Here is a 399,220-nt window from a genome sequence, read left to right as displayed (position 1 = left end):
TACGAGGGCTTCCGCCCGGCACGCCGAGAGCACGCACCATACGCCGCGGGGCCCGCCCTCCGGGCGGACGACGGGACTTTGCGGACACGACCTAGTGGCCCGCCGCCCGCAGCTCGCCCACCACGCGCGTCGCCACCGGCACCGGTACCCCGTGCCGCTCCGCCGCGCGCAGCAACGCCCCGCCGATCGCGTCCAGTTCGAGGGGGCGGCCCGCCTCGGCGTCCCGCTGCATCGACGACTTGGTGGTGGGCGGGAAGGAGTCATGGCGGGCCAGGATCCCGGCCGGGTCGACGGGGGCTCCGCAGGCCCGGCTGACGGCCGCCGTCTCCTCGACCAGGGACGTCAACTCCTCGCGGTGGCGCGTGCGTACGTCGCCGATGGGGAGGGCGTGGCGGGTGGTCAGCAGGGCGAAGGGCGCCAGCAGGCTCATCTTCGCCCAGAGAGCCGCTGTTTCCTCGGGGAGGACGCGGGTGGTGGGGCCCGCGTCGTCGAGGGCACGCGCGAGGGTGTCGAGGCGGTCACGGGGGACGGTGTCGCCGGCGAGGTCGATCTCGGCGAAGGGGGTGCCGTGATCGATCTCCCCCGGTGCGACGCGGGTGGACTCGGCCCGGATGACGGCGGGGGCGACCCGGTCGGGGCGGTAGCGGGCGCGCAGCGTCCGCGGGTGTTCGACGCCGTTCAGGAAGGGCACGAGCAGGGCGTCGCCGAGCGCGGCGGGCGGGACGCGGGTCAGGGCCTCGTCCAGGGCGGTGGCCTTCACCGCGATCAGGCAGGCGTCGACCGGTTCACGCAGCTCGGTGTCCGCCTCGACCTGGACCGTGAAGTCGCCGAAGGGGCCGCTGCGGACGTGGATTCCGCTCTTCCGCAGGGTCGCGGCGGTCTCGTCGCCGGCCAGGCAGATGACGCGGTGGCCTGACCTGGACAGGAGTGCGGCGAGCAGGCCGCCGATACCGCCCGGGCCCAGTACCGCCACGGTGAGTTCGTTCTTCGCCGTCATGCGAGTCCTCTCGTCGGTCGGCCCCGGATCGGTGGCCGCCTCGACGTGATCATGGCAGACATACCCCGTCCGGGGGGAGACTGTGAGGCATGTGCCGCAGCATCAAGACGCTTCGCCCGCCCGCCCTGCCCGAGGAGGCCACGCAGGAGGAGATCCGCGCCGCCGCCCTTCAGTACGTCCGCAAGGTCTCCGGCTTCCGCGCCCCGGCCGCCCACAACCGCGAGGTCTTCGACCGCGCCGTCGACGCGGTCGCACAGGCCACGGCCGACCTGCTGGCCGGACTGGAGGTACGGGGGCAGAGCGCCGCCCGTCAGGCGGGCTGAGGGCCCGGCGAGGCGGCTAGCTCCTCCACTGCCTGAAGGGCGTGGGAGGTGCCCCCACCCCCCGCACCGGCCGAAACCCCAAGTACGTCCGGTACGAGGGCTTTCATCCGGCATTCCCCCAGCCTTCGGCCGGGGCACCCCCGGAGCACGCACCGGACGCCGCGGGCACCGCACAGGGCTTTCGAAACTCCCCTCAGGCCGGTCTCCGCCGTACCAGATACGTGGCCACCGCTCCCGCCGCGAACAGCGCCCCCACCGACACCGCCGCCGCCAGCCATGTCGCGCCCAGCCACTGGGCGCCCAGATAGCCGAGGGCCACGCTGTAGACCGCCCAGGCGAGGCCCGCCAGCGCGGACCAGGGGAGGAAGTCGCGGGCGCTGCGGTGGGCGGCGCCCGCGCCGAACGAGACGAGCGAGCGGCCGGCGGGGGCGAAGCGGGCCAGGACGACCAGGGCGCCACCGCCTCGGGCCAGAGCCGCGCCGAGACGTTCCTGCGCCGCCTGCAGGCGGCGGGAGCGGGCGAGGGCGCGGTCCAGTCGGGCGCCGCCGCGCCTGGCGAGGCGATAGGCGACCAGATCGCCCAGCACGGAGGCCGTCGCGGCACACAGCGTCAGGGCCAGGATGTCCGGGACGTCGTCGGGGACCCGTCCGGTCGCCGCGCCCGATCCCGCGGCCGCCGCCGTCGCCGCCGTGATCACCAGGACGCCGCTGGGCAGGACCGGTACGAAGACGTCCAGCAGGACGGACAGAGCCACGACCATGTAGATCCATGGGGCCGCCGTAAGTGAACCGACATCCGCAAAACCCTCCAGCACCGCAACTCCCCCGTCGACCCCCGTGGCCAGACCGTGCCGCGATGTCGCGGGGAGCGGCAGGAGCGGCCTATGACAGCCATACAGCGTACGCCGGGGATGTGACAGAAGATTCGTGGGGGGCTCGTGTGTTCGGCACGGGATGTTCACCTTCCCGCCGAAACGCGAGGGCGCCCGTATCCGCTCGAACCACGCGGAGACGGGCGCCGGGCCACGAAAGGGGTGCCGTCGTGCACGGGCCGGAGGCGTCAGACGGCCACCGGCGCCTGGTCGGCCGCCGTGCGGTCCTGAGCCCCGGAGCGCTTGGCGAACAGGCGGTCCAGGCCGAAGGCGCCGGAGCCGGTGAAGATCAGCAGGAACATGGCCCAGCAGTACATCGCCGCGCCTTCGCCGTTGTTCTCGATGGGCCACAGCGCCTCGGGCTGGTGGACCTTGAAGTACGCGTAGGCCATGGCGCCGGAGGAGATGAACGCCGCTGCGCGGGTGCCGAGGCCGAGCAGGACCAGGCTGCCGCCGACGAGTTCGATCACGGCGGCGTACCAGCCGGGCCAGCTGCCCGCCTGCGCGGTCTGGCCCCCGAAGGTGCCGAAGAGCGAGTTGGCGCCGTGGCAGGCGAAGAGCAGGCCGACGACGATGCGGAACAGGCCGATGGCATAAGGCTGGGCGCTGTTGAGGCGTCCGGTCATGTGGGGGACTCCCTCGGTCTGATGACGGGCCGTTGCCCATGAGGAACGGCGCGGGGACGGATACTGCTCGGTAGCGCCCACGTTAGGTTTCCCTAATCAACACTTGCAAGTTCAACATTCGGCCAGGAGTTTGCCTCGATTTCCCCTGCGACCCCAGGGGACACCGCACGTAGCGCCGCTCGCGCCACCGCGTCCGCGTCCGAAAGAGTGACCGAATCCACACCTGGCCGCGCCCCGGCGGCGGTCACCCAGTGCACACCCTCCGTGGGCACGCCGAAGGCCAACCGCCGTGTGTGCGGGTTTCCCTGACGGTCAATCAGATGGTACGGCCGCTGTGTTACGTCGAGCCCACCCGTTTCGTAACCGTCCACGGTGTGCGGGCGGCACTGCCCCGTCTTCAGCAGCCGGGCCAGCAGCTCGTCGGCGCTGCGGCGCAGGTCGGTCTCCGGCAGGCGCGCCTCGACCAGTGCCGTCACCCGGACCGCCGAACCGGGCACCTCGGGGGAGTGCGCCACCCACGCCCCCGCGTCCTCCTGCACCTCCAGGCGGGGCCCGAGCACCTCCACCACGCCCGCCTCGATCAGTGCCACCAGCTCCTCCACCCGCCGCCTGGGCGGGCCGATGGACAGGAAGGCGTTGAGCGGGGTGTACCAACGGTCCAGATGCTCCCGGCGTGAGGCACCGGTCAGCCCACCGTGGTCGACGATCAGGCGCAGTTCGTTGCGCAGGTCGCGCAGGACGTCGAGGGCCGCCTTCAGCGGGCCGTGCACATTGCCCCGGGCGGCCTGTGCGGCGTCCTCGCGCAGATGGGCCAGCAGCCAGTCCCGCCACTGCCCCGGATCGGCGAAGACGCGTCCCGTATACGGTCGGGAGATCCGGTCCCAGCTCCAGCGCGCCCGCTCCGGCACCCCGAACTCCGTCAGCAGCGAGGCTTCCCGGGGGTCGCCGTGAGGGACGGTGAGGAAGCCCTCCAGGAAGCCGGGACGGCGGACCTGCGGTATCAGCGCCGTGTAGTACACCGTCTCCACCTCCTTCGCGACGAGCGGCCATATCTCCGCGAGGAAGTCGGGCGCCTCACCCGAGTCCGCGCGCTTGCGGAAGCCGGCGATCACCTCGGGCGTCAGGACGCGGGGGAGGTGGCGGCCGTAGGGCCCCTTCGCGTTGTCGCCGCGCGCCTGGTACGGGACGCCGCGCCGCGAACCGGCGTACAGACGGGGCTCGTCGCCGCGGGGCAGGTAGCGCAGCCCGCCGGGGCCCCTGGTGAAACGGCCGTCGCGGCCGGTCGTCAACAGGGCCAGGTGGTCGAAGAAGTTGAGGCCGAGTCCGCGCAACAGCACCGGCTCGCCCGGGGAGACGGAGGAAAGGTCGACGTCGGCCGGGTTGGCGGGGGCGACATGGCGCAGACCGTGGCGGTCGGCGTACTCGGCGAGACGGCGCTGGGTCGCGTCGGCCACCGTCGGCAGATGGCCCTGCGCCAGTACGACGGCGGACAGACCCGTCAGCACCCGGCCGTCGTCGAGGGTGAGGATCTGGCTGCCGTCGGGGGCGTCGGCGAGCCGTACCGCACGGGCCGCGTACGTCGTGACGCGTACGGAGGGCGGCGCCTCGCGCACCGCCTTCGCGAACACCCACTCCAGATAGCGGCCGTACTGGGCGCGGGTCGGGTACTCGTCCGGGCCGAGCGCGCCGGCCGCCCAGTCGTAGAGACTCGGGCCGGGCCGGATCGGGCCCGAGCAGTCCACACTGTCGTCGGTGAACAACGTGACCTGCGAGGACACCGTGTTCATCAGCAGTTCGGGCGACTGCGAGGTCCGCCACACCCGGCCGGGACCCGGTGGGGCGGGATCGATCACATGGACCGTCAGCCGAGTTGCGGGCGGGAGGAGTTCGGGTACGGAGGCACACAGGCGCTCAAGGACACTGGTGCCGCGGGGACCCGCGCCGACCAGGGCGACGGAGGCCGTGGGGGGCTCCGGGGTCGGGGCGGAGGTCGGTGCAGACAAGACGAGGACTCCCGGGCGTGGGGGGCGCGGCGGAGCGAGCCGTCGGGGCGTGAGCGGACGGTCCGGCTCATCATGCCGTCGGGAGAGGGGCCGACCGAGCCTCCGGGGCGGTGAGTGTGGGATGCGTCACGAGCATCACGTGCCACAGAGGCCATAACAGGCCACAAGCGGTCGGAACGCCCTGATTACGGGGCGAGTTCGGACTCCATGACCGTCCGCAGCCGCGCCCCCGCCCCCCGTACGCCCCGCGCCCGTTCCAGCGTGAGCCGTGCCGAACGCCCGCGCAGCGTCAGCGTCATGAGCTGGTTGCCGAACCACGGTCCGCCCGTCCTGCGCCAGTCGATCGGCGGCCGCGGACAGCCCCCGTGCGCGGCGAACCGCCGGCCGAGCGCCCGCGCCACCGCGCTCCAGCCGAAGCGGAAGCCGAACCGGATCGCCTGCGGGACGGCGTTGTGCACGGGTGAGCAGGTCAGCTGGAACACCCCGGCGTCGGGCCCGGCGCCGGCCGGCCACGTCGGCGCGGCCACGTACGCGTGATGCACGTCCCCCGACAGCACGCACACCGTCGCCGGTGCCCCGTCCCCGGACCCGGCCTCGGCGATCAGCTCCGCCAGCGCGTCGAAGGACGCCGGGAACGCCGCCCAGTGCTCCAGATCGGCCCGCCGCCGCAGCTTCTCCCCGAACCGCGCCCAGCGCTCCCCGCGCTCGCCCCGGCACAGGGCCGCGCTCCATGTCTCGACGTCGTGCACGAGGTGGGGCAGCAGCCAGGGCAGGGAGGTGCCGATGAGGAGGTGGTCGCAGGAGCCGGGGGCGTCCAGCGCCTGCTCGCGCAGCCACCGTGCCTCACCGGGGTCGAGCATGGAGCGCGCGTCCTCGTCGAGCACCCGGGCGGCCCGCGTGTCCACCATCAGCAGCCGTACCCGGCCGAAGTCGCGCCGGTAGCTCCAGCGGACCGAGGCCGGGTCGGCGTCCGCCCGGCAGGCGAAGGCGCGCAACAGGTCGGTGCCGTCGGGCACTTCGCGTACGGCGGCGTAGAGCGGGTCGGCGGCCAGCTCGGCCGGCGACAGGTTCCCCAGGTGCTGGTGCACCCAGTACGACATCAGGCCGCTCAGCAGCCGCTCCCGCCACCACGGGGTGGCCCGCATGTCGGCGAGCCAGGCCGCGGAGGTGTTCCAGTCGTCGATGACGTCGTGGTCGTCGAAGATCATGCAGCTCGGCACGGTGGACAGCAGCCACCGCACCTCGGGGTCGAGCCACGACTCGTAGTAGAGGCGGGTGTACTCCTCGTAGTCCGCGACCTCGTCGCCCGGCGGGTCGCTCAGGTCGCGCCGCCCGGCCAGCCAGCGCTTGGTCGCCTCGGAGGTCTCGTCGGCGTACACCTGGTCGCCCAGCAGGACGAGCACGTCCGGCCGTTCCCCGTCGGGATCGCCCGCCATGCGGGCCGCCAGCGTGTCCAGCGCGTCGGGGCCGACCGGGTCCTGCTCGCCCTCCGGGGGCGCCGCCCACCGGCAGGAGCCGAAGGCGAGGCGGACGGGATCGTGCTGGGCGGAGGTGCGGATGACCGACGGCGGGAAGGGCGAATCGGGCAGCGGCCATACGCGCGTGCCGTCGAGGTGGACCTCGTACGGCGTCGTCGTCCCGGGGGCGAGACCGGTCACCGGCACCAGGGCGTAGTGGTGCCCGGCGATCTGGAACGTGCGGGCCCGGCCGCCGGACCCGTCCGCACCGCGCACCTCGGCCGTGCACGGACGGCTCGTCTCGACCCACACGGTCGCGGACGAGCCGTCGGCATACCTCAGCAGTGGACCAAGCCGCAGTCCGGCCACGTGACCGCCCTCCTTCGTCGCCCCGTACGGTACGGAACGACGGAGGTGAGCGGCGAGGTTTCGCAGGTCACGGTTTGCCGAACTCCGCCGGTCACCGGTGGCTGCGGGCCGGGGGCGGGATCAGCAGCTCGCGAGGTGGTTCGTCAGCGCGGACTTCTCCGCCGAGTCGACCGAGAGGCCGTAGTAGTACTTCACCTGGACCCAGGCGCGGACGTAGGTGCAGCGGTAGGCCGTGCGCGAGGGCATCCACTGGGCCGGGTCCTGGTCGCCCTTGGCCTGGTTGACGTTGTCGGTGACGGCGATCAGCTGGGGCCGGGTCAGGTCGTTGGCGAAGGACTGGCGCCGCGAGGTGGTCCAGCCGTCGGCCCCGGAGTCCCAGGCCTCGGCCAGCGGGACGAGGTGGTCGATGTCGACGTCGGAGGCGGCGGTCCAGGTGGCGCCGTCGTACGGGGAGTACCAGCTTCCGCTGGTGGCGGCACAGGAGGAGTCGGTCACGACGCCCGAGCCGTCGCGCTTGAGGACCGTCTCGCGGGTGTTGCAGGCGCCGGACTGAGTGATCCAGTGCGGGAAGAGGTCCCGGTCGTAACCCGTGCGGTCCTCGGCGGCCACGGTGAGCTGGGCGAGGTAGCCGCGGGCGGTGGAGGCGCTGACCGGCGTGGGGAGGGCGGCGGCGGCGGTCGGGCCGTTGAAGAGCCCGACGGAGGCGATGACGCCGGTCAGCGCCGCGAGTATGCTGACGCGTCGACGCGCGTAGAACATGGTCATGCGAACTCCCTTGAGGGGTGGGGGTGTTGGCGTGCGGGCGTGGGAATGCTCGCGACGCCGCGTGGCGGGGAGATGTGCGTGTGGTGAGAAGTTAGTGACGCGTGCATGACATAACAAGATTTACGGCGAAACGATTTTGTATGCTGGGGGAAGCAGAAGGGGAGTAGCTCTTCGCCGGACCGTCGACATACTGCTCAGCTCGTCTGAGCCGGCGCCCGGAGGCGGACCTCGGTCACGGGGTCGGCCAGCGAGACCTTCGGCCAGCAGTGCACGCCCGTACCGCAGGGTGCGGGCGCCGAGTGTGCTGCCGTGCCGAGGTGTCGCGATGGCAGTGACCAAGCTCTCGGCGGGGCGGCCCGACCGATTGAGGAACCTTGATCAGCTTCACCGTCACAGCGGTCGTCTTCGGCGTCGTCTTCCTCGCCGAACTGCCCGACAAGACCGCGCTCGCCGGGCTCGTCCTCGGCACCCGCTACCGCGCCTCCTATGTCTTCGCCGGTGTCGCCGCCGCGTTCGCGGTGCATGTCGCGCTGGCCGTGGCGGCCGGCAGCGTGCTGACGCTGCTGCCGCAGCAGATCGTGCACGCGCTGACAGGTGTGCTCTTCCTCGGCGGCGCGGCCGTGCTGCTCATGAAGAAGGACGAGGACGAGGAGGAGATCCGCAAGCCCGAGGACCAGTCCTTCTGGAAGGTCTCCGGGGCCGGGTTCATGCTCATCCTGGTGGCCGAGTTCGGGGACCTGACGCAGATCATGACGGCCAACCTCGCGGCCCGTTACGACGACCCGCTGTCGGTCGGTGTCGGCGCGGTGCTCGCGCTGTGGGCGGTGGCGGGGCTCGGAATCGTCGGGGGCAAGGCGCTGATGCGCCGGGTGCCGCTGCGGCTGATCACGAAGGTGGCGGCGCTGCTGATGCTGGGCCTCGGACTGTGGAGCCTGTGGGAGGCCGTGAGCGGCTGAGCGGCCCAGCGGCCGAGCTGAACGTTCGGTGAACGGCCCGTGGGGGTGGTGGCGGTATGCCGCCGGGTTTTGTACCGTGGGGGAACAAAGTGGCTCCCGCCCGTTTTCCCTGACCGGCGGGCGGGACCACCTTGTCCCGCTTCCGGGGGGCCACCCTCATACCCCCGTACCCCTCGCCCTGGAGCTGCCGATGTCGGCCACCGCCGCGCCCACCGTGCTCACCGCCCGCGCCCTCCTGCTCGACATGGACGGCACCCTGGTCAACTCGGACGCCGTCGTGGAACGGATCTGGCGCCGCTGGGCCGAGCGGCACGGGCTGGACGGGGACGCGGTGATGAAGGTCGTGCACGGGCGGCAGGGGCACGCCTCGATGGCGCTGCTGCTGCCCGACCGGCCGATGGAGCAGAACCACGCGGACAACGCCCGCCTGCTCGCCGAGGAGACGGCGGACGTGGCGGGCGTGGTGCCCGTGCCCGGTGCGCCGGAGTTCCTGCGGTCGCTGCGAGGACTGCCGCATGCGCTGGTGACCTCGGCGGACGTCCCGCTGTCCACCGCTCGCATGGCCGCGGCCGGGCTGGAGCTGCCCGATGTGCGGGTGACCGCGGAGTCGGTGGGCGCGAGCAAGCCCGACCCCGAGGGGTTCCTGAAGGGGGCCGCCGAGCTGGGGGTCACGCCGGGGGAGTGCGTGGTGTTCGAGGACTCCGCGGCGGGCATCCAGGCCGGGCGGGCGGCCGGGATGCGGGTCGTGGGGGTCGGTGAGCGGGCCGGGGCGCACGGTCCGGACGTGCTGGTGCCGGACCTTCGGCAGGTGCGGGTGCAGGACGCCGGGGGCGGGTGGCTGCGGGTGTGCGTCGGCTAGGGTCTGTCGTTTGGATCATGCCGGCGTCGCGGGGCCTGGCACGCGCATCTGCCGCGTTGTCGTCGGTTGCCGACTCCCCCACTCTCGACTTCGCTCGACCGGGGGGACCCCCATCGCGTCGGCGCCCTCCTCCGCCTTGCAGCTGCACGCACCAGACCCCGCTCGGGTGGGCTGAGAGGCGTGGTTTCTCTCAGCCGACCTGATCCAAACGACAGACCCTAGGTCGGCTCCGGGTGGACGTCGGCCAGGGCTGTTGCGACTCTGCTCCACCCGGAGGGCGGGCCCGGCGCGTCATGGTGGGCAGGCCCCGGGCCGGCTCCTCAGGGCTCCCGTGTCTCCGCCTCCAGCCTCTCCCGCGTCACCGCGTCGTACACGCCGTACTCCTCCGGCTGCACGCCCCGGGCCCACTGATACCGCGCCACCGCCTCCTCGACGCTCTCGTTGTACGAGCCCTTGGCCTCCCTCGCGTAGAGACCGAGCTGTGTCAGGCGGAGTTCGAGTTCCAGGACCTCGGGGCCGCGGTCACCGCGGCGCAGGGTCGGCGGTGCGGTCTCCCGCGCCGGGGAGGACTGCTCCTGCGCCTCCGCGGCCCCGGACGGCGAGGGGGTGCTCGTGGCCTTCTCCGTCGCCGAGGTGGACGGCGACGGGGACGCGCTCGACCCGGACGGCGACGGCGAGGCGGAGGCGCTCCTCGTGGCGGACGGGGTCACCGGTGCCGGCGCCTGCCGCGGTGACGTCCCGGCCGGCGCCGGTGTCGGGGCCTCCTGGCTGGTCGGCGGGGCCGGCACGCTCGCCCGTACGTCCTTCGGCAGCGCCCTGTCCCGCGACGGCGTCTCGTACGCGAACAGGCCGCTGGCCAGTCCCGCCGCCGCCAGTACGGCCGCAAGCCCACCGCCGACCCCGAGCAGGACCGTACGGCCGCGTCGGCTCCCGGGCTCGCGCCCGCCGCCCTCGGCGCCGTACACCGCCGTCTCCGGCTCGAACAGGCTCAGGTCCCGCGCGTCAGGTGTGGTCCCCGTGGAGGACAGCGGGGTCGGCGGCGCGGCGGACGGATCGGCGGGTCGCCGCCCGGACGCCGGGCCGGCCGGTGGTACCGCCCGCAGAGGCATCGTTTCGCCGGGGTCGGCCTCCGGGGCGGCGCCCCGCTCCTGCTCGGTGCCGCCGTCCAGTTCCACGTATGGGCGAATGCGCAGCGGATCGAAGTCCTCCGCGGCGGCGGCCTCCGCCGTACGGGCGTCTCGCAGGGCCTCGGACACGCGTCGGCCGCAGCCGCACGACGGGGTGTTGTCGGCCGCTCTCGGCGCCCCGCACTCCGGGCACACACGGCCGTCCGGGCGCTCCGGGCCGTCCGGACCCCCGGCGTCCCCTGTTCCCCTCGGCTCGCTCACGTGTTCGTCCCTCCCCTCGCGAGCTCCCCAGATTATGCAGACGTTCCTCACGTCGTCTTCCCAACCCCCGGAACAAGTGATTCCAAAGGGACTCGACAGGCCATAACCGGCCATAGCGATCACGATGGGGGTGTGTGGGAGGTGTAACGACAGCCTCGGGAGGTCTTCATGGGCGGGGATGCGCACGGTATGACGGGAAATGTGCGTGACGCGCAGCCCCCGCGTCGGGGAGTCGAACCGCACGAGAACGTGCCCGGCAACGTCCTCGTCTCCATCGGCGCGCTGCTTCTCGGCATGCTGCTCGCCGCCCTCGACCAGACCATCGTCTCGACCGCGCTGCCGACCATCGTCAGTGACCTCGGCGGGCTGGAGCATCTGTCCTGGGTCGTGACCGCGTATCTGCTGGCGTCCACCGCGGCGACCCCGCTGTGGGGCAAACTCGGCGACCAGTACGGCCGCAAGCGGCTCTTCCAGATCGCGATCGTCATCTTCCTGGTCGGCTCCGCGCTGTGCGGCGTGGCCCAGGACATGGCTCAGCTCATCGCCTTCCGGGCCGTGCAGGGCCTCGGCGGCGGCGGGCTCATGGTGCTGTCCATGGCGATCGTCGGCGACATCGTCCCGCCGCGTGAACGGGGCCGGTACCAAGGGCTGTTCGGCGCGGTGTTCGGGGCGAGCAGTGTGCTCGGGCCGCTGCTCGGCGGGGTCTTCACGGAGCATCTGAGCTGGCGGTGGGTGTTCTACGTCAACCTTCCCGTCGGGATCGTCGCGCTCGCCGTCATCGCCGCCGTCCTGCGGATTCCGCGCAGGTCGACGGCGCATGTCATCGACTACCTCGGTACGTTCCTCATCGCGTCCGTCGCCACCTGCCTGGTGCTGGTGGCCTCCCTCGGCGGGACGACGTGGGACTGGTGGTCGGTGCAGATCGTCGGGCTGGTCCTGCTCGGGGCCGTGCTCACGGTCGGGTTCGTCGCCGTGGAGCGCACGGCCGCCGAACCCGTGCTGCCGCTGAAGCTCTTCCGGGTGCGGACGTTCACGCTGTCCGCGGTCATCAGCTTCATCGTCGGGTTCGCCATGTTCGGCGCGATGACCTATCTGCCGACGTTCCTCCAGGTCGTGCAGGGTGTCAGTCCGACCATGTCCGGTGTGCACATGCTGCCCATGGTCGTCGGCATGCTGCTGTCGTCCACCGCGTCCGGGCAGATCGTCAGCCGCACCGGGCGCTGGAAGGTGTTCCCGCTGGCCGGGACCGCCGTCACCACGATCGGGCTGCTGCTGCTCCATCAGCTGGACAGGGACAGCTCCACCGCTGAGATGAGCGTGTTCTTCTTCGTCTTCGGGCTGGGGCTCGGCCTCGTCATGCAGGTGCTGGTGCTGATCGTGCAGAACGCCGTGTCGTACGAGGATCTCGGCGTCGCCACCTCCGGGGCGACCTTCTTCCGGTCGATCGGGGCCTCGTTCGGCGTCGCCATTTTCGGCACGGTCTTCGCGGGGCGGCTCGACGACGAGCTGGTCGAGGCGTTCCAAGGGGTTCCGCTTCCGCCCGGAGTCTCCCTGGACGGGCTCGAAGCCGACCCGCGGGGCATCGCGGAGCTGCCGGGAGCGTTGCGGTCGGGGGCCCTGGAGGCGTACGCGTCCGCCATCACCGACGTCTTCCTGTACGCCGCGCCGGTCGCGCTGCTCGGGTTCGTGCTGGCCTGGTTCCTGCGGGAGGACCCGCTGCGGGGGTCGGTGCGGGCGCCCGACCTGTCCGAGACGCTCGCCAGCAATCCGGTGGAGCGGTCGTCGTACGACGAGGTGTGCCGGGCGTTGTCGGTTCTCGGGACGCGCGAGGGGCGGCGGGAGGTGTACCGGGAGATCACCGAGAAGGCCGGGTACGACCTGTTGCCGGCGGCCGGGTGGCTGCTGCTGCGGATCAAGAAGTACGGCTGGGTGGAGCCGGCGTTGCTCGCCGAGCGCAGTGTCGTGCCGCTGCCGGTCGTCCTGGAGGCGGCTCGGCAGGTCGAGGAGCGGGGGCTGGCCGTGCGTGAGGGGCTCGATCTCGTGCTGACCGGGCGGGGGCGGGAGGTTGCCGGGCGGTTGGCTCGGGCGCGGGAGGAGTCGTTGGCCGCGTTGCTGGGGGACTGGTGGGGGCCGGATCGGCCCACTGATCTGATTCAGCTGGTGAGGGAGCTGAACGAGGAGCTGTGCGGGTCGGATCGGGAGCAGCCGCGTGGTGGGGCGGGAGCGGGGGCGGGGGGTGTGCGTTGATGCCTGCGGCGCCTGTGCGGGGGCGTGGGGGTGGGCGTGGTGTCTGCGGGTGGTGGGGGTGTGCGATGGCTGCGGCGCCTGTGCCTTGATGCCTGCGGTGCCTGTGCGGGTTCGGTGGGGGTGCGCGTCGCGCCTGCGGGTGGTGGGTGGGGGGGGGCCGTGCCGGGGGGTGTCCGTCCTCGGACCGGCGGTTGGGGGCGTGTGAGAAGTGCTGTTTCTTGACGCCGGTCACTGCGGGCGGGCACCCCCCGGCACGGCCCCTTACCGCCGTCGGCGGCCGCGGGGCCGGTGGGGGTACGCGTTGCGGCGGCGCCTGGGCCCTCGGCAGTGGGGGGCTGGTGTCAGTGCAGGGGCTTGCTGAACCAGTGGTCGGCGTAGAGGTCGTTGTTGTGCGGGGGTGTTTCCTCGTAGCCGAGGCGGGTGTACAGGGTGCGGGCTTCCACCAGGTCGTGGCGGGTGTCCAGGACCATGCGGGTGGCGCCGAGCGCACGGGCCGTGTCCTCGGCGGCGTGTACGAGGTGGGGGCCGCCGCCCTTGCCGCGCATCGCCTCGTGGACGAACACCCGCTTCAGTTCGGCGGTTTCCGGGTCCAGCAGGTGGACGCCGGCCGTGCCGGCCGGCTCGCCGGAGTATCTGGCCACCAGCAACTCGCCCTTGGGCGGACGGAGTTCGTCCCAGGACGGGGCGGCTATCTCGCGCTCCAGTTCGGCCGGGTCGGTGCGGTGGCCCTCGTGCAGGAGGTAGTAGCGGTCGCTGACCTCCGTGTAGTACGCCCGCCAGAGTGCGGTGGCGGCGGGGGAGTCGGGGAGTTCCGCGGTGATGGTCCAGGTCATGGGCGACATTCTCGGAGCGCGGGCCACCGGGTGTGCAAGCGGATATCGGTGGCCTCGTCGGTGGGCTGTTTGGGAGGCGCCTTCGCGGCAACCCGGCCCATATGTCCACAGGTGTGATCGTTTTGATCGTGATCGCGGCGGTCGTCGTCGTTCTCGGCGTGGCCGCCCTGGCCCTGCGCGCTCGCGGCGCGCAGGGCAACGGAGGTCTGAAGCGGCGCTTCGGGCCCGAATACGAGCGGGCCGTGGCCCGGCACGACGGCGACACCAAGGCCGCCGAGCGGGAACTCGCCCAGCTGGTGGAGCGGCACGGCAGGCTGCGGGAGCGTCCGCTGGAGCCGGCCGAGCTGGAGCGCTTCGAGGCCCGCTGGACGGCGGCCCAGGAGCACTTCGTCGACTCGCCGAGGGAAGCCGTCGGTGAGGCGGACCGGCTGCTCGCGGAGCTGGCGCAGGCGCGGGGTTTCCCGGACGGCGCGCAGTACGAGGAGCAGCTCGCCGCGCTGTCCGTGCACCACGCCCACCATGTGCAGGGCTACCGGCGGGTGCACCGTGTCGCCCACACCCGCGTCGGCGACGGACGTGACGGCGCGGGGCAGAGCACGGAGGAGATGCGCGAGGCCATGATCGAGGCCCGGGCCCTGTTCGAGGACCTGACGGGCCCGGTGGACCGCGGGGCGTCCCACCATTCCCGCCGGGACACCGGCGAGCGGACGCACGCTAGCAGCAACGGCCACCGCGGCCATCTGCCGTGGACGTTCACCCGTCACGCCAAGGGGAGTTGAGTGACATGGCGGATGCGATGACCGGCAAGGGCGCGGAGCGTGATCCGATAGCGCCCACCACCACGGGCGCGGAGCGGGACGAGGGCACGCGGGTGCGTGGCACGACGCGGGGCGGTGTCACCGCGAAGGCCGGGCGCGAGGCCACCCCGCTCTTCCCGCACGAGGAGTCCGACAAGTTCGAGCTGCGGCTGCACCATGCGGTCTCCGGATTCGTCGACGGCCCCCGGGCCGCCGTCGAGGAGGCCGACCGCGTCCTGGAGGAGCTGACCGCCCGATTCACCGAGGCGGTGACACAGCGCCGCCGGACCCTGCGCGGGGCCTGGCAGTCCGCGGACCGGGCCGAGGGCGGGCCCGAGTCGTCCACCGACACCGAGCAGCTGCGTCTCGCCCTGCGCGACTACCGTGAACTGGCGGAACGGCTGCTACACGTCTGAGCCGTCCGCCCGCGGACCTTTCGCCGCCGTCCGGCGCTCCCGCCACTCGCGTACGACCTCGTCGACGTCGTACGGCTTGCGGCCCAGGGGAGGGCCGGGCGGCGGCTTCAGCAGCATGTCGCGGATCTTGACGTTCACATCCGAGATGATCTTCCGGACCATCCGCTCCGACGGGGCCGCGTAGGCCGCCGTCAGCGCGTCCTCCGCCTCCTTGCGCAGGGCCAGGGCCGGGGGCAGGACCGACAGGCCCTCGCGGGCCATCTTGCGCTTGACCCACCACAGTTCGTCGTACGGGGCTTCCAGGTCGGTCGGCAGGGGCCGCCCGGCGCCGGGCAGCCGGTCGAAGTCGCCGCGCTCCTGCGCGTCGTGGATCTGCTTGTCCACCCAGGACTCGAACGGAACGCCGGGGGGCTTTCGCTCGGTCATGAGTTCATTGTGCCGGACGCGGTGGTGCCGGGCGATTTATCATGCGGCGTCGGCGGCCAAGACGACCGTCGTACAAGGACGTTTCAGAAGGAGCGCACGTGCTCGAACTCACCATGGCCGCCGTGTCCGCGGCGGACGAGGGTGCCACGGCCGGCATGCTCATGGCCGACGCGCCCAGCGAGCCGGGTGCTCTGCTGCGGGTGGGCCGCGACAAGTCGGTGTGCCGGCTGGTGACGCCGGACGACTGGCTGTTCGTCTCCCGCGTCCACCTGGAGTTCCTGTGCGGTCCGGACGGCGGCTGGCAGGTGTCCTGGCTGCGCGGCTCGCAGCCCGACCCGTCCTCCGAGGTGCGGCTGACGGTGGGGCAGTACACCCAGCCGATCGCGTACGGCGGGACGGTGCCGCTGCCGAGGGGCGGCAGCGGCGAGATCGTCATCCAGGACCGCACCGCACCCCGCAGCGTCAACGTCGGCTTCTACCACGAGGCCTGATCGCCCCGGGTCACAGCACGCGGGCCAGCGCGAAGCCGTCGTAGCCCTTGCCGCCCACCGTCTGGATCGCCGTGCCGCTCAACCTCGGGTGGCTGCCGATCAGTTCGATGGCGGCTCGGGTGCCCCGGATGTCCGGCGCGTCGCTGTCGGCGTCGACGACCCGGCCACCGCGTACCACGTTGTCCACGATGATCAGGCTGCCGGTGCTCGTGAGCCTGACGGCCCAGTCGACGTAGTGCGGGTTGTTGGCCTTGTCGGCGTCGATGAAGACCAGGTCGAAGGGGGCGGGGTTCTCGTCGGCCAGTTTGGGCAGCAGGTCCAGGGCCGCGCCCACCCGCACCTCGACGACCTTGTCCAGGCCCGCCCGCGCGATGTTGCGGGCGGCGACCTCGGCGTGTTTCGGGCTGTACTCCAGCGAGATCAGCCGGCCGTCGGCGGGCAGGGCGCGGGCCAGCCAGATGGTGCTGTAGCCGCCGAGGGTGCCGATCTCCAGGATGGTCCGGGCGCCCTGGATCTCGGCGAGAAGCTGCAGGAGCTTGCCCTGGGGGCGGCTGACGGCGATCGACGGGAGCCCGGCCGCCTCGCTGTCCCGCAGGGTGGCCTGGAGTACGTCGTCGTCCGGTGAGAGGTGGGCGGAGAAGTACTCGTCGACGTCGTCCCAGAGCTGCGACTCGCTCATCGCCTTACCTTTCGTATGGCTAGTTAGAATTCCTAACTAGATGCGCTAACGAATATAGTCGCGTGCCCCGTTCCCTGTCAGGGGATTCCGGTACCCCGGCGAGGATTCCAGGATGGTCGATTCAGCCGATCGGCGCAGAGCGCTGCGCCGACGCCGTGCCCGCCCGTCAGGGTCGTCCGGCCGAGGAGGAGTGGACGACAGGTGAAGCGGAGGTTGCCTGCGTCCCTCCCGATGGTGGCGGGAGCCGCATAGGCTTCGTGAAGATTCCTTACTCGTGGGACCGGGACGAACGGGGCGGGAGGCCGACAAGGCGTGGCGAAGGCGGATCACGGTGGACGACCGGCGGAGGCACTGGGAGCGACGGCCGTCGGCACGGTCCAGGCGCGTCTGCGCGCGACACGGCTCGCTCTGTGGCTGGTCGTCGCGCTTCTCGCGGCCCGGCAGGTGGCGGTCGTCCTCGCCACACCGCGCGGCGAGCGCCTGACCGACCTGGAGACGTGGGTCGGCCCCGACGGCGTCCTGCACGTGAAGGGTTCGCTCTACGATTCCACCCGGTTCACCGGCACACCGTTCGGCGGACTCGTCCTCAAACCCCTCACCCGCGCCGCCGAGCAGGCCCTCGGCCTGGGCTGGACCTTCGGGACCCTGCTGCTCGTCGTCGCCCTCGGCCTGGCCGCCGCCCGCGCCCTGCCCCAGCCGGTGAGCAGACGGGCCTCCCTGCTCGCCGCGCCCGTCGCCGTCAGCCTGCTCATGCTGTCGCTGCCGGTGCGCAACACCCTCTACCTCGGCCAGACCAGCATCATCCCGGTCCTGCTCGTCCTGCTCGGCTGCTTCGCCGTCCGCGGCGAACGCGCCAGCGGCGTGCTCATCGGCCTCGCGGCCGCGCTCCAGCCGACCCTGCTGCTGTTCACCCCGCTGCTGTGGTTCACCGGCCGCCGCCGGGCCGCGCTGTCCACGGGGGCCACGTTCGCCGCGAGCACCGCGGTCGCGGCGGTGGCGATGCCGCACGACTCGTACACCTACTGGGTGCATCACCTGGCCGGCGTCGGCCTCGGCGGACGCGCCGACGACCTCGGCAACCAGTCGCTGCACGGCGCCCTGCTGCGGCTGGGGCTCACCGGCCCCCTGGAGATCGCCCTCTTCCTGGCCCTGGGCGCCGCCGTCGCCGTCCTCGCGGTGCGCCGCGCCGTGCGCTACGCCCACGACGGCCAGCTCCTGCTCGCCGTGGCGATCACCGGCTGTGCCGCCATAGTGGTCTCCCCGACCGCCTGGCAGCACCAGCTGCTGTGGGTGCTGCTCGCGGTCGTCGGCCAGGTCGGCAGGCGGGCCTGCGACCGGTACGTATGGCCGGTCGCCGTCGTGCTGGTGATGACGCTGCCCGCGAGGACGATGGTGCCGGACAAGGTGCTCCTGCACCCCCTGCGCGCCGACCTGATCCTCCTGGCCGCGCTCGCCACGGCCGCCGTCGTCCCGTTCCTGTCGCGCACCTCCCCGTACTGGCAGACGCCGATCCCCACGCGGTACGCGGACAAGGTCCCCTCCCGCTTCCGGCACATCCCGTTGGTGCCGTTCCTGCGCCGGGTGGTCAGCCGCCCGAACCTGTTCTTCGAGCTGCTGCTGATCCGGGTCACCTACTACGCCTACGCCCAGATCCGCCTCGCCGCGGCCGGCGGCTCCCACTCGGCCGGGCGGGCCACCGCCGAGGAGCACGGCGAGGAGATCCACTCGATCGAGCGCGCCCTGCGCATCGACATCGAGTACTGGGCCAACCACGCCATCGTGAAGGCCGACTGGCTGCGTGACTTCTTCGACTTCTACTACGAGTCGTTCCACTTCGGCGTACCGCTCGCCGTGCTCGGCGTCCTGTACTGGCGACGCCCCGTCGACTACCGCTGGGCCCGCACCGCCATCGGTTTCGCCACCGTCTTCGCCCTGGTCGGGTTCTGGCTCTACCCGCTCGCCCCGCCCCGCCTGATGCCCGGCCTCGGCTTCATCGACACGGTCCACGGCCCGCAGGACTTCTCCCGGCCGGACTACGGCACCCTCACCGAGCTCACCAACCAGTACGCGGCGATGCCGTCCCTGCACTTCGGCTGGTCCCTGTGGTGCGGCCTGGTGATCCTGATCCTCGCCCCCCGGTGGTGGATGAAGGCCCTGGGCCTGCTGCACCCGCTCCTCACGGTCACCGCGATCGTCGTCACCGCCAACCACTGGGTGCTGGACGCGGTCGGCGGCGCGCTGGTCGTCGGCGCCGGCTTCGCGGTGACGTACCTGTTCCAGGGTCCGCGCGCCGGGGCGGGGACGGCGCGGGCGGCACAGGTCAGCAGCGACCGCCCGGCCCCGGTGAGAGACCGTACTCCGAGCTGATCCGGTACGCGCCGGGGGCGGTGACGGTGAGCCGGGTGAACTCGCCCTGCCGGGCGAGACAGCCGCCGCCGTCGGCGCGCAGCCAGGGCGAGTAGGCCACCCGCACGGTCACGCTGCCGGCCCGGGGCATCCGTACGACGACGTCGGCGCTGGACGTCGACACGACACGGGCGGGTTCGGTCACGAGCGGGACCGCGTCGCGCACCCGGTACACCCGCCAGTGCTCGTCCTGCCACACCGGCTCCAGCCAGTCGGGCCGGTCCTCACGTATGAGCCGCGCCTCGACCTTGGCGTACCCGTCGGGCCTGCCCAGGGGCAGCACGACGAAGCCGACGGCCCAGCGGTCCAGCCACGCCCGGTAGGTGGTGGCCGAGAACGAGCCGTCGTAGAACAACCGGGCGCGCTCCATGTCGAGTTGGCGGTTCCAGCCGCGGGCCATGTTGATGTGCGGAGCGAGTCCGCTGGCCTCGCGGTGGTTGCGGGCCGGAACCACCTCGACGCGGGTGCGGTCGGCTCCCAGGCGGTCGAGGGCGCGGACCACTGACTCGGTCTCGGCGGCCCAGCCGGGCACGACGGTGGAGACGTAGAGGTCGTCGGCGGTCTTCTTGCCGACCCAGCCGATGGAGAACACGAGGGCGAAGACGAGCAGCTTGCGGCGCCACCCCGCCAGATCGGGGCGGACCAGCAGCACGGCGAGCAGGGCGGCGGGCCCGAACAGTTCGGCGAAACGCTCGACGTTCGTGCCGATGGGAGACGCGATCAGATACGTCAGGACGGTCCCGGCGGCGTAGACGACGCCGCTCCAGCGGGCGACGCGCCAGGTGCGGGGAGCGAAGGCGGTGACGGCGAGACCGAGGAAGAAGGGCGGCCAGATGCGGTCCATGAACATCAACTGCTCGCCCTTGAAGGGGAAGAGCAGCGTGGTCACCCCCACGGTGACCGCGGGCGGCACGAGCAGGGCGAGGGCGCGGGCGAGGTCGCGGGTGAGGAGGTGGGCGGCGCCCACGACCACCACGAACAGTCCCGCCACGGGGCTGGCCATGGTCGCCAGGGCGGCGTAGGCGGCGGCGAGGACGATCCGCCGCTCACGGGTGAGCAGCAGGCAGGCGGCGAGTCCGAAGGCGACGCCGAGCGCGAACGTGGTGCGGCCGGAGGCCACGTTGCACCACAGGGCGAAGGACGCGAGCAGGGCCGGTCCGAGGGGCCTGCGCAGGTTCTCGACGCGGGTGAGGAGCACGGCCGCGAGCCAGGTGGCGGCGACGCCGGACACGACGGTGACGGTGCGGACACCGAGGACGGCCATCAAGTACGGGGATATGAGGCTGTAGTTGGCGGTGTGCGTGCCGCCGTACCAGAAGAGGTTGTACGCCGAGTCCCCGTGCCGCTCGGCGAACCCGGCCCAGGCCTCCTGCGCGGCCAGGTCGCCGCCGCCCGTGCCGAGGAACAGGGCCCAGAGCGCGTAGAGCGGGAGAGCGGGGAGCGTGGCCAGCAGCGGGATCCGATGCCGGGTCCACAGGGTGCGCGGGGGCCACTTTCGGGCAGGAGGCGCCGGCTGTGGGACGTCCGGGCTCGTGCGGGTGCTGGTGAGTTCGGCTGGGGCCACGTGATCGAAGACGTGGAATGCGGCCGGGACGTTGACTCGGGGCACGAAGAGGGCCGGCCACCGGCGGCTCCTGGACCCCGGCGGGGCCGGTCCTCACGACCGGTCCCGCCGGGTGTACCGTCCTGGTCGCCCAGCGTCGGTCACAGCCGCTGGATGATCGTCCCGGTGGCCAGCCCGCCCCCCGCGCACATCGTGATCAGCGCGAACTCCTTGTCCGTCCGCTCCAGTTCGTGAAGCGCCGTGGTGATCAGCCGGGCCCCGGTGGCGCCCACCGGGTGGCCGAGCGCGATCGCGCCGCCGTTGACGTTGACCTTCTCCAGGTCCTGCTCGAAGACCTGGGCCCAGCTCAGCACGACGGAGGCGAACGCCTCGTTGATCTCGACGATGTCGATGTCCTTCAGGGACATCCCCGCCTTGCCCAGCACGGCCTTCGTCGCGTCGATCGGGCCGTCGAGATGGAAGTGCGGGTCGGCGCCCACCAGCGCCTGGGCCACGATCCGGGCCCGGGGGCGCAGTTTCAGGGCGCGCGCCATCCGTTTCGACGCCCACATGATCGTCGCCGCGCCGTCGCTGATCTGCGAGGAGTTGCCCGCCGTGTGGACGGCCGCCGGCATGACGGGCTTGAGCCCGGCCAGCGCCTCCATGGACGTGTCGCGCAGGCCCTCGTCCCTGTCGACGAGCCGCCACATGCCCTGCCCGGCGCGCTGCTCGTCCTCGGTCGTCGGGACCTGGACGGCGAACGTCTCCCGCTTGAAGCGCTCCTCCGCCCAGGCGACGGCGGCCCGTTCCTGGGAGAGCAGCCCCAGCGAGTCGACGTCCTCCCGCGTCAGGCCCCGGTGGCGGGCGATGCGCTCCGCCGCCTCGAACTGGTTGGGCAGGTCGACGTTCCACTCGTCGGGGAAGGGCTTGCCGGGCCCGTGCTTGGACCCCGATCCCAGCGGCACCCGGGACATCGCCTCGACACCGCAGCTGATGCCCACGTCGATGACGCCCGCCGCGATCATGTTGGCCGTCATGTGCGACGCCTGCTGCGAGGATCCGCACTGGCAGTCGACCGTCGTCGCCGCCGTCTCGTACGGCAGCCCCATGGTCAGCCAGGCCGTGCGTGCGGGGTTCATGGACTGCTCGCCGGCGTGGGTCACCGTGCCGCCGACGATCTGCTCGACGCAGTCGGCGGGGATGCCCGTACGGCCCAGGAGTTCGCGGTAGGTCTCGCCCAGGAGATAGGCGGGGTGCAGGTTGGCGAGCGCGCCGCCGCGCTTGCCGATCGGGGTGCGCACAGCTTCGACGATCACGGGTTCGGCAGCCATGGGTGCGGATCCTCTCCGAGGGCTCTGCGGAACTAGTACGCGTTCTAGTTCTGTGTTGCAGTGTGCTGACGGAGGTTCAGCCACGGCAAGGGGCGTGCGGGCAATTGGGGCGCCCATGGCTCTTGCCAGTTGTAGAACCCGTTACTACCGTCACGACGACCTCCTTTGCTGATGGACCGTCAGGAGCTGCCCATGCCCTGTCCAGCGCTTCCCGACGGGTTCGACTTCACCGACCCCGATGTGCTGCACCACCGCGTTCCTCTGCCGGAGTTCGCCGAGCTGCGCCGCGCCGAACCGGTCTGCTGGATCCCGCAGGCGGGCAACGTGGCCGGGTTCCAGGACGAGGGTTACTGGGCCGTGACCCGGCACGCGGACGTCAAGTACGTCTCGACGCACCCGGAGTTGTTCTCGTCCACCCTCAACACCGCGATCATCCGCTTCAACGAGCACATCGAGCGCGATGCCATCGACGCCCAGCGGCTGATCCTGCTGAACATGGACCCGCCCGAGCACACTCGGGTCCGCCAGATCGTCCAGCGCGTCTTCACCCCGCGTGCCATCCGCGCCCTGGAAGACCGCCTGCGGACACGCGCGCTGACGATCGCCGCGAACGCCCGTGACCGCAGCGGCCCCTTCGACTTCGTCACCGAGGTCGCCTGCGAACTGCCCCTCCAGGCCATCGCCGAGCTCATCGGCATCCCGCAGGACGACCGGGCCAAGATCTTCGACTGGTCCAACAAGATGATCGCGTACGACGACCCGGAGTACGCCATCACCGAGGAGGTCGGCCAGGAGTCGGCCACCGAGCTGATCGCGTACGCGATGAACATGGCCGCCGACCGCAAGGAGTGCCCCGCGAAGGACATCGTCACCACACTGGTGGCGGCGGAGGACGAGGGAAGCCTCCGCTCGGACGAGTTCGGGTTCTTCGTGCTGATGCTGGCCGTGGCGGGCAACGAGACCACCCGCAACGCCATCACCCACGGCATGCACGCCTTCCTCACCCACCCCGAGCAGTGGGAGCTGTACAAGAGGGAGCGGCCCGCGACGGCGGCGGAGGAGATCGTCCGCTGGGCGACCCCGGTGGTCTCCTTCCAGCGCACGGCGACCCAGGACACGGAACTGGGCGGCCGGCAGATCAGGAAGGGCGACCGGGTGGGCCTCTTCTACGCCTCGGCCAACCACGACGGCGAGGTCTTCGAGAACCCGGACGGCTTCGACATCATGCGCGACCCCAACCCCCATCTGGGCTTCGGCGGAGGCGGTCCCCACTACTGCCTCGGCAAGTCCCTGGCGGTCCTGGAGATCGACCTGATCTTCAACGCGGTGGCCGACGCGATGCCGGACCTGAAACCCGCCGGCGACCCCCGCCGACTGCGCTCGGCGTGGATCAACGGTGTGAAGGAACTGCGGGTCAGCACCGGCTGACGTGGCCCGACGGGCACATGCGAAGGCGGCGGCCCCGGGGATCGAGGGGCCGCCGCCTTCAGTTCCGGTCGGCAGGGTCGGCTCAGTACCAGCCGTTCGACTGCCAGAAGCTCCAGGCGCCGCACGGGCTGCCGTAGCGGTCCTTCATGTAGTCCAGACCCCACTTGATCTGGGTGGCCGGGTTGGTCTTCCAGTCGGAGCCGGCGGAGGCCATCTTGTTGCCGGGCAGGGCCTGGACGAGGCCGTAGGCGCCGGAGGAGGAGTTGGTGGCGTTCACGTTCCAGTCGCTCTCGTGGTCGACGATCTTCGAGAAGCACTGGTACTGGGCCGAGTCCGAGATCATCTTCTGCGCGATCTTCTGCGCCGAGCCGGTCCCGGTCGTCGCGGCCTGCGCGGGAGCGGCGGCGAACAGCGTGCCGGCGGTGGCGGCGGCCAGGGCGGCACCGGCGATGGCCTTCTTCGGGGCGGAGACGCGGCGGAAGGTGGAGACGACGGACACGGGGAGCCTTTCTTCGGGGACGGGGCGCCGCGGGCATGCCGCAGCCACGCGAGGCGAGGCGGGGGACATGCGTCGGCGCCGCGGCCCTGAGGGCACGTCGGCGCCGTGCGACGTCGTCCAGACAAGCAGGCCGGGAAGGTGTCCGCAATGAGCCCTTTTGCTAGTTGTGGCCGTACGTCGAACCAAGGTCCTTTGTGTGATGCGGCTCTCAATGCGCAGGTGGACGGGCGTTTCGCCGCGTACATGGCATCCGATTTGTCCGACTAAAGAGGGTCGTAGGTGACCTGGGTCATGTGGGGTGGTTCACCGTGCCCGTGACGATCCGCACCCGGCCCTTCACCGAGCGGGAGCGTCGAATGTGACCGGGCTCTCGAAGGCCGCCCGACGCGTGGCCCGGCGCAGCGCCTTCAGGATCGCCGGACCGAGGACGAGGGTGAGGAGCACCGTCACGATCGCCCTGCCCAGGTCCCAGCCGAGCGAGGTGGCCAGGCAGTAAGCGACGAAACGGGCGAGGTTGGCCAGCGGGCCGGCCTGCGGGTCCGGGGAGATGCGCGAACCGTCCGCGGCGAGGAACGGCCAGCCCTGCATGTTCATCACCGTGCCGTAGGCGAAGGCGGCGAGAAAGCCGTAACCGGCCAGCAGGAGCAGCTCGGCGCGGCCGCGGAGGCGGTCCGGGCCCGGCAGCAGCCCCGCGCCCATCGTGAACCAGCCCATCGACAGCATCTGGAACGGCATCCACGGCCCCACCCCGCCCGTGAGCAGGGCGGACGCGAACATCGTCACCGCGCCGAGGACGAAGCCGAAACCGGGGCCGAGGACCCTGCCGCTGAGCAGCATCAGGAAGAACATCGGCTCGACACCGGCCGTGCCCGCGCCGAGGGGACGCAGGGCGGCACCGGTCGCCGCCAGCACGCCCAGCATCGACACGGCCTTCGGGCCCAGTCCGGACTCGGAGACGGTCGCCGCGACGACGGCGACCAGCAGGAGCAGCAGGCCCGTGAACAGCCAGGGGGCGTCCCTGGCGTGGGCGGCGACCTGCGAGGTGGGCGGGGCGAGGAAGGGCCAGCCGAGCGCGGCGACCCCGACCGAGCTGACCAGGACGAGCGCGGCGACGGACCGGGGGCCGAGGCGGATCGGACGGGCCTGCCGCTGGATGCCGCTCATGCCAGGGCCTCCCGCACCTGCGTGACCGTGAGCCATCGCTGCGGGGCCAGGATCTTGGTGACCTGCGGGGCGAACGACGGGGAGGAGACGACGACCTCGGCCGTCGGGCCGTCGGCGATCACCTCGCCCTCGGCGAGCAGGACCACCCGGTGGGCCAGCTCGGCGGCCAGCTCCACGTCATGGGTGGCCAGGACGATGGCGTGCCCTCGGGCGGCGAGGTCGCGCAGCAGCGCGACGAGGCGGGCCTTCGCCGCGTAGTCGAGGCCGCGGGTCGGTTCGTCGAGGAGCAGCAGGGGAGGGCGGGCCGTCAGGACGACGGCCAGGGCGAGGGTGAGCCGCTGGCCCTCGGAGAGGTCGCGAGGGTGGGTGTCGTCGGGGATGCCCGGAAGGAGTTCACGGACGAGGGCCCGGCAGGTGCCGGGCTCGGCTCCCGCGTCGGCGTCGGCGGTCGTGCACTCGGCGGCGACCGTGTCGGCGTACAGCAGGTCACGGGGTTCCTGCGGGACGAGGCCGACGCGGCGCACGAGGTCGCTCGGCGGTGTGCGGTGCGGGGCGGATCCGCCGACGTCCACCTGGCCGGCGGAGGGTTGCACGAGGCCGACCAGGGTGTTGAGCAGGGTGGACTTCCCGGCGCCGTTGCGGCCCATCAAAGCGACGGTCTCACCGGGGGTGACGGTCAGGTCCACCTGGTGCAGGGCCCGGACCTGGCCGCGCGTGACGCAGAGGGCCCGCACCTCGGCTGTGCACGGGGCGGAGGGGACGGGGGTGCGGCTGCGCCTGAACCAGCGGCGGGGAGCGGATGCGCCCGAGCGGTGGGGGACTTCGCAGTGGGGGCGGGCGTGGCGCGCGGGTGGTTGATCGCGCGCTTCCCCCTGCCCCTGGAGGGCGCCGTCGGCGCGCTCACCGAGTCGTTCCCGCAGGGCCGCCGCCCGTCGCCGGGCGTCCCGGACCGTCAGGGGCAGGGGCGACCAGCCCGCCAGCCGGCCGAGGTCCACGACCGGCGGGGACACCGGGGACACGGCCATCACCTCCGCCGGTGTGCCGAGGACCGGGGGTGCGCCGGGGGAGGGGAGGAGGACGACCCGGTCGGCGTACTGCACGACCCGCTCCAGGCGGTGCTCGGCCATCAGGACGGTCGTGCCGAGGTCGTGGACCAGCCGCTGCAGGACGGCGAGGACCTCCTCCGCGGCGGCCGGGTCCAGGGCCGAGGTCGGCTCGTCGAGGACCAGGACATCGGGGTGCGGGGTGAGGACCGAGCCGATCGCGACACGTTGCTGCTGGCCACCGGAGAGGGTGGCGATGGAGCGGGCGCGCAGGTCGGCCAGGCCCAGCAGGTCCAGGGTCTCCTCGACACGGCGGCGCATGACGTCCGCGGCGAGGCCCAGCGACTCCATGCCGTAGGCCAGTTCGTCCTCGACGGTGTCGGTCACGAAGTGGGAGAGCGGGTCCTGCCCCACCGTGCCCACCAGGTCGGCCAGTTCGCGCGGCTTGTGGGTGCGGGTGTCCCGTCCCGCCACCGTGACCCGGCCGCGCAGGGTGCCGCCGGTGAAGTGCGGGACGAGGCCGCTCACCGCATTGAGGACGGTGGACTTGCCGACCCCCGACGGACCGACGAGCAGCACCAGTTCACCTTCCGGAACCTCGAAGTCCAGGCCCTGCACGATGGGTTCGGCGGCACCGTCGTAGGTCACGGAGACGTTCTCGAAGCGGATCACGACGGCTCCTTGCGGACGGGGCTGGGACCGGGGCTGCGGGGTGCGGGGCTGACGAAGGCGGGCAGCAGGCCGAGGAGGACGGCCGCCGCGGGCCACAACGGGAGGGCGGGGGCGACGAGGGGCACCACACCGGGGTTCAGGGCGGCCGGGTCGCGGGCGGCGGCGAGGGTGAGCAGGGCGGCGACGGCCACACCGGACCCGGCGACCAGCCGGGCGCGGACGTCCCAGCGGTCCGGGCGGTAACGGGTGCGCAGGGTACGGCGACCGCCGAGACGAAGCCCCGCGAGGGCGGCGGCGAGCCCGGCCAGCAGCACCGGCAGGCCGTACGTCCCGCCCTCGGCGGTCAGCAGCCCGTACGTTCCGGCGCAGACGCCCAGCAGGCCGCCGAGGGTCAGCGCGGTCGTCGTACGGCGAACGCGGGGCGGGACGTCGGCCGCGCGGCCGTAGCCGCGGGCGTCCATCGCGGCGGCGAGGGCGACCGACCGCTCCAGCGCGCCCTCCAGGACCGGCAGTCCGACGTGCAGAAGGCCGCGCACACCCCGGTCGGGGCGTCCGCGCAGACGCCGGGCGGCACGCAGGCGCTGGACGTCCGCGATGAGGTTCGGGGCGTAGGTGAGCGCCACGACCACCGCGACACCCATCTCGTAGAGGGCGCCGGGGAGGGACTTCAGGAGGCGGGCCGGGTCGGCGAGCGCGTTCGCCGCGCCCACGCAGATGAGCAGGGCGGCCAGCCGCAGCCCGCTGTAGAGGGCGAACAGGAGGGTCTCGGCGGTGACCTTCCCGCCCAGGCGGATCCCCTGGGCCCAGCCGGGCAGGGGAAGTTCGGGCAGGTCGACGATCACATGGGTGCCGGGGACGGGGGAGCCGAGGGCCACGGCGAAGAAGAGACGGATGAGGAGGACGGCGAGGGCGAGCTTGACGAAGCCGCCGTAGGAGCGGGCCCAGGGGGCGTCGGGGCGGCAGGTCGCCACGACATAGGCGGACGTCGCTATCAGGAGGGTGAGCAGGAGCGGGTTGGTGGTGCGGGTGGCCGCGGTCCCGAGAGCCAGAGCCCACAGCCACCAGGCACCGGGGTGCAGCCGTGCCCCGGCCGTCACGGTCGCCGCCGTCGTGCCTGCCAGATCGCTGCCGCTCCCAGGACGGCCACCACGGCGATCCCCGCCACCAGGCCCACCGACGGGCCGCCGTCCGAGCCGGCCTCCCCCTCGGCGGCCGGCTCTCGCGCGGGCGCCGGCCGGTCGGCCGTCCCCGAGACCTGCTCGCCGCAGCCCTTGCGCGGGTAGCCCGCGATCGCGCACAGCAGGGCGTTCGTGTCGTAGCGCAGCGGCTCGGCCACCTCGGCCAGGGCCTCGGCCGTGGTCGCGTCCGGCGCCACCCGTGCGCAGACCGTGCGGCGGGCCGGGGGTGTCTCGCCCGACGGGGCGTCCCGCGGGGTCCCGAAGTCGAGGACCAGGGCGACCCGCTTCATGCCTTCGCGCGCCGGTGTCCGCGCGCAGATCACCTCGAACACGGCGGCGCCCCGAGGCCGCGCCGCGTCCGCGGAGTTCTCGCTCACCGCGAACCGGAGGCCCTGGACGTCACCGTCGGACGGGCGGGCGGCGGCGGGGCCCTGGGTGGCGTAGGTCCAGGTGTCGCCGTCCAGGTCCCAGAAGGACCAGTAGCGGTAACCGGCCGCCTGGGCGGGCTGGGTCACGCCCGCCAGGACGGCGAGCGTGGCCAGCAGGAGGGTCAGAGCGCGGCGGACCACGGTCACTTGCCCTTGTTGCGGCCGCTGATCAGGAAGCCGACGCCGATGCCCGCGACCAGGCCGACGCCGATGATCCACCACAGGCTGACGCCGTCCTTGTCGTCCTCCTCCCGCTGCGCGGCCTTCGCCGGCGCCGACGCGTCCGGCGCGGACCGCGGCGCCGGGCCCGTCGCGTTGAGCTGCCGGACGAGGTCCGCGCCGCCGAAGTCCCGCGGGTCGGTGCCGGTCGCGTGGGCGGCGAAGATCAGCTGGGCGTAGGCGGCGGGGCCGCTCTGCCCGGCCCACTTCGCGGAGTTCCGCTGCAGCCAGCGCAGGGGCTCGCGGGCCGCGTCGGCGCCCGATCGCGCGGCGAGCGCGACGACCGCGTCGGCCGTGTTGCCGTAGTCGGGCTGGTCCTTCGCACCGGGCATCGCGGACTTCAGGTACCCGGTCCCGCTCAGGGCGCGGCCGAGGTAGGCGGTGCCGTTGAGGGCCGCGTCGGCGGGGGCCGGGCTCTTACCGCCGAGGCACTTCGGGGCGTCCTCGGCCGCCTTGCCGGGCGTCGTCACGAGGCCCTTGCCGAGCAGGCCCAGCACACCCGCGGCGGTCGCGTCGGCGTTGGCCGCCAGCGCCCCCTTCTTGTCGGGCTGGAACGCGAACGCCCCGGCGTCCTCGCCGCCGCACGGCAAGGACAGCGCCAGCAGGGCGTCGTACGGGGACCTGCCGTCCTTGCGCACCTCGCCGGGCTTCTCGCCGACGGCCGCGAGCGCGCCGATCACCACGGAGGTCGAGTTGGCGTCGCTCGCGCCACCCGGCACGTACCCCCAGCCGCCGTCCTTGTTCTGCACGGACTTCAGCCAGGCCACCGCCTTGCCGGTCGCGGTGCCGTGCCCGCCGAGCGCGGCGAGGGCCTGGACGGCGGCGGCCGTGTTGTTGGTGTCGACGGGGGTCTTGGCCCCGCAGTCCTTCGAGACGTCGGCACGGTAGGGGGCGAACGACCCGTCGGCGCACTGCTGTCCGGTCAGCCAGTCCACGGCCTCGTCGGCCGGCTTCACGCCCACCGTGTCCTGGGCGAGCAGCGCGAGCGACTGCCGCCACACCCCGTCGTACGTCGGGTCGGACGTGCCGTACAGGCCGGCCGGGAGCGCCACGGACGGCGACGCGGACGGGTCGGCGGCGAAGGCGGGCGTGACCGTGCCGATCACGGTGACGGCGGCCAGGACCGCGGCGGTGCGGCGGACGTGCATGATCGGCGAATGCCCTTCCCTCAAGGGGCCGGGCAGCACAGGGAGACCCCGGGCGGCTCGGCTCCGTGTACCTCGACGGTGCCGTGCTCCAGCCGGCTGCCGGTGCACGTGAGCCGGTCACGAATCCGTACGGGGCGATCCGGCTCACCGGCCGGTTCGCGATGGGGGCACCTCCCAGGCCCTCAGGGCACTGGGGGAGGGTCAGCGCCGGATTTGCACCGGCTTCCCCCCGTACGGGTGTGATGACGACGCGGCTACTCTACCGGCCCGTAGGGAAACCGCTGAGGGCAGGCCGGGGGCGCGGATAGGTTCGGGCGCATGGGGATCACGGGGAGGGCCGGACGGCTGCTGGGTTCGGGGCGCGCGTCCGACGTGTACGAGATCGACGAGGCGTGGGTGCTGCGCCGGGACCGGGAGGGCCATGCCGACGGACGCGCCGAGGCCGCGCTGATGGAGCGCCTGCGCGCGCACGGCTACCCGGTGCCCCGGGTGCGGATCGCCGACTGTTCGCGGTCCGACCTGGTCATGGAGCGGCTGTACGGGCCGACGATGCTGGCGGCCTTCGGGGCGGGGCACCTGGACGCGCGCGCGGCCGGGGGGATCCTCGCCCGCCTCCTGCGGCAGCTGCACGCCGTCCCCGGACGGGTGGTCCACCTGGACCTCCACCCGGAGAACGTGATGCTCACCCCCGACGGCCCCTACGTCATCGACTGGTCCGAGGCCGAAGCGGGCGACCCCGGCCTGGACTGGGGCATGTCCGCCCTGATCCTCGCGCAGGCGGCCGCCGCCGACGAGCGGTTGGCCGAGCCTGCCCGCGAGATGCTCGGCGCCCTCCTCGCCGACCCCCGCGACCTCACCGGGGAGGGGGTGGCGCAGGCACGGCGCCGACGTGCCGCCAACCCGACGATGAGCGCGCGGGAGGTCGAGGTGCTCGATGAGGCGGAGGCGGCGGTGCGGTCGTTCATGCCGTGAGCGGGCCCGGGGGCGGGCCGCCGAAGGGCAGGTGGAGGGTGCGGAGGGGAGCAGCCAGGTGGGGTCCGGGGGCCAGACGGTGGGCCAAGTCGACGACGAGGCGTTCGCGGGCCCGCTCGGCGAGCAGCGGTTCCAGGGGTTCCCTGGCATCCGTGGTGCTGCTTGTGCTGCTTCACAACGCCACGTACGTCACCGGATCACTCCCCGCCACCGCCTCCGCCCTCCCCAGCTTCACCAGCCGCCGCAGGTGCGCCTCCGCCTCCGCGATCGCGATGTTCCGTGAGCCGTACGGGATCTGCTCCCAGGGCCGGTTCCACTCCATGCGCTCGGCGAGCTGCCAGGGGGTGAGGGGTTCGCAGAGGAGGGCGCGGAGGTCGGTGAGCCGGGTCTCGTGGTGGGTCAGCAACTCCCGTACCCGGGCGGGCGCGTCGGTGAACGCGTGCTGGTGGGCCGGCAGGACCTCGGCGGGGGCGAGCCGGCCGACGCGTTCGAGGGAGTCGAGGTAGTCGCCGAGGGGGTCCGTGACGGTGGTGTCGTCCGGGTCCTCGTACAGGCCGATGTGCGGGGTGATGCCGGGCAGGAGGTGGTCGCCGGAGAACAGGCGGCCGTGCCCCGGGAGCCGGTCCGGATGGTCTTCCTCCAGGTGCAGGCAGACGTGGCCGGGGGTGTGGCCCGGGGTCCAGATCGCGCGCAGGCGGCGGCCGGGGAGGTCGAGGAGCTCGCCGGGGACGATCTCGCGGTCGGGTGCGGCCGGGGCGAAGGAGGGCAGGGTGCCCGAACGGCGGGCGGTACGCAGCGGTGACACGTGGGCCTCCGGGGCGCCGGCCGCGGTGAGCTTGTCCGCCATGTAGGAGAACCAGCGCTCGGGGCGGGTCGCGCGGGTGCGCCGGACGATCGCCGCGTCCGCCGCGTGCATGGCGATCCAGGCACCGGAGGCCTCGCGGACCGTGCCGGACAGGCCGTGGTGGTCGGGGTGGTGATGGGTGATGACGACACCGTGGATCTCGGCGGGCGCCGTGCCGCAGGCCGCGAGTCCTTCCGCGAGCGTGTCCCAGGAGGCCGGGTCGTCCCAGCCGGTGTCGACGAGCACCGGGCCGCGGTCGGTGTCGACGACGTACACCAGGGTGTGCCCGAGCGGGTTGTCAGGGATGGGTACCTGGACGGACCGGACCCCGCCCCCGTGGTCGTACACCCGCGCCATGGGTTTCCCCCGTCCTGGCTTTACTCCACCTGCCACGGTCCCCTGCGGGCCGCCGCCCGCACGGCCATTGCTCACTATAACTAGAACTGGTATCAGTTCCTGAAACAACGTCAGAAACCTTCGGGACTCACGTAACCCGCTCCAGGCTCCGCAGGAGGCGTCGGCCATGACCGAGCTCGTGGAACACGGACAGCTGTTCATCGGCGGGGAGTTGACCGACCCCCTGGGCAAGGACGTCATCGAGGTGATCTCGCCGCACACCGAAGAGGTCATCGGGCGCGTGCCGCACGCCTCGCCGGCCGACGTCGACCGGGCCGTGGCGGTGGCGCGCAGGGCGTTCGACGAGGGGCCCTGGCCGCGGATGAGCCTCGACGAGCGGATCGCGGTCGTCACCCGCATCAAGGACGCGATAGCCGTACGGCACGAGGAGATCGCCCGTGTGATCTCCTCGGAGAACGGCTCCCCGTACTCCTGGAGCGTCCTCGCCCAGGCGCTCGGCGCGATGATGGTGTGGGACGCGGCGATCACGGTCGCCCGTGACTTCCCGTACGAGCAGCGGCGGGACGGCGTGCTGGGCGGGATCCTCGTACGGCGCGAGCCGGTCGGGGTGGTGGCCGCCGTGGCGCCCTGGAACGTCCCGCAGTTCGTCGCCGCGGCCAAGCTCGCGCCCGCGCTGCTCACCGGCTGCACGGTGGTGCTCAAGCCGTCGCCGGAGTCGCCGCTCGACGCCTACCTCCTGGCCGAGATCACCAGGGAGGCGGGGCTGCCGGAGGGCGTGCTGTCCATCCTCCCGGCGGACCGCGAGGTGAGCGAGTACCTGGTCGGGCACCCCGGGATCGACAAGGTCTCCTTCACCGGCTCGGTCGCGGCCGGCAAGCGGGTCATGGAGGTCGCCGCCCGCAACCTCACCCGCGTGACCCTGGAGCTGGGCGGCAAGTCGGCGGCCGTGGTCCTGCCGGACGCGGACGTCGAGGCGACCGTCGCCGGTGTCGTCCCGGCGGCCTGGATGAACAACGGCCAGGCCTGTGTGGCCCAGACCCGGATCCTGCTCCCGCGCTCCCGCTACGACGAGTTCGCCGAGGCCTTCGCTGCGGCGGCCGGCGCGCTGGTGGTCGGCGACCCGCTGGACCCGGCGACCCAGGTGGGGCCGCTGGTGGCGGAACGGCAGCAGCGCAGGAACCTCGACTACATCCGCATCGGCCAGGAGGAGGGGGCCAAGATCCTGACCGGTGGCGGGCGTCCGCCGGGGCTGGACCGGGGCTGGTACGTGGAGCCGACGCTCTTCGGGGACGTCGACAACTCCATGCGGATCGCACGCGAGGAGATCTTCGGCCCGGTGATCTGCCTGCTGCCCTACGGTGACGAGGCCGAGGCCGTGAAGATCGCGAACGACTCCGAGTACGGCCTCAGCGGCAGCGTCTGGACCGCCGACACCGCACACGGCATCGAGATCGCCCGCCGCGTCCGTACCGGCACGTACTCGGTGAACACCTTCAGTCTGGACATGCTGGGTCCGTTCGGCGGTTACAAGAACTCCGGACTCGGGCGGGAGTTCGGCCCCGAGGGGTACGGCGAGTACCTGGAGCACAAGATGATCCACCTCCCGGCGGGCTGGGAGGGGTAGCCGATGGGCGACCGCTGGCACGTCGAGGTCGACCGGTCGGTGTGCATCGGCTCGGCCCAGTGCGTCCACCACGCCCCCGACGGCTTCCGCCTCGACACCGGCCGTCAGTCCCACCCGGCCGACCCGGAGACCGACGCGAACGAGGGGATCCTGGCGGCGGCGGAGAGCTGCCCGGTGGAGGCGATCGTGATCACGCTGCTGGGGAGCGGAGAGCCGGTGTTCCCGCCGGAGGAATAGGGTAAAAAATCCTATTCAGGGGTTTTATTCCCGGACGGAAGTTCTATTCTGGGAGCAGGCCTACGGGACGAGTGAGGGAGTCCGAACCGGAGTAGCCGACTTCGGCGAGAAGCAGACGGCTTCCGCTGGGGCCGACATCGACGGTCCGGGCTGAGAGGCCGGAAGGCAGTAGTCGGGCCGGAAGGCGACCCCCAATACCTGATCCGGGCAATACCGGCGAAGGGAACCCGTCTCGTAGGTCCTACTCGTGCCCGCAGGTCCTACGCGGGGCCCCCAGGCTCTACGACGCGTGCCCCTCCGGGCTCGTCAGGTCGATCAGGCGGCAGACCGTCTCGATGTCGATCTTCACCTGGGCGATCGAGGCGCGGCCCGAGAGCCAGGTGATCAGGGCCGAGTGCCAGGTGTGCTCGATGACGCGGACCGCGGAGAGCTGCTCGGGTGTCGGGTCCTCCAGCCCCATCGCGTCCAGGATGATCACCGTCGTCTGCCGGGACACCTGGTCCACCTCGGGCGAGACGCTGCGGTCGGCGAAGGTCAGGGCCCGCACCATCGCGTCGGCCAGGTGCGGCTCGCGCTGCAGCGCCCGGAACGCGCGCATCAGCGTCTCCGCCACCCGCTCCGCCGCCGTCTCCCCCTGGGGCGGTTTCTTGCGCAGCGTGCCGTGCATGTGCTCCAGCTGGTCCTGCATCGTGGCGACCAGCAGATGCACCTTGGACGGGAAGTAGCGGTACAGCGTGCCGAGCGCCACCTGCGAGGACTCCGCGACCTCCCGCATCTGTACGGCGTCGAAGCCGCCCCGGCTGGCGAGCTGCGCGCTGGCGTGCAGGATGCGCCGACGGCGGGCCTGCTGCCGCTCGGTGAGGGGCGCAGAGGCGGGGGGTGCGCTACTTGCTTCCGCAGGCATGGATCCCGTTCCGTGACAGTCGGTGAGGGTGAGTGACCGGACAGAGCATGCCAGGGCGTCGGCCGTGGTGTGAATCACCTGATCCACCGCTCACAGCGGCGCTACCTGCCGGTAGATTCAGAGCCTCTCGAACGATCAAGTCTGAAACTTGTTCTACATTAGCGTCCCCGCGTAATCTCGCGGGACCAGAGCAGGGAGAAGGGGGCCTGGAGTGACCGCTGAGGCCAGGGAGGCCGGGCCCGCGGAGGACCCTGCCGCCGACGGCGAGCGACCGCTCGACATCGCGCTTCTCACCTATAAAGGGAACCCGTTCTGCGGCGGCCAGGGCGTCTACGTCAGACACCTCTCCCGCGAGCTGGCCCGCCTCGGCCACCGCGTCGAGGTCATCGGCTCCCAGCCCTACCCCGTCCTCGACGACGACGAGGACCACGCGGGCCGCCTGACCCTCACCGAGCTCCCCAGCCTCGACCTCTACCGCCAGCCCGACCCCTTCCGCACCCCGGGGCGCGACGAGTACCGCGACTGGATCGACGCGCTGGAAGTCGCGACCATGTGGACCGGCGGCTTCCCGGAGCCGCTGACCTTCTCGCTGCGCGCCCGCCGCCATCTGCGCGCCCGGCGCGGCGAGTTCGACGTCGTGCACGACAACCAGACCCTGGGCTACGGACTGCTGGGAGACGTGGGCGCGCCCCTCGTCACCACCATCCACCACCCCATCACCGTCGACCGCCAGTTGGAGCTGGACGCGGCGCCCACCTGGCAGCGGCGGATGTCGGTACGCCGGTGGTACGCCTTCACCCGTATGCAGAAGCGCGTGGCCCGCCGCCTGCCGTCGGTGCTGACCGTCTCGGGCACGTCCCGCACCGAGATCGTCGAGCATCTCGGCGTACGCGAGGACCGCGTCCACGTCGTGCACATCGGCGCGGACACCGACCTGTTCTCACCGGATCCCGCGGTACGGCAGGTCCCCGGCCGGATCGTCACCACCTCCAGCGCCGACGTCCCGCTCAAGGGCCTGGTCTTCCTCGTCGAGGCGCTGGCCAAGGTCCGTGCCGAGCACCCCGACGCCCACCTCGTCGTCGTCGGCAAGCGCCCCGAGGAGGGCCCGGTCGCGCAGGCGATGGAGCGGTACGGCCTCGAAGGCGCCGTCGACTTCGTCAAGGGCATCTCGGACGCGGAGCTCGTCGACCTCGTCCGCTCCGCGCAGGTGGCCTGCGTGCCGTCGCTCTACGAGGGCTTCTCCCTGCCGGCCGCCGAGGCCATGGCCACGGGCACGCCGCTGGTCGCCACGACCGGCGGCGCGATCCCCGAGGTCGCCGGACGCGACGGTCAGACATGTCTGGCGGTGCCACCGGGCGACCCCGGGGCGCTGGCCGCCGCGCTGAGCCTGCTGCTCGGCGACGAGGAGCTGCGCCTTCGGCTGGGCGCGGCCGGACGGGAGCGCGTCCTGCGGCACTTCACCTGGGCGCGGGCCGCGCAGGGCACGGTGGCCCGGTACCGCGAGGCGATGGCGGACTCGGCGGGCCGGAGTCCGGGCGGCTCGGCGGCGAGGGGCACGGGCCGCGGCGCAGCCACCGCCGACACCGGGCCGGGCACGAGGACCGGTGCCGCGAGCGTCGGGGTGACCGCGAAGGCCGAGGAGTCCGCGCTGGTGGGCGAGTCCGTGGGGGCCGGCGAATCCGCGAGGGTCGGCGAGGCCGCTCCATGACCGCCGTACCCGCGAACACCGGCCCCGGCCGGTCCGGTTGCTCACCCCTCTCCGGTTCCGCCGCCCGCCCCTGCTCCCCGTCCTCCTCCCACCCCCACCCTTCCGACCGCGAAAGCAGGCCCACGTGCTGACCGTCGACTTCTCCCGGTTCCCGCTCGCCCCGGGCGACCGTGTCCTGGATCTCGGCTGTGGTGCCGGCCGGCACGCGTTCGAGTGCTACCGCCGCGGTGCCCAGGTCGTCGCGCTGGACCAGAACGGCGAGGAGATCCGTGAGGTCGCGAAGTGGTTCGCGGCGATGAAGGAGGCGGGGGAGGCGCCGGAGGGGGCCACGGCCACCGCCATGGAGGGCGACGCCCTCGCGCTGCCCTTCCCGGACGAGTCCTTCGACGTCGTCATCATCTCCGAGGTCATGGAGCACATCCCGGACGACAAGGGCGTCCTCGCCGAGATGGTCCGGGTGCTGAGGCCCGGCGGCCGTATCGCCGTCACCGTCCCGCGCTACGGTCCGGAGAAGGTCTGCTGGGCGCTGTCCGACGAGTACCACGAGGTCGAGGGCGGCCACATCCGCATCTACAAGGCGGACGAGCTGCTCGCGAAGATGCGCGAGGCCGGCCTCAAGCCCTACGGCACCCACCACGCCCACGCCCTGCACTCCCCGTACTGGTGGCTGAAGTGCGCGTTCGGCGTCGACAACGACAAGGCGCTGCCGGTGCGGGCGTACCACAAGCTGCTGGTCTGGGACATCATGAAGAAGCCGCTGGCCACCCGGGTCGCCGAACAGGCGCTGAACCCGCTGATCGGCAAGAGCTTCGTGGCGTACGCGACCAAGCCGCACCTGCCGCGGCTGTCCGAGACCTCCGAGGCGGCCGCCAAGTGACGACCCCCCGGACAGAACACCTCGTGCTGCCCGGGGTCCTCACCGCCGAGCAGGCCGCCGCGACCGTCGCGGGGATCCTTGCCGTACAGCGGGAGGACGGGGCGATCCCCTGGTTCCGCGGACACCACCTCGACCCGTGGGACCACGTCGAGGCGGCGATGGCCCTGGACACGGCCGGTGAGCACACCGCGGCCGAACGCGCCTACGCGTGGCTGGCGAGGCACCAGAACGACGACGGCTCCTGGTACGCCGCCTACCAGGACGGTGCCTTCGACGACGTCACCGACACCGGGCGCGAGACCAACTTCGTCGCCTACATAGCCGTAGGCGTCTGGCACCACTACCTCTCCACCGGCGACGACACGTTCCTGGACCGCATGTGGCCGTCCGTGCACGCGGCGATCGAGTGCGTGCTCCGGCTCCAGCAGCCCGGCGGCCAGATCGGCTGGCGGCGCGACGAGGACGGCACGGCGACCGCGGACGCGCTGCTGACCGGTTCGTCCTCCATCCACCACGCGTTGCGCTGCGCGCTCGCGATCGCCGAGCAGCGTGAGGAGCCGCAGCCGGACTGGGAGTTGGCGGCCGGGGCGCTGCGGCACGCGATCCGCCGTCACCCGGAGCGGTTCCTGGACAAGGACCGCTACTCGATGGACTGGTACTACCCGGTGCTGGGGGGCGCGTTGACGGGCGCGGAGGCCAAGTCCCGCATCGAGGAGGGCTGGGACCGTTTCGTCGTCCCCGGCCTCGGTGTGCGCTGTGTCGTCCCCAACCCGTGGGTCACGGGCGGGGAGTCGGCCGAACTCGCCCTCGCGCTCTGGGCGATGGGCGAGTCCGACCGGGCACTGGACGTGCTGAAGTCCATCCAGCACCTGCGCGACCCGGAGAGCGGCCTGTACTGGACGGGCTACGTCTTCGACGACGACGCCGTCTGGCCGCGCGAGCTGACGACATGGACGGCCGGGTCGCTGCTGCTGGCGGTCGCCGCACTCGGCGGCCACGAGGCGACCTGCGCGGTGTTCGGCGGCGAGCAGCTGCCGGCGGGACTGGACCCGGACTGCTGCGTCTGAGCGGTCAGGGCCGAAGGACCCTCAGTGCCGGTGCACCCGATTGGCGATGGCGTGGCCGACGAACAGGTAGACCACGGCGGCCAGTCCGTACCCGGCGACCACACGGGCCCACGCCTCGTCGAACGTGAACAGGTCGTAGGACCACCCCGCCAGCCAGCGCGCCGCGTCGTGGATGAACTGCACGAAGTCGTTCGCGCGGTTGGCGTCCAGCAGGTACATGAGGATCCACATGCCCAGGATGAGGGCCATGATGTCGGCGACGATCGCGATGACCGTGCCGGCCTGGTTCGCACCGTTGCGATATCGAGGGGACATGCCCTTCGGGTAGCCCTTGAACCCTGGATGAAACCCGGCTTGTCGCGGCGGCGGTTCAGGAGTTGAGCTCGGCGAGCACCCGCAGGGTGTGCGCGTCCGGAGCGAGGGCGAGCAGATCCGTCACCGGCCCCTTGCGCCACGACTCCAGCCGCTCGGCGATCCGTTCGCGCGGGCCGACCAGGGAGATCTCGTCGGCGAAGGCGTCGGGGACGGCGCGCACGGCCTCCTCCCGGCGGCCGTCCAGGAACAGCCGCTGGATGCGGCGGGCCTCCTCCTCGTACCCCATGCGCGCCATGAGGTCCGCGTGGAAGTTGCGGGCCGCATGGCCCATGCCGCCGATGTAGAAGCCGAGCATGACCTTGACCGGGAGCAGTCCCTCGGCGACGTCGTCGCAGACCCGCACCTGGGCCAGGGGCGCGACGACGAAGCCCTCAGGCAGGCCGGTCACCGCGTCCCCGTACGCGTCCGGCCTGCTCGGCGACCAGTACAGCGGCAGCCAGCCGTCGGCGATCCGGGTCGTCTGGGCGACGTTCTTCGGTCCTTCGGCGCCGAGGAGGATCGGCAGATCGGGGCGGAGGGGATGGGTGATGGGCTTGAGTGCCTTGCCGAGTCCGGTGCCGTCCGGCCCGGCGTACGGGTGGGAGTGGAAACGCCCGTCGAGCGCCACCGGCGCCTCGCGCCGCAGCACCTGCCGTACGACGTCGACGTACTCGCGTGTGGCGGTCAACGGTGAGGCGGGGAACGGCCGTCCGTACCAGCCCTCCACCACCTGCGGCCCCGACAGCCCCAGGCCGAGCATCACGCGCCCCCCGGAGAGGTGGTCGAGGGTCAGGGCGTGCATGGCGGTGGTGGTCGGGGAGCGGGCCGCCATCTGGGCAACCCCCGTACCGAGCCTGATCCTCGACGTCCGCGCGGCGATCCAGGTAAGCGGGGTGAAGGCGTCGGAACCCCATGACTCCGCCGTCCACACCGAGTGGTAGCCGAGCCGCTCGGCCTCCTGCGCGAGCGGGACATGGTCCGCGCAGGGGCCGCGGCCCCAGTAGCCGAGAGCGAGCCCGAGCCGCATGCACGCCTCCTGACGGTACGTCAGATCCTGGTGGCCCTGCGACTGTACGACAACGGCCCCCCGCCGGGAAGGGCGAGGGGCCGTCGGGTACGACGTGCGGGGCTCAGCCGCGCTGGATGCCCGAGGTGTCCTGGAGCACGCCACGGCGGCCGTCCTGCGTCTGCGCGACCAGGGCGGCGCCACGCTGCTCGACGGCCAGGTACCAGGTGCCCGGCGCGAGTTCGGCGATCGGCGTCTGCGAACCGTCCTCCGGGAACAGCGGACGCGGCACGGGCACGGCGAACCAGAACGGCGAGAAGTCCGCGGCCGGTGCGGGCGCCTGCGCCTGCTGCCCGCCGAACGGCTGCCCCGGCTGCGGCTGTCCACCGTACGGCTGCGGCTGCCCCGGCTGCTGGGCACCCGGGTAGCCGTAACCACCGGGCGGCTGGGCGCCGTAGGGCTGGGGCGCGGCGGGGCTGGGGGCCGGCAGGAGAGGGGCCTGGAGGGCGGGGACGAGGGGGGTGGCGATGGCGCCGGCGGCGAGGAGGAGGGCGGCGATGAAGCCGAGGATCAGCCCGGCGGCGGCGCTGCCCCCCGCGGGGACGTCCACCAGCGTCCAGAACAGACCCCATGCGGAGAGAACCGCGAATGCGGCGCCGACCGTCCCGAGGTCCAGGCCGATGACCTTGCGCGGCTGCGGGAGGCAGTGGTTGACGACGATGAGGGCACCGCCGATGACCCCGCCCAAGTACATGCCGAAGCCGATGCCGAGGTTTTCCCAGGCGTTGGAGTCCAGTTCGAACCCTTCGGCGGAGTAGGTGTCGAGGAACGACGCGATGAACAGCAATACCGCTGCTCCGATCACCACGCCGTCGCCTCTAGTGAGGGAGCGGATATTCACTTCAGGAGGTCCTTCGTCAGTCGTCTCGTCATCGGCATCGCTGGAGGCGCCGCTGTCACCATGTCGCCGTCAGGCCCCGGTGTGAAGCGCAGGGGTGGCCCCTCATCGTAGGGACGACCTTATCGTCCGACCGACGAGGGTGTCCGCCGGGATCAGCCGCCGATCACTACCCGCGCAGGAAACTCACGATTCCCTCAGAGATCCCCCGCGCCGCCTTCTGCCGCCAAGCGCCGTCGGTGAGCTGTGCAGCGTCCTTGCTGTCGCGCATGTTGCCGCATTCGATGAACACCTTGGGCACCGTTGACAGATTGAGACCGCCCAGATCCTTGCGCGTGACCAGGCCGGTGCCGTCGCCGACGTAGTCGGAGGGGGCGCTGCCCGTGACGCGGACGAAGGAGCCGGCGATGCGCTCGCCGAGGTCGCGGGAGGGGCCGACGATCGGGCCGGTGTGCGCGGCGCCCTCGTCCACCTTGCCCGGGAGGATGACGTGGAATCCCCGTTGGCCGTTGCCCGCGCCGTCCGCGTGGAGGGAGACGACGGCGTCGGCGTGCGCCTCGTTGCCGATGCGGGCCCGCTCGTCCACGCACGGGCCCCACGGGCGGTCGCCGTCCTGGGTGAACTTCACGGTGGCGCCCTGCCGCTGGAGCAGGGCGCGCAACCGGTGGGCGACGTCCAGGGTGAACTCGGCCTCCGTGTAACCGTCGTTGGTGGAGGTGCCCGTGGTGTCGCACTCCTTCCAGTTGGTGCCGATGTCTACCTGGCGGTTGATGTCGGCCGTGTGCCGGAAGTTGCCGGGGTTGTGGCCGGGGTCGACCACGACCACCTTGCCCTTGAGAGGGCCGGAGGTGCCGGGCGCCGAGGTCGAGTCGGCGGTGGGCGTGGGGCCCGGCGGTTTGTCGTCGGTCGTGGAGGCGTCGGTCGGCACCGAGCCCGACGGCCCCTGGGAGGACCGTACGGCCGCGCTGCCGGAGCCGCCTCCGTCGCCGGAACCGCCCACCGCCTCGTACATCACCCATCCGAGCAGGGCCCCCGGCACGAGGGCGGCGGCCGCGACGGTCAGGGCGCGGCGGCGACGGCGGCGGGGCTGGGAAGGATCGAAGTCCGGACCTACGTACGACACGCCTGACACCTTACGGGCCGACCACCGCACGCGGCGGTACGCCACGGTCGGGGGCGGCGGCCGGAGTCCGCCCGTGGTTCAGAACCCGGTGCCCGTCCGCCGCAGCACACGCAGCGAGTCCGTCACCGACACCTCCGTGAACGCCCCGGACTCCAGTGCCCGCAGGTAGACGCGGTACGGCGCCTGCCCGGTGAACTCGTCCACGGGGTCCGGGAACACGTCGTGGATGACGAGCAGTCCGTCCTCGGCGACATGCGGGGCCCAGCCCTCGTAGTCGGCGTTCGCATGCTCGTCGGTGTGGCCGCCGTCGATGAAGACCAGGCCGAGCGGGGAGTTCCAGATCTTCGCGACCTGCGGGGAGCGGCCGACCAGAGCCACGACGTGCTCCTCCAGGCCCGCCCTGTGCAGCGTGCGGCGGAATGTCGGCAGCGTGTCCATCAGGCCGATCTCGGGGTCGACGGTCTCCGGGTCGTGGTACTCCCAGCCCGGCTGCTGTTCCTCGCTGCCGCGGTGGTGGTCGACGGTGAGGGCCGTCACCCCGGTCTCGCGGGCGGCGTCGGCGAGCAGGATCGCGGAGCGACCGCAGTACGTGCCGACCTCCAGCAGGGGCAGGCCGAGCCGTCCGGCCTCGACGGCCGCCGCGTACAGCGCGAGCCCCTCGCCCGCGGGCATGAACCCCTTCGCCGCCTCGAACGCGGCCAGGATCTCGGGCTTGGGGGCCGGGGCCATGCGGGTCCCTTTCGGTCGTACGAGCGTGTGGGCGCCCATCGTGCACCACACCCCCCGGCACGGTGAACGACGGGGGGTGCGAGCGCAGGGGTGTCAGGCGCCGACCGGCTCCCCGGGCAGCGACAGGTCCACCTCGACCGGGCCGCCCTCACCCGTGTGCGTCGCCGACGAGGCGAGCGGGGCGTGGCCGTCGGCGCGGGCGGCCAGGACGTAGGCGCCGTGGGCGGGGACGGCGAGGGCGTAGCTGCCGTCCTCGGCGGACAGGGCCGCGCCGGCCCGCCGGCCCCGGCGGTCGATCAGCGTGACCCTGGCACGCGCGACCGGGATGCCGGTGGCGTCCAGGACCCGGCCGCGGAACCCGTGCAGTGCCTCCTCGACGCGCTGCGGGCCGGCGTCCTCCTCGCCGGCGGCGTGCGGCCGAGGCGGGGCGGCGGGGCGGTGCTTGGGCAGGAGCAGGGCCATCAGCAGGCCGATCGCGACCGCGGCCGTCGCGATGAGGAACGAGAGGCGGAAGCCGTGCATCGTCGGGATCTCGGCGCCGCCGACGTCGTTCGCCGTGTTCGCCAGCACCATGCCGATCACGGCGCTCGACACCGAGGTGCCGATGGAGCGCATCAGGGTGTTGAGGCCGTTCGCCGCCCCGGTCTCCGACGCCGGGACCGCGCCGACGATCAGGGCCGGGAGCGAGGAGTAGGCGAGGCCGATGCCGGTGCCCAGGACGACCGCGATCAGCAGGCTCTGCCAGGGGGCGCTCATCAGGCCGAGGCCGGCGCCGTAGCCGATCGCGATGATCAGCATGCCGATGATCAGGGTCGTCTTGGGGCCGTACTTCGCGGAGAGGCGGGCGTACACGGGTGCCGTGAACATCATCGTCAGGCCCAGCGGGGCCACGAGCAGGCCCGCGACCACCATCGACTGGCCGAGCCCGTAGCCGGTGGACTTCGGGAGCTGGAGCAGCTGGGGGAGGACGAGGGAGACGACGTAGAACGAGACACCGACCATGATCGAGGCCAGGTTGGTGAAGAGGACCGCCGGGCGGGCCGTGGTGCGCAGGTCGACGAGGGGGGCCGCGATGCGCAGTTCGTAGACGCCCCACAGCAGCAGGACGGCGGCCGACGCGCCGAACAGACCGAGCGTGGTGCCGGAGGTCCAGCCCCAGTCGCTGCCCTTGGTGATCGGCAGCAGGAACAGGACGAGGCCGGCGGAGAGGCCGAGCGCGCCCATCAGGTCGAAGGAGCCTTCCGCGCGGACCTCGGACTCCGGTACGACGAGGAGGGTGAGGGCGATGGAGAGGACGCCGAGGCCGGCGGCGCCGTAGAAGAGGGCGTGCCAGTCGGCGTGCTGGGCGACCAGGGCCGCGGCGGGCAGTGCGAGTCCGCCGCCGACGCCGATCGAGGAGCTCATCAGGGCCATCGCCGAGCCGAGCTTCTCGCGGGGCAGCCTGTCGCGCATCAGCCCGATGCCGAGGGGTATCGCGCCCATCGCGAAGCCCTGCAGGGTGCGGCCGGCGATCATGGGGAGCAGGTCGCTGGTGACGGCGCTGACCACGGCGCCGAGCACCATCACGGCCAGGCTGACCGTCAGCATGCGCCGCTTTCCGTACAGGTCCCCCAGCCGGCCCATGATCGGCGTGGCCACGGCACCGGAGAGCAGCGTCGAGGTCAGGACCCAGGTGGCGTTGCCGGGCGTGGTGCTCAGCAGCTGCGGCAGGTCCTTGATGACCGGGACGAGCAGGGTCTGCATCACCGCGACGACGATGCCCGCGAAGGCGAGGACCGGGACGAGGGGGCCGGTCGCTCTGCCGGTGGGCTGGTCGTTCGTCGTTCGTTTCATGTCGGGGGCCAACCCGGTGTACCTGGGCAACTATTCCGATGCTTTGGACCCCTAAAGGTTTCTTGACGCTTTCTTGGTGAAGCCGAGGATGGCGAGGAGGCTGATACGGGGGGTGTAGGTCCCTGGCAGGGGGCGGCCTGGGCACAAATCCCGATGCCGGAAGCGTCGGTGGTTGAGAGCATGACATCCATGCTCCGAGCCGCTGACGCCACCCGCACCTCCCGCCGTACCGCGCCTCCCACCTGGCTGGTGGTGGCGCTCGCCTGCGCCGGGCAGTTCCTGGTCGTGCTCGACGTGTCCGTGGTGAACGTGGCGCTGCCGTCGATGCGTGCCGACCTCGGGCTCAGCGCGCAGGGACTGCAGTGGGTGGTCAACGCCTACGCCATCGCCTTCGCGGGGTTCATGCTGCTCGGCGGGCGGGCCGGGGACCTCTACGGCCGCAAGCGGATGTTCCTGGTCGGGCTCTCCCTGTTCACCCTGGCCTCGCTGGCCGGCGGGCTGGCCCGGCAGGAGTGGCACCTGCTCGCCGCCCGGGCAGTACAGGGACTGGGCGCCGCGGTGCTGGCGCCCTCGACGCTGACGATCCTGACCGCGGCGGTGCCGGAGGGCGCGGCGCGGGCACGGGCCATCGCGACCTGGACCGCGGTCGGTGCCGGGGGCGGCGCCGCGGGCGGGCTCGTCGGCGGGGTGCTGGTGGACGTGCTGTCGTGGCGCTGGGTACTGCTGATCAACGTGCCGGTGGGCGCGGTGGTCCTGGCCGGTGCGGTGCTCTGGCTCGCGGAGAGCCGGGCCGAGGACGGGAACCGGCTGGACCTGCCGGGCGCGGTCCTGGTGACGGCCGGGCTGGCGACGCTCGCGTACGGCATCTCGCAGACCGAGGCCGAGGGCTGGACGGCGACGGCCACCGTCGTACCGCTGCTGGCGGGGCTCGCCCTGATCGGCGCCTTCCTCGCCGTTCAGGCGCGTACGGCGGCTCCGCTGATGCCGCTCGGGCTGCTGCGGCTGCGGTCGGTGTCGTCGGCGAACGTGGCGATGTTCCTGTCCGGGTCGGCGATGTTCTGCATGTGGTTCTTCATGACGCTGTACGCGCAGAACGTGCTCGGCTACACCCCGCTGGAGGCCGGTCTGGCCCTGGTGCCCAGCTCACTGGCCGTGATCGTCGGCTCCAAGCTCGCACCCCGGTTGATGCGGGCGACCGGCGTACGCAACGTGGCCGTGCTGGGCACGGTCGTGGCGGCCGTCGGCTTCGGCTGGCAGTCCACGCTGGATGCGACGGGCGCGTACCTGACGTCGATCATGGTGCCGGGCGTGCTGATGATGCTGGGCGCGGGCTTGGCGGCCACCCCGCTCGCCGCCCTGGCCACGTCCGGTGCCCGGCCGGGCGAGGCGGGGCTGGTCTCGGGACTGGTCAACACCTCGCGCACGATGGGCGGTTCGCTGGGTCTCGCGGTCATGTCGACCATCGCGGCCGCGCGTTCGCAGGGGAGCACGTCGCCGGGGGCACTGACGGAGGGGTACGCCCTGGTCTTCCGTACGTCGGCGGCGGTGCTCGTGGCGGGGGCGGTGCTGATGCTGCTGTGGCTGCCGAGGAGGACTTCGACGAACTGAGGCGACGCAGGCAACGGTCCGAGGGGCTCATGGACTCCTTTGAATATCTAGGAGGTGCCCATGGGGGATCGCAAGGCGGCTCGGGACTCGGAGTTCCAGAGCTTTGTCATCGGCCGCTGGCCGCGGCTGATGCGGACGGCATTTCTCCTCACGGGGGAGCAGCACGCCGCGGAGGACCTGGTCCAGACGACGCTCGAACAGGTCTACGTGGCCTGGCGCAGAGTCGGCTCGGCCGATGACCCGGAGGCCTATGTGCGGCGCGTGATGATCAACGCGCACGCCCGCAGGCACCGCAGGCGGCTCAGGGAGTTCCTCGCGCCCAAGGACGACTGCGGCCTGGTGCGCGAGGTGGCGGAGGCCGGTGACCGCATCGCTCAGGCCGAGGACCGCAGCACCCTGCTGACGGCTCTCGCGCAACTGCCCGTGCGGCAGCGGGAGGCGGTGGTCCTGCGGTACTGGGAGGACCTGACCGAGACGCAGACGGCGGAGGCGATGGGGTGTTCCGTCGGCGCGGTGAAGAGCAACGCGTCCAAGGGGATCGCGAAACTCCGCGCCATACCGGGACTGGCCGAGATGGTGACGCAGGGAGGACGGACGCGATGAGCGGGCACCGGGAGACGAACCACGGCATGAGCAAGCACGACACGACCCACACGGACATCGCCTTCCTGCTCGCCGAAGCCGCGGACGAGGTCGAGGTCGGCATAGCCCCTTATGACGCGGTGCTCCGCGGCGGCCGCCGGCGCAGAGCCCGCCGCTGGGCGGTCGCGACGGCGACGGCCCTGGCGCTGGTGGGCTCGGCGACCACACTGGCCGTGGCGGGCATGCCGGGCGGCGACGGCGACCGCAGCCGGGGCTCCTCGGTGGCGACCAGCCCGCCCACGAGCCCGCCCGCCACCCCGGCGCCGGACGTGCGCACGCCCCAGCGGACCCTGCTCGCCACCGGAACCGAGCGCGGCAAGGACTGGAGGGTCGACATCGACGTCTGGGAGGCACCCCGCGACGAACGGGAGGCCCAGGCCGAGCTGGCGGCGATGGCCGAGTTCGGGGACACCCCGTCGGACGTGCGCCAGGCCTCCGACCTGATCGGCCGAAGCTCGTACTCGGTGAAGTGGAGCTACGGCACCGTGGTGAGCAGCCCGACGCTGATCGAGGAGGCGTTCACCGCGCAGGACGCGATGTCGGGCAAGGACATCCAGACCGCAGCGGTCGCCCTGGAGCCCGGTTCCGAGGGGCCGAAGCGCCTGGTCATCGGCAAGGTCGCCGTGACCGCCCAGCAGGTCACCTGCACCTGGAAGGACGGTACGACCACCGAGGTCCCCGTGGTCTCCCGGGCCCACGACGTCAACAGCGACGACTTCGTGATCCGCCCGGTGGACGGTTCCCCGGTGAACTGGTTCGTGTGCCTCGCGCCGGAGGGCACGGTGTACGAGTCGGTGCGGGTGACGCAGTAGCGGTGGCGCGCCGAGGGCGGGGGGCAGGGCGTCGGGACGGCGCGTCTGCGGGGAGCCGCGTTCCGGGCGATCACGGGACCGGTCCACCGCCGCGGACGCCGGCCCGACGTGTCGGACCTGATGAAGCGTCAGAAGCCTTCACAAGTGTGCTGCACTCGGCTATACAAAGGGCGCCGGACTGGAACGCGTTCTAGAACGGCCCGCGACGACCTCGGTGCGGCCGACGGTGCGGACGGCCGTACCGGGGTCTTTCGGTCCCCCAAGAGCCTTCAGGAGCCCCATGCCCATCGACGCCGCCAAGGCCGTTGCAGCGCAGCCCCGGACGGGCGAGATCACCTGGAACGCCAAGGACGTGCAGCTCTACCACCTCGGAATCGGCGCGGGCACCCCGGCGACCGACCCCGACGAACTGCGCTACACCCTTGAGTCCCGCCTGCACGTCCTGCCCAGCTTCGCCACCGTCGCCGGCTCCGGATCGCCCGGGGTGATCAGCGGCCTGTCCATGCCCGGTGTCGAGGTGGACCTCGCCAAGGTCCTGCACGGCGGCCAGTCGCTGACCCTCCACCGTCCCATCCCGGTACGGGGCACGGCGACCGCCACTTCGCGCATCGCCGCCGTCCACGACAAGGGCAAGGCCGCCGTCCTCGTCATGCGCACCGAAGTCGCCGACAGCGACGGGCCGTTGTGGACGAACGACGCCCAGATCTTCGTCCGGGGAGAAGGAGGGTGGGGCGGCGACCGCGGCCCGTCCGCCCGTCTCGAACCCCCTGTCGGTGAGCCCGACCGGGTCGTCGAGCGGTCGACCCGCGAGGACCAGGCCCTGCTCTACCGTCTCTCCGGCGACCTGAACCCGCTGCACGCGGACCCCGAGTTCGCCAAGGTCGCCGGGTTCGAACGGCCCATCCTGCACGGACTGTGCACCTACGGCATCACGCTCAAGGCGGTCGTGGACACGCTGCTCGGCGGTGATGTGACCCGGGTGCGGTCCTACGCCACCCGGTTCGCCGGGGTCGTGTATCCCGGGGAGACCCTGCGCATCCGCGCGTGGTCGTCGCAGGGCGCCGTGCGGGTCGCGGTGAGCGCGGTCGAGCGGGACGACGCGCCCGTCCTCGCCGACACCGTCGTCGAACACACCTGAGTCCACACCGCCGTACGAGGGGAGCCGCACCATGCGAGCAGCCGTACTGCACGAGATCGGCCAGGACAAGCTCGACGTCCTCGACGACGTCGAGGCGGTGGGCTTCGGGCCCGGCAGGGTGAGGGTCCGGGTGCGGGCGACCGGGCTGTGCCACTCGGATCTGTCCGCCATGGCGGGAGTGCTGCCCCAGCCGGCACCCTTCGTGCCCGGTCACGAGGGCGCGGGCGAGATCCTGGAAGTCGGGGAGGGCGTACGCCATCTGAAGCCCGGCGACCGGGTCGTCGTCTGCTGGCTCCCCGCCTGCGGCGCCTGCCCCGCCTGCAGGCGCGGCCAGTCCCAGCTGTGCCTGGCCGGGTTCATGAACGCCGGAACCCCCAACTTCAAGCGCCCGGCAGGTGACCTCTTCGGCTTCGCCGGCACCGGCACCTTCGCGGAGGAGGTCGTGGTCGACGCGGGCTGCGCGGTGCCCGTCCCCGACGACGTCCCCTTCGACATCGCCGCCCTCATCGGCTGCGGCGTGACCACCGGGCTCGGTGCCGCGCTCAACACCGCCGAGGTGGAGGCCGGTTCGTCCGTCGCCGTCATCGGCTGCGGTGGCGTCGGTGTCTCCGCGATCCAGGGGGCCCGGCTCAAGGGCGCCGCCGAGATCGTCGCCGTCGACCCGGTCCCCGCACGCCGCGAGTCCGCGCTGAGGTTCGGCGCCACCAAGGCGGTGTCGCCGGACGAACTGCCCGCCGCCAAGCAGGAGATCACCGCCGGCGAGGGCTTCGACTACGTCTTCGAGGTCGTCGGCAGGTCCGCCACCGCCCGCACGGCCTACGAGAACACCCGGCGCGGCGGCACCCTCGTCATCGTCGGCGCCGGAGCGATGGACGACTTCCTCCAGCTCAACATGTTCGAGCTGTTCTTCGACGAGAAGCGGATCCTGCCGTCCATGTACGGAGGCGGTGACGTCCTGCGCTCCTACGAGCGGACGATCGCGCTCTGGCGCGCGGGCCGCATCGACCTCGCGGCACTGATCACCCACCGTGTGCCGCTGGCCGGCATCAACGAGGCGATCGACCAGATGCGCACGGGCACGGCGCTGCGCACCTGCATCGAGATCTGACGGCGAGGGGGGCGTATGTCACTGCCACTTGAGGGCCTGTCCGCGGTCGTCACGGGCGCCGGCCGGGGGCTCGGCCGGGCGGAGGCGCTGGAACTCGCCCGGCTCGGCGCGGCCGTCGTCGTCAACGACTACGGGCAGCCCGGCAGGGACGGCTCGGGCGCGGCCTCCACCGGGCCCGCGCAGGAGGTCGCGGCCGAGATCCGCGAGGCGGGCGGCAAGGCGCTCGCCCACACCGGGGACGTCGCCGACTTCCGGCAGGCCCGGGAGCTGGTGGAGTCGGCGATCAGCGAGTTCGGCAAGCTCGACATCCTGATCAACAACGCCGGCATCCTGCGGGACCGCATGGTCTTCTCGATGTCGGAGGGGGAGTGGGACACGGTGATCCGGGTCCACCTCAAGGGCCACTTCAACACCACCCGCTTCGCCGCCGCGCACTGGCGCGAGCGGTCCAAGGCGGCGCAGGGTCCGGTGTACGGGCGGATCGTGAACACCTCGTCGGAGGCGTTCCTCGCCGGCTCCGCCGGACAGCCCAACTACGCCGCGGCGAAGGGCGGCATCGTCGGGCTCACCACCTCCACGGCTCTCGCGCTCGCCAAGTACGGCGTGACCGCCAACGCCATCTGCCCGCGCGCCCGCACCCGGATGACCGAGGACGTCTTCGCGGGCTTCGAGCAGCCGGCCGACGGCCTCGACCCGCTCGCCCCCGAGCATGTCGCGCCGCTCGTCGGCTATCTGGCCTCACCGGCCGCGGGGCGGATCAACGGTCAGCTGCTCGTCGTCCACGGCGGCATGGTGGCGGTCGTCGAACGGCCGCGGGTGCGGGCCAAGTTCGACAGCAAGCAGGAGACCTTCACCTACGACGAGCTCGACGCGCTCCTCACCCCGCACTACGCCGAGCGGCCGCGGGGGGAGACGTTCGCGGCGGCGGAGGTGCTCGCGCTGAAGCGGGACTGACACGGGAACGGCCCCGTCCCCCGTGAGGGACAGGGCCGTACACCGTTCTCGCTGCCCGGCGTTCAGGCCGCGGTCTCGATCTCCTCGACCGGCTTGCGGTGACGGCCACGAGGGGCCGTCTCGCTGTCCTGGGCCGAGACCGGACCCCGGTGCCTGCCGTGACCGGCGGCCTCCTGGACGTCCGACGACGGCTGGGTCGTGCTCGCGTTGCTCATCGGTAAAGCTCACCCCGTCAAAACATGATCTTTCAAACAGCCGGGCGAGTTTAACCGGCCCACCACGGGGCGAATCCAGGCGGCCACGCCAACCGCCACTACTTCGTTACAAGACCGCCCAAGGGGGCTTGCTGCAGCGGCACGGGACGGGGCGTGACAGGATGCGGAGGGTCCGTTTCCGTCGGCCGGGACGACGCCGACAGCGGCCCCGGTTCCAGCCCTTCCCTCGGCGCTCCCCCCGGCCCTTCCGGTCGTTGCCCCTGCGTCTCCGCCGGTCTTTCCCGCTGCCCTTCCGCCGGCCTTTCCTCCTGTCCTTCCTCCGGCCGTTCCGCCGGCAGTTCCGCCGGCCATGTCTCCGGTCTCCATCCGGTCGAGGCCGCTTCGGCCGCCACCACCGCCTCCCCGGCGGCCTCCACGACCCGAGCCACCCCGCACCGCACCTGCGCCGTCGAGTAAGGCAGTCGGAGCACTCCGTCGGACGTCCACAACCCGGAACCCGCCAACCACCCCTCGGGCGCCGCGAGATGACATACCCGCCGCTCGGCCGGCCGCCACACCCCGACCCAGCTGCCGACCGGCCCGTCGATGCGCAGGGCCACCCCGCAGTGCTCCGGGGTCAGCACCTGCCCGGGCTGGATCGCGAACGGCGTCACCGCGCACTCGGGCATCCGCAGGCACTCCGGGAAGCGCACCGGCAACGCACTGCCCAGCACGCCCCAGCCCAGCCGCGGCCGTCCCGGCGAGGGCGCGTCCGACCCGATCAGCAGCAGTCCGCTGTCCGGGTCGGCGAGCAGCAGCCGGTCGTCGCTGTCGGCGGCGATCTGCAGCAGCGGCGACACCTCGCCGGCCCGCTCCAGATCGACCACGACGGCCTTGGTGCGGCCCTCGAACTCCCGGTCCAGGGCCAGTATCCGCCCGCTCCGGTCCAGCCACACCCCACCCGAGCAGCGCCCCGGGACCTCCGCGGCGCGCTCCGGCCCGAAGGTGCCCCCCGCCACCAGCCACACCGTGCTGGAGTGCCGGCCCACCGCGAGGGCGTACGCCTTGTCGCCGCCCGGGGCCGGGGGCAGCATCCGCATCCGGGCCCCCTCCTCGGGGCACTGGACCGCGCCGAGCGGCAGTTCACCGGTGCCGGGCCCGGTCGGGTAGAGCAGTGAGAAGACATGGCGTCCGTCGGTGCGGCGCCGGATCAGGACCCGGCCGTCGCCCATCGGGTGCACCTCGGTGCCGGGCTCCTCCGGCTGGTTGGCGGGCAGCGGCACGGCGTAGGGCTCGGGGCCGTCCAGGGTCCAGCGCTCCGGGAACCAGCAGTCGCCGTCCAGCGCGAGGCGGGCGGCGTAGGAGCCGTCCGCAGTGATCGTGCATCCCGCCCGAGGCGCATCGCCGTCCTCACGCTCCGCCGCGGACTCGATAGCACAGGCCGTCATGGTCCGGTCACCTCCAGTGACGAAGCTAGTTTTCGTACGCACAGACGTGGGATCGCCTGGCCTCCCCTTCACACAAAGGGGTGGCCCAGGAACGATTCGCCTGAGGAAAGGGGGCGATTGTGCTGGGCGGGCCGCGGACGGCGGCCGGCCGACCGCAGCGTGACTCTGGCGAAGATCACCGCAAGCGATCAGCACGGCCGGCCACCGCGGCCGGTCACAGAGGGCGACGACGGCCCTCGGCCAGGCCCGGCGAGAGCGGCGCCGGTTCAGGCGCAAAGAGGGGACAGGTAGCCTGTTCCTCGTGCCCCGTCTGTCAGAAGTCATCGCCGCGCTGGAGAACCTGTGGCCCGCCGAGCGGGCCGAGTCCTGGGACGCGGTCGGCACCGTCGTGGGCGACCCCGACCAGGAGGTCTCCCGGGTCCTGTTCGCCGTCGACCCGGTCCGCGAGATCGTGGACGAGGCGGTGAAGCTGGGCGCCGACCTGCTGGTCACCCACCACCCGCTCTACCTGCGCGGTACGACGACGGTGGCGGCCTCCACCTTCAAGGGCCGGGTCGTCCACACGCTGATCAAGAACGACATCGCGCTGCACGTGGCACACACCAACGCGGACACCGCCGACCCCGGCGTCAGCGACGCGCTGGCCGGCGCACTGGACCTGCGGGTCGTACGACCGCTGGTGCCCGACCCGTCCGACCCGGAGGGCCGCAGGGGCCTGGGCCGCGTCTGCGAGCTCGACCACCCCGTGACCGTCCGCGAACTCGCCGCCCGCGCCGCCGAGCGGCTGCCCGCCACCGCACAGGGCATCCGCGTGGCCGGCGACCCGGAGGCGACGGTCCGCACCGTCGCCGTCAGCGGCGGCTCCGGCGACAGCCTCTTCGACCAGGTGCGGGCGGCGGGCGTCGACGCCTTCCTCACCGCGGACCTGTGCCACCACCCCGCCTCCGAGGCCGTGGCCCAAAGCCCGCTCGCCCTGCTCGACGCGGCGCACTGGGCCACCGAGTGGCCCTGGTGCGAGCTGGCCGCCGCCCAGCTCGACGAGATCTCCGACCGGCACGGATGGGACCTGCGCGTCCACGTCTCGAAGACGGTCACCGACCCCTGGACCGCCCACGCGGCGTCCTCAACCACGGATACATCTGGAGCCCCCAACTGAACGCCGCGCCCGCCGACCAGATCCGACTCCTCGACCTCCAGGCCCTCGACGTCCGCCTCCAGCAGCTCGCGCACAGGCGCAGGTCGCTGCCCGAGCACGCCGAGATCGAGGGGCTGACCAAGGACCACACCCAGCTGCGCGACCTGCTCGTGGCCGCGCAGACCGAGGAGAGCGACTGCGCCCGCGAGCAGACCAAGGCCGAGCAGGACGTGGACCAGGTGCGCCAGCGCGCCGCCCGCGACCAGAAGCGCCTGGACTCCGGCGCCGTCACCTCCCCGAAGGACCTGGAGAGCCTCCAGCACGAGATCGTCTCCCTCGCCAAGCGCCAGAGCGACCTGGAGGACGTCGTCCTGGAGGTCATGGAGCGCCGCGAGTCCGCCCAGGAGCGGGTCGCCGAGCTGACCGAGCGGGTCGGCGCCGTGCAGGGGAAGGTCGACGACGCGACCGCCCGCCGGGACGCCGCGTTCGAGGAGATCGACGGCGAGGTGGCGACGGTGACGAAGGAGCGCGAGGTCATCGCCGGCGCCATCCCGGCCGACCTGCTGGGGCTCTACGACAAGCTGCGCGGCCAGCAGGGCGGCATCGGCGCGGCCAAGCTGTACCAGCGCACCTGCCAGGGCTGCCGCCAGGAGCTCGCCATCACCGAGCTGAACGAGATCCGCAAGGCGGCGCCGGACACGGTGGTGCGGTGCGAGAACTGCCGCCGGATCCTGGTCCGTACGGCCGAGTCGGGCCTGTAGGAGCCGGGTCGGTGCGGGAGTTCATCGTCGAGGCCGACGGCGGGTCACGGGGCAACCCGGGGCCCGCGGGCTACGGTGCCGTGGTGATCGACGCGGCCACCGGTCAGACGCTGGCCGAGACGGCCGAGTACATCGGTGTCGCCACCAACAACGTGGCCGAGTACCGGGGCCTGCTCGCGGGCCTGCGCGCCGCGCATGCCCTCGACCCCGCGGCCCGGATCCACGTCCGGATGGACTCCAAGCTGGTCATCGAGCAGATGTCGGGCCGCTGGAAGATCAAGCACCCCGACATGAAGCCGCTGGCCTTCGAGGCGGCACGGGTCTTCCCGGCCTCTCAGGTGACGTACGAGTGGATCCCGAGGGAGCAGAACAAGCACGCGGACCGGCTGGCCAACGAGGCCATGGACGCCGGAAAACGCGGGGAGCAGTGGTCGGCGGCCGCTTCCACGGCGGAGTCGGCGGCGGCTGACGCCAGGGCCGCCAGGGCCGCCGCCGGACCCGAACCGTCCGGGCCGCCCGCGGACGCCGCCGCGGGCGCGGCGCGGGCTCGCGCGGCCCTGGCGGAGGGCCGGGCCTCGGCCGCTCCCTCCGGTCCCTCCGCTCCTTCCGTCGAACCCGCGTCGACCGAGACCGCGACCGCGACCGAGACCGAGACCGCGACCGAGACCGAGGACGGTGCCAGGGCCGAGGCCGATGCCCGGGCCGCCCGCACCGTCGCCACTCCCTCCGCCGGCTGGGCCCCCGCCGACATGGGCGCCCCGGCCACCTTCGTCCTGCTGCGGCACGGCGAAACGCCCCTCACCCCTCAGAAGCGGTTCTCCGGCAGTGGCGGCACCGACCCCTCCCTCTCCGCCATCGGCCGGGAACAGGCCGAGAAGGTCGGCGCCGCCCTCGCCAGGCGCGGCACCGTCCAGGCCATCGTGTCGTCGCCGCTCGCCCGCACCCGGGAGACCGCCGGCATCGTCGCCGCCCGCCTCGGCCTGGAGGTGACCGTGGACGACGGCCTGCGCGAGACCGACTTCGGCGCCTGGGAGGGGCTCACCTTCGGCGAGGTGCGCGAGCGCCACCCGGACGACCTGACCGCCTGGCTCGCCGACCCCGAGGCGCGCCCCACCGGCGGCGGCGAGAGCTTCGCGGAGACCGCCACCCGCATCGCCGCCACCCGGGACAAGCTGACCGCCGCGTACGCCGGCCGCACGGTCCTCCTCGTCACGCACGTCACGCCGATCAAGACGCTCGTACGCCTCGCCCTGGGCGCCCCGCCCGAGTCCCTGTTCCGCATGGAACTCTCGGCGGCCTCCCTGTCGGCGGTGGCGTACTACGCGGACGGCAACGCGAGCGTACGGCTCCTCAACGACACGTCACACCTGCGCGCCTGAGCCTTCGAGACAGGCCGCCTCCCGCGCCAGCGCCTCCACCCGCCCCCAGTCCCGCGCCGCCACCGCGTCCGCCGGGGCCATCCAACTCCCGCCCACGCAGCCGACGTTGGGCAGCGCGAGATAGTCGGGCGCCGACGCAGGCCCGATCCCGCCCGTCGGACAGAACCGGGCCTGCGGCAACGGCCCGTACAACGACCTGAGATACGCCGTGCCCCCCGCCGGTTCGGCCGGGAAGAACTTCATCTCCCGCACCCCGCGCTCCAGCAGTGCCACGACCTCGGACGTGGTCGACACCCCCGGCAGGTACGGCACCCCGGACCCCCGCATGGCGTCCAGCAGTACGTCCGTCCAGCCAGGGCTGACCAGGAAACGCGCCCCCGCCGAGACCGCCCGCCCCACCTGTTCCGGAGTGATCACCGTGCCGGCCCCGACCACCGCGTCCGGCACCGCGTCCGCGACGGCCCGGATCGCCTCCAGCGCGTGGGGCGTCCGCAGGGTCACCTCGATCGCGGTCAGCCCACCCGCCACCAGCGCCCTGGCGAGCGGTACGGCGTCGCAGGGGGCGTCGACCACCACCACGGGCACGACAGGCGCGAGATCCAGGACGGAGGTCACTGAGGTCATGGCCCTCATCCTGCCGAGGGCGAGCACCCTGCGCACAGGGCGTTGCATGGGATGCAACGCCCTGTCGTGACCGGTACCCCGCCGTCAGTGGATCTCCGTCACCAGCACATCCAGCGTCCACGCCTTCCCGGCCTTCGCGGGCGCCTCCACCTCGACCTCGTACCCGAGGTCCCGCAGCGCCTCGACCAGCTCGGCAGGACCCGCCGGCGCGGCCCCGGCCGTCAGCAGACTCCGTACCATCCGCCCCTTGGTCGCCTTGTTGAAGTGGCTGACGACCTTGCGCGTCGGCGCGTGCAGCACCCGTACCGTCGCCGTCCGCCCGGCCACCTCGCCCTTGGGCTTCCACGCCGCGGCGTAGGCCGACGACCGCAGATCGAGCACGAGCCCGTCCCCGGCGGCCTCGGGCAGCACGTCCGCCATCGGCGTCCGCCAGTACGCGCCGAGCGCCCCGAGCCCGGGCAGCTTCACGCCCATCGAGCAGCGGTAGGAGGGGATCCTGTCGTTGACCCCGATGGCCCCCCACAACCCGGAGAACACCAGCAGCGAACGCCCCGCCCGGCGCTTCGCCGCCGTGTCCAGGGACGCCAGGTCGAGCGCGTCGTACAGCACCCCGGTGTAGATCTCCCCGGCGGGCCGCGCCCCCGCGCTCCGCAGCCCGGCGTTCTTGGCGACCTCGCCGCGCAGCCCCTCGCTCAGCCCGAGCACCTCCCGCGCCTTCTCCTCGTCGCCGCCGCACAGCTCGACCAGCTCGCCCAGCACGGCCTCACGGGCCCCGGTGAGCCCGGGCAGCGACAGCGACTCCAGCTTCAGGCAGGCACCCCGGCCCGACGAGGCCTTGCCTTCGGAAGGGGGCAGCAGGACAAGCACGGGTACTCCTTCGATCGAACTCCGCCACAGGGTACGGCGTGCCACCGGGCGACCCCCGCCCTACGGGTGCTGGTATGCCCCGCCGCGCGGCGGCATGCCGGCCGTGGCCTCCCGGATCTCTGCCACCACGCGGTCCGCGTCGTCGGCATGGAAGCGCACGAGGTGAACGTCACGCCGGCGACCGAGGAAGGTGAAGCAGGGGACGGGCTCGGCGAGTTCGAGCGTGACGGACGTCTGCGAGCCCACGGCGACGTCGAACTCCCCGTCGGCCCGCTCATGGGTGGTACGCAGCTCACGCCGCACGCCGGCGATCTTCTCCAGCGGTATACGAAGGTCGAGGTGGACGCCACGCCGGACGCGCAGGAAGCCGGAGCCGAGCACATGCGGCCGTACGACGGAGGCGGCGTGCAGTCCGACGAGGAGCACGACGGTGTACACGTCGAGCGCGAACCACATCCGGCGCACGGCCGGGAAGTCCCGCAGCAGCACCGACATGGTCAGCGACTCGACCACGCACACGAAGCCGAAGCCGAACATCATCGGCCCCTGCCCGCGCGCATGGCCGAAGGCGAGCCCGCCCTCCGGGACGTGCCGGCGCCGGACCGCCCACAGCCCCAGGCAGACCAGGAGCCGCAGTTCATGCCGCACGAGCGCACGCATGACCCTCATGGCCGCCCCTCGCCCGGGGCTTCCGTCAGGGTCCGCAGCGCCCGGCGGATCGCCTCCGCCTGCGCCGGGGCGAAGTCGGCGTAGAAGGCACGCAGGAAGCTGTTGTCCTTGTCGATGTCCGCCTCCGTGAGCAGTTCCCGAGGGATCAGCCCGGCGAGCAGCCGGGCCGCCTCGTCCACGCGAGGGTCGTCGGGCTCGGCGTCGGCGAGGGCGTCGAGCAGCGCGTACGCCTCGTGCGCCCGCGCCACCGCATCCGGGCTCCCGAGGGCGCCGCTCCACAGGGACATCAACTCCTCCCGGACCTCCGGCGACGCCGTCTGGTCGAGCAGCGCGAGGATCTCCCGGTCCTTGGCGGCCATGGGGGAGTCCGACGGCGGCGACGTCCGCGCGAACAGCTCACCCAGCTCCGCCGACACGGGCCCCTCGACGGACAGGGCGCCCTCCGTCTCCAGCAGCGCCCGCAGCCGGGCCCGCCGCTCCCGAAGCGCCGCCTCCTGCCGGGCGAGGTCCTCGTCCAGCTCGGTGAGCACCTCGACGAGATCCTTCCCGGCGTCCTCGGCCAGCACGTCCCGCACTTCCGCGAGCCCCAGCCCCAGCTCGGTCAGCCGCCGGATCCGGGCGAGGACGACGGCGTGCCGCAGGGTGTAGTCCCGGTAGCCGTTCGGGCGCCGCTCGGGCTCGGGCAGCAGCCCCTGATGGTGGTAGTGCCGCACGGTCCGCGTGGTGACGCCGACGGCGGCGGCGAGTTCTCCGATCCGCATGGGATCAGTACAGACGCTGACGTTGCGGCAGGGTCAAGGCGGCGGCTCGGCGCCTGACGGTCGTCGTGGTCGTGTGCCACGATCGAGGGAACGGTTCCTGATCTCTCGGGCAGGTGATCTTCGGATGTCCCAGGCTGGCGAGCGACCGAAGGAGGGGCGTGACATGACTGCCATGGCCCATGAGCCGCTCACGCAGGAAGAGGTCCTGCTGGAGGGCTTTCTCGCCCTGGACACCCCGGAGGGTTTCCGGGCCGAGCTGATCGAGGGGGAGATCGTTGTGACGCCGCCGCCGGACGGGGATCACGAGGACTACATCGGGCTGATCGTGAACCAGGTGATCAGGCGGTCACGGACCGACATGCAGTTCTCCGGGAACAAGGGGCTGAAGCTGCAGAGCGGAGGTGCCTGCCCGAAGGACCATGTGATCCCGGACGGTACATTCGCCCCCATGGAGCTGCGGCTCTACCGAGGTGCCGAATCCTGGATGCCCTGCGAGGGCGTCGCCATGGTCCTGGAGGTGACCTCCACCAAGCCCCAGGCCGACCGCGAGGCCAAACGTCGCTGCTACGCCCGTGGTGCCGTCCCCCTCTACCTCCTCGTCGATCGCGAGGCCTCCCAGATCACGCTGTTCAGAGATCCGGAGCGGGACGACTACCGCGAGCACTGCACCCGCCCGCTCGGCAAACCCCTCGCGCTTCCGGAGCCGTTCGCCTTCGAGCTGGACACGACGGACTTCCTCTGAACCACCAGGCGGCCGAGCCTCCGGTCGACCTCCCCGACGGTCCTGGCGACGGCCGCCCCCCGCAGGCCGGTAACATGGTCGACACGGCAGACGAGCCGGGCGGGCGGCCGCGTGGAGTCCCTCAGGGGGCTCCCCGAGGAACGTCCGGGCTCCACAGGGCAGGGTGGTGGCTAACGGCCACCCGGGGTGACCCGCGGGACAGTGCCACAGAAAGCAAACCGCCCGGCGCTCAGGCGCCGGGTAAGGGTGAAACGGTGGTGTAAGAGACCACCAGTGCCCAGGGTGACCTGGGCAGCTAGGTAAACCCCACCCGGAGCAAGGTCAAGAGGAGCGCCGTGAAAAGCGCTCTGCGCGGACGTTCGAGGGCTGCCCGCCCGAGTCCGCGGGTAGACCGCACGAGGCCGGCGGCAACGCCGGCCCTAGATGGATGGCCGTCGCCCAGGGCTCCGCGAGGAACCCTGGGAACAGAACCCGGCGTACAGCCCGACTCGTCTGCCGCTACCCCCCGACCAGGCCGGTGGCGGCGTCAGAGTGCGTCCAGCGCGCTCACCTTCCAGCCCTCGTCCGTGTGCGTCATCGTCATCCGCACCCGGTTCAGGTCCACGCGCGCGCCCGAGACCTGGGTGCTCTCGGTGACCTGGTTGACGAAGAGCAGGACCACGACCTCGTCGGGGGAGGCCGAGACGACGGAGGCGGCCGGGGTGCCGCCCGAGGCCGGGGCGGCGACCGTTGCCTTCACCGTGCCGCGGTACTTCCGGGCCGTCGGGGCGACCACGGTCTTCGTGGTCTTGGCGTACTCGTCGCGGAAGTCGCCGGTCAGGTGGGTGCGGGCGCGGGTGAAGTCCCGGTTCAGGGCGCGATGGTCGTAGGACAGGACGACCGGGGCCGCCGTGCGGGCCGCCGCGACCGCTTCCGTGCGGGCCGTTTCCGTACGTCGGGCGTCCAGGTGCTGCCGGCCCAGTACGGCGACCGCGGCCGCTCCCGCCACGAGCAGAACGCCGAGCAGTGCGGTGAGCAGCCTTCGGCGGCGGGGTGGGGTCCCGTTCCCCCGCTTCGGCGCGTCGTCCTCCTCGAAGGCTTCCGGTGACGGCTCCGGTGGGTCCTGCCAGCCGTTCTTCGGGGCTTCGATCAGGACCGTGCGGCCCGCCTGGGGGCGCTCGGCGGGGGTGTCCGAGTCGGCGTCGCGGTGGCCTCGTTCCGCGCGTTTGGCCGCCGCGCGGGCCGCGGCCGTCATCGCGCGGCGGGTGGGGGTGCCGGGGGCGCGGCTGGTGGTCGTCTTCGGCATGGCGGTACTCCTTGGTTCTGCTTGTCAGCCGACGAACTCGACGTCCGACGTCAGCCATCGGCCGTCCCGGTGCACCAGGTCCAACTGGAGGCGGTAGGTGCGCGCCTCGCCCTGAGGCACCGCGGTGTTCGTCACCTTGCTGTCGGCCACCACCAGGACCCGGGCCGAGGCGGCGTCGGAGCGGACGATGCCCGCCTCCAGGACCTGGCCCTGCGACACCGACTTGTTCTGGGCCACCAGCTGCGTCAACTGCTTCGTCCGGGCCGCGAACTGCTTCTTGAAGTCGCCGGTCGCGCCCGCCAGGACCCTCGCGCTGTCGCGGGCGTAGTGGCGGTGGTCGAGGGAGGTGAAGTTCAGGGCCGACTGGCGGGCCGCGGACAGGATGTCCTGGCGGCGTCGGTCCGTCTCGCGCTGGGCGAGAAGACCGAGGGTCAGCCAGATCGTCAGTGCTGTGGTGAGGACCGTCGCCGCGATCAGCCCCACCGTCACCGCCCTGGAGTTCAGTGCGCTCCTCATGCCATCGGGCCGACTAGCAGCCATTGCCACGACTCCTTTCCGAACACGGCCCGCTGGCCGCCCGTCGAGCCGATCTCGACGTTCCTTCCGTCCGGAGCGACGGTGGTGCCGGTCTCCGGGTCGTATGGGGTGACGTATGCGGTCTGGTTCGCGCCGCCGTACGGGCGCGACGCACCCGGGGCGTTCTGCGCGCCCCGCACCGATGACTCGCTGCCGCGCGGCAGCGTGCAGCGGGCCCGCGTGTTCGCCTCGCGGGTGCCGGTGTCCGCGGGGTCCCGGCGCGCCGTGCCGTACCCCTGCGTGCAGGCCGGGGGGTCGTCGGCGTTCAGCACCAGGCCGAAGTGGGTCGTGCCGTCGCCCGGGAGCACCGTGTAGCTGCCCGCCACCATCACCGGGAAGGTGACCAGTGCCTGTTCCACGCCGGGCAGGCGGGCCAGCGTCACCTGGCCGCCGCTGATCAGGTTCGCCAGCAGGACCGACAGCTCGGGGCCCGCCGATTTCAGCAGCGAGTTCACCTCCTGTGCCGCCGGCCGGGCGTTGCCGACCAGCTTGCGCAGGTCCCCGTCGCTCGCCTTCAACCGGGCGGTGAGCGCGGCCAGGTCGGCCGCGAAGGACTTGATCGACGAACCCTGGTCCGCCTGTGTCTTCAGGACCTTGCGGGAGTCCTCGATCAGCGCGATCGTCTCCGGGAGCGCCTCGGACGCCGACTCGACCAGGTCGTTGCCCGAGTCGACCAGGCGGCTCAGGTTCGGGCCGGTTCCGGCGAAGGCCTCGCCCAGTTCGTCGACGGTCACCCGGAGGTCCTTCTTGCCCACCGAGTTCACCAGGCGGTCGAGGCTGAGGACCAGGTCCGTCGTAGGCAGCGGGACGCGGGTGTTGCGGCGCTCGATGCTGCTGCCGTCGAGGAGGTACGGGCCATCGGACGTGCGGGGCTGCAGGTCGACGTACTGCTCGCCGACCGCCGAGCGGTTCGCGACGACGGCAAGGGTGTCCGCGGGGATGTCGGGCGCCCCGTCCCGGATGTCGAGGGTGATAGAGACCCCGTCCCCGCCCCGCAGACGCAGCGCGCCGACCCTGCCCACCGGCACCCCGCGGTACGTCACCTCCGCGCCGGGGAAGACGCCCCCGGAGTCGGGGAAGTCCGCGCGGACCGTGTAGCCGCGGTCCAGGACCTCGTCGACCAGCCCGGTGTACTCGGCGCCCACGTAGGACACGCCGACCGCGGTGAGGGTGGCGAAGGCCAGCAGTTGGACTCTGACCGTACGGGTGATCACGGCTGGACCCCCTTCAGCATCAGCTCGGCGAGTTCGAGGTCGATCCCGTCAGGCCGGTCGCCGCTGCCAGGCGCGTAACCGGCCGTGCACACCGGCGGGCACAGCAGCTCACCGCCGTCCCCGGAGGGGACGGAAGGGGACGGGCGCACGTTCGGGCCGTTCGGCAGTGCCGTGGGCGCCGGTACGCCCGGCAGCTCCGGGAGGTCGGGTGCGTCCGGCAGTTCGGGGGTCTCGGGCAGTTCGGGTTCCGGACTCTTCCCGTCCGTGCCCCGGTCGCCCGGCTTCTTCGTCACGTTGCCGTAGATCCCGGCCAGATCGAGGTCGGCGGTGATGTGCAGGTTGACGTAGTCGCCCTTGATCGCGTCCACCGCGTTGCGTGGGAACGGGTAGGTCGTCAGCAGCTCCAGGGAGTTGGGCAGGTCGTCGCCCGCCTTGTTGAGCTGCTGCAGGATCGGGCGGAGCTGCTTGAGGTTGGCGACGGTGTCGTCGTGCGAGGCATTGACCACCTCGGTGCCCGTCCGGCCGAGCTTGGACAGGGCCGTCAGCATCCTCGTCAGGTCGCGCCGCTGGTCGGCCAGGACCTTGAGGGCCGGGGGCATCTCCTCCACCGCCTCGGCGATGGTCTCCTTCTCCTTGCCGAGACGTTCGGCGAGCCGGTCCACGGCCTTCAGTGCCCGGACGATGTCCTTCTTCTGTGCGTCCAGACCGCCCAGGAACGTGTCGAGCTCCTTCAGCAGGGACCGGACGCGGTTTTCCCGTCCCTCCAGCGCCTTGTTCAGCTCCACCGTGATCGTCTTCAGCTGTGCGACCCCGCCGCCGTTGAGCAGGGCGGACAGGGCCGACAGCACCTCCTCGATCTCCGGGTTGCGACCGCTGCGGGAGAGGGGGATCACGTCGCCTTCGGTCAGGCGGCCCACCGGGGGCGTGCCCGTCGGCCTCGACAGCGCCACGTACTTCTCGCCGAGCATGCTGGTCTGCCGCAGTTCGGCGATCGCGTTCGCCGGCAGCTTCACCGAGTCGGCGACCCGGAGGCGCACGCGCGCGTGCCAGCCGTCCAGTTCCACTGTCTCGACTGCGCCGACCGTGACGTTGTCGACCTTCACCGCCGACTGCGGCACCAGGTCCAAGACGTCTCGGAACTCTACGGTGACGTGGTACGCGTCGCCGTCCGCCGCGGCGCCGCCCGGCAGCCGCACGTCGTACCAGCCGTTGACCTCGCAGCCGGTCAGCAGCAGCGCACCGACCGCCGTCCAAGCCGCCGCCCCGCCCTTGCCCAGCCCTCTCATGCCCTCGCCCCCAGGATGCCGCCGAGCGTGCGGTCGACCGTGCCCGTGACCGCCGTGCCGCCCCGCGGCACCTCCGGCAGGGAGCCGAACAGCTTCCTCAGTTCGGCGCAGTCGGGGTTCGTGCCGCCCTCGTCACCCGTCGTCCTGAGCAGGGAGCACAGCAGCGACGCCGGATCCTGCGCCTGATCGGCGTTGTTACGGGTGTCGAGGGTGCCGGCCGACGGGTTGTAGGCGTTGTTGAGGTTCGACATGCCGGCCGGGGCCACCTCCAACAGCTCCTCCAGCGCCGCCCGCTGGGTGACGAGCACCTTGGTCACCTTGCTCAGACCCTCCACGTTCGAGGTCAGCGCCTTCTTGTTCCGCTTCACGAAGGCCGACACGTCACCGAGCGCCGTGCCCAGGTTCTTCAGCGCCGCCGCCAGCTCCTCGCGCTCGCCGGCCAGTTGCTCGGCGACCTTCGCGAGGCTGCTGTTGAACGACCGCACACTCTTGTCGTCGGCCGCCAGCGCCGCCGTGAAGACCTGGAGGTTGCGGACCGTGCCGAACAGGTCCGTGCGGCCGTCGGAGAGGGTGGTGACCGCCTTCGAGAGGTCCTCGACCGTCCGGTGGAGGTTCTTGCCCTGGCCGTCCAGGTTGTCCGCGCTCACCCCGAGCAGCCGGGACAGGGCGCCGTCCTTGTTGGCGCCGTCCGGGCCGAGGGCCTCGGCCGTGCTGTGGAGGCTGTCGAAGACGCGGTCCAGTTCGACGGGGACGGCTGTGCGCGACTCGGGGATCTCGTCCCCGGTCCGCAGCACCGGACCGCTGCCCCGGTACACCGGCAGCAGCTGAACGTAACGGTCGCTGACCACCGAGGAGTTGATGATCGCCGCCTGTGCGTCCGCCGGGACTTCGCGGCCGGCGTCGTACTCCAGCTCGACCCGCACCCGGCCGCCCTCCGGCGTGATCGAGACGACCTCGCCGATCCGGACGCCCAGGACGCGGACGTCGGAGCCGGGGTAGATGCCGACGGTGCGCGGGAAGTAGGCGGTGACGCGGACCGGTTCGGGGCGCGGCCACAGGACGTAGGTGAGCGCGGCGACGAGGGTGAGCGCCATCAGCAGGGCCGCGCGCTTCTTCCAGCGGTTGCTCACTGCGCCCCTCCCGTCCCGGTCCCCGTCCGCGGCACCACCGGGGCGGCGACCAGGTTCTGGACGTAGGAGTCGAACCATCGGCCGTTGCCCAGGGTGTTGGTGAAGACGCGCACGTAGGGCGCGAGGAGCTTGATGCTCCGGTCGAGGCCGGCTTGGTTGCGTTCGAGCATCTCCACCACACGGTTCAGGCCCTTGAGCGCGGGCCCGATCTCCTTGTCGTTGTCCTGGACCAGGCCGGAGAGCTGGACGCCGAGCGCGGCGGAGCTCTTCAGCAGGGTGTGGATCGCCTCGCGGCGTCTGCTGATCTCCCTGAGCAGCTTGTCGCCGTCCTTGACCAGGGTGGTGAAGTCCGACGAGCGGTCGGCCAGGACACCCGTGACACCGTTCGCGTGGTCGAGCAGCTCACGCAGCGCCTTGTCGCGGGTGGCCACCGTCCGGGAGATCTGCGACAGGCCCTTGATCGACGCCCGTACCTCTTGCGGTGAGTCCTCGAAGGTGGCGGAGATGGTGTCCAGGGCCTGCGCCACACGGTCGGTGTCGACCTCCTCCGTCGTGGTGGTGAGGTCGCTGAAGGCCTGCACGACGTCGTACGCGGGCACCGTGCGCTTCAGCGGTATCTCGCTGCCAGGCGCCAACCGGCCGCTCCCCTCGGGGTGCAGGGCCAGGTATTTCGCGCCCAGGATCGTCTTGACGCGGATCGACGCCCCGGTCCTCGTGCCGAAGGCCGGATCGCCCTTGATCTTGAAGGTGACCTTGACGTGGTCGCCGTCCAGGTCGACCTCCTGCACCTTGCCGACCTTGACCCCGGCGATCCGCACCTCGTCGCCCGGCTTGAGCCCGCCCGCCTCCGCGAAGGCAGCGCTGTAGGTGTCGCCGTCGCCGATGACCGGCAGCCGGTCGGCGTTGAACGCGGCCACCGTCAGCAGCGCGAGGACGGTGAGGCCGACGGCGCCGACGACGGCGGGGTCGCTCCCCCGCCGCCCGAAGGGCGCGGGACGTGTTCCGGCACGGAAGGGGGACAGGCGCGGGAGCCGTATGCGAGGCGGCTCGACGCGGACCTTGAACAGCGGCTCGGGACGGTTCCTGCGGCTCATGCCCCGCACCTCGCCCTCGCCACGTGCAGGTCGGGCGTCAGCACCTGCTTCGTCCTCGGCAGCACGATCCGGCCGTCGAAGTCACACAGGTAGAAGTTGAACCACGAGCCGTAGGACGCCGTGCCCGTCAGCTCGTTCAGCTTGTTCGGCAGCCGCTTCAGCACGCCCTCCACGGTCTTCTCGTTGTCGTTCAGGGTTCCGGTGAGCTCGGTCAGCCCGGCGATGTCGTCCTTCAGCGGCGGCCGCGCGTCCTTCAGCAGGCCCGAGGTGGCCGCCGTCAGATCGCCGATGCTCACCAGGGACTGCCCGATGGGCCTCCGGTCGGCGGAGAGACCGGAGACGACCCGGCGCAGCTGCTTGAGCAGGCCGGAGAAGCGGGCGCCGCGCTTGTCCAGCGTCCTGAGCACCGTGTTGAGGTTGTCGATCACCGAGCCGATCAGCTTGTCGCGGCCGGCCAGCGTCGAGGTGAGCGACGCCGTGTGCACGAGCAGGCTGTGCACGGTGCCGCCCTCGCCCTGGAGGGTGCGGACGATCTCCGTGGCGAGCTGGTTGACGTCCTTCGGGCTGAGCGCGGCGAAGAGCGGTTTGAAGCCGTTCAGCAGGGCGTTGAGATCCAGCGCCGGTTGCGTGCGCGACAGCGGGATCGTCGCGCCGGGGCGCAGCCGGGTGTGGTCGCCCGTTCCCTCGGTGAGCGCGACGTAGCGCTGACCGACCAGGTTGCGGTACCGGATGACGGCGCCCGTGCCGGTGAGCAGCGGCCGGTCCCGGCTGACCGTGAAGGTGACCTCGGCCAGTGTCCGGTCCTTGATCCGGATGCCCTCGACCTCGCCGACCCTTACCCCGGCCACCCGGATGTCGTCGCCCTCCTCCAGGCCGGTGACGTCGCTGAAGACCGCCCGGTAGGTGTCCTTCGGGCTGAAGGAGATGTTCACGATGGTGGCCGCGAGCAGGGCCGTCGCCAGGATCGTCACCAGCGCGAAGAGACTGAACTTGATCAGCGGGGCGGCGGTCTGCCGGGCGCCCTTGGACTTCGTACGGCTCATGCCACACTCACCGCCGTTCCGCGCGCCAGCGGCCCGAACAGCAGCGTCGTGACCGGCGGCACCTCATCGGCGGGCACCCCGAGCACCGGGGCCACGAGCGAGCCGACCGCCCGTTGCTCGGTCCGGGTCGCGGAGACGCCGAGCGGGCCGCCCGGGGACGAACCCGGCTTCCTGGAACCGTCGTCGAGGTGGGCGCCCGGGGACGGCACCCGAGGGTGCGGCAGGCCGTGGCAGTTCGGCCCCGACCGGTCGGCGTACCGCGGCTCCTCGCCCGGCTCGTACGCCCCCTGCGGCCGTACGACCTCCAGCGTGATGTGCATCTTGCCGCCCCGGAACGCCTCCTCGGACACCTTCTCCTGCCGGACCAGGCCGGCCAGCAGACAGGGGTACTCGGGGGAGTAGCGGGCGAACAGCTCCAGTGTCGGGCGGGAGACCCGGCCGAGGGTGATGAACCGGCCGCCGTTCGCGTCGAGGAAGTCCTCCGCGGTGCCCGCCACGGTCGCCGTGGCGCTGAGCGCCGCCGCGAGCTGGTCCTCCTTCTCGACGATCGTGCGACTGGTGGTGACCGTGTTGCGCAGGATCTCCAAGAGGTCGGGCGCCGCGTCGCCGTAGATCTCGGCGACCTCGGCGAAACGGGCGATGTCCTCGGTGAGGGACGGCAGATGGGGGTTGAGGCGGCGCAGGTAGGACTCCAGGCGTGTGAGGTTGTCCCCGATGCGGTCGCCGCGGCCTTCGAGGGCGGTGGCGACGGCGGAGAGGGTGGCGTTGAGCTTGCCGGGCTGGACCGTCCGCAGCAGGGGCAGCAGGTCGTTCAGCAGCTGCTGCACCTCGATGCCGACGCGGGTGCGGTCCTGGGTGATGACGTCGCCGGCGCGGATCGGGCGAGCCGACGCGGCCCCGGCGGGCGGGACCAGGTCGACGTACTTCTCGCCGAACAGCGTCTTCGGCAGCAGCCGGGCGTGCACGTCCGAGGGGATGCTCGCGACGTGCTCCGGCTTGAGCGCGATGTCCAGCCGCGCCTTCGTCCCGTCGGCGTGCACCTCGCGCACCTCACCGACCAGCAGCCCGCGCAGTTTCACGTCGGCCCGCGGATCGAGCTGGTTGCCGAGGCTGTCGGCCTCCAGCGTGATCCGTACGACCGGCGTGAACGCCTGCTGGTAGACGGCGACCGACAACCCCAGCAGCAGCGCGAGCACGGCGATGAACACGACGCCGTACAACCGCAGTCTCAGCGCTCTCATCCGGCGGCTCACCCCGCTATCCGCACGGTCGTGTTGGCGCCCCAGATCGCCAACGACAGGAAGAAGTCCAGGACGTTGATCGCCACGATCGAGGTGCGCACCGCACGGCCCACCGCCACGCCGACGCCCGCCGGGCCGCCGCTCGCGTAGTAGCCGTGGAAGCAGTGGACCAGGATGATCAGGACGGCGAAGACGAGCACCTTGCCGAAGGACCACAGCACGTCGACCGGGGGCAGGTACTGCTGGAAGTAGTGGTCGTAGGTGCCGGCCGACTGGCCGTAGTACCCGGTGGTGATCGTGCGGGCGGCGAAATACGAGGACAGCAGACCGACCACGTACAGCGGGATCACCGCGACGAATCCGGCGATCATCCGCGTCGTCACCAGGAACGGCAGCGAGGGCACGCCCATGACTTCGAGCGCGTCGGTCTCCTCGCTGATGCGCATCGCGCCCAGCTGGGCCGTGAAGCCGGCGCCGACGGTCGCCGACAGCGCGAGGCCGGCCACCAGCGGGGCGATCTCCCGGGTGTTGAAGTACGCCGACAGGAACGCCACGAAGTTGGAGGTGCCGAGCTGGTTGAGGGCGGCGTAGCCCTGGAGGCCGACCTCGGTGCCGGTGAAGAAGGACAGGAAGGCGATCACGCCGACCGTGCCGCCCACGACGGCGAGCGCACCGCGGCCGAAGCTCACCTCGGCCAGCAGCCGCAGGATCTCCTTCTTGTAGCGGCGCAGGGTGCGGCCGGTCCACGCCAGCGAGCGGCCGTAGAAGGAGAGTTGGGCGCCGAGCTCTTCGAGCGAGCGCACAGGGCGTTGCAGCGGTCTCATCGGCTAACCCCTCTGCGGGACGACCTGGAAGTACACCGCGGTCATCACGAAGTTGGTCACGAACAGCAACATGAAGGTGATCACCACCGACTGGTTCACCGCGTCGCCCACACCCTTCGGGCCGCCCTTCGCGGTGAGCCCCTTGTACGAGGCGACGATCCCGGAGATCGCTCCGAACACGAGTGCCTTCACCTCGGCCGCCCACAGGTCGGAGAGCTGGGCGAGGGTGGTGAAGGAGGCGAGGTAGGCGCCGGGAGTGCCGTTCTGCAGGACGACGTTGAAGAAGTAGCCGCCCGCCACGCCGACCACCGACACCAGCCCGTTGAGCAGGACCGCCACCAGCATCGACGCCAGCACGCGCGGCACGACCAGCCGGTGGACGGGGTCGATGCCCAGTACCTGCATCGCGTCGATCTCGTCGCGGATCTTCCGCGCCCCGAGGTCGGCGCAGATCGCCGTACCGCCGGCGCCCGCGATCAGCAGCGCGGTGACGATCGGCGAGGCCTCGCGCAGCACGGCGAGCACGGAGGCGGCGCCGGAGAAGGACTGGGCGCCGAGCTGCCGGGTCAGGCTGCCGATCTGGAGGGCGATGACCGCGCCGAACGGGATGGAGACGAGCGCCGTCGGCAGGATGGTGACACTGGCGACGAACCACGCCTGCTGGATGAACTCCCGCGCCTGGAAGGGCCGTCGGGGGATGGTCCGGACGACGTCCAGCGCCATCGCGAACAGGCTTCCCGAGTGCCGCAGCGCTCCGATCGGTGACAGGCTCATGCGCCGGCCCCCGCCTTCTCGTGCAGCGCGTCCTCGCGCCGGGCGATCGCCTCCCAGCGCGGTGGCCGCGCGATGTTCGGCCCCGGCAGCAGGCGGGGAGTCAGAGCCTGACTGCCGGGAGACTGTGCGCCCTTGCCGTCGCTGTCGCCGAGGGCGGCGAGCTCCTGCTCGACCTGGGCGGCGTCCTTCTCCTCCGCCATGCCGATCGGTCCTTGCATCCGGCCGTTCAGGAACTGCCGCACGACGGGCTCGTCGCTGGTCAGCAGCTCCTCACGCGGGCCGAACATCACCAGCTCGCGGCGGAACAGCAGCCCGATGTTGTCCGGGACCTGGCGGGCCGAGGCGATGTCGTGCGTGACGATCAGGAAGGTCGCGTCGATCTGGGCGTTGAGGTCGACGATGAGCTGGTTGAGGTAGGCCACGCGGACCGGGTCGAGGCCCGAGTCGGGCTCGTCGAAGAGGATGATCTCGGGGTCGAGGACGAGGGCGCGGGCCAGCCCGGCCCGCTTGCGCATGCCGCCGGAGATCTCGCCGGGCAGCTTCCCCTCGGCGCCGATCAGCCCGACCATGTCCATCTTCTCCAGCACGATGCGCCGGATCTCGCTCTCGGACTTACGGGTGTGCTCGCGCAGCGGGAAGGCGACGTTGTCGTACAGGTTCATCGAGCCGAACAGCGCGCCGTCCTGGAACAGCACACCGAACAGCTTCCGCACCTCGTACAGGTCGCGCTCGCGCAGCTGGGTGATGTCCCGGCCCTGGATCGTGATCGACCCGCGCTCCGGCTTCAGCAGTCCGACGAGCGTCTTGAGGAACACCGACTTGCCCGTGCCCGAGGGGCCGAGCATGACCGAGACCTCCCCGGCCGGCAGCGTCAGTGAGACGTCCTGCCAGATGACCTGGTGTCCGAAGGACTTGGTCAGCCCTTCCACACAGATCTCGACACCCATCCGGTTCACCCTTCGGCCCGTGGAGCAGCTCCGACATCTGCTCTACGGGGAGGTGACGGGCGTCCGTCGTTTCCATGACGGATTTTTTTCGGAAGGGGGTGAGGGGTGGGGGATGGGGGCTGGATCACGGTCGTACGCGGCTGTGGCGGCCCCGTGCTCGTGGCTGCGACAGCCCGCGTCCGTGGCTGCGTCGGCCCCGCGTCCGTGGCTGCGTCGGCCCGCGTCCGTGGCTACGGCACCGTGCTCGTCGTCGGGCTCGGGAGCGAGGGGGAGGGTACGGCGGCGGAGTCGTCCGGGACGACCGCCGTGGAGGTCGGATCGACGGAGGGCTCCACCGGCAGCTCGGGGACCTCGGGCGGTTCCGGCACGTCCTGCAGCTCCGGCACGTCCGGCACCTCCGGGGTCAGCGGCACGTCCGGTGCGGACGGCACCGGCAGCGCGGACACCGGGATCGCGGGGAACTGAGGGACCTCCGGCACGTCCGGCACCTCCGGCAGCGACGGTACGGACAGCGGGAGGAGCGACTCGCGCGCCGGGGAGCCGGTGGCGCCCCGTCCGGACGCGGCAGTGGGCGTGTTCCCCCGAGGCGTACGACCCGCACCCGTGCCGTCGGGCCGCAGCGCCTGCGTGCCGTCCGGCGTGGCGACGGCGGGCCGAGGCGCCGTACCGCCGCCCTCCCCGCTCCCGTCGAGGGCGTACGGCAGCACGAACCCGGCCACCGCGAGGGTCGCCGCCGTCGAAGCCACCGCCACGGCGTGCACCTTGCCGCCGCCGCGCGGCCGCCCCCACCCGATGAGGAACAGCGCGCACCCGAGCGTCGCCGCCAGCGACTGACGCAGCGTCCGCCGGGCGCGGGCCAGCAACGACTCGACGGTCCGGTAACTGAGCCCCATCCGCACGGCGACCTGCGCCACGTCCAGGTCCTGCGACTTCAGCCGCAGCGCCTCGGCCTGCCGCGCCGGCAGCTCACCACTGCGCACCGCCAGCCACTTCGCCTCGGCCCGGTCGCACACCGACTCCTCGACGGGGACCGGAGCGGGGGCGACCAGGGTCGGGCTCGTCCGTACCTGCGCCTCGCGGCTGACCTGGCGGTAGCGGTCGACGCACAGCCGCATCGTGACCGTCGTCAGCCAGGCCGCGAGCCGCTCGTCGTCCAGATCGGGGCGCTCGGCGGCCCGCAGCATCGCCTCATGCACCGCGTCCTCGGCGTCCTCCGCACTCATCGACCTGCGCCGAGCCACCTTGAGCAGCTGCTCACGGTGGCTCCACATGCGCCGCCACCGTTCGTCGGCGGCGTCCATCGCCGCAGGTGTCCCCGCGGGCATGTCCGCAGGCATGTCCGTCGCCATGAGGGCCCCTTCGCGCTCCTGTGCCTGAACCCCGGCCGGGCGGGTCGTCGGCCCGCCGATCGCCGCCCTGCCGGACCGCCCGCACGGCTCCCTGAACATCGAGGGCGCCGCCCGGTCGGCGGTGGGCGACATTACCGCCGGGTATCGGCGGTTGTGGAGGGGGTGGCGGTCATCGAGTCCGCGCTGTTACTGGCCGGTCGCGGGTGAGCGCACCCGCGACCCGTTCGGCGTCAGCCTGACGGCGGCTTGCGCACCCCGCTCAACGCCTCGTCCGCCCGCTGGTCGACGATGTGCGTGACCAGGTGCTGGGCCGCGCCGAACACGACCGCCCAGCCGAGGATCTGCGCGGAGCTGTCGAGGTTGCTCAGACCCGGGATGAAGGCCGCCTTGATCAGCAGGATGCCGGCCAGGGCGGACAGCGCGCCCACCGGGAACTTCAGCACCGCCGCCGCCAGCGGCAGGCGGAACTGGTACTGCGTGGCGTGGTTCGCATGGATCCGGTGCACCGCCGTGACCACGGTCAGAGCCGCCCCGATGAGTCCCGCGAACTCCACGGTCAGGACGTCCAGGGCGTCGGTGTAGGGGGCGGTGTCGATGTCCATGGTGGTGGCGGAGGAGGGCGGGTCCGCGGGGGGCGTGCTGTCGGCGGGCACCTCGTGTTCGCCGGTGGGGCAGACCACGCGGTTGCCGGGCGGCAGGGGGGTGAAGCACAGGTCCAGGGACTCCTTGTCGGCGTAGCCCCACAGCGCCAGTCCGGCCAGCCCCAGCGTCGCGGCCCCCGTGACGATCCAGAGCAGGTCCGCCAGGAGCCGCACCCGCCGGTACCTGCTGCCCAGGATCGCGTAGGCGAACAGCAGGGCCCGGACGAGGGTGCCCCGTTCCTCGTCGGTGACGGGCCCGTCGCCGCTCTCCGCCCTCTCGCTGATCTCCTCGACCGCCCGTCGATGCGGGGAGTCCTCCGCCAACTGCTGGCGCACCGTGGCCAGGACCTCGGGCATCCTCGCCCGGACCTCGTCGTCGGTGGCCACGGAGAGCAGGTCGGCCTCGGCCGCGCGGATGTTCGACCAGATCCGCTCCAGCGTCCCGGACCGGGGCCGGAACCTCGACGCGGTCAGGCAGGCCGTCTGGGCCTCGTCGAGGTGCCGTCTCGCTCCGTCGATCACCGCCCGGCGCCGTTCGCCGCCGTCGGCCACGACCCGGAGCTCCTCCGCGGCGAGCTGGGTGCTCAGGCGGGCGATCACGGTCAGCGGCAGCTCGCGCCAGGACGCGAGGCTGTGCCGACGCCGCGTGGTCATCCGGGCCTCCGGGGCTCTCTCGATCATCACCAGTACGACACGACCGCGGCCCCCACGGCCAAGCGACCTGCTCCGCACGGGTGAGGCCCCCGGCGCACGCACCGGCCCCGCCCTGTCTCCTCCGCCGCGCCGCATCACCACTACGGGCTATCCCTGGAGGCCGAGCCGCCGGGCTTCCTCTACTCAGGAAGGAGGAACCGGTCCGTTGGAGGCAAGCCGTGGACGACACCCGCAAGCTCCCTCTCGTGTATGTCCGTGGCTTCGCAGGCGGCACCCGCGGCATCGACAAAGCCGTCGGCGACCCGTTCTACGGCTTCAACGAGGGATCCACGCATGTCCGCGTCGGCGCCCACAACCAGCCGCTCTTCCACCAGTTCGAGAGTCCGCTGCTGCGTCTGCTCCGCGAGGAGGGCTACGAACTCCTCGTGCAGGGCAGCCAGGAGACCTACCTCGCCGAGCACGACAAGATCCCCGCGCACACCGTATGGATCCACCGGTTCTACGACCGCTCGGCCAGCACCTGGGGCGGCCGCCCCCAGGAGTACCAACTGGAAGCCGCCGCCGCCGACCTGCTCGACCTCATCGACCGGCTTCTGGAGAAGACCGGCGCCCCCGCGGTCCTCCTCGTCGCCCACTCCATGGGCGGCCTCATCTGCCGCTGCCTGCTCCAGAAGGTCCTGCCCGACCGGGGGCGTGCCGCCGCCGACTGCGTCGCGAAGCTCTTCACGTACGGCACCCCGCACGGCGGCATCGCCTTCGACGCGGGGGGTGGGTGGTTCGAGCGGATCCGGGACACCCTGGGCATCCAGGGCGCCGACATCTTCGGGCCCCGGCGGATGTACGAGTACCTCACCCCGCAGGCCGAACGGGACCCGGGCGGCCCACCCGAGGGCTGGGACGCACGCCGGATGCCGGACGGTCCCGGGACGCTGCCCCGCGAGCGGGTCTTCTGCCTCGTCGGCACCGACCCGACGGACTACGACGTCGCGTTCGGGCTGTCCGCGGCGGCCGTCGGGCCGCGCAGCGACGGGCTCGTGCAGATCGAGCGGGCGTATGTGCCGGGTGCGCACCGGGCCTTCGTGCATCGCAGCCACAGCGGGCGCTACGGGATGGTCAACTCCGAGGAGGGGTACCAGAACCTGCGGCGGTTCCTCTTCGGTGACACCCGGATCGAGGCGTCCCTGGTCGACTACCGGCTGCCCGGCGGCGACGACGTGGTGTGGCAGGCCGAGGTGCGGCTCTCGGTGCGCGGGCTGCCGGTGGTGATGCACGAGCGGCTCGCCGCCCACTGGTGCCCGATCCAGCTGGAGCCGCCCGCGGACGGGGCCGAGGCGTCGGTGTCGCTGGCGACCACCTTCCTCAACAGCGGTCTGCGGGCGAGCACGGACGAGCCGATGCGGTTCGTCCTCGACCTGCGGCTCATCTCCCTGCGCGAGCGGCGCGGCATCCTCAGCCTCGGTGACCACCTGGAGCAGTCCGCCGACTTCTCCGACACCCTCGTCATCGACGTGGGCACCCCGCAAGCCGGTCCCGGTATCTGGGCCACCTGGAACTCGGACATCGAAGGTGCCATCCGCGACCACCGGGTCGCCGGAGAGCCCCGTGTCGACGAGGACCCCACCCCGGAGCGCTGGGTCGCCCACCTCAGCCTGCCCACCACCGCCGCGCCCCTCGTCGGCCGCGAGGCGAGGATCCGGCTCGTCGCCACGCCCTGGACCTGAGGCCGCCCTGGCCTGACGCCCGTTCGGGTCCGTTCGGGTCCGACACCCGCCCTGGTCCGACGCCCGTCACCGATCCGGGCCCAGTGAGCGCCTCCTGACGTGGGCCAGGTGGCGGGTGAAGACCTCGCGGGTGTCGGGGGTCAGTGTGCGCAGGGCCACCAGGGCCGTGATCACGACGTCGCACAGTTCGCCCTGTACGTCCTCCCAGGTGTGGCTGACGCCCTTGCGCGGGTTCTGCCCGGTCGCCCCGATGACGGCCTCGGCGACCTCGCCGACCTCCTCCGACAGCTTCAGCATGCGCAGGAGCAGGCCCTCCCGGCCGCCGACGGGTCGGTCGCGGTCGAGCCAGGTCCACAGGGCGTCGATGGAGTCCCAGAGGTCGGCCGCAGCTACGGCGGGGGACTCGGCGGCGGTGTCGGAAGGAGTGGCGGCCTGATCAGTCATGCGCGCAGCGTGGCACGGGGGCGGGGGCGGGGGCGGCGGACACTCGCGCCGCCACTCCATGGGCGGAGCCTGGCACGGGGGCGGGGGCGGCGGACACTCGCGCCGCCACTCCATGGGCGGAGCCTGGCACGGAGGCGGGGTGACAGACACCCGCGCCGCCGCTCCATGGGCGGAGCCTGGCACGGAGGCGGGGTGACAGACACCCGCGCCGCCACTCCATGCGCGGCGCCCGGCACGGAGGCGGGGTGACAGACACCCGCGCCGCCACTCCATGCGCGGCGCCCGGCACGGAGGCTGCATGCCGGGCACCCGCACCGCTACTCCCCGAACAGCGCCTCCTGTTCGTCGAACAGTTCCGCCTGCTCCTGCTTCTCCGCCCGGTCCAGCCGCTTGATCCGTGCCCCCACCACCAGTGCCGTCACCGCGGCCGTCGCCGCCAGGGCAGCGGGCACCATCCAGCCGCGGTCGACGACATGACCCAGCGCGTGGTCGAGGGAGATGCGGCCCGGACCGGCGATCGCGAGGCCGGTCGCGGCGAGGCCCAGGGTGGCCGCGTACTCGTAGCCGCCCTCCTGGTTGAAGAAACCGTTGGGGGCGTGCACGGCGGCCGCCCCCGCCATCGCGCCGGCGGCCGCCGCCCCCGCCGCGGGCGTCGCGAGGCCCAGCGCCAGCAGCGTGCCGCCGCCGGTCTCGGCGAGGCCCGCCGCCGTCGCGCTCGCCTTGCCCGGCCGGTAACCGACCGACTCCATGAACTGGCCGGTCCCCTCGATGCCGTGACCGCCGAACCAGCCGAACAGCTTCTGCGTGCCGTGCGCGGCCAGCACCCCGCCGGCTCCCAGCCGGAGCAGCAGCAGGCCCAGATCACGTCGGTCGTATGCACTCACGGTGACTCCCTGAACGGTCGGCGGGAACGGACAGCAGGCACAACACCCCTCCCACGCATCCACGGTCGCACCGACGCCACCCGACCGGCCTGCCCTCACGGCCGTTCGGGTGGCGGGGCGCGGGGGCCGATGTGAGGCTGACCGGTATGACGATTCAGACGTCCAGACTCAGCGACCCGTCCGTCCGCGCCTTCGTCACCGCGGTCAACGCCCATGACCGCGAGGGCTTCCTGAAGGTCCTCACACCGGACGCGACCATGGCGGACGACGGCACCGACCGCGACCTCACCGACTGGATCGACCGGGAGATCTTCACCTCCAACGGTCACCTGGAGGTCGACAACGAGTCGAACCACGGCCGTGACCTCATCGCCTCCTACCGCAACGACACCTGGGGCGAGATGCGCACCCGGTGGCACTTCGAGGTCGAGGAGGACGGAAGGATCTCCCGCTTCGAGACCGGTCAGGCGTAGCGGCCCGCGGGAATCCGCGGAAAGCCCTTGCCCTCGTGTGCGCTCCAACTCCTAACGTGTCCCGGCATGGAGACCACGGAGATCACGCAGACCCCCAGGGCCACCAGGACGCTGGGACGCTCCGGTATCGAGGTCAGTGCCCTCGGCTTCGGCTGCTGGGCCGTCGGCGGGGAGTGGCAGGCCGCCGACGGGCAGCCGCTCGGCTGGGGCAAGGTCGACGACGAGGAGTCCGTACGGGCGATCCGGCGCGCCCTCGACCTGGGTGTCACCTTCTTCGACACCGCCGACACCTACGGCGCCGGGCACAGCGAACGCGTCCTCGGCCGTGCCCTCGGCAAGCGCCGCGCCGATGTCGTGGTCGCCACCAAGTGGGGCAACGTCTTCGACGAGCAGACCCGCACCCTCACCGGCGCCGACGACTCCCCGCAGTACGCCCGGCGGGCGCTGACCGCGTCGCTGAGGCGCCTGGACACCGACCACATCGATCTCTACCAGCTGCACCTGTCGGACGCCGACCCGCAACGCGCCGCCGAACTGCGTGACGTCTGCGAGGAGTTCGTCCGGGAGGGTCTGATCCGGGCCTACGCGTGGAGCACCGACGACCCCGCCCGCGCCGCCGTCTTCGCACGCGGGGAGCACTGTGCGGCCGTCCAGCACAGGGCCAACGTGCTCCAGGACGCGCCGGAGATGTTCGCGTTGTGCGCGCAGCTGGGGCTGGCCGGCGTCAACCGCAGCCCGCTGGCGATGGGCCTGCTGACCGGGAAGCGCGGAGCCGGGCAGGCCCTGGAGGCGGGCGACATCCGCAGCCGGCCGCCGCAGTGGCTGGAGGGTTTCGAGGGCGGGTCCGGCGCCGACCCCCGGTGGGTGGCCCGGGTCGAGGCGCTGAAGGACGTGCTCACCAGCGACGGCCGTACGCTCGCGCAGGGCTCCCTCGCCTGGCTGTGGGCCCGCAGCCCGCACGCCGTCCCCATCCCGGGGTTCCGCACCGTGGCCCAGGCCGAGCAGAACGCGGCCGCGCTGGCGAAGGGCCCGCTCACCGCCGACCAGATGGCCGAGGCCGAGCGGATCCTTTGCCGTTGAGCGGCGCCGGACGGTGTGCGGCAGCCGTTCCAAGCGCCGGTGCGTACCTCGCGGTCCCACGCGAGGTCCACCCCCACCCGGTCCCTGGAACGGCTGCCGCCGCCCCCCTTGGAGTGGCTTGCGGAAGCTCTGTGCTTCATATGTGAAGCTCTGGTGTGCAAGGTCTTGAGCATAAGTCGCTCACCGGCGCCGATGCAGCGGAATGTGAAAATCCGGTTGTGCAAGTTGTGGAGACGGTGTGGGCTGCCGTGGCCGCAGTCGCGTCCCGCAGTGACCTCAGTCGCGTCCCGCAGTGACCTCAGTCGCGTCCCGCGGTGACCTCTGTCGCGTCCCGCGTTGGCCTCAGCCGCGTCCCACGTACGGCATCGCCGTCGCCAGGACGGTCGCGAACTGCACATTGGCCTCCAGCGGCAGCTCCGCCATGTGCCGCACGGTCCGGGCCACGTCGGCCACGTCCATCACGGGCTCCGGCACCACCGACCCGTCGGCCTGGAGGGCGCCCGTCCGCATCCGCTCGGTCATGTCGGTCGCCGCGTTGCCGATGTCGATCTGGCCCACGGCGATGTCATGGGCCCGCCCGTCCAGCGACAGCGACTTGGTCAGCCCGGTCAGTGCGTGCTTGGTCGCCGTGTAGGCCACCGAGTGCGGGCGGGGCGTGTGTGCCGAGATCGAGCCGTTGTTGATGATGCGGCCGCCTCGCGGGTCCTGCTCCTTCATCTGGCGGTAGGCCGCCTGCGCGCACAGGAACGCCCCGTTGAGGTTGGTGTCCACCACGTGCCGCCAGGCGTCGTACGGCAGGTCCTCCACCGGCACTCCGCCGGGCCCGAACGTCCCCGCGTTGTTGAACAGCAGGTCCACCCGTGCGAACCGCTCCACGGTGGCGGCGAACAGCGCGTGCACGTCCTCCTGCCGTGACACGTCCGTCCGCACCGCCAGAGCGGCGCTGCCGGGCACCAGCCCCGCCGTCTCCTCCAACGGCTCCGTGCGGCGCCCCGCCAGCGCCACCGACCAGCCGGTGCGCAGCAGCTCCACGGCCACCGCGCGTCCGATGCCGGAGCCCGCGCCGGTCACCACGGCGATCCTCGTGTCCGTCTGGCTGTCAGTCATGGGCCCGAAGCGTACGGGAGCGTCCGCCATCCGGAACTCATTCGTCCGCCATCCGGGTGTTGTGTACGCGCCAAGCGAGTGTCGTCCCCGGCCGCTCTCCTGCCTCGTGCATCCATCAGGCAGGGGAGGACCGGATGACCATCACGACAGACCAACCCCGGCACGCAGCCGAACTGCGGGCCGCCGCGCCGCACATCGCCCGCCGCCACTTCCTGACCCTCACCGGCGCCGCCGCCGCGCTCGCCTTCGCCGTCGGCCTGCCCGGCGCGGGCGTGGCGAGCGCCGCGGAGCTCGACGCCCGCCGGATCGACGACGACCCCTTCACCCTCGGCGTCGCCTCCGGTGACCCGCTGCCCGGCTCCGTCGTCCTGTGGACCCGCCTCGCCCCCGTCCCGTACCAGCCCGACGGCGGGCTGCCCGCCGAACGGGTCGCCGTCGACTGGGAACTGGCGCACGACGAGGGGTTCACCCGGATCGCCAGACGCGGCACCGCCACCGCGCACCCCGAGTTCCACCACACCGTCCACGTCGAGATCGACCAGCTCGACGCGGACCGCGTCTACTACTACCGCTTCCGCACCGGCACCTGGATCAGCGGGACCGGCCGCACCCGCACCGCCCCGCCCGCCACCGGCGAGACCGGCTCCCTCACCTTCGCCGCCGTCTCCTGCCAGGCCTACGCCGACGGCTACTACACGCCGTACCGGCATCTCGCCGAGGACGACGTGGACCTCGTGTTCCACCTCGGTGACTACCTGTACGAGTACCCGGTCAACTCCGCAGGCGGCTACCGCAACTACACCGACCGCACGCTCCCCGCGCTCTTCAACCGCGAGACGACGACCCTGGAGGACTACCGCCTGCGCTACGCCCTCTTCAAGACCGACCCCGACCTGAGGGCCGCGCACGCCGCGCACCCCTTCGTCGTCACCTGGGACGACCACGAGACCGAGAACAACTACGCCGACGACACCCCCGAGAACAGCGTCCCGCCGGAGGAGTTCCTGCTGCGCCGCGCCGCCGCCTACCGCGCCTACTGGGAGAACCAGCCGCTGCGCGGCCCCCAGCGGCCCACCGGCCCCGACATGCGGCTCTACCGGCGCCTGCACTGGGGCCGGCTCGCCCAGTTCGACGTGCTCGACACCCGGCAGTACCGCTCCAACCAGGCCTACGGCGACGGCTCGCAGATCCCCGGCCCCGAGGTCGACGACCCGGAGCGCACGATGACCGGCGCGACCCAGGAACGGTGGCTGCTCGACGGGTGGCGGGAGTCGACGGCACGGTGGAACGTCGTACCGCAGCAGGTCACCTTCTCCCAGCGCAAGTTCGACCTGACGTCGCCGTCCCGGGTGTCGATGGACGCCTGGGACGGCTACCGCGCCTCCCGGCGCCGGGTCCTGGACGGCGCGAAGGCCGCCGGGATCGAGAACCTGATGGTGCTCACCGGGGACGTCCACGTCGGGTACGGCTTCGACATCAAGGACGACTTCGACGACCCGGCCTCCGCCACGCTCGGCACCGAGATCGTGGCCACCTCGATCGCCAGCGGCCGGGACGGCATCGAAAAGCCCGCCAACTGGGACACGTACATGCGGGCCAACCCGCACCTGAGGTTCTACGACGGGCGGCGCGGCTACGTGACCGTCGCGCTGGGCGAACAGCAGGCGCGGGCCGACTTCAAGACGGTGCCGTACGTGACCAGGCCCGGGGCACCGGTCACCACGGCCGCCTCCTTCGTGACCGAGGCGGGGGCGCCGGGCCTCACGCAGGCGTGAGCGCGGGCGCCTCGTCGGTGACGTCGCCGTCGGGGAGTTCGCCCGGGTAGCGGACGCCGACCCGGTCCCGGACCGCGTCGAGCGTCCGCATCACGGCGAGCGTGCCCTCCAGCGGGACCAGCGGCGACTCGGTCTCGCCGGCCCGCAGGGCCCGCATCACCTCGGCGGCCTCGTGCCGCAGGCTGCCCCGGGGCCCGTCCACCGGGTCGGCCGTGAACTCCTCGGGGTCACGGCCGTCGCGGTGCAGCACGAAGCGGTCCGGGAAGAAGAAGCCGTTCGGTACGTCGATCCGGCCCAGGGAGCCGGTGACGGACGCCGAGGTCGCCGTACCGCCGACGATGGAGCAGTGCACGGAGGCGAGGGCGCCGCTGTCCCAGGAGAGCAGGGCACCCGTCTGGAGGTCCACACCCTCCGGGGACAGCGTCGCGCGCGCCACGACGTCCGACGGCTCGCCCAGCAGCAACTGGGCGAAGGAGACCGGGTACACCCCGAGGTCCAGCAGCGCGCCCCCGCCCTGCGCCGGGTCCCGCAGGCGGTGCGACGGCGGGAAGGGGCCGGCCAGCCCGAAGTCGGCCTGCACATGCCGCACTTCGCCGATGACACCGTCGTCCACCAGCGCCTTGAGCCGCCGCACGAGCGGGTTGCAGTACATCCACATCGCTTCCATCAGGAAGCTGCCGCGCGCCCTCGCCAGCGCGACCAGTTCCCCGGCCTCGCGCGCGTTGACCGTGAACGCCTTCTCGCACAGCACGTTGCGCCCGGCCTCCAGACACAACCCCGCGGCCTGGCGATGGGCCGAGTGCGGGGTGGCGACGTAGACGACATCGATGTCGCCGTCCTCGGCGAGGGCGTTCCAGTCGCCGTACGCCCGCGGGATCCCGAACCGTTCGGCGAACGCGTCGGCCGAGGCCTGGGTCCGTGAGGCCACCGCCACCACCTCGGCGTCCGGCAGATCCACCAGGTCGGCCGTGAACGCGGCGGCGATCCCGCCGGTCGCCAGGACCCCCCACCGCACGCTCTGCTCCGCCATCGCGGCCCGCCCCTCGCTCATGTGATCCCCGACACTCAGTACGAGCTGAGAGCATAGAGGGCGGATCACTCGGAGAGGGAGGGGCGCATGGCCGACCGTGGGGGGCCGACACCGCACGTGCCGCGGACGGCGACACCGGCAGTACCCGACCCGCCCACCCGTTCACCGCGCGCCACCGGCCTCCTGGTCACCCTCGTCCTCGGCGGGCTGACCGCGACGCCCCCGCTGGCGATGGACATGTACCTCCCCGCGCTCCCGGAGGTCACCGGGTCCCTGCACGCCCCCGCCGCGACCGTCCAGCTCACCCTCACCGCCTGCCTGGCAGGCATGGCGCTCGGGCAGCTGCTGGTCGGCCCGATGAGCGACCGGTGGGGCCGCCGTCGCCCCCTGCTGTGCGGCCTCGCGGTCTACGTCCTCGCCACCGTGCTCTGCGCCCTCGCGCCCACCGTGGAGACACTGGTCGCCTTCCGGCTGGCGCAGGGGCTCGCCGGCGCGTCGGCGATCGTCATCGCACGGGCCGTCGTACGCGATCTGTACGACGGCGTGGCCATGGCCCGCTTCTTCTCCACGCTCATGCTGGTCTCGGGGACCGCGCCGATCGTGGCGCCGCTCATCGGCGGCCAGATCCTGCGCGTGACGGACTGGCGGGGCGTGTTCGTCGTGCTCACGGTGGTCGGCGTCCTGCTCGCCGGGCTCGTGTGGTGGAAGCTGCCCGAGACGCTGCCCGCTGCCGACCGGCACCGCGGCGGGGTCGGCGAGGCCCTGCGCGCCATGCGCGGCCTGCTCGCCGACCGCGCGTTCACCGGGTACACGCTGGCGGGCGGGTTCGCCTTCGCCGCGCTGTTCGCGTACATAGCGGCCTCGCCCTTCGTGATCCAGGAGATCCACGGAGCCTCCCCGCAGACCTTCAGCCTGCTGTTCGGGCTCAACTCGGTCGGGCTGGTGGTCGTCGGCCAGATCAACGGCAAGGTGCTGGTGGGGCGGGTCAGCCTGGACCGGGTGCTGGGCGTCGGCCTGTCGATCGTCATCCTGGCCGCCACGGCACTGCTGCTGATGTCCCTGGGCGTCTTCGGCGAGGTGGGGCTCGCGCCGGTGGCCGCCGCGCTCTTCGTGCTGATGTCCGCGATGGGCGTCACCCTCCCCAACACCCAGGCACTGGCCCTGACGCGCACCGGGCACGCCGCCGGCTCCGCGTCCGCGCTCCTCGGTACGTCCTCCTTCCTGATCGGCGCGATCGCCTCGCCCCTCGTGGGGGTCGCCGGCGAGGACACCGCCATCCCCATGGCCGTCGTCCAACTGGCCGCGGCACTGGTGGCGCTGGCCTGCTTCATGGGAATGTGCCGTCCCTGGAACAGACGTCCGGGTGCGGAGGGAGCGGAGAGCTGAGCGCGCCGAGACTGCGCGAGGACACGCCGGAACGGGCGGGACTCGACCCCGAGGAGATCCGACATCTCGTCCGCGAGGTCCACGACCTCACCACCGGGCCCCGCCCCTGGGCGGCCGGCGTGGTGCTGGTCGCCGGACGCGGCCCGTACCTCGCCGTCGCCGAGGCGGCGGGCTGGGCGGTGCGGTACGACGCCTACGACGAGGCCGCGGACGCCGGCGTCGAACTGCCCCCCGAGGCGCAGGTACCGATGACCACGGACACCCCCTTCGACCTGGCCTCGCTCACCAAGCTCTTCACCGCGGTCGCCGCGGTCCAGCAGATCGAGCGCGGCACGCTCGGCATCGACGCGCGGGTCGGCGCGTACCTGCCGGACTTCCGCGCCGCCGCACGGCACGACGTCACCGTACGGCAGTTGCTCACCCACACCTCCGGGATGCGGCCCGAACTCCCGCTGTACGACTGCGCCGACGACGCCGAGCGCCTGGAGAAGCTGCGAGCAGAGGCGCCCGTCGGGGTGCCCGGCACCTACTGCTACTCCGACCTGAACCTCCTGCTGCTGCAGCACGTGCTGGAACGCATCACGAGCCGCACCCTCGACGTCCTGGTCCACGACGGCATCACCCGCCCCCTGGGCATGACGGCGACCCACTTCGGCCCCTGCCCCGGTGCCGCGGCCACGGAGGACCAGCGCCGCCCGTGGGCCAAGGCGGACCGGGGGATGCTGCGGGGCGTCGTCCACGACGAGAACGCCTGGGCGCTGGGCGGGGTGGCGGGCCACGCGGGCCTGTTCTCCACCGCCCACGACCTCGCGGTCTTCTGCCGCGCCCTGCTGTCCGGCGGCGCGTACGGCCCGGCCCGCATCCTGGGCCCGGACTTCGTGGAACTGCTGCTGACCCCGCCGGGTCTGGGGTTCGCGGTGGACCAGCCCCGGTTCATGGGGGAGCTGGCGGGGCGGGGGGCGGCGGGCCACACCGGGTTCACGGGGACGTCGCTGGTGGTGGACCCGGCGACGGACACCTTCCTGGTGCTGCTCGCGAACACGGTGCATCCGCGGCGCCGGCCCCCCGACAGCGGGCCGAGGGCGCGGGCCGCGACGCGGCTGGCGCGGGCGGTCAGAGGCACCCAGCTGTAGTGATCACGAGCGTCGGACCATCGCTCGCGATCACTGCACCCGGCCGTCGGCCGCTCGCCCCCCAGCCCTCCGGGGCCGCCGCCCCGCAGCGGAGCGCACTCGTAGAATCGCCGGGTGAACGCCCCCGTATCCCCGGTGGACGCCCTGCGTGGCAGTCTCGCCGCTCTCCTCGACGGCCTCCCGCCCCGCCAGGCCGCGCAGGCCGTCGACCGGTTGATCGCCAAGTACCGGGGCGCCACCCCCACCGACGCCCCGATCCTGCGCGACCGGGCCGACGTGGCCGCCTACGCCGCGTACCGGATGCCCGCGACCTTCGCGGCGGTACGGGCGGCACTGGAGGCGTTCGCCCAGGCCGTACCGCAGTGGTCACCGGCCGGCCACACCGACGTGGGCGGCGGGACCGGCGCCGCGACGTGGGCCGTCACCGCGACCTGGCCCGGCGAGCGCGGCGTCACCGTGCTGGACTGGGCCGAGCCCGCCCTCGCGATCGGCCGGGAGATCGCCGCCGCCAACCCGGCGCTCGCCGACGCCCGCTGGCAGCGCGCCCGGATCGGCTCGGCGCTCACGCTGGACCACGTCGATCTCGTCACCGTCTCGTACGTGCTCAACGAACTCACCGCCGCCGACCGCACCGCCCTCCTCGACGCCGTCGCGGACGCCGCGCAGTCCGTCGTGATCGTCGAGCCCGGCACTCCGGACGGCTACGCCCGTGTCATCGAGGCCCGCGACCGTCTCGTCGCCGCCGGGTTCCGGGTCGCCGCCCCCTGCCCGCACAGTGCCGCCTGCCCCATCGTCCCCGGCACGGACTGGTGCCACTTCGCGGCCCGGGTCAGCCGTTCCTCCCTGCACCGCCAGATCAAGGGCGGCTCCCTCGCCTACGAGGACGAGAAGTTCAGCTACGTCGCCGCGACCCGCCTGCCGGTCGCTGCGGCCCCGTCCCGTGTGGTCCGCAAGCCCCAGATCCGCAAGGGCCAGGTGCTCCTCGACCTGTGCGAGACCGAGCCCGGCCTGCGCCGCACCACGGTCACCAAGCGTCACGGCGACCTCTACAAGGCGGCCCGGGACGCGGACTGGGGCGACGCCTGGCCGCCGGCGGAGGACCAGGCGCCCCAGGTGCGCTGACCGGACGGGCTGGTGACGACAGACCCTAGGTGTGCTGTTCGGGGGCCGCGTTCTTGTTGCGTCGTTTCTCCTGGAGTGTGCGCAGCAGCTCCTTCTTCTGCGCCTGCGGGTCGGTGCCGCCGCCGATCGGGGCGCCTCGACGGCCGCCGCGCAGCTCCTTGCGGCCGAGGTTTCGGCGGGTGCCGCCGACTCCGAGCATGTTTCCGGCTCCGCTTCGGGCCATGGGGGGGTCCTTTCATAAAGCATCGCAAGAACGAGACGTTTCGTCTCGCTAGTGGTTCGTCCAGGATCCTGCGAGACGCTCCGTCTTGTCAACCTGGTAAATTCGACACATGGCAGCCCAGAAATCCGCCCAGTCCGCACCCGACGCCACCCGCCGCAGCGAGCGCTCCCGCCGCGCCATCTACGACGCGGCCCTCGCCCTCGTGGGTGAGGTCGGCTACCCCAGGACCACCATCGAGGGCATCGCCGCCCGCGCCGGTGTCGGCAAGCAGACGATCTACCGCTGGTGGTCGTCGAAGGCGGACGTGCTGCTGGAGGCCTTCCTCGACCTGAGTGAACAGGCGTCCCGGGACGCGGGCCCGGAGTACGAGTTCGCCATCCCGGACACCGGCGACATCGCCGCCGACCTCAAGGCCGTCCTGCGCCTCACCGTCGACCAGCTCAAGGACCCCCGTTTCGAGATCCCGTCCCGCGCCCTCGCCGCCGAGGGTGTGGTCGACGAGGAACTCGGCCGGGTCTTCGTGGCCAAGCTCCTCGAACCCTCGCTCCAGCTGTACGTCGACCGGGTGCGCGCCGCCCAGGCGGCCGGCCAGATCCGCCCGGACGTCGACCCGCGCATCGCCCTGGAACTGTGGGTCTCCCCCCTCGCCCAGCGCTGGCTGCAGCACACCGGCCCGATCTCGTACGAGTACACCGACACCCTCGTCGACTACGCCCTGTACGGTCTCGCACCGCGCACACGGTAGGACCGTGAATCCCACCGAAGCGGCCGGTCACCCCTGATTCGGGTGCTGTGTGCCCCTCGTCCCACCTGGCCCGGTTGTCCGCTACGGCCCCCCGAAGCGCACGATGATGGGACCATAGGGCATGCTGTTCCGCACGACAGCGAGGCGAGGGGATAGATGAGCGCGGAGTTGGGCGGCCGGACCGGCCTGCAGGGCAAACTCTCCCAGTGGCTGCGCGGACGCCGCCCGAAGGAGGTCACCGGCGACGGTGGCCGGGAGGACCTGCTGCTGGCAGCCGCCGCGGCCGGGCTGCCCCTCGCGCCCGCCGCGCACCCGGCCGGTTACCGGTGCTCCTGCGACCGCGTCGGCTGTCCCACACCCGCCCGGCACCCGGTGTCCTTCGCCTGGCAGACCCAGTCGACCACCGACCGCGCCCAGATCGAGCGCTGGGCCCGCCACCAGCCCGAGGCAAACTTCATCACCGCCACCGGCATGGTGCACGACGTCCTCGACGTGCCGATCGAGGCCGGCCGCGAGGCGCTGGAGCGGCTGCTCGACGCCGGCATCGAGGTGGGGCCGGTCGCCGAGAGCGACGACGGCCGGATGCTCTTCTTCACCCTCACCCGCGGCACCCCCGAGGACGAGGACGAGTGGTGGCCCTGCGAGCTGGACTGCCACCCCGAGACCATGGACGAACACCCGGGACTGCGCTGGCACTGCCGCGGGTCCTACGTCCTCGTACCGCCCGCGCAGCTGCCCGGTGAGAACCGGACCGTGCACTGGGTACGCGGGCCGGAGCACGAACTGCCCGACCCGCTGAGCCTGCTGGAAGTCCTCACCGACGCCTGCGCACGCTATGTCGGCGAGGAGCCCGACCACGCCTCCACGGCCTGGCCCCTGCGCCGCCACTGAGCCGCCGCACCGGGCGGCGCTACTCGCCCTTCGCCGCCGTCAGCCCCTGGATCCGGCCGAGGACCTCGACCTTCCCCGAACCCTTCGGGTCCAGGGCCACCTCGTTGGAGACGAACTCCAGCGTCAGCGACTGCTTTATCTCGCCCTCCGTCAGCGCCTCCACCGCCTTGCCCGGGGAGGGGACGGAGGTGCCCGCGTAGGCCGTCCGCTTCTCGAAGTAGCGCGTGGTGAAGAACACCAGCGCGCCACCGTCCGCGGTGCGCAGGGCCAGCGGGGCGTAGTCGCCGCTGGTCAGCGGCTCGTCGATGAACTGGCTGACCAGGCCCGGCCGTTTGGCGTCCTTCGCCCGCTCGGCACGCCAGTAGCTGGTGTGCCGGCCGGCCGCGAAGAGGTTCCCGCCGTCCTTGAGGTAGGCCGCGTAGTCCTTGCTCAGTTCACCGGGCGGCACGGCCAGTCCGGCCGAGTTCGCGGGGACGGCCTCGGCCCAGCCGTCCTTGTCCGTCTTGAACTTCGGTACGTCACGGGGGGCCATCAGCGTCAGGTACGCCGCCTCCCACGTCTCGTCCAGCCCCTCACGGGTGAACACGAAGACCCAACGCGCGCCGGCGCCCTTGTTGGCGGCCGTGTCGGCCACGAACCAGCGCGGCCAGCCCGCCTTCTTCGGGATCGTGAACTTGGCGTCCGACAGCTTCAACGGGGTGTGGGCCGCGTTGCCCCCGGGGTTGAGGGCCTTGCCGGCCTTCAGCCGCGCCCCGTCGATGTCGCTCAGCGCGCCGGTGACATGGTCGGCGTACAGGGAGTTGTCGTACGCCTTGTCCGCCTTGTTGTACGCGGTGGTGAACTGCTGGAGTGCTTTGGCGGCCTCCGCGCGGGTGGCCGAGGGGAGGATCTCCTTCTCCCCGTGCACCACCACGCATCCGCTCGCCGTCAACGACAAAGCGGTCACGGAGGCCGCTATCAGTGCGCTCCGGTCAAGCCTGCGGAGCCGTCGAGGGCCGCGATCCCTGCTCATCAGGTTCCTTCACCTTCCCCTTCCCGGAGGCGAACCCTACCGGTGCGAGGAAGAACGCGAGCGTCGGGACCAGGTACAGCAGCCACACCGTGACCTGGAGGACGGTCGGGTCCGGCTGGAAGTTGAAGACACCCTTCAGCAGGGTGCCGTACCAGCTGGACGGATCGACGGTGTCGCTGATGTCGAAGGCCCGGTCGCTCAACCCGGGCAGCCAGCGCGCCTCCTGGAGGTCGTGGAAGCCGTACGCCAGCACGCCCGCCGCCACGACGACCAGCATGCCGCCGGTCCAGGTGAAGAACCTGGCGAGGTTGATGCGCAGGGCGCCGCGGTAGAACAGCCAGCCCAGGACGATCGCCGTGGCGATGCCGAGGGCGGCACCGATCAGCGGGCGCGGGCTGCCGTCACCGGCCGCGTGCACCGACGCCCACACGAACAGGGCCGTCTCCAGGCCCTCCCGGCCCACGGCCACAACTCCGCGGGCGCGGCGACCGTCCGCACGGTCAGATCCGCGGCGAGCCCCCGGCCGTCGTGGCCGCGGCGGACGTCCGCTCGGCGCGGGCCGTCGCCGTCGCTCGGGTGCGCAAGGGGCGCACGGTCCGTCCGTTCCTTCGGGCACTGTCGTGTCGGGTACTCACGGCCGTTCGGCCGAAGATCAGGTGCTTGCCTTTCTTGGCTGTCGGTTCGCCGGAGAGGGCGCACGAAGGCGTGAGACTGTCTCCATGGACAGGGGGAGCAGGGAACTTCTCGGGCCGGGGCGGCTGGTGCTGAAGGTGCGCAGCCGCCCCGGCCCTTCGGCGTTGCGCTTCGAGACGGCGGAAGGGGGCCGGCTCCTGCTGAGGCAGGGGGAGCGACCGGTGCTGTTCGGACGTGCCGAGGGCGACGGCTGCTGCCGCGACCTCGCACTGCACCGTCCCGACGGCTACCGCTCGCCCCTCCCGCCCGTACGTGCCGTGACGACCCGGGGCCGGACCGACTGGACGCACCGGTACGCGCGTCGGCTGGAGGAGGCGGCGAACGGCCCGCTGCACGACGGCCGCTGGCGGCTCACCGGACGTTCCGCCTTCGCGCCGGGCGTCTGGACGCAGGACCTCGTCCGTGACTGGCCGGGCGGCAGCCTGGAGCTGTACTGCGGGGGCGGCTGGCACGGCGTGCTGCCTCTGCGCCGCCTCTCCCCGCCGGACGCCCCGCGGGTGAAGGCCTACCGCAAGCAGGTGCGGGAGGGCTTGGCGGCGCCCGTCCTGCTGTGGTGGGTGTCTTTCCTCGGCGGCTGGCTGATCCTGGACGGACACGACCGGGCCGTCGCGGCCCTGGCGGAGGGTGTCGAGCCGGTGTGTGTGGAACTGGCGCGGGCGCCCGACGAGCGGCACTGGCGCCAGGAGGCCGCCGAACTGACCGACGCATACGAGCGGCACCTGGAGCGACTGGCGGACTCCGTGCCCCGCGACGGCCCCGTGCCCCGACGGCGGGCCCTGGAGCGCGGGTACGCGGACGCGATCGCCGAGCTGCCGTACGACGAGGCCGCCACCCCCTCCTGGCCCCTTTCGGGTGGTGCCCCCACCTGGGACGACCTCGCGGCCCGCGCGATGTTTCAATGCACCCGTGACTGACTACGACGTCCTGCGCGTCTTCTGCGGACCCGAGGGCGGATACGGCAATGAACTCGGCGTCGTCCGCGACGGGTCGGTACTGCCCGAGCGCGGTGACCGGCAGGCGCTGGCCGGGAAACTCGGGTTCAGCGAGACCGTGTTCGTCGACGACCCCGAGCGCGGAGTCATCGACATCTACACGCCGACCCTGCGCCTGCCCTTCGCCGGGCACCCCTGTGTCGGTGCGGCCTGGCTGCTCGACGTGCCCGAACTGGTCACCGCGGCGGGCGTCGTGGGCACCCGGCTGGACGGGGAGTTCAGCTGGATTGAGGCGCGCCCGGAGTGGGCTCCGCCGCGCACGTTGCGGCAGTACGCGACGGCCGCCGAGGTGGACCGTCTCGACGTCCCGCCGCCCGGGGAGTGGATCTACGCCTGGGCCTGGCAGGACGAGGCGGCGGGCCGCGTCCGGGCCCGTGCCTTCCCCGGCCGCGGCGACGGCATCGACGAGGACGAGGCGACCGGCGCGGCGGCGCTGCTGCTCACCGACCGCCTGGGACGGGCCCTCAACATCAACCAGGGAGCGGGGTCCCAGATCCTCACGGCACCGCAGCCCGGCGGCTGGGTGGAGGTCGGAGGGCGGGTCTTCCTGGAGCGCTGAGCGGTGGGCGCTGGGCGCTGGGCGTCGGGCGGGGTGCCTGGGCCGGGCGCGCCGAGCCTCACGCGCTCAGTGGGAACTCCTCGCCCAACGCCCGGAACACGGCCGTGTTGAGGGCGAACGCCCTCTTGCACTCCGCCACGACCCGCTGCTTCTCCAGGTCGTCCGCGCGCACCGCGTCCAGCAGTTCGCGGTAACCCCGCTTGAAAGCGGCCGGGTTGGGGATCCCCTCGAAGACGTAGAACCGGACCCCGTCGCCCTTCTTGGCGAAGCCCCAGGTCCGCTCCGCCTTGTCCCGGATGATCTGGCCGCCGGAGAGATCGCCGAGGTAGCGCGTGTAGTGGTGCGCGATGTAGCCGGCCGGCCACTCACGGGCGCACTGCGCGACCCGGTCCGCGTAGGCCCGCGTCGCCGGCAGCGCCGACAGTCCCGCCCGCCAGCGCGGGCCCCGCAGATGCGCCAGGTCCCGCTCCAGCGACGCCAGCCGGAACAGCTCCGGCTGGATGAAGGGACCGGCCACCGGGTCGGACGCCAGCCGCTCGGTGCCGGTCTCCAGCGCCTCGTACACGAACCACAGCTGCTCGGTGTAGCGCGCGTAGGCGTCCACGCCCAGCCTGCCGCCGAGCAGGTCGCTCATGAACGTCGAGGTCTCCGCCTCCATGTGCTGCTCTTGGGAAGCGGTGCGGATGACTGTCGAGAAGGAGTCCATGGGGCCCAGTTTCCGAGGTTAGCCTTACCTAAGTCAATGGGTTTGCCGACGCTGTGTCGGTAAAAGCGTACCGAGAAAACCCGCCCTCCGCAGAGGACGGGTTCGGGTACCGCCGGATCAGGGGAGCGTCAGGATCTCCGCGCCCGTCTCCGTCACCACCAGGGTGTGCTCGAACTGGGCCGTGCGCCTGCGGTCCTTCGTGACCACCGTCCAGCCGTCGTCCCACATGTCGTACTCGTGCGTCCCGAGGGTCAGCATCGGCTCGATCGTGAAGGTCATGCCGGGCTGGATGACGGTCGTCGCGTGCGGGCTGTCGTAGTGCGGGATGATCAGGCCCGAGTGGAACGACGAGTTGATGCCGTGCCCGGTGAAGTCCCGCACCACCCCGTAGCCGAAGCGCTTGGCGTACGACTCGATGACCCGGCCGATGATGTTGATCTGCCGGCCCGGCTTGACCGCCTTGATCGCGCGGTTCAGGGACTCCCGGGTCCGCTCCACCAGCAGGCGCGACTCCTCGTCGACGTCACCCACCAGGTACGTGGCGTTGTTGTCGCCGTGCACCCCGCCGATGTACGCCGTCACGTCGAGGTTGACGATGTCGCCGTCGCGCAGCACCGTGGAGTCCGGGATGCCGTGGCAGATCACCTCGTTGACGCTCGTGCACAGGGACTTAGGGAAACCGCGGTACCCGAGCGTCGACGGGTAGGCGCCGTGGTCGCACATGTACTCGTGCGCCACCTTGTCCAGTTCGTCCGTCGTCACGCCGGGAGCGATCAGCTTCGCCGCCTCGGCCATCGCCCGCGCGGCGATACGGCCGGCGACGCGCATCGCCTCGACGGTCTCCGGGGTCTGCACCTCCGGACCCGTGTACGGCGTCGGCGCGGGCCGGCCGACGTACTCGGGGCGGCGGATGTTGCCGGGTACGGAACGGGTGGGGGACAGCTCCCCCGGTACGAGCAGTGACTGGCCAGACATGCCAGCGAGTCTAACCAGCGGGCGTGGGGGAACATGTCCCTGGCGAGAGGAGCCGCTCATGGCCTTGTTCAAGAAGCGCACGGTCGGCAAGCCGGGCGAGTGGTACTACTGCCTGGTCCACAAGAAGGTCGAGGAGGGGCCCGAGTGCCCGGCCAAGGACCGCTTCGGGCCGTACGCCACCCGCGAGGAGGCCCAGCACGCGATGGACCTCGCCCGGGAGCGCAACCTCGAATGGGAGAACGACCCCAAGTGGCACGACGCCCCGGCGGGCCGTGCGGACGACGACTGATCAGCCCCCGGCCCGTGCGGACACCGGCGTCGCTGCGGCCGCCGCCCGCTGCTCCCGCAGCCGCACCGCGTGCTCGTTCGTGCGCGCGTCGTACGACATCAGCTTCGGCAGGCACAGCGCGAGCACTCCCACCGCGCCCACGCACAGCGCCCCGCCCGACCAGACAGCCGTACGCACGCCCTGCCAGGCGGCGACGCCGCCCACGTAGGTCTGGCCGAGCTGCGGGCCCGCCGAGTACGACAGCAGCTCGATCCCGGCGAGCCGGCCGCGCAGCTCGTCCGGGATCGTCTGGTTCCACATCACCCCGCGGAAGATGCCGCTGACCATGTCGGCGGCCCCGCCGAGAAGCAGGAACAGCAGCACCAGCCACACGTTCCGGGCGACGCCGGCGGCCGCGATCGCCGCGCCCCACAGCGCGGCCGACACGACGACCAGCCGCCCGTGCCGGTGCACCCGCGAGGTCCAGCCGCTGGTCAGGCTCACCAGCATCGCGCCCGCCGGGACGGCCGCGTACATCAGGCCCAGCGCCCACGGGGCGTCCAACTCGTCCGCGAGGAACGGCAGTACGGCGAGCGGCATCGCGAAGAGCATCGCCGCGATGTCGATGACGTACGTGCCGAGCAGCTCCTTGCGACTCCAGGCGTAGCGGGCGCCCTCGGCGACGGCCTTCAGCGACGGCTTCGCGGCCTCGTGGGCGGCGGGGGAGGGGGCGATGCCGAGCGTGAGCACGACGGAGGCGACGAAGGTCAGCAGATCGGCGCCGTACGCCCAGCCGAGCCCCGCGTACGCCACGACCACACCGGCCAGGGCCGGCCCGGCGACCCCGCCGACCTGCCAGCGCAGCGCGTTGAGGGAGCCCGCGGCGGGCAGGTGCTCGTGCGCCACGATCCGGGGCCACAGGGCGTCGAGGGCGGGCCGCTGGACCGAGACCAGGGCGCAGGACAGGGCGGCGACGACGTACAGCGGCCAGACGGCGGGGCTCGGCAGCAGCGCGTTCACCAGCAGCGCCGCACTCAGCAGCGCCTGCCCGGCCTCCGTCCACAGGATCAGCTTCCGCTTGTCGAGCGCGTCGGCGAGCGCGCCCCCGTACAGCCCGAACGCGATCAACGGCACCAGCTCCACCGCCCCGATCGCACCGACCGCCGCCGCGGACCCGGTGAGCTCCTTGATCTGCACGGGCAGCGCGACGAAGGTCAGAAAGCTGCCGAAGGAGGAGATCAACCCCGCCAGCCACAGCTTCCGGAAGTCGGCGCAGGCCCGCCACGGGGCGAGGTCGGGCAGGACGGCACGCAGACGGGAGGGCGTCGGGGAGGGGCCGTCGCGGGGTTCGGCCGGAACGGGGGAGTCGTCGGTCACGACGGGCCATGCTGCGGCGGGCCGGTACGCGGGGCAAGCGATTAACGGGCGGTGCCGGACCGGTCGGTCACCAGCGCGCGGGTGGCGGCGCCGTCAGGGACTCCGCAAGCCTCGCCAGACGGTCCCGCAGTCGGCGCCGTCCCCTCGGGGAGGGCAGCGCGTTCTCACCGGCCGCCGCGCTCACCAGGTGCTGCACGGTGTCCAGGTCCAGCTCCGAGCCCTCCGGCACGACCAGCGCCTCGTGCGCCATGCTCGTCAACTCGCCGTCGCCGTCGCCGGAGCCGAGCGCCAGCACCGTCACCCCGGCCCGCCGCACGTCGTGCACCCGTTCCAGGAGCGGAGCCCCCGCCGTGCCCGGCGACACCACCAGCAGCGTCTCCCCGCGCCGCGCCGCCGCCAGCCGTCCGAGCCCGACCGCGAGATGGGCCGGGTCCGAGGCGCGCGCGTCATGCCGTACCAGGGTCGGCACCAGCTCCGGCGTCCCCGACCACGCGGCCTCGTCGACCAGATGGGCCGCCAGATGCCACGGCTCGTACTCCGGCGTGCCGACCAGCAGCAGCCCGCCCCCGTGCGACACCGCCGACGTCCGCAGGGCCCCGGCGAACCGCCGTGTGGCCCCCAGCCACTCGGTCCCGGCGAGCACCTCACGCAGCAACGCGACACGTACGGCGTCCATGCGACCGCATCCTGCCGCAACCGGACACTCGTGACCCGGAGTTCACCGCGAATTCGCCCGGCCTGGGGAAGCGGAGGGCCCGGCGGCGATGAGGAGGAGTCCGTCCATGACCGAGACCAGCGTTCCCTTCCGCGCGGGCCAGGAGGGGTACGCCTCCTTCCGCATCCCCGCCGTCGTCGTCAGCCGGGCGGGCACCGTGCTCGCCTTCTGCGAGGGTCGCGTCGAATCCGCCCGCGACCACGGGCACATCGACATCGTGCTGAAACGGTCGACGGACGGCGGCGTCACGTGGGGACCGCTCCAGGTGGCCGCGGACAACAACTGGCACCTCGCCGGCAACCCCGCCCCCGTCGTCCTCGACACCGGCCGCATCCTGCTCGTCTACATCCGCAACCACGCCGACGCCACCGAGGACGCCATCCGGCGCGGCGAGGTGAGCGACGCGGACGGCCGGCGGGTCTGGGTGCGGTACAGCGACGACGACGGCCGCACCTGGTCGAGTTCCCGGGAGATCACCGCGCAGGTGAAGAAGCCGCGATGGCGGTGGTACGCCACCACGCCCGGTCACGCGATCCAGCTGAGCACCGGCCGGGTCGTCGTCCCCGCCAACCACACCGTCCCGCCCGCCGGCACCGACACCGGCACGGAGCCCCGGTACAACGGCGGGCACTGCCTGCTCAGCGACGACCGCGGCGCCACCTGGCGCATCGGCTACGTCGACGACAACACCGACGGCTACATCAACGCCAACGAGACCACCGCCGCCGAACTGCTCGACGGCCGCGTCTACTTCAACACCCGCAACGACTCCCCGTCCCCCGGCAACCGCGCCGACGCCCACTCGCAGGACGGCGGCCGCACCCTCGTCAAACCCTTCCGTCCGCAGGCCGGACTGCCCGCCCCGATCTGCGAGGCGAGCGTCCTGCAACTGCGCGACCCCGACGTCCTGCTCTTCTCCGGCCCCGCCGACCCGGCCGCCCGCGCCCTGATGACCATCCGCGCCTCCACCGACGGCGGCACCACCTGGCGGCCCGCGCACACGGTGGACGGGCTGCCCGCCGCCTACTCGGACCTCGCGCGGATCGACGCCGAGACCGTCGGACTCCTCTACGAGACCGGCGACTTCGGGCCGTACGAGACCATCACCTTCCGCAGGGTGCCCGTGACGCGGCTCACCTGAGCCCCTGGGGTGGACGGGGCGGACGTAAAGTCGGCCCATGACCTCTACCGACAGTGCACAGCAGTCCACCGGGGCGCCCGCGAAGGCGCCCGCGAAGGACCCCTGGGACCTCCCCGACGTCTCCGGGCTCGTCGTCGGCGTGCTCGGCGGGACCGGGCCCCAGGGCAAGGGCCTGGCCTACCGGCTCGCCAAGGCCGGCCAGAAGGTGATCATCGGTTCGCGTGCCGCCGACCGCGCCCGGACCGCGGCCGAGGAGCTCGGGCACGGCATCGAGGGCGCCGACAACGCCGAGTGCGCGCGGCGCAGCGACATCGTGATCGTCGCCGTGCCGTGGGAGGGGCACGGCAAGACGCTGGAGTCACTGCGCGAGGAACTGGCCGGCAAGCTGGTCGTCGACTGCGTCAACCCGCTCGGCTTCGACAAGAAGGGCGCCTACGCGCTCAAGCCGGAGGAGGGCAGCGCCGCCGAGCAGGCCGCCGTCCTGCTGCCCGAGTCGCGGGTGACGGCCGCCTTCCACCACCTGTCGGCGGTGCTGCTCCAGGACCCGGAGATCGACGAGATCGACACCGATGTGATGGTCCTCGGCGAGGTGCGGGCGGACGTCGAGATCGTCCAGGCGCTGGCCGGCCGCATCCCCGGGATGCGCGGCATCTTCGCGGGGCGGTTGCGCAATGCCCACCAGGTGGAGTCGCTGGTCGCGAACCTGATCTCGGTGAACCGCCGCTACAAGGCACACGCCGGGCTCCGCGTCACGGACGTATGAGGGGATGGGGGACACTGGTCGGTGTAGCAGTGTCCCCCGAAGGAGCCGACCGACATGCCCCGCCTTGGTGTCTATGCCCTGATCGTCTGTGTGCTGGCCGTGGCCGCTGCCGCGGTCTCCTTCGTACAGGGCAGCTGGCTCGGGATCGTGTGGGTGCTCCTGGGGGGTCTGTCCTCGAACATGGCCTGGTACTACGCCAAGCGCGCCAAGGACGACCGGCGGGGCTCGGCCACCGGCTGATCTCCGTCACGAGGAGCCGGCACGAGAGGGCGCCGCGAGAGGCCGTCACGAGAGGGCCGAGCAGTACTCGGCGGTGTCCTGCCAGAAGCGGTAGAGGTCCTCGCCGCAGTAGCGGTCCAGGCCGTGCACGCCCAGGCTGTCCAGCACCGAGTTGATCAGCTGGAAGAACTCCTGGTTCACCGCCGGGAGCATGAGCAGCGCGAACACCAGCAGCAGGCCGAACGGCGCGAACGGCTCCACCTGGCGCTTGATCCCGTACGACAGCCACGGCTCGATCACGCCGTAGCCGTCCAGGCCCGGGACCGGCAGGAAGTTCAGGATCGCGGCCGTGACCTGGAGCAGCGCCAGGAAGGCCAGTGCGAAGCGGAAGTCCGCCGGGACGCCGTCCAGCGCGTCCAGCCAGAACGGGGCCGTGCACACGACGGCGAAGAGCACGTTCGTCAGCGGTCCCGCCGCCGAGATCAGGCTGTGCCGCCAGCGGCCCCGGATCCGGTCGCGCTCGATGAAGACGGCACCGCCGGGGAAGCCGATCCCGCCCATGATCACGAAGATGACGGGCAGCACGATGCTGAGCAGCGCGTGCGTGTACTTCAGCGGGTTGAGCGTGAGATAGCCCTTCGCCCCGACCGAGATGTCACCGCTGTGCAGGGCGGTACGCGCGTGCGCGTACTCGTGCAGGCACAGGGACACGATCCAGGCGGCCGTCACGAACAGGAACACGGCGAGACCGGCCTGCTCGGCGAACCCGGTCCAGGTGGCCCAGCCCGTCACCGCCGTGACGGCCAGGAGCCCCGCGAAGACGGGGCTGATCCGCCGCTCGCTGCGGCGGCTGAGGGCGGTGGTCATGAGGAGGGCTCCTGTGGGACGGGACTCGGCCTGCCCGACCGTACCGGGCGCACGGGGAAAACGTCTCGCGGTGGGACGGTGGTTCCGGAGAAGGTGGGGGCATGGGGCTTTGGCATGTGTACTACGCCGACTGGCAGATGGAGTGCTGCGGTACGCCGTTCTCGCTGGGTGACGAGGTGAGCTGGCCGCTGCTGCTGAGTGACGCCGACGACGTGCTGGGCGGCGGCTGGCACGACCAGCTCACCGAGATCGCCGGCCCGGTACGGGACCTGCCGGGCGACCTCGGAGCCGTGCGGGTCGTGGCCGACGGGTCCGGCCTGACCGTCGCCCTGCACGGCCATCCGGTCGACGTCCTCGCCGAGGAGGAGCTCGGCGACGTACGCCCGGGGGACCAGTACCGTTCGACCGGCCTGCTCACCGTCGAGACCCACGGCGACCCGGAGCTGCCCGAGACGCGGGGCTGGGTCCGGGCGATCCAGATCCTCGGCCGGCAATTCGCCGAGACCCCACCGGGCTCGGGCACCCGCGAACCCGTCCCGGCGCAACGGTCGCTGCGGTCGGCCCGCGCGTGCCCCAAGTGGTTCCCGGACGCCGCGGCCGGCGTGATCGTCGCCCTGGACGTGCCGGACACGGACTCCCGGCTGTCGTCCGCGCTGCGCGAGGCCCGGGGCATCCCCGCGGACCGGTCCGGCTCCGAGACGACGGGCCTGCCGCCCGCGGACCTGGCCGCCCTGCTGGAGACACTCAGCACCACCGCAATGCCGTGACCATGCCAGAATCCACCAGAGACAATGGACCCCGTGCGCTATCGCATTCTCGGCACCACCCAGGCACTTCGCCCGGACGGCAGTCCCGTCCCGGTCGGCGGGGCCCGTCTGCGTGCCCTCCTGACCGTGCTGGCGCTGCGGGCAGGCCGGACCGTACCGGCGAGCGTCCTGGTGGCCGAGGTGTGGGAGGAGGAGCCGCCGGCCGACGCCGTGGGCGCGCTGCAGGCGCTCGTCGGGCGGCTGCGACGGGCGCTCGGCGCGGACGCGGTGACCTCGGCGCAGGGCGGGTACCGGCTCGCCGCCGCGCCCGACGACATCGACCTGCACCGCTTCGAGCGCCTCGTCGGCGAGGGCACGCGCGCGCTGGCCGACGGTGACCCCGCCAAGGCGGCCGTCGTCCTCGACGACGCCCTCGCGCTGTGGCGCGGCCCCGCCCTGGCCGACCTCCCGGACCGCACCGCCGAGGCGGCCCGGAGCGAGACGCGGCGCCTCGAAGCGCTGCGCGCCCGGCACACCGCCGCCCTCGCCCTCGGCCACGCCGAGCAGTCCCTGCCCGAGCTGACCGCCCTGTGCGACACCCACCCCCTGGACGAACCCCTGCAGTCCCTGCGGCTGCGGGCCCTGCGCGACGCGGGGCGCACGGCTCAGGCCCTGGCCGCCTACGAGGACGTACGACGCCTGCTGGCCGACCGGCTCGGCTCGGACCCGGGGCCGGAACTGCGCGCCCTGCACGGTGAGTTGCTCCGGTCCACGGGTGAAGCGCCCGGGCAGGGGCCGGGCCCGAGCACCGGCCCGTGGCCCGAAGGCGCACCCAGGGCGTCGGACGCGGCCGAGGACAGCCACGGCGCCCCGCCACGCGCCGACGCCGACAGGGGCACGCACCGCCCTGCCCACGGGACCGGCGGCACACACCCGCATCGCTCGCCGGCCGGGCCCGGCACCCCGAGCCACCCCACCGCACCCCCTCCGGCCCCCCTCCGGCCCCCCGGTAACCTCCGCGCCCGCCTCACCTCCTTCGTCGGCCGGGAGACGGACCTCGAAGCCATCCGCGGTGATCTCACCTCCGCGCGCCTGGTGACCCTCCTCGGCCCCGGCGGAGCCGGGAAGACACGGTTGTCGCAGGAGGTCGCCGAGAGCGTGCGGGACGCCGCCCCGGACGGGGTGTGGCTGGCCGAGCTCGCCCCCGTGGACGACCCTGGGGCCGTACCGGAGGCCGTACTCACCGCCGTCGGCGCCCGGGAGACCGTGTTGTACGGCGCCGGGGCCGAGGCCATGCGGGCCGGATCCGAACGGCACGACGCCGTCGAACGGCTGGCCGAGCACTGCGGCAGGCGCCGCATGCTGCTCATCCTCGACAACTGCGAGCACGTCGTGGCGGCCGCCGCCCACCTGGTGGCGGAGCTGCTGGAACGCTGCCCGACGCTGACGGTGCTCGCCACCAGCCGCGAACCGCTCGGCGTACCGGGAGAGTTGCTGCGGCCGGTCGAGCCGCTGCCGGAGCCGGTCGCGCTGCGGCTGCTCGCCGACCGGGGCGCGGCGGCCAGGCCCGGGTTCCGGATCGGGGACGACCCGGAGGCGTGCGCGGAGATCTGCCGGCGGCTCGACGGACTGCCGCTCGCCATCGAACTCGCCGCCGCCCGTCTGCGCATGCTGACACCGCGCCAGATCGCCGACCGGCTCGACGACCGCTTCCAGCTCCTGACCTCGGGCAGCCGTACCGTCCTGCCCCGGCAGCAGACCCTGCGGGCGGTCGTCGACTGGTCCTGGGACCTGCTGGACGAGGACGAGCGGGACGTGCTGCGGCGGCTGTCGGTCTTCTCGGGCGGATGCGAGCTCGCCGCCGCCGAGGCGGTGTGCGGGCCCGGGGCGCTCGAAGCGCTCGGATCGCTCGTCGACAAGTCCTTGGTCGTGGCCACGCCTTCGGCGGACGCGGGGGGCGGCGGCGGTATGCGTTACCGGCTGCTGGAGACCGTCGCCGAATACGCGGGCGAGCGCCTCGACGAGGCCGGTGAGCGGACCGAGGCCGAGCGCGCCCACCTCACGTACTATCGCGAACTCGCCCGCACCACCGACCCGTTGCTGCGCAGCCGTGACCAACTGGCCGCCATCGAGAGGCTGGAGCGCGAGAGCGAGAACATCCGCGCCGCCCTGCAGCACGCCGTCGCCGCACGCGACGAGCAGGAGGCGCTGTGCCTGGTGCTGTCGATGGCCTGGTACTGGCAGATGCGCGATCTGCGGACCCTCGCCCGTGGCTGGTCCCGTGAGGTCCAGTCCCTCGGCCCGAACCCCTTCGCCGGCCCGGCCCGCACCGCGGCCCCCGTGTGGGAGCGCTGCACGGCCACCCCGCCGCCCTGGACCGGGGAGGTGCTCGACGAGGCCAGACGTGGTGTGCACCTCGTGCACCTCGCCTGCATGGACACCGAGCTGGAAGCCTGGCAGACCCCCCAGGCGCAGCAGAAGCTGCGCGTCATCGCGCAGACCTACGAGCCCGGACTCCCGCAGACGTGCCGCTCGCCCGGTTACCTGTGGTTCTTCGCCGTGCTGCTCACCGGTGACATCGAGCGGGTGCGCACGATCATCGACGCCGCCGTGGACACATGCCGCAACGTGCCCGGTTACGAGTGGGACCTCGCGGCCAATCTGCACATGCGGGCCAACATGCTCGCCAACCGCACCGACTGGCCCGGTGACGCCACCCGTGACGCCGACGAGTCACTGGAGATCTACGGCCGCCTCGGCGACCTGTGGGGCATCGCCGAGGGGCTCGCCGCGCGTGCCGAGGCGCACGAGCGCAGGGGCCGCTACCGGGCGGCCGCGGCCGACTACCGGGCCGCGATCGAGCACGCCGAACGCCTGGGCGCCCGTGCCCAGATGGGCATCCTCAGCGCCCGGCTCGGCAGCACCCTGATCGAGGCGGGCGAAGCCGAGGAGGGCGAGCGCCTGCTCCGCGAGATCATCGACCAGGAGGGCGGCTCGTCCGACCAGGCGATGCCGTTCGCCCGGCTCATCCTGGCCGGGTGGCTCGGTATGACCGACCGCGTCCCCGAGGCGCACGAGCAGCTGCGGCTGCTGCGTGAGAAGTTCAAGATCGCCTACTTCGTCATCTTCGACGCCTTCATCCTCGGCGCCGAGGCCTGGCTCCAGGCGGTCGAAGGCCACCATGTGCAGGCACTGGACACGGTCAGGCGGGCACTGGAACGCGCCGAGGACCCGCTCTCGGACGCCATCGCTCCGCAGATGCGCTCCGCGTACCTGACCACCGCCGCGTACGCCCTCGCCCGCGTCGACGGCGGCGGCCGCGCGCGGGACGCCGCCCGCTGCCTCGGTGCGGCCGCCGCGCTGCTGCCGCCCCGGCACGTCGCCTCCGGCCAGGAGCGCGAGGTACGGCGAAGGGCGGTGGAGCGCACCCGAGCGGTGCTCGGTGCGGCTGCCTACGAGGCCGCGTACGCGGAGGGCGGCGGCCTTTCCGCGCAGGAGGCCGCCGCCCTGATCTGACGTCGGCGAACGTCAGCTCTTCGTACGGAACTTGTGGATCGCGATCGGCGCCATGACCGCGGTGAGCCCCACCGACCAGGCGACGGTCACCCACAGGTCGTGCGCGACCGGGCCGCCCACCATCAGCCCGCGCGCGGCGTCCGCGAGCGAGGACAGCGGGTTGACGTCGGTGAAGGACTGCAGCCAGCCCGGCATCGACTGGGTCGGCGCGAAGATCGACGAGCCGAACTGCAGGGGCATCAGGACCAGGAAGCCCAGTCCCTGCACGGACTGCGCGCTCTTCAGCACCACACCGAGGGTGAGGAAGACCCACATCAGTGCCGAGCCGAACAGCGCGGCCAGCGCCACGGCCGCGAGCAGCCCGCCCCAGTCGGTGATGTCGAAGCCGACCAGCACGCCGACGACCAGCATGATCGTGGTCGCGACCAGCATCCGCAGCAGCTCCACCCCGATCTTGGCGAAGAGCACCGAGCCCCGCCCGATCGGCAGGGACCGGAAGCGGTCCATGACACCGGTGTTGAAGTCCTCGTTGAACCCGGTCCCGACCGACATGGCCATGCTCATGCCCATCATGGCCATCATCCCGGGCACGACGTACTGCACGTACCGGTCCTGGCCGCCGCCGAGCGCCTGCCCGATCGAGCCGCCGAAGACGTACACGAACAGCAGCGTGAACACGATCGGCATCAGGATCGCGTCGAACATCGACTCCGGGTTCTGCCGGACCCACAGCAGGTTGCGGCGGACGAGCGCGCCGGTGTGCCGCAGATGCGACCGCAGGGGGATGCGGGCGTCATGGGTGTCGACGGTTGTCACGGCGCTCATACGGCGACCTCCTCGCGGGCGTCGGCGGGCACGGCGTCCTGCGGGGAACTGGCGCGGTGGCCGGTGAGCGACAGGAACACCTCGTCCAGGCTGGGCAGTTCGGTGGTGATGGAGGCGAGTGTGACGCCGCGCGCGGTGATGGCGCCGACGATGGCGGTGAGCTGCTCGTCGCTGAGGACCGGGACGAGCAGGGTGCCGGTCTCGACGTCCACCGTGGTGGTGGCGAGCCCCGTGATGCCGAGCTCGTCCAGGTGCTGGGCGAGGGGCCGCAGGTGGAGGGCGTCGGCCGGCCGGACGCGCAGGGTGCGGCCGCCGACCTTGGCCTTGAGCTCCTCGATGCCGCCGCCCGCGATGACCTTGCCCCGGTCGACGACGGTCAGCTCGGAGGCGAGCTGCTCGGCCTCCTCCATGTACTGGGTGGTCAGCAGCACGGTGACACCGCCTCCGACCATGGCCTTGACCTCGTCCCACACCTCGTTGCGGGTGCGCGGGTCGAGCCCGGTGGTCGGCTCGTCGAGGAAGAGCACGGTGGGGCGTCCGATCATGGAGGCCGCGAGGTCCAGCCGCCGCCGCATACCGCCGGAGTACGTCCCCGCCGGCCGCTTGGCCGCCTCGGTCAGCGAGAACCGCTCCAGCAGCTCGTCGGCACGCGCGCGTGCCTCCTTGCGGGGCAGGTCGAGCAGCCGCCCGATGAGGTACAGGTTCTCCCACCCGGGGAGCTTCTCGTCCACCGAGGCGTACTGGCCCGTCAGGCCGATCACCCGGCGCAGGTGCCGGGGCTGGCGCACCACGTCGTACCCGGCGACGGTCGCCTGACCGGCGTCCGGGGCCAGCAGGGTGGACAGGATCCGTACGAGGGTGGTCTTCCCGGCCCCGTTCGGTCCGAGCACGCCCATCACGGTGCCCTCGCGCACATCCAGGTCCACACCGTCCAGGGCCTTGGTCTCGCCGTAGTGCTTGACCAACCCCCGTACGGAGACGGCGGTGCCCACGCCGTCGGGGTTCATGTCGATTCGCGTCATGCCCACGACGGTGTCAGAGGGCACCGACAAACGACCGACAGATCACCGACACGGCCTACGGACCGCCGACAGCGCACACGCCGAGGGGGCGCCCGGTGAACACCGGACGCCCCCTCGCGCACGAGCGGGGCTCAGTGCCGCACGGTCTCGGCCTGCTGCGGACGGTGCCCCGCGACCACACGCTCCCGCCCGGCCGGCGGAGCGGACCGGCGCCGGTCCACCGCGTGAGCGGCGCCGGCGACACCCAGCCCGAGCACGGCCAGGGCGGCCCCGGCCAGGGCGGGGGACGTCACACCGAAGCCGGCGGCGAGGGCGAGGCCGCCGATCCAGGCACCGCCCGCGTTCGCGAGGTTGAAGGCGGCCTGGTTGGCGGAGGAGGCGAGGGACGGGGCGCCGGCCGCCTTCTCCATGACCATCAGCTGCAGCGGGGAGCCGGTGGCGAACGCGGCCGTGCCCAGCAGGGTCACCGCCAGGGCGGCGCCCCAGGCCGTGGTCATCAGCAGCGGGAAGAGGGCCAGCACGACGGCCAGCGCGACCAGACCGCCGAACAGCGTCCCGCGCATCGCGTGGTCCGCCAGGCGGCCGCCCAGCAGGTTGCCCACGGTCGCGCCGACGCCGAACAGCGCCAGCAGCAGGGTCACGTCGGCGCCCGCGTACCCGGCGGAGTCGGTCAACATGGGGGTGATGTAGCTGTACGCGGCGAAGAGCGCGCCGAAGCCGGCGACCGTGGTGCCGAGCGCCAGCCAGACCGGCAGGGAGCGCAGGGCGGCCAGTTCGCCGCGCAGTCCGGCGGCCGGCGCGGCGTGCGCCTCGGCGCGCGGGATCAGCAGCGCCAGCGACGCCATCGCGGCCAGGCCGATCGCGCTCACGCCGAGGAACGTCGCCCGCCAGCCGAGGTGCTGGCCCAGCAGGGTGGCGACCGGCACGCCCGCGACGTTGGCGACGGTCAGGCCCAGGAACATCAGCGACACGGAGCGGGCCTTACGCTCCGGCGCGACCATGCTCGTCGCCACCACCGCGCCGACGCCGAAGAAGGCGCCGTGCGGCAGGCCGCTGAGGAAGCGGGCGGCCAAGAGCCAGTGGTGGTCGGGGGCGAACGCGGAGAGCGCGTTACCGGCGAGGAACAGGCCCATCAGGCCGATCAGGACGGTACGCCGGGGCAGGTGGGCGGTGACCGCGGCCAGCAGCGGGGCGCCGATCACGACGCCGAGCGCGTACGCCGAGACCAGGTGCCCGGCGGTGGGGATCGAGACACCCAGGTCGTTCGCGACCTCGGGCAGGAGGCCCATCATCACGAACTCGGTCGTACCTATGCCGAAGGCGCCGACGGCCAGGGCGAGCAGGGCCAGGGGCATGCGAGAAGCCTGTGCCTTTCAGGGGGTCGAGAGCGGTGTTCCGCGCGGAGAAGTGCTTGGTCGGACTTCTTATGTTCAAGTACGGAACAAAGTCTCTCAGGCGCGGTATTCCGCCAGTCGTCCAAAAGGGTGCGTACAGCCGTCCGGATGCCCCTGACCAGGGCCTTTCAGGAAGCGGATGTGTCGACCCTCACACGGGCGGCCACCGGCAGATGGTCGCTCCCCGTCTCCGGCAGCGTCCACGAGCTCACCGGCTCGATGCCCTTCACCATGATCTGGTCGATCCGTGCCATGGGGAACGACGCCGGCCAGCTGAACCCCATCCCGCTGCCCGAGGCGCCCTGCGTGGAGCGCATCTGGGCGGTGACGGCGTTGAGCGCGCGGTCGTTCATCGTGCCGTTGAGGTCGCCGAGCAGGACGACCTTCCCGATCGGCTCATGGGCGATGGCCTCGCCCAGCGCATTGGCGCTCTTGTCGCGCTGCCGGGCGGTGAACCCGGCCTCCATCTTCACGCGCACCGACGGCAGATGGGCGACGTAGACCGCGACCTGCCCGGCCGGAGTGCGCACCGTGGCCCGCATGGCACGGATCCAGCCCAGCTCGATGTTGACCGGCTGGACACCGGTCAGCGGGTACTTGCTCCACAGCCCCACGGTGCCCTGCACCGAGTGGTACCGGTACGTCGAGGCCAGCGCCTTCTCGTACGTCGGCACCGCCGAGGCGGTCAGCTCCTCCAGGGCCACGACGTCCGCGCCGGACGCCGCCACGTCCCGGGCGGTGCCGGACGGGTCGGCGTTGTCGGCGTTGACGTTGTGGGTGGCCACCGTGAGGTCGCCGCCACCGCCGGTCTTGTCGGTGAGCTGCCCGCCGAAGAGGTTCAGCCACACGATCGCCGGGACCAGCACGGCGATGACAGCCGTCGCCGACCTGCGCAGGAGAGCCACCAGGAGCAGCACCGGGACGAACAGGCCGAGCCAGGGCAGGAACGTCTCTGTCAGGCTGCCGAGGTTGCCGATCCGGTTCGGGATCTGCGCGTGCAGCAGCATCACCAGCGCGAGGACCACCGCGAGGACCGCCACCACGACGCCGCGCCGCCAGATCCGCGGGTCACCGCGCCAGCCGGCGGCGAAACCGTTCAGGCGGTCCTTCAGGCGCCGCAGGCCGGGTGCTTGGCGCTCGGGCCCCGAGCCGCCGTTGTCCGTCCCCGTCACGTACGCCTGCTGCGCCATACCGTCGCCTCACTACCTGCCGTGCACACCGTCGTCCCCCCGCGCCCACAGAAACACTAGGGGATGATCGGCCTCGTTCCTGCCGTACCCATGACGGCCGTACGGGGGCGAGGACGTACAAGTCGCCTTCGGGAGTTCCGATTGCGGCGGGGGAAAGCGCGCTCTGTGACGAAACGCGCACATTCGATCTACGGAGTGGGTGAACTGACGGGCCGTAGGCCTTCGAGCACGGCGTCGACCATCTGCTCCGACAGCCCTTCGGGCAGGTCGGCGTCCGGGCGCATGACGGCACGCACCAGCATCGGCCCGAAGATCATGTCGTTCATCACGTCCACATCGATGTCCGTGCGCAGTTCGCCGTTCTCCTGCCCGCGACGCAGGATCGCGTGCTGGTTGCGGCGCCGCGGCTCCACGACGGCGGCGTGGTAGGCGTCCCAGATCCTCGGGCTGCTCTTCATCTGGGCGATGACGTTGTGCAGCAGCACCGAGGAGCGGGTCATCAGGCCGCGCCTGCGCAACTGCTCCATCAGCACCACGAGATCGTCGCGCATCGAGGTGCCGGGCAGTTCGGGCTCCGGGGGTTCGGCGGCCCGCACGACGTCGACGAAGAGCTCCTCCTTGCCGCTCCAGCGGCGGTAGATGGTGGCCTTGCCGACACCCGCGGTACGGGCGATGCGCTCGATGGACAGCTCCGCGAGCGGCACGCCTTCCTCCAGCAGCTTCAGGACGCCCTCCGTGATGGCCCGCTCCACGGCCTCGCTGCGGGGGCGGCCCCGGGCGGGGCCGTCGTGCCGGGGGTGGCTGTCGGCGAGGCTCACTGGGTGTCGGTCCTTTCCGTGGGCTGTGCCGATTCTCTCTCGCGTACGACGCCGGTGCGCGCGAGGCGCGTCCGCCGTCCCGGGTCCGGGCGCCCTACTCCGCCGCCGCCAACTCCCGCTCCGGCTCGCCCTCCTGAGGTGCCGTCGGCCTGCCCGGCAGGAACAGCGCCACGACCACCGCGCCGAGCACCGCGACGCCCGTTCCCCACAGCGCCGTGACGTGCATGGCGTGCAGGAAGGCGTCGTGGGCCGGGCCGACGAGGGCCTCGCCGCGCGCGCCGAGCCGGTCCGCGGCACCGAGCGTGGCCTCGACGGACTCGCCCGCCGTGTGCCTGAGGTCCTCCGGCAGCACCGTGAGCCGGTCCTCGACGCCGCCCCGGTACGCCGTCGACAGGACCGAGCCCAGCACGGCGATGCCGAGTGCGCCGCCGACCTGGCGGAAGGTGTTGCTGAGCGCGGAGGCGGAGCCCGCCTTCTCGCGGGGCAGGGCCTGCATGATGACGACGCTCAGCGGCGTCATGATGTGCGCCATGGCGGCGCCCATGAGGAAGAACACGACCTCCAGCAGCCAGATCGGGGTGTCCGCCTCGAACGCGGCGAAGGCGGCCAGGGTGGCGGCGATGAGCAGCATGGCGCCGGTGGTCGTGGCCCGGTTGCCGAAGCGGTCGACGACGAGCCGGGCACGCGGGGCGAAGATCATCTGGGCGGCGGCGAGCGGCAGCATCAGCAGACCGGTCTCCAGGGGCGAGTAGCCGCGCACGCTCTGCGTGTAGAAGACCGAGAAGAAGGTCACGCCCATGAGGGCGAAGAACACCAGCGCGATGACGCCCACCGCGGCCGAGAACACCTTGTTCTTGAAGTACGTGACGTCGATGGACGGATGGTCGCTGCGCTTCTCGAAGACGACGAAGCCGACGAGGACCGCGAGTCCGGCGGCGATGGTCGCGAGCACCGTCGCGTCCGTGAAGTCGGCGAGCTGGCCGCCCTTGATGATGCCGTACACCAGCAGCACCAGGCCGACGACGGAGAGCACGACGCCGACGGGGTCGAGGCGGCCGGGGTTCGGATCACGGGAGTCAGGGGCCAGCCACAGCATCAGCACGATCGCGAGCAGCACGATCGGCACGTTGATCAGGAAGACCGAGCCCCACCAGAAGTGGTCGAGGAGGGCACCGCCGGTGATGGGCCCGATGGCGATGGCGAGCCCGACGCCGCCGGCCCAGATGCCGATGGCCTTGGGCTGCTCCTCCCGCTCGAAGACGTTCATGAGGACGGCGAGGGTGGCCGGCATGACGAACGCGGCGCCGAGTCCCATCACCGCGCGGAAGGCGATGAGCTCACCGGGCGAGCCGGAGAAGGCGGCGAGGGCGGAGCCGGCGCCGAACACCGCGAGCCCCGCGAGCAGCACCTTCTTGCGGCCGAGCCGGTCGCCGAGGAGACCGGCGCTGAACAGCAGTCCGGCGAAGACGAGGGTGTAGGAGTTGATCGCCCACTCGATCTCGCCCTGGGTGGTGCCCAGGCCGGTCGGGGCGGGGGTCGAGATGGTCTTGACGGCGACGTTCAGGATCGAGTTGTCGAGGACGACGATCAGCAGGCTGAGCATCAGCACGCCGAGGATCGCCCAGCGGCGCCGGTGCACCGCCTCCGGTATGCGTGGGCCGGTGTCGGGGGCGGGAGGAGTCATGCCGTCGAGGGTAGGGGATTTACGATACGAGGACGTCTCGTATCGTAAAGTTTTGCCGAGACCTTACGCGCGGGGTGAACTCACATCAGGGGGCCTGGCCCTGGCTGGCACGAGGTGCCACCATGGAGGGGAGTCCGGGGACGCCGTCAGGGCGCCTCGAGATGACATGAAGGAGCCGTTGCAATGACGCAGCTTTCGGCTGCCCAGACGCCTCAGGCGAAGCCCTCCGACGGCAGCAAGGCGCTGTACGGGGGGAAGGGCACCCGCCGCATCACCGTCCGCGACATCGCCCTCGCCAAGGAGCGGGGCGAGAAGTGGCCCATGCTCACCGCCTACGACGCGATGACCGCGTCCGTCTTCGACGAGGCCGGCATCCCGGTGATGCTCGTCGGCGACTCGGCGGGCAACTGCCACCTCGGCTACGACACGACCGTCCCCGTCACGCTCGACGAGATGACCATGCTCTCGGCGGCCGTCGTACGCGGCACCTCCCGCGCCCTGATCGTCGGCGACCTGCCGTTCGGCTCGTACCAGGAGGGCCCGGTGCAGGCGCTGCGCTCGGCGACCCGGCTGGTGAAGGAAGCCGGCGTGGGAGCAGTGAAGCTGGAGGGTGGCGAGCGGTCCCACGAGCAGATCCGGCTCCTGGTCGAGTCCGGCATCCCGGTCATGGCCCACATCGGCCTGACCCCGCAGTCCGTCAACGCCATGGGCTACCGCGTCCAGGGCCGCGGCGAGGAGGCCGCGGCCCAGCTGCTGCGGGACGCCAAGGCGGTCCAGGACGCGGGCGCCTTCGCGGTGGTCCTGGAACTGGTGCCCGCCGAGCTGGCGGCCGAGGTGACCCGGGTGCTGCACATCCCGACGGTCGGGATCGGCGCGGGACCGGAGACGGACGCCCAGGTCCTGGTCTGGACGGACATGCTGGGACTGACCGGCGGCCGGGTCCCCAAGTTCGTCAAGCAGTACGCCGACCTGCGTGAGGTCATGGGCAACGCGGCGAAGGCGTTCGCGCAGGACGTGGTCGGTGGAACGTTCCCGCAGGAGGAGCACTCCGTCCACTGAGCCCGGCGAGCCGGCCCCCCGAACCACTGCGGCACCACAGCGCCCCGCCGATCTTCCCCCGTCGGCGGGGCGCCCCTTTCAGCAGTCCGGCCTTCCAGCAGTCCGGCCGACCCGGCCGGCCGTTTCCGGTGGCTACGAACGCGGCTTCGCGCCCCGCTCCTCCAGCATGTCCTTCATCAGCTCGATCTCCGAACGCTGGCCGTTCACCATGTCCTGCGCGAGTCTCTTCTCCACGTCGACGGCGCACTTGTCGACGCAGCCCTCGGCCATGTGGATGCCGCCCTTGTGATGGTCCGTCATCAACTGCAGGAAGAAGACCTCCGCCTGCCTGCCGTCGAGGCCCTGCAGCTTCTTCATCTCCGCGTCGGTCGCCATGCCGGGCATCAGCGAGCCGGGCCCGGCGGAGGGCATGTCCCCCATGCCCATCCAGGTCATCGGCGCGTCGGACGACACCTTGGGCAGCGCCCACAGATCCAGCCAGCCCAGCAGCATGCCGCGCTGGTTGGCCTGCGTCTGCGCGATGTCGTACGCCAGGCGCCGCACCTCCTCGTCGTCGGTGCGGTCGCGCACCACGTACGACATCTCCACGGCCTGCTGATGGTGCACCGCCATGTCGCGCGCGAACCCGGCGTCCGCCGAGTCGGCGCCCGGCGCCGCGCTCGAACCACCGTCCCCGGCGACGGCGTAGGTGATCGCGCCGGCCGCGACCAGCACGGCCGCCGCGGCCCCGGCGATCCACCCGAGGTGCTGCCTCACTCCGACAGACCACCCGTGCACGGCGCGCCCTTCTCGGGCGTCTGCGCGCCCTGGACGTACGTCTCGAAGAACTTGCCCACGTTCGGGTCGTCCGCGCTCTTCACCGTGCGCTGGTGCCCCCACGCGCTGAGCATGATCGGGTCCTTCTGCTTCTCGTCCGGGCTCATCAGCGTGTACGGCGTCCGTTCGACCCTGGCCGCCAGCGCCGCGACATCCGCCTTCGACGCCTTGCTGGTGTACGTCACCCACACCGCGCCGTGCTCCATCGAGTGCACGGCGTTCTCGTTCCTGAGCTCCTCGGTGTAGACGTCGCCGTCGCAGTTCATCCAGGCCCGGTGGTGGTCGCCGCCGACCGGGGGCTCCATCGGGTACGTCACGTCCGTCTCGACGTGGGTGCTCGTGAGCGTGCCCTTCCAGGTCTTCACGCCGTCCTCGCCGGTGACGAACTTCCCGGAGGTCTTCTTCTCGTCCTTGCCGGACTGCGACGCGGACTGCGCCTTGTCGCCGTCGTCGGACTGCGACCGGACGAGGACGACACCGCCGACGACGAGACCGGCGACGACCACCGCACTGGCCGCGACGGTCAGGATGCGGGCGCGGCGCGCACGGGCCTGCTCGGCACGCCGCATCTCCTCTATCCGTGCCTTGCGATCCGCGCTGTTCTTGTTCTTGGCCGAGCCCATGAGTGGTGTCCTTCGGGGGGAAAGGGACGGTCGGGTCCGCTGATCGTAATGGGGAAGGGGTGACCGGTCGTAGGGAGCAGACGCACCATGGATATTTGGAACCCGTGATGCGCATTATCTACGCTGCCGTCATGCGGCTTCTGCGCTCCACGGACCTGGCACTGCGCCTCCTCATGCGGCTCGCGGTGCTGGGGGACGCCACGCCGACGACCCGTGAGGTCGCGGCGGACATGGAGGTGCCGTACACACACGCCGCCAAGGTCGTCGCCGAGTTGCAGCACATGGGCCTGGTGGACGCCCGGCGGGGCCGGGGCGGCGGGCTGACCCTCAGTGCCGCGGGCCGCGGGGCGTCGGTCGGCGCGGTCGTGCGGGCCTTCGAAGGGGACGGCGACGTCGTCGACTGCGAGGGGGAGAACCCCTGTCCGCTGCACTCCGGGTGCCGGCTGCGCGGCGCGCTGCGGCGGGCCCAGGAGGCCTTCTACGCCTCACTGGACCCGCTGACGGTGGCCGACGTGACCGCGGACCCCACCGGGCCGCTGCTGCTCCGGATCGGCCGGATGCCCTGACCGGGGCGGCTCAGCCCTCCTGCGCCAGCCAGAGGTCCGGCCCGAACACCTCGTAGTGGATGTCGGCCGCCGCCACCCCCTTGCCGATCAGCTGTGCCCGCACCGCCCGCATGAAGGGCAGCGGCCCGCACAGGTACGCGCGCGTGCCCGGCGGCACGGCGATGCCGGCGAGGTCCACCAGGCCGGTGCGGTGGGACTCCTCGGCGGCGTCGGTCTCGTACCAGAAGTGGACCGAGGCGTCCGAGAGCTTCTCGGCGTAGGCCTCGTGGTCGGCGCGCAGGGCATGCTCGGCGGGGGAGCGGTCGCCGTGCACGACGAGCACCGGGCCCTGGTGCCCGGCGTCCGCGAGCTGTCCCAGCATGGCGACGATCGGGGTCACGCCGATGCCGGCGGAGGCCAGGAGCAGCGGGGCGTCGGCGCCGAGGTCACCGAGCACGAGATCGCCGTACGGCGCCGACAGGCGCAGCCGGTCGCCGGCCGCCACGCGCGCGTGGAGGTGGTTCGAGACCTCGCCGTCGGGCGCCGAGCCGCCCCGCACCCGCTTCACGCTGATCTGGCGGACGGCGGAGCCCGGCGCGGCGGAGAGGCTGTACTGGCGTATCTGCCGGGCGCCGTCCGCCAGCTCGACCTGGACGGAGACGTACTGGCCGGCGCGGAAGCCGGGCGCCGGGCGGCCGTCGGCCGGACGCAGCCGGAAGGTGGCGACGTCGGCGGTCTCCTCGACGCGGGCGACGACCTCCCAGTCCCGCCATCCGCCCCCCTCGCGCTCCTCGTACAGCCGCTTCTCGATCGCGATAAGCGCGTTCGCCATCAGCCAGTAGACCTCGTCCCACGCGGCCGCCACCTCGGGGGTGACGGCCTCGCCGAGCACGTCGGCGATGGCGGTGAACAGGTGCTCGTGCACGAGCGCGTACTGCTCGGCCGTGACGCCCAGCGAGGCGTGCTTGTGGGCGATGCGGCCGAGCATGGCGTCGGGCCGCTCGTCGGGGTGGTCCAGGAGGTACGTCGCGAACGCGGCGATCGAGCCCGCGAGGGCCTGCCGCTGGGTGCCGGCGGCCTGGTTGCCCCGGTTGAAGAGATCGCGCAGCAGCTCGGGGCGGGTGGCGAACAGCCCCGCGTAGAAGCGCTCGGTGATCTCGGCGAGGGACCCGGCGACGGCGGGGAGGGTGGCGCGGACGACGGCGGTGGACTGCTCGGACAGCATCAGGGCTCCTCGGGCTGGGAAGGGCGGCGCGGTGGCGGTCGCCCGTCCCCATTAAAACTTGCATCCTAGATGCAAATTAAAGCGGGGTGGGTCCTGTGGGGCCGGGCATTACGGATGTCGGCCCGAGCAGGCAAGATGGGCGGCAGAGCAGTTTCACGTGCACCATGGCGGGACACCTGCCGTACGCCGGGCGTTCAGCCCGGGGTCGCTTCGACGATCAAGGTGCGCAACGCGCCTGAAATGGTGTTGTGGTGGGATGCTCAGGTGCCCGACCGCCTCCCGCAGTACCGGATACAGGCGGCCTGACCAGCAAGGATGGGGAAGCGGAAGATGGACAAGCAGCAGGAGTTCGTGCTCCGGACCTTGGAGGAGCGCGACATCCGGTTCGTACGCCTGTGGTTCACGGACGTGCTGGGCTTCCTCAAGTCCGTGGCCGTGGCCCCCGCCGAGCTGGAGCAGGCCTTCGACGAGGGCATCGGCTTCGACGGCTCGGCGATCGAGGGCTTCGCCCGCGTCTACGAGTCCGACATGATCGCCAAGCCGGACCCGTCGACCTTCCAGGTCCTGCCCTGGCGCGCCGAGGCCCCCGGCACGGCCCGGATGTTCTGCGACATCCTCATGCCGGACGGCTCCCCGTCCTTCGCGGACCCGCGCTACGTCCTCAAGCGCGCCCTGGCCCGCACCTCCGACCTGGGCTTCACCTTCTACACCCACCCGGAGATCGAGTTCTTCCTCCTGAAGGACCGCCCGCTGGACGGCTCGCGCCCCACCCCGGCCGACAACTCCGGCTACTTCGACCACACCCCGCAGAACATCGGCATGGACTTCCGCCGCCAGGCGATCACCATGCTGGAGTCGATGGGCATCTCGGTCGAGTTCTCCCACCACGAGGGCGCCCCGGGCCAGCAGGAGATCGACCTGCGGTACGCCGACGCGCTGTCCACGGCGGACAACATCATGACGTTCCGGCTGGTCATGAAGCAGGTGGCGCTGGAGCAGGGGGTCCAGGCGACATTCATGCCGAAGCCCTTCTCCGAGCACCCGGGCTCGGGCATGCACACGCACCTCTCCCTCTTCGAGGGCGACCGCAACGCCTTCTACGAGTCGGGCGCCGAGTACCAGCTCTCCAAGGTCGGCCGTTCCTTCATCGCGGGTCTGCTGCGGCACGCGGCGGAGATCTCCGCGGTCACCAACCAGTGGGTGAACTCCTACAAGCGCATCTGGGGCGGCTCCGAGCGCACCGCGGGCGCCGGCGGCGAAGCCCCGTCGTACATCTGCTGGGGCCACAACAACCGCTCGGCCCTGGTCCGGGTCCCGATGTACAAGCCCGGCAAGACGGGCTCGGCGCGGATCGAGGTCCGCTCGCTGGACTCCGGCGCGAACCCCTACCTGGCGTACGCCCTCCTGCTCGCCGCCGGCCTCAAGGGCATCGAGGAGGGCTACGAGCTGCCTCCGGGCGCCGAGGACGACGTCTGGGCGCTGTCCAACGCCGAGCGCCGCGCGTTGGGCATCGAGCCGCTGCCCCAGAACCTCGGCGAGGCCCTGACCCTCATGGAGGGCAGCGACCTCGTCGCCGAGACCCTGGGGGAGCACGTGTTCGACTTCTTCCTCCGCAACAAGCGGCAGGAGTGGGAGGAGTACCGCTCCGAGGTGACGGCGTTCGAGCTGCGCAAGAACCTGCCGGTGCTCTAGTCCGGAGTGCGGCCCCCACACCTCACGGGGTGGGGGCCGGGCGACCATGTCGAGGAAATGCCCGTTTCTTCTTGACCGGCGCCGCGTCGGTGACAACTCCTCGGTCTCGGCGGCGCGGGTGTCGCCGACGCCAAGATCAAGACAGGAGTCGGGGAACCGGAACCCCGCCGGGCACGCCCCGCCGGGACAGAACTGACCAGCACAGTGCCGCGGTGTCGGAGCACCGCGGCTCATTCGTGCCCGCGGAACGGACCGGCTACTGCTGCCGCGCCGCCTGCTCCGACAGCAGCTGGTGCAGCGGTTCCGTCGCCCGGCGCCGGTACTCCTGGACCGACCACCCGTTGCCGTCGGGGTCCTTGAAGTACATGAAGGTGGCGCCGTCGTCGGGGGCGTACTGGACCGGCTCCGAGACGTCCAGGCCGCGTTCCACCAGCTCCGCGTGCGCCGCCTTGATGTCGGCCACGCACAGCTGAAGGCCCTGGTAGGAGCCGGGCTCGGGGACGGTCGCCCCCTGGGTCATGTCCCAGATGCTGTCGCCGAGGGCGATCGAGCAGCCGGAGCCCGGAGGCGTCAGCTGGACGATCCGCATGCCCGGCATGACCTCCTGGTCGATGTCGACGTGGAAGCCGACCTTGTCCCGGTAGAAGTCGCGGGCCCGGTCGATGTCGCTCACGGGCAGTGGGATCACTTCGAGCGTGAACTCCATTACTGGTCCTCCATGGTGAATCGCCAACGGGTCTGGCTGAACGGTTCACCCTTACCGAAGCCGAAAACGGTGTGCGGCGCCACCGAGAAGACGGCCGCCCGTCCCGCACCGTGCTGGAAATACCCCTCCTGTACCTCGAAGTGCCAGAAGCTGCCGTACTTCGTCTCCCACCCCGCGGCCAGTTCCCGCAGCCGGTCGTCGTCGGTGACGCGCAGCGCCTCGCCCTCGACCACGAGGTCGTAGCCCTGCCGCCAGGTGTTCGTGCCGGTCGTCAGCACGACGCTCGGGTTTTGTGCCAGGTTCCGCGCCTTGCGCTCCTCGGGACCCGTGCAGAAGTGCAGCACGCCCCGGGACCAGACCGCCGGCAGCGGGGTCACATGGGGCCGCCCGTCCGGCCGTACCGTCGAGATCCAGAACAGCTCGGCCTCGGCCAGCATCTTCTCGGCCTCGGCCCAGTCGGTCGCCGTGGCCCTCTCGTCGCTGTAGCGCGCATCCAGCCGGGTCTGCGGTTGCTTCTCGGTCATCGGACGCCCTCCAGACATGTCGTCGCACAGTGCAGACCGCACGGGCCCGCACAACTCATCGGCGCCACTCCCAGGCAATCCGGTTAGGCTCGACCGCGTACGACCTTGATCGGGTGCGTACGACCCTGATCGGACGGGAGGCCGACCATGACGGCGCCGGGGCGCAGGAGCAGTACCTTCACGCGGCTGCTGCGGCACGGATTCACCGACCCGTCGGCGGCCGACCGGCTTCTGGAGAGCCCCGAACTCGCGCCGATCAAGAACGACCCGGTCCTGCTGGAGGCCCTGGGCGCCACCGCCGACCCGGACCTCGCCCTGCACGGCCTCGTCCGCTTGCTCGAAGCACAGCCCGCACCAGCCGCCGAGCGGGAACTGCTGGACACCGTCATAGCGGCCAAACCCCTGCGCGACCGGCTGCTCGGTGTGCTCGGCGCCTCGGCGGCCCTCGCCGACCACCTCTCCCGGCACGCCGGCGACTGGCAGGCGCTGGTCATGTACGAGCCGCGCGACCTGCACCCCGAGGTGGCGGAGTTCGAGCACGGGCTGGCCGAGGCCACCGACCCCGTGTCGCTGCGCGTCGCCTACCGGCGCTGCCTGCTGTCCATCGCGGCCCGTGACGTCTGCGGCACCACCGACGTGGCCCAGACCGCCGCCGAGCTCGCCGACCTCGCCACCGCCACCCTGCGCGCGGCGCTCGCCATCGCCCGCGCCGCCGCGCCGGACGACGCCGCGCTGTGCCGGCTCGCGGTGATCGCGATGGGCAAGTGCGGTGGCCACGAGCTGAACTACGTCTCCGACGTCGACGTCATCTTCGTCGGCGAGGCCGTCGACGGCGCCGACGAGGGCAAGGCGCTCAGGTCGGCCACCAAGCTGGCCTCGCACATGATGCGGATCTGCTCCGAGACGACCGTCGAGGGCTCGATCTGGCCGGTCGACGCCAACCTGCGCCCCGAGGGCCGCAACGGCCCCCTCGTGCGCACCCTCAGCAGCCACCTCGCCTACTACCAGCGCTGGGCCAAGACCTGGGAGTTCCAGGCGCTGCTCAAGGCCCGCCCGGTGGCCGGCGACATCGAGCTGGGCGAGGAGTACATCGCCGCGCTCCAGCCGCTGGTCTGGAAGGCCGCCGAGCGGGAGAACTTCGTCTCCGACGTGCAGAAGATGCGCCGCCGGGTGGTGGAGAACATCCCCGTCGCCGAACTGGACCGACAGCTGAAACTGGGGCCCGGCGGGCTCCGGGACGTCGAGTTCGCCGTGCAGCTGCTCCAGCTGGTGCACGGCCGCCACGACGCCTCCCTGCGCAGCGGCACCACCCTGGACGCCCTCCAGGCCCTCGCCGCCGGCGGCTACGTCGGCCGTGCCGACGCCGCCCAGCTCGACGACGCCTACCGCTTCCTGCGCTCCATGGAGCACCGCATCCAGCTCTACCGGCTTCGGCGCACCCACCTGGTCCCCGAGGACGAGGCCGACCTGCGGCGCATCGGCCGCTCCCTCGGGCTGAGGGCCGACCCGGTGGCCGAGCTGAACCGCGAATGGAAGCGGCACGCCGGCGTCGTACGGCGCCTGCACGAGAAGCTCTTCTACCGCCCACTGCTCGACGCGGTCGCCCAACTCGCCCCGGGGGAAGCCAGGTTGAGCGCCGGAGCGGCCCGTGAGCGGCTGGTCGCGCTCGGGTACGCCGATCCGGCCTCCGCGCTGCGCCACCTGGAGGCACTGGCCTCCGGCGTCACCCGCAAAGCGGCGATCCAACGCACCCTGCTTCCGGTTCTGTTGGGCTGGTTCGCGGACTCCGCCGACCCGGACGCCGGTCTGCTGAACTTCCGCAAGGTCTCCGACGCGCTGGGCAAGACCCCCTGGTATCTGCGGCTGTTGCGCGACGAGGGCGCCGCCGCCGAGAACCTCGCCCGCGTCCTGTCGGCCGGCCGGCTCGCCCCCGACCTGCTGATGCGGGCACCGGAGGCGGTGGCGCTGCTCGGCGACGGCGACGGCGGCACCGGCCTGGAGCCCCGCTCCCGCGGCCACCTGGAACAGGAGATCCTCGCCGCGGTGCGCCGCGCGGACGGCTCCGCACAGGCGGTCACGGCGGCCCGCGGCGTGCGGCGCCGCGAACTGTTCCGTACGGCCGCCGCGGACGTCGTCGACTCCTACGGCACCGAGACGAAGCCCGCCGAGGCCGACCAGGGTGCTCTGGTGGACCGGGTGGGCGCGGCGGTGTCCGACCTGACGGCGGCGACGCTGGCGGGCACGCTGCGGGCCGTGGTCCGCGACGGCTGGGGGGACACCTTGCCCACCCGGTTCGCGATCATCGGCATGGGGCGCTTCGGCGGACATGAGCTGGGCTACGGCAGCGACGCGGACGTCGTCTTCGTGCACGAGCCACGCGACGGCGTGGACGAACACGAGGCCGCCGCGGCCGCCAACCGCGTGGTCTCCGAGATGCGCCGACTGCTGCAGATCCCGAGCTCCGACCCGCCTCTTCTGATCGACGCCGACCTGCGGCCGGAGGGCAAGTCGGGGCCGATGGTGCGCACGCTCAAGTCGTACGCGGCGTACTACCGGCGCTGGTCCCTGGGCTGGGAGTCGCAGGCGCTGCTGCGGGCCGAGCCGGTCGCCGGGGACGAGGATCTGGGGCGCCGGTTCATCGAGCTGATCGATCCGCTGCGCTACCCCGCCGACGGTCTCGGAGAGGACGCCGTACGCGAGATCCGGCGGCTGAAGGCGCGTATGGAGTCCGAGCGGCTGCCGCGCGGGTCCGACCCGAAGCTGCACACCAAACTCGGTCCCGGCGGTCTGTCCGACGTGGAGTGGACGGTTCAGCTCCTTCAGCTCCAGCACGGATACACCGAGCCGGGCCTGCGGACGACCCGTACCCGCAAGGCGCTCGCCGCCGCGTGCGCGGCCGGGCTGATCCCTGAGGAGGAGACGGCGATCCTGGACGAGGCGTGGGTGCTGGCGACGCGGGTGCGCAACGCGGTGATGCTGGTGCGGGGGCGGGCCGGCGACACGTTCCCGTCGGACAGCCGTGAGCTTGCCGCCGTGGGGCGCTACCTGGGCTACGAGCCCGGGCACGTGGGGGACATGCTCGATGCGTACCGGCGTACCACGCGGCGGGCCCGGGGTGTGGTGGAGGAGCTGTTCTACGGGGGGTGAGGGTGACTCGCCGCGGGTGGGGGGTGCGTCTTGCGTCTTCGGTGCCGGCGGCAGCCCGTTGTTCGACGGGGGTGCGTATAGCGCCTACCGTCTGGGGGCGGGGCGGGACCGTGCCGGGGGGTGTCTGTCCTCGGTCGGGCGGCTGTCGGGCGGGAAGTGCTGTTCCTCGGCGCCCGCCGCTGCGGGCGGACACCCCCCGGCACGGCCCCTTCCCGCCGTCGGCGGGTGCGGCACCAGGCGGGGCAGGGCGTGCGGCAGCCTTCCGTACCACAGGCGTGCCACTGTGTAGCCGAACGCCAGGCAGACCAGGCCGCCGACCGCGTCCAGCCAGAAGTGGTTGGCCGTCGCCACGATGACCACCAGGGTGGCCGCGGGGTAGAGCAGGCCCAGGACACGAGCCCAGGGCAGCCTCGCCAGGGCGAAGATCGTCAGGCCGGACCACACGGACCAGCCGATGTGCATCGACGGCATCGCGGCGTACTGGTTCGACATGTTCTTCAGGTCGCCGGACGCCATGGAGCCCCATGTGTCGTGGATCAGCACCGTGTCCACGAAGCCGCCGCCGGTCATCAACCGCGGGGGAGCGAGCGGGTACAGGTAGTAACCGACGAGGGCCACACCCGTGGTGGCGAAGAGGACCAGGCGGGTCGCCGCGTAGCGGCCGGGGTGCCCGCGGTAGAGCCAGACCAGGACGGCCAGGGTGACGATGAAGTGCAGGGTCGCGTAGTAGTAGTTCATGCCGACGATGAGCCAAGTCACCGAGTTCACGGCATGGTTGACCGACTGCTCGACGGCGATGCCCAGATGGCGTTCCAGGGTCCAGAGCCAGTCGGCGTTGCGCAGTGCCTCTGCCTTCTGCTCCGGCACCGCGTTGCGGATCAGTGAGTACGTCCAGTAACTCACCGCGATCAGCAGGATCTCGAAATAGAGGCGGGGGCGTCGCGGGGTGCGCATCCGACACAGCAGGCCCCGCCCCGTCTCGTCCGCGACACGGGGCGGAACGGCCGCTTCCCGGCCTTCCAGTGTCGTCACGGTCGTGTCACCCATGGGCACAGAGTCTGCCAGAAAAGACTTCCCCGACCGATCATCCTCCGGTTGGGTTCAGGATGCACGTTCTACGGACGGTGGACGGCTTCGTCCTCCTCAGGAAGGACTCAGGAAGGACTCAGGAAGGACTCAGCCGTGGTTCCGGTTCCCAGGGGCCGATGCCGTCGAACCGCGCACCACCAGCTCCGGCATGAACACGAACTCACTGTGCGGCGCGGGCGTCCCGCCGATCTCCTCCAGCAGCGTGCGCACCGCCGCCTGTCCCATCGCCGGAACCGGCTTGCGGACCGTCGTCAGGGGCGGGTCGGTGAAGGCGATCAGCGGGGAGTCGTCGAAGCCGACGACCGAGATGTCCTTCGGGACCTCCAGGCCGTGCTGCCGGGCCGCTCGTATCGCGCCCAGCGCCATCATGTCGCTGGCGCAGACCACCGCCGTGCAGCTGCGGTCGATGAGCGCCGTGGCGGCGGCCTGACCGCCCTCCAGCGTGTACAGCGAGTGCTGGATCAGCTCGGTCTCTATGACGTCCGTCGGCAGCTTCAGCTGGTCCTGCATGGTGCGGACGAAGCCCTCGATCTTGCGCTGCACCGGGACGAAGCGCTTGGGGCCGAGGGCCAGGCCGATCCGGGTGTGGCCGAGGGACACCAGGTGGGTGACCGCCAGGTTCATCGCCGCGCGGTCGTCGGGGGAGATGAAGGGGGCCTGGACATGCGGGGAGAAGCCGTCGACCAGGACGAAGGGGACACCCTGGGCGCGCAGGCGCTCGTAGCGCTGTGTGTCGGCGGTGGTGTCCGCGTGCAGGCCGGAGACGTAGATGATGCCCGCCACCCCACGGTCGACGAGCATCTCCGTCAGCTCGTCCTCCGTCGAGCCGCCCGGCGTCTGGGTGGCCAGCACGGGTGTGTATCCCTGGCGGGTCAGCGCCTGGCCGATCACCTGGGCCAGCGCGGGGAATATCGGGTTCTCCAGCTCGGGCGTGATCAGGCCCACCAGGCCCTCGCTGCGCTGCCGCAGCCGCACCGGGCGCTCGTAGCCGAGCACGTCGAGTGCGGCCAGCACGGACTGGCGAGTGGTGGCGGCGACGCCCGGCTTCCCGTTGAGGACGCGGCTGACGGTCGCTTCGCTCACCCCCGCCTGCGCAGCGATGTCGGCAAGCCGTGTGGTCACGGCACCGGACTGTACCGGCCGTATCTCGCCTTGCACACCAATGGGACGCCGTGGGCGACCTGTTGACCGGCTCGTCCCGGGCTGCTGCGTCATCGCGCTCCCTCGTGAAAGTGATAGCAAGAGCTTGCAGAGTCTTGCACAACTGCCCGGTGAACCGCTCCACCGTTGAAAAGAAGCGTCTCACGATGGTCGCCGCGAGGTCACGCACGAGTAACTTCGGAGATCTCTTGCACTTTTTTTCTGCAAGGTCTTTCGTCGATCTTTCAACGCTGTTACGTTCACGTCGCCCGGCGGCCGCAACGGCGCAGTCGGCAGACAGCAGAGGCAGGCAGACGGGGCCGCCCCTGCACCACACGGGCTTTCACCCTCAAGGAGAACTCATGCGGCGTGGCATAGCGGCCACCGCGCTGGTGGCGTCCCTCGCTCTCGCGGCGACGGCCTGCGGCGGCGGGAACGACAGCGGCAGCGACTCGAGCGGGCCGGTCACCATCACCTGGTGGGACACCTCCAACGCCACCAACGAGGCGCCGACGTACCAGGCCCTGGTCAAGGAGTTCGAGGCCGCCAACAAGGACATCAAGGTCAAGTACGTCAACGTCCCGTTCGACCAGGCGCAGAACAAGTTCGACACGGCCGCCGGCTCCAAGGGCGCCCCGGACATCCTGCGCTCCGAGGTCGGGTGGACGCCCGCCTTCGCCAAGAAGGGCTACTTCCTGCCGCTGGACGGCACCGAGGCCCTCGCCGACCAGGCCAAGTTCCAGCCGAACCTGATCGAGCAGGCCAAGTACGAGGACAAGGTGTACGGCGTTCCGTTCACCACGGACACCCTGGCCTTCGTCTACAACAAGGAGCTGTTCAAGAAGGCGGGCGTCGAGGCCCCCAAGACCTGGGACGACCTGAAGAAGGCCGCCGCCAAGATCAAGGCCAAGACCGGCGTCGACGGCTACTGGGGCTCCACCCAGGCGTACTACGCCCAGACGTTCCTCTACGGCGAGGGCACCGACACCGTCGACGCCGAGGGCAAGAAGATCACCGTCGCCGGCGCCGAGGCCAAGAAGGGCTACGGCACCTGGCTGAGCCTGTTCGAGGGCAAGGGCCTGCACAAGGCCGACACCACCGCCGACGCCTACGCCCACATCCAGGAGGCGTTCGTCAACGGCAAGGTCGCCTCGATCATGCAGGGCCCGTGGGAGATCACCAACTTCTACAAGGGCTCCGCGTTCAAGGACAAGAACAACCTCGGCATCGCCACCGTCCCGGCCGGCTCCTCCGGCAAGGCGGGCGCCCCCACCGGCGGTCACAACCTCTCCGTGTACGCCGGCTCCGACGAGGCCCACCAGAAGGCCGCGCTGAAGTTCGTGAACTTCATGACCTCGGCGAAGGCCCAGGAGACCATCGCCCTGAAGAACAACACGCTGCCCACCCGCGACGACGCCTACACCGCCGAGGTCAAGGCCGACCCGGGCATCGCCGGCTACCAGACCGTGCTGGCCGCCGCCCAGCCGCGCCCGGCCCTGCCCGAGTACAGCTCGCTGTGGGGCCCGGTGGACACCGAGCTGCTGAAGATCGCCGGTGGCAAGGTGTCCCTGGACAAGGGTCTGAGCACCGCCGAGACCGAGATCGCCAAGCTGGTCCCGGACTTCGCCAAGTGATCCCGAGTGGCCGCCGGAACTCCCTGCCCGTGGGGGGAGAGTTCCGGCGGCCACCGGCCTGTCCGCCGTACACCCCTTGATCTGCCGAACTTCGAGAAGGTTGTCGAACCATGACAGTCGCCATCGACCGCGCGACCGGCAAGCGCCGCGGTGACCGCGCGCCGCGGCCCGGGATGGGCCAGCGTCTGAAGCACGGCTACCAGAAGCACTGGTACGCCTACGCGATGATCGCCCCGGTGGTGATCGTCCTCGGGGTGCTCGTGCTCTACCCCCTGGTGTACGGCTTCTACCTCACCCTCACCGACGCCACCAGCCTCAACAGCGCCCGCACGATCGGCGTCAACGAGATCGAGGCCACCTACAAGTTCATCGGCTTCGACAACTACGCCGACATCCTGTGGGGCGAGACGGCGTACGACCGCTTCTGGTCGCACTTCATCTGGACCGTCGTGTGGACCGCGGCCTGCGTCACCCTGCACTACACGATCGGCCTCGGCCTCGCCCTGCTGCTCAACCAGCAGCTGCGCGGGCGCACCCTGTACCGGCTGATCCTGATCCTGCCGTGGGCCGTGCCGACCTTCGTCACCGTCTTCGGCTGGCGGTTCATGCTCGCCGACGGCGGCGTGATCAACTCGTTCCTGGAGACGCTCCACCTGCCGACGCCGCTGTGGCTGGAGGACACCTTCTGGCAGCGGTTCGCCGCGATCATGGTCAACACCTGGTGCGGTGTGCCGTTCATGATGCTCTCGCTGCTCGGCGGGCTGCAGTCCATCGACTCCTCGCTGTACGAGGCCGCCGAGATGGACGGCGCCACCAAGTGGCAGCAGTTCCGGTACGTCACCCTGCCGGGCCTGCGGTCCGTCAGCTCCACCGTCGTCCTGCTCGGCATCATCTGGACCTTCAACCAGTTCGCGATCATCTTCCTGCTGTTCGGCAAGACCGCCCCGGAGGCTGACATCCTCGTCACCTGGGCCTACCGCCTCGGCTTCGGACAGCAGCCGCGTGACTTCGCGCAGTCGGCCGCCTACGGCATGCTGCTGCTGGCCATCCTGATCGTCTTCACCTCCTTCTACCGCCGCTGGCTGAACCGCAACGACCAGCAGCTCGCGATCTGAGGCAGGAGTCCCCATGAGTACGACCACTGTTGAGACCCCGGTGAACAAGCAGGACTCCGTGACCACCGCCGGCCCGCGCAAGGCCCGCCGCCGCGGCGAGAACAGCCTCGGCACATCCCTCGTCTCCCACGGCATCCTGATCGTGGCGAGCCTGATCGCGCTGTTCCCGGTCGCCTGGCTGGTCTTCCTGTCCCTCGGCCCGGACAAGGACGACTACCTCCACCCCGGCGCCATCTGGGGGAAGATGACGCTGGACAACTACACGTTCGTGCTGCAGGAGACCAAGTTCTTCGACTGGTTGACGAGCACCCTGATCGTCACGCTGGGCACGACGGTCATCGGCGTCATCATCTCCGCCACGACCGGGTACGCCGTCTCACGGATGCGCTTTCCGGGCTACAAGAAGTTCATGTGGGTCCTGCTCGTGACCCAGATGTTCCCGGTCGCCGTCCTGATGGTGCCGATGTACCAGATCCTGTCCGAGCTGCAGCTCGTCGACAGCTACCTTGGTCTCGTCCTCGTCTACTGCACGACGACCGTGCCGTACTGCGCCTGGCTGATGAAGGGCTACTTCGACACGATCCCGTTCGAGATCGACGAGGCGGGACGCGTCGACGGGCTGACCCCCTTCGGCACGTTCGCGCGACTGATCCTGCCGCTCGCCAAGCCGGGCCTGGCGGTCGCCGCCTTCTACAGCTTCCTCACCGCCTTCGGTGAGGTCGCGTTCGCGTCGACGTTCATGCTGTCCGACACGAAGTACACCTTCGCCGTCGGGCTGCAGACCTTCGTCAGCGAACACGACGCGCAGCGCAACCTCATGGCCGCGACCGCGGTGCTGATCGCCATACCGGTCTCCGCGTTCTTCTACTTCGTGCAGAAGAACCTCGTGACCGGCCTCACGGCGGGCGGCACCAAGGGCTGAGCCAGGGCTCACCTCGACTCCCGCGCGCCTGGCCGCGCGGGTGGCGGCCGCGGTGTCCATCCGACCCCGCTGTCACCGCGGCCGCCTCGTCATCCCCGTTCGCCGGAGACGCACCCATGACTTCGACCCCACTCCCGTTACGCACCAAGGACGCCATGAGCCAGCACCCCACCGCCCCGGCCCGAACCTCCGCCGTCGCCACCGTCGCCAAGCGCCGTGACTGGTGGCGGGACGCGGTGATCTACCAGGTCTATCCGCGCAGCTTCGCCGACAGCAACGGCGACGGCATGGGCGACCTGGAAGGCGTACGCTCCCGCCTGACGTACCTGCGCGACCTCGGCGTGGACGCCGTGTGGCTCAGCCCCTTCTACGCCTCCCCCCAGGCCGACGCCGGCTACGACGTCGCCGACTACCGGGCCGTCGACCCCATGTTCGGCAACCTGCTGGACGCGGACGCGCTGATCCGCGACGCCCACGAGCTGGGCCTCAGGATCATCGTCGACCTCGTCCCCAACCACTCCTCCGACCAGCACGAGTGGTTCAAGCGGGCGCTCGCCGACGGTCCCGGCTCCCCGCTGCGGGACCGCTACCACTTCCGCCCCGGCAAGGGGGCCAACGGTGAACTCCCGCCCAACGACTGGGAGTCCATCTTCGGCGGCCCGGCCTGGACCCGGGTCACCGAGCCGGACGGCACCCCCGGTGAGTGGTACCTGCACCTCTTCGCCCCCGAGCAGCCCGACTTCAACTGGGAGCACCCCGCGGTCGGCGACGAGTTCCGCTCCATCCTGCGTTTCTGGCTGGACATGGGCGTCGACGGATTCCGCATCGACGTCGCCCACGGCCTGGTGAAGGCGGACGGGCTGCCCGACCTTGGATCCCATGATCAGCTCAAGCTGCTGGGCAACGATGTCATGCCGTTCTTCGACCAGGACGGCGTGCACGCCATCTACCGGCAGTGGCGCACGATCCTCGACGAGTACGCCGGCGAGCGTATTTTCGTCGCGGAGGCATGGACCCCGACCGTGGAGCGGACGGCGAACTACGTCCGCCCCGACGAACTGCACCAGGCCTTCAACTTCCAGTACCTGTCGACGGAATGGGAGGCGGAGGAGCTCCGCAAGGTCGTCGACCGCACCCTGGAGGCGATGCGCCCGGTAGGCGCCCCCGCCACCTGGGTCCTGTCCAACCACGACGTCACCCGCCACGCGACGCGCTTCGCCAACCCGCCCGGCCTCGGCACCCAGATCCGCACGGCCGGGGACCGGGAACTGGGCCTGCGCCGCGCCCGTGCGGCGACCCTGCTGATGCTGGCGCTGCCCGGTTCGGCCTACGTCTACCAGGGCGAGGAACTGGGCCTGCCGGACGTCGTCGACCTCCCCGACGAGGTCCGCCAGGACCCGGCGTACTTCCGCGGGGAGGGCCAGGACGGCTTCCGCGACGGCTGCCGCGTCCCGATCCCCTGGACGCGCACGGGATCGTCGTACGGCTTCGGCACGGGCGGCAGCTGGCTGCCGCAGCCGGCTGGCTGGGGTGAGCTGAGCGTGGAGGCCCAGACCGGTGCCGCGGGCTCCACCCTGGAGCTGTACCGCGCCGCCCTCGCCGCCCGCCGGGACCACCCCGACCTGGGCGCCGGCGACTCGGTGGAGTGGCTTCGCGCGCCCGAGGGCGTCCTGGCCTTCCGGCGGGGTGAGTTCGTCTGCGTCGCCAACACGAGCGGTGAGTCCGTGACGCTCCCGGCGTACGGCCGTGTCCTGCTCGCCAGCGGTGAGATCGCCGAGGCGGACGGCGAGACGAAGGTCCCGTCGGACACCACGGTGTGGTGGACGACCGCCTGACCCGACCGACAACAGCGGCCCGGCCACCTGTCCATGGTGGCCGGGCCGTCGTGTCGTGGCGTCACCGCCCGACGGCCGTGGGCGAGTTGGGAGGGAACCGTCACGGTTGCGGATGAAAGTACTTGCTCTTATTTTCAACTCTCTTGCTGTAAACCTTTCGTGGCGGTACGGTCTCGCCGGCGCCCGGCAACGACGCCTGGCCGTCATCGCAAGGAGTTACGCCTGTGATATCGAGATGGTCCGTCACCGCGACCGCGACCGTGCTCGCCGCCACGGCGGCCGTTGTCGCCCCCGCCACCACCGCCTCCGCCTCCCCGCCCGGCACCAAGGACGTCACCGCCGTCCTGTTCGAGTGGAACTTCGCCTCCGTGGCGAAGGAGTGCACCGCCACCCTCGGCCCCGCCGGCTACGGCTACGTCCAGGTCTCCCCGCCCGCCGAGCACATCCAGGGCACGCAGTGGTGGACCTCGTACCAGCCGGTCAGCTACAAGATCGCCGGACGCCTCGGCGACCGTACGGCCTTCAAGAACATGGTCGACACCTGCCATGCGGCCGGTGTGAAGGTCGTCGTCGACACGGTCGTCAACCACATGGCTGCGGGCAACGGCACCGGCACCGGTGGCTCGTCGTACACGAAGTACAACTACCCCGGTCTGTACTCGTCGTTCGACTTCGACGACTGCACGAGCCAGATCAGCAACTACCAGGACCGCTGGAACGTCCAGCGCTGCGAGCTGGTGGGCCTCGCCGACCTCGACACCGGTGAGGACTACGTCCGCAAAGCCGTCGCCGGGTACATGAACGACCTCCTCTCGCTCGGCGTCGACGGCTTCCGCGTCGACGCGGCCAAGCACATGGCCGCCGCCGACCTCGCGAACATCAAGTCCCGGCTGAGCAACCCGGGCGTGTACTGGAAGCAGGAGGTCATCTACGGCAGCGGCGAGGCCGTCCAGCCCACGGAGTACACGGGCAACGGCGACGTCCAGGAGTTCCGCTACGCCTATGACCTCAAGCGCGTCTTCAACAACGAGAACCTCGCCTATCTGAAGAACTACGGCGAGGGCTGGGGCTACCTGAACAGCGGTGTCTCGGGCGTCTTCGTCGACAACCACGACACCGAGCGCAACGGCTCCACGCTCAGCTACAAGGACAACGCCACCTACACGCTGGCCAACGTCTTCATGCTGGCCTGGCCCTACGGCGCCCCGGACATCAACTCCGGCTACGAGTTCACCGACCACGACGCGGGCCCGCCGAACGGCGGCCGGGTCGACGCCTGTTGGCAGAACGGCTGGAAGTGCCAGCACAACTGGCCGGAGATCAAGTCGATGGTCGCCTTCCGCAACACCACCCGCGGCCAGGCCGTCACCGACTGGTGGGACAACGGCGGCGACGCGATCGCCTTCGGGCGGGGCGGCAAGGGCTTCGTGGCCATCAACCACGAGTCGGGCAGCCTGAGCCGGACCTACCAGACGTCCCTCCCGGCGGGCACGTACTGCAACGTGCAGAACAACACGACGGTGACCGTGAACTCCAGCGGCCAGTTCACCGCGACCCTGGGCGCCAACACCGCCCTGGCGATCCACGCGGGCAAGCCGAGCTGCTGAACACGAGCGCGCGGATGCGGCGCCCCTCGGTACTCCGAGGGGCGCCGCACGTCGTCGGGGGACGTCCGGGCCGACGCCCGGGCGACGGTCGGACGAACTCCCGTCTTGTTGAAAGTTTTTACCGATCGTTTCAGGACTCTTGCTGTAAGGCTTTCGGCGGCGATACGGTCGCGCGGGGTCGGACCCAAGAGAGCCGTATCGCAAGGAGTCCACGTCAGTGATACCGAGTTGGCCGCCGCCGCCGCGGCGCCGTACCGCACACGCCGGACGGGTCGCTGCGGTCACCGTGACCGCGCTGGCCGCAGCGCTCGTCCAGCCCCTCGCCGCCGGGGCGGCGACCCCGCCGGCGCCTCCCTCCGACGCGAGGCTCGCCGCCGAGCCCGCCCGGCACGAAGCCACCCGCGAGCAGTTCTACTTCGTCCTGCCGGACCGTTTCGCCAACGGCGACCGCGGCAACGACAAGGGCGGCCTGACCGGTTCCCGCCTCACCACCGGCCACGACCCCACCGACAAGGGCTTCTACCAGGGCGGCGACCTCAAGGGCCTGACCAAGAGGCTCGACTACATCAAGGGCCTCGGCACCACCGCCATCTGGATGGCCCCCATCTTCAAGAACCAGCCCGTGCAGGGCACGGGGAGCAACGCCTCCGCGGGCTACCACGGCTACTGGATCACCGACTTCACCCAGGTCGACCCGCACTTCGGCACGAACAAGGACCTTCAGACCCTCATCTCCAAGGCGCACGCCAAGGGCATGAAGGTCTTCTTCGACGTCATCACCAACCACACGGCTGACGTCGTCGACTACGAGGAGAAGTCCTACGACTACCTCTCCAAGGGCGCCTTCCCGTACCTGACGAAGGACGGGAAGCCCTTCGACGACGCCGACTACGCGGACGGCGCCGAGCGCTTCCCCGCGGTCGACTCGGACTCCTTCCCGCGCACGCCCACCGTGGCCAAGAGGAACAAGGTCCCGTCGTGGCTCAACGACCCGACCATGTACCACAACCGCGGCGATTCCACCTTCGCCGGTGAGAGCTCCACGCACGGCGACTTCTCCGGCCTCGACGACCTGTGGACCGAGCGTCCCGAGGTCGTCAGCGGTATGGCGAAGATCTACCAGCGGTGGGTACGGGACTTCGACATCGACGGCTTCCGCATCGACACCGTGAAGCACGTCAACATGGAGTTCTGGACCCGGTGGGCCACGGCCCTCGACTCCTACGCCGCCAAGCAGGGCCGCGACGACTTCTTCATGTTCGGCGAGGTGTACTCCGCCGACACGGACATCACCTCCCCGTACGTCACCGAGGGCCGCCTCGACGCCACGCTCGACTTCCCCTTCCAGGAGGCGGCACGGCAGTACGCCTCCCAGGGCGGCAGCGCGCGGAAGCTCGCGCACGTCTTCGGCGCCGACTACAAGTACACGACCGACAAGGCCAACGCCTACGAGCAGGTCACCTTCCTCGGCAACCACGACATGGGCCGCATCGGGCACTTCCTGAAACAGGACAACCCGAAGGCCACCGACGCCGAGCTGCTGAAGAAGGACCGGCTCGCCAACGAGCTGATGTTCCTCAGCCGCGGCAACCCCGTCGTCTACTACGGCGACGAGCAGGGCTTCACCGGCGCCGGCGGCGACAAGGACGCCCGCCAGACCCTGTTCGCCTCCAGGACCGCCGACTACCTCGACGACGACCAGCTCGGCACCGACCGCACCCACGCGAGCGACGCCTACGACACCGAGGCCCCCCTCTACCGGCGGATCAGTGCCCTGTCCAAGCTGCGCAAGGCCCACCCGGCCCTCGCCGACGGCGTCCAGACCGAGCGCCACGCGGCCGACGGCGCCGGCGTCTACGCCTTCTCGCGCACCGACGCCAGGACGGGCACCGAGTACGTCGTCGCCTTCAACAACGCCGACGACACCAAGTCGGCGACCTTCGCGACCGGTTCGGCCGGTATGACGTTCAAGGGCGTCTACGGCACCGAGGGCTCGGTCAGGAGCGACGGCGACAAGAAGGTCACCGTCAGCGTCCCGGCCGGCTCGGCGATCGTCTGGAAGGCGGCCGGCAAGCTCGCCGCACCCGCCACGAAGCCGGCGCTCACCCTGGAGGCCCCGGCCGCCGGCGCCACCGGGACCGTGGAACTCTCCGCCGACGTCGACGGCGGCGGGCTCAACCGCGTCGTGTTCGCCGCCCAGGTCGGAAGCGGCAAGTGGCGGACCCTCGGCTCCGCGGACCACGCCCCGTACAAGGTCACGCAGACCATCGGCAAGGACGTACCGCCCGGCACCGCCCTGCGCTACAAAGCGGTCGTGATCGACTCGGCGGGCCGCACGGCGAGCACGACGGCGGCCTCCACCACCGGCACCCCGCCCGCGCCCGAGACCCCGTCGGCGGCCTCCCGCGACCACGCGGTCGTCCACTACAAGCGCACCGACGGCGACTACGCGAACTGGGGTCTGTACGCCTGGGGCGACCTCGCCGACGGCGAGTCCACCGAATGGCCGGACAGCCACCCCTTCGTCGGCCGCGACGCCTACGGCGCCTTCGCCTACGTCAAGCTGAAGCCCGGTGCCTCGAACATCGGCTTCCTCGTCATCGACAAGGACGGCAACAAGGACGTCTCCACGGACCGCACGATCGACCTCACCAAGACCGGTGAGATCTGGATCGAGCAGGGCAAGGAGACCGTACGCACCGACAGGCCCGCGGCCGACTACCCGGCACCGGACAAGACGAAGGCGACCCTGCACTACCACCGCGCCGACGGGAACTACGACGGCTGGGGCCTGCACGTCTGGACGGGCGCCGCGAACCCCACCGACTGGTCGAACCCCCTGAAGCCCGTCAAGACTGACTCCTATGGTGCGGTCTTCGAGGTACCGCTCACCGACGGTGCCACCAGCCTCAGCTACATCATCCACAAGGGCGACGAGAAGGACCTGCCCTCCGACCAGTCGCTCGACCTCACGGCGAACGGCCATGAGGTGTGGCTGGTGAGCGGCCAGGAGAAGTACCTGCTCCCGCAGCCCGCGGGCTCGGCGGCGGCGCTCGACCTGACCACCTCCAAGGCCGTCTGGATCGACCGGAACACCGTCGCCTGGAACGGCTCCGAGGCCGCCGCCTCCACCCAGCTGCTGTACAGCCGGGACGGCGGCATCTCGGCCGAGGACGGCGCCCTGACCGGTGACGCCAAGTGGCTGCGCCTGAGCAAGACGTCCCTCACCGACGCACAGAAGGCGAAGTTCCCGCACCTGAAGAACCACGCCGCCTGGACCGTCGACCCGCGTGACCGCGACCGGGTCCGCGAGGCCCTGCGCGGCCAGGTCGTCGCCTCCCAGCGGGCCGCCAACGGCGCCGTCCTGGCCGCGACCGGCGTGCAGATCGCGGGCGTGCTCGACGATCTCTACTCCTCCGCCGCCACCGAGGCCGACCTCGGGCCGACCTTCGCCAAGGGCCGTCCGAGCCTGGCCGTCTGGGCGCCCACCGCGCACTCCGTCGAGCTGGAGATCGGTGCGTCCACCGTCGCCATGAAGCGGGACGACAGCACCGGCGTCTGGTCCGTCACCGGCCCCAGGTCCTGGAAGAACAAGCCGTACCGGTACGTCGTGAAGGTCTGGGCGCCCAGCGTCCGCAAGGTCGTCACCAACAAGGTCACCGACCCCTACTCGCTCGCCCTGACCGCCGACTCCGAGCGCAGCCTGGTCGTCGATCTGCGCGACCGGTCCCTGGCGCCGGCCGGCTGGTCCACGTACACCAAGCCGAAGGCCGTGCCGCTGAAGGACGCCCAGATCCAGGAGCTGCACGTCCGGGACTTCTCGGTCGCGGACAAGACGGTGCCCGCGAAGGACAAGGGCACCTACCTCGCCTTCACGGACAAGCTCAGCGACGGCTCCCGGCACCTGAGGAAGCTGGCCGAGGCGGGTACGTCGTACGTCCACCTCCTGCCCGCCTTCGACATCGCCACCATCCCCGAGAAGAGGTCCGAGCAGGCCACCGCCGACTGCGACCTCGCCTCCTTCCCGGCCGACTCCGACAAGCAGCAGGAGTGCGTGGCGAAGATCGCCGCGAAGGACGCCTACAACTGGGGCTACGACCCGTACCACTACACGGTCCCCGAGGGCTCCTACGCCTCCGACCCGGACGGCACCGCGCGCAACGTCGAGTTCCGCAAGATGGTCAAGGCCCTCAACGAGGACGGCCTGCGCGTCGTCATGGACGTCGTCTACAACCACACGGCGGCCAGTGGGCAGGCGGGCACCTCCGTCCTCGACCGGATCGTCCCCGGCTACTACCAGCGGCTCCTCGCCGACGGCTCGGTCGCCAACAGCACCTGCTGCGCCAACACCGCCACCGAGAACGCGATGATGGGCAGGCTGGTCGTCGACTCGATCGTCACGTGGGCCAAGGAGTACAAGGTCGACGGCTTCCGCTTCGATCTCATGGGCCACCACCCGAAGGCCAACATCCTGGCCGTCCGCAAGGCCCTGGACGCGCTGACCCTCGCCGAGGACGGCGTCGACGGCAAGAAGATCATCCTGTACGGGGAGGGCTGGAACTTCGGCGAGGTCGCCGACGACGCCCGCTTCGTCCAGGCCACCCAGAAGAACATGGCCGGCACCGGCGTCGCGACCTTCTCCGACCGCGCCCGCGACGCCGTGCGCGGCGGCGGCCCCTTCGACGAGGACCCGGGCATCCAGGGCTTCGCGTCCGGCCTCTACACCGAGCCCAACTCGTCGAAGAACAACGGCACCACCGAGGAGCAGAAGGCCCGGCTACTGCACTACCAGGACCTGATCAAGGTCGGGCTGTCCGGCAACCTCGCCGGCTACCGCTTCACCGACACCAGCGGCAAGGAGGTCAAGGGCTCGGAGGTCGACTACAACGGCGCACCCGCCGGCTACGCGGACGCCCCCGGCGACGCCCTCGCCTACGCCGACGCGCACGACAACGAGTCGCTGTTCGACGCCCTCGCCTTCAAGCTGCCCGCCACGGTCGGCGCGGACGACCGCGCCCGGATGCAGGTCCTCGCCATGGCCACGGCCACCCTCTCGCAGGGCCCGGCCCTCTCCCAGGCCGGCACCGACCTGCTGCGCTCCAAGTCCCTGGACCGCAACTCCTACGACAGCGGCGACTGGTTCAACGCCATCCACTGGGACTGCGCCGACGGCAACGGCTTCGGGCGGGGCCTGCCGATGGCGGCCGACAACGCCTCCAAGTGGCCGTACGCCAAGCCGCTGCTGACCACCGTGAAGGCCGGCTGCGAGCAGATCGAGGGCGCCTCGGCGGCCTACCGGGACCTGCTGAGGATCCGTTCGACGGAGAGCGCGTTCTCGCTCGGCACCACCGAGCGGGTCCAGTCGGAGCTGTCCTTCCCGCTGTCCGGCAAGGACGAGACGCCGGGGGTGATCACCATGCGGCTCGGAGATCTCGTCGTCGTCTTCAACGCGACACCCGAGCGGCAGGAGCAGCGGATCGGGTCGCTGGCCGGCGACGGCTACCGGCTGCATCCGGTGCAGGCCGAGGGGGCGGACTCTACCGTCAAGTCCTCGTCCTATGAGAGGAAAACCGGCACGTTCGCCGTTCCGGGGCGTACTGTCGCCGTCTTCGCACGAGCGCTCTGACACCGCGCTAGCTTGAATGGGGCGGACCCGGAGCGCCGGGCCCGCCCCATTCGTGTGCGTACTCAGGGGCTGGCGACGATGAACGGTTACGGCAAGCAGCCGGGCACCACCGTGATGGTCGTCGACGACGTCTCGGCCAACCGCTACGCCATGGGTGCCGTGCTGCGCCGAGCGGGCCACGAGGTCGTCCCCGTCGCCACCGCGGGCCAGGCACTGAGCGAACTCGACGTGCGGTTGCGCGCGGGCGCCCTGCCCGATGTGGCCCTCGTCGACGTGGGGCTGCCGGACATGAGCGGCTTCGAACTCTGCCGCCGGGTCAAGTCCCGGCCGTCCATGGCCGCGCTTCCCGTCGTCCACTTCTCCGCCAGTGCCGTGGAGACCGGCGACCGCTGCCGCGGGCTGGACGCGGGCGCCGACGCCTTCCTGACGGTGCCGGCCGAGCCCAGCGAGATCGAGGCCGTCGTACGGGCCGCCGTCCGGGGGGCGCGCCGGCACACCGCCGCGGCGACGCTCGCCCAGCGGCTGACGCTGCTGTCCGAGGCGATCGTCACCGTGCAGACCGCGCGCTGTCTGGGGGAGCTGGCCGACGCCGCCGCCGCGGGCGCGGCCCGGCTCACCGGCACCCCGGCCGTCGTCTTCGTCATCGGCCCGGACGGCGAACCGCACTGGGGCAGCTCCCGGCGTCTGCCCGTCGGGCACGGCGCCGCCCGCCCGACGGACACCCCCTCCGCGCTTCCCGACGCGGCACTCGGCGACACCGGCAGGCACGGCACCGCCCCGCACGTGGCGGCGGCACGGCTGATCACGCGGATCACCAAGGGCTGGGGCGGGCGCCGAGGCACGCAGAGCACGATCGTCCCCGCCTCGCTGTGGCCCGCCGGGTTCTTCCGCCCCGGCGTCCAGGAGGACGCGCGCCTGGTGCTGGTGCTCCCCGAGACCGGCCCGGCCCCGGTCTGCGTGGCCACCCCGGTGCGCCCGGCCGACGACGACCTCCTCGCCCGGCTCGCCCAGGCCACCGCGCTCGCCGCCGAACCGCTGCTGATGTACCAGGCCGAACGGCACATCGCGCTCACCCTCCAGCACAGTTTCCTGCCCCAGCCGTACCGGCTGCCCGCGCTGCCCGGCGTGGACGTCGTCGTCCGGTACGTGCCCGCCTCCCGGCAGGCCGAGATCGGAGGCGACTTCTACGCCGCCCTGCGCACCCCGAAGGGGGTGCTCACCGCGGTCGGGGACGTCGTCGGGCACTCGCTGGACGCGGCCACCGTCATGGTCGAGATCAGGCACGCCCTGCGCGCCTACTGCGTCGAGGAGAGCGACCCGGGCACGCTCGCCGCACGACTGGACCGCATGCTCCAGCACTACCACCCCGACGTCACCGCCACGGTCTGCCTGACCCTGGTCGACCCCGGTACCGGGCGCACCAGCATCGCCAACGCGGGCCACATCCCGCCGCTGATCGTGCGGGACGAGGGCGAGGCCGAGTACGTCCGCGCGGCCGGCCCGCTGCTCGGGCTCGGCCTCGACCGGCCCGAGCCGACCGAGCTGGTCCTCACCGGAAAGGAGCGGCTCCTCATGGTCACCGACGGGCTCATCGAGACCCGCGGCGTCGACCTCGCCGCCTCCATGGAGCAGTTGCGCACGGCCGCCGCCGATGCCCCGCCCGGAGTGGAGGAGCTGTGCGACACCCTGCTGGGCTGCTTCGGGCACCACCAGGAGGACGACATCGCGATGCTGGCGCTGCGGCTAGGGTGAGCCCTGACGTCGTAGAACAGGAGTGCCCATGCCGCAGATCACCGTCGACTACTCCGCACCGCTCGCCGAGGGATTCGACCGGCGCGGTTTCGCACTCGCCCTGCACGACGCGGTGGTCGAGATCGCGGCCGCGAAGTACGAGGCCTGCAAGACGCAGTTCAGGCCCGGCGAGGAGACGGCCGTCGGGCGGGACACGGACGGGCACGCCGTCGTCCACGTCACCCTGGGCCTGCTGGCGGGACGCACGGACGAGACCAAGGAGCGCCTCACCGAGGCGGTCCTGGAGCTGGTGCGCACCCATGTGAAGCCCGCCGACGGCACCGCGCTGCACGCGTCCGCCGAGGTGCGGGACCTGGATCCGTCGTACCGGAAGTTCGACGCCTGAGCCTCAGGAGGCCAGCGAGACGATCCGGCTGACCAGATCGCTGAACGGGCCGTCGGCCGGCTCGTCCTTCAGCATGCGGCGCAGCAACGCGCCCATCTCCTCGTCGTAGGCGGCGCTGACGGCGGCCAGCGCGGCGAAGTCGTGCACGAGCTGCTTCTCCAGCTCGGCGCGCGGGATCCGCCGGCCGTCCAGCCAGATCAGTGCCGTCGACTCGGCGAGGGAGATCCAGGAGCGGACGACCAGTTCCAGCCGCGCGGGCGGGTCGTCCACCCGCAGATGCGAAAGGATCTGGACATACGCGGCCTGCCGGACGGAGTCGATGAGCGCGTTCGTCGCGGTGGAGCCGACCGCCGGACCGCCGCGCATCAACGCCGAGAAACCGGGGCCGTGCTCGTCGACGAAGTCGAAGAACCGGCGCATCACCCGCAGCAGGCGCGCCCCGAGCGGGCCGTCCTGCGGTTCCACGAACCGGCCCGCCAGATCCTCCGACGCACGCTTCAACGCGGCCTCGTACAGGCTGAGTTTGCCGGGGAAGTAGTGGTAGACCAGCGGCCGCGAGATGCCCGCGGCCGACGCTATCTCGTCGATGGAGACAGCGTCGGGAGAGCGCTGGCTGAACAGTTCGAGGGCGACGCCGATCAACTGCTGCCGCCGCTCCTCGACTCCCATTCTTCGCCGTACCCCGGTAGTCATACGAACACCTTACCGATCGATTCCGGCCCCGAACGGAGCGGACCGATCGCCTATGTTCACATGTCCAGTACGAGTCGGTCACCTCGCGCCCGTGACACACAGATGAGCATGGAATCGCCCCGCTCCACGTCCGTCAGCAGTTCGTCCCGGTGATCCACCTCGCCCTCCAGCACCCGCTGTTGGCAGGTCCCGCAGAAGCCCTGCTCGCAGGAGTACGCGGTGTCCGGCAGCTCGGCCCGCACGGCGGCCAGCACGGTCGAGTCCTCGGGGACGGTCAACGTCTTCCCGCTGCGCCGCAGTTCGACCTCGAAGGCGCCGCCTGTCGAGGCACGCGGCGTGAACCGCTCCAGGTGCACCCGCGGCACCCGCTCCGCCACCGCCCCCATCAGCCCCTCGGGACCGCAGCAGTAGACGGCGGCGTCCTCGGGGACGTCCGCGAGGAACGCGTCCAGATCGGGCAGCCCCTCCACGACGAGCACCCGGTCCGCACCGAGCTCCTCGATCTCCTCCAGGAACGGCATCGACGCGCGGTCGCGCCCGCAGTACAGCAGCCGCCACGCGGCCGTCTGCGGCAGCGCCCGCAGCATCGGCAGGACGGGCGTGATCCCGATGCCGCCCACGACGAACACGTACGATGCGGCCTCGACCAGCGGGAAACGGTTCCGCGGCCCCCGCACCTCCAGCTCCGTCCCCTCCCGTACCTGCTCGTGCACCTCGCGCGAGCCGCCCCGGCCGTCCGGGACCAGCCGGGCGGCCACGGTGTACGACGAGGTGTCCGCGGGATCGCCGCACAGCGAGTACTGCCGTACCAGCCCCGACGGCAGGACGAGGTCGAGATGGGCGCCCGGCTCCCAGCGCGGCAGGTCGCGCCCCTCCAGCCGCAGTCGTACGACTCCTTCGGCGACCGGCTCGCGCGAGGCCACCAGCAGCCGCAGCGCCCGCGAGCGCGGCCGCCCGGAGACGGGCTCCTCCAGGGCGGGCATCGGCCACAGCGGCGAGGACCGTATCCGGCGCCGCAGCGCCCGCCGCGCGAGCAGGGCGGCACCGGCGACGACCACGACGGTCCGAGGCTTCGGCATCAGGCGGCACCCTTCTCGTACTTCTGCGCCGCGAGCGCGGCGGGGGAGGAGGCCAGATAGGCGAGGGCCTGCTCGGTCGAACCCTCCTGGGAGGGGTGGTAGGCGCGGCTGAGGTAGCGCGGGACGGACCTGAGCATGTCGCCGGTCGCGGGCAGGGTGCCGCGCCGGCCGCGTACATAGAAGTCCGTGAAGCCGGCCCTGCCGTCGATGAGCGTCGGGTCGTTCTCCATGAAGAAGCGCGCCCCGCGCTGCCACAGGAACACCAGCGCGGTGAACGCCGTAGCCCAGGTCCGCACCCGGCGCCGGTAGCTCCCGTCGACGTGCGTGAACAGGTCGAAGGCGACCGACCGGTGCTCGACCTCCTCCGCGCCGTGCCAGCGCAGCAGATCCAGCATGGTCGGGTCGGCCCCCCGGCGGTCCAGTTCCTCGGCGTTCAGCACCCAGTCACCGAGGAAGGCGGTGTAGTGCTCGATGGCCGCGATGAGCGCCACCCGCTCCATCAGCCACCAGCGGCGCGCCCGGCCGGGCGGCAGGGTGCGGTCGCCCAGCAGCTTCTCGAAGAGCCAGTCCACCTGCGCGGTGTACGGCGTCGGATCGAGCCCCTGGTCCCGCAGGTGCGGCAGCACCTCGTCATGGGCCTGCGAGTGCATCGCCTCCTGCCCGATGAACCCGAGGACGTCCTCGCGCAGCCGCTCGTCCCGGATGTACGGCAGCACCTGCTTGTAGACGTGGACGAACCACCGCTCACCGGCGGGCAGGAGCAGATGCAGCACATTGATCGTGTGGGTCGTGAACGGGTCCCCGGGCACCCAGTGCAACGGAGTGCCGTCCCAGGAGAAGGACACCTTGCGGGCCTTGAGGGGCACCCGCTCCTGCTTGTTAGACATGGCGTCAATGTACTGATGGGTAGGGATCGGGTGAACCCCTCTGCGGCACCTTGTTTACGCGATTGTCAGCAAGGAGGCCTTCGTCGTACTCCCGCCCGCCTCATCCGAGCCCGTGGATCGACCGCCCGCTCTCCAGCGTGCCCTTGAGCTCGGCCTGGGCCCCCTGCTCGGCCCGCACCGTCAGGAGACTGCCCCGCGAAGTGCCCCGCACGCCGCCCGTGGTCCGGATCGACGCCGTGTCCCCGGCACCCGCCGCCAGCAGGAACCAGTCGCCCGTCCGCGCCTTCCACAGCACCCCGGCCAGCACATGCGGATCCCGCGCCCCGCAGGCCGAGACGTTCTGCGCCTTCGCCACCACCGCGGCGCCGGCCGAGCCCGGTGCCCGGAACTGGGCCAGCACCCGCTCGCCGCCGCCCCGCCAGGTCTCGGCACGGGTGCACACCCAGTCCGCCGAACCGGTCCCGTCGGGCAGCGGCTGCCGGGCGTAGGTCCAGGCGTTGACCGTGCGCACGCCCGCGGAGCGCAGGTTGCCCAGCCAGCAGGAGTACGGCGCCCAGGCGCGCAGGGCCGCGGGCCCCGCCGCCTCGCCGGTCTTGCCGGGACGGCCGCTCGTGAGGCGGGCCGGGACCAGTTCGGCGAGGTCGGTCAGCAGCCGGGTGCCGGTGCTGTCGGTCACCTGCAGGACGTTCCAGGACGTGCAGGTGCCGGACTGCCGGGTGGCGGGGCTCGCCATCGGCGAGGTGACGCCGTCGGACACGGTCAGGTCCATCGCACCGGTACGCGGCTTCAACAGGTCCCGCTCGGCCGCCCTCTTCACCCAGGGCGCCATCAGATAGCGGACATTGCCGTCGGCCCGGCTCAGGACCACCGCGCTCGCCTCGGCCCTGGTCGCGCCGTCGACCCGGGAGAAGTCCAGGGCGGCGCCGGACGTGCCGTCCTTCGGCTCGGCGTAGCGGGCGATGCGCAGCCCGTCGTAGAGGATCACCACGCGGGCGTTGTCGATGCTCCCCGCGTACAGCAGCTGCGGTGCCCCGGGCGGGCCGCCCGACGGGGTGCCGGGGGTGGCCGAGACCGCGACCGTCTCGCCGGGGCGGGCCCACACGGCGAGGGCGCGGCGCAGCAGGGCCGAGTCGTCGGTGAGGTCACCGCGCGCCGGCCACACCGAGAAGTCGGTGCGGGCGGAGGACTGCCAGGCCAGCGCCGGGATCTTCGTCAACTGGGCCGGGTCGAGGGCCGCCTCGGCCGCCGGGTTCTGCGCGTACGAGGGTGCGGCCGGGCCGTCCGGGCTCCAGCCCTCGCCGGGCAGGCCCAGCAGCGCCCCGCACACCAGCAGGGCCGCCCCGGCGGCGAGCGTGGCCTTCAGGTGCTGCCTGCGGCGCATCAGGTCGGTGGGCCGGGCCTGGAGCGAGCAGGGGTCGAACTCGGGGGAGTCGAGCAGCGCGTACTGCGCCTCGACGGTGTCGGCCTCCTCCAGGGCGGCGTCCCAGTCCTCGACGCCCGCCGCCGCCAGGACCTCGCACACGTCGTCGTCCGTGAGCTTCTCCAGGCCGCGCAGGACGTAGGCCGCCCGCGCCGGGCCGGACAGCGCCGACAGTCGCTGGTCCAGGGCGAGTTCGTCGGCGCCGCCCGACCTGGGGAAGAGGCGCAGGCCCCACACGTGGGGCAGCAGCGGCGGCAGTTGGGAGCGCTTGGGCCAGGCGAGGCGCTTCAGCGGCCGGCCCGCCTCCAGTGCCGTACGCAGGACGCGCAGGCGCAGGAAGGCGTATCCGACGTCGCTCTCGCGGCCGGTCGACTGGGCCGGGATCGCGGGTGTCGCGCTCGTCCGGCCACGGGGCAGCGCACGCTGGGTCAGGGAGTGCGCGGTCACCACGCGCCGGTTGCGGCCGAGGCTGGGCGGCAGCACCAGGTAGGCGAGCCGGACCAGGCGCGGGTAGTGCTCGACGAGCGCGGCCTCCGCCCGCTCGACGTCGACGACCGGGTCGGCCGGGGCGGGGGCGGGGCGCGGGGCGACATCCTGTGACTGCACGTTCAGCAGAACGAGCGAATCGACGGTTGGTCACCGTCACTCCTGGCGCCCGAGGGCGTTCCCGTGCCCGGTTCAGTCCTCGGTCTCCACCAGCTCACGCGCGTAGTTCGCCATGGAGCGCTGATAGCGCGGCAGATGGGGTGCGAGGGCGCCCAAGGCCAGGGACAGGCCCTCGCGGTCACGGCCGAGGCTGGACAGGCACAGGGCGAGTGTGGCCCGGACCGCGTCGTCGAGTTCGTCGGAGGGGGCGGTCAGTTCGGGGGTCAGGAGCTTGACGCCCTCCTCGGCCCGCCCGATGTTCCTGAGCGAGCTGGACATCTGGATCTTCGCCCGGCGGCCCTTGTAGCCGCTCAGTCCCCGCGCGAGCGCCTCCCGGTACAGCGGTACCGCCTTGTCGGAGTGCCCGGTGGAGTCCCACGCGCAGGCCTGCTCGAAGGGGCCCAGCGGGCTGTCGTCCGGCAGTTCGGCGACGAGGGCGTCGATCACCGCCCGGAACCCGGCCTGCGCGGCGGAGTCGGCCTGGTCGTCGAACGCGGCCCACGCGGCGATGACACGGTCTTCCCAGTCCTGGTTCACCTGATCACCCTCGCACAGGCGTCCCAGGGAGCGCAGGGGTATTTTGAGCGCTCCGGCCGCCGCAGCCGTATCGAACACGAGGGCCCCGCGCCGGGGCCCGGTACGGCATGTCGCCGGAAGGGACCGGAGGAACAGCAGATGAGGTTGACCCGACCGAGGCTCGCGCTGGCCGGCGCGGCGGCGATCTGGACACTGGCGGGCTGCGGATCCGGCGGTAAGGGCGAGGCGGCCGTTCCCGAGACGGCGACCGGCAGCCTCGAACACCTGGCCGCCGAGGTGAAGTGCAAGCCGAACATGCAGACCGACGCCGACGAGATCCGGCAGGCCCTGTGCAAGAACCCCGACGGAAAGTTCGTCCTCGCCACCTTCGCCACCGACCGCGGTCAGCGTGAGTGGCTGAACGGCGCGAAGGACTACGGCGGCTACTACCTGGTGGGCCGCAAGTGGGTCGCCGTCGGCCAGGAGAAGACCGTCAACGCGCTGCAGACCACCCTCGGCGGCACCATGGAGGAAGGCTCCGAGCACATGAACCCCGGCGGCAGCCACAACAAGGGCGGCCACCACGGCTGACCACGCGGCTTCGTTCCCGGGGCATTCGTTCCCGGGGCGTTCGTTCCCGGACGGAGAAAGCCGGCGGTGGGAAATCCCACCGCCGGCTTTTCAGTGGTTCAGGACTACTGGCAGTCCTGGCCGCTGTTGATGCACTGAACCATCTCGTTCATCAGGTCCTCGTCGAAGAAGTTGATGAAGTCGTTGTGGTCGGTGATCGGCTTGTGCAGCTGCTCCGGGAAGGAGTCCACCGCGAACGCGTTCTGCACCTGCCCGTTGTCGATCTGCGGCGCCTGGACGTCGTAGACCAGTCGGACCTGGAGCTGGGGGATGGCCTGGAAGCCGTTCGAGCAGGTGCCGTCCGCCTCCACGAAGTCCACGTGGGTGCGGTGGTTGGCGCTGTCGATGTTCTGGCCGTCCCAGCAGCTCTGGAAGTTGGACGTGCGCACCACGGAGCTGCCCTCGGGGCAGATCGGGTACTTGTCCGTCACCTGCCGGTCCTCGAAGCCGGTGCAGCTCCAGGACGTGTTGGCGTTGTTCAGGCCGTTGGTGAAGGACTTGGCGTCACCGGTGATGATGCGCAGGGCCCTGGGCATCGCGACGACATCGCTGGTGCGGTTGCCGACGAACTTCAGCTGCGCCTCGCTGGCCTCGACGATCTTGCCGACGTTGCCGTCCTGGCCGCCACCGGGCTGGCCCTGGTCGATGTCCTGCGTACCGTCCTGGATCCGCAGCACCGGCCAGAAGTACGACGACTTGTCACCCTGGTTCTGGCAGGTGGTGTTGCCGTTCGCCAGGTCCTCGTCGCTCGCGAAAGCGTTGTTGGCCTGGTTGCCGACGTAGTCGTGCTGGTGCTGGGCACCGTTGCTGACACCGGGGGCCACGATCACGTTGTCCGAGTTGCGGTTCTCGTTCTCGTTGACGCCGCAGTTCGTGGTGAAGCTGCCAGTCGAACCGCCGTCCCCGTTCGCCGCCAGACCGTTCGGCAGGTTGCGGGAGTTGGGCTGGACGTTCTCGATGTTGATGAAGTCGTCCGCCGACGGGCCGTTGCCGGCCTGGCCGCCGTTGCCCTGGTCCTGACCGTTGTCCTGGCCGCCGTCACCCTGGTTCTGATCCTGGTCCTGACCGTCGTTGTTCTGGTCCTGACCGTCGTTGTTCTGGCCGTCGTCCTGGCCGCCGTCGTTGGTCTGCGGCTGCTCGGCCGGGACTCCCTGGCACTGCGCGAACTGGTCGAGCCCCCGGGGAGCCTTGCCGCCGACCCGGTTGATCTGGATGCGGATCCGGTCGAGCGTGGCCACTCGCTTGGACTTCAGCGGGCCGAGGATGGCGTTGCTGACGAAGTTGGCGTCACCGGCCTGGGCCTGACGGGTATCCGCCAGGCGCGTGTAGGCGTCGGTGATCTGCCTGTCGAGCAGCGCCAGCTCCTTGGCGACACCCTTGCGCGCGCTCCTCGGCACCCTCGTCAGCTTCTGGCCGACGTCCGGGCAGTTGATCGTCGCGATCTGGGCGTTCGTGGACTTCGTCCGGTTCCACCCGGAGTTGTCCTCGTGCGCCGAAGCATAGAAGTTGGCCCAGACAAGCCCGCCCCCACCGAGCGCTAGGGCCGCCGATGCGGCAATGGCCTTGGTGGCCAGCGGCGTACGGCGTTTTCTCGTGTTGCGTCCCATGGAACTCCTCTGACTTCCTTTTTCGGGGCATCGAGGCGCCCGACAGGAGTGAAGCGGCTCCTTCTCATACGGAGTGCGTCCCAGGGGTGTTCAGCCGTCTCGGAAATTGTTGAGGGATTCGTGAGTGCACTGTGTGCTCAACAGGCGCACGAACACCGGGAGTTGTCGAATCCCGACGACGGGTGAATGAACGGGCCCGTTTTCATCGGCCGTGGTCGAGATACGCGAGAACCGCCAGCACGCGACGGTTGTCGTCGTCCGACACCTCCAGGCCCAGTTTGGCGAAGATGTTGGCGGTGTGCTTGGCGATCGCCCGTTCCGTGACGACCAGCCGGTCCGCGATCGCCGTGTTCGTCCGCCCCTGCGCCATCAGCTCCAGCACCTCCGTCTCACGCGGCGTGAGCCGCGCCAGCGGCTGGTCGTCGGCCGCGCGCCGGGTCAGCAGCTGCTGGATCACCTGCGGGTCCATCGCCGTGCCGCCCGCCGCGACCCGCCGTACCGCGTCCACGAACTGGTCCGCGTCGAACACCCGGTCCTTCAGCAGGTATCCGACCCCGCCGCTGCCGTCGGCGAGCAACTCCCGGGCGTACAGCTGTTCCACGTGCTGCGAGAGCACCAGCACCGGCAGTCCGGGCTTGGTGCGGCGGGCCTGAAGCGCACACTGCAGCCCCTCGTCGGTGTGCGTCGGCGGCAGGCGTACGTCGACGACGGCCACGTCCGGCTCCAGCTCGGCCAGCGCCCGGGACAGCTCGGGCCCGGTCTCGACGGCCGCGGCGATCTCGAAGTCGTAGGCCTGCAGGAGCCGGACGAGGCCGTCCCGCAGCAGGAACAGGTCTTCGGCTAGGACAACGCGCAAGGAATCTCCATGGTGACCATGGTGGGACCGCCCGCGGGGCTGCTGACGGCCAGGACGCCGTCGAATGTACCGAGCCGCCGTTCGACCCCGGCCAGTCCCGAACCGGCCTCGATCACCGCGCCGCCCTTGCCGTTGTCGGTGACGGTGACGCGCAGCATGCCGTTCGTGTGGTGCAGGTCGACCCAGATCCGGTCGGCACCCGCGTGCTTGACGGCGTTGGTGAGCACCTCGCTGACCGCGAAGTACGCCGCCGACTCCACGGGCGCCTCCGCACGCCCGGGCAGCTCCACGGTCACCTCGGTCGCAACCGGCAAGCGCAGCGCCAACGCCCGCACCGCGTCCCCGAGTCCGCGCTCGGCGAGCACGGGCGGGTGGATGCCGCGCACCAGGTCGCGCAGCTCGGCGAGGGCGTCGACGGAGGACCGGCGGGCCTGCGCCACGAGCTGCTTGGCCTTCGCCGGATCCTTGTCGAGCAGCATCTCGATGGTCCCGAGGTCCATGCCCATCGCCACCAGCCGTGCCTGCGCCCCGTCGTGCAGGTCGCGTTCGATCCGCCGCAGTTCGGCGGCGGAGGTGTCGACGGCGTCCCGCCGGGTCTCGGTCAACACCCGTACGCGCTCAGCGAGTTCGCGCTGGTCGGAGCCGAGGACCGCCCGGGTGAGGCGGAAGTGGGCCTGCAGCAGGCGCGGGGTGGAGAAGTGGGCGAACAGGAGCAGTACGGCGGCCAGGGCGCCGGCGCCGAGCGCGGACGCCTGCCCGGTCACCGGCACGAAGCCGTACCAGTAGGTGCCGCCGGCGGAGTCCGCGAAGAACCGCCACAGCCCTGCCGCGATCGCGAACCCCTCCAGCGGATAGAAGAGCAGCACGGCCGGCAGCAGCGCGGTCAGGAACCCCGCCGTCATGTCCACCGGCAGCCACCGCAGGTCCCGCCAGGTCGCCGGGTCGCCCAGCATCCCGAAAGTGCGCGTCCACGGATTGGCGACCCATGGCGAGGGCAGCGGCCGGTACGCCCGCGGGATCGTCACCCCGCCCCACTCGGCCGCGAGCACACGCCGCCAGTCCGCGAACGTCCGCACGCCGGTCAGTACGTACGGCGTCGTGACGAGGCCGACGCCGACCGGGATCAGCGCGATCGACACCACGGACAGGACGAGGCAGAGGACGGCCCCCGGCAGCGCCACCAGTGCCAGCGCCAGCCCCCGTACCGCGGCGACCCCCATGCCCCGTGCTCTCGAACCGCGGCCGTTGTCCGTGTCGTTGGTCATGGCCTCAGTCTCGTCGAGGCCGCTGCGGTGGTCACGGGGCCAGGGGCCCGTGTCAGGGGGTGGTGCTGGATACACCCCGTCCGACGGCCGCGAGCACCTTCGCCTCCACCTCGGGATCCAGGCCCTTGGCAGCCCGGACCGGGCGCTCGGGTGCCGTACCGATGTCCTGGAGCCAACGCCAGGTGTCGGCGACGGTCTCCTCGACGGGCCGGCAGCGCAGCCCGGTCGCGACCGCCCGGGACACGTCGGCGGCGTGCAGGGCGTCGTGCATGTCGCTGCCCGGCGGCACCCACACCGGCAGCTGGGTCCACGGCTCGATACCCGCGTCCAGGATCACCTCGGGCGCGGTCCAGCGCAGATCGGCGGTCCCGCCGACGGTGGCCGCGCAGGCGTCGAGCAACTCGCCCATGGTGGCGTGCCCTTGCGGGCTGATCAGGTTGTACGGACCGCTCAGCCCCTGTTCCACCGCCCCCAGCACCCACTCCGCGAGGTCGCGGATGTCGAGGTACTGCAGGGGCAGGTCGCGAGGCCCCGGCGCCAGCACCGGTCCGCCACGGGCGATCCGGGTCAGCCACCAGGGCAGCCGGCCGACGTTCTCGTACGGCCCGAGCAGCAGCCCCGCCCGCACGAGAACGGAGCTGTCCGCCCCGAACTCCTCGACGGCGGCCAGCTCGCCGCCGCGCTTGTCGCGCTGGTAGTCGGTGTGCTCCGCACCGGCCTCGGCGCCTTCCACCAGCGGCGCGTCCTCGCCGTACCCCGCGGGCGGTGCCCACGCGTACACCGAGCAGCTCGACACGTACACATAGCGCCCGGCGCGGCCCCGCAGCAGCCGCGCCGGGTCCCGCACCGCGCGGGGCGCCGCCGACCAGGTGTCGACGACGGCGTCCCACTCGCCGGTGTCCTCGGCGAGAGCGGTGAGCCCGTCGGACGCTGTGCGGTCCCCGCGCAGCGACCGCACCCCGGCCGGCGGCTCGTGCCGCCCCCGGTTGAAGACGGTCACGTCCCAGCCGCGCCCGAGGGCCGCCTCCACGACGGCCCGCCCCGCGAACTCCGTCCCACCCAGCACCAGAAGTCTCATGCCGTCGACTCTGCACGGTGCGGCCGCGGGGCGGAAGCGGACTCTGCCGTCAGCAGAAGGCTCCCGGGGCAGCGGCCGGGGTGGGGGATCAGCGCCCGGCCGGCGGGGTGTACTTGTACCCCACCCGCCGCACGGTCCGGATCACGTCCCGGTGCTCGGCGCCCAGCTTGCGGCGCAGCCGGGCGATGTGGACGTCGACGGTACGGCCGTCGCCCACGTGCCCGTATCCCCACACCGTGCTGACCAGCTGGTCCCGTGTGTGCACGCGATCGGGGTGGGCCACCAGATGGGCGAGCAGCTCGAACTCCAGGTAGGTGAGGTCGAGTTCCCTCCCGTCGACCGCCGCGGTGCGCCGTACGGTGTCGACGGCGACGAGCGGGTCGCCTTCGGGGCCACGGGTCCGGTCCGGGACCGGGACCGGGACCGGCGGCTGCCGGTCGGCCGGGACGAGCACCAGGTAGCCGATCATCGGCGGCTGCCCCGGCAGCGTGGGCAGGGAGTGCTGGGGCGCGGGCAGCCAGGTGGCACCGGGCGGCAGCAGGTCGGCGACGTCGATCGCCTCGTCCCGGTCGACGGCACGCAGATGCAGCCGTGAGCCGTTCGGGGCGGGGGAGTCGAGGGTGGCGGAGGACAGGGGACGAGTGGTCGCCATGAGAAGTCAGCTCTTTCGCGCGAGAAGTCCGTCGGACGCGGACGTGGACGTGAGAGGACGTACGTCGTTTCGCGCTGGCCGAAGGCCGGAGAGTACGGCGTCAGAGGGCCGGCGCGTTCATCGCGCGGCAACACACCCGGTCGAAGTCGTGGTGCTGACGGGAAGGCCAGAAAGGCTCCAGGTCGGGGCGACCCGGCGCGGGGTGCTTCTGGAAACCGACCATGCCCCCATTGAAGCAGACGCCCGCCCGGGAGGGGACCCTTGGTCCGGCCGCACCGGTCCACGCACGGCGAAGGGGGCGCCCACCTCGGCGGTGGGCGCCCCCTTCGACGAGCTCCGGGAGGATCAGACCTGGCCGGCCTTCTCCAGCGCCGAGCAGCAGGTGTCGACGAGCAGGCGGGTCACCACGTACGGGTCGACGTTGGCGTTCGGGCGGCGGTCCTCGATGTAGCCCTTGCCGTCCTTCTCGACCTGCCACGGGATACGGACCGAGGCGCCGCGGTTGGAGACGCCGTAGGAGTACTCGTTCCACGGGGCGGTCTCGTGCAGACCGGTCAGGCGGTCGTCGATGCCGGCGCCGTAGTTCTTGACGTGGTCGAGCGGCTTGGAGCCCTCACCGAGCGACTCGCACGCGGTGATGATCGCGTCGTAGCCCTCGCGCATGGCCTTCGTGGAGAAGTTGGTGTGCGCACCGGCGCCGTTCCAGTCGCCCTTGACCGGCTTCGGGTCGAGGGTGGCGGCGACGCCGAAGTCCTCGGCGGTGCGGTAGAGCAGCCAGCGGGCCACCCACAGCTGGTCGGAGACCTCCAGCGGGGACAGCGGGCCGACCTGGAACTCCCACTGGCCGGGCATGACCTCGGCGTTGATGCCGGACAGGCCCAGACCCGCCTTCAGGCAGTTGTCCAGGTGAGCCTCGACGACGTCACGGCCGAAGATCTCGTCGGCGCCGACACCGCAGTAGTAGCCGCCCTGCGGGGCCGGGAAGCCGCCCTTGGGGAAGCCGAGCGGGTAGCCGTCCTGGAAGAAGGTGTACTCCTGCTCGATACCGAAGATCGGCTCCTGAGCGGCGAACTTCTCGGCGACCTCGACGAGCGCCGCACGGGTGTTCGTGGCGTGCGGGGTGAGGTCGATGTTCAGGACCTCGCACAGGACGAGGATGTCGTCACCGCCGCGGATCGGGTCCGGGCAGGTGAAGACCGGCTTGAGCACGCAGTCCGAGGCGTGGCCCTCGGCCTGGTTGGTGGAGGACCCGTCGAAGCCCCAGATCGGCAGCGCGTCGAGACCGGCGGGGGCACCCGCGATGATCTTCGTCTTGGAACGCAGCTTGGCCGTCGGCTCGGTGCCGTCGATCCAGATGTACTCAGCCTTGAAGGTCACGGGCCACATCCTTCGGGGGTGGGTCTGGGCGCAGTTGCGGGTGCTGCGGCGCTGCGGCACTGAGGCGCCGCCGTTGATGTCCGCGAGCCTGTCAACAGGCGATTTCCCGGTCATTGCTCGAATGTGAACCCCGTGTTACCTGGGGGTGGTGTGGCGCGTTTCACGTACCTCGATGTCACACGCGCGAGTCCTGCCGCTCGTGGCCGCGAGCGGCAGGACCCATGACACGTACGCCGTGATTACTCCGACATCACCCCACCTTCTCGATCACCGCGCGACGGATCAGGAACTTGCCGGGTTCGCGGACCTGCTCGAAGGCCGCGTTGTTGAGAAGCACGCAGCTACCGGAGACCGAGGTCACCTCGACCGTCGTGGACTTGTTGTTGTCCAGGTTGGTGACCTTCAGCTTCGTGCCGGCCGGGAACTGGTTGCTGGACGCCGCCGGGGCACCGCCCTCGCCGGAGAGCGTGACCGTCGAGCCGTTGCAGACCTGCTGGCCCGAGGCCGCGCCCGCGCCGCCGTTCCCCGCGTTCCCGTTCTCCGCAGGGGCGCTCTGCGACGGGGCGGCGCCACCCGCCTGCTGACCGCCACCCTGCTCACCGCCCGCCTGCTGACCGCCGTCCTGCTGGCCGCCCGCCTGCTGGCCGCCGCCCTGCGCCGGCTGCGAAGCCTGGGAGCCCTGAGCCGACTCCCCAACCGCGCACCCGGACGCTTCCTGCTGGACCTGGATCTGCTTGATGACGGCTTCACGGTTGGCGATCCTGGCCGCGGACTGCGCGTCCGGATTGGCCCGTTGCCCCTCGATGAACCGCTGGTTGTTGCCGAGGGCGGTGGCGAGCCCCTGACAGACGCTGGACTCCGCGGCGGACTTGGTCGTCGGCGTCTGCGAGGCGTTCGAGGTGCTCGCCATGACGAAGGCGCCACCTCCCGCCACCGTCGCCGCACTCACCAGCAGCGCGAGCTTCTTCTTCGTACCGAGAGTTCTCCTACGCGACATGCGCGCCTCCTGGGAGGTAGGGGAGCGTACGCCGTTATGTACGAGATACCGAACGAGGTTACTCAGCGGTTGTGGAGGTTGTTGGAGTAACCTGCGTCACACCGAGGGAAGTTGGTGGGGTGGGGGCTTCAGCCCTCGCGGGACAGGGCGTCCCGTACCGCCTCGTCGGTGCGCGCGACCACGGCCGTGCCGTCCTGCGCGGTGATGATCGGCCGCTGGATCAGCTTGGGGTGCTCGGCCAGGGCCTTGATCCACCGGCCCCGGGAGTCGGCGTCCCGTGCCCACTCCTTGACTCCGAGCTCCTTGGCGGCCGTCTCCTGGGTCCGGGTGATGTCCCAGGGTTCGAGCCCGAGCCGGTCGAGTACGTCGCGGATCTCGTCCTCGGTGGGTACGTCCTCCAGGTAGCGGCGGACGGTGTAGTCGGCCCCCTCGGCGTCGAGCAGGCTGATGGCGCTGCGGCACTTGGAACAGGCCGGGTTGATCCAGATCTCCATGTGTCTCACGGTATCCCGGGGTGGTCGGAGGGCTCCGCCGACGGGGCCATGTTCGATTTCTCCGAGGTCCCAGCAGTACCTTCGGGACCTGCTGTGACGCAGCGACAACTTTATTGCTGACCAGGCGATTTCACCGTCTCCACGACCCTCGGATTGTCAGTGGCGGGCAGTAGACTGTACGTAGTGTTCGAAGGACGTCGCCGGGAAGCCGGCCGGCGCTCCGACGCGACAGGAGGATGCCTGTGCCCGCTGCCGCACTGAAGCCGAAGCCGACCCGCAAGCCCTTGCCCACCCAGTCCACCGCGAAGCACCCGGTCCTGCTCGACCTGCCGTACGCGCCCGTGCAGAAGCGGCCGCTGCCGGCGGGGCGTCCGCGCGACTGGTACGTCACCCACAACCGCCGCCTCAAGGCCATGCGCCTGGCGATCGCCCTGCTCGACTCGGGCGTCTACATGCCGAACCAGGCTCGTGACGAGACGATCCGGAGCGCCGCGGAGACGATCGGCGTGCATCCGCCGTCGGAGACGACCTGCCACATGGTGCGGGCCCTGATGCGGTACTCGCGGTAGCCGTGGCGCCGGGTGCCGTCCGTCCCGGGGCACCCGGCGTCGCCGTCGACCGGCCCGCTACCGCGCCAGCTCCCGCTCCAGCGGCGTACGGAACCGCGGGGTCACCCGGGCCGGACCCACCCACCCCCGCAGCCGCTCGGCCTCCGCCGCGATCGCCGCCTCCGCCGCGCGCCGCTCCACGCCGCCCAGGTCCTCGAGCAACCGCCAGACGACCTCGCCGTCCTTGCGCTGGGCCCACCCGCCCACCACTCGTCCGTCCCACCACACCGTCGGTCCCACGTTGCCGCTCCGGTCGAACAGCGACGGCCACAGGTCCGGCGCCAGATACCAATCCCGACGCTGCCACCCCATCGCCGTGGGGTCGAGGGCGGGCAGCAGCGCCGCCCACGGCTCGGCGGGCTCCGGGGCCGGTTCGGCATCGCCGGCGACGACGAACCCCGTGCCCTCGTCCAGGGACACGGCCTGTGCCCCGATCGCCGTCAGTGCACGGCGCACCTCCGTCACCCGCCACCCCGTCCACCACTTGAGGTCGGCCTCCGTCGCCGGTCCGCACACCGCGAGCCAGCGCCGCAGCAGTTCCGCCTGGGCCCCGGCCACGTCCAGCTCCGGATGCTCGGGCGCCGGTGCCCACCGGAACTGCGAGGACGTCCAGGAGCCCAGGGGCCGTCCCCGCACCACCTTCCCCTCGACGCCCAGCACCCGCAGCAGCCGCGTCGAGACGGTGTGCACGCCCTCGTAGCTCTTGCCCGCCCCGTACCGGAACTGCTCGCGCAACCGGGGCTCGTCCTCGGCGAGTTCGGCCGCCGTCGCCTGTCCGCGCCGCGCCAGCGCCGCCAGCGCCGACTCCTCGACCTCCGCCAGCCAGGCCGCGTCCGGCGCCCCCGCCGCCGCCATGTGCTTGACCAGCGTGGCCCGCTCCCGGGCGGCGACCGCGAGGCCGGTCGAGGCGTGCACGACGGCCGTCAGCGCGGCGGGGAAGACGAACACGGTGTGCCGCATGCCGTGCATACGGACCAGCGTCCGGTCCTCGTACAGCGCGCGCTCGGTGTCCGCGACGGTCTTCGCGGGCGTTGCCAGTCGTGCGCCCACGGCCAGGTACACGGTCGCCGGGTCGGTGCCGTGCAGGGCGACCAGGGACTCGGCGACCTCCGCCGGCCGGGCCGCTCGCGCCGCGCCGGCCAACCGATGCCGCAGACCCAGCCGGGCCCGTCGCTCCGCCACACCGATGTACCGCAGCACGTCACCCATCCCGGCCTCCACCCGTCCTGCCCGCGCACGGTCTTCCCGCCCCTGCACGCATCCTCCCGGACAGCACTGACAACGGCCTGCTGCCGGGGGTCACCGGTCCCGCAACCGGATGGCCGTGCCGGGCAGGTCGTCCCGCCCCGCCGGGTGTCGGGGAGGTCCTTCCGCCCCGCGCCGCCCACGCCACCCCGGCACCCGTGCCGCCCACGCCACCCCGGCACCCGCGCCGCCCACGCCACCCCGGCACCCGTGCCGCCCACGTCACCGCGCCACCCGCGCCCTGCACGCTGCCCCGGCACCCGCCCCGCCGCGTGTCGGGGAGGTCCTCCCGCCCGCGCCGCCCACGCCACCCCGGCACCCGTGCCGCCCACGTCACCGCGCCACCCGCGCCGCCCACGTCACCGCGGCACCCGCGCGGTGCACGCCACCCGATTGCCGTACCCGGCGTGCGCACGCCACCCGTACGGTCGTCCACTGCGATCAGGGGGGGGCGACCCGCCCCGAACGGGTGCGGCAGCGGGAAACGCGACGGGCGGCCAGGGCAGGCACGGTATACGACGGCCGCCGCACGGGCCGCCCGCTCATGACCGCACCCGGCGCCCTACGCGGCCCGGATCGAGCCGATCACGCGGCCCAGGGCGCGGCCGTCGCGGCCGGGGCCGTCGACACCGCGCCCGGGACCCGACCACCTTCAGCCCCACCCTTGCGTCCGTGGCGTCAGCCGTACAGCTCCAGCAGCCCGGCCACGTACGCCGTCAGCCGCTCGCCCAGCACCTCGGGCGTCAGCTCCGTGCGCCCCAGGTCGCGCCACGGCCCTGCCAGCTTCGCCGCGTCCGGTGCGTAGGCCAGGGCGTCCAGCAGCCGCCAGTACAGGTGGTCGTCGGCGTCGGCGAGCGGGCGTCCGCCGTGTGCCTCGTACCGCTGCCGGAAACCGAGCCCGTGCTCCGGGCCGTGCAGCAGGGCGAGCGCCGTGGAGCAGTGGGCGACGTCGAGGTCGGCCGGACCCCAGGACGTCTCCACCCAGTCGACGACACCGCTGATCCGCAGCCGCTCGCCCGCGCCGCTGAACAGCACGTTGCCCGGGTGGAAGTCCCGGTGCAGGAAGCAGCCCCGGTACGCGGGGGCCTCTCGGCGGATCACGTCCACGGCCCGTTCCCACAGCTCCCCGTCCGGTGCCTGCACCCGTTCCGGGGACGTCCACGCCTGGTACGTGCGCGGACGATCGTCCGGTACGACCCGGTGGATCGCGGCGAGTTGGGCCGCCAGCAGCTCCAGGCGGCGGTCCAGGTCCTCCTCGTCGACCCGTACCCGGCCGGGCAGCAGGGACATCAGCAGCGAGGGGTGGTCACAGTGCTCGGCGGTGGCGTCGACCGCGATCAACCGGGGCGCGGGGACCTCCTCCTGCCCGGCGAGCAGGGTGAGGACCGACGCCTCCCGGGTCAGCAGCCCCGGCGCGTGCCGGCGGAAGAAGGGCTTCACGAAGGTGCGCAGTGCGAGCCGGGTGCCGTCGTCGAGGGTGAGCCGCCGCATCTGCGAGCTCCACCCCCCTTTCAGGAAGGCCGTGTCGGTGACGGTCCGGCCCTCCGGCAGCTGCTTGGCCAGCCAGGCGCGGGTGGCCGTCCAGCCCCCGTCACCGAGGCCGGTCAGTACGGCCGTCACGAACTCCCGCCTGTCGTCCGCGTGTTCCTCGAACCACAGCCCCAGCATGTGCTCCGCGTCCGGTACGTCGAACCGGGTGAACTGGGCGTGCGTGGCCAGAGCCTCCTGCACGGCCTCCGTCACGGCCGGCGGGATGATCGCGTCCGTCCCCGGCACCGCGAGCACCGCCCGGCCCTCGTACCCTCGCAGCACGTCCAGCGCGGGCGCCGTACGCCAGCCCTCCGGCCTGCGGATGATCTCGCTGAACCGCCCTTCGCCCTCCCCGAAGGGCACCTCCCACGCCTCCTCGGCGTACACCGCGGGCGCGCACAGCCCCACCGCCACCACGCGCGCCCCGTAGTGCGCGACGATGTCCGCGACCGTCTGTCCGCTCATGCTGAACCCGACCACGACCAGCGGGCCGTCCGCCGGCACGCGCGCGTCGATGACGGCCACCGCCTGCTCCATGCGCCTGCGCAGGCTCAACTCCCGCAGTTCCCCCGTGCTTTCGCCGTGCCCGGAGAAGTCGAAGGCGAGCCCGCGGCAGCCGCGCGAGACGAACTCGCCGAGCAGCGGGAGCAGCCGGTCCTTGGTGCCGTTGCCGGCGCCGTGCAGCAGCACGACGGTGGCCGCCCGGGGGTCGCCGGCGTCACCGCCGTACACCCCGCTGAGCAGTTCACCGTCGGTGGCGTGTGTGAAGGAGGAGAACTCGGTCATGGGCCCCATTCATTCACGGCACGCGGGCCACGCGAAAAGGAGATGCACGCCCGGTGACCGGATCCCTACGCTGGACACGCGTAACGGAGCAGCTCACGCCGCTTCGCGCAGGGCAGGCGCCGCCCTGCGGACCCGGGGCTACTCTCTACGCACCGACGGACGGTCGTCCTTCCCCCAGCGCCCCGTCGGAGTACCGGTCACCGCTCAGATCCAGATCCGACCCACGCTCACGGAGGCCCGTGATGGGCACCATCGTCATGGCCGGGACCGTCGTCCTGGTGATCCTAGGATTCGGAAACCACCTCTACTGGCTGGCCGCGGTCGGTGTGCTGTTCCTGTACCTGCGCTACGGCCGGGACTCCGCCGCGCCGAGCGGCGGAGCCGGGGGAGGGGCCTCCTCGGGAGGCGCCGTGCCCGCCGACTACCGCGCCTACCGCGACCGCCGTGACACGCAGGCCAAGTGGGAGCGCCGCTACCGTCGCGAGCGTCCCCTGGAGTCCCGTCGTCAGGAGCGCGAGAGGAGCAGGTGAGACCAGCTCCGCCCGTAGCCCGCGGTGCCCCCGGTCACAGGCCGGGGGCACCCCACAGCGGGAACCAGCGGCCCAGGTCCTGCTCGATCCGCAGGTCGTCGGTGAGCGCCGCCTTCACCCGCAGCTCCAGCGGGTTGTCACGGCGCTCCTCGGCACCGGCCAGTGGCGCGAACGGATAGAAGGTGCCGCGCTTGTAGAGGTAGACGAGGGCGAGCCGGCTGCCCGCGTCGTCCTCGAACCCGGCCAGCGAGCACAGCAGTTGCGGGCCGAAGCCGTTGACCTCCATCGCGCTGTTCACCGCGTGCAGGTCGTTGACGAGCTCCGGCAACCGGTCGGGGGCGCGCCGGGAGACCAGCCATGAGTAGCCGTAGCCGTCCCGGGTCAGCTCCACCGGCCTGCCCTCGCGCTCCGCGTCCGCGTCGAGCAGCGCCTGCACCTCGCGGTGTGTCTGCTCGAAGGCCGCGCCCTCGACCGCCGCGAAGCACACCGCCCCGCTCCCGGTCGGCCGGAACCCGGCCGCCGCCTCCAGTGTCACCGCCGCCGACGGCAGCCCGAAGAGCTGGTCGAGATCGGGCGTGACCGGTTTCGTACGACCGAGCAGGATGTCCAGCAGTCCCATGCTCACGCCCCTCCCGGAGCCGCCGCCTCACCCAGCTCGACGGAGATCCGTCCCAGCTGGTCGAGCCGCTGCTCCAGGCTCGGGTGGGTCGACAGGACCCGCGCGAGGTTCGGCTCCCGGCCGAGTGCCGGGGTGAAGTAGAAGGCGTTGAAGGCCTGCGCGGTCCGCAGGTCCCGGCTCGGGATCCGGGCGATGTCGCCGGAGACCTTGGTGAGCGCGGAGGCCAGCACCGAGGGCCGTCCGGTGAGCAGCGCCGCGGCCCGGTCGGCGGCCAGCTCGCGGTACCGGGACAGGGCTCTGATCAGCAGGAAGCTCAGCGCGTACACGGCCGCCGACACGCCCATCACGGCGGCGAGGACGACCGCGGTGTTCTGGTCCCGGCGCCCGTCGCCGAACAGCTGCGAGTAGAAGGCGAACCGCACGACCAGGCCCGCGATCACGCCGAGGAACGAGGCCACCGTGATCACGGCGACGTCCTTGTGCGCCACGTGCGACAGCTCGTGCGCGAGCACACCCTCCAGCTCGTCCGGCTCCAGCCGCCGCAGCAGCCCCGTGGTCACGCAGACCACGGCGTGATCGGCGTTCCGGCCGGTGGCGAACGCGTTCGGCATCTCCATGTCCGAGACGGCGACGACGGGCTTCGGCATGTCGGCGAGGGCGCACAGCCGGTCGACCACCCCGTGCAGTTCGGGATACTCCTCCCGCTCCACGACCCGCCCGCGCATCGCGAACAGCGCGACCCGGTCCGAGAACCAGTACTGCGCCCCCAGCAGCGCGGCCGCGACCACCACGACCAGCACCCAGGACTTCAGCAGCACGATCAGCGCGGCGACGAAGCCCACGTACAGCAACCCGAGCAGAAACAGCGTGACCCCCATACGGGTGGTCAGCCGGCGATCACTTCGCAAGCGGCTGTGCATCTGGCCTCACCCCGCACACTCAGGCACTCGTCCCACTGCCCAGTGTGCACCCGGTGACCCCCATGAACGGGTCGTGACCAGCTCTGGGGGCGGCAAAGGTCCGCGCCCGAACGACACCCCTCAGTGGGCCCCGCGGAAGTTGATGTAGCCCAGCAGCAGGATCACCCCGGCGACACAGCCGAGCACCACGACCGTGGAGATCCAGCCCGACCGGCGGTGCCGTCGTGCCACGTGGTCGGGATCGGCCCGGAACGGTACGGGGTCGGGCGGGTTGTGCTTCCAGCGCGCGGCGAGCATGCGGGCCCGGGCCGAGGGCTCCTTGTGCTCGGCCTGGTCCGCCCATCTGAGGTCGAACTCGGGCTGCTGGTCGTCGCGTTCGTGCTCGGGCATGTGCCGTCCACCCCCGTGTGGTCTCATCGGCAGAATAGAACACGCGCCCGCGTTCGCGCTGCCGAGGCAGGTCACCGGGCGTCAGCGCTGGAACCGTGAGTGCGCCACAGGGGCGTCGGCGGTCTCCAGCTGGTGCTCCTCACGATCCTGGCCATCCTGGCCCCGAACGTCCCCGAGACGGTGCTCGGCCCGATCGCGGCACGCGAGGGCCATGTCCTGCGCCGGCTCCGCCGCCCCGCGCACCGACCGCGACCCCATGGAACGCCCCGTCCCGGTCAGGAGTGCGCCGCACACGACCGAGCCCCTGCCGCTCACGAGGAACGGCAGGGGCTCACGAACTCCGCCGAGGACGGAGATCCCGGTTCTAGACGTCGAAGTACAGCTCGAACTCGTGCGGGTGCGGACGCAGCTGCAGCGGCGCGATCTCGTTCGTGCGCTTGTAGTCGATCCACGTCTCGATCAGGTCCGGCGTGAAGACGTCGCCCTGGAGGAGGAACTCGTGGTCGGCCTCCAGCGAGTCGAGGACGGCCGGGAGCGAGGTCGGGACCTGCGGGACGCCCGCGTGCTCCTCGGGAGCCAGCTCGTACAGGTCCTTGTCGATCGGCTCGGCCGGCTCGATCTTGTTCTTGATGCCGTCCAGACCCGCAAGCAGCAGGGCCGAGAAGGCCAGGTACGGGTTGCCGGAGGAGTCGGGCGCGCGGAACTCGACGCGCTTGGCCTTCGGGTTGGAGCCCGTGATCGGGATACGCATGGCCGCGGAACGGTTGCGCTGCGAGTAGACCAGGTTCACCGGCGCCTCGAAGCCCGGCACCAGACGGTGGTACGAGTTCACCGTCGGGTTGGTGAAGGCCAGCAGCGACGGGGCGTGCTTGAGGATGCCGCCGATGTAGTAGCGGGCGGTGTCCGACAGGCCCGCGTAACCGGCCTCGTCGTAGAAGAGCGGGGAGCCGCCCTGCCACAGCGACTGGTGCACGTGCATGCCCGAGCCGTTGTCACCGAAGATCGGCTTCGGCATGAAGGTCGCGGTCTTGCCGTTGCGCCAGGCGACGTTCTTCACGATGTACTTGAAGAGCTGCAGGTCGTCGGCGGCGGCGAGCAGGGTGTTGAACTTGTAGTTGATCTCGGCCTGACCGGCGGTGCCCACCTCGTGGTGCTGGCGCTCGACCTTCAGACCGGCGCGGTCCAGCTCCAGGGAGATCTCGGCGCGCAGGTCGGCGAAGTGGTCGACCGGCGGGGTCGGGAAGTAACCGCCCTTGTAGCGGACCTTGTAACCACGGTTGTCCTCCAGGGCACCGGTGTTCCAGGCGCCCGCCTCGGAGTCGATGTGGTAGAAGGACTCGTTCTCCGACGTCTTGAAGCGCACGCTGTCGAAGACGTAGAACTCGGCCTCGGGACCGAAGTACGCGGTGTCCGCGATACCGGTGGAGGCGAGGTAGGCCTCGGCCTTCTTCGCCACGTTGCGCGGGTCACGGCTGTACTGCTCGCCGGTGATCGGGTCGTGGATGAAGAAGTTGATGTTGAGGGTCTTGTCACGGCGGAACGGGTCGACCCGGGCGGTCGACAGGTCCGCGCGCAGCGCCATGTCGGACTCGTGGATGGCCTGGAAACCACGGATCGACGATCCGTCGAAGGCGAGCTCCTCGTCCGCGTCGAACGCCTCGACGGGCACCGTGAAGTGCTGCATGACGCCCGGCAGGTCGCAGAAGCGGACGTCGACGAACTTGACGTCCTCGTCCGCGATGAACTTCTTGGCCTCGTCGGCGTTCTGGAACATCCAGCTCCTCCTACTCCCGACCGTCCGCGCCGGGGTGGTAGTTCGTTCGTGCGGCCAGTGCGGTGGCACACGCTGACCTCGACCCTAGGGACGGGTGATTTCTCGGGCGTGACCCGTTTGTTTCGCACACGTTAACCGGACATCCCGTACCTCACCCCACGTGTCCACATCGCAAAACGGGCACAGTACGGTGGGCACGTGGACAAGAGGCAAGCAATCGGATCCTGGCTCTCCGGCCCCCGCGCGGCCGCCGAGGACGCCGGTGTCGACTTCGGATACAGGGGGCAGCAGCTCGGCCTTCCGCAGGAGGGGCCGGGCTCCATCGCCCGCCCGGGCCGGCGGCTCGGCGCCCTCGCCGTCGACTGGGGCCTCTGCGTCTTGATCGCATACGGTCTGATCACCGACGGCTACGGCCAGGCGACCAGCAACTGGGCCCTGCTCCTCTTCTTCCTGGTGAGCGTGCTGACCGTCGGCACGGTCGGCTTCACTCCGGGTAAGCGCCTCTTCGGTCTGCGCGTGGTCACCCTGGAGACCGGCACCGTCAACCCGCTGCGCGCCCTGCTGCGCACGGCCCTGCTGTGCGTCGCCGTCCCGGCCCTGATCTGGGACCGCGACGGCCGGGGCCTGCACGACCGGCTGGCGGGCACCGTGGAAGTGCGCATCTAGCGCCTCCTCGTACCCCTCGTACGACGAAGGGGGCGCCCGGAGTGATCCGGGCGCCCCCTTTCTCGTACGAGGAGGGTCAGCGGGCCTTGGGCCCGCCCTTCGGCAGCTTCATGCCCTTGGGCATCGGGCCCTTCGGCAGTGGCATGTTGCTCATCAGGTCGCCCATGGCCCGCAGCCGGTCGTTGGTGGCGGTCACCTGGGGGCCGGTCAGCACGCGCGGCAGCTTCAGCATCGTCGTGCGCAGCTTCTTCAGCTCGACCTGGCCCTCGCCGACGCCGACGATCAGATCGTGCACCGGTACGTCGGCGACGATACGGTTCATCTTCCTCTTCTCGGCGGCCAGCAGGCTCTTCACCCGGTTCGGGTTGCCCTCGGCGACCAGCACGATGCCGGCCTTGCCGACGGCCCGGTGGACCACGTCCTGGCTGCGGTTCATCGCCACCGCGGGTGTCGTCGTCCAGCCTCGGCCGATGTTGTCCAGCACGGCCGCTGCGGCGCCCGGCTGGCCCTCCATCTGCCCGAAGGCGGCCCGCTCGGCCCGGCGCCCGAACACGATCGCCGTCGCGAGGAAGGCGAGCAGGAGGCCCAGGATGCCGAGATAGATGGGGTGACCGATCAAGAAACCGATCGCGAGGAAGACACCGAAGGTGACGATTCCGACTGCCGCGAGCACAAGACCGATCTTCTTGTCGGCCCTGCGGGTCATCTTGTAGGTCAGGGCGATCTGCTTCAGTCGCCCGGGGTTAGCAGCGTCCGCTGCAGTTTCCTTCCTCGCCATGCCACGAAGTCTACGTGGCCCCACGAGCGCCGACGACGGCAGTGCCGCACGACCCCCGTCGGCATGCGGCTCCGCCGCGCGCGGGCCGGGGTCAGGGGCGGACGGTGGTGACCTGGTCCAGGACGCGCTGTGCCTCGACCCGGTCCTTGGCGCGACGGCGGTCCTCCAGCACGGACGTCCAGGCGTTGCGGCGGGCGGTGCGGTGGCCGCTGCTCATGAGCAGCGACTCGACGGCACGGAGTGCAGTCGTGAACGACGGGATGGCGGTGGCGCGAACGGGCGCGGCCTGCATGGTGGAGGTCCCCCCTCGGGAATGGGCCTTTGGCGAATGGTGCACGGGGCGTACAACCAGGGTCACTGAATGGTGTTACCAGGACGTGACCGACCGGTCAAACACCCATGAAGCCTTGATGTGTGGCCCGAAACGCCGGACGCGGCCCGGATGGTCCCCCTATCTGCGGGGACGTCCAGGGCCGCGTCGAGGTGCGGCTACCGAGGGGTAGTTGCTTGTGCGCAGATTCACACGCAGTGTGTGGCACTCCGTGTCATCACACGGCCTGCGACGCGATGTACGCGCCACGCTTCTCCACGGCCATCTGGTACAGCCGGCCGGCCCGGTAGGAGGAGCGCACCAGCGGGCCGGACATCACACCGGAGAAGCCGATCTGCTCGGCCTCCTCCTTCAGCTCGACGAACTCCTGCGGCTTGACCCAGCGCTCCACCGGGTGGTGCCGCACGGAGGGCCGCAGGTACTGCGTGATGGTGACCAGCTCGCAGCCGGCCTCGTGCAGCTGCCGCAGCGCCTCGCTGATCTCCTCGCGGGTCTCGCCCATGCCGAGGATCAGGTTCGACTTGGTGACCAGGCCGAAGTCACGGGCCTCGGTGATGACCTTCAGCGAGCGCTCGTAGCGGAAGCCCGGCCGGATGCGCTTGAAGATCCGGGGCACCGTCTCGACGTTGTGCGCGAAGACCTCGGGGCGGGAGTCGAAGACCTCCTGGAGCAGTTCGGGCACGGCGTTGAAGTCCGGGGCGAGCAGCTCGACCTTGGTGCGGCCGGCCTCGCGGCCGGCGGTCTGCCGGTGGATCTGGCGGACCGTCTCGGCGTACAGCCAGGCGCCGCCGTCGGGGAGGTCGTCGCGGGCGACGCCGGTGATGGTGGCGTAGTTCAGGTCCATGGTGACCACCGACTCACCGACGCGGCGCGGCTCGTCGCGGTCGAGCGCCTCGGGCTTGCCGGTGTCGATCTGGCAGAAGTCGCAGCGCCGGGTGCACTGGTCGCCGCCGATGAGGAAGGTCGCCTCGCGGTCCTCCCAGCACTCGTAGATGTTCGGGCAGCCGGCTTCCTGGCAGACCGTGTGCAGGCCCTCGCTCTTCACGAGGTTCTGCATCTTGGTGTACTCGGGACCCATTTTCGCCCGGGTCTTGATCCACTCGGGCTTGCGCTCGATGGGGGTCTGGCTGTTGCGGACCTCCAGGCGCAGCATCTTGCGTCCGTCGGGTGAGACTGCGGACACGACCGGCTCCCTAGCGATTGATTCTTCGGCGCCCTCAAGGGTACGCCCGTGGATTTGAATGCCTGTGTGGGTGTCAGCCCCTCCACGGGCTCCTTTATGCCGCCGGCTGCTTCTCGATCTCCCGCGGCTTGAGGTCCGCGTTCTCCAGTACGTCCCGCAGGTGCCGCTCGACGACGGGCAGCACCTCGTCGATGGTGACGTCGCGGCCGAGCTCGCTCGCCAGGGAAGCCACTCCCGCGTCGCGGATGCCGCACGGGATGATCCTGTCGAACCACTTGTTGTCCGGGTTCACGTTCAGCGCGAAGCCGTGCATCGTCACGCCCTTGGCGACCCGGATCCCGATCGCCGCGATCTTGCGGTCCTCGCGCCGCTGGCCGGCGTTGGACGGGGCGTACTCCGGGCCGTTCAGGCGCGGGTCGAACTCCTCGTCGGTCAGGCGGGGGTCGAAATCGAGGGACAGCCCGCCGAGCGCCGGGCGCCGCTCCACCGGGTCGCCGAGCACCCATACGCCGCTGCGGCCCTCGATCCGGGTGGTCTCCAGGCCGAACTCCGCACAGGTGCGGATCAGGGCCTCCTCCAGGCGCCGTACGTGGGCGACGACGTCGACGGGGCGGGGCAGCTTCTGGATCGGGTAGCCGACCAGCTGGCCCGGCCCGTGCCAGGTGATCTTGCCGCCGCGGTCCACGTCGACGACCGGTGTGCCGTCCAGGGGCCGTTCGCTGTCCGCCGTGCGGCGCCCCGCCGTGTAGACCGGGGGGTGTTCGAGCAGCAGGACCGTGTCGGGGATCTCGTCCGCGAACCGCGCCGCGTGCACCCGGCGCTGCTCGTCCCACGCCTCCTGGTACTCGACGGCGTCCGCGCCGAACCCCATGCGCACGAACCGCAACTCACCCACGGCAAGCCTCCCTGGAAGCCTCAGAAGGTCGTAAGGCACAAAGCGTGCCCACGCCACTGTACGACCGCCGCGTTCGGGTGACGCCTCCCGGCCTGCGTCAGCCCGGTAGGGCAATCCTCACACGATCGGATGAATAGGCGGCGTAATGTGCGATCGGCTGTTTACTCTCCGCTACATTCGCGCCGTTCGAGATGCCAAAAGGGCTGCTCACAGGCAATCCGGGCACCACGGCGGCCGCACCGGCCCCGCGCGGCCCGAAAGGCAGGAGACCGCACCGCAGATGACGGAACGACCCGCGCAGCGCACTCCCAACCGCCAGCTCGCCGCGCTCATCGCAGAAGCGGGATTCTCCAACGCGGGTCTCGCCCGCCGGGTGGACCAGCTCGGCCTCGAACACGGGCTTGATCTGAGATACGACAAGACATCGGTCACCCGCTGGCTGCGCGGGCAGCAGCCGCGCGGCACCACCCCGGCCCTCATCGCCGAGGTCTTCACCCGTCGGCTCGGACGCCGGCTCACCGCCCAGGACCTCGGTCTCGACGCCTGCGCGCCGGTGTACGCGGGACTGGAGTTCGCCGCGACCCCAGAGGAGGCCGTCGACATCGTCAGCGGCCTGTGGCGCAAGGACTCCGGCAGCCACGCCGAACTGCGCAAGATCGCCTTCACCCCGGCCGGACTCGTCGTGCCGAGCCGGGACTGGCTGATCGGCCGCGCCGACGAGAAGGTCGCCCGCGGTGAGCCGGTCGCCCGCATCCCGACCCAGGGGCGGCCCGCCTCCGCCAAGTTCCCGGCCGTGCTCGAACACGGGGGAGCGACCGCCCGGCAGCGCGGCCAGGCCGAGCGCGGGCCCGGACAGAAGGTCACCGGCGGCGACATCGCCGCGCTGCGCTCGGTCGCCGAGCTGTTCCGCTCCCTCGACGACATGTACGGCGGCGGCCACGCCCGCCAGGCCCTCGTGCGGTACCTGGAGCACGAGTGCGAGCCGATGCTGCGCGGCACCTACGGCGAGCAGACCGGCCGCAGGCTGTTCGCGGCCGCCGCGGACCTGACCAGGCTCGCGGGCTGGACGTCGTACGACATCGCCGCGCACGGACTCGCGCAGCGGTACTTCGTGCAGGCGCTGCGCCTCGCCCAGGCGGCGGGCGACCGGCCCTACGGCTCCTACGTCCTTGTGACGATGAGCCGCCAGGCCGTCTACCTCGGGCACGGCCGCGAGGCCGTCCAGCTGGCGCGGGTGGCCCAGCAGGGGGTGGGCACCAGCGCGCCGCCGGTCGTGCAGGCCCTGCTGCACGCGTGTGAGGCGCGCGGGCACGGCGTACTGGGCGAGGTGCGCGCCTGCACGGCCTCCCTCGTGCGGGCCGAGCGGGCCCTCGAAGCCGCCCGGCCCGGCGACGACGTCCCGTACTGGGCCCGCTTCTTCGACGAGGCACAGCTCGCCGACGAGTTCGGCCACTGCCACCGCGATCTGCATCAGTTCCGCGCGGCGGCCCAGCACGCCGAGCGCTCCCTGCAACTGCGCGCCCCCGCGTACGCCCGGAGCCGCCTGTTCTGCCGGGTCGTGCTCGCCTCCGCCCGCCTCGGCCTCGGCGAGCTGGACCAGGCCTGCGTGCTGGGTGCGGAGGCCGCGGGTCAGGCCTCGGAGATGCGGTCCGTGCGGGCGATCGAGTACGTCAAGGACTTCGAGCGGAGGCTGGAGCCGTACCGGGACGCGGCACCGGTGCGGGGGTACCGCGACAAGGTCGCGGCGCTGGGGTAGGTCAGGGCGTGCCGGCTCCGCCGCCGTGGTGTCGGCCACGGCGGCGGTGTCCGGGCGCGCTCGACCGCCCGGCCCGGTCGCTCAGGCCGCCGCCCTCAAGGGCTCCGCGCGGTGCAGCGACCCCGCGGCGCCCAGGTCGGTCAGGATGGCCGCCGCGGCGCGGTGGGCCGAGTGCAGGGCCCCCTGCACCGTGCTGGTGTCCCGGTGGTCGCCGCACACGTACAGCCCCGCCAGCAGCCGCACCGGGCGCCGCAGGTCGTGCGGCGGACGCATCGCGGGCACGGCCTCCGGGGTGTGGTGCACGGCCAGCGTCTCCCAGCGCGCGGTGGAGGTGCCGTAGAGACGGGACAGATGCATCCGTACGGCCATGTCGATGCCGGGTGGCGGTGTGCCCAGTACGGTCGACGACACCAGTGTCCGGCCCGCCGGCGCTCGGCTCGGGTCGACCTGGCTGATCACGGCCGTGTGCGCGACCGGGCCGCCGCGGTCGGCGTCGAGCAGCAGCGAGGCGCCGGTCCCCGGCGGTTCGTCGGTGGTGTGGTGGAGGACCGTGACCGGGTGGAAGTCCGGTACGCGCAGGCCCGGCAGCAGCTCGGCCGCCGTGCGCGCGTCCGTCGCCAGCAGCACGGCCCGGCAGCGTATCTCGCCGTGCTCCGCGGTGGTCACCGACGTCGTGGCGACCGATGTGACCCGCACCCCGGTGCGCAGAACGCCCGGCGGCAAGGCCCGGGCCAGCTGCTCCGGCAGTGCCTCGGCACCGCCCTCGGGTACGCACAGCCGCCCGCTCGCGAAGGCACGCAGCGCGAGGTCGGCGCAGCGGCTGGACGTCGTCAGCTCCGGGTCGCACAGCAGGGCGGCGAGCAGCGGCCGCAGGAAGCCGTCGACCGCGCGCGCGGGGACGCCCCGGGCGGCGAGGGCCTGCGCGGCCGGCAACTCGGGGCGGGCCAGCAGCCGTTCGACGGGGGAGGAGGCGAGGCGGGCGAGGGTGGCGCCGAGCCGGGCCTGGTCGACGGCGGTACCCAGCGGGGCGCTCGCACGCACCCGTGGCAGGGACGTCGACCCCTGAGCGCTCCGCAGGGACGACGACCTGGGGGCGCTCGCCAAAGCGCGTACCGCATGGAGTGCGCCCCTTGCGCGCCTGGCGCTCATCGGACGGGCGAACGCGCCCGCGCGATGCCGGCGTCCGTCGCTGTACAGCAGTACGCCCGGCGCGAAGAGGCGCAGCGCGAGTGCGTCGAGCCCCGCGGTCAGGCGTAGTTCCGGGTACGAGGTCGACAGGAGCTGGCCGATCCGGTCGAGCCGGAACCCGTCGATCTTCTCGGTCGACATTCGGCCGCCCGGACAAGGGGCGGCCTCCAGGACCGCGGTCGTTACTCCTGCGCTGGTCAGTCGGTGTGCCGCGGAGAGTCCGGCGACCCCGGCTCCCACGATGACGACGTCCGCCTGGTACGCGGGCTCAAGCACGTGCCCCTCCTCGAGGTTGCGCGGCCGGTGGAGACGTGATGCCCCCAACAGGCTCTGGGGATACCCGAGTTCGGGACGAGGTTAGGGCCGTGATCGGTCAGGAACAGTCGCGCATCGACAGAGCACGGTCGCACGACGGTCGCATGCGAGCACTCACCGTGCCGCCCGGATCGCCTCCTCGATCTCCGGGAAGGCGAAGGTGAACCCGGACCGCAACAGCCGTGCCGGCAGGACGCGTACGCTGCCCAGCACGTCACCGGCCAGCTCGCCGAGCACGGTCCGCAGCACGGGTGCCGGGACGGAGAACAGCGTCGGCCGACGCAGCACGCGCCCCATCGCCTCGGTGATCTCACGGTTCGTCAGCGGACGGGGAGCGGTCACGTTGAACGGGCCCGACAGGTCGTCCCGGTCGATCAGGTGCCGGATGGCGGCCACCTCGTCGTGCAGCGAGACGAACGACCAGTACTGCCGCCCGTCCCCCATCCGCCCGCCCAGCCCGGCCTGGAACAAGGGGAACAGCCGCCCCCAGGCCCCGCCGTGGCGGGCCACCACCAGCCCCGTGCGCGGGAACACCGTCCGCACGCCCGCCTCCCGCGCGGGGGCCGCCGCGCCCTCCCACTCCACGACCAGCTCGGGCAGGAAGCCCTGGCCGGGCGGGGCGCTCTCGTCGACGGCCCGCTCGCCGGTCTCGCCGTAGTAGCCGATCGCGCTGCCGTTCACGAAGACCCGCGGCGGCTCGTCCAGCGAGGCGATCGCCTCCGCGAGCGCCGCCGTGCCCAGCACCCGGCCGCTGCGCAGCTTCGCCTTGTACGCGTCCGTCCAGCGCCGCGAGCCCACGTTCGCCCCGGCCAGGTTGACCACCGCGTCACAACCGGCCAGCCCCGCCACGTCCACGTGCTTGTTCTCCGGGTCCCAGCGCACCTCGTGACTCCCCCTGGGCTCCCGGCGCACCAGCCGCACCACCTCGTGCCCGTCGGCGGCCAGAGACCGGACCAGTGCGCCGCCGATCAGACCGGAGGCTCCGGCCACCGCGATCCTTGAAAGTTGCATGACCTCATCCTGTCTCTGCCGGCACGAAATCCCCGGTCGTGTACCCGCCATCCGGCCATAGGGTGACGCTCATGCCTGTACCGCACCAGCCGCCGCGCATACGCACCGCCCTGTCGGACGACGATGAGGAGCTGGCCCTCCTGGACCGTCTCACCTGGTCGCCGCTGCACGCGGTCACGCCCGAGCCGCAACCGCCGTACCGGCCGTTCTTCGACGAGCGTCACGTCCCCGACGACTACCTGGTCGCCGAGCTCGACCGGCGCGTCGTCGGGTACATCCGTCTCGCCTTCCCCACCCCGCTCGCGTCCAACGCCCATGTGCGGCAGATACAGGGCCTGGCCGTCGCCGACGGGGCCCGGGGCCGGGGCGTGGCACGCGCCCTGATCCGCGCCGCCGTCGAGGAGGCCCGCCGCCGGGGTGCCCGCCGTCTCACCCTGCGTGTCCTCGCGCACAACACGCCGGCCCGCAAGCTGTACGAGTCCGAGGGGTTCGTGGTGGAGGGGGTGCTGCCCGAGGAGTTCTTCCTGGGCGGGTCGTACGTGGACGACGTGCTGATGGGAAGCCGCCTGTGACGAGGCCGTCGCCTCGGCTCACGACGTGATGAGCTCTCCGGTGTCCACCGGTGCCGTCGCCTTCGCCGCGCGTTCGGCGTCGGCGGCGACCTCGGCAGCCGTCAGTACGTAGCCGGTCTCGGCGTCGGAGGTCGAGCGGGCGAACACGACCCCGAACACCTTGCCGTCCGTGGTCAGCAGGGGGCCGCCGGAGTTGCCGGGGCGGACCGTGGAGCGGATCGAGTAGATCTCGCGGGTGGCGGCCTCGTCGTTGTAGATGTTCTGGCCCGTGGCGCGCACCCGGTTCGCGACCGTCGCCGCCTGGAGGTTGAGGTCGCCGTCCTCCGGATAGCCCGCCACGACGGCGGAGTCGCCCCGGGCGGCGGCGTCGTCGAAGCGCAGCACGGGAGCGCGCAGGTCGGGGACGTACAGCACGGCCACGTCCCGCTGCGGGTCGAAGAGCACCACCCGTGACTCGTACGACCGCCCGACGCCGCCGACCCGCACACCGGGCTCGTCGATGCCGGCCACCACGTGGGCGTTGGTCATCACGTGCTCCGGGGCGTAGACGAAGCCGCTGCCCTCGCGGCCCTGGGTGCCCGAGACGCCCTCGATCTTGACCGTGCTGAGCTTGGCGGCGTTCGTCGCGGCGGCGGTGACGCTGTCGCCGGTGGGCTTGGCGACCTCTGCGGTCGACTCGTTCTCGAACGGGTTGAAGACCTGCGGGAAGCCCGCCTCGGTGAGTGCGGAGGTGGCCCGCGAGAACCAGGCCGGCGTCGTGTCCGGCATCGTGTCCTGCACCGTGCCGAGCAGGCGGGAGTCCCGGATCGCCGAGCTGAGCAGCGGCGAGGAGGAGGACGCCGCGAGGACGCTCGCCGCGACCCAGGACACGATCAGCACGGCCACGGAGTTGGCCACGGCCCCGCCGACGCCGTCGGCCACCCTGAGCGGTCCCCCGTCCAGCTCCCGGCGCAGCCGCAGCGCCAGCCGGCCCGCCAGCTCGTGCACCAGCACCGCCGGGACCAGCACCGTGAGCACCGCCGTCACGGTCGCCCGGGTGGTGCCCGGGGTGACCAGGTCCATCATCCACGGCAGGATCCATACGCCGATCACCGCGCCGCCGACGAAACCGGCCAGGGACACGCAGCCGGCCACCAGTCCACGGCGGTAGCCGGAGGCCGCGTAGGCCAGGATCACCAGCAACAGCAGGATGTCGAGCAGGTCCACGGAGCCGCCTTTCTCTCGGACCCCTTAGTACGCGCGGAAAGCGCTTGTTGATCAGCACGTACGGGCGGGCCGCAGGGAACTGCCACGGAGCGTGCACCTGGAGAAACGTCCCGGACCGCGAGGTTGGTTCCACGGAGTGTCACGCCACACATCGCGGGCGGACGGGATCCGTCGGACAGTAGGACCATGCGTGTCTTCCGACGGGCCACCCGAAGGGTCTTCCGACGAACACGGGGGAGACGAAGACCACGTGCCGTACGAATACCGTGGGCTGCGCCGGCCCGGGGGGCGGCGGAGCCCGCCGAGGGAAGTGCCGAGGCCGGGCACGCGTGGGATGCGGGGCCGGCCGAGGCGAGCACGGGCGCGCCCGCCGGCACCGAGGCCCAGCAGGGCCCGGGCGGCGCTCCGGGGCGGCCTGAGGGGGCCGCGCGGGGGGCGCCGGACGAGCGGGCCGTGCGGGCTGACCGGGTGATGCCGGAGGCGTCGGCCGGGTCCGCCGACCGCGTGGGGTCGGATGGGCCCGAGGTGTCGGCCGGTCGTGGCGTGGGGCGGGATGAACCTGCGGTGTCGGTCGATGGCGTGAGGTCGGACGGGCCCGTGGCCTCGGTCGGTCACGGATCGCGTGAACCCGCTGCCTCCGCCGATCACGGGGTGTCCGACGGGCCTGCCGTGCCGACCGTCCACCTGCCGGGGGCCTCGGCGGTGTGTGCCGGCCGTGCGGCTTCGGCTGAGCCCTCGGTGTCTGCCGATGGAGCGGTGTCGGACGGGGCTGTGCCGGGTGGTCACGTGGTGCCGGGGGCGTCGGCGGTGGGTGCCGGCCGTGCGGCTTCGGCTGAGCCTTCGCCGCCGGCCGATGGCCTGGTGCCGGATGAGCCTTCAGTCCCCGCCGATCACGAGGTGTCGGCGGAACCCGCCCTGCCGGTCGGCCGCGCGGTGTCGGGTGAGGCCGCCGCATCGGCTGATCGTCTCGTGCCCGGCGAGTCCGCCGCGCCCGGTGAGGGCGGCGTTCCCGTCGAACCCCTGGTACGGGACGAGTCGGGCGTGGAGCCGGTCGGGCAGGACGGGGCGGCCGTGCGGTCGTCCGCGGGGGAGGCGGCCGTGCCGCCAGGCCGGTCGGGGCGGCTCGCCGGGCGGCGGGTTCCCGGTGCCGTGCTCGTGCTCCTCGGCTGTGCGCCCGGTCTCGCCGCCGGTCTCGCGCTGGTGCTGTGCGCGGAGGGGATCGGCGAAACCGTCGGGGCCGCTGTCCGGGCCGACCCGGTGCGGCCCGCCGTCGGGCACCAGGCGCCCCGGCCCCGCATCCTGCCGAGGTCGGCCTGGATGGACGACGACACCCGGCGTGCCCAGCCGCCCCCGCGCTACGACGACCGGGTCGTCGCCGTCTTCGTGCACCACACCGACTCGCCCAACGGCTACGACTGCGCCGACGTGCCCCGCATCATCCGCTACCTGTACGCGGGCCAGACCGGCTCCCGGGACTGGGACGACATCGGCTACAACTTCCTCGTCGACCGCTGCGGCACCATCTACGAGGGCCGCGCGGGCGGCGTCGACCGTCCCGTCACCGGAGCCCACACCCAGGGCTTCAACCACCGCACCGCCGGCATCGCCGCCCTGGGCACCTTCACGGCAGGCGTCCCCGTGCCGAAGGCGATGACCGACGCGATCGCCGCGCTGGCCGCGTGGAAGCTGGGGCTCTCCGACACCGATCCCCGCACACAGGTCCGCCTGACCTCCAGCAACAGCCACAGCCGCTACGCCGCCGGCACCAGCGTGGCGTTCCCCGCCCTCGCCGGCCACAACGAGGGCTACATGACCAGCTGTCCCGGCGCCGCCCTCACCGCCCGGCTGCCCGAGATCAGACAGCTCGCGGCACGCCTTCAGGGCAGGAACCCCTGAGCCTCCTCCGCGCAGTCCCGCCTGCCCCGCCCGCCCGGAGCACGCAGCGAACGCCGCGGGGACCGCCCTCCCGGCGGACGACGGGACCACGGACCCGGCCCGGACCGGCCGCCCGGCCCGGAGCGCGCACGCGCGTGAGGCGTCACCGGCGCCCCAGGTACACGCCCAGCGCCCGCTGGAGCACCCTGCCCTGGCCGCCCACCGGCAGCTCCCACTCCCCGAGGTGCTCCACCACCCGGCCGCCCGTCCCCGTCTTGAAGCGCAGCCGCCCGAGCAGTCGGCCCTCGAAGAGGCAGGGCGTGACGGAGCGCAGGTCGTACGTCTCGGCTCCCGCCGCCCGCGCGTCACCCAGCATGCGCCACAACAGCGCGCTGCTCGGGCGCAGTTGCCGCCCCCGGCGACCGGACGCGGCGTACGAGTGCCAGACCCGGGAGCCGACGTTGATCATGAGGGCCGCGGAGAGCACCTCGCCGTCGTACTCGGCGAGATACAGGCGCAGCCGGTCGTCGTCCTCGGCGTTCAGCGCCTGCCACATCCGCCGGAAGTAGTCCAGCGGGCGGGCCTTGAACCCGTCGTGGGCGGCGGTCGCGGTGTACAGGCGGTGGAAGTCCGGCAGGTCCTCGGCCGAGCCCCAGGTGACCCGGACCCCGGCCTCCTCCGCCGTGCGCAGGGACTGCTCCCAGTGCGGGGCGAGGGCGCGGCGCAACTCGTCCGCCGACCGCCCGGCCAACGGGATCTCACAGCCGTAGCGGGGCTGCCCGAGACCGAAACCGCTCCCGTCGTCCTCCTCGCACCGCCGCCATCCGAGCCGCCGCAGCCGCTCGGCGACGTCCAGCGCGTACCCGTCGATACCGGCCGGGGGCAGATCGCGCAGATGCCGTACGCCGGGGTCGGCGATGCCCGCCGCCACGGTGGCCGCGTCCCAGTGGCGCACCACGAGGGGCGGGCCGATCCGTACAGTGAACGCCCCGATCTTCTTCAGGTGGGCGACCAGCGGGTCCAGCCAGCGCTCCAGACGCGGGTCGCGCCAGTCGATCGTGGGCCCCTCGGGGAGATAGGCCAGATAGCGCCGGGTCCCCGGCAGCGGCCGGTACAGGACCAGGGCCGTCGCGACCAGTTCCCGCCCCTCGAACCAGCCCACGCTCTCCGGCAGCCAGTCCGGCTTCACATCGCCCCACTCGGGGATCTGGAGATGGCTGGTGTCGGGGTGCCGCCGCAGCCGGGCGAGGTGTTCCGCGCGCGGTATCTCCCGCACGAACAGGCTGGTCATGGGCAGGGTGCTCCTGGTAGGGGCGGCCAGGCTAAGCCGAGGATCACCGGGCCGGTCAAGAGCTCACGGGCGAACGGCTACCGACGCGGGCCCGAACAGCGCGCGCACCCGGCGGCCCGCACGGGTTCCTCGCAGCCACCGGACGGTGGTCCGCGCGGTGGCCGCCGTCGGCCTCGGACCGGCCGCCGTCACGGCGTCCGTGCCGTGCCGGGCCGACAAGGCGCCGATGCACCGGGCGGTGAGGGCGATCAGGGATCAGGGGCAGGCGTGCGTCCCGTCGCCGGAGCCGAGCCGCAGCCGGGCCCCCGCGGCCCGAGCGGGTGCCCCGGCGGGCTCAGCCCTTGAACCGCTCCCACAGCCGCGGCAGCCGCTGCGCCAGCGCCTGTTCGTTTTCGAGGTCCACCGGCGTGCCCGCCGGTTCCGGGGGCGCCGGCGCGATACCCAGTTCGGGGGCGATGGTGCCGGTGAGCTGCTCGTAGGCCTCGTCCGCGGCGTACCCGAGCTCCTCGCCGTCGCCGTCGAACTCCTCGTCGAAGTCGTCCAGCAGTTCGGCGAGCGCGTCGGGCTCGTGCACCGCACCCTCGTACACCTCACGGCCCTGGCCGATCAGCCAGCACCGGAAGAAGTCGAACGCGTCGTCGCTGGCCCCGTCCAGCAGGATCCAGGCGGCGCCCCACAGGTCCCAGACGTACGCGCGGTTGTAGCGGGCCTCGAAGTGACGGGCGAAGTCCAGGATCATGTCCGGGTCCAGCCTGAGGAGACGGTCCACGAGCAGGTCGGCCTGCTCCTCGGGGTCGCCGTCGGCGGCCTCGCGGGTCTCGTCGATCAGCTCCCAGAACTCCGTCTCGTCCATCACGGGTCAAGCATCGGCCCTGGGCGGGCGGGGCGCACGTGGAGTGCGGCGGATTGTTGCGGGCGCACGGCCCGGGGTGACGGGGTGCCATGCGGCCGACACCGTGGGGCTCAGGTGCCGTACAGCGCCGCCAGCCGTATCGCGTCGCTCGCGAAGCGGGCCCGCAGCGCCTGGGGCGCCAGCACCTCGACCTCCGGTCCGAGCGCCGAGAGCTGGGTGTGGGCGACCTCCTGCGACTCCACCGGGAGGGTCACCGTCACCCAGCCGTCCCCGTCCGGGGCGCCGGCCGCCTCCAGTGCCTCCCGGGCGGAGAGCGGATCGACGGTGTACGGCAGCCTGAGCACCCCGTCCGGGGAGACCCGCACCACGACCTCGGCCCGCAGCAGGGACCGCGCGAACTGTTCGGCCCGCTCGTCCCAGAAGCCCGGCAGGTCGAACTCCTCGTCCCGCTGGAACCGCTCGTCCCCCGGCTCCACGGCGGTGAACCGGTCGATGCGGTACACCCGGTACGACCCGTGCTCCGCCACACGGGCGCACAGGTACCAGACCCCCGCCTTCAGCACCAGCCCGTACGGCTCCAGCTCGCGCCCCACCTCCCGCCGGCGCTCCCCCTCACCTCGCCGGTAGCGGGCGACGATCCGCCGGTCGTCCCACACCGCGTCCGCGACGGCCGGCAGCAGCTCGGGCGTCTTCGGTTCCCTGAACCAGCTGGGGGCGTCCAGATGGAACCGCTGAGCCGCCGTGCGGGAGGCGTCGCGCAGGGAGGGCAGCAGGGCGGCGGACACCTTCAGCCGGGCGGCGGAGGCCGCGTCCTCCAGCCCCATCTCCCGCAGCGCCCCCGGGACGCCGCTGAGGAACAACGCCTCGGCCTCACTGCGGGCCAGCCCGGTCAGCCGGGTCCGGTAACCGCCGATGAGCCGGTACCCCCCGGCCCGCCCCCGGTCCGCGTACACCGGAACTCCGGCCTCCGACAAAGCCTGGGCGTCCCGGGTGACGGTCCGCTCCGACACCTCCAGCTCCCGTGCCAGTTCGGCGGCGGTCATGGAGGGCCGGGACTGGAGCAGCAGCACCATCTTGATGAGCCGGGCAGCACGCATACGGCCATCATGCCGGGTGCCACCGACAGCGAAGGGGCACGGCGGAAGCCGTACCCCTTCATCAGCCGTCAGCCCCTGCGGGCCGCGTTCACCGGGCCTTACAGCCCGTACTTCTCACGCGCTTCCTTCACCGCGGCCGCCTTGACCTCGCCGCGCTTGGCCAGCTGGGCCAGGGCCGCGACGACGATCGACTCGGCGTCGACGCCGAAGTGACGGCGGGCCGCCGCACGGGTGTCGGAGAGGCCGAAGCCGTCCGCGCCCAGCGAGGACCAGTCCTGCTCGACCCACTGCGCGATCTGGTCCGGTACCTGGCGCATGTAGTCGGACACCGCCAGCACCGGGCCCTCGGCACCCTGCAGCGCCTGCCGGACGTACGGCACCCGCTCCTCGCCGCGCAGCAGGGCCGCGTCGGCCTCCAGGGCGTCCCGGCGCAGCTCCGTCCAGGACGTCGCCGACCACACGTCGGCGGCCACGCCCCACTCCTCGGCGAGCAGCTTCTGCGCCTGCAGCGTCCAGTGGATCGCCGTGCCGGAGCCGAGCAGCTGGATGCGCGGGGCGTTCGCGGCCGGGGACAGGCCCGCCGACTCCGCCGTGTTGAAGCGGTACAGGCCCTTGACGATGCCCTGGTCGATGCCGTCCACCGCGGGCTTCGCGGGCTGCGGCAGCGGCTCGTTGTAGACGGTGAGGTAGTAGAAGACGTTCGGGTCCTCACCCGGCGCCGCCTCGCCGTACATCCGGCGCAGGCCGTCCTTGACGATCGCCGCGACCTCGTAGGCGAAGGCCGGGTCGTACGTCAGCGCGGCCGGGTTCGTCGCCGCGATGACGGGGGAGTGGCCGTCGGCGTGCTGGAGGCCCTCGCCGGTCAGCGTGGTCCGGCCCGCCGTCGCGCCGATGAGGAAGCCGCGGCCGAGCTGGTCCCCGAGCTGCCACATCTGGTCGGCCGTGCGCTGCCAGCCGAACATCGAGTAGAAGATGTAGAACGGGATCATCGCCTCGCCGTGCGTCGCGTACGACGTCGAAGCGGCGATGAAGTCGGCCATCGAACCGGCCTCGGTGATCCCCTCGTTGAGGATCTGGCCGTTCTTGGCCTCCTTGTAGTACATGAGCTGGTCGCGGTCGACCGGCTCGTACGTCTGGCCCTTCGGGGAGTAGATCCCGAGGGACGGGAAGAGCGACTCCATGCCGAAGGTACGCGCCTCGTCCGGGACGATCGGCACCCAGCGCTTGCCGGTCTCCTTGTCGCGGACCAGGTCCTTCACCAGGCGGACGAAGGCCATGGTGGTGGCCACGTTCTGGGAGCCGGAGCCCTTGTCGAAGGAGGCGAACGCCTTCTCGGCGGGGGCGGGCAGCGGCGCCACCGGGTGCACGCGGCGGGCCGGGGCCGGACCGCCGAGGGCGGCGCGGCGCTCCTGGAGGTAGCGGACCTCGGGGGAGTCGGCGCCGGGGTGGCCGTAGGGGACGACCCCGTCGACGAAGTCGCTGTCCTTGATCGGCAGGTCGAGCAGGTCGCGCATCGCCTTGAACTCGTCCACCGTCAGCTTCTTCATCTGGTGGTTGGCGTTCTTCGACGCGAAGCCCTCGCCGAGCGTGAAGCCCTTGACCGTCTGGGCCAGGATGACCGTCGGCGCGCCCTTGAACTCGACGGCGGCCTTGTAGGCGGCGTAGACCTTGCGGGCCTCGTGTCCACCGCGGGAGAGGTGGAAGCACTCCAGGATCTTGTCGTCGCTCAGCAGCTTCGCCATCTCGACGAGCGCCGGGTCCTTGCCGAAGAAGTCCTCGCGGATGTAGGCGGCGTCGCGGGTCTGGTACGTCTGCACCTGCGCGTCGGGTACCTCGCGCAGGCGGCGTACCAGCGCGCCCGTGGTGTCGAGCTGGAACAGCTCGTCCCAGGCCGTGCCCCACAGCGTCTTGACGACGTTCCAGCCGGCGCCGCGGAACTGGGCCTCCAGCTCCTGCACGATCTTGAAGTTGGCGCGGACCGGGCCGTCGAGGCGCTGCAGGTTGCAGTTGATGACGAAGGTCAGGTTGTCCAGGCCCTCGCGGGACGCGAGTGCCAGGGCCGCCGTCGACTCGGGCTCGTCCATCTCGCCGTCGCCGAGGAAGGCCCAGACGTGCGAGTTCGAGACGTCCTTGATGCCCCGCGCCGTCAGGTAGCGGTTGAAGCGGGCCTGGTAGATCGCCGACAGCGGGCCGAGGCCCATGGACACGGTCGGGAACTCCCACAGCCACGGCAGGCGGCGCGGGTGCGGGTACGACGGCAGGCCGTTGCCGCCGGACTCCTGGCGGAAGTTGTCCAGGTGCTGCTCGTTCAGACGGCCGTCGAGGAAGGCACGGGCGTAGATACCGGGGGAGGCGTGGCCCTGGATGTAGAGCTGGTCGCCCGAGCCGTCGGCCTCCTTGCCCTTGAAGAAGTGGTTGAAGCCGGTCTCGTACAGCCACGCGGCGGAGGCGAAGGTGGCGATGTGGCCGCCGACGCCGTGCTTGGAGCCGCGGGTCACCATCGCGGCCGCGTTCCAGCGGTTCCACGCGGTGATGCGGCGCTCCATCTCCTCGTCACCGGGCACGGCCGGCTCGGCGGAGGTGGGGATGGTGTTGACGTAGTCCGTCTCAAGGAGCTTGGGCAGCGCGATGCCGGTGCCCTCGGCGCGCTCCAGCGTGCGGCGCATCAGGTACGCGGCACGGTGCGGCCCGGCCGCCTTGGCGACCGCGTCCAGCGAGGCCTGCCATTCGGCGGTCTCCTCCGGGTCGCGGTCGGGGAGCTGGTCGAGCGCGCTCGGCTGGATGGCGTTGGGGTCGGTCATGTCGCCGCCTTCCTCAGTCGAAGGGGGTTCCCTCATCGGTAAGGGTTCGGGGGTGCCCTTGGTCTTTGGCAGGACAGGGCTGGCAGACCTCGGTGGAGGTCCGTCGGCGACTTTAACCCCCTGATCGATGATCGATCAAAGGGTTGAGGGCGAAAACCTCTTGATCACGAGAAAGTAGGCACGGGGTGCCTTTCGGGCAGGCACGGGGTGCCGCGCTTTCGAGAGGTTTTCGCAGGTGGGGCTACGTTTGAGCGGGGGCGCGCTCAGGACTCGTGCCGCGGCGCGCAGCCCAGGACATGGGCCTTCACGATTTCGGCGATCCGGGGATCCCGGCGCTGGAAAGCGGCCACCAGCTCCTCGTGCTCCTCCGCGTACGACTGCTGCACCGTCCCGAGCCACCGGATGGACAGCGCCGTGAACACCTCGATGCCGAGCCCCTCCCAGGTGTGCAGCAGCACCGAGTTGCCCGCCGCCCGCACCATCTCGCGGTGGAAGGCGACCGTGTGCCGCACCTGGCCCGTGCCGTCGGAGTTGCGGTCGGCCTCGTACAGGGCGGTGACATGCGGTTCCAGGGCGGAGCAGTCCTCGGCGAGACGGTCGGCCGCGAGCTCCGCGGCGATGGCCTCCAGACCGGCCCGGACCGGGTAGCTCTCCTCCAGATCGGCCGCGGTCAGACTCCGCACCCGCACGCCCTTGTTGGGCGCCGACTCGATCAGCCGCAGCGACTCCAGCTCCCGCAGCGCCTCCCGCACCGGTGTCTGGCTGACCTCCAGCTCGGTCGCGATACGCCGCTCCACGATCCGCTCGCCCGGCTGCCAGCGCCCGCTGATGATCCCCTCCAGGATGTGCTCGCGGATCTGTTCGCGCAGCGAGTGGATGACGGGCGCGGTCATGAGGGCTCCTTAGAGAGGGGCCACAGGCCCCCGGGGCGTTTTGACGTTTAGACAATACGGCCGCAACGCCGCGCGGGAAGGGCGCGCGGGGGCGCTTTGGTGCAGGTGAGACGAGACTTACACGCACACACGGCAGTGCCCCCGCCCGGAAGCTTCCGGACAGGGGCACCGCACAGCCGTACCCGCGAAGGGGGTTACAGACCGAGCTCGACCTCGAACTCGCCCGCTTCCAGGATGGCCTTGACGGCCGTCAGGTAGCGGGCCGCGTCGGCGCCGTCCACCAGGCGGTGGTCGTAGGACAGGGTCAGGTACGTCATGTCGCGGACGCCGATGACCGTGCCCTCCGCCGTCTCGATGACGGCCGGGCGCTTGACGGTGGCACCGATGCCGAGGATCGCGACCTGGCCCGGCGGCACGATGATCGTGTCGAACAGCGCGCCGCGCGAACCGGTGTTGGAGATGGTGAAGGTCGCGCCGGACAGCTCGTCCGGGGTGATCTTGTTGGCGCGGACCTTGCCGGCCAGCTCCGCCGTCGCCTTGGCGATACCGGCGATGTTGAGGTCACCGGCGTGCTTGATGACCGGGGTCATCAGGCCCTTCTCGGAGTCCACCGCGATACCGACGTTCTCGGTGTCGAAGTAGGTGATCGTGCCCTCGGCCTCGTTGATCTTGGCGTTGATGACCGGGTGGGCCTTCAGCGCCTGGGCCGCCGCCTTCACGAAGAACGGCATCGGGGAGAGCTTGACGCCCTCGCGCGCGGCGAAGGAGTCCTTGGCCTGGGCGCGCAGGCGCATCAGGCGGGTGACGTCGACCTCGACGACCGAGGACAGCTGCGCCTGCTCGTGCAGCGCCTTGACCATGTTGTCGCCGATGACCTTGCGGATGCGCGGCATCTTGACGGTCTGGCCGCGCAGGGGGGAGACCTCCAGCGCCGGGGCCTTCTTCGCGGCGGCCGGAGCGGCAGCGGCGGCGGGGGCCGGAGCAGCCGCGGCGGCCTTCGCGGCCTCGGCGGCGGCGACGACGTCCTGCTTGCGGATACGACCGCCGACGCCGGTGCCCTTGACGGTGGCCAGGTCGACGCCGTTCTCGGCGGCGAGCTTGCGCACCAGCGGGGTGACGTAGGCGCCCTCGTCGGTGGCCTTGGCGGCGGCCGGAGCGGCCGGAGCCGGGGTGACCGGGGCCGGAGCGGCCGGAGCGGGAGCCGGGGCGGCGGGCTGGGCCGGAGCCGGGGCGGCAGCGGCGGGCGCGGCCGGAGCGGCGGGGGCCGGGGCCGCGGGCTGGGCCGGAGCCGCGGGCGCGGCAGGGGCGGCCGGAGCCGGAGCCGGAGCGGCGGGGGCCGGGGCCTCCTGGGCCGGGGCGGCCGCCGGAGCGGCACCCGCGACGCCGATGACGGCCAGCTTGGCGCCGACCTCGGCCGTCTCGTCCTCGCCGACCACGATCTCCAGCAGCGTGCCGGAGGCGGGCGCCGGGATCTCGGTGTCGACCTTGTCCGTCGACACCTCCAGCAGCGGCTCGTCGGCCTCGACGCTGTCACCGACCGACTTCAGCCAGCGGGTGACGGTGCCCTCGGTGACGGACTCGCCGAGCGCGGGCAGGACCACGTCCGTGCCCTCGGCGGAACCGCCGCCCGAGGCGGCCTCGGCGGTGGGAGCGGGGGCCGGGGCGGCCTGCTCGGTGGACGGAGCGGCAGCGGCCGGCTCGGGAGCCGGTTCGGCGACCTGCTCGGCCTGCGGGGCCGGGGCGGCAGCGGGCGCGCCCGTGCCGTCGTCGATCACGGCCAGCTCGGCGCCGACCTCAACGGTCTCGTCCTCGGCGACCTTGATGGACGCCAGGACACCGGCGGCGGGGGAGGGGATCTCGGTGTCGACCTTGTCGGTCGAGACCTCGAGCAGCGGCTCGTCGGCCTCGACACGCTCGCCCTCGGCCTTCAGCCAGCGGGTGACAGTGCCCTCGGTGACGCTCTCGCCGAGCGCCGGAAGGGTTACGGAAACCGCCATGGTTTCGGTTGCTCCTTACGGAAAGTGCGGAAGTCTGTGTCGTCGCGTTCGTCGACCGAGGGATCAGTCGTGCGCGTGGAGCGGCTTGCCGGCCAGGGCCAGGTGGGCCTCGCCGAGCGCCTCGTTCTGCGTCGGGTGGGCGTGGATCAGCTGGGCGACCTCGGCGGGCAGCGCCTCCCAGTTGTAGATCAGCTGGGCCTCGCCGACCTGCTCGCCCATGCGGTCGCCGACCATGTGGACGCCGACCACCGCGCCGTCCTTCACCTGGACGAGCTTGATCTCGCCCGCGGTGTTCAGGATCTTGCTCTTGCCGTTGCCCGCCAGGTTGTACTTCAGAGCGACGACCTTGTCCGCGCCGTAGATCTCCTTGGCCTTGGCCTCGGTGATGCCGACGGAGGCGACCTCCGGGTGGCAGTACGTGACCCGCGGGACACCGTCGTAGTCGATCGGGACGGTCTTCAGACCGGCCAGCCGCTCCGCGACCAGGATGCCCTCGGCGAAGCCGACGTGCGCGAGCTGGAGGGTCGGGACCAGGTCACCGACCGCGGAGACGGTCGGCACGTTCGTGCGCATGTACTCGTCGACGAGGACGTAGCCGCGGTCCATCGCGACGCCCTGCTCCTCGTAGCCCAGACCGGCGGAGACGGGGCCGCGGCCGACCGCCACCAGCAGCACCTCGGCCTCGAACTCCTTGCCGTCGGCGAGGGTGACCTTGACGCCGTCCTGGGTGTACTCGGCCTTCTGGAAGAAGGTGCCCAGGTTGAACTTGATGCCGCGCTTGCGGAAGGCGCGCTCCAGGAGCTTCGAGCTGTTCTCGTCCTCGACCGGGACGAGGTGCTTGAGCCCCTCGATCACGGTGACGTCGGCCCCGAAGGACTTCCACGCGGAGGCGAACTCGACGCCGATGACACCGCCGCCGAGGATGATCGCGGACTTCGGCACGCGGTCCAGGACGAGGGCGTGGTCCGAGGAGATGATGCGGTCGCCGTCGATCTCCAGGCCCGGCAGCGACTTCGGCACGGAGCCGGTCGCCAGCAGGACGTGGCGGCCCTGGACCCGCTGCCCGTTGACGTCGACGGAGGTCGGCGAGGACAGGCGGCCCTCACCCTCGATGTACGTCACCTTGCGGGAGGCGACGAGGCCCTGCAGGCCCTTGTACAGGCCGGCGATCACGCCGTCCTTGTACTTGTGGACCCCGGCGATGTCGATGCCCTCGAAGGTGGCCTTCACACCGAACTGCGCGCTCTCGCGGGCCTGGTCGGCGATCTCGCCCGCGTGCAGCAGGGCCTTGGTGGGGATGCAACCCCGGTGCAGGCAGGTGCCGCCGACCTTGTCCTTCTCGATCAGGGCGACGTCCAGGCCCAGCTGCGCCCCGCGCAGGGCCGCGGCGTAACCACCGCTACCACCGCCGAGGATCACTAGGTCGAAAACGGTGCTGGCGTCGTTCGCCACGTCACGTCCTCCATGCATGTGCGCCGTGCGCCGGTCGTCGATGACCGACAGGCGGCTGGTGTCCGGCCGCTCTATCTTTCGGCCCTGGGGTGGGGCCCTGTCCTGCCGAGCCCCATCTTCGCACTTGTCCACACCGAACGAGACGCCGGGCCGGGGTGTGAGACGCCCCACGTTCAGTTGAGCGGACAGCCGTGAGGGGGCCCCGCCCTACCCGCGCGCGGAGCCCCCTCACCCGGAAACGGCGTCAGCCCAGGTCGCCGGAAGCGGTCAGCTCCGCGAGCCGGACCAGCGTCCGCACGGCGGACCCGGTTCCACCCTTGGGCGTGTATCCGAAGGGACCGCCTTCGTTGAACGCCGGCCCCGCGATGTCGAGGTGCGCCCAGGTGATGCCCTCGCCCACGAACTCGCGCAGGAAGAGACCGGCGACCAGGCCGCCGCCCATGCGCTCACCCATGTTGGCGATGTCGGCGGTGGGCGAGTCCATCCCCTTGCGCAGGTGCTCCGGCAGCGGCATCGGCCAGGACGCCTCCCCGACCTCCTCGGCGGCCTCCACGATCGCGGAGCGGAACGCGTCGTCGTTGGCCATCACACCGAAGGTGCGGTTGCCCAGCGCCAGCACCATCGCCCCGGTCAGCGTCGCGACGTCGACGATCGCGTCCGGCTTCTCCTGGGAAGCCGCCCACAGCGCGTCGGCGAGCACCAGCCGGCCCTCGGCGTCGGTGTTGAGCACCTCCACGGTCTTGCCGCTGTACATGCGCAGCACGTCACCCGGGCGCACCGCGGAGCCCGACGGCATGTTCTCGGCGAGCGCCAGCCAGCCGGTGACGTTCACCTGGAGGCCGAGGCGCGCGGCGGCGACCACGGCGGCGAACACGGCGGCGGCGCCGCTCATGTCGCACTTCATCGTCTCGTTGTGCCCGGCCGGCTTCAGCGAGATGCCGCCCGAGTCGTAGGTGATGCCCTTGCCGACGAAGGCGAGGTGCTTGTCCGCCTTGGAATGCGTGTACGTCAGCTTGACCAGCCGCGGAGCGGACGTCGAACCGCCGCCCACGCCGAGGATGCCGCCGTAACCGCCCTTGGTCAGGGCCTTCTCGTCGAGCACCTGCACCTTGATGCCGTGCTCCTTGGCCGCCTGCTGGGCCTCGGCGGCGAACGACGCCGGGTTGAGGTCGTTCGGCGGCATGTTGATCAGGTCGCGGGCGCGGTTGAGCTCCTCGGAGACGGCGGTCGCGCGCTGGATCGCCGCCTTGTGCTCCTTGTCGCGGGGCTTGGCGCCGAGCACGGCGACCTCGGCGAGCGGCGCCTTGCCGTTCTTGGCCTTGGCGTTGGTGCCGGTGCCCTTCGACTCCTTGTAGACGTCGAAGGAGTACGCCCCGAGCAGGGCGCCCTCCGCGATCGCGCCGGTGTCCGCGGCGTCGGTGATCGGCAGGGCGAAGGCGGCCTTCCTGGAGCCTGCGAGGGCACGGGCGGCGACGCCGGCGGCCTTGCGCAGCGCCTCACCGTCGTAGGCGCCGTCCTCGGCGTCGTCGGGCGCGGCGCCCAGGCCCACCGCCACCACGAGCGGGGCCTTGAAGCCGGCGGGGGCGGGGAGCTTCGTCACCTCGCCCTCGGCACCGGAGGCGCCGAGGGTCTCCAGGACGCCGGCGAGCTTGCCGTCGTACGCCTTGTCCACGGCCTCGGCGCCCGGCGCGACGACCGGTCCCTTGGCGCCCTTGGCGACACCGATCACGATCGCGTCGGCCCGCAGGCCGGGCGCCGCGGCGGTGCTGAGAGTGAGAGCAGTCACGGTGGTGAAATCTCGCTTCCGATGTGAAGTTGCAATGGCCGAATGGTGTGGGTCGACCGGGCCCGACGGCCGACCCTAGTTCCGACCTACGGGTGCGGTCTCAGCGGGGCCTTCCCCGGTACGGCGAACACTCGGGATGAGCCTACGCTCGCGTGCGCACTCGCTCATTCCTGCGGGCGTTCACCTGTCGGTGGCGTACTGGTCATCTCTTGACTCCCGGCCCGGTGAGCTGAGTCACACTCATCTGGTTCCGGCAAGTGATCAGCTTGCCGCTTTGCATGATTTCCACGGATCCCTCGCCGATGCGCCCCGTGGGCCGCGAGGGATCTTCTGGGGGGAAGGGACACTCAATGCACCCAACGGCGCACAGCGCGCACAGATGGACACATCGCAGGAACGCCGTCGCCGCCCTGACGGCCGCCGGCCTGCTCACCCTGGGGCTCTCGGCACCGCGCGCCGCGGCCGCCGCGGAACCACGCATCGACCTCAAGGTGCTGGTCGTGGACAACGGCGACAGCCCCGTCCGGGCCATCACCGCCCAGCTGAAGAGCACCGGCATCCCGTACACCACGGTCGACCTGAACGACGCGAACCGCCCGACCATCACGGCCGCGTTCCTCAGCGACACGGTGAACGGCACGCCCCGGGCCAAGTACCAGGGCGTCGTCCTGCCGAACGAGGCCCCCTTCGGGGCGGGCTCCGCGGAGCAGACCGCGCTGGAGAACTACGAGCGGACCTACGCCGTCCCGCAGGTCGACGCCTACACCTGGGCCCATCCGGGAGTCGGCCTCGACCACACCAGCGAGGGCGGCTGGGCCGGCTCCCTCGACGGGCGCGAGGCGTCCGTCACCGCGGCCGGGAAGGCGGGGTACTTCGGCTATCTCGAGGGCGCCCTCACCTTCGAGGACAACGACCCTGCCGTACTGGAGAGCTACGGCTACGTCGCCCGCCCCCGTACCGGTTTCACCAGTTATGTCGACGTGCCCGTGCCCGGCGGCTCCGGGCGCGGCAGCCTGGTCGGCGAACACCACCGCGACGGGCGCCGCGAACTGGTGGTGACCTTCGCCTACAACCAGCACCAGCAGCAGTTCCGGGTACTCGCCCGGGGCATCGTCGAATGGCTGACCCGGGGCGTGCACCTGGGGCAGACGCGCAACTACTTCGCGGTGCACGTCGACGACGTGTTCGCGCCCGACAGCCGATGGGACACCGAACGCAACTGCACCCCCGGCGACTTCGACTGCGCGGGCGGCGACGGCGAGGGGACCGCGCCGATCCGCATGACGGCCGAGGACGCGGCGTACGCCGCGCAGTGGCAGCGCGAGCGCGGCTTCACCCTCGACATGGTCTACAACGCCGGCTCCGGCGAGGAGTGGAAGAGCGAGAACGGCGGCACCGACGCCCTCACCGACCGGCTGCTCGCCGACAAGGCGCAGTACCGCTGGATCAACCACACCTACACGCACCCGTTCCTCGGCTGTGTGCAGGACACCACGACCGTCCCGTGGAGCTGCGCGAAGAACGCCGACGGCTCGACCCGGTACATGAGCCGCGCGGACATCGCCGCGCAGATCCGCGACAACCACAACTGGGCCGTCGGCAAGGGGCTCCCGGTCGACCGCACGGAACTCGTGACCGGCGAGCACTCGGGTCTGAAGACCTTGCCGCAGCAGCCCGCCGACAACCCGAACCTGGCCGGAGCCCTCGCCGACACCGGTGTGAAGTGGATCGCCTCGGACAACTCCCGCGAGCCCGCCCAGCGCCCGGTCGGCGCGGCGCTGACCGTGCCCCGGCACCCGATGAACGTGTACTACAACGTGGGTACCGAGGAGGAGATGACCGACGAGTACAACTGGATCTACACCTCCAAGGCCGACGGCGGCAGCGGTGTCTGTGAGACCAACCCCGCCTCCACCTGCCTGGACGCACCGCTGGACACCGCCACCGGCTACGACGAGCACATCGTCCCGCAGGAGGCCCACACCGCCCTCGGCCACGTCGTCTCGGGCGACCCGCGCCCGCACTACGCCCACCAGTCCAACCTGGCCGAGGACCGCACCCTGTACCCGGTCCTGGACAAGGTGCTCGCCGACTACCAGGCGCTCTTCGCCGACAACACCCCGGTGCAGAACGTCTCCCAGAAGTCGATCGGCACCGAGCTCCAGCGCCGCGCCGCCTGGCAGACCGCGCTCGCGAACGGCTCCGTCACGGCGTACCGCATCGGCACCTCCGTCACCGTCAACGCCCCGTCCGGGACCCAGATCCCGGTGACCGCACCGGAAGGAACCGTCAAGCAACTCCTCGTCGGTACCAGCGCGTTCGGGACGCCGTACGCGGGAGAGCGCTCGGCCTGGACCACGCCGGGACTCCTGCAGAGCGCGCTGAAGCTGAAGCTGCCGTCCTAGGTCGTGTCCGCAAAGTCCCGCCTGCCCCGCGACGCCTGGCACGCACTCTCGCCGCACCGGGCGAAAGCCCACGTACAACCAGTACGAGGGCTTCCGCCCGTCACGCCGAGAGCACGCACCATACGCCGCGCGGCCCGCCCTCCGGGCGGACGACGGGACTTTGCGGACACGACCCTAGGGGCCTCCCCGGCCGACAGGGCCCGGCGCAGGGCCATGCGCACCCCGGTCACCTCACGACCAGACGCCCGGGGTGCGCGCAGGGGCCGTAGCACCACACTTTGTTCCACAGGGGGGAACTCGCATGATGCGCACGGGCCGTCATGTCACCATGCTGACCGAAGGCACCTACCCGCACGTCCACGGCGGTGTCAGCACCTGGTGCGACCAGCTCGTCAAGGGCATGCCCGAGGTCGACTTCCACATCGTGTCGCTCACCGGAACCGGCCGCGAACCCGTGACCTGGGAGCTGCCGCCCAACGTCTACCGGCACACCTCCGTACCGACCTGGGGCCCGCGTCCCGGACGGGGACGGGCGCCGTACGGCCGGGCCCGCCGCCGCTTCACCGACTGCTACGAGCGCTTCCTGCTCTCCTTCCTCGACCCCGAGGCGCCCTGCGACTTCGGCGAGGCCCTGGACGAGCTGGCCCGCCTCGCCCGCGACGGCCGGCTGTCGTCGGCGCTGCGCACCGAGTCGGCGCTCAGGTCCCTGATGTGGATATGGACCATGCCGCATCTGCCCACCGCAGCCGCCCACCCGACCGTCCACGACGCCCTGACCGCGACCGACCTGCTGGAACACGCCCTGCGCCCGCTCGGGACCCGTATCCCCGAGGACTCCGTCGCCCACGCGGTCAGCAGCGGCCTCGCCACGCTCCCCGCGCTCGCCGCGCGTCGGCTGGACGGCGTGCCGTTCCTCCTCACCGAACACGGCATCTACCTGCGCGAGCGCTATCTCGGCTACCGCAGCGACGCCCAGCGCTGGCCGGTGAAGGCGTTCATGCTCGGCTTCTACCGGGAGCTGAACTCGCTCGGATACCGCACGGCCGACCTGATCACCCCCTGCAACCAGTACAACCGCCGCTGGGAGGAGCGCGGCGGCGCCGACGCCGACAAGATCCGCACGGTCTACAACGGCGTCGACCCGCACGCCTTCCCGCACGCCGGCCCCGAGCCGGACATCCCCACCCTCACCTGGTGCGGCCGTGTCGACCCCATCAAGGACCTGGAGACCCTGCTGCGGGCCTACGCCATGGTCCGCGCCGAACTCCCGGAGACCCGCCTGCGGTTGTTCGGCCCGGTGCCGGCAGGCGGCGAGGCCTACCGCACCAAGCTGGAGAAGCTCGCCGCCGAGCTGGGCGTGACGGACGGCCTGACCTTCGAGGGCCGCATCAGCGAGGTCTGGCGCGCCTATGCCGCCGGGCATGTCGTGATGCTGTCGTCCATCTCCGAGGGCTTCCCGTTCTCCATCATCGAGGCCATGTCCTGCGGCCGTACGACGGTCTCGACGGACGTCGGGGGAGTGCGCGAGGCGGTCGGCGACACCGGGCTGGTGGTGCCGCCGCGTGAGCCGGAGAAGATGGCGGCGGCCGCGCTGACCCTGCTCAGGGACGACGAACGACGCCGCGGTCTGGGCGAGTTGTCCCGTCAACGGGTGATCGACCGGTTCACCCTGCGCCGCTCCGTGGACAACTTCCGGACGATCTACCAAGAGCTCGCGGGCGGCCCCGAGGTGTACGAGCCCACGCTCGAAACGGTCGCCGACTGGACCCTCGAACTGCGCAGCCCCTGGTACCAGAAGGTCGCGACGGACGGGGCCGCTTGGTGAGCGGAAGCCTCTGGATGCCGCCCGGCTCCCGCCCCGAAGCCCTGCCCGCCGTTCCCCGCCAGCGCGCCCGGCCCAGCTGGGCGCACCCCGACCCGGTCGACGAACTGGCCGAACGCCTCGACGACTTCGTGGCGGCGGCCGTCCACCCCGACGAGATCGCCGCGCTCCTGGAGTCCGACGGCCTCTCCGACGACCAGATACGTGAGCGCTACGGCGTCAAGGACTCCTTCGCGCTCGCCGAGGAGCTGTACGAACGGGTCGAGCGCCGCTACCCGGAGCCGGAAGGCCCGGTCCACGACCCCTGGCAGGTCGGCCTGCCGGGCTGTCTGCTGCGCGGTGTCGTCTTCGCGCTCCCCGGCCTCGGCTACGTCCTCGGCGCACCCCTGCTCGCCGGCCCCGAGGACGATCTCGGCCTTCCCGCGGGCACGGTCCCGCTGCTGGCCGGCGCCCTGGTCGGCTGGACCTGGAACCAGGGCCTCGCCCACCGGGCGTACTCCTGGCTCGGGCTGGGCGACCGTGGTGCCGCCCGCCGTTGCCTGCTGCTCGGCACTCCGGCCGGCGTGCTGCTCGGCGCCCTGGTCGCCCTGGCCGTGGCGGCGACGGCGGCCACGCCCCACCCGGCCGGGGCCGCCTTCGCCGCCGGGCAGTCCTGCTACCTGGGCGCGGCCACGGTCCTGCTGGTCATGGGGCGCGAACGCGTCCTGCTGGCGGCGCTGATCCCGATGGCCGCGGCAGCGGTGTTCGCGCAGCTGCACCCCGTCCCCGACCTGGCGAGAACCGCCGTGCTGCTGGGCTCCCTGCTCGCGGTGGTGGCGCTCGCCTGCCTCGAAGTACGTCCGGCTGCCAGGGAGTTGGGTGAGCAGGGCTGGACGGCGGGCCTCACCGCCCTGCTGCCCTTCGGCGGGTACGGCAGCGCACCGCAGGCGCACCGCACCGCGTCCCCCGCTCTCACCGGGTCCTTCCCGTACGCGCTGTTCGGTCTGGGCACCGGTGTGCTCGTGCTGTACGCGGCCCTCGGCGACGCCCTCGCGGACGAGGGGGCCGGCGTGGTCGCCGCGCCGGCCGCCGTCGCCCTCACCCTCAGCATGGGCCCCGCCGAATGGCTGCTGTACCGCTTCCGCAGCGGCAGCCTGGCGGGCCTGCGCTCCAGCAGCACGCCCAGGGCGTTCCGGCGGATCACGGTGCTCACCGTCGTGAAGTGCCTGACCGCCTACCTGGCCGCGCTGCTCGCGCTCGGCCTCGCCACCTCCGCGCTGTGGCCGCACGCCCCCTCGGTCGCGGGCGTCCGCCTGGCCGGGCTGCTCCTGCTGGGCGTGGTCCTGTGGACGGGCCTGCTGCTCCAGTCCTTCGGCGCGGTGCTCAGCGCGGCGGCGATCTGCTGCGGGGCCGCCCTCGCCCAGACGGCGGCCCTGGTGACGCACGCGGGCAGCCCGAACTGGATCGGCCTGATCGTCCACGGGGTGGCGGCGGTGACCCAGGCCGCGCTCGTCTGCGCCCTGCTGGGGAGGGTGACCGCCCACCGATGAGCGAACTGCTGGTCCCCTACTACGAGCACCCCTCCGTCCGCCCCGCGGAATGGGACGCGATCATCGCCGCCGCACCCCGCCTGTACGGCGTCGTACTGAACCCGGCCAGCGGCCCCGGCGCGACGCCCGACGCGGCGTTCGCCGAGGTCGCGGCACGGCTGCGGGCGGCCGGGGGAGTGCGGGTGCTCGGCTACGCCGACACCGGCTACGGCCGCCGGCCGCACACCGACGTCGTCCGCGACCTCGTGCGGCACCGCGACTGGTACGGCGCGGACGGTGTTTTCCTGGACCAGGTCGCCTCGGGCCGTGCGGACTTCGGGTACTACCAGCGGCTCGCGACCGCGGCCTGGGGTGCCGGCTTCGGGACGATCGCCCTGAACCACGGCACGGCACCCGACCCGGCGTACGCCAGGATCGCGGACCTCCTCGTCACCTTCGAGGGCACCTGGGCGTCGTACACCGGGCTCGGCCCGCAGCGATGGTCGGGCGGCACCGGAGTGCGGCTGTGCCACCTGGTGTACGGCGTACCGGCCGACGCCGAACCGGGGGATCTGGCACGCGCCCGCGGGGCCACGGTCCACTGCGCGGTGCCGGGTACGGGCGATCACCCCTGGGGCACGCTGCCGCACGCCCTGGCGGGCTGAGGGTCAGCCCAGGCAGAGCACGACGAGGGCGGTCGTCGCCGCCGTCTCCGCGAGCCCGCCGAAGACGTCGCCGGTGACCCCGCCGAAGCGGCGGACGCAGTGCCGCAGCAGGACTTCGGCGGCGCTGAGCGCGATGAGCACCGCGAGGGCGGTGCGGGCGAGGTCGGCCGCCCCGAGCAGCGCGCCCGCCGCCGCGGCGACACCGGTCACGGCCAGGGCGACGGCCACCGCGCCGCGTACCGGTACGACGCCGGCCACCGCGGCCCCGAGCCCCTCCGGCCGTGCCGCGGGCACCCCCGTCCGGGCGGCCAGGGTGAGCGCGAGGCGGGCGGCGACGGCGGACGCGACGGTGGCCAGGGCGCCGCGGGCCCATGAGTCGCCGTACAGCTGGGCGAGCGCGGCCACCTGCGCCAGCAGCGCGAACACGAGCGTGATGACGCCGAAGGGCCCGATGTCCGACTGCTTCATGATCCGCAGTGCGTCCTCGGCCGGTTTGCCGCTGCCCAGCCCGTCGGCGGTGTCGGCCAGCCCGTCGAGATGCAGGCCCCGGGTGAGGGCGGCCGGCACGGCGGCTCCGGCGACCGCGGCGAGGAGCGGGGCGGCGCCGAGGAACAGCAGCACCAGCGCGAGGACGGCGGCGGCGCCGCCGAGGACCACTCCGACGAGCGGGGCGCACAGCATCCCGCCGCGCGCGGTGTCCCGGTCCCACCGGCTCACCCGGACGGGCAGCACACTGAGCGTGCCGAAGGCGAAACGGAGGCCGTGCAGCGGCGGGAGGGTCATGGACACGGCGGAAGAGTAGCCCGGACGTCGTCCCCGGCAGGCAGCCCACCCCCGTCGCGGAGACACTGGGGACATGGGTGACTGGTGGCAGCGCAACATCATCGAACCGGGCAAACTCCCGCTGCTGCTGGCCCTGACCGCCTTCGTGGTCACGTTCCTGGTGACCCGGGTCATCACCCGCCTGATCCGGGCGGGCAAAGGGCCCTTCCGCAACATCGAGACCGGCGCCGTCCACATCCACCACGTGGTCCCCGGAGTCGTCCTCACGATCATCGGCGGCTTCTGCGCGGTCGCCGGCGGCCAGCGCGGCATCGGCTCCGCCGTGGCCGCCGTGGTCTTCGGGATCGGCGCGGGCCTGGTCCTGGACGAGTTCGCGCTGATCCTGCACCTGGACGACGTGTACTGGACCGAGGCCGGCCGCAAGAGCGTCGAGGTGGTCGTGCTGACCGCCGCCGTGGTCGGCCTGCTCCTGCTCGGCTTCGCGCCCTTCGGGGTCAACGACCTCGACGAGAACGAGATGCAGAACCGCGGGTCGGCGCTCAGCACGATCGCCGGGAACTTCCTCCTCGCCCTGATCGCCCTCGCCAAGGGCAAGGCCCGTATCGCGATCTTCGGGGTGATCATTCCCTTCATCGCCCTGTTCGGCGCCATCCGCCTGGCCCGGCCCGCCTCCCCGTGGGCCAAGCGCTTCTACGGCCGTCGTCCGCGGGCCCGCGCCAAGGCCCAGTTGCGCGCCTACCACCACGACCGGCGCTGGTCGGGCCTCAGCCGCAAGGTCCAGGACTGGATCGGCGGCGCGCCCGACGCGGATCCGGCCCGGGCCCTGGAACGCCGCTGACGCACCGCGCACACCGCCGACACCCCGCACGCACCGGCACCGCGACGGCCGTGCCGCACGCTCTTCCGCCGCGACCGGCGCGGCGGACGTCCCCGCTCGGGTGCGTCACCTGATCGGAGTCCACCGGGGCCGTCCTGCCGCCCGTGGCTGCCCCGTTGCAGTCCCTCGTCCCCGGCGGCCACGACACGGTCGGCCGGACAGACCCGTCCCGTGGGCCCTGGCCGTCTGGCGCGCCAGATCGGCCCCTACTCGGCCCCCGGCTCCCCGGCCACCGATTCCTGAGGCGTCTCCGCCTCCACCGGCGTCTCCGCCTCCACCGGCTTCTCCGCCTCCACCGGCGTCTCCGGCTCCAGCGGCCGCTCCGGCAGTTCGGCGGCCAGTGCGGCGGCGGCCATCACCGTGGGGAGGGCCAGCAGGCCTCCGGCGCCTTCGCCGACCCGCACGCCCTGGTCGAGCAGAGGCTCCAGTGCCATCCGGTCCAGCGCCTTGGCCTGGCCCGGCTCCCCGCTGTCGTGCGCGGCCAGCCACCAGTCCGGCGCCCGGAACGCGATCCGCTGCCCCACCAGCGCACAGGCGGCGACCACGATCCCGTCCAGCACGACCGGCATCTTGCGCACCGCGCTCTGCAGCAGGAACCCGGTGATCGCGGCGAGGTCGGCGCCGCCCACCGTCGCGAGCAGCTGCAGCTGGTCGCCGAGCACGGGCCGTGCCCGGCGCAGGGCGTCCCGGATCGCCGCGCACTTGCGCATCCACACCAGGTCGTCGATGGCCAGCCCGCCCCGACCGGTGACCACGGAGGCGTCGGTCCCGCACAGCGCGGCGACCAGCACCCCGGCCGCCGTCGTCCCGCCGACGCTCACATCGCCGAGCACCACCAGATCCGTACCGGAGTCGGCCTCCTCGTCCGCCACCGCCATCCCGGCCCGGAAGGCGGCCTCCGCCTCCTGCGGCGTCAGCGCGTCCTCGATGTCGATACGCCCGCTGCCGCGCCGCACCCGGTGCCGCACCACCGTCTCCGGCAGCGTCTGCGGGTCGCAGTCCAGGGCCATGTCGACGACCCGCACCCCGACCCCGAGCCGCCGCGCGAGCACGGACACCGGCCGGCCGCCCTCAAGGATCTCCCGCACCAACTCCCCGGCACCGCCCGCCGGCCGCGCCGAGACGCCCAGCTCGGCGATGCCGTGGTCCCCGGCGAACAGCACGACCCGCGGCTGTTCGATCGGCCGCACCGGCACGGCGGACTGCGCCGCCGCCAGCCACTCACCCAGATCGTCGAGGCGGCCCAGCGCTCCGGGCGGCACGACCTGACGCTCACGGCGTGCCTCGGCGTCACGGCGCACCCCACCGTCGGGGCGCTCGATCAGTTCGGAGAAGTCGTCGAGATTAAGCGAGCTCATTCGCCGAACAGTACCGGCACCGGTCGAACAGAACGGTGCCCCATGGCCACCCCGGGCTCCGCCACGGCACCGCCGCGTCGGCGTGACGTCGTTGCACCCAAGATCGCCATCCCATACGTTCCGTTTTGCAGCGGATTGTCGGGGCATGCTCGCACCGTCCCGCCGTCCGCCCCGCCGTACGCCCCCGTCGTACGTCCTCGCGCCCGGGAGCCACCATGACCGCGACCGCACCCGCCCAACGCCGCCACGCCGCCTGCGCGTTCACTCTCGCCCCGTGCCGGGAACACACCTACGTCCCCCGGTACCTGTGGCTCGCGCGGCAGGCGCCCGCCCGCCGTCTGAGAGCCGCCGCCCGCGCGGCACTGCCTCTCGGTGAGCCGGAGAGCTGGCTGGACGTGGGCACGGGCGACGCCCGCTTCCCGGAGGCCGCCAGGGAATTCTTCCCGTACACGGCGTTCGACGGCCTGGACCCGACCGACCGCGTCCTGCACGCCCGCGTGGCCGAGCGCGTGGAGGAGGCCTACGTCGGCCGGCTGACGGACCCCCGCGTCACGACCCGGCTGCGCACCCGTTACGACGTCGTCAGCATGTTCCGCCACCTGGAGCACGCCCCGGACCCGCGCGCCGAACTCCGGGCCGCCCTCGCGGTCCTGCGCCCCGGCGGCCACCTGGTCCTCGAACTCCCCAACCCGCGCGGCGCGTTCGCCCTGCTGCTCGGCGCCTGGTGGACCCCGCACAGCCGCCCGGGCCATCTCCACCTGCTGCCCCTGGCCACGCTCTGCGAGGAACTCCGCTCCCAGGGCTGCGCGGTCGTCTCGATCGACCGCGCCCCGCACACCCCGTACGACTTCGCGGTCACGACCTCCCGGGTGCTCAGCGGCCTGGTCTCCCCGTACCTGGCGGTGCTGGGCGCCCCCCTGATCGCCGCGGCCTGGGCCCTCGACCTGCTCCTGGCGCCCGTGCTGCGCCGCACGCCGCTCGCTAACGCGTACCGCGTCATCGCCCGCAAGGAGCCGGCGGCGCCGGCCTCATCCGCGTAGCACCATCGCCTGCCCCGCGACCACCAGCACCACCTGCTCGCACTCCCCGGCGAACGCCGCGTTCAGCCGTCCCAGCTCGTCCCGGTAGCGGCGTCCCGACGCCGTCGCCGGGACGATCCCCGAGCCCACCTCGTTGGACACCGCGACCACGGTCCGCCGGGTGGCCCGCACCGCGTCCGTCAGCTCCCTCACCCGCTCCCGCAGCACCCGCTCGCCGCTCTCCGCCCACACCGCGTCGTCCCACGCGCCGGCCGAGTCCATCGCGTCCGTCAGCCACAGGGACAGACAGTCGATGAGCAACGGCGCCCCGTCCCCGGCCAGCAGCGGCACCAGATCACAGGTTTCGACGGTCCGCCACGAGCCCGGCCGCCGCTCCCGGTGCGTGGCGACCCGCGTCGCCCACTCCGTGTCCCCGGCCCGGCTGCCCCCCGTCGCCACGTACAGCACCTCGGGGAAGGACTCCAGCCGCCGTTCCGCCTCCACCGACTTCCCGGACCGGGCTCCGCCCAGCACCAGGGTCCGCCGGGGCACGTCCGGCACGTCCTCGTACGCCCCCACCACCAGCGTCTCCCCGTCCGGCACCGCCCGCGCCCCCGCCGCGGCCAACCGCCGCCGCAGTTCGGGCCCCGGCGGCACGTCATGGTCCAGATGGACGGCGACCACATCGGTCGTCGGTCCGACCGCGCCCACCGCCCGCAGCCTGGCAAGGGCGTCCGGCCGCCTCACGACATCGGCGACCACCATGTCGTACATCCCGACCGCCCCCTCCTCCAGTCCGGCCGGCGAGCCGCCCGGCGGCAGATACAGCAGCCGCTGCCCGTCCGGCCCGGTCACCGCGTACCCGGTGCCGGGAGAGTCCATCGCCACCGCCCGCACCCGATGTCCCGTCAGCAGCGTCAACTCCCGTCCGTCCGGCACCCGGCCGGGCTGCGGCAGCCCCGCCGGCACCTCGACGGCGGGTCCGTCGTGCGGGTGGGACAGCAGCACCTGCCGTACACCACTGAGCGAACGCCCCGCCCGAGCCGCCGCGAACGCCGCCCCCGGCGTCAGATCGAGCAGCAGCGTTCCGTCCACGAGCAGGGCGGTCGCCGCCCGCGCGTCATCACCGAGCGCGCTCGCACAGGCCGCGCAGGGACAGTCGGGGCGGGGGAGTCCCGCGGGGGCACCGGTGCCGAGCAGAGTCAGTTCCACGGACCGATTTTCGCCGGTCGCCACTGATCTTGCGCGCCCGAGGGCCCTCGTGGGCGCACCGAGCACGTGAACCGAACGCGCGCTCTGTTTACGGCGCACCTGACGGAGCACATACGCTCAGGGCGGGAGCCGGACCCTAACCGGCTTCCGTACTGCACGTGCTGACACCTGGGAGGCGTACATGGCGGCATGGACGTGGCGGTTCGAGAAGGCCGACGGGGCGGAGGTCCAGCCCGCGGTGGAGCCCGAGGAGTTCACCACCCAGGGCGACGCCGAGTCCTGGATCGGGGAGCACTGGAAGGCCCTCCAGGAGGGCGGCGCGGACCAGGTGCGGCTCTTCGAGGACTCCGCGGAGATCTACGGGCCGATGAGCCTGCACGCCGACGCGTCGTAGCCGACGGGCGGGGTGAGGGCGACCGGGCCCTCACCCGGCCGCCCCCTCACTGCTCACCCAACGTCACGTCCACCGTCTTCTCCTCGCCGTCGCGCGTGTACGTCACCGTCGTCCGCTCGCCCGGCCGGTCGGAGGCCAGCTCCTGGGCGAGTGAGGTGATCGTGTCGATGTCCGTGTCACCGAGCCGGGTGATGACGTCCCCGGGTTCGATCCCGGCCTTGTCGGCCGCCCCGCCCGCCGTCACCTCGACGACGGCGACGCCCGCGACCTCGTAGTCGTCGTTCACGACCGTACGGCCCGTGATGCCGAGCGCCGCCCGGCCCGACTCGGTGACCCTGCCGTCCTTCACGATCTGGTCGGCGACCATCTGCACGGTCGACGCCGGGATCGCGAACCCGATGCCGGGCGCCGCGCCCTCCCCCGCACCGGGTTCGGTCGCCGCGAGGGTCGGGATGCCGATGACCCGGCCGTCGAGGTTCACCAGTGCCCCGCCGCTGTTGCCGGGGTTGATGGCGGCCGACGTCTGCACCATGTTGGGGATCGTCGCGCCCGTACCGCCGTTGTCACGGCTCTCGGTGACGGTCCGTCCGGTCGCCGAGACGATGCCCTGCGTCACGCTGGACGACAGCCCGAGCGGCGAACCCATGGCGAGCACGATCTGCCCGACCTCGACCTTCGCCGAGTCCCCGAACCGCGCCGCCTTCAGCCCCTTCGGCGCCTTGTCCAGCTTGATCACGGCGAGGTCCTGCTGCGGATACGAGAAGACGAGCCGTGCGGTGAGGGTGTCCTCGCTGTTGGCGGTCGTCACCCGGAAGCTGTCCTGCGTGCCGACGACATGCGCGTTGGTGACGATGTGCCCCTGGCCGTCGTAGACCACGCCGGAGCCCAGATCGGTCCTGGCCTGGATCTGCACGACCGACGGCAGTACGTCCTCGATCACCTTCAGGTAGCCGTTCTGCAGATCGTCGACCGCCCGCCCGGGCGCCGCGGCCTGCGCGGCCCGCGTCGCCGAGTCCTCCTTCTCGCCCGAGCCCGCGGCCGGGGAGTGCGAGCACCCCGGAAGCAGACCCAGGCAGCACAGCAGGGCGGCGACCGGGCGCGGGGCGCGGAGACGGCGAGCATCCATGCCCCGAGTCTCGCTTCGCCAACCGGTGTCGGCCTGCGCTGCTCACCCGAACGAGCTCAGCCGCGCACCCCGCACAGATGCAGCAACGCGGCGACGCTCCGATACGGGTCCGTCTTCCCCGCCCGCTCCTCCACCGCCAGCAACGTCTCCACGTCCGCGGGGACCTGTGCCCCGTCCGCCGCGGTGTCGGTGAACACCCGCACGCCGTACCAGGCGTGCAGCGGCGCCCCGATCCCCGCGAGCGTCGCCGTCAGCTCGGCGAGCCGGTCCGCCCGTACGTCGAGCCCCAGTCGGTTCCGGTAGGCGGTGGTGTCGAAGGCGGCCAGCGCACCGGCCCAGTCCGACGCCAGCCCCGGCCGCATGGCCAGCGCGTCGCCGTTGCGCACGAGCAGCGACAGCAGTCCGCCCGGGGCGAGCATCCGGGCAAGTCCGGCCAGCAGCGGATCGGGCTCCTCGATGTACATCAGCACACCGTGGCAGAGCACGACGTCGAAGCTGCCCGGCAGGAAGTGCACGCCGGTGTCCCGTCCGTCCCCCTGGACGATACGGACCCGCTCCCGGATCCCCTCCGGTTCGCCCGCGAGCTCCTCACGGGCCGTCGCGATCATCTTCGCGTCCTGCTCGACGCCGGTCACCTGGTGCCCGGCCCTGGCCAGCCGCAGCGCCTGGGTGCCCTGGCCCATCCCCACGTCGAGCACCCGCAGCCGCTGCCCGACCGGGAACCGCCCGGCTATCTGCTCGTCGAGCTGCCGGGCCACCAGCTCCTGTCGTACGACATCACGCAGCCCGCCCAGCTTGCTCAGCCAGGCATCGGCCGCACCCCCGGAAAAAGCGGTCGTGCTCAGGGCCGCTCTCCGCGCTTGACCTGAGGCTTCGGCAGCCGGAGCCGGCGCATCTGCAGGGAGCGCATCAGCGCGTAGGCGACCGCGCCGCGCCTGTTGTCGTCCGGGAAGCGCTCGGCGAGCCGCTTCTTCAGGCGGAAGCCGGTGACGACCGAGTCGAGCACGATCAGCACGATCACGACGAGCCACAGCAGCAGCGCGATGTTCTGCAGCGACGCGACCCGGACCATGCTCAGCACCAGGATGATCACGGCCATCGGCAGGAAGAACTCAGCGACGTTGAAACGCGAGTCGATGAAGTCACGGGCGAACCTGCGGACCGGGCCCTTGTCACGGGCCGGCAGGTACCGCTCGTCGCCCCCGGCCAGCGCCTGGCGCTGCTTCTCCAGGGCGGCCCGGCGCTCCTCGCGCTGGCGCTTGGCGGCCTCCTTGCGCGTCATCGACGTGTTGGCCACGCTGCGACGCTGCGACTGGGCCGCACTGCGCTTGGGCGTGGGGCGGCCCTTCGGGGCCTCGGGGTGACGGGTCTGAGTGGAGTCGGTCACCAGCGCCTTGTCGGCGGCCTGGGCCTTCTCTTCCTTGGCACGGCTACGGAACACAAAACCCAAGGGTACGGGGTGGCGGGGGTTGGACCCCAGCCCGGCCGGGAACGATCCGGCAACACCAGTCGTCGTAGGGGGACAGAGAGGACGTTGCAGACGGTCCGTCCGACGGTCACGGGAAAGGCACACGGGCGGCACCGGGTGGACACCGCGAGCTCAACCATGGGCCCGCTCCCGACCCACCCGGGAGTCACCTACTCCTTACGCCGGAGCGCGGGCGTCAGCAGTCGTCCTCGGGGATGAGCGCATCCGTCCCCGAACAGTGCGTCAATGGATGCAGGGCCCGTACTGTGGGTTCTGTCGCAGAGCTGGAGCTGGACGTCAGAAGGGGGCGCGCGAAGCCCATGAGCGGTGTCATGAAGCGTATGGGGATGATCTTCCGCGCGAAGGCGAACAAGGCCCTTGACCGGGCCGAGGACCCGCGCGAGACCCTCGATTACTCGTACCAGAAGCAGCTGGAGCTGCTCCAGAAGGTCCGTCGTGGCGTCGCCGACGTCGCCACGTCGCGCAAGCGCCTGGAACTCCAGCTCAACCAACTCCAGCAGCAGTCGTCGAAGCTGGAGGACCAGGGCCGCAAGGCGCTCGCGCTGGGCCGCGAGGACCTGGCCCGCGAGGCGCTGTCCCGCCGCGCCGCCCTCCAGCAGCAGGTGACGGACCTGGAGACCCAGCACGCGACGCTGCAGGGCGAGGAGGAGAAGCTCACCCTCGCGGCCCAGCGCCTGCAGGCGAAGGTCGACGCCTTCCGCACCAAGAAGGAGACGATCAAGGCCACCTACACGGCGGCCCAGGCCCAGACCCGCATCGGCGAGGCCTTCTCGGGCATCTCGGAGGAGATGGGCGACGTCGGCCTGGCGATCCAGCGTGCCGAGGACAAGACGGCGCAGCTGCAGGCCCGTGCGGGAGCCATCGACGAACTCCTCGCCTCCGGTGCCCTGGACGACCAGTCCGGCATGCACAAGGACGACATCCAGGCCGAGCTGGACCGGCTCTCCGGTGGTACGGATGTAGAGCTGGAACTGCAGCGGATGAAGGCGGAGCTGGCGGGAGGCCCGGCGGCCGGCCAGCAGGCCATCGAAGGCGGCAACGGCGCCCAGTCGCAGCAGCAGTCCCAGCACCAGCCGCAGGACACCCCGCGCTTCGACAAGCAGTAGCCGACGGCGGGGCCCACGCCGAGGAGGGCGAGATGGGCGACATGATCGTCCGGATCATGGGTGAGGGGCAGGTGAAGCTGTCCGACAGCCACCTGCCCGAGCTGAACAAGCTCGACGACGAGCTGCTGCGCGAAATGGAGAACGGCGACGGCCCCGGCTTCCGCCGCACCCTCGCCGCCCTCCTGTCCAAGGTCCGCGAACTGGGCGACCCCCTGCCCGACGACTCCCTGGAACCGTCCGAACTGATCCTGCCCTCCCCGGACGCGACCCTGGAGGAGGTCCGGGAGCTGCTGAGTGACGACGGGCTGATCCCGGGTTGAGGACGGCTCGGGGCACACGCCCCGGGGCGTGTGCTCCGGGGGCACACGCCCCGCGCTGCTGAGTCCGGTCGGCCCCCGTACCGGGCTCCGCGGGCACGCCGTACCGTAAGCAAGCGTGAGCATCCTCGACCGCGCCCGGCGGCATCTCAAGGCGCACCCCATGGCGCTGGACGCGGCGCTGGCGGTCGCCGTACTGGCCTGCATGGTGGCCGGCTCGTTCGTGGACCCGCACGGGAAGAGCGGCGTCAGCTGGGGCCTGCGCACCCCCGACGCACTCAGTCTCGTCCTCATCGTCCTCGGTGCCGCGGCCCTGGTCCTGCGCCGCCGCGCCCCCATGACGGTCCTCGCCCTGACCTGCACCGTCTCCCTCGTCGAGTCCGTCACCGGCGACCCCCGCGCCCCCGTCGCGATGTCGGCGGTCATCGCCCTGTACACCGTCGCCTCGACCACCGACCGCCCCACCACCTGGCGCGTCGGCCTGCTCACCATGACCGTGCTGACCGGCTCCGCCATGCTCGCCGGCCCCCTGCCCTGGTACGCCCAGGAGAACCTCGCCATCTTCGCCTGGACCGGCATCGGCGCCACCGCCGGTGACGCGGTCCGCAGCCGCCGCGCCGTCGTCGCCGCCATCCGCGAACGCGCCGAACGAGCCGAGCGCACCCGCGAGGAGGAGGCCCGCCGCCGGGTCGCCGAGGAGCGCCTGCGCATCGCCCGGGACCTGCACGACGTCGTCGCCCACCACATCGCCCTCGTCAACGTCCAGGCCGGCGTCGCCGCCCATGTCATGGACAAGCGGCCCGACCAGGCCAAGGAGGCCCTCGCCCACGTACGCGAGGCCAGCCGCTCCGCGCTCAACGAACTCCGCGCCACCGTCGGCCTGCTCCGGCAGTCCGGCGACCCGGAGGCCCCCACCGAGCCGGCGCCCGGCCTCGACCGCCTCGACGAACTCACCGGCACCTTCCGCAGCGCGGGCCTCCAGGTCGAGGTCGCCCGCGCGGACCAGGGCACCACACTCCCCGCCGCCGTCGACCTCGCCGCCTACCGCGTGATCCAGGAAGCCCTCACCAACGTGCAGAAGCACGCCGGTGCGGAGGCCAAGGCCGAGGTGAGCGTCGTCCGTGTCGGCCCGAACATCGAGATCACCGTCCTCGACGACGGCACCGGCGACGACGCCGCCCCCGACGGCGGCGGCCACGGCCTGCTCGGCATGCGTGAGCGCGTCACCGCCCTGCGCGGCACCCTCACCACCGGCCCCCGCTACGGCGGCGGCTTCCGCGTCCACGCGATCCTGCCGGTCGAGGGTCGCACCCGCGCCGCGGAGGGCACCGGATGAGCGAGCCACGGAACTCACGGGCCCTCCCGGGGAGTTCATTCAGCGCCAAGCCACCCGCCCCGTGCCTCGCGAAGGACCCCGCATGACCATCCGCGTCCTGCTCGCCGACGACCAGGCCCTGCTGCGCAGCGCCTTCCGCGTGCTCGTGGACTCCGAGCCCGACATGGAGGTCGTCGGCGAGGCCTCCGACGGGGCCGAGGCGGTGCGGCTGGCCAGGCAGGAGCGGGCGGACGTCGTGCTGATGGACATCCGGATGCCCGGCACCGACGGCCTCGCCGCCACCCGCATGATCAGCGCGGACCCCGCTCTCGCCCAGGTCCGCGTCGTCATCCTGACCACCTTCGAGGTCGACGACTACGTCGTGCAGTCCCTGCGCGCCGGCGCCTCCGGCTTTCTCGGCAAGGGCTCCGAGCCGGACGAACTGCTGAGCGCCATCCGTATCGCGGCCGGTGGCGAGGCCCTGCTCTCCCCGGCCGCCACCAAGGGCCTGATCGCCCGCTTCCTCGCCCAGGGCGGCAGCGATGACGGCGACCGCGACCCCGCCCGCTCCGAGCGGCTCGACGCCCTCACCGGCCGGGAGCGCGAGGTGCTGGTCCAGGTGGCCGGCGGGCACTCCAACGACGAGATCGCCGAACGCCTGGAGGTCAGCCCACTGACCGTGAAGACGCACGTCAACCGGGCCATGTCCAAACTCGGCGCCCGCGACCGGGCCCAGCTCGTGGTGATCGCGTACGAGTCGGGCCTGGTACGTCCAAGGGTGGAGTGACCTCGAAGCGGCGTACTGCGCCAGGAGTATGCGCCGTATAAGGAAATGGACCTGGGGCCTAGGAAACCGGGGTGCCGTATGGCTCAGGGTGTAAGGGCGGCGCTCATCTGTGACACATCCGTGTGCCACGGACGCCTCCTGCCCTTCTGCCGCTCACAGAAGAGAGACCCTGACGCATGTCCTGGCTGTCCAGATTCAGCCTCGCCCAACGTGCCCTCATAGGCCTGGTGTCGATCATCGCCCTGGCCTTCGGGGCGATCGCGATACCTCAGCTCAAGCAGCAACTGCTGCCCTCCATCGAACTGCCCATGGTGTCGGTGCTCGCCCCGTACCAGGGCGCGTCGCCGGACGTGGTCGAGAAGCAGGTCGTCGAACCCATCGAGGACAGCCTCGAAGCCGTCGACGGCATCACCGGCGTCACCTCGACGGCCAGCGAGGGCAACGCCCTGATCATGGCGTCCTTCGACTACGGCCCCGGCACCCGGCAGCTCGTCGCGGACGTCCAGCAGGCCGTCAACCGCGCCCGCGCCCAGCTTCCGGACGATGTGGACCCGCAGGTGATCGCCGGTTCCACCGACGACATCCCGACCGTCGTCCTCGCCGTCACCTCCGGCCAGGACCAGCAGGCCCTGGCCGACCGCATCGACCGGTCCCTCGTACCGGACCTGAAGGACATCGACGGCGTCGGCCAGGTCACCGTCGACGGCGTACGGGACCTGCAGGTCACCGTCACGCCGGACGACGCGGAGCTGGCCAAGGCGGGCCTGACCTCGGCCGCCCTCTCCGAAGCCCTGCAGGCCGGCGGCGCCACCGTCCCGGCCGGCTCGTTCGACGAGGACGGCAGCAACCGCACGGTCCGGGTGGGCGGCGGCTTCACCTCGCTGAAGCAGATCGAGAACCTCATGGTCACGGGCGAGGGCGCCGACAAGCCCGTACGCCTCGGTGACGTGGCCCGTGTCGAGCAGGAGCAGGCCCCGGCCGACTCCCTCACGCGCACCGACGGCAAGCCGTCGCTCGCGGTCGCGGTCACCATGGACCGCGACGGCAGCGCCGTCGCGATCTCGCACGCGGTACGGGACAAGCTCCCGGAGCTGCGCGCGGACCTCGGCCCGGGAGCCACGCTCACCGTGGTCAGCGACCAGGGGCCCGCGGTCGAGAAGTCCATCGACGGGCTGACCACGGAGGGCGCGCTCGGCCTGCTCTTCGCGGTCCTGGTCATCCTGGTCTTCCTCGCGTCGATCCGCTCGACGCTGGTGACCGCGGTGTCCATCCCGCTGTCGGTGGTCCTCGCGCTGATCGTGCTGTGGACCAGGGACCTCTCCCTGAACATGCTGACGCTCGGCGCGCTCACCATCGCCATCGGCCGGGTCGTCGACGACTCGATCGTGGTCCTGGAGAACATCAAGCGGCACCTCGGCTACGGCGAGGAGCGCCAGGAGGCCATCCTCAAGGCGGTCCGCGAGGTCGCCGGAGCGGTCACCTCCTCCACTCTCACCACGGTCGCCGTCTTCCTGCCGATCGGCCTGGTCGGCGGCATGGTGGGCGAGTTGTTCGGCTCGTTCAGCCTCACGGTGACGGCCGCGCTGCTGGCGTCGCTGCTGGTCTCGCTGACGGTCGTACCGGTGCTGTCGTACTGGTTCCTGCGCGCCCCGAAGGGCACGCCCGAGGACGCCGAGGAAGCGCGTCGGGCGGCGGAGGAGAAGGAGGCGAGGAGCAGGCTGCAGCGCTTCTACGTCCCCGTGCTGCGCTTCGCGACCCGGCGGCGGCTGACCAGCGTGCTGCTCGCGATCGTCGTCCTCGTGGGCACGTTCGGCATGGCGCCGCTGCTGAAGACGAACTTCTTCGACCAGGGCGAGCAGGAAGTCCTCACCGTCAAGCAGGAGCTGAAGCCGGGCACCAGCCTGGCGGCGACCGACGCGCAGGCCCGAAGGGTCGAGAAGCTGCTCGCCGGCATCGAGGGTGTCAAGGACTACCAGGTCACCGTCGGCTCGTCCGGCTTCATGGCGGCCTTCGGCGGCGGCACCGACACCAACCAGGCGTCGTACCAGGTGATGCTGGAGGACTCGGCGTCCTCCGAGGACGTGCAGGGCCGCATCGAGGCGGGTCTGAAGAAGCTCGACGGCATCGGTACGACCACCGTCGCCGCCGGTGACGGCTTCGGCGCCCAGGACCTGAGCGTGGTCGTGAAGGCGGCCGACGCGAACGTGCTGCGCGCGGCGTCCGAGGAGGTCCGCAAGGCGGTGGCCGGCCTGGACGACGTCACGGACGTCACCAGCGACCTGGCGCAGAGCGTGCCGCGCATCTCGGTGAAGGCCAACGGCAAGGCGGCCGCGGCGGGCTTCGACGACCGGACGCTCGGCATGGCCGTCGCCCAGGCGGTCCGCGGCACCACCGCGGCCCAGGCGACCCTCGACGACACCGAGCGTGACATCGTCATCAAGTCGGCGAAGCCGGCCGGGACGTTGAAGGAACTGCGGAACCTGCGCCTCGGCCCGGTGAAGCTGGGCGACATCGCGGACGTGAAGCTGGTCGACGGCCCCGTCTCGATGACCCGTATCGACGGCCGGCGCGCCGCCACGATCACCGCCAAGCCGACCGGCGACAACACCGGCGCGGTCAGCGCGGACCTCCAGGCCGAGATCAACGCCCTGACGCTCCCGGCGGGTGCCACCGCGCAGATCGGCGGGGTGTCCGAGGACCAGGACGAGGCCTTCGCCAACCTGGGCCTGGCGATGCTGGCGGCGATCGCGATCGTCTTCATGCTGCTGGTGGCGACGTTCCGCTCGCTGGTCCAGCCGCTGATCCTGCTGGTGTCGATCCCGTTCGCGGCGACCGGCGCGATCGGCCTGCTGGTGGCGACCGGCACCCCGATGGGCGTCCCCGCGATGATCGGCATGCTGATGCTGATCGGCATCGTGGTGACGAACGCGATCGTGCTGATCGACCTGATCAACCAGTACCGCAGGCAGGGCTACGGTGTCGTGGAGGCGGTCGTCGAGGGCGGTCGCCACCGGCTGCGGCCCATCCTGATGACCGCGCTGGCGACGATCTTCGCCCTGCTGCCCATGGCCCTGGGAGTCACCGGCGAGGGCGGCTTCATCGCCCAGCCGCTGGCGGTGGTGGTCATCGGCGGTCTGATCACGTCAACGATGCTGACCCTGCTCCTCGTCCCGACGCTCTACGCGATGGTGGAGCTCCGCAAGGAGCGCCGGGCGAAGAAGAGGGCGGCGAAGCGCGCGAAGAAGGCCGGTACGCCGGACGACTCCTCGGCCTCGTCCTCGTCCTCGGACGAGCCGGAGCCCGCGTCCGTGTGACCGTCCCGTCCGAAGGAGGCCGGGCACCGAACCCACGACGGTACGGTGCCCGGCCTCCGCCGTTTTTCCGTTACGTATCCTGAGTCCTCGAACTGTCACACGGGGGAGGAACGCCGGGCGTGCCGCTGCGCAAGGACGACCCCAGGTCGGTCGGCGGGTACAAGCTGCTCGACCGGCTCGGTGCCGGTGGCATGGGCGCCGTGTACCGGGGCAGATCGCGTTCCGGCCGTGAGGTCGCCGTCAAGGTGGTGCACGCCCAGTACGCCGAGGACCCGGTGTTCCGCGCCCGCTTCCGGCAGGAGATCGAGGCCGTCCGCAAGGTGAGCGGCGCCTTCACCGCGCCGGTGGTGGACGCCGACCCCGAGGCGGTACGGCCCTGGATGGCCACCCAGTACGTGCCCGGCCCCTCGCTCGCCCAGCGGATCCGCGACCGGGGCGCACTGCGCGAGAGCGAACTGCGGCGGCTGGCGCTGGGGTTGGTGGAGGCCCTGCGCGACATCCACCGGGCCGGCGTGGTGCACCGGGACCTCAAGCCCGCCAACGTCCTGATGGCCGACGACGGCCCCCGCGTCATCGACTTCGGCATCTCCCGGGCGGCCGAGAACCACAACACCCTGACCGAGACCGGCCAGATGATCGGCACCCCGCCCTTCATGTCCCCGGAACAGCTCACCGACGCCCGCACGGTCGGCCCCGCCTCGGACGTCTTCTCGCTCGGGGCCCTGCTGGTCTACGCCGTCACCGGACGTGGGCCCTTCGACGCCGACAGCCCGTATCTGACCGCCTACCGGGTCGTGCACCACGAACCCGTGCTGGACGGGCTGGGCCATCCGCTGCGCGGCCTGCTGGCGCGCTGCCTGACCAAGGACGCCGCGGGCCGGCCCGGACTGGACGAACTGGCGCGGGAGTTCGCGACCGCCCTGCCCGAGCCGACGGACGGCGATCAGGCCACCGTGACCCTGCGCATGGACGAGTTCCCGGCCACCGCGGGCACCCGTTCCGCGACCCTCGCCGACCCCGTGGACGTCTCGCGTTCCCGCCGGCGCGACCGCGTCCGCCCGCTGCTGGCCGCGACCGGCACGCTCGGCGCCGTCGCCCTCGGCCTGACGGCCTATCTGATTCTGGGGACGAAGGGGACGGAGACCGGACACGAGCCGAGCCGCCCCCCGTCGTCGGCGGCGTCCCGGTGGGCGGCGCCGCCCACCGGCTGGAAGCCGTGGCAGTCGACCGTCTTCGAGACCGCCGCGCACGGAGTGCGCAAGCCACTGGGCACGGACGGCGGCGGAATGCGGGGCCGGCCGGACTGCCAGGTGTACGAGGGCACCGTGTACTGCGCGGGCGACGGCATCCTGCCCGTACGTCTGGACGGCCGGACGGGTGCGACCGTCTGGCGCGCCGAGCCGGTGCGCCACGGCGACGGCAGGGGCTCGTACGACTTCACGCTGCTCGGCGTCCGGGACGACGCGGTACTGGTCCAGCAGCTCTTCCATCCCGACGGCGCCGCCGACAGCATGACCAGGGTCGTCGCCTACGACACCGGAAGCGGGAAGCGGCTCTGGCAGCGCGTGGTGAACGACGACTGGGCCGACACGACCCTCTCCGGCGATGTCGTCGTGCTCCCGGACAGCGGCGGCAGCACCGTGACGGCCCGCTCGCCCCGCACCGGCGCGGCGCGCTGGACGGCACAGCTGCCCCCGGAGCACTTCTGCGGATTCGCGGGGGCCGGCGAGGGCCTGTACCTCCAGTGCAGCCCGGAGGCGGATGAGCCCGCCGACTCCCTGGTCCTGGCACTGGACCGTGCCGACGGCTCGACCCGCCGGCTCACCGTGCCGCGCCAGTCCGGTCTCCTCGGCACCTTCGAGGGCCGGCTCCTCTTCCTGGACCTGACCCAGGACGAGGAGGGCAGCGTGCTCATGGGTGAGGGCGCGCCGGTCGCCCGGATACGGCTCGTGGACCCGCAGACGGGTGCGAGCAGCACCACGCGGCTGGCGGAGAAGTACGCCGGGCAGGTGGCGCTGGCGGACGGGACGCTGTGGTTCGCCACCTCCAGCGGACGGGTGACCGCCGTCTCGGTCCGCACCGGCGAGCGGCTGTGGCAGACCCCGACCAGCCTGGAGCATCCGTCCGAGGCGACCTACGACCCGCGGACGCGGGCCGTGTACCTGGTCAGTGAGAGCGGCCGGGTGGGAGCTCTCGACGCGCACAGGGGCACGCTGCTGTGGGAGACCCTGCCGCGTGCCGAACGCAACGACTCCGGCTGGTCCGCCCCCAGGGTGCGGCTCCTCGACGGTGCCCTGGTCGTGGCCACCCCCGACGGCACCGTCTTCAGCCTCGACCCCGCTCACCCCGACCGGAAACCCGTGCCGGGGTGAGCCTCGGGGCCACGGCAGGGCCTACGGCAGCGCGAGCATCCGCTCCAGGGCCAGCTTGGCGAACGCCTCGGTCTCCTTGTCGACCTCGATCCGGTTGACGAGGTTGCCCTCGGCCAGGGACTCCAGGGCCCAGACCAGGTGGGGGAGGTCGATGCGGTTCATGGTCGAGCAGAAGCAGACCGTCTTGTCGAGGAAGACGATCTCCTTGCCCTCCGGCGCGAAACGGTTCGCCAGCCGGCGCACCAGGTTCAGTTCCGTGCCGATGGCCCACTTGGAGCCGGCCGGGGCGGCCTCCAGGGCCTTGATGATGTACTCCGTCGAGCCGACGTAGTCCGCCGCGGCCACGACCTCGTGCTTGCATTCGGGGTGGACGAGGACGTTCACGCCCGGGATGCGCTCGCGCACGTCGTTCACCGAGTCCAGGCTGAAGCGGCCGTGCACCGAGCAGTGGCCGCGCCACAGGATCATCTTCGCGGCGCGCAGCTCGTCGGCGGTCAGTCCGCCGTTCGGCTTGTGCGGGTTGTAGACGACGCAGTCCTCCAGGGACATGCCCATGTCCCGCACGGCGGTGTTGCGCCCGAGGTGCTGGTCGGGCAGGAACAGGACCTTCTCACCCTGCTCGAAGGCCCAGTCCAGGGCACGCTTGGCGTTCGAGGAGGTGCAGATCGTGCCGCCGTGCTTGCCCGTGAAGGCCTTGATGTCGGCGGACGAGTTCATGTACGAGACGGGGACGACCTGCTCGGCTATCCCTGCCTCGGTCAGCACGTCCCAGCACTCGGCGACCTGCTCGGCGGTCGCCATGTCGGCCATCGAGCAGCCGGCGGCGAGGTCGGGCAGGACCACCTTCTGGTCGTCGGACGTGAGGATGTCCGCCGACTCCGCCATGAAGTGCACGCCGCAGAACACGATGTACTCGGCCTCCGGGCGCGCGGCCGCGTCCCGGGCCAGCTTGAAGGAGTCGCCGGTGACATCCGCGAACTGGATGACCTCGTCGCGCTGGTAGTGGTGGCCGAGCACGAAGACCTTGTTCCCGAGCTTCGCCTTGGCCGCGCGGGCGCGCTCGACCAGGTCCGGGTCGGACGGCGACGGCAGGTCACCGGGGCACTCGACACCGCGCTCGCTCCGCGGGTCGGCCTCGCGGCCGAGCAGCAGCAGGGCGAGGGGCGTCGGCTGTACGTCGAGCTCCTGGGTCTGGGCGGTGGTCACGACACGCACCCTTTCTGTTCTGCGGCTCGCCGGGACCGGAACGACCGGACCCGGCGGGTCATGCGGGACACCTTCATCGACTTCTCGTCGATTTGACGCTATCTATCATAACTGGTTCACGTCACTTTGACGATGTCCATCGTGTCGATGTGACGTGAATCCCGGCGAAGGGTAGGCGTATTCCCCGAAGAGGCGTTTTCCGCTTCGCACGCCGTGTGCGAGCATGAAGAGAAACCGAAAGACAAGCGCCCGGCCCGGAATGAATCCGCGGCCCCGCCGGTTGCAACCGTCGGCAAGCAGTCTCCGTACAACCCGGGAGAGATGTAGATGTCCGTATCGGACGAGACCAGCACCGTCACCGACGGCATCGTCCTGACCGACGCCGCCGCGTCCAAGGTCAAGGCCCTGCTCGACCAGGAAGGCCGTGACGACCTCGCCCTGCGTGTGGCCGTCCAGCCGGGTGGCTGCTCCGGCCTGCGCTACCAGCTCTTCTTCGACGAGCGTTCCCTCGACGGTGACGTGGAGAAGGACTTCGACGGTGTGAAGGTCGTCACCGACCGCATGAGCGCCCCGTACCTGGGCGGTGCCACCATCGACTTCGTCGACACCATCGAGAAGCAGGGCTTCACGATCGACAACCCGAACGCGACCGGCTCCTGCGCCTGCGGCGACTCCTTCAGCTGAGCCCGCCGCGCCGCTTCGGCGCGCTGGGACACCGAAAAGGCGGCGACCCCCTCCGACGGGGCCGCCGCCTTTCGCTGTCCGCGGGCCCTACCGGGCCCCGGACGTCCGCGGCGCGTCCGGAAGCACGCTCCCCGGCTTCTCCAGCGGGAGCGCCTGGCCGTCCGTGCCCACGACCTTGCGGTCGCCGATCGGCTCGTCCAGCTGCACGGTCCGGTGGAACACCTTCGCCACCTGGATGCAGATCGTGTCCGGTCGCGAGGTCTCGGTCACCCGGACCGTCACCCGGTCGTCGCTCTCGCTCGCGGTCACCTCGTAGTCGGCGCACACACCACCCGTGAAGGCCACGGTCAGCTCCCGGCCGTCGGCCGTGTAGCCGTCCACCGTCACGTTCCGTGTGACGGGTTCCGAGGTCGGCTCGTCCTTCGGCCCGGTCGGCCGCGGGCTCGGCTGCTCGGGCGGCGTCTGCGCGGGTGTGCTCGAAGCCAGGTACTCCGGGTCGATCGCCGGATACGTGACCGTGAAGCTGTCCCGCGCGCCCGGCGCCCGCACCTCGAACAGCCAGGACGGCACCAGCGCCTGCCGGGCGTCCACATGGTGCGCGGCCAGCCCGAACACCGCCTTCTCGACCGTGAGGACGTCCTTCGCCGGCGCACCCGTCGACGCCGGCGCCCCACACGGCGCCTCGGGCCGGTTCTCCAGCGGGGCGGGACTGGCGCAGCCCCCGATGCCCGCACGGCGGTCGGTCCCCGGCGCCGCGTTCATCAGCCCGAGCGTCTTCCCGGCGTCCAGCACGGGATACGTGTCCCCCTTCACCGGTGCCTTCAACTGGCCGCTCCCGCCGACCACCGAGCCGTCGGCGCCCACGGTCACGCCGGTCGTCCAGCCGTAGGTGGGCAGGCCACCGACCACGGGGTTCGCGTTGACGACCCGCTGGGCGCCCATCACCTGGCTCGCGTCGCGCTTCGCGTCACCCTGACCCACGGCCGCCAGCACCGGAGCGGCCGCCCGCTTCGCGGTCTCCTCGTCGACCGGGTCGCCGTCCGCGGCGCGGAGGTCCTTGTGGCAGACGGTGGTGGACCGGCAGTCGTCGGTGCCGGGAGAGTGCCGGTAGAACGTCCAGGTCCCCGGCGCCTGCCTGTTCACCTGGAGACTGGGCCCCGCCCCGTCCTGCGCGCCGATCCGCCAGGCCTGCCCCTGCGCCACGGGCGTCCCGTCCACCCCGAGCGCCTCGGCCAGCCGCGCCACCTCGTCCTCGCCGACCTCGCCGGCGGCCCGGTACACCGGCGCCGAGCCGGGCCCGTCGGGCAGTTCGCCGGCGGCCTCGTAGGTCACGCCGTACGGGTTGGGCTCCCCGGGCGCGATGCCGCCCGTGTCGCCCCCGGTGTAGCCGTCGAGCCGGAGCGGCGGGGGAGTGTCGCCGCCGGGCGCCGAGGACGTCGTACCGCTGTCCGGCCCGCCGGACACGTTCGCGGCCAGGAACGCCCCACCGCCACCGACGAGCAGGACGGCGGCGGCGACGGAGGCGATGACGGCGGGGGAGCGTCGGCGCGCCGGTCCGGCGGGCTCGCCCGCGCCGGGATCCGGAGTGGCGTCCGGTGCCTCGTCGGGATCCGGAGTGGCGTCCGGTGCCTCGTCGGCACCGGCCCGCTCACCGGCGTCGGCGGCAGCGGCGTCCGCATCGGCGCCGACCGCCTCACCCTCGCCCCCGGCCTTCTCGGCGTCGCGCTCGCGCTCCACGTCCGCCTGGGCCTCGGCCTCGGCGTCCGGCCCGCTCCCGGCCACGGCGGCACCCTCGTCCTCGGCGTCGGGAACGGGTGTGCCGTTCTCCCGGGCACCGGGAGCCTCGGTGCCGGCGGCGCCCTCCTCCTGCCGGGCGTCCTGCTCCTCGGCGGAGGCGTCGGCGCCCGTGTCGTCGTTCTCGGGTCGCTCGGTGTTCACCGCATCGCTCCTTCGGCTGCGCACATGTCCCATGACCCTGACCAGACCCTGTCAAAAAGGTCGGTCCGCCGGGTCGTATCCCGCATCCCCTTTACGGGGGACAGCGATGGGACGCAGCGGGGGAGCGCACGGTTCCCCGAAAGGCGCCGATCGGGCCGCCGGATTTCGAACGGTCCGCCGGTCAGTCGCCGTAGTCCGACATGGCGTCCAGCAGCCGCGCCGACTTCGGCGGCACGGTGACCCCGTGGATGAGTGACGGGGAGACGGGACGGGAAAGGACACGGTCGGGAACGGCCCAGTGGGGCACCATCCGCGCGCAGTCTCCGAGCAGCGACGCGAGATCGACCTCAGGGTCGGCCGGAGCGGGGGCGTGGACCTCGAATTTCGTCATAGGGCACCGTAGACATGACGAAGCGCGCGAAGAAAGATCTACTATCGGGTAGTTTCGTCCGCTTCAGAGTCCCGGTCACGAACGGTAGCGTGGACTGTCAATTCCACCTCCCCGCAGGAGACTCCACGCCGTGCGCATCGCAGTCACCGGCTCCATCGCCACCGACCATCTCATGACCTTCCCCGGCCGCTTCGCCGACCAGTTCGTAGCGGACCAGTTGCACACGGTCTCGCTCTCCTTCCTGGTCGACAACCTGGACGTACGCCGGGGCGGCGTCGGCGCGAACATCGCCTTCGGCATGGGCCAGCTGGGCACGAAGCCGATCCTGGTCGGCGCCGCGGGCTCCGACTTCGACGACTACCGGTCCTGGCTGGACCGGCACGGCGTGGACACCGGCTCGGTCCGTATCTCCGAGACCCTGCACACCGCCCGCTTCGTCTGCACCACCGACGCCGACCACAACCAGATCGGCTCCTTCTACACCGGCGCGATGAGCGAGGCCCGCCTGATCGAGCTCAAGACCGTCGCGGACCGCGTGGGCGGCCTCGACCTGGTCCTCATCGGTGCCGACGACCCCGAGGCGATGCTCCGCCACACCGAGGAGTGCCGCTCCCGCGGGATCCCGTTCGCCGCGGACTTCTCCCAGCAGATCGCCCGTATGAACGGCGAGGAGATCCGCATCCTGCTGGAGGGGGCGACCTACCTCTTCTCCAACGAGTACGAGAAGGGTTTGATCGAGTCCAAGACCGGCTGGACCGACGAGGAGATCCTGTCCAAGGTCGGCCACCGCATCACGACCCTCGGCTCGCGCGGTGTGCGCATCGAGCGGACCGGTCAGGACCCCGTCGAGGTCGGCTGCCCCGACGAGGAGAGCAAGACCGACCCCACGGGCGTCGGCGACGCCTTCCGTGCCGGGTTCCTGTCGGGGGTGGCGTGGGGTCTGTCCCTGGAGCGGGCCGCGCAGGTCGGGTGCATGCTGGCGACGCTCGTCATCGAGACGGTGGGGACGCAGGAGTACCAGCTGCGGCGGGTGCACTTCATGGAGCGGCTGGCGAAGGCGTACGGGGACGCCGCCGCCGAAGAGGTTCGCAAGCACCTCGACTGAGGCCGGGTGCGCCTGCGCGCCCGAAGAGGCGGGCGCGCAGGCGGGTGCGGACCCCTTGTGCCCCTGCAGGGGCCTTCAGGCCACCCGGCGGACGACGTACGCCGTCCCCCGTTGTGCCGGTTCCTCGCCCACGTACTGCTGGCCCCGCATCTCGCACCACGCCGGGATGTCCAGACGGGCCGCCTCGTCGTCCGACAGCACACGGATCGTGCCGCCCACGGGGACATCGCCGATGACCTTGGCGAGCTCGATGACGGGGATCGGGCACCGCTTGCCGAGGGAGTCCACGACCAGGACGTCCTCCTCCCGCACGACCGCCCCGGCAACCGGTGCTCCGAGCTTCTCCCGCACCCCCGCGACGGCCCCCGGCAGCACCTCCAGGAACCGTTCCACGTCCTTCGCCGCCGTCCCGAACGGCAGGGACACCCGTACGTTCCCCTCGCTCAGCACCCCCATCGCCTTCAGCACATGGCTCGGCGTCAGCGTGCTGCTCGTGCAGGACGAGCCGGACGAGACCGAGAACCCGGCCCGGTCCAGCTCGTGCAACAGGGTCTCCCCGTCGACATAGAGACAGGAGAAGGTGACGATCCCGGGCAGCCGCCGCTCCGGATCCCCGACGACCTCCACATCCGGCACCAGTCGCGGCACCCCCGCCCGGATCCGCTCCGTCAGCTCCCGCAGCCGCACCGCCTCTTGGGCCGCCTCCGCCCGGACCGCCCGCAGCGAGGCCGCCGCGGCGACGATCGCCGGGATGTTCTCGAACCCGGCCGCCCGCCCCGACTCCCGCTCGTCGGCGGGCCCTTGCGCGGCGAACCGCGTCCCCTTGCGTACGACGAGCAGGCCGACCCCCGACGGGCCACCCCACTTGTGGGCGCTCCCGGTCAGCACCGACCAGTCGCCCTCGACCCGTCCCCAGGCCAGCGACTGCGCCGCGTCCACCAGCAGCGGCACCCCGGCCTCCCGGCACACCCCGGCCACCTCCGCGACCGGCTGCTCGGTCCCCACCTCGTGGTTGGCCGACTGCAGACAGGCGAGCGCGGTGTCGGACCGCAGCGCGTCCGCGTAGCCCCGCACGCTCACCGCCCCCGCCCGGTCCACCGCGACCTGGGTGACCGTTCCCCCGTCCCTCTCGTGCGCGTCAGCCGCATGGAGGACGCAGGAGTGTTCGACGGCGGACACGATCAGGTGGCGTCCGATCCGGCGCCGGCCCGCCAACACCCCGGCGACACCCGAGTGGACGGCTTTCGTCCCCGATGGGGTGAACACCAACTCGTCGGCACGGCAGCCCACGACCTCGGCGGCCGCCTCCCGGGCCGCGTCCAGCAACAACCGTGCCCGGCGCCCCTCCCGGTACAGACGCGCGGGATCGGCCCACCCCTCGTCGAGGGAGGCCTGCAGAGCCTGCCGCGCAACGGGATGAAGAGGAGCGCTGGAAGCAGCGTCGAAGTAGCCCACACACCCACGCTAGACGCCCGTGCACCGCAACGCCGCAAAGGGGTTCGGGGCGGTCGCGTCAGCGGCTCCGCCCCGGGCGTGACAAGCCCGAACGGACCCGCACCCGCCAAACCAGCGAACCACCCCACCCCATAGGGACCCCTCCCCGTGAACCCCTGGAAGGCGTCGGCTAGGGTTTGGTCCGCATAAACATCCAAACCCCTGCCCGACGCAGGGCGGCGACCGACCAGCGAGAAGGCCAGGCCGCAGCCAACACGCGCGGGCGAGACTCTCGGGAAGGCGCTACGTGAGTCCCAACGGCTCCGACCGCTCGCCGCGGCGCCCGATGCGGCGGAAGCTGCTGCAGGCAATGACTGCGGGCCTGGTCCTGGCGACAGCCACCGGTTGCTCGTACAACTGGGAAGACTTCCCCCGTCTTGGTATGCCCACCCCGACCACGGAAGAGGCTCCGCGGATCCTCTCCCTGTGGCAGGGGTCCTGGGCGGCGGCGCTCGCCGTCGGCGTGCTGGTGTGGGGCCTCATCCTGTGGAGCGCCATCTTCCACCGGCGTAGCCGCACCAAGGTCGAGGTCCCTCCGCAGACCCGGTACAACATGCCCATCGAGGCGCTGTACACCGTGGTCCCGCTGATCATCGTCTCGGTCCTGTTCTATTTCACGGCCCGCGACGAGTCGAAGCTCCTCAGCCTCAAGGACAAGCCCGACGTCACCGTCAACGTCGTCGGCTTCCAGTGGAGCTGGTGCTTCAACATGGTCGCGAACGTCGAAGGTTCCACCGGCGACGCCAAGACGGCGAAGGAACTGGACGCGATTCCGAACCGGTACAAGGAAGACTTCCCGGCCGACGCCGGCGGTGTCTACGACTGCGGCACCCCCGGCACCCGGAACCCGCAGACGGGCAACCCGGGCCCGACCCTGTGGCTGCCCAAGGGCAAGACGGTCCGCTTCGTCCTCACCTCGCGTGACGTCATCCACTCCTTCTGGGTGGTGCCGTTCCTGATGAAGCAGGACGTCATCCCGGGCCACACCAACGCCTTCGAGGTGACCCCCAACCGTGAGGGCACCTTCCTGGGCAAGTGCGCCGAGCTGTGCGGCGTCGACCACTCCCGGATGCTGTTCAACGTGAAGGTCGTCTCCCCCGAGCGGTACGAGCAGCACCTCAAGGACCTCGCCAAGAAGGGGCAGACCGGTTACGTTCCCGCCGGCATCGCGCAGACGAGCCACGAGAAGAACCGGGAGACGACAAACCTGTGAGCATCCTCAACGAACCCCAGGGTGCCGCGGCAGCTGAGGACTCGTACGAGAACGAGCTGCCGGTCCGGCGCCGGCAACCCGGCAACGTCGTGGTCAAGTGGCTCACCACCACCGACCACAAGACGATCGGAACGCTGTACCTCGTCACGTCGTTCGCGTTCTTCGTGATCGGTGGCGTGATGGCGCTGCTCATGCGCGCCGAGCTGGCCCGGCCTGGTCTGCAGATCATGTCGAACGAGCAGTTCAACCAGGCGTTCACGATGCACGGCACGATCATGCTGCTGATGTTCGCGACGCCGCTGTTCGCCGGCTTCGCGAACTGGATCATGCCGCTGCAGATCGGCGCGCCGGACGTGGCCTTCCCCCGGCTGAACATGTTCGCCTACTGGCTGTACCTGTTCGGCTCGCTCATCGCGGTCGGTGGCTTCCTCACCCCGCAGGGCGCGGCCGACTTCGGCTGGTTCGCCTACTCCCCGCTGTCGGACGCGGTCCGCAGCCCGGGCATCGGCGCCGACATGTGGATCATGGGCCTGGCCTTCTCCGGCTTCGGCACCATCCTCGGCTCGGTCAACTTCATCACCACGATCATCTGCATGCGCGCCCCCGGCATGACGATGTTCCGCATGCCGATCTTCACCTGGAACGTGCTGCTGACCGGTGTGCTGGTCCTGCTCGCCTTCCCGGTGCTGGCCGCGGCGCTGTTCGCGCTGGAGGCGGACCGCAAGTTCGGCGCGCACATCTTCGACTCGGCCAACGGCGGAGCGCTGCTGTGGCAGCACCTCTTCTGGTTCTTCGGCCATCCGGAGGTGTACATCATCGCGCTGCCGTTCTTCGGCATCATCAGTGAGGTCATCCCGGTCTTCTCCCGCAAGCCGATGTTCGGCTACATGGGTCTGATCGCGGCGACCATCGCGATCGCGGGTCTGTCCGTGACGGTGTGGGCGCACCACATGTACGTCACCGGCGGTGTGCTGCTGCCGTTCTTCGCCTTCATGACGTTCCTCATCGCCGTACCCACCGGCGTGAAGTTCTTCAACTGGATCGGCACCATGTGGAAGGGCTCACTGTCCTTCGAGACGCCGATGCTGTGGGCGACCGGCTTCCTCATCACCTTCACCTTCGGTGGTCTGACCGGCGTCATCCTGGCGTCGCCGCCGCTGGACTTCCACATCTCCGACTCGTACTTCGTGGTGGCGCACTTCCACTACGTCGTCTTCGGCACGGTGGTGTTCGCGATGTTCTCCGGCTTCCACTTCTGGTGGCCGAAGTTCACCGGCAAGATGCTCGACGAGCGCCTCGGCAAGATCACGTTCTGGACGCTGTTCATCGGCTTCCACGGCACCTTCCTGGTCCAGCACTGGCTGGGTGCCGAGGGCATGCCGCGTCGTTACGCCGACTACCTGGCGGCCGACGGCTTCACCGCCCTGAACACCATCTCGACGATCGCCTCGTTCGTGCTCGGCGCGTCGCTCCTGCCGTTCTTCTACAACGTGTGGAAGACCGCCAAGTACGGCAAGCCGGTCGGCGTCGACGACCCGTGGGGCTACGGCCGCTCGCTGGAGTGGGCGACGTCCTGCCCGCCGCCGCGGCACAACTTCCTCACCCTGCCGCGGATCCGTTCCGAATCCCCGGCGTTCGACCTGCACCACCCTGAGATCGCCGCACTCGACCAGCTCGAGAACGCCCCTCACGGTGAGAAGGCTCTGGCTGGTGGCAAGGAGGCCGGCAAGTGAAGGTCCAAGGCAGGATGTTCATCTGGCTGAGCGTCTTCATCCTCGCCATGGCGATCGTCTATGGCGTGTGGTCGAAGGAGCCGGCCGGTACCACGGCCCTCTTCCTGGCCTTCGGGCTGGCCATCATGATCGGTTTCTACCTCGGCTTCACGGCCAAGCGGGTCGACACCGGTGCGCAGGACAACAAGGAAGCGGACGTCGCGGACGACGCCGGCGAGGTCGGGTTCTTCAGCCCGCACAGCTGGCAGCCCCTCTCCCTCGCGATCGGCGGTGCCCTCGCCTTCCTGGCGATCGCCGTCGGCTGGTGGCTGCTGTACTTCTCGATGCCGCTGATCCTGGTCGGCCTCTGGGGCTGGGTGTTCGAGTACTACCGCGGTGAGAACCGCACCCAGTAACACGAGCTGAGCTCATCAGGAGCCCGGACCCTCCGTCAGGAGCGTCCGGGCTCCTGCGTCTGCCGCAATCGGAATCACTCGTACGCGTCACCCCGCGCGCCATGCCCGACCTGGCTTCCTAGCGTGAAGCCATGAGCCACACGCCACCGCGCACGAGCACAGTCATAGGCTGCACGCTGCTGGTCATAGCCCTCGGGGTGGGCGTCACCAGCTGCGGCAGCGACGGCAACCCGCTTTCCGCCGCCCCGTACGACGCGGCGGACCAGATCGCCTTCAACGGCCCGTCGGGCGACGGCAAGAAGGCCGACCCCGACAAACCCCTGGAAGTCACCACCGAGGACTCCGACGGCCGCATCACGGACGTCACCGCCAGGGACGCCGCAGGACGCTACGTCGCGGGCGAACTCTCCGCCGACGGCACCCGCTGGCACAGCACCTCCCCGCTCGCCGCCAACGCCCGCTACACGGTCCGCGTGAGCACCGAGGACGAGGACGGCGCCCCCGGCCGCAAGGTCCTCACCTTCGACACCAGCAGGCCGACCACGAAGAAGCTGACGGTCACGTTCGGCCCCAGGGCGGGCAAGTACGGCGTGGGCCAGCCCATCACGGCCGAGCTGAGCAGCCCCGTCAAGGACAGCAAGCAGCGGGCGATAGTCGAGAGCGCCCTCAAGGTCGACTCCATACCCGCGGTCAAGGGCGCCTGGCACTGGGTGGACGACAAGAAGCTGCACTACCGCCCGATGGAGTACTGGCCGACCCACGCCACCGTCCGGGCCCGCAGCAATCTGGAGGGCATCAAGATCAGCGACCGCCTCCGAGGCGGCGCGGCCGAGCCCCTGACCATCACCACCGGCGACCGGGTCGTCGCCGTCACGGACGCCGCGACGCACCAGATGACCGTCTACCGCAACGGCGAGGTCATCAGGCAGATCCCGGTCACCACGGGCAAGCCCGGCTACGACACCCGCAACGGCGTCAAGGTGGTCCTCGCCAAGGAAGGCACCGTTCGCATGACCAGCGCGAGCATCGGTGCCTCGGACTTCTACGACCTGACCGTCCACCACTCCGTCAGGGTCACCAACAGCGGCGAGTACGTCCACGCCGCCCCCTGGTCGACAGGCTCCCAGGGGTACGCCAACGTCAGCCACGGCTGCACGGGCATGAGCCCCGGCAACGCCGCGTGGTTCTACGACACCATCAGCGAGGGCGACATCGTCGAGGTCGTCAACTCGGGCGGCGACACCATGGCCCCCTTCGGCAACGGCTTCGGCGACTGGAACCTGCCGTGGAAGAAGTGGCGCACCGGCAGCGCCCTGGTGGGCGGCACGCCGGACGGCCCGAGCCCGGCGGAACGCGCCAGGCTGAGGCCGCAGAGCGTGTGAGCGCCCTCCAGGGAGGCGTATCCGGCCCCTAGGCGCTCTGCAGCCTCTTCGTACGCAGCAGGGAGGCCAGCGCCCCCGCGAACTCCACCGGCTCCACAGGCAACGTCACGGCCGCCTCGGCCCGGCTCCACGTGGCCAGCCACGCATCCTGCGGCCGCCCGATCAGCAGCAGCACCGGCGGGGCGTTGAACACCTCGTCCTTGATCTGCCGGCAGAGTCCCATGCCCCCCATGGGCACCGCCTCGCCGTCCAGGACGCAGACGTCGATCCCGCCCTTGTCCAGCTCCTTGACGACGGCGGCCGCAGTCGCGCACTCCACGAACTCCACGACAGGGACATCCGGGGCGGGCCTGCGCCCCGTCGCCAACCTCACCTGCTCGCGGGTGTTGGAGTCGTCGCTGTAGACCAGCACCGTGGCGGTCGGCTGCATTGTTCCTCCGTGACGTCAGCGTCGTAAGGACAGGCCTGTTGCGCCGGATGCTACTCCCTTGAACACCACGTCAACACCGGTATGAACGGGGAAGACACTCCGAACGGCACCCCCCGGAGTGAGGGCGGGATAAGCGACCGACATAATGTCGGTCGTGGCGACAGCAACGACAGTAGACAAGGGTCACGCGCACCCGTCGGTCAATCGACCGAACCTCACCAGCGTCGGAACCATCATCTGGTTGAGTTCCGAGCTGATGTTCTTCGCGGCCCTCTTCGCGATGTACTTCACCCTGCGATCGGTGACGGGTCCGGACTTCTGGCACGAGAAGGCGGACGCCCTGAACTTCCCGTTCTCGGCGACGAACACCACGATCCTGGTGCTCTCCTCCCTCACCTGCCAGCTCGGCGTCTTCGCCGCCGAGCGAGGTGACGTGAAGAAGCTCCGGGGCTGGTTCATCGTCACCTTCATCATGGGTGCCATCTTCATCGGCGGTCAGGTGTACGAGTACACCGAGCTGGTCAAGCACGAGGGCCTCTCGCTCTCGTCCGACCCGTACGGCTCGGTCTTCTACCTGACCACCGGCTTCCACGGCCTGCACGTGACGGGCGGCCTCATCGCCTTCCTGCTGGTCCTCGGCCGTACGTACATGGCCAAGAGGTTCACGCACGAGCAGGCGACCGCCGCGATCGTCGTGTCCTACTACTGGCACTTCGTCGATGTCGTCTGGATCGGCCTCTTCGCCACGATCTACATGATCAAGTAGCCGGGCCCGATCCGGCGCGCGTTCCACAACGCACCTACCAGAAGCATCGACGCAGAAGATCCTGACACCGGGGTAATCCGTGAAAAAGCTCTCCGCACGACGACGCCATCCGCTGGCGGCGGTCGTCGTCCTACTCCTCGCGCTGGCGTGCACGGGGGGGCTGTACGCCGTGTTCGCGCCCGCGGACAAGGCGCAGGCCGAGGAAACCGCCCAGTCCCTCACCATCGAGGAGGGCAAGAAGCTCTACGCCGTCGGCTGCGCCAGCTGCCACGGAACCGGCGGTCAGGGCACCTCCGACGGTCCGAGCCTGGTGGGCGTCGGCGCCGCGGCCGTCGACTTCCAGGTGTCGACGGGCCGTATGCCGGCCGCCACCTCCCAGGGCGCCCAGGTCCCGCGGAAGAAGAACATCTACTCGCAGGCCGAGATCGACCAGCTCGCGGCGTACATCGCCTCGCTGGGCGCCGGCCCGGCCGTCCCGACCGAGGAGCAGTACGGCCCCGAGGGAGCGGACATCGCCAAGGGCGGCGACCTCTTCCGCAACAACTGCGCCCAGTGCCACAACTTCACCGGTAAGGGCGGCGCGCTGACGCACGGCAAGTACGCGCCTTCGCTCGAGGGTGTCGACCCGAAGCACATCTACGAGGCCATGCAGACCGGCCCGCAGAACATGCCGTCGTTCCCCGACACCACGCTGTCGGAGCAGAACAAGAAGGACATCATCGCGTACCTGCACGCGGTCAACAGCGATGAGACGGAGAACCCCGGCGGTCTGGAGCTGGGCGGCCTCGGGCCGGTCAGCGAGGGTCTGTTCGGCTGGATCTTCGGCCTCGGCGGCCTGATCGCCGTCGCTGTGTGGGTCGCCGCTCGGACCGCAAAGGCCAAGAAGTCATGAGTAGCCAAGACATTCCAGAAGAGAACCTGCCGGCTGAGCAGGACGCCCACGTCGCGGTGGCGGACGAGAAGGACCCCTTCGCCGACCCTGGTCTGCCGCCGCACGAGCACCGGATCCAGGACATCGACGAGCGGGCCGCCAAGCGGTCCGAGCGCACGGTCGCCCTGCTGTTCACGCTGTCGATGCTGGCCACCGTCGGCTTCATCGCCTCGTTCGTGGCGATCCCCGTCGACAAGTCGGTCTTCATCTTCCCGCTGGGCCACATCAGCGCGCTGAACTTCGCGCTCGGTGTGACCCTCGGCCTCGCGCTGTTCTGCATCGGCGCGGGTGCGGTCCACTGGGCCCGCACCCTGATGTCCGACGTGGAGGTCGCGGACGAGCGGCACCCGATCCAGGCGTCGCCCGAGGTCAAGGCCAAGGTCATGGCCGACTTCAAGCAGGGCGCCAAGGAGTCCGCGCTGGGTCGCCGCAAGCTGATCCGCAACACCATGTTCGGTGCGCTGGCCCTGTTCCCGCTCTCCGGCGTCGTGCTGCTGCGTGACCTCGGCCCGCTGCCCGGCACCAAGCTGCGCCACACCATGTGGTCCAAGGGCAAGCTGCTCGTCAACATGAACACCAACGAGCCGCTGCGTCCCTCGGACGTCGCGGCCGGCTCCCTCACCTTCGCCAAGCCGGAGGGCCTGGAGGAGCACGACCACGGCTTCCAGAACGAGATCGCCAAGGCCGCCCTGATGATCGTCCGGCTCCAGCCCGACGACATCAAGGACAAGCGCGAGCTCGAATGGTCGCACGAGGGGATCGTCGCGTACTCGAAGATCTGCACCCACGTCGGTTGCCCGATCTCCCTGTACGAGCAGCAGACGCACCACGTGCTCTGCCCCTGCCACCAGTCCACCTTCGACCTCTCCGACGGTGCCCGAGTGATCTTCGGCCCGGCCGGTCACGCCCTGCCGCAGCTGCGCATCGGCGTGAACGACGAGGGCTACCTCGAGGCGCTCGGCGACTTCGAAGAGCCCGTCGGTCCTGCATTCTGGGAGCGCGGATGAGCACCACAGAGAAGACAGAGTCCCGCTCGCGCGGGAAGGCACCGGCCGGCGAGCGCGTCGCCGACTGGGCGGACGGCCGGCTCGGGATCTACTCCCTGGCCAAGGCCAACATGCGCAAGATCTTCCCCGACCACTGGTCGTTCATGCTGGGTGAGGTCTGCCTCTACAGCTTCATCATCATCATCCTCACGGGTGTGTACCTGACGCTGTTCTTCCACCCGTCGATGAACGAGGTGGAGTACCACGGCAGTTACGTCCCGCTCCAGGGACAGCTGATGAGCGAGGCGTTCAGCTCGACCCTGCACATCTCCTTCGACGTGCGCGGTGGTCTGCTCATCCGGCAGATCCACCACTGGGCGGCGATCATCTTCCTCGCCGGCATGTTCGTGCACATGATGCGCGTCTTCTTCACCGGCGCGTTCCGCAAGCCGCGTGAGATCAACTGGCTGTTCGGCTTCCTGCTGTTCGTCCTGGGCATGTTCACCGGTTTCACCGGCTACTCGCTCCCGGACGACCTGCTCTCCGGCACCGGTGTCCGCTTCACCCAGGGCGCCATCCTGTCCGTGCCGATCGTCGGTACGTACATCTCGATGTTCCTGTTCGGCGGCGAGTTCCCGGGCACCGACTTCGTGGCCCGCTTCTACTCGATCCACATCCTGCTGCTGCCGGGCATCATGCTCGGTCTGGTGGTCGGCCACCTGATCCTGGTCTTCTACCACAAGCACACGCAGTTCGCGGGTCCCGGCAAGAGCAACAAGAACGTCGTCGGCATGCCGCTGCTGCCGGTCTACATGGCCAAGGCCGGAGGCTTCTTCTTCCTGGTCTTCGGTGTCATCGCGCTCATCGCCGGCATCGCGTCCGTCAACCCGATCTGGGCCCTGGGCCCCTACCGGCCCGACTACGTGTCCACGGGCGCCCAGCCCGACTGGTATATGGGCTTCGCCGAGGGCCTCGTCCGCGCCATGCCGGGCTGGGAGATCAACTTCTGGGGTCACACGCTCGTCCTGGGCGTCTTCGTCCCGCTGGTGCTGTTCGGCATCTTCCTCGCCGTGATCGCCCTCTACCCGTTCATCGAGTCCTGGGTCACCGGTGACAAGCGCGAGCACCACCTGCTCGACCGCCCGCGCAACGCCCCGACCCGTACGGCCTTCGGTGTCGCCTGGGTCACCGGGTACATGATCATGCTGATCGGTGGTGGCAACGACATCATCGCCACCCACTTCCACCTGTCGATCAACGCGGTCACCTGGTTCGTCCGCATCGGGTTCTTCGTCGGACCGGTCATCGCCTTCGTCGTCACCAAGCGGATCTGCCTCGGCCTGCAGCGCCGGGACAAGGACAAGGTGCTGCACGGTCGCGAGTCCGGCATCATCAAGCGCCTGCCGCACGGTGAGTTCATCGAGGTGCACGAGCCGCTCAGCCAGGACGCGCTGCACACCCTCACCGCGCACGAGCAGTACAAGCCGCTCGAAATCGGCCCGACGGTCGACGAGAACGGCGTCGAGCGCAAGGTGAAGGGCTCGGAGAAGCTGCGCGCCAAGCTCAGCAAGTCGTACTTCGGCGAGGACGGTCAGATCCCCAAGCCGACCGTCGAGGAGTACAAGGAGATCACGAGCGGCCACGGCCACCACTGATCGCTGCGCACGCCACGGCAGAAGGGCCCCGTCCGGTCTTCGGACGGGGCCCTTCTCCGTGTCCCGCGGCTGGATAGGGTGGACCTCGTCGAGACTCGTGTCCCGGGGGCCGGGACACCACAACTGACCCTGGAGCGGCTTATGAGCGCTGTGACCCCCGCTGGAGGCGACACCGCGGCGGGCCGTTCCTGGCCCGAGGTGCTGAGCGCGCTGCTCGGTGGACAGGACCTGAGCGCCGGTGACACGGCCTGGGCGATGGACCGCTTCATGAGCGGTGAGGCCTCGGACGCGCAGATCGCCGGATTCATGGTGGCGCTGCGGGCCAAGGGCGAGACGGTCGAGGAGATCAACGGCCTCGTCGAGGCGATGTACGCCCACGCGCAGCCGCTGCACATCCCTGGCCCGGCCGTGGACATCGTCGGTACCGGCGGGGACCGGGCCAAGACGGTCAACATCTCGACCATGTCCGCCATCGTGATCGCGGGCGCCGGGGCGAAGGTCGTCAAGCACGGCAACCGGGCGTCGTCCTCGGCGAGCGGCTCGTCCGACGTGCTGGAGAAGCTCGGCATCAACCTGGACCTGGCGCCGGAGGGCGTGGCCAGAGTGGTGGACGAGGCCGGGATCACCTTCTGCTTCGCGGCGAAGTTCCACCCCTCCATGCGGTTCGTCGGTGGCGTACGGCGGGACCTGGGCATCCCGACCTCGTTCAACCTGCTCGGCCCGCTGACCAACCCCGCCCGGGTCACCGCCTCCGCCGTCGGCTGCTTCGACACCCGGATGGCGGGGCTCATCGCCGGCGTCCTGGCCGAGCGCGGCTCGTCCGCGCTGGTCTTCCGCGGCGACGACGGCCTCGACGAGCTGACGACGACGGCCACGTCACGGGTGTGGGTGGTGCGCGACGGCAAGGTGACCGAGGAGGCGTTCGACCCGCGCGAGGTCGGTATCGAGCTGGTGCCCGTGGAGGCGCTGCGGGGCGCGGACGCGTCGTACAACGCGGAGGTCGCCCGCCGGCTCCTGGACGGCGAGAGAGGGCCGGTGCGGGACGCCGTCCTGCTCAACTCGGCCGCGGCGCTGGTGGCGTTGGAGCCCGCGGACGCTCCGCTCGCCGAGCAGATCCGGCTCGGGATGGCGAGGGCGGCGGAGTCGATCGACTCCGGGGCGGCGAAGCGGACGCTGGAGCGCTGGGTGGCCGCCAGCAACGCGTAGCGCGGCCCGGGAATGTCCCGCGATCCGGACACGGGTTGCGGGACATCGATCACTTCACGTACGTTCCTGTCCAGGTCATGAGTGACAGTCATGAGGCCCCGGCCGACTGTCCGGCAACCCTCCGTCCGTGGCGGGGTGCCCCGGGTGAAGACCAGGCCGTAGGCAGCGAGGTCTGCGGCAAGCGCGGACCCCTCGATCAGCCAGGGGTCCTGGTCGTCGAGGAGCCTTCCGTGAGCAAGCGAATGCGATAGGGCCGCAGAGCCCCGCCTCCGCGTTCCCTTTTTCCTTTCACCGCGTCGAGCCCTCCCGGTTCCGCGGCGAACCTCACCTGCCTTCACGGGAGTTGTGCCATGTCCGTCTCCACCGTTGCCGCCGCCCAGTCCGTTTGTGCCCCGCTGCCCGTTCTCGGCAGGGATGTCACCGTCCCGCTCGTCACCGGCGGCGAGGTCACCTACGCCGCGCTCGACTACGCCGCCAGCGCGCCCGCCCTCCAGCGCGTCTGGGACGACGTCGCCGCCTACGCGCCGTACTACGGCAGCGTCCACCGGGGCGCCGGGTACCTCTCCCAGCTGTCCACCGACCTCTTCGAGAACGCCCGGCGCACGGTCGGTGAGTTCCTCGGCTGCCGGGACACCGACCAGGTCGTGTTCACCCGGTCCACCACCGACTCGCTCAACCTCCTCGCCGCCGCCGTCCCCGCCGACTGCCAGGTGTTCGTCTTCGAGACCGAGCACCACGCCGCGCTGCTGCCCTGGCGCGACGCCGCCGTCACCTACCTCGACGCGCCCCGCACACCGCACCAGGCCGTGGAGATCCTGGAGCGCGCCCTCGCCGACCGCGACCCGTACGGCCCGGCCCTGGTCTGCGTCACCGGCGCCTCGAACGTCACCGGTGAGCTGTGGCCCGTACGGGAGCTGGCGGCGGCAGCGCACGCGCACGGTGCCCGGATCGTGCTCGATGCCGCCCAGCTCGCCCCGCACCACCCCGTGAGCGTGCGTGACCTGGACGTCGACTGGGTCGCCTTCTCCGGCCACAAGCTGTACGCGCCGTTCGGCTCCGGTGTCCTGGCCGGGCGCGCCGACTGGCTGCGCGAGGCCGAGCCGTACCTCGCGGGCGGCGGCGCCAGCCGCACGGTCACCCGGCGCGCGGACGGCGCGGTCGACGTGCAGTGGCACGACAGTGCCGCCCGGCACGAGGCCGGCTCCCCGAACGTCATCGGCGCCTACTCCATCGCCTCCGCCTGCAAGGCCCTCACCGAGGCCGGCTTCGACGAGCTGGTCGCCCGCGAGCGGTTCCTGATCGAGAAGGTCCGCGCGGGCCTCGCCGAGGTCCCGGAGGTCCGGGTCCTGTCCCTCTTCGGCGACGACGCCCCGCGCGTCGGTGTGATCTCCTTCGTGGTCGCCGGCTGGAACAGCTCGCACTTCGCCGCCGCGCTCTCCGCCGAGTACGGCATCGGGGTGCGGGACGGCCTGTTCTGCGCCCACCCCCTCGTGCGCACGCTGCTCGGCAGCGACCCGCAGACGCAGGGGGAGTGCGGCGCGCCCGAGGCGGCCCCGGGCGAGAAGTCCCTCAACGCCATCCGCGTGAGCTTCGGCGCGGGTACGCCGGACGAGCACGTGGAGCGGTTCGTACGGGCCGTGAAGGAGCTCGTCACGGACGGGGCGAAGTGGAACTACCGTACGCAGGACGGGCGTTGCGTGCCCGACACGTCGGCGTGAGCCTGCGGATCGGACGCCCCTGGCGTGCGCGCCCGGCTCCCTCTGCGTCCTCGTCCCCGCCACCGGCGCGTCGCCCGGCGGCACGAGCGGTGGACGGGGGACCCAGGACGGTCATCCGCAGGGTGCGCTCGGTGGGGCCGTGAGCAGTTCGCTCGCCCGGTCCGGCGCCTCGGCCAGGGGGCCGGGCCGCCTCGATCGGGACCTTGCCGCGGGGCGTCCGGTGGTCCGGGGGCCCTCGGCGGTGATCACCAGGCACTCTTCATCGGGGAGTGCGGGGCCCGGCCTCCCCGGCTGCCGTCAGCTGTCCAGGCCGATGGCGAAGGCGGCCTCCAGGTCGTGCTGCGAGTAGGTGCGGAAGGCCACGTGCGTGTCCGTCCCCTCCACACCGGGGATCTTGCTGATCCGGCCGGGAATGACCTCGGCGAGGTCCTCGTGCTGCTTCACCCGCACCATGGCGATCAGGTCGTAGGTCCCGGTGACCGAGAAGACCTCGCTGACGTTGTCCAGCGCGGCGATCGACTCCGCGATCTCGGGAATCCGGTCCACGCTGGTCTTGATGAGGACGATCGCGGTGATCACGGCTGGTTCTCTCCCTCGGGGGCCGGAGCAGGGGCGGCACTCACTTTAGTCGTACGACCGAATCGGGCCCACGCGTAACCGAACCCCACCCCGAACCCGACCAGGTGCGCCAGATACGCCACCCCGGGCCCCTGGTCCGCACGCCCCGCCGCCACCCACTGCAGGGCCGCCCAGAAGGGCAGCACGACCCACGCCGGGAAGCGCAGCGGCAGGAAGAGCAGGAAGGGCAGCAGGCTTGTGACGCGTGCCGCGGGGAAGAGGAACAGGAACGCGCCGAGGACCGCGGAGATCGCCCCGGACGCGCCGACCAGCGACTGCGTGGAGTCGTCGTTGGCGGCCGCGTAGCCCAGCAGGGCCAGGTAGCCGCAGCCGAGGTAGAAGAGCGTGAACTGGAGGCGGCCCATCCGTTCCTCCGCCATCACCCCGAAGACGTAGAGGAAGAGCATGTTGCCGAGCAGGTGCACCCAGCTGCCGTGGACGAACAGGGCCGTGGCGGGGGTGAGGGCGGCCCGGGGCGCGCCCTCGAAGAGCTCGGCGGGCACCACGCCCCAGCGCTGGAAGTAGGCCCGCTGCGCCGCGAGCAACCCGTCGCCGACGCCGTACACCGGATTCAGCCCCGCCGCCGGCCCGATCAGGAAGATCAGGCAGCACACGGTGATGAGCCCGTACGTCACCGGCGCCGGCGACCGCAGTACCGTTCGGCCGGCCCTGCCGAACCGAACTCCGAAACGCGCCACGCTCCAGTTGCCGATCATGAATACAGAGCATGACGTAACGGGACGCAGGCGCACAGACCGCCTCGCCGCCCGGGACGGACGGGCGGTGGGTACCCGCCAGGCCGTAGGGTTACGAGCCACACGCACCGGTGAGTCCGGGGCGTCGCGGACAATAGAAGACCTAGAAGGAAAGAGCACGCTCACGATGACGGTTCCCCTGCCGACCGCCACCACGCGGTGGCGCTGCACTCTCTGCGGCAACCTCACGCGCTTCGACGTGACGCGCTCGTCCAAGGTCGTCGAGTACGTCCACCTCGATCTGGCCGGTGAGCCCAAGGTCGAGGAGCGCGAGGTGCTCAGTGAGACGATCGAGTCGGTGCGCTGCCGCTGGTGCAACGCCGTGGACAAGGTGGAACTCGTGGACAGGCCGGGCACCGGCTCCTGACGATGGGGGAGGGCCCGCACAGAGACTGGGGTGTGACGGATGGTGGAGACACAAGGCGGGGGGCCGGGCGACGGCGCCGCTGAGGTGCTCGACCGTCCGCTGCCCGACGGTGTACGGCGCAAGGTCGTGCAGATCGTGTCCGACGGGTTCGGCGGGCTGACCGTAGGTGAACTGCCCGCACAGCTGCGGCAGTACGCCCGGTTCGCCCCGAACCGGCGGGCCAAGTTCGCAGGCAACGCCATGGCGGCGGCGCTGGAGACCGATCCGCTGTTCCGGCAGCGCATCGGGGAGAAGTTCAGAGAGGCCCAGCCGGAGCTCTCCGGTGCCCTGGAATCCGGCTCGGCGCCTGCGGCCGCGGACCCGCTCGACGTGGCGGCCGCGGCCTATGTTCTGCGGCCCGCCGGCTGGGTCAAGCTGGTCACCGCGGCCGGCGAGGAGGCCCAGCGGGCCGACGCCGAGCGCGCCGACGAGGAGAGCCGCGCCGAACTGGAGCGGCTGCGTGAGGAACTCGCCCACGCCCGCGAGCACACCCGGCACGAGACCGAGCGGCTGCGGACCGAGCTGGAGGCGGCCAGGAAAGAAGCGGAATCGCTGCACCGGAAGCTGCGCTCCGCCCTCAGCGACGTCAAGCGCGGCGAGGCCGCCCTGCGCAAGGTCCAGGGCGAGATCGAGGCGGTGCGGGCCGAGGGGCACACCCAGATCTCCGCTGCCGAGAGCGAGAGCCGGCGGCTCAAGGCACGGCTCGCGGAGGCCGAGGCCGCTCTGGAGGCCACGCGCAAAGCAGCGCGCGAGGGGCGCAGTGTCGAGGACATGCGCGTCCGGTTGCTCCTCGACACCCTCCTGGACGCCGCCCAAGGGCTGCGCCGTGAACTGGCGTTGCCGCCGGTCTCCGTGCGCCCCGCCGAGACCGTGGACGCGGTCGAACCGGGACGAATGACCCCGAAGGACATCGCCGCCCGGGCGTTGTCCGAGAACGACCCCGCGATCCTCGACCAGTTGCTCGCCCTGCCGCAGGCGCATCTCGTGGTCGACGGGTACAACGTCACCAAGACCGGCTATCCCCAGATGCCCCTGGAGAAGCAGCGGTTGCGGCTGCTCGGCCAGCTCTCGCAGCTCGCCGCGCAGACCGGCGCCGAGGTGACCTGTGTCTTCGACGGGGCCGAGCTGGTCGCGCCGGTGCTCCTGGCCCCGCCGCGCGGGGTGCGGGTGCTGTTCTCCAAGCCCGGCGTGACCGCCGACGAGTTGATCCGCCAACTGGTGCGTGCCGAGCCGCCGGGGCGTCCGGTCATCGTCGCCTCGACCGACCGCGAGGTGGCCGACGGGGTGGCCCGGGCGGGAGCGCGGCCGGTGGCTTCTGCGGTGCTTCTCAAGCGACTGTCCTGAATGGGCCAACCTGCAGGCGTGATGCCCGAATTGACGGGACTGTCACACAGCGTAGGGTCAGGCGGCCCTCACTCCATGTGAGTTGTGTGTAAAGAATGCAGCGTGTGACGAGAAAAATCGTGTGAGGATTTGATCTGATCACAAGAGGGTCACTAGGGTCTGGCGTCGTACCTCCGAGCGGGTGATCACTCACAAGAAGGGTTTCACCTCCGTGGCGTCCCACCGTCGACCCAAGCAGCCGAGCCGAGCACGTGTGACCGTGCTGACCACCGCCGCCGCTGCCGCCGTGGCCATCAGTTCGCAGGCCGCCAACGCGGCCCCCAGCGAGAAGCCGAGCAAGGACGAGGTCAAGGCCAAGGTCGACAAGCTCTACGAGCAGGCGGAGCACGCCACCGAGAAGTTCAACGGGGCGAGGGAGAAGCAGGAGAAGCTCCAGAAGGAGATCTCCACCATCCAGGACAACGTCGCCCGCGGCCAGGAAGAGCTCAACGAACTCCGGGACGCGATGGGCCTCGCGGCCGCCGCCCAGTACCGCACGGGCAGCATCGACTCCTCCCTCCAGCTGTTCCTGTCGTCGAACCCGGACGACTACCTGGACAAGGCGTCCACCGCCGACCAGCTCAGCGCCCAGCAGGTCGACTCGCTGAAGAAGATCCAGGCGAAGCAGCGCGAACTCGCCCAGCAGCGCGCCGAGGCCGCCGACAAGCTCAAGGACCTCTCCTCCACCCGCGCCGAGCTGGGCAAGAAGAAGAAGGAAGTCCAGGCCAAGCTCGCCGAGGCCCAGAAGCTCCTCAACACCCTGACCGCCGCGGAGAAGGCCGCCCTCGCCGCCGAGGAGGAGCGCGCCAGCCGTTCCTCCGCCGAACGCGTGGAGCTCGGTAACACCAGCTCCGCCTCGGGCCGGGCCGCCGCGGCCTACTCCGCCGCCCAGAGCAAGCTCGGCTCGCCCTACGTCTACGGTGCGACCGGCCCGTCCTCCTTCGACTGTTCCGGCCTGACCTCCTGGGCCTACGCCCAGGCCGGCGTCTCGATACCGCGTACTTCGGAGGCGCAGTCCGGCATCGGCACGCGTATCTACTCGCAGAGCGACCTCCAGGTCGGCGACCTCGTCTTCTTCTTCAACGACCTGCACCACGTGGGCCTCTACGCCGGCAACGGTCAGATCATTCACGCCCCCCGCACCGGCACCGTCGTCCGGTACGAGTCGATGAACACCATCGGCGGCCCGTTCATGTGGGGCGTCCGGGTCTGATCCGGCCCCTCCAAGATCAACACAGCGTGCCGCCCGAACGGGCGAATCACGACGACGCCCGCTGACCCCACGCCCCGCCCATGACCTGCGTCATAGGCGGGGCGTCACTGTGCGTGCCCGGCGCGGTCGTTGGTCGGCGCCACCGCACGGAGCTACTGTCTGCCGCGTTTCCCCGTCGCCGGGGAAGGTCCTTGTCGCCAGCGGAAGGAGAGCGGCTTCCCGTGGGGTCCCATCGCCGCCTTGCATCGTCCGGGTTCGACCGTGGCGCCGGTGCAGCGCTCTGTGTCATGTCAGCCGCAGCCACGGCCCTCGGGGTCGTACCGGCCACGGCCACGCCGCACGACGACACCCGGGCCAAGGTGGACCGCCTCTACGAGGAGGCCGAGAAGGCGACCGAGGCCTACAACAAGGCCGACGAGCGCGCCGACAAGCTCCGCGCGGAGGTGAACGACGCCCAGGACCGGATCGCCCGGCAGCAGCAGAGCATCAACTCCAAGCGGGACGCTCTCGGTTCGCTGGCCGGCGCCCAGTACCGGTCCGGCGGCATCGACCCCTCCCTCGCCCTGCTGCTCTCCGAGGACCCGGCCGACTACCTGGACAAGGCCGCCCGGATCGCCCGGCTCAGCGCCCACCAGGCCGACGAGCTGGACGAACTCCAGGACGCCATGCGCGTCATCGCCCAGGAGCGCGCCGAGGCGGCCAGGAAACTCGTCGACCTGGAGAAGAGCCGCAAGGCCGTCGCCGCCCACAAGCGGACCGTCGAGCGCAAACTCGCCCAGGCCCGCAGGCTGCTGAACTCCCTTTCGCCGGCCGATCGCGCCGCCTTCGACCGCGCCTCCCGCTCCGGCCGTGCCGACCTGCCCGGCTTCGGCGGCGCCGTCCCCTCCTCGGGCCGAGCCGCCGCCGCGGTCGCCGCCGCCCGGTCCGCGCTGGGCAGGCCGTACATCTGGGGCGCCAACGGCCCCTCCGGCTTCGACTGTTCGGGCCTGATCCAGTGGTCGTACGCCCAGGCCGGTGTCTCCCTGCCGCGCACCTCGCAGGGCCAGCGGTACGCCGGCCGACAGGTCCCGCTCTCCGAGGCACAGCCGGGTGACGTGGTCACCTACCGGTCCGACGCCAGTCACGTGGGGATGTACATGGGCAACGGACAGGTGATCCACGCGCCCTACCCGGGCGCGCCCGTGCGCTACGACCCGGTGGGCATGATGCCGGGGGCGACGGTCACCCGGGTGTGACCGGGGTCTGACCCTCGTGCGCCGGCCGCCGTACGATCGGGAAATGGCTGGTCGAAGGCGGGCGTCGGGAACACGGACGGTCCTCGTGCTCTGTCTGCTGCTCGTCTCGCTGGTGGGCTGCGGCGGGCGGCCCGCCGTGGACGGCACGACGGCACAGGTGCAGCGCCTTCTCGACCGCAGGGCGGCCGCGATCCTCGACCACGACGAGGCGGCGTATCTGGACACGGGCGCGCGGGACGGGTTCGGCAACCTGCGCGCGGTGCCCCTCGCCGAGTGGTCGTACCGCGTCACCGGGCTGCGGCGCAGCGGCAGCACCGCGACCGCCGAGGCCGAACTCCGCTATCGCGTCCGGGGCCACGATCCTGCTCCCGTCAGGGCCGGGCGCACGCTGAGCCTGAGCCTGGACCCGGAGGGCCACTGGTACGTCGAAGCGGAGCGGCCCGCGAAGGGTTCCGCCGCGCAGCTGTGGGACCAGGGCGAGGTGAGCGCCGTCTCCGGTGAGCACAGCCTGGTCCTGGGAGTCGGGCAGTCGGGGAAGGCGCTGCGCGTGTACGCGGCGCTCGCGGACCGCGCGGTGCCGGCCGTGTCCCGGGCCTGGGGCGGCACATGGGCCGGGCGCGTCGTCGTCCTCGTACCGAAGTCGCTGGCCGGCATGGCGGGGCTGCTGGGCTCGCCCGCCTCCTCCTACCGCGGGATCGCCGCGGTCACCACCGGCGAGACCGGCGGCCGGACGCGGGCACCGGCGGACCGGATCATCGTCAACCCCGAGGCGTACGGCGTCCTCGGCGCCACCGGCAAGCAGGTCGTCCTCACCCACGAGACCACCCATGTCGCCACCCGCGCCGCCACCACCGCCGCCACCCCGCTGTGGCTCTCCGAGGGCTACGCCGACCGGGTCGGCTACCTCGGCAGCGGCCGTTCCCCCTCCCAGGCGGCACCCGAGTTGTCCCGTGCGGTGTCGCAGGGGCGGCTGCCAACGGCCCTGCCGTCCGACGCGGACTTCGGATTCGGCCGCGACGCGGACCAGCTGGCGCTGGCGTACGAGGGCGGATGGCTGGCCTGCCGGATGATCGCGGAGCGCTGGGGCGAGGTCCGGCTCGTCGAGTTCTACCGGGCCGTGGGCGCGCACGAGCGGCGGGCGGGGGCCGTGGAGAGGGCGCTGCGGGACGTGCTCGGGACCTCGACGGCCCGGTTCACCCAGGACTGGCGGGAGTACCTGCGGGCTCAGCTCGGCTGATCCGGCGGTGCGGGGGCTCGGTCCGGGCGGTCCAGGATCGCGATGGCCTCCGTCAGCCACGCGCGCTCCGCCTCGCCCGTCGCCCGGGCCACCCGGAGCATGCCCTGCCGGAACAGGTCGCCGGCCTCCTCCGCCCGTACCGGCCTGCCGTCGGCGTAGAAGAAGCTCGTGGGCGCGGTGAGGAACTCCAGCCTGCGGCGCAGGACCTCGGCCTGTTCCCGGCGGTCGGGCAGATGCCGCAGGAAGGCCAGGACCGTGTGGAAGCGCACCTGGTCCGTGATCTCCACCGGCTTCGGCCGGCGCAGGCGTTCCAGGAGATCCTCGCGGCCCTCGTCGGTGAGCGAGAGGGTCCGGCGCGGAGCGGCACCCGCCCCCGGCTCCGCGTGCTCGTCGAGCTTGCCGGCCTTGAGCAGACGCGTGATCGCCGGATACAGCGCCCCGTCGCTGACGGGGCGGACATGGCCGCTCAGCGCCTTGATGCGCTCCTTCAACTCGTAACCGTGCAGGGGCTCTTCGGCCAAGAAGCCCAGGATCGACAGCTCCAGCATGGTCCTCCTTGCGGATGCGCTGCACCCATGCTACCTCTTATCGAGTTGCCTCTAAACGAGGTAGCTCGTTTCGAGGGGGAATCGCGTACGTGGACGCTCATCGCAGACAGCTGCTCTCGCTGGCCCACCCCGTCTACCTCTCGCTCCTCGCCTCCGTCGCCGCGGGGATCATCAACACGGTCTGGGTGTCCCGGCTCGGCGGCCCCGCGGTGGCCGCGGTGGCGGTCGCGACCAACACCGAGAACGTGCTGCTCGGTGTGGCGCTCGTCTTCGCGTCCGGTACGACGGTGCTGGTCGCCCATGCCAGGGGCGCGCGGGACCCGGGGGCGGTGCGGGCGGCGGTGCGCGGGGGCTGGGCGGTGTGGGCGCTGGTCACCCCGGTGGTCGTGACGGGCGGGTTCGTCCTGCGCGAGCCCTTGGCGCGGCTGGTGCTCGACGGAGGTCCGGCGCTGCCGCTCGCGGTGGGCTACTTCGCGATCTCGCTGCCCGGGACGGCGGTGTTCTTCGCGCAGCAGCTGGTCGACGGCATCCTCAAGGGCGCAGGCGACACCAGGACGCCGCTGCGGCTCGCACTCCTCGCCAACGGGCTGATCCTGGTCTGCGACCCGTTCCTCATCCACCTCTACGGCGTCCGGGGCGCCGCCGCCTCGACCGTGCTGTGCCGGACGGTGGCCCTGGGCGTGGGTCTGCTCGCCCTGCGCCGGAACCCGTTGCTGCGTGCGGCGGCCGGGGCGCGCCCCGCGAAACCGCCGGCCGGGGCGGCGCTGCGGACCCTGCGGACCGGGCTGCCCATCGCGGCCGACTTCACCGTGCGGCAGACGGGCACCCTGGGCCTGGTCGCGATCGTGGCGCGGCTCGGGGTGACGGCCGTCGCCGCGTACTCGATCGCGTACAAGGCCCTGTACGTCGCCACCATGGCCTTCTACGCCGTCCGCCAGGCCGCTTCCCTCCACACCGCGCACCTGCTCGGCGCGGGGCGGGACGCACGGCGGGCGATCGCGCGGCAGGCCGTACTGGTCTCGGGAGGCGCCGGGCTGATGGCGGCCGTGCTGCTGGCGGTCACGGCCCCCTGGGTGATGGCCGCCTTCGGCGCCGGGCCGGCCGTGGCCCACGACGGTGTGCTGTTCCTGCGCTGTGTCGGGCCGTACCTCGTCCTGATGGCCTGCTTCATCGCGCTCGGCGGCATCTTCGAGGGCAGCGGTGCGGCGCCCCGGCTGCTCCGGGTGACCGTGCTCGGCACCGCGTTCCAGCTGCCGCTCGTGCACGGGCTGTCCGGCCTCGGCCTGCCCGGGGTGTGCCTGGGGCTGGCGCTGGCGATGGCCGCGCAGTGCGCGGCGGTGCTGGTGCTGCTGCGGCGGGCCCGGCCTCAGGAGGGCAGTGACGTCTCCTTGGCGCGGGTGGCCTGAGCCGGCACGGGCAGGGGCGCGGTCCGGGTCACCGTCTCGCGCCAGAGGGCACGGGCCGCGAGGAGGGTGGCGAGGACCAGCAGGCCGTTGCGCAGGAAGAGCAGGCTCACGCCCAGCGCGTCACTGGCTACGACGTGCGCGAACCAGAGGGGGAACTCCAGAACCGTCACGAGGCACGCAGCGAGGACCAGGCTCACGGGCAGTGTCATCCGGCTGCCCCGGAAGCACAGGCACACCGCGGCGAGACCGACCAGCCACACCAGGTACTGCGGGCTGATCACCCGGCTGGTCGTGACGAACATCAGCACCGCCACGAAGGCCGCGTCGGCGAGCGTGTGCGACAGGAACCGGCGCGCCCTCAGCCGCCACAGCAGCAGCCAGCCGAAGGCGAGCGCGCTCAGGGCGAGGGCGGCGTGGCTGACGACGTCGACGTACGGGCCGAGGAACTCCACCGAGCCGTAGTTCAGCCGCACCTCGCCGTCCCAGCCGTACTGCCGGGCCACATGGAAGACCAGCGCCCCCAGCGACTCCACCTCGGTGCCGCGGTCGCGCTGGAAGGCCAGGAAGGCGAAGGCGCCGGGCATCGCGAGGGCGAACAGCGCCGCGAGGCCGCCCGCGGTCAGCGCCGCCGAGGCCCAGGCGCCCCGCCTGCGGGCCGCGACCAGCAGCAGCACCGGCCACACCTTCAGCATCGCCCCGAAGGCCGTCAGCGCGCCCATCGCCTTCGGGTGCCGGGCACCCGCGAGCAGCGCGGCCACGGCGACGGCGGTCACCATCACGTCGTAGCGGGCGTACACGGTCGGCCCGAGCAGCGGTACGCCCGCCACCCACACCCAGGCCCCGCGCAGGGTCCGGCCGGGGCGCAGGCCGTCGTACAGCAGGAGCAGTAGCACGGCCAGGTCGGCGGCGAAGCACAGGACGAAGAAGGCCGACGGGTAGTCCAGCCAGAACACGAGCGCGGGGGAGAGGACCGGCAGCGCCGCGGCGGGCGGGTACTGCCAGGTGACGTCGTCCTGCGGGAACGTTCCGGTGCGCAGGACCTCGTACCAGCCCTGGTAGATCACCGACACGTCGCTGGTGACGTCCGGGCCGGGGAAGACGTACACCTTGAACACCGCGAGCAGCAGGGCCACCCTGCTCAGGCCCCAGATGCCCAGCAGCAGCGCCAGGGACCGCCGCGTGCCCGTCGTCTCCACCGGATCCCCTGCCGTTCGATTTCCCACCAGGGGAACATGATGTCCTGTGCGGCTGCGGGCAGGCCACACACGCGGCCGAGCGCATGCGGTGAACGGCGGCTTCGATAAGGTCGGCGGCGATGCACAAGACCCTGATCGTGACCAACGACTTCCCGCCCCGTCCCGGCGGCATCCAGGCGTTCCTGCACAACATGGCGCTGCGGCTCGACCCCGAGCGGCTGGTCGTCTACGCCTCCACCTGGAAGCGCGGCCGGGAGGGTGCCGAGGCCACGGCCGCCTTCGACGCCGAGCAGCCCTTCACGGTGGTACGGGACCGTACGACGATGCTGCTGCCGACGCCCGCGGTGACCCGGCGTGCGGTCGGCCTGCTGCGCGAGCACGGCTGTACGTCGGTGTGGTTCGGGGCGGCGGCGCCGCTCGGCCTGATGGCTCCGGCGCTGCGCCGGGCGGGCGCCGAGCGCCTCGTGGCCACGACCCACGGCCACGAGGCGGGCTGGGCCCAGCTGCCCGCGGCCCGGCAGCTGCTGCGCCGGATCGGGGAGGCGACGGACACGATCACCTACCTGGGCGAGTACACGCGCGCGCGGATCGCGACCGCGCTGACGCCCGAGGCGGCCTCGCGGATGGCGCAGCTGCCGCCGGGGGTCGACGAGAAGACCTTCCACCCCGGCTCGGGCGGGGACGAGGTGCGGGCCCGGCTGGGTCTGACGGACCGGCCGGTCGTCGTCTGCGTGTCCCGGCTGGTGCGGCGCAAGGGGCAGGACACCCTGATCCGGGCCATGCCCCGGATCCTGGCGGCCGAGCCGGACGCCGTGCTGCTGATCGTCGGGGGCGGGCCGTACGAGAAGGACCTGCGGCGCATGGCCCACGAGACCGGTGTCGCCGGCTCCGTCCACTTCACCGGCGCCGTTCCCTGGTCCGAACTGCCCGCCCACTACGGGGCCGGCGACGTCTTCGCGATGCCGTGCCGCACGCGCCGGGGCGGCCTGGACGTCGAGGGCCTCGGCATCGTCTACCTGGAGGCGTCGGCGACCGGACTGCCGGTGGTCGCGGGCGACTCGGGCGGGGCGCCGGACGCGGTGCTCGACGGGGAGACGGGCTGGGTGGTGCGGGGCGGCTCCCCGGACGAGGCGGCCGAGCGCGTCGTCGCACTCCTCGGGGACGCGGAGCTGCGCGCCCGGATGGGGGAGCGGGGCAGGGAGTGGGTCGAGGAGAAGTGGCGCTGGGACCTGCTCGCGGAGCACCTGAAGAACCTGCTGTAGTGCGGCGCTCCGACAGGATCCAGGGGGCCGGCGGGACAGGCCACGGCGTGCCGGTGGCCGGCGACGACGAATACGCGGCACCCCACTAGGCGGAACCGGAAATTCCGCCCATGCTGCGCACATGACAGTAAAACTGATGCAGCGTCAGCTGACAAGACGTCAAATCCTCGGGATGGCGGCACTGCAGAGTGCCGCCGCCCTCGGCTTCACCCGCATCGGCCTCACATCGGCCCACGCCGCCGAGCCCGACGCGGTCGACCACGCCCCGGCCATCGTCATCGGCTCCGGCTACGGCGGCGCGGTCGCCGCCCTGCGCCTGGGCCAGGCGGGCATCCGCACCCTCGTGATCGAGATGGGCCGCCTCTGGAACACCTCCGGCCCCGACGGCAAGGTCTTCTGCTCCACCAGCGCCCCCGACCGCCGCTCCATGTGGTTCCGCACCCGCACCGAGGCCCCGCTCGCCACCTTCCTGTGGCTGGACCTCGTCAACAGGGACATCAGCCCCTACCCGGGAGTCCTCGACCGCGTCCACTACGACCACATGTCCGTGTACGTGGGCAGAGGCGTCGGTGGCGGCTCCCTCGTCAACGGCGGCATGGCCGTCACCCCGCTCCCGTCCTACTTCGCCGAGCAGTTCCCGACCGTCGACGCCGCGGAGATGTACCGCACCTACTTCCCGCGCGCCCGCTCCATGCTGGGCGTCAACACCATCGACCCCGCGTGGTTCGAGTCCACGGAGTGGTACCGCTTCACCCGGGTCTCCCGCGCCCACGCCACCAAGGCCGGCCTGCGGACCACCTTCGTGCCCAACGTCTACGACTTCGGCCACATGCAGCGCGAGGCGGCCGGCACGGCGACGAGGTCCGCGCTGGCAGGGGAGGTCATCTACGGCAACAACCACGGCAAGCGCACGCTCGACAAGACCTACCTGGCGGCGGCGCTCGGCACCGGGAACGTCACCCTCCACACCCTGGAGAAGGTGCGGTCGGTCAGCAGGGCGCCCGACGGCACGTACGTGCTGACCGCCGACCGGATCGACGACACCGGCACGGTCGTCGCGACCAAGGAGTACGGCTGCACGTACCTCTTCCTCGGCGGCGGCAGCATCGGCACCACCGAACTCCTCGTCCGCGCCCGTGAGTCGGGCTCGCTGCCCGCCCTGGACGCGAGCGTCGGCACCGGGTGGGGCCCCAACGGCAACGTGATGCTCGGCCGGGCCAACCACCTGTGGGACACGGTCGGGGCGAACCAGTCGACCATGCCGGTCATGGGCATCGACGACTGGTCCAATGCGGCCAACCCGGTCTTCGCCGAGATCGCGCCGCTGCCCACGGGACTGGAGCACTGGGTCAGCCTCTATCTGGCGATCACCAAGAACCAGGAGCGGGCGTCGTTCTCGTACGACTCGGGGAGCGGGGCCGTGCGGCTCGGCTGGAGCGCGGCGCAGAGCGCCGTGTCGACGGGCATGGCGAAGAAGCTGTTCGACCGGATCAACAGGGCGAACGCCACGATCTACCGGTACGACCTGTTCGGCTCGGGCAACCGGGTCTTCGCCGACGACTTCACGTACCACCCGCTGGGCGGCTGCGTGCTGGGGAAGGCGACCGACGACCACGGCCGGGTGAAGGGGTACCCACGGCTGTACGTCACCGACGGGTCGCTGGTGCCCGGGTCGATCGGGGTGAACCCGTTCGTGACGATCACCGCGCTCGCCGAACGGACGATGGCGCGGGTCCTCGTGGAGGACACCGCGCCCTAGTCCGAGCGGTGCTTGCTACTTCTGGTAGATCGCCTCGATCTCGTCCGCGAAGTCCTTCGCCACGACGTTGCGCTTGAGCTTCAGCGACGGCGTCAGATGGCCCGAATCCTCCGTGAACTGGGAGGGCAGAATGCGGAACTTCCGCACCGATTCCGCCTTCGACACCGCGGCGTTGCCGTCGTCGATCGCGGCCTGGATCGCCGCGTTCAGGTCCGCGTCCCCGGCCAGCGACGCCGCGGTGGAGCCCGCCGGCTTGCCGTGCTCGGCGCACCAGCGGCCCAGGAACTCCTCGTCGAGGGTGACCAGCGCGCCCACGAACGGCCGCCCGTCGCCCACCACCATGCACTCCGCGACCAGCGCGTGCGCCCGGATGCGGTCCTCGATCACGGCCGGGGCGACGTTCTTGCCGCCCGCGGTGACGATGATCTCCTTCTTGCGGCCGGTGATCCTGAGGTAGCCGTCCTCGTCGAGGGTGCCGATGTCACCGGTGTGGAACCAGCCGTCGGCCAGCGCCTCCTCGGTCGCGCCCGGGTTGTTCCAGTACTCCTTGAACAGGTGCTCGCCGTGCAGCAGCACCTCCCCGTCGTCCGCGATCCGCACCACGGAACCCGGCAGCGGCTGACCGACCGTGCCGATCTTCTGCCGGTCCCAGGGGTTGAAGGCGGTGGCGGCACAGGACTCGGTCAGGCCGTAGCCCTCCAGGACCGTGAAGCCGATGCCGCGGAAGAAGTGCCCGAGCCGCTCGCCGAGCGGAGCGCCGCCGGAGATGGCGTACTCACCCCGGCCGCCGAGGACCGCGCGCAGCTTGCTGAAGACGAGCTTGTCGAAGACCTTGTGCTTGATCTTCAGGCCGACGGACGGGCCCGAGGGGCTGTCCAGCGCCTTGCTGTAGGCGATCGCGGTGTCCGCCGCCTTGTCGAAGATCTTGCCCTTGCCGTCCGCCTGGGCCTTGGCGCGCGCCGAGTTGTAGACCTTCTCGAACACCCGCGGCACGCCCAGGATCAGCGTCGGGCGGAAGGCGGCCAGCTCGTCGGTGAGGTCCTTGATGTCCGGGACCGTGCCCAGCTTGATGGGCGCCATCATCGGCGCGATCTGCACCAGTCGGCCGAAGACGTGTGCGAGCGGCAGGAAGAGCAGCACGGAGCACTCGCCGGTGCGGAACAGCGGCCGCAGGCGCTCCACGATGTTCCCGCACTCGGCGAAGAAGCTGCGGTGGGTGAGCACACAGCCCTTGGGGCGCCCGGTGGTGCCGGAGGTGTACACGATGGTCGCCGGGTCGTCCGCCTTCGCCCGCGAGCTGCGCTCCTCGACCGTGCTGTCGCTGACGTCCTGGCCGAGCCGGCCCAGCTCCTCGACGCCACCGGCCTCGATCTGCCAGACGTGCTTGAGGGCGGGCAGCCGGTCGCGCACCGACTCGACGGCGGCCGTGTGGTTGTCCAGCTCCGTGATCATGGCGGTCGCGCCGGAGTCGCCGAGGATCCACTGGACCTGCTCCGGCGAGCTGGTCTCGTACACGGGCACGGTGACCGCGCCCGCCGACCAGATCGCGAAGTCGAGCAGGGTCCACTCGTAGCGGGTACGGGACATCAGGCCGACCCGGTCGCCCGGCTGGACCCCGGCGGCGATGAGCCCCTTCGCGGCCGCGTGCACCTCGGCCAGGAACGCGGTGGCCGTCACGTCCTGCCAGGCTCCGCCGACCTTGCGGGCGATGACAGCGACGTCCGGGTGCTGCGCGGCGTTTCTGCGGACGATGTCGGTCAGATTCCCGTCCGCGGGGACCTCGTACAAAGCCGGAAGGCTGAACTCGCGCAAGACTGCTGCTCCTCATAGGGCGCCGGCGCCACGACGTTGTGCGATGCGACGGTGCGGTCCAAGGCTCGGGCAAGTGCTCGGGGATTCACATGTTGAAATCCAGAGCACGACTGGACCGACCGGACGTTACCCGCCGGTATGGCTTCTTCGACAGGGGGTCCCGGCGAGATGTTCGCTGCGTCACACGGATTGGTGTTTCTTCGCGCACAGTAGTCGAGCTGTCTGACGACTGGCCAGTAACCATCGGTCCGGGCGCCACTGTTCACGTATGCCGCACACGCCTACCCTTGATCGTCATGGCACCCACACCGAGCGGAAACCACAGGACTCGCGTACACGTGGTCAGCGACGTGCACGGCAACGCCCGCGACCTGGCCAGGGCCGGCGAAGGCGCCGACGCCCTGATCTGCCTGGGCGACCTGGTGCTGTTCCTCGACTACGCCGACCACTCGCGCGGCATCTTCCCCGACCTGTTCGGCGTGGAGAACGCCGACCGGATCGTGGAGCTGCGCACCGCCCGGCGCTTCGAGGAGGCGCGGGAGTTCGGGGCGCGGCTGTGGGCCGGGATCGGCTCGGACCGGCGCTCGGTGATCGAGAAGGCGGTGCGCAAGCAGTACGCCGAGATGTTCGCGGCGTTCCCGACACCGACGTACGCCACCTACGGCAATGTCGACATGCCGCCCCTGTGGCCGGAGTACGCCGGTCCGGGCACGACGGTGCTGGACGGGGAGCGGGTGGAGATCGGCGGCTGGACCTTCGGCTTCGTGGGCGGGGGCCTGCGGACCCCGATGCGGACCCCCTACGAGATCAGCGACGAGGAGTACGCCGCGAAGATCGAGGCCGTGGGCGAGGTGGACGTCCTGTGCACGCACATCCCGCCGGAGGTCCCGGAGCTGGTGTACGACACGGTGGCGCGGCGCTTCGAGCGCGGAAGCCGGGCGCTGCTGGAGGCGATTCACCGTACCCGCCCCCGTTACTCCCTGTTCGGGCACGTCCATCAGCCGCTGGCGCGGCGGATGCGGATCGGGGCGACGGAGTGCGTGAACGTGGGGCACTTCGCCGGGTCCGGGAAGCCCTGGGTGCTGGAATGGTGAGTAACCGGCCCCCGGTGGGAGCCCGACGACGGCCCGGTGGGCGCTTTCCCGACGACGGCGCAGGTGGGGGTGGAGTCGGCCGGTCGGGCGCGCGGTAGCCTTCACGCTGCGCACGCGTGCGCACCACGACTTCTTACCGGCCCGCATCTGGAGGAGCCACGGCGATGGCGGAACACACCAGCTCGAGCATCACGATCGAGGCGGCACCGGCCGACGTCATGGGGGTGATCTCCGACTTCGCCCGCTATCCCGAATGGACCGGCGAGGTGAAGGAGGCGGAGGTCCTCAAGACCGACGCCGACGGCCGTGCCGAGCAGGTCCGTCTCGTCATGGACGCCGGCGCGATCAAGGACGACCAGGTGCTGGCGTACACCTGGGGCGGTGAGCACGAGGTGTCCTGGACCCTGGTGAAGTCCCAGATGCTGCGCTCGCTGGACGGCTCGTACATCCTCAAGCCGGCCGGCGCGGGCTCCACCGAGGTGACCTACCGGCTGACCGTGGACGTCAAGATCCCGATGCTGGGCATGATCAAGCGCAAGGCCGAGAAGGTCATCATCGACCGGGCGCTGGCGGGCCTGAAGAAGCGGGTGGAGTCGGGCAAGTAGGCGCTTCGCCCCCGGGCGGGTGGGGTACGTGGTCGGGTGTCTCCCACCCGGCCCGCACCGGGCCACCGGCAATCCGGCCTGACCTCGGCGTCCGTTACGGTTCACCCCCATGCGCACCATCCTGATCACAGGCCCGGGCGGCAGCGGCCGTACCACCGTCGCGGCCGCCACCGCGCTCGCGGCGGCGGCCACCGGCACCAGAACCCTGGTCCTCAGCGCCGACCGCACCGACACCCTTGGTGCCGCCCTCGGCGTGACCACGGGCGCCTCCCCGACCGGGGTCACCGCGAACCTCACCGCCTGGCGCCCCGACGCCTGCGCCGGCTTCCGCGACGACCTCGCCGCCTTCCAGGAACGCGCCACCACCGCCCTCGACCTCCTCGGCGCCTCCCGCCTCGACCCGGAGGAGGTCACCCCCCTCCCCGGAGCCGAGGAACTCGCCCTGCTGCGAGCCCTGCGGGACGCCGCCCTCGCCGAGGCCCACGACCTCCTCGTCGTCGACCTCCCGGCCACCCCGCACGCCCTCGCCCTGCTGTCGCTCCCCGAGGAACTGCGCCGCTATCTGCGTCGGCTGCTGCCCTCCGAGCGGCAGGCCGCCCGTGCCCTGCGCCCCGTCCTGGGGCGGCTGGCCGGCGTCCCGATGCCCGCGGAATGGCTGTACGAGACCGCCGCCCGCTGGGACGTCGAACTCGCCGCCGCCGAAGCCGTCGTCGCCGACCGCGACACCGTCGTACGGCTTGTCGCCGAACCCGGACCGGGCGGTGCCGACGCCGTGCGGGCCGCCACCCTCGCCCTCGCCCTGCGCGGTCTGCGCCCCGATCTGCTGATCGCCAACCGGATCCTGCCGGAGACGGAGGCGACGGCCGGCAGCTGGCTCGCCGGGCCCGTCACCCAGCAGCGCAAGATCCTGGAGGAATGGCGGGAGCACCACGACGTCCACGCCGTCGCGCACCTCGGCCGCGACCCCCGCGGCACCGACGACCTCGACGCCCTCGCCCTGCCCGCCGTCAACGACACGTCGTCCACCGTCGAGTGGCCCGTCACCGACCGGCTCGCCGAGGACGGCGTCCTCGTCTGGCACCTCCCGCTGCCCGGCGCCGTACGCGAGGAACTCGACCTCGTCCGGCGCGGCGACGAACTCGTCGTCACCGCCGGGCAGTTCCGGCGCATCGTGCCGCTGCCGTCCGCCCTGCGCAGATGCCGTGTGGAGGGGGCCGCGCTGCGGGACGCGGAGCTGCGCATCCGGTTCGCGCCGGATCCGGACCTGTGGCCGCGCACCCGGTGAGGCAGGTACGCCCGTTCGGGTAACGTCGGAGAGACGAACCGTAGTCAGGAGTCCGTCATGAGCGAAGAGCTCCCCCCGTCCGAAGCGTGGGAGTCCCCCCGCTCGTCGAGCGAAGCCGAGAGTGGGGGAGAGCACGAGGCGATCGACGAGGTGCGGGCCGACGAGGTGCGGGCGTCCGACGCCGACGCCTGGGCGACGGCGTGTGCCGAGGACCTCGCGCAGGAGAAGGCCCGCCGCCGGGCCCAGCACGGCGCACCTGCGGGCTCGGCCGCCGAGGAGCTGCGCAAGCTGGTCGACACCGTCGCGGACAAGCTGTCGAACATCCAGTCCCCGCTGCTCGGCGCGGTCGCCGGGCCCGCCGCCCAGCAGGTGGTCAAACAGGTCGTGGACCAGGCCAGGGCCGCTGTCGAGCCGGTCATCGAACGCAACCCGGACGTCTTCGACCACCTGGCCGCGGCCGGCAGCGAACTCCTCGCCGCCTACCGCTCCGCGGTCCAGGCCCAGGAACGGCGCTGGACGACCGGGGAGAGCGGCGGACACGACCTCCAGGAGCGTCGGGACCGGGGCGACGAGGCCGGACCCGGCCAGCGCATCGACCTCGACTGACCCCGGCGAACCTCCGGGACCGCAGCCGGACGAGCCCCGTGGCCTACCACCGGGACCGCGGCCGGACGCCGGTGGGCCCCCTGGCCTGTCCGCCGGACGGACGACGGGACCCCGGGGCGGGGGCCTCGGGTACGGTTGGCCGTAGCGGGGCTCGACCGAAACTGAGGGATTCATGGGACTCACCATCGGCGTCGACATCGGCGGCACGAAGATCGCGGCCGGCGTGGTCGATGAGGAAGGCAACATCCTCTCGACCCACAAGGTGCCGACCCCGGGCACGCCCGAGGGCATCGTGGACGCCATCGCCACCGCGGTGGAGGGCGCGCGCGCAGGACACGAGATCGTCGGCGTGGGTATCGGTGCGGCCGGTTACGTCAACCGCCAGCGCTCGGAGGTCTACTTCGCCCCGAACATCGACTGGCGCAACGAGCCGCTGAAGGAGAAGGTCGAGGCCCGCGTCGGCCTCCCGGTCGTCGTCGAGAACGACGCCAACGCGGCGGCCTGGGGCGAGTACAAGTTCGGCGCGGGCAAGGGCCACCGCAACGTCATCTGCATCACGCTCGGCACGGGCCTGGGCGGCGGCATCATCATCGGCAACAAGCTGCGCCGCGGGCACTACGGCGTGGCCGCCGAGTTCGGCCACATCCGCATGGTGCCGGACGGCCTGCTGTGCGGCTGCGGCAGCCAGGGCTGCTGGGAGCAGTACGCCTCCGGCCGTGCCCTGGTCCGCTACGCCAAGCAGCGCGCCAACGCCACCCCGGAGAACGCCGAGATCCTCCTCGGCATGGGCGACGGCACCCCCGACGGCATCGAGGGCAAGCACATCTCCATGGCCGCCCGCCAGGGCGACCCGGTCGCCGTCGACTCCTACCGCGAACTCGCCCGCTGGGCCGGCGCCGGCCTCGCCGACCTGGCCTCCCTGTTCGACCCGTCCGCCTTCATCGTCGGCGGCGGCCTCTCGGACGAGGGCGAACTGGTCCTCGACCCGATCCGCAAGTCGTACAAGCGCTGGCTGGTCGGCGGCAACTGGCGCCCGGTGGCGGATGTCATCGCCGCCCAGCTCGGGAACAAGGCGGGCCTGGTGGGCGCGGCCGACCTGGCCCGCGAGCCCGACCCGATCATGTAAGGCATGTAAGGGACTTCTTCGTCCGCCGGGGACCGCTCCGGCCCAGGGGCGCGGGGACCTGCGCGACAAGCCACGACGAGCCGGCTGTCGCACACAGCCTCGCGCCCCGCGCCATGGGGCGTAGATTGATCCACATGGAGTCGCTCCCCCATTCCCGCACGGAACCCGACGGTTCCGCGGTCGTCAGGGTCCTGAGCTACAACATCCGTTCGATGCGGGACGACACCGACGCCCTGGCCGGGGTGATCAACGCCTGCGCCCCCGACCTGGTCCTGGTCCAGGAGGCCCCCCGCTTCTTCCGCTGGCGCAAGCAGCTCGCCCGCCTCGCCCACGCCTGCGACCTCGTCGTCCTCACCGGTGGTGCCACGGCCGCGGGTCCCGCGATCCTGTGCGACCTGAGGGCCACCGTGGAGCGCACGCAGGACGTGCTCCTCCCGCTCACCCCCGGGCTGCACCGGCGCGGCTTCGCCACGGCGGTGGTCCGCTTCGGCGGCGCCCGCCTCGGCGTGCTGAGCTGCCACCTCTCCCTGCAGAAGGACGAGCGCCACGACCAGGGCGGCATGCTCCTCGACCACCTGGCCGATCTGGGCGTGGAGCACGCCGTCGCCGGTGGCGACCTGAACGAGCGCCCCGGTGGCCGCACCTTCCGCCGCCTGGCCGAGGACCTTCAGGACTGCTGGGCCATCGCTCCCTGGGGCGGCGAGTACACCTCGACCCCGGCCGACCCCCATCAGCGCATCGACGCGATCTTCGCCACGAAGGGCATCGAGGTGCTCGGCTGCGGTGTCCCCCGGCACCACCCCGGGGTGACGGAGGCAGACCTGAGGGCGGCCACGGACCACCTTCCGGTCCTGGCCGCCCTGAGAATCCCCGCGGACGGGTAGGTCAGACGACGGCGCCCCGCCCGGGATCGTCGTCCTCTTCGTCATCCGGCTTCATCCGCATGACCAGCGTGGCGAACCCGCCCACGAACCCGCCGATGCCCAGCGTGGTCAGCCACCAGGTCATCTCCCAGCCGAACACGACGGCCAGCAGCAGCAGGATCGGACCGCCGAGCACGCCGAGCCAGGCGAACTTCGCGGTCGGGTCGGCGTCGGGCAGCGGTGGCGGCTCCGGCGGTACGAAGTGGCCCTCGTCGTCGGTGTCGAAGTCGTCCTCGGACGGTTCGGGCAGGCTGTAGTCGCGCGGGCCGACACCGGGAGCGAAGGACACGGAGCTGCCGAGCGGCCTGACCGGCCTGACCGGCTTGTCCTCCCCGGATTCCCCGGATTCCCCGGAGCCCTCGGATTCCCTGGAATCTCCGGAACCCCTGGATTCCCCGGAGTCTCCGAGCTTGCCGGGCTCTCCTGGTCCCCCGGACTCCCCGGCCTTGTCCGGCCCCGCGGACTTCTGGGGCCTCTCGGGCCTCTTGGGCAACTCGCCCCTGTCGCCCCGCTCGCCCTCGGCGCCGCCGGACTGCGCGTCCGCCCCGGCGCCCGCCTCGTCGTTCGTGTCGGCCTCCAGCAGGGCCAGGTCCTCGATCGACTTGAACGGCTTGGCGCCCGGCGGGTCCGGTGGCTCCTCGCCGTATCCGGCGACGATCGCCGCCCAGGCGGCGTCCTCGTCGAACGGGACGTGCTGCTCTTCCGGCTCGCGATCGTCGCGGTCCTCGCGTCTGTCGCGGTCGGAGTCGTGCTCAGCCACGTGCGTTCGTCCCTTCCTTGCTGGCGCCGGTTCTGAGCCGGTCGATGAAGCCGAGGCTCTCCTCGAAGATCCGGTTCGCGTCATGGTCCAACGTCGCCACGTGACAGCTCTGTTCCAGCACGACCTCCGTTACGTCCGTGGACGACACCCTGCTCAGGATCCGCGTCGAGTCCGCCGCCGGCACGACGTGGTCGTGCGCGCTGCGCAGAAGCAGCAGCGGCTGGGTGACCTGCGGCAACTCGCCGTCGACCAGACGGTGGAAGTTCCGCAGGGAATGGGCCGCGGGCAGCGGCACCCGGTCGTACCCGACCTCGACGCCGCCCTTGGCGATGTCCCCGGTCACTCCCCGTGTCGTACGGACGAGGTGGCGCAGCACCGCAAGGGCGTGCGCGGACACGCCGTGCACCTTGTTCGCCGGGTTGACCACCACCACGCCGGCCACGTCCACCCCGTGCTTCGCCGCGAGGCGCAGCGCGAGCGTGCCGCCCATGCCCAGGCCGGCCACGAACACCGATTCGCAGCGGTCGCGCAGGTCACGCAGGGCGCGGTCCACCTCGGCGTACCAGTCCTGCCAGCCGGTGAGCACCATGTCCTGCCAGCGCGTGCCGTGTCCCGGCAACAGCGGCAGCGAGACGGTGAGGTCCCGTTCGGCGAGATGTGCCGCCCAGGGACGCAGCGACTGCGGGGACCCGGTGAAGCCGTGGCAGAGGAGCACCCCGACCTCCCCGCCCTCGTGGCGGTACGGCTCGGCTCCAGGAAGGACCGGCACCTTTACGGTCTCCTGTTCGTGAGAAGGACGGCGGGAACGAGCGCAACGACATGGATCCACACGGCCGAGCCGCACATCGACACAGCCGGGTGTGCTTCACCGTACGCGACCGCACTGACACCGACCAGGGCCGTAGGACTCTTCGACAGTGCTCCGGGTTAAGGTCTGATCTACAGACACAGGAGGCACTCGGTTGTTGTACGGCGCGATGAAGGTGGCCATCGGGGGACCGCTGAAGGTCGCTTTCAGGCCCTGGGTGGAAGGGCTGGAGAACATTCCCGCCGAGGGCCCGGCGATTCTGGCGAGCAACCACCTGTCCTTCTCGGACTCGTTCTTCCTGCCCGCGGTCCTCGACCGCAAGGTCACCTTCATCGCGAAGGCCGAGTACTTCACGACCCCGGGCGTCAAGGGCCGGCTGACGGCCGCGTTCTTCAAGGGCGTCGGCCAGCTGCCCGTGGACCGCTCCGGAGCGCGCGGCGCGGGCGAGGCGGCCATCAAGAGCGGCATAGAGGTCCTCGAACGCGGTGAGCTGTTCGGCATCTACCCGGAGGGCACCCGCTCGCCCGACGGCCGCCTGTACCGGGGCAAGCCCGGCGGTCTCGCGCGCGTGGCCCTCGCCTCCGGAGCGCCGGTCATCCCGGTCGCCATGATCGACACGGAGAAGATCCAGCCGCCGGGCCAGGTGATGCCCAAGCTGATGCGGCCGGGCATCCGGATCGGCGAGCCCATGGACTTCAGCCGGTACCAGGGCATGGAGCACGACCGGTTCGTGCTCCGCGCGCTGACCGACGAGGTCATGTACGAGATCATGAAGCTCTCCGGCCAGGAGTATGTCGACATGTACGCGACCGCCGCCAAGCGGCAGATCGCGGAGGCGGCCAAGGCCGAGAAGGAACAGGCGCGGAAGAAGAAGGAACAGTCCGAATAGAGTCGGCCGCATCTGAGCCGAGGGGTGGGGGCGAGTGGCCAAGCGCGAGCGGGTCATGAGGATGTCGGTCGAGCAGCCGCTGTGGCGTGCGCTCACCGGCTACCGGGTGCTGACTCTGGTGTACGCGATCGGGCTCTTCGCCAGCGCCCACGACGAGGTCGCCCGCCCGTGGGTCGCCCTCGGCTACTACGCCGTCCTCGCCGTCTGGACGCTGGCCACCCTGCCCAGGGTCGCGAACGCGGCGAGCTGCACCAAGCGCTTCCTCGCCGTCGACCTCACCATCGCCCTGACCGGCATCCTGCTGACCCGGCTCGCCGAGTCGCCCGAGCGGATCGAGGCCGGTGCCCCGACCCTGCCGTCGATATGGACCGCGGGCGCCGTGCTGGCGTTCGCCATCAAGGGCGGCTGGCGCTGGGCCGCGTTCGCCTCCACGCTGGTCGCCGCCGCCAACCTGATCGAACGCTCCGGGGTGCCCACCCGCGACACCATCCACATGGTGCTGCTCGTCTGGATCGCCTCCATCGCCATCGGCTACGTCGTCGAGGTCGCCCGCGCCTCCGAGCGCACCCTCGCCCGCGCCCTGGAGATCGAGGCCGCGACCCGGGAACGGGAGCGGCTCGCCCGGGACATCCACGACAGCGTCCTGCAGGTGCTGGCCATGGTGCAGCGTCGCGGTGCCGTCATCGGGGGTGAGGCGGCCGAGCTGGGCCGGATGGCCGGCGAGCAGGAGGTGGCGCTGCGCACCCTGGTCTCGGGCGGCCTGGTGCCCGTCTCGCGGGTCTCGGAGGACGCCGCCGAGGGGGCGCTCGTACGCGCCGTGGAGGAGTCCGACGACGCCGGGGGCCCCGTCGATCTGCGCGCGCTGCTCGCCCCCTACGCCGGCGCCAGGGTGAACCTGGCCGAGCCGGGCGCCCCCGTGCCGCTGGCACCCGTCGCCGCGCGGGAGCTGGCCGCGGCCGTCGGCGCCGCCCTGGACAACGTCCGCAGGCACGCGGGGGAGCAGGCGCGCGCGTGGATCCTCGTCGAGGACGAGCCCGACGAGGTGGTCGTCACCGTGCGGGACGACGGGCCGGGCATCCCCGAGGGCCGGCTCGCACAGGCCGAGGGCGAGGGACGGCTCGGCGTCGCCCTGTCGATCCGGGGGCGGCTGCGGGACCTCGGCGGCACCGCCGAGCTGATCTCGGTGCCGGGGCAGGGCACCGAAGTGGAACTGAAAGTACCGAAGGACAGCAGCGCTTCACGGGGGAAGGCGGAGCAGCGATGACGGACACCACGAGCGGACAGCAGAGCCCTGTCAAGGTCATGGTGGTCGACGACCACCCCATGTGGCGCGACGCGGTCGCCCGCGACCTCACCCAGTCCGGCTTCGACGTCGTGGCCACCGCGGGCGACGGCGACCAGGCCGTACGCCGGGCCAAGGCCGCCACCCCCGATGTCCTCGTGCTCGACCTCAACCTGCCCGCCAAGCCCGGCGTCCAGGTCTGCAAGGAACTCGTCGCCCACAACCCGGCCCTGCGTGTCCTCGTCCTGTCGGCGAGCGGCGAGCACGTCGACGTCCTGGAAGCCGTGAAGTCCGGGGCGACCGGTTACCTGCTGAAGTCGGCCTCGACCGAGGAGCTCCTCGACGCGGTGCGTCGTACCGCCGTCGGCGATCCGGTGTTCACGCCGGGCCTGGCCGGACTGGTCCTCGGCGAGTACCGCCGTCTCGCCTCCGAGCCCGCGCCCGCCGCCCCCGACGCCGACCAGCCGAGGGCCCCGCAGCTCACCGAGCGCGAGACCGAGGTGCTGCGCCTCGTCGCCAAGGGCCTGAGCTACAAGCAGATCGCCGAACGCCTGGTCATCTCCCACCGCACGGTCCAGAACCACGTCCAGAACACCCTCGGCAAGCTCCAGTTGCACAACCGGGTGGAGCTGGTGCGGTACGCGATAGAGCGCGGCCTCGACGACGAGTGATCCATCGGCCGTCCGCTTGACGGCGCGTAAACCAAATACCCGGCGATTCACCGGAATTGCCGTCCCGACCCATCGCTGTGTGACCTGGCTCACCATTAGCGTGGCCTCACCAGGCAACCGCGGCGAAGGGATATTTCCATGCGGGTCGGAGTACTGACCGGAGGCGGCGACTGCCCCGGTCTCAACGCCGTCATCCGGGCCGTCGTCCGCAAGGGCGTACAGGAGTACGGCTACGACTTCGTGGGTTTCCGGGACGGCTGGCGTGGCCCCCTGGAGAACGACACCGTCCGCCTCGACATCCCCGCCGTGCGCGGCATCCTGCCCCGCGGCGGCACCATCCTCGGCTCCTCGCGCACCAATCCCCTCAAGCAGGAGGACGGCATCCGCCGTATCAAGGAGAACCTCGCCAAGCAGGAGGTCGAGGCGCTCATCTCGATCGGCGGCGAGGACACCCTCGGCGTCGCCACCCGCCTGTCCGACGAGTACGGCGTGCCCTGCGTCGGCGTGCCCAAGACCATCGACAACGACCTGTCCGCCACCGACTACACCTTCGGTTTCGACACCGCCGTCGGCATCGCGACCGAGGCCATCGACCGGCTGCACACCACCGCCGAGTCCCACATGCGGGTGCTGGTCGTCGAGGTGATGGGCCGTCACGCGGGCTGGATCGCCATCCACTCCGGTCTCGCCGGCGGGGCCAACGCCATCCTCATCCCCGAGCAGCGCTTCGACGTCGACAAGGTGTGCGCCTGGGTGACCTCGCGCTTCAAGGCGTCGTACGCCCCGATCGTGGTCGTCGCCGAGGGCGCCATGCCCAAGGACGGCGACATGGTCCTCAAGGACGAGTCGCTGGACTCCTTCGGGCATGTGCGGTTGTCCGGCGTCGGCGAGTGGCTGGCCAAGGAGATCGAGAAGCGGACGGGGAAGGAGGCCCGTACGACGGTCCTCGGCCACGTCCAGCGGGGCGGCACCCCCAGCGCGTTCGACCGCTGGCTCGCCACCCGCTTCGGACTGCACGCCATCGAGGCCGTCCACGACGGCGACTTCGGCAAGATGGTCGCCCTGCGCGGCACGGACATCGTCCGGGTCCCGATCGCGGACGCCACGGAGAAGCTGAAGACGGTGGACCCGAAGCTGTACGAAGAGGTCGGGGTCTTCTTCGGCTGACGACCGGCCGGTTCCCCTCGGCTGCTTCCCGCCCGGCGACATGGGAGGGTGGGCCGTATATTCGGGCCATCGCCCAGCGGACGGGGAGCAGCCTTGGAGATCCTGGCCTTCGGCGTGCAGGCGGACGAGAAGCCACTGATCGAGGGGGCCTTCGCGGGCCGCCACGAGGTCCGGTGCCTGGACGTCTTCCTCAACGAGGACACCGCCCCCATCGCCACCGGCCACGAGGTCGTCTGCACCAGCGTCAACTGCGACCTCGGGGACCGCGTCCTGCGGACCCTCGCGACCGGCGGGACGCGGATGGTGGCCCAGCGCTCCACCGGGTTCAACAACATCGACCTCGATGTCGCCGAGCGCCTCGCCATGACGGTCGCCCGGGTGTCCTCCTACTCGCCGTACTCGGTGGCCGAGTTCGCCTGGACCCTGGCCATGGCGGTCAACCGCCGTATCGTGCGGGCCTCCACGCGCACACGGGACTTCGACTTCCGGCTCGACGGCCTGATGGGCCGCGACATGCACGGCCGTACCGCCGGGATCCTCGGCACCGGCAAGATCGGTGAGGCGTTCGCCCGCATCGCCCACGGCTTCGGCATGAATCTGCTCGGCTGGGACGTCACCGAGAACCCCGCCTGCGTGCGGCTGGGCATGCGTTACGTCCCCAAGGAACAGCTCCTCGCCGAGTCCGACCTGATCAGCCTGCACGTGCCCCTGCTGCCGGAGACCCGGCAGCTCATCGACGCGGCCGCCCTGAAGGTGATGAAGGACGACGCGATCCTGATCAACTCCAGTCGCGGCGGCCTCGTCGACAGCGCGGCCCTGGTCGGAGAACTGCGGGCGGGCCGCTTCACCGGCGTCGGACTCGACGTGTACGAGGCGGAGGCGGGCCTGTTCTTCCTCGACAAGTCCCTCCAGGCCGTCGAGGACGACACCCTGGCCCGCCTCGTCACCTTCCCGAACGTCCTGGTCACGTCCCACCAGGCGTACTACACGGTGGACGCGGTCGGTCAGATCATCGAGACCACGGTGAACAACGTCCTCGACTACACGGCCGGCCGCCGCTCGCAGAACGTGCTCGTGCCGCGCAGCTGAGCGACCAGCTCCCGTACGACCGTGGCGCCGTTCAGCGTCAGGACCGACTCCGGGTGGAACTGGACCCCGGCGAAGCCCGGCCCGCGCACGGCATGGACCTCGTGCGACGTACTCCGGCTCACCTCCACGCCGTGCGCGGCGAGCTCGGCGGCGGCCTCGTCGTCGCAGCGCGCCACGAAGCTGTTGTAGAAACCGACCGTCTCCGGCCGCCCGAACAGGTCGATCGTCGTCTGCGCCCCCTGGTACGGCACCTCCTTGCGTACGATCTCCAGCCCCAGCTCGGCCGCGATCAGCTCGTGCCCCAGGCAGACGCCGAGGACGCCGTGCCGGTGGCCGCCGACGACCTCGGCGGTGAGGTCACGCAGAAAGCGCATCTTGGGGTCGGTGAGGTCGGACGGGTCGCCCGGGCCGGGGCCGAGCACGAGGGGACCCTCGTGAGCGAGCACCGCCTCCCGCAGCCCTTCCTCGTCGTAGCGCCGGACGGTGACCTCCAGGCCGCTCGACCGCAGCACGTGCGCGAGCATCGCCGTGAAGGTGTCCTCGGCGTCGACGACCAGGGCGTGGCCACCCAGCTCCTCCGACCGCTCCTGCATCCGCAGCCAGAACGGCGCCAGCGACGCCCGGCGCCCGTCGAGCGCGGCACGCACGCGCGGATCGTCGGCGAGACACGCGCGCGTGTGCTCCGCACGCGGCCGGGACGGACGCACCCCCAGGGCCGCCAGCACACCCGCCGCCTTCGCATGGGTCTCGGCGACCTCGCTCGCCGGGTCCGAGCCGCGCACGAGGGTCGCGCCGACCGGAACCCGCAGGTGCCCGTCGCCGGAGATGTCGGCGGTGCGGATCAGGATGGGGGAGTCGAGGGTCTGGGCGCCGCCCGCGTCCCGGCCGAGGAGCGCCAGCGCACCCGCGTAGTACCCGCGCCCCCCGACCTCGTGCCGTTCGATCACCCGGCACGCGTTCTGCACGGGGGAGCCGGTGACGGTGGCCGCGAACATGGTCTCGCGCAGCACGTCCCGTACGTCCAGCGAGGATTTCCCGCGCAGCTCGTACTCGGTGTGCGCGAGGTGTGCCATCTCCTTCAGCCGCGGTCCGACGACCACTCCGCCCATGTCGCCGACGGTGCACATCATCTTGAGCTCCTCGTCGACGACCATCGACAGCTCCTCGATCTCCTTGCCGTCGGCGAGGAAGCCGAGCAGATGCTCGGGCGTCGGCCCCTCGGCGGGATAGCGGTACGTCCCGCTGATCGGGTTCATGACGACGGTCCCGCCGGACATCCGCACATGCACCTCGGGACTCGCCCCGACCAGCGTCCGGTCCCTGGTGTGCACGACGAACGTCCAGTACGCGCCCCGCTCACCCTCCAGCAGCCGCCGGAACAGGGCCAGCGCGTCGGCCCGCCCGAACCCCGGGATCTCCCCCTCGTACGTCCGCCGGATCACGAAGTTCGCGCCCTCGCCCCGCCCGATCTCCTCCCGCAGCACCCGTCCGACGATCTCCGCGTACTCCTCGTCGGCCACGTCGAAGCCGCCGCCCTCGACACGCACCTCGTGGGCCGGAAGCTGCGCCAGGGCGTCGGCGAGCGGGACGCGGTACGACTCCTCGGGTGCGAGCACGAGCAGGGGCGTGCCGTCGTCGCGGACGTCGAAGCCGCGCTCGCGGATCTGGCGGAAGGGGACGAGCGCCAGGCCCTCGTCGGGGAGGTCGGCCAGACGGTCGTGGGCGGTGACCGGGCCGACGAGGACCTCGACCGTCTCGTGGTCCTGTCCCGGGGCGCGACGGCGCAGCAGGGCGAACGGGCGGGGGTCGTCCAGCAAGCCGAGCAGGTTCATGGGTCCGTGCTCCTTCTCAGTGAGACTCGGTGGTACTCAGTGGGAGAGGAACGGACCCCGGGAAACACCGAAGGCCGCCCCTCGGGCGGCCTTCGCGAAGTCTTGCGTACGCGCAGTCAGTGGGCCGCCGGATGAGCGGTCCACCACCAGTTCTGGATCGAATGCGCGAACATGCGAGGGACCCTACCGCATGTCCGGGTCGTGTACCTCGTGTCTCAATTGCTGGGCATGGGGCTGGAGGCCCGACACGACCCCGTAATGTTGAGTGCGTGACCGTGAACGCTAAGACCAGCGCGAGCGCTGGCAACACCTGGCGAGACCTGCCCGCGGCGCAGCAGCCCGAGTACCCCGACCTTGAGGCTCTGCGCGCAGTCGTTGCGGACCTCGAGTCGTATCCGCCGCTCGTCTTCGCGGGCGAGTGCGATCAGCTGCGCGCCCGGATGGCGGCCGTCGCCAAGGGAGAGGCGTTCCTCCTCCAGGGCGGCGACTGCGCCGAGGCCTTCGACGCGGTGTCCGCCGACCACATCCGCAACAAGCTGAAGACTCTGCTCCAGATGGGCGCCGTGCTGACGTACGCCGCCTCGGTGCCGGTCGTGAAGGTCGGCCGTATCGCCGGCCAGTACTCCAAGCCGCGCTCCAAGCCGACCGAGACCCGCGACGGCGTCACGCTGCCGACCTACCGCGGCGACTCCGTCAACGGCTTCGACTTCACCGAGGCCGCCCGCGTGCCGGACCCCGAGCGCCTGAAGCGGATGTACAACGCGTCCGCCTCCACGCTCAACCTGGTGCGCGCCTTCACCACCGGCGGCTACGCCGACCTGCGTCAGGTGCACGCCTGGAACCAGGACTTCGTGAAGTCGTCCCCGTCCGGCCAGCGCTACGAGCAGCTGGCCCGCGAGATCGACAACGCGCTGAACTTCATGCACGCCTGCGGGGCCGACCCGGAGGAGTTCAAGACGGTCGAGTTCTACGCCTCGCACGAGGCGCTGCTGCTCGACTACGAGTCCGCCCTGACCAGGGTCGACTCCCGCACCGGCCACCTGTACGACGTCTCCGGGCACATGGTGTGGATCGGTGAGCGCACCCGGCAGCTGGACGGCGCGCACATCGAGTTCGCGTCGAAGATCCGCAACCCGGTCGGTATCAAGCTCGGCCCGACCACGACGGCCGAGGAGGCGCTGCAGTACATCGACCGCCTCGACCCGGAGCGCGAGCCGGGCCGGCTGACCTTCATCGTCCGCATGGGCGCCGACAAGATCCGTGACCGGCTTCCCGAGCTGGTCGAGAAGGTCACCGCCTCCGGTGCCGTGGTGGCCTGGGTGACCGACCCGATGCACGGCAACACCTTCGAGGCCGCTTCCGGTCACAAGACCCGCCGCTTCGACGACGTGCTCGACGAGGTGAAGGGCTTCTTCGAGGTCCACAAGGAGCTCGGCACCCACCCGGGCGGCATCCACGTGGAGCTCACCGGTGACGACGTCACCGAGTGCGTGGGCGGCGGCGACGAGATCTTCGTCGACGACCTGCACCAGCGCTACGAGACCGCCTGCGACCCCCGCCTGAACCGGAGCCAGTCGCTCGACCTGGCGTTCCTCGTGGCGGAGATGTACCGGGACCAGTAACCGGCCGGTTGCCACCTGGGCTGGGACTGGGGCGCGGATCACATGCGATCCGCGCCCCCTCCCACTTTTGCGGCTCCTGTGCGGCGGGTAAGGTTAGGTTAGCCTCACCGATCAAGAGGGCCCCTCGGTAAATCGGTACGGCACGACTTATCGAACCCCGGCGGGAGGTGGACCGCGTGTACGTCTGCAGTTGCTTCGGTGTCACCGAGCAGCAGGTGAAGCAGCACGCGGAGCGTGGCGCCTGCACCCCCCGCCAGATCGCCTCCGCCTGCAAGGCGGGTACCGACTGCGGGTCGTGCGTGCGCCGTATCCAGGCGATCCTGGGCAGGGGATCGTGCCCGCGCCGGGATCTGGCCGACCAGGGCCGGCCGGTGCTGTCCGAGCTGGAGGACGCGGCCTAGCTAGGCTGCTCGATCTGCTGCGCGAGGTACAGCGCCTCACCCAGCTTGTCGATGAGTTCCAGCTGCGTGTCCAGGTAGTCGATGTGGTGCTCCTCGTCCTCCAGGATCGCCTCGAAGAGGTTCGCCGAGGTGATGTCGCCCTTGGTGCGCATCACCTCGATGCCCCGCTTGAGCCGGTCGATGGCCTCGACCTCGACCTGTCGGTCGGCCTGGAACATCTCGGTGACGGTCTGGCCGACCCGGACGTGGAAGAGCCGCTGGTAGTTGGGCAGGCCGTCCAGCATCAGAATGCGCTCGGTGATCTTGTCCGCGTGCTTCATCTCGTCGATGGATTCTTCACGCGTGTACTTGGCGAGCTTGGTCCAGCCTTTGTTGTCCTGGATCCGGTAGTGCAGCCAGTACTGGTTGATCGCCGTCAGCTCGCCGGTCAGCTGCTCGTTCAGGAATTCGAGGACCTCGGGGTCGCCCTGCATCGCAGAGGCTCCTTCCAAGCGGGGGAACTGGCAGGTTGCGCCGCATGATTGCACCGGCAGCGAAGATCGTCCAGTAAGTCTTCACTTAGTAAGTAAGGGCATGCTTAGTCCATTTTGGGCTGAATTGGGGGGAGGGTGGTCCGGTGCACCGCCCAGGGTCTGTCAGGATGGAGTCATGGGTCAGCCGGTGGAGCGCGAAAGTGGAGCAGGGGCACACTCCGAACTTCCGCCGGGGCAGCGAGTGCAGCGCGGCTGGCCGGTCACGCACTACGGGCCGGTTCCCAAGTTCCGTCCCGAGCGCTGGGAGTTCCGGGTGTTCGGGGCCACCGCCGACGGCGAGAAGCACTGCTGGACCCATGGGGAGTTCACGGCCCTGCCGTACACCACCGTCGTGGCCGATCTGCACTGTGTCACGAAGTTCAGCATGCTCGGCGCGGAGTGGGGCGGCATTCCCGCCCGTACGATCCTGGAGATCGCCCCGCCCGCCCCGGCCGTCACCCACGTGATGGTGTGGGCGGAGTACGGGTTCAGCTCCAACCTGCGCCTGGCCGACTTCGCCTCCGAGGGTGCCATCTTCGCCACCCACAAGGACGGTGAACTGCTCACGGCGGAGCACGGCTTCCCCCTGCGCCTGGTCGTCCCTCATCTGTACGCCTGGAAGGGGCCCAAGTGGGTCCGCGGCGTGGAGTACATGACCGCCGACCGCCGTGGCTTCTGGGAGGAGCGCGGCTACCACAACATCGGCGATCCGTGGAAAGAGCAGCGCTACTCGTACCAGGAGGAGCCCGGGGACGGCCCCGAGCTCTGATCCCGGCCTTCCCGGTGGCCGTCAGTGGTGGTACTGGTGCACCACCGCGTGTCCCTTGCCGCGGCCGATCATCCACTTGTTCACCGGCGCGGTGAGGACGAAGGCGACGGCGAGCGCGATCGCCAGCACCCACCAGAACAGCGGGTCGGTGAGTTCGGCGTCCATGGCGCCCGGCCACAGCACGATCACGCCGTTGTCGACCAGTTCCATCACCGCGATGGAGAGGGTGTCCGCCGCCAGCGCCACCTTCAGGGCGGCGCGCAGTCCGACGCCCGCCTTGAGGACGCCCCACAGCGTGAGCGCGTAGCCGAAGAAGAAGGCGAGCGTGATCGCCAGTGCCAGGGTCGGGGCGGTGCTCCAGCCGAGCGCCGTGCCGATCACCATGCCCAGTACCTCGCCGATGGCACAGCCGGTGAGGCAGTGCAGGGTGGCCCGGACGGCCATCGCCCAGGTGCTGGTGGCGGACGGCTCGTCGTGGTGGGCGTGTGCCGTGTGGGCTTCGTGCTGCATGAGTGCCCCCAATGCCAGGTCATGGTTCCCGCATCGTGCGGGAACCATATACCCCCGTGGGGTATTCCCCAAGGGCTATGTGTCCCGAAGTTTCTTCAGTCGCTCCACGTCCGCCGCGTGCCCTTCCTTGCCGCCGGGAGTCTCGATGATCAGCGGTACGCCCTCGGTCGCCGGGTGGGTCATCAGCGCGCGGAACGGGTCCTCACCGATGTGACCTGCGCCGATGTTCTCGTGGCGGTCCTTGTGGGCGCCCACGACGTCCTTGGAGTCGTTGGCGTGGATCAGCTTCAGCCGGCCCTCGCCGACGGTGTCCACCAGCAGGTCGAGCGTCTGGTGCATACCGGACGGGCCGGTCAGGTCGTGGCCGGCGGCGAAGACGTGGCAGGTGTCCAGGCACACCCCCAGCTTCGGATGGGCGTCCAGTGCCTCGAAGTACGGCCCGAAGTCCCAGGTCCGCGAGCACAGCGAGGAGCCCTGTCCCGCGGTGGACTCCAGCAACAGGTACGGGTCGTCGTCATGGGTCAGCTCGTCGAGCAGCGGGAGCAGGGACTCCCGTACCTGCTTCAGCGCCACCGACCGCTCCCGTCCGCCGGTCGCGCTGCCCGTGTGCACGACCACGCCCAGCGCGCCGATCTGCCGGCCGCGGCGCAGGGAATGCCGCAGCGACTCCACCGACTTCTCGACGGTGGCCTCGGTGTGCGAGCCGAAGTTGATCAGGTACGGCGCATGGACGTACGCCGGGATGGACTCGGCCTCGCACCCCGCGCGGAACTCCTCGTCCTGCCGTGGATTGCCGACGGGCGTTGCCCACCCCCGCGGATTGGCGACGAAGACCTGGACCGCTTCGGCCTTGAGGTCGTGGGCGTAGCCGAGCCCCACGGAGCTGAGGCCGCCGGCCACGGGGACATGGCCTCCGACGGGGTTGCGGGAGGGGCCCGCGAGGGCGGGGCCGGACTGCTGACTTCTCACCCGTTCAGGGTGTCACGAGGCCATGCCCGCCCCGTCACCGGTGGTCGCGACGGCCCTGCTCAGCGGATGGTGATCGTGATGGTCGAGCCCTTGGGGGCCCTCTGGCCGCCCTCCACGGACTGCCGCTTCACGGTGTCCCCGAACAGCCCCAGCAGACCGCGGTCCTCGTCGACCGCGAAACCGGCGGCCTCCAGCTCGGCCTTGGCGTCGTCGACGCTGTCGCCGACCACGTCCGGGACCTCGATCATCTCCGGGCCCTTGGACAGCGTCAGCGTCACCGTGTCGCCCTCGGCGGCCTGCCTGCCCTCCGTCGGCGACTGGCGGGCGACCTGGCCGGCGTCGAACTCGGAGTTGACCCGCGCGGCGGCCACCTTCACCTTCAGGCCGGCCCCCTCCAGGTCGGCCTTGGCGTCGGCCAGGCTCTCGCCGGTGACGTCCGGGACGTCCACGGGGCTGCCCTTGCTGACGGTCAGCGCGACCGCGGAGCCGGAGCGGACCTTGGTGCCGTCACCCGGATCGGAGGAGATCACGAAGCCCCTGGGGACGTCCTCGTCGAACCTCTCGGTCCTCATGCCCGGTTCGAGGCCGCTGTCCTTCAGCACCGCCCGCGCCTTGTCCAGCTTGTAACCCTGGAGGTCCGGCACCTTCACGGTCTCCGGGCCCAGCGAGACGATCAGCTTCACGGCGTCGTTGTGCCGGATGCGGGCGCCCGGCTTCGGTTCCGTGGTGATGACGGTGCCGCGCCGGAAGGTGTTGCTGTGGGCGCGCTCCACCTTGCCCACGTCGAGCCCGGCCTCCTCCAGCCGGTCCCGTGCCTGCGCCTCGGTCTTGGACAGCAGCGGCGGCACCTCGGTGAACTGCCCGGAGTTGATGTACCAGACGCCGATGCCGAGGCCGAGTGCCAGCAGGACGGCGGCCACGACGACCAGCGGGCCGCGGGGCCGGCGCGAGGTCCGCGAGCGGTGGGGTGCCGGCGGCGGGGGCGGGGGCGTCTCCAGCCGGCTGGTCCTGTTGAAGACGGCCTGGGCGTCCGGCTCGTCCTCGTTCACGGGCAGCGGCCGCTGGATCGACAGTGCGCGCGGGATCACGCTCGTGCGGTCGTCGGCGTTGCTGCGCTCGGCCGTGAGCGCCTGCGGGGGCACGGCGTCCAGCTGCTCCGCGGTCAGCGCGGCGCGTGCCTCCCGGGCCTGCGCGAGCAGTGCCACGGCGTCGTACGGGCGGATGTCCAGGTTGCGCGCGGTCGCCGAGGCGACCAGCTCGTCGAGCTCGTACGCCAGCCCCGGCACCACGGCCGAGGGCGGCGGGACGTCCTCGTGGAGGTGCTTGTAGAGCACCACGGCGGGGGAATCCCCGTCGTGCGGCTTGTCGCCGGTGAGCATCTCGTACAGGACGACACCGCACGCGTACACGTCGACCCGGGCGTCGGCCGCTCCGGGCTGCTCGATCTGCTCGGGTGCGAGATAGGAGACGGTGCCGAGCACGGCACCGGTGGTGCTGGTGACCGTGTCCACGGACCGTACGAGTCCGAAGTCGGCGACCTTGACCCGGCCGTCATCCCCTATCAGGACGTTCTCCGGCTTCATGTCCCGGTGCACGAACCCGGCGCGGTGCGCGGCCCCGAGCGCGGCCAGCACCGGCTCCAGGATGTCGAGGGCCGCCCGGGGCTGGAGCGCCCCGCGCTCGCGCAGCACGTCGCGCAGGGTGCAGCCCGCGACGTACTCCATGGCGAGATAGACGTACGACCCGTCGGTGCCCTGGTCGAAGACCTGGACGACGTTGGGGTGCGCGAGCCGGGCGACGGACTTCGCCTCGCGGATGAACCGGTCGACGAACACCCCGTCGACGGCCAGCGCGGGGTGCATCACCTTGAGCGCGAGCACGCGGTCCAGGCGGGTGTCCACGGCCCGGTAGACCGTGGCCATCCCGCCGACCGCGATCCGCGCGTCCACGCGATACCGGCCGTCGAGCACCTGCCCGACCAGAGGGTCCTGAAGGGTCGTATCCACGCGGGTGAGTCTACGAGCCGACACCGACACACCTCCCGCCCCGACCGTGATCGGGGCGGGACTGCAGCCGACCTGTGACGCACACCTCACGAGCGAAAGGCTTGCGTCGAACGTGCGTTCAGAACGCGGGTCGCTCCGGGTCCAGCCGTGCCATGCCCTCCACCGGCGACGACGCCTCCGCGAAGTGACGGCGCGGAATACGCCCGGCCAGGCGGGCCAGACGCCCCGCCTCCACCGCATGCCTCATCGCGTCGGCCATCAGCACCGGCTCCTGGGCCCGCGTCACCGCCGAGGCGAGCATCACGCCCGCGCACCCCAGTTCCATCGCGAGCGCCGCGTCCGACGCCGTACCGGCACCCGCGTCCAGAATCACGGGCACGCGCGCGTGCTCCACGATCAGCTGGAAGTTGTGCGGATTGCGGATGCCGAGCCCGGAGCCGATCGGCGACCCCAGCGGCATGATCGCCGCACAGCCGACGTCCTCCAGCTTCCGGGCCAGCACGGGGTCGTCATTGGTGTACGGCAGCACGGTGAACCCGTCGTCCACCAGCGTCTCCGCCGCGTCCAGCAGCTCGATCGGATCCGGCAGCAGGGTCCGCTCGTCGGCGATGACCTCCAGCTTGACCAGATCCGTACCGAGCGCCTCGCGCGCGAGGCGGGCCGTCAGCACGGCCTCACCCGCCGTGAAGCACCCCGCTGTGTTCGGCAGCACCCGGATGCCGAGCCTGTCCAGGACGGACAGAACGGAGCCGTGCACCGACGGGTCCACCCGCCGCATCGCGACCGTGGTCAGCTCCGTCCCGGACGCCACCAGTGCCCGTTCCAGCACCTCCAGGCTGGGCGCCCCTCCGGTGCCCATGATCAGGCGGGAGGTGAAGGACGAGTCGCCGATGACAAAGGGATCGTCGGCCATGGTCAGCCTCCTTGGACGGCGGTGAGGACCTCGACGCGGTCCCCTTCGGCGAGGGGGGTCGACGGCCACTGCGCGCGCGGGACGACGGTTTCGTTGAGGGCGGCGGCCACTCCGGAGGGCGCCGCGGTGAGGGACTTCACGAGCGTGTCGAGAGCCGTGCCCGACTCGATCTGCCGACGCTCGCCGTTGACCGAGATGGTGACCGACTTGACCGGGGTGTTCATGCGGGCTGCTCCGTGAGTGCGGCGGGACTGAAGCGCCTGGGCGTGAACGCCCGGGCCTCCTCGGGGAGTTCACCGGTGGCCAGGACGTGCGCCATGGCGTCGCCGGTGACCGGTGTGAGCAGCACGCCGTTGCGGTAGTGGCCGGTGGCCAGCAGCAGCCCCGCCAGCTCGGTCGGGCCGAGCAGCGGCGCGTTGTCGGGCGAGCCGGGGCGCAGCCCGGCCCGCGTCTCGGTGAGCGCCAGCTCCGTGATGCCCGGCACCAACTCGTGGGCGTCGCGCAGCAGCTCGTAGACCCCGCCCGCGGTCACCGTCGTGTCCCAGCCCAGTTCCTCGCTCGTCGCCCCGACGACCAGCTCCCCGCTCGCGCGCGGCACGAGGTACACCTGGCTGCCGCGCACCACGGCCCGAACGGTCCGGCTCAGGAACGGCGCGTACCGCTTCGGCACGGTCAGCCGCAGCACCTGGCCCTTCACGGGGCGCACCGGCGGCAGTACGTCGTCCGGGACCCCGGGCAGCCGCCCGCTGCGACTGCCGGCGGCGAGGACCACCTGGCCGGCGCGCAACTCGGTGCCGTCCGCCGTGGTCACGCCGGCGGCCCGATCCCGTACGACGTCGAAGCGCTCGGCCCAGGCCCGGTGGAAGACCACACCGGCCCGCTCGCACGCCGCCACCAGCGCCCCGGCCAGCCGCCGCGGATCGATCTGGTGGTCGCCGTCCACCCGCAGCCCGCCGCGCACCCCCGGCGCGAGCATCGGCTCCAGGCGCCGGCACTCACGCCCCGACAACCACTCGGATTCCAGCCCCGAGCGGCGCTGCAGGGCGTGCAGTTCCCGCAGGTGGGCCCGGTCGTCGGAGTCCAGCGCGACGGCGAGCGTGCCGCAGCGCCGGTAGCCGAGGTCATGGCCGGTGAGCTCGGTGAGCTCGGCGACGAAGTCCGGGTACCGGCGGGCCGAGGCCAGGTTCAGACCCAGCAGCGTCTGCTCGCCGTAGTGCAGTTCCGTGACGGCGGCCAGCATTCCGGCCGCCACCTGGGCGGCGCCGCCGCCCGGCTCGGGGTCCACGACGGCCGTCGTGAACCCGCGCCCCGCGGCCCGCCACGCCGTGACCAGCCCGATGATTCCGCCCCCGATGACAAGGACGTCTGACGTTCGCGTACGCGACATGGGCGTCCAGCCCCTCCCTTCGCCGGCATGACCCGGATCAGGTTCGTACGGTCGGAGGCCGCCAGCCTCCCTCTCAGCCCGGTGCGTCCGGGCTCCCGCGAGTGCTCTACGTTGGCCACCCTAGCCCGACGCCGCAGACCTCAGTAAGGGAGCCCGTGCCCGTGGCCCGCTCGCTCGACGGACTCGTCCTCGCCCCCGTGGCCGACCAAGCCCCAGGTCAGGTGGGGACCCGCACCCGGTTCACGTACCACGAGGAGGACGGTGAGATCTGGGCGGAGTACGCGGGCGGCGACGTCGTACGCGGGTACCTGGTCGGCACCAGGGCAGGCGACCGGCTGGACTTCCGGTACGTCCAGCTCAAGCAGGACGGGACGACGTCGTCGGGCCACTGCGTGTCGACGGTGACCGACCTGCCCGACGGGCGGGTGCGCCTGGCGGAGAGCTGGGAGTGGGAGTCGCAGGCGGGTCGGGGCACGAGTGTTGTGGAGCAGGTCACTGAGCACGCCCCCTGACTGACGAATTGTCAGTTGTCTATGGTGATCAGGTGAGCGAGCAGACGCAGCAACAGGGCACGTCACAGGCGCGACGCGTGGTCGTCGCGGGCGCGGGCATGGCCGGGGTGCAGACCGCGGTCGCCCTGCGCGAACAGGGATTCACCGGCACCATCACCCTGATCGGCGCCGAACCCCACCAGCCGTACGACCGGCCTCCGCTGTCCAAGGCCGTCCTGCTCGGCAAAGCCGAGGGCTCCGCCTTCGACGTCGACTTCGACGCCCTCGACATCGAACTGCGGCTGGGGCGCGAGGTGCTGGGCGTGCGCACCGCCGACCACGAGCTGGACACCGAGGCCGGGGCCGTCCCGTACGACGTCCTGGTGCTCGCCACCGGCGCCGAACCCATCCGGCTGCCGGGTGCGGAAGGCGTTCCGGGTGTGCATCTGCTGCGCACCCTGGACGACGCCGAACGGCTGCGGCCGGTGCTCGCCCGGCAGCACGACATCGTCGTCGTCGGGGCGGGCTGGATCGGTGCGGAGTTCGCCACGGCCGCGCGTGAGGCGGGCTGCGCGGTGACCGTCGTGGAGGCCGCCGACCGACCGCTCGCGGGTGCCCTGCCCGCGGACGTGGCGGCGCCGATGACCTCCTGGTACGCGGACAGCGGGGCGGTGCTGCGGACGCACGCGCGCGTGGAGCGCGTCGAGCCCGGCGCGGTCGTCCTCGACGACGGCTCGCGGATCCCCGCGGGCGCCGTGGTGGTGGGCATCGGGGCGCGGCCCGCCACGGCCTGGCTGGCCGGTTCGGGCATCGAGCTCGGCGCGCAGGGCGAGGTCGTCGCCGACTCCCACCTGCGCACCTCCGTGCCGGACGTGTACGCCGTCGGTGACTGCGCCTCGTTCCCTTCGGGCAGGTACGGCGAGCGCCTCCTGGTCCACCACTGGGACAACGCCCTGCAGGGCCCGCGCACGGTCGCCGCGAACATCCTCGGCGAGGCCACGGGTGAGCCGCCCGCCGTCTACGACCCCGTGCCGTACTTCTGGTCCGAGCAGTTCGGCCGCTTCGTCCAGTACGCCGGCCACCATCCCGCCGCCGACACGACGCTGTGGCGCGGCGAACCGTCGGGCCCGGCCTGGTCGGTCTGCTGGCTGCGGGACGACCGCCTGGTCGCCCTGCTGGCCGTGGGCCGACCGAGGGATCTCGCCCAGGGCCGGCGGCTGATCGAGGCGGGCACCCGGATGAACCCGCAGCTGCTGGCGGACGCGACACGGCCGATGAAGGCGGCGGTGGCATAGCGCGTCGGGACCGACGGCTCCGCCCGGGTGGACCGGCCTGGCTTCCGACTGTCAGTGGCAGATGGCAGGCTTGTTCCCGTGACCGAGATTGACGCAAAGATCGATGCTCTCGTGCCCGCCTGGCTCACCCTCCCCGACATCGCCGAACAACTCGGCGTCGAGGTGACACGCGTCCGGCAGCTGGTCAAGGAGGGCCAGCTCATCGCCGTACGCCGTGGCGAGAACCGCGCGCTGCACGTCCCCGCCGCCTTCATCGACGGGGACAAGGTCGTCAAGGGCCTGTCCGGGACCCTGACTCTCCTGCGGGACGACGGCTTCACGGACGAAGAGATGCTGGAGTGGCTCTTCACTCCCGACCCGAGCCTGCCCGGCACGCCCGCGCAGGCACTGAGCGAGAACCGCGGCACCGAGGTGAAGCGCCGCGCCCAGGCGCTCGCCGTCTGAACCGAACACCGTCCGCAGTACGGCCGGGCCCTGCGGTGCGCGACGCCGTCGCCACCGCAGCGCCCGGCTGACGACTGAGCCGTTGCGGCCCGCGTGAGACCGTTGCGGCCCGCGCGAGCCTTTGCCGTGCCGTCGAGCGGGCAGCGCCGTCGTCTCGGCGTCGTGCCCGGGCGGCCCCACGACGCTGCCGGCCCGGCATGCTCAGCCGGGAGCCGGGAGCCGGGAGCCGGGAGCCGGGAGCCGGGAGCCGGGAGCCGGGAGCCGGGAGCCGGGAGCCGGGAGCCGGGAGCCGGGAGCCGGGAGCGCCCTGTGACGGTCCTTCACCGCGCTTCGCCGCCACCCGGTGCCCGCCCACGGTCCCGCGGCCCGGCATGCTCCGGTAGCCGGAAGCCGCCCCGACCACCACCCGGCACGGCCCGTCACCCCACGCTCCCGCCACCGGCCCAAGACCTCCCGCCCCGCTCCGGCTACCGTGCCACCGTCCGGCAGCAGCTCGACGCCACCCGCCCGGCCACCCGATCACAGGGGGAACCGCATGTCCGACACCGTCACCGGGGCCACCGCCCGGACCCAGCTCGCCGATGCCCGGCTCTATCTGTGCACCGACGCCCGCAGGCGCCAGGGCGACCTCGCAGAGTTCCTGGACGCCGTGCTGGCCTCCGGGGTGGACATCGTCCAGTTGCGCGACAAGGGCATGGAGGCGGCCGAGGAACTCGACCACCTGCGGGTCTTCGCCGAGGCGTGTGCCCGGCACGGCAAGCTCCTCGCGGTCAACGACCGTGCCGACGTCGCCCACGCCGCCGGCGCCGACGTCCTGCACCTGGGCCAAGGCGACCTGCCCGTGCCCGCCGCCCGCGCGATCCTCGGCGACGACGTCCTCGTCGGTCGCTCCACGCACTCCGAGTCCGAGGCAACCGCGGCCGCCGCCCAGGAGGGCGTGGACTACTTCTGCACCGGCCCCTGCTGGCCCACTCCCACCAAGCCAGGCCGCCACGCCCCCGGCCTCGACCTCGTCCGCCACACCGCCGCCCTCGGCACCGACCGCCCCTGGTTCGCCATCGGTGGCATCGACCTCGGCAACCTCGACGAGGTGCTGGAGGCGGGAGCCGGCCGCGTCGTCGTCGTACGGGCGATCACGGAGGCCGACGACCCGGCCGCCGCGTCGGCGGAGTTCGCGAAGCGGCTGCGGCAGCCGTAGGGCGCCCGGCGCCCTCCGCGGCCCGGGTCTTTCGGGCGGCTCGGCCGCGTCTCACATGCCGCCAGGTCGCGTCTCAGTCCGTGGTCAAGGAGGCTGCGGAACCACTCGCGGCGCCCGGTCCGGCCCTCCAGGTGGCCTGTTTTCGGCCACCAGCTGTCCAAGGTATGGACAACAGCCCGACAAATCGGGCAATTGTCCGGAGTTCTGTTGGGGGACCGGGGGCCCCTGGTTAACCTGCGAGTATGGCCCTCGGCACCGCATCCATCAGGTCGGACCACGCTCGCACCGTGCGCGAGATGCTCGCGACCGGCAAGACGACGTACTCGTTCGAGTTCTACGCCCCCAAGACCCCGAAGGGCGAGCGGAACCTGTGGAACGCGCTGCGCCGGGTCGAGGCCGTCGGGCCGGACTTCGTCTCCGTGACCTACGGCGCGGGCGGTTCCACCCGCGCGGGCACGGTCAAGGCGACCGAGGCGATCGCCTCAGACACCACACTCACGCCGATCGCGCACCTCACCGCGGTGGACCACTCGGTGGCGGACCTGCGCAACATCATCGGCCAGTACGCCGACGCCGGCATCCGCAACATGCTCGCCCTGCGCGGTGACCCGCCGGGCGACCCGCTGGGTGAGTGGGTGCGGCACCCGCAGGGCCTCACCTACGCCGCCGAGCTCGTCGAACTGATCAAGGCCTCCGGTGATTTCTGCGTGGGTGTCGCGGCCTTCCCCGCCATGCACCCGCGCTCCTGCGAGTGGGAGGCCGACGTACGGCACTTCGTCGACAAGTGCCGGGCCGGTGCCGACTACGCGATCACGCAGATGTTCTTCGAACCGGAGGACTACCTGCGGCTGCGCGACCGTGTCTCGGCCGCCGGCTGCGCCACCCCGATCATCCCGGAGATCATGCCGATCGCCAGCGTGCGGACGCTGGAGCGGATCCCGTCCCTCACCAACGCCTCGTTCCCGAACGTCCTGAAAGAGCGGATCCTCACAGCAAAGGACGATCCGGCGGCTGTACGCTCGATCGGGATCGAGTTCGCCACCGAGTTCTGCGCGCGGCTACTGGCCGAGGGAGTGCCAGGACTGCACTTCATCACGCTCAACAACTCCACGGCGACCCTGGAAATCTACGAGAACCTGGGCCTGCACCACCCACCGCAGGCCTAGACCGGCCGTCCTGATATACGTCACACTGGCGGCCACTGGGAGAGGGGCGTACATGGGCTGGACGGTCCTCTACATCGCGTTCGGCGTCGTCGCGCTGTGGTTGCTGGGCGAAGTGCTGCTGCAGTACAAGGCGCGGCTGCGCTGGCGGCTGCTCGCCTTCGTCGGTTTCCTCGGCGTCGTGGTCGGCGTGCTCATCCCCTCGGTGATCGTCATCGGTCTGGGCGCGGCCGCCTTCGCGGTCGGCCAGACCTACGTCACGCTCTCCTTCCGCCGCGGCTTCTCCGCCGGCTGGGCGGTCTCCGCACCCGCTCTGGGCCCGCTGGGCGGCGCCAAGCGCCGCAGCCGCGGGTCCGGCCGCCAGGAGCCGACCCTGGAGGTCTCGGACCTCCAGGCGAGCGAGGGGGGCTTCGGCGACGACGACGGCAGGTACGCGGGCGACGACTACGGCCAGGAAGGCCTCGGTTACGGCCACGACGACTACGACCGCGACGACGTCTTCACCCCCGCCCGCCCGGGCCGGACGCCGGCCGCGGAGACGACCGCCGTCTACGAGCCGCAGCCCCTGCCGGAGGACACCGGCTCCTACGGCATATACGGCGACCCGGCCTACGCCTCCGCCGAACAGACCCACGCGACCGCCGACCGGCCCCACGACCAGTACGCGACGGCCGACCAGAGCTACGCGTACGACGGCTACTCGGGCTACGACCAGCAGCAGTACGGCTACGACACCGGGGGCCAGCAGCAGTACGCCGCCTACTCCGACCCGTACATCGGCAGCCAGACCTACGGCGGCACCTCGTACGACGCCTACGGTCAGCAGCAGTACGGCCAGCAGGGCTACGGCCAGGACCAGTACGCCACCGGTGCCTACGGGGAGACGGGCGGCGTCTGGGTCCCGCAGCAGCGCACCGACGAGACCTACGGCGGCGAACTGCCGCCCGAGCAGCAGCAGTACCCGTACCAGGGCAACGGGCAGCAGCAGGGCTCGGGGAACGGCTACGACGAGCAGTACCGTTTCTGACGCCGGCCCGCGGTCACGCCGAGGCGGGCGTCCCTGCGAGCCCCGGACGTCACTGCGAGCCCCGGAACTCCGGCCCCTCCACGATCAGCCCGGCCACCAGCGCTCCCGACATACCGGCGTGCGGAAGACCGCCGCCCGGGTGGGACCAGCCTCCGACGGTGAACAGACCTGACACCGCCGTGCTGTTCGAGGGATGCAGCAGACGCCCGTCGGCCGCGGCCAGCGCCGGGGCCGGAACCGCACCCCCGTCCACGCCGGTCGCCTCCGCGACGTCGGCCGGGGTGCGCACCTCGTGCCAGAGGAGCCGGTCGCGCAGATCCGGCACGGCACGCTCGGCGGCCGTGATCAGGCGCTCGGCCTGCTGCTCGAAGACCTCCGACTCCGCCCAGCCCCGGTCGGGCTGTGCCGGCACCGTCGAGGTGAGGGTGACCGTCTCATGACCGGGGTCCGGCACCAGTGCCGGGTCGCCGGGCCGCAGCACCGTCACCGTGGGACGCGCGGCCATACCGGGAGCGGTGCCGAACAGGGCGTCCAGTTCGGTGTCGCGGTCCGCCGCGTGCACCACCGTGCGATGCGCCGCCCCCTCCGGTCGGCCGCCCCGCAGCGCCAGCAGCACCGTCAGACGGCTCGCCGCGCCGCTCTGGGGCGCGACCTCGCCCGCGCCGTGCAACGCCGTGCTCCGCACGAGGCGGTCCCGCACCCCGGGGGCGACCCCGGCGACCACGAACTCGGCCTCCGCCACCGTCCCGTCGGCCAGTTCCAGCCCCACGGCCCGGCCGTCCTTCTCCAGGATCCCGATGACCTCGGCACCGAAGTGGAACTCGACCTTCCTGGCGACACACCGCTCGTGCACCGCCCGCGCCAACTCCCGTATGCCACCTCGCACATACCAGGTCCCGAAGGCGTGCTCCAGGTACGGCAGCACGGCCGCGCTCGCCGGTGTCGTCCGCGGATCCAGGCCGTACGCGAGCGCGTGACTCTCCAGGAGGGCGACGAGTCTGGGGTCGCGCAGCTCCCAGGCGCCGACCTCGGCGAGGGTGCCGGCCCGGCGGGTGCGCAGAAGCCGCTTGTGGGGGACCGACGGGTAGGGCTCGCGGTCGGCCAGCACCCGCCAGTTCGGCCACAGGGGTTCTTCCAGGAGCGGCCTGCGCGTGCGGTCCCAGGCCTCGCGGGCGCGGACCAGGAAGTCGCCCCAGCGGGCGCCGGTCCCGGCGCCCAGCGTCTCCTCCAGGGCGGCCACCACACCCGCACGTGAGGCGTTCGGCAGGGACACCTCGGTGCCGTCCGCGAAGACATGGCGCGCGGACGGGTCGACCTGGGTCAGCTCGACACACGCTTCAAGCGGCTCCTTGCCGGTCTTGACGAACAGGTCGCGGTAGACGGCCGGGAGGGGGAGCAGCCCCGGGCCGGTGTCGAAGGCGAAACCGTCGCGCTCGAAGCGGCGCACCGCTCCGCCGTACGTCTGCGTACGCTCGTACACCGCCACCCGGTGGCCCGCGACGGCCAGCCGGGCAGCGGCCGCCATCGCGCCCATCCCGGCGCCGATCACCGCAATCCGTGCCATGCGTGGGACTTTATCGGCCCCCACTGACAACCGGCTCGCTGACCTCGGGCGAAGCTCAGCCGGACCGCTGCCCCACCGCCGGCCCGAGCCGCTTCGCCTCCCGGCGCTCGGCCCTGCGGCGCAGGAAGCGGCGGATGCGCGAGACCAGGAAGACGAGCAGCAGGATTCCGGCGAGCAGGAGGACGGCCACGACGACCGCCGCGGCGACGGGGTGGAAGATCGCGAGGGTGATCAGGGCGGCGACCCCGAGATCCTCGGCGATGCTCACCACGATGTTGCTGAACGGCTCCGGCGAGGTGTTGACCGCCATGCGCGTCCCCGCCTTGATCAGATGGCTCACCAGGGCCGTCGAACCGCCCACCACACCCGCGGTCAGCTCGGGCAGCGACCCGCTCTGCCCGGCGAGCAGGGCCGCGACGACCCCGCCGGTCACCGGCCTGATCACGGTGTGCACCGCGTCCCACGTGGAGTCCACGTAGGGGATCTTGTCGGCGACGGCTTCACAGAGGAACAGCACACCGGCCGCGATCAGTACGTCGGGCCGCTGCAGCGCCTCGGGCACCTCGTCGCTCAGGCCCGTCGCGCCGAACACGCCGAGGAGCAGGACCACGGCGTAGGCGTTGACTCCGCTGGCCCAGCCGCTGGTGAAGATCAAGGGAAGTATGGACACGGACGTGATCGTAACCAGTCGGCGACGCAGGGTCCTGGGGCTGAGTGCGCAGTCCTGAGTACGCGTACCTAGTCACCGAGATGAGTACGCGCGCGGATGGGGCCCGACCTGCCCGAACGAGAGAGTGGAGGCAACGGAGAAGGGGATCGGCTCCGGCACCGGCGACACGGGGCGCCGGAACGGAGCGGCCCCGGATCCGCTCCTTCCGCCGGCCCGGCGCCGGCGGGAGCGAGACGGGGGACCCGGGGGAACGGCCGGACGGGGGCCCGGCGGGGGAACACGGGGGAGCGGGAGAACGGGGGAAACGGGGGAATCGGGGGAACGGGGGAGCACGGGAAGGCGCCGGTTCGGTGGTGGCCCGCGGGGGACGCGGCCAGTTCGAACCGGCGCTTTTCCATGCCCTCGGCCGCTTCAGCGGCGGCCGCTCACCCGGCCCTGCAGCAGCCGGGACAGTGCCGCGTGCACATCGTCCAGGGACCGCTCCGGCTGGAAGGACTTCCAGTCCAGCGCGGCCACCAGGACCATGCCGACCAGTGCGGAGGCGCTCAGGGTGACGTCGATCTCCTCACTGAACTCGCCGTTGTCGACGCCCTCGCGCAGCACGCCCTCGACGACCGCGACGGCCTGCTGCCGGACCACCATCAGCGTGGACTGCCAGGCCCGGTTGGTGCGCCACAGCTCGGCGACGTACAGCTGGGTGAAGGACGGGTAGCGGTCGATGAAGACCAGCCCCGCGCGGATCATCGCGTCGAGGGCGTCCACCTTGCTGCCGCCCTCCCGTGCGGTCCGCTCGGCCGCTTCCCGCAGGGAGGCGGTGAGCAGTCCCACTCCGTGCCGCAGCAGTTCCTCGAAGAGGACCGACTTGCTCGCGAAGTTGTAGTAGACCGTGCCCTTCGCCACCCCCGCCCGCTCGGCGATCTCGTCCACCGTGGTGGCGGAGAAGCCCTGTTCGGCGATGAGGGTGACGGCCGCCTCGTAGAGCTTCTGCCGGGTGGCCTCACGGCGCGTGCTGCCGCCCGACGCGGCGTTGCTGCTTTCCATGGCCCTGATTGTCCCGCGCGCGCTCACAGGCTCAGCTCCGGGTGGAGCCGGTCGAGCGTCCACACCTGACGGCGGCGGGCCGACAGGGCGGTCAGTGCCACGGCGCCCGCGGTGAAGGCGGCGAGCACCACGCACGCGTGCCACACCGGTCCCAGACCGCCGCCCGTGATGAGCCGCCTGAGCGCCTCGACGACGTAGCTCATCGGCAGGAAGGGATGCAGCGCGTTGAAGAAGCCCGGGCTGGTCTGCACGGGGTACGTGCCGCCCGCGGACGTCAGCTGCAGCATCAGCAGGGCCAGGACGAGGATCCGGCCCGCCGCCCCGAAGCGTGCGTTCAGCCACTGCACGATCGCCGAGAAGCACGCCGTCACCAGGAACAGGAAGCCCACCGTTCCGGCCGCCCGAGCCATCTGCAGCCCGACCGCCCAGTGCAGCACCGACATCAGGGCCACCGTCTGGAGCACCCCGATCGCCACCACGGGCAGCCAGCCGGCCATCGCGATCCGCCAGGCCGAGGCCCCCGCGGCCAGCGCCCGCCGGTTCATGGGCGGGATCAGCATGTACGCCACCATCGCGCCGACCCACAGGGACAGCGGGATGAAGTACGGGGCGAAACCGGTGCCGTAGTTGGGAGCCTTGTGCATGTCCCGGGAGACGAGCTGGACCGGGTCGGCCATGACCTCGGTGCGCTGGTCGCGGGCCTTCTTGTCGTAGTCCGGGATCTGCTCCGCGCCGTCGTGCAGCCCGTCCGAGAGCTTTCCGGAGCCGTCGACGAGCTTGTAGATGCCGCCGTTGAGATCGTGCGCACCGGTCTTCAGCTCGCCCACGCCGGTGTCCAGGTCGGCCGCGCCGGTCCTGGCCGAACCGATCCCCGCGTGCAGCTTCTTGGCGCCCGCGGCGACCTTCGCGGCCCCCTGGTTCAGCTTGTTGATCCTGGCGACGGCGTCGTCGAGGTCCTTGGAGAGGTGGGGCGCGCGCTCGGCGAGGTCCCGGGCCTGCTTCTGAAGGGTGGCGAGGTTCTTGTCGAGCTTCTTCAGGTCGCCGTTGTGGTCGGTGATCAGCGTGTTCAGGTCGTCGGCGATCGTCGCCACGTCCGCGGCCGACTGCTTCGCCTTCTTCAGGTCGGAGCAGGCCTGGTCGTCCAGCACGGCGTCCTCGCAGCGTGCCCGGTAGATGGAGTCCAGCGCGTCGGAGGCCGTGTGGGCGCCCCTGGCGGCGCCGGGGGCGCGCTCCACGAGGTCGTCGAGGTTGTTGCGGACCGCTCCGGAGGTGTCGGCGACCAGCCGGGCGGTGTCCGCGATGGTCCGCTCGTCGTCCGCGAGGAACGGTCCGATCTTCCTGTCGACGCCGTTGACCCGGTCGGCCAGGGTGCGGGTGCCCTCGGCGACGCGGCGGGAACCGTCCTCCAGGTCGGCCGCGCCCTTGTCGAGCTTCTTCAGGCCGGTCGACAGCTTGCCGCTGCCCTCCTTGGCGTCCGTCAGCCCGTCCGCGAGGTCCTTGGAGCCCTTCTCCGCCTTTCCGATGCCGCCCTCCAGCTTGTCGGCGCCGTTCGCGGCCTTCACCGTCGCGCCGTGGATGTCGGAGAACGAGACGAAGATCCGGTCCAGGAACGACCGTGACGCCTTTGTGGACGCGGCCTCGCGGACCTCGCTGAAGACCGTGCGCGAGATCTGCCCGACGATGTAGTTGTTCGCGTCGTTAGTACGGACCTGCAGGGCGCCCGTCTCCGGGGACTCGCCCGCGCTGGAGGCGATCCGCTTGCTGAAGTCGCCCGGCATGGTCAGCGACAGGTAGTAGGTGCCGTCCTCGACGCCCCTGCGGGCCTCGGCGGCGCTCACCTCACGCCAGTCGAAGACGTCGCTCTCGCGAAGCCCCTCGGTGATGTCGTCGCCGGCCGTGAGCTTCTTCCCCCCGACCGTGGCCCCCTTGTCGTCGTTGACGAGCGCGACCGGGATGCGGTCGAGACGGCCGTACGGGTCCCAGAACGACCACAGGTACAGGGCGCCGTACAGCAGCGGCAGCACCAGCAGCGCGACGAGGGCGGCACGCGGCAGCTTTCCCCTGCCGAAGCGCCTGAGCTCAAGCGCGGCGAGCCTCGGCGATCGCATCGGAGGCCTCCTTTCCGTCGGTTTCCTGGGACTTCGGGGTCTCGGCGGTGGCGGAGGCCTGGTCGGTCCGCCGCTCGCAGGACTGGCTTCCGGCCGCCCGTGTCGAGACCTCGACCGTGCCGTCGGGGGCCTCGCTGCACACGGCCACGACCGTGGTCCCGGCCTCGGTGAGCGACTTCAGCAGCGCCCACACCTCGGCCCGGTCGGCGTCCGAGAGCTTGAGGTCGGTGTCGTCGACGCCGAGCAGACGGGGACGCCCGATCAGGGCGAGCGCGACGGACAGCCGCAGCGCCTCCAGCCGCTCCAGATCCCGTACGGCCGTACGGGAACCCTTGGGCAACGACTGCAGGTCCAGCCCGGCGGCCGTCAGCGCGGCGTCGACGCGCAGCTTCTCCTCGGCCCGCCACTCGGTGCGCGGACGCAGCAGCCCGCGCACCGAGTCGCCGAAGCGCCGCTGCAGCAGCGCGCGTTCGTGCAGGTGCTCGGCGACGGTCAAGGCCGGTTCCAGATCGGTCACACCGGGTACGTGGGCCAGGGCGCTGACGCGCCGCGCCGCGGCCATGCGCTTGGGCACCACGGCCTCGCCCACGGTGGCGGTGCCCTCGGTGGGCTTCATCCGCCCGGTCAGCGCGAGCAACAGGCTCGTGCGGCCGGTGCCGGACGGTCCCTCGACGGTGATCAGCGAGCCGGGCTCCGCCTCGAAGGAGACCCCGCGGAACGCCCATCCGCGGGGTCCTTCCAGACCGAGGCCGCGGGCCGTGACGCCGACTCCGGTCACGGTTCCCCCCATCCCTGCCTCCTTTGAACTGACTGGTCAGTGCAAAAACTAGTGCGAACTCGCGATCGATGCAAAAGCACAGGTCAGAACGGATTGTCAGTGCCATACCTCACGATGGGCACATACGGCACCTCGTATCGGGCGTGCCGTCACAAGACGACAGGAGGTTCGTCATGGCCAGCTCCCACGCAGCAGCCGCCCGTCGGCGCCGCGCCACCGGCCCTGCCCCCTCACTGACCGGCCCGGCGAGCGATGTTCACCCCGTGCTCCGCCGGGCCACGGCCCCGCCCGCCGCCCTCGACCTGCTCGCCCAGGCCCGCGCCGGACTGGACGAGGCCACCGCTCTGGAGACCCCGAACGAGCGCTACGCGACGGCCCACCTCGCCGCCCTGCGCACGGCCGCCGCCGTACTCGCCGCCCGAGGCCGCCCCGAGCCCACCCCCAAGCGCCGGGCCCGTATTCGCAGCGCCTGGGAAGTGCTCCCCGAGATCGCGCCCGAACTCACCGAATGGAGCGCCCTGTTCGCCTCGGGCGCCCGGCGCCGCGCACGGGCGGAGGCCGGCATCCAGGGCGCGGCAACCCGCCGGGACGCCGACGACCTCATACGCGACGTGGCGATGTTCCTGCGTCTCGTCGAGCGGATGCTGGTGCTCCAGCCGGTCCTGCCCCAGCCGCGACCGGACACGGACGCGAAGGAGGCCGACGGTCCACGCCCTCCGCGCGCGGACATGCCGGACGCGGGGTGACGGGGTGACGTCGGCGGCCCCGTCGCCGCAGGGGCGGGCCGTGCTCGCGCACGCTCGTCGCCGGCGGGACGGGAGCGAGGGCGTCGCGCGGCACCGGGAGGGCCGGGCGGGCCGCCGCAGGCAATAGGGTGGAGGGCGCCTGAAGCCTTCCCGCCCCCGTGACCCGGGCCGGGCAGGCAGCCCGTTCGCTCCGCCGCGCCCGTGGCGGTGCCGTGCCGAGGAGTCATCTGCCGTGTCGGACCCGATGCGACCCCGCGCCTCTCTCCGTACCGCCGTGGTCTGGGAGGTCCTCCAGGACGCCCTGGACCGCCGGGTCAAAGCCACGGGCCGTCAGGCGCTGGACGTCCTCGACACCGGAGGCGGCAGCGGCAACTTCGCGGTGCCCGCCGCCCGGCTCGGCCACCGCGTCACGGTCGTCGACCCCAGCCCGAACGCGCTCTTCGCCCTGGAGCGGCGCGCCGCCGAAGCCGGTGTCGCCGACCGGGTGCGGGGTGTCCAGGGCGACGCCCACGGCCTCTTCGACGTGGTCGAGCGCGGCGGGTACGACGTCGTGCTGTGCCACGGCGTGCTGGAGTACGTCGACGACCCCGCCGAAGGCGTCCGCAACGCGGTTGCCGCCCTGCGCGCGGAGGGAGTCCTCAGCCTGCTCGCCGCCGGACTGGGCGGTGCCGTGCTGGCCCGCGCCCTCGCCGGTCACTTCAAGGAGGCCAAGCAGGCCCTGGAGGACCCGGACGGCCGCTGGGGACAGGGTGACCCGGTGCCCCGGCGTTTCACCGTCGAGCAGCTCACCGCGCTGGTGGAGGGTGCCGGGCTGCGCGTCGGTGCCGTGCACGGGGTGCGGGTCTTCGCCGACCTGGTCCCCGGCGTGCTGGTGGACACCGAGCCCGGCGCCCTGGAGGCGCTGCTGAAGCTGGAGGAGGCGGCGGCCGAACTGCCCGCCTTCCACTCCGTGGCCACCCAGCTCCACGTGCTCGGTGAGACACCGCAGACCAGCGAGGCCTGAGCACCCTTCTGTGAACGGTCCACGGGGCGCCCCGTTGATCAGGGACTTGGCTGCACATGGAGTACGCCACAGGCCCCCCGATCGGACGCTCAGCGCCGTATGATCGAGGGAGACCGTTCCGGCATGACGGGTCGGCCGCTGGGGAATGCAGATCTCAGCGAGCCGGGGCGTCCATGCCGGAGCCCGGTTGGCCAATTGGCGTAGAGGGGCGGGTTTCACGGGGGCGATTCCCTGCCTATCCTGAAGGGACCCCCCGGGTCGCCCCGGCGACTGCACGATGAGGAGGACTCCGTGCCGCTCTCGGAGCACGAGCAGCGCATGCTCGAGCAGATGGAGCGAGCGCTGTACGCCGAAGATCCCAAGTTCGCGTCGGCGCTTGAGGGAAGCGGGCTGCGTACGTACACCCGGCGGCGGGTCTACCAGGCGGTCGCCGGCTTCCTCGTGGGTATCGCGCTCCTCATGGCTGGAATGGTCGCCAAGCAGGTCTGGCTCAGCGTGGTGGGCTTCCTTGTGATGCTGGGCTGTGCGGTACTCGCCGTGACCGGCTGGCGCAAGGCCCCCAAGCCGGGTGAGCAGCCCAGCGATGGTGGCCCGCATGCCCGCCATCAGCCACGACAGAAGCGCTCGATGATGCACCGCATCGAAGAGCGCTGGCAGCGCCGCCGCGACGAACAGGGCGGCCATTAGCTCGACGAGAAGCTCCTAGCTGAACTAGCTGAACCAGCTGTACGCAGGGGGTGCCCACCGGACGGTGGGCACCCCCTGCGTATGCCCGGAACCGGCCGAGTGGGCGGCAGCGGACGTGGCCTGGGAGTGAGTGGGGCGGGGGTGTGCCCCGCTGCTCGACGCCCGACGCCCGACGCCCGACGCCACGCCGCCGGCTTCGCGCTCAGGCCACCCCTCCGGCACACGCCCGCTTCCCCGGCGCCTGGCACAGGGGCCCCCGCCTGGCGGGGACTAGCTCCGCTGACCGGACGTGGACGGCCTGCGCCACGTCGGCCGGGCGGCAGCGGCACGGCGCTTGACCGTGGCCCACCAGTCCGACAGCGCCCAGGCCACCCGCACGGTGGACATGGGGGCCAGCAGAGCACGCGTCCTCGTCGCCCAGCCGGCCTTGGAGCGAAGGTCGGACAGGACACCGCGGACATCGTCTGCCAGGCCGGCCGTAGGGCGGGGGCTCGGGGCGTAGAGGACCTGTTCCACGGCGTCGGCGACCCGGTGCACGCAGGCCGCGGCCGGTGCGTCGAGGTGGCCTAGACGGACGATGCGCGCCGCGGTCTTGCGCGGGGTCTGTGAGTCGTCCGGTCGTATCCCGAAGTCCCAGGCGATGTCGGTGAGTTCCTGCCAGACCGCCAGAGTGTGCACCGGCACGTCCGCTTCCGTGCGGCCGTGCGCCCCCAGCCGTACCGCTCTCGTCCGCAGCCGCCACAGCATCGGTGCCAGCGGAATCAGCAACGCGGCCAGGCCGCCCAGCGCCCATGCCAGGGCGACGTACCACTTCGGACCGTCCCCGCCCGTGGGCAGCGCGGCCTGCGGGGACTCGCTCGCGCACAGCTCCGGCTTGCCCGCCGCGCAGCTCTCGCTCGCCGACACCGACGCGGAGGGCCCCGTGCTGGCGGACTGCGTCGGGCGGGCCACGTCCGGCAGCGTGGAACCGGTCGAGTCCGACTGGGTGTACGACGGAACCGAGCCACGGGTCGGCGTCGGCTCGAAGCGGGTCCAGCCCACGCCCTCGAAGTACAGCTCGGGCCAGGCGTGCGCGTCCTTCAGCCCCACCGAGACGGACTCGTCGCCCTGCGGGGTCCCCGGCGCGAAGCCCACCGCGACCCGAGCCGGTATGTCCAGCGTGCGGGCCATCGCCGCCATGGCGAAGGAGAAGTGGACGCAGAAGCCCTGCTTGTCCTTGAGGAAGCGGGCGATCGCCTGCCGGCCACTGCCGACCTTGACATTGGTGTCGTACTGGAAGCCGCCCGTGACGGCGAAGTAGTCCTGGAGCTTGACCGCCTGCTCATAGTGGCTGGCAGCCCCCTTGGTGACCTGGCGCGCGGTCCGGGCGACCGCGGCGGGCAACGAGTCGGGCAGCTCGGTGAACTCACGCTTCAGGGCGGCGGGCGGCGCCGGCGCGTCCGCCAGCTGCTTCGCCGTCGGTTGCACATCGAGGCTGCGCACGGTGTACGTCACGCCGCGTGTGGTCTGGCGGCGGTCGCCGACGACCGTCATGCCCAGCGGTTCGTATCGCCAGTTGCCGCCGATGTCCACACCGCTCGGCGGGTACGGCATCGGCAGCCAGTTCTGGCCGTACCAGTCCGCGGCGGAGATGGTCGTCTCGACCTCCGCGCGCCGCACCTCCGGGCCGAGGCCGATGGGCGTGGGGAACTCGTTCGGCACGGACTGGATGCTGCGCTTGGAGGGCTGCCAGGTGGTGCCGTCGAAGTCGTCCAGGGACACGATCCGCAGATACAGGTCCGAGATGTCGTCGGTGCTGGTCTTGAGGGACAGGACCTGCCGGTCCTCGTCCACGTTCAGACTGTCGCGCAGGGACACCAGCGGGTTCACCGCGGAGATCGTGCCCCCGCGTCCGCTTCCCGGACCCACGCCGGTGCCCGCGGCGTCCAGCAGGCCGCCGTTCATCGCGGGCAGGGCGAGCGGCACCACGAGGGCGATGCCCAGCGCGACCATGCCGATGCGCCGCCCGGTGCGGACCGGTGCCACCGCGCCGGTCGGCTCCCCGCCCGGCGTTCTCGGCGCACCGCCGAAGACCCGGCCCCACTGCGAGAGCCGGTCGCGGCCCTCGGCCAGGAGCATCATCAGATATCCCGCGGCGGCGATGAGGAACCACAGCCAGTCCGCGCCCCCGTCGGAGAGCCCGGCCGCCACGGAGTACAGGGCCAGCAGCGGCAGCCCGGCCGGGGCGGCGCTGCGGTACGTCACCGCGAGCGTGTCCACCGCCAGGCCGATGACCAGGACGCCGCCGATGAGCATCAGCTTGATGCCGTCCGACAGCGGCGCCGGGATCGAGTACCGGCTGACGTCGTTCGCGCCGGCCTGCAGCAGGTCGGCGAAGTGACGGAACGCCTCCGGGCCGGGGACCACCCCGATGATCGCCTGTTTGCCGGCGAAGGTCAGCGTCAGCAGCATCAGCGCGACCAGGGCCTGCGCCGCCACGGTCAGGGGCCGGGCCAGCGGAACCCGCCGGGCCGCCATGCCCACGGCCGTCTGGACCGACAGCAGGAAGACGGCCTGGAAGAGCCAGGTGACCGGGGAGACCAGCGGCAGCAGGGCGCAGGACGCCATCAGGGTGGCCGCCGCGGCGCACAGCGCCATCCGTGTCCGCCCGCTCATGCCGGTCCCCCCTCGCCCCGGGCGCCACTGATCGCGGCGGCGTCGTTGCGCGCCTGGTCAGCCTGGCGCCACAGCTCGTTCACGGAAGCGCCCCGCGGCACGCTCAGCGCCGTCCAGCCCGCCTCCCGCAGCAGCCGCAGCCGCTCCTCACCCCTGTCCGAGGCGTCGGACAGATCGCTCGGTTCCCCTGCCCAGGCCCTGCTGTCCAGGACGAAGGCCACCGCGCCCCCGCTGCGCTGGCGCATCTTGGCGGCCACCGTCGCCTGCTCCTCGTCGAGGTCGCCGAAGAAGGCGACCAGAAGTCCCTCGTTGCCGCCGCGCAGCACGTCGTAGGCCCGCGACAGACCTGTGCCGTCGGAGTGGTCGATCACCGCGAGGGTGTCCATCATCAGCCCGGCCGCGTCGGCCGACTCCTGGCTGGTCCCCGCGAACCCGTCGGCGCCCTCACCGGGCACCGAACTGCCGGTGTCGGTCAGCAGCCGCACCGAGAAGCCCCGCTCCAGCATGTGGACCAGCGCGGACGCCGCGCCCGACACGGCCCATTCGAAGGCCGAGTCGGGGCCGGCGCCCCGGAAGGCCGCGCCACGGGTGTCCAGCAGCACCGTGCAGCGGGAGCGCTGCGGCTGCTCCTCGCGGCGCACCATCAGCTCGCCGTAGCGCGCGGTGGAGCGCCAGTGCACGCGGCGCAGGTCGTCGCCGTAGCGGTAGCCGCGCGGGATCACGTCGTCCTCGCCGGCCAGCGCGAGCGAGCGCTGCCGCCCGTCGCCGTACCCCTTCGCCTCCCCGCTGAAGCGGACCGGCGGCAGCGGCTCCACGCGCGGGATGACCGTCAGCGTGTCGAACGTCGAGAAGGACCGGGTCAGCTCGCACAGGCCGAACGGGTCGCTCAGACGAAGCTGCAACGGGCCCAGCGGATAGCGGCCGCGCAGATCGGAGCGGACCCGGTAGGAGACCTCCCGTCGGCCACCCGCCTCCACCCGGTCCAGCACGAAGCGCGGGCGCGGACCGAGGACGTACGGCACCCGGTCCTGGAGCATCAGCAGGCCGGTGGGCAGCCGGGAGACGTTGTCGATCCGCAGATGGACACGGGCCTCGCTGCCCGCGGGCACCCGCCCGGGGGAGAGCCGGCGGCTGCCCGCGACCCGGTAGCGGGTGCGGTACAGCACGGTCGCGCACACCAGCGGCAGCACGGCCAGCAGCAGGCCGACGCGCAGCAGGTCGCTCTGGCCGAGGACGTAGGCGCAGATCGCGGCTGCGATACCGGCGGCCAGGAAGGAGCGGCCGCGCGTGGTCAGACCGGCCAGTGCCGTGCGCAGCCCGCCCTGCTCACCCTGATCCGCCTCGGCCTGGCCCGCCGCGCCGAAGGACATCACAGCCTCCGCGGCGGCTGCTGGCCGTACGCCGGAGTGCCACGGCCGAGGCTCCCGAAGCCGCTCTGCTGCTGGGGCGCGGCGGGCACCGGGGTGCGCTGGAGGATCTCCTGGACGACCTGCTCGGACGTGCGGCGGTTCAGCTGGGCCTGCGCGGTGGGCAGCAGGCGGTGGGCCAGGACGGCCACGGCGAGGGCCTGCACGTCGTCCGGCAGCGCGTACTCGCGGCCGCTCAGGGCCGCCGACGCCTTCGCCGCGCGCAGCAGGTGCAGCGTCGCGCGCGGGGAGGCGCCGAGTCTGAGGTCGGGGTGGGTGCGCGTGGCCGCGACCAGGTCCACCGCGTACCGGCGGACCGGCTCGGCGACGTGGACCCCGCGGACGGCGTCGATCAGCTTGACGATCTCGTGCGCGTGCGCCACCGGCTGGAGGTCCTCCAGCGGCGAGACGCCGCCGTGCACGTCCAGCATCTGCAGTTCGGCCTCCACACTGGGGTAGCCGACGGAGACACGGGCCATGAAGCGGTCGCGCTGCGCCTCGGGCAGCGGGTAGGTGCCCTCCATCTCGACCGGGTTCTGCGTGGCCACCACCATGAACGGGCTCGGCAGCTCATAGGTCTGGCCGTCGATCGTGACCTGGCGTTCCTCCATGGACTCCAGCAGCGCGGACTGGGTCTTCGGCGAGGCGCGGTTGATCTCGTCGCCGATCACGATCTGGGCGAAGATCGCGCCGGGCTTGAACTCGAAGTCCTTGCGCTGCTGGTCCCAGATGGACACGCCGGTGATGTCGGACGGCAGCAGGTCCGGCGTGAACTGGATACGCCGCACCGAGCAGTCGATGGACCGCGCCAGCGCCTTGGCGAGCATCGTCTTGCCCACGCCGGGGACATCCTCGATCAGCAGATGTCCCTCGGCGAGCAGTACGGTCAGCGAAAGCCGTACGACCTCCGGCTTGCCCTCGATCACACCCTCCACCGAACTGCGGACACGCTCCACAGTGGCGGTCAGATCAGTGAGGCTCGCTCGATCGTCATAGGTCGTCACCCGGCCCTCCTCGGCCCGTACTTTCCGGGCCGACGCTCTACGACGCGGACCGGCCCTCCCCTTGAACACGGACACCACGCGCGAAACGTTCCGCGTGTTGTCACACACGCATTCTTGCTGCCGTTACCGATTCGTGTCACTCGCCTGTGGACAACTGCTAGCGATATGTCGGGTCTTACGGACTTTTGGGCACGCCAGAACCTGAATTGACAGCGAAACGACAGGTGCGGCGGGTGGTCGCGTGGGTCCGCGCGTCTTCGTGCAGGGCGGGACCGCGGCCGGTCAGGCCGGGTCGACCTCGCGCAGCAGGCCCGTCTTCACGTCGAAGACAAAGCCCCGCACGTCGTCCGTGTGCAGCAGGAACGGCGAGGTGCGCACCCGCTGCATCGACTGGCGTACGTCCTGGTCGACGTCCCGGAAGGACTCCACCGCCCACGAGGGCCGCTGTCCGACCTCCAGCTCCAGCTCGGTGCGGAAGTCCTCGGTGAGGGCCTCCAGACCGCAGCCGGTGTGGTGGATCAGCACGATGCTGCGGGTGCCGAGCTTGCGCTGGCTGATGGTGAGCGAGCGGATCACGTCGTCGGTCACGACGCCACCGGCGTTGCGGATGGTGTGGCAGTCGCCGAGTTCCAGACCGAGCGCGGCGTGCAGGTCGAGACGGGCGTCCATGCAGGCGACCACGGCGACGTGCAGGACGGGGCGGGCGTCCATGCCGGGATCGGAGAAAGCGGCGGCGTATCGCTCGTTCGCCTCGACGAGACGGTCGGTGACCGTGCCGCGGTCGGCTATCGCACCCTGGGTGCCGGCGGGAACCGATGCAGATGTCGTCATACCCATGACGTTACTGGTCACCTCCCGGACGGTCGCGCGGTGAGGCGGGACAAAGAAGGCCATTGGGCCTGGTTGTGAGCTAACCCACAGGGGTGGCGTGAGTGCGCCCATACGAGCGATTTCACCCGCTGCGCGGCTTCGTCCGAACCCGAATCGGCGACGCGCAGGCCGGTTGATTGACCGCGAGACACGGTGGACTAAAGTGACGCGAAGCGGGAGGCGACTCTCCCTGCTGGACTGTTTTTCCCCGAAGACCCCGGTGATTTTCCGGAGGTCTCCCCGCGTGCGCGGCGCGTACGTACGGCTCGGCCTCCTCCCGCTCCCGGTCGGCTGACGCTTCCGGCGCCGGCAGGCCTCCCCTTCACGAGCGGGCGGGGACCCGGCGGTGCGTGCGGCGCCCGCCGGATCTGAGAGGGCCCCTTGAGCCAGAGTCGACATGTCCCGGTGATGCTCCAGCGGTGCCTGGACCTGTTGGCCCCCGCGCTGCAGCGGCCGGGAGCGGTGGTCGTCGACTGCACACTCGGCCTCGGCGGCCACAGCGAGGCTCTCCTGACGCAGTTTCCGGAGGCCCGCCTGGTCGCCCTCGACCGCGACAAGGAGGCCCTGCGGCTGTCCGGCGAGCGGCTCGCGCCGTACGGCGAGCGCGCCACTCTCGTGCACGCCGTCTACGACGAGCTCCCGGACGTCCTGGACAGGCTCGGCATCGCGCGCGTGCAGGGCGTCCTGTTCGACCTCGGCGTCTCCTCCATGCAGCTGGACGAGGCCGACCGCGGCTTCGCCTACGCCCAGGACGCCCCCCTCGACATGCGTATGGACCAGACCACCGGCGTCAGCGCCGCCGAGGTCCTCAACACCTACCCGGCCGGCGAACTCGTCAGGATCCTGCGCGCGTACGGCGAGGAGAAGCAGGCCAAGCGGATCGTGGCCGCGATCGTGCGGGAGCGGGAGAAGGAGCCGTTCAGCAACAGCGCGCGGCTCGTGGAGCTGATCCGCGACGCCCTGCCCCAGGCCGCCAAGCGCACGGGCGGCAACCCGGCCAAGCGCACCTTCCAGGCGCTGCGCATCGAGGTCAACGGCGAGCTCTCCGTCCTGGAGCGGGCGATCCCGGCCGCCGTGGAGGCGCTCGACGTCGGCGGGCGGATCGCCGTCCTGTCGTACCACTCGCTGGAGGACCGGCTGGTCAAGCAGGTGTTCGCGGCCGGCGCCACCTCCACCGCGCCGCCCGGACTGCCCGTCGTCCCCGAGCGTTACCAGCCGCGGCTCAAGCTGCTGACGCGCGGTGCCGAACTTCCCACCGAGGAAGAGGTCGCAGAGAACCGGCGCGCGGCACCGGCGCGTCTGCGCGGGGCCGAGCGCATCAGGGAGTCCATCGAATGAGGGGCACGAGGCAGGGGCGGGCGCCCGGGTCCGGCATGCACACCGATGAGCTGGAGAACCGGACTCGGGAGGGCGAGTGAGCAGGAAACCCGAATTGAGGGGGCGGGCCGCCCGGCTCGCGCGGCTCATCCCCGCGGGGCGCGCCAGGGCCGCCCGTACCCCGTTCGTCCTCCTCGTGGTCCTCCTGCTGGGCGGCGGCCTCATCGGGCTCCTCGTGCTGAACTCCGCCCTCAGCGAGGGCGCGTTCCGGCTGGAGGACCTGCGGCGGGACACCAAGGCCCTCACCGACGAGGAGCAGTCCCTGCAACGGGACATCGACGCCTACTCCGCCCCGGACGCCCTCCAGCGCCGCGCCCGCGAACTCGGCATGGTCCCCGGCGGCGACCCCGCCTTCCTCGGCCCCGACGGCAAGGTCAAGGGCGTCCCCAGTCCCGCCCCCGCCGACCAGGACTCCGCGTACAGCACTGTCCTGGCCCCCGAGGCCCTCGTCAGCGAACCCACGGCACCGCCGGCCACCGAGCCCGTGCCCACCCCGCAGCCCTCCGGCGCGTCCGCGTACCCGTCGCCGGGGACCACCGCCGACCCCGGCTACGCGCCCTCCGCCCAGCAGCCGACCCCGCTCGCCCAGTCCTCCCCGTACCCGACGCCCGGCAGGTGACGGAAGTGGTCGATAACTCAGCAAGGCAACCGCCCGGCCGCCGCGTACCCGGCCCCGCGAGGCGCGCCCGCTCCGGCGGTGCCCAGCGGCGTCCGGAGCCCGGCGCCCGCCCGGCCCGCCGCCCGGCACGGCCTCGCCCCGGCGCCTCCGGCGTCATCCGGCTCGGCAGCCCCCGCCCCCGGCTGCGCATGATCGGCCTGGCCCTGACCCTCGTCCTGCTCGCCTTCGTCGTCCGGCTGCTCCAGGTGCAGGGCGTCGACGCCGCCACCTACGCCGCCAAGGCCGAGAAGAACCGGTACGTCGGCTACACCCTGGCCGCCGAGCGCGGCGGGATCACCGACCGCAACGGCGTGGCGCTGGCGACCAGCGTGGACGCGTACGACATCACGGCCGACCCGACGCTGTTCAGCCGCGAACAGCTGAAGATCGACGACGGCCCCGAACAGGCCGCCGCCCTCCTCGCGCCGATCCTCGGCCAGGAGCAGGACGCCATCGTCAGGAAGCTGCGGCCCGAGAACAAGAACCTGCGCTACACCCTGCTGGCCAGCCGCCAGACCCCGCAGGTCTGGAAGCAGATCAAGGATCTGAAGAACGCGCTGGGCACCAAGGCGGAGAAGGACAAGGGCACGGTCAACGTCCTCGCGGGTGTCCTGTCGGTCGCCAGCAGCAAGCGCGTGTACCCGAACGGCGACCTCGCCGCCGGGATACTGGGCTGGGTCAACGCCGACGGCAAGGGCGGCGGCGGCATCGAGCAGCAGCTGAACAACCGGCTGTCCGGCAAGGACGGCGAGATCCGCTACGCCCAGTCCGGCGGCCGCCAGGTGCCCACGGTCAACTCCACCGAGACGCCGGCCGTGCCCGGCAGCGACGTCGAGCTCACCATCGACCGCGACATCCAGTGGGCCGCCCAGAACGCGATCAGCGAGCAGGTGAGGAAGTCCAAGGCGGATCGCGGCTATGTGATCGTCCAGGACACCCGCACCGGCCAGATCCTCGCGATGGCGAATTCGCCCGGCTTCGACCCGAACGACCTCTCCGAGGCCAGCAGCGCCAACATGGGCAACGCCGCCGTCCAGGACGCCTACGAGCCCGGCTCCACCGCGAAGGTCATCTCGATGGCCGCCGTACTGGAGGAGGGCGTCGCCACGCCCGGCACCCATGTCGTCGTGCCCAACCGGCTGCACCGCGGCGACCGGGCCTTCAAGGACGACATCGACCACGAGACCTGGTACCTCACGCTCAACGGCGTGCTCGCCAAGTCCAGCAACATCGGAACCATCCTGGCCACCGGCCAGCTGGGCAAGACCCAGCGGCAGGCCAACCGGGTCCTGTACGGCTACCTGCGCAAGTTCGGGTTCGGCAGCCCCAGCGGGCTCCGCTTCCCCGGCGAGACCGCGGGCATCCTCGCCGCCCCGGACACCTGGTCGACCTCGCAGCAGTACACGATTCCTTTCGGCCAGGGCGTGTCCATCAACGCGATGCAGGCGGCCTCCGTCTACTCCACGGTCGCCAACGGCGGCGTACGCATCGAGCCGACGCTCGTACGCGGCACCAAGGGACCCGACGGGCAGTTCACTCCCGCGCCGGAGCCCAGGAAGACGCGGGTCGTCAGCGCCAGGACGGCGAAGACCCTCGCCCGGATGCTGGAGTCGGTGGTGGACGACCGGGAGGGCACCGGCACCAAGGCGCGCATCCCGGGCTACCGGGTCGCGGGCAAGACGGGTACGGCGAACCGCGTGGATCCGGCCACCGGCAGATACCGCGGCTACACCTCCTCGTTCGCCGGATTCGCGCCCGCGGACAAGCCCCGGATCACGGTCTACTGCGCGATCCAGAACGCCACCGCGGGCAATTACTTCGGCGGCCAGATCTGCGGGCCCATCTACAAGAAAGTCATGGAGTTCGCCCTGAAGACCCTCCAGGTCCCGCCGACCGGGGCCAAGCCCGCGAAGCTCCCGGTCGGCTACAGGCCCTGACCACCCTGATCAGCACCGAGCAGCCAGGAACCACCTCGTGACAACGATCACCCCCGAGCCCGGGAACCAGGGCACCGCCCGCACCTCACTTCGCTCACAGGCGGGTGCGCCCGGTACGCTCACCGCCGTGCCACACGCTGATCAGTCCCAAACCACCCAGAAGGGGCATCCCGTGACGTATCCCGGGCCGCCCAGGCCGGCGCAGGTCTCCGCCACACCCCTCGCGGAACTCGCCGACCAGGTGGGTGCCGCCACGCCGGACGGCGCCGGCAAGGCCGTCGAGGTCACGGGCATCACCCATGACTCACGTGCCGTCCGCCCCGGTGACCTGTACGCCGCCCTCCCGGGTGCCCGCCTGCACGGCGCCGACTTCGTCACGCAGGCCGCCGGCCTCGGCGCGGTCGCCGTGCTGACCGACCCGACCGGTGCCGAGCGGGCCGCCGCGACCGGGCTGCCGGTCCTGGTCGTCGAGGACCCGCGGGGCCGGATGGGAGAACTGGCGACCACGATCTACGGCCACCCCGGCCGCGACCTGCTCCAGATCGGCATCACCGGCACCTCCGGCAAGACCACCACCGCCTACCTCGTCGAGGGCGGTCTGAAGACGGCCCGCTCCACCGGGCTCATCGGCACGGTCGAGATGCGCATCGGTGACGAGCGCATCAAGTCCGAGCGCACCACCCCCGAAGCCACCGACCTGCAGGCCCTGTTCGCCGTCATGCGCGAACGCGGTGTCGAGGCGGTCGCCATGGAGGTCTCCAGTCACGCGCTGGTCCTCGGCCGGGTCGACGGCTGCGTCTTCGACATCGGGGTGTTCACCAACCTCAGCCCGGAGCACATGGAGTTCCACTCCGACATGGAGGACTACTTCCGGGCCAAGGCACAGCTGTTCACGCCGGAACGCAGCAGACTCGGCGTCGTCAACGTCGACGACGAGTACGGCCGCAGGCTCGCCAAGGAGGCCGGCGTCCCGGTCGTCACCTTCTCGGCCGAGGGCCACCCCGACGCCGACTGGCGTGCCGAGGACGTGGAGATCGGCCCCATGGACTCGACGTTCACGGTGATCGGGCCCGAGGGCGAGCGGATCGCCGCCAGGTCGCCGATCGCGGGCCCCTTCAACGTGGCGAACACCCTCGCCGCCATCGTCGCCCTCGCCGCCGCCGGTCTCGACCCCCAGGCCGCCGCCGACGGCATCGCCGCCGTACCGGGCGTCCCCGGACGCCTGGAGCGCGTGGACGCCGGCCAGCCCTACCTGGCGGTCGTCGACTACGCCCACAAGACCGACGCCGTCGAGTCGGTGCTCAAGGCCCTGCGCAAGGTCACCGAGGGCAGGGTGCACATCGTGCTCGGCTGCGGCGGGGACCGCGACGCGACCAAGCGCGCCCCGATGGGCGCCGCCGCGGCCCGGCTCGCCGACACCGCCGTACTGACCTCCGACAACCCCCGCTCCGAGGACCCCCTCGCGATCCTCGCGACCATGCTCCAGGGCGCGGCCTCGGTGCCCTCGCACGAGCGCGGCGAGGTGCAGGTCTTCGAGGACCGGGCCGCCGCCATCGCCGCGGCCGTCGCCCGTGCCGAGCCCGGCGACACCGTGCTGGTCGCGGGCAAGGGCCATGAGCAGGGCCAGGACATCGCCGGGGTGGTCCGTCCCTTCGACGACCGCCAGGTGCTTCGCGAAGCTATCCAGAAGACCCAGGGATGAACTTGTGATCGCCCTCTCTCTCGCCGAGATCGCAGAAGTCGTCGGCGGGCAGACGTACGACATACCGGATCCGGCCGTCCAGGTCACCGGCTCCGTCGTCCGGGACTCCCGCGAAGTGGAGCCCGGCAGCCTCTTCGTCGCCTTCGTCGGCGAGCGGGTGGACGGCCACGACTACGCGTCGGCGGTCGTGGCGGCCGGTGCGGTGGCCGTCCTCGCGTCCCGCCCCGTGGGCGTGCCCGCGATCGTCGTCGCGGACGTCCAGAAGGCCCTCGGCGCCCTCGCCCGCCATGTCGTACGCCGGCTCGGCGCGACCCTCGTGGCCCTGACCGGCTCGGCGGGCAAGACCAGCACCAAGGACCTGATCGCCCAGGTCCTCCAGCGCAAGGCCCCCACCGTGTGGACGCCGGGCTCGCTCAACAACGAGATCGGGCTGCCGCTCACCGCCCTCAGCGCCACCGACGAGACCAGGTTCCTCGTCCTGGAGATGGGCGCCCGCGGCATCGGCCACATCCGCTACCTCGCCGATCTGACGCCCCCGAAGGTCGGCCTCGTCCTCAATGTCGGCACCGCCCACATCGGCGAGTTCGGTGGCCGCGAGCAGATCGCGCAGGCCAAGGGCGAACTCGTCGAGAGCCTGCCGCAGGACGGTACGGCGATCCTCAACGCCGACGATCCCCTCGTACGGGCCATGGCGTCCCGTACGAAGGCGAAGGTGATCCTTTTCGGAGAGTCCGGCGAAGCGGACGTACGCGCCGAGAACGTCAGACTCACGGACAGCGGACAGCCTGCTTTCCTCCTTCACACACCCTCCGGTGCAAGCGATGTGACGATGCGCCTGTACGGTGAGCACCACGTGTCGAACGCGCTCGCCGCGGCCGCCGTCGCCCATGAGCTGGGCATGTCCGCGGAAGAGATCGCCACCGCGCTCTCCGAGGCGGGCTCCCTCTCCCGCTGGCGGATGGAGGTCACCGAGCGCCCGGACGGCGTGACGGTCGTCAACGACGCCTACAACGCGAACCCCGAGTCCATGAAGGCAGCCCTGCGCGCGCTGGCGGCCATGGGCAAGGGACGCCGTATGTGGGCGGTGCTCGGCAAGATGGCCGAGCTCGGGGACGAGGCGCTCGCCGAGCACGACGCGGTCGGACGGCTCGCCGTCCGGCTCAACGTCAGCAAGCTCGTCGCGGTCGGGGGCAGGGAAGCGTCCTGGCTGCAACTGGGCGCATATAACGAGGGTTCGTGGGGTGAGGAGTCGGTGCACGTGTCCGACGCACAGGCGGCGGTCGACCTGTTGCGCAGCGAGTTGCGCCCGGGGGACGTCGTACTCGTGAAGGCGTCCCGTTCGGTCGGTCTGGAGCGCGTCGCCGAGGCGCTGCTCGCGGGCGGTACCGAGGGTGAGGTTGCCGCCCGATGATGAATCAGATCCTGTTCTCCGGGGTCATCGGTCTGTTCCTGACCCTGGTCGGCACCCCGCTGCTCATCAAGCTGCTGGCCCGCAAGGGCTACGGCCAGTACATCCGTGACGACGGCCCGCGCGAGCACCACAGCAAGCGCGGTACGCCGACCATGGGTGGTATCGCCTTCATCCTGGCGACGATCGCCGCGTACTTCCTGTCCAAGCTGATCACGGGCAAGCCGCCGACCTTCTCCGGCATCCTGGTGATCGGTCTGATGGCCGGCATGGGTCTGGTCGGCTTCCTGGACGACTACATCAAGATCGTCAAGCGTCGTTCGCTGGGTCTTCGGGCCAAGGCCAAGATGGCCGGCCAGCTGCTCGGCGGTATCGCCTTCGCGGTGCTCTCCCTGCAGTTCGCGGACAACCGGGGCAACACCCCGGCCTCCACCAAGCTCTCCTTCGTGCAGGACTTCGGCTGGTCCATCGGCCCGGTGCTGTTCGTCGTCTGGGCGCTGTTCATGATCCTCGCCATGTCGAACGGCGTGAACCTGACGGACGGCCTGGACGGCCTCGCCACCGGTGCCTCCGTGCTGGTCTTCGGCGCCTACACCTTCATCGGCGTCTGGCAGTTCCAGGAGTCCTGCGCCAACGCGCAGATCCTGCCCAACCCCAACGCCTGCTACGAGGTCCGTGATCCACTCGACCTCGCCGTCGTCTCCTCCGCGCTGATGGGCGCCTGCCTCGGCTTCCTGTGGTGGAACACCTCGCCCGCCAAGATCTTCATGGGCGACACCGGTTCGCTGGCCCTCGGCGGCGCGCTCGCCGGTCTCGCGATCTGCTCGCGCACCGAGCTGCTGCTCGCCATCCTCGGCGGCCTGTTCGTGCTCATCACCATGTCGGTGGTCATCCAGGTCGGCTCCTTCCGCCTCACCGGCAAGCGCGTCTTCCGCATGGCGCCACTCCAGCACCACTTCGAACTCAAGGGCTGGTCCGAAGTACTCGTCGTGGTCCGCTTCTGGATCATTCAGGGCATCTGTGTGATCGTCGGACTGGGCCTCTTCTACGCGGGATGGGCAGCGGACAAGTGACCGACTGGCAGGGAAAGAACGTCACCGTCGCCGGGCTCGGCGTCTCCGGGATCCCGGCGGCCAAGGTGCTGCACGGCCTCGGCGCCGAGGTCACCGTCGTCAATGACGGGGACGACGCACGCGCGCGTGCCCAGGCGGCCGAACTGGAGGCGCTCGGCATCACCGTCCGCCTCGGCGACGGGGCGACCCTGCCCGACGGCACCGAGCTGATCGTGACCGCGCCCGGCTGGAAGCCGGACAAGCCGCTGTTCGCCGCCGCCGAGCAGGCCGGCGTCCCCGTCTGGGGCGACGTCGAACTGGCGTGGCGGCTGCGCGGCCCCGACGCCGCGCCCTGGCTGGCCGTCACCGGCACCAACGGCAAGACCACGACCGTCCAGATGCTGGCCTCGATCCTGAAGGCGGCGGGCCTGCGCACGGCGGCCGTCGGCAACATCGGGGTCTCGCTCCTGGACGCGGTGCTCGGCGACGAGGAGTACGACGTCCTGGCCGTGGAGCTGTCCAGCTACCAGCTGCACTGGGCGCCCTCCCTGCGCGCCCACTCCGCCGCCGTCCTCAACCTCGCCCCGGACCACCTCGACTGGCACGGCTCCATGGAGGCGTACGCCCGCGACAAGGGCCGTGTCTACGAGGGCAACCGCGTCGCCTGCGTCTACAACGTCGCCGACAAGGCCACCGAGGACCTGGTCCGCGAGGCCGACGTCGAGGAGGGCTGCCGGGCCATCGGCTTCACCCTCGGCACCCCCGGCCCGTCCCAACTCGGTGTCGTCGAGGGCATCCTGGTCGACCGCGCCTTCGTCGAGAACCGGCACAAGAACGCCCAGGAGCTCGCCGAGGTCGCCGACGTGAACCCGCCGGCCCCGCACAACATCGCCAACGCCCTGGCGGCGGCGGCCCTCGCCCGGGCCTACGGGGTGCCCGCCAAGGCCGTACGGGACGGCCTGCGGGCCTTCACACCGGACGCCCACCGCATCGCGCACGTGGCGGACGTGGACGGCGTGGCGTACATCGACGACTCCAAGGCCACCAACACGCACGCGGCGGAAGCCTCGTTGGCGGCGTACGACTCCATCGTCTGGATCGCGGGCGGCCTCGCCAAGGGCGCCGTCTTCGAGGAACTCGTCTCCAAGGCGGCGAAGCGGCTGCGCGGAGCCGTGCTCATGGGCGCGGATCGCGCCCTCATCCGTGAAGCCCTGGCGCGACACGCGCCGGAAGTACCCGTCGTCGACCTCGACCGGACCGACACTGGGGCGATGCTCGCGGCAGTCCAGGAGGCGAAGCGGCTCGCCCGGCCCGGTGACACGGTGCTCCTCGCCCCCGCCTGTGCCTCGATGGACATGTTCGCCAACTACAACCAGCGCGGTGACGCGTTCGCGGAGGCGGTTCGCGAACTCGGCGCGGGCGCCTGACGCCGGGTCTCGGCCACTGCGGGTGCTACGGGACCCCCGCCGTAATGTGGAGGGACGCGTGACTCGGAAGTGGCTGGACGGTACGTACTCCCACGGTGAGGCGGTGAGCGCGGATGCCCGGTAGCCGTACGGGGGGCCCTCCCGCACAGCGGGCCGTCCGGCGCCCGGTGGCTGCCAGGCCACCGGGGGACAACGCCGTACGACGGTTCTACACACGTGCGAACCGGGCCTGGGACCGGCCGCTGACCGCGTACTACCTGATCCTCGGCGGCAGCCTGCTGATCACGGTGCTGGGCCTGGTGATGGTCTACTCGGCCTCGCAGATCACCGCGTTGCAGATGTCGCTCGGCGGGTCGTACTTCTTCCGCAAGCAGCTCCTGGCCGCGGTGATCGGCGCCGGTCTGCTGTTCGCCGCCTCCCGGATGCCGGTGAAGCTGCACCGGGCGCTCGCCTACCCGATCCTCGCCGGTGCCGTCTTCCTGATGGCACTGGTGCAGGTGCCCGGGATAGGAGTCGCGGTCAACGGCAACCAGAACTGGATCGCCCTCGGCGGCTCCTTCCAGATCCAGCCCAGCGAGTTCGGCAAGCTCGCGCTCGTGCTGTGGGGCGCCGACCTGATCGCCCGCAAGCAGGACAAGAGGCTGCTGTCGCAGTGGAAGCACATGCTGGTGCCGCTCGTGCCGGTCGCCTTCATGCTGCTCGGGCTGATCATGCTCGGCGGCGACATGGGCACCGCGATCATCCTGTCGGCGATCCTGTTCGGCCTGCTGTGGCTGGCCGGGGCCCCGACCCGGCTGTTCGTGGGGGTGCTGTCGGTCGCGGGAGCGATCGGCGTGCTCCTCATCCAGAGCAGTGAGAACCGCATGGCCCGCCTGCAGTGCCTCGGTGCCACCGACCCCGGTCCGGGTGACTCCTGCTGGCAGGCCGTGCACGGCATCTACGCGCTCGCCTCGGGCGGGATCTTCGGTTCCGGGCTCGGTGCGAGTGTGGAGAAATGGGGCCAACTACCCGAAGCCCACACCGACTTCATCTTCGCCGTCACCGGTGAGGAACTGGGCCTGGCGGGGACGCTGTCGGTGCTCGCCCTGTTCGCGGCTCTAGGCTATGCGGGTATCCGCGTGGCCGGACGCACGGAGGACCCCTTCGTGAGGTACGCCGCGGGAGGCGTGACCACCTGGATCACCGCGCAAGCGGTGGTCAACATCGGTGCGGTGCTCGGTCTGCTGCCGATCGCCGGCGTCCCCCTCCCGCTGTTCTCCTACGGTGGTTCCGCCCTGTTGCCGACCATGTTCGCCATCGGGCTGCTGATCGCCTTCGCGCGTGACGAGCCCGCTGCGCGGGCGGCGCTTTCTATGCGGCAACCCCGCTTTGGTAAAAAGCGTGCGGGAGGCTCCGGCTCCGGCCGGGAGCCTCGGAGATGGAACACGATGCGACGGCGTGCCTCGGCGGCGCGTTCGTCCGGAGAGCGGTGAATTTCGGTGCATGTCGTACTCGCCGGTGGGGGGACCGCCGGCCACATCGAGCCCGCGCTCGCCCTCGCGGACGCCCTGCGCAGGCAGGACCCGACCGTGGGGATCACGGCCCTGGGCACGGAGCGCGGCCTGGAGACCCGGCTCGTACCCGAGCGGGGCTACGAGCTCGCGCTGATCCCCGCAGTACCCCTGCCGCGCAAGCCGACGCCCGAGCTGATCACCGTCCCGGGCCGGCTGCGCGGCACGATCAAGGCGACCGAGCAGATCCTGGAGCGCACCAAGGCGGACTGCGTGGTCGGCTTCGGCGGTTACGTGGCCCTGCCCGGCTACCTCGCGGCCAAGCGCCTCGGTGTGCCGATCGTCATCCACGAGGCCAACGCCCGCCCCGGCCTGGCCAACAAGATCGGTTCGCGCTACGCCGCCCAGGTCGCCGTCTCCACCCCGGACAGCAAGCTCCGCAACTCCCGCTACATCGGCATCCCGCTGCGCCGGACCATCGCGACCCTCGACCGGGCCGCCGTGCGCCCCGAGGCCCGTGCGATGTTCGGGCTCGACCCGAACCTGCCGACGCTGCTGGTCTCCGGCGGCTCCCAGGGCGCCCGCCGCCTCAACGAGGTCGTCCAGCAGGTCGCGCCGTGGCTCCAGCAGGCCGGCATCCAGATCCTGCACGCGGTCGGCCCGAAGAACGAACTGCCGCATGTGCAGCAGATGCCGGGAATGCCCCCCTATATCCCGGTAAGTTACCTGGACCGGATGGACCTCGCGTACGCCGCGGCCGACATGATGCTCTGCCGTGCGGGCGCGATGACCGTCGCCGAACTCTCCGCCGTCGGACTCCCGGCCGCCTACGTCCCGCTGCCCATCGGCAACGGCGAACAGCGGCTGAACGCCCAGCCGGTGGTCAAGGCCGGCGGCGGGCTGCTGGTCGACGACGCGGACCTCACCCCCGAGTGGGTGCAGCAGAACGTCCTGCCCGTGCTCGCCGACCCGCACCGGCTGTACGAGATGTCCCGCGCGGCAAGCGAGTTCGGCCGCCGGGACGCCGACGACCTGCTCGTCGGCATGGTGTACGAGGCGATCGCCTCGCACCGCCGCCAGTAACCGTATGACGGAGGGCAGGGAGCGTGGCCGGACCGACGACCGCCGAGCGCGGTGAACGCCAGCAGGAGTCGTCCGACCCGCCCCTTCCCCGGCGGAGGTTGAGGCTGCCACGCCTTCGTACGATGATCATTTTTGCGGTGGTGCTCGCACTCCTCGGCGTGGGCTCCGTCTGGCTGCTGTACGGCTCCCAGTGGCTGCGCGTCGAGCGTGTGTCCGTGTCCGGCACCCGCGTGCTGACCCCCGCTCAGGTCCGGGAGGCGGCCGACGTCCCGGTCGGGGCACCGCTGGTCTCCGTCGACACCGATGCGATCGAGGCACGATTGCGCCGGAAATTGCCCCGAATTGACGCGGTTGATGTGGTCCGTTCCTGGCCACATGGAATCGGTTTGAAAGTGATGGAGCGTACTCCGGTTCTGATTGTCCAAAGCGGCGGAAAGTTCGTCGAAGTGGACGATGAAGGTGTCCGATTCGCCACGGTTCCTGAGCCTCCGAAAGGCGTGCCCGCACTGGAATTGACGCCGGCTCGGTCCAGCTCCGCAGCCGCGAGCCTGCGCCGGTTCGGCGAGCGGCGTCTGGTGCGTGAGGCGGTGCGGGTCGCCGGCGCCGTTCCGGCGGTCGTCGCACGTCACACCCTGGTCGTCAAGGTCCGTTCCTACGACGACATCTCGCTGGAGTTGAGCGACGGTCGAACCGTGGCCTGGGGGAGTGGCGAGAAGGGTGCCGCGAAGGCTCGCACGCTCACCGCTCTCATGAAAGCCTCGCCGGATGCGCGGTACTTCGACGTCAGCGTTCCCACCGCCCCCGCGTCAGCGGGGAGTTGACGCACATTCGAGCAGGCCAGCACCCTGGTTGGGCAGCGACACGGCTGATCACATAGGGTGAAAAGAAAAACGGGAGGTTCGGCGTGTTCGTTGAACGTGCGCCACTTGTCGACTTAGTGTCCTGTTCAGAAGACTTCAAGGAACAGACACACTGGTAACCCTAAACTTCAGGGTTAGGGTTCGGGTCGGCGCTACGGACCGTCCCATTCGGCATCAGTCGCCGGTTCGCGAAGGCAGAGCGCTTCCCGTGGACCGACGACCCGTAACTCGAGGCGAGAGGCCTTCGACGTGGCAGCACCGCAGAACTACCTCGCAGTCATCAAAGTCATCGGTGTCGGCGGCGGTGGTGTCAATGCCATCAACCGGATGATCGAGGTCGGTCTCAAGGGCGTCGAGTTCATCGCCATCAACACCGACGCGCAAGCTCTGTTGATGAGCGACGCCGACGTCAAGCTGGACGTCGGCCGTGAACTCACCCGCGGACTCGGCGCCGGAGCCAACCCGGCCGTCGGCCGCAAGGCCGCCGAGGACCACCGCGAGGAGATCGAGGAGGTCCTCAAGGGGGCCGACATGGTCTTCGTGACAGCCGGTGAAGGCGGCGGCACCGGCACCGGCGGGGCGCCCGTCGTGGCCAACATCGCGCGCTCCCTGGGCGCCCTCACCATCGGCGTGGTCACGCGCCCGTTCACCTTCGAGGGACGGCGCCGCGCCAACCAGGCCGAGGACGGCATCGCCGAGCTCCGCGAAGAGGTCGACACCCTCATCGTCATCCCGAACGACCGGCTGCTGTCCATCTCGGACCGCCAGGTCTCGGTGCTGGACGCGTTCAAGTCGGCCGACCAGGTCCTGCTCTCCGGTGTCCAGGGCATCACCGACCTCATCACCACCCCGGGCCTGATCAACCTCGACTTCGCGGACGTGAAGTCCGTCATGTCCGAGGCCGGTTCGGCCCTGATGGGCATCGGCTCGGCCCGCGGCGACGACCGCGCCGTGGCCGCCGCCGAGATGGCGATCTCCTCGCCGCTGCTGGAGGCGTCCATCGACGGCGCCCGCGGTGTCCTGCTCTCCATCTCCGGCGGCTCCGACCTCGGCCTGTTCGAGATCAACGAGGCGGCCCAGCTGGTCAGCGAGGCCGCCCACCCCGAGGCCAACATCATCTTCGGCGCGGTGATCGACGACGCCCTCGGCGACGAGGTCCGGGTCACCGTGATCGCGGCCGGCTTCGACGGCGGCCAGCCGCCGGCCCGCCGGGACAACGTCCTCGGCTCGACCTCGTCCTCCGGTTCCTCCTCCGCGCCCCGCCGCGAGGAGCCGACTCCGGTACGGCAGCCGGAGAGCCGTCCGACCTTCGGCTCGCTCGGCAGCGTCACGCCGAAGGAGGACCCCGAGCCGGCGCCGCCGGCCGACCCGGTGGCCGACATCCCGGTCGCCCCGCCGGTCCCGCCGTCCCGGACCTACGCCGACAGCGCGGCCGAGGAACTGGACGTCCCGGACTTCCTTAAGTGATCCTTCTGACGTGATAGGACAGCGCGACACCGTGAGCGGCGCGCACTTCGCCTTCACCGACCGGTGGGGCGGGGTGAGCGCCGCTCCGTATGAGGAGCTCAACCTCGGTGGGGCGGTCGGTGACGACACCGACGCCGTGATCACCAACCGCGAGCTCGCCGCCAAGTCGCTCGGGCTCGACCCGGCCCGGGTGGTCTGGATGAACCAGGTGCACGGGACGGGCGTCGCCGTGGTCGACGGGCCGTGGAGTGATCGTCCGGTGCCCGAGGTCGACGCCGTGGTCACGGCACAGCGGGGATTGGCTCTCGCGGTCCTCACCGCCGACTGTGTGCCGGTCCTGCTGGCCGACCCGGTCGCCGGGATCATCGCCGCGGCCCACGCCGGCCGCCCCGGCATGGTCGCCGGGGTCGTACCGGCCACGCTACGCGCGATGACGGAACGGGGCGCCGACCCCGCCCGGATCGTCGCCCGCACCGGACCCGCCGTGTGCGGCCGTTGCTACGAGGTGCCGGAGGCGATGCGCGCCGAAGTGGCCGCCGTCGAGCCGTCGGCGTACGCCGAGACGAGTTGGGGTACGCCGGCGGTGGATGTGACCGCCGGAGTGCACGCCCAGCTCGCGAGGCTCGGGGTGGGCGACCGGGAGCAGTCACCGGTGTGCACGCGCGAGTCGAGCGACCACTTCTCGTACCGCCGCGACCGCACCACCGGTCGACTCGCGGGCTACGTCTGGCTGGACTGAATGGACATGAACGACCGTAAGGGCGAACTCGCCTCGAACTTGGCGAAAGTGGAGCACCGCATCGCCGCGGCCTGTGATGCGGCCGGACGTGACCGTGCAGAGGTCACTTTGATCGTGGTCACCAAGACCTACCCCGCGAGCGATGTGCGGATGTTGTCGGAGCTCGGCGTACGGCACGTCGCCGAGAACCGCGACCAGGACGCGGCACCGAAGGCCGCTGCTTGTTCGGATCTGCCCCTTGCGTGGCATTTTGTCGGTCAGCTGCAGACCAACAAGGTGCGGTCCGTGGTCGGTTACGCGGATCTCGTGCAGTCCGTCGACCGTTCCAGGCTCGTGACGGCCCTGTCGAAGGAGGCCGTCCGTCAGGAGCGCGAGGTGGGCTGCCTGATCCAGGTGGCCCTGGACGCGGGAGAGAGCGCGCGGGGCGAGAGGGGTGGTGTGGCGCCGGGCGGGATCGGGGAGTTGGCCGATCTCGTGGCCCGGTCACCGGGGCTCCGGCTCGACGGGCTGATGACCGTCGCGCCGCTCACCGGGGAGTACGCGGGGCGCCAACAGGCGGCGTTCGAGAGGTTGGTGGATTTGTCGACCGACCTGCGCCGAATCCATCCGGCTGCGAACATGGTGTCGGCTGGGATGAGTGCGGATCTCGAAGAGGCCGTGGCGGCCGGTGCGACACATGTGCGCGTCGGCACTGCGGTACTCGGAGTCCGCCCCAGGCTCGGGTAACGTCGCCAAGAAGTCGGACCACAGCAGAAAATATGGTCAATGTCGCCGAAAGGCGGGCTAACGACCGCGTGGATCGCGGGCACTTGGCAGTCGATCCACCACAGAGCGGAGGACTCAGAGAATGGCCGGCGCGATGCGCAAGATGGCGGTCTACCTCGGCCTCGTGGAGGACGATGGGTACGACGGCCGGGGGTTCGACCCCGATGACGACTTCGAGCCCGAACTGGACCCGGAGCCGGAGCGGGAACACCGACGGCACGAGCCGTCGCACCAGTCGCACAGTGCACATCAGTCCCAAAGGGACGAAGAGGTGCGAATCGTACAGCCGCCCGCACCGCGTGAGCCGGTCGCTCGATCGACTTCGCTAGCCGCGGAATCCAGCCGCCCCGCGCGCATCGCGCCCGTGGCATCCATCACACAAGAACGCGCAAGTCTGGAGAAGAACGCACCGGTGATCATGCCCAAGGTCGTGTCGGAACGAGAGCCTTACCGGATCACCACGCTTCACCCGCGAACCTACAACGAGGCCCGTACCATCGGGGAACACTTCCGTGAGGGCACCCCGGTGATCATGAATCTGACTGAGATGGACGACACAGACGCGAAGCGACTTGTCGACTTTGCGGCCGGTTTGGTGTTTGGTCTTCACGGGAGCATCGAGCGGGTGACCCAGAAGGTGTTCCTGTTGTCTCCTGCTAACGTCGATGTCACGGCGGAGGACAAGGCCCGCATCGCAGAGGGCGGGTTCTTCAACCAGAGCTGAGACGCACCACCGGTAAGAACCGCACGAACAGGGGAGAGGGAAGCACCAGTCATGAGCGTGGTCCTGCAGGTTCTCTACATCGCGCTGATGGTCTTCCTCATCGTGCTCATCTTCCGGTTGGTCATGGACTACGTCTTCCAGTTCGCCCGCTCATGGCAACCCGGCAAGGCGATGGTGGTCGTTCTGGAGGCCACCTACACTGTCACTGATCCACCGTTGAAGCTTCTGCGGCGGGTTATCCCGCCGCTGCGTCTCGGGGGCGTGGCGCTCGACCTGTCCTTCTTCGTACTGATGATCATCGTCTACATCCTGATCACGCTCGTACGGAGCGCGATGTGAGCGGTGTGACAGATACGGTCTTGCCGACTGCCGACGACTACGTTGAGGTGAAGAGATGCCGTTGACCCCCGAGGACGTGCGGAACAAGCAGTTCACGACCGTCCGCCTCCGAGAAGGCTATGACGAGGACGAGGTCGATGCCTTCCTCGACGAGGTCGAAGCCGAACTGACCCGCCTGCTCCGCGAGAACGAGGACCTGCGCGCCAAACTGGCCGCGGCCACGCGTGCTGCTGCCCAGAACCAGCAGAACATGCGCAAGCCGCCGGAGGGTCCCGGCGGACCGCAGGACCAGCAGCAGGGCGGCATGCCTCAGCAGGGCATGCGCGGTCCCGGGGCTCCCGTCCCCGCCGGGATATCGGGCCCGCCGCAGCAGCAGATGGGTGGCCCCATGGGTGGTCCGCCCCAGCTGCCGAGCGGTGCCCCGCAGCTGCCCGCCGGCCCCGGCGGTCAGGGTGGCCCTCAGGGCCCCGGTCCGATGGGCCAGGGTCCGGGGCCGATGGGCCAGCCCCCCATGCAGCAGATGGGCGGCCCCATGGGCGGTCCGATGGGTGGCCCGATGGGCGGTCCCGGTCAGGGCGGCCCCGGCGGCGACAGCGCCGCGCGCGTTCTGTCGCTGGCGCAGCAGACCGCCGACCAGGCGATCGCGGAGGCCCGTTCCGAGGCCAACAAGATCGTCGGCGAGGCGCGTTCGCGTGCCGAGGGTCTTGAGCGTGACGCCCGTGCCAAGGCGGACGCCCTGGAGCGGGACGCGCAGGAGAAGCACCGCGTCGCGATGGGCTCCCTGGAGTCCGCCCGCGCCACGCTGGAGCGCAAGGTCGAGGACCTGCGCGGCTTCGAGCGCGAGTACCGCACGCGGCTGAAGTCCTACCTGGAGTCCCAGCTGCGTCAGCTGGAGACCCAGGCGGACGACTCGCTCGCCCCGCCGCGCACCCCGGCCACGGCATCCCTCCCGCCGTCCCCGGCGCCTTCCATGGCTCCGGCCGGTGCGAGTGCCCCGTCGTACGGCGGCAACCAGACGATGGGCGGCGCCCCGTCTCCGGCTGCTCCCTCCTACGGCGGTCAGCAGCAGATGTCGCCGGCGATGACCCAGCCGATGGCGCCTGTGCGTCCGCAGGGTCCGTCGCCGATGGGTCAGGCTCCCTCGCCGATGCGCGGGTTCCTCATCGACGAGGACGACAACTGACGGTTGGTAGTACGCCGTAGGCGTCGGCAGCGTTCAGGGCGGGGCCCCGGATTGTGATCCGGGGCCCCGCCCTTGTGTTACGTGTGTGCACTGAGTTTGCGGCGTTTGTTCGGCCATGGGCGCCGTGTCCGACGTACGCAACGCCGAAGGCCCGGGAGCACCAAGATTTTTCGGTGCTCCCGGGCCTTCGGTCGTACGTCCGAGCCTGGCTACGCCTTGCGGAGGCGGAACGTCAGGGTCAGGCCCTCGTCCTCGAACGGGGAGCCGTAGCTGTCGTCCGCCTCACCCTGGGCGAAGTCCGTTGCCAGGACCTCCTCGGCGATGAGCCCGGAGTGCTCGCTCAGCGCCGCGATCGTCGCCTCGTCCGTCGCCGTCCAGCGCAGGGCGATCCGGTCGGCCACGTCGAGGCCGCTGTTCTTGCGGGCCTCCTGGATCAGGCGGATCGCGTCACGGGCCAGGCCCGCACGGCGCAGCTCCTCCGTGATCTCCAGGTCCAGGGCGACCGTGGCGCCGGAGTCGGACGCCACCGACCACCCTTCGCGCGGGGTCTCGGTGATGATCACCTCGTCGGGAGCGAGTGCGACCGTCTCGCCGTCGACCTCCACCGACGCCGTGCCCTCGCGCAGGGCAAGGGACAGCGCCGCGGCGTCCGTGTCGGCGATGGCCTTCGCCACGTCCTGGACGCGCTTGCCGAACCGCTTGCCGAGCGCGCGGAAGTTGGCCTTGGCCGTGGTGTCGACGAGGCTGCCGCCGACCTCGGAGAGGGACGCCAGCGACGAGACGTTCAGCTCCTCGGTGATCTGCGTGTGCAGTTCGGGGTCGAGGGCCGGGAAGCCGGCGGCCGCCACCAGGGCACGGGACAGCGGCTGACGGGTCTTGACGCCCGACTCCGCGCGCGTGGCACGGCCCAGCTCGACCAGGCGGCGGACCAGGACCATCTGCTGGGACAGCTCCGGGTCGATCGCCGACAGGTCGGCCTGCGGCCAGGCGGAGAGGTGGACCGACTCGGGGGCACCGGGGGTCACCGGCACGACCAGGTCCTGCCAGACCCGCTCGGTGATGAAGGGGGTCAGCGGGGCCATCAGCTTGGTGATCGTCTCGACGACCTCGTGGAGGGTGCGCAGCGCCGCCTTGTCGCCCTGCCAGAAGCGGCGGCGCGAGCGGCGGACGTACCAGTTCGAGAGGTCGTCGACGAACGCCGAGAGCAGCTTGCCGGCGCGCTGGGTGTCGTAGGCCTCGAGGGACTGGGTGACCTGGTCCACCAGCGCGTGCAGCTCGGACAGCAGCCAGCGGTCCAGGACCGGGCGGTCGGCGGGGGCCGGGTCGGCCTCGGACGGCGCCCAGTTCGACGTACGGGCGTACAGGGCCTGGAAGGCGACCGTGTTCCAGTACGTCAGGAGCGTCTTGCGGACGACCTCCTGGATCGTGCCGTGGCCCACCCGGCGGGCCGCCCACGGGGAGCCGCCGGCCGCCATGAACCAGCGGACCGCGTCCGCGCCGTGCTGATCCATCAGCGGGATCGGCTGCAGGATGTTGCCCAGGTGCTTGGACATCTTGCGGCCGTCCTCGGCGAGGATGTGGCCAAGGCAGACGACGTTCTCGTACGACGACTTGTCGAAGACCAGCGTGCCGACCGCCATCAGCGTGTAGAACCAGCCGCGGGTCTGGTCGATCGCCTCGCTGATGAACTGCGCCGGGTAGCGGCTCTCGAAGAGCTCCTTGTTCTTGTACGGGTAGCCCCACTGCGCGAACGGCATCGAACCCGAGTCGTACCAGGCGTCGATGACCTCCGGCACGCGCGTGGCCGTCTTGCCGCAGCCGTCCTTCTGGCAGGAGAAGGTGACGTCGTCGATGTACGGGCGGTGCGGGTCCAGGCCGGACTGGTCGGCGCCGGTCAGCTCGGTGAGCTCGGCGCGGGAGCCGACGCAGGTGAGGTGGTCGTCCTCGCAGCGCCAGATCGGCAGCGGGGTGCCCCAGTAGCGGTTGCGGGACAGCGCCCAGTCGATGTTGTTGTTCAGCCAGTCGCCGAAGCGGCCGTGCTTGACCGTGTCCGGGAACCAGTTGGTCTTCTCGTTCTCTTCGAGCAGACGGTCCTTGACGGCGGTCGTACGGATGTACCAGGACGGCTGCGCGTAGTAGAGGAGCGCGGTGTGGCAGCGCCAGCAGTGCGGGTAGCTGTGCTCGTACGGGATGTGCTTGAAGAGCAGACCGCGCTGCTGGAGGTCCTCGGTGAGCTTTTCGTCGGCCTTCTTGAAGAAGACGCCGCCGACCAGCGGGACGTCCTCCTCGAAGGTGCCGTCCGGGCGGACCGGGTTCACCACCGGCAGGCCGTACGACCGGCAGACCTTGAGGTCGTCCTCACCGAAGGCGGGGGACTGGTGGACCAGGCCCGTACCGTCCTCGGTCGTGACGTACTCGGCGTTGACGACGAAGTGCGCCTGCTCCGGGAACTCGACCAGCTCGAACGGGCGCTGGTAGGTCCAGCGCTCCATCTCGGCGCCGGTGAAGGACTGCCCGGTGGTCTCCCAGCCCTCGCCGAGGGCCTTGGCGAGAAGCGGCTCGGCGACGACGAGCTTCTCCGCACCCTCCGGGCCCTTCGTCGCGACGACGTAATCCACCTCGGGGTGGGCGGCCACGGCCGTGTTGGAGACCAGGGTCCAGGGCGTGGTCGTCCACACCAGGAGCGCGGCCTCGCCGGCGAGCGGACCGGAGGTGAGCGGGAAACGGACGTACACGGACGGGTCGACGACCGTCTCGTAGCCCTGCGCCAGCTCGTGGTCCGACAGGCCGGTGCCGCAGCGGGGGCACCAGGGGGCGACACGGTGGTCCTGGACCAGCAGGCCCTTGTTGAAGATCTCCTTGAGCGACCACCAGACGGACTCGATGTACTCGGGTTCCATCGTGACGTAGGCGTCGTCGAGGTCGACCCAGTAGCCCATGCGGGTCGTCAGGTCGGAGAAGGCGTCGGTGTGGCGGAGCACGGACTCGCGGCACTTGGCGTTGAACGCCGCGATGCCGTAGTCCTCGATGTCCTTCTTGCCGCTGAAGCCGAGCTCCTTCTCGACCGCCAGCTCGACCGGGAGGCCGTGGCAGTCCCAGCCGGCCTTGCGGGCCACGTGGTAGCCGCGCATGGTGCGGAAGCGGGGGAAGACGTCCTTGAAGACGCGGGCCTCGATGTGGTGGGCGCCGGGCATGCCGTTGGCGGTGGGCGGGCCCTCGTAGAAGACCCACTCGGGGCGGCCCTGGGACTGCTCCAGGCTCTTGGCGAAGATCTTCTGCTCGCGCCAGAAGTCGAGCACGGCGTGCTCCAGTGCGGGCAGGTCGACCTGGGCGGGCACCTGGCGGTACGTCGGCGATGTCATCAGCGGGCTTCCTCCGGCGGACTTGCTGCCTTCCGTCCGGAGGGACGAGAGCCGTGTCTTTCCGTACGCCGGTTTCGGCGCGCTCCCGCGGTACCACCCTCCTTGGCCCGCCGACGGTGTGCGTCGGTGAGCCCCCTCATTGGGGTCGCGATGCCGGTTCTACTCGCCTCGCGGGGCTTTCCTCCGGCGGCTCCGGGGTGATCTTCACGTCGCGCTCGCCCCCGGGCTTCCACCGTCCCCGGGTCGCTCTGGGCTGCGTACGCCGCTACTCGTCCCCATCCACGCTTTTCGCTTCGCCCAGTGTACGGCGCCGTGGCGACAGCGGCCGACCGGATTTCCGGCACGTGGGGGACGGTGCCGCGTTCATACCGAGATGACCCTAATGGCGCGGTACGTGTGTTCGGATTCTGGGACGTCCGACTTGGCTGCATACCCGGCGGGGAGCTGGGCACAACGCATGCAGGTCCCCCGCGCGACATGCGCGAGGCGGGCGAATCGGGCGGTGTGCCCCGTTGCCGCGGGACTCAAGTCGATTTATCGTCCCAGCACGATTCGCGAGCAAGATCACAATATGTGAAGGGGCCGCGGCATGGTGGCGAAGAAGACCGCCGTACAGCAGTCGGCGTCGGGCCGGTCCACCCATGCGGACGCCTCCGGCGGTGCGGCCAAGGATGTGGTGGGGAAGAAGCGCGCGCGGTCGGGTTCCGCAGATGCGCGGGGCGGGAAGCCGGTGAAGACGGTTCGGGGAGCCGTCGGGGGTGGGGCGGGGGAGTCGGCCGCGGCTGTTGAGGGTAAGGAAGCTGGATCGCGGGGAACGGGCGCGAAGGGGGCCGCGGCGAAGGGGAAGCCGGAGCGGAAGAAGGCCGCGGCCGCCAGGAAGGCGGCCTCCGAGGCGGCTGTGCAGAGGGGCGGAGCCACGAGGACCGCGGCGGTGAAGGCTGCTGCCCTCAAGCGTGGCAGGGGGAAGGCGGGCGTGTCCGGGACCGCTGCCGAGGCGGGTGCGGTCGAGGTGGGTGCGGCAGAGGAAGGTGTGGGCGAGGAGGGGAAGGGGCAGAAGGGCACGGCTGGGAAGGCCGTGTCGAGCGGGGTGGCTGCCGCCGAGGGCGCGCCTTCGAAGAGGGCGGCCGGGGGGCGGTCGGTCGGGGTGGCTGCCCGGGGCAGGAAGGCCGCGCGGAAGGGGACGGCTGCCGGGGCGACGGCAGACAAGGGGACGGCGGCTCAGGGGCCTGCGGCGAGGAGGGCCGCGGGGGAGCAGGCCGCGGGGAGGAAGGGCACGGCGAAGACGAGCGCGGCCAGGACGAGCAGCACCGAGGCGGGCGTGGGCAGGAACAGCGTGGCCGAGAAGAGCGTGGCCGAGGCGGGCGTGGGCAAGAAGAGCGTGGCTGCGAAGGCTGTGGCCGAGGAAGGTGCGGTGAAGAAGGCGGCGATGATCGCCGTCGATGACGGTGCAGCAGGGCAGGAGGCTCCCGCAGAGGCTGCGGTCGGCACGAAGGCTGCCGGGGTGAAGAAGGACGCCTCCGCGAAGGGGGCCTCCAAGGGGCGCGCGGGCAGGAAGAGCGCGGCCGAGAAGCGTGTGGGTGTGGAGCGGACGGCCCGGGAGCGGGCCGTCGAGAGCAGGGCCAAGAAGGTGGGCGCGGCGCAGGCCGCGGAGCAGACGGGAGCCACGACGGTGGTTGCGAAGAAGACTCCTGGCACGGCCACGGCGGCGAAGACCGCCGTTCCCAAGGCACGCCTCGCCGCGGCGGAGCCCGGCGACCTCGCGGTGCGCCCCGGTGAGGACCCCTGGACCCCCGAGGAGGTCGAGGAGGCGCGGGCCGAGCTGCAGGCGGAGGAGACCCGGCTGCGCGACGAGATCACCGCGTCCGAGCAGTCCCTCGCCGGTCTGATGAGGGACTCCGGGGACGGCGCCGGCGACGACCAGGCGGACACCGGCGCCAAGAACATCACGCGCGAGCACGAGCTGGCGCTCGCCGCCAACGCGCGCGAGATGCTCATCCAGACCGAGCGGGCACTGGAACGGCTGGACGCCGGCACGTACGGCCTGTGCGAGAACTGCGGCAACCCGATCGGCAAGGCGCGCATGCAGGCCTTCCCGCGCGCGACCCTGTGCGTCGAGTGCAAACAGAAGCAGGAACGACGGTACTGACCGGTACGCGGGCGCCCCGGGACGTGCCGTACTCTCGTCCTCAGTCAGGTACCTAGGTTGAGGGACTCACGTGGCAGAGGCGGAGCGCATCATCGGTACGCCGGACACCCCAGGGGCGGCGGGAGCCGGGTCGGAGCGGTCCGACGAGCACGCGAAGGACGCCGACGGCGTCGGGAGCGCGGCGTCGGGCGAGTCGTCCGGCGCGGACGAGTCGGCCGCCACTGCCGAGCGGCCCCGCGGCAGGCGTCGCGTCGCCGTGCTGTTCGGGGTCGCGGCGTTCGCGTACCTCCTCGACCTGGTCAGCAAGATCATCGTGGTCGAGAAGCTGGAGCACCAGCCGCCGATCGAGATCATCGGGGACTGGCTGAAGTTCGAGGCGATCCGCAACGCGGGCGCGGCCTTCGGCTTCGGTGAGGCCTTCACCGTGATCTTCACGGTGATCGCCGCCGCCGTGATCGTGGTGATCGCCCGGCTCGCCCGCAAGCTGTACAGCCTGCCCTGGGCGATCGCGCTCGGCCTGCTGCTCGGCGGTGCGCTCGGCAACCTCACCGACCGGATCTTCCGCTCGCCGGGCGTCTTCGAGGGCGCGGTCGTGGACTTCATCGCGCCCAAGCACTTCGCGGTGTTCAACCTCGCCGACTCGGCCATCGTGTGCGGCGGCATCCTGATCGTGCTGCTGTCGTTCAAGGGTCTGGACCCCGACGGGACCGTCCACAAGGACTGAGGCCCGCGAGGTGCCCGCGCGGTGCCTGTCAGGGGTTGTCCACGGACTCCGTACGGGACTGTCTCACCCGTCCGGCATACTCGACGGGTGAGCACGATTCCCGAGATCCGTACCCTGCCCGTGCCCGACGGCCTGGAGGGCGAGCGCGTCGACGCCGCCATCTCCCGCATGTTCGGCTTCTCCCGTACCAAGGCCGCCGAACTCGCCGCGGCGGGGAAGGTCACGGTCGACGGCTCGGTGGTCGGGAAGTCCGAGCGGGTGCACGGCGGCGCCTGGCTGGAGGTGGAGATGCCGCAGGCGCCCGCGCCCGTGCAGGTCGTCGCCGAGCCGGTCGAGGGCATGGAGATCGTGCACGACGACGATGACGTGGTCGTGATCGTCAAGCCGGTCGGGGTCGCCGCCCATCCGTCGCCGGGCTGGACCGGGCCCACGGTCATCGGCGGTCTCGCCGCGGCCGGGTACCGGATCTCGACGTCCGGCGCGGCCGAACGCCAGGGCATCGTGCACCGGCTCGACGTGGGTACCTCCGGGCTGATGGTCGTCGCCAAGTCCGAGTACGCGTACACCTCGCTCAAGCGCCAGTTCAAGGAGCGCACGGTCGACAAGCGGTACCACACGCTCGTCCAGGGCCACCCCGACCCGACCAGCGGCACCATCGACGCGCCCATCGGCCGCCACCCCAACCACGACTACAAGTGGGCCGTCACCGCCGACGGCAAGCCGTCGATCACGCACTACGACCTGATCGAGGCGTTCCGCGCGGCCTCGCTGCTCGACGTGAAGCTGGAGACGGGCCGCACCCACCAGATCCGTGTCCACATGGCCGCCCACCGGCACCCCTGCGTCGGCGACCTGACCTACGGCGCCGACCCGACCCTCGCCAAGCGGCTGCGGCTGAACCGCCAGTGGCTGCACGCTGTGCGGCTCGGCTTCGAGCACCCCGGGGACGGCCAGTGGGTGGAGTTCGCGAGCGACTACCCGGCCGACCTGCAGAAGGCCTTGGACCAGGTCCGCGAGGAGACCTGGGCATGAGCGTCCCGCCCGGCCCCTCGTACGCCGTGCGGGTCGCCGAGGACCCCGCCGACCGCGAGGCTTGCTTCGCGGTGCGCAAGGAGGTCTTCGTCGTCGAACAGGGCGTCCCGCAGGAGATCGAGTACGACGCCCACGACGCCGACGCCGTGCATGTCCTGGCGATCGGTGAGGACGGCGTACCGCTGGGGGCCGGACGGCTGCTGCACGGGGAGGCGGCCGCGGCGAAGACCGACGGCGATCCGGCGGTGGGCTCGCTCGGGCGGCTCGCCGTGACCCGGGCGGCCCGCGGGCTCGGCGTGGGGGCGGCCCTGGTGCGGGCCATCGAGGAGGCGGCACGCGCGCGTGGGCTCGCAGCCGTGGATCTGCACGCGCAGACGCAGGCGCTGGGGTTCTACGAGCGGCTGGGGTACGTGGCGTACGGGCCGGAGTTCCCGGACGCCGGGATGCCGCACCGGGCGATGCGGCGCACTCTGTAACCGGGCTCATAAGCGCTGGTGAGGATTGCGGCGTGGCAGGCTGGGGACCTGTCGTGTGAACGTCGACCTTCCCGGAGCGGTGACCGTGGATCAGTTGGCCCTGTTGTTCGTGCTGTTGCTCGGGGCCCTGGTGAGTGTCCCGGTGGGGGACCGCTTCGGGCTGCCGGCGCCGGTGCTGATGACGCTGCTCGGGATCGTCCTCGCGTTGCTGGAGTTCGTGCCGAACGTCGAGGTCCCACCCGATCTGATCCTTCCGCTGCTGTTGCCTCCGCTGTTGTACGCCGCCGTCCGTCGAACCTCCTGGCGGCAGTTCGCGGCCAACGTGCGGCCCATCCTCCTGCTGGCCGTGGCGCTGGTCTTCGTCACGATGATGTGCGTGGCCGCCGTGGCCCACGCGATCGTGCCCGGGCTACCGCTGGCCGCCGCGTTCGCCCTGGGCGCGCTCGTCGCGCCGCCCGACCCGGTCGCGGCCACCGCCGTCGCCGGGCAACTCGGTCTGCCGCGGCGCATGGTGTCCATCCTGGAGGGCGAGGGCCTCTTCAACGACGTGACGGCCATCGTGCTGTACCACGTGGCGATCGCCGCCGCCGTGAGCGGCACCTTCTCGCCGTGGCAGGCCGGACTCGACCTGGTGCTGTCCGCCGTGGTGGCGCTGGCCGTCGGGCTCGCTCTGGGATGGGGCGCCAACAAGCTGATGGACCTGCTGGGGGACGCCACGCTCCAGATCGGGCTCACGCTGCTGGTGCCGTACGCCTCCTACGTGATGGCCGAGGAACTCCACGGCTCCGGTGTCCTCGCCGTGCTGGTCACGGCCCTGTTCCTCGCCGAGTACGGCACCGATCCCGACGACGTGATGACCCGGCTCGCCGGGCACACCTTCTGGGACATCGTCGACACGCTCGTCACCGGCGTCGCGTTCGGCCTGATCGGGCTCGAACTGCACAACGCGGTGCGGACGGCGTCCGGGCGGTGGGGCGAGATGCTCACCTGGGCGGTGGCGGTGGCCGTGGTCGTCGTCCTGGTCAGGCTGCTGTGGCTGCTGCCGGCCACCTGGCTCGCCAAACGGATGCACGCCAAGCGGGACTACGAGGAGATCCCGATGAGCTGGCGCGAGACGGTCGTGATGTGGTGGGCGGGGATGCGCGGTGTCGCCTCGGTGGCCCTGGCACTGGCCATTCCGCTGAAGACGGACTCGGGGGCCCCCTTCCCCGACAGGGACGAGATCGTGTTCATCGCGTTCGGGGTGATCATGGCGACGCTGGTGGCGCAGGGACTGACCCTGCCATGGCTGGTGAAACGGCTCGGGGTGCGCGCCGACAGCGAGCGGGAGAAGGAGTTCGAGAAGCAGCTGGCGGTGCGCGCGGCCACGGCGGCGAAACGCAGGCTGCGGGAGATCGAGTCCGTCGAGGAGCTGCCCGAGGAGCTGTCCGAGCAGATGCTGCGACGGGCGTTCGAGATCGGGGTGCGGATCAGCCCGGAGCTGGGCGAGGAGGAGCGCAAGGAGGCGCATCAGCACCGTGCGCGCCGGCTGAAGCGGGTGCGGCGGATCCAGGGCGAGATGCTCAGCGCGGCGCGGCACGAGATCGTGGCGGCGCGCAGTGAGCCGGGGGCCGATCCGGAGGTGGTGGACCGGGTGCTGCGGCATTTGGACGTGCGCAGTCTGCGGTGAGGTGGCTTTCGCGGACGGTCCCTTCGTAGGCTCTGATCATGGCTCGCAATGTGGTGATCAGTGGTGGGGGTACGGGAATCGGGCTCGCGGCGGCACAGCTGTTCGCGGCGGACGGGGATCAGGTGCTGCTGCTCGGGCGGCGCGCCGAGGTGCTGGAGCAGGCCGGTGTGCCGGGCGCGCTCACCTACGCGGCGGACCTGAGCAAGCCTCGCGGTGTGCGGGGCGTGGAGCGGTTCGTGGCGTCGGAGTTCGGCACCGTGGACGTGCTGATCCACAGCGCGGGCGGCTCCGGATACCTGGAGCCCAAGGTGGACAGCGACGAGCCCCTCGACGTCGTCCTGCACAACTGGACCCTCAACTTCGGCCTCAACACCCTGACGGCGGCCCTGCTCACCGAGGCGCTCAAGGACCGGCTCGCCGACCCCGGAGGGCGGGTGCTGTTCCTCAGCTCCATCGCCGCGTTCCGGGGCTCCGGCAGCGGGGCGTACGCGGCGTCCAAGGCGGCGCTGCATCCGTACGCCCACGATCTGGCCCGGCAGTTGGGGCCGCGCGGCATCACCGTGAACGTGGTGGCGCCCGGCTTCGTCGAGGACACCGAGTTCTTCGGCGACGGCATGGACGACGAGCGGCGCGCCCGGCTCGTCGCGGAGACCTCGACCGGGCGGGCCGGTACGCCGGGTGACGTGGCCGCGACCCTGCACTGGCTGGCGTCCCACGCCGCCGGGCACATCACCTCGCAGGTCATCCAGGTCAACGGGGGCGCCGAGCGCGGCCACTGAGGAGCAGCCGCGCCGAAGGTCAGGGTCGCTCCGGACGCGCCGCCGGCTGGTGGTCGTGCTGGAAGGCGCGGCGGGCCGGTATCCGAGCGGGGGTGGGGAAGCCGGGCGGCAGGGCCGCGTCCGCCGCGTTGACGCGCGGCAGTGCGTACGGGTGCTCGTCGGCCAGCCAGCGGATCAGTTCCTCGCGCACCGTGACCCGGACCGTCCACAGGTCGTCCGCGTCCTTCGCCGTCACCAGGGCCCGCACCTCCATGGTGCTCGGGGTCGAGTCGGTGACGACCAGGCCGTAGTCCCGCCCGTCCCAGGCCGGGCACGTGCGCAGGACGTCGCGGAGCTTGTCGCGCATCTTCTCCATCGGTGCCGAGTGGTCGACGTGCAGGAAGACGGTGCCGGTCATCTGGGCGCCGCCGCGGGACCAGTTCTCGAACGCCTTCGCGGTGAAGTACGACACCGGCATGGTGATCCGGCGCTCGTCCCACGTCCGCACCGTCAGGAACGTCAGGGTGATCTCCTCGACCGTGCCCCACTCGCCGTCCACCACGACCGTGTCCCCCAGGCGCACCATGTCACCGAAGGCGATCTGGAACCCGGCGAACATGTTGCTCAGGGTGGACTGGGCCGCGACACCGGCGACGATGCCGAGGATGCCGGCCGAGGCCAGCAGCGAGGCACCGGCCGCGCGGAAGGCGGGGAACGTCAGCAGCATCGCCGCCACCGCCACCACGCCGACGACCGCCGACACCACACGCATGATCAGGGTCACCTGGGTGCGCACCCGCCGCACACGGGCCGCGTCGCGGTGGACGCGGGCGTAGCGGCTGTACGAGGTCTCCACGATGGCCGCCGCTATCCGGATCGCCAGCCAGGCCGCCGCCCCGATCAGTACCAGGGTCAGCACCCGGCCGACGGCGACCCGGTGCTGGGGGAGCAGGTCGGCCTCGTGGTACGACCCTCTGAGCAGGGCCGTGCACAGAACGAGCTGGTAGGGGATGCGGGCGCGGCGCAGCAGACCCCACAGCGGGGTCTCACTGTGCCGGTCGTCGGCCTTGCGCAACAGGCGGTCGGTGGCCCACCCGATGATCAGGGTGAGCAGAACCGAGCCGCCGATCACGATCAGCGGGCGGAGTATGTTCTCCATGCCAACGAACGTAACCAGCCAAGGGGGGTCATGAACATGTGAGTGGGTGAGGCGGTGGTCACGGTGCTGTCGTACCCGGCTGGCACCATGGCTTCATGAACATCATGCTCTTTCACTCGACCTATGGCCTCAGGCCCGCGGTGCGCCAGGCCGCGGACCGGCTGCGCGGCGCCGGACACGAGGTGTGGACGCCGGACCTCTTCGAGGGGCGCACGTTCGAGACGGTCGAGGACGGCATGGAGTTCAGCGAGGGGATCGGCAAGGACGAGCTGCTCAAGCGGGCCGTGCTCGCCGCCGCGCCCTACTCCGAGCGAGGACTGGTGTACGCCGGGTTCTCGCTCGGTGCCTCCATCGCCCAGACCCTCGCACTCGGCGACGAGAAGGCGCGCGGCCTGCTGCTCCTGCACGGCACGTCGGACATCGCGCCGAACGCCTCGGTGGACGATCTGCCGGTACAGCTGCACGTCGCCGAGCCCGACCCGTTCGAGACGGACGACTGGCTCAGCGCCTGGTACCTCCAGATGGGCAGAGCGGGCGCCGACGTGGAGGTGTACCGGTACGCCGGGGCCGGCCACCTCTACACCGACCCCGACCTGCCCGACTACGACGAGGAGGCAGCCGAGGCCACCTGGCGGGTGGCGCTCGGTTTCCTTCAGGCCCTCTAGCCTCAGCCGGCGGCCCGGTACGCGGCCCAGTTCTGCTGCATGCGCGTCACCTGGCCCGCGCTGAACTGGTACATGCAGGAGTCGTAGGTGTAGTCCATGAAGTTGTGGATCGGGTCCACGCCCGCCTTGCGGGTGCAGCTGTCCTGTCCCTCGGGGCACTGGTAGGCGGCACTCTTCTCGGCCGGGGTGTCGTCGACGTAGTCGCCGTTGCCGTTACAGCCGCCCTGGAAGGTGTGGTACAGGCCCATCCAGTGGCCGACCTCGTGGGTGGCCGTGTCGCCCTCGTTGTAGTGGGCGGCCGAGCCGCCCGGCAGCGAGGCGTCGAGAAGCATCACGCCGTCCATGGACGGGCTGGACTTGTACGAGCTGGGGAAGGTGGCCCAGCCGAGGAGGTCGTCGCCGAGGTTGGCGGTGTAGATGTTGAGCGCGCTCGCGCCGCCCTCGCGCAGGGCGGACTTCATCGCCTTCTCCTCCGGCGAGCCGTAACCGACGTTGTACCAGGCCGCGTTGTCGGTGTAGTCGGTGCCGGCCAGGGTGAACCGGTAGCCGGAGTCGGTGTTGCCGGTGCCCTGGCCGCCGAAGGCGGAGTTCAGGACGCTCATCTGGGCGTCGATGTCGGTGGAGCTGAGCCGGCCGGTGTCGCCGTCGTGGATGACGTGGAAGTAGACCGGGATGGTGGTCGAGGCGGCCGCGGCGAGACTGCGGCTGCCGGTGGCGGGGAGCTTGTCGAGCTTCTTGCGCAGATCGGCGTCCATCGCCTGGGCCTTGGCGGCGCTGATCTCGTTGGGTTCGGCGACGGACTCGCCGCCGTGTCCGGGGTGGGCCTCGCGGGCCGCGGAGTTGCCGGCCTCCTCGACGCAGTCGGTGGCCGGAGCCTTGGCCGCCGCGAGTGTGGTGGGGGCCGAGAGCGGAGTGAGCACAAGGGTTCCGGCCATCGCGGCCGTGGCGAGAACACGTCTGCGTGTTCGGGGTGATATCCGGGCAAGTGCACGCATGCTGACTCCTGGCTGATGCGTTGGGGAGAGCGGACAGGGGTCTTCCTGGCCGCCGCCCGGACATTACGTGGACATGCCCATGTCCGAAGAGAATCGATCAAGCCCAATCAATTACCCGGCAAACAGGGGTGATTGGGGTAAGTGAATGATCAACCGTTTGGAGTGCGAGATCTCGGCGTAACAGGTTCCGCCGTCCGGGCGGGTGGTGTGTCCGAATTCGGACGTCGCTCACACCACCCGCCGTAGCGATGTGATCTCCGGTTCACGGTTGGCGATCGGGCCAGCTTTGGCCGAAAATCGACGCTGGGGCGCAGCTCTTACACGGGGTCGTAGGTCCGCTCGACCTTCTGCGTGCCACTGCGGGTGCGGTACGAACGGACCCACTTCGAGGTCGCGTCCGCCTTCGTGCGGTCGGAGAGCACGTAGTAGTCCATCTGGGCGCGCTCGGCCGTGATGTCCAGGACGCCGTAGCCGTGGCGGTCGGTGTCGACCCAGTGGACGTGCCGGTTGGCCGCCCTGATGACCGGCGCGGCCACCGCGGAGACCGTGCCCTCGGGGACCTTGACGATGTCGTCGAGGTTGTCGGAGGTGACCGACGTGACGACGAACTCCGTGGCGGCGGAGGCGGACAGCGGGTACGTGCCGGCGTTCACCGGCACGTCGTTGGCCCACGCCATGTGGATGTCGCCGGTCAGGAACACGGTGTTGCGGATCGCGTTCGAGCGCAGGTGGGCCAGCAGCTCGCGGCGGTCGTCCGTGTAGCCGTCCCACTGGTCGGCGTTGAGGGCGAGGCCCTCCTGAGGCAGGCCCAGCAGCTTGGCGAGCGGCTTGAGCAGCTCCGCGGAGAGCGACCCGATGGCGAACGGCGAGATCATCACGGAGTTGCCCACCAGCCGCCAGGTGGTGTCGGACGACTGCAACCCCGCCTTCAGCCAGTCCAGTTGGGCCCGGCCGGTGAGCGTGCGCTCGGGGTCGTCGACCTCGCCGTCACCCACCTTGACCTGCTGGGAGCGGAAGGATCGCAGATCCAGCAGTGAGAGGTCGGCGAGCTTGCCGAAGCGCAGCCGGCGGTAGGTGGTGCCGGCGATCGCCGGGCGCACCGGCATCCACTCGAAGTAGGCCTGCTTGGCGGCGGCCTGGCGCGCTGCCCAGACGCCCTCCGCGCCCTCGGTGTGGTTCTCGGCGCCCTGCGACCAGGCGTCGTTGGCTATCTCGTGGTCGTCCCAGATCGCGATGACGGGGGCCGTCGTGTGCAGGGCCTGCAGGTCCGGGTCCGTCTTGTACGTGCCGTGGCGGGCGCGGTAGTCGGCGAGGGTGAGGATCTCGTGGGTGGGCGTGTGCTGCCGTACGACCTTGCCGCGCGTACCGTACTCGCCTGTGCCGTACTCGTAGATGTAGTCGCCCAGGTGCAGCCAGGCGTCGAGGTCGCCGCGGGCGGCGAGATGGCGGTACGCGGAGAAGTAGCCGCCCTCCCAGTTGGCGCACGAGACCACACCGAAGCGGAGGCCCGCGAGGGAGGCGTTCGCCGCCGGCGCGGTGCGGGTGCGCGCCACCGGGGAGTCGATGCCGCCGGCCGAGAAGCGGAACCAGTAGTCGGTGGCCGGCTCCAGGCCGCGTATGTCGGCCTTGACGGTGTGGTCGGAGGTGGCGGTCGCGGTGGTCGAGCCCTTGGCGACGATGATCGTCAACGCCTTGTCGCGGGCGACGATCCAGCTGACCTCGGTGTCCGGGCCGAGCCCGGAGCCGGGGGTCGCCTCGGGTGCCGGTGTCACCCGGGTCCACAGCAGGATGCCGTCGGGCAGCGGATCGCCGGAGGCGACGCCGTGCAGGAAGGCCGGTGCCGCGTCGGCGGCACGGGCGGGCAGCGCGGCCGCGAGCGGGCCGGCCAGGACAGCCGTCGCCGCCGCGGCCTTGACGACCGTACGGCGGCGAGGGGCAAGGGAGTCGAGCTGCTCAGGTGATCTGTATCGACTGGTCACAGCCGATCAGGTTACTGAGCGGTATGAACAAGAGCGGGCGAACCGGCGAAAGTTCGCCCGCTCTTTTGCCGAAGTCCGGCACAGCTTGCGGCCGGAGGCCGGCTCAGCCCTTGAGGGCCGCGTCCACCGCCTTGGTGAACTCAGCCGCCGTCCACGGCTGGTTGGGGTTGGACGTCTTGAGCAGCTTGCCGTCCAGGACGAGGCTCGGGGTGCCCGTCACACCGTCCTTGTTGGTGTCGAAGGCCTTCGACATCTGCAGCGCCCAGGCGTCGTACGTGCCCTTCTTCACCGCGTTCTCGAACTTGGTGTTGTTCTTCAGCGCGGGGACGGTGTTCGCGATCTCGATCAGGTAGTCGTCGTCCTTGAACTTGTCCTCCGACTCCGCCGGGTGGTACTTCGCCGAGTACAGCGCCGTCTTGTAGTCGAGGAACGCCTCCGGGCTCACGTTCAGCGCGGCGCCCAGGGCGCTCATCGCGTTCTTGGAGCCCTCGCCGTTGGCGCCGATCTCGCCGTCCTTCATCTCGTCGCCGTCGAGGAACGTACCGCCGACGAACTGGAGCTTGTACTTGCCCTCCTCGACGTCCTTGTCGACCGTGGCGCCGGCGGCCTGCTCGAAGGAGGCGCAGACCGGGCAGCGCGGGTCCTCGTAGAGCTTGAGGGTCTTCTTGGCGCTGTCCTTGCCGATGACGACGGTCGTGCCGTTCGTGCCCGAGGTGTTGGCCGGCGCGACGACCTTGGCGTCCGTCAGCGCCTCCCAGTGGCTGGGCTTGTTGGCCTGGACGATGGCGTAGCCGACGCCGCCCGCGGCCGCCAGCACGCCGACGACCGACAGGGCGACGATGACCTGCCGCCTGACCTTCGCGCGCTTCGCCTCGCGCTCGCGCTCGGCGCGCAGCCGCTCCCGGGCCGCCGTCTTCGCCGCCTGGCTGTTCCGCTTGCTCATGTTGGTGATCTCCATGGGGACGCGCACACCTGTGTGTGCGGAGTACGTAAGGGGTGGTCTGTGTGCTCGATCGCCGGTCACGCGAAGGTGACGGCGGACGAGCACGGCGGTCCACGCCGGCCCAGGGAGTGCGCGAGGAGAAGGCTGCGGGCGGTGGTCGTGCGGCGGGCAGGGCGCGGCAGGGGACGCGCCGGCCGGACCAGCCGTACGGTGACGGCCGCGACCGCCAGCAGCAGCGGGCGGAACGTCGTCGCGGTCACGGCCCGCAGCAGCTGGGCCAGCGCACGCTCGCCGCGCCGCAGCCACGCGGCGGCGACGAGGCCGACGCCGACGTGGGCGCCGAGCAGGAACCAGGCGGTCGCCGGGTCGGCGTGGGCGAGGAGACCGCCGAGCTTGTCGGGGTCGGTGCCGGTGACCTGTGCCAGCGGGGTGCCGACCTGGGTGCCGTCGCCGCACAGCACGTCCCAGCCGACCGAGGCCAGCGGCCCGGCGACCGGCCCGCCCGCCTTGCCGTAGCAGACGTGCTGGCCGGTGGTGAGGATCGTGTCGGCGGCCAGCTCCAGCGGGATCAGCAGGGCGGCGATCCGCCCGAAGCCGCGCTCACGGCCGGCCAGCGCGTAGGCCAGGACGAACACGGCGGCCGCGAGGAGGGCCACCGTGTTCAACGGCAGGGGCGCCCGCGAGAGCAGCACGTGCGACGCGGTGCTGAGCGTCACGACGAGTGACGTGAACAGCGCCGCGCGTACGGCTCGAAGCGGGGTCCCGGATATGTCCATGGTGTGGAGAGTGTGTCATGGGGGCCTGTAAGAGACCCCTAAAGGGTGCCTGTGAGCGGCCGGATGCCGACGGGATGCGGCCTTTCCGTCACAGACCCGGGATCCGGCCGTTGCGGAACAGGTCCACGAAGATCTGGTGATCGGCACGCGCGCGTGCGCCGTAGCCGTGCGCGAAGTCGACCAGGAGCTCCGCGAACCCCTCCTCGTCGCCCGCGATCGCCGCGTCGATGGCCCGCTCGGTGGAGAACGGCACCAGCGACTCGCCCGAGGTGTCGTCCGCCGCGGCGTGCATCGTGGCCGTCGCCCGGCCGAGGTCGGCGACGACCGCCGCGATCTCCTCCGGGTCGTCGATGTCGCCCCAGTCCAGGTCCACCGCGTACGGCGAGACCTCGGCGACCAGCTGCCCCGCGCCGTCCAGCTCGGTCCAGCCCAGCCACGGGTCGGCGTTCGCCTGGAGGGCGCGCTGGGAGATCACCGTGCGGTGGCCCTCGTGCTGGAAGTAGTCGCGCAGCGCCTGGTCCGTGATGTGCCGCGAGACGGCCGGGGTCTGGGCCTGCTTGATGTAGATCACGACGTCGTTCTCCAGGGCGTCGGTGTGGCCCTCCAGCAGGATGTTGTAGGACGGCAGCCCGGCCGACCCGATGCCGATCCCGCGGCGGCCGACCACGTCCTTCACCCGGTAGGAGTCCGGTCGGGCCAGCGAGGCGTCCGGCAGCGTCTCCAGGTAGCCGTCGAAGGCCGCGAGCACCTTGTAGCGGGTCGCCGCGTCCAGCTCGATGGAGCCGCCGCCGGGAGCGAAGCGGCGCTCGAAGTCGCGGATCTCGGTCATGGAGTCCAGCAGCCCGAAGCGGGTCAGCGCGCGGGCGTCGCGCAGCGCGTCCAGGAGCGGGCCCTGGGCGGTGTCCAGCGTGAACGGCGGCACCTCGTCGCTCTTGGCACCGGTCGCCAGGGCGTGCACCCGCTCGCGGTAGGCGGCGGCGTAGATGCGCACCAGCTCGCTGATCTGCTCGTCACCGAGGGCCTTGGCGTACCCGACGAGGGCGATCGAGGCGGCGAAGCGCTTGAGGTCCCAGGTGAAGGGGCCGACGTAGGCCTCGTCGAAGTCGTTGACGTTGAAGATCAGCCGGCCGTTGGCGTCCATGTACGTGCCGAAGTTCTCCGCGTGCAGGTCGCCGTGGATCCACACGCGCGAGGTGCGCTCGTCCAGGTACGGTCCGCCCCGCTTCTCCGGGTCGAGGTCGTGGTAGAAGAGGCACGCCGTGCCGCGGTAGAACGCGAAGGCCGAAGCGGCCATCTTCCGGAACTTCACGCGGAACGCGGCCGGGTCGGCGGCCAGGAGCTCGCCGAAGGCGGTGTCGAAGACGGCGAGGATCTCGTCGCCGCGCTGCTCGTCGTTGAGCTGGGGGACCGACATCGCTGGGTGCCTCCTGGTGCAGGTGGTGCATGACATGGGGGGCGGAGCCTCTCCCCACTCAGGCAACGTACGGACGTGCGAGGGAGTGCCCGCCTGCTTCGCATGAAGGTACGCGGGGAAGCGGGCCGAGTGTCAGTGCCGAGGCATAGACTTCGACGCTGTCCCCCAGACTGTCCGCACTGCGTCGGTATCTGGTCCGGATCACGTCGAGAACTGTTCGCCTTGGAGGCCGCAACCGTGTCGAAGCCGCCGTTCACGCACCTGCACGTCCACACCCAGTACTCGCTGCTGGACGGTGCCGCGCGGCTGAAGGACATGTTCAACGCGTGCAACGAGATGGGCATGACGCACATCGCCATGTCCGACCACGGCAACCTCCACGGCGCGTACGACTTCTTCCACTCCGCGCAGAAGGCCGGTATCACCCCGATCATCGGGATCGAGGCGTATGTCGCCCCCGAGTCCCGGCGCAACAAGCGCAAGATCCAGTGGGGCCAGCCGCACCAGAAGCGGGACGACGTCTCCGGTTCCGGTGGCTACACCCACAAGACGATGTGGGCCGTGAACAAGACGGGCCTGCACAACCTCTTCCGGCTGTCCTCGGACGCCTACGCCGAGGGCTGGCTCCAGAAGTGGCCTCGTATGGACAAGGAGACGATCGCCCAGTGGTCCGAGGGCATCGTCGCCTCCACGGGCTGCCCCTCGGGCGAGGTGCAGACACGCCTGCGCCTGGGTCAGGAGGAGGAGGCCCTGAAGGCCGCCGCCGACTACCAGGACATCTTCGGCAAGGACAAGTACTTCCTGGAGCTGATGGACCACGGCATCGACATCGAGCACCGGGTCCGCGACGGCCTGCTGGAGATCGGCAGGAAGCTCGGCATCCCCCCGCTGGTCACCAACGACTCGCACTACACGTACGCGCACGAGGCCGGCGCCCACGACGCGCTGCTGTGCATCCAGACCGGCAAGAACCTCTCCGACCCCGACCGCTTCAAGTTCGACGGCACCGGCTACTACCTGAAGTCCACGGACGAGATGTACGCCATCGACTCCTCGGACGCCTGGCAGCAGGGCTGCGCCAACACGCTCCTGGTCGCCGAGATGGTCGACACCACGGGCATGTTCGAGAAACGCGACCTGATGCCCAAGTTCGACATCCCGGAGGGCTACACCGAGGTCACCTGGTTCAAGGAGGAGGTCCGCCGCGGCATGGAGCGCCGCTTCCCGGGCGGCATCCCCGAGGACCGCCAGAAGCAGGCCGAGTACGAGATGGACACCATCATCTCGATGGGCTTCCCCGGCTACTTCCTCGTCGTCGCCGACTTCATCATGTGGGCCAAGAAGCAGGGCATCGCCGTCGGCCCCGGCCGAGGCTCCGCGGCCGGCTCGATCGTCGCCTACGCCATGGGCATCACCGACCTCGACCCCATCCCGCACGGCCTGATCTTCGAGCGGTTCCTCAACCCCGAGCGCATCTCGATGCCCGATGTCGACATCGACTTCGACGAGCGCCGGCGCGTCGAGGTGATCCGGTACGTGACCGAGAAGTACGGCGCCGACAAGGTCGCCATGATCGGCACGTACGGCACCATCAAGGCCAAGAACGCGATCAAGGACTCCGCACGGGTGCTGGGCTACCCGTACGCGATGGGCGACCGCATCACCAAGGCCATGCCCGCCGACGTCCTGGGCAAGGGCATCCCGCTCTCCGGCATCACCGACCCCAGTCACCCGCGCTACAGCGAGGCCGGCGAGGTCCGCGGGATGTACGAGAACGAACCGGATGTGAAGAAGGTCATCGACACCGCGCGCGGCGTGGAGGGCCTGGTCCGGCAGATGGGTGTGCACGCCGCCGGCGTGATCATGTCCAGCGAGACCATCACCGAGCACGTCCCCGTCTGGGTCAGGCACACCGACGGCGTGACCATCACGCAGTGGGACTACCCGAGCTGCGAGTCGCTCGGCCTGCTGAAGATGGACTTCCTCGGCCTGCGCAACCTGACGATCATGGACGACGCCGTCAAGATGGTGAAGTCCAACAAGGGGATCGACATCGATCTCCTCAGCCTCCCGCTGGACGACCCCACGACCTTCGAACTGCTCCAGCGCGGCGACACCCTCGGCGTCTTCCAGTTCGACGGCGGCCCCATGCGCTCGCTGCTCCGGCTGATGAAGCCGGACAACTTCGAAGACATCTCCGCCGTGTCGGCCCTGTACCGCCCGGGCCCGATGGGCATGAACTCCCACACCAACTACGCCCTTCGAAAGAACGGCCAGCAGGAGATCACGCCGATCCACAAGGAGCTCGAAGAGCCCCTCAAGGAGGTCCTGGACGTCACCTACGGCCTGATCGTCTACCAGGAGCAGGTGCAGAAGGCCGCCCAGATCATCGCCGGCTACTCGCTTGGCGAGGCCGACATCCTCCGGCGTGTGATGGGCAAGAAGAAGCCCGAGGAGCTGGAGAAGAACTTCGTCATCTTCCAGGGCGGCGCCCGCAAGAACGGCTACAGCGACGAGGCCATCCAGGCCCTGTGGGACGTGCTGGTCCCCTTCGCCGGCTACGCCTTCAACAAGGCCCACTCGGCCGCGTACGGCCTGGTCTCCTACTGGACCGCCTACCTGAAGGCGAACCACCCCGCCGAGTACATGGCCGCGCTGCTGACGTCCGTCAAGGACGACAAGGACAAGTCGGCGATCTACCTCAACGAGTGCCGCCGCATGGGCATCCGGGTGCTCCCGCCGAACGTCAACGAGTCGGTGCACAACTTCGCCGCCCAGGGCGACGACGTGATCCTCTTCGGCCTCGAAGCCGTCCGCAACGTGGGCACGAACGTCGTCGAGTCGATCATCAAGGCCCGCAAGGCCAAGGGGAAGTACGCCTCCTTCCCCGACTACCTCGACAAGATCGACGCCGCCGCCTGCAACAAGCGCACCACCGAGTCGCTGATCAAGGCGGGCGCGTTCGACACGCTGGGCCACACCCGCAAGGGCCTCACCGCCCAGTACGAACCGATGATCGACAACGTGGTCGCGGTCAAGCGCAAGGAGGCCGAAGGCCAGTTCGACCTCTTCGGCGGCATGGGCGAGGAGGAGAGCAACGAGCCCGGCTTCGGGCTCGACGTGCAGTTCACCGACGAGGAGTGGGACAAGACCTATCTGCTCGCCCAGGAGCGGGAGATGCTCGGTCTGTACGTCTCCGACCACCCGCTCTTCGGTCTGGAGCACGTCCTGTCCGACAAGGCCGACGCGGGCATCGCCCAGCTGACGGGCGGCGAGCACGCGGACGGTGCCGTGGTGACCATCGGCGGCATCATCTCCGGCCTCCAGCGCAAGATGACCAAACAGGGCAACGCCTGGGCGATCGCCACCGTCGAGGACCTCGCCGGATCCATCGAGTGCATGTTCTTCCCGGCCACGTACCAGCTCGTGTCGACCCAACTCGTCGAGGACGCCGTGGTGTTCGTCAAGGGGCGCCTGGACAAGCGTGAGGACGTGCCGCGGCTGGTGGCGATGGAGCTCCAGGTCCCCGACCTGTCCAACGCCGGCACCAACGCGCCCGTCGTCCTCACCATCCCGGCCACCCGGGTCACCCCGCCGATGGTCAGCCGCCTCGGCGAGATCCTCAGCCACCACAAGGGCGAGAGCGAGGTCCGCATCAGGCTCCAGGGTCCGACCAAGACCACGGTGCTGCGGCTGGACCGGCACCGGGTGAAGCCCGATCCGGCGTTGTTCGGTGACCTCAAGGTGCTGCTCGGGCCGTCCTGCCTGGCCGGCTGAGCGACGGCGCGGCACACACGCGCAAGGGGCGCACCCGCACGGGTGCGCCCCTCTTCGTGTGCCTGGGTCTCAACAACCCGTTATGCAGATGTCAGTTGTGACCGAAGCGCTTCTGCCGGCCCTTGCGGGCCATGTCGCCGGGAGTCACCGGCGTGGCGTGCTGCTCGGGCTGCGGCTCCAGCAGGGTCTGCTGGGCGGCCTGCTGCCCGCCACGTGCGGACTGCGGCTGCTTCCGGTCCTGCTTCTTGTTCTTGGCCATGGTGATGCCTCCTGTGGGGGATCTAGGGGCCAGGGCCGGGACCAGATTCACATAGGCTGACAAAGACTGCATTTCGGATAATTACCGTGTGTAACGCCGGTTGTCGGGGCGCGAGGCATGGCGCGCCGTCGCGGCGATGCCCCGAAACGCCACGCCGAAGATCGAGTTCGGCCCGTTAACCCCCGCGCGGTCGGGCAGACTCGAAGGAAGCCCGAAGCAAACCTCCCAGGAAGAGGGTGAGTCGCGTGGACCGCTGCATCGTCCTGGTGGACGCCGGGTATCTGCTGGGGGCCGCCGCCAGCCTCCTCGCCGGGGAGCCCTCCCGGTCGCGGATCACTGTCGACCACACCGCCCTCATCCAGGGCCTGCGTGAACGTGCCGAGTCCGACACGCAGCAGCCCCTGCTGCGCATCTACTGGTTCGACGGTGCCCCCGACCGCGTCCCCCAGCCCGAGCACCGCAGGCTCCGCGTGATGCCCCGGGTCACCGTCCGGCTCGGCGCCCTGACCCGCAGCGACGGCCGCTGGGCGCAGAAGGGCGTGGACGCCGCGATGCACGCCGAGCTCACCGAGCTGGCCCGCAACCGCGCCTGCTCGGACGTGGTGCTGGTGACCGGCGACGGGGATCTGCTGCCGGGGATGATGGCGGCCAAGGAGCACGGCGTCGCCGTACACCTGTGGGCCGTGCAGGCCGCCGACGGCGACTACAACCAGTCCGAGGACCTGGTCGCCGAAGCCGACGAGCGGCGCGTGCTGGACCGCACGTGGATCACCAAGGCCGTACGCGCCAAGGAGCTCACCGGGGTGTGCGCGCCGCCGCCCGCGCCCCGGCCCGAGATCGCCGCGATCCTGTCCGCGCCGCTGCCCGACTCCGCGCTCGCCTCGGCGCCCGAGCGGACCGCCGAGGAGGGCGAGCACGCCCCGGCGGTCGCCGCCTCCGGCAACGGCACGCAGGAGCGGGTGCCGGCACCCAAGGGCGTGCCCACCCCGAAGGACCTCGCCGCCCTGCGCGCGCCCGGTGTGCAGCCCGCCCAGCCCCCGGCGAGCGCGACGCTGCGCTGGTCCTCCGACAAGGGATGGGTCGACCGGCCCGGGGTCGCGGGCGAGTCGCCCGAGGCGGCCTCCATGCCGACGCTCGCGCAGCTGACCACGGCGGAGCAGCGGTGGGCCGACCGGGAGGAGGACATCACGACGGTCGGCGGCGATCCGTTCGAGGTGGGTCAGGTCTTCGCGCGGCGCTGGATGGAGCGGCTGAGCGACCAGGGCCATCTGCAGCGGCTGTCCGGGATGTATCCCCGGATCCCCCACCGCATCGACGGTGAGCTGCTCAGGTACGCGGCCCGGTTCGGGTTGCTCGCGCACAAGGACGACCAGATCGACGAGCACGACCGGTACGCGATCCGGGCCGGGTTCTGGCGGGAGATCGATGTGCGGACGGCGGCGGAGCACGCCTCCGCCGGGGACTGAGCGCCTCGCGAGCGGTCGAATTGTGCCGACTGGTCGGACCCGAGGGCGGCCGCGGGTTCCGGACCCCGTAGTCTCGTTCCTTGTGAGTACGCGCGTGACACAGGCACATCGGCACAGTGGTGATGTCGTGTGCGCCGTGCGCGGGCTGACGAAGACCTATCCGGCCGTGCGGGGGCGGCGCGGGGCGCCGGGAACGCCCGAGGTCCGGGCCACCGACGACGTACGGCTGGACATCCGGCGCGGCGAGATCTTCGGGCTGCTCGGCCCGAACGGCGCCGGGAAGACCACCCTCGTCCGGCAGCTCACCGGACTGATGCGGCCCGACACCGGGAGCGTCGAGATCCTCGGGCACGACATCGTGCGCCACCCGGAGCGGGCCGCACGCATCCTCGCCTACCTCGGGCAGGAGTCGACCGCCCTCGACGAGCTGACCGTCTCGCTCGCCGCCGAGACCACCGGGCGGCTGCGCGGCCTGGACGTACGGCGGGCGCGGGACGAGCGGGACGCCGTACTCGACGAGCTGGGGCTCACGCCCCTCGCCGGGCGGCCCCTGAGGAAGCTGTCCGGCGGGCAGCGGCGGCTGGCCTGCTTCGCCGCCGCCCTGGTCGGTGAGCGGCCGCTGCTGGTGCTCGACGAGCCGACGACCGCGATGGACCCGGTCGCACGGCGGGCCGTGTGGTCGGCCGTGGACCGGCGGCGCGCCGAGCACGGCACGACCGTGCTGCTCGTCACCCACAACGTCATCGAGGCCGAGACCGTGCTCGACCGGGTCGCGGTGCTCGACCGGGGCCGCGTCATCGCCTGTGACACGCCGTCCGGGCTCAAGGAAAGAGTCGCCGGAGAGGTGCGGGTCGAACTGCTGTGGCGGGACCGGGCACCCCTGGACGTGCCCGAGGTGGCCGCGCTGCGGGACCGGGTCGTGGAGTCCGGGCGGCGCTGGACGCTGCGGCTGGCCCCCGAGGAGGCCCGCGCGGTCGTCGCCACCGTCACCGGCGGGGCCGCCTTCGCTGCGCTGGACGACTTCACGCTCGCCACGCCCAGCCTGGAGGACGTGTACCTGGCTCTGGGCGGGGCGGCGCAGCAGGGGCTGGTGAAGGCTTGAGCGCGCAGACATCCGTATCCGTATCCGTGTCCGTGCGGAACAGGGCCAGGGCCACCCGACGGAACAGGGCCGTCTCCCCAGTGATCCCCCGTGTGAAAGGGAGCAGCGCCACGTGAGTGTCGTACCCGCCGAGGTTCTGCCGGGCAGCGCCCTGGCCGTGGACGAGTCGACCCGCCCGGTCGTGGCCGAGCTCGGCCCGCGTGCGCGGCTGTGGCCGTCGCTGTGCGCCGTGTACCGGGCGCAGCTGTCCCGGGCCCGGGTGGCGCGTATCCCGCTGCTGTTCGTGGCGACCTTCCAGTCGATCGGGATCATGATCCTGATGCGCGGGGTCGTGGACGGCGGTGCCGAGGCGCAGGCCGTGGTCGCCGGGTCCTCGGTCCTCGTGGTCGCCTTCGTCGCGCTGAACCTGCTCGCGCAGTACTTCGGGCAGCTGCGGGCCAGTGGCGGGCTCGACCACTACGCCACGCTGCCGGTGCCGCCCGCGGCGGTGGTGCTCGGGGCGGCGGGGGCGTACGCCTCCTTCACCGTGCCGGGGACCGTGGTGACGGCCGTCTTCGGGTGCGTGCTGTTCGGGTTGCCGATGGCGCATCTGTGGGTGCTCGTCGCGGTGATCCCGCTCGCCGGGGCTGCGCTCGCGGGGCTGGGGGCGGCGCTCGGGCTGCTCGCGCCCCGGCCGGAACTGGCCACGCTGCTCGGGCAGTTGGGGATGTCGGCGGCGCTGCTGCTGGGCGTGCTGCCGGCCGACCGGATGCCGGACGTGGTGCGCTTCGCGCGGGATCTGCTGCCGTCGACGTACGGCGTGGAGGCCTTCGCCCGGACCTTCGGGGAGCGGCCCGACTGGGCTTTCGTCCTCGGTGACCTGGCGGTGTGCGGGGTGGTCGGCGTGGTCTCGCTGGCCGTCGCCACCTGGGCGTACCGCCGGGCGGCCGTCCGGTGACGCGCCGCACAAGGCTGTTTGGCACGATGGCAGGGTGACCGCTCCGCTGACTCCTCCTCCGCCGCCGCGTGACCAGTCCTCGAACCAGGCCTGGCAGCCGCCCGGCGCCGGGCACACGGCTTCCGTACCGCAGGGCGCCGGTCACGGCGCACAGGGCCCGTACGGCGGGCCCGGACCGCACGGTTCCCCCGACGCGTACGGCATATCCGGCTCGTACGGACAGGACGGTCCCGGTATGAAGACCGAAGTACGCGAGGCCGCCGTCGTCGGGGTGCTGGTCGCCCTGGCCGGGGCGCTGCTCGGGGTGCTGTGGTGGTGGCTGGCGCCGAGCGTGCCCCTGGTCGGGGACGTCGTCGGCAAGAGCTGGGTCGTCTACTTCAAGGACACCGAGGGGGAGCAGGCGATCGGGGTGGACGGCACGTTCACCTTGCTCGCGCTCGCGTTCGGGCTGGTCAGCGCGGTCGCGGTGTTCCTCTGGCGGCGGCGCGGGGGCGTGCCGTTGGTGGTGGCGCTGGCTGTCGGGGGCTTTCTCGGGTCGTTGCTGGCCTGGCGGGTCGGGGTGTGGCTCGGGCCCACGGGGGACGTGATCGCCCACGCGAAGGATGCGGGCAAGGGAGTGACGTTCTCCGCTCCGCTGAAGCTGGGGGCCAAGGGGGCGTGGCTGGCGTGGCCGCTGGCCGCCCTGATGGTGCATCTGGGGCTGACCGGGTTGTTCGGGCCTCGCGAGGTTGATCCGTATCAGCAGCATCCGCAGGGGCAGCCGCAGCAGGGGCCGTACGGGCCGCCGCCGGCGTAGGGGTCGCGCCGCGTCGCGCGTCGGCACCGTCGGCCGGGGCCCTGCCAGGGGGCGGCGCCCCCTGGAGGCGGCCGGTGATCTATGCCGGGCGGCGTCCGTGGTTCGAGCGGCCCTTCTTGATGCGCCACTTGCGTTTCCGCGTCTTCTTCGACATGTCCCTGGTACTTAACCGAGGGCGCGGGGTTCGTCGAGGGGTCACGCACGCCCGATGGGGGCCAGGGTCGCGTCGGTGAGCGCGCTGAGGTCGGCGGGGGAGAGCTCCACCTCCAGGCCGCGACGGCCCGCCGAGACACAGACCGTGGGGTGGGCCAGGGCCGACGCGTCCAGGACCGTCGGGAGCTTCTTGCGCTGGCCCAGGGGGGAGATGCCGCCCCGGACGTAGCCCGTGGTGCGCTCGGCCAGCGCCGGGTCGGCCATGGTCGCCCGCTTGCCGCCGACCGCCGCCGCGAGGGCCTTGAGGTCCAGTTGGCCGGCGACCGGTACCACCGCCACGGTCAGCTTTCCGTCCACGTCCGCCACCAGGGTCTTGAACACCCGGTCCGGTGACACCCCCATCGCCTCGGCCGCCTCCTCGCCGTAGGACGGGTGGGTGGGGTCGTGGTCGTAGGAGTGGGTCGTGTACGCGACGCCCGCCGCCGTGAGGGCGACCGTCGCGGGTGTGCCGCCCGACTGCTGCTGTTGCTTCTTCGACTTCTTCGCCATGCCCGCCAACTCCGCCGACCTTCCCGACTTTCCCGGCTCCGCCCTCGTGTCCCGCGTGCGCCCGCCGCTCAGTTGAGGCTCGTGGGCCCGCGCGTGAGGTCGGACGCCGGCAGCGACGGCAGCGTACGGATGATCGAGGTCTCGGCGCGAAGGAGTTTCAGTTCGTCGCGCAGCCGGGACGCGGTGTCCGGTGCCTGGAGCAGGCGCTGCTTGGTCGGCGTGTCCAGCATCATCGCGGCCGCCACCAGGTAGGAGACGACCGCGGGCTGGTCCGGGAGGTCGGCCGTGGTGGACAGGGAGCGCTCGCGGGCACCCGCCAGACGCTTCTGGTACTGGCGGAACGCGCGCAGCACCCCCTCCGCCAGAGCCCCCGCCTCGTCGCCCGGCTCCTCCGGCAGCTCCTCGAACTCCGCGGTGAGGAACGGGCCCGACGCGTCCACCGAGAGCAGACGGACGCGGGTCGTCCCCGTGGCCAGCACTTCGAAGGTGCCGTCGGCCCGCTCCCGGATCGTCGCCGCGTCCGCCACACAACCCACCTGGTGGAACGCCCTGACGGGGTCCTCGCCGAAGCCGGCGGCGGGGCCGCGTTCGGGCACAGCCGTGGGGTCCGGCATGCCGGGCGCGCTCGGGGCCACTTCGTGGCCGTCGCGGATCGCGAGCACGGCGAAACGGCGCGGTTCCTCCTCGGGGGTCTTCAGCAGTTCGCGCATCATGGCGCGATACCGCTCCTCGAAGACGTTCAGCGGCAGCACGAGTCCCGGGAACAGCACCGAGCTCAGGGGAAAGAGCGGAAGGCGGACGGTCACGGCGCCAAAGCCTAGTGGTCACCGGGGTGAACGCGTTCGGGGTGCCCATTTCGTGGATGGCCGGCCCCTGCTCCGGCCGCTCGCGTCGCGCGGAGCCGCACCTCCTCGCGCACCCGAAGGAACCCGTCGAGCGGGTCCTGCGAGAACCGGTTCCACGGGAAGGACGTGGCGTAGGGGCCGATGAGGCGCAGCTGCTCCAGGGCGTCCTCCCAGCGGCCCAGCCGCACCAGGACGTACGTCAGCTTGTTGCGGACCGCGGCCGGCCACAGGTCGGCCGCCGGGAAGCGGGCGGACAGCGCGATCGCGCGGTCGGCCGCCTCGTCCAGGCGCTCCGGCGGCACGCCCGGACCGCAGCCGTCGGTGAGGTAGGCGAAGGCGGCCCGGGTGGGCAGCGCCTGCACGAGGGAGTCCGCGGGGGCGTCCTGTGCGGCCCGGTCGGCGAAGTCGAAGCACTCCCGGTGGGAGCCGTGCCAGGACGAGGCCAGATAGCGCAGGGCCGCCACATGGCAGCCGTAGTGCAGCGGGGCCCGGCGCAGCGCCGCCTCCCACACCTCCCCGAAGTAGGTGTGCCCGGCACGCGAGCCGCGGGCGTGGTCCAGCGCGATCCGCCAGGGCACCGGGTCACGGTCGTCGGCGCGGGCGGCGGCCGTGATCAGGGGACTCAGGCCGCGCAGCACTTCGGCCCGGGCCGGCGACTGCCAGGCGCGGTCCACCGCGAGCTGGGCCTTGACCAGCAGCGCGTCCGGGTCGTGCGGGGCGGCGGCGCTCCAGCTCTGCAGCCACTCCGGCCGCGAGCGCGCGAAGGCGGCGAGGCGCAGTACATATCCGTCCCGGCACTCCCACCGCGAACGGGCCCGGGTGGCGGCGAGAAGTTCGGCGGCGGCGTCGTAGGCGCCCCGTCCGGCCGCGACCAGCGCGGGCCCCAGGTGGTCGTCGGGCGCGTCGAGGAGCACCTCGGAGTCGGCGGGGAGCCCGTCGGCCGGGTGATCTACGGTCCTTGGCGTCCGGGGGGTGCGGCCGAACGGGAGCAGCAGAGCCATGGTGCCGACCATTGAAAGACGGGTGGTCGCGCCCGCGCCAGAGGGAACGGGCAACCCATGAAAAGTTGTATCCGGATGGGTCAAGAAGCAGTAAAAGGTCAAGTGTTCAACCACTGTCGGACATTCATGAGTTCAGCCCGGCGACGTCACCGGTCTTCGCGACCCGGCGGTGTCAGCTCCGTCGCAGCAGCCGTGTCGCCCCCGCCGCCACGGTGGTCGCCAGTATCCAGCCGAGCAGGATCATGGCGGCGGCCAGCCACTGCCGGCCGCCGCTCAGCTGCCAGAACCCGACCTGGCCCAGGTCGATCACCGGGAGCAGCAGATCGAGGGTGAACAGGGCCGGGCTCCAGGCCGGATGCTCGCCGCCCTTGAGCGGCGGAGGCGCGGCGCGCGCGAACGCCAGCGAACCCGCCGCCCACAACACCGCCATCCACACCGCCGCGCGGCCCGGCCGGTAGCCGTAGGCGACCGTCCAGTCCTGCGCGTAGCCCCACAGCTTCGCCGCGAGCGGCAGGGTCTCGCGGCGGCGGCGCTGCTTGGCGAGCAGGACCTCGCGCGCGTCCTCGTCCTCGCCGCCGGCCCGCAGCACGGTGGCCAGCAGCTCGTACGGCTCCGGGGTGTACTCGGCGGTCGCGGCGGACACCCACTCCAGCCGCTGCTCCAGCGGGAACGGGCCGCGCGGCACCAGGTTCTCGTAGGTGAAGCCGCCCATGTGCAGCCGGCCGGGGCCCGGCCAGGCGTCCGCCCGGTCCATCAGGTTGACGACCCGTGCCCCCGACAGCACCACCCCGCCGCGCTCCGGCCGCTCCCCGAGGAAGCGCAGCTCGGGTGTCTGGATGCGGCGCAGCGACAGCTCCTGCTCGTCGGTGAAGGCGAACCGGGCCCGCTCCAGGTCGACCGCGTCGCCGAACCGCCCGTCGTCCAGCCGCACCCCGCCCTGGCACTCGAAGCGCTGGATGCGCGTCCCGCGCGCCGGGGTGCGGCCGCTCAGCATCGGACTGCCGACACCGGCCGGCGTCAGGTACAGCGTGCGCCCGACGGTCAGCTGGGGGGCGTTGAGCGCGAGCCGGGTGTACGGGTTGACGAGCCTCGCGCCCCGCATGCTCAGCGACACGCCGATGGTGGCGGCGCGCAGACTCAGCTCGCCGTGCGACTCGAGCATCTCGGCCTGCAGGTCCTGGCCCACGGTGATGCCGTCCGCGGCGATCGAGCGACCGCTGCGGTCGCGGTAGACGATCGCCTGGTTGAGCAGCAGGTCGGTGCCGATCTGGGCGTCGGTGAGCCGTACCCCGTTGTGGAAGCGGCAGCGCGGCAGATGCAGGTCGCCCTCGGTGTGCACGCGGGCGGCCTCCAGACGCGGCACCGCGCAGTCCACCATCCGTACGGTCGTGAAGCGGGCCTCCGGCAGCCGGACCTCCTTGTCGAAGCGGCAGCCGCGCATCTCGACGTACGGCACCACGGTGCCGCCCGCGAGGTCCATCGTGCCGCTGATCCGCACGCCGACCAGCTTCAGCGCGGACACCCGGCCCGCGAGGGCGGGCGGCCCGTCCAGCAGCAGCCAGCACACGATCCGGGCGCGCACGGTCCGCTCGTCGCCCCAGGGGTGTCCGCCGTGCGGATCGTCGACGACCGTGTCCCCGCTGCTCAGGTCGTACACGCTGCCGTTGCGGAAGGCCTGCCACATGCCGGCCTCCGCCGCGCTCAGGCCGTCCGGCAGATCCCCGCACGGGATGCCGGCCCCCTCGGTCACGGTTTTCCCTTCCTCCCCGGCTACTCGCGAGTCGTTGCCTCGTACACCTGTTCATGCCCGCTGGGTAACGCCCCGAACACTAGACGTGAAGCGGATCTTCCGGGTTCCGCGGACGCCGCGTATCAGCCATTGGAACGCGCGGACGGTCCGCGACCCGCGTCTGAGAGAATTGAGTCCGTGATCTCCCGAATCGATCTGCGCGGCGACGCCCTCCCCGAGGGCCCCGCCCTGCGCGACCTGCTGCCCCGAGCCGACTTCGACGTCTCGGCCGCCCTGGAGAAGGTGCGTCCGATCTGCGAGGCCGTGCATCATCGGGGCGACGCGGCGCTGATCGACTTCGCCGAGAAGTTCGACGGCGTCACACTCGACCAGGTGCGGGTGCCCCCCGCGGCGCTCACGCGCGCCCTGGAGGAACTCGACCCGGCCGTACGCGCGGCCCTGGAGGAGTCCATCCGCCGCGCCCGGCTCGTCCACCGCGAGCAGCGCCGTACGACGCACACCACGCAGGTCGTACCGGGCGGGTCGGTCACCGAGAAGTGGGTGCCCGTCGACCGGGTCGGGCTGTACGCACCCGGCGGCCGGTCCGTCTACCCGTCCTCCGTGGTCATGAACGTCGTCCCGGCCCAGGAGGCAGGCGTCGAGTCGATCGCCCTCGCCTCCCCGGCGCAGGCCGAGTTCGGCGGGCTTCCGCACCCGACGATCCTCGCCGCGTGCGCGCTGCTCGGCGTCGACGAGGTGTACGCCGCCGGTGGCGCCACGGCCGTCGCGATGTTCGCCCACGGCACAGAGTCCTGCCCGCCCGCCAACATGGTCACCGGCCCCGGCAACATCTGGGTCGCCGCCGCCAAGCGCTACTTCACCGGCAAGATCGGCATCGACGCCGAGGCGGGTCCGACCGAGATCGCGATCCTCGCCGACGCCACCGCCGACCCGGTGCACGTCGCCTCCGACCTGATCAGCCAGGCCGAGCACGACCCGCTCGCGGCCGCCGTCCTCGTCACCGACTCCGTGGAGCTCGCGGACGCGGTGGACAGGGAGCTGGAGCCGCAGGTCGCGGCCACCAAGCACATCGACGACCGGATCGTCCCCGCCCTCAAGGGCCGGCAGTCCGCGATCGTCCTGGTCGACGGCGTCGACGAGGGCCTCAAGGTCGTCGACGCCTACGGTGCCGAGCACCTGGAGATCCAGACGGCCGACGCGGCCGCCGTGGCCGACCGGGTCCGCAACGCCGGCGCGATCTTCATCGGCCCCTGGGCGCCGGTCTCGCTCGGCGACTACGCCGCCGGCTCCAACCACGTGCTGCCCACCGGCGGCTGCGCCTGCCACTCCTCGGGCCTGTCGGTCCAGTCCTTCCTGCGCGGCATCCACATCGTCGACTACACCAAGGACGCGCTGGCCGAGGTCGCGCACCACGTGGTGACGCTGGCGGAGGCGGAGGACCTGCCGGCGCACGGCGCGGCGATCAAGGCAAGGTTCGGTTGGAAGGTGCCCGGTAAGTGACTTTCGGTATCGACGATCTCCCCGTACGGGACGAGCTGCGCGGCAAGTCCCCCTACGGCGCGCCCCAGCTGGACGTCCCCGTACGGCTGAACACCAACGAGAACCCCTACCCGCTGCCCGAGCCGCTGGTCGAACGGATCGCCGAGCGCGTGCGTGAGGCTGCGCGCAACCTCAACCGCTATCCGGACCGGGACGCCGTCGAACTGCGCACCAGGCTCGCCGAGTACCTGACGAGGACCTCCGGCCATGAGGTGGGGCCGGCCGACGTCTGGGCGGCGAACGGCTCCAACGAGGTCATCCAGCAGCTGCTGCAGACCTTCGGCGGACCGGGCCGTACGGCGATCGGCTTCGAGCCGTCGTACTCGATGCACGGCCTCATCTCGCGCGGCACCGGCACCGGATGGATCTCCGGCCCGCGCAACGACGACTTCACGATCGACCTCACCGCCGCCGAGAAGGCGATCACCGAGAACCGGCCGGACGTCGTCTTCATCACCACGCCCAACAACCCCACGGGCACCGCGGTCCCGGCCGAGACGGTCCTCGCGCTGTACGAGGCCGCGCAGGCGGCGAAGCCGTCGATGGTCGTGGTCGACGAGGCGTACGTCGAGTTCAGCCACGGCGACTCGCTGCTGCCGCTCATCGAGGGCCGGCCGAATCTCGTCGTCTCCCGGACGATGTCGAAGGCCTTCGGCGCGGCCGGCCTGCGCCTCGGCTACCTCGCCGCGCACCCGGCTGTGGTCGACGCCGTGCAGCTGGTACGGCTGCCCTATCACCTGTCGGCCGTCACCCAGGCGACCGCCCTCGCCGCGCTGGAGCACACCGACACGCTGCTCGGCTACGTCGAGCAGCTGAAGTCCGAACGGGACCGGCTGGTGAGCGAACTGCTCGCCATCGGCTACGACGTCACGGCCTCGGACGCCAACTTCGTGCAGTTCGGACGGTTCGACGACGCCCACGCCGTCTGGCAGCAGATCCTCGACCGGGGCGTCCTGGTCCGGGACAACGGCGTGCCGGGCTGGCTGCGGGTCACCGCCGGAACCCCCGAAGAGAACGACGCGTTCCTCGACGCGGTACGTGAGTTGAAGAAGGAGCAGAGCACATGAACCGCGTAGGACGCGTGGAGCGGGTCACCAAGGAGACGTCGGTGCTCGTCGAGATCGACCTCGACGGCAGCGGCAAGGTCGATGTGTCGACAGGCGTCGGCTTCTACGACCACATGCTCGACCAGCTCGGCCGGCACGGTCTGTTCGACCTGACCGTCAAGACCGAGGGCGACCTGCACATCGACTCGCACCACACCATCGAGGACACCGCCCTCGCGCTGGGCGCCGCCTTCAAGCAGGCCCTCGGCGACAAGGTCGGCATCTACCGGTTCGGCAACTGCACGGTCCCGCTGGACGAGTCCCTCGCCCAGGTGACCGTCGACCTGTCCGGCCGCCCCTACCTCGTGCACACCGAGCCCGAGAACATGGCGCCGATGATCGGCGAGTACGACACCACGATGACCCGGCACATCCTGGAGTCCTTCGTCGCCCAGGCGCAGATAGCGCTGCACGTGCACGTCCCGTACGGGCGCAACGCCCACCACATCGTGGAGTGCCAGTTCAAGGCCCTGGCACGGGCACTGCGCTACGCGTCCGAGCGCGACCCGCGCGCGGCCGGCATCCTTCCGTCCACGAAGGGTGCCCTGTGAACGGCACGTCGACCGTCCTGATCGTCGTCGGCCTCTTCCTGGTCGGCGGGATCATCTCCTTCGTCAAGCAGCAGATGCCCAGGAGCCTCGTCGTACTGCTCTCCATCGGCGCCGCGATGTGCCTCGTCGCCGGCGTCATGCGGCTGGAGGTGTGGAATTGAGCACCAGGAAGGTCGTGGTCTTCGACTACGGCTTCGGCAACGTGAGGTCGGCCGAACGCGCCTTCGCGCGCGCGGGAGCCGACGTCGAGATCACCCGTGACTTCGACAAGGCGATGAACGCCGACGGCCTGCTGGTACCGGGCGTCGGCGCCTTCGCCGCCTGCATGCAGGGGCTGAAGGAGGCCCGCGGCGACTGGGTCGTGGAGCGGCGGCTGTCCGGCGGGCGTCCCGTGATGGGCATCTGCGTCGGCATGCAGATCCTGTTCGCGCGCGGCATCGAGCACGGCGTCGAGAGCGAGGGCCTCGGCGAGTGGCCGGGCTCCGTCGAGCCGCTGCAGGCCGACATCGTGCCCCACATGGGCTGGAACACCGTGGACGTGGCGGCCGGCTCCGAGCTGTTCGCCGGCCTGGACGCGGACGCGCGCTTCTACTTCGTGCACTCCTACGCCGTCCACGACTGGAACCTGGAGACGCACAACCCGGCGATGACCGCCCCCAAGGTCACCTGGTCCACGCACGGCAAGCCCTTCGTGGCCGCCGTCGAGAACGGCGCCCTGTGGGCCACGCAGTTCCACCCCGAGAAGTCCGGCGACGCCGGAGCGCAGCTGCTCACCAACTGGATCGGAACCCTGTAGAGACATGGCCAAGCTCGAACTCCTCCCCGCCGTCGACGTCCGCGACGGCCAGGCCGTCCGCCTCGTGCACGGCGAGTCCGGCACCGAGACCTCCTACGGCTCCCCGCTGGAGGCCGCCCTCGCCTGGCAGCGCGCGGGCGCCGAGTGGCTGCACCTGGTCGACCTGGACGCCGCGTTCGGCACCGGCGACAACCGCGAGCTGATCGCCGAGGTCGCGAAGGCGATGGACATCAAGGTGGAGCTGTCCGGCGGCATCCGCGACGACGCCTCCCTGGCCGCCGCCCTCGCCACCGGCTGCACCCGCGTGAACCTCGGCACGGCCGCCCTGGAGACCCCCGAGTGGGTCGCCAAGGTCATCGCCGAGCACGGCGACAAGATCGCCGTCGGCCTCGACGTGCGCGGCACGACCCTGCGCGGCCGCGGCTGGACCCGCGACGGCGGCGACCTCTACGAGACGCTGGACCGCCTCAACAAAGAGGGCTGCGCCCGCTACGTCGTCACCGACATCGCCAAGGACGGCACGCTCCAGGGCCCCAACCTGGAGCTGCTGAAGAACGTCTGCGCGGCGACGGACCGCCCGGTGGTCGCCTCCGGCGGCGTCTCGTCCCTGGACGACCTGCGGGCCATCGCCGAGCTCGTTCCGCTCGGTGTCGAGGGCTCCATCGTCGGGAAGGCCCTGTACGCGAAGGCGTTCACCCTGGAAGAGGCCCTGGAGGCTGTGTCGTCATGACGTCCGATGCCGTACGGCGTGTGCAGAGCGGAAGTCCCTGGGAAGAGTCCTTCGGTTTCGCGCGTGCCGTCGCGGCGGGCGACCGTGTGCTGGTGGCGGGCACCACGTCCTTCAAGGGGCCGGTGCTGTACGGGGAGGGCGACCCGTACGAACAGGCCAAGGTGGCCTTCACCGGCGCGCTGGAGGCGATCGCCGAGTTCGGGCTAGGGCCCGAGTCGGTGATACGGACCCGGATGTACCTGTCCCACCAGCGGGACGTCGAAGCGGTCGCCCGGGCGCACAAGGAGCTGTTCGACTCCGTGCGCCCGGCGGCGACGCTGCTGGTCGTGGAGGGTTTCGTCGACCCGCGCATCCTGGTCGAAGTGGAAATAGAAGCATTCACAGGACGTTAGAGGAGCCGTGGATTCATGACCCTGGCGGTCCGAGTCATCCCCTGCCTGGACGTGGACAACGGCCGGGTCGTCAAGGGCGTCAACTTCCAGAACCTGCGTGATGCGGGCGACCCCGTCGAGATGGCCAAGGTGTACGACGCCGAGGGCGCCGACGAGCTGACGTTCCTGGACATCACCGCCTCGTCGGGCAACCGGGAGACGACCTATGACGTGGTGCGCCGCACGGCCGAGCAGGTGTTCATCCCGCTGACCGTCGGCGGTGGTGTCCGCACGGCCGAGGACGTGGACAGGCTGCTGCGCGCGGGCGCGGACAAGGTGGGCGTCAACACGGCGGCCATCGCCCGCCCCGATCTGATCCGCGAGATCGCCGAGCGGTTCGGGCGTCAGGTCCTGGTCCTGTCCGTCGACGCGCGCCGTACCGAGTCGGGGTCCTTCGAGGTCACCACCCACGGGGGCCGCAAGGGCACCGGCATCGACGCCGTCGAGTGGGCGCACCGCGCCGCCGAGCTGGGCGCGGGCGAGATCCTGCTCAACTCGATGGACGCGGACGGCACGAAGGACGGCTACGACCTGGAGATGATCCGGGCGGTGCGCAAGCACGTGACGGTCCCGGTGATCGCCTCCGGCGGCGCCGGCAAGCTCGGCGACTTCGCTCCGGCCGTCGAGGCGGGGGCGGACGCGGTGCTGGCGGCCTCGGTGTTCCACTTCGGGGATCTGCGGATGGGCCAGGTGAAGGACGCGCTGCGGGCCGCCGGGCACCCCGTGAGGTGAGAGGCGACCGAGCCCCGGCCGCGAGGGTGGCCGGGGCTTTGCCATGGCAAGAAGCGAAAGGAAAATTGCGCAAAGGATATTGTGCAAGTTTTCTTTTGTATCTAGGGTCGGGGCATGACGGGCAAGGAGAGAGACCGCCGGATCAAGGACCTGGGCACGCTCAAGGCGCTTGCCCACCCCCTGCGGATGAACCTGCTCAGAGCGCTGACGATCGGACGCGTGGCCACCGCCTCCCAGCTCGCCGAGCAGGTCGACGAGGCGGTCTCCCTGGTCAGCTACCACCTGCGCAAACTCGCCGAGCACGGGCTCATCGAGGAGGCCGAGCCGCAGAGCGCCGACGGCCGCGAGCGGTGGTGGCAGCCCGCCTCGGACGGAGTGAGCATCCGGGACGAGGACTTCCGCGACGCCCCCGAGAAGGCCGCCGCGCACACGGCGGCGAGCAGGCTGTTCGCCGAACAGCGCACGGACATGTACCGGCGCTGGCTCGACCAGCGGTCCCACTGGTCACCCGAGTGGAACCGGGTCGCCTCGTCCACCGAGTCCAACCTGCGTCTCACGGCGGATGAACTGGCCGAGCTGAACCAGGAGTTGCTCGCCGTCCTGCGCAGGTACGACGAGCAGGGCCGCGCCGCCGAAGCCGCCGGCGGCACCGAGGGCCGCGAGAACGTCGCGGTGCACACGTACACCTTCCCGTTCCGCGCCTGAGACGCCCGAGAGGACATGACACCGTGACCGCCACGCTCACAGCTGCGGCCGACGTCGTCGAGCTGCCCGCTCACCGGGACGGGAACGTCCTGCGCTGGCTCACCGCCTACACCGCCTCGATGATGGGCGACAGCGTCTACTACATCGCCCTGTCCTGGGCGGCCGTCCAGACCGGATCGCCCGCGCAGGCCGGAGTGGTCATGGCGGTGAGCGCGCTGCCCAGGGCCCTGCTGTTGCTGGGCGGGGGAGTGATCGCCGACCGGCTGGGGCCCCGCAGGGTCGTCCTAGGCAGTGACGTGGTGCGCTGCGCGGCCGTGCTCGCGGTCGCGGCGCTGCTGTTCCTCACCACGCCCGGACTGTGGCCGCTGGCCCTGCTGGCCCTCGTCTTCGGCACCGTCGACGCCGTGTTCATGCCGGCCGTGGGGGCCCTGCCCGCGCGCGTGACGAGCCGCGGGCAACTCGCGCGCGTGCAGGGCATGCGCGGGCTCGGCATCCGCTTCGCGAGCGTCGTGGGCGGCCCGCTCGGCGGGCTGGCCGTGGCGGTCGGCGGCGCTGCGGCCGCGTTCGCCCTCGCGGGCCTGCTGATCGCCGTGTCGGTGCCGCTGCTGGTCTGCGTACGGGTGCGGGAGCTGCCCGCCGACGACGCGGCCGCCCCGCACAAGGGCACTGCCTGGCGCGACCTGACGGCCGGCCTCGGCTACATCCGCCGGCACCCGGTGCTGGCCCCGTTGATGGTGGTCATCGCCCTCGGAGACCTCGGTTTCGTCGGCCCGCTCAACGTCGGTCTGACCCTGCTCGCCGACGAGCGCGGCTGGGGTGCCTCCGGGATGGGCTGGGTGCTCGGCGCCTTCGGCGTCGGAGCGGGCGCCGCCTCCCTGCTGCTGACCGTGCGCGGGCACCTGCCGCACGCCGGGCACGTGGCGGCGTACGCGATCGTCGCCGGGTCGGTCGCGATCGGCGGCCTCGCCTTCGTCCCCACCGTCGTCGGCGCCGTCGGCGTGGCCCTGCTCATCGGAGCGCTCGCCGGACTCAGCGGGGCCGTGTGCGGCGCCCTGCTCCAGACCCAGGCCGACCCCGCGTACCTGGGCCGCGTCACCGCCGTCTCCTCGCTGGTCAGCCTCGGCTTCGCCCCGCTGAGCATGCCGCTGTCCGCCGCGGCCGTCGGGGCCTGGGGCACCGGGCCGGTCTTCGTGGTCAGCGCGGCGGTCTGCGGTCTCGGCGGGGTGATCGCCCTGTGCGTGCGCGACCTGCGGCGCGCACAGCTGCCGAGGTGACCCCTCAGATCCCCAGCTGCTTCGACTCGTGCAGCCGGGCGATCGCCTCCTTGTCGCCGTCCAGTTCGACGTCGGCGGCGCTCTGGCGGCCGTAGGAGAACAGCAGCAGCTCCGACGGCTCGCCGGTCACCGTGACGACCGGTGTGCCCCGGTGGGCCACGACCGTCTGGCCGTTCGGGCGGCGCAGCACCAGGCCCGTGGGCGCGCTGCGGCCCATCAGGCGGGCCGTGCGCTCCATGCGCGACCAGAGGGCGTCCTGGAAGACCGGATCGAGTTCGCGTGGCGTCCAGTCCGGCTGGGCGCGGCGGACGTCCTCCGTGTGGACGTAGAACTCGATCGTGTTCGACGCCTCGTCGATCTGCTTGAGCTGGAAGGGCGAGAAACGCGGTGGGCCGGTACGGATCAGCTGGATCAGCTCCTCGTACGGCTTCGCCGTGAACTCCTCCATCGCCTTGTCCAGGCGCGGCCCGAGCTGCTTGATCAGCAGGGCGGCGGCAGCGTCGGGACGGCGCTCGCGCACGACCACGTGGGCGGCGAGATCACGGGTCCGCCAGCCCTCGCAGAGGGTGGGGGCGTCGGGCCCCTCGGCCTCCAAGAGGTCGGCGAGGAGAAGTCGTTCACGCTTGGCGAAGGTCGACATGAGGTAAGCCTACGACCACGTATCGGGTCCGCCCAGTGGACGGTCACCCAGCGTTGTCGGTCGCGCGCGGCACAATGGCAGGCATGACCACGAGCACGCCCCGTCAGCCCAGCCGGCTGGACCCCGAGATCGCCGCGCGCCTCAAGCGCAGCGCGGACGGGCTCCTCCCCGCCATCGCCCAGCAGTACGACACCGGAGAGGTGCTGATGCTCGGCTGGATGGACGACGAGGCGCTGCATCGCACGCTCACCACCGGCCGCTGCACCTACTGGTCGCGCAGCCGCCAGGAGTACTGGGTCAAGGGCGACACCTCCGGCCACTTCCAGTGGGTCAAGTCCGTCGCCCTCGACTGCGACGCCGACACCGTGCTCGTCAAGGTCGACCAGGTCGGCGCCGCCTGCCACACCGGGGCGCGTACCTGCTTCGACGTCGACGTGCTGCTCAAGGACGGCGAGGGCGCCGTCCCGGGCCGGGATCAGTAAGGTCACCCGCCATGGACCTTGAGACGTTCCGCAAGCTGGCCAAAGACCGCCGCGTCATCCCGGTCACCCGAAAGCTCCTCGCCGACGGCGACACCCCGGTCGCCCTCTACCGCAAGCTCGCCGCCGAACGCCCCGGGACCTTCCTGCTGGAGTCCGCGGAGAACGGCCGCACCGCGTTTCAATGGTCTCGCTACTCGTTCGTGGGCGTCCGTTCCGCGGCGACCCTGACCGAGCGCGACGGCCAGGCCCACTGGCTCGGCACCCCGCCCGTGGGCGTCCCCGTCGAGGGCGACCCGCTCGCCGCCCTGCGCGCCACCATCGAGGCCCTGCACACCCCGCGCGACCTCGCCCACGACCTGAATCTGCCGCCCTTCACCGGCGGCATGGTCGGCTACCTCGGCTACGACATCGTGCGCCGTTTGGAGAAGATCGGCCCCGGCGAGCGGGACGACCTGAAGCTGCCCGAGCTGACCATGCTGCTCACCAGCGACCTCGCCGTGATGGACCACTGGGAGGGCTCCGTCCTGCTGATCGCCAACGCGATCAACCACAACGACCTCGACACCGGAGTCGAGGAGGCCCACGCGGACGCGGTCGCCCGCCTCGACGCGATGGAGGCCGACCTCTCCCGCCCGGTCGCCCAGCCGCCGGCGGTGCTGCCGCCGTCCGAAATCCCGCAGTACACCGCGCTGTGGGGCGGCGAGGACTTCCAGGAGGCCGTCGAGGACATCAAGGAGCGCATCCGGGCGGGGGAGGCCTTCCAGGTGGTCCCCTCCCAGCGCTTCGAAACGCCGTGCACGGCAAGCGCGTTGGACGTCTACCGGGTCCTCAGGGCCACCAACCCCTCGCCTTACATGTACCTGTTCCGCTTCGACGGCTTCGACGTGGTCGGCTCCTCCCCGGAGGCGCTGGTGAAGGTCGAGGACGGGCGGGCCATGGTGCACCCCATCGCCGGCACCCGGTGGCGCGGGGCGACCCCGCAGGAGGACCAGGCCCTCGCCGAGGAACTGCTCGCCGACCCCAAGGAGCGCGCCGAGCACCTCATGCTGGTCGACCTCGGCCGCAACGACCTGGGGCGGGTCTGCGAGCCCGGTTCGGTCGAGGTCGTCGACTTCATGTCCATCGAGCGGTACTCCCACGTGATGCACATCGTCTCGACGGTGACGGGCCGGGTGGCGCCGGGCCGTACGGCCTTCGACGTCCTGACGGCCTGTTTCCCGGCCGGCACCCTCTCCGGCGCCCCCAAGCCGCGCGCGATGCAGATCATCGACGAACTGGAACCGTCCAGGCGCGGCTTGTACGGCGGCTGCGTCGGCTACCTCGACTTCGCCGGCGACTCCGACACGGCCATCGCGATCCGTACGGCCCTGCTGCGTGACGGCACCGCGTACGTCCAGGCGGGCGCGGGCATCGTCGCCGACTCGGACCCGGTCGCCGAGGACACCGAGTGCCGCAACAAGGCGGCGGCGGTCCTGCGGGCCGTCCACACGGCGAACCGGCTCGGGTGAACCCGGGCGGACGCGTGGCGTGAACCCGGGTGGCCCCTCGGCGGGGGCCCGGGTGGCCGCCGTGCGGGAGCCCGGGTGGCCGCCAGGCGGAGGGCGCGGGTCCGGCCCACCCGAACCCCGGGTGACTGATCGTTCGGGGTTCGGGTGATAGTGGAGTACGTGACTGCTGTACCTCACCCCCGTTCCGAAGCCCCCGGCCGCGCCCGGGCCGGCCGCACGAGTCTCGCCCTCACCCTGCTGTGCGGTGCGCTCGGCGCGGCCGTCGCGCTGCTCGCCACCCGGCAGCGCTGGTCGGCGGGCACCGTGACGGTGGCCGGCGGCCCGTTCCCCCTGACCGCCAAGGGCAGCGACGTCACGGGCGTCCCCGCGGCCCTGGCCATAGTGGGGCTCGCCGCGCTCGTCGCCGTCTTCGCCGTCCGCCGGGCCGGCCGCTTCGCCGTCGCGGGCCTGCTCGCCCTCTCCGGCGCCGGCATCGTCGCCGCGGCCCTGCTCGGCGCCTCCGACAGCTCCGCGCTCGACGAGCAGGCCGCTCGGACCTCCGGCGACACCGCGGCCACGGTCGACGCCCTCACCCACACCGCCTGGCCGTACGTGGCGGCCGTCGGCGGCGTCCTCATCCTGCTCGCCGGGCTGCTGGCCCTGCGCTACGGACGGCTGTGGCCCGCCATGTCCGGCCGCTACGAGCGCGGCGGCGCCCCCCGCCCGCGCCGCACGGCCCGCGCCGCCGACCCCGACCGCCCGGAGGAGCTCTGGAAGGCCCTCGACCGGGGCGAGGACCCGACCGGGGCCTGACACCCGGGAGACACCCGGGAGACACCCGGGGGCGCGCCACGACCCCCGATCACCGCACGCGCGGGCGTGCGGGACAATGACAGCGAGCGACCGGCTCACCCACGTACACACGTACACAGCAATGAGGAGCAAGCAATGGCGGGCAGCAGCCACGGTCACACCCCGGCCGCCTGGACCGGTGTTTCGATCGCCTTCATCGGTTTCTGCGTCGCGGGAGCCTTCATGGTGATGGACCAGCCCGCGGGCTTCTGGGCCGGCATGGGCGTCGTGGTCATCGGCGGTGTCGTCGGCTGGATCATGAGGGCGATGGGCATGGGGCAGCCGAAGGACGCTCACGAGGCGCTGCTCACGACGCACGAGCGCGAGACCGCGCCCGCGCAGAGCTGAGGCGCGCGACTTCCGCGAACGACTTCGACCTGAGGGGCGACCCGGCGCCGTTGGGATGCCGTGGGGCGCCCCTCATGCGTGTGCGGGGGCACAATGCATGACGTGAACGCCGACAGCGAGCGGGCGGCCCGGCCCGGTGCCGGCGCCCTGGTGGGGCGCGTGGCGGTTCCGGCGGGGGTCCTCGCGGCCGTCGTCGGCGCCTTCGCCTACGTGGGGACCGTCGACCCGAACGAACCCGGCCACTACCCGGCCTGCCCCCTCCTGCGCTACACCGGCATCTACTGCCCCGGCTGCGGCGGACTGCGCAGCGCGCACGCCGTCGTCCACGGGGACGTCCTCGCGGCACTCCAGGACAACGCCCTGGCCGTGGCCGGCTACGTGCTCTTCGCCGTGCTGTGGACCGTCTGGTTGGTCAGGGCGGTGCGCGGGCGCCCGTTCAGGCCGGAACCGGGTCCGGTACAGCTGTGGGCGGCGGGCGCGTTGCTGCTGGTCTTCACGGTTGTCCGGAACCTGCCGTTCGGTGGCTGGCTGCACCCTTGATCGACGGGGAAACGTCCAGGTACTGGGACCGGCGTCAACCGGATGCGGGGCCTACGCCCAGCTCCGGATACCATCGCAGAGACCATAGGTTTTGAACCGCTTTCACAGTCAACCGTCTGGAAGGGGGCCGCTCGCGTGAGTGTGCTCGACGAGATCATCGACGGAGTCCGTGCCGACCTCGCGGAGCGGCAGGCGCGCGTCAGCCTCGACGAGCTCAAGGAGCGCGCGGCGAAGGCTCCCGCTGCCAAGGACGGGGTCGCCGCGCTGAAGGGCGACGGCGTCAAGGTCATCTGCGAGGTCAAGCGCTCCAGCCCCTCCAAGGGCGCGCTGGCCGCGATCGCCGACCCGGCCGGGCTCGCCGCCGACTACGAGGCGGGCGGCGCGGCCGTCATCTCCGTGCTGACGGAGCAGCGGCGCTTCGGCGGCTCGCTCGCCGACCTGGAGGCGGTCCGCGCCCGCGTGGACATTCCGGTCCTGCGCAAGGACTTCATCGTCACGTCGTACCAGCTGTGGGAGGCCCGGGCCTACGGCGCCGACCTCGCGCTGCTGATCGTCGCGGCCCTCGACCAGTCGGCCCTGGAGTCGCTGATCGAGCGCGCGGTCTCCATCGGCCTGACGCCGCTGGTCGAGGTGCACGACGAGGACGAGGTGGAGCGTGCCGTGGACGCGGGCGCGAAGGTCATCGGCGTCAACGCCCGCAACCTGAAGACCCTGGAAGTCGACCGGGGCACCTTCGAACGGGTGGCACCGGAGATCCCCGGCAGCATCGTCAAGGTGGCCGAGTCCGGCGTCCGCGGCCCGCACGACCTCATCGCCTACGCCAACGCCGGCGCCGACGCGGTCCTGGTCGGCGAGTCCCTGGTGACCGGCAAGGACCCCAAGTCCGCCGTCTCCGACCTGGTCGCGGCCGGCGAACACCCGGCACTCCGCCACGGCAGAGGCTGATCACCGCTAGGCTGACCCCGATGACTCTCACCGTGACCACAGTGGACCGGCACCAGCGCCTCGCGCGCGGCTGCCGTCCCCGGGGCTGCCGCGCACCGGCACGCCGCGTGCACGGACGCAGGGTCAGGTACGTCATCGGCGACGAGCCCGGCCAGGTCAACGGCCGCCGATGGCAGCGCGCCCCCCAGGGGCGCGGGGAACTGCGCGACCGGCCGCACCCGGCCTGACATCGCACGACAGGCTCCGCCCCCACGGCGATCAGTGTCTTTTTCACACACTCACCGTGAGGTATCCGCATGCCCAGCGACTTCTTCATCCCCGACCCGGAGGGTCAGGTCCCCAGCACCGACGGCTACTTCGGCGCGTTCGGCGGCAAGTTCATCCCGGAGGCCCTCGTCGCCGCCGTGGACGAGGTGGCCGTCGAGTACGACAAGGCCAAGAACGACCCGGATTTCGCCCGAGAGCTCGACGACCTGCTGGTCCACTACACCGGCCGTCCCAGCTCCCTCACCGAGGTCCCGCGTTTCGCCGAACACGCAGGCGGCGCCCGCGTCTTCCTCAAGCGCGAGGACCTCAACCACACCGGCTCCCACAAGATCAACAACGTCCTCGGCCAGGCCCTGCTGACCAAGCGCATGGGCAAGACCCGCGTGATCGCCGAGACCGGTGCCGGCCAGCACGGCGTCGCGACGGCCACCGCCTGCGCGCTGTTCGGCCTGGACTGCACCATCTACATGGGCGAGATCGACACCCAGCGCCAAGCCCTCAACGTGGCCCGGATGCGCATGCTCGGCGCCGAGGTCATCGCCGTGAAGTCGGGCTCGCGCACCCTCAAGGACGCCATCAACGAGGCGTTCCGCGACTGGGTCGCCAACGTCGACCACACCCACTACCTCTTCGGTACGGTCGCCGGCCCGCACCCCTTCCCCGCCATGGTCCGCGACTTCCACCGCGTGATCGGCGTCGAGGCCCGCCGCCAGCTCCTGGAGCGCGCCGGACGCCTCCCCGACGCCGCGATCGCCTGCGTCGGCGGCGGCTCCAACGCCATCGGCCTCTTCCACGCCTTCATCCCCGACACGGACGTACGCCTCATCGGCTGCGAGCCCGCCGGGCACGGCGTCGAGACCGGTGAGCACGCGGCCACGCTGACCGCCGGTGAGCCCGGCATCCTGCACGGCTCCCGCTCCTACGTCCTGCAGGACGAGGAAGGCCAGATCACCGAGCCGTACTCGATCTCGGCCGGTCTCGACTACCCCGGCATCGGCCCCGAGCACTCCTACCTCAAGGACAGCGGCCGCGGCGAGTACCGCGCGGTCACCGACGACGCCGCCATGCAGGCCCTGCGCCTGCTGTCACGGACCGAGGGCATCATCCCGGCGATCGAGAGCGCACACGCGCTCGCCGGCGCGCTGGAGGTCGGCCGTGAGCTGGGCAAGGACGGCCTGATCGTCGTCAACCTGTCCGGCCGCGGCGACAAGGACATGGACACGGCCGCCCGCTACTTCGGCCTGTACGACACCGACGCCGAGGTCCCCGCCGACGCGGATACCGACGCCGCCGAGATCGAGGGGGACGCCAAGTGAGCGGCAACATCCAGCTGTTGAGCGACACCCTGCACGCCGCCCGGGCCGAGGGACGCTCCGCTCTCATCGCCTACCTCCCGGCCGGGTTCCCGACCGTGGACGGCGGCATCGAGGCGATCAAGGCCGTGCTCGACGGAGGCGCGGACGTCATGGAGGTGGGTCTGCCGCACAGCGACCCCGTCCTCGACGGGCCCGTGATCCAGACCGCCGACGACATCGCCCTGCGCGGCGGGGTCAAGATCGCGGACGTCATGCGTACGGTCCGTGCGGCGCACGAGGCCACCGGCAAGCCGATCCTCGTCATGACGTACTGGAACCCCATCGACCGCTACGGCGTCGAGCGCTTCACCGCCGAGCTGGCGGAGGCGGGCGGCGCGGGCTGCATCCTGCCCGACCTGCCCGTCCAGGAGTCCGCCCTGTGGAGGGAGCACGCCGAGAAGCACGGCCTCGCCACGGTCTTCGTCGTGGCTCCGAGCAGCAAGGACGAGCGGCTCGCCCAGATCACCGCGGCGGGCAGCGGCTTCGTCTACGCCGCCTCGCTGATGGGCGTCACCGGCACCCGTGAGTCGGTCGGCGCGCAGGCCCAGGACCTGGTCGAGCGCACCCGGGCCACCGGCACCGACCTGCCCGTCTGCGTCGGACTCGGCGTTTCCGACGCCGAGCAGGCCGCCGAGGTCGCCGGCTTCGCCGACGGAGTCATCGTCGGCTCGGCGTTCGTCAAGCGGATGCTGGACGCGCCGGACGACGCGGCCGGCGTCGAGGCCGTGCGTGCGCTCGCCGCCGACCTGGCGAAGGGCGTGCGCGCACGGGCGTAGCCACCGTCACGACCCGGACGTCGCAAGTAGTCGGAAGAAGGGTCTTCCGTACGACTCGCTCGAACGGGTGGACCTGAGGCCGGGGAGGCGCGCTGCGCCTCCCCGGTTCGTTCTGGCGGGTGTGAGCGAAAAGAATCCTGAGGGAAAGCGGACCGCCCGGGAGCGGCTGGCGGTCGAGCGGGAGAAGCAGAAGGCCGCGGACAAGCGGCGCCGTGCGCTGATCGTGGGTGCGAGCGTCGTCTGTGTCCTGGGCCTCGCGGCGGTGATCGGAGTCGTCGCGGCGAACGCCGGCAAGGACGACGGCAGTGAGGCGTCGGGGCCGGTGGTGGGCCCCTCGGGGGCGCAGGGCAAGGACGGCCTCGCGATCCCGGTCGGTGAGGAGAGCGCCAAGTCGACGCTCACCATCTGGGAGGACTTCCGCTGCCCGGCCTGCAAGAGCTTCGAGGACGCGTACCGATCGACGATCCACGAGCTGACGGACTCCGGGAAGCTCAAGGTCCGGTACCACCTGGCGACGATCATCGACGGCAACATGGGCGGCTCGGGCTCCCGTAACGCCGCGAACGCCGCGGCCTGCGCCCAGGACGTGGGGAAGTTCGTGCCCTACCACGACGTGCTCTACCGGAACCAGCCGCCCGAGATCGACGACGCCTTCGCCGAGAACGGCAAGCTCCTTCAGCTCGCGGGCAAGGTCGACGGTCTGGACACGCCCGCCTTCCGCAAGTGCGTCGAGGACGGCACCCACGACAGCTGGGTCGACAAGTCCAACGAGGCGTTCAAGAAGAGCGGCTTCAGCGGTACACCGACGGTGCTGCTGAACGACAAGAACATCTACCAGGACCAGACGATGACGCCGGCGAAGCTGAAGCAGATGGTGGAGGCGGCCGCCCAGGGCTGAGCCCCGGCGGGCGGGGTCGCGGCCCGGACACGGCCCGTTATGGACCCGTAGCCGGGCCGCCTGCCATCGGTCCTGCCCGGCAGGGTAGCGTCGACCTTGCCATGGAACTTGCCTACATTCCCAGCCCGTCGCGCGGGGTGATCCACCTCGGTCCCATTCCGCTGCGCGGCTACGCCTTCTGCATCATCATCGGTGTCTTCGTAGCCGTCTGGCTCGGCAACAAGCGGTGGATCGCCCGCGGCGGGCGGGCCGGCACGGTGGCCGACATCGCGGTGTGGGCCGTGCCGTTCGGCCTGATCGGCGGCCGGCTCTACCACGTGATCACGGACTACCAGCTGTACTTCAGCGAGGGCCGTGACTGGGTGGACGCCTTCAAGATCTGGGAGGGCGGACTCGGCATCTGGGGCGCGATCGCCTTCGGCGCGCTCGGCGCGTGGATCGGCTGCCGGCGCCGGGGCATCCCGCTGCCCGCCTACGCCGACGCCGTCGCCCCCGGCATCGCCTTCGCGCAGGCGATCGGGCGGTGGGGCAACTGGTTCAACCAGGAGCTGTACGGGCGGCCGACGGACCTTCCGTGGGCGCTGGAGATCACCTCCTCGACGGACGGACGGGTGCCGGGCACGTACCACCCGACGTTCCTGTACGAGTCGCTGTGGTGCATCGGCGTCGCCCTGCTGGTGATCTGGGCCGACCGCCGCTTCAAGCTGGGTCACGGGCGGGCGTTCGCGCTGTATGTCGCCGCGTACTGCTCGGGCCGGGCGTGGATCGAGTACATGCGTGTCGACGACGCCCACAAGATCCTGGGCATGCGGCTGAACGTCTGGACCGCGCTGATCGTGTTCCTGCTCGCGGTGGCGTACATCGTGGTGTCCGCGAAGAAGCGGCCCGGCCGCGAGCCCGTGGTCGAGCCGGGTGCCTCCGACGCCGGGGCCGACGACGAGGCTTCCGACGGCAAGGCTTCCGGTGACGAGCCTTCCGACCGGACGGCCGCGGCCGACACGGCTGTTGACGGCAAGGCTTCCGACCGACGCGAGGTCTCCGGCGGTGAGGCCGAGGCCGAGGCCGACGCCGACGCCGACGTGAAGGGCGACGCCAAGGACGAGGCCGGGTCGACGAAGAAGACCTGAGACCCGGCGGTACGACGACGAGGGCGCCCGGACTGATCCGGGCGCCCTCGTCGTGTGCGGGCGGGGTCAGGGGCCGGTCACGTCCGGTGGGCCAGGGACAGGGTCCTGCGCGCCGCCGCCACCACCGCCGCGTCGATGAAGGTCCCGTCCTGCAGCGCCTGGGCGCCCCGCTGGGCCGTGGCCGCCTTGACGATCGTCTCCGCCTGCTCCAGCTCGGCGTCCGTGGGCAGGTAGGCCCGCTCGATCACCGGGAGCTGGCGGGGGTGGATGGCGGCCCGGCCCAGGAAGCCCAGGGTGCGGCCGTGGGCGCAGGAGGCGGCGAGGCCCTCCAGGTCGCGGATGTCCGGGTGGATCGACTGGGAGGGCGGGGGCAGTCCGGCCGCCCGCGCCGCGACCACGACGCGGGAGCGGGACCAGTCGAGGCCCGCGTCGCCCCGTACCCCCAGATCGGTGCGCAGATCCGCCTCGCCCAGGCTGATGCCGCGCAGGGCGGGGTGGGCGGCGGCGATCAGGTACGCCCGCTCGATGGCGAGGGCCGACTCCAGCAGGGCGTACAGCGCGGGTGCGCCTTTGCCGGCCGCGGGTGTCGTCTGGGCGAGCCGGGTGATCTGCGCGGGCGCCGTCACCTTCGGAAGGCGCAGGCCGGACAGGCCCGGCAGGGCGGCGAGGGCGCGGAGGTCGGCTGCCGCGGGCGGAGTGTCCAGGGCGTTCACCCGGACGTGCACCGGGACCGGGTGCGGGGTGGACAGGAGCTCGGCGGTGGCCGCCCGGGCGTAGTCCTTGCGGTCGGGGGCGACCGCGTCCTCCAGGTCGACCACGACGATGTCCGCGCCGGCCGTGAGGGCCTTCGCGACCACCTTCGGCCGGTCGCCCGGGGCGTACAGCCAGGTCAGGGGGTACGGCCTCACAGGGCGCCCTCCTCACGCAGGGCCGCCAGTTCGGCGCGGGTCAGGCCCAGGTCGGTGAGGACCTCGTCGGTGTCCGCGCCGTGCGGGCGGCCGGCCCAGCGGATGGTGCCGGGGGTGGCGGAGAGCCGGAAGAGGACGTTCTGCATGCGCAGCGGACCCAGTTCGGGGTCGTCGACGGTGGTGATCGTGTCGAGTGCCGCGTACTGGGGGTCCGTCATCACGTCCCGCACGTCCTGGATCGGGGCCACCGCGGCCTCCGCCTTCTCGAAGGCGGCGAGGACGTCGGCGCGGGTGTGGCGGGCGATCCAGTCGCCGACCGCGCGGTCGAGGACGTCGGCGTGGCGGGCCCGGTCGGCGCCCGTCGCGAACCACGGCTCGTCGATCAGCTCCGGGCGTCCCACCAGGTGCATCACGCGCTCGGCGATCGACTGGGCCGAGGTGGAGACCGCGACCCAGGTGCCGTCCGCGGTGCGGTAGGTGTTGCGCGGGGCGTTGTTGGCGGAGCGGTTTCCGGTGCGCTCCTGGACGTAGCCGAGCTGGTCGTACCAGGTCGGCTGGGGGCCGAGCGCCAGGAGCATCGGTTCGATGAGGGCCATGTCGACGACCTGGCCCTCGCCGCCGCGCTCGCGGGCGGCCAGCGCCGTCATCACCGCGTACGCGGTGGCGAGGGCCGCGATCGAGTCGGCCAGGCCGAACGGCGGGAGCGTCGGGGGCGCGTCCGCCTCGCCGGTGAGCGCGGCGAAGCCGCTCATCGCCTCGGCGAGGGTGCCGAAGCCGGGACGGTGGGCGTACGGGCCGAACTGGCCGAAGCCGGTGACGCGGGTGAGGACCAGGCGGGGGTTGGCGGCCGAGAGTTCGGGCCAGCCCAGGTCCCACTTCTCCAGGGTGCCCGGGCGGAAGTTCTCGATGACGACGTCCGCGGTCGAGGCCAGGCGCAGCAGGGTGGCGCGGCCGCCGGGCTTGGAAAGATTCAGGGTGATCGTGCGCTTGTTGCGGCCCAGGACCTTCCACCACAGGCCCACGCCGTCCTTCGACGGGCCGTGGCCGCGGGAGGGGTCCGGTTTCTCGGGGTGCTCGACCTTGATGACCTCCGCTCCGAAGTCGCCGAGCATCGTGGCGGCGAGAGGGCCGGCGAAGAGGGTGGCCAGGTCGAGGACGCGCAGGCCCGCCAGCGGGGCCGGGCCGGCCTGCGTCGTACGGGGCGCCGCCTGCGCGGTCCGGGTCGCCTCGGTCATGACGCGTACCGTGCCTCGATCTCGGGGCGGTAGGGCATCGACGCCGAGGCGCCCTCCCGCTGGACCGACAGCGCCGCCGCTGCCGCCGCCCAGGACAGCGCCTGAGGCATCGGCCGTCCCTCGCCCAGGGCCACCGCGAGCGCGCCGACGAAGGTGTCGCCGGCGCCGGTCGTGTCGACGGCGGTGACCTTCGGCGCGGGCACGGTCAGGGGTTCGGCGCCGCGGGCGGCGTACAGACTGCCGTCCGCGCCCAGGGTGACGACCACCTCGGGCACCAGGTCGAGCAGCCCGACGGCGGCTTCCCGGGGGTCGGTGCGGCCGGTGAGCGTGGTGGCCTCGTGCTCGTTGGGGACCAACAGGTCGACGGCGGCGAAGAGTTCGTCCGGGAGCGGCTGGGCCGGGGACGGGGTGAGGATCGTACGGACGCCACGGCGGCGGGCCGCCTGGGCGCCGGCGACGACCGCGGCCAGCGGGATCTCCAGTTGGAGCAGCAGGGTGTCGGCGGCGGCGATGACGCCCTCGTCGCCGGGGCTCAGGTGGTCGAGCGTGCCGTTCGCGCCGGGGATCACGACGATCGCGTTGCCGCCCTCGTCGTCCACGACGATGTGCGCGGTGCCGGAGGGCCCCTCGGCGGTGCGCAGGTCGTCGGTGTCCACGCCGGAGTGTTCGAGGGTGGAGCGCAGGTGGGCGCCGAAGGCGTCGTTGCCGACGGCGCCGATCATCATGACGTCACCGCCGGCGCGGGCCGCCGCGATCGCCTGGTTGGCGCCCTTGCCGCCGGGGATCGTACGGAACTCCCGGCCCGTCACGGTCTCGCCGCGCTGCGGGGCCTTCTCGACGTAGGTGACGAGGTCCATGTTCGTGCTGCCGAGCACGACGATGTCGGTCATGGGCGGGTGGCCTCCAAGTGGGTGCGACCGTGGGCGAGTCGGTGGGTGAGCCGGGCCGGCGCGTCGAAGCCGCTGCCGTCGAAGTCGGCGACGGAGGTGGCCAGGCGGTTCTTGAGGGGGGCCGTCCAACGGTCGGGGAGGGCGGCGGGGGTGCCGGTGAGGAGGGCGGCGACGCTGCCCGCGGTCGCGCCGCTCGAGTCGGTGTCCCAGCCGCCGGACACGGCACGGCAGACGGAGCCCGTGAAGTCGCCGTCGGCGTGGGTGAGCGCGGCGGCGATCAGGGCCGTGTTGGGGATCGCGTGGACCCAGTGGTGGGTGGCGGAGTGGACGGCGTGCAGTTCGTCGACGACCGTGTCGAAGTCCTCGTGGGTCTTCGCGAGGCGGACGGCGTGGCGGATCGCCCGGGACAGGCGGGAGGCCGCGGGGATCACCGTCAGGCCGGTGCGCAGGCAGGCGTGGATGTCGTGGGGGCCGGTCGCCGTCGCGGCCCGTGCGATGACCGCCGCCGTGAACATCGCCGCGTAGACGCCGTTGGCGGTGTGGGTCAAGGTGGCGTCCCGGTGGGCCTGTTCGGCCGCCGCGGCCGGGTCGCCGGGGTTGGTCCAGCCGTGCACGTCGGCGCGGATGAGGGCGCCGATCCATTCGCGGAAGGGGTTGCGGTGGCGGGCGGTGTGCGGGGGTTCGATGCCGGTGAGCAGGTTGCGGTAGGCGATGCGTTCGGCGGTGAAGGTACGGCCGGCGGGGAGTTCGTCGAGCCAGAGGCGGGCCACGTCGGTCGTGGTGAAGCCCTTGCCGTGCTCGCGCAGCAGCAGCAGGTTGAGCAGGGGGTAGTTGAGGTCGTCGTCCTCGGGCATGCCGTCGATGTTCTCGGCCAGGGAGGTGGCGGCCGAGCGGCGGTTCCAGGGGTAGCGGCGGGTGAGGTCCTCGGGGACGCCCTTGGCCGTGAAGTACGTGCTGAGGGGCCAGTTGCCGGTGGCTCGGGCGAGTTGCCGGATGCCGTCGAGCGGGAGCTTCTCCACGGGCTTGCCGAGCAGGCAGCCGACGGCGCGGCCCAGCCAGGCGGCTTCGTAGCGCTCCGGAGCGGGGATCGCGGTCGCTGTGGGTGCGCTCGCCGGCGCGGGCCAGGACGGGCAGCAGGCCTTGATCTTCGCGAGGTCGGTGGGTTCCTGTTCCGCCAGCCGGCTCGGCAGGTCCGCCAGTTCGTCCAGCAGGTCCTCCGCCAGCGTCCGCAGATATCTCGACGCCGGTTCGCAAGACGCACCCGCCCGCAGCGGGGCCTGCGGGCCGCCCGCCGCCTTCCACCGTTCCGCGATCCTCGACGGCTCCCGGCCGTCCAGGGCCGCCTGGCGCAACTCGTGGCCGATCAGGTCCTCCGGCTGGACCCAGGTCAGTCGGAGCATCCCCGGCCCTCCAGTGCGGTGAAGGCCGTTTCATGGGCGCGGCGCCGGCGTACGTCCCGGGCGTGGATCTCCCTGGCCACCTCGGTCAGCGCGCGGGGCGGTTCCCACAGGTCCAGACGGCTGGCTTCCGCGACCGCCTTCGACCAGTCCTCCGGGACGGGGGAGCCGAGGGCGCCGGCCAGCGCGCCCGCCATCGTCGCGATGGAGTCGCAGTCGCGGCCGTAGTTCACGGCGCCCAGAACCGAGGCGCGGTAGTCGCCGTCGGCCACCACCAGCATCCCCAGCGCGACGGGGAGTTCCTCGATCGCGTGCAGGCGGGACGGGCGACGGGCGCCCAGGGAGGGCTGCCGGTAGTCGGGGCCCACCGTGTCGTAGGGCGTGACCGCCTCCCGCAGGGGGGCCAGCGCCGACTCGAAGTCCCGGTGGGCGCCCGCCACTTCGCATACCTTCTCGATCGCCGCCCTCGTGCCGTCCTTCGCCAGCGACAGACAGGCCGAGACGACCGAGTCCGGTGTGGCCCCGGGTGCGCAGGCCGCCGCCACCGCCGCCGCGAAGACACCCGCAGCCTCACGGCCGTACGACGACTGGTGGGCGCCCGCGATGTCCAGGGCCTCGGTGTACGCGGCCCTCGGGTCGGCCGCGTTGACCAGGCCGACCGGGGCCATGTACATCGCGGCGCCGCAGTTGACGATGTTGCCGACGCCGGCTTCCCGTGGGTCCGCATGGCCGTAGTGGAGGCGGGCCACCAGCCATTTCTCCGCGAGGAAGATCCGGTGCAGGGGGAGTGCCTCCGACTCCAGTTCCGGGATCCAGCGCGGGTTGGTCATCAGGTCCGGGACCAGGTGGTCGGCGATCGCGTACGCGTCGAGGTGGTCGCGGACCGTGGCGTAGACGCGGATCAGCGCGTGGGTCATCAGGGTGTCGTCGGTGACGTGGCCGTCGCCCTTGTGGTACGGCGCGATGGGGCGGGCCGTGCGCCAGGCGTCGCCGTTCCAGGGGCCGACGATGCCGTGGACGCGGCCGCCGTGGCGCTGCAGGATCTGGTCGGGGGAGTAGCCCTCCACCGGGCCCCCGAGGGCGTCGCCGACCGCCGCGCCGACCAGGGCGCCGGTGATCCGCTCGTCCAGACGCGGGCCACTGTTTTCTTCTGCTTTGGGCGTCATGCCCGAATCATCCTCCTGGTCGGGCCGGTTGTGCGGCTTCGAGGAGTCCGGCGAGTTCCACCAGGTCGGTGCCGGTGAGCCGGGGGAGCACGCAGCCCGAGAGGGTGCGGCAGGTGTCGCGCCAGCTCGGCGGGATCGCCGCCCCACCTCCCAGGGCGCCGGTCAGGGCGCCGGTCAGGGCGGGTGCCGAGTCGGCGACCCGGGACAGGCACGCCGAGGCGGGCACCGCCTCGGCGATACGGCCGTGCGCGGCGACCGCGAGGGCCAGGGCGACCGGGACCGTTTCGGCGGCGGCGATGCCGTAGCTGTAGACGTGGTCGACGATCTGGTGTTCGAGGAGGGGGATCAGGGCGAACGCGCCGTCGGCGTCCCGCGCGAGCCTCAGCGCGTGGCGGGCGTTGCGCCCGATCTCCGTCTCCTCGGGGAGTTCGGCGAGGGCCGCGTCGACGCAGGCCCCGGTCTCCGCGCCGGTCAGGGCCAGTGAGAGGGCCGCCGCCATCGCCCGCGCGCCGTGCACGCCGTCGCCGTCCTGGGTGTAGCGGGCGTCGAACTCGGCGAGGGCGGCGGCACCGCGGGGGTCCCCGGGGTGGGCGACGGCGAGGACGCAGGCGCGTACGCAGGCCGCGTCGTCGAAGTAGTGCGGGTTGTCGTGGCCGGTCGCGGGCGGGCGCAGGCCGGTGGCCAGGTTGCCGAGTCCGGCGCGGACGGAGATACGGGCGCGCAGGGGGAGGATCGCCGACTCGATCTCCGGGGCGCGGTCCGCCGCCGCGGCGATCTCGTCGGCCAGGGCACTCCAGGTCAGGTCGATCGCGGTGCGGGTGCGGCGCTCCCGGCTCAGGTCGCCGAGGGCGGTGTCGTCGCCGGCGCGCAGGAGCGCCTCGGCCGCGAAGGCCGCCCATTCCGTGTCGTCCGAGGGGCCGAGGAGGAGGGGTTCGGGAGGCTGGTTCAGGGCGATGGGGACGGGGAGGGTGGTCGTCGCGTTGTGCTCGGCGAACGTGTCCAGCTCGCGGGTGAGGCGGCGGGTCCAGTCGGGCATGCGAGCGGCCCGGTGGCGGGCGGCGGGCCAGCCTGAGGCGTCGCCCGCGGCGAGGCCCAGAAGGAGGCCGAGGACGCGCTGACCGGCCTCGCCCTGGGCCTGCCGGCTCCCGCCGGCGCCACGCGTGCGGCTCGCCCCGCCGGGCGCGGGCGGCTCGTGCGGCAGCGCCCCGTCGTCGGTGGACGCGGGCTCGGCCGGGTCCTTCAGGGCTGCGGGGCCGGGGTCCGGGGGTGCCGCAGCCGCGGCCCCCTCGTCCCACGGGACCGGCGGCGTCACGGTCGGCCCTCCGCCTCTTCAGCCGCGGCCAGGGCGAAGGAGCCGCGCGGGGGAGGCTCCTGCCGGGCCCGGACCTCGCCGGGTACGAATCCCCCCGCCCCCCACTTGCCGTCCTCCCCCGGCACCAGAAGCTCCGCCACGTCCAGCACATGGTGTCCGGCCATCGAGGGCAGGCAGCTGCCTCGCGCCGGGCCGATCGCACACGCCCAGTCCGTCGGGATCGCCGAGGCTCCCTGGGCCGCCCCGGCCAGGGCTCCGGCCACCGCGGCCGTGGTGTCCGCGTCGCGGCCCATGTTCACCGCCGTCAGCACGGCCTGGACGAAGTCGCCGTCCGCGGACGCGTACGCCCCGAAGGCCAGCGCCACCGCCTCGGGCGCCAGATCGGTCCAGGGGTAGCCGCCGATGACGACCGCGGAGCGCACCGCGCGTTCGCCGCGGTGGGCGACCGCGACCGCGCGGCGCAGGGAGCGGGCCGTCCAGGAGTCGTCCGGGACCACCGCGAGGGCCGAGGCGACCACGGCGATGGTGGGCGCGCCGGCCATCGCGGCAGCCACGCCCGCCGCCACCGCCTGGCCGCCGTAGATGCCCTCGCCGTCATGGCTGACCGAACCGTCGATCGCCACCAGACGGGCGGCCTCGGCCGGACGGCCCGCCGCGAAGACACCGAAAGGGGCCGCGCGCATGGCGAGGCCGTCGCTCCAGGCGTGGCGGTGCTGGGCGGAGATGGGGGCGGCGAGGCCCCGGCGGAGGTTCTCCAGCGTGCCTCGCTCACTGAATCCCGCGCCGCGGAAGGGACCCTCCGCGCGGTCCGCGATCCACTCGTGCCAGGCCGCCTCCACATGCGCCGGGGTGAGGGCCGAGCCGTGGCGGGCGAGGAGGAGGCCCGAGAAGATCGCGTACTCGGTGTCGTCCGTCCCGGAGGGGTTGTCGGTGACGAAGCCCGTGATGCGGCCCCAGCGGGCACGGATCTCGGAGGGCTTCATGTTCTCCGCGGGGGCGCCCAGCGCGTCGCCGACCGCGAGGCCCAGGAGCGCGCCGCGGGCCCGTGCGCGGAGTTCGGCGGCCTCGCCGGGCACCGGGACCGAGGGGATGCAGGCGATCGATGCCATACAGCGCCTTCCTCCGGGGGCTCCGCCCAGGGCGCGGAGCCCTTTGCGGATGTGTCCCACCGTCGGCGGTTGACCCGAGCCTCGGACGCCCCAGAGTCACCCGGTCGACATCTGTGCGGGCCTGTACACGAATGAGCGTTCTACGGAAAAACCGCAGGTAAGCCCAGCCTTTCCTTGCTGGCGAGGCGGAATGAGCGGGAGTAGATTTTGTATTGTCCAAGAGTAGAACCTGTCTAAAGACAGCCTTGCCTCAGTTCAACGGGAGACCCTCATGGCCATCATCGAGACCGAAGCGGCGCTGCACGAGGCGCACCGTGACAACCACACGCACCGCGATGTGAACGGTGGCTGGCTGCGCCCCGCGGTCTTCGGCGCGATGGACGGGCTGGTCTCCAACCTCGCCCTGATGACCGGTGTCGCGGGCGGCGCGGTCAGTCACCAGACCGTCGTGCTGAGCGGGCTCGCCGGGCTCGCCGCCGGTGCCTTCTCCATGGCGGCCGGCGAGTACACCTCCGTCGCCTCGCAGCGTGAGCTCGTCGAGGCCGAGCTGGACGTCGAGCGGCGGGAGCTGAGAAAGCACCCCGAGGACGAGGAGGCCGAGCTGGCGGCCCTGTACGAGGCCCGGGGTGTGGAGCCCGAGCTCGCGCGGGCCGTGGCCGGGCAGCTCTCCCGTGACCCCGAACTGGCCCTGGAGATACACGCCCGTGAGGAGCTTGGCATCGACCCCGGTGACCTGCCGTCGCCGCTGGTCGCGGCCGTCTCGTCGTTCGGCTCATTTGCGCTGGGCGCCCTGCTGCCCGTGCTGCCCTATCTGCTCGGTGCCACCACGCTGTGGCCGGCCGTGCTGCTCGCGCTCCTCGGCCTGTTCCTGTGCGGTGCGGTCGTGGCCAGGGTGACCGCACGGACCTGGTGGTACAGCGGGCTGCGGCAGCTGGCGCTCGGCGGCACGGCGGCCGGTGTGACGTACGCCCTGGGCAGCCTGTTCGGAACGGCCGTAGGATAGTGCGACTGGAACTTATGCGTTGGGCCGCATAAGTAGCCGTTACTCGCTGGTTTCGAGTGGTTAACCACCGGGCATGAGCCGTAAGCGCTGTGGGCAATGACGCCTGGGGCGCACTCGCGGGGTGGGCGACGACGCTCGCCCTGCCCCTGGATCGACGGACACAGACCTGTCACGCTCGGTCCCCACATACTTTCGGCCAGGTGCGCGGGACCCCCGCCGCACACCCATGGCGTCCACATGTTGGAACGGAGTATCCCGGTTCCCGAGAACCGTTCCATCATGTAACCTGCACGAAATTTTGCGATCACGCAGAGGGCCAACGTCGTCCCTCGGCACTTTGCACATGCCACATGACGACGACGGGAGAGCCGATGCGTACGCCGCGCCAGCCGTCCCAGCATTCCGCGAATGGCCAGAACTGGTCGTTCATGGATGCTCGCCCTGCTGCGCAGGGTATGTACGACCCCCGCAACGAGCACGACGCCTGTGGCGTCGGCTTCGTGGCGACCCTCACGGGCGAGGCGAGCCACACGCTGGTCGAGCAGGCGCTCACCGTTCTGCGCAACCTCGAACACCGCGGCGCCACCGGCTCCGAGCCCGACTCGGGCGACGGCGCGGGCATCCTCTCCCAGGTGCCGGACGCCTTCTTCCGCGAGGTGGCCGAGTTCGAGCTGCCCGCGGCCGGTGGCTACGCCGTCGGCATCGCCTTCCTGCCGGAGGACGGCACGGCCGAGGCCGTCTCACGCATCGAGACGATCGCCGCCGAGGAGGGCCTGACCGTCCTCGGCTGGCGCGAGGTCCCCGTCGCACCCGAACTGCTCGGCGCCACCGCCCGGTCGACGATGCCGGCGTTCCGCCAGATCTTCGTGACGGACGGTGCCAGCACGGGGCTCGCCCTCGACCGCAAGGCCTTCGTGCTGCGCAAGCGCGCCGAGCGCGAGGTCGGCGTCTACTTCCCGTCGCTGTCGGCCCGCACGATCGTCTACAAGGGCATGCTGACCACCGGCCAGCTGGAGCCCTTCTTCCCGGACCTGTCCGACCGCCGCTTCGCCTCCGCGATCGCGCTCGTGCACTCCCGGTTCTCGACGAACACCTTCCCGAGCTGGCCGCTCGCCCACCCGTACCGCTTCGTCGCGCACAACGGTGAGATCAACACCGTCAAGGGCAACCGCAACTGGATGGTCGCCCGCGAGTCCCAGCTGGTCTCCGACCTGTTCGGCCCGCAGGACAAGCTGGAGCGGATCTTCCCGGTCTGCACGCCGGACGCCTCCGACTCCGCCTCCTTCGACGAGGTCCTCGAACTGCTGCACCTGGGCGGCCGCTCCCTGCCGCACTCCGTGCTGATGATGATCCCGGAGGCGTGGGAGAACCACGACTCCATGGACCCGGCCCGGCGCGCCTTCTACCAGTTCCACTCCACGATGATGGAGCCCTGGGACGGCCCGGCCTGCGTCACCTTCACCGACGGCACCCAGGTCGGCGCCGTGCTCGACCGCAACGGCCTGCGCCCCGGCCGCTACTGGGTCACCGACGACGGCCTCGTCGTCCTCGGCTCCGAGGTCGGCGTCCTCGACATCGACCCCGCCAAGGTCGTCCGCAAGGGCCGCCTGCAGCCGGGCCGGATGTTCCTCGTGGACACCGCCGAGCACCGCATCATCGAGGACGACGAGATCAAGGCCCAGCTCGCGGCGGAGAACCCGTACGCCGAGTGGCTGGAAGCCGGCGAGATCGAGCTGTCCGACCTGCCCGAGCGCGAGCACATCGTGCACACCCACGCCTCGGTCACCCGTCGCCAGCAGACCTTCGGCTACACCGAGGAAGAGCTGCGCGTCATCCTCGCGCCGATGGCCAAGGCCGGTGCCGAGCCGATCGGTTCGATGGGCACCGACTCGCCGATCGCCGCGCTGAGCGAGCGCCCGCGCCTGCTCTTCGACTACTTCACCCAGCTGTTCGCGCAGGTCACCAACCCGCCGCTGGACGCCATCCGCGAGGAGCTCGTCACCTCCCTGCGCTCGTCGCTGGGCCCCGAGGGCAACCTGCTGGAGCCCACGGCCGCGTCCTGCCGCTCGGTGACCCTGCCCTTCCCGGTCATCGACAACGACGAGCTGGCCAAGCTCATCCACATCAACGCCGACGGCGACATGCCCGGCATGAAGGCCGCGACCCTCTCGGGCCTCTACCGGGTCTCCGGCGGCGGTGACGCCCTCGCCGCGCGCATCGAGGAGATCTGCGCCGAGGCCGACGCCGCCATCGACAACGGCGCCCGCCTGATCGTCCTGTCGGACCGCCACTCCGACGCCGAGCACGCGCCGATCCCGTCGCTGCTGCTCACCGCGGCCGTCCACCACCACCTCATCCGCACCAAGCAGCGCACCCAGGTGGGCCTGCTGGTCGAGGCCGGTGACGTCCGCGAGGTCCACCATGTCGCCCTGCTCATCGGCTACGGCGCCGCAGCGGTCAACCCGTACCTGGCCATGGAGTCCGTCGAGGACCTGGTCCGCGCGGGCACGTTCCTCCCCGGCATCGAGCCCGAGCAGGCCATCCGCAACCTGATCTACGCCCTGGGCAAGGGCGTGCTGAAGGTCATGTCCAAGATGGGCATCTCGACCGTCGCCTCCTACCGCGGCGCCCAGGTCTTCGAGGCCGTCGGCCTCGACGAGGCCTTCGTCGAGAAGTACTTCAACGGCACCGCCACCAAGATCGGCGGCGTCGGCATCGACGTCATCGCCAAGGAGGTCGCCGCCCGTCACGCCAAGGCGTACCCGGCCAGCGGCATCGCGCCCGCGCACCGCGCCCTGGAGATAGGCGGCGAGTACCAGTGGCGCCGCGAGGGCGAGCCGCACCTGTTCGACCCGGAGACGGTCTTCCGCCTCCAGCACTCCACGCGCACCGGCCGTTACGACGTCTTCAAGAAGTACACGGACCGCGTGAACGAGCAGTCCGAGCGCCTGATGACGCTGCGCGGCCTGTTCGGCTTCAAGTCCGACCGGCAGCCGATCCCCCTCGACGAGGTCGAGCCGGCCAGCGAGATCGTCAAGCGCTTCTCCACCGGCGCCATGTCGTACGGCTCCATCTCCAAGGAGGCGCACGAGACCCTCGCCATCGCCATGAACCAGCTGGGCGGCAAGTCCAACACCGGTGAGGGCGGCGAGGACCCGGAGCGCCTGTACGACCCGGCGCGCCGTTCGTCGATCAAGCAGGTCGCCTCCGGCCGCTTCGGCGTGACCTCCGAGTACCTGGTCAACGCCGACGACATCCAGATCAAGATGGCCCAGGGCGCCAAGCCCGGCGAGGGCGGCCAGCTGCCCGGCCACAAGGTCTACCCGTGGGTCGCCAAGACGCGTCACTCGACGCCGGGCGTGGGCCTCATCTCCCCGCCGCCGCACCACGACATCTACTCCATCGAGGACCTCGCCCAGCTGATCCACGACCTGAAGAATGCCAACCCCCAGGCGCGCATTCACGTCAAGCTGGTCTCCGAGGTCGGCGTCGGCACGGTCGCCGCGGGTGTCTCCAAGGCCCACGCGGACGTCGTGCTCATCTCCGGCCACGACGGCGGTACGGGTGCTTCGCCTCTTACGAGCCTGAAGCACGCGGGCGGCCCCTGGGAGCTCGGTCTCGCCGAGACCCAGCAGACCCTGCTGCTCAACGGCCTGCGCGACCGCATCGTCGTGCAGACCGACGGCCAGCTGAAGACCGGCCGCGACGTCGTCATCGCCGCCCTGCTCGGCGCCGAGGAGTTCGGTTTCGCGACCGCGCCGCTCGTCGTCTCCGGCTGCGTCATGATGCGCGTCTGCCACCTCGACACCTGCCCGGTCGGCATCGCCACCCAGAACCCGACCCTCAGGGACCGGTTCTCCGGCAAGGCCGAGTACGTGGTGAACTTCTTCCAGTTCATCGCCGAGGAGGTCCGCGAGATCCTCGCCGAGCTGGGCTTCCGCTCCATCGAGGAGGCCGTCGGCCACGCCGAGGCCCTCGACGTGACCCGCGCGGTGAACCACTGGAAGGCGCAGGGCCTGGACCTGGAGCCGCTGTTCCACGTGCCCGAGCTGCCCGAGGGCGCGGTGCGCCACCAGCTGATCGAGCAGGACCACGGCCTGGAGAAGGCGCTCGACAACGAGCTGATCAAGCTCGCCGCCGACGCGCTGGCCGCGGACTCCGCGACCGACGCCCAGCCGGTGCGCGCCCAGGTCAAGGTCCGCAACATCAACCGCACGGTCGGCACCATGCTCGGCCACGAGGTGACGAAGAAGTTCGGTGGCGCGGGCCTGCCCGACGACACCATCGACATCACCTTCACCGGCTCCGCCGGCCAGTCCTTCGGCGCCTTCCTCCCGCGCGGTGTCACGCTGCGCCTGGAGGGCGACGCCAACGACTACGTCGGCAAGGGCCTGTCCGGCGGCCGTGTGATCGTCCGTCCCGACCGGGGCGCCGACCACCTCGCCGAGTACTCGACGATCGCGGGCAACACCATCGCCTACGGTGCGACCGGCGGCGAGCTGTTCCTGCGCGGCCGGACCGGCGAGCGGTTCTGCGTGCGCAACTCCGGCGCGCTGGTCGTCTCCGAAGGCGTGGGCGACCACGGCTGCGAGTACATGACCGGCGGTCACGCGGTGGTCCTCGGCGAGACGGGCCGCAACTTCGCGGCCGGTATGTCAGGCGGCATCGCCTACGTCATCGACCTCGACCGGGACAACGTCAACGTCGGCAACGTGAACGCCGTCGAGGCTCTCGACGAGGCCGACAAGCAGTGGCTGCACGACGTGGTGCGCCGTCACCAGGAGGAGACCGGCTCCACGGTCGCCGAGAAGCTCCTGGCCGAGTGGGACACCGCGGTGGACCGCTTCAGCAAGATCATCCCCAGCACGTACAAGGCAGTGCTCGCCGCCAAGGACGCCGCCGAGCGAGCCGGTCTCTCCGAGACCGAGATCACCGAGAAGATGATGGAGGCGGCGACCAATGGCTGATCCCAAGGGCTTTTTGAACCACGGCCGCGAGGTCGCCAAGTCCCGCCCCGTGGACGTCCGGCTGAAGGACTGGAACGAGGTCTACGTCCCCGGTTCCCTGCTGCCGATCATCAGCAAGCAGGCCAGCCGGTGCATGGACTGCGGCATCCCGTTCTGTCACAACGGCTGCCCGCTGGGGAACCTGATCCCCGAGTGGAACGACTACGCCTACCGCGAGGACTGGGCCGCGGCGAGCGAGCGCCTGCACGCCACGAACAACTTCCCGGAGTTCACGGGCCGCCTGTGCCCCGCTCCCTGCGAGTCGGCGTGCGTGCTCGGCATCAACCAGCCGCCGGTCACCATCAAGAACGTCGAGGTCTCCATCATCGACAAGGCGTGGGAGACCGGTGACGTCGCCCCGCAGGCGCCCGAGCGCCTGTCCGGCAAGACGGTCGCCGTCATCGGCTCGGGCCCCGCGGGTCTCGCGGCCGCCCAGCAGCTGACCCGGGCCGGCCACACCGTGGCGGTGTACGAGCGCGCGGACCGCATCGGTGGCCTCCTGCGCTACGGCATCCCCGAGTTCAAGATGGAGAAGCGGCACATCAACCGCCGTATCGAGCAGATGCGCGCGGAGGGCACCCGCTTCCGTACCGGTATCGAGATCGGCCGCGACCTCAAGGCGACCGACCTGAAGAAGCGGTACGACGCGATCGTCATCGCCGCCGGCGCGACGACCGCCCGTGACCTGCCTGTCCCGGGGCGCGAGCTCAAGGGCATCCACCAGGCCATGGAGTACCTGCCGCTGGCCAACAAGGTGCAGGAGGGCGACTTCGTGGCGCCCCCGATCTCGGCCGAGGGCAAGCACGTCGTCGTGATCGGCGGTGGCGACACCGGCGCCGACTGCGTGGGCACCGCCCACCGCCAGGGCGCCGCCTCGGTGACGCAGCTGGAGATCATGCCCCGCCCGGGCGACGAGCGGAACCCGGTCTCCCAGCCGTGGCCGACCTTCCCGATGCTCTACAAGGTCACCTCCGCGCACGAGGAGGGCGGCGAGCGCGTCTACTCGGTCTCCACGACCCACTTCGAGGGCGACGAGGACGGCAACGTCCAGTGGCTGCACCTCACCGAGGTCGAGTTCATCGACGGCAAGCTGACCCCGAAGCCGGGCACGGAGCGCAAGATCCCCGCCCAGCTGGTCACCCTCGCGATGGGCTTCACCGGCACCGACCGGGAGAACGGCCTGGTCGAGCAGTTCGCCCTGGAGCTCGACGAGCGCGGCAACATCGCCCGCGACGCCGACTTCCAGACCAACGTGCCCGGCGTGTTCGTCGCCGGTGACGCGGGCCGCGGCCAGTCGCTCATCGTGTGGGCGATCGCGGAGGGCCGCTCGGCCGCCCGCGGCGTCGACCGCTTCCTGACCGGCGCGAGCGAACTGCCCGCCCCGATCCGCCCGACGGACCGCGCGCTGATGGTCTGACACCCCAGAAAGACGTCCCGTACAACGGCGTACGGAACACTGACGGCGCCTGCCCCACAGTCCCCGACCGGACGACTGGGCAGGCGCCGTCGCCTTGCCGTCGGACAGCCCTCAGGGCACCCGGTACGTCTCCCCGTACACCTGCCACACCAGCGGCGTCCGCAGCCGCAGGTTGCCGTCGGCGAGGAACCGCCGCTGGGCCGTGTCGATGCGGGTGGTGTCGGCGTTCGGGCGCTTCGCCAGCATCGCCGCGCGGCGCACGTCGAGGAAGGCGTCCAGGTACGCCGTCTCGGAGCCGCCCTCGGACGGGGCCTGAGCCTTGCGCAGGGCGCGTTCACGCAGGACGTAGAAGCCGTCCTCGTCGATGCCTGCGCCGTGGAAGACCATCGCGTCGTAGTACACGAACTGGCCCAGCGCGCCGAGGCCGTCGAGCTTGGCCAGCCGGACCGCCGGGTCGAAGTAGACGCGATCGCGCTCGGCGTCCTGGGCCGCGCGGAAGGCCGGCTTTTGGGCCTCGGCCTTCCAGGCGGCGGTGAAACCCGGGTCCAGCCCCTCGTGCGAGTCGGTGCCGTCCACCTCGCGCAGCGCCGGCAGGTACTCGGCGAGCCGGTTGTCCGGGTGGTCCTTGGTGTAGTTGTCGACCAGGGCGAGCAGGTCGTGGGTGCCGGTGCAGAAACCGATGGTGCCGGCCGTGTACCCCTGGCCGTCGTCGAGGTCCTCGATGGAACCGTAGGTGCCGCGCCAGTTGAGCGTCGAGTTCTCGGCACTGGAGACGAGCCGGTGCGCCAGCTCCCTCTTCGCCGGGGCGGCCAGCCCGGCCGGCAGGCTCGCGATCAGCTTGTCGTCCGCCGACCGCTCCTGCTCGGCACGGCTCTTGGCCTCCTGGCGGGCGGCCTGCTGCGCCGTGGCGACGGTGGGTGCCGCCGGGCTCTCGGCGGAGTCCGTGGGCACGAGGAAATAGGCGCCCGCGGTGAGCGCGACGGGGACCGCCGCGAAAAGCAGGATGCTCGTACGTCTCACTGGGCCGTCCCTCCGCCCGTCAGTTCCGACACCTTCACCGCGGTGGCCACCACCAGCAGCACCAGCACACCCACCGACGCCGCCGCCTGGACCGGCGTCCGGCGCGGGCCACGCGGGGCGTACGCGTAGGCGAACGTCACCGCGGCTCCCGTCAGCAGCCCGCCCAGGTGGCCCTGCCAGGAGGTGAGGCTCGCGGAGAGGAGCAGCCACAGCAGCAGGAACACCATGAAACGGTTGACGGGGCGCATGTCGGCGCCGACCCGGCGGGCCAGGACGTAGTACGCGGCCCCGAGTCCGAAGACCGCGCCGGACGCGCCGACCGTCTCCACGTGCGCCTCGGTGAGCAGCAGCTCGGCCACCGAGCCGCCCAGGGTGGCCAGCAGGTACAGCGCGAGGTACCGGATCCGGCCGAGCATGGGCTCCACGATCCGGCCGAGCTGCCACAGCGCCACCATGTTCATCACGATGTGCAGCAGCCCGAACGTGCCCTCCGTGGGCGGCGTGTGGAGGAACCCGCTGGTCAGCAGCCGGTCCCACTGCCCGGCGACCAGGCCGTCGGCCTGGAAGTCCGCCGGGTGGTCGGACACGTAGAGGTAGGAGGCGCCGTCCGGGCCGATCAGCCGGGCGCCGACCATCGCGAACCGGTCCAGGATCTCGGGTCGCACCACCTCGGCCAGATAGGCGAGCGCGTTGAGCCCGATGAGCACACAGGTCACGAGCGGTGTGGCCGAGATCCGGCCCCCGACGATCGTCCGAGCCTGCCGCACCGACCGGGCGCCCTCCTTCACGCACTCCACGCACTGGTGGCCGACGGCCGCCTCCCGCATGCAGTCCGGGCAGATGTACCGCTCACATCGGGTGCAGCGGACGTGGGACTCCACTTTCGGGTGGCGGTAGCACGTGGTGACCACGGCTTCGGTGGGCTTGGTGGACTCGGGTTCCACAGCCGGCTCCTAGGGGACTGGACGAACGAAGAGCCGGTGGGGACGGCGGCGATCAAAATAGCGAACCCCGGTGGAGGAGGGGAGAGGCGGGGTCAAAAGGTGACGTAACCTCAGCAGGCATCAGTGGCGTGAGGGGGAGACATATGGCCGCGATCAGTCTCAGCAAGATCGAGGAGACCGCGCCCGCGCTGGTCGACCTGTACAAGAGCGCCGGAGTGTCGCTCGGCAGGAACGGGCTGGACGGTGTGCGGGCCGCGGTCTACCTGGTGGTCGACTACTCCGGCTCGATGAAGCCGTACTACAAGGACGGCAGCGTGCAGGCGCTCGCCGACCGGGTGCTCGGGCTGTCGGCGCACTTCGACGACGACGGGACCGTGCCCGTGGTGTTCTTCTCCACCGACGTCGACGCCGAGACCGAGATCGCGCTGGCCGACCACATGGGGCGGATCGAGCGGATCGTGGCCGGGCTCGGTCACATGGGCAAGACCAGCTACCACCTCGCCATGGACGCCGTCATCGACCACTACCTCGACAGCGGCGCGCGGGAGCCCGCCCTGGTCGTCTTCCAGACCGACGGCGGGCCGATCAACAAACTCGCGGCGGAACGGTATCTGTGCAAGGCGGCACGGCTGCCGCTGTTCTGGCAGTTCATCGGCTTCGGGGACCCCGGCAGCAGACAGTTCGAGTACCTGCGCAAGCTCGACGAGCTGTCCGTCCCGGACAAGCGGGTCGTCGACAACGCCGGCTTCTTCCACGCCGGCCCCGAGCCGCAAAAGGTCCCCGACTCCGAGTTGTACGACCGCCTGCTCGGCGAGTTCCCGAAGTGGCTGGTGGCGGCGCGGGCGCAGGGGATCGTACGGGGGTAGCGCCCGCCCAGGGGCCCGCGTCGGCCGCTCACCCGGCTGCTCGCCCCGTTGGCCGACCGCGCACGGCCGTGTCACCCTGTGGTTGATCCGGCGGGGAGGCGACGACGTATGCACGGCGCACGATCGGAGAACGAGCAGGCGGCGACACGGCGGTCGGCTCCGCCCGGCAGGGGCGAGCGGGTCGCCGACTGGGCCGACGGGCGGCTCGGCCTGTACGCGCTGGCCAAGGCCAATATGCGCAAGGTCTTCCCGGACCACTGGTCCTTCATGCTGGGCGAGGTCTGTCTCTACAGCTTCCTGGTGCTGATCCTGACCGGTGTCTACCTCACCCTGTTCTTCGAACCGAGCACCGCCGAGGTCGTCTACAACGGCACCTACGAGCCCCTCAACGGCGTCCTGATGACCAGGGCGTACGAGTCCACCCTCGACATCAGCTTCGATGTGCGCGGCGGGCTGCTCATCCGGCAGATCCACCACTGGGCCGCCCTGGTCTTCGTCGCCGGCATGCTCGTGCACATGATGCGGGTGTTCTTCACCGGCGCCTTCCGCAAGCCGCGCGAGCTCAACTGGGTGTTCGGCTGGACCCTGCTGATGCTCGGCATCATCACCGGCCTGACCGGCTACTCCCTCCCCGACGACCTGCTCTCCGGCACCGGCCTCAGGTTCGCCCACGGCGCGATCCTGTCCATCCCGATCGTCGGGACGTACGTGGCGTTCTTCCTCTTCGGCGGGGAGTTCCCCGGCGAGGACTTCATCGCCCGGCTCTACCCGATCCACATCCTGCTGCTGCCCGGGATCATGCTCGGGCTGGTGGTCGCCCACCTGATCCTGGTCTTCTACCACAAGCACACCCAGTACCCGGGCCCCGGCCGCGACCAGAAAACGGTCGTCGGCATGCCCTTCCTGCCGGTGTACATGGCCAAGGCGGGCGGCTTCTTCTTCCTCGTCTTCGGCGTACTGGCGATCATGGGCGGCATCGCCAGCATCAACCCGGTGTGGGCGTTCGGGCCCTACCGGCCGGACCTGGTGACCACGGGCGCCCAGCCCGACTGGTACCTCGGCTTCTCCGAGGGACTGATCCGGGTGATGCCGGGATGGGAGATCAACGCCTGGGGCCACACCCTGGCACTGGGCGTCTTCATCCCCTTCTCGCTCTTCCCGCTGATCCTGCTGGCCATCGGCCTGTACCCGTTCCTGGAGGCGTGGATCACCGGCGACAGACGGGAGCACCACATCCTCGACCGGCCGCGGAACATGCCCGTGCGCACCGGCCTGGGCGCGGCCTGGCTGAGCCTCTACGCCGTGCTGCTGATCGGTGGCGGCAACGACATCGTGGCCACCCATCTGCATCTGTCCATCAACGCGATCACATGGTTCGTGCGGATCGCGGTGTTCGTGGCGCCGGTCGTGACCTTCATGGTCACCAAGCGCATCTGTCTCGGGCTCCAGCGCCGGGACCGGGAGAAGGTACTGCACGGCAGGGAGACGGGCACCATCAAACGGCTGCCGCAGGGCGAGTACGTCGAGGTGCACGAGCAGCTCTCGCAGGCGCAGCTGTTCACCCTCACCCAGCACGAGCAGCCCCACCCCTACGAGACCGGCCCAGGCGTCGACGCGAACGGCGTCCGGCGCCGGATCAAACCGTCCCACCGGGTGCGGGCCAGGCTGGCGCGGGCCATGTTCGGGCCGACCGCGTACATCGCCAAGCCCACGGTGGAGGAACACCGCGAAATCACCGGCGGCGACCACCACTGACCGGGCGGGCGCCGCCCAGGGCCTGGCGCAGGCATGATCCAAACGACAGACCCTAGGTGTCGCACTCCAGCACCGTCCGGCACAACCCGCACCGCGCCCTGACCCTGCCCCGCACCGGCACCCGGATTAGCTGCTGACAGGTCGGGCAGCGGAACGACACCCGCAGCGGACCCCGCCCGTGTCCGTCCGGGGTGAAGGCGTACGGCGCCCCTGGGCGGGGGCCGACCCCGTGGTCCTGGGCGTGGCGCCGATCGCGGGCGTAGCGGCGGCGGCCCGCCCACCCCGCCGCCGTCAGCGGGGGCTGCTCCTCGTCACGGCGGGCCTCGGCCATGCCCTTGCCGTACGCCGTGTACGCCTGCGGGCTGGTGAACCACACCGACGGGTCCTCGGCGAAGGCCAGCGCCCGCTTGGCCAGGACGTACCCGAACTCCTCCGGCGTCAGATACCCCAGCTTCTGCGAGGAGGCCGCGTCCTCCCGGTAGGCGTCCAGGAGCAGCCAGCCCGCGCCCAGGTACGTCGTCGCCGTGTCCGTGAGGACCTCGTTGTCCCGCGTGCCGGCGAAGGACAGGTCGAGGCGGTGCAGGTACACGTGCATCACCTCGTGGGCGAGGGCCGCCCCGATGTCGCGCCGATGGGTGCGGAAACGGTCGTTCAGCTCGACGAAGTACTCGGGCCCGGCGGCGAGTTCGACGTTCGCGGCATGCGTCATCTCACGGAAGCTGACGATCATCCGGGCGTCCGGGAGACGGTAGTGCCGCACCAGTTCGTGGGCCACCCGCTGCGAGCCCAGATACAGGTCGTCGGTGTCGCAGAACGCCACGTCGGCCGGCGCCACGCTGGTCGCGAACGTGCGAATGGTGTCGTACGACAGGCGCCGGTAGAGCGCGGTGATCGAGGCCCGCACCGTCTCCAGGTGCGGGAAGCCGTGCTGGACCGGTCCGCCGTTCGCCACGGCCGTACCCCCAAGGCGCCTTGAACCCGATTCCACTCTACGGGGAGGGGAGGGGAAATTCCCCGGCGAGGTTCCACACCCGGGACGTGAGATCGGTCCTTGTCAGACATGCCACCTGATCTTCATACTGCGGGCCGCTCAACACGCCATGAAAGGACGTATGTTGACACACAGCCTGCCGAAGAGAAGCGGCATGACCCTGGCCAAGAGAGCGGCGGCCGTCGGTGCCGTCGCCCTCGCGGTCGCCTCCCTCCAGCCCCTCAGCGCGAACGCCGCGTCCACCCGCATCGTCGGTGGAACGCCCGCCGCGCAGAGCGAGTTCCCGTTCATGGTCCATCTGTCGATGGGCTGCGGCGGGGCGCTCTACAAGAAGGACGTCGTCCTGACCGCCGCCCACTGCATGAACGGGTCCGGCAACGACACCAGCATCACCGTCACCGCCGGGGTGAACGACCTCAACTCGTCCTCCGCGATCAAGGTCAGGTCGACCAAGGTCAAGATGGCCCCGGGCTACAACGGCGAGGGCAAGGACTGGGCGCTGATCAAGCTCGCCCGGCCCATCGACAAGCCGACGCTGAAGATCGCGACCACTGACCGCTACAACCGCGGCATGTTCACGATCGCCGGGTGGGGCGACACGAAGGAAGGAGCCAACACGGGCACGACCAAGCTCCGCAAGGCCACCGTTCCCTTCGTCGCCGACCGCACCTGCAAGCGCCACTACGGAAACCGGCTGGTGTCGAAGGAGGAACTGTGCGCCGGCTGGCAGCGCGGCGGCATCGACACCTGCCAGGGCGACTCCGGCGGCCCCATGTTCCGCAAGGACGACGCGAACAAGTGGATCCAGGTCGGCATAGTCAGCTGGGGCGACGGCTGCGCCCGCACCGGCGTGCCCGGCATCTACACCGAGGTGAGCCACTTCGCCAAGGACATAGCCCGCGCGGCGAGCGCCCTGTAGGCGACCGCCGCACCAGGGGTGCGTCAGACGGCCCGGCGGACGAGGGCACCGGCTTCGCCGGCCCCGCACCGGGCCGTCTTCCGTACCCGCGGCCTCCGCGCCTCGTCGACCGCCTCCCGCGCCGCAGGGCTGGGGGGCACGGCGAGTGCAGCGGGCCCGCGGTCCCGTGACGGCCGAACCGGAAGCCGCCCACCGCACACCAACCCACCTGTCCGGCCCGGTAGTTCCACACGGTCGTCACCGGCGCCCCACACCGTGACGGTGTCCCCGCCACGGCCTCGGGGCACCGTCCGTTCCCAGCCGCCGGCCCACGGGGCCGTGCGCCCGTCGCCCGGCGCCGGGTCGGCACCGCCCTCGCCCCCGCGACCGGCGCCCGTCCCTCCCACCGCTGAGGCACGGCTCCCGTCCGCTTCCCCGCCGCACCGGGCCACCCCGCCCCCGGCGAGCCGAAGCACCCACGCCCCGGCCCCCGCGGTCCTCCCTCGATCGGCGGGAACGACCAGCTCACCAAGGCTCCCGTAGGCTGAACCCCCATGACCACCAGCAACCCGTCCGGCGGTGACATCGACCCCGCCGTCCGTGACGAGCTCGCCCGGCTGCGCGACAGCATCGACAACATCGACGCGGCCGTCGTCCACATGCTCGCCGAACGCTTCAAGTGCACCCAGCAGGTCGGCCACCTCAAGGCCAAGCACCAGCTCCCGCCCGCCGACCCGGCCCGCGAGACCCGGCAGATCGCCCGCCTGCGCACCCTCGCCGAGAACGCCAAACTCGACCCGGCCTTCGCCGAGAAGTTCCTCAACTTCATCATCGGCGAGGTGATCCGGCACCACGAGAGCATCGCCGAGGAGACGATCAACGGCGCTGCGCCCACGGCGAAATGAACCGGGCAACCCTCCCGAAGGAGTGACACGGCGGCCCGTGCCGGGCATGCTGCGCTGTGCACTCCATGTCAGCTGACACGCACTCCCCGTCAGCGCCCCCGGACATACCCTGGATGTCCAAGCGGGAGGGACGTCGGGCCATGCCGTCGGATGCCAAGATCCTCATCGTCGACGACCACGAGGACACGCTGTACGCCCTGGAGAGCGCCCTGGCCCCGCTGGGCTACCGGCTCGCCCGAGCCACCAGCGGCGACGAGGCGCTCAAGCAGGTGCTCCGCGGACAGGTCGGCCTGCTGCTCCTGGACGTCCGCATGCCCGGCGTCAGCGGCCTGGACGTGGTGCGCTACCTGCGGCGCCTGGAACAGACCCAGCACATACCCGTGATCCTGCTCACCGGTTTCGGCGCCGACCACGAACTGACCTCCGCCGCCTTCCGGCTCGGCGTCGCCGACCTCGTCATGAAACCCACCGACCCCTGGGCGCTGCGCACCAAGGTCCGCTACCTGTACGACTCCTACCAGCGCCAGCGCGCCCTGGCCCAGGAGGTCCGAGAGTTGCGCGCCCTCGTCAAGGACGAACCCGGCACCCAGAGACCCGCCCCCGCCCCCGCCCTGCCCCACCCCGACGTCCACGTCCCGCCGCAGCGCGACAGCCCGGCCGAGACCTCGGCCACGGACCGGACATAACGTACGTACTGATCCACCCCTGTGCGCCGTGACTGCCATCAGGCAGCATGTCCTGCATGTCCGTACTCACGCGCGACGAAGCGCAGATCCGTGCCCGTCTCCTCGACGTCCACCGCTACACGATCGAACTCGACCTGACCACCGGGGACGAGACGTTCGACTCCCGCACCCTCATCCAGTTCACCAAGCGCGCGGACCAAGCGGACACGGACACCTTCGTCGAGATCAAGCCGGCCGAGCTGCGCTCCGTCACGCTGGACGGACAACCCCTCGATCCGCGGACCCTGGACGAGAACCGGCTGCCCCTGAAGAACCTCACCCCCGGTGAGCACGAACTGCGCGTCGACGCGGCCATGCGCTACTCCCGCACCGGCGAGGGCATGCACCGCTTCACCGACCCCAGCGACGGCGAGACCTACGTCTACACCCAGCTGTTCATGGAGGACGTGCAGCGCGTCTTCGCCGCCTTCGACCAGCCCGACCTCAAGGCCGTCTTCGACCTGTCCGTCAAGGCCCCCGAAGGCTGGACCGTCCTCGCCAACGGCATCACCGAACACCTCGGCGACGGCCACTGGCACGCCGCACCCACCCCGCTGATCTCCACCTACCTCGTCGCCGTCGCCGCCGGCCCCTGGCACTCCGTACGCACCGAACACCGCGGCCTGCCCTTCGGCCTGCACTGCCGCCGCTCCCTCGCCCCCTACCTCGACACCGACGCCGACGAACTCATCGAGGTCACCCGCGCCTGCTTCGACCGCTTCCACGAGAAGTTCGAGGAGCCCTACCCGTTCGACTCCTACGACCAGGCCTTCGTCCCCGAGTTCAACGCCGGCGCCATGGAGAACCCCGGACTGGTCACCTTCCGCGACGAGTTCGTCTACCGCTCCGCCGTCACCGACACCGAACGCCAGACCCGCGCCATGGTCATCGCCCACGAGATGGCCCACATGTGGTTCGGCGACCTGGTCACCCTGCGCTGGTGGGACGACATCTGGCTGAACGAGTCCTTCGCCGAGTACATGGGCTACCAGACCTGCGCCGAAGCCACCCGCTTCCACGACACCTGGACCGACTTCGGCGTCGCCCGCAAGGCCTGGGGCTACGACGCCGACCAGCGACCCTCCACCCACCCCGTCGCCCCCGAAGCCGTCGACGACACCGCCGCGGCCCTGCTCAACTTCGACGGCATCTCCTACGCCAAGGGCGCCTCGGCGCTGCGCCAGCTGGTCGCCTGGCTCGGCGAGAAGGACTTCCTCGCCGGCATCAACACCCACTTCGCCCGGCACAGGTTCGCCAACGCCACCCTCGCCGACTTCATCGACTCCCTGGCCGCCGCCACCGACCGCGACGTCCACGCCTGGGCCGACACCTGGCTGCGCACCACCGGCGTCGACACCCTCACCCCGGCCGTCACACGCGGCGAGAACGGCACCTACACCCTCACCGTCGACCACACCGGCAGCCGCCCCCACCGCATCGCCGCCGGCCTGTACGACCTGGACCTCGGTGACAACCAAGGCCACCTCGTGCTGCGCGAACGCCTGGACCTCGACGTACCGCTCACGGCCCCGCAGCCCATCGGCAAGCGCCCCGCCCTGCTGCTGCTCAACGACGGCGACCTGACCTACGCCAAGGTCCGCTTCGACCCCGAGTCCTTCCAGACCGTCCGCACCAGCCTGTCCGGCCTGCCCACACCACTCACCCGCGCGGTCGTCTGGAACGCCCTGCGAGACGCCGTACGCGACGGCGAACTGCCCCCCGGCGCCTACCTGGAGACCGCCCGCACCCACCTGCCGCACGAGACCGACCTCGCCATCGTCGAAGGCGTCCTCGCCTTCGCCACGGCCTCCGTCGCCGACCGCTACCTCCCGGCCGAGACGCGACCCGCCGCCCTGGCCACGCTCTCCGCCCTGTGCCGCGACCTCATCCGCCGCACCGAGGACGGCGACAACCCCGGCCTGCGACTGATCGCCGTACGGCACTTCATCGACGTCGCCGCCCACCCCGACACCATCGCCGCCTGGCTGGCCGACGGCACCGTGCCCGGCGGACCCGAACTCGACCCCGAGCTGCGCTGGCGCGTCCTGAGCCGCCTCGCCGTCCTCGGCGCCGTCGACGAGGCGGAGATCGCCGCCGAACTGGAGCGCGACCCCAGCGCCACCGGCCAGGAAGGCGCCGCCCGCTGCCGGGCAGCCCTGCCCGACGAGGAGGCCAAGGCGCGGGCCTGGGCCGCCATGTTCACCACGGACGAGACCGCCGACCTGTCCAACTACCTCTTCACCGCCACCGCGCAGGGCTTCTGGCAGCCCGAACAGGCGGAACTGGTACGGCAGTACGTGCCGCGCTACTACACCGACGCGGTCACCGTCGCCGCCCGGCGGGGCCCCGCCATCGCCGACGCCGCGGGCCGCTACGCCTTCCCCGCCCACGCCGTCGACGCCGACGCCCTCCGACTGGGCGAGGAGTGCCTGCGCGACAGCGAGCCGATCCCCGCGCTGCGCCGCAAGCTCGTCGACCAACTCGACGACCTGGCACGGGCGCTGCGGGTACGGGAGGGCCAGGAAGCCTAGCCGCGGCGACACGGAGGGGGTCGTCGCCTCCCGGGCCGCCCGGGTTCGACGGACCCGCGACGACGACCCCCTACTCCGCCACTCCCGCCACACCACCCCCGACACGCTTTCCCCGCACGCGAGTTCCCCCTTTCGGGTTCCAGTCGTTGGGCTTTTCGGGCGCCACGCCTCATCCGCGTACAAGCTGGAAGTCCTTCTTGCCCAGCGCCCGGGAGGACACGATGAGCGCACCGCCGTCGCTCGCTTCAGGCCCGGAAGGCCCCCGCGCCCTGCGGCCCTTGCTCGACACCGTCCTCGACGCGCTGACCGAGGGCGCCCGGGCGCGCGGGGGACCGCTGCCGTCGGGCGGCCCGGAGGCGGTCGCCGCGCGCCTGCGGGCCGCGGTCGGTGACGTCCTGCCGGACCGGGGCGACCCGAACGCCCTCCACCACCTCGTCCGCGCCCTCGCCGAGGGCGCCGCCGACCCCGCCGACCCCCTGTGCACCGCCCACCTGCACTGCCCGCCCCTCGCCCTCGCCACCGCCGCCGACCTCGCCGCCTCCGCCCTCAACCCGTCCCTGGACTCCTGGGACCAGGCACCCGGCGCGGCAGAGCTGGAAGCCCTGGTGACGGACACACTCGCCCGAGAGGTCTTCACCCCCACCGCCCAGCCCGGAGCGCTCCTCGCCCCCTCCGCCACCCGAGGCACCGCGACCGCTTTCCACGAGGGCCCGGCCCCCGACACCCCCGCCCCCGAGGTGGCTGCCGCTACGCAGGCTTGCTCGCCTCCCGACGCTGCCGCGCCCCGGGCCGCTGCGAGCGCTTCACAGGCGGGTCCGGCCCGCGACGCCCCCGCCTGCGAGGTGGCCGCCGCTGCCCCGCGGACCGCCCCGCTTCCCGATGCCTCCGCGCTTCGGTTCGCGGCCGTTGCCGCGCAGGTGGGTATGCCTCCCGATGCCTCCGCGCTCGGGGCCGCTGCCCCGCAGGCCGGTCCGACCCGCGACACCCCTGTCTGCGGGGAAGCCGCCGCTGCCCCGCAGGCCCGCCCGGTCATCGGCACCCCCGCCCTCCACGCCGCCCCACGAAGCCCCCGTTCCGCCGCCCCACGAAGCCCCCGTTCCGCCGCCCTCGTCACCACCGGCGGCACCGAGTCCAACCAACTCGCCCTGCTCCTCGCGCGGGAGGCTCACGGCGGCGGTGTGCGGCTCGTCCACGGGGCGAACGCGCACCACTCGCTGCCCCGGGCCGCCTGGCTGCTCGGCATGCCCGAGCCGGTCGTCGTACCCGCCCCGGCCGGGACGCTCGACCCCGTCGCCCTCGACGAAGCCCTCACACGGCTGGCCGGGCCGCCCGGCTCACTCCTGGTCGCCGCCACCGCGGGCAGCACCGACGCCGGGCTCATCGACCCCCTCCCGGACATCGCCGCCCGGTGCGCCGCCCACGGCGCCCGGCTCCACGTCGACGCCGCCTACGGCGGGGGCCTGCTGTTCAGCGACCGGTACCGCGACCGGCTCACCGGCCTCGACGCCGCCGACACCGTCGCCCTAGACCTGCACAAGTTCGGCTGGCAGCCCGTCGCCGCGGGCCTCCTCGCCGTCCGCGACCCGCGCGACCTCACCGTCCTCCACCACCGCGCCGACTACCTCAACGCCGACGACGACACCGAGGCCGGCCTGCCCGACCTGCTCGGACGGTCACTGCGCACCAGCCGCCGCCCCGACGCCCTCAAGATCGCCGTCACCCTGCGCACCCTCGGCCGAGACGGCCTCGGCCGACTCGTCGAGCACGTCTGCGACACGGCACACGCCTTCGCCGCCCTCGTCCACCGCCACCCCGGGTTCGAACTCCTCGACCCGCCCACCATCAGCACCGTCCTGTTCCGGCCCGCACACACCACCGACGACGCCGTCGCCGCCGTACGCCGAAGGCTCCTCACCGACGGCCGCGCCGTCCTCGGGCGGGCCCGGTCAGACGGGCGCCTGTGGCTCAAGGCCACGTTCCTCAACCCCCGCACGCGCCCCGACGACCTGGACGCGCTCCTGAAACTGGTGGAAGGAAACACCCCCGGATGAGCCCCCACAGCCACCCAGAGAACACGTCACAGAACCACCCGCACCACGACCCCGACGCCCCCCGCGACCTCGTCGGCATCGGCATCGGCCCGTTCAACCTCTCCCTCGCCGCCCTCGCCCACCCCCTCACCGAACTCGACGCCGTCTTCTACGAGCAGCGCCCCTCCTTCGTCTGGCACCCCGGCCTCATGATCGACGGCGCCCGCATCCAGGTCCCCTTCCTCGCCGACCTCGTCACACTCGCCGACCCCGCCAGCCCCTGGTCCTTCCTCAACTACCTCAAGACCCGCGACCGGCTCTTCCCCTTCTACTTCGCCGAGCGCTTCCACATCCAGCGCGCCGAGTACGACGCCTACTGCCGCTGGGTCTGCGAGAACCTCCCCGCACTGCACTTCGGACACCAGGTCGACGCCGTCCGCTTCAACCCCGAACGCGACGTCTTCGAAGTCGACTTCACCCAGCTCGCCCCCGACGGGGACGCCGAAGCCCTCGGCCGCACCTACACCAAGAACATCGTCCTGGGCATCGGCACCGAGCCCTACGTCCCCGACCCCCTCAAACCCCTCGTCGAAGCACCCCACGTCCCCGTCATCCACGCCGCCGACTACCTCGACCACCGCGAAAGACTCCTGGCCGCCGAGCACATCACCGTCATCGGATCGGGACAGTCCGGCGCCGAGGTCTTCCTGGACCTCCTGCGCCGCCGCCCCGCCGGCCGCGAAAGACTCCACTGGCTCGGCCGCACCGAGGCCTTCGCGCCCATGGAGTACTCCAAGCTCGGCCTGGAACACTTCACCCCCGACTACACCCGCTACTTCCACGCCCTCGCCGAACCCGTCCGAGACAAGCTCGTCGCCTCCCAGTGGCAACTCCACAAGGGCATCGACGCCGGCACCCTCGCCGCCATCCACGACGAGCTCTACCGCCGCACCCTCGACGGCGGCTGGCCCGACACCGTCCTCACCCCCGGCGTCCACGTCCGCACCGGCGGCCGGATCGCCACGACCAAGGTCGAACTCCACCTGGAACACATCCACCAGAACACCCGCTCACGCCTGACCACCGGCGCCGTCGTCCTGGCCACCGGCTACCGCGAACGCCCCCTCGACCGCCTGCTCGCCGGCCTCGACCCCTACCTGCGCCGCGACAACCAGGAACGCCCCCGCATCGACGACCAGTACCGCCTGGTCATGGACCCCTCCGTCAGCGGCTCCGGCTGCCACGTGCACGTCCAGAACGCCGAACGCCACACCCACGGCGTCGGCACCCCCGACCTCGGCCTCGCCGCCTGGCGCAGCGCCAGCATCCTCAACTCCGTCACCGGCAAGGAGACCTACGCCCTCCCCACCCGTACCGCCTTCACCAGCTTCGGCCTGCAACAGCAAAAGCCCCGGATCCCGGCCGCGCGCCAGCCGATGGAGCTGACACCACTCATGGACGGGATCTGAGGCTTCACCGCACAGCCCCCGGACCAGGGCCTGTGTTTCGGATCATGCCGGGCGTCGCGGGCCCTAGAACACCGGCGTGCCGTTCCGCGTGAGCTTCCAGTCCACCGACGCGAACTCCTTCGGGTCCAGCACGCCCTTCGCGGTCACCCACTCCGCGATCCGCGTGCGGATCTCCGTCGACTCAGCCCACAGCTCCTGGGCCGACGCCACATGCGGGAACGCCCCGCCGCCGTTGGCCCGGTAGTTGTTCACGGCGAACACGAACTTCTGGGCACCGTCGAGGGCCGCACCGTTGTATGTCAGGTTCTTGATCCGGGAACCCGCCGCCTGGGCGATGTCGATCTCGTACGACAGACCCGACACGTAGTCGTAGTTGTAGTCCGGGCGGCCACCGGCGTTCGTCAGCTTGTCCACCTCGACCGCCGTACCCGGCGCCGTCTGCACGAAGTACTCCGCCGAATACTCCAGATACGCCTTGAGCTGCGCGCCCGTCATCAACTTGGCGACCAGCGTGTTGTCGTACACGTACAGGCTCGACAGGTCCCGGATCGTCACGTCACCGGCCGGGATCGCGGACGTGCGCGAGAACGGGGACGCCTGGGAGAGGACCGGCAACGAGGCGTACTCCGTGCCGGCCAGCGCCGCCTTGACCACGTCCTCCTGGACCTTGGTGATCAGATCGATGATCGGGGCGTCCTTGTAACGGGCCTCGACCGTCGTCAGCGTCTCCGTCGCCGTGCCGACGACCTGGTTGACGTACTCCACGACGATGTCGTGGTCGTCCTTCAGCAGCTTGGTGATCTTCGGGTCGTCGGCGACCGTCTTCGAGTCACGCACCGTCGCCTTCACCGACTCGACCTTCCAGCAGCCCTTCTCCAGGACCAGCTCGAAGTCGAACAACGACAGCCTCTGCGCGAAGCACAGCGGCTCGGACAGCACGACCGTACGGCCCGTCTTCTCGTTCGTGACCAGCAGCTCCGCGATCTCCGTGTGCGCATGCCCGACGAGGATCGCGTCGATGCCCGGCACCTGCTGGGCCACCAGCGCCGCCGAGTTCTCGATGTACGGCAGCTGGTCACCGTAGGACGACGTCCCCGACGAACCCGAGTGCGCCGACACGACCACCACGTCCGCGCCCATCGAGCGCAGCTTCGGCACCCACTTCGCGGCCTGCTCCTCCAGACCCGGGAACACCATCTTGCCCTCGACGTACGCCTTGTCCCAGATCGCGATGCCCGGGTTCGTCAGACCGAGCACGGCGACCTTCACCGGCGGGGCACCCGGCACATGGAACTTCTTGATGAAGTACGGCGGGAAAGCGGGCTTCAGCGTCTTCGCGTCCAACGCGTTCGCACCCAGCAGCGGGAAATCGCACTGGTCCTCGAACTTGCGCAGCGTCTCGATGCCGTAGTTGAACTCGTGGTTCCCGAGCGCCACGGCGTCGTACCCGATCGCGTTCATCGCCGCCGCCATCGGGTGCACCGGACCACCCTTGGCGGTGATCGGATCGACCTTCGCGTAGTAGTACGTCAGCGGGGTCCCCTGGATCGTGTCACCGGCGTCGATGAGCAGCGTGTTACGCCGGCCCTTCTCCGCACGGACCTGGTTCACCAGCGTCGAGACCCGCGCCAGCCCCTTCGCGTTGCCCTTGGCGTCGGCGTACTCCGCGTCCTTGAAATAGTCCCAGTTGAAGATGTTGCCGTGCAGGTCGGTCGTGCCCATCACGGTCAGCGCGTACCGCTTCCTGGGCCGAGAACCCTTCGCCGTCTCGGCGGCCTGAGCCGCCGGAGCACCCACCGCACCGGCCACCGCCACCCCCGCTCCGGTCACGGCTGACTTCTTCAGGAACTTCCGACGGTTCAAGGGCATGAGTGCATCTCCCAGCGGGAACGGTCAACAACGCGCGTAGATTCTGACCTGGGCATGCCGACCAGCAACAGACCCCGCAGGTTTCGATCTGATGACCGACGACAGCCGTACCCGAGCAAGCGATGACAGAGTGGGACGTATGACCGCGCCCACACAGGAACAGCCGCCCGCCGTCCCCTACGGCACCCCCGACGCCCCCCGCATCGCCGTCCGCGGCGAAGCCCACCTCGAAGTCGACCCCGAGATCGCCCACATCAGCGTCCTCGTCGCCGCCCGCGGCAAGGACCGCCGCACCGCCCTCGACGACCTCACCCGCCGCAACACAACCGTCCTCGACCTCATCAAGACCTACGGCGACGCAGTCGAACGCCTGGAAACCGGCGCCTTCTCCATCAGCCCCGAACTCAAGGACAAAGGCCGCGGCGAACGCGTCCACGCCTACCACGGCCGCGTCCACATCACCGCCGAACTCACCGACTTCACCGCACTCGGCGAACTCACCACCCGACTCGCCGACTTGGAACTCACCCACGTCGACGGCCCCTGGTGGGCCCTGCGCCCCGACTCACCCGCCCACCGCCAAGCCAGGCAGCAAGCCGTACGGGAAGCAGTGCAACGCGCCCGGGAATACGCCGAGGCACTGGGAACCACCCTGTCCGCACTGGTGGAACTCGCCGACATCGGCGCCGAGAACACCCCACCCCTCCCGCCGGCCCCCGGCGGCCGCATGCGCTCCATGGCCTACGCCGCCGCGGAGAGCTCAACCGCCGCCCCACTCGACCTCGAACCCCAACGGCAACACGTCCACGCCCAAGTGAACGCACGATTCACCATGGCACCACCCCGCCTGTGACAACCACGCCACCCACACCGGAACACCCCGGCGGGGTACTGCGAATCGCTCATCGGAGCGCCCCGCCGCACACTTCAACACTTGTCAACAACCCTTCATGCAAAGGTTGTTGGGCCGACACGCCCACCCAATCCTCTACCCGCCGGTAAGTCATAGAGTCGACACATGCGCCGAGCGAAAATCGTCTGCACCCTGGGCCCTGCCACCGACTCCTACGACCAGATAAAGGCACTGGTCGAAGCCGGAATGGACGTCGCCCGGTTCAACCTCAGCCACGGCAGCCACGCCGACCACGAGCAGCGCTACCAGCACGTGCGCAAAGCCTCCGACGAGACCGGCCGCAGCGTCGGCATCCTCGCCGACCTTCAAGGCCCGAAGATCCGCCTCGGCCGCTTCACCGAAGGCCCCGTACTCCTCGAACGCGGAGACACCTTCACCATCAGCGTCGAACAGGACACCGAAGGCGACCGCCACCAGTGCGGCACCACCTACGCCGGCCTCGCCGACGACGTCACCACCGGCGAACGCATCCTCGTCGACGACGGCAGAGTAACCCTGGAAGTCGCCTCCGTCGACGGCCCACGCGTACACACCACCGTCGTCGAAGGCGGCATGATCTCCGACAACAAGGGCCTCAACCTCCCCGGCGTCGCCGTCTCCGTCCCCGCCCTGTCCGACAAGGACGAAGACGACCTGCGCTGGGCCCTGCGCACCGGCTTCGACGTCATCGCGCTGTCCTTCGTCCGCTCCGGCCGCGACATCGAGGACGTCCACCGCATCATGGACGAAGAAGGCCGCCGCCTCCCGGTGATCGCCAAGGTGGAGAAGCCGCAGGCCGTCGACGCGATCGACGACATCGTGGCCGCCTTCGACGGCATCATGGTCGCGCGCGGCGACCTCGGCGTGGAGATGCCGCTGGAACAGGTCCCGATCGTCCAGAAACGGGCGATCAAGCTCGCCAAGCGCAACGCCAAGCCGGTCATCGTCGCCACCCAGATGCTCGACTCGATGATCGACAACTCCCGCCCGACGAGGGCGGAGGCTTCGGACGTGGCGAACGCGGTCATCGACGGCACCGACGCGGTGATGCTGTCCGGCGAGACCAGCGTCGGCAAGTACCCCATCGAAACCGTCCGCACCATGGCGAAGATCGTCGAGGCGGCCGAGGAGGACCTCCTCGCCAAGGGTCTGTCACCCCTGACCGAACGCAGCAAGCCCCGCACCCAGGCCGGCGCGGTCGCCCGCGCCGCGGCCGAGATCGGCGACTTCCTGGGCGCGAGGTTCCTGGTCGCCTTCACCCAGTCCGGCGACACGGCCCGCCGCCTCTCCCGCTATCGCTCCCCGATCCCCCTGCTGGCCTTCACCCCGGAACCGGCCACTCGGTCGCAGCTGAATCTGACGTGGGGCGTGGAGACGTTCCTGGGCCCGCACGTGGAATCGACGGACGCGATGGTCGACCAGGTGGACGAGCTGCTGCTGAAGTACGGCCGCTGCAAGAAGGGCGACACGGTCGTCATCACGGCGGGCTCGCCGCCCGGGGTCTCGGGCTCGACGAACATGGTGCGGGTGCATCACATCGGGGAGGACGACAGGCCCGAGTAGCGCATGCGGGGCCCCTCTTCGACCGAGGAGGGGCCCTCGGTGGTGCTCAGTGCTTGGGGCCCACGTGGGTGTCCATGAGGGTTACGGAGTCCTTGCGGGCGATGGAGATGTTGCGGTCGTTCGCACGTTTCCACTGGACCCCTACGGCGTCCAGCGTCTCCGTGAAGAGACGGATGATGTCGCCCGACAGGTTGGTGAAGAAGTACCGCGGATACTCGTAGCGCTTCTCCTCGCCTGCGACGAGGCGCGTCGTCCAGTTGATGACACGGCAGCCGTCGGAGTGGATGAGGCCTCGGACGAATTCCCATGGGTGTGCGTCGACGATTCCCCGCTGCCAGGGTACGAGGGTGATGGCGCGCTCGTGCTTTTTGCCGGGACCGTGCTGAGGGAAGAGGAAGGGCCAGTGCCGGGAGTAGCTGGTCACCATCGCGTATCCCTCCTTCTGCAGGGCGTGGACGCGGATGCCGGGACGAACCTTCGTGATGGCATCGCGGCATTCGCGCAGGAGGCCGGGCCAGGTGTCTGCACACGCGATGCGGAGGTAGAAACCGGTGCCACGTGGGTGCGCGCTGATGCAGCCGTCACCGAGGTAGAGGCCAAGGAGATAGGCGTACGCGCGGTTGTCGGCGGGTGGCCCGGGATCGGGGGTAGTCATGCGAGGCAGGGGCTCCAGACGGTGCCGCCAGGAGCGGATCGCCGCCCGGGATATTCCGGTCTCCTTGCTGATGGAGTTCAGGCTTCGCCCTTGTTCCACCAGGGTCAGTGCTCGCTTGCGTGTGCTGAGGTCGTACATGTGCACACTCTGTGAGAGTGATCCGGGCGACACGCAACAAAGAGGCGATGTTCACGAGAACGGGAACTTCCACTTTTTGTGGCATCCGTGGAATCGAAGGAAAGTGCCCCAGGTGGGATTCGAACCCACACTGTCCGCTGTTTGAGAGCGGCCTCTCTGACCAGTTGGAGTACTGGGGCCTTAGAAAAGAAGGATAAGTGCAACCCCTCGCGCACCTACCTTACCGCAGCTAGGTACGCTCTTGTCAGCAGTACCCCTGCCCCTGAACGAGGAGCCCCCGTGACCGCCCCCGAGTCGCCCCAGCCCGTAGACGCGCCCGACGACGACAAGTCGCACGTGCCTCCGCTGACGACCCGTGTCGTCATCGCCGAGGACGAGGCGCTGATCCGGCTCGATCTGAAAGAGATGCTCGAAGAAGAGGGGTACACCGTCGTCGGTGAGGCCGGTGATGGTGAGCAGGCTGTGGAGCTGGCCCGTGAGCACAGGCCGGACCTTGTCATCCTCGATGTGAAGATGCCGAAGCTGGATGGTATTTCGGCGGCGGAGAAGATCGCCGAGGAGTCGATCGCGCCGGTGTTGATGCTGACGGCGTTCTCGCAGCGGGATCTGGTGGAGCGTGCGCGGGACGCGGGTGCGATGGCGTATCTGGTGAAGCCGTTCAGCAAGAGTGATGTGGTGCCGGCGATCGAGATGGCGGTGTCGCGGTTCACGGAGCTGAAGGAGCTGGAGAAGGAGGTCGCTGACCTCACTCAGCGGCTGGAGACGCGCAAGCTGGTGGATCGTGCCAAGTCGATTCTGCAGACGCAGTACGGTCTGACCGAGCCGGCCGCGTTCCGGTGGATCCAGAAGACGTCGATGGACCGGCGGATGTCGATGCAGCAGGTGGCGGAGGCCGTGATCGAGGACGCCGAGGAGAAGAAGGCGGCCAAGGGCGGCTGACGCCGGGTGCTTTCCGTTGGTATGGGTGAGGCCCGCGTCCCCGGGAGGGGGGCGCGGGCCTCACTCGTGTGAGCGGGTGCTCAGTCCTCGCCGAGGTACGCCTTGCGTACGGATTCGTCGTGCAGGAGGTCCTGTCCGGTGCCGGAGAGGACGATCTTGCCGACTTCCATGACGTGGCCGTGGTCGGCCAGGGAGAGCGCGGCTTGGGCGTTCTGCTCGATGAGCAGGATGGTGGTGCCCTGGGACTTGAGTTCCTGGATGGTTGCCATGATCTTTTGCATCATGATCGGGGAGAGGCCCATGGAGGGCTCGTCGAGCATGAGCAGTTTCGGCTGGGACATCAGTGCCCGTCCCATGGCGAGCATCTGCTGCTCGCCGCCGGAGAGGGTGCCCGCGGCTTGCCTGCGGCGTTCTCCGAGGATGGGGAAGAGGTCGTAGGCGCGCTGGATGTCCTTCTCGATGCCTTCCTTGTCGTTGCGGAGGAAGGCGCCGAGGCGGAGGTTGTCCTCGATCGTCATGCGGGGGAAGATGTGCCGCCCCTCGGGGGAGTGGGCGAGTCCCAGTGAGACGACCTTGTGGGCGGGGATCTTCTTCAGCGATTTGCCGTCGAACCTGATGTCGCCGGACACGGGCTGGAGAAGGCCGGACAGGGTGCGCAGGGTGGTGGTCTTTCCGGCGCCGTTGGTGCCGATGAGGGTGACGACCTCGCCCGCGTTCACCTTGAACGAGATGCCCTTGACGGCTTCGATCTTGCCGTAGGCGACCCTGAGGTCTTCGACCTCGAGCAGTGCGGTCACTTGTCGTCCCCTTCTGTGGTGCTCTGCGCCTCGGCGTCGGCCTCCGCGGCCTCGACCTCGGCGGCTTCCTCCTTGCCCGGCGCGCCTTCGAAGGGTGTGCCGAGGTAGGCGGCGATGACGCGTTCGTCGGCCTGGACGACTTCGGCGGGGCCTTCGACGATCTTCTCGCCCTGGACGAGCACGGCGACTCGGTCGCAGAGGTTCATGATGAACCGGATGTCGTGCTCGATGACGAGGACGGCGATGCCCTTGTCGCGGATGGCGAAGATGAGCTCTTCGGCGGCCCGGGTCTCCTGCGGGTTCATGCCGGCGGTCGGTTCGTCGAGGAGGAGCAGACCGGGCTCGCTCGCGAGTGCCCGGGCGATCTCCAGCTTGCGCTGTTCGCCGTAGGGCAGGTTGCGGGCGAGGTGGTCGGCCTTGGCGGCGAGACCGGTGAACTCCAGGAGTTCCATGGCCCGGGCTCGTGACTCCTCCTCGGCCTTCTTGAAGCCGGGCAGGCGCAGGAGGGCCGACCAGAGGCCTTCCTTGGTGCGGGTGTGTCGTCCGACCAGCACGTTTTCCAGGACGGTCATGTTGGCGAAGAGCCGGATGTTCTGGAAGGTGCGGGCGATGCCGGCCTGGGTGACCAGGTGCGGCTTGGGCGGCAGGACGGTGTCTTTGTAGGCGACCTTGCCCTCGGTCGGCACGTAGAGGCCGGTGAGGCAGTTGAAGAAGGTCGTCTTGCCGGCGCCGTTGGGGCCGATGAGGCCGACGATCTCACCGGTGTTGACGGTGAGGTTGACGTCGCGTACGGCGGTGAGGCCGCCGAAGCGCATGGTGACGCCGCTTGCGTCGAGCACTGTGGTGCTGGTGGGTGTTGTCGTGGTGGTGGTCATGGCGGTCACGCCCCTGCCTTCGCGACGCCGGTCGCGCCTTCGGGCAATGGCTTGTCCTCCGGTACGTCGAGCTGTCCGGTCTCGTGGAATTCGAGCTGCTTCCTGCGGTCGGCGACGAGGCCCTCGGGGCGGTAGCGCATCAGCAGCATCAGTGCGATGCCGAAGAGCAGCAGCTGGTACTCCGCCATGAACTGGAGCTTGGCCGGGATGAGGTAGAGCAGCGCGGCGCCGATGAGGGGGCCGCTGATGGTGCCCATGCCGCCGAGGATGACGGCGGCGAGCAGGAAGGCCGAGTTCGGCGGTACGGAGCCGGCGAACTGGTACTGCTCGGGGGTGACGCTGTAGGACACGTGGGCCTGGACGGTGCCGGCGAGGCCGGCGAGGCAGGCGCCGAGTGCGAAGGCGAGGAGCTTGAGGCGGAAGCCGTTGATGCCCATGGCGGTGGCGGCGGTCTCGTCCTCGCGGATGGCGACCCAGGCGCGGCCGATGCGGGATTCCGCGGAGCGGCGGAAGACCAGGACGACGATGGCCGTGCACAGCAGCATCAGCAGGTAGTAGTTGCCGGAGCGGGTGAGTTCGGTGCCCAGGACGTCGTGGGGCAGCCCGAGGTTGAACCCGAAGATCTCCAGGTCCGGGATGTTGGGGATGCCGTTGGAGCCGTTGGTGACGTCGGGTCCGCTGTTGCCGTTCAGGTTGTTCATGGTGATGCGGAAGATCTCACCGAAACCGAGCGTCACGATGGCGAGGTAGTCGCCGCGCAGTCGCAGGGTGGGGGCGCCGATGACCACGCCGAAGATCAGCGAGGCGGCGGCACCGGTGAGGACCGCTGCCCAGAACGGGAATTCGACGCCGATGCTCGACTGCGGGGAGCCGGAGACCAGGGCGGCGGCGTAGGCGCCGACGCCGAGGAAGGCGACGTATCCGAGGTCGAGGAGGCCGGCGAGGCCGACGACGACGTTGAGGCCCAGGGCGACCGTGGCGAAGATGAGGATGTTCGCGCCGATGAGGGCGAACTGGTCGTTGGTCTGGGTGAAGGGGAAGCAGATCGCCGCGACGAAGGCCGCTGTCATGGCGACGTTGCGGTGCTTGGCGGTGAGGTGCGAGAGCCGCTTGAGGAGGCCGGCGCGGGTGACGGCGGTGAAGCCGAAGGCCGTGACGATCAGGAAGCCGATGAACAGTTCGGAGTACTCGGTGCCGATGCCGTACGCGAAGACGTACAGGCCGACGCCGAAGCCGGCGGCGATGATGAGGATTTCGGCCCAGGAGGGCAGGTCCTTGGCGCGGCCGGGCTCGGGGGCGCTGAGGGAGTGGCGGATGCGGCCCCAGAGGCTGGGGGTCGGGTCGTCGGCGCCGTAGGGCTGGTCGACCGGGAGGCCGAGGGCGCCGATGAGGGCGACGAGGGCGCCGATGCCGGAGACCCAGGCGCCGGGTTCGAGGTTGACGAGGCCGCCGAGTTCGTAGCTGATGGCGCCGATGGCGTAGCCCGTGGTGCCGAACACGCCGAGGGCGGCGAGCAGGACGGGGCTGTTCTTGCCGCCGGGGGTGAGCCAGCCGAGGCCGCGGATCCCGTAGCCGGAGAGGGCGAACAGCAGGGTGAGCAGTGCTCCCACGAGCGTGAGCACCTGCAGGCCGCCGGGGTAGCCGGTGACGGTGAGGTTGCCGGGGAAGTCCTCGGTCCAGGTCCAGGCGAGGAAGGTGCCTGCGAGGGCGAGGGCGGAGCCGGCGACTGCGAGTGTGCGTGCCGCGGCGGCGGGGATCGGGATGATCGGGGTGGCCGGGGCGGTGGACACCTTGGGGGTGTCGGTGATCTTTTCCATGGGGGTTTCGGTGGTCATGGGTATCACGCCCGATCCGAGACGCGTTCGCCGAGCAGGCCTTGTGGCCTGAACAGGAGGACGAGGATGAGCAGGCTGAAGGCCCATACGTCCTTCCAGGCGCCGCCGCCGAAGAGTTCCATGCCGGGGATGTCGCCGATGTAGCCGGTGGCGAGGGACTCGGCGACTCCGAGGACGACGCCGCCGAGCATGGCGCCGTAGATGTTGCCGATGCCGCCGAGGACGGCTGCGGTGAAGGCCTTGAGGCCCATCAGGAAGCCCATGCGGAAGCCGACCTGGCCGTTCTTCAGGCCGTAGGCGACGGCGGCGATGGCGGCGAACGCGGCACCGATGGCGAAGGCCATGACGATGATGCGGTCGGTGTTGATGCCCATCAGTTTGGCGGTGTCGGGGTCCTGGGCGGTGGCCTGCATGCCGCGGCCGGAGCGCGTCTTGTTGACGAAGAGGCCGAGGGCGATCATGCACAGCGGGGCGGCGATCAGCACGAAGAGGTCGCCGCGCTGGACGTTGGCGCCCAGGATGTCGATGGGGCCGCCTTCGAACTGCGGGAAGGGCTGGTCCTTCTTCGCGTCGGGGTACCACATCCATACGGCCTGCTGGAGGACGATGGACAGGCCGATGGCGGTGATGAGGGGTGCCAGGCGTGGCGCGCTGCGCAGTGGCCGGTAGGCGAAGCGTTCCGCCGCGGTGGCGACGGCCACCGAGACGACGACGCCGGCGAGGATCATGAGGGGGATCGCGGCGCCGAGGGCGAAGCCTTCGGGGAGTATCAGCCAGACGGTGAGGGCGCCGAAGCCCCCGACCATGAATATCTCGCCGTGGGCGAAGTTGATGAGCTGGACGATGCCGTAGACCATCGTGTAGCCGATCGCGATGAGTCCGTACATCGCGCCGAGGATGAGTCCATTGGCCAGCTGTTGCGGCAGTTCGTTCACCGCAGGGCCTCCGTGGAGTGGTTCGGATATGGCGCCGCGCGGGAGCGCTGGTGGGCGTCCCGCGCGGCCTGGATCAATGTGTGATGGGGGAGGGTTCTTTACTCGTCCTCTGCTCAGCCCAGCTTGGGTTCGCCGCTGAACTCCGGCGCCCACGCGTTCTTCTTGACCTTGTAGGCGGTCATCGTGTGGTTGGTGGTGTCACCGAACTCGTCGAAGGAGATGGGGCCGGTGACGCCGTCGAACTTGACCTTCGCCATGGCGTCGAGGACTGCCTTGCGGCCGTCGGACGGGAGCTTGCCGTCGTTGCCCTCGACCGCCAGCTTGACGGCCTCGATGATGGCCCAGGTGGCGTCGTAGGTGAGGCCGCCGTAGGCCTCGTAGTCGTCCTCGTAGCCCGCGGCCTCGTAGTTCTTGATGAACGTCTTGGCGGAGTCGAGCTTCTCGACGGGCTCGCCCACGGAGGTGGCGAGGTCGCCTTCGGCCTTCTTGTTGAGCTTGGGGAACTCGCCGGAGTAGATGCCGTCGCCGCCCATGAGCGGGATGTTCTGGCCGCTGTCCTTGAGCTGCTGGCTCAGCGGGGCCGCGGCCGGGTACTCGCCGCCGTAGTAGAGGGCTTCGGCGCCGGTCTTCTTGATCTTGGCGACCACGGCGTTGAAGTCGCGGTCGTCGGGGTTGATGTGGTCGGTGCCGACGATCTTGCCGCCGAACTTGGTGAAGTTCGTCTTGAAGGAGGCGGCGAGGCCGGCGCCGTAGGTCTTCTGGTCGTCGATCAGGTAGACCTTCTTGATCTTCGCCTGGTTGTACAGGTAGTCGGCGGCGAAGGCGCCCTGGATCTCGTCCGTGGTGGCGGTGCGGAAGAAGGTCTTGAACTGGCGGACCGAGTTGCCGGTCTTCCAGCCGTCGCCCTGGGTGAGCTCGGTGCCGGTGTTGGCGGGCGAGATCTGGGTCAGGCCGGCGTCGTTGAACGGCTTCTGCATCTGCTGGGAGACGCTGGAGTTCAGCGGGCCGACGACGCCGAGGACGTCCTTGTTGCTGATGAACTTCTGGGCGTTCTGCTGGCCGACGGAGGGCTGGGCCTGGTCGTCGAGGGGCTCGATCTTGAACTCGACGCCCTTGACGAACTCCTCCTTGTTGGCGGTCTTGGCGGCGAGGTCGGCGGAGTTCTTCATGCCGAGGCCGAGTGCGGACAGGTCGCCGGTCAGCGGGGCGTCGAGGCCGATCACCACGGTGGTCTTGTCGCCGTTGCTGCTGTTGCCGCCCTCGTCACGCGACCCACACGCCGTGAGTGTCAGCGATCCCGCCGCGAGTGCAGCGGTTATGGCGATGATCGAACGTTGACGCACGAATCAGGTCCTTTCCCTGGCACGGCGGCTCCCCGTGGAACGCGCCGAGTCGAGCGCGGGGCCGAAGTGGCTTCGAATCCGGTGGCTCGGTGACTGGCGGTGACTCTAAGCGGGTGAAGGGAACATGGAGGAGGGCCTGACGAAGGCTGTGACGCTCTTGTTATGACACGAGGTAATGCAGAGCGGTACTCGGTGGGGGGAAGAGCGGATTTCAGGCCGATTCGCCCTGTCCACATAGTGAGAACTCGCAGCGTTCGCGCGTAGCTTCTTCACGAGTGTTCACGGGTTTTGGTGATTACCGCGGTCGTTGCTGAAGGCTACCTGAGCTTCTTCGGGGGTTCGCGGGTGGGGGGCTCCAAGCTGAAGCACCCGGGGTCTGTATTGCGCCTGTATTACGCAGAGTTACGGACGGGAAAGGTGCTCGGCTTTCCTCGGCCTTTTCGTGTATGGGCCACGAAAGTGGAATTGCGGATTACGGCACTCAGTCCCATGGCCCTCCGGTCGGCTCGCCGTTTCGGTGCCGTTCCTCGCGCAACTCCCGTGCCCCCAGGGGCGCGCGGGCGGCCGGCCGCCCGTCCGTCCTCGCGCAGGCGTTCCGGCCGGGCCGGGGCCGGGTCCCCGCGGAGCAAGGCTCGGCGGCCGTCGCAGAGGTCCTTCGGGCGGGGGTCGCCGCGGGCGGGGGTCGCCGTACGTGTCGGCGGCCGCCGTACGTGCCGGAGGGCGCCGTACGTGTCGGCGGTCGGCGTTCCGCGCGACCGTCCGCCGTGGTCAGGGTGCGCGGCCGCGCGGGCGAAGTCGCCGCAGGGACGGGCGAGTCGGTGACCCGCCCGGTCCTGGTCTCGTCGTGCCCGGGTCCGGAGCCCGGAGCCCGTGGCTCGGCTGCCGTATCCGGACGCCGGGCCGGCGGTCGGCGGCATCGGCTGGGGTGTCACCCCCGTCCGTCGGGCCTCTCCCGTCGTCATGTCCCGACCGTATGCCGCTCGGCGCTCCAGTTCAACGGCCGGAAAACACAAGGGCGTTGGCGTCGAGTGCATTCGGCCGCGGCGGTGTGCGTGCGGGCGAAGCGAGGGTGCCGCCGCGGCGCCCGTGATCGGCGAGGATCTTGCCGACCGGGAGTGCGTCGACGTGCCGGTGTCCGGGCACCGCGGCCACGTCGGTCCGCAGCAGCCTCACGGGCGCCGCCTCCCTCGCCCCTGGGGCGGGCGGGCCGGCCGTCGCCGCCGGGCTCTCGGAGCGGCGGTGGCTCAGGAAGGCTGGTGGACCCGGACGCCTCGCCGGGCGGTCGGGGCGCATTGCGCGGACGAGTCCGCGCAGGATCAGTCCGTGTTCCGCATGCGCTCCTCGTCGCTGGGGTTCACGTCCCGCAGCAGGCAGGTCAGTCGTGCGCTGCACACCCGCCGCCCCTGCTCGTCGCTGATCACGATCTCGTACGTCGCCGTCGAGCGGCCCCGGTGCAGGGGAGTGGCCACTCCGGTGACGAGGCCGGAGCGGGCGCCGCGGTGGTGGGTGCAGTTGAGGTCGACGCCGACCGCGATCTTCGAGCTGCCGGCGTGCAGCATCGACCCCACCGACCCGAGCGTCTCGGCGAGGACCGCGGAGGCGCCGCCGTGCAGCAGGCCGTACGGCTGGGTGTTGCCCTCCACCGGCATGGTGCCGACGACGCGCTCGGCCGACGCCTCCAGGATCTGCACGCCCATGCGGGTGCCGAGGTGCCCGGCGGAGAACAGGGCCGGCAGGTCGACGCCGAGCGCGGCGTACTCGTCGATGACCTCTTGCGGGAACTTCACGTGCTGCTGCTCGCCCATGGGGCCCGGCTCCGTTCGTCGTGACCAGTCGGTGACGTGACCATCGGGTGACGTCGGCTGAGCAAACGCTCAGTCGGTCGCCGATTGTTCCAGACGGACCACGACGGACTTGCTGGCCGGGGTGTTGCTGGTGTCCGCGGTGGCGTCCAGCGGCACGAGGACGTTGGTCTCCGGGTAGTAGGCGGCCGCGCAGCCCCGGGCCGTCGGGTAGAGCACCACCCGGAAGCCGGGCGCCCGCCGCTCGACGCCGTCCTTCCACTCGCCCACCAGGTCGACGTACGAGCCGTCGGCGAGGTTCAGCCGCTGAGCGTCCTCGGGGTTGACCAGGACGACCCGGCGGCCGTTCCTGATGCCGCGGTAACGGTCGTCCAGGCCGTAGATCGTGGTGTTGTACTGGTCGTGCGACCGCAGGGTCTGCAGCAGCAGCCGCCCCTCGGGAAGCCTCGGGTACTCGACGGCCGCCGCGGTGAAGTTGGCCTTGCCCGTGGCCGTCGGGAAGCGGCGCTCGTCGCGCGGGGCGTGAGGGAGCGTGAAGCCGCCGGGGCGGGCCACGCGCGCGTTGAAGTCCTCGAAGCCCGGGATCACACGGGCGATACGGTCCCGGATCGTCGCGTAGTCCTTCTCGAACTCCTCCCAGGGCGTCGCGCTGCGCTCACCCAGCACGCGTCGTGCCAGCCGGCAGACGATGGCCGGTTCCGACAGCAGGTGCGCGCTCGCGGGCTCCAGACGGCCCCGGGAGGCGTGCACCATGCCCATGGAGTCCTCGACGGTCACGAACTGCTCGCCGCTGCCCTGCAGATCGCGCTCGGTGCGGCCCAGCGTCGGCAGGATCAGCGCGCGGGCCCCGGTGACGGCATGGCTCCGGTTGAGCTTCGTCGACACGTGCACGGTCAGCCGGGCCCGCCGCATCGCCGCCTCGGTGACGTCCGTGTCGGGCGTCGCGGCCACGAAGTTGCCGCCCATCGCGAAGAACACCTTCGCCTCACCGTCGCGCAGCGCGCGGATGGCCCCTACGACGTCGTAGCCGTGCTCGCGCGGGGGCGCGAACCCGAACTCCTTCTCCAGGGCGTCCAGGAAGGCCGGCGCGGGCCGCTCGAAGATGCCCATCGTGCGGTCGCCCTGCACGTTCGAGTGGCCGCGCACCGGGCACACGCCCGCGCCCGGGCGGCCGATGTTCCCGCGCAGCAGGAGGAAGTTGACGACCTCGCGGATGGTCGGCACGGAGTGCTTGTGCTGGGTGAGGCCCATGGCCCAGCAGACGATCGTGCGTCGCGAGGCCAGGACCATCGCCATGGCCTTCTCGATGTCCGCGCGCGTGAGGCCGGTCGCGGTCAGCGTCTCGTCCCAGTCGGCGGCGCGGGCCGCCTCGGCGAACTCCTCGTAGCCGTGGGTGTGTTCGCGGACGAACTCCTCGTCGACGGCGCCCTGCGTCTCCAGGATCAGCTTGTTGAGCAGACGGAACAGCGCCTGGTCGCCGCCGATGCGGATCTGGAGGAACAGGTCGGTGAGCGCGGCGCCGGTCATCAGGCCCTTGGGCGTCTGCGGGTTCTTGAACCGCTCCAGGCCCGCCTCCGGCAGGGGGTTGACGGTGATGATCCGCGTCCCGCCCGCCTTGGCCTTCTCCAGGGCGGAGAGCATGCGCGGATGGTTCGTCCCCGGGTTCTGTCCCGCGACGATGATCAGGTCCGCCTTGTAGAGGTCCTCCAGCAGGACACTGCCCTTGCCGATGCCGATGGTCTCGGACAGGGCCGACCCCGACGACTCGTGGCACATGTTCGAGCAGTCCGGGAGGTTGTTGGTGCCGAGCTCGCGCGCGAAGAGCTGATAGAGGAACGCCGCCTCGTTGCTGGTGCGGCCGGAGGTGTAGAAGACGGCCTCGTCGGGGGAGCCCAGGGCGGTGATCTCCTCGGCGACGATGTCGAAGGCACGCTCCCAGGTCACCGGCTCGTAATGGGTGCCGCCCTCCGGCAGGTACACGGGGTGGGTGAGCCGGCCCTGCTGCCCGAGCCAGTAGCCGCTGCGGGTCGCGAGATCGGCGACGGAGTGCGCGGCGAAGAACTCCGGGGTGACCCGGCGCAGCGTCGCCTCCTCGGCCACCGCCTTGGCGCCGTTCTCACAGAACTCCGCCCTGTGCCGGTGCTCGGGCTCCGGCCAGGCGCACCCCGGGCAGTCGAAGCCGTCCTTCTGGTTGACCCGCAGCAACGTCAGCGCGGTGCGCTTCACACCCATCTGCTGGTGCGCCATGCGCAGGGAGTGCCCGATGGCAGGCAGCCCCGCGGCAGCATGCTTGGGCTCGGCGATCTGCGGCGCGTCCTGAACCGGATCACCCTTGGGCGGCTTGCTGGCCATCGCGCACTCCTCTTCGTGTACACGTGTGAGGTACGTCTCCGATCCTCGCACGTGCCACGGACAGCGCCGGGGGCGGGCGAGCCCGCCGGGACGGTGCGGGAGAGGGGTGCCGGACACCGGGTGCCCACGTCGTACGGCCCGCTCCTGCCGCCGCCCGCCGTCCTCCGCGGCGGCGGTGACCCCCGACGGGGACCGAGTGTCAGTGGGGCGTGGCAGGATCGGGGGCGTGGCAGAGACAGCATCGAAGCAGACCGACAGCACCCCCGGCGGCAGCCGGCCCCGCCTGATGCTCATGGACGGGCACTCGCTGGCCTACCGTGCGTTCTTCGCGCTGCCCGCGGAGAACTTCACGACGGCGACGGGCCAGCCCACGAACGCGATCTACGGCTTCGCGTCGATGCTGGCCAACACGTTGCGTGACGAGGCGCCCACCCACTTCGCGGTGGCCTTCGACGTGTCCCGCAAGACCTGGCGCTCCGAGGAGTTCACGGAGTACAAGGCGAACCGCTCCAAGACCCCGGACGAGTTCAAGGGCCAGGTCGAGCTGATCGGCGAGCTGCTCGACGCGATGAACGCCCAGCGCTTCGCGGTCGAGGGCTTCGAGGCGGACGACGTCATCGCCACGCTCGCCACCCAGGCCGAGGCCGCGGGCTTCGAGGTGCTGATCGTCACCGGCGACCGCGACTCCTTCCAGTTGGTCAGCGAGCACACCACGGTGCTGTACCCGACGAAGGGCGTCTCCGAGCTGACCCGGTTCACCCCGGAGAAGGTCTTCGAGAAGTACGCGTTGACGCCCGCCCAGTACCCCGACTTCGCGGCCCTGCGCGGCGACCCCTCCGACAACCTGCCGGGCATCCCGGGCGTCGGCGAGAAGACGGCCGCGAAGTGGATCAACCAGTTCGGTTCGTTCGCCGAGCTCGTCGAGCGCGTCGACGAGGTCAAGGGCAAGGCCGGACAGAACCTGCGCGACCACCTGGAGTCGGTCAAGCTCAACCGCCGGCTCACCGAGCTGGAGCGCGGCGTCGAGCTGCCGAAGACCGTCGCCGACCTCGCGCGCGTCCCGTACGACCGCAAGGCCGTCGCGATGATCCTCGACACCCTGGAGATCCGTAACCCCTCCCTGCGGGAGCGGCTCTTCGGTGTCGACCCCGGAGCCGAGGAGGCCGAGGCCACCCCGATCTCCACCGACGGTGTGGAACTGGACGGCGCGGTGCTCGGCACCGGCGAGCTGGCCCCCTGGCTGGCGGAGCGTGGCGGCGAGGTCCTGGGCGTGGCCACCGTCGACGCCTGGGCACTGGGCGCCGGCTCGGTCGCAGAGGTCGCGCTCGCCGCGGCCGACGGCGCGGCCTGCTGGTTCGACCCGTCGCAGCTGGACGAGGCCGACGAGAAGGCGTTCGCGGCCTGGCTGGCCGACGCCGACAAGCCGAAGGTCTTCCACAACGCCAAGGGCGCGATGCGGGTCTTCGCCGAACACGGCTGGAGCATCGACGGCGTGCGCATGGACACCGCGCTCGCCGCCTACCTGGTCAAGCCGGGCCGCCGCTCCTTCGACCTCGACGCGCTGTCCCTGGAGTACCTGCACCGCGAGCTGGCCCCCGCCGCCGCGGCCGACGGTCAGCTGGCCTTCGGCACGGACGACGGCGCCGAGGCCGAGGCACTGATGGTCCAGGCCCGCGCCGTCCTCGACCTGGGCGAGGCCTTCGCCGGGCGCCTCGAGGAGGTCGGCGCCGCGGACCTCCTGCGGGACGTGGAGCTGCCGACCTCCGCCCTGCTGGCCCGCATGGAGCGGCACGGCATCGCCGCCGACCGCGCCCACCTGGAGGCCATGGAGCAGATGTTCGCGGGCGCCGTGCAGCAGGCCGTGAAGGAGGCGCACGCGGCGGCGGGCCACGAGTTCAACCTGGGCTCGCCCAAGCAGCTCCAGGAGGTCCTCTTCGGCGAACTCGCCCTGCCCAAGACGAAGAAGACCAAGACGGGCTACACCACGGACGCCGACGCCCTGGCCTGGCTCGCCACCCAGACCGACAACGAACTGCCGGTCATCATGCTCCGCCACCGCGAGCAGGCGAAGCTGCGCGTCACCGTCGAGGGCCTGATCAAGACGATCGCGGCGGACGGCCGTATCCACACGACGTTCAACCAGACGGTGGCGGCGACCGGCCGCCTCTCCTCGACGGACCCGAATCTGCAGAACATCCCGGTGCGCACCGACGAGGGCCGGGCGATCCGCCGCGGCTTCGTGGTCGGCGAGGGCTTCGAGTCCCTGATGACGGCGGACTACAGCCAGATCGAGCTGCGTGTGATGGCGCATCTGTCCGAGGACGAGGGCCTGATCGAGGCGTTCACCTCGGGCGAGGACCTGCACACCACGGCCGCTTCCCAGGTCTTCGCCGTCGAGCCCGCCGCGGTGGACGCCGAGATGCGCCGCAAGATCAAGGCGATGTCGTACGGCCTGGCCTACGGGCTGTCGGCCTTCGGTCTCTCCCAGCAGCTGAACATCGAGGCCGCGGAAGCCCGCGCGCTGATGGACGCCTACTTCGAGCGCTTCGGCGGGGTCCGCGACTACCTGCGCCGCGCGGTGGACGAGGCCCGGTCGACGGGCTACACGGCGACCCTCTTCGGCCGCCGCCGCTACCTCCCCGACCTCAACAGCGACAACCGCCAGCGCCGCGAGGCGGCCGAGCGCATGGCCCTGAACGCCCCCATCCAGGGCACGGCGGCCGACATCGTCAAGATCGCCATGCTCAACGTGGACCGGGCCCTGCGCGAGGCGGACCTCACCTCCCGCATGCTCCTCCAGGTCCACGACGAGATCGTCCTGGAGATCGCCCCCGGCGAACGCGAGGCGGCCGAGGACCTGGTCCGCCGCGAGATGTCCAACGCGGTCGACCTCCGGGTCCCCCTGGGCGTCTCGGTGGGCGCGGGCGCCGACTGGGAGTCCGCCGCGCACTAGTTCGGCGGCACAGCCACTGCCCGATGCCGGGCCAGGTCCCCGACCGGCCCGGCATCGCCGTCACCTGCTCAGGGAGCGGACAGGGTGACGCCCCCGAGGGGCGCGGGGAACTGCGCGACCCGCCACAGCGCGCCCGCGGCCGCGCAGCAGGCACCGGCCGGGCAGACACGAGTGCGCGGCGCTCACACACCTCGTAGCCCCAGGCGCTCAGCACCGGGCAGCCCCCCCGTGCCCTGGCCGTCCCGGCATCGGGCTGACCCCTTCAGAAGCCGGACTGAAACCCCCCAGGGGCGCGGGGAACTGCGCGACCCGCCACAGCGCGCCCGCGGCCGCGCAGCAGGCACCGGCCGGGCAGACACGAGTGCGCGGCGCTCACACACCTCGT

The 399,220-nt window shown here is 71.4% G+C and carries 354 protein-coding genes, 1 tRNA gene, 1 other RNA gene, 2 pseudogenes and 2 riboswitches; of the genes and pseudogenes, 183 read left to right on the top strand and 175 right to left on the bottom strand.

The genetic code is table 11. The features are described 5' to 3' along the window. Positions 1–91 precede the first annotated feature (91 nt). Positions 92–997, bottom strand: a complete 906-nt coding sequence (locus ACWCPI_RS05175) for a ketopantoate reductase family protein (protein ID WP_451036803.1) — start codon at positions 995–997, stop codon at positions 92–94. Between the two features lie 89 nt (positions 998–1,086). Here ACWCPI_RS05175 and ACWCPI_RS05170 point away from each other — a divergent pair, with 89 nt between their 5' ends. Continuing rightward, positions 1,087–1,320: a DUF2277 domain-containing protein gene (locus ACWCPI_RS05170; RefSeq protein WP_451036802.1), complete on the top strand. Its 234-nt coding sequence runs from the start codon at positions 1,087–1,089 to the stop codon at positions 1,318–1,320. Positions 1,321–1,513: 193 nt separating this feature from the next. Here ACWCPI_RS05170 and ACWCPI_RS05165 read toward each other — a convergent pair whose 3' ends face one another. The 5 genes from ACWCPI_RS05165 to ACWCPI_RS05145 form a co-directional block, all read right to left on the bottom strand. Then, entirely contained in the window at positions 1,514–2,080 is a 567-nt protein-coding gene (locus tag ACWCPI_RS05165; RefSeq protein ID WP_388800526.1) for a DedA family protein, read from the bottom strand. 299 nt (positions 2,081–2,379) lie between these two features. Continuing rightward, on the bottom strand, positions 2,380–2,817 hold the full coding sequence (locus ACWCPI_RS05160) for a DoxX family protein (RefSeq protein ID WP_451036801.1): 438 nt from the start codon (positions 2,815–2,817) through the stop codon (positions 2,380–2,382). Between the two features lie 92 nt (positions 2,818–2,909). Next, positions 2,910–4,820, bottom strand: a complete 1,911-nt coding sequence (locus ACWCPI_RS05155) for an FAD/NAD(P)-binding protein (protein WP_451036800.1) — start codon at positions 4,818–4,820, stop codon at positions 2,910–2,912. Positions 4,821–5,005: 185 nt separating this feature from the next. Further along, positions 5,006–6,646 (bottom strand): alkaline phosphatase D family protein, encoded by a 1,641-nt coding sequence (locus ACWCPI_RS05150; RefSeq protein WP_451036799.1) that lies wholly within the window; start codon positions 6,644–6,646, stop codon positions 5,006–5,008. Positions 6,647–6,766: 120 nt separating this feature from the next. Next, the gene (locus ACWCPI_RS05145; RefSeq protein ID WP_451036798.1) at positions 6,767–7,411 is read right to left on the bottom strand and encodes an HNH endonuclease family protein; all 645 of its coding nucleotides are present in this window, start codon (positions 7,409–7,411) and stop codon (positions 6,767–6,769) included. Positions 7,412–7,785: 374 nt separating this feature from the next. On the opposite strand from ACWCPI_RS05145, the gene ACWCPI_RS05140 reads away from it, so the two are divergent. Together ACWCPI_RS05140 and ACWCPI_RS05135 are read left to right on the top strand one after the other, a co-directional pair. After that, on the top strand, positions 7,786–8,367 hold the full coding sequence (locus ACWCPI_RS05140) for a TMEM165/GDT1 family protein (protein WP_451036797.1): 582 nt from the start codon (positions 7,786–7,788) through the stop codon (positions 8,365–8,367). A 190-nt stretch (positions 8,368–8,557) separates the two neighbouring features. Continuing rightward, positions 8,558–9,226, top strand: a complete 669-nt coding sequence (locus ACWCPI_RS05135) for an HAD family hydrolase (RefSeq protein WP_451036796.1) — start codon at positions 8,558–8,560, stop codon at positions 9,224–9,226. A 320-nt stretch (positions 9,227–9,546) separates the two neighbouring features. On the opposite strand, the gene ACWCPI_RS05130 is transcribed toward ACWCPI_RS05135, so the two are convergent. Continuing rightward, complete coding sequence (locus tag ACWCPI_RS05130; protein ID WP_451036795.1) at positions 9,547–10,614, bottom strand: peptidoglycan-binding protein; 1,068 nt, start codon at positions 10,612–10,614, stop codon at positions 9,547–9,549. Positions 10,615–10,782: 168 nt separating this feature from the next. On the opposite strand from ACWCPI_RS05130, the gene ACWCPI_RS05125 reads away from it, so the two are divergent. Further along, positions 10,783–12,861, top strand: a complete 2,079-nt coding sequence (locus tag ACWCPI_RS05125; RefSeq protein WP_451036794.1) for a DHA2 family efflux MFS transporter permease subunit — start codon at positions 10,783–10,785, stop codon at positions 12,859–12,861. Between the two features lie 341 nt (positions 12,862–13,202). Here ACWCPI_RS05125 and ACWCPI_RS05120 read toward each other — a convergent pair whose 3' ends face one another. Then, positions 13,203–13,694 (bottom strand): GNAT family N-acetyltransferase, encoded by a 492-nt coding sequence (locus ACWCPI_RS05120; RefSeq protein ID WP_451036793.1) that lies wholly within the window; start codon positions 13,692–13,694, stop codon positions 13,203–13,205. 101 nt (positions 13,695–13,795) lie between these two features. Here ACWCPI_RS05120 and ACWCPI_RS05115 point away from each other — a divergent pair, with 101 nt between their 5' ends. After that, positions 13,796–14,473, top strand: coding sequence for a hypothetical protein (locus ACWCPI_RS05115; protein ID WP_451036792.1), 678 nt, complete (start codon positions 13,796–13,798; stop codon positions 14,471–14,473). Between the two features lie 5 nt (positions 14,474–14,478). Then, on the top strand, positions 14,479–14,907 hold the full coding sequence (locus ACWCPI_RS05110; RefSeq protein WP_451036791.1) for a hypothetical protein: 429 nt from the start codon (positions 14,479–14,481) through the stop codon (positions 14,905–14,907). Here ACWCPI_RS05110 and ACWCPI_RS05105 read toward each other — a convergent pair. Then, the gene (locus tag ACWCPI_RS05105; protein WP_451036790.1) at positions 14,896–15,333 is read right to left on the bottom strand and encodes a DnaJ family domain-containing protein; all 438 of its coding nucleotides are present in this window, start codon (positions 15,331–15,333) and stop codon (positions 14,896–14,898) included. The two genes, ACWCPI_RS05110 and ACWCPI_RS05105, sit on opposite strands and share 12 nt — an antisense overlap. Before the next feature lie 98 nt (positions 15,334–15,431). Between ACWCPI_RS05105 and ACWCPI_RS05100 the strand changes: the two genes are divergently transcribed. Next, positions 15,432–15,824, top strand: coding sequence for a hypothetical protein (locus tag ACWCPI_RS05100; protein ID WP_451036789.1), 393 nt, complete (start codon positions 15,432–15,434; stop codon positions 15,822–15,824). Between the two features lie 10 nt (positions 15,825–15,834). Here the strand turns inward: ACWCPI_RS05100 and ACWCPI_RS05095 are convergent, their stop codons facing one another. Beyond that, positions 15,835–16,503 carry an O-methyltransferase gene (locus ACWCPI_RS05095; RefSeq protein WP_451036788.1) on the bottom strand — a complete coding sequence of 223 codons (669 nt, stop codon included), beginning with the start codon at positions 16,501–16,503 and terminating at the stop codon, positions 15,835–15,837. Between the two features lie 312 nt (positions 16,504–16,815). Between ACWCPI_RS05095 and ACWCPI_RS05090 the strand changes: the two genes are divergently transcribed. Beyond that, positions 16,816–18,870 (top strand): bifunctional glycosyltransferase 87/phosphatase PAP2 family protein, encoded by a 2,055-nt coding sequence (locus ACWCPI_RS05090; RefSeq protein WP_451036787.1) that lies wholly within the window; start codon positions 16,816–16,818, stop codon positions 18,868–18,870. On the opposite strand, the gene ACWCPI_RS05085 is transcribed toward ACWCPI_RS05090, so the two are convergent. Beyond that, positions 18,824–20,473, bottom strand: coding sequence for a hypothetical protein (locus ACWCPI_RS05085; RefSeq protein WP_451036786.1), 1,650 nt, complete (start codon positions 20,471–20,473; stop codon positions 18,824–18,826). The two genes, ACWCPI_RS05090 and ACWCPI_RS05085, sit on opposite strands and share 47 nt — an antisense overlap. 140 nt (positions 20,474–20,613) lie before the next feature. Then, positions 20,614–21,783: a steroid 3-ketoacyl-CoA thiolase gene (locus tag ACWCPI_RS05080; RefSeq protein ID WP_451036785.1), complete on the bottom strand. Its 1,170-nt coding sequence runs from the start codon at positions 21,781–21,783 to the stop codon at positions 20,614–20,616. Positions 21,784–21,975: 192 nt separating this feature from the next. On the opposite strand from ACWCPI_RS05080, the gene ACWCPI_RS05075 reads away from it, so the two are divergent. Then, the gene (locus ACWCPI_RS05075) at positions 21,976–23,211 is read left to right on the top strand and encodes a cytochrome P450 (RefSeq protein ID WP_451036784.1); all 1,236 of its coding nucleotides are present in this window, start codon (positions 21,976–21,978) and stop codon (positions 23,209–23,211) included. Between the two features lie 82 nt (positions 23,212–23,293). Here ACWCPI_RS05075 and ACWCPI_RS05070 read toward each other — a convergent pair whose 3' ends face one another. From ACWCPI_RS05070 to ACWCPI_RS05045, 6 genes are all read right to left on the bottom strand, one after another. Next, positions 23,294–23,710: an aggregation-promoting factor C-terminal-like domain-containing protein gene (locus ACWCPI_RS05070; protein ID WP_451036783.1), complete on the bottom strand. Its 417-nt coding sequence runs from the start codon at positions 23,708–23,710 to the stop codon at positions 23,294–23,296. A 336-nt stretch (positions 23,711–24,046) separates the two neighbouring features. Further along, entirely contained in the window at positions 24,047–24,874 is an 828-nt protein-coding gene (locus ACWCPI_RS05065; protein WP_451036782.1) for an ECF transporter S component, read from the bottom strand. Continuing rightward, complete coding sequence (locus ACWCPI_RS05060; RefSeq protein ID WP_451036781.1) at positions 24,871–26,589, bottom strand: ABC transporter ATP-binding protein; 1,719 nt, start codon at positions 26,587–26,589, stop codon at positions 24,871–24,873. Before ACWCPI_RS05060 ends, ACWCPI_RS05065 begins: the two co-directional genes overlap by 4 nt. Then, positions 26,586–27,686: an energy-coupling factor transporter transmembrane component T gene (locus ACWCPI_RS05055; RefSeq protein ID WP_451036780.1), complete on the bottom strand. Its 1,101-nt coding sequence runs from the start codon at positions 27,684–27,686 to the stop codon at positions 26,586–26,588. The genes ACWCPI_RS05060 and ACWCPI_RS05055 overlap by 4 nt, the downstream gene beginning before the upstream one ends. Further along, positions 27,683–28,336: an SCO2322 family protein gene (locus ACWCPI_RS05050; protein ID WP_451036832.1), complete on the bottom strand. Its 654-nt coding sequence runs from the start codon at positions 28,334–28,336 to the stop codon at positions 27,683–27,685. Before ACWCPI_RS05050 ends, ACWCPI_RS05055 begins: the two co-directional genes overlap by 4 nt. 2 nt (positions 28,337–28,338) lie before the next feature. Then, complete coding sequence (locus ACWCPI_RS05045; protein ID WP_451036779.1) at positions 28,339–29,562, bottom strand: prenyltransferase/squalene oxidase repeat-containing protein; 1,224 nt, start codon at positions 29,560–29,562, stop codon at positions 28,339–28,341. 318 nt (positions 29,563–29,880) lie between these two features. On the opposite strand from ACWCPI_RS05045, the gene ACWCPI_RS05040 reads away from it, so the two are divergent. Then, entirely contained in the window at positions 29,881–30,534 is a 654-nt protein-coding gene (locus ACWCPI_RS05040; RefSeq protein ID WP_451036778.1) for a phosphotransferase, read from the top strand. Between the two features lie 172 nt (positions 30,535–30,706). Here the strand turns inward: ACWCPI_RS05040 and ACWCPI_RS05035 are convergent, their stop codons facing one another. Further along, positions 30,707–31,735, bottom strand: coding sequence for an MBL fold metallo-hydrolase (locus ACWCPI_RS05035; protein ID WP_451036777.1), 1,029 nt, complete (start codon positions 31,733–31,735; stop codon positions 30,707–30,709). Between the two features lie 166 nt (positions 31,736–31,901). Between ACWCPI_RS05035 and ACWCPI_RS05030 the strand changes: the two genes are divergently transcribed. After that, complete coding sequence (locus ACWCPI_RS05030) at positions 31,902–33,359, top strand: aldehyde dehydrogenase (protein ID WP_451036776.1); 1,458 nt, start codon at positions 31,902–31,904, stop codon at positions 33,357–33,359. Between the two features lie 3 nt (positions 33,360–33,362). After that, on the top strand, positions 33,363–33,596 hold the full coding sequence (locus tag ACWCPI_RS05025; protein WP_451036775.1) for a ferredoxin: 234 nt from the start codon (positions 33,363–33,365) through the stop codon (positions 33,594–33,596). Between the two features lie 280 nt (positions 33,597–33,876). On the opposite strand, the gene ACWCPI_RS05020 is transcribed toward ACWCPI_RS05025, so the two are convergent. After that, positions 33,877–34,500 carry a TetR family transcriptional regulator gene (locus ACWCPI_RS05020; RefSeq protein WP_451036774.1) on the bottom strand — a complete coding sequence of 208 codons (624 nt, stop codon included), beginning with the start codon at positions 34,498–34,500 and terminating at the stop codon, positions 33,877–33,879. Between the two features lie 211 nt (positions 34,501–34,711). Between ACWCPI_RS05020 and ACWCPI_RS05015 the strand changes: the two genes are divergently transcribed. The 3 genes from ACWCPI_RS05015 (at position 34,712) to ACWCPI_RS05005 (ending at position 38,152) form a co-directional block, all read left to right on the top strand. Then, entirely contained in the window at positions 34,712–36,208 is a 1,497-nt protein-coding gene (locus tag ACWCPI_RS05015) for a glycosyltransferase family 4 protein (RefSeq protein WP_451036773.1), read from the top strand. 124 nt (positions 36,209–36,332) lie between these two features. Next, entirely contained in the window at positions 36,333–37,085 is a 753-nt protein-coding gene (locus ACWCPI_RS05010; RefSeq protein ID WP_451036772.1) for a methyltransferase domain-containing protein, read from the top strand. After that, on the top strand, positions 37,082–38,152 hold the full coding sequence (locus tag ACWCPI_RS05005) for a prenyltransferase (protein WP_451036771.1): 1,071 nt from the start codon (positions 37,082–37,084) through the stop codon (positions 38,150–38,152). The genes ACWCPI_RS05010 and ACWCPI_RS05005 overlap by 4 nt, the downstream gene beginning before the upstream one ends. A 21-nt stretch (positions 38,153–38,173) precedes the next feature. On the opposite strand, the gene ACWCPI_RS05000 is transcribed toward ACWCPI_RS05005, so the two are convergent. The 6 genes from ACWCPI_RS05000 to ACWCPI_RS04975 all read right to left on the bottom strand — a co-directional run bounded on the left by ACWCPI_RS05000 (position 38,174) and on the right by ACWCPI_RS04975 (position 44,095). Then, positions 38,174–38,467: a hypothetical protein gene (locus ACWCPI_RS05000; RefSeq protein ID WP_451036770.1), complete on the bottom strand. Its 294-nt coding sequence runs from the start codon at positions 38,465–38,467 to the stop codon at positions 38,174–38,176. 55 nt (positions 38,468–38,522) lie between these two features. After that, positions 38,523–39,533 (bottom strand): LLM class F420-dependent oxidoreductase, encoded by a 1,011-nt coding sequence (locus tag ACWCPI_RS04995; RefSeq protein WP_451036769.1) that lies wholly within the window; start codon positions 39,531–39,533, stop codon positions 38,523–38,525. A gap of 103 nt (positions 39,534–39,636) precedes the next feature. Continuing rightward, positions 39,637–40,413, bottom strand: a complete 777-nt coding sequence (locus tag ACWCPI_RS04990) for a hypothetical protein (protein ID WP_451036768.1) — start codon at positions 40,411–40,413, stop codon at positions 39,637–39,639. Positions 40,414–40,579: 166 nt separating this feature from the next. After that, complete coding sequence (locus ACWCPI_RS04985; protein WP_451036767.1) at positions 40,580–41,533, bottom strand: N-acetylmuramoyl-L-alanine amidase; 954 nt, start codon at positions 41,531–41,533, stop codon at positions 40,580–40,582. Positions 41,534–41,611: 78 nt separating this feature from the next. Then, the gene (locus ACWCPI_RS04980) at positions 41,612–42,262 is read right to left on the bottom strand and encodes a class I SAM-dependent methyltransferase (protein ID WP_451036766.1); all 651 of its coding nucleotides are present in this window, start codon (positions 42,260–42,262) and stop codon (positions 41,612–41,614) included. A 93-nt stretch (positions 42,263–42,355) separates the two neighbouring features. Then, entirely contained in the window at positions 42,356–44,095 is a 1,740-nt protein-coding gene (locus ACWCPI_RS04975; protein ID WP_451036765.1) for an MFS transporter, read from the bottom strand. Between the two features lie 180 nt (positions 44,096–44,275). Between ACWCPI_RS04975 and ACWCPI_RS04970 the strand changes: the two genes are divergently transcribed. From ACWCPI_RS04970 to ACWCPI_RS04945, 6 genes are all read left to right on the top strand, one after another. After that, on the top strand, positions 44,276–45,703 hold the full coding sequence (locus tag ACWCPI_RS04970) for an MFS transporter (protein ID WP_451036764.1): 1,428 nt from the start codon (positions 44,276–44,278) through the stop codon (positions 45,701–45,703). Positions 45,704–45,763: 60 nt separating this feature from the next. Continuing rightward, the gene (locus ACWCPI_RS04965) at positions 45,764–46,306 is read left to right on the top strand and encodes a SigE family RNA polymerase sigma factor (RefSeq protein ID WP_451036763.1); all 543 of its coding nucleotides are present in this window, start codon (positions 45,764–45,766) and stop codon (positions 46,304–46,306) included. Next, positions 46,303–47,157 carry a hypothetical protein gene (locus tag ACWCPI_RS04960; RefSeq protein ID WP_451036762.1) on the top strand — a complete coding sequence of 285 codons (855 nt, stop codon included), beginning with the start codon at positions 46,303–46,305 and terminating at the stop codon, positions 47,155–47,157. The genes ACWCPI_RS04965 and ACWCPI_RS04960 overlap by 4 nt, the downstream gene beginning before the upstream one ends. Positions 47,158–47,437: 280 nt before the next feature. After that, the gene (locus ACWCPI_RS04955; protein ID WP_451036761.1) at positions 47,438–48,295 is read left to right on the top strand and encodes a MaoC/PaaZ C-terminal domain-containing protein; all 858 of its coding nucleotides are present in this window, start codon (positions 47,438–47,440) and stop codon (positions 48,293–48,295) included. Between the two features lie 31 nt (positions 48,296–48,326). Then, entirely contained in the window at positions 48,327–49,403 is a 1,077-nt protein-coding gene (locus tag ACWCPI_RS04950) for a Zn-dependent alcohol dehydrogenase (protein WP_451036760.1), read from the top strand. 15 nt (positions 49,404–49,418) lie between these two features. After that, a complete protein-coding gene (locus tag ACWCPI_RS04945; protein WP_451036759.1) occupies positions 49,419–50,357 on the top strand; it encodes a 3-oxoacyl-ACP reductase in 939 nt (312 codons plus the stop codon). A 62-nt stretch (positions 50,358–50,419) separates the two neighbouring features. On the opposite strand, the gene ACWCPI_RS04940 is transcribed toward ACWCPI_RS04945, so the two are convergent. Beyond that, complete coding sequence (locus ACWCPI_RS04940) at positions 50,420–50,572, bottom strand: hypothetical protein (protein ID WP_451036758.1); 153 nt, start codon at positions 50,570–50,572, stop codon at positions 50,420–50,422. Positions 50,573–50,670: 98 nt separating this feature from the next. Continuing rightward, positions 50,671–51,999, bottom strand: a complete 1,329-nt coding sequence (locus ACWCPI_RS04935; RefSeq protein ID WP_451036757.1) for a hypothetical protein — start codon at positions 51,997–51,999, stop codon at positions 50,671–50,673. Between the two features lie 301 nt (positions 52,000–52,300). Between ACWCPI_RS04935 and ACWCPI_RS04930 the strand changes: the two genes are divergently transcribed. From ACWCPI_RS04930 to ACWCPI_RS04920, 3 genes are read left to right on the top strand one after another with little or no spacing between them, the layout of a single operon-like run. Next, positions 52,301–53,155: a Nif3-like dinuclear metal center hexameric protein gene (locus ACWCPI_RS04930; RefSeq protein ID WP_451036756.1), complete on the top strand. Its 855-nt coding sequence runs from the start codon at positions 52,301–52,303 to the stop codon at positions 53,153–53,155. Further along, positions 53,152–53,895, top strand: coding sequence for a zinc ribbon domain-containing protein (locus tag ACWCPI_RS04925; protein WP_388800517.1), 744 nt, complete (start codon positions 53,152–53,154; stop codon positions 53,893–53,895). Before ACWCPI_RS04930 ends, ACWCPI_RS04925 begins: the two co-directional genes overlap by 4 nt. A gap of 11 nt (positions 53,896–53,906) precedes the next feature. Further along, positions 53,907–55,274 (top strand): bifunctional RNase H/acid phosphatase, encoded by a 1,368-nt coding sequence (locus ACWCPI_RS04920; protein ID WP_451036755.1) that lies wholly within the window; start codon positions 53,907–53,909, stop codon positions 55,272–55,274. On the opposite strand, the gene eda is transcribed toward ACWCPI_RS04920, so the two are convergent. The 4 genes from eda to ACWCPI_RS04900 form a co-directional block, all read right to left on the bottom strand. After that, positions 55,257–55,898, bottom strand: coding sequence for a bifunctional 4-hydroxy-2-oxoglutarate aldolase/2-dehydro-3-deoxy-phosphogluconate aldolase (gene eda / locus ACWCPI_RS04915; protein WP_451036754.1), 642 nt, complete (start codon positions 55,896–55,898; stop codon positions 55,257–55,259). The genes ACWCPI_RS04920 and eda overlap by 18 nt on opposite strands. Positions 55,899–55,982: 84 nt before the next feature. Next, the gene (gene yaaA / locus ACWCPI_RS04910; protein ID WP_451036753.1) at positions 55,983–56,765 is read right to left on the bottom strand and encodes a peroxide stress protein YaaA; all 783 of its coding nucleotides are present in this window, start codon (positions 56,763–56,765) and stop codon (positions 55,983–55,985) included. A 60-nt stretch (positions 56,766–56,825) separates the two neighbouring features. Continuing rightward, complete coding sequence (locus ACWCPI_RS04905; RefSeq protein ID WP_451036752.1) at positions 56,826–57,434, bottom strand: hypothetical protein; 609 nt, start codon at positions 57,432–57,434, stop codon at positions 56,826–56,828. Then, complete coding sequence (locus ACWCPI_RS04900; RefSeq protein ID WP_451036751.1) at positions 57,431–58,195, bottom strand: MerR family transcriptional regulator; 765 nt, start codon at positions 58,193–58,195, stop codon at positions 57,431–57,433. Before ACWCPI_RS04900 ends, ACWCPI_RS04905 begins: the two co-directional genes overlap by 4 nt. Before the next feature lie 163 nt (positions 58,196–58,358). Here ACWCPI_RS04900 and ACWCPI_RS04895 point away from each other — a divergent pair, with 163 nt between their 5' ends. Next, on the top strand, positions 58,359–58,937 hold the full coding sequence (locus ACWCPI_RS04895) for a Uma2 family endonuclease (RefSeq protein WP_451036750.1): 579 nt from the start codon (positions 58,359–58,361) through the stop codon (positions 58,935–58,937). A 91-nt stretch (positions 58,938–59,028) separates the two neighbouring features. Further along, an RNA gene (gene rnpB / locus ACWCPI_RS04890) (RNase P RNA component class A) lies at positions 59,029–59,432 on the top strand. Between the two features lie 31 nt (positions 59,433–59,463). Here the strand turns inward: rnpB and ACWCPI_RS04885 are convergent. From ACWCPI_RS04885 to ACWCPI_RS04825, 13 genes are all read right to left on the bottom strand, one after another. Next, a complete protein-coding gene (locus ACWCPI_RS04885; protein ID WP_451036749.1) occupies positions 59,464–60,222 on the bottom strand; it encodes a hypothetical protein in 759 nt (252 codons plus the stop codon). A gap of 24 nt (positions 60,223–60,246) precedes the next feature. Then, the gene (locus tag ACWCPI_RS04880) at positions 60,247–60,738 is read right to left on the bottom strand and encodes a hypothetical protein (protein WP_451036748.1); all 492 of its coding nucleotides are present in this window, start codon (positions 60,736–60,738) and stop codon (positions 60,247–60,249) included. Next, complete coding sequence (locus ACWCPI_RS04875) at positions 60,735–62,012, bottom strand: MCE family protein (RefSeq protein WP_451036747.1); 1,278 nt, start codon at positions 62,010–62,012, stop codon at positions 60,735–60,737. The genes ACWCPI_RS04880 and ACWCPI_RS04875 overlap by 4 nt, the downstream gene beginning before the upstream one ends. After that, positions 62,009–63,298 (bottom strand): MCE family protein, encoded by a 1,290-nt coding sequence (locus ACWCPI_RS04870; protein ID WP_451036746.1) that lies wholly within the window; start codon positions 63,296–63,298, stop codon positions 62,009–62,011. Before ACWCPI_RS04870 ends, ACWCPI_RS04875 begins: the two co-directional genes overlap by 4 nt. Further along, positions 63,295–64,392: an MCE family protein gene (locus ACWCPI_RS04865; protein ID WP_451036831.1), complete on the bottom strand. Its 1,098-nt coding sequence runs from the start codon at positions 64,390–64,392 to the stop codon at positions 63,295–63,297. The genes ACWCPI_RS04870 and ACWCPI_RS04865 overlap by 4 nt, the downstream gene beginning before the upstream one ends. Before the next feature lie 32 nt (positions 64,393–64,424). Further along, complete coding sequence (locus ACWCPI_RS04860; RefSeq protein ID WP_451036745.1) at positions 64,425–65,522, bottom strand: MCE family protein; 1,098 nt, start codon at positions 65,520–65,522, stop codon at positions 64,425–64,427. Then, complete coding sequence (locus ACWCPI_RS04855; RefSeq protein ID WP_451036744.1) at positions 65,519–66,565, bottom strand: MCE family protein; 1,047 nt, start codon at positions 66,563–66,565, stop codon at positions 65,519–65,521. Before ACWCPI_RS04855 ends, ACWCPI_RS04860 begins: the two co-directional genes overlap by 4 nt. Next, a complete protein-coding gene (locus tag ACWCPI_RS04850; protein ID WP_451036743.1) occupies positions 66,562–67,806 on the bottom strand; it encodes an MCE family protein in 1,245 nt (414 codons plus the stop codon). Before ACWCPI_RS04850 ends, ACWCPI_RS04855 begins: the two co-directional genes overlap by 4 nt. 8 nt (positions 67,807–67,814) lie before the next feature. After that, entirely contained in the window at positions 67,815–68,630 is an 816-nt protein-coding gene (locus tag ACWCPI_RS04845) for an MlaE family ABC transporter permease (RefSeq protein ID WP_451036742.1), read from the bottom strand. Between the two features lie 3 nt (positions 68,631–68,633). Beyond that, positions 68,634–69,404, bottom strand: a complete 771-nt coding sequence (locus ACWCPI_RS04840; RefSeq protein WP_451036741.1) for an MlaE family ABC transporter permease — start codon at positions 69,402–69,404, stop codon at positions 68,634–68,636. Then, positions 69,401–70,351 carry an ABC transporter ATP-binding protein gene (locus tag ACWCPI_RS04835; RefSeq protein ID WP_451036740.1) on the bottom strand — a complete coding sequence of 317 codons (951 nt, stop codon included), beginning with the start codon at positions 70,349–70,351 and terminating at the stop codon, positions 69,401–69,403. The genes ACWCPI_RS04840 and ACWCPI_RS04835 overlap by 4 nt, the downstream gene beginning before the upstream one ends. Before the next feature lie 230 nt (positions 70,352–70,581). Then, the gene (locus ACWCPI_RS04830; protein WP_451036739.1) at positions 70,582–71,700 is read right to left on the bottom strand and encodes a sigma-70 family RNA polymerase sigma factor; all 1,119 of its coding nucleotides are present in this window, start codon (positions 71,698–71,700) and stop codon (positions 70,582–70,584) included. Positions 71,701–71,930: 230 nt separating this feature from the next. After that, positions 71,931–73,022, bottom strand: a complete 1,092-nt coding sequence (locus ACWCPI_RS04825) for a hypothetical protein (RefSeq protein WP_451036738.1) — start codon at positions 73,020–73,022, stop codon at positions 71,931–71,933. A gap of 191 nt (positions 73,023–73,213) precedes the next feature. Here ACWCPI_RS04825 and ACWCPI_RS04820 point away from each other — a divergent pair, with 191 nt between their 5' ends. Next, a complete protein-coding gene (locus ACWCPI_RS04820) occupies positions 73,214–74,716 on the top strand; it encodes an esterase/lipase family protein (RefSeq protein ID WP_451036737.1) in 1,503 nt (500 codons plus the stop codon). Positions 74,717–74,782: 66 nt separating this feature from the next. Here the strand turns inward: ACWCPI_RS04820 and ACWCPI_RS04815 are convergent, their stop codons facing one another. Then, on the bottom strand, positions 74,783–75,160 hold the full coding sequence (locus ACWCPI_RS04815; RefSeq protein WP_451036736.1) for a MazG-like family protein: 378 nt from the start codon (positions 75,158–75,160) through the stop codon (positions 74,783–74,785). A gap of 317 nt (positions 75,161–75,477) precedes the next feature. Beyond that, a complete protein-coding gene (locus tag ACWCPI_RS04810; RefSeq protein WP_451036735.1) occupies positions 75,478–76,044 on the bottom strand; it encodes a DoxX family protein in 567 nt (188 codons plus the stop codon). Between the two features lie 146 nt (positions 76,045–76,190). Here ACWCPI_RS04810 and ACWCPI_RS04805 point away from each other — a divergent pair, with 146 nt between their 5' ends. Both ACWCPI_RS04805 and ACWCPI_RS04800 read left to right on the top strand, forming a co-directional pair. Further along, positions 76,191–76,517, top strand: a complete 327-nt coding sequence (locus tag ACWCPI_RS04805; protein ID WP_451036734.1) for a nuclear transport factor 2 family protein — start codon at positions 76,191–76,193, stop codon at positions 76,515–76,517. Positions 76,518–76,583: 66 nt separating this feature from the next. Then, positions 76,584–77,597 carry an aldo/keto reductase gene (locus ACWCPI_RS04800; protein WP_451036733.1) on the top strand — a complete coding sequence of 338 codons (1,014 nt, stop codon included), beginning with the start codon at positions 76,584–76,586 and terminating at the stop codon, positions 77,595–77,597. Positions 77,598–77,939: 342 nt separating this feature from the next. On the opposite strand, the gene ACWCPI_RS04795 is transcribed toward ACWCPI_RS04800, so the two are convergent. Beyond that, complete coding sequence (locus ACWCPI_RS04795; RefSeq protein WP_451036732.1) at positions 77,940–78,704, bottom strand: SDR family oxidoreductase; 765 nt, start codon at positions 78,702–78,704, stop codon at positions 77,940–77,942. Positions 78,705–78,838: 134 nt separating this feature from the next. Here ACWCPI_RS04795 and ACWCPI_RS04790 point away from each other — a divergent pair, with 134 nt between their 5' ends. Continuing rightward, positions 78,839–80,479 (top strand): alkaline phosphatase D family protein, encoded by a 1,641-nt coding sequence (locus ACWCPI_RS04790; RefSeq protein ID WP_451036731.1) that lies wholly within the window; start codon positions 78,839–78,841, stop codon positions 80,477–80,479. Here ACWCPI_RS04790 and ACWCPI_RS04785 read toward each other — a convergent pair. Next, positions 80,466–81,509 (bottom strand): Gfo/Idh/MocA family protein, encoded by a 1,044-nt coding sequence (locus tag ACWCPI_RS04785; RefSeq protein ID WP_451036830.1) that lies wholly within the window; start codon positions 81,507–81,509, stop codon positions 80,466–80,468. The two genes, ACWCPI_RS04790 and ACWCPI_RS04785, sit on opposite strands and share 14 nt — an antisense overlap. A gap of 87 nt (positions 81,510–81,596) precedes the next feature. Between ACWCPI_RS04785 and ACWCPI_RS04780 the strand changes: the two genes are divergently transcribed. From ACWCPI_RS04780 to ACWCPI_RS04770, 3 genes are all read left to right on the top strand, one after another. Continuing rightward, entirely contained in the window at positions 81,597–82,895 is a 1,299-nt protein-coding gene (locus ACWCPI_RS04780; protein WP_451036730.1) for a multidrug effflux MFS transporter, read from the top strand. Then, positions 82,847–84,028 (top strand): serine hydrolase domain-containing protein, encoded by a 1,182-nt coding sequence (locus ACWCPI_RS04775; protein WP_451036729.1) that lies wholly within the window; start codon positions 82,847–82,849, stop codon positions 84,026–84,028. The genes ACWCPI_RS04780 and ACWCPI_RS04775 overlap by 49 nt, the downstream gene beginning before the upstream one ends. A gap of 114 nt (positions 84,029–84,142) precedes the next feature. Beyond that, positions 84,143–85,150 carry a small ribosomal subunit Rsm22 family protein gene (locus tag ACWCPI_RS04770; RefSeq protein WP_451036728.1) on the top strand — a complete coding sequence of 336 codons (1,008 nt, stop codon included), beginning with the start codon at positions 84,143–84,145 and terminating at the stop codon, positions 85,148–85,150. Positions 85,151–85,175: 25 nt separating this feature from the next. Here the strand turns inward: ACWCPI_RS04770 and ACWCPI_RS04765 are convergent, their stop codons facing one another. Next, the gene (locus ACWCPI_RS04765; RefSeq protein ID WP_451036727.1) at positions 85,176–85,373 is read right to left on the bottom strand and encodes a DUF6243 family protein; all 198 of its coding nucleotides are present in this window, start codon (positions 85,371–85,373) and stop codon (positions 85,176–85,178) included. Positions 85,374–85,482: 109 nt separating this feature from the next. Here ACWCPI_RS04765 and ACWCPI_RS04760 point away from each other — a divergent pair, with 109 nt between their 5' ends. Then, positions 85,483–86,118, top strand: a complete 636-nt coding sequence (locus ACWCPI_RS04760) for a TetR/AcrR family transcriptional regulator (RefSeq protein WP_451036726.1) — start codon at positions 85,483–85,485, stop codon at positions 86,116–86,118. 156 nt (positions 86,119–86,274) lie between these two features. Beyond that, positions 86,275–87,009: a bifunctional DNA primase/polymerase gene (locus ACWCPI_RS04755; protein WP_451036725.1), complete on the top strand. Its 735-nt coding sequence runs from the start codon at positions 86,275–86,277 to the stop codon at positions 87,007–87,009. Positions 87,010–87,028: 19 nt separating this feature from the next. On the opposite strand, the gene ACWCPI_RS04750 is transcribed toward ACWCPI_RS04755, so the two are convergent. Both ACWCPI_RS04750 and ACWCPI_RS04745 read right to left on the bottom strand, forming a co-directional pair. After that, positions 87,029–88,021, bottom strand: a complete 993-nt coding sequence (locus ACWCPI_RS04750) for a hypothetical protein (protein ID WP_451036724.1) — start codon at positions 88,019–88,021, stop codon at positions 87,029–87,031. Continuing rightward, positions 87,981–88,502: pseudogene (locus ACWCPI_RS04745) on the bottom strand (FTR1 family iron permease); the annotation flags it as partial. The gene ACWCPI_RS04750 and the pseudogene ACWCPI_RS04745, both read right to left, overlap by 41 nt. Positions 88,503–88,740: 238 nt before the next feature. On the opposite strand from ACWCPI_RS04745, the gene ACWCPI_RS04740 reads away from it, so the two are divergent. Both ACWCPI_RS04740 and ACWCPI_RS04735 read left to right on the top strand, forming a co-directional pair. After that, a complete protein-coding gene (locus ACWCPI_RS04740; RefSeq protein ID WP_451036723.1) occupies positions 88,741–89,628 on the top strand; it encodes a hypothetical protein in 888 nt (295 codons plus the stop codon). Beyond that, positions 89,621–90,265, top strand: a complete 645-nt coding sequence (locus tag ACWCPI_RS04735) for a PhzF family phenazine biosynthesis protein (protein WP_451036722.1) — start codon at positions 89,621–89,623, stop codon at positions 90,263–90,265. Before ACWCPI_RS04740 ends, ACWCPI_RS04735 begins: the two co-directional genes overlap by 8 nt. A gap of 58 nt (positions 90,266–90,323) precedes the next feature. Here the strand turns inward: ACWCPI_RS04735 and ACWCPI_RS04730 are convergent, their stop codons facing one another. Together ACWCPI_RS04730 and map are read right to left on the bottom strand one after the other, a co-directional pair. Then, positions 90,324–90,971, bottom strand: coding sequence for a biliverdin-producing heme oxygenase (locus tag ACWCPI_RS04730; RefSeq protein WP_451036721.1), 648 nt, complete (start codon positions 90,969–90,971; stop codon positions 90,324–90,326). A gap of 117 nt (positions 90,972–91,088) precedes the next feature. Continuing rightward, the gene (map, locus tag ACWCPI_RS04725; RefSeq protein ID WP_394726203.1) at positions 91,089–91,946 is read right to left on the bottom strand and encodes a type I methionyl aminopeptidase; all 858 of its coding nucleotides are present in this window, start codon (positions 91,944–91,946) and stop codon (positions 91,089–91,091) included. A gap of 58 nt (positions 91,947–92,004) precedes the next feature. Between map and ACWCPI_RS04720 the strand changes: the two genes are divergently transcribed. Next, on the top strand, positions 92,005–92,235 hold the full coding sequence (locus ACWCPI_RS04720; RefSeq protein WP_451036720.1) for a hypothetical protein: 231 nt from the start codon (positions 92,005–92,007) through the stop codon (positions 92,233–92,235). Here ACWCPI_RS04720 and ACWCPI_RS04715 read toward each other — a convergent pair whose 3' ends face one another. Both ACWCPI_RS04715 and ACWCPI_RS04710 read right to left on the bottom strand, forming a co-directional pair. Next, complete coding sequence (locus ACWCPI_RS04715) at positions 92,236–93,591, bottom strand: MFS transporter (RefSeq protein WP_451036719.1); 1,356 nt, start codon at positions 93,589–93,591, stop codon at positions 92,236–92,238. A gap of 67 nt (positions 93,592–93,658) precedes the next feature. Further along, entirely contained in the window at positions 93,659–94,267 is a 609-nt protein-coding gene (locus ACWCPI_RS04710; protein ID WP_451036718.1) for a hypothetical protein, read from the bottom strand. A 106-nt stretch (positions 94,268–94,373) separates the two neighbouring features. On the opposite strand from ACWCPI_RS04710, the gene ACWCPI_RS04705 reads away from it, so the two are divergent. From ACWCPI_RS04705 to ACWCPI_RS04695, 3 genes are read left to right on the top strand one after another with little or no spacing between them, the layout of a single operon-like run. Continuing rightward, positions 94,374–95,447 (top strand): sialidase family protein, encoded by a 1,074-nt coding sequence (locus ACWCPI_RS04705; RefSeq protein WP_451036717.1) that lies wholly within the window; start codon positions 94,374–94,376, stop codon positions 95,445–95,447. A gap of 37 nt (positions 95,448–95,484) precedes the next feature. Beyond that, positions 95,485–96,210, top strand: coding sequence for an NADPH-dependent F420 reductase (npdG, locus tag ACWCPI_RS04700; protein ID WP_451036716.1), 726 nt, complete (start codon positions 95,485–95,487; stop codon positions 96,208–96,210). 54 nt (positions 96,211–96,264) lie between these two features. Next, a complete protein-coding gene (locus ACWCPI_RS04695) occupies positions 96,265–96,450 on the top strand; it encodes a hypothetical protein (protein WP_451036715.1) in 186 nt (61 codons plus the stop codon). A 45-nt stretch (positions 96,451–96,495) separates the two neighbouring features. Here the strand turns inward: ACWCPI_RS04695 and ACWCPI_RS04690 are convergent, their stop codons facing one another. Continuing rightward, a complete protein-coding gene (locus tag ACWCPI_RS04690; protein ID WP_451036714.1) occupies positions 96,496–97,296 on the bottom strand; it encodes a site-2 protease family protein in 801 nt (266 codons plus the stop codon). Positions 97,297–97,397: 101 nt separating this feature from the next. Between ACWCPI_RS04690 and ACWCPI_RS04685 the strand changes: the two genes are divergently transcribed. Both ACWCPI_RS04685 and ACWCPI_RS04680 read left to right on the top strand, forming a co-directional pair. Beyond that, positions 97,398–98,063 carry a DUF6578 domain-containing protein gene (locus ACWCPI_RS04685; protein WP_451036713.1) on the top strand — a complete coding sequence of 222 codons (666 nt, stop codon included), beginning with the start codon at positions 97,398–97,400 and terminating at the stop codon, positions 98,061–98,063. Between the two features lie 24 nt (positions 98,064–98,087). After that, entirely contained in the window at positions 98,088–101,558 is a 3,471-nt protein-coding gene (locus ACWCPI_RS04680) for an AfsR/SARP family transcriptional regulator (protein ID WP_451036712.1), read from the top strand. A gap of 12 nt (positions 101,559–101,570) precedes the next feature. Here the strand turns inward: ACWCPI_RS04680 and ACWCPI_RS04675 are convergent, their stop codons facing one another. The 6 genes from ACWCPI_RS04675 to ACWCPI_RS04650 form a co-directional block, all read right to left on the bottom strand. Next, positions 101,571–102,383, bottom strand: coding sequence for an ABC transporter permease (locus ACWCPI_RS04675; RefSeq protein ID WP_451036711.1), 813 nt, complete (start codon positions 102,381–102,383; stop codon positions 101,571–101,573). Further along, positions 102,380–103,405: an ATP-binding cassette domain-containing protein gene (locus ACWCPI_RS04670; RefSeq protein ID WP_451036710.1), complete on the bottom strand. Its 1,026-nt coding sequence runs from the start codon at positions 103,403–103,405 to the stop codon at positions 102,380–102,382. The genes ACWCPI_RS04675 and ACWCPI_RS04670 overlap by 4 nt, the downstream gene beginning before the upstream one ends. Before the next feature lie 131 nt (positions 103,406–103,536). Beyond that, the gene (locus ACWCPI_RS04665; protein WP_451036709.1) at positions 103,537–104,760 is read right to left on the bottom strand and encodes an MFS transporter; all 1,224 of its coding nucleotides are present in this window, start codon (positions 104,758–104,760) and stop codon (positions 103,537–103,539) included. 167 nt (positions 104,761–104,927) lie between these two features. Next, entirely contained in the window at positions 104,928–105,989 is a 1,062-nt protein-coding gene (locus ACWCPI_RS04660) for an endonuclease/exonuclease/phosphatase family protein (RefSeq protein WP_451036708.1), read from the bottom strand. A gap of 188 nt (positions 105,990–106,177) precedes the next feature. After that, positions 106,178–106,807 carry a TetR/AcrR family transcriptional regulator gene (locus ACWCPI_RS04655; RefSeq protein ID WP_451036707.1) on the bottom strand — a complete coding sequence of 210 codons (630 nt, stop codon included), beginning with the start codon at positions 106,805–106,807 and terminating at the stop codon, positions 106,178–106,180. Between the two features lie 94 nt (positions 106,808–106,901). Further along, positions 106,902–108,491, bottom strand: coding sequence for an MFS transporter (locus ACWCPI_RS04650; RefSeq protein WP_451036706.1), 1,590 nt, complete (start codon positions 108,489–108,491; stop codon positions 106,902–106,904). Positions 108,492–108,674: 183 nt separating this feature from the next. Between ACWCPI_RS04650 and panB the strand changes: the two genes are divergently transcribed. Further along, positions 108,675–109,550, top strand: coding sequence for a 3-methyl-2-oxobutanoate hydroxymethyltransferase (gene panB, locus ACWCPI_RS04645; RefSeq protein WP_388798231.1), 876 nt, complete (start codon positions 108,675–108,677; stop codon positions 109,548–109,550). Positions 109,551–109,682: 132 nt separating this feature from the next. Here the strand turns inward: panB and ACWCPI_RS04640 are convergent, their stop codons facing one another. Then, entirely contained in the window at positions 109,683–110,306 is a 624-nt protein-coding gene (locus ACWCPI_RS04640; protein WP_451036705.1) for a DUF305 domain-containing protein, read from the bottom strand. Further along, on the bottom strand, positions 110,303–110,989 hold the full coding sequence (locus ACWCPI_RS04635; protein ID WP_451036704.1) for a DUF3105 domain-containing protein: 687 nt from the start codon (positions 110,987–110,989) through the stop codon (positions 110,303–110,305). The genes ACWCPI_RS04640 and ACWCPI_RS04635 overlap by 4 nt, the downstream gene beginning before the upstream one ends. 131 nt (positions 110,990–111,120) lie before the next feature. On the opposite strand from ACWCPI_RS04635, the gene ACWCPI_RS04630 reads away from it, so the two are divergent. Beyond that, a complete protein-coding gene (locus tag ACWCPI_RS04630; protein ID WP_451036703.1) occupies positions 111,121–111,555 on the top strand; it encodes an RrF2 family transcriptional regulator in 435 nt (144 codons plus the stop codon). 10 nt (positions 111,556–111,565) lie between these two features. Here ACWCPI_RS04630 and ACWCPI_RS04625 read toward each other — a convergent pair whose 3' ends face one another. After that, complete coding sequence (locus ACWCPI_RS04625) at positions 111,566–112,759, bottom strand: globin domain-containing protein (protein ID WP_451036702.1); 1,194 nt, start codon at positions 112,757–112,759, stop codon at positions 111,566–111,568. 330 nt (positions 112,760–113,089) lie between these two features. On the opposite strand from ACWCPI_RS04625, the gene glnA (ACWCPI_RS04620) reads away from it, so the two are divergent. Beyond that, on the top strand, positions 113,090–114,451 hold the full coding sequence (gene glnA / locus ACWCPI_RS04620; protein WP_451036701.1) for a type I glutamate--ammonia ligase: 1,362 nt from the start codon (positions 113,090–113,092) through the stop codon (positions 114,449–114,451). Between the two features lie 256 nt (positions 114,452–114,707). On the opposite strand, the gene ACWCPI_RS04615 is transcribed toward glnA (ACWCPI_RS04620), so the two are convergent. Then, on the bottom strand, positions 114,708–115,157 hold the full coding sequence (locus ACWCPI_RS04615) for a VOC family protein (protein WP_451036700.1): 450 nt from the start codon (positions 115,155–115,157) through the stop codon (positions 114,708–114,710). Further along, a complete protein-coding gene (locus ACWCPI_RS04610; RefSeq protein WP_451036699.1) occupies positions 115,157–115,681 on the bottom strand; it encodes a pyridoxamine 5'-phosphate oxidase family protein in 525 nt (174 codons plus the stop codon). The genes ACWCPI_RS04615 and ACWCPI_RS04610 overlap by 1 nt, the downstream gene beginning before the upstream one ends. Before the next feature lie 147 nt (positions 115,682–115,828). Here ACWCPI_RS04610 and ACWCPI_RS04605 point away from each other — a divergent pair, with 147 nt between their 5' ends. Beyond that, positions 115,829–118,828 (top strand): bifunctional [glutamine synthetase] adenylyltransferase/[glutamine synthetase]-adenylyl-L-tyrosine phosphorylase, encoded by a 3,000-nt coding sequence (locus ACWCPI_RS04605; RefSeq protein WP_451036698.1) that lies wholly within the window; start codon positions 115,829–115,831, stop codon positions 118,826–118,828. 84 nt (positions 118,829–118,912) lie between these two features. Here the strand turns inward: ACWCPI_RS04605 and ACWCPI_RS04600 are convergent, their stop codons facing one another. Together ACWCPI_RS04600 and ACWCPI_RS04595 are read right to left on the bottom strand one after the other, a co-directional pair. After that, entirely contained in the window at positions 118,913–119,875 is a 963-nt protein-coding gene (locus ACWCPI_RS04600; protein WP_451036697.1) for a phosphatase PAP2 family protein, read from the bottom strand. A gap of 129 nt (positions 119,876–120,004) precedes the next feature. Further along, on the bottom strand, positions 120,005–121,039 hold the full coding sequence (locus ACWCPI_RS04595) for a LacI family DNA-binding transcriptional regulator (protein WP_388798144.1): 1,035 nt from the start codon (positions 121,037–121,039) through the stop codon (positions 120,005–120,007). A gap of 380 nt (positions 121,040–121,419) precedes the next feature. Here ACWCPI_RS04595 and ACWCPI_RS04590 point away from each other — a divergent pair, with 380 nt between their 5' ends. From ACWCPI_RS04590 to ACWCPI_RS04555, 8 genes are all read left to right on the top strand, one after another. Next, positions 121,420–122,691 (top strand): extracellular solute-binding protein, encoded by a 1,272-nt coding sequence (locus ACWCPI_RS04590; protein ID WP_451036696.1) that lies wholly within the window; start codon positions 121,420–121,422, stop codon positions 122,689–122,691. Positions 122,692–122,801: 110 nt separating this feature from the next. Next, the gene (locus ACWCPI_RS04585; protein WP_451036695.1) at positions 122,802–123,806 is read left to right on the top strand and encodes a carbohydrate ABC transporter permease; all 1,005 of its coding nucleotides are present in this window, start codon (positions 122,802–122,804) and stop codon (positions 123,804–123,806) included. A 13-nt stretch (positions 123,807–123,819) separates the two neighbouring features. Continuing rightward, entirely contained in the window at positions 123,820–124,728 is a 909-nt protein-coding gene (locus tag ACWCPI_RS04580) for a sugar ABC transporter permease (RefSeq protein ID WP_451036694.1), read from the top strand. 155 nt (positions 124,729–124,883) lie between these two features. Next, positions 124,884–126,563 carry a glycoside hydrolase family 13 protein gene (locus ACWCPI_RS04575; RefSeq protein WP_451036829.1) on the top strand — a complete coding sequence of 560 codons (1,680 nt, stop codon included), beginning with the start codon at positions 124,884–124,886 and terminating at the stop codon, positions 126,561–126,563. A 224-nt stretch (positions 126,564–126,787) separates the two neighbouring features. Continuing rightward, positions 126,788–128,170 carry an alpha-amylase gene (locus ACWCPI_RS04570; protein ID WP_451036693.1) on the top strand — a complete coding sequence of 461 codons (1,383 nt, stop codon included), beginning with the start codon at positions 126,788–126,790 and terminating at the stop codon, positions 128,168–128,170. A gap of 217 nt (positions 128,171–128,387) precedes the next feature. Then, complete coding sequence (gene pulA, locus ACWCPI_RS04565) at positions 128,388–133,796, top strand: pullulanase-type alpha-1,6-glucosidase (RefSeq protein ID WP_451036692.1); 5,409 nt, start codon at positions 128,388–128,390, stop codon at positions 133,794–133,796. Positions 133,797–133,874: 78 nt separating this feature from the next. Beyond that, complete coding sequence (locus ACWCPI_RS04560; protein WP_451036828.1) at positions 133,875–135,548, top strand: SpoIIE family protein phosphatase; 1,674 nt, start codon at positions 133,875–133,877, stop codon at positions 135,546–135,548. A gap of 28 nt (positions 135,549–135,576) precedes the next feature. Beyond that, entirely contained in the window at positions 135,577–135,933 is a 357-nt protein-coding gene (locus tag ACWCPI_RS04555; RefSeq protein ID WP_451036691.1) for a 5-carboxymethyl-2-hydroxymuconate Delta-isomerase, read from the top strand. Between the two features lie 3 nt (positions 135,934–135,936). On the opposite strand, the gene ACWCPI_RS04550 is transcribed toward ACWCPI_RS04555, so the two are convergent. From ACWCPI_RS04550 to ACWCPI_RS04530, 5 genes are all read right to left on the bottom strand, one after another. Further along, complete coding sequence (locus ACWCPI_RS04550) at positions 135,937–136,626, bottom strand: TetR/AcrR family transcriptional regulator (RefSeq protein WP_451036690.1); 690 nt, start codon at positions 136,624–136,626, stop codon at positions 135,937–135,939. Positions 136,627–136,682: 56 nt separating this feature from the next. Continuing rightward, positions 136,683–137,705 carry a PDR/VanB family oxidoreductase gene (locus ACWCPI_RS04545; protein ID WP_451036689.1) on the bottom strand — a complete coding sequence of 341 codons (1,023 nt, stop codon included), beginning with the start codon at positions 137,703–137,705 and terminating at the stop codon, positions 136,683–136,685. Beyond that, positions 137,705–138,592, bottom strand: a complete 888-nt coding sequence (locus ACWCPI_RS04540) for a metal-dependent hydrolase (RefSeq protein WP_451036688.1) — start codon at positions 138,590–138,592, stop codon at positions 137,705–137,707. The genes ACWCPI_RS04545 and ACWCPI_RS04540 overlap by 1 nt, the downstream gene beginning before the upstream one ends. A 100-nt stretch (positions 138,593–138,692) precedes the next feature. Then, positions 138,693–140,618 carry a hypothetical protein gene (locus ACWCPI_RS04535; protein ID WP_451036687.1) on the bottom strand — a complete coding sequence of 642 codons (1,926 nt, stop codon included), beginning with the start codon at positions 140,616–140,618 and terminating at the stop codon, positions 138,693–138,695. A 72-nt stretch (positions 140,619–140,690) separates the two neighbouring features. Beyond that, a complete protein-coding gene (locus ACWCPI_RS04530; protein WP_451036827.1) occupies positions 140,691–141,212 on the bottom strand; it encodes a tetratricopeptide repeat protein in 522 nt (173 codons plus the stop codon). Positions 141,213–141,332: 120 nt separating this feature from the next. Between ACWCPI_RS04530 and ACWCPI_RS04525 the strand changes: the two genes are divergently transcribed. Further along, positions 141,333–141,764, top strand: a complete 432-nt coding sequence (locus tag ACWCPI_RS04525) for a hypothetical protein (RefSeq protein WP_388798110.1) — start codon at positions 141,333–141,335, stop codon at positions 141,762–141,764. A 104-nt stretch (positions 141,765–141,868) separates the two neighbouring features. On the opposite strand, the gene ACWCPI_RS04520 is transcribed toward ACWCPI_RS04525, so the two are convergent. From ACWCPI_RS04520 to ACWCPI_RS04485, 8 genes are all read right to left on the bottom strand, one after another. Next, the gene (locus ACWCPI_RS04520; protein WP_451036686.1) at positions 141,869–143,410 is read right to left on the bottom strand and encodes a DUF1996 domain-containing protein; all 1,542 of its coding nucleotides are present in this window, start codon (positions 143,408–143,410) and stop codon (positions 141,869–141,871) included. A gap of 202 nt (positions 143,411–143,612) precedes the next feature. Next, a complete protein-coding gene (locus ACWCPI_RS04515) occupies positions 143,613–144,266 on the bottom strand; it encodes a LuxR C-terminal-related transcriptional regulator (protein WP_451036685.1) in 654 nt (217 codons plus the stop codon). Then, entirely contained in the window at positions 144,251–145,531 is a 1,281-nt protein-coding gene (locus ACWCPI_RS04510; RefSeq protein WP_451036684.1) for a sensor histidine kinase, read from the bottom strand. The genes ACWCPI_RS04515 and ACWCPI_RS04510 overlap by 16 nt, the downstream gene beginning before the upstream one ends. Before the next feature lie 52 nt (positions 145,532–145,583). Continuing rightward, entirely contained in the window at positions 145,584–146,609 is a 1,026-nt protein-coding gene (locus tag ACWCPI_RS04505; protein ID WP_451036683.1) for an SDR family oxidoreductase, read from the bottom strand. An 88-nt stretch (positions 146,610–146,697) separates the two neighbouring features. Continuing rightward, the gene (locus ACWCPI_RS04500) at positions 146,698–147,261 is read right to left on the bottom strand and encodes a winged helix-turn-helix domain-containing protein (protein ID WP_451036682.1); all 564 of its coding nucleotides are present in this window, start codon (positions 147,259–147,261) and stop codon (positions 146,698–146,700) included. A 345-nt stretch (positions 147,262–147,606) separates the two neighbouring features. Then, positions 147,607–148,638 (bottom strand): glutamine synthetase, encoded by a 1,032-nt coding sequence (gene glnII, locus ACWCPI_RS04495; RefSeq protein WP_451036681.1) that lies wholly within the window; start codon positions 148,636–148,638, stop codon positions 147,607–147,609. A gap of 250 nt (positions 148,639–148,888) precedes the next feature. After that, positions 148,889–149,635, bottom strand: coding sequence for a hypothetical protein (locus ACWCPI_RS04490; protein WP_451036680.1), 747 nt, complete (start codon positions 149,633–149,635; stop codon positions 148,889–148,891). A gap of 128 nt (positions 149,636–149,763) precedes the next feature. Then, entirely contained in the window at positions 149,764–150,129 is a 366-nt protein-coding gene (locus tag ACWCPI_RS04485; RefSeq protein ID WP_388798086.1) for an arsenate reductase family protein, read from the bottom strand. A 242-nt stretch (positions 150,130–150,371) separates the two neighbouring features. Here ACWCPI_RS04485 and ACWCPI_RS04480 point away from each other — a divergent pair, with 242 nt between their 5' ends. Then, entirely contained in the window at positions 150,372–150,698 is a 327-nt protein-coding gene (locus ACWCPI_RS04480) for a hypothetical protein (protein WP_451036679.1), read from the top strand. Between the two features lie 57 nt (positions 150,699–150,755). Here ACWCPI_RS04480 and ACWCPI_RS04475 read toward each other — a convergent pair whose 3' ends face one another. Then, positions 150,756–151,946, bottom strand: a complete 1,191-nt coding sequence (locus tag ACWCPI_RS04475; RefSeq protein ID WP_451036678.1) for a winged helix DNA-binding domain-containing protein — start codon at positions 151,944–151,946, stop codon at positions 150,756–150,758. A gap of 714 nt (positions 151,947–152,660) precedes the next feature. Further along, complete coding sequence (locus tag ACWCPI_RS04470; protein ID WP_451036677.1) at positions 152,661–154,298, bottom strand: phosphotransferase; 1,638 nt, start codon at positions 154,296–154,298, stop codon at positions 152,661–152,663. 242 nt (positions 154,299–154,540) lie between these two features. Here ACWCPI_RS04470 and ACWCPI_RS04465 point away from each other — a divergent pair, with 242 nt between their 5' ends. Further along, complete coding sequence (locus ACWCPI_RS04465; RefSeq protein ID WP_451036676.1) at positions 154,541–154,828, top strand: hypothetical protein; 288 nt, start codon at positions 154,541–154,543, stop codon at positions 154,826–154,828. 34 nt (positions 154,829–154,862) lie between these two features. Here the strand turns inward: ACWCPI_RS04465 and pspAB are convergent, their stop codons facing one another. The 4 genes from pspAB to glnA (ACWCPI_RS04445) form a co-directional block, all read right to left on the bottom strand. Continuing rightward, on the bottom strand, positions 154,863–155,447 hold the full coding sequence (pspAB, locus tag ACWCPI_RS04460; RefSeq protein WP_451036675.1) for a PspA-associated protein PspAB: 585 nt from the start codon (positions 155,445–155,447) through the stop codon (positions 154,863–154,865). Between the two features lie 2 nt (positions 155,448–155,449). Next, complete coding sequence (gene htpX / locus ACWCPI_RS04455; RefSeq protein WP_451036674.1) at positions 155,450–156,367, bottom strand: zinc metalloprotease HtpX; 918 nt, start codon at positions 156,365–156,367, stop codon at positions 155,450–155,452. Positions 156,368–156,487: 120 nt separating this feature from the next. Further along, a complete protein-coding gene (locus ACWCPI_RS04450; RefSeq protein WP_451036673.1) occupies positions 156,488–156,757 on the bottom strand; it encodes an SCO2583/SCO2584 N-terminal domain-containing protein in 270 nt (89 codons plus the stop codon). 364 nt (positions 156,758–157,121) lie between these two features. Beyond that, entirely contained in the window at positions 157,122–158,531 is a 1,410-nt protein-coding gene (gene glnA, locus ACWCPI_RS04445; protein WP_388798062.1) for a type I glutamate--ammonia ligase, read from the bottom strand. 198 nt (positions 158,532–158,729) lie between these two features. Between glnA (ACWCPI_RS04445) and ACWCPI_RS04440 the strand changes: the two genes are divergently transcribed. Then, positions 158,730–159,197 (top strand): RDD family protein, encoded by a 468-nt coding sequence (locus ACWCPI_RS04440; protein ID WP_388798059.1) that lies wholly within the window; start codon positions 158,730–158,732, stop codon positions 159,195–159,197. A 76-nt stretch (positions 159,198–159,273) separates the two neighbouring features. Here the strand turns inward: ACWCPI_RS04440 and ACWCPI_RS04435 are convergent, their stop codons facing one another. The 4 genes from ACWCPI_RS04435 to lipB form a co-directional block, all read right to left on the bottom strand. Then, the gene (locus ACWCPI_RS04435) at positions 159,274–159,975 is read right to left on the bottom strand and encodes a DUF4191 domain-containing protein (protein ID WP_388798056.1); all 702 of its coding nucleotides are present in this window, start codon (positions 159,973–159,975) and stop codon (positions 159,274–159,276) included. Positions 159,976–160,066: 91 nt separating this feature from the next. Further along, a complete protein-coding gene (locus tag ACWCPI_RS04430; RefSeq protein WP_451036672.1) occupies positions 160,067–160,267 on the bottom strand; it encodes an SCO2195 family GlnR-regulated protein in 201 nt (66 codons plus the stop codon). Positions 160,268–160,523: 256 nt separating this feature from the next. After that, positions 160,524–161,489, bottom strand: a complete 966-nt coding sequence (lipA, locus tag ACWCPI_RS04425) for a lipoyl synthase (protein ID WP_451036671.1) — start codon at positions 161,487–161,489, stop codon at positions 160,524–160,526. A gap of 94 nt (positions 161,490–161,583) precedes the next feature. Beyond that, positions 161,584–162,384 carry a lipoyl(octanoyl) transferase LipB gene (gene lipB / locus ACWCPI_RS04420; RefSeq protein WP_451036670.1) on the bottom strand — a complete coding sequence of 267 codons (801 nt, stop codon included), beginning with the start codon at positions 162,382–162,384 and terminating at the stop codon, positions 161,584–161,586. Positions 162,385–162,664: 280 nt separating this feature from the next. Between lipB and ACWCPI_RS04415 the strand changes: the two genes are divergently transcribed. After that, complete coding sequence (locus tag ACWCPI_RS04415; protein ID WP_451036669.1) at positions 162,665–164,140, top strand: regulator; 1,476 nt, start codon at positions 162,665–162,667, stop codon at positions 164,138–164,140. A gap of 81 nt (positions 164,141–164,221) precedes the next feature. Here the strand turns inward: ACWCPI_RS04415 and ACWCPI_RS04410 are convergent, their stop codons facing one another. Next, a complete protein-coding gene (locus ACWCPI_RS04410) occupies positions 164,222–165,604 on the bottom strand; it encodes an NAD(P)/FAD-dependent oxidoreductase (RefSeq protein WP_451036668.1) in 1,383 nt (460 codons plus the stop codon). Positions 165,605–165,757: 153 nt separating this feature from the next. Next, entirely contained in the window at positions 165,758–166,654 is an 897-nt protein-coding gene (locus ACWCPI_RS04405; RefSeq protein ID WP_451036667.1) for a TIGR01777 family oxidoreductase, read from the bottom strand. Between the two features lie 71 nt (positions 166,655–166,725). Here ACWCPI_RS04405 and ACWCPI_RS04400 point away from each other — a divergent pair, with 71 nt between their 5' ends. Continuing rightward, entirely contained in the window at positions 166,726–167,226 is a 501-nt protein-coding gene (locus ACWCPI_RS04400; protein ID WP_451036666.1) for an N-acetyltransferase family protein, read from the top strand. Between the two features lie 18 nt (positions 167,227–167,244). Here the strand turns inward: ACWCPI_RS04400 and ACWCPI_RS04395 are convergent, their stop codons facing one another. Beyond that, a complete protein-coding gene (locus tag ACWCPI_RS04395; protein ID WP_451036665.1) occupies positions 167,245–168,432 on the bottom strand; it encodes a MarP family serine protease in 1,188 nt (395 codons plus the stop codon). Between the two features lie 1,155 nt (positions 168,433–169,587). Between ACWCPI_RS04395 and ACWCPI_RS04390 the strand changes: the two genes are divergently transcribed. After that, a complete protein-coding gene (locus ACWCPI_RS04390) occupies positions 169,588–170,328 on the top strand; it encodes a peptidoglycan recognition protein family protein (protein WP_451036826.1) in 741 nt (246 codons plus the stop codon). Between the two features lie 142 nt (positions 170,329–170,470). On the opposite strand, the gene ACWCPI_RS04385 is transcribed toward ACWCPI_RS04390, so the two are convergent. From ACWCPI_RS04385 to ACWCPI_RS04350, 8 genes are all read right to left on the bottom strand, one after another. Beyond that, positions 170,471–171,598, bottom strand: coding sequence for a lipid II:glycine glycyltransferase FemX (locus ACWCPI_RS04385; RefSeq protein WP_451036664.1), 1,128 nt, complete (start codon positions 171,596–171,598; stop codon positions 170,471–170,473). 334 nt (positions 171,599–171,932) lie between these two features. After that, a complete protein-coding gene (locus ACWCPI_RS04380; protein ID WP_451036825.1) occupies positions 171,933–172,451 on the bottom strand; it encodes a DUF4240 domain-containing protein in 519 nt (172 codons plus the stop codon). Positions 172,452–172,561: 110 nt separating this feature from the next. After that, positions 172,562–173,548: a helix-turn-helix transcriptional regulator gene (locus ACWCPI_RS04375; RefSeq protein WP_451036663.1), complete on the bottom strand. Its 987-nt coding sequence runs from the start codon at positions 173,546–173,548 to the stop codon at positions 172,562–172,564. Between the two features lie 98 nt (positions 173,549–173,646). After that, positions 173,647–176,349, bottom strand: a complete 2,703-nt coding sequence (gene aceE, locus ACWCPI_RS04370) for a pyruvate dehydrogenase (acetyl-transferring), homodimeric type (protein ID WP_451036662.1) — start codon at positions 176,347–176,349, stop codon at positions 173,647–173,649. Positions 176,350–176,612: 263 nt separating this feature from the next. Continuing rightward, positions 176,613–177,242, bottom strand: coding sequence for a GntR family transcriptional regulator (locus ACWCPI_RS04365; RefSeq protein WP_388798019.1), 630 nt, complete (start codon positions 177,240–177,242; stop codon positions 176,613–176,615). Between the two features lie 194 nt (positions 177,243–177,436). Then, positions 177,437–179,239, bottom strand: a complete 1,803-nt coding sequence (gene sucB, locus ACWCPI_RS04360; protein WP_451036661.1) for a 2-oxoglutarate dehydrogenase, E2 component, dihydrolipoamide succinyltransferase — start codon at positions 179,237–179,239, stop codon at positions 177,437–177,439. 63 nt (positions 179,240–179,302) lie between these two features. Beyond that, positions 179,303–180,691, bottom strand: a complete 1,389-nt coding sequence (gene lpdA / locus ACWCPI_RS04355; protein WP_451036660.1) for a dihydrolipoyl dehydrogenase — start codon at positions 180,689–180,691, stop codon at positions 179,303–179,305. Positions 180,692–180,935: 244 nt separating this feature from the next. Beyond that, a complete protein-coding gene (locus ACWCPI_RS04350; protein ID WP_451036659.1) occupies positions 180,936–182,477 on the bottom strand; it encodes a leucyl aminopeptidase in 1,542 nt (513 codons plus the stop codon). A 350-nt stretch (positions 182,478–182,827) separates the two neighbouring features. Here ACWCPI_RS04350 and ACWCPI_RS04345 point away from each other — a divergent pair, with 350 nt between their 5' ends. The 4 genes from ACWCPI_RS04345 (at position 182,828) to ACWCPI_RS04330 (ending at position 188,877) form a co-directional block, all read left to right on the top strand. Continuing rightward, the gene (locus tag ACWCPI_RS04345) at positions 182,828–184,882 is read left to right on the top strand and encodes a hypothetical protein (protein WP_451036658.1); all 2,055 of its coding nucleotides are present in this window, start codon (positions 182,828–182,830) and stop codon (positions 184,880–184,882) included. A 301-nt stretch (positions 184,883–185,183) separates the two neighbouring features. Then, a complete protein-coding gene (pelF, locus tag ACWCPI_RS04340) occupies positions 185,184–186,707 on the top strand; it encodes a GT4 family glycosyltransferase PelF (protein ID WP_451036657.1) in 1,524 nt (507 codons plus the stop codon). Continuing rightward, positions 186,704–188,233 (top strand): hypothetical protein, encoded by a 1,530-nt coding sequence (locus ACWCPI_RS04335; RefSeq protein WP_451036656.1) that lies wholly within the window; start codon positions 186,704–186,706, stop codon positions 188,231–188,233. Before pelF ends, ACWCPI_RS04335 begins: the two co-directional genes overlap by 4 nt. After that, complete coding sequence (locus ACWCPI_RS04330) at positions 188,230–188,877, top strand: spherulation-specific family 4 protein (protein ID WP_451036655.1); 648 nt, start codon at positions 188,230–188,232, stop codon at positions 188,875–188,877. Before ACWCPI_RS04335 ends, ACWCPI_RS04330 begins: the two co-directional genes overlap by 4 nt. A gap of 3 nt (positions 188,878–188,880) precedes the next feature. On the opposite strand, the gene ACWCPI_RS04325 is transcribed toward ACWCPI_RS04330, so the two are convergent. Further along, positions 188,881–189,660 (bottom strand): adenosylcobinamide-GDP ribazoletransferase, encoded by a 780-nt coding sequence (locus ACWCPI_RS04325; protein WP_451036824.1) that lies wholly within the window; start codon positions 189,658–189,660, stop codon positions 188,881–188,883. Positions 189,661–189,733: 73 nt separating this feature from the next. On the opposite strand from ACWCPI_RS04325, the gene ACWCPI_RS04320 reads away from it, so the two are divergent. Next, positions 189,734–190,498, top strand: a complete 765-nt coding sequence (locus ACWCPI_RS04320; protein WP_451036654.1) for a hypothetical protein — start codon at positions 189,734–189,736, stop codon at positions 190,496–190,498. 245 nt (positions 190,499–190,743) lie between these two features. Here ACWCPI_RS04320 and cobT read toward each other — a convergent pair whose 3' ends face one another. Next, positions 190,744–191,895: a nicotinate-nucleotide--dimethylbenzimidazole phosphoribosyltransferase gene (gene cobT / locus ACWCPI_RS04315; RefSeq protein ID WP_451036653.1), complete on the bottom strand. Its 1,152-nt coding sequence runs from the start codon at positions 191,893–191,895 to the stop codon at positions 190,744–190,746. 215 nt (positions 191,896–192,110) lie between these two features. On the opposite strand from cobT, the gene ACWCPI_RS04310 reads away from it, so the two are divergent. Beyond that, positions 192,111–192,935, top strand: a complete 825-nt coding sequence (locus ACWCPI_RS04310) for a class I SAM-dependent methyltransferase (RefSeq protein WP_451036652.1) — start codon at positions 192,111–192,113, stop codon at positions 192,933–192,935. Here the strand turns inward: ACWCPI_RS04310 and ACWCPI_RS04305 are convergent. Then, positions 192,924–194,126 carry a bifunctional adenosylcobinamide kinase/adenosylcobinamide-phosphate guanylyltransferase gene (locus ACWCPI_RS04305; protein ID WP_451036651.1) on the bottom strand — a complete coding sequence of 401 codons (1,203 nt, stop codon included), beginning with the start codon at positions 194,124–194,126 and terminating at the stop codon, positions 192,924–192,926. The two genes, ACWCPI_RS04310 and ACWCPI_RS04305, sit on opposite strands and share 12 nt — an antisense overlap. A 181-nt stretch (positions 194,127–194,307) precedes the next feature. On the opposite strand from ACWCPI_RS04305, the gene ACWCPI_RS04300 reads away from it, so the two are divergent. After that, the gene (locus ACWCPI_RS04300; RefSeq protein WP_451036650.1) at positions 194,308–194,520 is read left to right on the top strand and encodes a hypothetical protein; all 213 of its coding nucleotides are present in this window, start codon (positions 194,308–194,310) and stop codon (positions 194,518–194,520) included. Positions 194,521–194,566: 46 nt separating this feature from the next. On the opposite strand, the gene ACWCPI_RS04295 is transcribed toward ACWCPI_RS04300, so the two are convergent. The 3 genes from ACWCPI_RS04295 to ACWCPI_RS04285 form a co-directional block, all read right to left on the bottom strand. After that, positions 194,567–195,646 (bottom strand): S1C family serine protease, encoded by a 1,080-nt coding sequence (locus ACWCPI_RS04295; RefSeq protein WP_451036649.1) that lies wholly within the window; start codon positions 195,644–195,646, stop codon positions 194,567–194,569. 56 nt (positions 195,647–195,702) lie between these two features. Further along, entirely contained in the window at positions 195,703–196,404 is a 702-nt protein-coding gene (locus ACWCPI_RS04290; protein ID WP_451036648.1) for a class I SAM-dependent methyltransferase, read from the bottom strand. A gap of 83 nt (positions 196,405–196,487) precedes the next feature. Beyond that, complete coding sequence (locus ACWCPI_RS04285; protein ID WP_451036823.1) at positions 196,488–197,126, bottom strand: DUF3043 domain-containing protein; 639 nt, start codon at positions 197,124–197,126, stop codon at positions 196,488–196,490. A gap of 335 nt (positions 197,127–197,461) precedes the next feature. On the opposite strand from ACWCPI_RS04285, the gene ACWCPI_RS04280 reads away from it, so the two are divergent. The 6 genes from ACWCPI_RS04280 to ACWCPI_RS04255 all read left to right on the top strand — a co-directional run bounded on the left by ACWCPI_RS04280 (position 197,462) and on the right by ACWCPI_RS04255 (position 206,346). Next, the gene (locus tag ACWCPI_RS04280) at positions 197,462–198,241 is read left to right on the top strand and encodes a PspA/IM30 family protein (protein WP_451036822.1); all 780 of its coding nucleotides are present in this window, start codon (positions 197,462–197,464) and stop codon (positions 198,239–198,241) included. Between the two features lie 41 nt (positions 198,242–198,282). Further along, positions 198,283–198,561: a PspA-associated protein PspAA gene (pspAA, locus tag ACWCPI_RS04275; protein WP_451036821.1), complete on the top strand. Its 279-nt coding sequence runs from the start codon at positions 198,283–198,285 to the stop codon at positions 198,559–198,561. 115 nt (positions 198,562–198,676) lie between these two features. Continuing rightward, the gene (locus ACWCPI_RS04270) at positions 198,677–199,894 is read left to right on the top strand and encodes a sensor histidine kinase (RefSeq protein WP_451036647.1); all 1,218 of its coding nucleotides are present in this window, start codon (positions 198,677–198,679) and stop codon (positions 199,892–199,894) included. Positions 199,895–199,976: 82 nt separating this feature from the next. Continuing rightward, entirely contained in the window at positions 199,977–200,660 is a 684-nt protein-coding gene (locus ACWCPI_RS04265; protein WP_451036646.1) for a response regulator, read from the top strand. A gap of 176 nt (positions 200,661–200,836) precedes the next feature. Continuing rightward, positions 200,837–203,974, top strand: coding sequence for an efflux RND transporter permease subunit (locus ACWCPI_RS04260; RefSeq protein WP_451036645.1), 3,138 nt, complete (start codon positions 200,837–200,839; stop codon positions 203,972–203,974). Between the two features lie 119 nt (positions 203,975–204,093). After that, complete coding sequence (locus tag ACWCPI_RS04255; RefSeq protein WP_451036644.1) at positions 204,094–206,346, top strand: protein kinase domain-containing protein; 2,253 nt, start codon at positions 204,094–204,096, stop codon at positions 206,344–206,346. 21 nt (positions 206,347–206,367) lie between these two features. Here ACWCPI_RS04255 and nadA read toward each other — a convergent pair whose 3' ends face one another. After that, positions 206,368–207,552, bottom strand: a complete 1,185-nt coding sequence (nadA, locus tag ACWCPI_RS04250; protein ID WP_048585181.1) for a quinolinate synthase NadA — start codon at positions 207,550–207,552, stop codon at positions 206,368–206,370. 327 nt (positions 207,553–207,879) lie between these two features. Between nadA and erpA the strand changes: the two genes are divergently transcribed. Further along, complete coding sequence (erpA, locus tag ACWCPI_RS04245; RefSeq protein WP_019756460.1) at positions 207,880–208,236, top strand: iron-sulfur cluster insertion protein ErpA; 357 nt, start codon at positions 207,880–207,882, stop codon at positions 208,234–208,236. 87 nt (positions 208,237–208,323) lie between these two features. Here the strand turns inward: erpA and ACWCPI_RS04240 are convergent, their stop codons facing one another. Together ACWCPI_RS04240 and ACWCPI_RS04235 are read right to left on the bottom strand one after the other, a co-directional pair. Further along, positions 208,324–210,174, bottom strand: a complete 1,851-nt coding sequence (locus tag ACWCPI_RS04240) for a hypothetical protein (RefSeq protein WP_451036643.1) — start codon at positions 210,172–210,174, stop codon at positions 208,324–208,326. A gap of 181 nt (positions 210,175–210,355) precedes the next feature. After that, entirely contained in the window at positions 210,356–210,565 is a 210-nt protein-coding gene (locus tag ACWCPI_RS04235; RefSeq protein WP_451036642.1) for a hypothetical protein, read from the bottom strand. 130 nt (positions 210,566–210,695) lie between these two features. Here ACWCPI_RS04235 and ACWCPI_RS04230 point away from each other — a divergent pair, with 130 nt between their 5' ends. Next, positions 210,696–211,670, top strand: a complete 975-nt coding sequence (locus tag ACWCPI_RS04230; RefSeq protein WP_451036641.1) for a carbohydrate kinase family protein — start codon at positions 210,696–210,698, stop codon at positions 211,668–211,670. A 75-nt stretch (positions 211,671–211,745) separates the two neighbouring features. On the opposite strand, the gene ACWCPI_RS04225 is transcribed toward ACWCPI_RS04230, so the two are convergent. After that, complete coding sequence (locus tag ACWCPI_RS04225) at positions 211,746–213,125, bottom strand: aminotransferase class V-fold PLP-dependent enzyme (RefSeq protein WP_451036640.1); 1,380 nt, start codon at positions 213,123–213,125, stop codon at positions 211,746–211,748. 286 nt (positions 213,126–213,411) lie between these two features. Here ACWCPI_RS04225 and ctaC point away from each other — a divergent pair, with 286 nt between their 5' ends. The 4 genes from ctaC (at position 213,412) to ACWCPI_RS04205 (ending at position 217,887) form a co-directional block, all read left to right on the top strand. Further along, positions 213,412–214,377, top strand: coding sequence for an aa3-type cytochrome oxidase subunit II (gene ctaC / locus ACWCPI_RS04220; RefSeq protein WP_388797955.1), 966 nt, complete (start codon positions 213,412–213,414; stop codon positions 214,375–214,377). Beyond that, positions 214,374–216,110, top strand: a complete 1,737-nt coding sequence (ctaD, locus tag ACWCPI_RS04215; protein ID WP_451036639.1) for an aa3-type cytochrome oxidase subunit I — start codon at positions 214,374–214,376, stop codon at positions 216,108–216,110. Before ctaC ends, ctaD begins: the two co-directional genes overlap by 4 nt. Next, the gene (locus ACWCPI_RS04210) at positions 216,107–216,505 is read left to right on the top strand and encodes a cytochrome c oxidase subunit 4 (protein WP_451036638.1); all 399 of its coding nucleotides are present in this window, start codon (positions 216,107–216,109) and stop codon (positions 216,503–216,505) included. The genes ctaD and ACWCPI_RS04210 overlap by 4 nt, the downstream gene beginning before the upstream one ends. A gap of 131 nt (positions 216,506–216,636) precedes the next feature. Then, the gene (locus ACWCPI_RS04205) at positions 216,637–217,887 is read left to right on the top strand and encodes an Ig-like domain-containing protein (protein ID WP_451036637.1); all 1,251 of its coding nucleotides are present in this window, start codon (positions 216,637–216,639) and stop codon (positions 217,885–217,887) included. Positions 217,888–217,915: 28 nt separating this feature from the next. Here ACWCPI_RS04205 and ACWCPI_RS04200 read toward each other — a convergent pair whose 3' ends face one another. Then, positions 217,916–218,317 (bottom strand): response regulator, encoded by a 402-nt coding sequence (locus ACWCPI_RS04200; protein ID WP_388797943.1) that lies wholly within the window; start codon positions 218,315–218,317, stop codon positions 217,916–217,918. Between the two features lie 145 nt (positions 218,318–218,462). On the opposite strand from ACWCPI_RS04200, the gene ctaE reads away from it, so the two are divergent. The 6 genes from ctaE to ACWCPI_RS04170 all read left to right on the top strand — a co-directional run bounded on the left by ctaE (position 218,463) and on the right by ACWCPI_RS04170 (position 225,579). Beyond that, on the top strand, positions 218,463–219,083 hold the full coding sequence (gene ctaE / locus ACWCPI_RS04195; RefSeq protein ID WP_451036636.1) for an aa3-type cytochrome oxidase subunit III: 621 nt from the start codon (positions 218,463–218,465) through the stop codon (positions 219,081–219,083). A gap of 79 nt (positions 219,084–219,162) precedes the next feature. Further along, positions 219,163–219,975, top strand: a complete 813-nt coding sequence (qcrC, locus tag ACWCPI_RS04190; protein ID WP_451036635.1) for a cytochrome bc1 complex diheme cytochrome c subunit — start codon at positions 219,163–219,165, stop codon at positions 219,973–219,975. Beyond that, positions 219,972–221,021, top strand: a complete 1,050-nt coding sequence (gene qcrA / locus ACWCPI_RS04185) for a cytochrome bc1 complex Rieske iron-sulfur subunit (protein WP_451036634.1) — start codon at positions 219,972–219,974, stop codon at positions 221,019–221,021. The genes qcrC and qcrA overlap by 4 nt, the downstream gene beginning before the upstream one ends. Beyond that, on the top strand, positions 221,018–222,655 hold the full coding sequence (gene qcrB / locus ACWCPI_RS04180) for a cytochrome bc1 complex cytochrome b subunit (RefSeq protein WP_451036633.1): 1,638 nt from the start codon (positions 221,018–221,020) through the stop codon (positions 222,653–222,655). Before qcrA ends, qcrB (ACWCPI_RS04180) begins: the two co-directional genes overlap by 4 nt. Before the next feature lie 141 nt (positions 222,656–222,796). Then, on the top strand, positions 222,797–223,861 hold the full coding sequence (trpD, locus tag ACWCPI_RS04175; RefSeq protein ID WP_451036632.1) for an anthranilate phosphoribosyltransferase: 1,065 nt from the start codon (positions 222,797–222,799) through the stop codon (positions 223,859–223,861). Positions 223,862–223,934: 73 nt separating this feature from the next. Beyond that, positions 223,935–224,051: riboswitch (SAM riboswitch) on the top strand. 160 nt (positions 224,052–224,211) lie between these two features. Beyond that, entirely contained in the window at positions 224,212–225,579 is a 1,368-nt protein-coding gene (locus ACWCPI_RS04170) for an aminotransferase class V-fold PLP-dependent enzyme (RefSeq protein WP_451036631.1), read from the top strand. A gap of 297 nt (positions 225,580–225,876) precedes the next feature. On the opposite strand, the gene ACWCPI_RS04165 is transcribed toward ACWCPI_RS04170, so the two are convergent. Together ACWCPI_RS04165 and ACWCPI_RS04160 are read right to left on the bottom strand one after the other, a co-directional pair. Next, positions 225,877–226,158, bottom strand: coding sequence for an Lrp/AsnC family transcriptional regulator (locus ACWCPI_RS04165; protein ID WP_451036630.1), 282 nt, complete (start codon positions 226,156–226,158; stop codon positions 225,877–225,879). Next, positions 226,155–226,913: a rhomboid family intramembrane serine protease gene (locus tag ACWCPI_RS04160; RefSeq protein WP_451036629.1), complete on the bottom strand. Its 759-nt coding sequence runs from the start codon at positions 226,911–226,913 to the stop codon at positions 226,155–226,157. The genes ACWCPI_RS04165 and ACWCPI_RS04160 overlap by 4 nt, the downstream gene beginning before the upstream one ends. 166 nt (positions 226,914–227,079) lie before the next feature. On the opposite strand from ACWCPI_RS04160, the gene ACWCPI_RS04155 reads away from it, so the two are divergent. The 5 genes from ACWCPI_RS04155 (at position 227,080) to ACWCPI_RS04135 (ending at position 232,426) form a co-directional block, all read left to right on the top strand. After that, positions 227,080–227,319, top strand: a complete 240-nt coding sequence (locus tag ACWCPI_RS04155) for a hypothetical protein (RefSeq protein WP_451036628.1) — start codon at positions 227,080–227,082, stop codon at positions 227,317–227,319. 39 nt (positions 227,320–227,358) lie between these two features. Continuing rightward, entirely contained in the window at positions 227,359–228,702 is a 1,344-nt protein-coding gene (locus tag ACWCPI_RS04150) for an NYN domain-containing protein (protein ID WP_451036627.1), read from the top strand. A 211-nt stretch (positions 228,703–228,913) separates the two neighbouring features. Next, positions 228,914–229,954: an NlpC/P60 family protein gene (locus ACWCPI_RS04145; protein WP_451036820.1), complete on the top strand. Its 1,041-nt coding sequence runs from the start codon at positions 228,914–228,916 to the stop codon at positions 229,952–229,954. A gap of 221 nt (positions 229,955–230,175) precedes the next feature. Further along, positions 230,176–231,189 carry an NlpC/P60 family protein gene (locus ACWCPI_RS04140; protein ID WP_451036626.1) on the top strand — a complete coding sequence of 338 codons (1,014 nt, stop codon included), beginning with the start codon at positions 230,176–230,178 and terminating at the stop codon, positions 231,187–231,189. A gap of 43 nt (positions 231,190–231,232) precedes the next feature. Further along, positions 231,233–232,426: a hypothetical protein gene (locus tag ACWCPI_RS04135; RefSeq protein ID WP_451036625.1), complete on the top strand. Its 1,194-nt coding sequence runs from the start codon at positions 231,233–231,235 to the stop codon at positions 232,424–232,426. Here the strand turns inward: ACWCPI_RS04135 and ACWCPI_RS04130 are convergent. Further along, complete coding sequence (locus ACWCPI_RS04130) at positions 232,414–232,974, bottom strand: PadR family transcriptional regulator (RefSeq protein ID WP_451036624.1); 561 nt, start codon at positions 232,972–232,974, stop codon at positions 232,414–232,416. The two genes, ACWCPI_RS04135 and ACWCPI_RS04130, sit on opposite strands and share 13 nt — an antisense overlap. An 89-nt stretch (positions 232,975–233,063) precedes the next feature. Between ACWCPI_RS04130 and ACWCPI_RS04125 the strand changes: the two genes are divergently transcribed. Then, entirely contained in the window at positions 233,064–234,380 is a 1,317-nt protein-coding gene (locus ACWCPI_RS04125; protein ID WP_451036623.1) for an MATE family efflux transporter, read from the top strand. On the opposite strand, the gene ACWCPI_RS04120 is transcribed toward ACWCPI_RS04125, so the two are convergent. After that, positions 234,341–235,576 carry a glycosyltransferase 87 family protein gene (locus ACWCPI_RS04120; RefSeq protein ID WP_451036819.1) on the bottom strand — a complete coding sequence of 412 codons (1,236 nt, stop codon included), beginning with the start codon at positions 235,574–235,576 and terminating at the stop codon, positions 234,341–234,343. The two genes, ACWCPI_RS04125 and ACWCPI_RS04120, sit on opposite strands and share 40 nt — an antisense overlap. Before the next feature lie 119 nt (positions 235,577–235,695). On the opposite strand from ACWCPI_RS04120, the gene ACWCPI_RS04115 reads away from it, so the two are divergent. Together ACWCPI_RS04115 and ACWCPI_RS04110 are read left to right on the top strand one after the other, a co-directional pair. Further along, positions 235,696–236,838 (top strand): glycosyltransferase family 4 protein, encoded by a 1,143-nt coding sequence (locus tag ACWCPI_RS04115; protein ID WP_451036622.1) that lies wholly within the window; start codon positions 235,696–235,698, stop codon positions 236,836–236,838. Positions 236,839–236,974: 136 nt separating this feature from the next. Further along, on the top strand, positions 236,975–238,597 hold the full coding sequence (locus tag ACWCPI_RS04110) for a GMC oxidoreductase (protein WP_451036621.1): 1,623 nt from the start codon (positions 236,975–236,977) through the stop codon (positions 238,595–238,597). 15 nt (positions 238,598–238,612) lie between these two features. Here the strand turns inward: ACWCPI_RS04110 and ACWCPI_RS04105 are convergent, their stop codons facing one another. Then, a complete protein-coding gene (locus tag ACWCPI_RS04105) occupies positions 238,613–240,409 on the bottom strand; it encodes an AMP-dependent synthetase/ligase (RefSeq protein WP_451036620.1) in 1,797 nt (598 codons plus the stop codon). Positions 240,410–240,705: 296 nt separating this feature from the next. On the opposite strand from ACWCPI_RS04105, the gene ACWCPI_RS04100 reads away from it, so the two are divergent. The 6 genes from ACWCPI_RS04100 to ACWCPI_RS04075 all read left to right on the top strand — a co-directional run bounded on the left by ACWCPI_RS04100 (position 240,706) and on the right by ACWCPI_RS04075 (position 246,009). Then, positions 240,706–241,503 carry a metallophosphoesterase family protein gene (locus tag ACWCPI_RS04100; RefSeq protein ID WP_451036619.1) on the top strand — a complete coding sequence of 266 codons (798 nt, stop codon included), beginning with the start codon at positions 240,706–240,708 and terminating at the stop codon, positions 241,501–241,503. 164 nt (positions 241,504–241,667) lie between these two features. Continuing rightward, positions 241,668–242,108 (top strand): SRPBCC family protein, encoded by a 441-nt coding sequence (locus ACWCPI_RS04095; RefSeq protein ID WP_451036618.1) that lies wholly within the window; start codon positions 241,668–241,670, stop codon positions 242,106–242,108. Positions 242,109–242,217: 109 nt separating this feature from the next. Further along, positions 242,218–243,393, top strand: coding sequence for an ArsA family ATPase (locus ACWCPI_RS04090; protein ID WP_451036617.1), 1,176 nt, complete (start codon positions 242,218–242,220; stop codon positions 243,391–243,393). Between the two features lie 57 nt (positions 243,394–243,450). Next, on the top strand, positions 243,451–243,999 hold the full coding sequence (locus tag ACWCPI_RS04085; protein WP_451036616.1) for a DUF5304 domain-containing protein: 549 nt from the start codon (positions 243,451–243,453) through the stop codon (positions 243,997–243,999). 172 nt (positions 244,000–244,171) lie between these two features. Continuing rightward, a complete protein-coding gene (locus ACWCPI_RS04080; RefSeq protein ID WP_451036615.1) occupies positions 244,172–245,125 on the top strand; it encodes an ROK family glucokinase in 954 nt (317 codons plus the stop codon). A 134-nt stretch (positions 245,126–245,259) separates the two neighbouring features. Continuing rightward, positions 245,260–246,009, top strand: a complete 750-nt coding sequence (locus ACWCPI_RS04075) for an endonuclease/exonuclease/phosphatase family protein (RefSeq protein ID WP_451036614.1) — start codon at positions 245,260–245,262, stop codon at positions 246,007–246,009. Between the two features lies 1 nt (position 246,010). On the opposite strand, the gene ACWCPI_RS04070 is transcribed toward ACWCPI_RS04075, so the two are convergent. Together ACWCPI_RS04070 and ACWCPI_RS04065 are read right to left on the bottom strand one after the other, a co-directional pair. Continuing rightward, complete coding sequence (locus ACWCPI_RS04070; RefSeq protein ID WP_451036613.1) at positions 246,011–246,808, bottom strand: hypothetical protein; 798 nt, start codon at positions 246,806–246,808, stop codon at positions 246,011–246,013. Further along, on the bottom strand, positions 246,801–247,577 hold the full coding sequence (locus ACWCPI_RS04065) for an alpha/beta hydrolase (protein ID WP_451036612.1): 777 nt from the start codon (positions 247,575–247,577) through the stop codon (positions 246,801–246,803). Before ACWCPI_RS04065 ends, ACWCPI_RS04070 begins: the two co-directional genes overlap by 8 nt. A gap of 193 nt (positions 247,578–247,770) precedes the next feature. On the opposite strand from ACWCPI_RS04065, the gene ACWCPI_RS04060 reads away from it, so the two are divergent. From ACWCPI_RS04060 to ACWCPI_RS04040, 5 genes are all read left to right on the top strand, one after another. Next, on the top strand, positions 247,771–248,505 hold the full coding sequence (locus tag ACWCPI_RS04060) for a lysophospholipid acyltransferase family protein (protein WP_451036611.1): 735 nt from the start codon (positions 247,771–247,773) through the stop codon (positions 248,503–248,505). A gap of 34 nt (positions 248,506–248,539) precedes the next feature. Continuing rightward, positions 248,540–249,769 (top strand): MacS family sensor histidine kinase, encoded by a 1,230-nt coding sequence (gene macS / locus ACWCPI_RS04055; protein WP_451036610.1) that lies wholly within the window; start codon positions 248,540–248,542, stop codon positions 249,767–249,769. Next, positions 249,766–250,458 (top strand): response regulator, encoded by a 693-nt coding sequence (locus tag ACWCPI_RS04050; RefSeq protein WP_451036609.1) that lies wholly within the window; start codon positions 249,766–249,768, stop codon positions 250,456–250,458. The genes macS and ACWCPI_RS04050 overlap by 4 nt, the downstream gene beginning before the upstream one ends. A gap of 138 nt (positions 250,459–250,596) precedes the next feature. Then, entirely contained in the window at positions 250,597–251,625 is a 1,029-nt protein-coding gene (locus tag ACWCPI_RS04045; RefSeq protein ID WP_451036608.1) for a 6-phosphofructokinase, read from the top strand. 93 nt (positions 251,626–251,718) lie between these two features. Continuing rightward, positions 251,719–252,714, top strand: coding sequence for a 2-hydroxyacid dehydrogenase (locus ACWCPI_RS04040; RefSeq protein ID WP_451036607.1), 996 nt, complete (start codon positions 251,719–251,721; stop codon positions 252,712–252,714). On the opposite strand, the gene ACWCPI_RS04035 is transcribed toward ACWCPI_RS04040, so the two are convergent. Both ACWCPI_RS04035 and ACWCPI_RS04030 read right to left on the bottom strand, forming a co-directional pair. Next, entirely contained in the window at positions 252,666–254,546 is a 1,881-nt protein-coding gene (locus tag ACWCPI_RS04035; RefSeq protein ID WP_451036606.1) for an anthranilate synthase family protein, read from the bottom strand. The genes ACWCPI_RS04040 and ACWCPI_RS04035 overlap by 49 nt on opposite strands. Positions 254,547–254,662: 116 nt before the next feature. Beyond that, positions 254,663–254,719, bottom strand: coding sequence for a trp operon leader peptide (locus tag ACWCPI_RS04030; RefSeq protein WP_076973970.1), 57 nt, complete (start codon positions 254,717–254,719; stop codon positions 254,663–254,665). Positions 254,720–254,815: 96 nt separating this feature from the next. On the opposite strand from ACWCPI_RS04030, the gene ACWCPI_RS04025 reads away from it, so the two are divergent. Continuing rightward, complete coding sequence (locus ACWCPI_RS04025) at positions 254,816–256,168, top strand: class II 3-deoxy-7-phosphoheptulonate synthase (RefSeq protein WP_451036605.1); 1,353 nt, start codon at positions 254,816–254,818, stop codon at positions 256,166–256,168. A 176-nt stretch (positions 256,169–256,344) separates the two neighbouring features. Then, on the top strand, positions 256,345–256,569 hold the full coding sequence (locus tag ACWCPI_RS04020; RefSeq protein ID WP_451036604.1) for a (2Fe-2S)-binding protein: 225 nt from the start codon (positions 256,345–256,347) through the stop codon (positions 256,567–256,569). Here the strand turns inward: ACWCPI_RS04020 and bfr are convergent. After that, complete coding sequence (bfr, locus tag ACWCPI_RS04015; protein ID WP_388797848.1) at positions 256,566–257,042, bottom strand: bacterioferritin; 477 nt, start codon at positions 257,040–257,042, stop codon at positions 256,566–256,568. The two genes, ACWCPI_RS04020 and bfr, sit on opposite strands and share 4 nt — an antisense overlap. A gap of 175 nt (positions 257,043–257,217) precedes the next feature. Here bfr and ACWCPI_RS04010 point away from each other — a divergent pair, with 175 nt between their 5' ends. Beyond that, the gene (locus tag ACWCPI_RS04010) at positions 257,218–257,850 is read left to right on the top strand and encodes a sulfite oxidase-like oxidoreductase (protein ID WP_451036603.1); all 633 of its coding nucleotides are present in this window, start codon (positions 257,218–257,220) and stop codon (positions 257,848–257,850) included. A 21-nt stretch (positions 257,851–257,871) separates the two neighbouring features. On the opposite strand, the gene ACWCPI_RS04005 is transcribed toward ACWCPI_RS04010, so the two are convergent. From ACWCPI_RS04005 to thiO, 6 genes are all read right to left on the bottom strand, one after another. Then, positions 257,872–258,360 carry a DUF4396 domain-containing protein gene (locus ACWCPI_RS04005; protein ID WP_451036602.1) on the bottom strand — a complete coding sequence of 163 codons (489 nt, stop codon included), beginning with the start codon at positions 258,358–258,360 and terminating at the stop codon, positions 257,872–257,874. A 75-nt stretch (positions 258,361–258,435) separates the two neighbouring features. Next, positions 258,436–259,329 carry a deoxyribonuclease IV gene (locus ACWCPI_RS04000; protein WP_451036601.1) on the bottom strand — a complete coding sequence of 298 codons (894 nt, stop codon included), beginning with the start codon at positions 259,327–259,329 and terminating at the stop codon, positions 258,436–258,438. 59 nt (positions 259,330–259,388) lie between these two features. Then, positions 259,389–261,335 (bottom strand): Stk1 family PASTA domain-containing Ser/Thr kinase, encoded by a 1,947-nt coding sequence (gene pknB, locus ACWCPI_RS03995; protein WP_451036600.1) that lies wholly within the window; start codon positions 261,333–261,335, stop codon positions 259,389–259,391. Between the two features lie 118 nt (positions 261,336–261,453). Further along, positions 261,454–262,248, bottom strand: a complete 795-nt coding sequence (locus ACWCPI_RS03990) for a thiazole synthase (protein ID WP_451036599.1) — start codon at positions 262,246–262,248, stop codon at positions 261,454–261,456. A gap of 2 nt (positions 262,249–262,250) precedes the next feature. Next, positions 262,251–262,472 carry a sulfur carrier protein ThiS gene (gene thiS, locus ACWCPI_RS03985; protein WP_451036598.1) on the bottom strand — a complete coding sequence of 74 codons (222 nt, stop codon included), beginning with the start codon at positions 262,470–262,472 and terminating at the stop codon, positions 262,251–262,253. Further along, on the bottom strand, positions 262,469–263,635 hold the full coding sequence (gene thiO, locus ACWCPI_RS03980; RefSeq protein ID WP_451036597.1) for a glycine oxidase ThiO: 1,167 nt from the start codon (positions 263,633–263,635) through the stop codon (positions 262,469–262,471). The genes thiS and thiO overlap by 4 nt, the downstream gene beginning before the upstream one ends. Further along, a riboswitch (TPP riboswitch) is annotated at positions 263,633–263,744 on the bottom strand. Its footprint overlaps the gene before it by 3 nt. A gap of 52 nt (positions 263,745–263,796) precedes the next feature. Here thiO and ACWCPI_RS03975 point away from each other — a divergent pair. The 6 genes from ACWCPI_RS03975 (at position 263,797) to ACWCPI_RS03950 (ending at position 269,253) form a co-directional block, all read left to right on the top strand. Continuing rightward, the gene (locus ACWCPI_RS03975; RefSeq protein ID WP_451036596.1) at positions 263,797–264,147 is read left to right on the top strand and encodes a hypothetical protein; all 351 of its coding nucleotides are present in this window, start codon (positions 263,797–263,799) and stop codon (positions 264,145–264,147) included. 32 nt (positions 264,148–264,179) lie between these two features. Beyond that, positions 264,180–265,421, top strand: coding sequence for an NAD(P)/FAD-dependent oxidoreductase (locus ACWCPI_RS03970; protein ID WP_451036595.1), 1,242 nt, complete (start codon positions 264,180–264,182; stop codon positions 265,419–265,421). A 78-nt stretch (positions 265,422–265,499) separates the two neighbouring features. Continuing rightward, a complete protein-coding gene (locus ACWCPI_RS03965) occupies positions 265,500–265,865 on the top strand; it encodes an Rv2175c family DNA-binding protein (RefSeq protein ID WP_053671919.1) in 366 nt (121 codons plus the stop codon). A gap of 535 nt (positions 265,866–266,400) precedes the next feature. After that, positions 266,401–267,063: a thiamine phosphate synthase gene (thiE, locus tag ACWCPI_RS03960; protein WP_451036594.1), complete on the top strand. Its 663-nt coding sequence runs from the start codon at positions 266,401–266,403 to the stop codon at positions 267,061–267,063. 242 nt (positions 267,064–267,305) lie between these two features. Further along, positions 267,306–268,229, top strand: a complete 924-nt coding sequence (gene metF / locus ACWCPI_RS03955; RefSeq protein WP_451036593.1) for a methylenetetrahydrofolate reductase [NAD(P)H] — start codon at positions 267,306–267,308, stop codon at positions 268,227–268,229. Between the two features lie 52 nt (positions 268,230–268,281). Next, positions 268,282–269,253 carry an SCO2102 family sporulation regulator gene (locus ACWCPI_RS03950; protein WP_451036592.1) on the top strand — a complete coding sequence of 324 codons (972 nt, stop codon included), beginning with the start codon at positions 268,282–268,284 and terminating at the stop codon, positions 269,251–269,253. A gap of 49 nt (positions 269,254–269,302) precedes the next feature. On the opposite strand, the gene ACWCPI_RS03945 is transcribed toward ACWCPI_RS03950, so the two are convergent. The 5 genes from ACWCPI_RS03945 to ACWCPI_RS03925 all read right to left on the bottom strand — a co-directional run bounded on the left by ACWCPI_RS03945 (position 269,303) and on the right by ACWCPI_RS03925 (position 275,426). After that, positions 269,303–270,817: a phytoene desaturase family protein gene (locus ACWCPI_RS03945; RefSeq protein WP_451036591.1), complete on the bottom strand. Its 1,515-nt coding sequence runs from the start codon at positions 270,815–270,817 to the stop codon at positions 269,303–269,305. Positions 270,818–270,872: 55 nt separating this feature from the next. Beyond that, the gene (locus ACWCPI_RS03940) at positions 270,873–271,487 is read right to left on the bottom strand and encodes a DUF4126 domain-containing protein (protein ID WP_451036590.1); all 615 of its coding nucleotides are present in this window, start codon (positions 271,485–271,487) and stop codon (positions 270,873–270,875) included. Positions 271,488–271,898: 411 nt separating this feature from the next. Then, entirely contained in the window at positions 271,899–272,528 is a 630-nt protein-coding gene (locus tag ACWCPI_RS03935) for a TetR/AcrR family transcriptional regulator (RefSeq protein ID WP_451036589.1), read from the bottom strand. 23 nt (positions 272,529–272,551) lie between these two features. Beyond that, positions 272,552–274,636, bottom strand: a complete 2,085-nt coding sequence (locus ACWCPI_RS03930; RefSeq protein WP_451036588.1) for a YhgE/Pip family protein — start codon at positions 274,634–274,636, stop codon at positions 272,552–272,554. Continuing rightward, a complete protein-coding gene (locus ACWCPI_RS03925) occupies positions 274,608–275,426 on the bottom strand; it encodes an ATP-binding cassette domain-containing protein (RefSeq protein WP_451036587.1) in 819 nt (272 codons plus the stop codon). The genes ACWCPI_RS03930 and ACWCPI_RS03925 overlap by 29 nt, the downstream gene beginning before the upstream one ends. A 161-nt stretch (positions 275,427–275,587) precedes the next feature. On the opposite strand from ACWCPI_RS03925, the gene ACWCPI_RS03920 reads away from it, so the two are divergent. From ACWCPI_RS03920 to ACWCPI_RS03910, 3 genes are all read left to right on the top strand, one after another. Next, a complete protein-coding gene (locus ACWCPI_RS03920) occupies positions 275,588–276,160 on the top strand; it encodes an SAV_6107 family HEPN domain-containing protein (RefSeq protein ID WP_019758918.1) in 573 nt (190 codons plus the stop codon). Positions 276,161–276,392: 232 nt separating this feature from the next. Beyond that, positions 276,393–277,163, top strand: a complete 771-nt coding sequence (locus tag ACWCPI_RS03915) for a methyltransferase (RefSeq protein ID WP_451036586.1) — start codon at positions 276,393–276,395, stop codon at positions 277,161–277,163. A 291-nt stretch (positions 277,164–277,454) separates the two neighbouring features. Then, positions 277,455–277,850: a DUF3040 domain-containing protein gene (locus ACWCPI_RS03910; protein ID WP_451036585.1), complete on the top strand. Its 396-nt coding sequence runs from the start codon at positions 277,455–277,457 to the stop codon at positions 277,848–277,850. 270 nt (positions 277,851–278,120) lie between these two features. Here the strand turns inward: ACWCPI_RS03910 and ACWCPI_RS03905 are convergent, their stop codons facing one another. The 4 genes from ACWCPI_RS03905 to ACWCPI_RS03890 form a co-directional block, all read right to left on the bottom strand. Continuing rightward, positions 278,121–280,505 carry a transglutaminase TgpA family protein gene (locus tag ACWCPI_RS03905; RefSeq protein ID WP_451036584.1) on the bottom strand — a complete coding sequence of 795 codons (2,385 nt, stop codon included), beginning with the start codon at positions 280,503–280,505 and terminating at the stop codon, positions 278,121–278,123. Next, entirely contained in the window at positions 280,502–281,875 is a 1,374-nt protein-coding gene (locus ACWCPI_RS03900) for a DUF58 domain-containing protein (RefSeq protein ID WP_451036583.1), read from the bottom strand. Before ACWCPI_RS03900 ends, ACWCPI_RS03905 begins: the two co-directional genes overlap by 4 nt. Continuing rightward, positions 281,875–282,915, bottom strand: a complete 1,041-nt coding sequence (locus ACWCPI_RS03895; RefSeq protein ID WP_451036582.1) for an AAA family ATPase — start codon at positions 282,913–282,915, stop codon at positions 281,875–281,877. The genes ACWCPI_RS03900 and ACWCPI_RS03895 overlap by 1 nt, the downstream gene beginning before the upstream one ends. Before the next feature lie 282 nt (positions 282,916–283,197). Further along, complete coding sequence (locus ACWCPI_RS03890) at positions 283,198–283,746, bottom strand: beta-class carbonic anhydrase (RefSeq protein ID WP_451036581.1); 549 nt, start codon at positions 283,744–283,746, stop codon at positions 283,198–283,200. A 420-nt stretch (positions 283,747–284,166) separates the two neighbouring features. On the opposite strand from ACWCPI_RS03890, the gene rsmH reads away from it, so the two are divergent. From rsmH to ACWCPI_RS03810, 16 genes are all read left to right on the top strand, one after another. Further along, positions 284,167–285,123 (top strand): 16S rRNA (cytosine(1402)-N(4))-methyltransferase RsmH, encoded by a 957-nt coding sequence (rsmH, locus tag ACWCPI_RS03885; protein ID WP_451036580.1) that lies wholly within the window; start codon positions 284,167–284,169, stop codon positions 285,121–285,123. A 76-nt stretch (positions 285,124–285,199) separates the two neighbouring features. After that, the gene (locus ACWCPI_RS03880) at positions 285,200–285,781 is read left to right on the top strand and encodes a hypothetical protein (protein WP_451036579.1); all 582 of its coding nucleotides are present in this window, start codon (positions 285,200–285,202) and stop codon (positions 285,779–285,781) included. Beyond that, positions 285,778–287,757: a peptidoglycan D,D-transpeptidase FtsI family protein gene (locus tag ACWCPI_RS03875; RefSeq protein ID WP_451036578.1), complete on the top strand. Its 1,980-nt coding sequence runs from the start codon at positions 285,778–285,780 to the stop codon at positions 287,755–287,757. The genes ACWCPI_RS03880 and ACWCPI_RS03875 overlap by 4 nt, the downstream gene beginning before the upstream one ends. 172 nt (positions 287,758–287,929) lie before the next feature. Then, positions 287,930–289,459, top strand: coding sequence for a UDP-N-acetylmuramoyl-L-alanyl-D-glutamate--2,6-diaminopimelate ligase (locus tag ACWCPI_RS03870; protein ID WP_451036577.1), 1,530 nt, complete (start codon positions 287,930–287,932; stop codon positions 289,457–289,459). 4 nt (positions 289,460–289,463) lie between these two features. Then, positions 289,464–290,870 carry a UDP-N-acetylmuramoyl-tripeptide--D-alanyl-D-alanine ligase gene (locus ACWCPI_RS03865; RefSeq protein ID WP_451036576.1) on the top strand — a complete coding sequence of 469 codons (1,407 nt, stop codon included), beginning with the start codon at positions 289,464–289,466 and terminating at the stop codon, positions 290,868–290,870. Further along, entirely contained in the window at positions 290,867–291,940 is a 1,074-nt protein-coding gene (gene mraY / locus ACWCPI_RS03860) for a phospho-N-acetylmuramoyl-pentapeptide-transferase (RefSeq protein WP_019755615.1), read from the top strand. Before ACWCPI_RS03865 ends, mraY begins: the two co-directional genes overlap by 4 nt. Further along, on the top strand, positions 291,922–293,346 hold the full coding sequence (murD, locus tag ACWCPI_RS03855; protein WP_451036575.1) for a UDP-N-acetylmuramoyl-L-alanine--D-glutamate ligase: 1,425 nt from the start codon (positions 291,922–291,924) through the stop codon (positions 293,344–293,346). Before mraY ends, murD begins: the two co-directional genes overlap by 19 nt. A 113-nt stretch (positions 293,347–293,459) precedes the next feature. Then, positions 293,460–294,818 (top strand): putative lipid II flippase FtsW, encoded by a 1,359-nt coding sequence (gene ftsW, locus ACWCPI_RS03850; protein WP_451036574.1) that lies wholly within the window; start codon positions 293,460–293,462, stop codon positions 294,816–294,818. Positions 294,819–294,824: 6 nt separating this feature from the next. Next, entirely contained in the window at positions 294,825–295,919 is a 1,095-nt protein-coding gene (gene murG, locus ACWCPI_RS03845; protein ID WP_451036573.1) for an undecaprenyldiphospho-muramoylpentapeptide beta-N-acetylglucosaminyltransferase, read from the top strand. 23 nt (positions 295,920–295,942) lie between these two features. Beyond that, entirely contained in the window at positions 295,943–296,740 is a 798-nt protein-coding gene (locus tag ACWCPI_RS03840; protein WP_451036572.1) for a cell division protein FtsQ/DivIB, read from the top strand. 288 nt (positions 296,741–297,028) lie between these two features. After that, on the top strand, positions 297,029–298,246 hold the full coding sequence (gene ftsZ, locus ACWCPI_RS03835; protein ID WP_451036571.1) for a cell division protein FtsZ: 1,218 nt from the start codon (positions 297,029–297,031) through the stop codon (positions 298,244–298,246). 10 nt (positions 298,247–298,256) lie between these two features. Continuing rightward, entirely contained in the window at positions 298,257–298,985 is a 729-nt protein-coding gene (gene pgeF / locus ACWCPI_RS03830) for a peptidoglycan editing factor PgeF (RefSeq protein ID WP_451036570.1), read from the top strand. Between the two features lie 6 nt (positions 298,986–298,991). Then, positions 298,992–299,711, top strand: a complete 720-nt coding sequence (locus ACWCPI_RS03825) for a YggS family pyridoxal phosphate-dependent enzyme (RefSeq protein ID WP_451036818.1) — start codon at positions 298,992–298,994, stop codon at positions 299,709–299,711. 121 nt (positions 299,712–299,832) lie between these two features. Further along, entirely contained in the window at positions 299,833–300,474 is a 642-nt protein-coding gene (locus ACWCPI_RS03820) for a cell division protein SepF (RefSeq protein WP_388797742.1), read from the top strand. A gap of 51 nt (positions 300,475–300,525) precedes the next feature. Then, entirely contained in the window at positions 300,526–300,813 is a 288-nt protein-coding gene (locus ACWCPI_RS03815; protein ID WP_004001943.1) for a YggT family protein, read from the top strand. 55 nt (positions 300,814–300,868) lie between these two features. Further along, positions 300,869–301,996: a DivIVA domain-containing protein gene (locus ACWCPI_RS03810; protein ID WP_196463441.1), complete on the top strand. Its 1,128-nt coding sequence runs from the start codon at positions 300,869–300,871 to the stop codon at positions 301,994–301,996. Between the two features lie 209 nt (positions 301,997–302,205). On the opposite strand, the gene ileS is transcribed toward ACWCPI_RS03810, so the two are convergent. Then, positions 302,206–305,358, bottom strand: a complete 3,153-nt coding sequence (ileS, locus tag ACWCPI_RS03805) for an isoleucine--tRNA ligase (RefSeq protein WP_451036569.1) — start codon at positions 305,356–305,358, stop codon at positions 302,206–302,208. A gap of 1,218 nt (positions 305,359–306,576) precedes the next feature. Beyond that, entirely contained in the window at positions 306,577–306,729 is a 153-nt protein-coding gene (locus tag ACWCPI_RS03800; RefSeq protein ID WP_451036568.1) for a hypothetical protein, read from the bottom strand. A gap of 7 nt (positions 306,730–306,736) precedes the next feature. On the opposite strand from ACWCPI_RS03800, the gene ACWCPI_RS03795 reads away from it, so the two are divergent. The 6 genes from ACWCPI_RS03795 to ACWCPI_RS03770 all read left to right on the top strand — a co-directional run bounded on the left by ACWCPI_RS03795 (position 306,737) and on the right by ACWCPI_RS03770 (position 312,184). Beyond that, positions 306,737–307,504, top strand: a complete 768-nt coding sequence (locus ACWCPI_RS03795; RefSeq protein WP_451036567.1) for a TraR/DksA C4-type zinc finger protein — start codon at positions 306,737–306,739, stop codon at positions 307,502–307,504. Positions 307,505–307,574: 70 nt separating this feature from the next. Then, positions 307,575–308,228, top strand: coding sequence for a signal peptidase II (gene lspA, locus ACWCPI_RS03790; RefSeq protein WP_451036566.1), 654 nt, complete (start codon positions 307,575–307,577; stop codon positions 308,226–308,228). Positions 308,229–308,315: 87 nt separating this feature from the next. Next, positions 308,316–309,260 (top strand): RluA family pseudouridine synthase, encoded by a 945-nt coding sequence (locus ACWCPI_RS03785; RefSeq protein ID WP_451036565.1) that lies wholly within the window; start codon positions 308,316–308,318, stop codon positions 309,258–309,260. Next, entirely contained in the window at positions 309,257–309,736 is a 480-nt protein-coding gene (locus ACWCPI_RS03780; protein WP_451036564.1) for a GNAT family N-acetyltransferase, read from the top strand. Before ACWCPI_RS03785 ends, ACWCPI_RS03780 begins: the two co-directional genes overlap by 4 nt. Before the next feature lie 85 nt (positions 309,737–309,821). Beyond that, the gene (locus ACWCPI_RS03775; RefSeq protein ID WP_451036817.1) at positions 309,822–311,405 is read left to right on the top strand and encodes a Na+/H+ antiporter; all 1,584 of its coding nucleotides are present in this window, start codon (positions 309,822–309,824) and stop codon (positions 311,403–311,405) included. Positions 311,406–311,443: 38 nt separating this feature from the next. After that, positions 311,444–312,184 carry an SDR family NAD(P)-dependent oxidoreductase gene (locus ACWCPI_RS03770; protein ID WP_451036563.1) on the top strand — a complete coding sequence of 247 codons (741 nt, stop codon included), beginning with the start codon at positions 311,444–311,446 and terminating at the stop codon, positions 312,182–312,184. 19 nt (positions 312,185–312,203) lie between these two features. On the opposite strand, the gene ACWCPI_RS03765 is transcribed toward ACWCPI_RS03770, so the two are convergent. Continuing rightward, entirely contained in the window at positions 312,204–313,322 is a 1,119-nt protein-coding gene (locus ACWCPI_RS03765; RefSeq protein WP_451036562.1) for a mechanosensitive ion channel family protein, read from the bottom strand. Positions 313,323–313,417: 95 nt separating this feature from the next. Here ACWCPI_RS03765 and ACWCPI_RS03760 point away from each other — a divergent pair, with 95 nt between their 5' ends. After that, entirely contained in the window at positions 313,418–313,987 is a 570-nt protein-coding gene (locus tag ACWCPI_RS03760; protein ID WP_451036561.1) for a dienelactone hydrolase family protein, read from the top strand. A 2-nt stretch (positions 313,988–313,989) separates the two neighbouring features. On the opposite strand, the gene ACWCPI_RS03755 is transcribed toward ACWCPI_RS03760, so the two are convergent. The 5 genes from ACWCPI_RS03755 to ACWCPI_RS03735 all read right to left on the bottom strand — a co-directional run bounded on the left by ACWCPI_RS03755 (position 313,990) and on the right by ACWCPI_RS03735 (position 320,094). Next, positions 313,990–314,982: a zinc metalloprotease gene (locus ACWCPI_RS03755; protein ID WP_451036560.1), complete on the bottom strand. Its 993-nt coding sequence runs from the start codon at positions 314,980–314,982 to the stop codon at positions 313,990–313,992. Between the two features lie 317 nt (positions 314,983–315,299). Then, on the bottom strand, positions 315,300–316,961 hold the full coding sequence (locus tag ACWCPI_RS03750; protein ID WP_451036559.1) for an alkaline phosphatase D family protein: 1,662 nt from the start codon (positions 316,959–316,961) through the stop codon (positions 315,300–315,302). 103 nt (positions 316,962–317,064) lie between these two features. Then, positions 317,065–317,904, bottom strand: coding sequence for a thioredoxin domain-containing protein (locus ACWCPI_RS03745; protein ID WP_451036816.1), 840 nt, complete (start codon positions 317,902–317,904; stop codon positions 317,065–317,067). A gap of 77 nt (positions 317,905–317,981) precedes the next feature. Continuing rightward, positions 317,982–318,680, bottom strand: coding sequence for a hypothetical protein (locus ACWCPI_RS03740; protein ID WP_451036558.1), 699 nt, complete (start codon positions 318,678–318,680; stop codon positions 317,982–317,984). Between the two features lie 88 nt (positions 318,681–318,768). Continuing rightward, entirely contained in the window at positions 318,769–320,094 is a 1,326-nt protein-coding gene (locus ACWCPI_RS03735) for a DUF2252 domain-containing protein (protein ID WP_451036557.1), read from the bottom strand. 237 nt (positions 320,095–320,331) lie between these two features. Here ACWCPI_RS03735 and dnaE point away from each other — a divergent pair, with 237 nt between their 5' ends. Next, complete coding sequence (dnaE, locus tag ACWCPI_RS03730) at positions 320,332–323,871, top strand: DNA polymerase III subunit alpha (protein WP_451036556.1); 3,540 nt, start codon at positions 320,332–320,334, stop codon at positions 323,869–323,871. Positions 323,872–323,962: 91 nt separating this feature from the next. On the opposite strand, the gene ACWCPI_RS03725 is transcribed toward dnaE, so the two are convergent. After that, positions 323,963–324,130 carry a hypothetical protein gene (locus ACWCPI_RS03725; RefSeq protein WP_451036555.1) on the bottom strand — a complete coding sequence of 56 codons (168 nt, stop codon included), beginning with the start codon at positions 324,128–324,130 and terminating at the stop codon, positions 323,963–323,965. 245 nt (positions 324,131–324,375) lie between these two features. Between ACWCPI_RS03725 and ACWCPI_RS03720 the strand changes: the two genes are divergently transcribed. The 4 genes from ACWCPI_RS03720 (at position 324,376) to ACWCPI_RS03705 (ending at position 328,431) form a co-directional block, all read left to right on the top strand. Further along, positions 324,376–325,596, top strand: a complete 1,221-nt coding sequence (locus tag ACWCPI_RS03720; RefSeq protein ID WP_451036554.1) for an NYN domain-containing protein — start codon at positions 324,376–324,378, stop codon at positions 325,594–325,596. 127 nt (positions 325,597–325,723) lie between these two features. Continuing rightward, complete coding sequence (locus tag ACWCPI_RS03715; protein ID WP_019755798.1) at positions 325,724–326,698, top strand: ATP-binding cassette domain-containing protein; 975 nt, start codon at positions 325,724–325,726, stop codon at positions 326,696–326,698. 112 nt (positions 326,699–326,810) lie between these two features. Beyond that, positions 326,811–327,635: an ABC transporter permease gene (locus ACWCPI_RS03710; protein WP_451036553.1), complete on the top strand. Its 825-nt coding sequence runs from the start codon at positions 326,811–326,813 to the stop codon at positions 327,633–327,635. Between the two features lie 34 nt (positions 327,636–327,669). Beyond that, on the top strand, positions 327,670–328,431 hold the full coding sequence (locus ACWCPI_RS03705) for an AAA family ATPase (protein WP_451036552.1): 762 nt from the start codon (positions 327,670–327,672) through the stop codon (positions 328,429–328,431). A gap of 195 nt (positions 328,432–328,626) precedes the next feature. On the opposite strand, the gene ybaK is transcribed toward ACWCPI_RS03705, so the two are convergent. The 4 genes from ybaK to ACWCPI_RS03685 form a co-directional block, all read right to left on the bottom strand. Then, a complete protein-coding gene (gene ybaK, locus ACWCPI_RS03700) occupies positions 328,627–329,133 on the bottom strand; it encodes a Cys-tRNA(Pro) deacylase (RefSeq protein WP_451036551.1) in 507 nt (168 codons plus the stop codon). A 68-nt stretch (positions 329,134–329,201) separates the two neighbouring features. Then, entirely contained in the window at positions 329,202–329,939 is a 738-nt protein-coding gene (locus tag ACWCPI_RS03695; protein WP_451036550.1) for an LON peptidase substrate-binding domain-containing protein, read from the bottom strand. An 11-nt stretch (positions 329,940–329,950) separates the two neighbouring features. Next, positions 329,951–330,991, bottom strand: coding sequence for a hypothetical protein (locus ACWCPI_RS03690; protein ID WP_451036549.1), 1,041 nt, complete (start codon positions 330,989–330,991; stop codon positions 329,951–329,953). A 160-nt stretch (positions 330,992–331,151) separates the two neighbouring features. After that, positions 331,152–332,729, bottom strand: a complete 1,578-nt coding sequence (locus ACWCPI_RS03685; RefSeq protein ID WP_451036548.1) for an oxidoreductase — start codon at positions 332,727–332,729, stop codon at positions 331,152–331,154. Between the two features lie 177 nt (positions 332,730–332,906). On the opposite strand from ACWCPI_RS03685, the gene hisD reads away from it, so the two are divergent. From hisD to ACWCPI_RS03635, 10 genes are all read left to right on the top strand, one after another. Next, a complete protein-coding gene (gene hisD, locus ACWCPI_RS03680) occupies positions 332,907–334,229 on the top strand; it encodes a histidinol dehydrogenase (RefSeq protein ID WP_451036547.1) in 1,323 nt (440 codons plus the stop codon). Then, on the top strand, positions 334,226–335,335 hold the full coding sequence (locus tag ACWCPI_RS03675; protein ID WP_451036546.1) for a histidinol-phosphate transaminase: 1,110 nt from the start codon (positions 334,226–334,228) through the stop codon (positions 335,333–335,335). The genes hisD and ACWCPI_RS03675 overlap by 4 nt, the downstream gene beginning before the upstream one ends. Beyond that, positions 335,332–335,925 carry an imidazoleglycerol-phosphate dehydratase HisB gene (gene hisB, locus ACWCPI_RS03670; RefSeq protein WP_015661105.1) on the top strand — a complete coding sequence of 198 codons (594 nt, stop codon included), beginning with the start codon at positions 335,332–335,334 and terminating at the stop codon, positions 335,923–335,925. The genes ACWCPI_RS03675 and hisB overlap by 4 nt, the downstream gene beginning before the upstream one ends. Beyond that, positions 335,922–336,086: a hypothetical protein gene (locus tag ACWCPI_RS03665; RefSeq protein ID WP_004001975.1), complete on the top strand. Its 165-nt coding sequence runs from the start codon at positions 335,922–335,924 to the stop codon at positions 336,084–336,086. Before hisB ends, ACWCPI_RS03665 begins: the two co-directional genes overlap by 4 nt. After that, positions 336,077–336,721: an imidazole glycerol phosphate synthase subunit HisH gene (hisH, locus tag ACWCPI_RS03660; RefSeq protein ID WP_451036545.1), complete on the top strand. Its 645-nt coding sequence runs from the start codon at positions 336,077–336,079 to the stop codon at positions 336,719–336,721. Before ACWCPI_RS03665 ends, hisH begins: the two co-directional genes overlap by 10 nt. A gap of 4 nt (positions 336,722–336,725) precedes the next feature. Further along, entirely contained in the window at positions 336,726–337,451 is a 726-nt protein-coding gene (gene priA, locus ACWCPI_RS03655) for a bifunctional 1-(5-phosphoribosyl)-5-((5-phosphoribosylamino)methylideneamino)imidazole-4-carboxamide isomerase/phosphoribosylanthranilate isomerase PriA (protein WP_451036544.1), read from the top strand. Beyond that, positions 337,448–337,843 carry a RidA family protein gene (locus ACWCPI_RS03650; protein ID WP_451036543.1) on the top strand — a complete coding sequence of 132 codons (396 nt, stop codon included), beginning with the start codon at positions 337,448–337,450 and terminating at the stop codon, positions 337,841–337,843. Before priA ends, ACWCPI_RS03650 begins: the two co-directional genes overlap by 4 nt. A 15-nt stretch (positions 337,844–337,858) precedes the next feature. Further along, positions 337,859–338,614 carry an imidazole glycerol phosphate synthase subunit HisF gene (gene hisF / locus ACWCPI_RS03645; RefSeq protein WP_451036542.1) on the top strand — a complete coding sequence of 252 codons (756 nt, stop codon included), beginning with the start codon at positions 337,859–337,861 and terminating at the stop codon, positions 338,612–338,614. Between the two features lie 114 nt (positions 338,615–338,728). Further along, the gene (locus tag ACWCPI_RS03640) at positions 338,729–339,319 is read left to right on the top strand and encodes an ArsR/SmtB family transcription factor (RefSeq protein ID WP_451036541.1); all 591 of its coding nucleotides are present in this window, start codon (positions 338,729–338,731) and stop codon (positions 339,317–339,319) included. A gap of 23 nt (positions 339,320–339,342) precedes the next feature. Next, entirely contained in the window at positions 339,343–340,593 is a 1,251-nt protein-coding gene (locus ACWCPI_RS03635; RefSeq protein ID WP_451036540.1) for an MFS transporter, read from the top strand. 4 nt (positions 340,594–340,597) lie between these two features. Here ACWCPI_RS03635 and ACWCPI_RS03630 read toward each other — a convergent pair whose 3' ends face one another. Next, a complete protein-coding gene (locus ACWCPI_RS03630; protein ID WP_451036539.1) occupies positions 340,598–341,233 on the bottom strand; it encodes a TIGR03085 family metal-binding protein in 636 nt (211 codons plus the stop codon). Between the two features lie 74 nt (positions 341,234–341,307). Here ACWCPI_RS03630 and hisI point away from each other — a divergent pair, with 74 nt between their 5' ends. The 11 genes from hisI (at position 341,308) to lgt (ending at position 350,310) form a co-directional block, all read left to right on the top strand. Continuing rightward, the gene (hisI, locus tag ACWCPI_RS03625) at positions 341,308–341,715 is read left to right on the top strand and encodes a phosphoribosyl-AMP cyclohydrolase (RefSeq protein ID WP_388797644.1); all 408 of its coding nucleotides are present in this window, start codon (positions 341,308–341,310) and stop codon (positions 341,713–341,715) included. Between the two features lie 11 nt (positions 341,716–341,726). Next, on the top strand, positions 341,727–343,223 hold the full coding sequence (locus ACWCPI_RS03620) for an anthranilate synthase component I (RefSeq protein WP_451036538.1): 1,497 nt from the start codon (positions 341,727–341,729) through the stop codon (positions 343,221–343,223). A gap of 150 nt (positions 343,224–343,373) precedes the next feature. Next, entirely contained in the window at positions 343,374–344,015 is a 642-nt protein-coding gene (locus ACWCPI_RS03615; protein ID WP_388797638.1) for a TIGR02234 family membrane protein, read from the top strand. A 135-nt stretch (positions 344,016–344,150) separates the two neighbouring features. Next, entirely contained in the window at positions 344,151–344,402 is a 252-nt protein-coding gene (locus tag ACWCPI_RS03610) for an HGxxPAAW family protein (RefSeq protein WP_451036537.1), read from the top strand. Between the two features lie 93 nt (positions 344,403–344,495). Continuing rightward, positions 344,496–344,942, top strand: a complete 447-nt coding sequence (locus ACWCPI_RS03605) for a DUF2752 domain-containing protein (RefSeq protein WP_451036536.1) — start codon at positions 344,496–344,498, stop codon at positions 344,940–344,942. A 135-nt stretch (positions 344,943–345,077) separates the two neighbouring features. Beyond that, on the top strand, positions 345,078–345,887 hold the full coding sequence (trpC, locus tag ACWCPI_RS03600) for an indole-3-glycerol phosphate synthase TrpC (protein ID WP_451036535.1): 810 nt from the start codon (positions 345,078–345,080) through the stop codon (positions 345,885–345,887). Positions 345,888–345,907: 20 nt separating this feature from the next. Next, the gene (gene trpM, locus ACWCPI_RS03595; RefSeq protein WP_388797625.1) at positions 345,908–346,114 is read left to right on the top strand and encodes a tryptophan biosynthesis modulator TrpM; all 207 of its coding nucleotides are present in this window, start codon (positions 345,908–345,910) and stop codon (positions 346,112–346,114) included. Positions 346,115–346,183: 69 nt separating this feature from the next. After that, the gene (trpB, locus tag ACWCPI_RS03590) at positions 346,184–347,470 is read left to right on the top strand and encodes a tryptophan synthase subunit beta (protein WP_451036534.1); all 1,287 of its coding nucleotides are present in this window, start codon (positions 346,184–346,186) and stop codon (positions 347,468–347,470) included. After that, complete coding sequence (trpA, locus tag ACWCPI_RS03585; protein ID WP_451036533.1) at positions 347,467–348,285, top strand: tryptophan synthase subunit alpha; 819 nt, start codon at positions 347,467–347,469, stop codon at positions 348,283–348,285. The genes trpB and trpA overlap by 4 nt, the downstream gene beginning before the upstream one ends. A 121-nt stretch (positions 348,286–348,406) precedes the next feature. Beyond that, entirely contained in the window at positions 348,407–349,183 is a 777-nt protein-coding gene (locus ACWCPI_RS03580) for a DsbA family protein (protein WP_451036532.1), read from the top strand. A gap of 101 nt (positions 349,184–349,284) precedes the next feature. Beyond that, on the top strand, positions 349,285–350,310 hold the full coding sequence (gene lgt / locus ACWCPI_RS03575) for a prolipoprotein diacylglyceryl transferase (RefSeq protein WP_451036531.1): 1,026 nt from the start codon (positions 349,285–349,287) through the stop codon (positions 350,308–350,310). Positions 350,311–350,387: 77 nt separating this feature from the next. Here the strand turns inward: lgt and ACWCPI_RS03570 are convergent, their stop codons facing one another. From ACWCPI_RS03570 to ACWCPI_RS03540, 7 genes are read right to left on the bottom strand one after another with little or no spacing between them, the layout of a single operon-like run. Further along, positions 350,388–351,218, bottom strand: a complete 831-nt coding sequence (locus tag ACWCPI_RS03570; protein ID WP_451036530.1) for an HpcH/HpaI aldolase/citrate lyase family protein — start codon at positions 351,216–351,218, stop codon at positions 350,388–350,390. Next, positions 351,215–352,453 (bottom strand): CaiB/BaiF CoA transferase family protein, encoded by a 1,239-nt coding sequence (locus ACWCPI_RS03565; RefSeq protein WP_451036529.1) that lies wholly within the window; start codon positions 352,451–352,453, stop codon positions 351,215–351,217. The genes ACWCPI_RS03570 and ACWCPI_RS03565 overlap by 4 nt, the downstream gene beginning before the upstream one ends. After that, positions 352,450–353,343: a ribokinase gene (gene rbsK / locus ACWCPI_RS03560; protein WP_451036528.1), complete on the bottom strand. Its 894-nt coding sequence runs from the start codon at positions 353,341–353,343 to the stop codon at positions 352,450–352,452. The genes ACWCPI_RS03565 and rbsK overlap by 4 nt, the downstream gene beginning before the upstream one ends. Further along, positions 353,340–354,743, bottom strand: a complete 1,404-nt coding sequence (locus tag ACWCPI_RS03555) for an ADP-ribosylglycohydrolase family protein (protein WP_451036527.1) — start codon at positions 354,741–354,743, stop codon at positions 353,340–353,342. Before ACWCPI_RS03555 ends, rbsK begins: the two co-directional genes overlap by 4 nt. Then, positions 354,731–355,906 (bottom strand): ADP-ribosylglycohydrolase family protein, encoded by a 1,176-nt coding sequence (locus ACWCPI_RS03550; protein WP_451036526.1) that lies wholly within the window; start codon positions 355,904–355,906, stop codon positions 354,731–354,733. Before ACWCPI_RS03550 ends, ACWCPI_RS03555 begins: the two co-directional genes overlap by 13 nt. A gap of 7 nt (positions 355,907–355,913) precedes the next feature. Then, positions 355,914–357,218 carry an ADP-ribosylglycohydrolase family protein gene (locus ACWCPI_RS03545; RefSeq protein WP_451036525.1) on the bottom strand — a complete coding sequence of 435 codons (1,305 nt, stop codon included), beginning with the start codon at positions 357,216–357,218 and terminating at the stop codon, positions 355,914–355,916. Continuing rightward, complete coding sequence (locus ACWCPI_RS03540; RefSeq protein WP_451036524.1) at positions 357,215–358,327, bottom strand: ADP-ribosylglycohydrolase family protein; 1,113 nt, start codon at positions 358,325–358,327, stop codon at positions 357,215–357,217. Before ACWCPI_RS03540 ends, ACWCPI_RS03545 begins: the two co-directional genes overlap by 4 nt. Before the next feature lie 271 nt (positions 358,328–358,598). On the opposite strand from ACWCPI_RS03540, the gene ACWCPI_RS03535 reads away from it, so the two are divergent. The 3 genes from ACWCPI_RS03535 (at position 358,599) to ACWCPI_RS03525 (ending at position 365,753) form a co-directional block, all read left to right on the top strand. Continuing rightward, complete coding sequence (locus ACWCPI_RS03535; RefSeq protein WP_451036523.1) at positions 358,599–359,330, top strand: VIT1/CCC1 transporter family protein; 732 nt, start codon at positions 358,599–358,601, stop codon at positions 359,328–359,330. 371 nt (positions 359,331–359,701) lie between these two features. Further along, positions 359,702–364,297, top strand: coding sequence for a glutamate synthase large subunit (gene gltB / locus ACWCPI_RS03530; RefSeq protein ID WP_451036815.1), 4,596 nt, complete (start codon positions 359,702–359,704; stop codon positions 364,295–364,297). After that, positions 364,290–365,753, top strand: a complete 1,464-nt coding sequence (locus tag ACWCPI_RS03525; RefSeq protein ID WP_451036522.1) for a glutamate synthase subunit beta — start codon at positions 364,290–364,292, stop codon at positions 365,751–365,753. The genes gltB and ACWCPI_RS03525 overlap by 8 nt, the downstream gene beginning before the upstream one ends. A 111-nt stretch (positions 365,754–365,864) precedes the next feature. On the opposite strand, the gene ACWCPI_RS03520 is transcribed toward ACWCPI_RS03525, so the two are convergent. Both ACWCPI_RS03520 and ACWCPI_RS03515 read right to left on the bottom strand, forming a co-directional pair. Next, positions 365,865–366,773, bottom strand: a complete 909-nt coding sequence (locus ACWCPI_RS03520) for a chitosanase (RefSeq protein ID WP_451036521.1) — start codon at positions 366,771–366,773, stop codon at positions 365,865–365,867. Continuing rightward, positions 366,770–367,717, bottom strand: a complete 948-nt coding sequence (locus ACWCPI_RS03515) for a rhomboid family intramembrane serine protease (protein ID WP_451036520.1) — start codon at positions 367,715–367,717, stop codon at positions 366,770–366,772. The genes ACWCPI_RS03520 and ACWCPI_RS03515 overlap by 4 nt, the downstream gene beginning before the upstream one ends. Positions 367,718–367,860: 143 nt before the next feature. Here ACWCPI_RS03515 and ACWCPI_RS03510 point away from each other — a divergent pair, with 143 nt between their 5' ends. Continuing rightward, positions 367,861–368,583, top strand: a complete 723-nt coding sequence (locus ACWCPI_RS03510) for a vWA domain-containing protein (RefSeq protein ID WP_451036519.1) — start codon at positions 367,861–367,863, stop codon at positions 368,581–368,583. A gap of 108 nt (positions 368,584–368,691) precedes the next feature. Then, on the top strand, positions 368,692–370,338 hold the full coding sequence (qcrB, locus tag ACWCPI_RS03505; protein WP_451036518.1) for a cytochrome bc1 complex cytochrome b subunit: 1,647 nt from the start codon (positions 368,692–368,694) through the stop codon (positions 370,336–370,338). Positions 370,339–370,390: 52 nt separating this feature from the next. Here the strand turns inward: qcrB (ACWCPI_RS03505) and ACWCPI_RS03500 are convergent, their stop codons facing one another. Next, positions 370,391–371,290, bottom strand: a complete 900-nt coding sequence (locus ACWCPI_RS03500) for a hypothetical protein (RefSeq protein ID WP_451036517.1) — start codon at positions 371,288–371,290, stop codon at positions 370,391–370,393. Between the two features lie 193 nt (positions 371,291–371,483). Between ACWCPI_RS03500 and ACWCPI_RS03495 the strand changes: the two genes are divergently transcribed. From ACWCPI_RS03495 to ACWCPI_RS03465, 7 genes and pseudogenes are all read left to right on the top strand, one after another. After that, a complete protein-coding gene (locus ACWCPI_RS03495) occupies positions 371,484–372,248 on the top strand; it encodes a S1 family peptidase (RefSeq protein ID WP_451036516.1) in 765 nt (254 codons plus the stop codon). Positions 372,249–372,781: 533 nt separating this feature from the next. Continuing rightward, positions 372,782–373,132, top strand: a complete 351-nt coding sequence (locus ACWCPI_RS03490) for a chorismate mutase (protein ID WP_388797564.1) — start codon at positions 372,782–372,784, stop codon at positions 373,130–373,132. A gap of 140 nt (positions 373,133–373,272) precedes the next feature. Continuing rightward, the gene (locus ACWCPI_RS03485; RefSeq protein WP_451036515.1) at positions 373,273–373,818 is read left to right on the top strand and encodes a response regulator; all 546 of its coding nucleotides are present in this window, start codon (positions 373,273–373,275) and stop codon (positions 373,816–373,818) included. Positions 373,819–373,874: 56 nt separating this feature from the next. Next, the gene (gene pepN / locus ACWCPI_RS03480; RefSeq protein ID WP_451036514.1) at positions 373,875–376,388 is read left to right on the top strand and encodes an aminopeptidase N; all 2,514 of its coding nucleotides are present in this window, start codon (positions 373,875–373,877) and stop codon (positions 376,386–376,388) included. A gap of 221 nt (positions 376,389–376,609) precedes the next feature. Beyond that, positions 376,610–377,020 (top strand): annotated as a pseudogene (locus tag ACWCPI_RS03475) (aspartate aminotransferase family protein); the annotation flags it as partial. Positions 377,021–377,125: 105 nt separating this feature from the next. Further along, positions 377,126–378,439 carry an aminotransferase class V-fold PLP-dependent enzyme gene (locus ACWCPI_RS03470; protein WP_451036814.1) on the top strand — a complete coding sequence of 438 codons (1,314 nt, stop codon included), beginning with the start codon at positions 377,126–377,128 and terminating at the stop codon, positions 378,437–378,439. Then, positions 378,436–379,887: a lysine N(6)-hydroxylase/L-ornithine N(5)-oxygenase family protein gene (locus ACWCPI_RS03465; protein WP_451036513.1), complete on the top strand. Its 1,452-nt coding sequence runs from the start codon at positions 378,436–378,438 to the stop codon at positions 379,885–379,887. The genes ACWCPI_RS03470 and ACWCPI_RS03465 overlap by 4 nt, the downstream gene beginning before the upstream one ends. A 63-nt stretch (positions 379,888–379,950) precedes the next feature. Here ACWCPI_RS03465 and ACWCPI_RS03460 read toward each other — a convergent pair whose 3' ends face one another. Continuing rightward, the gene (locus tag ACWCPI_RS03460) at positions 379,951–381,756 is read right to left on the bottom strand and encodes a bifunctional metallophosphatase/5'-nucleotidase (RefSeq protein WP_451036512.1); all 1,806 of its coding nucleotides are present in this window, start codon (positions 381,754–381,756) and stop codon (positions 379,951–379,953) included. A 139-nt stretch (positions 381,757–381,895) separates the two neighbouring features. Between ACWCPI_RS03460 and ACWCPI_RS03455 the strand changes: the two genes are divergently transcribed. Both ACWCPI_RS03455 and pyk read left to right on the top strand, forming a co-directional pair. Further along, on the top strand, positions 381,896–382,609 hold the full coding sequence (locus ACWCPI_RS03455) for an SIMPL domain-containing protein (protein ID WP_451036511.1): 714 nt from the start codon (positions 381,896–381,898) through the stop codon (positions 382,607–382,609). 165 nt (positions 382,610–382,774) lie between these two features. Then, positions 382,775–384,211 (top strand): pyruvate kinase, encoded by a 1,437-nt coding sequence (gene pyk, locus ACWCPI_RS03450; RefSeq protein ID WP_451036510.1) that lies wholly within the window; start codon positions 382,775–382,777, stop codon positions 384,209–384,211. 46 nt (positions 384,212–384,257) lie between these two features. Here pyk and ACWCPI_RS03445 read toward each other — a convergent pair whose 3' ends face one another. Further along, positions 384,258–385,004, bottom strand: coding sequence for a helix-turn-helix domain-containing protein (locus tag ACWCPI_RS03445; RefSeq protein ID WP_451036509.1), 747 nt, complete (start codon positions 385,002–385,004; stop codon positions 384,258–384,260). Positions 385,005–385,108: 104 nt separating this feature from the next. Beyond that, positions 385,109–385,183 (bottom strand) — tRNA-Leu (locus ACWCPI_RS03440). Between the two features lie 100 nt (positions 385,184–385,283). On the opposite strand from ACWCPI_RS03440, the gene ACWCPI_RS03435 reads away from it, so the two are divergent. Continuing rightward, positions 385,284–385,943, top strand: coding sequence for an ANTAR domain-containing response regulator (locus ACWCPI_RS03435; protein WP_019756116.1), 660 nt, complete (start codon positions 385,284–385,286; stop codon positions 385,941–385,943). Between the two features lie 80 nt (positions 385,944–386,023). Here ACWCPI_RS03435 and ACWCPI_RS03430 read toward each other — a convergent pair whose 3' ends face one another. The 8 genes from ACWCPI_RS03430 to ACWCPI_RS03395 form a co-directional block, all read right to left on the bottom strand. Further along, positions 386,024–386,740, bottom strand: coding sequence for an ABC transporter ATP-binding protein (locus ACWCPI_RS03430; protein ID WP_451036508.1), 717 nt, complete (start codon positions 386,738–386,740; stop codon positions 386,024–386,026). After that, positions 386,737–387,615, bottom strand: a complete 879-nt coding sequence (locus ACWCPI_RS03425; protein WP_451036507.1) for an ABC transporter ATP-binding protein — start codon at positions 387,613–387,615, stop codon at positions 386,737–386,739. Before ACWCPI_RS03425 ends, ACWCPI_RS03430 begins: the two co-directional genes overlap by 4 nt. A gap of 5 nt (positions 387,616–387,620) precedes the next feature. Next, positions 387,621–389,432: a branched-chain amino acid ABC transporter permease gene (locus tag ACWCPI_RS03420; RefSeq protein WP_451036813.1), complete on the bottom strand. Its 1,812-nt coding sequence runs from the start codon at positions 389,430–389,432 to the stop codon at positions 387,621–387,623. A 23-nt stretch (positions 389,433–389,455) separates the two neighbouring features. Continuing rightward, on the bottom strand, positions 389,456–390,385 hold the full coding sequence (locus ACWCPI_RS03415) for a branched-chain amino acid ABC transporter permease (protein WP_451036506.1): 930 nt from the start codon (positions 390,383–390,385) through the stop codon (positions 389,456–389,458). 113 nt (positions 390,386–390,498) lie between these two features. Next, complete coding sequence (locus tag ACWCPI_RS03410) at positions 390,499–391,728, bottom strand: branched-chain amino acid ABC transporter substrate-binding protein (protein WP_451036505.1); 1,230 nt, start codon at positions 391,726–391,728, stop codon at positions 390,499–390,501. A gap of 993 nt (positions 391,729–392,721) precedes the next feature. Further along, complete coding sequence (locus ACWCPI_RS03405) at positions 392,722–392,901, bottom strand: hypothetical protein (protein ID WP_451036504.1); 180 nt, start codon at positions 392,899–392,901, stop codon at positions 392,722–392,724. 143 nt (positions 392,902–393,044) lie between these two features. Continuing rightward, the gene (locus ACWCPI_RS03400; RefSeq protein WP_451036503.1) at positions 393,045–393,533 is read right to left on the bottom strand and encodes a hotdog fold thioesterase; all 489 of its coding nucleotides are present in this window, start codon (positions 393,531–393,533) and stop codon (positions 393,045–393,047) included. Between the two features lie 69 nt (positions 393,534–393,602). Then, positions 393,603–395,882, bottom strand: a complete 2,280-nt coding sequence (locus ACWCPI_RS03395) for an FdhF/YdeP family oxidoreductase (RefSeq protein WP_451036502.1) — start codon at positions 395,880–395,882, stop codon at positions 393,603–393,605. 226 nt (positions 395,883–396,108) lie between these two features. Here ACWCPI_RS03395 and polA point away from each other — a divergent pair, with 226 nt between their 5' ends. After that, on the top strand, positions 396,109–398,835 hold the full coding sequence (gene polA, locus ACWCPI_RS03390) for a DNA polymerase I (protein ID WP_451036501.1): 2,727 nt from the start codon (positions 396,109–396,111) through the stop codon (positions 398,833–398,835). Positions 398,836–399,220 lie beyond the last annotated feature (385 nt).

Source organism: Streptomyces sp. NPDC001920 (assembly GCF_053594495.1).
The sequence above is the reverse complement of the archived record's forward strand: the minus strand, read 5'-3'. Positions and strand labels throughout refer to the sequence as shown.

Excerpts from the sequence above, each read along its gene's own strand:
- ACWCPI_RS05175 (WP_451036803.1), bottom strand. The coding sequence starts at position 997 with ATGACGGCGAAGAACGAACTCACCGTGGCGGTACTGGGCCCGGGCGGT.
- ACWCPI_RS05170 (WP_451036802.1), top strand. The coding sequence starts at position 1,087 with ATGTGCCGCAGCATCAAGACGCTTCGCCCGCCCGCCCTGCCCGAGGAG.
- ACWCPI_RS05165 (WP_388800526.1), bottom strand. The coding sequence starts at position 2,080 with ATGGTCGTGGCTCTGTCCGTCCTGCTGGACGTCTTCGTACCGGTCCTG.
- ACWCPI_RS05160 (WP_451036801.1), bottom strand. The coding sequence starts at position 2,817 with ATGACCGGACGCCTCAACAGCGCCCAGCCTTATGCCATCGGCCTGTTC.
- ACWCPI_RS05145 (WP_451036798.1), bottom strand. The coding sequence starts at position 7,411 with ATGACCATGTTCTACGCGCGTCGACGCGTCAGCATACTCGCGGCGCTG.
- ACWCPI_RS05135 (WP_451036796.1), top strand. The coding sequence starts at position 8,558 with ATGTCGGCCACCGCCGCGCCCACCGTGCTCACCGCCCGCGCCCTCCTG.
- ACWCPI_RS05125 (WP_451036794.1), top strand. The coding sequence starts at position 10,783 with ATGGGCGGGGATGCGCACGGTATGACGGGAAATGTGCGTGACGCGCAG.
- ACWCPI_RS05120 (WP_451036793.1), bottom strand. The coding sequence starts at position 13,694 with ATGACCTGGACCATCACCGCGGAACTCCCCGACTCCCCCGCCGCCACC.
- ACWCPI_RS05115 (WP_451036792.1), top strand. The coding sequence starts at position 13,796 with ATGTCCACAGGTGTGATCGTTTTGATCGTGATCGCGGCGGTCGTCGTC.
- ACWCPI_RS05110 (WP_451036791.1), top strand. The coding sequence starts at position 14,479 with ATGGCGGATGCGATGACCGGCAAGGGCGCGGAGCGTGATCCGATAGCG.
- ACWCPI_RS05105 (WP_451036790.1), bottom strand. The coding sequence starts at position 15,333 with ATGACCGAGCGAAAGCCCCCCGGCGTTCCGTTCGAGTCCTGGGTGGAC.
- ACWCPI_RS05095 (WP_451036788.1), bottom strand. The coding sequence starts at position 16,503 with ATGAGCGAGTCGCAGCTCTGGGACGACGTCGACGAGTACTTCTCCGCC.
- ACWCPI_RS05080 (WP_451036785.1), bottom strand. The coding sequence starts at position 21,783 with ATGGCTGCCGAACCCGTGATCGTCGAAGCTGTGCGCACCCCGATCGGC.
- ACWCPI_RS05075 (WP_451036784.1), top strand. The coding sequence starts at position 21,976 with ATGCCCTGTCCAGCGCTTCCCGACGGGTTCGACTTCACCGACCCCGAT.
- ACWCPI_RS05065 (WP_451036782.1), bottom strand. The coding sequence starts at position 24,874 with ATGAGCGGCATCCAGCGGCAGGCCCGTCCGATCCGCCTCGGCCCCCGG.
- ACWCPI_RS05045 (WP_451036779.1), bottom strand. The coding sequence starts at position 29,562 with ATGCACGTCCGCCGCACCGCCGCGGTCCTGGCCGCCGTCACCGTGATC.
- ACWCPI_RS05040 (WP_451036778.1), top strand. The coding sequence starts at position 29,881 with ATGGGGATCACGGGGAGGGCCGGACGGCTGCTGGGTTCGGGGCGCGCG.
- ACWCPI_RS05035 (WP_451036777.1), bottom strand. The coding sequence starts at position 31,735 with ATGGCGCGGGTGTACGACCACGGGGGCGGGGTCCGGTCCGTCCAGGTA.
- ACWCPI_RS05030 (WP_451036776.1), top strand. The coding sequence starts at position 31,902 with ATGACCGAGCTCGTGGAACACGGACAGCTGTTCATCGGCGGGGAGTTG.
- ACWCPI_RS05025 (WP_451036775.1), top strand. The coding sequence starts at position 33,363 with ATGGGCGACCGCTGGCACGTCGAGGTCGACCGGTCGGTGTGCATCGGC.
- ACWCPI_RS05020 (WP_451036774.1), bottom strand. The coding sequence starts at position 34,500 with ATGCCTGCGGAAGCAAGTAGCGCACCCCCCGCCTCTGCGCCCCTCACC.
- ACWCPI_RS05000 (WP_451036770.1), bottom strand. The coding sequence starts at position 38,467 with ATGTCCCCTCGATATCGCAACGGTGCGAACCAGGCCGGCACGGTCATC.
- ACWCPI_RS04995 (WP_451036769.1), bottom strand. The coding sequence starts at position 39,533 with ATGCGGCTCGGGCTCGCTCTCGGCTACTGGGGCCGCGGCCCCTGCGCG.
- ACWCPI_RS04980 (WP_451036766.1), bottom strand. The coding sequence starts at position 42,262 with ATGGCCCCGGCCCCCAAGCCCGAGATCCTGGCCGCGTTCGAGGCGGCG.
- ACWCPI_RS04975 (WP_451036765.1), bottom strand. The coding sequence starts at position 44,095 with ATGAAACGAACGACGAACGACCAGCCCACCGGCAGAGCGACCGGCCCC.
- ACWCPI_RS04970 (WP_451036764.1), top strand. The coding sequence starts at position 44,276 with ATGACATCCATGCTCCGAGCCGCTGACGCCACCCGCACCTCCCGCCGT.
- ACWCPI_RS04965 (WP_451036763.1), top strand. The coding sequence starts at position 45,764 with ATGGGGGATCGCAAGGCGGCTCGGGACTCGGAGTTCCAGAGCTTTGTC.
- ACWCPI_RS04960 (WP_451036762.1), top strand. The coding sequence starts at position 46,303 with ATGAGCGGGCACCGGGAGACGAACCACGGCATGAGCAAGCACGACACG.
- ACWCPI_RS04955 (WP_451036761.1), top strand. The coding sequence starts at position 47,438 with ATGCCCATCGACGCCGCCAAGGCCGTTGCAGCGCAGCCCCGGACGGGC.
- ACWCPI_RS04950 (WP_451036760.1), top strand. The coding sequence starts at position 48,327 with ATGCGAGCAGCCGTACTGCACGAGATCGGCCAGGACAAGCTCGACGTC.
- ACWCPI_RS04945 (WP_451036759.1), top strand. The coding sequence starts at position 49,419 with ATGTCACTGCCACTTGAGGGCCTGTCCGCGGTCGTCACGGGCGCCGGC.
- ACWCPI_RS04940 (WP_451036758.1), bottom strand. The coding sequence starts at position 50,572 with ATGAGCAACGCGAGCACGACCCAGCCGTCGTCGGACGTCCAGGAGGCC.
- ACWCPI_RS04935 (WP_451036757.1), bottom strand. The coding sequence starts at position 51,999 with ATGACGGCCTGTGCTATCGAGTCCGCGGCGGAGCGTGAGGACGGCGAT.
- eda (WP_451036754.1), bottom strand. The coding sequence starts at position 55,898 with ATGACCTCAGTGACCTCCGTCCTGGATCTCGCGCCTGTCGTGCCCGTG.
- ACWCPI_RS04905 (WP_451036752.1), bottom strand. The coding sequence starts at position 57,434 with ATGAGGGTCATGCGTGCGCTCGTGCGGCATGAACTGCGGCTCCTGGTC.
- ACWCPI_RS04900 (WP_451036751.1), bottom strand. The coding sequence starts at position 58,195 with ATGCGGATCGGAGAACTCGCCGCCGCCGTCGGCGTCACCACGCGGACC.
- ACWCPI_RS04895 (WP_451036750.1), top strand. The coding sequence starts at position 58,359 with ATGACTGCCATGGCCCATGAGCCGCTCACGCAGGAAGAGGTCCTGCTG.
- ACWCPI_RS04885 (WP_451036749.1), bottom strand. The coding sequence starts at position 60,222 with ATGCCGAAGACGACCACCAGCCGCGCCCCCGGCACCCCCACCCGCCGC.
- ACWCPI_RS04880 (WP_451036748.1), bottom strand. The coding sequence starts at position 60,738 with ATGAGGAGCGCACTGAACTCCAGGGCGGTGACGGTGGGGCTGATCGCG.
- ACWCPI_RS04870 (WP_451036746.1), bottom strand. The coding sequence starts at position 63,298 with ATGAGAGGGCTGGGCAAGGGCGGGGCGGCGGCTTGGACGGCGGTCGGT.
- ACWCPI_RS04865 (WP_451036831.1), bottom strand. The coding sequence starts at position 64,392 with ATGGCGCTCACCCTCGTCGCCGCGCTCACCTACGTCCTGTGGCCGCGC.
- ACWCPI_RS04860 (WP_451036745.1), bottom strand. The coding sequence starts at position 65,522 with ATGAGCCGCAGGAACCGTCCCGAGCCGCTGTTCAAGGTCCGCGTCGAG.
- ACWCPI_RS04855 (WP_451036744.1), bottom strand. The coding sequence starts at position 66,565 with ATGAGCCGTACGAAGTCCAAGGGCGCCCGGCAGACCGCCGCCCCGCTG.
- ACWCPI_RS04850 (WP_451036743.1), bottom strand. The coding sequence starts at position 67,806 with ATGAGAGCGCTGAGACTGCGGTTGTACGGCGTCGTGTTCATCGCCGTG.
- ACWCPI_RS04845 (WP_451036742.1), bottom strand. The coding sequence starts at position 68,630 with ATGAGACCGCTGCAACGCCCTGTGCGCTCGCTCGAAGAGCTCGGCGCC.
- ACWCPI_RS04840 (WP_451036741.1), bottom strand. The coding sequence starts at position 69,404 with ATGAGCCTGTCACCGATCGGAGCGCTGCGGCACTCGGGAAGCCTGTTC.
- ACWCPI_RS04835 (WP_451036740.1), bottom strand. The coding sequence starts at position 70,351 with ATGGGTGTCGAGATCTGTGTGGAAGGGCTGACCAAGTCCTTCGGACAC.
- ACWCPI_RS04830 (WP_451036739.1), bottom strand. The coding sequence starts at position 71,700 with ATGGCGACGGACATGCCTGCGGACATGCCCGCGGGGACACCTGCGGCG.
- ACWCPI_RS04825 (WP_451036738.1), bottom strand. The coding sequence starts at position 73,022 with ATGATCGAGAGAGCCCCGGAGGCCCGGATGACCACGCGGCGTCGGCAC.
- ACWCPI_RS04815 (WP_451036736.1), bottom strand. The coding sequence starts at position 75,160 with ATGACTGATCAGGCCGCCACTCCTTCCGACACCGCCGCCGAGTCCCCC.
- ACWCPI_RS04805 (WP_451036734.1), top strand. The coding sequence starts at position 76,191 with ATGACGATTCAGACGTCCAGACTCAGCGACCCGTCCGTCCGCGCCTTC.
- ACWCPI_RS04800 (WP_451036733.1), top strand. The coding sequence starts at position 76,584 with ATGGAGACCACGGAGATCACGCAGACCCCCAGGGCCACCAGGACGCTG.
- ACWCPI_RS04795 (WP_451036732.1), bottom strand. The coding sequence starts at position 78,704 with ATGACTGACAGCCAGACGGACACGAGGATCGCCGTGGTGACCGGCGCG.
- ACWCPI_RS04790 (WP_451036731.1), top strand. The coding sequence starts at position 78,839 with ATGACCATCACGACAGACCAACCCCGGCACGCAGCCGAACTGCGGGCC.
- ACWCPI_RS04785 (WP_451036830.1), bottom strand. The coding sequence starts at position 81,509 with ATGGCGGAGCAGAGCGTGCGGTGGGGGGTCCTGGCGACCGGCGGGATC.
- ACWCPI_RS04780 (WP_451036730.1), top strand. The coding sequence starts at position 81,597 with ATGGCCGACCGTGGGGGGCCGACACCGCACGTGCCGCGGACGGCGACA.
- ACWCPI_RS04765 (WP_451036727.1), bottom strand. The coding sequence starts at position 85,373 with ATGGCCCGAAGCGGAGCCGGAAACATGCTCGGAGTCGGCGGCACCCGC.
- ACWCPI_RS04760 (WP_451036726.1), top strand. The coding sequence starts at position 85,483 with ATGGCAGCCCAGAAATCCGCCCAGTCCGCACCCGACGCCACCCGCCGC.
- ACWCPI_RS04755 (WP_451036725.1), top strand. The coding sequence starts at position 86,275 with ATGAGCGCGGAGTTGGGCGGCCGGACCGGCCTGCAGGGCAAACTCTCC.
- ACWCPI_RS04750 (WP_451036724.1), bottom strand. The coding sequence starts at position 88,021 with ATGAGCAGGGATCGCGGCCCTCGACGGCTCCGCAGGCTTGACCGGAGC.
- ACWCPI_RS04740 (WP_451036723.1), top strand. The coding sequence starts at position 88,741 with ATGGACAGGGGGAGCAGGGAACTTCTCGGGCCGGGGCGGCTGGTGCTG.
- ACWCPI_RS04730 (WP_451036721.1), bottom strand. The coding sequence starts at position 90,971 with ATGGACTCCTTCTCGACAGTCATCCGCACCGCTTCCCAAGAGCAGCAC.
- map (WP_394726203.1), bottom strand. The coding sequence starts at position 91,946 with ATGTCTGGCCAGTCACTGCTCGTACCGGGGGAGCTGTCCCCCACCCGT.
- ACWCPI_RS04720 (WP_451036720.1), top strand. The coding sequence starts at position 92,005 with ATGGCCTTGTTCAAGAAGCGCACGGTCGGCAAGCCGGGCGAGTGGTAC.
- ACWCPI_RS04710 (WP_451036718.1), bottom strand. The coding sequence starts at position 94,267 with ATGGACGCCGTACGTGTCGCGTTGCTGCGTGAGGTGCTCGCCGGGACC.
- ACWCPI_RS04705 (WP_451036717.1), top strand. The coding sequence starts at position 94,374 with ATGACCGAGACCAGCGTTCCCTTCCGCGCGGGCCAGGAGGGGTACGCC.
- npdG (WP_451036716.1), top strand. The coding sequence starts at position 95,485 with ATGACCTCTACCGACAGTGCACAGCAGTCCACCGGGGCGCCCGCGAAG.
- ACWCPI_RS04695 (WP_451036715.1), top strand. The coding sequence starts at position 96,265 with ATGCCCCGCCTTGGTGTCTATGCCCTGATCGTCTGTGTGCTGGCCGTG.
- ACWCPI_RS04690 (WP_451036714.1), bottom strand. The coding sequence starts at position 97,296 with ATGACCACCGCCCTCAGCCGCCGCAGCGAGCGGCGGATCAGCCCCGTC.
- ACWCPI_RS04685 (WP_451036713.1), top strand. The coding sequence starts at position 97,398 with ATGGGGCTTTGGCATGTGTACTACGCCGACTGGCAGATGGAGTGCTGC.
- ACWCPI_RS04680 (WP_451036712.1), top strand. The coding sequence starts at position 98,088 with ATGGACCCCGTGCGCTATCGCATTCTCGGCACCACCCAGGCACTTCGC.
- ACWCPI_RS04675 (WP_451036711.1), bottom strand. The coding sequence starts at position 102,383 with ATGAGCGCCGTGACAACCGTCGACACCCATGACGCCCGCATCCCCCTG.
- ACWCPI_RS04670 (WP_451036710.1), bottom strand. The coding sequence starts at position 103,405 with ATGACGCGAATCGACATGAACCCCGACGGCGTGGGCACCGCCGTCTCC.
- ACWCPI_RS04665 (WP_451036709.1), bottom strand. The coding sequence starts at position 104,760 with ATGCCCCTGGCCCTGCTCGCCCTGGCCGTCGGCGCCTTCGGCATAGGT.
- ACWCPI_RS04660 (WP_451036708.1), bottom strand. The coding sequence starts at position 105,989 with ATGGCGCAGCAGGCGTACGTGACGGGGACGGACAACGGCGGCTCGGGG.
- ACWCPI_RS04650 (WP_451036706.1), bottom strand. The coding sequence starts at position 108,491 with ATGACTCCTCCCGCCCCCGACACCGGCCCACGCATACCGGAGGCGGTG.
- panB (WP_388798231.1), top strand. The coding sequence starts at position 108,675 with ATGACGCAGCTTTCGGCTGCCCAGACGCCTCAGGCGAAGCCCTCCGAC.
- ACWCPI_RS04635 (WP_451036704.1), bottom strand. The coding sequence starts at position 110,989 with ATGGGCTCGGCCAAGAACAAGAACAGCGCGGATCGCAAGGCACGGATA.
- ACWCPI_RS04630 (WP_451036703.1), top strand. The coding sequence starts at position 111,121 with ATGCGGCTTCTGCGCTCCACGGACCTGGCACTGCGCCTCCTCATGCGG.
- ACWCPI_RS04625 (WP_451036702.1), bottom strand. The coding sequence starts at position 112,759 with ATGCTGTCCGAGCAGTCCACCGCCGTCGTCCGCGCCACCCTCCCCGCC.
- glnA (WP_451036701.1), top strand. The coding sequence starts at position 113,090 with ATGGACAAGCAGCAGGAGTTCGTGCTCCGGACCTTGGAGGAGCGCGAC.
- ACWCPI_RS04615 (WP_451036700.1), bottom strand. The coding sequence starts at position 115,157 with ATGGAGTTCACGCTCGAAGTGATCCCACTGCCCGTGAGCGACATCGAC.
- ACWCPI_RS04610 (WP_451036699.1), bottom strand. The coding sequence starts at position 115,681 with ATGACCGAGAAGCAACCGCAGACCCGGCTGGATGCGCGCTACAGCGAC.
- ACWCPI_RS04605 (WP_451036698.1), top strand. The coding sequence starts at position 115,829 with ATGACGGCGCCGGGGCGCAGGAGCAGTACCTTCACGCGGCTGCTGCGG.
- ACWCPI_RS04600 (WP_451036697.1), bottom strand. The coding sequence starts at position 119,875 with ATGGGTGACACGACCGTGACGACACTGGAAGGCCGGGAAGCGGCCGTT.
- ACWCPI_RS04590 (WP_451036696.1), top strand. The coding sequence starts at position 121,420 with ATGCGGCGTGGCATAGCGGCCACCGCGCTGGTGGCGTCCCTCGCTCTC.
- ACWCPI_RS04585 (WP_451036695.1), top strand. The coding sequence starts at position 122,802 with ATGACAGTCGCCATCGACCGCGCGACCGGCAAGCGCCGCGGTGACCGC.
- ACWCPI_RS04580 (WP_451036694.1), top strand. The coding sequence starts at position 123,820 with ATGAGTACGACCACTGTTGAGACCCCGGTGAACAAGCAGGACTCCGTG.
- ACWCPI_RS04575 (WP_451036829.1), top strand. The coding sequence starts at position 124,884 with ATGAGCCAGCACCCCACCGCCCCGGCCCGAACCTCCGCCGTCGCCACC.
- ACWCPI_RS04560 (WP_451036828.1), top strand. The coding sequence starts at position 133,875 with ATGAACGGTTACGGCAAGCAGCCGGGCACCACCGTGATGGTCGTCGAC.
- ACWCPI_RS04555 (WP_451036691.1), top strand. The coding sequence starts at position 135,577 with ATGCCGCAGATCACCGTCGACTACTCCGCACCGCTCGCCGAGGGATTC.
- ACWCPI_RS04550 (WP_451036690.1), bottom strand. The coding sequence starts at position 136,626 with ATGACTACCGGGGTACGGCGAAGAATGGGAGTCGAGGAGCGGCGGCAG.
- ACWCPI_RS04545 (WP_451036689.1), bottom strand. The coding sequence starts at position 137,705 with ATGCCGAAGCCTCGGACCGTCGTGGTCGTCGCCGGTGCCGCCCTGCTC.
- ACWCPI_RS04540 (WP_451036688.1), bottom strand. The coding sequence starts at position 138,592 with ATGTCTAACAAGCAGGAGCGGGTGCCCCTCAAGGCCCGCAAGGTGTCC.
- ACWCPI_RS04525 (WP_388798110.1), top strand. The coding sequence starts at position 141,333 with ATGAGGTTGACCCGACCGAGGCTCGCGCTGGCCGGCGCGGCGGCGATC.
- ACWCPI_RS04520 (WP_451036686.1), bottom strand. The coding sequence starts at position 143,410 with ATGGGACGCAACACGAGAAAACGCCGTACGCCGCTGGCCACCAAGGCC.
- ACWCPI_RS04510 (WP_451036684.1), bottom strand. The coding sequence starts at position 145,531 with ATGACCAACGACACGGACAACGGCCGCGGTTCGAGAGCACGGGGCATG.
- ACWCPI_RS04505 (WP_451036683.1), bottom strand. The coding sequence starts at position 146,609 with ATGAGACTTCTGGTGCTGGGTGGGACGGAGTTCGCGGGGCGGGCCGTC.
- ACWCPI_RS04500 (WP_451036682.1), bottom strand. The coding sequence starts at position 147,261 with ATGGCGACCACTCGTCCCCTGTCCTCCGCCACCCTCGACTCCCCCGCC.
- ACWCPI_RS04490 (WP_451036680.1), bottom strand. The coding sequence starts at position 149,635 with ATGTCGCGTAGGAGAACTCTCGGTACGAAGAAGAAGCTCGCGCTGCTG.
- ACWCPI_RS04485 (WP_388798086.1), bottom strand. The coding sequence starts at position 150,129 with ATGGAGATCTGGATCAACCCGGCCTGTTCCAAGTGCCGCAGCGCCATC.
- ACWCPI_RS04475 (WP_451036678.1), bottom strand. The coding sequence starts at position 151,946 with ATGGGTGACGTGCTGCGGTACATCGGTGTGGCGGAGCGACGGGCCCGG.
- ACWCPI_RS04470 (WP_451036677.1), bottom strand. The coding sequence starts at position 154,298 with ATGACCGAGTTCTCCTCCTTCACACACGCCACCGACGGTGAACTGCTC.
- ACWCPI_RS04465 (WP_451036676.1), top strand. The coding sequence starts at position 154,541 with ATGGGCACCATCGTCATGGCCGGGACCGTCGTCCTGGTGATCCTAGGA.
- pspAB (WP_451036675.1), bottom strand. The coding sequence starts at position 155,447 with ATGGGACTGCTGGACATCCTGCTCGGTCGTACGAAACCGGTCACGCCC.
- htpX (WP_451036674.1), bottom strand. The coding sequence starts at position 156,367 with ATGCACAGCCGCTTGCGAAGTGATCGCCGGCTGACCACCCGTATGGGG.
- ACWCPI_RS04450 (WP_451036673.1), bottom strand. The coding sequence starts at position 156,757 with ATGCCCGAGCACGAACGCGACGACCAGCAGCCCGAGTTCGACCTCAGA.
- glnA (WP_388798062.1), bottom strand. The coding sequence starts at position 158,531 with ATGTTCCAGAACGCCGACGAGGCCAAGAAGTTCATCGCGGACGAGGAC.
- ACWCPI_RS04435 (WP_388798056.1), bottom strand. The coding sequence starts at position 159,975 with ATGGCGAGGAAGGAAACTGCAGCGGACGCTGCTAACCCCGGGCGACTG.
- ACWCPI_RS04430 (WP_451036672.1), bottom strand. The coding sequence starts at position 160,267 with ATGCAGGCCGCGCCCGTTCGCGCCACCGCCATCCCGTCGTTCACGACT.
- ACWCPI_RS04415 (WP_451036669.1), top strand. The coding sequence starts at position 162,665 with ATGACGGAACGACCCGCGCAGCGCACTCCCAACCGCCAGCTCGCCGCG.
- ACWCPI_RS04405 (WP_451036667.1), bottom strand. The coding sequence starts at position 166,654 with ATGCAACTTTCAAGGATCGCGGTGGCCGGAGCCTCCGGTCTGATCGGC.
- ACWCPI_RS04400 (WP_451036666.1), top strand. The coding sequence starts at position 166,726 with ATGCCTGTACCGCACCAGCCGCCGCGCATACGCACCGCCCTGTCGGAC.
- ACWCPI_RS04385 (WP_451036664.1), bottom strand. The coding sequence starts at position 171,598 with ATGACCAGCCTGTTCGTGCGGGAGATACCGCGCGCGGAACACCTCGCC.
- ACWCPI_RS04380 (WP_451036825.1), bottom strand. The coding sequence starts at position 172,451 with ATGGACGAGACGGAGTTCTGGGAGCTGATCGACGAGACCCGCGAGGCC.
- ACWCPI_RS04375 (WP_451036663.1), bottom strand. The coding sequence starts at position 173,548 with ATGCGTGCTGCCCGGCTCATCAAGATGGTGCTGCTGCTCCAGTCCCGG.
- aceE (WP_451036662.1), bottom strand. The coding sequence starts at position 176,349 with ATGACCGACCCCAACGCCATCCAGCCGAGCGCGCTCGACCAGCTCCCC.
- ACWCPI_RS04365 (WP_388798019.1), bottom strand. The coding sequence starts at position 177,242 with ATGACCGCGCCCGTCATCCACTCGCTGCGCGAACAGATCCGCGAGCAC.
- sucB (WP_451036661.1), bottom strand. The coding sequence starts at position 179,239 with ATGGCGGTTTCCGTAACCCTTCCGGCGCTCGGCGAGAGCGTCACCGAG.
- ACWCPI_RS04345 (WP_451036658.1), top strand. The coding sequence starts at position 182,828 with ATGCACCCAACGGCGCACAGCGCGCACAGATGGACACATCGCAGGAAC.
- pelF (WP_451036657.1), top strand. The coding sequence starts at position 185,184 with ATGATGCGCACGGGCCGTCATGTCACCATGCTGACCGAAGGCACCTAC.
- ACWCPI_RS04330 (WP_451036655.1), top strand. The coding sequence starts at position 188,230 with ATGAGCGAACTGCTGGTCCCCTACTACGAGCACCCCTCCGTCCGCCCC.
- ACWCPI_RS04325 (WP_451036824.1), bottom strand. The coding sequence starts at position 189,660 with ATGACCCTCCCGCCGCTGCACGGCCTCCGTTTCGCCTTCGGCACGCTC.
- ACWCPI_RS04320 (WP_451036654.1), top strand. The coding sequence starts at position 189,734 with ATGGGTGACTGGTGGCAGCGCAACATCATCGAACCGGGCAAACTCCCG.
- cobT (WP_451036653.1), bottom strand. The coding sequence starts at position 191,895 with ATGAGCTCGCTTAATCTCGACGACTTCTCCGAACTGATCGAGCGCCCC.
- ACWCPI_RS04310 (WP_451036652.1), top strand. The coding sequence starts at position 192,111 with ATGACCGCGACCGCACCCGCCCAACGCCGCCACGCCGCCTGCGCGTTC.
- ACWCPI_RS04300 (WP_451036650.1), top strand. The coding sequence starts at position 194,308 with ATGGCGGCATGGACGTGGCGGTTCGAGAAGGCCGACGGGGCGGAGGTC.
- ACWCPI_RS04295 (WP_451036649.1), bottom strand. The coding sequence starts at position 195,646 with ATGGATGCTCGCCGTCTCCGCGCCCCGCGCCCGGTCGCCGCCCTGCTG.
- ACWCPI_RS04280 (WP_451036822.1), top strand. The coding sequence starts at position 197,462 with ATGATCTTCCGCGCGAAGGCGAACAAGGCCCTTGACCGGGCCGAGGAC.
- pspAA (WP_451036821.1), top strand. The coding sequence starts at position 198,283 with ATGATCGTCCGGATCATGGGTGAGGGGCAGGTGAAGCTGTCCGACAGC.
- ACWCPI_RS04265 (WP_451036646.1), top strand. The coding sequence starts at position 199,977 with ATGACCATCCGCGTCCTGCTCGCCGACGACCAGGCCCTGCTGCGCAGC.
- ACWCPI_RS04260 (WP_451036645.1), top strand. The coding sequence starts at position 200,837 with ATGTCCTGGCTGTCCAGATTCAGCCTCGCCCAACGTGCCCTCATAGGC.
- erpA (WP_019756460.1), top strand. The coding sequence starts at position 207,880 with ATGTCCGTATCGGACGAGACCAGCACCGTCACCGACGGCATCGTCCTG.
- ACWCPI_RS04235 (WP_451036642.1), bottom strand. The coding sequence starts at position 210,565 with ATGACGAAATTCGAGGTCCACGCCCCCGCTCCGGCCGACCCTGAGGTC.
- ACWCPI_RS04205 (WP_451036637.1), top strand. The coding sequence starts at position 216,637 with ATGAGCCACACGCCACCGCGCACGAGCACAGTCATAGGCTGCACGCTG.
- ACWCPI_RS04200 (WP_388797943.1), bottom strand. The coding sequence starts at position 218,317 with ATGCAGCCGACCGCCACGGTGCTGGTCTACAGCGACGACTCCAACACC.
- ctaE (WP_451036636.1), top strand. The coding sequence starts at position 218,463 with ATGTCGGTCGTGGCGACAGCAACGACAGTAGACAAGGGTCACGCGCAC.
- qcrA (WP_451036634.1), top strand. The coding sequence starts at position 219,972 with ATGAGTAGCCAAGACATTCCAGAAGAGAACCTGCCGGCTGAGCAGGAC.
- qcrB (WP_451036633.1), top strand. The coding sequence starts at position 221,018 with ATGAGCACCACAGAGAAGACAGAGTCCCGCTCGCGCGGGAAGGCACCG.
- trpD (WP_451036632.1), top strand. The coding sequence starts at position 222,797 with ATGAGCGCTGTGACCCCCGCTGGAGGCGACACCGCGGCGGGCCGTTCC.
- ACWCPI_RS04170 (WP_451036631.1), top strand. The coding sequence starts at position 224,212 with ATGTCCGTCTCCACCGTTGCCGCCGCCCAGTCCGTTTGTGCCCCGCTG.
- ACWCPI_RS04160 (WP_451036629.1), bottom strand. The coding sequence starts at position 226,913 with ATGATCGGCAACTGGAGCGTGGCGCGTTTCGGAGTTCGGTTCGGCAGG.
- ACWCPI_RS04155 (WP_451036628.1), top strand. The coding sequence starts at position 227,080 with ATGACGGTTCCCCTGCCGACCGCCACCACGCGGTGGCGCTGCACTCTC.
- ACWCPI_RS04150 (WP_451036627.1), top strand. The coding sequence starts at position 227,359 with ATGGTGGAGACACAAGGCGGGGGGCCGGGCGACGGCGCCGCTGAGGTG.
- ACWCPI_RS04135 (WP_451036625.1), top strand. The coding sequence starts at position 231,233 with ATGGCTGGTCGAAGGCGGGCGTCGGGAACACGGACGGTCCTCGTGCTC.
- ACWCPI_RS04130 (WP_451036624.1), bottom strand. The coding sequence starts at position 232,974 with ATGCTGGAGCTGTCGATCCTGGGCTTCTTGGCCGAAGAGCCCCTGCAC.
- ACWCPI_RS04115 (WP_451036622.1), top strand. The coding sequence starts at position 235,696 with ATGCACAAGACCCTGATCGTGACCAACGACTTCCCGCCCCGTCCCGGC.
- ACWCPI_RS04110 (WP_451036621.1), top strand. The coding sequence starts at position 236,975 with ATGCAGCGTCAGCTGACAAGACGTCAAATCCTCGGGATGGCGGCACTG.
- ACWCPI_RS04100 (WP_451036619.1), top strand. The coding sequence starts at position 240,706 with ATGGCACCCACACCGAGCGGAAACCACAGGACTCGCGTACACGTGGTC.
- ACWCPI_RS04095 (WP_451036618.1), top strand. The coding sequence starts at position 241,668 with ATGGCGGAACACACCAGCTCGAGCATCACGATCGAGGCGGCACCGGCC.
- ACWCPI_RS04090 (WP_451036617.1), top strand. The coding sequence starts at position 242,218 with ATGCGCACCATCCTGATCACAGGCCCGGGCGGCAGCGGCCGTACCACC.
- ACWCPI_RS04085 (WP_451036616.1), top strand. The coding sequence starts at position 243,451 with ATGAGCGAAGAGCTCCCCCCGTCCGAAGCGTGGGAGTCCCCCCGCTCG.
- ACWCPI_RS04080 (WP_451036615.1), top strand. The coding sequence starts at position 244,172 with ATGGGACTCACCATCGGCGTCGACATCGGCGGCACGAAGATCGCGGCC.
- ACWCPI_RS04075 (WP_451036614.1), top strand. The coding sequence starts at position 245,260 with ATGGAGTCGCTCCCCCATTCCCGCACGGAACCCGACGGTTCCGCGGTC.
- ACWCPI_RS04050 (WP_451036609.1), top strand. The coding sequence starts at position 249,766 with ATGACGGACACCACGAGCGGACAGCAGAGCCCTGTCAAGGTCATGGTG.
- ACWCPI_RS04045 (WP_451036608.1), top strand. The coding sequence starts at position 250,597 with ATGCGGGTCGGAGTACTGACCGGAGGCGGCGACTGCCCCGGTCTCAAC.
- ACWCPI_RS04035 (WP_451036606.1), bottom strand. The coding sequence starts at position 254,546 with ATGAACCTGCTCGGCTTGCTGGACGACCCCCGCCCGTTCGCCCTGCTG.
- bfr (WP_388797848.1), bottom strand. The coding sequence starts at position 257,042 with ATGCAGGGCGACCCCGAGGTCCTCGAATTCCTGAACGAGCAGCTGACC.
- ACWCPI_RS04010 (WP_451036603.1), top strand. The coding sequence starts at position 257,218 with ATGGGTCAGCCGGTGGAGCGCGAAAGTGGAGCAGGGGCACACTCCGAA.
- ACWCPI_RS04005 (WP_451036602.1), bottom strand. The coding sequence starts at position 258,360 with ATGCAGCACGAAGCCCACACGGCACACGCCCACCACGACGAGCCGTCC.
- ACWCPI_RS03990 (WP_451036599.1), bottom strand. The coding sequence starts at position 262,248 with ATGGCCGACGATCCCTTTGTCATCGGCGACTCGTCCTTCACCTCCCGC.
- thiS (WP_451036598.1), bottom strand. The coding sequence starts at position 262,472 with ATGAACACCCCGGTCAAGTCGGTCACCATCTCGGTCAACGGCGAGCGT.
- thiO (WP_451036597.1), bottom strand. The coding sequence starts at position 263,635 with ATGTCGCGTACGCGAACGTCAGACGTCCTTGTCATCGGGGGCGGAATC.
- thiE (WP_451036594.1), top strand. The coding sequence starts at position 266,401 with ATGTCCGACACCGTCACCGGGGCCACCGCCCGGACCCAGCTCGCCGAT.
- metF (WP_451036593.1), top strand. The coding sequence starts at position 267,306 with ATGGCCCTCGGCACCGCATCCATCAGGTCGGACCACGCTCGCACCGTG.
- ACWCPI_RS03950 (WP_451036592.1), top strand. The coding sequence starts at position 268,282 with ATGGGCTGGACGGTCCTCTACATCGCGTTCGGCGTCGTCGCGCTGTGG.
- ACWCPI_RS03945 (WP_451036591.1), bottom strand. The coding sequence starts at position 270,817 with ATGGCACGGATTGCGGTGATCGGCGCCGGGATGGGCGCGATGGCGGCC.
- ACWCPI_RS03935 (WP_451036589.1), bottom strand. The coding sequence starts at position 272,528 with ATGGAAAGCAGCAACGCCGCGTCGGGCGGCAGCACGCGCCGTGAGGCC.
- ACWCPI_RS03930 (WP_451036588.1), bottom strand. The coding sequence starts at position 274,636 with ATGCGATCGCCGAGGCTCGCCGCGCTTGAGCTCAGGCGCTTCGGCAGG.
- ACWCPI_RS03925 (WP_451036587.1), bottom strand. The coding sequence starts at position 275,426 with ATGGGGGGAACCGTGACCGGAGTCGGCGTCACGGCCCGCGGCCTCGGT.
- ACWCPI_RS03920 (WP_019758918.1), top strand. The coding sequence starts at position 275,588 with ATGGCCAGCTCCCACGCAGCAGCCGCCCGTCGGCGCCGCGCCACCGGC.
- ACWCPI_RS03905 (WP_451036584.1), bottom strand. The coding sequence starts at position 280,505 with ATGAGCGGGCGGACACGGATGGCGCTGTGCGCCGCGGCGGCCACCCTG.
- ACWCPI_RS03900 (WP_451036583.1), bottom strand. The coding sequence starts at position 281,875 with ATGTCCTTCGGCGCGGCGGGCCAGGCCGAGGCGGATCAGGGTGAGCAG.
- ACWCPI_RS03890 (WP_451036581.1), bottom strand. The coding sequence starts at position 283,746 with ATGACGACATCTGCATCGGTTCCCGCCGGCACCCAGGGTGCGATAGCC.
- mraY (WP_019755615.1), top strand. The coding sequence starts at position 290,867 with ATGATGAATCAGATCCTGTTCTCCGGGGTCATCGGTCTGTTCCTGACC.
- murD (WP_451036575.1), top strand. The coding sequence starts at position 291,922 with ATGGGCAGCGGACAAGTGACCGACTGGCAGGGAAAGAACGTCACCGTC.
- ftsW (WP_451036574.1), top strand. The coding sequence starts at position 293,460 with ATGCCCGGTAGCCGTACGGGGGGCCCTCCCGCACAGCGGGCCGTCCGG.
- ACWCPI_RS03825 (WP_451036818.1), top strand. The coding sequence starts at position 298,992 with ATGAACGACCGTAAGGGCGAACTCGCCTCGAACTTGGCGAAAGTGGAG.
- ACWCPI_RS03820 (WP_388797742.1), top strand. The coding sequence starts at position 299,833 with ATGGCCGGCGCGATGCGCAAGATGGCGGTCTACCTCGGCCTCGTGGAG.
- ACWCPI_RS03815 (WP_004001943.1), top strand. The coding sequence starts at position 300,526 with ATGAGCGTGGTCCTGCAGGTTCTCTACATCGCGCTGATGGTCTTCCTC.
- ACWCPI_RS03810 (WP_196463441.1), top strand. The coding sequence starts at position 300,869 with ATGCCGTTGACCCCCGAGGACGTGCGGAACAAGCAGTTCACGACCGTC.
- ileS (WP_451036569.1), bottom strand. The coding sequence starts at position 305,358 with ATGACATCGCCGACGTACCGCCAGGTGCCCGCCCAGGTCGACCTGCCC.
- ACWCPI_RS03780 (WP_451036564.1), top strand. The coding sequence starts at position 309,257 with ATGAGCGTCCCGCCCGGCCCCTCGTACGCCGTGCGGGTCGCCGAGGAC.
- ACWCPI_RS03770 (WP_451036563.1), top strand. The coding sequence starts at position 311,444 with ATGGCTCGCAATGTGGTGATCAGTGGTGGGGGTACGGGAATCGGGCTC.
- ACWCPI_RS03765 (WP_451036562.1), bottom strand. The coding sequence starts at position 313,322 with ATGGAGAACATACTCCGCCCGCTGATCGTGATCGGCGGCTCGGTTCTG.
- ACWCPI_RS03760 (WP_451036561.1), top strand. The coding sequence starts at position 313,418 with ATGAACATCATGCTCTTTCACTCGACCTATGGCCTCAGGCCCGCGGTG.
- ACWCPI_RS03755 (WP_451036560.1), bottom strand. The coding sequence starts at position 314,982 with ATGCGTGCACTTGCCCGGATATCACCCCGAACACGCAGACGTGTTCTC.
- ACWCPI_RS03745 (WP_451036816.1), bottom strand. The coding sequence starts at position 317,904 with ATGAGCAAGCGGAACAGCCAGGCGGCGAAGACGGCGGCCCGGGAGCGG.
- ACWCPI_RS03740 (WP_451036558.1), bottom strand. The coding sequence starts at position 318,680 with ATGGACATATCCGGGACCCCGCTTCGAGCCGTACGCGCGGCGCTGTTC.
- ACWCPI_RS03735 (WP_451036557.1), bottom strand. The coding sequence starts at position 320,094 with ATGTCGGTCCCCCAGCTCAACGACGAGCAGCGCGGCGACGAGATCCTC.
- ACWCPI_RS03725 (WP_451036555.1), bottom strand. The coding sequence starts at position 324,130 with ATGGCCAAGAACAAGAAGCAGGACCGGAAGCAGCCGCAGTCCGCACGT.
- ybaK (WP_451036551.1), bottom strand. The coding sequence starts at position 329,133 with ATGGCGAAGAAGTCGAAGAAGCAACAGCAGCAGTCGGGCGGCACACCC.
- ACWCPI_RS03690 (WP_451036549.1), bottom strand. The coding sequence starts at position 330,991 with ATGGTCGGCACCATGGCTCTGCTGCTCCCGTTCGGCCGCACCCCCCGG.
- hisB (WP_015661105.1), top strand. The coding sequence starts at position 335,332 with ATGAACCGCGTAGGACGCGTGGAGCGGGTCACCAAGGAGACGTCGGTG.
- priA (WP_451036544.1), top strand. The coding sequence starts at position 336,726 with ATGGCCAAGCTCGAACTCCTCCCCGCCGTCGACGTCCGCGACGGCCAG.
- ACWCPI_RS03650 (WP_451036543.1), top strand. The coding sequence starts at position 337,448 with ATGACGTCCGATGCCGTACGGCGTGTGCAGAGCGGAAGTCCCTGGGAA.
- hisF (WP_451036542.1), top strand. The coding sequence starts at position 337,859 with ATGACCCTGGCGGTCCGAGTCATCCCCTGCCTGGACGTGGACAACGGC.
- ACWCPI_RS03640 (WP_451036541.1), top strand. The coding sequence starts at position 338,729 with ATGACGGGCAAGGAGAGAGACCGCCGGATCAAGGACCTGGGCACGCTC.
- ACWCPI_RS03630 (WP_451036539.1), bottom strand. The coding sequence starts at position 341,233 with ATGTCGACCTTCGCCAAGCGTGAACGACTTCTCCTCGCCGACCTCTTG.
- hisI (WP_388797644.1), top strand. The coding sequence starts at position 341,308 with ATGGCAGGCATGACCACGAGCACGCCCCGTCAGCCCAGCCGGCTGGAC.
- ACWCPI_RS03620 (WP_451036538.1), top strand. The coding sequence starts at position 341,727 with ATGGACCTTGAGACGTTCCGCAAGCTGGCCAAAGACCGCCGCGTCATC.
- ACWCPI_RS03610 (WP_451036537.1), top strand. The coding sequence starts at position 344,151 with ATGGCGGGCAGCAGCCACGGTCACACCCCGGCCGCCTGGACCGGTGTT.
- ACWCPI_RS03605 (WP_451036536.1), top strand. The coding sequence starts at position 344,496 with ATGCATGACGTGAACGCCGACAGCGAGCGGGCGGCCCGGCCCGGTGCC.
- trpM (WP_388797625.1), top strand. The coding sequence starts at position 345,908 with ATGACTCTCACCGTGACCACAGTGGACCGGCACCAGCGCCTCGCGCGC.
- trpB (WP_451036534.1), top strand. The coding sequence starts at position 346,184 with ATGCCCAGCGACTTCTTCATCCCCGACCCGGAGGGTCAGGTCCCCAGC.
- lgt (WP_451036531.1), top strand. The coding sequence starts at position 349,285 with ATGGAACTTGCCTACATTCCCAGCCCGTCGCGCGGGGTGATCCACCTC.
- ACWCPI_RS03565 (WP_451036529.1), bottom strand. The coding sequence starts at position 352,453 with ATGACCGAGGCGACCCGGACCGCGCAGGCGGCGCCCCGTACGACGCAG.
- rbsK (WP_451036528.1), bottom strand. The coding sequence starts at position 353,343 with ATGACCGACATCGTCGTGCTCGGCAGCACGAACATGGACCTCGTCACC.
- ACWCPI_RS03555 (WP_451036527.1), bottom strand. The coding sequence starts at position 354,743 with ATGCTCCGACTGACCTGGGTCCAGCCGGAGGACCTGATCGGCCACGAG.
- ACWCPI_RS03550 (WP_451036526.1), bottom strand. The coding sequence starts at position 355,906 with ATGACGCCCAAAGCAGAAGAAAACAGTGGCCCGCGTCTGGACGAGCGG.
- ACWCPI_RS03540 (WP_451036524.1), bottom strand. The coding sequence starts at position 358,327 with ATGGCATCGATCGCCTGCATCCCCTCGGTCCCGGTGCCCGGCGAGGCC.
- ACWCPI_RS03535 (WP_451036523.1), top strand. The coding sequence starts at position 358,599 with ATGGCCATCATCGAGACCGAAGCGGCGCTGCACGAGGCGCACCGTGAC.
- gltB (WP_451036815.1), top strand. The coding sequence starts at position 359,702 with ATGCGTACGCCGCGCCAGCCGTCCCAGCATTCCGCGAATGGCCAGAAC.
- ACWCPI_RS03525 (WP_451036522.1), top strand. The coding sequence starts at position 364,290 with ATGGCTGATCCCAAGGGCTTTTTGAACCACGGCCGCGAGGTCGCCAAG.
- ACWCPI_RS03510 (WP_451036519.1), top strand. The coding sequence starts at position 367,861 with ATGGCCGCGATCAGTCTCAGCAAGATCGAGGAGACCGCGCCCGCGCTG.
- qcrB (WP_451036518.1), top strand. The coding sequence starts at position 368,692 with ATGCACGGCGCACGATCGGAGAACGAGCAGGCGGCGACACGGCGGTCG.
- ACWCPI_RS03495 (WP_451036516.1), top strand. The coding sequence starts at position 371,484 with ATGACCCTGGCCAAGAGAGCGGCGGCCGTCGGTGCCGTCGCCCTCGCG.
- ACWCPI_RS03490 (WP_388797564.1), top strand. The coding sequence starts at position 372,782 with ATGACCACCAGCAACCCGTCCGGCGGTGACATCGACCCCGCCGTCCGT.
- ACWCPI_RS03485 (WP_451036515.1), top strand. The coding sequence starts at position 373,273 with ATGCCGTCGGATGCCAAGATCCTCATCGTCGACGACCACGAGGACACG.
- pepN (WP_451036514.1), top strand. The coding sequence starts at position 373,875 with ATGTCCGTACTCACGCGCGACGAAGCGCAGATCCGTGCCCGTCTCCTC.
- ACWCPI_RS03465 (WP_451036513.1), top strand. The coding sequence starts at position 378,436 with ATGAGCCCCCACAGCCACCCAGAGAACACGTCACAGAACCACCCGCAC.
- ACWCPI_RS03460 (WP_451036512.1), bottom strand. The coding sequence starts at position 381,756 with ATGCCCTTGAACCGTCGGAAGTTCCTGAAGAAGTCAGCCGTGACCGGA.
- ACWCPI_RS03455 (WP_451036511.1), top strand. The coding sequence starts at position 381,896 with ATGACCGCGCCCACACAGGAACAGCCGCCCGCCGTCCCCTACGGCACC.
- pyk (WP_451036510.1), top strand. The coding sequence starts at position 382,775 with ATGCGCCGAGCGAAAATCGTCTGCACCCTGGGCCCTGCCACCGACTCC.
- ACWCPI_RS03445 (WP_451036509.1), bottom strand. The coding sequence starts at position 385,004 with ATGTACGACCTCAGCACACGCAAGCGAGCACTGACCCTGGTGGAACAA.
- ACWCPI_RS03425 (WP_451036507.1), bottom strand. The coding sequence starts at position 387,615 with ATGACCACCACCACGACAACACCCACCAGCACCACAGTGCTCGACGCA.
- ACWCPI_RS03420 (WP_451036813.1), bottom strand. The coding sequence starts at position 389,432 with ATGGAAAAGATCACCGACACCCCCAAGGTGTCCACCGCCCCGGCCACC.
- ACWCPI_RS03400 (WP_451036503.1), bottom strand. The coding sequence starts at position 393,533 with ATGGGCGAGCAGCAGCACGTGAAGTTCCCGCAAGAGGTCATCGACGAG.
- ACWCPI_RS03395 (WP_451036502.1), bottom strand. The coding sequence starts at position 395,882 with ATGGCCAGCAAGCCGCCCAAGGGTGATCCGGTTCAGGACGCGCCGCAG.